We start from the raw sequence: 452,389 nt of genomic DNA on the forward strand, positions 1-452,389 counted from the left end.
TTTCTCTTCATCAGTCCGTCCTTCGATCAAGGGCCGGACTCTAATCTCAGATGGAGGAAATTCTCAGTGGCAGGTCACAAGCCCTCCGGATTTGCCTCAGTGCCGATTCGCTGAGCTGCTTAGTTCGGCACCACCATTGGGTGGTCGCGCGCCAGTATCGGGAGGGCAGCCCACAGTGAACGACAAGATGGCGCTTCAGCGACTTGACCCTTTTCTGTCCTCAAGACAACCAATGTGGTCAGGGATCACCGACCGTTTCGGATCGACCGCGGGTTCCTGGGCCCGGCTTTTGGGTTCGGCCGGCTGTATGGTCTTGAAGAGCAATGAATTCACCCTCTCGATGAGGTCCGGAAGATAGACGCAACTGCCGGTTCGCGTGTCCGACGCCAAGCGGCAGAAGGTGCTGGAAGACGAGAACGTCAAGCTGAAGAAGCTGCTCGCCGATCAGATGCTGGAAGCCTCGGCGCGGCGCGAGCTTCGGTCAAAAAATGTATGGTCCGCCCCGTCCGTGCAAGGGTTCGCGACATCGCCGATGACGATTCCAGTTGCATAAATGTATCCGGCCTCTCGCGAGTGGACTGCTGTTGCAGCCAGGCCATGATGAGATCCGCGCACGCCGTTCCCAATAAATGGTTGGGGCACAAAGCCCTTTTTTGCACAGGGCTTACGGCATGCTGATCCACTGTTTCGTCATCGCTATTCCCGAGCCTTGCAATCGAGCCGAGAGTGTCAGGCGATTCAGGATACCTGCGTTCGTAGAGCGCTCCCGGCTTGGTCAGGACAACCCAGACAATGCGCGCCATCTTGGCGCCGAGTGCGAGAACGGCCTTGTTCGGGTGCATCCGGCTCTGCAGCCCATCGAGCCAGCTTCCCCAAGAAGGTCAACCGTCGACCTCGCGCCAAGCTCCTCAGAATTGTCCCGTAAAGTTGAAGTCGACTTGCCTCGTTGTTGGAATGTTGAGACGAGCGGCTGTTTCCCACGGGATTTCGACGGCAGCCAGTTTCAGCGGCTCCAGATAACTGGCGTAGCAGATGGAGATCGCCGTTAGGTAACCTTGGATGCTGCCCGGGTAGCCTTTTACACCGCCCAGAGTGTCGAAGAGCTTGCCCCACAGAGCTGCGCTGCTGCCACAATCACGACACACGGCAATCGCAGCGAGATACTCGGCAATCGGATCGAGTTGAAATCGCAAAAATCCTACGCTCGCGGCCTCATGTGCTAGGATGACGCCGTTCACAATCAGGGTATCGATGCAAGAGTGAGGCAAATCTGCGCTAGTCAGTGCCACAAGCGCTGCTTCTCGCAGAAAATCGCCGGGGACGAACTTAGTCTCTAAGCTGCATTTTGCTAGAATAAATGCGGCCTGATCCAACACATCACGATCGGCGCGCGCAGGCATGGTAGCGACCGGATTTAACCGATCGAGGTAGTCGAGATAGACCTCTGGCACGTTGACCGGCAGGCTCTCGATGTTGCCGCTGTCTGCGACTCGGGCGACTGCGGCATCGACGAAAAGCGTGATCAGCAACGGCGTTACCTTCAGCGCCTTTGTCTTGGAAGCGCCGCCATGTTCGACGATCGCAACGATACGGTCGGCAAGTGCCAGCTGCTGTCGTGCTTCAAACCGATCCGTTAGGCTGCGGCGCTGCAGGTATTCGGTGATGAACGGCACTAGCAAGCTGAGCGTAATCGGCTGCGGGCGCAAGACGGTGTGATACGCGCCACCGAGTGCAATCTCGTGTCGGGTAGTTATAATCAACGCATTGATCGGGGTGGCTGTGCCGTACAACTGTTCAACGTGTTTCTGCGTTGCCTCGGGGCGTTCGGATAGCGCATCGACTATCACCACGACGCGCTTGCGCCGCAGCAATGCCTGCACAATGTCGTCGTCTACCTCATCGTCACCGACCGCTTTCCTCAACGCGGCGGTAACGGCGGCTTCGAGATCGGTGAAGTCATCCGTAATGATAAGCGGAATAGCGGGATTCTTCATGAGCCGCCGCTCCGGAGCCACCTCGCCAGCCCAGCGCGCAATCGCACAGGCCAATGTCGTCTTCCCACCGCCACCGCCGGCAACAATGGACACGATTGCCCGATCACCTGAGAAGAATGCTGCAATATCTGCCGATTGAGGCTCTTTGATCCTTGCTCCGTCTGCAACGTCGCCGACGATGAGCGGAAAGGGGATATAGATCCTGCGGTTCTTGTACACGGCCAATTCAGCCATTGCATCCTGAGACAGCTTTAGGCGCCGCTCGACCCAGGCATCTAGCACCTTTTCGTCGCCGAGAAATTGGTCACGCACCTCCGGCGCCAATTCCTTAAACTTCGCCTCGCGGGCTACGTATCGCACCAACCACGCGTCTCGTACCCTAGGACGAAGCTTGAACCATAACAAAACATAGTGGCTCATGAGTACGGCCGCCAATTTGCTGAGCGCCGTACCGTTGGTCTTCACTGCGTCATCCACCTCGCCGACGAAGCCACTGCGCCCCTTCGCCAGCCTCGCCGGCTCCAGACAGTAGACTGCACCGATGGGAATTAGGTAAAGTGCGACGATCCCCAGCAACCCGATCGCCGGCCAGATTACGTATGCAAACTGCGCAAATAGTCGGTCGAGGAAGGGGCGATAGTTAATTGTGCCCAAGACTTGGGGCAGAGTGGAAGGGCCGCCGTCGTCAAGGGTTGCGCGAAACGAAATCTGGGCGCCGTTCGCAATCATTTCCGCGCCGGGATTCCACTCGGCGCGCCAGGTTCCGTCCGAATCGCGGGTAACAGTTTCGTGTTTGATACTCTCCCACAACACCGGCCGATCGGGTCGTTGGACAGAAAACTCAATCGCTTTAACTCTCAGCGGTTGCTGACTAGTGAAATCGGGCGGACCGTCAGGGTCATTGGCACGAAAGGCAACTTCGACGCCTCCGTCCACGCTCTGGTTCAGCGTAACCGTGTCCAGCTGAATCATCGCGGCGTAGTTGCGCTGCCCGAGCTTGATGCGCAGACCATCGCGACCGATGGCAACCGCCTCACCATCGCCGGCTACTACTTGCTGAATTGCCGGCCTAAACTCGGGGTACGTGTCGGATCGTCCCTTCGTCAAGACATGGTTGCGCAGATCGTCAACGGCTACGTCTACTGACGCGAAAGCCCAAGACCTGCCATAGTCGCGCGATTCTAGAACCGAACCGTCGGCTCCAGCAGCAACAGCGTTTGCGCCAACGAGCGCCATATCAACCAGACGGCCGTTTGACGAAGGCATCTCAGCGAAAGACCAATTGCGCCCGGCGTCTTCTGTCCAAAGCAAGTCGTCCCCGGCGGTTGCTAGACCGTGTTTTTCATCGGTGGAAAACACCATCGAGCCGAGGTAGGGCTGCAGATGGGCGGGCAATATCGCTGGTATCCAATGCTGGCCGTCGTCGCCGGAAACGACGACCTGTTGTTGCTGGGTCGCAATCCAATTAGAACCACCTACGAAATGAGCCCCTCCGATACTACCATCGGGACCAGGTATCGAACGCCAAGTCTGGCCTCGGTCGTCGCTCAGGAAAATGCCTTCTGCGAAAATCGCAGTTCGGGGGCTTCGGTGGTGGCTGAGCATGATGGCAGGTCCATCGGCCACGCTCCCCAGGTCCTGCTTCGCCCAAGCTTTGCCGCCATTTGCGCTGGTTGCTACGGCAAGCTTTGAATCCGGTGTCCGCCCGACGACAACGACATCCGTTTCATCCACAAAACTGAGGTCATCTGCCTGAAAGTCGGCAAGCGTTGGGGCCTCATGCCACTCCCTGCCGCCATCGTTGCTCCATCGCAGATTGCCAGACGTCGTGATTGCGGCTCCCACTCTGGGATCGCCAAATGCTACTTTGGCCAATCTATCGCCAGCTGGAATTGTAGATTTTGCTAGATGCTGCCCACCGTCAACTGACCACAGGCCTCGCCCCTCCCCATCGATGGCGAACAAATTCTTCGGGCCAGACAGCGCTCCGTAGACTAGATCTGAAACCATTCCGTCCGGTATGGACGCGGTTTGAATATCAGCGTGAGTGTCGTCCCAAGTTTCAAATGTAGCTGCTTGCCCTGCCACTACCGCGTTTCCGCTATCGACCACAACCAGTGTACCAAGTTCAGCCTCAACACGAGAATTTCTTGCCAGTGTTTGCCAAGTCATACCGCCGTCTCGGGTTGTTATGACTGATCCGCGTTTGCCAACGGCAATTCCCCGACTCTTGTCCATGAATCCGACAGCATAGAGCCGACCTTGGTATGACGACACTGCTGGAGTCCAAGTCTGTCCACTGTCGTCAGAGATGAACACGTTAGGCCCGGGTCCATGCCCGCCGCTGATCCGTCCTTCGGCGTTGATGTCGGCGAAGTTACTGTCACCGACAGCGACTCCGTGAGAATCCGAGGTGAAGACGACGCTATATAGGTTCGCGGCTACTCGGACCTTCATGTCGGCCCAGCGCCAGCTCTGACCGCCGTCTTCTGAGGTGACGATGTTACCGATTTGCTGTTTATCGGCTAGGGCGAATGCGCTGGCGTCTTCGGCGACTGCAACGACATGATCCGCATCTGCAAAGGAAAGACTCCGAAAATTAGCCCTTGCCATCTCGGGAGTTTTCGTCGGCGGATCCAAGGTGTGCCCGCCATCAGCGCTGATCAGGATCGCGCCCGAATCGCCGACAGTGATAAGTTTGCCACTTGGCCCAAACGCGGCCGCCCTCAAGATGCCCACGCCCGCTGGTAGGCGGGAGGGTGACCAGATCTGGCCACCGTCGCTAGTCCACAACGCGATGCCGTCGCCAACCGCGACGCCGTGCAGGCCATCACTGAAGGCCACCGCGTAGAGCGATTTGGAGCCAGCACTGCGAACAGGCGAGACGTGCCATCTTCGCCCTCCATCAGAGCTACGAAGCACAGTAGCGCGGTCCCCTACGGCAATGCAGTCGAGGTCGTTCTGGCAGGTGACGCCCCAAAGGCTCGGTAAAGATTGTGGCACCGCAATAGGTTGCGACCAAGATCCACCTTTGTCGTCGGACCAGAGAATAGTTCCGTCCTGCCCAACAGCGACAATAGAGGCGCCGCCAGGCGAAGTTGCCATCGACCATAGATAGGGGGCAAGAGGTGCCTCCAAGTGCCAGGGAGCCGTAAAGGCTCTGATGTCATTATCTGCAGCCTGAGCTGTGGCCAGCGACCCGACCACGCCAAGTATCCCGCCAAGCACCTTCATCAAAAACTCTATTAGCCTTGGCATAGACCCGCGTCCTCCGACGCCCCCCGGCTTTACTCTCGGTCCGACTTGCAGTTATCGATTCGTTTCCGCTTGCTTTAAGGATCGGCTTGAAGGGTGCCGCTCAACTCGCCGCAGATGGCCAAAGCGTAGCCTTGGGGCGGGTAGACGGTGTTGCGTGCCCAAACGCGTACCCGATACTCGCCTGCTTCGGGCGCAGGAATACGGACCTGCTCCAAGGTATTATGGCGGTCTGAGATGAAAGGATCGCCAACGTCGGGTGGCCCGAATATCCGGTCGAGCTTGTGGTCGGGATTGCCGACGATCTGCTTATTGCTCGGGGTAGTGACGAGAAGTTGCAGGTCGTTCTGGACGTCGGCCCCCGGCGCGTCGGTCCAAGCGAGCGTGATCCGCATCTGATCGACTGCGCCTGGCTTCGCGGTAAAGGTATACTTGCGCAGGCTTCGGCCAGGATCACCTGGCCCAACGCCGCTGGTTAGCGCCCTTCCCGGATCGTCATTGGGCACGTCGTCGTACAGGATCGTTCGGCCGCTCGGCGCGCCCGCTATTGGAAGCAGTGTGGCCAGGTCCAGGCGTCCAAAGCCTTGGTCAAAGTCCGGATAGCCAATGGGCGGGGCAGCCGGATGATCCGCGGCAGGCATTGGACGCGTGGCGCTTATGAGAAGTGCCCGCATCAAAGCAGCAGAAGGAGGTGGGCCGCTCGCTACCAAATGTTGGCGCAGGATTGCCGCTGCTCCAGCAACTACCGGGGCGGCCATACTAGTTCCGTGAAGATAGCCGTATTGGCCGCCGTACGCATCACAGGGTTCGTAGGGCAGCGGCCCGCCCGCTAGACGCGGCGCCAACACCCAAACCCCGGGCGCTGTCAAATCTGGCTTGATCGCGCGGGTGTCAGTGGGGCCGGCGCTTGAAAGCAGCGCCACCTCGTCGATCGCCGGCGTCATCCTTTCCGCACCCGCTGGATTCGGGAACAAATTAGAATCGTAGACGTTCCACGTCTTGTCAAAGTCAATGCGGTCGGTGCCGCTGGCGCCTACAGCTAGTGCATTCTTGGCGGTAGCAGGCGAGCCTATAGTCCACAGCGAATGGGTGCCGGATCGCGCGTCGCCCTTGTTGCCGGCAGCAAACACCACCAGCACATCCGGATGAGCCCACACGAACCTGTCCACGGAAAGGGCAGCAGAATCGTAGACCGCGCCAACTGGGGAACCCCAGCTGCAGTTGATTATTCGGGCACCGTTGTCGACAGCAACTTTAAGCAGGTCACCCAAATCCAGCGGAAGAGCAAGTTTTCCGTTATCGCGGCGCATGCCTACGACGACCAGTTCTGCGGCCGGCGCCATCCCACGAAGCACCCCACCCGATGCAGCGCCTGAGCCAGCCGCAATGCCCGCCACATGCAGACCATGACCGAAGATGTCCTCGGGATCGCAACCGTCGAAACCTACTTTGACCTTGATTCGGCCCTTAAAATCCGGATGGTCGGTAATGCCACTGTCGAGGATCGCGATGATCTGGCCCTCGCCCATCAATGGAACCCCCCCGCCTGCCGCGGCAATCCCGCAAAGTGGCCTTATATGGTCGACGGTTAATGTCGTGGCTCGAACGGGGGTAAGCATGCGCACCTGCGAAAAGTTCGCCACCCGGGCCAAGAGGGCATCGCTGCCGACAGCATTGAAACGCACGCCATCCACAGACGCAGCAACGACCGTGACGCCAGGCATAGCCTTGAGCCTGCTAGACAGTTTGCCTCTATCCTCCGTATGATGAGTCAGGGCATCATATGTCGCCAAGGTGGGTGGTCCACCTGCTTCATCGTCGTCGGCGAGTGCCCGAAGCAGGTCGCTCGAGACGCTGTCCAGTAAATCATAGGCCCTCAGACTCGCAACGAAAGGCAATGCCTTTACTGCTTCCCGAATTGATGGCGGCACCTCAACCTGATAATAGGCTTTCCTGTAGTTAAGCAGGCGAACGCCGAGAGCCTCCAACGTCTGGCGACGCTCAGTGGTCAGCGATCCATTGAGAGCCAATCGCATCGGACCCCGCTTTGATCTGCTTCGCGGCGCCTGACTGGCGAGCTTGGCGAACCGGCGCTTGAGGCGAGGATCGTGACGCTTACCGGGCTGAGCGATCCACACCGGCCGTGGCTCGGCAAGCCCCGGCGAGGCGGAAGCGAAACCGGGTTCGGTGGGCGAAGGGATAGCGTCAGAAGATTGGGCGCCTGACTCAAGCGCTTGTGTCGTCTGCGGCCGCAGGTAGGTATCGAACCCCGCCGCCGTGACCCGCGCAAGCGTGGCGCTGTCAAGGTCGGCCTCTACATATTGCTTGAAACGAACCGGAGCCGTGTCGGCCTGGGCGAGGATGGCGTCCAGTTCGTTGGCCCGGCTTGATTCACAGAAGATATAGCCACGCGGACCGCTCATTGCCAACTTCTCCTACGCGTCGTCGTCGGCCCATAGGCCAGGTGCTGGCTTCAGGTCGGACATGAAAGCGCCCATTAGTGCCTGCTGCATCGCCTTGTCCGGGCCAATGCCGGGAATCCGGTCCGCAGTCAGTGTCGGAGGAAGCTCGAGAGGCGTTAGCTCGGCCCGATAGTCGCAGGGCCCAATGTCGAGAATCGGGCAGAAAGCGCAAGAACCAGCGGGCCGGGCCAGTCGCCTCGTGGCGGTGTTGAAGGTCAGTTTACCCTCTTGGGCGGCAGCGACCAATTGGGCCAATACCTTGGGCTTACCCGCTGACCAGGCTTCGGGATTGCCGGTAGGGTGAGGCCCGAACACCACGCGCGCATCGAGCGACCGTCCGTCCGGAAGGTCCCCGTATTGCAGGATGACCTCACGACTCATTAATTCTTCGATCGTGTCGGTGTTTTTGGGATCACCTTTGGAGAAACGGCCCTGCAACTCCCCAATAAAAGTCGAGGCGGTATTTTGGCTGAACACCACGATCACCGACGGCAGGCTCTGGAACAGCTGGCGCAGGAAGTATTTCCGTTGGCGAAAGCATTCCGAGACAATCCCCGATTTCTGCGTGCTAGTCATGCCCGGAAGGTTGTCCGGCGGAACCGGGTTGCCCGTCACCCATTTGGCCGAGGGGCAGGCCACCATATTGCCATAGGAGAGGTCTTCGCCGACCGCAAGGCGTCCGCTTGGCCAGCCCATCGCCTGGGTTAGGCCGTCTAGCAGCCCCTGATATTCGAGATACATCTGCTGGGCACGCCAAAGCAGGTTCAGCGGGTGGTCTCCGTCCGCGTCGGGCGGCACCTTAAGTTGCAGCGTGCCATCGGGCGGCGTGTCGCTCGGGCCGCCGCCTCCGAATGCCGCATAGTCGGCCTTGGAAAGTTCGGGCTTCGAGGTTCCGCGCCAGCGGAAATAGTGGGCATATTGGCGGTAGTCGTCAAACAGCGGGTTCAATGAACTACGAAGCGGCGCCCACCACCCCGGTAAGTTGGGGTTGATACCGACGGCCATGAGCGGCGCCTTCCGACAACCGCTGAGCATCTCCGGCACCAGGGGCGCTCGGCCCACATAATTGGCTGTGGTTTGCATGCCAGGCTTGGGCGTCCCGGCGGTCTTGTAGTCGAAACTGTGGTAGGTACCCCACTCGCGGAAATAGCTGCAAGCATGTTGGGCGAGGCCCGGCGTCTGGGCCACACGCTCGGCTTGGCAAGGCATGAGTTCGAAGGCGAGTTCTACCTCGACGGGAATCTGTGAGCCGGCCACCTCAGTTGCCCGCGATCACGGCCCAGGTGGTGATCGCGCTGTTCACCGAGGTCCAGTAGCCGAAGCCCATATAATAATAGACAGCCCACATGGCCTGCAGGCTCTGTTTGGCTGGACGATTGCGCAACGCGCCGTTGATCTGCGGGTCAGAGCAATTGCGGATCACCAACCAGTTGGGGGTAGACTTGCCAGTGGCTGCCCGCTCCTCAACGCAGAGGCCGAGCGCGGCATCACCCATTTCCACCGCTGCCCCGAATTGGTCCAGTTTGTTCACCGAGGTGCCGAACTCAAAAAAGTCGGTTGTGAGGATCGGATGGAAGGCCGGCATATCGATGCCGTCCATCTTGATGTCGGGGTCATTTTCGGTGATCGGTTTCGGAATATGGTCAAGCGGGGCATAATTGGCCGTGGGAGGCAGAAATTCCGGCGCCGCGATCTGCGATTTGAACCCGCGCATCAACTCTACGGCCTTGCCAAACATGCTGGTGCTGACCTGCCAGTCGGACTTGTACGCTTTGCCCGCAAACGGCGCTTTGCCGAACTCCTTCTGCACCCGGAACATTGCCCCGCGGGTGACGACGACGTCGCCTAGGTCATGCTCGGCGAAGACCGCGCCAGCTGTCCCGGTGGTGATGATGAGCGATGGGTCAGCCTCGTCCAATATCTGGTGAAAAAGATCCTTCACCGGCAGGCTAGCATTGCCCGGCGAGAAAGGCGGGTCCTGCACACCGTCCTGGTTTAGGTGTAACTCCGACTTCAAGCAAAGCACTGTCTTGGCCCCGACCTTGGTCAAATAGTAACTCGCCAGCCGCTGCGCGTTGCGAGCCGGTGCACGCTCGCGAATTTTAGGCAGATACGCCGAAAAATTTCGCGCATAGCGATACCAATGGTCCCGCGTTATCTGTGGGGTCAGCACGTCAGCGAGTGCTGAAACCTCGTCCACCGTCCACGTTACTACCACGACATCCGCTTTTGGAAGCGGGTCGTTTAGCTGCGGCTCGGGGTTGATAGGATAAGGGGCCGGCCTGAGGCCGGGAGGGAACGGAATCTTCAGATCCGCCGCGAGGGCAGCCGACGTCGCGAGCACGGACGGAGGCACGTTGTTGGTCATGTCCGTTGCGGTAATGCCGGCACTGAGTAATTCGACGGCGAGTTGCTGGCGGAAGTCAAGGTCGTCGGTCATGTTCAACTCCTATGAGGTCCACGCCAGGTCAACCCTGAGGCATAGCTGTGCAGACACGGTATGCATTCGCGAGCAAAGTCAGCGACGGGTTTGATGCACCGGCGGTAGGCATCCACGCAGCGTCCAGAACGGTTAGTCCAGCCACCTCGTGAGATTCGCAATCGGGGTTGAGCACCGAGGCGCCACGGTCGGCACCAGCGCGCAAGGCCCCATGAACATGACCGTAGCCGGGATTGGCCTCCTCCTGCGGGTCGTTCTTGCGCAGCACGCCGCCCTCGTTCCCAACCGCTTCGGCAATGGTGTCCAAGGCAAAGCGGCTGGTGGCCAAATCCCATGGGTCGTGGCGATAGAACGTCTTGGGGACCGGCACGCCCCAAGGGTCCTTGGTCACCGGATCCAACTCAACCCGGTTGTCGTAAAGGCTCATGGCATCGCCGGTGAACGAAACCGACACACCCGCCTGGCTACGAAGCTCTTCCAAGTAGCTGATCAGGTTTGAGCCCCAGATGTTCTTCAGGCTCGGGCCCAGCGAGGCACCTTTGACGAGCCGCAGCGGCGTGGTGCAGGTGAAGGGGTCATAGACCGAGAATTTGCCCGCCTTGCGCAAATCGCCAGCGCTGTCCTCGTAGGTGTAGAGGCCGCGCAGCTGCAGGCTGCCGATCGCGGTCACCGGCTGGTAGGCATTGTTCAATCCCGGGTTCCAGACCGGCTTGCCCGGGAAAGTGAAGTGGCCGTCGCCCTTGGGGTGATAGGTGAGGAAACGGCCGACCAGTTTATAGGGATCGGGCACCCCGGAAAGGAGAAAGAGACGTGCCGACTGGATTGTCTGCACGGACACGATCACCCGGTCCGACGCCATGAACTGTTCCGTGCCGCCAGGCTCGGTCACATACCAAACGCCGCGAACCCGGCGACGTCCGTCGGGCCCGGCCTCATGCTCCACGCGGATGACATAGTGGTTGACCCGCAAATCGCATCGACCGGTGGCGAGCGCCCGACGCAGCATGGTGTTAACGGCGTTGGCACGGCTGCTCACCCCGCATCCGAAGAACTGGCAGAAACCACAGAACGAGCAGGCAGGCCGTCCGTCATAGGTTTGTGAGTTGATCGCCCGCGCGCCGAAATAGGGCTTCAAACCAGCCTTGCCGAATAGGTTGAGCAGGAAGTCGGAAGACTCGTGAGGCTTGAGCAGGGCCATCGGATACTGATACCCAGGTCGCATCTCCTCTTCCGACTGTTCCGCCGCCCCCGAAACGGCCCAGTCCCATTCAGCCATCTCGAACCAGGGCTGGAATTCCTGGTAGCTCCAAGGCCACTTGACCATGTGCTCGGCGTTGGGAATGCCCTTCATGTAGGGCGTGACGTCGAAGTCGGGCGTCGTATAGCGCGGGAAGTTGGCGTCCCAGACGTTGGTGGACCCACCAACCATCGTGACCTCCCACCAGCGCTCACTGCGCACGGGGCTATTCCCGTCGAGACCGGCGTAGATCATCGGGTCGTCGACAATCCTGGGGATCAACGTCTTGTGTTCTCGGAAGTGCAATTCATCCAACGGCAGGAAGTCTTCGGCGCCAACCGGCCCGCCTTTCTCAAGGACGACGACGTTCCAGCCTCGCTTTGTCAAGATGCGCGCTGCCGTTGAGCCGCCGGCGCCGCTTCCGACGATGATGGCATCAGGGCGAGCCATCAGAACGGCTGCCGTTGAGGAGGCGCGCCGGGATAGCCCAGCCAGTTCCAGACCGCCCCGTTGCGATTTCCGCCCCAGCGGGGGTCCGCCAGGCAACCTTCGATTGCGTGGCTTCGCATCACCATGAAGAAGTTCTTTTGCCAAGCCATGTCGGGGAAACCAGCCAGTGCACCCGCCTGCAGCTGGCTTAGAAGGTCGGTAGCCTGATCCGGTGTCAGCGCGGCCAGGTTTGCTAGTCCTGGGTATCGCACCTTCGCCGCCCCAGTGAGCATGGCCAGCCCCGCCTGGTATGTCGCCCGCCAGCCAGGCACCTCATAATAAGCCTGTGGCATGGCGAGTAAGCAATCGACATAATCGCTGGCACCGGCTTCGCGCGCGCCCGGACGTGCCGGCGGCGCACCAGGCCAGATCGCTTCGAGCAATGTTGCGAGATCTGCGTTCTGAGCGGGCGTGAAATAGCGGGCAGCGGTCATTTGTGGCGCGGGCGGGACGGTCATCGTTGCGATCCTCCTACACTTGGCGATTATTCCGGCTTTATCCCCAACAGCGCCTCAGCCCGCTCAACTATCCCGATATATGGCGAGATATCGGGAACGCCCGAGTGCTGGATCATGTTCAGAACGAGAGCGTCGTCAGCATCGTTGAACACGGCGCCGGCATCCGGGTAGAGCTGATTGTTCTCGCGCACGGCGTGCGCCTTGAAAAGGACTACGAACGCGTCAGCGAGAGCCTTGAAATCTTGCAGAGCGTAGAAGCGATCGTCATCGTCTCCGGTCTGAATCCGCCGCCAGGCGACGTCAATCCCCCTCCAATAGGCGCGTGCTTGATCATGTTGGTCGAAAACCCACTGACCCGACCTGCGCGGCAAGCCACATCCTACTGCGAACTCGATCATCGCCTCTTCAGCCTTCAGGTGCACAGGGTCGGCGAAGTGGTCGATCAGATGCAGAAACAGGGCCATAGCGCGGCGCAGTTCTGCGGGGACGGCGATGTTTGGCGGAGAGGTCCAGCGATCGGGTACCTGGACCGGTGCTTTGCCATTCACCAGGACACCAATCCCTAAAGCAATAGCACCGCCAACTGCGAAGATCCGCTCGCCGAGCATGTGCTCGTGCTCAAGCATCGCCTCGAATTGGCGGCCGCTGCTGTTGGCCGAAGCATCAAGCTTCCCCACCAGCGCTCGCATGAATTCACCGCCTGGCGGGTTAGGCTTAGTCAGGCTGTCCATCCCGGCCAACTTAGCCCCGATGCACTCGTTAAAATTCTCGCCGATAAAAAGGCATTGGGCGATCGGCACTTTGAACTTATTGGCGGCGAACTCATATATGGCCGCCGCTGGCTTGTCGGCAGCCGCCTCATGATTGGTAATGATATCGACGCGCGCAATGAAGTCCCCGATCGTCAGGTGACCGCCATCCGTTCGTTGCGAAAGCACCGCTTGAGTGACCATGTCACGACCTGCGGCGTCGCTGATATCTGAAGGCAGATTGGTAATTGCCCCCATCCGAACGCCAAGACTCTGCACCGCCTCTAACAGCATCTGCGTAGTCGGCCGGAAAGGCACGAGATGGCCGGGACTATCCACCGTGCCTAGCGTATCGCGTACGTCGAAAAAAATGGCAGATATTGCCGACATTTCGACCCCCCCTATCCACCTGCCCTAAGATGTGTTTATTTCGAGCCTAGTGTCAATCTTGAACTTTTGTAACACACAATATTTCATGGGAAGAATTGACAATGGTCCTGCAGGTAGGCGTTTTCGTGTTCGATCCAGCGTCTGAGGGCAGTGCAGCAAAGCTGTCATCTCCGACGATGGTTCCAGCACACGACATCTTCGGGGATTATGACTCGATTGCCTCGGTCGAGCTTGGTGGCACGCCTCACCTCGTGGTCTATGAACGCGAAAGCGGGGCGGCGCGATTCTACGCAGCCTCGCTCACAGCGCCCTTCTTCACCCCGGCCGGCAATGCAGATCTTGGAGTAGAGTGGGACGCGATTGAGTGTTTCGTGCTCGCCAACCAGCCTCATCTCATGTGCTATAAGCGTAAGGACGGACACTTCGAGTTTCGGGCGATTGGCCAAAAACACACCCTCAGCGACGCGCTCGAATTCCATCGCTCGCATGAGCCCGGGCCTACTGCCGGCTTCACGATGATACGGTCGTTTGTCGCTATGAACCAGGTCGCGTTCATGGGCTACAATAGTGAAACCGGGGCGGTTGCGATGTATACTGTCGCCGCCACCGTCAGCGCACCGCCAGGTAAGCCCACCTTGCAGCCGCTCTGTGTTTGGTCCCACACATGGGCGAAGAACTGGACTCGCTTCGTGTTCTTCGCAATGGGCGGCGCCAATTTCTTCCTGAAGACCAACACCGGCGGCAAGGGTAACGTCAATATCGACCGGATAATGGATGGACTCATCACCGGAACGCTTGAGGTGTCGACTCAGATGGACCTGCACGAGGCCCTTGACCAGACGCTGAACGCCGCACTGGTTCTCGAAGATGGATCGCCTTACTTTCTGACCTGCAAGGCCGATGGATCGGGCGTGATCTATCGTATCCACCCCGACTGCCAAGGGTGGGATGAGGTTTTGCCAGTTGTCGGCCCTGATAAACCCGCGCACTTGCTAACGTTGCGCTTCGGCACCAGGCACCTGGTGCTGTTTTGCTAATCCTGCTTTTGGACTAGGTTTCCTGCTCCGGACAAGGCGGCTGCGTCGGACAAATCTACAGCTCAATGAAGGCTGGTGCGGTCGAGGAATGGGGCGATCCAGCTTGTCACACCTCGTCTTTCGATTGACTGATAATCACACATATTTCCATGGTGATTATCGAGATAATATTGTCTGATTCTGGCTCTGATTTTGAAGATAACACAGCCCGCCCAAGCGGCGTATGGCTATGCAGTTGCGCACGGCGGGAACCGGGTCCGAACCTGTCCGGCTCGAGATGGCTTCATCCGGCATTGAGCGCTCAGAGCATTGCGGCCTGCCGGAAATCAGCATCGCATATGTGAGCGTCCCTACCGCTGCTCACATCCTCCACCGCCGCTACACACCTCCTATGAATGCACCGCTGAACTGCCACGATGCCTTCATCGCTACATTTGCCCAGGCTGCACGGCTTGAAATCGAAACTACCTATCAGCGGCCTCGGAGACCACTCAAGAATGCGAGAGAGAGTCTATACAGAAGGAGACGGACGGGCGAAGTAATGGCTGGAACCAGGTCGACTCCACCCTCCCCCAGGTTTGGGAACCCAATCGAGGTGTACGAAGACAATAAGTCAGGGAATTATCCCGTTGACGTACGGCAGCGGCATTCGTGGCCCACTTCATTTCGCGACCTATCTCCCAGCACTCACGTGCATCCTCTTGATCTTTTAGAGGAGAGCGGAGTGTGTAATCGCCTCCCCAGTTTTTCTTTTTGGATTCGTGATGACCGACCATTTTGATTCCGAAGTGCTACTTAGCATCGCTGACCTTCAGAAGCGCAAGAAGGACCTCCAAGAGTGGCAAGCCGAGATTACGTCATTGCAGAAACAGGTGGCCGAAACGCTGGCATGGCTCAACCTTGTCGCCAAGTTGATTGGTCCTGAACGAGCCAGTCAGCTATTAGGTGACGTTCTGCTGCCGGCGCAGGTGAGCACATCAAATGCAGCGATCCTACCCCCTGAGCCCCATCCGGGGCGTTCCGCGATGGGAGACGAGGTTAAGCAGTTCTTGAAGACCCAGGCGAATGGAGCGACAAGTCGGCAGATTATTGACCATCTCTTGCAAACCCAGGAGTTTCAAGAAGGGGTCCAGCGCAACAGCAACAGCGTCTACATGTTGTTGTCTCGCTTGGTGAAGCGTCATGAGCTTCTGAAAATCGAGAGCAGGTATTATTCGCCTGTAGCTCGTCCGAATGAAACCGGCGGCTCCGAAGTGGAGACCGTTGTTTTAAAGGAATCGAGGGGAGCACGTCTCAGCTCGCCTGCGGGTCGTGATGCAGAACCCACACACGCCGACGTCGACAGGGACCGGGATGCTTCTGCCAGCGGTCCGCAGACCTCGACCGACTATGTCGGACGGGACCCAGCTGCAGTTCCACCGGAAGTCCCTCCAGCCCAGCCGCCTCCAATCACGTCCTCTGCAATCACGTCCTCTGCGACCAAGTCGCTGTTTCAGACAGAATCAGCCGCAGCCCCACCGGAAGTTTCTTCAGCCCAGCCGACTCCAATCACGTCCCCTCCGACCAAGTCGCTGTTTCAGACAGAATCAGCCGCAGCCCCACCGCAAGTTTCTTCAGCCCAGCCGACTCCAATCACGTCCCCTCCGACCAAGTCGCTGTTTCAGATAGACTCAGCCGCAGCCCCACCGGAACGTCAATTCCAGCCGCTGGATTTCAGCCGCGAAGACTGAGCATTGAGGAGCCAAGCTGGAGAGCAACGCACATTTCATTGAGGGTCTATCGACATCGACCTAGAAAGTTCACTGTGGGTGTAGCCCCTCGACGCAAGCTAGAGGGCTCTGCCTTCGCGGCAAAACGCTTCGGCCTACATCTGGATATTTTGTTCACCCCTCCACCTCGGAGAGGCTCTGGAGAGTGAGTGAGTAATGTGCGTGAGTGATACGTGAGCGTGGGCGAGTGATGCGTGAGCGTGGGCGAGTGATGCGTGAGCGTGGGCGAGTGATGCGTGAGTGGGCGAGAGAGTAGGTGAGAACCGAATGGACCGAAGATCTCCTGCAAAGGATCTTTTCGCCTGATGAGCTTGGGAGACCTAATTATTATCAAGGGCATTATCAGAATAATCACTGGCCAATACCATGATAATGCGTGTCAGGATGCTCACCGCATCATCCCAGTGCTCCGCCGCCGCACTACACTCCGGATGTTTCCGGCTCACCTTGCTCATATGGACTCCTGAGTCTCAGGTATGAGGAGTTCGTTCCATTGGTTCCAGAGGGGGAGCCATCTGGACACGGTTCGGCATGAGAGCACCAGTCGCAGTAAACTAGCCGGTCCCGCGTGTGGACAGCAGCGGGCTCGTCACCCTCCCCGTGACGATGATGATGGACAAGGATGGCAGCCCGCCCGAGGTAGCGGCCGACGCAGCCCGTCTCCTGGCCGGCTCAGCGGATCTGGCATAGCTCGAGATAGGCCGCCGCGGGCAAGGTGGACGGGCTACCCTCCACTAAACCCTTACAATGATTGACAATCTCCGATATTTTTAGGTGGGGCTTTACATCATAGCCCTGCCTGTCTATCCTGATGCCACTTCCGAGCCGACCCACTGCCGCCGAATTCCACTCGATCTTCCTTAAGAAGAATAAAGAGAAGGAAAAGACGGACGGGTGAAGCTATTGTGAAATCCCATAGGGATTCCACCTGTTTGGGTTTGAAACCCCCACCAATCATATTAAAGATAATATATTCTATTAATAATACCTCAGTGATTTGAATTACAAAAATGCTGCGCTATTTTTATGGCGCATTTAATAGATAATCGTTACATGGATTATCTGGCCGGTTATCCTTGGTTCCATTAAACGGATTATCCCGTCGCAATATGCAGATAATATTATATCTTTTTTCTCTGGTTCATTAGCACCAATAGGCTTCGCCAGGATGACCCTCACGCATTTTCCTGCGGTGCTCGCTGCGCTGCGCTCCTCGGAATGCTCCCGGGACCACCTGGCTCGCTACGGCTCCTTCCCACGGCCCAGGAGGGGAAGACGTTCCCAGCATTATTAAGGTTAATCATTATCTCGATTATCTCGCAGATAACGAAGATTGATTTACAAAATAATCGCAGTACGGGATTTTGCTGAGCTGGGTCTTGAGCCTGTATCACACCAGGGACCACACCCCTGGTTCAAACTACCCCCCGGGTGTCTCTCATCATACAAACACACCCTCCCCCGTCTTGTTCCTGGTTTCAGGGGTTCGGTTCATTCCCATGGTTCGGGCGCTTCGCGCCTTCGGGCGTCTTGAGATCGAAACAACCGTGAACCAATGGAGGCCATGATCATGGCTGCAATCTGCGTGCTCGACGAGACCACGAACCATCGAGACAAGCCAACATATCGGAGGCAATCCCTGCCGCCGATTTCGGGACACACGGTAGTGGTTCGATAGTCCCTTCGCTCGGCTTTAATTGCCTAGATAGTCTGCAGTCCAGAGCCCTGGCCGTCGTTGAAAGCACCAGGATTGATCCGGATCGTCCGGCCGTGACGTCATACTTCGTTGTGGACCCTAGACGCTTGGTGGTCGGCTAAGCCGACGGCAGGGGTCCGCCACCAACGCATGTGTCAGGAAATCCACCTTCCTGGCTCGAGACGAGGGAACTGATAGGGAGAGGCCCTCAGCCCGGACGTGAATGATCAAGCAAGCTGGATACGCGAGTTTCTCAGTCCAGCGACGCCTTCCAGTTTCTTGTTTGTGGCGGAGACCTGAGCCCTCCTTCAAGCGGTCTCGTCCACGTCCCTTGGGCCAGCTCCATCTGGCTCGGCACGGCGCTTGAACCTGCACGCAGAACCACCGCGGCTCGTACGCCGGATTCTGCCCAGCTCGCCGCCGCCCCGGAACAAGTGGCCACGGCGCGGCCGGCAAGACCATCGTCATGGACATAAACCAACTTGGCGGCGACATGCGCGTTAGTGATCCCGAACGTCAAGAGATCCACGCTTCGCGACGTGACGCTTCGCAACGTCAAGCCCGGCTGTGCCGTCTCGACCTACGAACTCATGTCCCGTGGTTTCCTGGAAGGCGATGGCTACAAGCACAGGCCCGTGACGCACTCGCAATGGACTGGTCGCACTACGACTGGAGGGACGGGAAACCTATTCGACGAACCACGTCGAAAGCTTCCAAGTTCTGTTCAAGACCGGTTCATTCGACGCACATTCACATGTCGTCAAAGCACATACAGCGCTACTTGGATGAGTTCACTTTTCGGTCGACCACCGCGAGATGCAGAACGCGATGTTCGTGTTAGATGACTTTGGAGCCAACCGAGACGAAATCGCCTTCCTTCGCCAACCCCACGCCGGCGGCTTCTTGCTGGGCTATGAAGTCCGTAATCACCCCGTCGACATAGCTTCACGAAGCGATAGTGACTGATCAGCCATAATCGGTAAGAATACCAAGGCGCTGCGTCGCCGCAAGTGACTCGGCGGAAGGAACAAATGGTTCAGACAAACGCAGATCTGTGGAAGCGGCGTCTCTACGTCCCGAACTATCGGGTGGGGGAAGCCGCTCGCTACGCCAAAATCGATCCGCAGACCGTGGCTGCATGGCAAAAGCGCTTGCTCTCGGAAAGAGAGAAGCGTGCGGAGCTTTCCTATCTGCAATTGATCGAATTGGCTGTGGTTGCCGCCGCTCGCAAGGCTGGTATGAAGCTCAAGGATATCGAAGCCGCCCGTAAATATGCCGGCGCAAAGCTTCAGAGCGAGTTCCCGTTTGCGGAATACCAATTTAAGACCGACGGCAAGCATCTTTTATTCGACGACGCTGAGCTCACTGACGGCAAGCCTGACTCTTGGGTGTCGGCTGACCAAGGAGGGCAGCTTGTATGGAAAGAGATCGTCAACAAACTGCGGGAATTCGAATATCAAGATGGACGTGTGCTGCGTTGGCGAGTTGCCGGCCCAAAATCCCCTATCGTCATTGATCCACGCATTTCATTTGGGGCGCCGACGATCTATGGGATTGCTACGTGGGCAATCAAGGGACGCTTTCAGGCCGGTGAAAGTGACCAAGAAATTGCAGATGATTTCAATATCAAAGTGCCTGACGTAAGAAAAGCATTGAAATTCGAGGGCCTGTTGGGGGGAAGACAATCGCGAGCGACGGTTCACTAACGTTCTATTTTGACCGGAACTGCGGTAAGCGCCTGCCAGAGGCACTCTGGAAGGCCAGGCCCCCTTTTGGGGTCGAGTGGCACCACAATCCGAAGAATCAATTCGCTCCCGAAACTGAGGACGATGTTTGGTTAAGCGTTGTCGGGCAGAAAAACTGGATTGTATTCAGCCACGACCAAAAATGGCACGACGAACTCGTCAATAGGGAAGCAATCAAACAACACAAGATAGGTTGTTTCTACCTATGGGGAGGATCATGTCTAACGTGGGACAAGCTGCGTTGCTTCGCGCGAGCGTCCGCCCGTATTCAGAGGCTAGCCGCCTCGACGGTCAAGCCGTTTATCTACCAAGTAGATTATCACGCTCGCATAAAGAGCGTTACTATCCCGTGAGGCTGTCCCTGACGCTACGCATCTCAAGTGGATAGTTCCATTACATAGTTGATCCAAGGAAGGGCCGAGCGAGACGTCGAGCGGAGCGGCCACAGCGAGCGACAGGTAACGCGGAAGCGAAGCTGGGGAACACTATCGAAATAATCCGAGGCGTTCACACTCGGTTGCTTGGGCGGATTTGAGGTTCCGGCCTTCTCGACACTGCACCTCACCACCTAGGAGGGCAATTCAGCCCCTGGTTCCATCCATCGATTGTTGACCCCGAGCTTGCTTTCCTTGGTTCCCATTGGTTCGCGCCTTCGAGGTGAGAGAACGTCGACCCAGCGACGTAAGTGCCGACACCGTCGGTTGGTAGTTGGTCAGTTTGAAATCTGGCCTTTGAACGACCCGTCGCGGATGCCATATTCAGGGCAGGACGGCGGTTATATATTTGACAGACCCGGTTAGCGGGCATAGCTTCGGACTTGACACCGGTCCGGGCCAAATTGGGTCTCGTAGAGACATTGGAAAAACACGCGAAAACAAGCTGAAAACATGGAAACCAGAGCGGCCCGCCCCTCCACAAGGCGGGCCGTTTGCATTGGGCGGCAAAATGTCGAGTGCCCTCTTTAGAAAGCCGAACATATTGAAGATATTTATGGTCTAAAGCGGAATCAAGGCGAAGGTCCCGTTCTAGCCAGCCCTGTCCCGTCCCATCGAATGAACGGCCCGCTCTCATCGTAGACGTGCCCAAGCCGTTTCTGCTAAGAAGCGCTCATGAAATTTATCCTAATTATTATGTTTTTTGCCGATCGACTCGACACTCAGAGTGTGACCGCAGCTACTAGTGCCAAAATCGTGACCGCAGTTACGAGTGCGGAGTTTGATAGCCTTACCGCCTGTGAGACAGCGGGCCACACACTGCGCAGCACCGACGGCAATATGGACATCAGATGGCAGTGCTTTCCTAAAGAATAGCTACAAGCCAGAAAACACGCGCCCAATTTTAGTCTGTGAAAAGCGCGACATGGGTGGCACCCGCTATAATAAGAATCGCTCAGGTTGTGTTACGTTAGGAGACTCGAATCAAGGGTTGTGACGACAGGCGTGAGGAAATCACCAAAAATGGCGTTTAAGATCAATACGTAGCGATGAAATCGAGCCAAATTGGCCCGAAAGGAAATCAGCCTAATTTGCCTGTCGTCATCGAGAAAGAGCGAGAAATTGACGGCGTCATTATGGGCGTTCTTTCCGATGGAACGCCTTATCTCAACCAACGTGGCCTTGCGGCTCTGTGCGACGTGCAGAATGCCCATATGGCACGATCAGCAGTCAATGGAACGACGCTGATCAGAAACCGCGTATCCAACGGGTAAAGGCGATCCTCGCAAAAGTCGGCAAGGTTCCCGCAACTGCCCACATCGAGGTCCTGCACAAGGGCGCAGTTCATTACTGTTATCCGGCAGACGTAAGCCTCGCCATCATGGAATACTACGCCATTGACGCGGGCGTTAAATGTTTTTCCGGCGTTTTCATCACCTGGACTCAAATCATGCCGAAGCGGCACCATACAATCTATTGCGACGAATCCTCGAAAAAAGGTCGCTATTTTCTCCAACTTTTATGGCAGCGCCTTGATCCAGTCAGCGGATCGGCAGGCTATTGAAAAGGTTCTTAGGGAGAAAAAGGAAGAACTAAACATCTTCGGTGAAATGACCTTCCCTGCCGAACTATAACCCAGGCTGAATATCCGTTCGCCTAAACCCTTCCTAAAACCCATCACCTTGCGGTCTGTCTCTCGTCGACCTCGGATCAGGACGACCCACGGACGCGTGAGGAAAAGAACCAATGTTGTACTGGATTGCTGCGATCCGATGGGCAGCAAATCCAGATCGCTTTTTTTGGCTTTGGATCGCTCGAACGCAGAGCGCCACAAGCGTACCAGCATCCCTGAACCGTCGGAGTAACTCTCCCCGTGAGAATCCTTGCGCGCTACCAATTCATCCAGTCTAGTTCCGCCGTCGGTCGGTCGCGGATCCCAATCTGCAATCCGATTTACAGGAAGCGATCAGCCAATCGGCTGATAACCGACTGTGAGGCCGACGATCCTATGCCAGGTTCGCCAGTCTGGTCACCCTGTAAGTCATTCGAGCGCCTCAGCAATTCGCTATCAATCCTCCGGCATGATCGAGCGCAGATCAGACGAGCTCCACAGCGCTTCGGAATTTCAGTTCGCCGCTTTAGCCGTCCAATGAAGCGGACCTACTCATCGCGGCGCAATCTTGCGCCGCGCTATCCACAAACAGGGTATCAACGGATACGGACTCGGCTTCGTAAGGCAGCTCACCAGCAAGGCACTGCGTTGCCTCTTCTGCATCCGAAGAAGTGACTGCACCGGATCCTTGGCCAACGCCGAAGGCTAAGATCCAGAAGGGGGTACAACCTCCTGCTCACGCTTACGCTTTTCTGCTTGCATGATCGACTGCGCTAAGCAGCCGTCAGGCATTATCGTTTGGAAGGTGGAAAAGTTGAACTCTATCCAACTTTCTAAATGGTACTCCGAACTTTCCCGACGAAGCCGGCGAAAGGTGTGTAAAAGTTAATGAGCGTGCGTCCGCGTGGCGGCACGGATATTTAGCTCCGATGGATCGAAAGCACCTGACCGGGCCTTGCGCTCATGCCATTGTCGGTTGGCAACGTATCCGTGCAACCATGCGTCTTCCCCCTGGTCTGGGCGGTCTCTTTACACTGAAACGAGCTTTCGGTCCGCGAGAGACGGGTACCCCAATTTGAGTCATGGGCAGCCCGGTAGCGCGTCGGCATTCCTCTGAAGGGTCCGGCGGTGACAACGGCCTTCGCGACAGACTTGGTTCGAAACCTCACCTCTCCCGATCTTGAAGGCATCCATCATCGTCCCCTGTGGGGAACGGCGGTAACGTGGCAACAAGCAGAACTTGGTGTCGCTGAATACCCAATCCAAACTTTGGAGAACCTCCATGAAGATCAAGCTTGGGCACCTGACCGTCCGTAAAAACTCCGACGGGACCCTTCGCTACTATTCCGGCGCCGCGGACGACCGTTGAAACGCATCTATGGCGAACCGTTGTCCGAACATTTCATGGCTCAGTACCGCGCTTGCCTGGGCTGGGTGGCGCCAGGCGATGCAAATACAGAAGACGGGCAATTAGGGTCTGCATTAAAGCAACCGCCGGCACCAACTCCACGACCATAGCTCGGCGGAGGGCACCAGCATCACTGCGAGGGCGCCAATTGCCCTGCGGATCTTCGGTGCAGACCTGCAGCTGAATGGGATCGTTCCGACGTCAACAGGTGCATGATCCGGATGAGGAACCCATTCGACAAAGCTGGCCTACCCTGAGCGACGCAACCTTGCGGGTCGTCAGTGTGCACGTCATCAATCGGCAGGGTATCAGCGGCTGAGGCACCGATATCGCAGCCCTACTCGCCGGTACGCACGTCGCTCTTCCCTGCAAGTCCGTTGGAGTTGGCACAAATCTTCCACAGCGCTACGCGCCGCAGCGTGAGTTGGAAGTGAAGGCGGGCGAGGACCCTTGCCTCGCCCGCCTTCAAAGCGAACAACATGAACTGGCCTTGGCAAGGCTACTATCCCGACTGGTCCGCTAGATAAGGCTTGCTCCATTTTGACTTCAACTTTCTAAATGCTATTTCGACTTTCTCGCCGAAAAAGGCGATAGGGCGCCTAAAGGGTAACGGTCCGTCCCCGGCATCCATGGTCAGGCAGGCACCGAGTAGCCTAGCGAAGCGAGATAAACCGAGCGCAAGCCGAAAGATCCGCCTGGCACATGCCGCATCGGGTCTACAGAATTATAAATCTGATATTTTTCTGATTTTCATATCGATTATCTCAGATAATATTCTATATAATCGGAATACTCTCCCACAATAAATTGTTGCTTGCGGTCATAACTATAACTTGCCCACAAAATACCTCCTGTATACGATGCCTATAGTCCAAGGCCTGTCGCCCTTGTCGTGTCTATCAACACTACCCGCGCTTGAAGGAGATTGAACCAGTGCCCATCAAAACAGGAGGGATTCACAAAGTTGAGCGTCAGTTGGCTAACGGGTCAGTGAAGGTCTACTACTACGCTTGGCGTGGCGGACCTCAAATGAAAGCGAAACCTCATACCGAGGCTTTTGCGGTTGAGTTTGCACGCTTGAAAGAGGAAGAGATCGTTGGGAACAAGAAGATCGCCACAATCGAGACCTTGATCGACCACTTCACCGGCCCGGAGCATCAGCGCAATCCCGACTTCATCTCGCTCGCCCAGAGCACCAGGATCGACCATCTCTACGCCTTCAAACTAGTTCGCAATACCTGGCCGGAATGCCCCCTCGCCTTCACCCAGACGAACGGATTCAAAGGCGACGTCAGCACGTGGCATAGCAGCATGCGCGCCAATCCACGCAAGGCCGACAAGGCGCTGTTCTCGCTCTCTAAGGTGTTTTCTTACGCCATCGAGACCGAATATGGCGGCGTAGAAAAGAACCCCTGCAGGGGCATCGAGCGCCTCTACAACGGGTCCCGCAAGCAGTTCCTTTGGTCGGGGGATCAAATAGCCCTGCTACGCAAGCAGCTGGAGCCCCATCTGCTGCTCCCGTTTGAGATCGCCTACTCAACTGGCCAGCGCCAAGGCGACATTCTTGCTTTAACCTGGAAGCATTGGGACGGCACCTACCTACAGTTCACCCAATCGAAGACTGGCAAGGAGCTGAAGGTGAAGGCTAACTCCCGGCTCAAGGCGATGATCGACGCCCTGCTGCCGGCCAACAAGGACAAGCTGAGGATCTGCCTCAACTCCCGCAGCAGGCCATGGACAAAGGATGGTTTCAAAACCTCATGGGGCAAGGCCATGGACTCGGAAGGGATCAAGATCGAAGGCGTTACCTACAACGATCTGCGCGGCACGTTTATCTGCGAGAGAGCCAGCGAAGGTTCCTCCATTCAAGACATTGCGCGCGCCACCGGACGCTCGATTACCGACATTATGTCGGTTGTCGAAAGGCACTATCTGGCGGTCGAGCAAGGATGCGTCGACGGCGTTATTGACCGGATGGAGATGAAATGAAGGGGGCACCACAAGGGGGATCCGTGAACTTTCCCAAGGTCTATACGCCGGCGATGCTCGCCGATCGGTGGGCATGCTCGGAGCGCCATGTTCGCAATATGATTGCAGGGGGTGAACTGCCTGCCTTTAGATTGGCCGGCAAGTTGTTGCGCATCAGAGGAGAGGACGTGGAGAATTTCGAATGTCAAACGAACCCGAATGGACAATTAGCAAGCTCAGAGGAGAGCTTTGCATCTCCTGGTATGAGGGCAACATCCGCCGACGTTATCGACTTGGAACCGACGATCCGAAGGAGGCGGCCCGCCGCGCCCCGGCTCGATACGCGGAACTCACTCGTCCGAAGGGAACCATCGTCTCCGACCTCTGGGCAGCCTACTGCCTAGACAAGGCTGGCCGCGCAGTGGTCACGACGATGGGCTACACCTGGAAGGCCCTGGCTCCGTTCTTTGCCGAGAAGGAAGGCGAAGCGGTCACACTCGCCGACTGCCGTGCCTATACCGCGGCACGGCGCAAGGACAACAAGAAGGATGGCTCGATCCATACGGAGCTGGGCCACCTTCGCTCAGTCCTGGTCTGGGCGCGTAAGCAGCGCCTTATCCCGTTTGCTCCGGATATCGAGCGTCCGGCCAAGCCCGATCCAAAGGAGGGATTTCTCACCCGGCCTGAGATTACCCAGCTCCTGGCCGCCGCAAACTCGGCACACCTCAAGCTGGCCATCCAGTTGATGATCGCCACTGGGGCCAGAGTGGGCGCTGCCCTGGAGCTGACCTGGGACCGTGTCGACTTCGACCGGCGCATGATTCAGCTGCGCAATCCATTTGACAAGGCGCACCGCAAGGGACGCGCCACCGTGCCGATCAATGATGGCTTGCTTGCTGCCCTGCAACAGGCGCAGGAAGGCGCGTTGACCCCCTACGTTCTGGAGTGGGCAGGCGACAAGATTCTGTCGATCAAGAAGGGCATCAAGACCGCAGGGACGAAGATCGGAAGACCCGATGCTTCGCCTCACATGCTGCGCCACTCAGCAGCCGTCTGGCTCGTCGAGGATGGCCATTCGATGGAGGCTGTCGCCCAGTTTCTGGGTCACTCCAACACCGCCATGACGTACCGGGTTTACGCCCGCTACAGCCCGGAATACCTGCGGAAATTGACCGCTTCGCTCGAAATCTAGGCCCACTTCGGTTCAGTGAACCGACAGAGCACTTCGTAAAACAGGGCCGACTTACAAAAAAAGACAACAAAAGCAATAGATTAGTGGTGGGCGATGACGGGCTCGAACCGCCGACATCTTCGGTGTAAACGAAGCGCTCTACCAACTGAGCTAATCGCCCGCTCCGGGCCGGACCTTTAAGCGGTCGGGACCTGCTTCGCAAGGCCAAATGAGTGCGGGATGCCCTGTTCGCAGGCCGGATTTGCGAACAAAATGCCGGCTGTCAAAAAACCTTCTCCTGTTTGGCGTTATGATGGTTTGGTGCGCTTGACACCCGGTAGCGAACCCCTTATCCAGCGCCCCAACGACGAACACGGCTGACACGTGCTCGTCAATGCGCGGGTGTAGCTCAGTTGGTTAGAGTGCCGGCCTGTCACGCCGGAGGTCGCGGGTTCGAGCCCCGTCACTCGCGCCATTTCCCCTCAAGGATGATGATCCTTGGCTCCGGGGAAATGCCGACAAAATTGTCAAAGATCTCTCCAGGAACAGCGTCCGAAGACCTTCTTCGGCCCGGTTCTTCTCGGCTCCAAAATCACTCTTGCATGAGCGATGCCTTGGAATCCACGACGCGATTCGTGTGGGTCGCCAAGCAACGGACGAAGAGGCCCTGCGGACAGCGGACGACTTGGTCGTTGCGAATCTGCTTGCGCAATCGCCCACAAAACGCTCGATTCATGCCGCAGGCAGCCACATTGCAGTATGCTGCCGGAATGGCATGGAGGACGTAATGTCAATTGCACCGAACATTTCCACGCGCACGATATTCACGCTGATTTGCCTGGGTGGCGCGACGACGGCCGCATCCGTCCTTTTTCCCGCCGCCGCGTCGGCCGACCGGCTGCAGCGATGCGCTCGCGAGGGTGAGATCTGCCGCCTGCCCTATCCCGCCGAGGTCGTCTACGGCGCCAGGGGCCGCACGACCTCGCGTTACATCGAGCGCAACGCGGTACCCTGTTCGAACCGCGTTTTCGGCGATCCCGCGCCGGGCAAGGAAAAGTTCTGCTTCATCGTGAAGCGCGACCGTGACGAGTCGAACGACGACTACGATCAGCCACGCCGCGAGAAGTGGGCGGTCTGCGCCGAGGAAGGCGAATTCTGCGATTTCTATGGCCGCAAGGTGGTCAGGTATGGCGCCCGCGGCCGGTTCACGCAGGACGTGTTCCGCAATGGCGTCCAATGCGACAACGATGCATTCGGCGATCCCGCTCCCGACCAGGGAAAGCGCTGCTACGTCATGCAGTAGCTTCTCAACGCCCACTGACACGGGACCCGGAGGCCAGAACGGTCTGGGCTCCGGGGGCTCCGCGGGCTTTGGGCAGCCTTAGCGCTTGGCCAGCAACGCCTCGACCTCCTGCAATATCGGCATAGACGGTGCCGTGCCTGGACGGGTCACCGAAATGCCGGCCACGGCGCAGGCGAAGCGCACCGCCTCCAGCGGCTCCACGCCGCGCGAAAGTGCTGCGGCCAAGCCGCCGTTGAAGGCGTCCCCCGCGCCGGTGGTTTCGACGACAGGGCCGGCACTGATGGCGGAAACATGCTCGGAGCGATCCTTCGTGTGCAGGAGCGCGCCCTTTTCGCCCAGCGTGACGATGACCGTGCCGACGCCCTTTTCGAGCAGCTTGCCGGCGGCGGCGCGGGCCTCGTCGACCGAAGAAACTTTCAGCCCGGTCAATTCCTCCGTCTCTGTCTCGTTCGGTGTGAGATAGTCGCACAGTGTGTAGGTGCGATCGGGAAGCTTTGCCGCCGGTGCCGGGTTGAGGATGGTCGCCACCCCGGCCCCGCGCGCGATCTCCAACGCCCGCATCGCGGCATCGATCGGCTGTTCGAGCTGCGTCACGAAAACTCCGGCCCCCCTGATAAGGTCGGCATTGGCTTCGATGTCCTCGGGCGTGATCAGCATGGCAGCGCCGGGGCTGACGATGATGGCATTGTTGCCGCTCCCCTCCTCGACGAAGATATAGGCGGCGCCGGTGTAGCTGTCCGGCGTGTCGATGGCGGCGCTCTTCACGCCGGCATCCTTCCAGGTCCGCTTGGCCATGTCGGCGAAGGCATCGACACCGAGGCGGGTCAGGAACGCGACGTCGGCCCCCAGCTTGCCAGCGGCCACGGCCTGGTTCGACCCCTTGCCGCCTGGCCCCAGCTTGAAGGAATTGCCAAGGATCGTTTCGCCCATGCGCGGCTGGCGCTGGGCCCTGTAGGCCGTGTCGGCGACAAACACACCGAGGATGACGACCGGCTTGCCCGAGGCCATGCCGCTACTCCGCATCCGGCGGCACGACGCCCTTGCGGAAGGCAAAGCAGCCGTAGAAGCGGCGTTCGCCGGTCTGGATGACGCAATAGGCCTGCTTGGCGCGCTCGTAGAAGGCGTAACGCTCGACCGGCACCATCGGCCAGAACTTGCCCTCCGCGGCGTCGATCTCTTTCTGCACTTCCTTCTGCACGGCTGGGATCTCGTCCGGCTTTCCGACGATCTCCATTCGGGCGGCGGAATCATCGACGAATGTGTCCAGCGGGTAGAGCGACAGAACCGCCTTGACCACTCGCGCCGCCGGCGCATCGATGCGGAGCACCCGACCGAGTGCCGTCTGGCGCGCCACCGAATCGGACGGGAAGTTGGTGTCGGCGATGATCAGGTCGTCGCCATGCCCCATCGCCCGCAATGCCTGGAGCACGTCGGCATTGAGCAACGGATCGATCCCTTTGAGCATGATGGTCCTCGTGAAGTGCGTTTGAGATCAGAGACGCTTGCCGGCCTCGGCGTCGAACAGATGGATATGGTCGAGCCTTGGCCGGAGCTTCAGCGTATCGCCGGGCTTGAAGTCATGGCGCTCGCGAAACAGCGCCACCATCTCGCCGTCGCCGAAGCGGAGGAACACCAGGGTTTCCGAGCCGGTCGGCTCGACCACGGAAATCTTCGCCGGCACGCCTTCGGGATCGATTTCGAGATGTTCGGGGCGCACGCCATAGACGACGGAGCGCCCTTCCTCGACGGTGTTGTTCGGAGCGACCGGGAATAGCGTTCCCCCAATCTCGACGCCGCCCTTGCGCCCGGTACCCTTGAGCAGGTTCATCGACGGCGAGCCAATGAAGCCGGCAACGAAAAGGTTCGCCGGCCTGTCGAAAAGCTCCAGCGGCGCGCCGACCTGTTCGATGCGGCCATCGCGCATGACGACGATCTTGTCGGCCATCGTCATGGCCTCGATCTGGTCGTGGGTGACATAGATGGTGGTGGTCTTCAGCCGCTGGTGCAGTTCCTTGATCTCGGTGCGCATCTGGACGCGCAGCTTGGCGTCGAGATTCGAAAGCGGCTCGTCGAACAGGAATACCTGCGGATTGCGCACGATGGCGCGCCCCATGGCGACGCGCTGACGCTGGCCGCCGGAAAGCTGGCGCGGGTAGCGCTTCAGATAGGGGCTGAGGTCAAGGATGTCGGCGGCGCGCTTGACCCGCTCGGCAACCACGGCCGGATCGGTCTTGCGCAGCTTGAGGGCGAAGGCCATGTTCTGCTCGACCGTCTTGTGCGGGTAGAGCGCATAGTTCTGGAACACCATGGCGATGTCGCGTTTTGCGGGCGGCAGGTGATTGACGACACGGTCACCGATGGCGATGGTGCCGCCGGAGACGGTCTCCAGCCCCGCCACCATCCTGAGCAGCGTGGACTTTCCGCAACCGGACGGGCCGACAAGCACGACGAACTGGCCATCGGCAATGTCGACGCTGACTTCGTGCAGAACCTTGACGGTTCCAAACGCCTTGGCCACATTGCTGATCGCGACTTGAGCCATCGTTCCCCCATCGGCTCCACTGGCCGTAGGCGCAGAAGCTAACCAACGCGACCGGTCAGGGCAAGTCGGTCTCTTATAGATAAAAACCCGTCCTCGTTGACACGGCGTTTGGTTGTGAGAATAGTGACGAGCGCCAATCCGAACGCCGGTACTCTACCCGAAAAAACGGAACGCGAAGCGACGCAGGTCGGGGTCCTGATTTCGCTTCTAAAAAGGCCAGCGCCCGGCACGATTGGCACTTTCGATTCACGACTAACGTTCTGGGAGGAAATAGTCCATGCGAGTAGGTCTTTACGACAAACTGGTACGTGCCGGCGCCACAAGGCGCGACATATTGAAGGGCGCGGCCTCGATGGCCGCGATCGCCGCCGCATCCGGCGCCGGACTTGGCGCGCTGACGCGCCCGGCTTCCGCCGCAAGCGAACTGCGCTCGAAAATCCTGCAGATCCCCGGGGTTGGCAAAGGCCAGCCGACAGACGCCGACTTCCAGAAGGTCGGCGAGCTTTGCCTGGAGGCGACCAAGGCCAATGTCAAGGAAGGCGAGTTCGCCGGCGTCGAGCTCACCTTCATGGGACTCAACAACCAGAACCTGCACAATGTGCTGTTCCGTGGTTTCCTGAAGCCATGGGAGACCTATACCGGCGCCAAGATCAGCTGGATCGACCTGGCGCAGGCCGACTACAACGCCCGCCTGCAGCAGTCGATCGCCACCGGCACCGTCGACTTCGACATCATCGAGATGGGCGCGCCGTTCGAGGGCGACGTCTGCGGCAAAGGCCTGACTTCGGAGATGCCCGACTGGGTCAAGAAGCAGATCGACTTCGACGATCTCGTCAACTACCTCAAGCCGCCCGTCGGCACGTGGGATGGCAAGCAGTACCGGGTCACCATCGACGGCGACGCGCACAATTTCAACTACCGCACCGACGTGTTTGCCGATGCCGACCTCGCCAAGCAGTGGAAGGATGGCGGGGCGACGAGCGAATGGGGCGTGCCTAAGACCTGGCAAGAGGTTCAGGCCGTGACCAAGTTCCTGAAAGGCAAGAAGTTCAAGGGCCAGGATGTCTACGGCTACCTCGACGCGCCCAAGCCCTGGGGCGGGTTCGGCTTCTACTTCCTGGGCAGCCGTGCCACCGCCTACGCCAAGCATCCCGACGACAAGGCCTGGCTGTTCGACGCCGACACGATGAAGCCACGTGTCAACAATCCGGCTTGGGTACGCGCCATCCAGGACGTCATCGACGCCCTGCCGTCGGAGCCGGCCGACCAGATCAATGCCGACCCGAACACCACCGCCTTCCAGCAGTTCCTGGCCGGCACCGGCTCGATGATCCCCTGGTGGGGCGACGTCGGCTCGAACGTCAAGACCAATGACAGCTCGGTCATCGGCGATGTCACCGGCTTCTCGATCCTGCCGGGCTCCGACGATGTCTACAACTCCAAGACCGGCAAGTGGGAGAAGCTTGCCAGCGGACCGAACTATTCGCCCAACTGCGCCTATCTCGGCTGGGGCGTCTATGTCATGGCCCGCGTCGATAGCGACGAAAAGAAGAAGAAGGCGGCATGGTCGGCCGCCGCCCATCTCGGCGGCAAGGACCTGTCGATCTGGACGGCGATGTATCCGTCGGGCTTCCAACCCTACCGCAATTCGCACTTCGACATTCCGGAATGGGTGGCGGCCGGCTACGACGAGGCGTTCATCACCTCATACCTGAAGTCGGAAGGCGACAGCTACAACCATCCCAACGCGGCGATCGAGCCGCGCATCCCCGGCATCTTCCAGTATTACAGCGCCGCCGAGGATATCCTGGCCAACACCTTCGCCGGCAAGATGAAGGCGCAGGAAGGCGCCGATGCCATCGCAGCCGCCTGGGAGAAGCTGACCGACCAGATTGGCCGCGACAAGCAGATCAAGCTCTACAAGGCCTCGCTCGGCATGTAGGCTGCCCTGTGAACCGTGGTCCGGCGGCAACGCCGGGCCACAGCCTTCCCTTCCAAACGGGCGAGATTTGTGGCTGACCAGACTTCGACCGCGACCCGGTGGCCGGCAGACGCCGCCCCCTATGATCTGATCCCGCCGGGCCGCAGGCGTCTGGGCTGGGCGCTGATGGCGATCGCCACGCTCGGCCTGCTGGCAACGATCGTGGTGCAGATCCTCTACAAGACCGAGGTCGATACGATCGGCTTCGAGACATGGCGGCCCGTGGTCTACGCCTATGTGCTGTGGGGTGTGGCGATCGGCATCGGCCAGGTTCTGACACGCGGCGAGGACGGCCAGCGCGCGCTGTTCCTGCTGCCGGCCCTTTTGTTCACCATTGCGATGGTGATCTTCCCGACCCTGTTCGGCTTCTACATCGCGCTGACCGATTGGAACCTCTCCTCCTTCAGCGGCCGCAGGTTCAACGGGCTCGACAATTTCTGGCAGATGCTCGCCGACCCCTACTACCGCAACGCCCTGTTCAACATGGTGCTCTATGTGCTGGCGGTGCTGGTCGAATATGTCATCGCCTTTGGCCTGGCACTGCTCCTCAACGCGCAGATCCGGGCTCGAAAGTTCTTCCGGGTGGTGTTCCTGATGCCGCTCATGCTGTCGCCGGTCGCGGTGTCGTGGATGATCGGCAAGTCGCTGATGGAATACCGCTTTGGACCCGCTGCCACGCTGGCGCGCCATCTCGGCTGGGAAGACCCGGCCTTCTTCTCGAACCCGATCACCGCCCGCATCTCGATCATGCTGCTGGACGCCTGGACCTTCATTCCGTTCATGATGATCATGCTGCTGGCGGGGCTGCAGGCGATGTCGCGCGAGGTGCTGGAGGCGGCACGGGTCGACGGCGCCACGGCCTGGCAAACCTTCTGGCAGGTCACTTTCCCGCTGATGCTGCCGGTGTCGGTGACGGCGGTGATCCTGCGCATCATCTTCAAGCTGAAGCTTGCCGACATCATCATCACGGTCACCTCGGGCGGTCCGGGCGGCGCCACCGATTCGGTCTCGAGCTTCATCTACCGCGAGTACCGCGACCGCTCGAATGTCGGCTATGGCACCATGCTGGCGATGGCCTATCTCGTCATCATCGTGGTGTTCGTGACCTGGCTGTTGAAGTTCGCCAGCCGTTTCGTGCGCAATGTGAATTAGGTAGAGATGAGCGTTCAGACCACCGACTACGTCGCATCCGAAATCCGCTCGCCGGCGAGCTTCCTCGCCAGTCGCGTCTTCATCTATGGCGCGCTCGCCTGCTGGGGCTTCATCTGCCTGTTTCCGATCTATTGGACCATCACCACATCCTTCAAGACGGCGGTGGATGTCACCCAGGGCCACCTGATCCCGTTCGTCGACTTCCAGCCGGATTGGAAAGGCTGGCGATCGCTTGGCCTGTCGCCGGACTCGATCTTCCAGACATCGACGGTGCGCGACGAGTTCCTCAAGCGCTTCATGAATTCGGTCATCACCTCGGTTGGCGCGTCGAGCCTGGCGATCATCATCGGCAGCCTCGCCGCCTATGGCCTGACCCGCTACCGCTACCATTTCGCCTGGTTCAAGAACGAGGACATCTCCTTCTTCTTCCTGTCGCAGCTCATCCTGCCGCCGGTGGTGCTGGCCCTGCCCTTCCTGGTGCTCTACCGCGAAGTCGGATTGCTCGACACCCGCGTCGGGCTGATCCTGCTCTACACGCTGATGGTGCTGCCGATCGTCATCTGGATCATGCGCGACCAGTTCAATTCCATCCCCGTCGAACTCGAGGAAGCAGCCCTCGTCGACGGCCTGTCGATCTGGGGCGCCTTTTTCCGTATTGTCATGCCGATCGCGCTGCCGGGCATGGTGGCCGCCTTCATCCTGGCGATGGTGCTGTGCTGGAACGAGTACTTCTTCGCCGCCCTTTTGACGTCCACGGACGCCAAGACTATTCCCGTCATGGTCGCCAGCCAGACGGGCTCGCAAGGCATCAACTGGTGGTCGATGGCAGCCCTTGCCACGGCCGCGATCGCGCCGCTTGCCGTCATCGGCATCGCCCTGGAGCGCTACCTGATCATGGGCATGACCGCTGGCGCGGTGAAGTGACCGGGCGTCTTCACCTCCCCTCGGTCGGAGAAAGGTCGCGCTAATCTAAGCCTTCAGGATCGCGCGCAGATGATCCATGATCATGGCGACGCCCTTCTGTCCAAGTGCTGCCGAGGCTTCCGCCGCAGTTGCCGTATACCAGCTTTTGTTGTCCGCGAAATGCGCGGCGTCCACCGCTTCCGGGCATAGCGCCAGCATCAGCGATGTCTCGCCGATGCCGGCATGGTCGAACGGATATTTGCCGTTCATGGCGGCCGGCATCAGCGGATGCACCTGCACCCAGTTGAAGAAGTTTTCGCCCTCGGCATGTCCGGCATAGTAGTCGGCCATTGTCTCGGAGCCCCACCAGCCCTCGCCGCGCTGCTTCTCGAGGAAGCGGAAGATCGCCTGTCTGCCTGCTGTCTTGAAGGCGAGATCCGTCGGCATGCCGGCGGCGAAATTCTCGGTCTGGTGATGAATGATGGCGTGGATGTTGCGAAACCCAATGCGCAGCAGGCTGTAGAACAGCGCCTCGCCGAATGGCGCCAGTTGATTGCCGCCGACCTGGACGGAGCCGCTGCCTTCCGGCGGTGCCACCGCGTAACTCGCCGCGCCATAGTAGAAGGGCGGCAGGATGACGACATCGCTCTCTTTTTCGAACAGCTCCAGCGTCTTGATGACTGCCAGCGTATCCATGCCGACGGCCATGTGCTCGCCATGGTATTCCAGCACGCCGAGCGGCAGCGCGACCGGCCAATTCTGGGCGATTGCCTTTCGGATCTGGTGCGGCAGCATCAGTTCATAGCGCATGATCTATTCCATGTTGGTGTGGCGGGCGCGCATGGCTTCCGGCGACGCCGCGGTCATGTCCCTGAGTTTCAGCACCATGATCTCGAACAGCACGAACAACGCGCCCTCGAACACCGAGCCCATCGGCAGCACCGACGTCTTTTGCGGCCCCTGGTCGTCGGCCATGGTCTGCGCCGGGATCAGCAGCGTCAAATCGGCCAGCCCTGCGGCGCCGCCGCCTGCCTGGGCGGTCAGGAGCAGCACGGTGGCGCCTGCCTCGCTTGCGATGCGCATCAGAGTGAGTACGGTCGAGGTTTCGCCGGGTCCGGAACTGACAAGCAGGACATCGCCCTGCCCTACAGGCGGGGTGGTCATGTCGCCGACGACCGAAACCGGCAGGCCCAGATGATAAAGCCGCATGGCGAAGCCCTTCACCTGCAAGGCCTCGCGGCCGCAGCCATAGACGACGATTTGTCTGGCACCGACCAGCATCCCACAGGCGGCGTCGATCCGATCGCCATCGACGCGCGCCAGCACCGCGCCAAGCTCGTCGAGCGCGGTCTTGAACATCTCCGAGCTGGAGTTGCTCACGGCCGCGCCTGCGCGCCGGCAATCGAATTGGATTGGCAATTCCTGATCACGCTTTTCCCCGGAACAGCTTGATTTCGTTCATGCTAGCAACCGGGAAAATGCGTGTCCAACGCTCAGCGGCGCTTTTGCCAAGCCACGAGCGTGATAGTGTCATGTCAGACAAATCAATCCGGGAAAATTTCAAGACATGAAGACACGGCATTTCGACCCCATCGGCAATGGCGGCATCACCTTCACGGAGCTGGGTTTCGGTACGGCGCCGCTCGGCAATCTTTACCGCGCCGTCTCCGACGAGGACGCCAATGCGACGCTGGAGGCCGCCTGGGCGACCGGCTGCCGCTACTATGACACCGCGCCCCTCTATGGGCTCGGCCTGTCGGAAACGCGCCTCAATCCGTTCCTGCGGTCCAGGAAGCGCGATGACTACGTGCTGTCGAGCAAGGTCGGCCGCATCATGCGCGCCTGCCCGCCAGAAGAGCGCACCGGTATCGGCAAGTTCTTCGACACGCCGTCGCGCAGGGAAGTCTACGATTACAGCTATGACGGTGTCATGCGCTCGTTCGAGGCCTCGCTGGAGCGGCTTGGCGTCGACCGCATCGACATCCTCTTCGTGCACGATGTCGATATCTTCACCCACGGCAGCAAGGAGGCGTCCGACCGGCGCATCGAGGAGTTCATGCGCTCGGGCTATTATGGCCTGCTCGCCTTGCGCGACCAGCGCGTCATCAAGGCGTTCGGCGGCGGCATCAACGAATGGCAGGTGGCCCAGACCCTGGCTGAGCGCGGCGATTTCGACCTGTTCCTGCTTGCCGGGCGCTATACGCTGCTGGAACAGGAGGCGCTGACATCGTTCCTGCCGCTTTGCCAGAAACGCGGCATCGGCATCGTTCTCGGCGGCCCGTACAATTCCGGCATCCTGGCCACCGGACCGAAGCCCGGCGCCTACTACAATTATTCCGAGGCGCCGCAGGATGTGCTCGATCGCGTGGCGCGCATCAAGGCCGTCTGCAAGCGCCATGGGGTCAGGTTGATCGAAGCCGCCCTGCAGTTCCCGCTGTTGCACCCGTCGGTGGTTTCGGTCATCCCCGGCGGTCAGCGGCCTGAAGAGGTCGAGAGCAACCGCTCGCTGCTGGACGCGAAACTCCCTGCAGCGCTCTGGGCCGACCTCAAGAACGAAGGCCTCATGCGCGCCGACGCCCCGACAGCTTGAAGAGCTACCGTCCGGCCCAATGCGCCGAAAAAAGAAAAGCCGGGCAAGCCCGGCTTTTCTGGTTTTTTCAAAAATAAAAAACGCGCTTAGTTGACGGCGTCCTTGAGACCTTTGCCGGCCGAGAACTTCGGCACGGTGCGCGCCGGGATCTTCACTTCGGCGCCGGTCTGCGGGTTGCGGCCGGTGGATGCGGCGCGCTTTGACACGGTGAAATTGCCAAAGCCGACAAGCCGGACATCGCCGCCCTTCTTCAGTTCGCCGGAGATGACAGAAAACACTGCATCGACCGCAGACTGCGCGTCACCCTTCGAAATGCTCGCGGCGTCGGCGACAGCGGACACCAGTTCGTTCTTGTTCATAAAAATTCCCTTCCATGAGAACACCGGAACTCACGACTCATCCGGCAGGAAACGGACTTTAGAAAGAAGCGTTCCCGCAACCAAGTCGAAAAGGCAGGAAAATAGCGGAAAAAGCCCGGAATTCCGGGGTTTTTCACATGAAAAAGCCGGGCGCGAGGCCCGGCTTTCTGTTTGTGCGCTGCAACCTTAGAAAAAACTAATGCGCAAGCGACTTTCCAGCGTCATCGTTCGTATCCGTGGAAGCCGGCGGATTGACCGGTTCGACCCATTCGATCGGCTCCGGCATCCGCACCAGCGCGTGGCGCAACACCTCACCGACGCGTGAGACCGGAATGATTTCCATGCCGTTCTTCACGTTGTCCGGGATCTCCGCCAGATCCTTGGCGTTGTCTTCCGGGATCAGCACCTTCTTGATGCCGCCGCGCAGTGCGGCGAGCAGCTTCTCCTTGAGGCCGCCGATCGGCAAGATGCGGCCGCGAAGCGTTATCTCGCCAGTCATCGCCACATCCGCCCGCACCGGAATACCCGTCAGCACCGACACGATGGCCGTGGCCATGGCGGCACCAGCCGACGGACCGTCCTTCGGCGTGGCGCCTTCCGGCAAGTGCACGTGGATGTCGCGCTTGTCGAACAGCGGCGGCTCGATGCCGAAATCGATGGCGCGCGAGCGGACATAGGAGGCCGCCGCCGAGATCGATTCCTTCATCACGTCGCGCAGATTGCCGGTCACCGTCATGCGGCCCTTGCCAGGCATCATGACGCCTTCCACCGTCAGCAGCTCGCCGCCGACTTCCGTCCAGGCAAGGCCGGTGACGACACCGACCTGATCGTCAGCCTCGACCTGGCCGAAGCGGTAGCGCTGAACACCGAGATAGTCGGCGAGGTTCGCCGCCGTGATGCTCACCGTCTTCTTCTTCGTCTTCAGGATCTCGGTCACCGCCTTGCGCCCGAGCTTCATCAGCTCGCGCTCCAGGCTTCTGACGCCCGCTTCACGGGTGTAGGTCTGGATGATGGCGCGGATCGCGTCCTCGCCGACGGAGAACTCCTTTGGCTGCAGCGCGTGATCGCGGATCACCTTCGGCATCAGGTGCCGCTTGGCGATTTCGATCTTCTCGTCCTCGGTGTAGCCGGCGATACGGATGATCTCCATGCGGTCCATCAGGGGCGCAGGGATGTTCAGCGTGTTCGCCGTCGTCACGAACATCACGCTCGACAGATCGTATTCGACCTCGAGGTAGTGGTCCATGAACGTCGAGTTCTGTTCGGGGTCGAGCACCTCGAGCAGCGCGGACGACGGATCGCCACGGAAGTCCTGGCCCATCTTGTCGATCTCGTCGAGCAGGAAGAGCGGGTTGGACTTCTTGGCCTTCTTCATCGACTGGATGACCTTGCCGGGCATCGAGCCGATATAGGTGCGCCGGTGGCCACGGATCTCGGCCTCGTCACGCACGCCGCCAAGCGCCATGCGGATGAATTCGCGACCGGTCGCCTTGGCGATCGACTTGCCGAGCGAGGTCTTGCCGACGCCGGGAGGGCCGACGAGGCACAGGATCGGTCCCTTCAGCTTCTTCTGGCGGCTTTGCACGGCAAGGTACTCGACGATGCGGTCCTTGACCTTGTCGAGGCCGAAGTGATCGGTGTCGAGCACGTTCTGCGCGTAGGCCAGGTCCTGCTTGACCTTGGAGTTCTTGCCCCACGGGATCGACAGCAGCCAATCGAGATAGTTGCGCACGACAGTCGATTCGGCCGACATCGGCGACATCGTCCTGAGCTTCTTCAATTCGGCATCCGCCTTTTCGCGGGCCTCCTTGGAGAGCTTGGTCTTCTTGATGCGAGCCTCGATCTCGGCGGCCTCGTCGCGGCCGTCCTCGCCCTCGCCGAGCTCCTTCTGGATCGCCTTCATCTGCTCGTTGAGGTAGTATTCGCGCTGCGTCTTCTCCATCTGGCGCTTGACGCGCGAGCGGATGCGCTTCTCCACCTGCAGGACGGAGATTTCGGCTTCCATGAAGCCCATCGCCTTTTCCAGCCGCTCCTTGACGGAAAGCGTGGCCAGCATTTCCTGCTTTTCAGGGATCTTGATGGCAAGATGCGAGGCAACCGTGTCGGCGAGCTTGGAATAGTCGTCTATCTGGCTAGCGGCACCCACCACTTCGGGCGAGATCTTCTTGTTCAGCTTGACGTAGTTCTCGAAGTCGGTGACGACCGAGCGGGCCAGGGCCTCGACCTCCACCTCCTCCTCTTCCGGTTCGACCAGCGCCGTGGCCTTGGCCTCGTGGAAGTCGGGACGGTCGGTGAAGGAGACGATTTTCGCACGCGAGGCGCCTTCGACCAGAACCTTGACGGTGCCGTCGGGCAGCTTCAGCAATTGCAGCACATTGGCGAGCGTGCCGATGTCGAAGATCGCATCGGGCTCGGGATCGTCATCGGCGGCATTCATCTGGGTGGCAAGCAGGATCTGCTTTTCCTGACCCATCACCTCTTCCAGCGCCTTGATCGACTTTTCGCGCCCGACGAAGAGCGGAACGATCATATGCGGGAACACCACGATGTCGCGCAGTGGGAGGACCGCGAAGACGCCGTCGCTGGGAGCCTTGGATATTTTGGCCATTGTCCAACCTTTCATGTCGCGGCCACCATCAGGCCAACCGCGAATCTCATATTAACGACCGGGGATCGTTCCGCCTACCACCGTTTATGACGGGAGTTTTACAGCACAGAAATCGGGCACCTCGGCCTTCTCGTGTTAGGTGGAGGCAGGCAGGGCAAAGATCAAGAGTTAACATCGTCCCCAATCCACTCCATCGCGACGCTGTGCCGGTTCCTCACAGCAAAACGGCGCCGCAGGGGCGCCGTTCCATAAAAATATAGGGCCAAGTGCCATATCAGGCGCTGACATTGCCCTTCTTTTCCTTCTGTTCGGAATAGATGTAGAGCGGCCGGGCACTGCCGGTCACCACCTCTTCCGAAATCACAACCTCGCGCACGCCTTCGAGCGCGGGCAGTTCGAACATCGTGTCGAGCAGGATCGCTTCCATGATCGAACGCAGGCCGCGCGCGCCGGTCTTGCGCTCGATGGCGCGCTTGGCGATCGCCGAAAGCGCGTTCTCGTGGAAGGTCAGATCGACATTTTCCATCTCGAACAGGCGCTGGTACTGCTTGACCAGCGCATTCTTCGGCTCGGTCAGGATCTGGATCAGTGCCGGCTCGTCGAGATCCTCCAGCGTCGCCAGAACCGGCAGACGGCCGACAAACTCCGGAATGAGGCCGAACTTCAACAGATCCTCGGGCTCGACCAGGCGGAAAACATCACCCGTGCGGCGATCCTCCGGCGAGGCGACGACAGCTCCGAAGCCGATCGAGGTTTTCCTGCCGCGATCCGAAATGATCTTGTCCAGCCCGGCGAAGGCGCCGCCGCAGATGAACAGGATGTTGGCGGTGTCGACCTGCAGGAACTCCTGCTGCGGGTGCTTGCGGCCGCCCTGCGGCGGCACGGAGGCGACCGTGCCTTCCATGATCTTGAGCAGCGCCTGCTGAACGCCCTCGCCCGACACGTCGCGGGTGATCGAGGGATTGTCGGACTTGCGTGAAATCTTGTCGATCTCGTCGATGTAGACGATGCCGCGCTGGGCGCGCTCGACATTGTAGTCGGCCGACTGCAACAGCTTCAGGATGATGTTCTCGACGTCCTCGCCGACGTAACCGGCCTCGGTCAGCGTCGTGGCGTCGGCCATGGTGAAGGGTACGTCGATGATGCGGGCCAGCGTCTGTGCCAGCAGCGTCTTGCCGCAGCCGGTCGGGCCGATCAGCAGGATGTTGGACTTGGCCAGCTCGACATCGTTGTTCTTGCCGGCGTGCGCGAGGCGCTTGTAGTGGTTGTGGACGGCCACCGACAGCACGCGCTTGGCGTAGGGCTGGCCGATGACATAGTCGTCGAGAACCTTGAGGATCTCCTGCGGGGTCGGCACGCCCTCGCGCGACTTCACCATCGAGGTCTTGTTCTCCTCGCGGATGATATCCATGCACAGCTCGACGCACTCGTCGCAGATGAACACCGTCGGACCGGCGATCAGCTTGCGCACCTCGTGCTGGCTCTTGCCGCAAAACGAGCAATAAAGCGTGTTCTTGGAATCACCGCTGTTGTTGCCGACCTTGCTCATTTTCATGTCCTTTCATGGCCGCCCGCCGATGGTCTGGCTGAAAGGGCGCATACTCTATTTATCGCGGGAATCCGCCGCCGCCAGTCTTCCGGCTCCCGCAACGTATTCCGTACGAAACACAAATCAGAAAACGTGGCAATGATTCGCAGCTTCCCCACGCAAAGCTAAGCCGTCGAAAATCAACATAGCCTTAACGTAGGCAATCCCGACCTCCGAGGGAACAGCCAATTGTGGCCGAAATGACGCAAGACACGCCAAAAGCGCGTGATGGTGCCATCCAACTGCCAACTAGCCTTTATGCCAACGCCCCCTCGGCCGCCTCGCGCGACGAAATGACCTTGTCGATCAGGCCGAAATCCTTGGCCTCGTCGGCGGTCATGAAATGGTCGCGGTCGAGCGTCTTCTCGATGTCCTCATAGCTCTTGCCGGTGTGCTTGACATAGACCTCGTTGAGGCGACGCTTCAGCTTGATGATGTCCTGGGCGTGACGCTCGATATCGGACGCCTGCCCCTGGAAGCCGCCGGACGGCTGGTGAACCATAATACGGGCGTTGGGCGTGGCGAAACGCATGTCCTTGTGGCCGGCGGTCAGCAGCAGCGAGCCCATCGAGGCCGCCTGGCCGATGCACAGCGTCGACACGGCCGGTTTGATGAACTGCATGGTGTCGTAGATCGCCATGCCCGAGGTGACGACGCCGCCCGGCGAATTGATGTAGAGGTTGATTTCCTTCTTCGGGTTCTCCGCTTCGAGGAACAGGAGCTGCGCGCAGACCAGCGTCGCCATGCCGTCCTCGACCGGACCGGTGATGAAAATGATGCGCTCCTTGAGGAGGCGCGAGAAAATGTCGTAGGCCCGCTCGCCGCGATTGGTCTGTTCGACCACCATCGGAACGAGGTTCATGTAGGTTTCGACGGGATTCTTCATCAGTTATCTCTTGTCTCGCGGTGGGATTCCGGCGCCGGACAGGCTGGCAGCTCGGGCAGAATCGGTTCTGGATCGTTAAGATGTAAATAGGATGCCGGCTCATCCTTGTGCAAGGCCGACCCGTCCTAGCCATCTGGGTAAGTCGAATCAAGCTTCCGGGCAAGAATTAGCAGCAGCTGATGCCACGCCGACCTCAAATACCGACCGGCCCCGCCAGGGTAGCAGTTTCTTAACCTCGTCACTTAACGAAATGCGCCAAAACCGCTTTTCTCCGCAACGGCTTCCCCTACAATTCAACGTTGAACTTGTGCCTACAGTTCAGACGGGGAGTGCCATGTCCGGGAAAACCGCATGCTTCACCATTGCAGGGATGACCATGCTCGGCTCGATTTCGCAAACGGCGGCCGGTGGTCGCGCCGTCGAATGCTACGAGCCCGTCCACACACCGGCCGTTTACGACACCGTCTACGAAGACGTCATGGTCAGCCCTCCCGGCCAGCAGATCGTCGACTATGATCCGCCGATCTATGGCACGCGCGAGCGAGTGGTGATGACTGTGCCGGCCCAGGTTCGGTATGAGGTGGTGCCTGCGGCCACCAGGACCGTCTATCACACCGTCAGGGTCGATGGCGGCGGCTATTCCTGGGAATGGCGCGTCATCCATGGCCGCCGCGTGTTGTGCAAGGTTTGGCACAAGGCACGCTTTGAACGCGTCGCCGAGACGGTGGTGATCCAGCCCGAGCGCACGCGGCGCGTCGTCATTCCGGCGCAATATGACAGCATCGCCGAGGAGGTGCTGGTGCGGCCCGAGCAAAGGCGCGTCATCGATATTCCCGCCGCGTACCAGACCGTCCCGCGCCGCGTGCTGGTGCGCGAAGGCTCATCCGGCTGGCGGCGGGTGCATATTCCAAGGCACTGCCAGGACTAGGCTTAGGCCACCTCGGCCCGCAGCCAGGCCTTAAGACCGACGACATCGCCATCGCCAATGGTTTTGGCCACACGACGCCCGACCGCCGCGCCGAACTTGTAGCCGTGACCCGAGCACGCCGAGACGACCAGGCACTTGCCGGTCTCATGCGCCAGGAATTTCTCGTCATCGGTGAACGTGTAGGCGCAGGTGACCACTTCGGTCACCTTGTACTCCTCGATGCGGGCGATCGGCGGCGAAAACAGGTTGCGGATCGCCTCGCCCTCGCCGGGCACCGGCTCGCGGTTCCAGTCGGCGTCGCTGGTCGGCACCTTGTGCAGGCCCGAGCCGAATTTCATGCCGGCGCCCCGCGTAAGCGGGATCATATAGCCGTCGGTCGTGCCGCCGACATCGAGAATGACGGGCGCCGCCTCCCAAGCGGCCTTGAGATCGGCCGGCGGCTCGACATAGGCGAGCGCGGTGCGAAAGGTCTTCAATTCGCCGCCGAGTTCGGGGAATAGTTTCAGCACCCAGGCGCCAGCGGCAACGACGATGCGGTCGGCCTGCATCGTCTCGCCGGATTCGAGCACGATATGGCCGGCCTCGGCATCGATCTCCGTCACCTTGCTGTGCTCGTAGACGTTGGCTCCATTGGCACGCAGCCATTTGGCCAGCCCGGCCGCTATTTTGCGGCAATGCAGCGCGCCGCCCTCGGGCGAAAAATAGGCGTAGCGGAACGAGCCGGCCTCAAGGAACGGCCAGCGCTCGACGGCTGCGTCCGGTCCCAGCAATTCGAAAGGGAATTTTCCCTCTTCCAGGCCCTCGCGGTATTCCTCGGCCTCGTCGCCGGGCTCGCGCGAAACGCAGACGAAGCCCCGCGCGTCGAGGTGGTTCTCGCCGAGATCGGCCCACAGCTCGTCCCAGGCCTCGTAGGCTTCGGTGATCAGCAGCCCATAGCCGGTTCCAGCGCGGTAGGCGCGGCGGATGATGCGGTGATGGTCGCCCGATGCCGACAGCGGATTGGGGATCGGCCCCTGCTCGACAACCGACACGGCGTGGCCCGCCTTGACCAGCGACCACGCCGTGGACAGACCGGCGATACCCGCGCCGACAACGATCACATTCATCCGTTCAGACCTTCCGCAACCCTACTGCCTGGCTCAATGCATCGGGCTGTCGGACGCAACATACGGTCTGGAACCGGGCTGGCAAGCCGCGCTATGGGTCTGGCATGACCAAATCGACGCTCTCCTATCTGGCCTTTGATCCAGCCACTCGCCAGCTCAGACTCGACCCGCGCGAACCGGCTTTCTTCCTGAACCCTTACGAGGCCTACGGCTTCCTGCACGAAGCCTCGAATGCGTTTTTCTGGGAAGAGTTCGGCTTCTGGTGCTTTGGCGGCTTCGGCGACGTCAACCGGCTGTTGCGCGACCGCCGTTTCGGCCGCCAGAACCCGGCCGGCATCCCCGACAGCCGCGGTGTCGGACAAGACAGGACCCATCTCAAGGCATTCGACGGCATCGAAGCCAATTCGATGCTCGAGCTGGAGCCACCGGTCCATACGCGGCTGAGAACACTGGTCAACCGGGCTTTCGTCTCCCGTCAGGTCGAACGGTTACGGCCGCGCGTCGAGGCGCTCGCCAACGAATTGATCGATCGTTTCGAACCTGGCAAGGCCGTCGACCTCCTGCCGGCCTTCGCCTCCCCGTTGCCAATCACCATCATCGCCGAAATGCTTGGCGTGCCGGTGGAGATGGGGCCGCGACTGCTCGACTGGTCGCATCAAATGGTCGCCATGTATATCCACGGCCGCACCCGTGAGACCGAGGAGACGGCCAACCGTGCCGCGGGCGAATTTTCCGATTTCCTGCGCGGCTACGTGACCGAACGGCGCAAGAAGCCGGGCGATGACCTGCTGTCGCTGCTGATCTCGGCCCAGGAGGACGACCAGAAACTGTCAGAGGACGAGCTGGTCTCCTCGGCCATCCTGCTGCTCAACGCCGGCCACGAAGCAACCGTGCACCAGACCGGCAATGCCATCCACTCCATCCTGGCACAAGGCGGCGACCCGCGCCGCTTCTTTACCTCACCCGAGGCGACGGCGGCAACGGTCGAGGAATGCCTGCGTTTCGATGCGCCGCTGCACATGTTCATGCGCTATGCCTATGAGGAAATCCAAATCGCGCCCGGCATCGTCGTGCGGCCGGGCCAGACGATCGGACTTCTGCTTGGCATGGCCAATCATGATCCGCATGCCTTCGCCGAACCGCGGACCTTCCGGCCGGAGCGCACCGACCAGAAGAATGTATCATTCGGCGCCGGCATCCATTTCTGCATCGGTGCGCCGCTGGCCCGCCTCGAACTGCAGGTTTCGCTGAGGACCTTGTTCGAGCGGCACCCGCAACTGCATCTCGCCGAACAGCCACGCTTCCGCGACACTTACCATTTCCATGGGCTGGAACGACTTGCCGTCGATTTTTAGCTAGCGAGTTGCCCGGAAATCCGATCGGATTCTCGATATGTGATCAAGCTTCAAACCTTGATCACATACTCCTTGCGAGTCGTTTCAAGCACTTCCCAGCTTCCCTTGAAGCCCGGCCGCAGCACGAAGCTGTCACCGGCTTTGACGGTGCGCGCTTCGCCGCCCTCTTCGGCGATTACCGAAACACCTGAGAGAATGTGGCAGAACTCCCATTCTTCATAGACGATGCGCCACTTGCCCGGGGTCGATTCCCAGATGCCGGCATAGAGGCCGCCGTCGCGCTCCTCGACATTCCAGGTGCGGAATTTCGGATCGCCCGAGATCAGGCGATCCGGCGCCGGCGCGCCGGATTCGGGTTCGACGCCGTTGGTGTCGACGGAAAGAAACGCGGTCATATCAGGTCAGACCTTGGCGAGCGCCTGTTCGAGGTCGGCGACGATGTCGGTGACATCCTCGATGCCGATGGACAGCCGCACCGTGTCGGGTCCGGCACCAGCCTTGACCTTCTGTTCGTCGGAAAGCTGGCGGTGCGTGGTCGATGCCGGATGGATGACCAGAGACTTGGTGTCGCCGACATTGGCCAGGTGCGAGAACAGTTCGAGTGCCTCGACGAATTTGATGCCCGCCTCGTAGCCGCCCTTGAGGCCGAAGGTGAACACGGCGCCGGAGCCCAGCGGCGAATATTTCTTCTGCAGCGCGTTGTTCTTGTCGCTGGGCAGGCCGGGATAATTCACCCAGGCGACCTTGGGGTGGTTGGACAGCCAGCCGGCGACCGTGATCGCATTGTCGCAATGACGCTGCATGCGCAGCGGCAAGGTCTCGAGGCCGGTCAGGATAAGGAAGGCATTGAACGGCGAGATCGCCGGGCCGAGATCGCGCAGACCGAGCACGCGCGCGGCGATGGCAAACGCGAAATTGCCGAAGGTCTCGTGCAGCACGAGGCCGCCATATTCGGGGCGCGGTTCCGACAGCATCGGGTATTTGCCCGACTTCGACCAGTCGAAGGTGCCGCCGTCGACAATGACGCCGCCGATCGAATTGCCGTGGCCGCCCATGAACTTGGTCAGCGAGTGGACGACGATGTCGGCGCCATGCTCGATCGGCCGGATCAGATAGGGCGAGGCCAGCGTGTTGTCGACGATCAGCGGCAGGCCGTGCTTGCGGGCGATGTCGCCGATCTTCTCGATATCGACGAAGGTGCCGCCCGGATTGGCCAGGCTCTCGATGAAGATCGCCTTCGTCCTGTCGTCGATCTGGCTCTCGAAGGTCGAGATGTCGTTGGTTTCGGCCCAGCGCACCTCCCAGCCATAATTCTTGAAGGCATGGCCGAACTGGTTGATCGAACCACCGTAAAGCTTGTTGGCGGCGACGAAATTGTCACCGGGCTGCATCAGATTGTGGAACACGATGACCTGCGCGGCATGGCCGGAAGCGACCGCAAGGGCGGCCGTGCCGCCCTCGAGGGCCGCGACGCGTTCTTCGAGCACTGCCTGGGTCGGGTTCATGATGCGGGTGTAGATGTTGCCGAAAGCTTTTAGCCCGAACAGCGAAGCGGCGTGGTCGGCGTCATCGAAAACAAAGGAGGTCGTCTGGTAGATCGGCGTGGCGCGCGCGCCGGTGGCCGGATCGGGCTTGGCGCCGGCATGGACGGCGAGCGTGTTGAAACCTGGCGAATGGGTCACTGAAACCTCCCTTTGAACTTCCTAAATTGGCCGCGCATTCTTGGCGAAGGCGACGTGCGAATGCAAAGAAGAAAATACCTTTCGGCGCCGATCCTTCGATCACACCGCAGGATAATGCGGCGTTCCGCGGAATAATTTTTTGCGCCTCTGCGCCGCGCCTATTTCTGGCGCACGCCGAAACTCTGAAAACCCTGGCGCATCAGCGGCTTCTTGGACGACAGCACGCCGGAATTGACGCCGGTCCAGCCGATCTCGCCGGAGAGCTTGCCATACTCGATCTTGGGGCAGCGGTTCATCACCACCTTGATGCCGGCCGCTTCGGCACGGGCGGCTGCCTCGTCATGGCGCACGGCAAGCTGCATCCAGATGACTTTCGGCAAGGGATCGAGTTGCAACACCTCGTCGACGATGCCGGGGACCGCCGCGGCATTGCGGAAAATATCGACCATGTCGATCGGCTCCGGTATGTCGGCCAGCCTGGCATAGGTCATTCGGCCGAGGATTTCCTTGCCGGCCTGGCCAGGATTGATCGGGAACACCGAAAACCCCTTGGCCAGCAGGTATTTCAGGACGAAATAGCTCGGCCTGACATCATTGGCCGACGCCCCGACCATGGCGATCGACTTCACCGAATTGAGGATGCCACCGATATAGGTGTTGTCGTAGCTATCGTGATTCATGTCTCGTCCTCATACAACGCCTCGGCGAGAAAACCATCGGGGTCATTGCTGAAATCGCGCAGCATGCGGAAGTGGTCCGTATCGCGAAAGTCGGCAAGCTCGAGCCCAAAGCGGCTGATGCGGAACAGCTGCGCGCCGGGACAGGCCATCAACAGCGGCGAATGGGTCGCCATGATCACCTGCGCGGTGCCCGATTGGTCCATGCGCCGCAGCATCTTCAGCAATTCGATCTGGCGCATCGGCGAAAGCGCGCTCTCGGGCTCGTCGAGGATATAGATGCCTTGCCTGCGGCAGCGCTCCTCGAAGAAGCGGATGAAGCCTTCGCCATGCGACCAGGACAGGAAATCCGGCGGCGGTGGCTTGAACGGATCTTCCAGCGCTGCCTGGTCGAGGTAGCGGGCCACCGAGTAGAAGGATTCGGCGCGAAAGAACCAGCCGGCGGTGACTTTTGGCAACCAGTGGCCACGGAATGTGTTGGCCAGTGCGGCGCCACTCTCGTCGATGGCGCCGGAATGGTCGACCGGCCGGTAGCCCTTGCCGCCGCCCGCTTCGTCATAGCCGGCCAGCGCGCCGATCGCCTCGAGCAGCGTGGATTTACCGGTGCCGTTCTCGCCGACGATGATGGTGATGGGCGTGGTGAATTCGAGCTCGAACGCGTGGCCGCGAAACAGCGGCAGGTTCCACGGATACTTTTCCCAGTCCGTAACCCGCTCCCGGTCGAGCAAAATCCGTTTGAGGTACGGTGCCTTGAGCCGTGTCAGTTGCTTGCGGTAGGCCATCAATCAGGCAGCGAAATCGTGCCGTCGTCCGCGATCGGAAAGGCCGGGTTATGAGCCACCTCCCAAACATGCCCGTCGGCATCGGCGAAGTACCCATACCAGCCGCCCCAGAAGGCGCGGCCGGCCGGCTTGATGATGCGCCCGCCGGCCTTTTCCGCCTGCGCCAGCACTTCGTCGACCTCGGCATCGGAGCGGGTGTTGTAGGCGAGATAGACGGCCGAGGGCGCCTGGGCGAAGGTGATACCGGAGTCCTCCTCGGCGCTGGGGCGCGGGAACAGGCCGAGGATCGCGCCGCCCATCTGGAAGAAGGCGACACCGTCGGTGATCCCCGCGTGGCGCTTCAGACCCATCGCCTCGTAGAAGCGCACGGCGCGATCCAGATCTTCGGTGGCGATGGTGATGATGGAAATGCGCGGTTCCATGATCCTATTCGTCCGTCCATTCCGGCTTGCGCTTGCCGATGAAAGCGCCGATGCCCTCTTCCGCGTCCCGCGCCAGCATGTTCTCGACCATGACGCGGCCGGTATAGGCATAGGCATCGGCCAAGCCCATCTCGGCCTGCGCGTAAAAAGCTTCCTTGCCGGTCTTGATCACCAAAGAGGATTTGGAAGCAATGGCTTGCGCGTATTTGGTGACAATCTGATTCAGGTACTCGCGCGGCACGACGCGGTTCACGAGGCCGAATTCCTTGGCGGTCGCGGCGTCGATCGTCTCGCCGGTCAAGAGCATCTCCATCGCCTGCTTGCGCGAGACGTTGCGCGACAGCGCAACCATCGGCGTCGAGCAGAACAGGCCGATGTTGACGCCAGGCGTGCAGAAGGTCGCCTCATGCGAGGCGATCGCCAGGTCGCAGCTGGCGACCAATTGCAGGCCGGCGGCTGTCGCCAGGCCGTCCACCTCGGCGATGACAGGCAAGGGATGGCGCACGATCGTCTGCATCAGCATGGCGCAAGCGGCAAAGGTCTCTTCGAAGAAGGCCTTGCCGCGATCGGCATCGGCACGCCGCGCGGTCATTTCCTTGAGGTCGTGACCGGCGCAGAACACCTTGCCGGCCGCCGACAGCACAATAACGCGAACGGCCTTGTCCGCCTTGGCGCGTTCCAACTCCGCCACGAGCGCCGCCATCACCGAAAGCGACAGGGCATTGGCGGGCGGATTGGCGAGCGTCAGGCGCAGCACGCCCTTCTCCCGTCTTGTCGTGACCGGGCCCTCGTCGGCGGCAGCAGGCTTGATGGCAAGGATTTCGGCCATGGCTAAGGTCTCCGCGATTCCGGTGGTGCCGGCAGAGTATCTAATATCGGATCGGGTTTCGTCCAACACCCATCGCTTGCGCCAGCATGATGTATATGTTGCCAGAAACACCCGGCTGCGCCCATACAGGCTTGGCGCAGAACGAGAGACCGATATGCCCGCCCAGACCAACCTCAAGCCGGTGCTGACCGCAACGCAGATCAATTTGTTAATGGAAACCGTCTTTCCCCAACTCAACGAGAGTGCCGCCGCCTACGAGGCGATCGACGTGTTTCCAGGCGGCTGCATCGTACGGCTCAATGCCGGTGAACGGCATTTGCGTCCCGGCGGCACGGTGTCCGGCCCTGCCCTGTTCACGCTGGCCGACATTGGCGGCTATGTCTGCGTGCTCAGCCATGCCGGGCCGGATGCGCTCTCGGTCACCACCAACCTCAACATAAATTTCGTGCGTAAGGCCGAGGCCGGGCCGATCGATGGCCATTGCCGCATCCTGAAGCTCGGCAAGAGCCTGATGGTGTTCGACATTGACATCGTCGCCGGCCCGGAAGGACACACGATCGCGCATGCCACGGGCACCTACTCGATCCCGCCGCAGCGCGCCGCCAATGTGGTAAAATAATACCTTTAGTCCAACATGCTGTTTCTACAGCCTTTTCTGCGCTACAGGACTTTTCCGCTACCTTGACGCAGTTACTCCGCTCGCCTATAAGCCTTCACGAAGCAGCGGCCCGCAAAGGCCGCCGTTTGTTATTGGCTGATGACAAGCGTCTTTCGCCAATCCAAGCAACAAGAAACGCCTTCACTCCCGAAGGTCAGAACCGAGAGCAGAAAACATGACAACCTTTTCGCAGAAGCCTGCGGATGTGGTGAAGAAGTGGATCCTGATCGACGCCGAGGGTCTCGTCGTCGGCCGTCTCGCCACTGTCATCGCCAATCATCTTCGCGGCAAGCACAAGCCGACCTTCACCCCGCATGTCGACGACGGCGACAATGTCATCGTCATCAATGCCGACAAGGTGGTATTCACCGGCAAGAAGTTCACCGACAAGGTCTATTACTGGCACACCGGCCACCCCGGCGGCATCAAGGAGCGCACCGCGCGTCAGCTGCTCGAGGGCCGTTTCCCCGAGCGTGTCGTCGAGAAGGCCGTTGAGCGCATGGTTCCGCGTGGCCCGCTCGGCCGCCGCCAGATGAAGAACCTGCGCGTCTATGCAGGTGCCGAGCATCCGCATGTCGCCCAGCAGCCAGAAGTCCTCGACGTGGCCAAGCTGAATTCCAAGAACAAGAAGGTCGCATAAGATGGCTGAGCTTTCCTCGCTCGCAGAACTGGGCGCCGCCACCGGCAACACCAACACGCAGGCCGCCGCCCCCGTCCACGTCCAGAAGCTCGACAAGTCGGGCCGCGCCTACGCCACCGGCAAGCGCAAGAACGCCATCGCGCGCGTCTGGGTGAAGCCGGGTTCCGGCAAGATCGTCGTCAACGACAAGGAATTCGCGAGCTATTTCGCGCGTCCGGTCCTGCAGATGATCCTCAACCAGCCGATCATCGCGTCCAACCGCTCGGGCCAATACGACATCATCGCCACCGTCGTCGGCGGCGGACTTTCCGGCCAGGCCGGCGCGGTGCGTCACGGCATCTCGAAGGCGCTGACCTATTACGAGCCGGCGTTGCGCGCCGTGCTCAAGAAGGGCGGCTTCCTGACCCGCGACAGCCGCGTCGTCGAGCGCAAGAAGTACGGCAAGGCGAAGGCCCGCCGTTCCTTCCAGTTCTCGAAGCGCTAACCGTTTCGAATTTTCGGACAATCGAAAAGGCCGCCTCCGTGCGGCCTTTTTGCTTGAACGCGGCGGATCAATTGATGCTGGCGGTCGCGGCTGGCTCGATGCGTTCGCCCGTGCCGGCATAGGGCACCCGATAACCATTCGCCGCCAGCCAGCCGATCGCCGCTTTCGGCTCGTCGGTCTGGATGATGGTGGCGCCACGATCGGCCCAGAAGCCCCAGGCTTCGCGCGGCAAGCTGGCCTGGACCGCCAGTTCGTCGCCACGGCCGCCGGCGAGGAAGCCGCCTGGTTTGTTGACGATGGCATAGGTGTCGGCCCAGATATGCCAGTCGCCCCTTACCGCCTCAGCGCGCATGCGCGTGCTGAACAGCGGCCCGCCGGTTTCGGTCAGCGTCTCGGCGCCCGCCCGCCAGTTGATCAGTTCGATCGCGCGCGGCGCGAAGACGTGGTCGACCGTCGAGGCGAAGCCCGCATCATGGACCGCGTCATCGGCGATGATCGGCATGAACTGGAAGCCACCGCCTGCGGCAGTCATGGCCGCCTTCACCGTGCTGATCCTGTTCTGGTCCCAAAGGTTTTCCTTGACGATGACTTGCTCGGCCATGCCGAGTTCGCGCGCTATCGCGATCATGCCCGGGAGGTCGCCGACTTCGAGCTTGTTGTCGAGATTGATGAGGATTCTGTCCCGTGTCGCCATCAGCATCTCGCGCAATGTCGAGACGGTCTCGTTGGTGACGGCATGGGTGCCCTCGATCACCAGCCGGCATCTCTTCAACTCGGCCAGCGTGTAGTTGATGACCTCGCCCTTGCAGGTCGTCGTGCGGTCGAGCCAGCTGTCATGCACGACGATGAACGCACCATCCTTCGAGCGCCGGATGTCGACCTCGACGATTTCGGCGCCGATCGCGATCGAGCCCTCCACGGCGGCAAGCGAGTTTTCCGCATAGAGCGTCTTGCCGGCCTGCATGCTGCCGGCGCGATGGGCGGCCACCATGACATGGTCGCGCCACTGGTTGGCATGTTCGAAGCGGTCGAGGATCTGCCTGGCGCGGGTTTCGCCGGCCAAGGCTTGACCGGAAGCGGCGGAAAGCGCCGTGGAAAGCAGAAGGCTCAGCCAGATCGTCCGCATCGAGAATCGCTCCTTGCCGGATCGAGCCGGGGATAGGCGACATCGGTGACATCCCGGTGAACGAAGCCGGCTAAAGCGCGTCGCGTCGAAACGGATTCAGGCGACGCGCTTTACAGCGTCGCGGCGAATCGGCTTCGCCCGACCCGCTGTAAGCTCCTGATTTTATGCATGTCGTTGTCCCGGAACCGAGGACGCTTCCGGGCGACGTGCATTAGGTCTTTGTTTTCATGCATGTCGTCTTCCCCAAAACCGAGCTCAATTTGGGCGACATGCATTAGCGGTTGGACGGATGCGGGTCAGATGCGCTTCGACAGCCGGCGGAACCAGGCCATCGCAGGCATTTCGACCAGGCGCCATGTCACCCACGACACGGCGATGGTGGCGGCGAACATGACGACGATCGCCACGGTCCCCGTCCAGCCGGCGCCAAAGCCGGTCGCGGGCTCGCCACGCAGCACGATGTCGCCAACCAGGCCGAGGCCGAGTTTGCGCTCGACCAGCCCGGCGACATTGATCAGGCGCGCCTGAACGAAGATGTGGACCATGTAGATCGAATAGGACAGCGCGCCGAGCGTCAGCATGAACGGCGTCCTCAGCAACGCGCTGATCCAGCCGCCTTCATGGGCGAAGAGAAACAGCGCCAAGGCGAACACCAGTGGCGCGGCGATGCCGGCGTCATTGTCGCCCGCCAGCGAGACAAAGAGAGCGATGACGACCACCATGACGATTTCGGCAACAGTCCAGCTCATCCTCGGGCCGTTTGCGGCCAGAACCTGTCGCGCTCCTGCAATGGAATCATGCTGAAACCAGGCCAGCAGGGCGCCCAGCGAGAAGCCGTAGAGGCAGCGGATGAAGCCGAAATCATAGGACACATCCATATGATGCGTGGAGAAGCCGAGCAGGAACAGCGACGCGGTGACAGCGGCGGCGACCAACCATATCCAGGCGCGCGCGCCGGCGACGAAGACCACCCCGGCAAACAGGAGATAGGCAAAGAACTCGGCCGAGATGCTCCAGCTCGGGGCGTTCCAGGTCAACCGATCCTCGAAGCCGACACCTTGCAGCAAAAGGAGATTGGCAGCCAAGCTCCTGAGGTCGAAGCCACCGGTGAAAGGAGCAGCGCCCGTGCCATGCAGCTGCGGCAGCACGAGCCGCAGCAGCTCGAAGGCGGCAAAGGCGGCAAGCATGACCAGATGCAGCGGATAGATGCGGCCGAAACGGACCAGCGCGAAGCGGCAGACCTCCTGAGTGCGGCCGAGCCGATCGGCATAGCTGGAGGCGATGACGAAGCCGGAAAGGACGAAGAAGAAGTCGACGAAGAGATAGGACGAACCGATAAAGCTGCTCTGCGAGATCGTCGAGGCGGTCGGGAAATGAAACAGCGCCACCAGCAGCGCGCAAATGCCGCGCCACGAATCGAGAACCCGGAACCGATCGCCGGCGATCGTACCGGTGTGGGTCGACACCACGGCATCCGACGGATTAAGAAACGCGGTCTGCGTCATGATGATACAAGTCCTGTCTTGCCGTGGCACCCGGGCGGCGCGCTTTCGTCTCCCCAAGCCGTGACTGGCATCTTCCATGCCGGTTCTGTAGTTGTTGCACCCCGATGAAAACGAGGACCCGTAATGGCGACCAACACCATCGACCATGCCTTCACCGCCCGCTCCAAAACGGGTGGTGCCCTCGAGCCGACCTACTCCGGCGCGCTGTCTTTCATGCGGCGCAAATACACCAAGGACGTGAAGGGCGCGGATGCGGTGGTGTGGGGCATTCCCTTCGACGCCGCCGTCACTAACCGACCGGGCGCCCGGTTTGGGCCGCAGGCGATCCGCCGCGCCTCCGCGATCCTCGACAACGACCCGCAATACCCGTTCTCGCGCGATCTGTTCGAACACCTTGCCGTGGTCGATTATGGCGATTGCCTGCTCGATTCGGGCAACCATCAGAAGACGCCCGGCACGATCGAGCGCGAGGCGGCCAAGATCCTGAAATCGGGCGCCTTCCTGCTGACGCTTGGTGGCGACCATTTCGTCACCTGGCCGCTGCTCAAGGCGCACGCCGCCATCCACGGACCGCTGGCCTTGGTGCAGTTCGACGCCCATCAGGACACATGGCCCGATGACGGCAAGCGCATCGACCATGGTTCCTTCGTCGGCCGCGCGGTCAAGGAAGGCATCATCGATCCCGATCGCTCGATCCAGATCGGCATTCGCACCCATGCGCCCGACACATTCGGCATCAAGATTCTCCATGGTCATGAAATCGAGGAAATGCGCGCCTCCGACATCGCCTACGCGATCGTCGATCGCACCGGTGGCAAGAAGACCTATCTGACCTTCGACATCGACTGCCTGGATCCGGCCTATGCGCCGGGAACCGGCACGCCGGTTTCGGGTGGCCCGTCGTCGGCGAAGATCCTGTCGACGCTGCGCCAGCTGAACCAGGTCGATATTGTCGGGGCCGATGTCGTGGAGGTTGCGCCGGCCTACGATCACGCCGATATAACGGCGATCGCCGGCTCGATGGTGGCCATGCAATATCTCGGCCTGCTGGCCGAGCGAAAGGCCCGGATCGAGGAGCTGAACAACGGCAACCACAATGGCGCCACGGTCAATCATGGCAACGGCATATAGTTTCGAGATATCAGGGAACTTGATCAGGCAATGAAACCGAAAATCTTCATCGATGGCGAGCACGGCACCACCGGCCTCCAGATCCGGGCGCTGCTTGCCGAGCGCGGCGATCTGGAGATCATTTCCATCCCGGTCGAGCGCCGCAAGGAAACGGCCGCGCGCGCCGAATTCCTCAACGCCGCCGATATCGCGATCCTATGCCTGCCCGACGATGCGGCCAAGGAAAGCGTCTCGCTGATCGCCAACGAAACCACCAAGGTCATCGATGCGTCGACCGCGCATCGCGTGGCCGAAGGCTGGGAGTATGGCTTCGCCGAACTGGACAAGGAGCAGGCGAAAAAGATCGCCACGGCCAAGCGCGTCGCCAATCCCGGCTGCTGGCCGCAGGGGCCGATCGCAACGCTCAGGCCACTGGTCACCGCAGGCCTGCTGCCGGCCAGCTTCCCGATCGCGGTCAACGGCATTACGGGCTATTCGGGCGGCGGGCGGCCGATGATCGAGGACTACGTCGCCAAGGGCGAGGACGCTTCGGAGTTCCTGCCCTATGGCCTGACCCTGCAGCACAAGCACGTGCCGGAATTGAAGGCCTATGCGAAGCTGTCGCATGATCCGATCATGCAGCCGGCGGTGGGCAATTTCGCGCAAGGCATGATTACGGTGGTGCCGTTGCAGCTCGGTGGCCTCGACCGCGTGCCGACGGGTGCCGAACTTCACGCCGCCATTGCGGACCATTTCGCCGCGATCCAAGGCGGCGTGGTCGAGGTGGCGCCCTATACGCATCTGGAACGCGTGCCTGACATCGATCCGGAGATCTACAACGGCACCAACCGCATGAAGGTCTATGTCTTTGCCAACGACAGCAGAGCCCAGGCGCTGCTGCTGGCGGTCTACGACAATCTCGGCAAGGGCGCTTCGGGTGCGGCGGTCCAGAACATGGACCTGATGCTCGGTCTCTGATGGATGCACCAGCCTTTCCAGCGCGCTGGAAGGTCAGCGAACCGGAACTCATGGCCGAGACCTTTTCGAGCGGCATCTGGAAGGTGCGGATCGAGGACGGCTCCCCAGACCGCCAGGTGCATATCGCCGTCGCCCAGGCCAGGCTCGATGCGCTCAAGGCCGCTGACAGGGTTGCCAAGGCAAATCAGGACCAGGCGGCCAGGCCGACCAGGACAAATCGGCACCATCCGCCGCCGCACTGCGTCAGGCTGAATTCGACGGCGAGAAGACGACCCAGTCGAACGAATTCTGGATGTGATCGGCTGCACTCAACGTCCGACGGCAATCTCGTTGGGTAAGGGATAGGCGCCCTTGGTGCCGCGCCAATGCGCGGCGGCAAAGCCCAGCACGACGAGCGCGAAAGCCTGATGGGTCAGCGCCATGTGCAGGGGCACCTGCATCAGCAGCGTACCAATACCGATCGAAGCCTGCACCAGCACCAGCATGAACAACAGTGTCGCGCGTCGCGCATGCGTTGAGCCCGGCAGACGCAGACGCGTGGCGATCATGTGCCAGAGCGCGACGGCGAAGACCGTATAGGCGCCAAGCCGATGGATGAACTGCACCGTTTTCGGACTTTCGAAGAAATTGCGCCACGCCGGCTCGAGGACGAGCAGATCGCCGGGGATGATCCGGCCGTCCATCAGCGGCCAGGTGTTGTAGCTCATGCCGGCGTCGAGACCGGCAACCAGGCCGCCGAGATAGATCTGGACCAGCGCCAGAAGCACGATGAAACCAGCCAGCCGCTGCGTCGAGCGATCGGCCGCGGGTTCGGAATGCGGCGCAAGGCCACGCGCGACGACCATGGTCGCGGTAAAGATAAGTGCCGCCAGCGTGAGATGCGTCGCCAGCCTGTACTGGCTCACCGACACGCGGTCGACCAGGCCGGACGCCACCATCCACCAGCCGATGGCCCCCTGCAGGCCGCCGAGAAGCAGAATGCCGACCAGTTTCGGCCCAAGGCCGCGCTCGATGCGATGCGTCGCCCAGAAGACCAGCAGCGGCAAGGCAAAGACCAGGCCGACGCTGCGCGCCAGCAGGCGATGCGCCCATTCCCACCAGAAGATCGACTTGAACGCCTCGACGCTCATGCCCTTGTTGAGTTCGGCGTATTGCGGGATCTGTTGATAGCGCTGGAATTCCTCCTGCCACTCGGCGTCGTTGAGCGGCGGGACGACGCCATGGATCGGCTGCCATTCGGTGATCGAAAGGCCGGATTCGGTCAACCGCGTGGCGCCGCCAACCAGCACCAGCGCGAACAGCACCAGGAGCACGACGTAGAGCCAGCCGCGCACGAGTGCCCGGTTGTGCAGGTCGCGGTCGCGGGCCTGATAGGGCGCGGCGGCGGTGATGGCGGCCATGGATATGTCCCGGCAGGTTGAATGTCGCGGATTGGTGAACCATCGCACTCCTGCTGGCAAGGCCGCGCAGCGCGGCACGCCGTCGCGCCCGGTGTCGTGGGTTGCGCGTGCCTTGCGTTCGGCCTAAGCGGTAGCCATCAACGAGGCCAAGACATGCCCATTCGCCTGAAAAAACTGATCGGAATGTTCCTGCTGTTGGCGCTGGTCATCATCTACGCGCTGGTCGCCTCGATCTTCGCCGTCGCCCGCCTGTCGGAATCAGGCGCACTGGTGCAATTCCTGTTCTTCCTCGTCAGCGGCCTGCTCTGGGTGCTGCCGGCAATGGGCATCATCAAATGGCTGATGCTGGAGCCGCGGACTAAGCGCTGAGCCCTGCCCGGTCACGCCGTACGTCAGACGGTAACGACCATCTTGCCGGCATTGGCGAGCGGGGTCGTCACGCCCGACAGCATGGTGCGGATGTGGGCGAGGCTCTGGTAGCGGCCATTGACCGAAATGCGCGGCAAGGCATGCAGGAAGCCGGCATGTTCGGCGCGCAGCACGCCGTGGCGGGTGGTCACGGCTGAGGCATAGCCGGCGTCGCGCGCAAAGCCCACTTCGCGGCAGCCGACGGCGCTGGCATAGCCATAGGGATAGGCGAAATGGCGCGGCTCCTCGCCAAGTCCGCTCAGCAGCATGTCCTTGACGGCGCCGATCTCGCACCGCGCATCGGCCTCGGAAAGCCGCTTCAGGTTGCTGTGGTTGATCGTGTGGGCGCCTATCGTCACCAGCGGGTGCGCGGCGACGGCGCGGATCTCATCCCAGTTCATCAGCGTGCGCAGGCGCGGGGCGTCGGCGTCGACATCATGCGACGCGGCGAGACCGCGCAGCACGCTCCGCAGGTCTTCCTCGCGGACCTCGGTGGTGAAATAGGCATGCAAGCGGGCAATGGCCTGATGTTTCCTGGCGGGGGTCCCGCAATCGATCACCGCAGGGCCGTTCGATGTGGCCAAAGTCAGGCGGTCGCATGCATTGACGATATCCTCCACCACATCCCACCAAAGGTGGGCGGAGCCATCGATCAGCCCGGGCGCCACATAGATGGTGAGCGGCGTGCCATGCTTTTCCAGCACCGGCAGGGCCTCGGTCATGTTGTCGCGATAGGCATCGTCGGCGGTGATGGTGGCGAACCGGCCGCCCTTGCCGCCTGCCTCGATACGCTCCACCGCTTCATCCATCGAAACGAAGGCATAGCCGCCCGCTTTCATGTCGGCGATCACGGCATCGAGGAAACTGGGCGCGATGTTGAGGTGCCGGTTGACGCTGTCGGGCTTTTCGGGCGTCGCCGTCACGCGATGCAGCATCAGGATGGCGCCAATGCCGCCGACAAACGGCCTGGCCAGCGGTGCGAGGCCGGTATAACGGGCGACGTTGAGCGCCAGTTTCCGGATTGCCTCCCCACCGTCGATCATTCATTCACCTTTTGCGCCTAGGCTAACCAAGCACGGAATACGCCCGAGCGCGCCCCAAATCGGGATCAATACGCCTTAAGGATTGAGGTATGGTTGACGCAACCGCGTCATTTGATGGCAAGCGGCTCGCGGCGAGCCAGACCTCGCCACGCACGCTACCCAGAAATGCCGCGGGGCCGTTAGTTTCCATTGCCGCCGCCGAGGGGCTCGCGGCATATGCGACGTTCTGTCGTTCGACGCTCTATGCTCCAGCGCAAAGTGCGGCATGGGTGTTGAATTGGGCCGCCGAGGTCAGGCCCGATCTGCTCATTGCCACGCTGGAACTGGAGGGCAAGCCGGCCTTCGCACTGGCGTTGGAGGTGGTCAAGCGCGGCCCGTTGCGGGTCGCCCAGTTCATGGGCGGCCGCCACGCCAATGGCAATTTCTGCGCCGCCGAACCGCAATGGCTGGCCAGCGGCGACCTCACGGCCATCCAGTCGATGCTCGCGGCGATCGCCAAATTCCGCCCCGATATCGATCTCATCGCGCTGGAAAGATTGCTGCCCGATCTCGACGGCATCGCCAATCCGCTGGCATCGCTCGATCACTTCGCCAGCCCCAATCTTTCGCTGGCCGTCGACCTCAGCGGCGGATTCGATGCGCTGCTGCTGCGCGCCAGCGGCAAGCGCAAACGCAAGAAGCATCGTTCGCAGACGCGCAAGTTCGAGGCTGTCGGTAGCCACCGGCGCATCGAGGCGAGCAGTGCCGACGACGTGGAGAGGCTGCTCGACGCGTTCTTCGAGATGAAGGAACAGCGCTTCCGCAAGATGGGCCTCGCCAACGTCTTCGGTGACGACCGGACACGCGCCTTCTTCCGCGGGCTGTTCAAGCAAGCACTTGCCGAGGACAAGCCTTGCTTCGTGCTGCACGGGCTGGAAGTCGCCGGCAAGCTGCGCGCCGTCACTGGAGCGAGCCGCTCGGGCAGGCGGCTGATCTGCGAGTTCGGAGCGATCGCCGAGGATGATCTTGCCCACACCAGCCCGGGCGACTTCCTGTTCTTCGACAACATCCAGGATGCCTGCCGGAGCGGGTTCGCGGTTTATGATTTCTCCGTCGGAGACGAGCCTTACAAACGGTTATGGTGCGATATCGAAACCCGGCATTTCGAAGTCCTCATCCCGCTGACGCTCAAGGGCCGTGCGCTGGGACAGGCGCTTCGGCAGGGCGCGCGGCTGAAGGCCTTTGTCAAGAACAGCCCGGCAATCTGGAAGCTCACCAAGCTGCTGCGCCGCAAGGCCGTTGGACAGACAGCGCCCGTGCCCACGGAAGACGAAAACTAGCCCCAATACGCCAACAGGATATTCGATGTGACGACGCTGGAACTCGAATAGACCTGATGGGCCTCTGAACAGCTGTTATCTCAAGCAGCCGAACGCCGCCCCGGCACCGGATTGCCTGGCGGCTCGTGGCCGAGCGGCGTCACCAGCGTCAGGTCGGGATAGCCGCTCTCGATCAGCTTGACCGCGGCCTGCGTCACCTCGTCGTCGGCCTCCAGCATGGACAAGAACACCTCGGTGGCCTCGCCGCCCAAACGGCTGATGCCTTGTGCATCGGCCGGCCCGCACTCGACCACCACCAGATCGTAGGCTGTTGTCAACGACTGCATTATGATCGGCAGCCGATCGGCGGCACGCATGGCACGGACCGGATCGGCGGTGCCGACGGGGATGACATGGCAGTCGGAATAGAGGTCGCCATGGATCACGTCGCTGAACTGCGCCTGCGACGCCAGCAGATTGGTGATGCCGGGGAAAAGCCCGCTGTCCAGCATCGGGCGCGAGGCAGCCCCTGAGGCAGTGAGGTCGAGCAGCAGGACGCGCAGTCCGGCGTCGGAAACCTCGCGCGCCACCAGGATCGCCGACGCCGCCGCTTCATCGCCCTCGGGGGAAACGAATATGGCGCGCGCGGCCCCGCTGGCGATCAGCTTCTCGGCTGCCTTCTCGACGTCGATCTCGCCGAGCACGGAGCGCGGCCGCCGAACCTCCACGGGTTCCGGCTCAACCGTGGGCTCAGGCTCTGCCAAGGGTCCAGATTTGGTCAAGGGTTCAGGCTCGACGATAGGCTCCGCTTTGGCGACGGGCTCGACCTCGGCGGCGGGCCGCGGCTGGGCCGGTGTTTCGGTGACCGTTTCGGGCCATGATACGTCGGCGGTGCGAGTGGCGCGCTCAGTGGCGACAGCCGGTTCGAGGCGGGTGGACGGCTCCTGATAGGCGGCCGGCGGCATCGTCACCTCGTCGATCGGCTCAAACCGCGCGCCCCTGGCCGGGCGCATGGCACGGCCCGAGAAAAGCTCCCGCAGCAGCGTGAACACGGCCGCCAGCAGAAGGGAAGCCGCGGCGGCAGCACCGACGATCGGCCCGACCTTGGGGAAGTATGGCTCTGCGGGGACCGAAGCCGGTGAGGCGATGCGGGCGTCGACCGGGATATAATTGCGATCCTGACGCGACGCCGCCTCGCGATAATTGGTCAGGTAGAGTTCGAGCTGCTGGCGCTTGGCGGCGGCATCGCGCTGCAGCGCGTCGAGACCGACCTGCTGCTCACCGGCCTGCGCCGAAGCAGCCTTGAGCGTGTTGACGTCGGCGACGAGCTGGCTTTCGCGCGCCTTGGCGGCATCGGCCTGCATCGCCAGGCCCTTCATGATCTTCTGGGCTTCGCTGCGGATCTGCGCGTCGAGATCGGTCAGTTGCGATTTGGCCGCGCGAACACGCGGATGATTGTCAAGCAGCGTCGTCGACAGATCGGCGATGTTGGCGCGCAGCTCGACCTGGCGCTCCCGCAAGCGCTGGATCAGATCGGAAGACAGCACTTCCGGCAGCGAATCCAGCGATCCGCCGTTCTGCAGCGCCTTGCGCACGCTCTCGGCCGTGCCTTCGGCCGCGGCCCGGTTGGCCCGCACCCGCGACAACTCGGTCGACAGCTCGGCCAATTGCTGGGTGGCCAGGGTGGAATTGTTGCCGCCCATCAGGAGGTCGGACTGCGAGCGGTAAGCCGCGACCTTGGCTTCGGCATCCCTGACCTGCTTGGACAGGTCGGCGATCTCGGGCGCCAGGAAGTCGGCGGCGGCGGTGTTCGATTCGCTCTTGGCCGCGCCCTGCCCCGCAATGTACGCGGCGGCAATGGCATCGGGGATGGCGGCCGCGAGCTTCGGATCTTCCGAGGAGAACTCGATGGCAATGATGCGAGTCTTTTCAACGCCGTAGACGTTGAGCTTCTCGCGCATCTTCTTCAGGACACGTTCATCGGCCGGAACATCCATCGGGTCGTTCTTCAGGCCAAGCAGGATCAGCACGCGACTCAGCGACGACATGTTGATCGTCTCGTCAAACTCGGGCAGTCGCGACAGGCCGAGCTTCTGCGCGACCTGCTTGAGGATCTCGTTGGACGAAATTATCTGGACCTGGGTAGCAACGCCCTGCTCGTCGAGGATCGGCTTGTCGCTGTCTGGATTGCTGCTGGCGGGCCGCGTGTAGACCGATTCTCGCGGGGCGATCTCCACCTGCGTCTGGGCCTTGTAATGGCGGGTCGCGAACGATGCAGCCACGAAGGCAAGCCCAGTCACCACCAGAACGGAGACCAGAATCCGCAGCCAGTTGCGTCCCAGGCTGGCGAAGAGCTGCCTAAGATCAACGTCGACGTCTGCGGCCGCGGATTGAACGGACATGCATCCCTACTCCGAAACTGGATCAGCATGCACCGTAAACAACTATGGTAACCCAGCCGTTAAGACCACGGTAAGCTTCCGTTAGGATTTTGCCGGGGCCGACAAAAAATCGATAAAATAGCAAAACCTTGCCTGCTAAAACGCTATTGGCGCGCTCCTTTACCGGCCATTAACCCTAACAGGATGATAACGGACCCGATCCCAGATGTTTGCTGCGACATCGCAGCGGCCAGTCGAAGGTACCTGTCCGGTCATGAAAAGCACTGCTTCCCTGTTTCGCGCACTGCTTGCCGTTTCGATGCTCGCCGGCTGTTCCAGCTACCGGCCGACGCCGGCCGCCTTCCACGAGGTCCTCGAACAGCCCTATCGCCTCGGCGCAGGCGACCGGGTCCGCGTCACTGTGTTCGAACAGGAGGGCCTGACCAACAGCTATAGCGTCGACCAGTCCGGTTATATCTCCTTCCCGCTCGTCGGCGCCATACCGGCACGGGGCCATACCGCGCAGCAGATGGAAAAGGAGATCGCCGACAAATTGCGGCAGGGCTATCTGCGCGACCCCGACGTCTCGGTCGAGATCGATCGTTACCGGCCGATCTTCGTCATGGGCGAAGTGGGCGCCGCCGGCCAGTATTCCTACGTGCCCGGCCTGACGGTGCAGAAGGCCATCGCCATTGCCGGGGGCTTCACGCCACGCGCCAACCAGGAGAGCGTCGACATCACCCGCGATATCAACGGCAAGGTGATAACTGGCCGTGTGGTCACCTCCGATCCCCTGCTGCCGGGAGATACCGTCTACGTCCGCGAACGTCTGTTCTGACAGACACCTCGTGGCGGACAAGCTCAGGATCGTCCACTGCTTTCGCTCACCCGTGGGAGGAATTTTCCGGCACGTGCGCGACCTGGCGGAAGCGCAGGTCGCCGCCGGCCACATGGTCGGCATCGTCTGCGACTCGACCACCGGCGGTGAATTCGAGGAGCATCTTTTCGGGCAGATGAAGGACATGCTGGCGCTCGGCGTTCATCGTACGCCAATGCAGCGTCACGTCGGCCCGGGCGACCTCGCCTCGGCCCGGCGCACCTACAGGATCATCAAGGAATTGCGGCCGGACGTGCTGCACGGACATGGCGCCAAGGGTGGCGCCTATGCCCGTCTGTTCGGCTCATTGTTGCGGGTATCAAGGTCTCGCGTAGCCCGCCTCTATTCGCCGCATGGCGGCTCTCTCCACTATGACGAGAACACAGCCACCGGAAAGCTGTTCTTCGCGCTCGAGTATCTCATGGCGCGCTTCACCGATTGCCTGCTGTTCGTCTCCGACTACGAGCGGCGGACCTACCGCAGGAAGGTGGGTGAACCGCCGATCCCGAACACGCTGGTCTACAATGGACTTCGCACCACCGAATTCGAGCCGGTAGCCGCCAGGGCCGATGCGGCTGATTTGCTCTATATTGGCATGATGCGGGACCTCAAGGGCCCGGATATCTTCATCGATGCCCTGGCCGCCGCCGCTCCCCGGCTCGGCCGCGCACCGAGTGCGGTGATGGTCGGCGACGGCGACGACCTGCCCCGCTACCGCGCGCAGGTGAAACGCCTCGGGCTTGAAGACAATGTCCGTTTCCTGCCGCCAATGCCGGCCCGGGAGGCCTTTGTGCTGGGGGCGCTCGTCGTCGTTCCTTCGCGCGCGGAAGCCATGCCCTATACCGTGCTGGAGGCACTTGCCGCGGCAAGACCTGTTATCGCGACCTCGGTCGGCGGCATACCGGAGATTTTCGGTTCAAGCTCCCCCGCCCTGATTCGCCCGGATCCGGCCGAGCTCGCCGACAAAATGAGCCAGGCGCTGGGCGACCTTGCCACCTATCGCCGATTGATGCCTGACGAATCCACACTCAGGGCGCGCTTCGGCGCCGACGTCATGGCCGCCGAAATCGAGAAGGCCTACTTCGCCGCGCTCGAAAGTTAGCTCGGGCCCGTCCAAAGCCACAGGTTGTTTCAAGGGTTTCTTAGCTCTCTTTTGCTAATCACCCTGGGAAGCTTGCGGACTGTTCCATGAACGAGATCGACCCCGCGCACCGCTTTTCATCAGAAGCGGTGCGTCACTTCGACGGGCCTGCCGATGGCGACAAGCCCGGCGGCATGAACGACGTTGCCCGGCAGGTCGCGTCGCAATACCGGCGCGATACGATGTCGCCGATCATGGTCAGCGGCGTGCTGCGCATGGTCGAATTCGCGGTGCTGTTCGTCTCGGGGCTCGGCGTCTATTTCTACTATGTCGGATTCTTCAATTATCTCGCCTGGCAATATCCGCTGACGATCGCCGCCGCATCGTTCCTCGCCGTGGTGCTGCTCGATGTCACCGACTGCTACCAGGTGGTGTCCCTGATGCGGCCGCTCGCCAATTTTGGGCGCATCCTGCTGGTCTGGGCCGGCACCTTCGCGCTGATGGCGCTGACGGCATTCGCCATGAAGATGTCGCAAGACTATTCGCGCCTGCTGTTCGGCACCTGGTTCGTCGTCGCCTTCATCTGCCTCTACGGTCTCAGGCTGGTGATGTCGAGGCTGATCCGGCGCTGGGCGCGCGATGGCAGCATGGAACGGCGCGCCGTCATCGTCGGCGGCGGCAAGGCGGCGGAAGTGCTCATCCGCTCGGTGGAAAAGCAGCCTTACAACGACATCCGCATCTGCGGCATCTTCGATGATCGCAACGACAAGCGTTCGCCATCCCTCGTCGCCGGTTATCCCAAGCTCGGCACGATTTCGGAACTGATCGAATTCGCCCGCATTGCCCGCATCGACATGCTGATCGTGTCGTTGCCGCTGACCGCCGAATCGCGCGTGCTGCAATTGCTGAAGAAACTGTGGGTGCTGCCGGTCGACATCCGGCTGTCGGCGCATTCCAACGCGCTGCAATTCCGTCCGCGCGCCTACTCCTACATCGGTTCAGTACCGATGCTCGACATCTTCGACAAGCCGATCAACGATTGGGATTCGGTCGCCAAGCGCGCCTTCGACATCATCTTCAGCCTCATCGGCATCGTCGTGTTCTCGCCTGTGATGCTGGCCGCCGCGATCGCCATCAAGCTCGACAGCAAGGGACCGGTGCTGTTCAAGCAGAAGCGGCATGGCTTCAACAACGAGATCATCGAGGTCTACAAGTTCCGCTCCATGTACACCGACCGGTCGGATCCGACCGCCAAGCAGACGGTGACCAAGAACGATCCGCGCGTCACCCGTGTCGGCCGCTTCATCCGCAAGACCTCTATCGACGAACTGCCGCAGTTCTTCAACTCGCTGCTGGGCTCGCTGTCGCTCATCGGTCCGCGCCCGCACGCCATTGCCGCGCAGTCGCACAACCTGCTCTACAACGAGGTGGTCGACGGCTATTTCGCGCGCCACAAGGTCAAGCCCGGGGTCACCGGCTGGGCGCAGATCAATGGCTGGCGCGGCGAGATGGACACCAATGAAAAGATCCGCATGCGGACGGAATACGACCTCTACTACATCGAGAACTGGTCGCTGCTTTTCGACCTGCGGATCCTGTTCCTGACGCCGGTACGGCTCTTGAACACGGAAAACGCCTATTGAGCGCGATCAGCCATGATCTGCCGCGCGCGGCGGTCAACGCCAAGCTGATCACGCTGATCTCCTCGAGCGCGGTCGTGCTCGGCATTCTTCTGTCGGGCTTCGTCATCAGCGAGCCGGCGCCTTACGAAATCTACATGGCCGCGCTGATCGCCATCTGGGCGCTGTTCGGCCTGAGGATATCGCGCGCGGCCATGCCGCTTCTGGTGCTGCTGGTGACGATGAACATCGGCGGCATGATTTCCATGACGCAGATGGCGGATCTCGCCAACACCCCGCTTTATCTGGCCGTGTCGCTGTTTCTCGCTTTCAGCGCGGTGTTTTTCGCATCGGTTACGGCCACGCAGCCGAACCTCTACCGGCTGATCTTCAATGCCTATGTCGTTTCGGCGGTGGCGACGTCGCTGCTTGGCATAGCGGGCTATTTCCACGCCTTCCCCGGTGCCGAAATTTTCACCAAATACGACCGCGCCGCCGGCGCCTTCCAGGACCCAAATGTGTTCGGGCCGTTCCTGGTGCTGCCCGGCATCTATCTGCTCTATTTACTGCTGACGGGCCCAGTCACGCGTATGCCGCTGCTGGCTGTGCCGCTGCTGATCATCAGCGCCGGCATTTTCTTCTCCTTCTCGCGTGGTGCCTGGGGCATGTTCGCGGTCTCGGCCATCCTGCTCACCGGCTGCCTGTTCCTGCAGAGCGCCAGCGGCATGTTCCGGCTCCGCGTGGTGATCATGACGATCGCCGCGCTGTCGCTGCTGGCCATCGCCATCATCGTCATCTTGCAGCTGCCCGGTGTGTCGGAGATGTTCTCCAACCGCGCGCATCTGGAACAGAGCTACGACACCGCACGCCTGGGCCGCTTCGCCCGCTACACGCTCGGTTTTCAGATGGCGATGGAGCACCCATTCGGCATCGGGCCGCTGGTCTTCGGCACGATCTTCGGCGAGGACACACACGACATCTGGCTGAAGATGCTGATGGACTATGGCTGGCTCGGCTTCGTCTCGTTCCTGACGCTGGTCGTCTGGACGATCTCAGCCGGATTTCGCATCCTGCTGCGCGACCGGCCGTGGCAGCCTTACCTCCTATGCGCCTACGTCGCCTTCATCGGCAATGTCGGGCTCGGCACCTTCATCGACATCGACCACTGGCGCCATATGTATCTGCTGCTCGGCTTGATCTGGGGCGCCATAGCACTCGAATATCGCCATCAGCGGCTATTGCGGCCGGTATTCTGGGTCCACCAGCCATCACATCCGCACCGGCACGATTAACGCCGAATTTCGGTTGACCCGAGCCGGGTTATCACGATACATCGCGACCGGTCCGGAGTGTAGCGCAGCCCGGTAGCGCACTTGACTGGGGGTCAAGGGGTCGTCGGTTCGAATCCGGCCACTCCGACCATTTTGAAGCAGGACTTGCCCCCAAAAGTCCGCCCTGCCGCATCACCCAATTTTCGAATCGCGTGTTCCTTTGCCCGCCGGCTCTGGATTGGATCCGGCGCTACGCTTGGCACACATCGACCCACTCGGCATCGGTAAGATCGGCCATGCGCTGTGGTACAATCCGGACAGCGGCATTGGTGGCGCCGGCGGCGGGGACGACTTCGTCGAATTGGCGCAGCGAGACGTCGCAATAAACCGGCAGCGGCGACGGCAGGCCGAACGGGCAGACACCGCCGACCGGATGGCTCGTGGCAGCGACAACCTCTTGCGCGTCCAGCATGCGTGGCTTGCCGCCAAACTGGTCCTTGAACTTGCGGTTGTCGAGCCTGGCGATGCCGCTGGTCACGACCAGCATGGTGCGCTCGCCGACGCGAAGGCAGATCGTCTTGGCGATCTGCGCCGGCAACACACCATGCGCCTCCGCCGCCAGCGCCACCGTCGCCGAACTTGATTGCGTGACGACGACCTCGATATCAGGCGCGCGAGCCGCGAAGAAGGCACCGACGGAATCCAGGCTCATGTCGAAAAACTCACGGTTCAGACCCCCTGCACGGCGGATGCGTTTGGCGCGGATGGATACCGCGCATATGGACACGTGCGATCTGCAAATCGGCAAGTTCTGCAAATCGGCAAGCCCGGCCTGCAGGCGAACGCTATGGCATCCACAAGAAACCCGCCAAGCGACCTTGGCGGGTTTCTCGCGCATGCCCTGGCGCCGATTCTATGCCTGAGGCCGGCCTTGTGCGGCCAGCGTCGGTACGGCGGAAGCAATAGGAGCATCCTGCGGCAGACGAAGCGCGGACGCAATACGACGCAGCTTCGCCGGGTCGGCCGCCCGGCCGCTCTCGATATCCCCGATCTCTTCGACCGAGAGGCCGCAGGTCAGCGAAAGCGCTTCGAGGCTGTACCCGCGCGTTTCCCGCATTGCCCTGAGGGCGTTGTAGTCCGGTCCGATCTCGTTGGCTAATGGTTCGGAGGGGGCGTGGCTTTTTGCATTGTTGGGCATTGGCAACTCCGTTGGCTGAAAGCGTTTGATCAAAATGGGATGTTGCCTGAGACGAGCTGGAAGATGCCCTCTCGCCAGCGATTTGCCAAGCGCCAATCTGGCCGTCACGGCATCGTGACCCGGATGCCCATGGGGCTGCCACGCCCTGTCCCGATCAAGTTGTTTTGAACGCGCGAGCGGGTTTTGCCCGGCAGTTTCGCCCCACCCGTTCGTTATCTCGACGTCGCTGGCGTGAAACCATTCCTTCCGGCCAGCCTTTCCCAAAAGGATACTCCAATGAACCTCAAGACACCTCTCCTCGTGCTCGGCACCATTTCCATGCTTTCCGGCATCGGTGTGGCCAGCGCGCACGCGGCTGACACATTGCGCGTGCGCGGCACGGTGGTCAGTTTCGAGCCGTCGCTGCTGACCGTGAAAACCCGTCAAGGCGACACGGCCGCGATCAAGCTGAAAGACGGCTGGAAGCTTTCAGGCGTCGCCAACGCATCGGTAAAAGACATAAAGCAGGGCGATTTCGTCGGCATCGCCTCCGTCTCCAAGGCTGACGGCGGCAGCGGCGCGCTGGAAGTGGTGGTCTTTCCAGCGGCCTTGAAAGGCACTGGCGAGGGTGATCGCCCCTGGGACCTGGAGCCGAACAGCCGCATGACCAACGCACCGTCGCGGACGTCACCGACATAAACGGGCGTGCCGTGACGCTGACCTATGACAATGGGCAGACGAAGAATATCTCGATCCCCGACGGCACGCCTGTCGTGACTTTCGCGCCGGCCGCCCCGACCGATCTCAAACCAAGTGCGACGGTCTTCGTTACCGCTCAGCGCGAGGCGGACGGCACGCTGAGTTCCAGCCGCGTCGTGGTCGGAAACAATGGTGTGATCCCGCCCATGTAAGCCAAAGCAGCCGGCTTCGGCCCTGGCGATCATGGGGCAGGAAGCCGGTTCCTGGGAAACAGTTCAGAAACAAGATTCTACAATCGGGAAATACTGACGAAAAAATTCGGGAGCGTAATTCCGTTCGCGGCGGTCGGGATATCGGCCCGATCGATACCTGCTTGCGAAAAAGGAAACGATCCAATGAAGAAATCCCTCCTCTCGGCCCTCGGGCTTGCAGCTGCAATCGCTTTCGCGGTGCCGGTGGTCGGCGCGACAAGCGCGGACGCGGCCTCAATGGCAAAGCATCATCACCATCGTCACCACCATCATCACCGTCACCATCATCGCCACCACCATCATCACATGAAGAAGATGGGCAACAAGGCCTAAGTACCGCAACGAGAAGACCAGCCCTGGCTTCTTGTCCAAGGCTGGTTTTCTCCTGGTCACAATGCCAGGCCGGGACTACTGGACAAACCCGGCGATCGCGCGGAATCGAGCGGCTGTGGCGGATCGATCGATCCGCCTTTCTGCACCGGCAGCACAGCGGTGCCGTGCGCCTCTACGCCGACGCGCTTCGGCCAGATTCCGGAGCGGTATCGCAAACCACTGACGTCAATGGGAATAGCGGCCGCGCCGGAGGGCGAGCCGCCATTTTCTCTCTGGAAATTCTTGGGTAGCAGTCAGCGCCGGCTGAACAGCAGGCTGGCGACCAGACCGAGTACGACAAGACCGACCGCTGCGGCCGCCGCCGGATGTTCGCGTGCCGATTTCTCGATCACCCTGCCCTGTTTGCGGATTGCCGGCATGGCATCGCGCAGACGCTCCGCAAGATCCGAATACGTATCAAGAGCAGCATCACGGCCGTCTTCATAGTAAGCGCCACCCCGCTTCGACACTGCCTTGCGCAACGCGGCGAGTTCCCTCGAGAGAGCCGCGACCTGCTTTTCGAGGTCGATGTCCGAAAGGGTCGAAAATGATGCCATCATGCGTTTCCTTGTCTTGCAGAAGGAAACCTAACGCCTCACCCCAAAGCGAGTTCCAGTTTCGAGGCTTTAAAGCGCTTCGCGGCGGTCAGCGCACCTGGTCGAGCAGGCGCTTGCATTCCAGGAGGTCAAACAGCGCTTCCTGCAGCAGCGCGCGGTTGTCACGCGAGAGCTTCGACGCGTCCGGCGCAACCGGACCTTCCTCGTCGCCCTTGCCCAGGCCGAAAAAGCGGCGGCTGGGCTTGACCCTTGGCTGGCCAACCAGTTCGTCATCTCCGCCGCGCGGTTGGGCTGCCGGCGTCAGCGGCACCTGATCGGCCTGCTTGCGCTGCGAGATCGCCTCGACGGCGGCCATGTCGCCATTGCCGATGGCGACCAGGAAATGATTGCCGTTTTCCCGCAGCAGCTTTTGCACGCCCTTGATGGTGTAGCCCTGGTCATAGAGCATATGGCGGATGCCCTTGATCAGTTCGACATCCTGCGGCCGGTAGTAGCGGCGGCCGCCGCCACGCTTCATCGGCTTGATCTGGTTGAAGCGCGTCTCCCAGAAACGCAGCACATGCTGTGGCAGGTCGAGATCTTCAGCGACCTCGCTGATGGTGCGGAAGGCGTCAGGGCTCTTGTCCATGGGCGAAATCCTCACGCTGGCGTGTAGCCCGGAACGGTGCTCCGACGAGATCCCGCTCAACAATGAGAAGAGCTTGTTCCGCAGGTGCGGAATCGATCATAAGCCAGAACACCCATCCGGCCATGCTGCCGAATCGGGCCTTATTTCAGCGGTTTGTGAAGCAATATTCAAGTCCGCCGTTGTCGCGGAGCCGGTTTTCAACCGTGCAATGGAGGCTATTTGCCGCCCTTGGCCTTGCTGTTCTGGTGGGAACGCAGGATGCGGTTCTTCAGGACGTTGGACGATTTGAAGGTCATCACCCGGCGCGGCAGGATCGGTACTTCCTCCCCGGTCTTGGGATTGCGCCCGATCCGCTCATTCTTGGAGCGGACATGAAATGTCGCGAAAGACGACAGCTTCACCGTCTCGCCGCGCACGATCGCTTCGCAGATTTCGTCCAGCACCGCCTCGACGAGTTCGGCGGATTCAGTGCGCGACAGACCGACCTTTCGGTAGACGGCCTCGGCAAGGTCGGCGCGCGTAAGTGTCTTTCCCCCCATGCGACCGTCCCATCAGCTCAAACATAAAATCGGCACAACAACGGCAGAGCCTAAGTAATTGATCCGGCAAGGTCAAGGACCGAAACCGGACCGTTCTGCACTTACCAGCGAACCAGAACGGCGCCCCAGGTGAAGCCGCCGCCCATCGCCTCCAGGAGCACCAGATCTCCCTTCTTGATGCGGCCGTCGGCGACGGCCACCGACAGCGCCAGCGGTACGGAAGCAGCCGACGTGTTACCGTGCAAATCGACGGTCACCACCACCTTTTGCTCAGCTATCCCGAGCTTTTTGGCTGAAGCGTCAATAATCCGTTTATTGGCCTGGTGAGGCACGAACCAGTCGAGATCGTCGGCGGTAATACCGGCGGCCGAGAAGGTCGCCTCGATGACATCGGTGATCATGCCGACCGCGTGCTTGAAGACCTCGCGTCCCTCCATGCGCAGATGACCGACCGTGCCCGTCGTCGACGGTCCGCCGTCGACGAAAAGCTTTTCCTTGTGCGAGCCGTCGGAACGCAGGCTGGCCGCCAGGACGCCGCGATCGGCGATCGTGCCGGCCCCCTCACCGGCTTCCAGAACGACCGCACCGGCGCCATCGCCGAACAGCACGCAGGTCGAGCGATCGCTCCAGTCGAGGATGCGTGAGAAGGTCTCCGAGCCTATCACCAGCACGCGCTTTGCAAGGCCACCGCGGATGTAGAGATCGGCTGTCGTCACCGCATAGACGAAACCCGAGCATACCGCCTGCATGTCGAAGGCAAAACCGTGCTGCATGCCGAGCCGGTTCTGGATCTCGACCGCGGTAGCCGGGAACGTGTTGTTGGGGGTCGAGGTCGCCAGTACGACCAGATCGATGTCGCCCGGGGTCAATCCCGCATCGGCAAGGGCGGCACGCGCCGCGGCCTCGCCCAGCGAAGCCGTCGTCTCGTCATCAGCCGCGATATGGCGCTGGCGGATGCCGGTGCGCTGAGCGATCCACTCGTCGGAGGTCTCGACCATACCTTCAAAATCGGCATTCTTCATGATGCGGCGGGGCAGCGCGGCGCCCGTGCCGCGCACAACTGATCTGATCAAAATTCTTTCCTATTCCCTTGCGTCGGTAACGACGTCGGATTTCCTTGATGTCAGGGCATGCGGGTTGCGCGCATGAAACAGGTCGAGGTCGGCCTCGATGCGATCAAGCAGATTGTTGCGCACCATGTCATAGCCGAGTTCGATCGCCGCGGCGAAACCGTCCGAGTCGGCACCGCCATGGCTTTTGACGACGATGCCGTTCAGCCCCAGGAAGACGCCGCCATTGGAGCGGCCGACATCCATCTTTTCGCGCAGGCGGTCGAAGGCGCCCTTGGCAAAGACATAGCCGATCTTGGCCATCAGGGTGCGGCTCATCGCGGCGCGTAGATAGCCAGCTATCTGGCGCGCGGTGCCTTCCGCCGTCTTGAGAGCAATATTGCCGGCAAAGCCTTCCGTCACGACGACGTCGACCGTACCCTTGCCGATATCGTCGCCTTCGACAAAGCCATGGTAATTCATCGAGGCCATATTGGCTTCGCGCAACATGCGTCCCGCCTCCTTGACCTCTTCCTGGCCCTTGATCTCCTCCACACCGACATTGAGCAGGCCAACCGTGGGTCGGGCGATGCCGAACACGGAACGCGCCATGCCGGTGCCGAGAATGGCAAAATCAATGAGCTGGTGCGCGTCGGCGCCGATGGTGGCGCCGACGTCCAGAACCACGCTTTCGCCGCGCAATGTCGGCCATAATGCCGCGATCGCCGGGCGGTCGATGGTCGCCATGGTGCGCAGGCAGAATTTAGACATCGCCATCAGCGCACCGGTATTGCCGGCGGAGATGCATGCATCCGCAGCGCCCGACTTCACCGCCTCGACCGCCTTCCACATCGACGATTTCCAGCGGCCATGGCGCAGCGCCTGGCTCGGCTTGTCATCCATCCTGACCGCGATCTCGCAGTGGAAGAACTCGCTGACCTCGGCCAATTTGGGGAATTTGGCGAGTTCCGGGCACACCAGTTCCTCACGTCCGTAGATGACGAAGCGGATGTCGGGACGGCGGGTCGCGACCGTCATGAGCGCCGGAATGACCACGGCTGGTCCGTGATCGCCGCCCATGGCATCGATGGAAATCCTGATCACGCGGTATTCATCTCACGGTTAGGCGGCAAGTCGTTTTAGTGATCGCAAAGGTTCGGCGAAAATAGCGGTTTTAGGCTGTCGCACAACCGACTTTTCCGTCGCGAGCGAGGTTTTCAGGATTTTCGCAGCAAGGATCGCAGTTTTTGCTGAAATTCATTCTCGGCCGGTCCGGTGTCGTCATCGGCGCCGATCGAGGCGCCGGGCTTGCGCGGATACGGATCGATGGCCAAGCCGAAGAACTGTTCGGCAAGTGCCCCGACATCGATGGTGTCGCCCGAAAATGTCTCGGGACTGTCGGGGCCGTCGGCATCGAGCAGGATTTCGCCGCCACCTTCGAATCCCTGCCGTCCGAGTTTGGAGTCCTCGGGCAAGAGCAGCGCCTCGAACGGCTCTTCAACATGCGCTTCGATGGAGTCGAGCGTGACGATGCAGGCCTGGGTAATGTCCGCCTCGACACGGCCGCTGACCTTAACGCCGTTGCGCTTCCATGACGTAACCAGCAGTTCGGCGCGATAGGTTTCGACCGACAGCAGCCCATGGGCCTCGGCAAGTGCCGCGCGCTGCGCGGCATCGGCCTCGATCACAACCGGCAGCCCTTTGTGCGGCAGACGCGCGACATTGGCGAAAAAGGATACCGGACTTTGCATATCCGCGTGTTTCATCGATCAGCCTCCGTTGGCTACGGGAAACGCCACAGTGCCGACAACGATCGATTCGGTGGGCTGCGCACTCAGTTGCCGGCTGGCGTCGGCGACATACCCGGCCAAACGTGACGCTTCCGGCCAGCCGCCGGCGTCGGGACGGACATTGCGGGCAAGTGCCGCGGTCAGACCGTCATGGTCGTTTCGTTCCAGCGCATCATCATAGGCGGCGGTGCGGCCGTAGAACATCTTCGCCAGCTTCTTCATGCGTTTTGGCACACCCACGTCACCAATGCCCAGTTCCCGCAGCGAATGATCGACGTCGAGGAAGAATTCGTCGATCAGCACCTGCGCGATCTCCTGCGCCACACCGTCCTCGCCGCGCAAGCGGTGCTGGACGAGGAACATGTGCAACGAAAGCATCTCGAAACGGCCAAGCGGCGTGTCCGGCACATTCCAGTGGGAATAAAAAACGGTCTGCCGCGCCGCCGCCACGATTTGTGCGTAAAGCGCGTCAGTGATGGCGCGGTTGGCGTGGCGTTCGCGGCCAAAAAGGCGCTGGAACATGGGGATGGTCTCCGGGGACCGTTTGTTGAATTGGCCTTGTTGCATCGGCAAGCAAGCTGGTTTACCGGTTTTGCGGCCCAGCGCAAGTTGCGGCGATATAATGGAGAATTGTTGTTGCGCGCGCTGAATTTCAAGTCGGGTTTCAATTCCAGGGCTGCCGGCGCGATCTCGCTGCTGGCTATCGTAGCGGCGCTGTCGGCATGCCACACCAACAAGATGATCGGCGACCTCAGTCCGAGCGAGACGTTCACGCAAGGCTATGTCCTCGATCAGCAGGCGATCGATTCCGTGCCGGTCGGTTCTAGCCGCGAGCAGGTGCTCCTTGCACTCGGCACGCCGTCGACCACGGCGACTTTCGACAATGAGGCGTTTTACTATATTTCGCAGACGCGCAAGCGCTACGTCGCGTTCGACAAGCCGAGGCTGGTCGACCAGAAAGTGCTGGCGGTCTATTTCGGCCCGGACAGCCGCGTCACCCAGATCGCCAATTACGGCTTGAAGGACGGCAAGATCTTCGACTTCATTTCGCGCACCACGCCAACCGGCGGCAAGGACCAGAACTTCCTCAGCCAGATCATCAACGGCGCCAGCAAGCTGGCGCCCGGCATTCCCGGCGGCGGCACCCCCTGATCCCTAGAATCCTGCTTCCCTGACTTTGGGGAACAGAAATGTCTCAGGCGACCAAAAACCCGTGGGAGCGATCCCACGGGTTTTTGTTAACGGGGCCCGGCTTGCCAGTGATGGGGCAAACCCATATCAAACCGTCAGGCTGGGGGATTTGGACATGAGCAGTGACGACCATGCGATGCCGGTTGGCTGGATGGCGACCGGGACACCCGACCGGCAGACGGTGACATCAGACTGGCTTGCCATCGATCCGCCGTCGATCGATGGCGTCACAATCAAGGAAATCAGGCCGGTCGCTACATCCAACGGCTATCTGACCGAGGTCTTTCGGGATGAGTGGGGACTTGATCCATCGCCTGTCGGCCAGGTGTTTCAACGCACGATGTATCCAGGCGCGGTAACCGGCTGGCATGCGCACAGGGTGACGCTGGATCGGCTCTTCTGCTGTGCCGGCAGCGTCCGCATATCGCTCTATGACGGCCGGAAGGCTTCGCCCAGTTTCGGCACGGTGTGGCACAAGATACTCGGCGCGTTGCGGCCGGCGATCGTCATAATCCCGCCAGGCGTGTGGCACGGCGTGACGGCGCTCGGGCCGGAGATCGCCCTGCTGCTCAATCTCGTCGACAAGGCCTATGCCTACGACGCGCCCGACCATTGGCGCCTGCCACCGGACACCGAACAAATCCCCTACAAGCTGGTGTAGCGTGGAAGGATCGCGCTTGTTCGATGCAACAGGGCAGCGCGTGCCGCTCGTCTCGGTGGTGATCGCCACCCACAATCGTCCCGCAGCCTTGCGACAGACGCTGTTCAGCGTCTTGCGCCAGACCCTGCAGGATTTTGAAATTCTGGTGATCGGCGACGACTGTCGCCCTGAGACACCGGCGATCATCGCCGAATTCGCCGATCCGCGCATCTTCTATATCGACCTGCCCGTCAATTTCGGCGAGCAATCCGGCCCCAATAATATCGGTTTTGCCAGGGCGCGCGGCCGGCTTGTCGCCGTGCTCAATCACGACGACCTCTGGTTTCCGGATCATCTGGCGGCAACCACGGGATGGATCGATGCGACCGGCGCGGATGTCGTCATCGCTCGTGGCGCCATCATCGAACCGGTGCGGACGAGAGACGATGCTCTCAAGACCTCGATTTACGGAATGGGCAAAGACGGTTTTTACGATCCCGTCGTCACGGCCGGATACGGATCGGCACAGGTGGTCAGGCGGGCGTCGCTGGACTGGCTCGGCCCCTGGCGGCCTGCCAGCGAATGCTCATGCGAAAGTTCGCAGGACTGGCTCTTCCGGGCCTGGCGAAAGGGAGCCGTGATCGCGACCATGCCGCACCTGACGGTGCTGAGTATCTTCTCCGGCCAGCGCAGCGGCAGTTATCTCGATGACACGGCAATGGAGCAGGAGGAACTCATTGACCGCATGCGCATACCGGACGACCTACGTGTCAAGGTTCTTGCCGCAGCGGCGGTGCCGTCTCGCCTGAAGAAATCCAGTTATCTGAAACGAAGGGTTTGGGCTGCATGCGGCATTCATCCGAGATCCGTCGAGTTTCGCCGCAAATACCAACGCGGTGCTTTTGTCTCCATGCTTCGAAAGGTACGCGGCCTGCCGCCCATGCCTGAACGGGAGCCGACCGTGGATGATCTGTTGGCTATGTACCGCAGAGGCAGCAAGCGGGAAGAAACCGGAGAATAGCGGCTGTCGCGCACGCGGCGCCCAGATGCCGGACCAAGCGACCAGTCAGCTGACATGAAAAAACCCGCGGGGATCGCTCCCCGCGGGTTTTTTCAACCGCTCCCGCTCAGCCGTGCGCGAGCACGGCCAGCAACAGGAGCGCCACGATGTTGGTGATCTTGATCGCCGGGTTGACCGCCGGGCCGGCGGTGTCCTTGTAGGGATCACCGACGGTGTCGCCGGTCACCGAAGCCTTGTGTGCCTCGGAGCCCTTGAGGTGCTTGACGCCGTCCTTGTCGGTGAACCCGTCCTCGAACGACTTCTTGGCGTTGTCCCAGGCGCCGCCGCCCGAGGTCATCGAGATGGCGACGAACAGGCCATTGACGATGACGCCGAGCAGCGAGGCGCCGAGCGCGGCGAAGGCGGACGCCTTCGAGCCCGAGATCAGCAGCACGCCGAAATAGACGACGAGCGGCGCCAGCACAGGCAGCAGCGACGGGATGATCATCTCCCGGATCGCCGCCTTGGTCAGGAGATCGACCGCACGCGCATAGTTCGGCTTGGACGTGCCGGCCATGATGCCCGGATCCTCGCGGAACTGCTTGCGCACCTCCTCGACGATGGCGCCCGCCGCGCGGCCGACCGCCGTCATGGCGATGCCGCCGAACAGATAGGGGATCAGGCCACCGAAGATCAGGCCGGCGACGACGTAAGGGTTGGAGAGATCGAAGGAGATTTCGCCCATGCCCTGGAAGTAGGGATATTTGTCGCCATTGGCGGCAAAGAACTTCAGGTCGTTCGAGTAGGCCGCGAAAAGCACCAGCGCGCCGAGGCCGGCCGAACCGATGGCGTAGCCCTTGGTTACCGCCTTGGTGGTGTTGCCGACCGCGTCGAGCGCGTCGGTGGAGTGGCGCACTTCCTTGGGAAGGCCCGCCATTTCGGCAATGCCGCCGGCATTGTCGGTGACCGGGCCGAAGGCGTCGAGCGCCACGATCATGCCGGCGAGGCCGAGCATGGTGGTGACGGCGATCGCCGTGCCGAACAAGCCGCCGAGCTGGTAGGTGGCGATGATGCCGCCGACGATGACGATTGCCGGAAGTGCCGTCGATTCCAGCGAGACCGCGAGGCCCTGGATGACGTTGGTGCCGTGGCCGGTCACCGACGCCTGGGCGATGGAGTTGACCGGGCGCTTGTTGGTGCCGGTGTAGTACTCGGTGATCACCACGATCAACCCGGTCACCACGAGGCCGATCAGGCCGCAGATAAACAGGTTCTTGCCGGTGATCGTCATGCCGGCGACGGTGCCGACCTCGCCCCAGCCGAGCGTGGCCGAGGTGGCGACGCCGAGGCCGACGATCGACAGCAGGCCGGTCACGATCAGGCCCTTGTAGAGCGCGCCCATGATCGAGCCGTTGGAGCCGAGCTTGACGAAGAAGGTGCCGACGATCGAGGTCAGGATACAGGCGCCGCAGATGGCGAGCGGATACAGCATCGCCGCACCGAGGACAGCGGTGCCGCCGAAGAAAATGGCGGCGAGAACCATGGTGGCGACAACCGTCACCGCATAGGTTTCGAACAGGTCGGCGGCCATGCCGGCGCAATCGCCGACATTATCGCCGACATTGTCGGCGATGGTGGCCGGGTTGCGCGGATCATCCTCCGGAATACCGGCTTCGACCTTGCCGACCAGGTCGCCGCCGACATCGGCGCCCTTGGTGAAGATGCCGCCGCCGAGACGGGCGAAGATCGAGATCAGCGAGGCGCCGAAGCCGAGCGAGACCAACGAGTCGATGACGATACGATCGTTGGGCTGAAGACCCATGAAATGGGTCAGGACGAGATAATAGATGGAGACGCCCAGCAGAGCGAGGCCGGCGACCAGCATGCCGGTGATGGCGCCCGACTTGAAAGCGATGTCGAGGCCGGCGGCGAGGCTGTTGGAAGCCGCTTGCGCGGTGCGTACATTGGCCCGCACCGAAACATGCATGCCGATAAAGCCGGCGGCACCCGACAGAACGGCACCGATCAGGAAGCCGATGGCGGCGGTGATTGACAGCAGCCACCAGGCGAGCACGAGCACGACCACGCCGACGATGGCGATGGTGGTGTATTGGCGCGCCAGATAGGCCTGGGCGCCTTCGCGGATGGCGGCGGAGATTTCCTGCATGCGTGCATTGCCCTGATCGGCCGCGAGGACCGAACGTGTCGCCCAGATGGCGTATAGGATTGAAAGCAGGCCGCAGGCGATGACGGCGGAAATAATGGTCATTGCCGAATTTTCCTCGATTGTTGGCCCAAAAGAACCCCTCCCTGGGCCGTTGAGACAAAGACCGGATTCCGCGCGCGGAATCCACCTCTTCGCATCGGTGTATGCGAAACAGGGCCGCGAACGTCAAGATATTGTTCGGTTTTTGCCCGGCTTTCGCCCAAAAGACAAAACCCGCGACGGCAGAGCCGAAAGGGCCTTCGATTTAGATCGATTGAAATCACGCTAGGGAACCATCCGAGGCAAGACCTCCGTCTTCCCGAGGATCATTCCGCTTCGCGACCCATCCGGCGCGCCGTGTAGCGCTCTACCGCCGACAGTCCGTCATAGATCAGCACGGCAAGGGCCGCCACGATCAGGCCGCCCTGCAGGATGAAGGCGAGATTGTTGGATAGCAGGCCGGCGATGATCACCTCGCCGAGTGTCTTGGCGGCCACCGTCGAGCCGATGGTGGCCGTGGCCAGGCTGATCACCACGGAGAGCCTTATGCCGCCAAGGATGATCGGTGCACTGAGCGGCAACTCGACCTTGGTGAGCCTTTGCCAGCCGGTCATGCCGGCGCCACGCGCCGCCTCGACGACGTTAGCCGGCAGCGTCGTCAACCCGGTCAGTGCGTTCTCGAAGATCGGCAGCAGTCCATAGAGAAACAGCGCGATCAGCGTCGGCTTCTCGCCGAAGCCGACTGCCGGCACGGCGAGCGCCAGCACCGCCACGGGCGGAAAGGTCTGGCCGATGTTGACCAGGCTGCGCGACAACGGCAGAAATTCGACGCCCGCCGGCCGGGTGACGAGGATGGCGAGCGCCACCGCGACGATGGTGGCCGCGACGGTCGCGATCAACACGGTGCGCAGATGCAGCAGCGTCAGCGTCAGCAGGCTGCCCTGATTGTAGATTACGGGAGCGTTGTTTTCGGTCAGCGGCTTCAGCAACGGCTCGAACCACCCCGGACTGGTGATGAAGGCAACAAGCAACACCACCAGCGCAAGCCTGAGCAGCAGCGGCAGCCAGGCCTTCATGCCGGCCTCGCCGCGCGCTTGACCAGTCCGTCCAGGGTAACGCGGCCGATCGGCTGGCCGTCGGCACCCTTCACCGGCAGCGCCGGCCTGCCGGACCAGAGAAGTTCCGCGAGCGCGTCACGCTGGCTGGCGTCACCGGGGATCGCCTCGCCTTCGGCACCGCCCTGCTCCACCGCATCGCGTACCCGCCCCAGCGACAGCAGCCTGAATGGTTTTTCGCTGGCTCCGACCAGGGTTTCGACAAAGCTGCTGGCCGGGTTCGCCAGGATCTCCGCCGGCCTTGCATATTGCACGAGCTTGCCGGCATCCATCACCGCGATCTTGTCCCCCATGTGCACGGCCTCCTCCATGTCATGAGTGACGAGGATGATGGTGGTGCCGAAGCGCTTCTGGATTGCCAGCAGATCTTCTTGCGCCTTGGTACGGATGATCGGGTCGAGTGCGCCGAACGGCTCGTCCATCAACAGCACGTTGGGTTCGGCGGCGAGCGCGCGGGCAACGCCGACGCGCTGCTGCTGGCCGCCGGACAGTTCATGCGGGTAGCGCGGCCCAAATTCCTGGGGGTTGAGTTGGTAGAGCGTCATCAGCTCGTCGACGCGGGACTTGATGCGTGCGTTGTCCCAGCCAAGCAGCACCGGCACGGTAGCGATGTTCTGCGCCACCGTGCGATGCGGAAACAGGCCGTGGCCCTGGATGGCGTAGCCGATGCTGCGGCGCAGTTCGTACCCCGGCACCGATCGATTGTCGGCACCATCGAGCTTGATGACGCCGGCGGTTGGTTCGACCAGCCGGTTGATCATGCGCAGCAGAGTCGTCTTGCCGGAGCCCGAGGTGCCGACAATGACACAGACCGTGCGCGGCTCGACGACCATCGAGACGTCGTCGACGACAGTGGTCGCGTCATAGCGCTTGGTGATGCCTTCGATTTCGATCATGCCGTTTCAACCCTGCGCTTGGTGGCGGTCATTTCGATCACGGCGTCGAGGATGATGGCGGCGGCAAAGGCGAGTGCCACGGTCGGCACTGCGCCAAGCAGCACCAGGTCCATCGCCGTCTGGCCGACACCCTGGAAGACGAACACGCCGAAACCGCCGCCGCCGATCAGCGCGGCGATGGTGGCAAGGCCTATATTCTGCACCAGCACAATGCGGATGCCGGTGAGGATCACCGGAAAGGCCAGCGGAAACTCCACACCGAACAGGCGCTGGCGGTCCGTCATGCCCATGCCCCGCGCCGCGTCATTGGCGGCACGCGGCACGCCGGCAAGGCCGACCACGGTGTTGGCCACCACCGGCAGCAGCGAATAGAGGAACAGGGCGACGAAGGCGGGCGCCGTGCCGATGCCCCTGATACCGAGCGCGGCGGCCCCCGGAACGTGGGCCGCGACCCAGCCAAGCGGCGCGATCAGCAGCCCGAACAGCGCGATCGAGGGAATGGTCTGGATGATGTTCAAGACGTTGAGGACGCCGGCCCGCAGGCTCTCGACACGGTGGCACAGGATGCCGAGCGGCAGGCCGACGATCACGGCGGCAAGCAACGAGCCGAGAGCAAGGGTCACATGCTTGGAGCCTTCGGCCCAGAAGCTGTCGGCGCGGTTGGAGTATTCCTTGAGGATCGAGAGGCTGTCCCAGCGTCCCGAAATCAGCAGCAAGCAGATGGCCAGCGCCGCAACGACAAGCACGCCGACGCGCGCCGAGGGCGACAGGTTGAGCCGGGTCAGCACGTCGGCGAGCAACAGCGTGAAGGCGAAGATGAGAATCCAGAAGCCGGATGCCGGCGAGACCCGAGCAAAGGTATTCCCGGCTGGAGTGAGGAATGTGCCGGCGACGCCGATGAGCAGCGCCAGCGCGACAAGCGTCACGACGCTCGCCGCAAGGCGCAAGACGAGCGGCGTTTTGAGGAGCGCGATGATTGCCGCCGCGACAATGATTGCGAGCAGCAACGGCCCTATCGCCTGCGGCAGTGCCTCGACGATAGAGCGTGCCTGGCCGGGAACGATGCGGTTCGCGCGGAAGGTGGCGAACGGCGCGAGAAACGCGGCGTAAGCAGCGAGTGCAGCGATGACCACGCCGAGCTTATCGAAACGCGGGGTCATAAGGCGCCTCGCCCTGACGTCGCTATCGACGCGTCGCTATTTCAAAAACCCGTTCTTCTTCAAAAAGTCCTCGGCGACGCCCTTGACCGGCTCGCCGCCGACCTGCACGCGGCCGTTCAGCTCCTGCAGCGTGACGAGATCGAGCTTGGCGAAGACCGGCTTCAGCAGCGTTTCGATCTCGGGATGCTCCTTCAGCACGGATTCGCGGATGATCGGCGCCGGCTGATAGACCGGCTGCACGCCCTTGTCGTCAGTCAGCACCACGAGGCCCGATGGCGCGATGCCCCCGTCGGTGCCGTAGACCATGGCAGCATTGGCGCCGCTGGTCTGGTTGGCGGCGGCCGCGATGGTTGCCGCCGTATCGCCACCAGAGAGGGTGATCAGCTGGTCCGGCTTCAACGTGAAGCCGTAGGTAGTCTGGAAGGCCGGAAGGGCTGCCGCCGAATTGACGAACTCGGCGGAGGCCGCCAGGACCACCTTGCCGCCGCCGGCGACATATTTGCCGAAGTCCGACAGCGTGACGAGCTTGTTCTCGTCCGTCACTTCCTTGCGCAGGGCGATCGCCCAGGTGTTGTTGGCCGGTGCCGGTGACAGCCAGACGATCTTGTTGGCGTCGTAGTCAAGCTTCTTGGCCGTCTCATAGGCCTTGGCGGCATCCTTCCACACGGGATCATCGGCCTTCTCGAAGAAGAAGGCGGCGTTGCCGGTGTATTCGGGATAGATGTCGATCTCACCGGCGGTGATCGCCTTGCGCACCACGGGCGTGCCGCCGAGCTGGATGCGGTCCGTGGTCTTGATGTTGTTGGCGTTGAGGACGAGCTGGATAATGTTGCCGAGCACGCCACCCTCGGTGTCAATCTTCGAGGAGACGACGACCTGAGCGCTCGCGGAAGCCGCCGTGATGGCGAGCGCCATCGCCGCGCTGGCCAGAACCTTGACTGAAAACATTGTGAAACCCCTTGCTGTGAACCGGAATGCGGTGGCGGCATATGAGCATGGCTTCAACGGCCAGTCGGGGCACACGGTTTCATAAGAAGGGGGACCAGCGCAATATTTTTGTTCCGGACGCGCGATTTGGGCCTGGCGGCAACAGCGGGCTGGCGATTGGCCGCTATCGGGTGAATAATGCCACGAGGGTGGCGGCAAACACGGAGAGCGTGTCATGGCCATACACAAAGTCGGTTATCTCATCGGCAGCCTTGCCCAGGCATCCATCAACCGCAAGCTCGCGAAGGCGCTTGTTCAACTTGCCCCTCCCGAGCTCGAAATGACGGAAATCGGCTTCAAGGATCTGCCTCTCTACAGTTACGACTACGACGCCAATTTCCCGCCGGCCGCCCAGGCTTTCAAAAAGGCGATCGCCTCCGTCCAGGCCGTGCTGTTCGTCACCCCGGAGTATAATCGCTCGATCCCCGGCGGACTGAAGAACGCGATCGACTGGGCCAGCCGCCCCTACGGCAAGAATTCATTCGCGCGCAAACCGTCGGCCGTCATCGGAACATCGCCGGGCGCGATCGCGACCGCTGTCGCCCAACAAAGCCTCCGCAGCGTGCTGGGTTTCTGCAACTCACCGCAGATGAATGCGCCCGAAGCCTATATCCAGTTCACGCCGGGACTGATCACGGATGACGGCGAGGTGACGGTTGAATCCACTGAGGATTTCCTGCGCAATTACATGGCTGAGTTCCATATGTTCATAGCGCGGGTGCTTCAGGTTCTGCCGCCGGACGCATAGCTTTCAAATTCGCGTCAAGCCGGCCGCAAGCTTGTGATCTTCAGCGCGCCGAGTGCCACGAAGCAAAGCGCGGCGACGGGAAAGATCATCCAGTTGAGCATGGTCCAGCCCCAGGCGTTGTAGACCATGCCCGACATCAGCGACGCACAGGCGACGGAGCCGAACAGGACGAAGTCGTGGAAGCCCTGCACCTTGCCCTTTTCGGAAGGGTGGTAGCTGGCCGCCACCATGGCGGTGGCGCCGATGAAGCTGAAATTCCAGCCGAGGCCGAGCAGGATCAGCGCCGTCCAGAACTGCCATAGCGCCAGGCCCGACAAGGCAACGACGGCACAGCCGATCAGCAACAGCAGGCCGAGGGCGACAATGCGCTCGGCGCCGAAGCGATGGATCAGCGAGCCGGTGAAGAAGCTTGGCCCGAACATCGCCATGACGTGCCAGGAGATGCCCAGCGTCGCATCGTCCTCCGACAGGCCGCAGCCCACCATGGCGAGCGGCGCGCCGGTCATGACGAAACTCATCAGCGCATAGCTGCCGACGGCGCAGAAGAGCGCCGCGACGAAACGCGGCTTGGTGACGATTTCGGAAAGGGGTCGGGCATCGCCGTCGGCGACGTCCGCCTTGCTCGCGGTCCTCGACGGCAGACGAAGGAACGACAGGATGACGGCGCCGACAGCCGCCAGCGGCAGGATCGAGGCGAAGGAACCGGCAAACATGACTGGTGCGAATAATTCGCGCGTGAAGATGACGATCTGCGGCCCGAGAATGGCGGTGATGATGCCACCGGCGAGCACGAAGGAGATGGCGCGGGCCTTGAACGCCGGCGGCGCGTTGTCGGCCGCGGCAAAACGGAACTGCTGGACGAAGGCGCCGCCGACGCCGATGACGAGCAGCGCGAACGCGAACAGCCAGAAGCTGCCGTGGAACAAAGCCAGGGTGGCGACCAGCCCGCCGAGCGCGGTGACCACGGTTCCGGTCATGAAACCGCCACGCTGCCCCAGCCAGCGGATGATGGCGGCCGCGGGCAAGGCGCCGAGCGCCACACCGAGATTGAAGCCGGTGATCGGCGCGGTCGCCAGGGATTTGTCGGCGCCGAGCAGATATTGCCCGGCCAGCGCGCCCATGGAAATGGCGATGGGAGCCGCCGAGCCGATGATCGCCTGCGAGGCGGCGAGGATCAGCGCCGTGCGCCGCGCCTCCTTGCCCGTCTCGACGGCGATGGCGGTCACGAAGCGTCCTTGCCGCGTCCCTCGCCACGCACCCGGCGTGACACGCGGTCGAGCACGGCATTGACCAGCTTCGGCTCGTCTTCCTCGTAGAAGGCCTTGGCGATGTCGACATATTCGGTGACGATGACCGCGACAGGAACGTCCTCGCGCTTCATCAGTTCGTAGACGCCCGCGCGAAGGATGGCACGCAGCGTCGAATCGAGGCGCGACAGCGGCCAGTCGTCGGTCAGCGCCTGGCGGATGATCGGATCGATGGTCTTCTGGTTCTCGACGACCCCGGTCAGGATGGCACGAAACCACTGCGCGTCCGCCTCGCGATAGAGCGCGCCGTCGACTTCCTTGCCGAGACGGAACGCCTCGTACTCGGCGGTGATCTCGAACACGCCGCTGCCGGCGACATCCATCTGATAGAGCGCCTGCACGGCGGCCAGACGGGCAGCGCCGCGCTTGTTGGCGTGGCGCACCGCGGGCTGTCCGGGCGAAGCGGGTTCGCTCACGATTGCGCTCCCAGTTGTTCCTTCAACGCGATCATGGTCAGCGCCGCGCGCGCGGCAAAGCCGCCCTTGTCGCCTTCGGAGCGCTTGGCCCGCGTCCACGCCTGCACATCGTTCTCGGTGGTCAGGATACCGTTGCCGATGCAGACCGAGTCCTGCACGGACAGGTCCATGAGCGCACGGCTGGATTCATTGGCGACGATGTCGAAATGATAGGTATCGCCACGGATAATGGTGCCGAGTGCGACAAAGCCGTCATAGCCCGTCCCGCCTTCGGCCATGCCGTCGAGCGCGAAGGTGATCACCGCGGGAATTTCAAGCGAACCGGGAACGGTGACGACGTCGTAAGTCGCGCCCGCTTCGTCGAGCGCGCTTGTCGCGCCATCGAGCAGTGCGTCGGCAAGGTCGTCGTGAAAGCGCGCCTCGATGACGAGGAGGTGAGCCTTCTTCTTGGGACGAATGAACGCCTTGCCGTGTTGGGATGTGCCAGCCATAGATGTCTCCGGAGTCGCCGGTGACTTAGGCCGAAGCCGGTTTGATCGCAAGCGGAAGATTGCCCGACGCGTATCAGATTGCCGTGGGTCGGACTGTCCCGCAGGCGATCAAAGCCCCTCTTTCGCCGCCTCCGCCAGCCGGGCAGCGTAGCGGGCCATGGTGTCTATCTCGAGATTGACGCGGTCGCCTGCCTTGCGCTCGCCCCAGGTGGTGACGGTCAGCGAATGATGGATCAGAAGCACGTCGAAGCGGGTGCCCTCGACCCTGTTGACCGTGAGCGAGGTGCCATCGAGCGCGACGGAGCCTTTCGGCGCGATGAATTTCGCCAGATCGCGCGGCGCTTCCAGTGTGAAGCGCACCGCATCGCCCTCATCCCGGCGTTCAACGATCTCGGCGGTGCCGTCGACATGGCCCGAAACGATGTGGCCGCCAAGCTCGTCGCCGATCTTCAGCGCCCGTTCCAGATTGATCCTGGTGCCGGACTTCCAACCGGACGCCGTGGTCAGCCTGAGCGCCTCCTCCCAGGCCTCGACCTCGAACCAGCGCGCGTTCGAGCCGCTGTCGGGCAAAGCCGTGACCGTCAGGCAGACGCCACCGCAGGAAATCGACGCGCCGATGGCGATGGTCTCGGGATCATAGGCGGTGTCGATGCGCAGTCCCACCCCTTCCCGCAGCGGCTTGATGGCGGCCACGGTGCCGATATCGGTGACAATCCCGGTAAACATCGATCGCTATCCCTGAAAATCCCTGATCCATTCGACGTAACCGTCTTCGCCGAACCGCATCTCGCGCAGCTTGCGAAAACCCACCGGGACATGGTCAGCGTCGACAGGCGATGCAATGCCATCTTGGCCGATCGCTTCCGGACCCTGGAACAGCACGATGCGGTCCACCAGCCCGTCGGCCAGGAAGGCGCTCGCCACCTTGGCGCCGCCCTCGACCAGCACGCTTGCCATGCCAAGCGCCGCCAGATCCTCGAGCAGCTCCGGCAATGCGACGCCGCCCTCGTGCGTGTCCGTACCGATGAAGCGCACGCCGGCGCGCTCGAGCGCGGCCCGGCGCTGCGGATCGGCCTCCAGGCAAGCCGCCACATAAAGAGGTACGCGATCGACGCCCGACACCAGCTTCGAGCCCTCCGGCAGCCTGATCTGGCGGTCGAGCACGATGCGTGCCGGCGACCGGTTCTCCAGTCCGGGCAAACGCACCGTCAGTGCCGGATCATCTTCCAGCGCCGTGCCGATGCCGACCAGGATGGCGTCCGCCTCGGCGCGCATCAGGTAGACTTCGCGGCGCGCCATGTCGCCTGTTATCGCGACCTGGCCGGCGCCTTCCCTGCCGATCTTGCCGTCGCTGGAAAGCGCAAGCTTCAGAATTACTTCCGGGCGCTTTCTCAGAGAGCGAATCAAATAGCCCGCCATCTGTTCGGCAGCTTCCGTGGCGAGGACCTTTTCGACCACTTCGACACCGGCCTCGCGCAGGATGGCGTAACCCTTGCCGGAGACCCGCGGATCGGGATCACTGGCGGCACCCACGACACGCGCAACGCCGGCATTGACCAGCGCGTTGGCACAAGGCGGCGTGCGGCCGTGATGGGCGCAAGGCTCGAGCGTGACATAGGCGGTTGCGCCACGCGCGAGTTCGCCGGCCTCGGCAAGCGCCTCGGTCTCGGCGTGCGGCCGGCCGCCGACGGCGGTGACGCCGGTACCGACGATCATCGGCCCGGTCCCATCATCGCGCACGATCAGCGTGCCGACGGAAGGGTTGGTCGAGGTGCGTCCGGCGTTCTTGCGCGACAGCCGCAAGGCCGCGGCCATGAAACGGCGGTCAGGGGCCGCTTGTTCGGCCTCGCTGCGTTGCGGTGCTGCCATGCTCAGCCGGCGTCCTCTTCGCTCTTTTCTTCGTCCCCCTTCAGCTCGCCGAGCAGCTCGTGGAAATCCTTGGCCTCACGGAAATTGCGATAGACCGAGGCGAAACGCACATAGGCGACATCGTCGAGCGATTTCAGCGCATCCATGACCAGCCGGCCGACCTCACCCGAGGCCACTTCCGTTTCGCCGGAGCTTTCCAGTTGGCGCACGATCCCGGTCACCGCGCGATCGATGCGCTCGGGATCGACATTGCGCTTGCGCACCGCGATCTCGACCGAGCGCAACAGCTTGTCGCGGTCGAACGGCACTTTTCGTCCCGACTTCTTGACCACGACGAGGTCGCGCAACTGCACGCGCTCGAACGTCGTGAAACGGCCGCCGCAATCGGGGCAGACACGCCGCCGGCGGATCGCCGCGCCATCCTCGGCGGGGCGCGAATCCTTCACCTGCGTATCTTCGGACTGGCAATAGGGACAGCGCATGGAGAGCCTTGGGTTCGCGAATCTGGTGGGGTGAAAGGCTTAGAACCTTTCCGGTGCGGATTGAAGCAGTTCCGCTTTTCCACGGCCTGCCGTACCTCAGAGATAGCGAGGCGCGAGGAAGATTGCCAGCACGGCAAGCAGTTGCGCCGGCCAGCCCGCTATGGCGCCACGTCCTTGGTTGGAAAGCCACAAGACGCGCCGAGATTGCGATAGGCCTTTGTAAAACCGTCCATCGGAATGCTGGCGACAGCCTGCTTGCCGAACGCAACATCGAGCGAGGTAACCTGGCGCATGGCCCGCAGCAGCGCAAGACTGGTCTTGGCCTGGTTGTCGATCGTCCAGCTCGGACGGCCGTTGACGGTGTCATTGGAATAGACAGTCGTCGAAACCTTGACGCCGGGATCGCCGAAAGTCGCCGCGATCTTCTTGCCAGTTAGCAGGCTCTTGTTGTCGATGGTAATCAAGATTGCCGGATAAGCATCGGGCGGCAGCGCGTCGCCGGTCGAGATCGACAATGTCAGCGTGCCCGAATTGCCACTCGCATCGAAGAACGCTGTGGAAGCCGCGCAGGTCTTGTGCGCGTCCTGGCCGGTGTCGAGCGTATCGACCATTGTCGTCCACCGGCCGAAAGTGCTGGTGGCAGGCATGTCCGCGGCGGGCTGCGTCTGCGCCAAAACGGGGCCGCAGGCGGCCAGCCAACCGAAGGCGCCGAGAGAAGCAAGACAGAAATTGCGCATCATCAATTCTCCGGTTCGATGCGTCACCCGATCAGGGGTGACGCGATGCCGGTGGATAAAAGATGACGCTTCGCGCCCGGTCAACCGAGATAAGGAATCAACCGAGATAGGGATAGAGGGGGAATCGATCGGTCAATGCGACGACCTTGGCCTTGACCGCCGCCTCGACCGCGGCATTGCCTTCGTCGGAATTGGCGACCTTGAGCCCATCCAGCACCTCGGCGATCAGCTTGCCGATCTCGCTGAACTCGGCCTGGCCGAAGCCGCGCGTGGTGCCGGCGGGCGTGCCGAGCCGCACGCCAGAGGTAACGAAGGGCTTCTCCGGATCGAAGGGGATGCCGTTCTTGTTGCAGGTGATGTTGGCGCGGCCAAGGGCCGCCTCGGCGCGCTTGCCGGTGGCGTTCTTGGGCCTGAGATCAACCAGCATCAGGTGGTTGTCGGTGCCGCCGGAGACGATGTCGAGGCCCGTTTCCTTGAGGCTGGAGGCAAGCGCCTTGGCGTTGGCGGCCACGCTTTCGGCATAGACCTTGAAGCTCGGCTTCAACGCTTCGCCGAAGGCTACCGCCTTGGCGGCGATGACATGCATCAGCGGTCCGCCCTGCAGGCCGGGGAACACCGCCGAGTTCATCTTCTTGGCGATATCCTCGTCATTGCACAGGATCATGCCGCCGCGCGGGCCGCGCAGCGATTTGTGCGTGGTGGTCGTCACCACATGGGCGTGCGGCAGGGGCGAGGGATGCACACCGCCGGCAACGAGGCCGGCAATGTGCGCCATGTCGACCATCAGATAGGCGCCGACGGCGTCGGCGATCTCGCGAAAACGCTTCCAGTCCCAGATGCGCGAATAGGCTGTGCCGCCGGCCAGGATCAGCTTCGGCTTGGTCTCGTGCGCGGTCTTTTCGATGGCGTCCATGTCAAGCAGATGGTCGTCCTTGCGCACGCCATAGGAGACGACCTTGAACCACTTGCCGCTCATGTTGACCGGCGAGCCATGGGTGAGATGTCCGCCGGAATTGAGGTCGAGGCCCATGAAAGTGTCGCCGGGCTGCAGCAGCGCCAGGAACACCGCCTGGTTCATCTGGCTGCCGGAATTCGGCTGGACGTTGGCGAAGTTACAACCGAACAGTTTTTTCGCACGCTCGATGGCCAGTTCCTCGGCCACGTCGACGAACTGGCAGCCGCCATAGTAGCGCTTGCCCGGATAGCCCTCGGCATATTTGTTGGTCATGATCGACCCCTGCGCCTCGAGCACGGCGCGCGAGACGATGTTTTCGGAGGCGATCAGTTCGATCTCGTGGCGCTGGCGACCGAGCTCGTTGCGGATGGCGCCGAAGATCTCCGGATCGGCATCTTCCAAAGTGGTTTCGAAGAAGGATTCGAATTTGTTGGACGCCGCCGCTGCTGTTGCCATGGCCTGAGTTCCCCTAGGGTTGGAAGGGCAAATTCGTGCACGCCGTCGTCCCGAACCACTCAACGGCCTTGGGCGACATGCATTGCGTTCGCCGGGCCATTAACACAGTTGTTTTGGGCTCGCCACGTTTGCAGCGCGAAATTTGCTGGCCGGTTTGCGCCAACGGATCGCGGCGGATCGCTATTTCCTGTCCCGCCGCTGCTTCAACAAGGCCTCGGTCAAGGTGATTTCAGAAAACAGCGCGCGCATCGTGTGATCGTTGATCTCCTGGCTGCGGAACATGGCGCGCAGCGCGGAGCGCTCGGCTTCGATGCCGGCCACCCTGAGTTCCAGTTCCAGCCTGCCGGCCTCGCGAGCCTCGGCGCGGGCCTCGTCGGCTTCGTCCGAAGCCGCGATGCGTCTACGGTAGCCTGCCACGATGCTGTCGGCGACGGCCAGCCGGGCCTGGACCGCCTCGCCCTCGCCTGCCTCGTTGGCGATGCTCTCGATCCTGGCGATCGCCGCATTGGCGGCGCCCACGCGCGCCCGGCGCTCTTCCGCCGCCGCCGGATCCTTGCCCGGCTCGACCAGCCCCCGCGCTATCCTGGGCAAGGCAAGGCTGGCGATCAGAAGCGAGCAGATGATGACGCCGGCGGCAAGGAAGATCACCACATCGCGTGCCGGAAAGGGAGAGCCGTCCTGCAAAGCGAGCGGCAATGACAGGATGCCCGCCAATGTGATGGCGCCGCGCACGCCGGCCACGGAGCCGGCAAGCCGGACGCGAAATCCGAACGGTTCGGACTCGCGTTTGCCGATGCGTGCCGCGATCGCCTGGGCGATGTCGCCGACCCAGATCCACAGGAAGCGCAGTCCGATCAGGCAGAGCGTCAGGATCAGCACCGTCGCCACCGGCTCGATCAGCCAATGACGGCTGGACAGTTCCGGTGGGACCTTGCGGATGATGTCGGGAAGCTGCAGGCCGAGCAGGATGAACAGAGCGCCATTGAAGACGAAAGTGAGCGTCGCCCAAAGCGACAGGGTCTGCATGCGCGCCGACACACCGAGGAAGCGGTACATGCCGGAAGCCCCGGTCAACAGGCCGGCAGTGACCGCCGCCAGGATGCCCGAAGCGCCGACATGCTCGGCGCCGAGATAGGCGACGAAAGGCAGCAGGATCATGACGAGAACCTGCGCCTCCGCTGGCACGCCGCCGATGCGGTTGAGCAGCTGCAGCGCCTTGGCGGCGATAAACAGCGCCGCGACACCGGCCAGGATGCCGGCGGCGACGGCGTAGAGGAAGCTGAGCGAGGCTCCCGCGAAGGAGAAGCTGCCGGTCAATGCCGCCGCCACCGCAAAGCGGAACATGACCAGGCCCGACGCGTCGTTGAGCAGCGACTCGCCCTCCAATATGTGCATCAGCCGGGACGGAACCACATTCCTGTCGACGATCGCGGACACCGCCACGGCGTCGGTCGGCGACAGCACGGCAGCCAGCGCGAATGCGACGACGAGCGGAATGCTCGGCACCAGCCAATGCAAGGCATAGCCGAAGCCGACAATGGTGAAGAAGACGAGCCCGACGGCGAGATCGAGTATGGGTCCGCGCAAGGCGACGAGTTCGCGCTTGGGCGCCGCGAAGGCGTCGCCGAACAGGAGCGGCGGGATGAACACCAGCAGAAAAAGCTCCGGATCTATCTCGACATGCAGGCCCTTGGCAGGCCAGGCAAGGGCCGCGCCGATGGCGATCTGCAGCACCGGCAGCGGCACCCGAACCAGCCGGACGAGCGCGCCCGACAGCGCAACGAAGACGAGCACGACGAGAATGAAGATGGCGACGTCCATGGCACGATCCCGGCTGTTTGCCGACCATCGCCAATCGCCTGAGCTTCGTCCAGCCGGCCGAATGAGTGGACCTGACGGCGTCCGCAACAAAAAAGCCGCCCCTGAGAGCGGCTTTTTTTAAAAAATCAGCTTGTTACAGCGAAGACGTGATCTGCAGCTCGCTGTTGCCGTCGAGCGCATAGACGTCGTCGCGGAACTGGACGACGCCGGGTCCTGTCGACCAGGCCGAGAGATAGAGGAAATGCACCGGCACCGGGTTGGTGACCTGGATCGGCGTGTTCTGGCCGGTCTTGATGGCCGCCTCGAAATGCTGGCGATCCCAGCCGGGCGTGTCGCGCAGGATCCAGGTGACGAGATCGCGCACGTTCTGGACACGCACGCAGCCCGATGAATCGAAGCGCATCATCTTGCCGAACAGGCTCTGCTGCGGCGTGTCGTGCATGTAGACGCCGTCCGGGCTCGGGAAATTGATCTTGACCGACGCCATGGCGTTTTCCGAACCGGGATCCTGGCGGAAACGGTACTTGGCGGCATCGTCCGTCGACCAGTCCACATTCATCGGATCGACTTCGCTGCCATCAGGCGCGAACAGGCGGATATGGCTGTTCTTGAGATAGTCGGGATCCTTTCGCATCAACGGAATAATGTCCTTGCGCACAATCGAGACCGGGGCGTTCCAGTACGGATTGACGATGATCTCGTTGATCTTGGAATTGACGATCGGCGTCTGGCGATCGATCTTGCCGACGATCGCGGTGTGGCGAAGCACGACGCGGTCGTTCTCGACCGCTTCGATCTGCGCCGCCGGAATGTCGACCAACACGTAACGGCTGCCCAGCGTGCCGGCCTTTTCCTTCAGCCGCTGCAGATTGGTCTGCAACTGGCCGAGCCGGATCTGCGCCGAAACGTTCATCGCGGCGTAGGTGTATTTGCCCATCGAACCGTCAGCCGGCAGGCCGTGGCGCAACTGGAAACGCTTGACCGCCGAGTCAACATAGGAATCGAACGCTGTCGAAATGCCGGCGCTCTGCGACAGGTCGCCCGCAACCATCAGGCGCTTGCGCAGCGGCACCACGTCCGGATCGTCGACGCCGAGTTGCAGCTTCTTGGTCGCGGGAACGTCCGTCCAACCGCCCTGCCCGACAATGTTCTGATACTGCGCGACCGCCTGCTCGGTGAAGGCCACAGTCTGGGGACTGAAGATGGGCAGCGTCGAGGCCACCTTGCCGCCTTCGCTGGCGCGGGCATCGAACTGATCGTCCCAGTTGCCGCGGGCCGAGGATTTCAGGATATCCCCGATCACATCCTGCGCATTCGCACGCCCAGCCATCACGGCGGCGGCGAGCGCGGAGGCTCCGGAAAGGAAAAAGCGGCGGCTGGTTCTCATGGACGTTCCAGACATTCTTTTAGCGGTTCGATCACTTGCTGCGTCGACCATCGCGCGATCTCGCCCGCACTCTAAAATCGGCAATCTTAACAATTAGCCAACCATGGTCCGTATCACATTGGCGACCAAGGCAAGGGGCGCGACACGGTTGCGGGTGGACGCATGGTCTTCACCACAGCATCACTGCCGCTCTCGGTTCCATTGGAATATGGCGGCAACGTGGCCTTGGCCCGTAATTTGCTTTGGCCGAACGCGCGAAAAGAAAAGACCGGTGCTTTTCGGCACCGGCCCTGACTGGAGGTCGCTGTTTCGGCCACGCTTCTGCGGCGGGGCTCCGTTTGCAGGATGCTCTTACATCCGGTAGGCAATCGTGTCGTTCCAGAAGCGGTCGAGGCGCTGCAAAGCGCGGTTCATCTGCTTGAACTCGTCGGTGTTGATGCCGCCGACCTGTTCGATCGAGCCGACATGGCGCTCATAGAGACCGGCAACCACGTCCGCCACTTCATTGCCTTTCGGCGTCAGCGAGACACGGACCGAACGGCGGTCGATGCGCGAGCGCTGGTGATTGATGAAGCCGAGATCGACCAGCTTCTTCAGATTGTAGGAAACGTTGGAGCCGAGATAATAGCCACGCGAGCGCAGTTCGCCGGCGGTCAGCTCGGAATTGCCGATGTTGAAGAGCAGCAGCGCCTGGATGGCGTTGATGTCGGAGCGGCCGTTGCGGTCGAATTCGTCCTTGATGACATCAAGCAGACGGCGGTGCAGGCGCTCGACCAGCTGCAGCGATTCCATGTACAGGGAACGGATAGCCTCGCGGCGATCGTCGGAAACGTTGGCGGTCTTCGCCGCCGGACGCGAATTGATCATTGTCTTTGCCTCTCGTTTGTCGCCTTGGTGATTTTTTGTTTTTCACCTTGATCGCGACACTATCGAATACTCATAAAATTCGACTTAAACGCTAGGGCTAACAAGAGCTTACCGGTAAGAGGTTTCGCAAGACGCTTAACGAACGGTCACCCGAGCAAGGATGATTAACCTAAAGATTTAGGCAATGATCGCCGCGCCGGATTCAGGCGGTCGCCAGGTCGTCAACGCGTACAAGGGCTTGCAGCATGTCGCGGCGAATAGGATTCGCCCGACCTGCCGCAGGCTTCTGATTTTATGCATGTCGTTGTCCCGCAACCGAGGACACTTCGGGGCGACATGCATTAGTGCCGTGCCGGTCGTTTCTGCAGGTAGATGACGACGCGAAAGACGATATAGAGCAGCGCCACGCAGGCATGCGAGACGATAATCAGCAGACGATGGCCGAAAAGCTCGGGAAAGCCGGCATACATGACCGTCTCCGTGACCGCGCAGATGAACCAGATCACCGGACCCCAGGACGCCAGCATCCACAACCCCGCCGCGGCGAAGGGAAAGAACACGGCGAGCATCACCGCCGCGACCTGCCAATGCACCGGCATAAGGTCGAACCGCCACAGCGAGCCCGGATAGAAGCCGATCAGCTTGATCCAGTAGAGGATGCCGAACAGCAGGCAGTAGCCCGCGATGACGCGCTGGAACCAGGCGAAGATCACCTCGACCGTCGAGGGCTGCAGGATGACGCGTCTCGATGTCACTTCGCTCACAACTCGAGCTCCCGATCGCCGAGCGGGGCAAAATAGGCCTCGACATCCGCCTCGCTAACCGCATCGATCGCTGCCGGCCGCCATTGCGGCTTCGAGCCCTTGTCGATGATGGCGGCGCGGATGCCTTCGTAGAAATCGTGGCCGGCCAGCATCCGGTTCAGGATGCGGAACTCCATCCTCATGCAGTCGTCCATCGACAATGTCTGCCCGGCGCTGATCTGTCGCCAGGCGACGCGAAGGCTGGTCGGCGAGCGCGTGCGGATCGTTGCCAGCGTCCCGGTGGCGAATTCGTCATTGCCCGCGCGGTCCAGGCTTTCGATCAGATCCGGCAGCGACGGTTGGGCGAAATGGCGGGAGATCGCCTCCAGGATCGGCCTGTCGGTCTCCCGCTTGGCCGGAACAAAGAAACCGCGCAGCACCGATTCCGGATCGCCCGTCAGCGCCAGCCGATCGAGGAAGCTTGCCTGGTCTTCAGCCTTGATGGTGTGGGTGGCCAGCCCCGACCACAGCGCATCGCCATAACGAATGCGGTTCCCGGTCAGCGCCAGGTACATGCCGAAGGAACCGCCAAGGTCGGGCAGCAGATGACTGGCGCCGACGTCCGGGAAAAAACCGATGCCGACCTCCGGCATGGCGAACTGGGCATTCTCGGTCATCACCCGGTGCGAACCGTGGAAGGAAATGCCGACCCCGCCGCCCATCACGATACCGTCGATGAGCGCCACATAGGGCTTCTTGAAACGCGCGATGTAGGCGTTGAGGCGATACTCGTCGGCGAAAAATTCGACCGGTGGGTTTCCAGCCCGGCCGGCTTCGTAGATGTGCAGGATGTCGCCCCCGGCCGAAAACGCCCTGCCCTCGGCTTTGACCACGACGACATCCACACCCTCGTCGCGCTCCCAAGACCGCAGGGCCTTGCCCAGTGCCTTGATCATGCGATGCGTGACGGCGTTGAGCGCCTGCGGCCGCGTCAGCGTGACGACCCCGGCCCTGCCCAACCTTTCGAAGCGAATTTCGTCGCCTCCACCAAAATCCATCGCCAGAGAATCCTTGTTCCCGCGCCTGCGGGACTGAAGTGCTAAAGGCGGCACATGGGTGCGTCAATGGCTGCAGCCCGGCCGCCTCGATCTTGGCGGCTAGCGGTCGCCGATGCTAGACATTGGTGGCCGCTACGACAGGCCGAGAGCAGGATAGTTAGCCATGCCGCATTTTTTGCGCTTTGCCTTTGTTCTGAGTTGCCTGTCGTTTTTGTGGGCAACCAATGTCCCCGCGGGGGCAGCCGACCTTGGCGACCTTTACCACTCGCAGACCATTGTCACCGGCCAGGGTGAAGAAAATCGTCAGCTCGGCTTCAGGACCTGCCTCGACAAGGTGCTCGTCCGTGTTTCGGGCGATCAGCGGCTGCTTGCCAGACGCGAAATGGACGCGCTGCGCGACAAGGCCGGCAGCTTTGTCGACTCGTTCCGCTACCATGACCGGATGGAGGGCATTCCGATCCATGACGAGCAAGGGACGCATGACCGGCCGCATGATCTCACCTGCTTCTACAAGCCTGATGTGATCGACAGGCTGCTGGCGTCGCTCGGCAGCAGGCCCTGGCTTGGCGAGCGGCCGACACTCACCGTCTTCCTCACGACCGAACAAGGCGCGCGGCATTTCATGCTGAGCGCCGAGGAAGGGCGTGGCGAGACGATGCGCGAATCCTTCGTCAATGCCAGCGGGCCGATGCTGATGCATGTCGCGTTTCCCAAGGCCGCGCAACTTGCCGGCTTGGGCGAAGAAGCGCTGCGCGCGACGGACATGGCAAGGCTGGATCGAGTGGCCAAGCAAGCCGGAGGCGACCGAGCGCTCGCCGGCACCATCGTGTGGAGCGACAAGGAACTGGGCTGGGTCGCCGATTGGCGACTGGCCGATCACGGCAAGACCTATCGTTGGCAGGTGCGCGGTGTCAGCTTCGACGACGCGTTCCGTGTGGCAATCGGAGGCGCGGCACAGATCCTTTCGGGCAACGGGCAGCCCTGAACCAATAGGCGTGGCGGGACAGCGCTGTGGCAGCTTTCGGCGCTGGCACAAACGTGTCGCATTGGTCAGCACAAGGGCTCGTGGTAAAAGCCGCGGATCCGGAGTTTTGGCCATGAACAAATTCACCCCAGCAAAAGCTGCCGGCACGCGCAGCGTCGATGACGTCACCGGCAGCCGCCGCCTGCGCCGCATGCGCAAGGCCGACTGGTCGCGCCGGCTCGTGCAGGAGAACAGGCTTTCGGTCGACGACCTGATCTGGCCGATCTTCGTCGTCGAGGGCAGGAATGTCCGAGAGCCGATTGCCGCCATGCCCGGCGTCTTCCGGCTTTCGGTCGACCTTGCCGTCAAGGAGGCCGAACGGGCGGCCAAGCTCGGCATCCCGGCCCTTGCCACCTTCCCCAACGTCGATCTCGGCCTGCGCGACCAGACGGGTTCCCACATCCTCGACCCTGAAAACATCATCAACCGCGCCACACGCGCCATCAAGGACGCGGTACCCGAGATCGGCATCATCACAGACGCCGCACTCGACCCGTTCACGAGCCATGGCCATGACGGCATCCTGCGCGATGGCATCATCGTCAATGACGAGACCGTCGAACAGGTCGCGGCGGCGGCCGTCATCCAGGCGGCGGCCGGCGCCGACATCATCGCGCCGTCCGACATGATGGACGGCCGTATCGGCGCCATCCGCGACGCGCTCGACGCCAACGGTTTCCAGGACGTGGCGATCATGTCCTACGCCACAAAGTTCGCGTCGGCCTTTTACGGCCCCTATCGCGAGGCGGTCGGCACCGCCGGTCTGCTCAAGGGCGACAAGAAGACCTATTATATCGACCACGCCAATTCGGACGAGGCGGTGCGCGAGGCCGAACAGGACCTCGCCGAGGGCGCAGACATGCTGATGGTCAAGCCCGGCCTGCCCTATCTCGACATCATCCGCCGGCTGAAGGACGAATTCCAGATGCCGACCTTCGCCTACCAGGTCTCGGGCGAATATTCGATGATCAAGGCGGCTGATTCCAATGGCTGGATCGATGGAGAGAAGGCGATGCTGGAATCGTTGCTCGCCTTCAAGCGCGCCGGCTGCGACGGCATCCTGACCTATTTCGCACCCGAAGTGGCTGTGATGCTGAAGGGGTAGCCCGACTTCCCGGGCAAGGCACTTCAGTAGATGTCACCACTCTTTCGACTGGTCGGCGGTTCTATCGAAAACCCGCTGACAAAAACTGGCGGCTGCAGCTATGATGGGAGCGGCCGGCAGCCCGCACCTCGGCCAAGAGGTATGGCGAACGCCTCCTGAGGATGCTTCCTGACCCGTTTCTCCGTCGGGCGAAGGTGTCGGCATTGCGGGCACTGACAAAGGCTTCGCCGTGACCCGAGGAAACGGACATGCTTGCCTATCGCGATGCCAAGACGATGGCGAAAGCCATGCGGGAGGCGCTTGCCGCCCGCAGACTGACGATCAGCCACAGCGAGGCCCTTGAGATCGTCGCGCGCCAACCGACCGGCCAATGAGGCGGCGGCCGTAGCTTGGCGGCAATCGGAAATACCTTTTCCGGCTCGAAAAACCACTTGCAATTCAAAATCAGTTTGCTAGAAGAAACCACTTGCAAAAGACAACTGGTTCTCAAGGAGGAGGTTCTCATGTCCAAACTTCGCGTCAACGCTTTCAGCCTGTCGCTTGACGGCTATGGCGCCGGCCCCGATCAGAGCCTTGAAAATCCGCTCGGTGTCGGCGGACCGGCCCTGCACAAATGGGCTTTCAGCACTCGCACCTTCCGCAAGATGTTTGGCCAGGAAGGCGGCGAGACAGGCGTTGACGAAGACTTTGCGGCGCGCAGCTTCGAGAATGTCGGCGCCTGGATCCTCGGCCGCAACATGTTCGGGCCGATCCGGGGCGAGTGGCCTGACGACAGCTGGAAGGGCTGGTGGGGCGACAATCCGCCCTATCACGTCCCGACCTTCGTGCTGACGCATTACAAGCGCGATCCCATCGTGATGGAAGGCGGCACGACTTTTTATTTCGTAACCGACGGCATCCATTCGGCTCTCGAACAGGCCAAAGCCGCCGCGTCAGGCAAGGATGTGCGGGTCGGCGGCGGCATCTCCACCATCCGGCAGTATCTGCAGGAAAAGCTGATCGACGACATGCACGTGGCGATCTCGCCGGTGCTGCTTGGCAGAGGCGAGAACCTTTTTGCGGGCCTCAACATGCTGAATCTGGGCTACCAGTGCGGCGAACAGGTTGCGACGGCACTGGCCACGCACGTCGTCATCAAACGGGCGTAAGGTGGAGAAACCCTCGACGAAAGCCCATTTCTCCCCGTCACTATACGGGGAGAAAGACAAAACTCTCGCTCAATACTTCTCCGGCACGTAAAGCTCGCGCGGCAGCACCTGGCGCTCGTATTCCGGGTTGAAGACGCGCTCCGGCAGCGTGATCTCCTCGTGCGGCACCTCTTCATACGGCAGCTGCTTGAGCAGATGGTCGATGCAGTTCAGCCGCGCGCGCTTCTTGTCGTTACCCTCGACGATGAACCAGGGCGCCTCGGGAATGTTGGTGCGGGCGAAGGTCTCCTCCTTGGCCTTGGTGTAGTGTTCCCAGCGCACCCGCGACTGCAGGTCCATCGGCGACAGCTTCCACTGTTTCATCGGGTCGTGGATCCGCATCAGGAAGCGCATTTGCTGTTCCTCGTCGGTGATCGAGAACCAATATTTGACCACGGTGATGCCCGAGCGCACCAGCATGCGCTCGAACTCCGGCACGTCATGGAAGAACTCCTCGACCTGCTCGGGGCTGGCAAAACCCATTACCCGTTCGACGCCGGAGCGGTTGTACCAGGAGCGGTCGAGCAAAACGATCTCGCCGCCTGCCGGCAAATGCGGGACATAGCGCTGGAAATACCATTGCGACTTCTCGCGTTCGGTCGGAGCCGGAAGCGCCACGACGCGGCAGATACGCGGATTGAGCCGCTGTGTGATGCGCTTGATGACGCCGCCCTTGCCAGCGGAGTCGCGGCCCTCGAATATCACCACCAGTTTCTTCTTGTGGTAGGCGACCCAGGATTGCAGCTTGATCAATTCGGACTGGAGGCTGATCAGGTCGCGAAAATACTGCATGCGATCGATCGAAGGCGGATGCGAGTTCTTGTAGATCTTGGCGATCTCCATCGAGAGGGCCGGCTCCGACATTTCGAGCTCATAGTCCTCGTCGAGCGTGTCGGCGAGCTCGGCTTCAAGCCAGTCCTTGGCAGGGGAATTCTGTTTCAGCTCGGTCATATCAACTGCTCCGCTTGCAAGCCCTGTCGGTTACCACTGGGCGCTCCAAATTGCTGGCCGGCGGCCGGGAATGGAAACACCTGAGCCGACTTCAATATAGGCCGGCGGTGACGGTTTTATTGCAGCACAGGCGCAATTGCCGACGTTGCAAATTCCGCGATGTCTGATCGATCGACCGTCGTCGCATGGCGACAAGCCGGCCGAATTGTCCTACAAATGCGCGGTCGCCTTCCAGGCCTGCCTTGCCGGCACGCCTCTTCAACAAAATCGTGAGGATCTGACATGGAATACCGCACCCTTGGCCGTTCCGGCCTGAAGGTTTCGACACTGACGCTTGGCACCATGACATTCGGCGGCGCCGGGCCCTTCGCCGCGGTCGGCAACAGCGATCTCGCCGAAGCCAAGCGGATGATCGATATGTGCATCGATGCCGGCATCAACCTCATCGACACCGCCAATGTCTATTCCAACGGCCTCTCCGAAGAGATCATAGGCGAAGCTCTCGGCGGCAAGCGCAAGAACGATGTGCTGATCGCGTCCAAGGCGCGGATGCGGATCGGCAAGGGCCCGAACGACGAGGGCCTGTCGCGCCATCATCTGATCCGTGAATGCGAGAGCAGCCTGAAGCGCTTGAAGACCGATGTCATCGACATCTATTTCGTCCACCAATGGGACGGCCTCACTCCGCTCGAGGAGACCGTTGCCGCCCTCGACAGTTTGGTCAGCCAGGGCAAGGTGCGCTACATCGGCTGCTCCAACTATTCCGGCTGGCAGGTGATGAAGGCGCTTTCCATCAGCGACAGCCGTCACCAGCAACGCTTCGTCACCCAGCAGATCCACTATACGCTGGAAGCGCGCGAGGCCGAGTACGAGCTCTTGCCGATCTCGGTCGACCAGGGGCTGGGCGTTCTGGTTTGGAGTCCGCTCGCCGGCGGCCTGCTGTCGGGCAAATACCGCCGCGACAGCCCGACCGCTCGCCAGCTTGCCGGCTGGTTCGAGCCGCCGATCCGCGACGAGGACCGGCTGTGGCGGATTGTCGATGTGCTGGTCGAGATCGGCAAGGATCATGGCGTCTCGGCGGCGCAGGTGGCGCTTGCCTGGCTGCTCGGCCGCCCTGCCGTCTCCTCGCTGGTGATCGGCGCCCGCAATGACGTCCAGCTCAAGGACAATCTTGCGGCGGCGGCCCTGAAGCTCGGCACCGAAGAACGCCAGCGCCTCGACGCGGTCAGCCGGCCGCCCCTGCTCTACCCCTACTGGCACCAGCAACTGACAGCGAAGGATCGCTTCGGCCCCGCCGATCTGGTTCTCGACCGCAGCGATATCTGATCGGCGTCAGGCCGAGAGCAGAGCTAGCCGCCGATAAACCGCCAGAGTTCGGGATCGGGTTCGATCTGGCCGCCGAGCACGAAATATTTGTAGAGGACGAGCAAGGAGATCGCATGCTCGTCCCGTTCATTGGAGAATTTGCGGCAATAGGCATTGGCTGCGGCGATGATGCGCTCCGCCGCGGCCGGGTGCGCTTCGAAATAGCGCACTTTTTCGCCGAGATCGGCAAAATCCGGGTCGAGCGGCGCATAGTGGACACCGGCCTCGAGCTGGCTCTCGCCGAACCATGTTTCGTAGGTCGGCGGCGGCATCAGACAGAGCGAGTTGGAATTCATGATCCATTTGAGGTTGGTCGCCACGTCATTGCCCTCCAGCGAGACGATGTAGCGATAGCGCAGGTGCTGGCTGATGCTGAGGAAAGGCTTGCTGTACTTAGCCGGTGCGCTGCGCTTGTGCGAACCGGCATCGCAGAACGGCAAGTCGCGCGCGACATCCAGGAACCGTGTCCTGATCGGGTTGTTGAGGTCGCCGCGCCAGACCACGGCAGGGCGCTTGTCGGCGAAGGCGACGGTATCGACGGGCATGTGGAAGTGGCGGAATTTGTTGAACTTCATGACGACGGCATTGCCGTTGTCGGCGCGGATTGGCCGGTCCTTGACGAGGGTCGGCAGCTTGGGCACGCCGATGACATCGCCGAACTTCAGGTCGATGAGCAATGATCGATCGAAATAGCGGGCAAATTCCTTCAGGTCGTAATAGTACATGCTCGGTTCAAACGGTATCTTGTCGATGCGCACAGCATCCGGGCCTGGTGTAAAAGCGTCCTGCAGCTTGTTGTAGTGATTCAGTCGCCGGCGCACGGCCTCGTCCGAGAGCCTGGCCTGCTGCAGGCGGCTGGCCAATCGCCGCCGGAAGATCGCCTGGGGCGCGATATCGCGCATGACGTTCCGCGCATAGTAGAAGACCTTTGCCGTCGTTCGTTGGAGGGTGGCCATGGACTCTTTTGATCAAAGATAAACGCGGTTGAACAAGTGAAGGTCGGGATGGTTCCCGCAGCATGATTGCCCTACCATCCAGCCACGCATTCCGATAGCGCCCGAATGCGGCTGGCGGCCTCGACCGAGCGCCGCAACTAGCCCGTTATGTAGCGCCACACCTCGGCATCCGGTTTGATCTGGCCCGACAGCACGAAGTATTTGTAGAGCACCAGCAGGGAGATCGTCTGCTCGGTCTGTTCGTCGTCGAATGTCCGGCAATAGGCGTTCGCAGCCGCGATGATGCGCTCCGCCTCCGCCGGATTCCGCTCGAAATAGGCGACGTGGTCCTCAAGGTTCGAGAAATCCGCCGCGAGCGGCACATAGTGGACGTTGGCTTCGAGCTGCCGCTCCGCAAACCATGTCTCATAGGTCGGCGGCGGCATCATGCAGAGCGACTTCGAATTCATGATCCATTTGAGATTGGTCGCCACGTCGTTGCCCTCGAGCGAGACGATGTAGCGATAGCGCTGGTGCTGGCTGATGCTGAGAAAAGGCCTGGCGTATTCGGGCGGTGCGTTCGGCTTGTGCGAACCGGCATCGCAGAACGGCAGGTCGCGCACAGCGTTCAGAAATCTTGTCCTGATCGGATTGTTGAGATCACCGCGCCAGACAACGGACGGCAGCTTGTCGGCGAACGACATCGCGTCAGCCGGCATCTGGAAATGACGAAACTTGTCGAGTTTCATGATGATCGCGTTCTTGTCGTCAGCACAGATTGGCCGGTCCTTGACGATCGAAGGCACCTTGGGGACATTCCTGACGTCGCCGAATTCCAGGTCGATGAGCAGGCCGGGATCGAAGTAGCGGGCGAACTCCTTCAGGTCGTAATAGTACATGGTCGGCGTGAAGGGCAGTTTGCCGATGCGCATGGCATCGGCGCTTGGCGCGAAACCATCCTGCAACTTGTTGTAGTAATTCAGCCTGCGGCGCGCCGCCTCACCGGAAAGCCTGGCCCTTTCGAGACGGCCAGCCAGCCGGGCACGAAACAACGCTTGCGGAGCGACATCGCGCGCGACGTTTCTCGCATAATAGAAAATTTTTGCTGCGGTCCGCGAAATTGTGGCCATCGGTCACTGATCAAAACAAACGGGCGGTTCTCAATTCATTGGCGCCCGCATGTCCTACATCATTGTGGCGCCGATCTGGCAAGCGCCCCATCTCTTCGATGCCGCAGCCACGCATTGTCGCTTCGGCTGTTGTGTTTGACGGCTAATGCTCCTAGGCAGGCTCAGGGCCGCAAGGCAGTCACAAAAGGAGCCGACATGGCGCGAGCACCAAACTACGATCAGGAACGCAAGGAGCGCGACCGCCAGAAAGCGGCCAAGAAGGCTGAAAAGCTGGCGGCCAAGGTTGCCGCGCGCGAACGTACGAAGCCTGAAACCGAGACTGAGACCGAAACGAAGGATTAACGGCATCCGGCCCGCTAATGCGGGCCGAGCCTCAAATCCAATTGTCAGCCCAAACCGCGAGCTAATATCAGGCTGGCGCCTTGTCGCTGATGAAGACATCCACTTCCCGCGCCGCGGCGATGAAAGCGCGCCTGGCATTCATCGCCGGCTTGTCGCCGGCGAGCGCGTCGTGACAGGCCTGCAGCGCCGCACGATGCTTGGGGCTGCGCTTGCCGGGCCAGTTGTTGAGGAGGTAATCGGAAGCCTCCCTTGCCGAACGCAAGAGCTGAGTGCTTCCCGCCGTGACGGATTTGACGGTCACAGGTGTTTCAAACCGGTTGTTTTCCATCGCCGCTCTTACGCCATCGGCTTCCTTGAAGCGAGGCCGAAAGTGCGCTTCACGTCAGACCCGTCTGTTTTTCCGGCCAGCGCGCCGCAGCGCATGGACCGCATTAAGCGGCGACGACGGCAAATCCCCTGGCGCGAAGGCCACGTCGATCGTTGGCAAGCGACGTCACCAGCCGATCACGGCTGCCGACGATGTGGGCCGACAGCAGCCGCGCGGCTTCATCGGCCTGACCGAGGCGTGTCGCGGCAAGAATGGCGCGATGTTCGACCCAGGCACGGCCAAGGGCCGTCTCGTCACGCACTTCCAGCCAGCGGGCGCGCGACAGGCGCGTCATCGCGTCACGAACCGCCCGGAACAGGAATTCGTTGCCGGAGAGCCGCGCCAGCTCGATGTGAAAATCCATGCCGACACGATGCCACTCCTCGCGCGGCGTATTTTCGTCGCAGGAATCGAGCATCGCCTCGATGACATCGATGGCGCTCTTGGTGGCTTGCCCGCACGTCAGCCGCAATGCCGCGATCTCGACCGCCTCGCGATAGACCGCAACCTGCTCGAGTTCGGCCAGATTGATGGGCGAAACGGTCCAGCCGCGCCCGTCCCTGCCGACCAGCCCCTCGGTCTCCAGCCGCAGCAGCGCCGCCCTGACAGGCGTGCGCGAGGCGCCGAATTGGCTTTCGATCCAGCGTTCGGTCAGCCGCTCTCCCGGCCCGATCTCGAGCGCCAGGATCATCTCGCGAAGCTGCCGTTCGACATTCTGCATCTGCGACATCGCGCGCCCTTTCCGAAGCCGCATTGACAGCGGCCGGCGTGAAGTTCATGACGGAGACCAATTTGGTATCCCAAAATGGTATCCGCAACAAGCGCTGATACCGGGCAGGCAGGGCATGACGCAGGAAGACACGCAGCAAAGCGGCTACAACATTCACTGGCGGCGCAATCTCGCGGTCTGTTTCGCGGGCTCGTTCAGCACGCTCATCGCCATGACCCTGCTGTTGCCATTCCTGCCGCTCTATGTCGAACAGCTCGGCGCACAGGGCCACGCGGCAATCGTGCAGTGGTCCGGCGTCGCTTATGGCGCCACCTTCTTCGCCGCGGCCACAGTAGCGCCGCTATGGGGGCGCCTGGGTGACCGCTACGGGCGCAAGGTGATGCTGGTGCGCGCCTCCTTCGGCATGGCGATCTGCATGTCGCTGACGGGCATGGTCGAGACGGTCTGGCAACTGGTTCTGCTGCGCCTGCTGATCGGCTTCGCGGGCGGCTATTCCTCCGGTTCAACCATACTGGTGGCCATGCAGACGCCGAAGGAGCGTTCCGGCTGGGCGCTTGGCGTGCTGTCGGCGGGCATTACGGCGGGCTCGCTGGTCGGTCCCCTGTTGGGCGGCGTGCTGCCGCCGGTGATCGGCATTCGCGCCACCTTCCTCTTGTCAGGCGGTGTGATCTTCCTCGCCTTCCTGGCAACGACCTTCCTCATCAAGGAGAGCCCGCGTCCGAAGCCAGCCAAACCGGTGTCGGCGGCAAAGCCGAAAAGCGGCTGGTCGCAGATCCCGGACAAGCGCCCGGTCGTGGCCATGCTGACCACCGGCATGCTGCTCGCCTTCGCCACAATGTCGATCGAGCCGATCATCACCGTCTATGTGCAGCAGCTCATCGAGGACCAGAGCAGGGTGACGCTCGTCGCCGGCGTTGTGATGTCGGCCGCCGCGCTGGGCACCATCCTCTCGGCGTCTTGGCTCGGCAAGCTCGCGGACCGGATCGGGCACTGGAACGTTGTCGTGGGAGCACTGGCGGTTTCGGCGCTGCTCCTTATCCCGCAGGCTTTTGTCACCAATAGCTGGCAGCTTATCGGCCTGCGTTTCCTGATGGGCCTGGCGCTGGGCGGCCTCCTGCCCTGCATCACCAGTGTCATCAGGCACAACATCCCCGACGGCGTTGGCGGCAACGTGCTTGGCCTGGCGATCTCGGCGCAGTATGTCGGACAGGTCGCGGGGCCACTGGCCGGCGGTTTTGTGGGCGGCCATTTCGGCATGCCGGCGGTGTTTCTCGGCACGTCGGTGCTGATGGCGCTCGGGGCGGCCTACAACTGGATCGTCCAGTCGCGGCGGACGCGGCATATGGCGCTGGAAGCGCGCAAGCCCTGACGCTTGCTGAAGAAAGAAGGAGCACGCCGGCCATGAACCCCGATCCAAACGGCAGCCGCCTCCTCGTGCTTGCCGGCGGCCTCGTCGGCGCGGCGGGGGTGGCGCTTTCGGCGGCCGCCGCCCACCGCGGCGGCGCCTTTACCGGCACCGCCGCGTCGTTCCTGCTGATGCATGCGCCGGTCTTCCTCGCCATCGGCCTTATCGGCGCGAACCGCTGGCTGCGCATCGCCAGCCTCATTCTGCTCGCCGGGCTGCTCCTCTTCGCGGGCGATCTTCTCGCCCGCGATTTCTGGGGCTCAAGGCTGTTTCCGATGTCGGCGCCGATCGGCGGCACCCTGCTCATTGCAGGCTGGCTGGCGATAGCGATCTCGGCCGTGGCACGTCCACGACCCTGAAATGATTGCTTGAGGTCAATCCCGGCGGCGTTCCGGGCGGACCCAAAGGGCACGGCCGCCAACAGCAGGTTTCACCCGCCGTCGCGCTTCCGGTCGCTGTGTGGCCGGTGCGATGCCCCAGTAGTTGCGGTAGATATCTTCGAACAGATGCTTGATGGGATGCATGACTCATCCTCCTTGTCTTTGAATCGATCCAATCGTCGGGCGCGAAAAAAGCCGGTTTGATCAGCTCCGCTTGCGCGCCACCAAGAAGCGAAGATCGCGAACCCATGGGCCCGTCTCACCACGATGCCTGGCCTTGTTGGTGGCTGACCCGATATTCCAGTCGTTGCGGTAGATGTCGGCGAACAGGTAGTTGACGGGATGCATGGCGCTCCTCCCTTTTTGGCCATTCAGCAGAACAAGCTGCCACTTGGATCGATTCAAATCTAGGATCGAAACCGGCGTAGGTCAAGCAAAATTTGAATCGATCCAACGAAAATACTAGATGCGGCGGAAGAACGTGCTACATGGATGTCAGGAGGCACGCACAAATGGCGTCACTCACCGCAGGCAATCGACGACCCGTACGGCTGGCCGACATCGCCAAGGCCGCCGGTGTTTCGCACGGCACCGCGTCCAACGTATTCAGCCGCCCCGAGATCGTGCGCGAGGAGGTCCGCGAACGGGTTCGCGCCGCGGCCGAGGCAATGGGTTATGGCGGCCCCGATCCAAAGGGCAGGCTGCTGCGGGCCGGCAAGGTCAACGCCATCGGCGTGGCCACCGCCGAGCCCCTCTCCTATTTCTTCGACGATCCGTTTGCGCGCGTCATGATGGCGGGCATCTCGCAAGCTTGCGATGCGACCGGAGCCGGCATTTCCCTGGTCTCGGCCGCCAACAACGAGCAGCTTGCCTGGAACATCCAGAGCGCTCTGGTCGACGGCTTCATCGTCTTTTGCATCGAAGGTGGCTCGCGCCTGGTGGAGTTGGCACGTGAGCGCAAGCTGCCCTTCGTCGCGCTCGACCTCGACTCCGAGGACGGCTCGGTCGCCGCGATCGGAGTCGACAACATCGCCGGCGCCGGCATGGCGGCCCGCCATCTCACGGATCTCGGCCATCGCCGCTTCGCCGTCATGGCCCTGCCCTTCGCCGACAACAGGACGGGCCTTGTTTCGGCCGAACAGGTTCGGGCGGCGACCTATGCCGGAACGCGCGACCGCCTCACCGGCTATCTCCGGGAGCTTTCGCGGGTTGGCGTCGACATAACCAAAGTGCCTGTCTACGAGACCGCCAACGACGTGGCGAGCACGAAGGCGGGGCTCGAGACCATCTTCGCCTCCGACACGCCGCCCACCGCCATTCTGGCCATGTCGGACAGAATAGCCCTGGTGGCGCTCGAATGGCTGAGCGCACGCGGGCTGAGCGTGCCTGACGACGTTTCCATCGTCGGCTTCGACGGTGTTCCGGAAGCAGCGGTGTCCGAGCCGCCATTGACCACGATCGCCCAGCCGATTGCCGAGATGGGCCGCCTTGCCGTCAGGGCGATCCTGGAGAGCGACGGGCCGGTCAGCCGGCATCAACTGCCGGTCGAACTGATCGTGCGAGCCTCGACGGCCTCGCCACGCGGCTGAACCGCACGGCCGAACCGCCTACCGATTGGCTCTTGCCATGGCAGTCCCCAAAGGCGCACGAACCGGCGCGGGAACCGTTTGGGCCGTGCGGGCCTTGCCCGAACCGCCGATGGTCGACAGCCATTCGAGATAGAAGGCGAGCGCGAACTGCATGGCGATGCCGGCCGATATCAGCAGGCTGTCATAGACGAGCCCGCCCGGATTGATCAGCGTCATCACCTGCGCGACCATGGCGATCACCGTGCCGGCGATGAAGACCGGCAGCGATCTTTTGCCCAGTATGGCCAGCGGATGGTCGGGGCTGGTGCGGAACAGGTTTGACACCGTCGGCAGGGCGACGACGAGGTAGCTGACCGCCAGGATGTGCAACAGCCGCGGCAACGACAGGAAGGTCTTGTCGAAGCCGCCGATCACCACCGGCAGGTTGAACCACGTTAACTGTCCCCAGAGCGGGCTATGCACCCACACCAGAGCCGCCAGCACATAGGTCGCGGCCGCGCCGACAAGCCAGCGGTTGACCGGAATGACACCGCCGCGCCTGACATGCAGCATGGCGGCAAGGCCGATGTTGAACAGGAACTGCCAGGACAACGGGTTGAGGAACCAGAAACCGGGCTCGGGGTAATTGGGCGGAGCGATCTCCCAAATTCCGGCAACCAGCCATAGCGTGCCGGACACGACAAGCGCCGCGACGGGCCTGGAGCTGACGAACAGGACGAACGCCGGCGCCATCAAAAGCAGCGCTGCATAGACCGGCAGGATGTTGTTGTAGCCGAGCTGATGGCCGAGCGTGACGATGCCGACCAGCACTTGCGGCGTGTTTTTCATCAAGGGCTCGATGTTGATGAGCGTCAGCAGTTCCGGCCGCCTGGCAAACACCGCCACGGCGCAGAACAGGGCCATCACCACCATCGTCGTGACGATGTGGGCGACGTAGAGCACGCCGGCCCGCCGCCACATTTTCAAGGTCGCCAGAAGCCGGCCGCCCGGCCGGAACTTTGTGCCGTAGGCGAGCGCGACCGAAATGCCTGATATCAGCACGAACGCCTCGGCCGCGTCCGAAAACCCGAAATTCTTGTAGGTCAGGGTCTCGAAAGCCGTGCCCGGCACATGGTCGACGAAGATGGTGAGCAGTGCCAGCGCGCGCAATACATCGATACGCGTGTCGCGTTCCAAGATACGCAAATCGCGATCTGGCGAAACAGGGGTAGTCATCGACAAAAGGCCTCAAAGCTGGTTGTTCATGTCCAGCAATGCGACCCCCGACGCACCGCTTCGATTTCTCCCACAGGGAGTGTATCGGCGCAGAAACGGGCCGGAATGAGCCTGGTTCAATCAACTTTCGCGGAGCATGAAAATATTGCGTTTTGAAGCCGGCAAATTGAGCGAAACCTCATATAATCAACGGGATGCGGTATGACTGGCGCCAGTGTCGAAAATGGCCCTCCGATGCTGGATCTAGCCTTTCCTTATCGCCTCCTCGGTGCCGGCAAAAGCGGCCGCGCGTGCCTGTTCCTGCTGCATGGATCGGGTGTCGACGAGACAAGCATGGTGCCGCTGGCGAGGCGCATCGCGCCCGACGCCCCCCTGATCGCGGTACGGGGCCGCATCCCGCAGGAGGACGGTTTTCGCTGGTTCGAGCGAATCACGCCGACGCGCTTCGGCCAGCAAAGCATCCGTGTCGAAACCGCCGCCTTCGCGGCATTCGCAAGCGAAGTCGCCGCGCGCCATGGGCTCGATCTCGCCCACGCGACATTCCTTGGCTATTCGAACGGCGCCAATCTGGTTTCGAGCCTGATGCTGCTCCATCCCGGCATTGTCCGGAGCGCGGCGCTGCTGAGGCCAATGCCGGTGCTCGACAAGGTGCCTTCAACGGACCTCATGGGCACACGGACGCTGATCATTGCCGGGGCGGCGGACGAGACCTACGGGCCTTTCGCGTTGGCGCTGGTGACGCTGCTCAGCCGGCACGGTAGCGAGATCGACGCCCGGATCGTTTCATCAGGCCACGAAATCGGCGACCCGGACGCCGCGATCGTCGAGCGATGGCTGGCCGGAGCTGCGCAGGGAGGCTGACCGCCTTTGCGACCGCTCGCTGCCCAATCAGCGTTTGGCCACCATTCGAACTTCTGCCCCGGCGATCAGCAGGGCGAGCCCGCTTTCAAACAGCGCCTCGTGTCCGCCGGCACGGTAGTGCGCCAAGGCTTCGCGCAAGAGCGGATGATCATGCGCCGCGGCATCCAGCGCTTCGCCACGCCCCGGACCTGACGGATATTCGGCTTGCTCCTCTGTGACACAGCCGACCGTGTAGCGGCCGACCGTCATCAGCAATTCCATGGCTGGAATCGCCGCCATGCCCTCGCCCGCCAGGAATTCCAGCAGCCGCTCGAAGTGCCCGAGCTCTTGCGGATCCGCTTCCGTGCCGGCGTGGACACGCGCGCCGTCGCGATAGGCAATCAGGGCGCTGCGAAAGCTGCGGGCATTCTTGCGCACGAAATCCTGCCAGGTCTCGCCGAGCCGTGGTGTTCGATGCCGATGGCCGCGCCGCAAGATCTCTTCGTTCATCGCGTCGAGCAAGGCGCGCTTGCTCCTGAAATGCCAGTAGAGTGCCGGCTGCTGCACCTTGAGCCGCTGCGCCAAAAGGCGGGTCGACAGCGCATCGATGCCAACCTCGTTGAGCAAGCCTAGCGCTTCGTCGACGATCATCGTCTTGTCCAGTTTCATGCGAATCCGTCTGGTCCTCCAGCTTGCGCCGTGAATTTATCAGTGATAAACCTTCCTTATCAACGATAAATTCCTGAGTCCGATCGTGAAAAGAGCTTATCTCGTCGTCCTGATGGCGATGGCACTGGACGCCGTGGGCGTCGGGCTGATGATGCCGGTGCTGCCGGGCTTGCTGCGCACGGTCGGCCATGTCGACGATATCGGCTGGATTTTTGGCGCCTTCCTGTCGGCCTACGCCGCCATGCAGGTGCTTTTTTCGCCGCTGCTCGGCGCCCTGTCCGACCGCTACGGCCGTCGGCCGGTCTTGCTCGTCTCGCTCACGGGATCGATGGCGGACTATCTGTTCATGGCCTTCGCGCCAACACTGCCGCTGCTGTTCGTTGGCCGGCTGATCGCGGGCGTCACCGGCGCCAGCATGGCGGTAGCTTCCGCCTACATGGCAGATATCAGCAGCCAGGATCGTCGTGCTCGGGGTTTTGGCCATCTCAACGCCGCCTTTGGCGTCGGCTTCATAGCCGGTCCGGCGCTCGGTGGCCTGCTTGGTGACGTTTGGCTACGCACGCCCTTCCTGGTTGCGGCAGCACTCAACGGGATCAACCTGGTACTGGCTTTCTTCCTGCTGCCGGAACCGAAGCGCGCGGGCGGCGCAAGCGAAATGCCGTCTTTCAACCCGCTGGCGCCGTTGCGTTGGGCGCTGACTTTCCCGGCCCTTTTGCCGCTGCTTGGTGCCTTCGCCGTTCTTGCCCTGGTCGGCGAAGTCGGCGGCACCATCTGGGTGCTCTATGTCCAAGGCAAATTCGCCTGGGACCTGTTCACCGTCGGCATCTCGTTGGCGCTGTTCGGGCTCTTCCATGCTGGAGCCCAGGGTTTTGTTGCCGGGCCGATCACCGAGCGCTGGGGCGAGAAAGCAGCGCTGATCATCGCCATCCTCGCCGACAGCACGGCCTATATATCGATAGCGCTGGCCTGGCAGGGCTGGATGGCCTTCGCCCTGCTGCCGCTGTTCTGTCTCGGCGGGATCGGAGCTCCGGCATTGCAGTCGCTGTTGACCTCACGCGTCGGCGCCGACCATCAGGGACGGCTGCAGGGCGTGCTCACCAGCATGACCAGCCTGGTCTCGGTGTTCGGGCCCTTCATCATCGCCATGCTCTATTTCCGCACGCGCACCGTCTTTCCCGGCACAGTCTGGATCGCGGGGGCGGCGCTTTATGTGCTGTGCCTGCCATTGCTCCTGCGAACCGGGTCATCTCCAGCCGTGCGGGAGGCCGCCGAATAGATATTTCTTGACGCTAGGCCGGAAGACGGCACTGTTCACCGCCGAAAACGGCCTCGGACTACCGTTTTCCACAGCGGCGACATATCACTGTCACAGATTACCTATCGAGATGCTGTTACCGAGGGGAAGTCTGCATGGCCGACAAGAACAGCATCACTCTGCTCGACGATACTTCGACGTTGCCGGCAATCGTAGCCGATCCGTCCGACATCGCCAGAATCGAAAGCACGATCGACGTCAGAGACCGTGCCGGCATTTCTGTCTATGGCGACCGTGCCCAGCAGGCAGTCAGCGACTATGCCGACAAGATATTGTCCCAGTTGCGCAACCGGGACCTCGGCGACACCGGCGATCTCCTGACCGACATCATCATGAAGGCCAAGAATCTCGATCCGGCCTCGCTCAAGGACCAGGGTTTCCTCAGCGGCCTGTTCTCCTCGTTCAAGGCGCGGCTCGAGCGCTTCAAGGAGAAATACGAGGACGTGGCGGGACAGATCGATCGCATCGGCCTCGAACTCGACCGTCACAAGGACACGCTGCGGCGCGACATTGCCGTGCTCGACGACCTCCATGAGCAGACCAAGGGCTCCATCCTCAAGCTCGATGCCTATGTGCAGGCCGGCAAGAAATTCGTCGATGACTACCGCGCCAACGAGTTGCCGAAGCTGAAGGCCGCGGCGGATACCGCTAGCGGCGACACTGGAGGCACGCTGGAGGCGCAAACCTATCAGGACGCCGTGCAGGCGCTCGACCGCCTGGAAAAGCGGATCTTCTACCTGGTGCAGGCGCGCCAGCTCGGCATCCAGCAATTGCCGCAGATCCGCATCGTCCAGTCGGGCGACGAGACGCTGATCGAGAATTTGCAAGCAACCTCGGCGCTGACCGTGCCGGCATGGAAGCAGAAGATGGTCATCCTGCTTGGGCTGACCAACCAGAAGTCGGCGCTCGAACTGCAAAAGACCGTGACCGACGCAACCAACGAGATGATCCGCCAAACGTCGAAAATGATGAAGGACCAGGCGATTTCGGTCGAGGAACAGGCGCAGCGCGGCATCGTCGACGTCGAGACACTGGCGCAGGCCAATCGCGATCTCATCGACACGGTACAAGGTGTGCTGAAAGTCCAGCAGGAGGGCCGCCAGAAGCGGGCCGACGCCGAAAAACAGATGGACCAGATGACGATCGACTTGAAGAAAGCGCTGACCCAGTCCTGATCGGAACCGCCATGCCGAAGACGCTGACGTCCGTTCTGCTGCTCGCCTTCGCGATGTTTTTGACGGCCTGCAATTCCAGCCAAGTCCAATTCTCGATCGTCTCCGGCTCCGAGAATACGGTGCTGGAGCCGATCGTCCAGGAATTCTGCGCCAAGCAAGGCGCGACCTGCACCATTTCCTATCAAGGCTCGCTCGACATCGGGCTCGGACTGCAAAAGCCTGGCGGCCTCGACAAGGATGCGGTTTGGCCGGCCTCCAGCGTCTGGGTCGACCTGTTCGACAGCGGCCGCAAGGTGCGCAACCTGACGTCGATCGCGCAGATGCCGGTCATTCTGGGCGTGCGCAAATCCAAGGCCACCGAACTCGGCTGGGTCGGCAAGCCGGTCTTCATGAAGGACATCCTGGCCGCGGTGAAGGACGGCAACCTGAAATTCCTGATGACGTCGGCGACGCAGTCCAATTCGGGCGCCAGCGCCTATCTCGCAATGCTCTCCAGCGCGCTCGGCGGCAAGGAGGTGATCGAGCCGGGCGACCTCGACAATCCCGCCGTGCACGATGCGGTAAGTGCCTTGCTGCAAGGCGTCGAGCGCTCGTCCGGTTCGTCGGGCTGGCTCGCCGATCTCTACGTCGACAGCGCCGGCAAGGGCACCGTCTACGACGCGATGTGGAACTACGAGGCGGCGCTGAAGGAGACCAACGACAAACTCAAGCAGATGGGCAACGAGCCGCTCTATGCCATCTATCCGGCCGACGGCGTCGCTGTCGGCGACTCGCCGCTGGGTTTCATCGATCATGGACGCGGAGCCGATGTCGAAAAATTCTTCACCGACCTTCTCGCCTATCTGCAGTCGGACGCGGCACGCAAACGCATCGCCGATACCGGTCGGCGGCTGCCGCTCGGCGGCGCGGCCATCCAGGCCGCCGCCGAGCCGGATTGGAATTTTGATCCCGGCAAGCTGGTGACGTCGATCCGCATGCCGGAGCCGGCCGTGATCCGCAAGGCGCTCGACCTCTACCAGGAGGCCTTGCGCAAGCCTTCGCTGACGGCGCTGTGCTTCGATTTTTCCGGCTCGATGGAAGACCAGGGCGAGAAACAGTTGCAGGCCGCCGCCCAATTCCTGTTCACGCCGGAAAAGGCAAGCGAGGTGCTGGTGCAATGGACGCCGTCCGACCGCATCTTCGTGCTGCCTTTCGACGCTGTCGTGCGCGACACATTCGAGGCGAAAGGCGACTCGGCGGGCCAGAGCGAGCTGCTGGCGGACGTTGCCCAGCAACGCGTCGGCGGCGGCACCGATATGTATGCCTGTGCCGACCAGGCCCTGCAGAAGATCGTTGCCACGGCGGATCTTTCGAAATACCTCCCGGCCATCGTCATCATGACCGATGGCCGCACCGATGGCGGCGCGGACCTGTTTCTCGCTCACTGGCGCAACGCCGCCGTGCGCGTGCCGGTCTTCGGCGTCACCTTCGGCGACGCCGACAAGAGCCAGCTCGACAGTCTCGCCAAGGCGACCTCGGCACGGGTCTTCGATGGCAGCGGCGATCTGGCCGGCGCCTTCCGCGCCGCGCGCGGCTACAATTAGAGCCTGCCGGGATGCGTGGCTTGTTCGGCAATGACTGGAACTGGATCGCGGCGGGCGGGATATCTGCGGTGTTGCTTGTCGGCTTGGGTTTTCTGACCCAGTTCCCGTTCCTGGTGTCGGCCATCATCGCGGCCCTCGTCTTTGCCGGACTGGTGTTCGTGCTGGCGCCGCGACAGCTTTTCGAAGGGCTCGACCTCAGCACGCTCAGCGGCAGCAAAGTGGCCTTCGCCCGCGAACTCCTGGCGCAAGCGCAGCCAGCCGCGGACCGGCTGTCGGCAACGGCCGGTTCGATCGCCGATAAGGACATGAAAGCCAAGGTGAAGAACCTGTCCGACATCGCCGCCGACGTGATTTCCAAAGTCGAGACGAAGCCGGAAACCGCGCCCTCGGTGCGGCGTTTCCTCACCTACTACGTGCCGCAGGCGGCGGAAGTGGCGGAAGGCTACGCGACGCTGGCGAACCGGCGTGCACCCAGCCAGGTCCGGCTCGCCAATGTCGGCGCCGTCATCACCAAGCTTCAGGACGCCTTCGTGCATTATGCCGACAGCCTGGCCGACAGCGAACTTGGCACGCTCGACGTCGACCTGCGACTCATTCAGGAGTCGTTGAAAGAGGATATCGGACGCTGATGGCCATTTCGCGCCGCGCTTTCGGACTGGGTCTGCTGGGTGCCGCCGCTGCCGGCACCGGCGGCTATTTGACGCTGAAGGATCGTCCCGGGTTCCGTGGCTATCTTGGCAACAAAGCGCATCTGTTCGGCTTCATCGGCGGCGAGAAGCAGGCATTCCTAGCCGATCCGGACGTCGTGCATGCGCTTGGCGGCTACGGGCTGGAACTCGATGCGCGTGTCGCCGGTTCCGTGGAGATGGTGCGCGAGCCGGCATTGCTCACCCAAAAACCGCAATTCCTGTGGCCCTCTTCCTCGATCATGGTCGACCTAGCGCGCAAGAGCGGTGTCTCGATCCGCAACGACCAGGTCGTGCTCAACTCCCCGATCGTCGTCTACACCTGGGGACCTATAGTCGAAGGGCTGAAGAAGAGCGGGCTGGTCACGGTCGCCGCCAAGGGCGGCTACAACCAGCTCGATCTCAAGGCCTTGCTCGACGCCATTCTGGCCGGCAAGAACTGGGCCGATCTCGGCATTGACGAGCTTTATGGCCGTGCCCGCATCGTCTCCACCGATCCCAACCGCTCCAACTCCGGTTTCATGTTCGCCGGCCTGGTGCTCAGCCTGATGAGCGGCGACGTGGCGACCCAGGAACTGCTTGCCCAGCACGGCGACCAGGCCAAGGCGATCTTCCGCAGCATGGGGCTGAAGTCGTCCTCGTCGGGAAAGCTGTTCGACCAATACATCGCCGGCGGTCTCGGTGCCGAGCCGATGGTGGTGGGTTATGAGAACCAACTGGTGGAATGGGCGCTCGCCGATCCCGCGCGCTGGCAAAGGGTGCAGGCCGGCATGGGCGCCAAGCCCGAGATTCTCTACCCCAGGCCAACCGTCTATTCGGCGCATCCGCTGATCGTCGTCGACCCCTCGGTCGACAGGCTGCTGGAAGCGCTGACCAGCCCAAAGCTGCAAGAGCTTGCCTGGTCGAAACACGGTTTTCGCGGGCCGCTCGGCACCGTCAGCGGCGGCGCCGATGCCGCGATCGCCGGCGTGCGGCCGGCGGAAATCGAGGCGGTGCTGCCGATGCCCTCTGCCGACGTGATGCTGGCGCTGCTGTCGCAGTTGGAAGGCTGATCTACCCTCTTCCCATTCTGTTCCAGGCGTCGAGGCCGGCGATCTTGTAGGCCTCGGCCAGGGTTGGATAGTTGAAGGTGTTGTTGACGAAGAAGTCGACCGTGCCGCCGAGATTGATCACCGCTTGGCCGATATGAATGAGTTCGGTGGCGCCCTCGCCGACAATGTGCGCGCCGAGCAGGCGCCGCGTCTCGATGGAGAACAACAGCTTCAGGAAGCCGGTGTCGACGCCCATGATGTGGCCGCGCGACGTCTCACGGAAGCGCGCGACGCCAACCTCATAGGCGCCGCCGCTCTGACGCACCTGCTCCTCGGACTGGCCGACCGTCGATATCTCCGGCACCGCGTAGATGCCGTAGGGGAAGGTCTCCGGCGGCGCGGGCAGGGTCACGCCAAAAGCATGGCAGGCGGCCACCCTGCCCTGCTCCATGGAGGTCGAGGCGAGGCTTGGAAAGCCGATGACGTCGCCGGCCGCGTAAATGTTAGGCACGCTGGTCTGGAAAGTCTGGGGATCGACCTTGATGCGGCCCCTGGAGTCGGCTTCGATGCCGACCACGTCGAGGCCGAGGCTGCCGACATTGCCGGTGCGGCCGGCGGCGTAGAGCACGACCTCGGAGCGGATGGTGCGGCCATCGGCCAGTTCCACCTCGGCGGCATCCGGCTTGGAGCGGATTTCCTTGACCGCGCTGCCCAGTCTTATCGTCATGCCGCGGTCGCGCATCTGGTGGATGAAATCGTCGACGATCTCCCGGTCGACGAAATCGAGGATGGAGTTGCGCGGCTCGACCAGCGTCACCGGTACGTCGAGCGCGGAAAAGATCGTGGCGTATTCGACGCCGATGACGCCGGCGCCGATCACCGTCAGCGTGCGTGGCAGGCGGTCGAGTTCAAGCATTTCGTCGCTGTCGAAGACACGGGTCTTGTCGAAGGGCACGTCGGCCGGCCGATGCGGCCTGGTGCCCACGGCGATCAGTGCGTTGGCGAAACCGACTTCGCTGTAGTCGCCATTGTCCGATGTCAGGCTGACCTTGTTGGAGCCCAGAAATTTCACCGCCGCGCGCGCGCTTTTGACCGTGTTGCGCATGAACTGGTGCTGCAGCACCTCGACCTCATGGTCGAGCGTCTTGTGCAGGCGCTCGATCAGGTCGCCGACCGAGATATCCTGCTTGACCCGATAGCCGCGTCCATAGAAGCCGCGCTCGCGCCAGCCCGAGAGGTTGAGCACCGTTTCGCGCAGCGTTTTGGAAGGAATGGTGCCGGTGTGCACCGAGACGCCGCCAAGGCGCCGGCCCCGGTCGACCACCAGCACCGATTTGCCGAGTTTGGCCGATTGCACGGCAGCGCGGCGGCCGGAAGGGCCGCTGCCGATGACCAGCATGTCGTAGTCCATATTGCCCCGTCCCCTCGGCGTCTTGTTGCGCCGCAGCAAGCTAACGCCATCCGTGCTGCAAATTCAACCGCTTCGGACCCTCAGCCCATTCTGTCCCGCCTGGCGCCGCGGCGAAACGGTCCGATCTTGATTCCACCATGAGCCTTCACCATTTCTGGTGCGGTGGGGCGCAGGCTAAGCAGGCCCCTGTTACGAGGAAATGACATGAACGCTCGCGTTCTCGACGGCGAAATCATCAACACCCGGCTCGACGATGTCAGGGCTTTTGAAGGCGTGCGCACAAGGCGCATCCTGGCTTTCGTGCTCGACTATCTGATCGTTGGCCTGCTGAGCATTCCGGTCGCCATCCTGGTGTTCTTCCTCGGGCTCTTGACCCTCGGCCTGGGCTGGATGCTGTTCGGCGTCCTGGTGCCGGCAGTCGCCATCCTCTACATCTGGAACACGTTGGGTAGCGCCGACCAGGCCACCACGGGCATGAAGATGATGGGCATCCGCCTCGACCGTCTCGACGGCACCCGCATCGACGGGCTGACCGCGGTCGTCCATTCCGTATTGTTCTGGGCCGGCAACGTCATCCTGTCGCCGCTGGTCCTGCTGGTGACCCTGTTCTCGGACCGCAAGCGCACGCTGCACGATCTTTTGCTCGGCACTGTCGTCAGCCGCACCGGCCGCTGAAACCGCCCTGAAGCAAAGCCGCAGCCCCCTTGAGCGCAAATGTGAAGGTGTTGAGTTGCCCACACCTTCACAATCCTGTTGAATTTTTCGCCGCCGGAGCCAAAGGTAGAGCGATTCGAAGGAGTGTTTCCAAGGCTCGATGACGCAGCACCCGACCCAGTCGCCGCAGTTCTTCCTGACCGCGCCGTCGCCGTGCCCCTATCTCGACGGCCAGTTCGAGCGCAAGGTGTTCACGCATCTGGTCGGCGACAAGGCCTCGGAGATGAACGACCTGCTCACGCAAGGCGGCTTCCGGCGCTCGCAGAACATCGCCTACAGACCAGCCTGCGAGACCTGCCGCGCCTGTGTGTCGGTGCGTATCCTGGCACAGGAGTTCACCGCCAGCCGCAACATGAAGCGCGTGCTGCAGCACAATTCCGACCTCGTCGGCGCCATGCACAACGCCGAGCCCTCGACCGAACAATATTCACTGTTTCGCGGCTATCTCGATGCCCGCCACCGCCGCGGCGGCATGTCCGACATGACGGTGCTCGACTACGCCATGATGGTCGAGGATACCCATGTCGACACCAAGGTGATCGAATACCGGCGGCGCGGACCCGACACCTTCATCACCGGCAAAGGCCAGGGTGAACTCATAGCGGTGGCGCTCACCGACAAGATGGCCGACGGCTTGTCGATGGTTTATTCCTATTTCAATCCCGATTTCGAAAGCCGCTCGCTCGGCACGTTCATGATCCTCGACCATATCGCCCGTGCCAAGGCGATGGGGCTGCCCCATGTCTACCTTGGCTACTGGGTCAATGGTTCGCGCAAGATGAATTATAAGATGCGCTTCATGCCGCAGGAGCATCTCGGCCCAAAAGGCTGGGAGCGCTATACCAACGAAGCGGTCTGACGCTGAGTTTTCCCCCGATCCACGCTTAAACTGTTTCAAGGCAGGGGATGCTGGTCTTTCAGCCGCTCGGCTGGAGAGAGTGCGCGCTTGCGCCGACCGGCCGCCTGCAATTCAATTGCGAAAGTTCCTGCATGTCCTCTCACCATGATCACCAGAAGGGCCTTCTGATAACCGCCATCGGCGGACTGATACTGACCGTCGACATACCGTTGATCCGCCTTGCGGATGGCGGCGCGTGGACCATCCTTTTGCTGCGAACCGGAACCACCTTCATCGCCGCGATGATCATCTGGTCGGTCTGGCGCGCGCTGAGCCGGAATGTCCCGCCGCTTATCCCCGGCTGGTCCGGGCTGATCGTGGCGATATGCTATGGGCTGACCTCGATCACCTTCGTTACCGCGGTCTTCCACACCTCGACCGCCGACCTGGTGTTCATCCTGGCCTTCAACACCGTCTTCGCCGCACTCTTGTCCTGGATATTCCTACGGGAAAGGCCGGGAGCGGTGACGATCGCGGCCATGCTGGTCATGATCCTCGGCGTGCTGGTCATCGTCGGCGGTTCGGTTGGCAGCGGCAAGCTGTTCGGTGATTTCATGGCGCTGTGCTCGGCTTTCTTCATCGCGGTGGCCATCACCCTCTCGCGAGCCAGCGGCAAAGATATGGGATTCACCTCGCTGATCGGCGTCCTTCTGCCGCTTGGGCTGGCGGCCTTCATGGTGAGCGGCGAAGGCTTTCACGTAAACGCGCCATGGTGGATCATCTTCAACGGCGCCGTCATCATGCCCATCTCGTTCTTCTGCCTCGCCGCCGGGCCGAAATACATTTCAGGACCGGAAGTGGCGATGTTCTACCTGCTCGAAACCGTGCTGGCGCCGATCTGGGTGTGGATGATCTTTGCCGAGACGCCGACCCGCAACAGCCTGATCGGCGGCGGCATCCTGATCGTCACGCTGGTCGTCCATTCGCTCTGGCAGTTGCATGATGGGCGCAAGCGCCGCGGCGACCTCGCGGTACACCATCCGGCGTAGAGGTCGAGATTCAGGCGCTGGCTTTCTTGACCACGCTGGGTTCGGGCAGGACCTCGATTTGTGGACCGGCTTCGATTTCATTCGGCGGCACGATCTCGTCGGCCAGTTCCACCTCGCGCAGCCACTCGCGCCAGATCGCGACCAGCAGCGCCATCAGCACCGGGCCGATGAACAGGCCGAGAAAACCCATGGTCTTGACGCCGCCGATCAAACCGAAAAAGGTCGGCAGGAAGGGCAGTTTTATCGGGCCGCCGACGAGCTTGGGGCGCAACGTCTTGTCGACGACGAACAACTCGACCGTGCCCCAGATGAACAGCGCCAGGCCGGCCATCGGTGAGCCGCTGGCGGCGAGGTAGATCGAAACCAGGGTGAAGGACAATGGCGCACCGCCTGGGATGAGCGCCATGACGCCGGTCAGCGCGCCGAGCGTCACCGGCGACGGCACACCGGCCAGCCAGTAGGCGATGCCCAGCACAAGTCCCTCGCCGATGGCGATTACCGTCATGCCGGTCACGGTCGAGGAAATGGTCGCCGGCACGACGCGCGAGATCCGTTCCCAGCGGGTGGGCAGGATGCGCTCGCCGAGGCGGTCGATCTGGCCGGCGAAATTCTCGCCGTCGCGATAGGCGAAAAACAGGGCGATCATCATGAACAGCAGCGTCAGAAAGAGGCTGAAAGCGCTGCCGCCTGCGGCGAGCGCACCGCGGTAGATGCTGCCTATATTGGCGCCGCTGACCAGCTGGATCAGTTCGCCGATGCCGCCGGGATGGCCGAGATTGGTCGTCCACTGCTCGTTCAGCCACTCACCCACCACAGGCAGGGTGGCGATCCAGTGCGGCGTCACCGCACCGTGGCGGTTGGTCTCTATCGCCCAGCCGACCCATTCGCGCACCTCGTTGATGGCGTAAGTGCCGGCAAGCGCGATCGGTATCACCAGGAAGGCCAGGATGAACAGGATGGCAAATGTGGCGGCGATGGTTCGGTTGCCGCCGACGCCGACCAGCAGCCGTCGGTAGAGCGGCCAGCTGGCGAAGGCGATAACGAGGGCGGCCAGCACCGGGAACAGGAAGCCGTGGAAAAAATAGACCCCGGCGGCAACGATCAGCACCAGCAGCCAGCGCGCCGCCGAGAGCGGCGGTATGACGGCCGAACGAAGCGGTGTGGACAGCCCGAAGAGGCGCTGCTGCCGTTCCGGCTTCTGGATCTTTGCTTCCTTCAAACGCCCTGTTCTCCCCGGCCCATCCGGTCAGTTATGCACCGATATAGTGCAGCAATCGTGACGATACTCCAAATGGTGATGGCGCAGCTGCCAATCTCCCCGCTCGTGGGGAATCTCCTGCAGGACAGAGGGGGGCGTGAACCTCTGATCTGACCTTAAGGACCGAGAATTGCGAGAGGTGTAGCCAGCCATTTGATGCGCTGGCGGGACAGCGCCTCCTCTGGCCAGCCGGCCATTTCCCCCACGAGGGAGGAGATCGGCAGCTTCTAGCCGAACTTCCCAGTCCTTGGGAATCCCTTAGGCACCATCCGTCCCGCCGACGCCCGGGCGCCGATCCATTCAGCCAATTCCTCGCGCGACCGGGTGAAGGTACGGTCGGCCGAATCCTGCCAGGAGAGACCGGTCTCCAGCGTGAACGGCTTGAGGTCGAGCAGGCCGCCGTCCTTGTATTTCTGCAGCCGCACACCCTTGCCGCGACCCATCTCCGGAATTTCCGAGAGCGCGAACACCAGCATCTTGCGGTTCTCGCCGACGATGGCCAAGTGATCGCCGGTGACCGGCACGCAGCGCTTGGCCTCGTCCGGCGCCTTGACGTTCATCACCTGCTTGCCCTTGCGGGTGTTGGCGACCACCTCTTCCTCGGGAACGATGAAGCCGTTGGCGTCGAAAGAGGCGAGCAGCAGCTTGCGCTTGGGATCGTGGACGAAGGCGGTGACGATGTCCTGGTCATTGTCCATGTCGACGATGATGCGGATCGGCTCGCCATGGCCGCGGCCGCCCGGCAGCCGGTCGGCGCCGATCGTGTAGAACTTGCCGCCGGTGGTGAAGACCAGCACCTTGTCCGTCGTCTGGGCATGGAAGGCGAGCTTGAGGCTGTCGCCCTCCTTGAAGGTCAGCGTCGAAAAATCGGCCAGATGGCCCTTCATCGCCCGCAGCCAGCCTTTTTCCGAAACCACCACGGTGACCGGCTCGCGCTCGATCATGGCGTGCGCGATATCGGTCAGGTCGTGCTCGGGCGCGTCGGCGAACTGCGTGCGGCGCTTGCCGATCTCGGTCTCCGGACCGAACTTGTCGCGAACCTGAGTGACTTCCCACTTGATGGTCGACCACTGCTTGGCATCGGACGCCAGCAGTGCCTCGATCTGCTTCTTCTCCGCGGTCAGGCCGTCGAATTCCTTGCGGATCTCGAATTCCTCCAGCTTGCGCAAGGCGCGCAGCCGCATGTTGAGGATCGCTTCGGCCTGGGTGTCGGTGAGCGACCAGCGGGCCATCATGACCTGCTTGGGCTCATCCTCCTCGCGGATGATCCTGATCACCTCGTCGATGTTGAGATAGGCGATCAGGTAGCCGGCAAGGATTTCCAGCCGCCTCTCGATCTCGTCGAGGCGAAATTTCGAGCGACGGATGAGGACGTCGCGGCGGTGGTCCAGCCATTCCTGCAGCACGCCCTTCAGCGACAGCACGTTCGGCACCTTGCCGCGCGACAGCACATTCATGTTGAGCGGGAAACGGCTTTCGAGCTCGGTCAGCTTGAACAGCGATTCCATCAGAATGCCTGGGTCGACCGAACGGCTCTTCGGCACCAGCACGACGCGGATGTCCTCGGCGCTTTCGTCCCTGATATCCTCGAGCAGCGGCAGCTTGCGGGCCATCAACAGCTCGGCGATCTTCTCGATCAGCCGCGCCTTCTGCACCCCATAGGGGATTTCGGTAACGACAATGCTCCAGGTGCCCCTGCCCTGGTCTTCCTGGTTCCATTTCGACCGCACGCGAAACCCGCCGCGGCCGGTCTCATAGGCTTCGAGGATCGAGGCACGGCTGTCGACGATGATGCCGCCGGTCGGAAAATCCGGACCCTGGACGAAATCCATCAGCTTCGCCACCGGCGCATCGCGATGCTCGATCAGATGCAGCGCCGCGTCGCAGAGCTCTGCGGCATTGTGCGGCGGGATCGAGGTCGCCATGCCAACCGCGATGCCGGACGAGCCGTTGGCCAAGAGATTGGGGAAGGCACCGGGGAGCACGACCGGCTCCTCGTCCTCTTCATTGTAGGTCGGCCGATAGTCGACCGCGTCTTCGGTGATGCCGGCAAGCAGATCGGTGGCCACATCGGTCATACGCGCTTCGGTGTAGCGCATGGCGGCGGCGTTATCGCCGTCGATGTTGCCGAAATTGCCCTGGCCGTCGACCAAGGGGTAGCGCATCGAAAAATCCTGCGCCAGCCGCACCAGCGCATCATAGATCGACTGGTCGCCATGCGGGTGGAACTTGCCCATCACCTCGCCGACGATACGAGCGCATTTGGCGAACCCCTGGTCGGGGTTGAGGCGCAACAGGCGCATGGCGTGCATGATGCGGCGATGGACCGGCTTCAGTCCGTCGCGCACATCCGGGAGCGCCCGGTGCATGATGGTCGACAGCGCATAGGCGAGATAGCGCTCTTCCAGCGCCTTCTTGAGGTCGACTGGTTCGATATGATCGCCGCCGCCATTGTCAGGCGGCAAAAGCCTTTTTCCCATGGGCTGCACCTAGCCGAGCGGGTGATTCGCGGCAAGAGGCGCGCACCGGAGCAGTCGATTTGCGCGCAATTCTGCAACAGAAAACCGCAAGGTCGAGCTTGCCGGCCAACATCAATCTGTTACATGCCGCATCTATTGCGAAGCACGCTGGCGGCTCGACCTTCATGCCAAATTCACTGCATTCTCCAATAGCGGTCGGATCGGGTTTGCCTTTCAGCGCGATTTTCGACCATTGTGCCGGGACACGCCTTTCTCCCGTCCAGTTCGTCACGGAATGGTGATGGCGCAAAGAATTGAAAAATAATTTCAGGACACTCTCAGGGACCTTGCGATGACAATCAACCGCTCAACTCTCCGGAAATTCGCACTTTCGACCTTCTTGCTCACGCTGCCGCTGAATGCGGCCCTTGCCCAGGACGCGGCGGTCGCGGACCGGCTGAAGGCAGCACTCTCCGCCCAGGGCGTCGACATCTCTTGGACCGGCGTGACCGGCGACAACACCAGCATGGTGCTGCAGGGCGTGTCCGTGAAACCGGCCGCGGAAAAGGAAGCGCTGACGATCGGCGACGTCAAGCTCGAGAACATCACCGAAGCCAATGGCGGCTATGATATCGGCACCGTGTCGACCTCGGCCTTCGAACACAGCAAGGACGGCGTCACCCTGGATCTCAGCCCCTTCGTCATCCACGACATGACGGTGCCGGCCGACGGCTCCACCAGCCCGCTTGGCTCGCTGATGATGTACAAATCCGCTGAACTCTCGAACATGACGGTCAAGGTCGCCGACAAGACCGCTTTTTCGATGGACGGGCTTGCCATCCAGATCACGCCGCCCGCCGACGGCAAGGCGATGGAATTCACCGCCAACACGGAGAAATTCACGGCCGATCTCTCGCTGGTCGAAGACCCCAAGTCCAAGGAGGTCATCAACGCGCTCGGCTACCAGAACATTTCGGGCAATCTTGAAATGGCCGGCACCTGGCAGCCGTCGGACGGCAAGATGGAGCTGTCGAAATACGACATATCCGTCGAGAATGCCGGCACGCTTGGCATGACCTTCGACCTCGGCGGCTACACGATCGACTTCATCAAGTCGCTGCAGGAGATGCAGAAGAAGATGGCCGCACAGCCGGAAGGCGCCGACAATTCAGCGCAAGGCATGGCCATGCTCGGCCTGTTGCAGCAGCTTTCGTTCAACAGCGCATCGATCCGCTTCGACGACGATTCGCTGACCGGCAAGGTGCTGGACTATGTCGGCAAGCAGCAGGGCATGTCGGCCAAGGACATCGCCAACCAAGCCAAGGCAATCGTGCCGTTCGGCATGGCGCAGCTCAACAATCCCGAGCTGACGGCCCAGGTTACGGCGGCGGTCAGCAAATATCTCGACGATCCGAAGAGTCTCGAAATCTCGGCCGAGCCGCCGGCATCGGTGCCGTTCGCGCTGATCATGGCGGGCGCCATGTCCAACCCGCTCGACCTGCCGAAGACGCTCGGCGTCAGCGTCAAGGCGAACGAGGACTGATCGAATTAGCTGCCTTCTCCCCGTCACTATACGGGGAGAAGGTGCCGGCAGGCGGATGAGGGGCAGCGCCGACGCTTGCGAATATGAATTCCAGTCTGAAACGATTGCCTGTCAGAAGGCCTCGGCTGCTACGATCGCTCGCAAATCGCCAGCCCGCGCTGCCCCTCATTGTCCTGCCGGACATTTCTCCCCGTATAGTGACGGGGAGAAAGGGCAGTTGCACCCGTCAGTCCTTCTTGGTCGGCGCTACCCGCAGCGCCAGTTCGCGAAGCTGCTGCGGCGAGGCTTCCGACGGCGCGTTCATCAACAGGTCGTAAGCCTGCTGGTTCATCGGGAACATGGTGATTTCGCGCAGGTTCTTCGCGCCGACCAGCAGCATGACGACGCGGTCGACGCCGGCGGCCATGCCGCCATGCGGCGGCGCGCCATACTGGAAGGCACGGTAGAGGCCGCCAAAGCGCTCCTCGACCGTGGCGCGGTCGAGCCCGACCGTCTCGAACGCCTTGACCATGGTTTCGGGCAGATGGTTGCGGATACCGCCACTGGCGATCTCGAAACCGTTGCAGACCATGTCGTACTGGAAGGCCTTGATGCCGAGCAGATCCTCGCCGTTCAGCGCATCGATGCCACCCTGCGGCATCGAGAACGGGTTGTGGGCGAAGTCGATCTTCTTCTCCTCCTCGTTCCATTCGAAGAACGGGAAGTCCACGATCCAGCACAGTTCGAAGCGTTCGCGGTCGACGAGGTTCAGCTCCTCGCCGGCACGGGTGCGCGCCGCGCCGGCGAACGACACGAACTTCTTCGGATCACCGGCGACAAAGAAAGCGGCGTCGCCGTCGGCAAGACCGAGTTGCAAGCGGATCGCCTCGGTACGTTCCTCGCCGATGTTCTTGGCGAGCGGGCCGGCGCCTTCGAGCTTGTCGCCTTCCTTGCGCCAGAAGATGTAGCCCAGCCCCGGCTGGCCCTCGCCTTGCGCCCAGCTATTCATGCGGTCGCAAAAGGCGCGGCTGCCGCCGGTCTTTGCCGGAATGCCCCACACCTCGGCCTTCGGATCGTTGGCCAGGATGTTGGCGAACACCTTGAAGCCGGAATCGCGAAAATGGTCGGAGACGGCTTGCATCTCGATCGGGTTGCGCAAGTCCGGCTTGTCGGAGCCGTATTTGCGCATGGCGACATCATAGGGGATGCGCTGGAATTTCTGCGTCACCGGCTTGCCGTTGGCGAAGGTCTCGAAGACGCCGCGCATCACCGGTTCCATGGTCGACAGCACGTCGTCCTGCTCGACGAAACTCATTTCGAGGTCGAGCTGGTAGAATTCGCCGGGCAAGCGGTCGGCGCGCGGGTCCTCGTCACGGAAGCAGGGCGCGATCTGGAAATAGCGGTCGAAGCCCGACACCATGATCAGCTGCTTGTATTGCTGCGGCGCCTGCGGCAGCGCGTAGAAGGTGCCGGGATGGATGCGCGACGGCACCAGGAAGTCGCGCGCGCCTTCCGGCGACGAGGCGGTCAGGATCGGCGTCGAGAATTCGGTGAAGCCGACCTCGCCCATGCGCTTGCGCATCTCGGCGATGATCTTCGTGCGCGCCACGATGTTCTTGTGCAGTGTCTCGCGGCGCAGGTCGAGGAAGCGGTATTTCAGCCTGATGTCCTCGGGATAATCGGGCTCGCCGAACACCGGCAGCGGCAATTCCTTGGCCGCCGACAACACCTCGATCTCGCGGGCGAAAATCTCGATCTCGCCGGTCGGCAAATTGGCGTTCGTGGTCTCGGGCAAGCGCGCCTTGACCTCGCCATCGACGCGGATCACCCATTCGCCGCGCAAGGTCTCGGCGATCTTGAAGGCAGGCGAATCGGGATCGGCGACGATCTGGGTCAGGCCGTAATGGTCGCGCAGGTCGATGAACAGCAGGCCGCCATGGTCGCGCACGCGATGCACCCAGCCCGACAGGCGGACGGAATTGCCCACATCGCTCTTTCTCAACTGGGCACAGGTATGGCTGCGGTAGCGGTGCATGGTCATTGGTAAAGTCCGGATGCTGGGGTGCGGGCTGAGGCCCGGCTCGAAATTGGCGCGAAAAGCGCATGAGAGGCCGGCTTTGTCAAGGCAAGCGGATGGTTTGGGCCATCGCCGGACCTTGAGCGGCATTGTCTGAAAAAGCGTTTCCTGTGAAGATGCCATTCGACGCAATCCGGAGACGCCCGATGCCAAAACGCACGCTCCCATCCGGCATTGGGCCACATAACCACCGCGAGCTGGAACTGATGCTCAGCGGCATGAAGCCGATGGCCTTGTTCGCGGCGGAAGCGGGAATGGACGCCGAAGACATTGGCGACGCGCAATTCAAGCCCTTCGTCGATGAAGGGCGTATTCTCAAATTCACCTATGTCGACCCTGTAACCTCCATCGAAGAGCGTCGCTACTGCCTGCCGACCGAGGAATGGCGCTGCAAGCTCAGCCTGCTGATCTCTCGAATGTGCCGGAGCGGAGAGGCCTTTGGCGTCTTCACGTCAAATGATCTGGCGAGACTGGAAGGCACACTTCTTGGCTATCCCAAAGAAAATATCGAAGCGTTTGTCACGTATGCGGCATCGATGAAAGCGCTGAACGTCGACGCAGATTGAATGACCGCCTCCCGGCGGAGACTCAATCCGGCGGGGAATGTTCCTGCGGCCAAGGCTGTCGCTTCGCCGCACCTGTTGTGAATTTCGGCCAGTTTCGCTCGGCCGAGTGACAAAAACGGCGATTCCGGCGGCCCAGCCGCGTCACGACGCCGATACCGGCGCTTGACGAAAGCCTTCCCGGCTGAAATCTAGGAAGACCCTACTCCTGCCAAAAGCGATTTGATGCACGTCATCACCACCCAGAAAGAACTCGAGACCGTTCTCGCCGCTTTCGAAAAGTCGGATTTCGTCACCGTCGACACCGAATTCATCCGCGAAACGACCTTCTGGCCAATCCTGTGCCTGATCCAGATGGCCGCGCCCGGCGTGACCGCGCTGATCGATCCGCTGTCACCTGACATCGACCTGGCTCCCTTCTTCAGGCTGATGGCCAACGAGGCGGTGGTCAAAGTCTTCCATGCGGCGCGCCAGGACATCGAAATCATCGTCCATCTCGGCGACCTCGTTCCGCACCCGGTGTTCGATACCCAGGTGGCGGCGATGGTCTGCGGCTTCGGCGACAGCGTTTCCTACGATCAGCTGGTACAGCGCATCACCGGGGCGCGGCTCGACAAGTCGTCGCGCTTCACCGACTGGCGCCATCGGCCGCTGTCCGACAAGCAGCTTGATTACGCGCTGGCCGACGTCACCCATCTGATCGAGGTCTATCAGCATCTCAACGCCGAGCTGGCGCGGGAAAACCGCGCTCACTGGCTGAATGAGGAGATGGATGTCCTGACCTCGCGCGAGACCTACGATCCGCACCCCGAGGATGCCTGGAAGCGGCTGAAGATGCGGCTTCGCAAGCCCCAGGAACTGGCGATCGTGCAGGCCGTGGCGGCGTGGCGCGAACGCGAGGCGCGCGAGCGCGACGTGCCGCGCGGCCGTGTGCTCAAGGACGACGCGATCTACGAGATCGCGCAGCAAGGACCGCGCGATGCGGCAGCCCTTGCCAAGCTGCGCACCACGCCAAAAGGCTGGGAACGCTCCTCGACGGCGACGGCATTGCTCAGCGCGGTCAACACCGCGCTCGCCCTGCCCAAGGAGCAGATGCCGAAACTGCCGAAAAACTTCCAGCCGCCCGAGGGCTCGAATGCGGCCGCGGAACTGTTGAAGGTCCTGCTCAGGATCGTCGCCGAAAAACAGGGCGTCGCCTCGAAGGTGCTGGCCTCCAGCGATGACATCGATCGCATCGCCGCCGAGGGCGAGGATGCCGATGTGCCCGCGCTGCAAGGATGGCGGCGCGCCGTGTTCGGCGAACACGCGCTGAAGCTGGTACGCGGCGAGATCGGCATCAAGTTCGACAATCGCAAGATCGCGGTGTTCGATCTATAGGCGCCGGCCTTTCCCTCTTCCTTTTTCGAGAAGGTGATTAGCGCAGCTCATACGATCGCGAGCAAGTGCAGGGCCAGCCAGATCCAGCCCAGCGCCAGCACCACCGCGCCCAACCCGAAGGAGCGGTTGCGCACCAGCAGCTTGTTGCTGGTCAGGTGAAACCAGGCGTGAAAATAGCGCGACGCGACAAAAATCCACATCAGTGCGAGGGTGATGTAATTGACGCCGTTGGTCATGTGCAGTGTCAGGCACAGCACGTAGAAAAGCACCGGCAGTTCGAATTGGTTGATCAAATTGTTCGCGACGGTGACAGTTGAGGCCGGCTCGGTCGAACGAACCTTGTACTGGCCGACCTTGGCTTCACCCGACTTGACAGCAAAATAGCGGCGCCGGCCCATGACGATATAGACGATGTAGATCAGCAGCACGTGAGCCAGCACAGGCCAGAAGATCGTGGTCTGGTTCATGAAGCCGCCCCTGCCCTGCTCCGCTTCAACTCCGACGTCTTTGGCCTGCCAGCCAGAAAGCGGCAATGACGATGACCGGGACGGCGAGAAGCGCGAATTTGGTGACGATCAGCGCCGAGGCAAAGGACAGCGAGTCCGGGTTGGCGTAGAGGAAATCGGACAGAAGGCGCGCCACGGCGATGTTCTGGGCGTAGTCGGCGAGTGTATAGGGCAGCACCAGGATCAGCGCGAAGACCGCCTGCATCTGCGCCGGCAGCACGCGGAAATTCTTCAGGCGCCGGCCAGTTGCCAGGATCAGGCTGACCAGCGTCAGCGACAACAGCGCCGGAAACAGAAGATCGAAGGTCAGGTAGTGCCAGACCAGGATGATCTCGCTGCCGCGCCGGCCAAGCGCCGTCAGCCAGGCCATGCCTTCGTCGGGCGTGAATCCGAAATAACGCATGTCGAGCGAAGCCAGGCCCCCGCTCAGTCGACGAAAATAGAAGAACTCCATCCCCGTCATGGCGACAAAAACCGCCACCGAGAGGAAGCAGAGCGCCCCCACATGACGCGACAAGCGCAGCACCATGGCGGTCAAGTTCGCCCAAAGCCCGGAAGAATCAGGCTCCGCCGGGATAGTTGGGGCTTTCGCGGGTAATCGTGACGTCATGGGCGTGGCTTTCACGAAGTCCGGCGTTGGATATGCGCACAAAGGTGGCGCGGTCGCGGAAATCGGCAAGGTCGCGGCCACCAACATAACCCATAGCGGCTTTCAGCCCGCCCGCAAGCTGGTGCAGCACGCCAGACACAGGTCCTTTATAGGGAACCTGCCCTTCAATGCCTTCCGGCACCAGTTTCAGCGTGTCGCGCACCTCGGCCTGGAAGTAGCGATCGGCGGAGCCCCGCGCCATGGCGCCGACCGAGCCCATGCCGCGATAGGCCTTGAAGGAGCGGCCCTGGTGCAGATAGACCTCGCCCGGGCTTTCGTCGGTTCCGGCAAGCAGCGAGCCGATCATGGCGGCGCTGGCGCCGGCGGCGAGTGCCTTGGCGAGATCGCCGGAATATTTGATGCCGCCGTCGGCGATCACCGAGGCGCCTGATTTGTGCGCTGTCTCGACCGCCGACATGATGGCCGAAAGCTGCGGAACGCCGACCCCAGCCACAATGCGGGTGGTGCAGATGGAGCCCGGGCCAATGCCGACCTTGACGGCGTCGGCGCCGGCGTCGATCAGCGCCCGTGTGCCTTCCGCGGTGGCGACGTTGCCGGCCAGGATGCGCACGGAATTGGAAAGCTTCTTCGCCCGCGTCACCGCGTCCAGCACACGCTGCGAGTGGCCATGCGCTGTGTCGATCACCAAAAGATCGACGCCGGCCTCGATAAGACGCTCGGCGCGCTCGAAGCCGTCATCACCGACACTGGTGGCGGCCGCGGCGCGCAGGCGCCCCTGCGCATCCTTGGTGGCGTGCGGGTTGAGTTGCGACTTCTCGATGTCCTTGACGGTGATCAGCCCGACGCAATTGCCCGTTTTGTCGACCACCACCAGCTTCTCGATGCGGTGCTGGTGCAGAAGCCGCTTGGCCTCGTCCTGGTCGACGTTCTCCTTGACCGTGATCAGGTTCTCACGGGTCATCAATTCGTAGACCTTTTGCGCCGGATCGGAAGCGAAGCGCACATCGCGGTTGGTCAGGATGCCGACCAGCCGGCCGGTCTTGTGGCCACCGGCGCCGCCATTCTCGACCACCGGAATGCCCGAGATCGAATAGGTGCGCATCAGCGACAATGCGTCGGCGAGCGTGGCGTCGGGCCCGATCGTGACCGGGTTGACCACCATGCCGGATTCGAATTTCTTGACCTGCCGCACCTGCTCGGCCTGTTCGGCGGGCGAGAAATTGCGATGGATGACGCCGATGCCGCCGGCCTGCGCCATGGCGATGGCAAGCCTTGCCTCGGTGACCGTGTCCATCGCCGCCGACAGGATCGGCACGTTGAGGTCGATGTCGCCGGCGATGCGAGTGCGGATGTCGGTCTGGCCGGGCATGACCTCGGAATGACCAGGCTGCAAAAGCACGTCGTCAAAGGTCAGCGCCAGTGCGCCGGTGGACGTTTCGATGATTTTTGCCATGGCCAGCCCTTTGAATGCGAAAAAGCGCTGGACCGGAATGGACAGCGCCGACTCGTTATTCCCTTTCAGGATTGGCGGTGGCTGGTAACACGTCGCGGGACGGATGAAAAGCCGATCGTTGCGTCGTTCCGCGTTCTAGTCGCCAGACTTCCCCGCTAGAGCATCAAGCAATGGGTGACGCGGCGCTGCGAAAGGACTGACGACAGTGACCGCGCCCCATGTGAAGCCGTCTTGCAGATCTTCCGAGACCAGCAGCCGACAGCCAGCTTGCGAGGCCGTGGAGAGAATGACCGAGTCCCAAATGCTGAGTCGATGATCGGTAGCCAGATCAGCGGCCATCATCATCACGTCCTGCGTCGTCGCGGCAACGGAAAATGCGTCGCTCCAGCTCAGAAGGGCATCCCGTGCCTCCAGGGGCGGTCTTCCTGCTTTGCGGACCAAAACGTTGAAGAGTTCACCAAGAACCTGAACAGGAATAACCGCGTCATCTTGCCGGAGATCGCGCAGCAATTCGAGAACGATGTCGCGCTTCTCCGCACCGTTCACCCCTTCCGCGTAAGCAAGGATATTCGTATCGAGCGCGATCTTCAATGCTCGTCCTCATAAAGCTCATCGCGCGTCCACTGCCCGGCATTCATGACAGGCTGGCGCTCAAGGCGCGACAACAACGCCGCGCGCGATCGGGCAGCCACACCCTCCTGATGATCCGCGGGCACGATCCGAGCGACCGGACGCCCGTGACTGGTCACCACGTAGCTTTGTCCTTCGCGAACGCCGCGCAGTAGGAGAGAAAACCTGCGATTGGCATCGGCCGCCGAAACACCTTTTTCCATGGCAATGTCCCCATAGTAGTTATATTCACTACAATAATGATGTGTGTCGTTCCATGCAAGGTGTCCCTTGCCTGGCAGGGATCTCTGCCGGCATGGGGCATGCCAAAGCGAAAGGCCGCATCCTTGCAGTCGCACAAAAGTGACAGCAATTTAACACGACATCACCCTCTGGCCGTGATAACCGCCCTGCGTGCCGGCTTGCCCCAGCCGACGACACAGAGAATCAGTCCGGACGCGTCTTGTGAACCGCACCATTCCGCTCATATTGGCGGTCGCTCTCTTCATGGAAAACATGGATTCGACCGTCATCGCGACATCGCTGCCGGCGATCGCCATCGACATCCACACCAGCCCGATCGCGCTCAAACTGGCGCTGACGGCCTATCTGGTGTCGCTGGCGATCTTCATTCCAATCAGCGGCTGGATGGCCGATCGCTTCGGCGCCAAGACCATCTTTCGTGCCGCGATTGCAGTGTTCATTGCCGGTTCGGTGGCGTGCGCCCTCTCCGGTTCGCTGCCCGCCTTCGTGGTCGCGCGTTTCCTGCAAGGCATTGGCGGCGCCATGATGACCCCGGTCGGGCGCCTGGTTCTGGTGCGCGCCACGCCCAAGAGCGAACTGGTCGCCGCCATGTCGTGGCTGACCGTTCCCGCACTGGTCGGCCCGCTGGTGGGTCCGCCGATCGGCGGCTTCATCACTACCTACTTCACCTGGCACTGGATCTTCCTGATCAACGTCCCGATCGGCCTGATCGGCATTTGGCTTGCCACTCGCTTCCTGCCGGAAACCGAGGCAACCGAGACGCCGCCGCTCGATTTCGTCGGTTTCGTCCTGAGCGGGCTGGCCGCTTCCGGCGTCGTCTTTGGCCTGTCGGTGGTCAGCCTGCCTTATCTGCCGCCGGCGACGGGCTTCATCACGATCGCCGTGGGACTGCTGTCGGGCGCGCTCTACCTCATGCATGCGCGCCGCGCCAAAAATCCGCTGCTGGCGCTCGAACTCTTCCGTAACCAGGTGTTCCGGTCGTCGGTGCTTGGCGGCTCGCTGTTTCGCATCGGCATCGGCGCCGTGCCGTTCCTTTTGCCGCTGATGTTCCAGATCGGTTTCGGGCTGACACCATTCCAGTCCGGCATGATCACCTTTGTCTCGGCGATCGGCGCCATCGGCATGAAATTCGTCACCGCGCTGATCTTCCGCGTTGTCGGCTTTCGCCGCGTGCTGATCGTCGGCTCGCTAGTCGCTGCCGCATCGATCGCCATCTACGGCCTCTTCACCCCTGAAACACCTTATGCGCTGATGCTGGCCATATTGCTGGTCGGCGGCTTCATCCGCTCGATGTTCTTCACCGGCGTCAACGCGCTCTCCTATGCCGAGGTGTCGGCCGAGGATACCAGCAAGGCAACGCCGATCACGGCGGTGTTCCAGCAGCTCTCGATCGCGCTCGGCGTGGCGCTCGCCGGCGGCATTCTGGAAGTCTCGACCTCGATCCATGGCGGCCCGCTGACGCTGCGCGACTTCCATACCGCCTTCTTCATCGTGGCGGCGGTGTCGGCGGCGGCGTCGCTGTCGTTCATGCGGATGGCGCCCGACGCCGGTAACGCCGTCTCCGGCCATGGCCGGCTGACGACGCCGAAGACGCTGGAACCCGTCAGATCGCCGGGAGAGTGAGGCAAAGTCGCCGTAGAGCGATCAGCCGCGGCGTCCCCGGCCCTTCGCCATGGCTCCGGGCGCTCGAGTCCTTCGGAACGTCCACTGGACGTTCCGATCCGCCTGGCGGCGGACCGGCGGGGGGCTGGCCGTTCAGCCGTCGGCGTCCCCCGGCCCTTCGCTATGGCTCGGGGCGCTCGAGTCCTTCGGAACGTCCACTGGACGTTCCGATCCGCCTGGCGGCGGACCGGACTCTCGCCCCTTAAATTCCTTGGCCAACAGATAGAGCTCCACCGATTCATCGCGTGAGGCCGGCGGCTTGACGTGATGGACGGAGCGGAAATTCTTCTTGAGCATCGAGAGCAACTCATTTTCGGCGCCGCCCTGGAAGGTCTTGGCGAGGAAATGGCCGCCCGGCTTGAGGACCGACAGCGCGAAATCGGCCGCCACCTCGCACAGATGCATGGTGCGGATATGGTCGGTCCGCTTGTGGCCGGTGGTCGGCGCCGCCATGTCGGACAGCACGACATCCGGATCCCCGCCCAACGCTTCGGCCAGCCTTTGCGGCGCGTCGGCGTCCAGGAAATCCATCAGCAGCACCGGCGCACCGGGCACGGCGTCCATTTCGAGATAATCGATGCCGATGACATGCGGGTTTTCGGCCGTCGATTTCGTGCGCGCGGCCGCGACCTGGCACCAGCCGCCGGGGGCGGCACCCAGATCGATTACTTTCATGCCGGGCTTCAAGAGGTGGTGCTTGTCGTCGATCTCGATCAGCTTGTAGGCCGCGCGCGAGCGATAGCCGTCGGCCTTGGAGCGCTGGACATAGGGATCGTTGATGTGGCGCTGCAGCCAGCGGCGCGACGATTCCTTCAGGCCGCTTTTCTTTTTGATCCGCGTCTTCAGCACGCGAATGCTGGCGGATCCTGGCTTTTCTGGTTTCTTCGTCATTGCCTGATTTCTTGTTTGAGCATGATCATGATGCCCTGGCACGCCCGTCATTGCGCCAGACGCCGTCATCGGCCATCAGCTCACTCAATATTCCTTCGCGCAAGCCCCGGTCGGCGACGCGCAGCCGTTCCGAGGGCCAGACGGCGCGGATTGCTTCGAGGATGGCACAACCGGCCAGCACGAGATCGGCGCGGTCGGCGCCGATGCAGGGGTTGGCGCAGCGCTGCTGGAAATCCCAGCCGACCAGTTTCTCCACCATGCGGTCGACGCTGTCGCGGTCCATCCACAGGCCGTCGACCCGTCGGCGATCGTAGCGCTCGAGGTCGAGATGGACGCCGGCCAGCGTCGTCACCGTGCCCGAAGTGCCCAGCAGATGAAAATTCGGGCCGGCCTTGAGATGGCTCAACCGATCGCGGCCATCGAAAGCGGCCAGCCTGCCGGCGACGTCGTCGACCATGGCGGTGAATATCTCGCGCGTCACGGTGCGGCCGCCAAAGCGTTCCGCCAACGAGACGACGCCGACCGGCAGCGAGGTCCATGAGACGATGTGATTGGCCAGCCGCGGCGAACGGCGGCCGGTGAGATCGATCAGGGCGATCTCGGAAGACCCGCCACCGATGTCGAACAGGACGACGCCCTGCGTGTCGCGCTCGACCAGCGAACCGCAGCCGGAAACCGCGAGGCGGGCTTCGGTCTGGCGGTCGATGATCTCGAGCTTCAGGCCAGCCTCGCGTTCGACGCGATCGAGGAACTCCACGCCGTTTTCGGCTGTTCGGCAGGCTTCGGTGGCGATCAGCCTTGCCTTCCTGATCTTGCGGCCGCGCAATTTATCGCCGCAGACCTTCAGCGCCTCGACCGCGCGGTCCATCGCCGGCTGACCGAGCCGGCCATTGGCGGTGAGCCCCTCGCCCAGCCTGACGATGCGCGAGAAGGCATCGATGACGCGAAACTGGCCATGACGCGTGGGAACGGCGACCAGCAGCCGGCAATTGTTGGTGCCGAGGTCCAGCGCGGCGAAGACGGGAAGCTCGTGCACCGGCGGCCGGCGGTGGCCTTGTTCGGGGCGAGGCAATGAAGCGGCGGGCGAGATTGTCGCCGCGGCAACAGGCTTCAAATCCACCGCCGCGACATGAGCCTTGCCTTGCACCGGCGATTGATTGTCCCCTGGGCGCGCCTCGTCACGCGCAAAAACCTTGCGTCCACGCCTTCGCTTGCGCCGTTTCTTGGGCTTGCCCTTCTGGGTCGCGTCGCCAGCCTGCCCATTCACGGAGCGAGGCTCCGTTGGGCGGCGTTGCTGCCAACCGGCTGTCCCCGGGCCTGATGGTCCCAGGGAAGCGCTGGACGCGCCCACCTCCGGCGCGCCTGCGCCGGTGTCGCGGTCTTCCACTGTCGTTCCTTCCGGCGCCGCGCGAACCGGTGAAGGACGCAGCAGGCGCTTTGGCATGTTTCAAGTTGCCGCCAGACTAACAGCGCCGTGCCCGATCACCAAGAGCCGCATGCTGAATTTTGCCGGCTGGGTGCGCGGGCCTGTTTTTGCACTGGCGTAATGTACCGGCAAGGCTGGGCTGGTAGCGAAACACCGTCGCGGCGCGCGGCAAACAGGGACGGCGTCAGGCGCGACAAGTGTTCGCGGTTGAATAGCCGGCTTCAATGAGGCATCTCTGAAATGAATGGGAAATCCGGGGCGGACGGCCTCTCGACGGAAAGGAAGCGGATACGCAACGCATGGCAGTCGGGCAATGAACTGGAAACGCTATTTCTGGCCGGTCGTCGGCATCGGCGCGGTGATCTTCTCCCTGCTGCTGCTCTGGCATGAATTGCGCGGCATCTCGCTCGACGACGTCTGGGATGGGCTGGCGGCCATTCCAACTCGTGGCTGGATGCTGGCGGGCTTGAGCTCGGTCGTCGCCTATGCCGCGCTCGCCGGCTACGATCACATCGCGCTGCTGCATATTGGCAAAAAGGTGTCGTGGCTGTTCGTGACACTCTGCTCCTTCACCACCTACGCGCTGTCGCACAATATCGGCGGCTCGGTGTTCTCCGGCGCCGTCATTCGCTACCGTGCCTACGGCACAAGGGGGCTGACCGGCCAGGAAGTCGGCGTGCTGGTGGCGATCTGCTGGATAACCTTCGTGCTGTCGACGTTACTGGTCTCCGGCCTTGTGCTGGTGTTCGAGCCGCGGATCATCGACCGCTTTTCCGGCATTGCCCATCACGGCCTGTCGGAGGCGGCAGGCATTGCGATGCTGGTCCTCATCGCAGCCTATGTATTCGGCAGTTGGCTGCACCTGCGCCCGCTGAGGATCGCCGGGTTTCAGTTGCACTATCCGGCGCTGCCGATCGTCGCCAGGCAGTTGCTGATCGGCCCGATCGAACTGCTCGCGGCCGCGGCGATCATCTTCTTCGCCCTGCCCGAGGTGCACAATCCCGGCTATTTCGTCGTGCTGGGCGTCTTCCTGGTCTCCTTCTCGGTCGCCCAGATTTCGCACGCGCCAGGCGGCCTCGGCGTTTTCGAGGTGGTGTTCCTGGCCGGGCTTTCCGACATGGACCCGGTCGGCGTGGTGGCGGCGCTGCTGGTGTTCCGGCTGTTTTATCTCATCGTTCCGCTGTTTCTGGGCCTGGGCATCGTGCTGTTCTTCGAACGCTCGCAGTTCAGCCGCAAGGAGAGCTGAGGCTTGGAGATTCGCACGCCACGGGAAAAGCTGGTGTTCGGAACCGGTGATGAAACCTGGCAATTGAACCGCAAAGCAGACTTGACTATTTTCCACTGGCGGCTACAAGGCAGCGCTCAAGCGGCTCAGCCGCTCAGCCCGCGCGGTTTTCACTTTTTACAGTGATAGTCACGCCTGCTGGGGAATAGGTTAACGGTAGACCCACGGACTCTGACTCCGTTAGTCCTGGTTCGAATCCAGGTTCCCCAGCCACACCTCTTTAATCGTTGTTTTCAGTTTCGCCCCGGCCGGCTCGCATGAGGCCGCCGCATCTGCCGATTCGCAAGTCCACGAGGTGAGATTGTCGTTCGCAAGAAGCTGACGCGTGGGCGCGTGCTGCCATTCTTCGAGGGCCTGCCACGCTGCCTGGTCGGGATCGAAGCCTGCAGCTCATTGCATTGTTGGGCGAGAATTGACTGCACGTGGCCATGACGTGCGGCTGCTGTCGGCACAGTATGTTGAAGCCCAGACTCCATGGTCGTGTAACTTCATCGTGACCCGATCTCCAGGAGGAACAATCGGAATGAACTCCAAGTTGGGGGCCAGCCAATCAGCTTGAGGCAGACCACGACCAACCAATGGAGCATGTCATGAGATTTCCACGCTGCACGACCACCGCGGCCGCCGCTTTGATGTTCGCGGCCTTCCCTGCGCTCGCCCAGACGAACGGAACACCTGCACCAACCCCGGCGACCCAACAGCCCGGAGCTGGGCAACTGCCGGATGTGAGCGGACAGACGGGTGGGCCGACGCATGAAATGATTCGCCAGATGATTGAGCAAGCCGTCCAGGAGAGAATGCAACAGGATCGGAGCTTTAACGAAGGTAACAATCGGCAAGAGGAGGGTGACAACCGTCAAGAGGAAGCTTCCCGTCATCGAGACGGTTGGCAGCGGCACCGCAATGGCGGCCCGGCCGGTGAGCATGGAATGCTCGGAAATCATGGTCCTCGCATGATGCGCGGCACCGGGATGCGACTTGTACTGGCGCTTCTGGACACGGATGGTGACGGATCGCTGTCCGAGAACGAGGTCCAGGAGGCTGTCGGCAGAATCTTCTCTGCAATCGACCAGAACGGTGACGGGAAGATCGACATGGATGAAATCCAGTCCTTCTCGCATGGCTCTGGCGGTCGTGAAGAAATGCCGTGATTGGCTAGTGTCTTAGCTTGAAATCCGGCTAGTCAAAAAGCGGCTCGGAGTTTGGCGAACGCCACAGGCGCCATGAGGCGCTTTGGGGAGAGGCAATACGGCCGCCGGCGCGTTCTCCCCCCGAGCACGCTGCCGGTTCCCAATCGTCCATCCAGTGACCTGAGGTCAAGTTGATCGGGGCATCCGGCCAGATGTCCTCACATGGATCCGTTCAAGGCGGTCATCCGTAAAGCAGTCTGATCGAGCGAGGCCGGGCCAGCCGTTAGGACTCGCAGACACAGTCGGGCCAGTCTGTCACCGACAAGCCGCCCCTCAAGAACTGCAGTCCGACTTTACCAGCAGCGCGCCATGTTTCGCCCAAAGTTGCTCACATTGTTTCGCCCTCAAGTTTGGCGCTCCCGCAACTCCATGAAAGATTATCGCAGAACGAACGTCGTAGCCCAATACCGACGCGTTGGCCAAAAAGTGAACTGCCTCTCCAAGACGGCGAAGTTCAAGGGCGGCTTCTTTCTTGTTCGCTGCGTCGAATACACCGAGGACCTGCACTTCATCATCGCGTGAGGCCAATATGGCGGCCATGGCCTCGTCACTCATCACCCCCACGACTGTTCACGCGGTTGCTGCTGAAGAAACCCACCGCTACCCAGTACGCTGATGCTCGATGCATGCCGGCAACGGTTTCTTCTTTCATCGTCGCTGGCTCTTGCCGAGAACCAAATAGCGGCGGCCTTTGTCAGACCAATGAGGCACTCACCTGCAAACTCGGCCGGTTCGTCGCTCGTGGTGTCGAATACCGCCCATGTGTCGCAGGGTTCCAGAACGGGGAAGAATTTCATATTAGTCTCCGCTAATTTTTCTCCCAACATTAGCGGAACCACTTTGTTCCCGGAGCTTCGATGCCGTGCTCACGTGTACCCGTCTCGACGATGCCGGCAGCGAAGGGCCTCCCCGGCGAGCGGTCGCGTCCAGGGCCGCGACTCTCAAGCGTGGGCAGCCAGGAGGCGCACAACCGTTGACGTCGGGCTTTGATCGGACTGGCCTCTGAAGATCGATACGATGCCCTACCAGCAGGACATGCAAGCAGCGCCATCCAGCCGTGTCGTATACAGCTTGGTTAACAACCATCGGCCCTTAGCGATCTTACCATGCGAACGACAGTGGGATCGTAGGGGAGCTTTTCGTCACGACTATAGGTGGCCGTAAACAATGCCGCGCGGCCGTCGCATACTTTGACGGCCCGGACATACAGTATCTGGCCGTCCTTCAGCCCAGAATAGCTGGCCCATTGCGGGGTCACTCGCTTATAGGTCAACCTCCAGCCGTCGTGCTCATTCACTGCCATGCGATGCTCTATCTCGGTGCGAAAACTCGCCTTGCCGAGTTGCGCCCCCCATACTGCGAGAAACGCTTTGTTTTTGCCCTCGAAGGCTGCCCCTTGGTCGGAGCGCTGGGTAAGTACAAACCCCGGGGGGACATCGAACACGAAGCCGAGATGTTTGATCCCGAAGCCCTGCCATCCCTGAGCACCGAGCAGCGACGTGGGCACCATGGTGACAAGTAAACTCAGCAGAATATGGGGACCATCTCTCATAGCCTGTTCCTATTGCTTCGGCGTCCCGCTCCCTGTCCGTGGCACGTCGTCTAGTAGGGTCGGCTCGACCGAGTCGTTCGTTCGGTGATCTGCTGGCAGCTTGCCGTTTGGGGTCATCTGGTTAACGGCGTCCGGCAGATCCCTGGTGATCCTCGCAATGAGCTCCTCGCGCGAGAGGCCAGTCTGCGTTGAAAGTGCCTCCAGCGTCTGCGCGTCAATAGCCTTTTCCACCTCATGAGGCTCGATCGGCTCGTTCGGCCCGGTGCCAACCCAGGAGTCCACCTTCGGGCCAGCACCTGCATTTTTAAAACGGTCGAGAATATCGCCAAGCGCGGTGCCGGCAACGCCCTTGGACACCTGGTCCAGTATCCCCCCTTGCGGATTGTTTGCATCGCGCTCTCCCGCTCCACGGATCATCTCTGCGATCTTGTCGCGGTTTTGATAAGCCAAGACCCCCAGCATAGCGATCGCAAGTCTTCCAAGATTGGCCACTCGTTCCTCCTGTGGTCTCGAGCTTGGAGAAGCTCTCGGCCTGCCAAAAGTTCCGCATTGGCCACCAAACCTTAGGTGGATACCTCCGGACGTGCACATGAGGTGGGCAAAGGCGCCAGGAAGTCGATGCCTCACAAACCCGAATCTAGTATCCTACTTTGTCCATAAGCACCGCAATTCAGGCTGAGGCGCGACCCAGAAAGTTCGAAAAGCTTCCAGGAACCCCAGCCAAGCATTTTTCAATGAAAATGGTCACTTAGCGAAAATCGGAACCGGAACACTTATCTGGTGCATAAATCCGGCACATCGCTGTCGCCACGCTTCGCGAACAAATCCTGCAAGGCCGCCTGATGATCACTGACACCGAGTTCATTGTCGAAGGCATCAAACAGGGCTGCGTGGTGCTTGCCGATGGCGAGTTCTTTATCGACAGGCTGGTGAAGTATGTCGGCAATGGGAGGATCCGCTGGCATGTCGAATTCCGCGGACATCGCATCGAGCTGACGACCGGCCAGCTCAAGAAGCAGCCTACCTTCCGACGGAAGATGCTCGAACAGGCCGGCGTGCTGCCGCCCCAGCGTCCCGGGGCCAACTACAGGCGATGGGCTCTCGATCTGAGGAGGAACGCCATCGAGCTTCCCTGGCGGGAGAGACCGGTCGATGCCGGTTTCGCCGTAGACAGGCTTGTCGGTCATGAGGGCGACCGCTGGACGGTTGAATACCAAGGCAAGGCAATCAAGTTCACGACGACCAAACTGCGCAGGCAAACCAGCTTCCGCAAGAGGATGCTGCTGAAGGCCAAGGTGCTGCCGCCCCGGATGGACCCGGTTGCCTATCGGAAGTGGGTGGATTGGCTGATTCAAAACGCCACCGAGGCCGCACCGCGGGCCGGCGATGCCGTAATGACCGAGAAAAGTTGGCTTGACGACCTGCCGGAGTTAGGCGGCTGGCAAGACGAAGCGGCGCCCGAGGCAACCGACTAGAACGGCGCTGCCGCTCTTCACATTCACCCCAAAACCATGGTGTTTGCCATGGCTACGAATTTCGGAACACATTGATGGCGAAGAATCTGGCCAGGGCTTGGCTCGCGGCGAACCAGACTTGAATGAGACCCATGGATCGCTTCAATCTCGGCGCTTACCGCCGCCCGATCTCCACCCGCTCCACCGAGACCCAGCGCTGGTTCGATATCGCTCTGAACTGGTGCTACGGCTTCAACCATGAGGAAGGCATCAAGTGCTTTGAGATGGCGCTGGAGACCGATCCGGACTGCCCGATGGTTCATTGGGGCATCGCCTATGCAGCCGGGCCTTTCTACAATCTGACCTGGAAGGAGCATGGCGAGGCCGAGGCAAACAGCGCGACGAAGCGTTGCTTCGAGCATGCCCAGCTCGCGCGCGCCAGTGGGGCTGCAGCCAGCGAGGTCGAAAGGCAATTGATCGAGGCATTGGCTTGCCGTTTCCAGAAACCGCATCGGGTGACGCCACAGGAATTCGAGCAATGGAACGACGCCTATGCCGCCGCGATGCGGCGGGTCTATCAGAATTTTCCCGACGATCATGATGTGATGGCGCTTCTCGTCGAGGCGCTAATGATGCGCACGGTGCGGCTCCTGTGGAATCTCAAGACCGGTGAACCGGCGCCGAATTCCGACGTCGTCGAAGCGCTGGAGGTTTGCGAGCGGTCAATCCTGCTCGCAGACGAGGCCGGCACCGCCCAGCATCCGGCGATCGTCCACCTGCACATCCATCTGCTGGAAATGTCCACCATCCCGGAACGCGGCATGCGCTCGGCCGATCTGCTCGGCGAGATGTGCCCCGATGCCGGGCACATGAACCACATGCCGGGGCATATCTATGTGCTGTGCGGCGAGTATGAGAAAGCGAAGCTCGCCAGCGAAAAGGCGGTTCGGGCCAACGACCTTTATATCGCCTACGCCAATGAGCCGACCTATTATCTGCTCGGCTGCTGCCACGATCTGCACCTGATGATGTTCACCTGCATGTTGTCGGGCCAGTACCAGCCAGCGCTGTGGGCCGCCGACAAGGTGCGCAGCCTGGTGACGCGTGACGTGGTCGCCATCCAGGATCGGCCCAAACTCACCCAGACCGTGGAAGGCTATCATGCGATGAAATCGCACGTGCTGGTGCGCTTCGGTCGCTGGCGGGAAATCATCGACGAGCCGGCAACCGAAGAGCCCGGCCTCTATGTGCTGACGGCGGCCATGCAGCATTACGCCAAGGGCGTGGCGCATGCGACGCTGAGGCAATTCACCGACGCCGAGCGCGAGCGTGAACGCTTCCACCAGCATCTCGAAGGCATTCCAGCCGAGCGGCGTTTTCTCAGCAACCCGGCCCGCGCCTCGCTTGCCGTCGGTGCCGCCTTGCTCGACGGCGAGCTTGCCTACCATCAGGGCCTGCACGAGCAGGCCTATGGCCATCTCAGGCACGCGGTCGAGCTGGACGACAATCTGTCCTACACCGAGCCGTGGGCGTGGATGCACCCGCCGCGCCATGCGCTGGCGGCGCTGCTTCTCGACCAGGGCCACGCGCAAGAGGCGGAGCAGGTCTATCGCGACGATCTCGGCCTGAGCGGCAATGTGCAGCGCTGCGCCCGGCACCCGGACAATGTCTGGGCGCTGCACGGGCTGGTGGAATGTTTGGGGCGGCGCGGCGAGAGCCAAGAGCTGCCTGCACTGCAGGCAAAACTCGCCACGGCGCTGGCCAAGGCCGATGTGCCGATCAGCTCATCGTGCCTGTGCCGGACGGGCGTGCAATCGGCACTCAGCTGTTGTCCTTGATGCCCATCGCACCCTTCCCGGGCAGTTCAATCATGGAATGCTGAAGGGCACCGATTCAGCAACCGTTCCATCGATGGCCAAATCAACCCGATAGGTGCCCTCCGGCCATCCCGCCGTTGGTTTGCTGAGTTGTGAATCAGCCTGATTGTTGGCTCCTACGTCGAGGTCGACCTTGTCGATCGTATAGTTCTCCGGCGCGGCGCCGTGGGAATCAACCGAGACCCAGGAGAACGTGATTTTCGAGGTTGGCGCGATATCCACAAGGTCAGCCGAGACGTAGATCACCGGTGTCTCGACAGGGAAGTTGCTCTGAGGCGTTCCCCCGTCCTTCGTCGCGGAAAGGACGATATTGGTGAAGCCCGCCGCCTGGACCGGCATACCGAAACCGAGCGCCGCCAAGGCGGCAATGGCTAGAACCAGAGCTGATTTCAAGACTTATTTCTCCTCGGGCTTGGTTGCTGGCCCGCAAATCGGGGGCGAATTGGTTGAGGACGGGTGCCCTCAGCCCAGCCATTTGTCGTAGTCCGCCACCAATAGATGCAGGGGCGGTGTGTCTTCCTCGATATCGGCGAAACGGCCGATCGGCTCGCGGAAGACGTTGTCCGTGCGATCGTCATTGACGGTCGACACCTCGCCGATCAGGACATCCTTGCCCTCGGCCCAGAAGGCGTGCCAGACGCCGGGCAAGAGCGTGACGCTTTGGCCCGGATCGAGCTTCAGCAGTCCGCCCGCCGGCAGCCTGTGGATGGTTCCGTCGACCGGCACCGATACTTCGGCCTTGGGGTCGATGCCGCCGTCGCGATCATGCATGAACAGTTCAAGCACCAGCTTGCCGCCGCCGCGGTTGATGATGTCCTCGGCCTTGATGTTGTGGCGGTGCATCGGCGACATCTGCTCCTTGCGCGAAATCATGATCTTTTCGGCATAGAGCATGCCCATGCCTTTCTTCATGTCCTCGTAGCGGCCGTTGCGAACGGTGAACAGGAACAGGCCGAGATCGTCGAACTTGCCCTGGCCATAGTCGGTGATGTCCCAGCCGAGCCGTGAGGTGAAGATGGCCGAAGAATCGACCTGGCGCGCCTTCATCTCTTCCGGCGACCAGTAGGCGAAGGGCGGCATGATATAGCCGAACGAGCGGATGAAAGCGTCGGCTTCGCGGATGATGTCGTTGATGGCGGAGCGTTTCATGATGATGACCCTCGTGTCGATTTTTCCGACAATCGCATAGCCGAACGCCGGTGCGGTGTCGATCCACCTTGCCTGTTCGAGCCCTGTCTGTTCGAGCCTTGCGCGGGCCAGTCATGGCCAACAGATCGCGGCCCGCTGGCCGCGTGACATCGCGTGCTTTGAGGCTCATAACCCTTGCGAATTGCACAGGGATAGCCGATGCCGACCATCCATGACCTCGATACGCCTTCGATCCTGATCGACGTCGCACGCGCCGAAGCCAACATTGCTCGTGCACAGGCTCATGCCGACAAGAACGGACTGAAGCTCAGGCCGCACATCAAGACGCACAAGCTGCCTTATTGGGCGAAGAAGCAAATGGCGGCAGGCGCCGTCGGCATCACGTGCCAGAAGATCGGCGAGGCCGAGGTAATGGCCGACGCCGGGCTGACCGATATCTTTCTTCCCTACAACATCCTGGGGCGCGCCAAGCTCGAGCGGCTGAAGGCGCTGCATGGCCGCGTGACCCTGTCGGTGACGGCCGACAGCATGGACACGCTGGAAGGGCTCGCGGCAGCTTTCACCGATGCCGGCCATCCTCTGCCCGTGCTGGTCGAATGCGATACCGGCATGGGTCGCTGCGGCGTGCAGACAGCCAATGAAGCGGTAGCGCTGGCAAGGGTGATCGACAAGGCAGGTGGCCTCACCTTCGGCGGACTGATGACCTATCCGGCCGCCGGCCGCGCGGCTGAAGCCGAAGCCTGGCTCGCCACCGCCAAGCAGGCGCTGGCTGCCTCGGGGCTTGCCTGCGAGCGCATCTCCAGTGGCGGCACGCCTGATATGTGGCGCTCCGTCGACGCATCCGTCGTCACGGAGTATCGCCCGGGAACCTACATCTATCTCGATCGCTACCAGGTCGCCAAAGGCGTCGGCACGTTGGACGATTGCGCGCTGACGGTGCTTGCGACCGTGGTCAGCCATCCGACAGCGACGCGCGCCATTCTCGATAGCGGCAGCAAGGCCCTGTCCAGCGATACGCTAGGGCTAAAGGATTTTGGAGAGTTGATGGGCGTCCCCGGAGCACTGGTGACGGGCCTGAGCGAGGAGCACGGCACGGTCACGCTTTCCGGCGACGGCAGGCTGCGCATTGGCGAACGCGTGCGCGTGGTGCCGGACCACTGCTGCGTCGTCACCAACCTGTTCAACGAGGTCAATCTGATAGACGGCGAGAAGGTTCTCGAAACACTGCCAGTGGCGGCTCGCGGGCTGATGACATGAGGTTTTAGACCGGACGCTCCGCCTGCCGCGCCGCCACCCGCCGCATGGCTATCACCCGGCGGCGGCGGATTTCGGTGCGCATTGCCATCAGGTGCAGCGCGAAGAACAGCACGGTAAAGCCGAAAGCCATCACCAGCAGAGGCCAGAGCAGGCTCGGGTCGATGGTAGGGCCGCCGAGCCGGAACACCGAGGCAGGCTGGTGCAGCGTGTTCCACCAGTCGACCGAGAATTTGATGATCGGGATATTGATGAAGCCAACCAGCGTGATGATAGCGGCGGCCCAGGCGGCGCGGCTGGCATCATCCAGCGCACGGGTCAGCGCAATGATGCCGAGATACATCAGGAACAGCACGAAGACGGAAGTCAGGCGGGCGTCCCAGACCCACCAGGTGCCCCACATCGGCTTGCCCCAGATCGAACCGGTGATCAGCGCCAGCGCGGTGAACACCGCTCCAATGGGTGCGGCCGATTTCAGCGCGACATCGGCCAGCGGATGGCGCCAGACCAGCGTGCCAAGCGCGGAGACCGCCATCAGCGTGTAGCACATCATGGCGAGCCAGGCGAAAGGCACGTGGATGTACATGATGCGAACGGTGATACCCTGCTGGAAATCCTCGGGCGCGGTGAAGCTCATATAGAGGCCAATCGCGAGGGTGAGCGCGGCGAGCGCCGCCAGCCACGGCACAAGCTTGTCCGCAAGCCCGACGAACCGCGTTGGATTGGCGAGATCGGTCAAGCCGCTCAGGCGTGAGGTGATGTCACTCATGCCACTTTACATAGACCGCCGATGCGTTTGAGGCAATCGAGCGGCGGTGTCGCAGCTCTGGTCTTGCCTCCTCCCGTTCGGGAGAAGGCGGAACCGTTAATGGCTCAGGCGGCCTCGCCCTGCACCGACCGGCTGAGGCGGCGGACTTCCTCGTCGTTGAGCAGGCCGCCGGCGCGCAGCAGGCTGGCGAAGCGGCCGTTGCGCAGCGACAGTTCGGCAAAGCCACCCATCTCGACCACCCTGCCCTTGTCCATGAACACGACCAGATCGGCGTCGCGGACGGTGGTCAGGCGGTGGGCGATGATGAAAGTGGTGCGGTCGCGGCGCAATTCGTCGATCGCTTCCTTGACGCGGTCCTCGGTCTCGACGTCGAGTGCGCTGGTCGCCTCGTCGAGCACCAGGATCGGGGCATCCTTCAGCACGGCACGGGCAATGGCGATGCGCTGGCGCTCGCCGCCCGAGAGCTGGCCGCCACGTTCGCCGACCACCGTGTCGTAGCCATTGCTCTTGGCTAGGATGAAATCCTGCGCCGCGGCCGCGGTGGCGGCGGCATGGATCTCGTCGTTGGTCGCATCGGCGCGGCCGACGCGGATGTTGTCCTCGATCGAGCGGTTCAAAAGCCCGGCGTCCTGGAACACGGTGGCGATCGAATGGCGCAGCGACTTGCGGGTCACCGTGCGGGTATCGATGCCGTCGATCAGGATGCGGCCGCTGGACGGCGAGAAGACGCGCTGCAGCAAGTTGATCAGCGTGGTCTTGCCCGCACCCGTTGGTCCGACGATCGCGACGGTCTGGCCGGCCTGCACCTCGAAGGACACGTCGCTGACGCCCTGCCCCGAATTGGCGAACTCGAAGCTGACATCCTCGAAACGGACATGGCCGGTGACGTTGGCAAGGTCGCGCAGACCATCCGGCTCGGCGGTATCGGCGGCCGAGTCCTCGAGCTTGTAGAAATCCTCGAGCTTGGCGCGAGCTTCCGAAATCTGGTTCGCGAAAGCCGACATCTGGTCGAGCCGTGAGATCAGCAGCGTGGCGAAGCCGGTGAAGGCGATGACGTCACCGATGCGCAGCTGGCCATGAGTGACCAGGTAAGCGCCGATCAGAAGCACCACCATCATCGAGATCGTCGACGACAGCCGATTGAGCGCATTGGCGATAGCCCACCAGTCGAGCACCGGGTTCTGCGCGTCGAGCAGGTTCTTGACGTAGCCACGCAGCGCCTCGGCCTCGTAGCCGAGACGGTTGTAGCTCTGCAGCACGGCGACGTTGCTCACCGAGTCCGTCACATGCGCGAATACCTTGTGATAGTGACGCTCGACCGCGGCCTGGCCTTCCTTGGTGCGCTTCATCACCAGGCGGCCGATGCCGACATAGAGCACGCCGAGCACGAGCAGAACCATCGACATGCGCACATCCATGCTGAGCGCCGTCGGAACCAGCAGAACGAGCGCGACAGCGGTCGACAAGTGCTGGCGCATGAATTCAAGCCAGAGGCTGAACAGAGTCTCGACGGCGCGCAGCAGCGTGTGGAGGGCATTCGAGGTGCCACGCTGATGATGCCAGGCGAGCGGCATGGTTATGACGCGCTCGAACGACTGACAGAGCACTTCGCTGCGCCGGGCGTGCGCGAACCGGTCGGCGCCGCGCGCCACCAGGACGAAAGCCATGACATTGAAGGCGCCGATGCCGGCCCACACGGCGAGCGTGGAGAAAACCGAACCGTGCGCGGAAATCGCGTCGATGACCCGGCCGAACATGATCGGCTCAAGGATCGCGATGGCTGCAAGAGCGACGTTGGCCGAACAGATCAGCGCGACGCGCTTCTTGTCGGCAGCCAGATACCCCAGCGCTCTCCAATAGATCTGCAGAAGTGACACTTCAGCTACTCCGCCAACGTTCTATTGTGCCCAATACCAATATTGTGCACCGCACCATTTCCTGACACGTAACGGTTGATGCGTCGCAAAACAATGCCCGTCTATCTCTTCCGTTCCCATTTAGCGAACAAAAGATGACGACGATACGAAATCTGGCGTGATCACCTAACAGTTTGAGATAAAAGGTGAAATGTCAGCCTTGCGGCAAAATCATGGCAGTGGTCGAGCTGTGCCACATTTTTAATCACGGCAGGCCGGCATGACTTCGTCCGGGCGGCTGGCCAACGTCGTCGGCACCCCGCGCGCAAGTAAACAATGCACGGCATCGCGCGTCCCGGAGGACGCGCGATCTAATCACTAAATGGTTGATTTCATGCCGGTATCTTGACCACGACCTCGGTCTGGTCACCAGCTTTGGGTGCGAAGGACGTCGATTTTGTCTTCGAACCATTGACTTCGAGCGAGATCGTCTTGGCCTTTTTGTCGCGAATGACCTGGACCTTGATCTCGGCGCCCAGCATCTTGAGTGAAGCCTGGTAGCCATCCCAGTGGCTGGGCAGCTTCGGCCGGAATGTGATCTGCTTGCCGCGCCGTTCGATGCCCAGGATGCCTTCGACCGCCGCCCGGTAAAGCCAGCCCGCCGACCCGGTGTACCAGGTCCAGCCGCCGCGACCTCCCTTGTCGTCCCCGGAGTAGATATCGGCCGCCACCACGTAGGGCTCGACCCGGTAGTGCTCGGCCGAGGCCTCGTCGAACGCGTGGTTGACCGGATTCAGCATTGAGAAGCAGCGATAAGCTTCATCGGTCTGCCCCATCTCGGCCAGCGCAATGACGAACCACGTCGCCGCGTGGGTATACTGGCCGCCATTCTCGCGCACGCCAGGCGGATAGCTCTTGATGTAGCCGGGGTCCTTCTGTGTCTTCGAGAAGGGTGGCGTGAACAGTTTGACGATCTTGAGACGGTCGTCGACGAGCAGCTTCGTCGCCTGCTGCATGGCCGTGGTCGACCGCGCCGGGTCGCCCTCGCCCGACAGCACGCTCCAGGACTGGGCGATGGAGTCGATCTTGCACTCCTGCGATGTACGCGAGCCCAAAGGCGTACCGTCATCGAAACTGCCGCGCCGGTACCATTCGCCGTCCCATGCCGTGCTTTCGAGTGCCCGCTTCAGCGCGTCGGCATGCTTTGCCCAGGCCTGTGCGCGCTTGGTGTCGCCCTCGGTCTTGGCGACCGCGGCGAAGTCGCCCAGCGTCTTCAACAGGAACCAACCCAGCCACACGCTCTCGCCCTTGCCGTGTTCGCCGACGCGGTTCATGCCGTCGTTCCAGTCGCCGCCAAGGATCAGCGGCAGGCCGGCTGGACTGCTGCGCTTGATGGCAAGGTCGAGCGCACGCGCGCAGTGGTCGTAGAGCGACACCGTCTTCTTCGAGATTTCCGGGGTGAAGAAGGCGTCGTGCTCGCCTTCACCCAGCGCCTGTCCATCGAGGAAAGGCAGTTGCTCCTTCAGGATGGCGGCGTCGCCGGTCACCATGAGATAGCGGGACGTGGCGTGGGCGAGCCACACCACGTCGTCGGAGATCAGGGTACGCACGCCGGCGCCGGTCCGCGGCAGCCACCAATGCTGCACGTCGCCCTCCGGGAACTGCCGCCGCGCGGCGTTGAGGATCTGGTCGCGCGCCAGCGTCGGGTCGTGCGCCAGCAAGGCGAGCGTGTCCTGCAACTGGTCGCGGAAGCCGAAGGCGCCGCTTGCCTGGTAGAAGGCCGAGCGGGCGCGGATGCGGCAGGCAAGGCTCTGATAGGGCAGCCAGTGATTGACCATGGCATCGAGTGCCTTGTCCGGCGTCTCGACCTGGATGGTGTCGAGGAAGGCGCGCCATTCGCGCTCATTGTCGGCCAGGCGCTGGTCGAAATCCTTGCCCCGGTGCGTCTGCACCAACGCGCTCGCCTGCGCCGCGGAATCGGCATCGCCGAGCAGCCAGATAAGTGTGACGTCGGCGCCGGCCGGAATCTCGACGTCGCGGGCGATCGCCGCGCAAGGATCATCTCCGGCCTCGACGCGACCCGACAGGGCCGAACCGCTCAGCACCGCCTGTGGCAGATCGCTGGACCCGTGCCGGCCAAGGAACTCGGCCCGGTCTGACGTCACCGAGTGGACGCCGGTGTCGGCGGCGAGGAAGGCCACCCGCTCGCTGAAATCGAGCCCGTAGGGATTTTGCGCCAGCAACGCGCCGGTGGCTCCGTCGCGGGACGGCACTATGGTTGCCGCGGTGCGCGACCGATGCCCGCCAAGCACCCATTCGGCGTAAGCATAGACACGCAGCCTAGCCGGCACCGGGCCGGAATTCTGGATGCGCAGCCGCGTGATCTTCACCGGATCGATGGGATCGACGACATGGGTCAGGTCCATCGACAACGGTCCGCGCTTCGAGCGGAAGGTCGAGAAGCCCTGGCCATGCCAAGCCTCGTAGGTCATCGCGGGATCGCGCACCACCGCTGCGAGCGGAGAGAACGCCTTGCCGCTGGCCTGGTCGTAAATATAGACGCCCTCGCCCGGCCGGTTGGACACCGGATCGTTCGACCATGGCGTCAGCTGGTAATCGCGGCTGTTGCGGCTCCAGGTGAAGGCCGCTCCCTCGGCCGAGGTGTGGAAGCCGAACGACGCGTTGGAGACGACGTTGATCCAGGGTTGCGGCGTCGTGCGCCGGCCAGCCAGGCGCACCACATAGTGCCGCCCGTCGCCGTCGAAGCCGCCGAAACCATTCCACAGGCTGAGGCCGGAGCCATCGGCGCTGACGTCGGCCACCGCCTGCGAGGCAAATGCATGCATCTGCGGTGCGAGCGCCGCGATTTCGCGCGAACCCGGCAATCCTGCCGGCTGCAAGCCATCGCGCGCCTGCAGCGCGGCCGCCTCGGCCCGTTCGATCTGGTCGAAGATGGTGCCGTTACGTGTATGCAGCACAACCCGGGCGACGGCGAGCAGCGTCTTGTAGGTGGTTTCCTCCATCAGGTCGCGGCGCACCGCGAAAATGTGCTGGCGGGGTCCGAGTTCCTTGCCGCGCAAGCGGCTGTTTTCGCACAGCGTCTCGACCGCGCGCTGCAGATCCTGGACATAGGACGAAGCCTGCTCGTTGACCACGACGAAGTCGATCATCATGCCGCGGGTGCGCATGTATTCCTGGAAGCGCAACGCCTGGGCTACGATCTCGAGATCGGCAACGTCACCGATCCTGACCAGGAAGATCGGGTAATCGCCCGAAATACTGGTCGGCCACAGGCTCGACTGCTTGCCCAACCCGGAAGCGATGGACTCGGCCGGCAACCGCAGGAACGGGTCGGGATAGATCAGATAGCGCGCCAGCTTCTGCACATTGGCCGCGTCGGTCAGACTGAGGCCCATATGGCGGGTCTGCACCTGGCTACGCGTCCAGGCAAGCATCGCCTGCCGGGCAAAGCTCTCCTGATGGTCGAGCCGGCTTATCGCCTCCTCCAGCTCGGCACGGTTTGCCCCGACGACGGTCCAGAAGGTCAGCGATACTTTCTTGTTGGCGGGTACGCGCACCTGACGACGCAGCGAGGCGATGGGATCGAGCGTGAAGCCGGAATGGCCGCCAAGCCTGGCGCCTGGATCGAAGGCGGCGGCATCGACGATGGTGCGGCCACGGCCGATGAAGGCGCGCCTGTCGGTCTCGGCCTCGGCATCACGCGCCGGTCCCGACGGATCGGTGACGAAATGCACCAGCGTCACATCCGGTTCGCTGGTTTCACGCTTGCGGCGCGTGGCGAAGATCGCGCCGTTGTTGGCGGCGATTTCCGTTTCCACGAACATTTTCGAGAAGGCCGGATGCGCGTTGTCGGAAGCTTCCGAACCCAGGACCAGTTCTGCAAAGGACGTCACCTCGATGTGACGGTCGGATGTGCTCTCATTGTAGAGCGTGATGCGACGGCCTTCGCCATTGCCCTCGGAGATGACGATGCACTCCACTTCGGAGCGCAGCGTGCCGACCTGCTTCACGAAGCTCGCCTTGTCATCGGAAAACAGGGCCTGCGTCTTTTCCTCGGCCGCGCGCCTGGGTTCCGAAGTCGCGGACCACCAGTCGCCAGTGGCGGCATCGCGCAGGAAGATGTAGGAGCCAAGCCGATCCTCGACCGGATCGGGCTGCCAGCGGGTGACGGAAAGATCGCCCCAGCGGCTGTAGCCGGAGCCGGTCGCGGTCACCATCACCGAATAGCGGCCATTCGACATCACATTGGTCGAACGCAACGCCCGCGCGGGATCGAGCACGATGCGGGTGTCAGGGCTCTCGGTCTCGGTCTCGTCCTTGGAGCGCTCGTCGGCCTCGGTGCGGACGGTCGCGGTCGGAATGTCGCGTGGCGCCCTCTCCTGCAGCAGCAGTTCGGCCGATTCAATGACCGGATCGCTGTGGAAGCGATCGCGCAGGCGACCTTCGAAGATGGCGTCGGCGACGGCGGCGATCGACATGCCCGAATGGTGGGCATAGTAGTTCAGCACGACCGCGTGGTTGGTGCCTTCCGGTACGCGCTGCGGCGTGAAGTCGACCGCATCGTAATAGCCATGACGGCCAAGCGCGCCGATCTCGCGCAGCCGGGTCAGATTCTGCACCGCTTCGCGCGGGTTGAACTGCGCCGCCATGATGGTCGCGTAAGGCGCAATCACCGTGTTCTGGCCAAGGCCACGCTTCAGCCCAAGCCCCGGCACGCCGAAATTGGTGTACTGATAGGTCAGTTCCCGGTCGCGGGCGTTGTAGGCCGCTTCCGAAATGCCCCACGGCACATTCTTCTGGCGGCCATACTGCATCTGGCGCTTGATGATCAGCTTGCTCGTCTGGTTGAGGATCGAGCCTTGCGGCTCCTTCATCACCAGCGGCGGCATCAGATATTCGAACATCGAGCCGGACCACGACATCAGCGCACCCTGGAAGCCGATCTCGACGATCGGGCGGCCAAGCCTGAACCAATGTTCGGTCGGCAGATCGCCCTTGGCGATGGCGAACAGGCTGGTCAACCGCGCCTCGGAGGCGAGAAGGTCGTAGCAGCTTTCGTCGAGCTGATGTTCCTCGACCCGGTAGCCGATCGACAAAAGCTTGCGCTCCGGCCGCATCAGGAAGGCGAACTCCATCTCGAAGGCGAAACGACGGGTGCGCTCGCGCAAGGTGAGCAGCTTGGCACGCAGAGCCTCGACGGCGTTCTCGTCGCTGTGGGCGTCGTGGACGTGCGCCTCGCAGGTGGTTTCGAGCCTTGCCGTCCAGTCTACGATGACGTCGCTCTGCGGCGATGCGGCTTCGGTGTGAATGGCGGTGGCGAGCTTGCGGATTTCGCCGGCCAGGACCGCCAGGTTGATGGTGCGGATGGAGGCCATTTCCGGCTGTGCCTTGATCGTCTCCACCGCGCGCCGCATGCCGTCGAGGCGATCGACAAGGCGTTGGCGCAACGGGCGCAACTGACGGCGGTCGTCGGGCAGTTCATCGAGGCTTTCGCTCAGGATGGTCACCGTATCGAGGATGCCCTCGAAATCGCCCTGCAGGTGGACGGACGGGGCCTCCGCCCATTCGGCGCAGGCAGCCGCCACCGCCACCAGGTGGCCGGCGAGATTACCGCTGTCGACAGCCGAAATGTAGAGCGGATAGAGCGGCTTCAGCGTCGTGGTATCGTACCAGTTGAAGAGATGGCCACGATGGCGCGGCATGCTCTCGATGGTGGTCATGGTGGCGTCGATGCGGGTGATGGCATCGGACAGGCTGATCCAGCCGAAATCGCGTGCCGAGACGACCGAGAGCAAGTAGACGCCGATATTGGTCGGCGAGGTGCGCGGCGCCACGACTGGCGCGGGGCTCTCCTGGAAATTGTCCGGCGGCAGATTGTGATGCTCTGCCGTCACGAAGCTCTCGAAATAATGCCAGGTACGGCGCGCCACGGTGCGCAGCGTGTGGATGTCGGCTTGCGATATGCGCAGCCGATCCTCGGTTTCAGCGGAGCGGCTGATCCAGCTGGCGATCGCCGGCGAGCCGATCCAGAACAAGGCAAAGAAAAAGGCGACGAAGGCACCGGTGGAATCGGCCAGCACCGGAATGGCGAGGCCGACAAAGCCGATGATCACGGCGCCGTACATCATTCCGTAGTAGGAGCCGACATCGTTGTCGCCGGCCTTGTGCGCCTGCGAGGCGGTGCGCCATTCCAGGAGGTTCTGCCGGCTGACGAACAGCCGGTAGAGCGTGCGCACGATGGCATCGCCCATCATCCAGGCGTTATGTGCCATCAGCACGATCTTCAGCGCCACCATGGCGGTGCCGAAGGCAACGTCGCGCGCCAGCGCCGAGAAATGGCCGCGCGGCGTCTGGTCGCCGCTCTTGGGCAGGATGGCGTTGACGACGTCGAAGGTCGGCGCCATGAACAGGCTCAGGATCAGCAAGGCCTGCCACTGCGCGGCCTGCGTGAAGGGCAGCAAGGTCCAGCCGGCGATCGCCGCCATCACCCAGAAGATCGGCGTCAGCGAGCGGCGCAGATTGTCGACCATCTTCCAGCGCGACAGGGCCGGAACGCCGGAGCGCGGGTTGAAGATGTACCCCAAAAGCTGCCAGTCGCCGCGCGCCCAGCGATGGTGGCGCGAGGCATCGACCGAGTAGCGGGTCGGGTAATCCTCGACCAGTTCGACGTCGGTGACCAGCGCGGCGCGCGCCAGCGCGCCTTCGAGCAGATCGTGGCTGAGAATGGTGTTTTCCTCGATGCGGCCCTGCAAAGCGGCCTCGAAGGCATCGACATGATAGAGACCCTTGCCGGTGAAGGACCCGTCGCTGAAGACGTCCTGATAGAGGTCTGAAACAGCGAAGACGTAGGGATCGAGGCCGCGATTGGCCGAGAACACGCGCTGGAAGAACGAGGCTTCGTCGCCGCTGGTGAGCGAAGCGGTGATGCGCGGCTGCAGGATGGTGTAGCCGGCGGTGACGACGCGCCTGGTGGCGTCGAAATGCGGGCGGTTGAGCGGATGGCAAAGCTTGCCGACAAGGCTCGATACGGCATCACGGGTGGTGCGGGTATCGGCGTCGAGCGTCATCACATGGACGACTTTTTCCGGCAGCGGCACTTCGAGCGGCAGGAAGGTGGTATCGCTGTCGCCGCGCAGCAAGAGATCGAGTTCGTGCAGTTTGCCGCGCTTGCGCTCCCAACCCATCCAGGACCCTTGAGCGGCATTGTAGAGCCGGCGGCGGTGCAGGATGTAAAAGCGCGGCGCGCCTTCGGAGGGATAGCGCGCATTGAGGCGGGCGATTTCGGCGCGAGCGAAGTCGAGGATCTCGGTATCGGCCGCATCGATCTCGATCTTGCTGTCGGGCCAATCCGAAAGCAGCGCGAAATGGATCTCGTCCGCCAGATTGGCAAGGTAATGCACTTCGATGTTGCGGATGTTTTCCTCGACATCGTCACGCGAGCCGATCAGCGACGGCACGACCACCAGGGTGCGCGCCTCGGGCGGCACGCCGTGCCTGTAGTCGTAGCCGATCAGGCGTGTCGGCTTGAGGAAGAGCGAGACCACGGTGTTGAAGAAAGCGAGCGCGCCTTCGCTGGCCGGCACGGCAAACAGGGCCAGCATCAGCACGATGGACGGCACCGACAGGCCGAGATTGGAAAGGGCGTTGCCCGACAGGACGAGCAGCAGGACGGTCAGGGCGAAGACGGGCAGGACGATGCCAAGCCATCCGGTCTTGGCGAAGGTCCGCTTGACGATCTGGCTGATCGTGGGCCGATAACCGATCGTCTTTTCGAGTTCCAGCCGACGCGGGCCAACGAGATAGAAACCGACATCGGTGTGAACGGATGCAGCCTGGGCATCAACCCCCTCACCGCTCTCCGGGACGGTTTCGCTGACAGCATGGCCGGCCAGTTCGATGGCTTTTTCGGCGACACGGTACTCCGACAGGTTCGAGCGGCGTGCCAGTTCCTCGATCGCGGTGCGGTATTGATCGCGCGAGAAGAAGTCGAGCGCGGCGAAATCCGTGCGCTCGCGCAGCACGGTATCGATGCGACTGACGCCTTCGAACCACACCGTCCAGTCGACGTCGTTGATGAGGCGCAGGCCGCGGACGATGTTGCCGGTGGTGACATTCCCGCTGGACAGCGTCTGGTGCTCGGAAATGATGATTTCCTCGGCATCCGAGCCGGTCTTTTCGAGTTCGCCTTCCAGCCACTCCAGCGCCTTGCCGGCATTCTGCGATCCGTCACGCAGGCGATAGAGCAGCTGAGTGGCGAAGGTGGTGTCCTGTGCATGCGCGCTGAAATTGGCAAGGATCGCCTGCCGGTCCGGATTGTCGTCGGTCGCCAGCACCTTGTCGGCCACGTCGTTGGCGATCTGGCGCATCTGGCGGGTGCGGTTGACCCTGACCGCCAGGCGGCGGAGGTTTTCGATGAGCACGAAGCGCAAAAGGGACGGCAGTGCCCAGAGTTCGCCGATTTTCAGCGGCTCGACCGACTGAAAACCCTGGACGATGGACTTGAACATGGTCGCCGAGACGGAACTGTCGGAATGCGCGACATAGGTCCAGGCCAGAGCCAATGCGCGCGGCACGGTGCCGCCGTCGGGCAGTTTCAGCGTTGGCAATTGCCGGTAGAAGCGGCGCGGCAGGTCGCGTTTGACCTGGAAAATGGTTTCCTCGATCAGATAGTTGTTGTCGAGCAGCCACTGCGCGGCCGGCGTGATGGTTTCGCCCCTCCCCTGCGCGGCATTGGTCGACCGGTAGACTTCGAGGATCTTCTTGGCGCTGTCACGGATGCGGGCCTGGAAGTCGAACGGGATCAGGCCGAACAGATCCGTCAGATCGCCCTTGGCAAGGCTCTCGCCGAGCAGCCGGAGCCGTTCCTCCGGCAGGAATACCGATCGTATCGGCTCTTCCGTGACGGCCGGGAAGCTCGCGCTTGTCTTCTCGATCTGGGCTGGGTTCGTCTGAATATTCATTGAAAATTCCGTAAGCGGGCACTCAGCGGCGTCACCGCCACGGCAATGGCCCTAAAACCGGTTCAAATGCAATCGGCTGCATCAACCCCTATGCCGAAAGTTTGTTTCCGCACCACGACGGAGCGTCATCTTTCGACCAACTCAAAGACGAGCGCCCCTCGCTCCCGTCGGGACCGATCGACGGAGAGGATTCGGGCTTTTTCGTGATGCCATCGTCAGTGTACGCTATATTTCGCCGGCATCGCGATCATGTTTGGAAACAGGCGGTAACCGTTGGCGGCAAACCCGTCAGGCGGCCCTGATTATGCGGACCACGAAAAGGGTCGCATCCGGGGCGGGCTCAACCCGCAAGATAGGCACATCCGGCCCGAGCAGCAGGGTGTCGAGCGGCTCGAGGCGGATAGGCGTGGCGCCGGCGAAAATGGCATGGCCTCTGTGGCAAAGGATGAGGGTGGAACAGGTCTCGGTCGAGATTTCCACAGGCGCCGAAACCGGCAGGCGTTCGACTTGATGCAACATGCGGCCGCGGCGGGTCATGACGTTGAGATCGGTAATCGGGCCGGCGATCAGCGCGGCACTCGTCGGCTGGTCGGCTGGAAAGGAAAAAGGCTGGGAAGCAACTGTCATCCGCTCGGGCGGACGGCCGGCGACATTAAGCACGATCCCCTCGCCTTCCAGAACCGACAGGGTGCGGTCGATGCCGGCAAAGCTGGAGAACGGCCCGCTCGTCTCGACCCGGGCCATCGAGACGCGCCAGTCGAAATCGTCGAGCCCAGCGCCAGCGGGCGAGACGGCGATCTCGGTCGTCGTACCGCCGCCGTTCTTCCACGGCATGACGCGGTAGTCGGCGGCACGAAGAACGCGCATGGCTTAGCCCAAAATGCCAGGCAGGTTGAGCTGGTGCTCCTTGGCGCATTCGATCGCAATGTCATAGCCGGCATCGGCGTGGCGCATGACGCCGGTCGCCGGGTCGTTCCACAACACCCGTTCCAGGCGCCTTGCAGCATCCGGCGTGCCGTCGGCAACGATAACCATGCCGGCATGCTGCGAGAAACCCATGCCGACGCCGCCACCATGATGCAGCGACACCCAGGTGGCGCCCGAAGCTGTGTTGAGCAACGCATTGAGCAGCGGCCAATCGGACACGGCGTCCGAACCGTCCTTCATCGCTTCCGTCTCGCGGTTCGGCGAGGCGACCGAACCGGAATCGAGGTGATCGCGGCCGATGACGACGGGCGCCTTCAGTTCGCCCTTGGCCACCATCTCGTTGAAGGCGAGACCCAGCCGGTGCCGGTCGCCGAGGCCAACCCAGCAGATGCGCGCCGGCAACCCCTGAAAGGAAATCCGCTCGCGGGCCATGTCCAGCCAATTGTGCAGATGGGTGTTGCCGGGGGTGAGCTCGCGGACCTTGGCGTCCGTCTTGTAGATGTCCTCCGGATCGCCGGAGAGTGCCGCCCAGCGGAACGGGCCGATGCCGCGGCAAAAGAGCGGACGGATATAGGCCGGCACGAAACCGGGGAAGGCAAAGGCGTTTTCAAACCCTTCATCCTTGGCGACCTGGCGAATATTGTTGCCATAGTCGAGCGTCGGCACGCCGGCGTTCCAGAACGCCACCATCGCCTCGACATGTTCGCGCATGGAGGCGCGAGCCGCCTTCTCGACCGCCCTGGGGTCGCTGACACGCTTTTCGCGCCACTCGGCAATCGTCCAGCCCTTCGGCAGATAGCCGTTGATGGGGTCGTGGGCAGAGGTCTGATCGGTGACCATGTCGGGGCGGATGCCGCGACGGAACATTTCGGGTACGATCTCGGCGGCGTTGCCGAGCAGGCCGACGGACTTCGCCTCGCCGGCCTTGGTCCAGCGCTCGATCATTTCCATGGCTTCGTCGAGCGTCTCGGCTCTCTCGTCGACATAGCGGGTGCGCAGGCGGAAATCGATCGAGTCGGGATTGCATTCGATCGCCAGGCAGCAGGCGCCGGCCATGACGGCGGCCAACGGCTGCGCGCCGCCCATGCCGCCGAGGCCGCCGGTCAATATCCATTTTCCCCTGAGATTGCCGCCATAATGCTGGCGGCCGGCCTCGACGAAGGTCTCGTAGGTGCCCTGCACGATGCCTTGCGTGCCGATGTAGATCCAGGAGCCGGCCGTCATCTGGCCGTACATCATCAGGCCCTTTTTATCGAGCTCGTTGAATTTCTCCCAGGTCGCCCAGTGCGGCACCAGATTGGAGTTGGCGATGAGCACGCGTGGCGCGTCCGGGTGGGTGCGAAACACGCCGACCGGCTTGCCCGACTGCACCAGCAGCGTCTCGTCCTCGCCAAGCATCTTCAGCGAAGCAACGATCTGGTCGAAATCGTTCCAGGTCCGCGCCGCCCGGCCGATGCCGCCGTAGACGACCAGTTCGTTGGGGTTTTCGGCAACGTCCGGGTCGAGGTTGTTCATCAGCATGCGCAGCGGCGCTTCGGTGGTCCAATACCTGGCATTGAGCTTGTCGCCGCGCGGGGCGCGCACTTCGCGTATGTTGTGACGGGGATTGTTCATCATTGTCCCTTTCGGACGAGGCGGCGCGTCAGTGCCCGGCCCAGTCAATGGCGGTTTGAAGAATTCGCGTCAGCGTGGCGCGGATCGGAGCGGCGAACGCGGCGTCGTAGGGCACCGGCCAATTGTCCGGCGTGCCCTTCCCCTCGGGCTCGCGCATATAGCCTCGATTGGAGAGTTCCATCTGCAGCGCGTGCACGCCCTGTAGCGGCTGGCCAAAATGGCGCGTTATCCACCCACCCTTGAAGCGTCCGTTGACGACAAAAGTCTCGCCGGTTTCGGCCATGATCTGGTTGACCATCGCCTGCAACGTCGGATCGGCGCTCTTGCCGTCATTCGTGCCGAGATTGAACACCGGCAGCGTGCCTTCGAACAGGCGTGGCAGCACCGAGCGGATCGAATGGCAGTCATAGAGGACAATCTTGCCATGCAAGGTGCGCAACCTGTCGATCTCGGCCTGCAAGGCGGCGTGATAGGGTGCAAAGAACTTCTGCCGACGCTCGTCGATCTCCGACGGCCCCGGCTCTTCGCCGTCGCGGTAGAGCGGGTCGCCGTCGAAGGTTTCGGTCGGGCACAGGCCGGTGGTTGCCTGGCCGGGATAGAGCGAGGCGCCGGATGGATCGCGGTTGACGTCGATGACGGTGCGCGAGATCGCGGTGTGCACGACAGTGGCGCCGAGATCGGCGGCGAAATCATAGAGATCGTCGATCCACCAGTCGCAATCACGACGGCCGAGCCAAGGCGAGGCCAGCCGGTTTTCGAGGCCGGCGAGGTCGATACCGGTGTGCGGGATCGACACCAGCAGCGGCGCCGTGCCGCGTGTGACCGTGAGCCAAGGGGTGGCCGTCATCACGCCGCTCCGGCAATCGAGGGCAGTGCCACCGCGCTCGCGGCTTTCACAACCGCACCGCTGCGCACCATGGCGATCGCCTTTTCCATGTCGGGATGGAAATGCCGGTCGTTATCGAGATGCGGCACCTCGGCGCGAACCAGCTTGCGCACGGCTTCCAGTGCTGCGCTCGACGCCAGCGGCTGATGGAAATCACAGCCTTGCGCGGCGGCCAGCAACTCGATGCCGATCACCGCGGTTGCATTCTCGACCATGCCGATCAGGCGGCGTGCGCCATGCGCGGCCATCGAGACGTGGTCTTCCTGGTTGGCCGAGGTCGGGATGGAATCGACGCTGGCCGGATAGGCCTTCTGCTTGTTTTCCGAAACAAGCGCGGCCGCCGTAACCTGCGGGATCATGAAGCCGGAGTTCAGACCGGGCTTGGGCGTCAGGAAAGCGGGCATGCCTGACAGCGCGGGATCGACCAGCATGGCGATGCGGCGTTCCGATAGCGAGCCGATCTCGCAGACGGCCAGCGCGATCATGTCGGCGGCGAACGCCACCGGCTCGGCGTGGAAATTGCCGCCGGACAGAGCAGTATCGTCTTCTGCGAAGATCAGCGGATTGTCGGTGACGCCATTGGCCTCGGTTTCGAGCGTATCGGCGGCCTTGCGCAGCACATCGAGCGCCGCGCCCATCACTTGCGGCTGGCAACGCAGGCAATAGGGATCCTGCACACGCTCGTCGCCCACCCGGTGCGACTCGCGGATGGCGCTGCCGGCCATCAAATCGCGCAGCGCGTCCGCGGTCTCGATCTGGCCACGGTGCTTTCTCAACAGATGAATGCGCGGGTCGAACGGCGCGTCGGAACCCTTTGCCGCGTCGGTCGAAAGCGCGCCGGCGACAAGCGCCGACTGGTAGAGCACCTCGGCATCGAACAAAGCGGCCAGTGCATAGGCCGTCGAAAACTGCGTGCCGTTGAGCAGCGCAAGGCCCTCCTTGGCACCCAATGTCACGGGCTCCAGCCCGTGCGAGACGAAGGCAACCTTGGCCGGGAAACGGCCATGCGGAGTAAAGCATTCGCCGACGCCGATCATCACCGCCGTCATATGCGACAGCGGGGCAAGGTCGCCGGAGGCGCCGACCGAACCTTGCGCCGGCACGACCGGGATGACGTCGTTGGCCAGCATCGCTTCAAGCAGCTCGATGGTCTGCGAGCGCACGCCGGAGGCGCCCTGCGCGAGGCTCGCAAGTTTCAGCGCCATCATCAGCCGGGCAACGGCAACGGGCATCGGCTCGCCCACGCCCGCGGCATGCGAAAGCACGATGTTGCGCTGCAGCGTCTCGAGATCGTCGGCGGGGATGCGCACGCTGGCCAGCTTGCCGAAACCAGTGTTGATGCCATAGACCGGCTCACCCTTGGCAACGATGCGCGCGACAGCTTCGGCACTCGCCTTGATTTTCGGACGGCAGGCATCGTCCAGTTTCGGCACGGCGCCACGGTATATGGCGCGCCAGTCGGCCAGCGTCGCATTGCCGGGCTTCAGGGTCAGTTCGGTCATTGTCCTCTCCAGATGCGGGCATGCAGCGGGTTGAAGCCCATGCGGTAGACGAGTTCGGCGGGGCGCTCGATGTCCCAGATCGCCAAATCGGCGGATTTGCCTGATACCAGCGTGCCGGTCTCGCCGAGCAGCCCCAGCGCACGCGCGGCTTCGCGGGTGACGCCAGCAAGACATTCGTCGACCGTCATGCCGAACAGGGTGGCCGCCATGTTCATGGTCAGAAGCAGCGAGGTCAGCGGCGAGGTGCCGGGATTGTTGTCGGTGGCAACAGCCATTCTGACGCAATGCTGGCGAAACAGGCCGATCGGTGGCTTCTTGGTCTCGCGGATGAAGTAGTAGGCGCCGGGCAGGATCGTCGCCACGGTCCCCGCCTTGGCCATTGCCACCGCGCCTGCCTCGTCGGTATATTCGAGATGGTCGGCCGACAACGCGCCATAGCGGGCGGCAAGTTCAGCGCCATGCAGATTGGACAGCTGGTCGGCGTGGAGTTTGACGGGCAAGCCAGCCGCCTGGGCGACATCGAAAACGCGCGCCATCTGCTCCGGCGAAAAGGCGATGCCTTCACAGAACCCATCGACGGCATCGGCCAAGCCTTCCTCGACGACGCCGGGAAGGATCATTTTGGCGACGAGATCGATGAAGGCATCCTTGTCGCCCTTGGCTTCCGGCGGCAGCGCGTGGGCTGCGAGACATGTGGTGCGAACCGTCACCGGGCGTTCATTGCCCAGCTGTCGCGCGGCGCGCAGCGATTTCTTCTCGTTTTCGAGATCGAGGCCATAGCCCGACTTTACTTCCACTGTGGTTACGCCCTCGGCAATCAGCGCATCGAGGCGCGGCAGCGTCTGGGCAACCAGGTCGCCCTCACTGGCAGCACGCAGGGATTTGACCGACGAGACGATGCCACCGCCGGCCCTGGCGACTTCCTCATAGGTGGCGCCGGCCAGCCGCATCTCGAATTCATTGGCGCGGTTGCCAGCATGGATCAGATGGGTGTGGCAGTCGATCAGGCCGGGCGTAATCCAGCGGCCCTCGCAATCGATGATCTCGCCTTGGGCAAAAGCCGAGGGCATCTCGGATTGCGGACCGGCATAGATAATGCGGCCGTCGCGCGCGGCGAGCGCACCATGCTCGACGATACCCAATCCGGCAGAATTTTCAGCCATGGTCGCCAAACGCGCATTGCGCCACAGGCGAAGCCCCCCTGCGTGGTTTTTGCTGCTCTCTACGGCCATCATCTTTTCCGTTTCAATCGGTGGCGATTATGTATATACATATTGAAACGCACTGCAAGTGCCATCATCACATACGAGACCGGAAAGCGGAGAGAAAAGTGACCGATATCTTTGCGGAACAGGCGCTTCTTCCTAACGGCTGGCACAACAATGTGCGGATCACTTTTGCCAATGGGCGCATTACGGCCGTGGAGCCTGAAGCCGCCGCCTTGCCCGGTGATGAACGCCATTCCATTCTGCTGCCAGGCATGCCCAACCTGCACAGCCACGCCTTCCAGCGCGGCATGGCCGGCCTTGCCGAGTTGCGAGGCCCCTCCGCCGACAGTTTCTGGAGCTGGCGCGAGGTGATGTACCGCTTCGCGCTGTCGATGACTCCCGACCAAGTCGAGGCGGTGGCGGCGCAGCTCTATGTCGAAATGCTGGAGGCCGGTTTTTCCCGCGTCGGCGAATTTCATTATCTGCACCATGATCGGGATGGACAACCCTATGCCAACCCAGCCGAGATGGCCGAGCGCATCGCTGCCGCGGCTGGCGAAACGGGTATCGGCCTGACGCTGCTGCCGGTGTTTTACGCCCACTCCTCTTTCGGCGGCGCAGCTCCGAATGAGGGCCAGCGCCGATTCATCAACGATGTGAATCGGTTCGCCCGGCTTGTGGAGAAAAGCCGTGAATCGGTTCGCGCGCTGAATCAAGCTGTCGTCGGCGTCGCGCCGCACAGTCTGCGCGCCGCGACGCCTGAAGAGCTGATCGAAGTCACCGCCATGGCGCCAAACGGACCGATCCACATCCACATCGCCGAACAGGTCAGGGAAGTCGAGGACTGCCTTGCCTGGTCCGGCGCGCGTCCGGTCGAATTTCTGCTTGGGGCTGCCGCTGTCGACCAGCGTTGGTGCCTGATTCACGCCACCCATATGACGGATGCCGAGACCATCGGCATGGCGAAGACCGGCGCCATTGCCGGCCTTTGCCCGATCACGGAGGCCAATCTCGGTGACGGCACCTTTGCCGCGCCATTGTTCAGGGAGCATGGCGGCCGCTTCGGCATCGGCTCCGATTCCAATGTGCTGATCGGCCTGCCCGACGAATTGCGCCAGCTCGAATATTCGCAGCGCCTCGCGCACCGCGCCCGCAATGTGCTTGCGGTAGCCGGCGGCTCAACAGGCCGCGCCCTGTTCGACGCAGCGCTTGACGGCGGTGGCGTCGCCCTTGGTGCCGGCGCCTCGCAAATCGCGACTGGGGCATCCGCCGATCTCGTCTCGCTCGACGTCGGTAATCCCTCGCTGGCTGGCAAGACCGGCGACGCGATCCTCGATGCCTGGATCTTTGCCAATGGCAGCAAGGTCGATTGCGTCTGGGTGCATGGCAAGAAACAGGTCAGCGCTGGCAGACACGCCAAGCGCGGGGCTATCGCCGCACGGTTTCGCAGCGTGATGACTGCGCTTTCCGAGGGTTAACGCAGATGAGCATGGCTGAACGGACGGACATAGACGACAGCGAGACCGTCTCGCTGCATCAGCGCATCCTGTCCGATATCCGCGAAAAGATCCTGTCCGGCACCTGGGCGCCCGGCCACCGCATCCCGTTCGAACATGAGCTGACCGCCGAATACAAATGCTCACGCATGACGGTGAACAAGGCTCTGTCGCAGTTGGCCAAGGCAGGTCTGATTGAACGCCGCCGCCGGTCGGGCAGTTTTGTCCGCCAGCCGCAATCGCAGGCAGCGGTGCTGGAGCTTCACGACATCAGGATCGAGGTCGAGGCGCTCGGCCTGCCCTATCGCTACGAACGGCTGGAACGCCTGAGGCGGCGCAGCAACGTGGAGGACAGGGCGTTGCTCGGATTGTCCGCAGCGGGTTCGGTGCTGGCGGTCGAAGGCCTTCATTTTGCCGGCGAACGGCCATTCGCACTCGAGCAACGTCTGATCAATCTTTCGGCGGTCGCGGAAGCCGGGGACGAAGAGTTTCTGGAAATCGCGGCGGGTCCATGGCTGATCGGCCGCGTGCCGTGGAGCGAGGCCGAACATCGGATACGCGCCATGGCCGCCGATGAGACTATCGCCGACGTGCTCGATATCGATCCTGGCGCGCCTTGCCTGGTCGTGGAGCGCCGCACCTGGAGCGCGGAGCACCCGGTTACACACGTGCGCTTCATCTATCCGGCGGAAAGCCACACGCTGGTGGCAAGGTTCACGCCGTCGCAGGGGTAAGCCGATCTCCCGCTTGGGGAAGATCGGCACCTACAGCCGCTTTACAGCGCAGCCGTAATAATAATCTCGACCAGATATTCGGGGCCGGCGAGCTTCGCCTCGCCGGTGGCGCGGGCGGGCGTGTGGCCCTGCGGCACCCACTTGTCCCATTCCGAGTTCATCTCGGCGAAGGTACCCATGTCGGCCAGCCAGATGATCGCCTGGACGATCTTGGTCTTGTCGGTGCCGGCCTTGGCCAGCAATTCGTCGATGGTGGCGAGGATATCCCTGGTCTGGGCGGCGACGTTGCCGCCGGGCTCACCGACCTGGCCGGCCAGATAGACGGTGTTGCCGTGAATGACGATCTGGCTCATGCGCGGGCCAACATCGATGCGACGAATGCTCATGGGATATTCCTTGCTTTGTGGTCGCGCCTCTTTAGAGTTGGCAACGGCTTGGGGCAAGGCGGGGCGGTCCCAATCCTCTTGGACCAGCGGTGCGGGACCATCACGGCAAGTCGGCCCGACGGCCACAATTCCGCTCGATTGCCTTGTTGACTAATGTAATAACATCACATATCCAGTCGGCGCTGCCCGGCAGCCGCTCTTCGCCGCCCCACGGACCGTCAAAAAATGATCGAAACCTGCCTGACATTCCGTGACCTGACGCTTGGCTATAACAGTCATCCGGCAATCCATCATCTGGACGGCGTCATCCGCAAGGGCTCGCTGACAGCCGTCGTTGGCGCCAACGGCTCCGGCAAGTCGACATTGATGAAGGGCATCGTCGGCGTCCTGAAGCCGATGGCCGGCGCTGTGACGCGGGCGCCCGGCGTACGCGCCGCTTACCTGCCGCAACAATCGGAACTCGATCGAAGCTTTCCGGCCCGGGTCGTCGATCTGGTCTCGCTCGGCCTGTGGCCGAGACGCGGACTGCTTGGCCGCCATACGAAGGAAGATCGTCAGTCCGTCAGCAAGGCGCTGATGGCGGTCGGCCTCGGCGGCTTCGAGACGCGCCCGATCGACACGCTGTCCGGCGGCCAGTTGCAACGCACCTTGTTTGCCCGCGTGCTGTTGCAGGATGCCGACCTCATCCTGCTCGACGAGCCGTTCAACGCTGTCGATGCAAAGACGGTGGGCGATCTCATTGCGCTGATCAAGCATTGGCACGGCGAGGAGCGCACCATCATGGTCGTCGTCCACGACCTCGATCTTGTCCGACAGAATTTCCCCGAGACGCTGCTGCTGGCCCGCCAGCCTGTCGCCTGGGGCGAGACCAAGGAGACCCTGCGGCCGGAGAATCTTCTGCGGGCCAGGCGCTTTCACGAGGCGTGGGAAGAGAACGCGCCGTGGTGCGAGCCGGGCGGGCACGATCATGACCATGACGGACATGATCACGATCATGATGAGCCTGCCCACGCGCAGGACCGTCACCACCATCATGGCGCTGGACCAAGGGCTGCATGATGAACGTCCTTTACGATCTCTTCATCGCGCCTTTCGCCGATTTCGCGTTCATGCAGCGGGCGCTGTTCGGCTCGTTGATGCTGTCGCTCGGCGCCTGTCCTGTCGGCGTGTTCCTGATGTTGCGGCGCATGAGTCTCTCGGGTGACGCCATGGCGCACGCCATTCTGCCCGGCGCCGCCGCCGGCTTTCTGCTTTACGGGCTGGAAATCCTGCCGATGACCATTGGCGGCCTGATCGCCGGCATCGTCGTTGCGCTCGGTGCGGGTGCGGTCTCGCGCTTCACCATCCAGCGCGAGGACGCCTCCATGGCTGCCTTTTACCTGATCTCGCTCGCCGTCGGCGTGCTGATGGTTTCCATCCGCGGCTCTAGTGTCGACCTCATGCATGTGCTGTTCGGTACGGTTCTGGCGCTCAACAATGAGGCACTGACGCTGATCGGCGGCATCGTGGTGGTGACACTCGTCAGCCTCGCCATCTTTTGGCGGGCGCTGGTTGCCGAATGCCTCGACCCGCTGTTCCTTCGCTCGGTCAGCCGATGGGGCAGCCCGGTGCATTTCATCTTCCTCGGCCTCGTCGTGCTCAACCTCGTCGGCGGCTTCCAGGCGCTGGGCACGCTGCTCTCGGTCGGGCTGATGATGCTGCCGGCGGCAGCCGCCCGTTTCTGGACCACGCGCGTCGAACCGATGTGCGTGCTGGCCGTGCTGATCGGCTTTGCCTCCTGCATCGCCGGGCTGCTTCTGTCCTACCACGCGTCGCTGCCCTCGGGCCCGGCCATAATCCTGTCGGCAGGCGTGGTCTATTTCTGCTCGATCCTGTTTGGCACGCGCGGCGCGCTGCGCGCCCGCATTGTCCATCACCGTCACAGAACGGCCTGATCCGCCTCACCCCCTAGAAGGAACCCCGCTTATGCTGAAAACGATCCACGCCGCCCTGACATTGAGCGTTATAACATTAACCGCCTTTGGCGCATCGTCGGCCTTTGCGGCGCCGTTGAAGGTGGTCGCGAGTTTCACGGTCATCGCCGATTTCGCAAGAAATGTCGGCGGCGATCGCGTCAACATCACCACCATCGTCGGCCCCGACGGCGACGCGCATGTCTATGAGCCGAGCCCTGCCGATGCGGTTGCCATGGCGGGCGCCGATATTGTGCTGGTCAACGGCCTGCATTTCGAAGGTTTTCTGCAGCGCCTCGTCGATGCCAGCGCCACCAAGGCCTCGATCGTAACCTTGACCAAGAGCGTGACGCCGATCGACTTCAAGCCTGAATTCGCCGATGCCGACGCGGCAGAAGGCGCTGGCACCGGCGGCGGCAAGACGGTCACCGACCCGCACGCCTTCCAGTCGATCGCCAATGCCAGGATCTATGTAAAGAACATTGCCGAGGCTTTCTGCGCGGCCGACAGCGATGGCTGCATCAGCTACCAGACCAATGCGGCAGCCTATACAAAGAAGCTCGACGCGCTCGAAAACGAGGTCAAGGCGGCGATCCAGTCTATCCCCGAGGCAAAGCGCGTGGTCATCACCTCGCATGACGCTTTCGGCTATTTCGAGCACGAATACGGCCTCACCTTCCTCGCCCCCCAAGGTCTCTCGACGGACTCCGAGCCATCCGCCGCCGACGTCGCCAAGCTGGTCGAGCAGGTCAAGCAGGACAAAGCGGCGGCGATCTTCGTCGAGAACATCACCAATCCGCGCCTGATCGAGCAGATCGCCAGCGAGACCGGCATCAAGGTCGGCGGCACGCTCTATTCGGACGCGCTGTCGCAGCCCGACGGCCCGGCCTGGACCTATATCGACATGATGCACAACAACATCACGCAGATCAAAGGCGCGATCCTCGGCAGTTGAGTCGCTCCGACCAAACCGGGCCCTGGGTCCGGTTGGATTTTCTGGTCAGCACTCGCTATTTGGCAGAGAAATCCCCCGGCATGGATTGCCGCCCATGCCGGAGAGTGGCAAGATTGCCCAACCAGATTTGCGAGGACGACACAATGGAATACCGCCAGATCAGCGAGGACTATTCGGTCTCAGGCCAGATCCAGCCCGAGGACGTCGCCGCCATCAAGGCCGCCGGCTTCAGGAGCGTGATCTGCAACCGGCCTGACGATGAGCAGCCCGGCCAGCCTTCGGCCGATACGCTCAAGGCGGCAGTCGAGGCCGCCGGGCTCGCCTTCCGCTACATCCCGGTCATCAGCGGCCAGATCACGGCTGTGAATGTCGAGGACCAGGCCGAGGCGCTGGACGAACTCGAAGGCCCGGTGTTCGCCTATTGCCGCTCAGGTGCGCGTTGCACCAACCTTTATGGGCTGATCCAGCAGTCGAAGGGCTGACGCCCCGGGATGGATGCCATCAGATCGGCAGCGCGCCGGTCTCCTTCAGCGTCTCCAGCACGATTGCCGTCTTCACATGCTGTACGGATTCGTGCGGCAGGAGCACGCCATTGACGAACTCCGACAGGGATTTGAGATCGGGCGTCACCACCTTGAGAATGTAGTCCATCTCACCGGTCAGCGCATGCGCTTCCTGCACCTCGGGCAGCCGCGCCACCAGCTCACCGAAACGGCGCGCATTGTCACGATTATGGGTGGCCAGGGTCACCGAGATGACGTTCACCAGCGAGAAGCCGAGCTTGTCGCGGTCGAGGACGGCGCGGTAGCCCCTGATGTAGCCGTCTTCCTCCAGCCGTTGGCGGCGTCGCGAACATTGCGAGGCCGACAGGTTCACCCGCTCCGAAAGGTCGTTGTTGGTGAGCCGCGCATCGCCCTGCAACAGCGCCATTATCTTGCGGTCGAATTGATCTATACGCGCCTCGTCCACGATCTTTCCTTGTTTCATGCAAGATTTGCGCATGACTTGATCATTTCAAGCGCTTGAATGCAAGCACCGTGCGACCGCCCCGCGCTATGATGGATGATGGTCTTCTCAGGCCAAACCAGCTTCGGAGGATTATCATGGGCCCTTTCCCGCACGATGCGCCGCCCGCCAAGATCAGCAAGGCGAACCCCGCCGGCACAGATGGTTTCGAATTCGTCGAGTTCGCGCATTCCGAACCGGAAAAGCTCGCCGAACTCTTCACCCGTATGGGCTATGTCGCGGTGGCGAAGCACCGCACCAAGGACATCACCGTCTGGCGGCAAGGCGACATCAACTATGTGGTCAACGCCGAGCCCGGCTCACATGCGATGAAGTTCGTCGACAAGCACGGTCCTTGCGCCGCTTCGATGGCGTGGCGGGTTGTCGACGCCAAGCATGCCTTCAACCACGCGGTGTCGAAAGGCGCCACGCCTTACGAAGGCACCGACAAGACGCTCGACGTACCGGCGATCGTCGGCATCGGCGGCTCGCTGCTCTACTTCATTGAAACCTATGGGGAGAAGGGCTCGGCTTATGAGGCCGAGTTCGAATGGCTGGGCGAACGCGACCCCAGGCCGGAAGGGGTCGGCTTCTATTTCCTCGACCACCTCACGCACAATGTCTATCGCGGCAACATGGACAAATGGTGGGATTTCTACCGCGATCTGTTCGGCTTCAAGCAGATCCATTTCTTCGACATCGACGGCAAGATCACGGGCCTAGTCAGCCGGGCGATCACCTCGCCCTGCGGCAAGATCCGCATTCCGCTCAACGAGTCCAAGGATGAAACCAGCCAGATCGCCGAATATCTGAAGAAGTACAATGGCGAAGGCATCCAGCACATCGCGGTGGGAACCGACGAGATCTACGCCGCCACCGACAAGCTCGCGGAGAACGGGCTGAAATTCATGCCCGGCCCGCCCGAGACCTACTATGACATGTCGTATGACCGCGTGAACGGCCATGATGAGCCGATCGAGCGGATGAAGAAGCATGGCATCCTGATCGACGGCGAAGGTGTGGTCGACGGCGGCATGACCAAGATTCTTTTGCAGATCTTTTCGAAGACCGTGATCGGGCCGATCTTCTTCGAGTTCATCCAGCGCAAGGGCGACGAAGGCTTTGGCGAGGGCAATTTCCGCGCGCTGTTCGAATCGATCGAGCAGGACCAGATCAAGCGCGGTGTGATCAAGGTTCAGGCGGCAGAGTAATTTCTCCGGCTCCGCTTGCGGCTCGACTAATTATGACCTAAATTTTGGTCATAAGAGGTCGAGCCCATGAATGTGTCCATTGCAGAAGCCAAGGCAAAACTGTCGGAACTGATCAGCCGTGCGCAAGCTGGCGAAGAGATCGTGCTTACACGTCACGGCAAGATCGCGGCTCGGCTGGTGCCACCGCTCGGCGAAAATCTCCTGCCCCGTATTGGCGCCTTAAAGGGCAAGATTTGGATAGCGGACGATTTTGACGAACTCGGTCCCGAATGGGACGAATACGTCAAATGACTGCCGGCTCCTTTCTTGCCGATACGCAAATTATCCTTTGGTCTATTAAGGACGACCCTCGACTCAGCGAGGAGCATCGGGCTGTCCTTGCATCGGACGCGACCGTTTACGCCAGCGCGGCAAGCGTTTGGGAAATCGCGATCAAGCGCTCGATCGGCAAACTCGACGTTCCGGACGACCTGCCGGCGTTACTCCCGAGAATGCAATTCCAGCCGCTGACCATCACGTTTCAGCATGCGCATGTTGTCGGCCGCCTTCCCCGCCACCATGGTGATCCGTTCGACCGGCTGCTGATCGCCCAAGCGCAGGTCGAGAATCTCACCATCCTGACAGCGGACAAGCAATTTGCTCTCTATGACGTCGCGCTGGCATGACGTTTCATAATCCCAGCCGTTCGACCTCCGCTGTTCTCAACTTAACGTCATAATCCAGCAAAAACTCGTCCAACTGCGGCGGCGCTACGGAGGTACCCGCGAGCATGGCATGCACCTGGCCGCGATGGTGGATGTCGTGCAGGAAGACGTGCGCCAGGATATCGCCGATCTTTTCCGGGATCATGCCGTCCTCGCGCCGGTCGGTGATCACGCGGCGATGGAGATCGCTTTCCGACAAGCCATCGCAGAAGGCGATCAGCCGCCGGTCGGCCGCAAGCTGAGCCAGGTAAAGCTCGGGCGCGGCATCGAAAGGCACGAAGTCATCGTAGGCAGCCGCACCGAGGCCGCCGTCTTCGAGAAAATCGAGATAGAGATGATCGACCGCGAGGACATGGTTGAGCGTTGCCTTGATCGACGGGAAAAAGTTGGTGCGCTCGGCCTCGAATTCACCGGGCTTCAGCGCAAGCACGGCGCGATAGAGTCGGTCGTTCGACCAGAGATTGTTCTTCGCCATGCGACGCAGATAATCCAGCAGGTCCATCACTCAAACCTCTCATTGTGCCTACCGCTGGTATTTCTCGACCTTCTGCTCGATGGCGCCGAAGATCGAATGCCCTGATCTGTCCTTCATCTCGATGCGCACGGTGTCGCCGAAGCGCAGGAAAGGTGTCTTGGGCTCGCCTGACACAATGGTCTCGATCATGCGCAGTTCGGCGATGCAGGAATAACCGGCTCCGCCCGCAGAGACCGGCTTGCCCGGGCCGCCGTCGAGTTTGTTGGACACCGTACCAGAGCCGATGATGGTGCCTGATACCAGCGGCCTTGTGCGGGCGGCGTGAGCAATCAGCGCCGGAAAATCGAAGGTCATGTCGACACCGGCATCGGCGCGGCCGAACGGCTTGCCGTTGATGTCGGCAAGCAGCAGCAGATTGACCTTGCCGCCGTCCCAGGCATCGCCCAGCTCATCCGGCGTCACCGCGACCGGAGAGAAGGCGGAGGACGGTTTCGACTGGAAGAAGCCGAATCCCTTGGCCAGTTCCGGCCCGGTCAGCGCGCGCAGCGTGACATCGTTGACCAGCATGACCAGCCGGATCGCGGCGCGCGCTTCCTCGAGGCTGGCGCCCATCGGCACATCGTCGACGATGACGGCGATCTCGGCTTCCATGTCGATGCCGAAGGCCTCGTCCGCTAGACGGATCGGATCGCGCGGGGCAACGAAGGAATCCGAGCCACCCTGGTAGATCAGCGGGTCGGTCCAGAAGCTTGCCGGCATCTCGACGCCGCGCGCCTTCCGCACCAGTTCGACATGGTTCACATAGGCCGAGCCGTCGGCCCATTGATAGGCGCGCGGCAGCGGCGAATGCGCGTCATGCTCGTGAAAACGGGCCGCCGGCATCGCATTGTTCTCCAGCGATTCCGCTATGGTCGCGAGATGCGGCGAGATCCTGCGCCAGTCGTCGAGTGCGGCCTGCAGCGTCCGCGCCAGGAACGAGGCGTCCGTGTATTGCGTCAGGTCGCGCGAAACGACGACGAGTTTTCCGTCGCGTGCTCCGTCCTTCAGCGTGGCAAGCTTCATGCGGTTCCCTCTCCTGATGCGGCCTTGGCGCCGCTTAACTCCACAACAAGGCCGTCGCGAGCGATCGTCAAGTCGCCAGCCCATGTTTTCCTGACAGCGGCTATCCAGTCGACCTCGCCGATCTCGGTATCGTCGGCTGGAATGAGGTGATTGAGCACCAATCTTTTGACGCCGGCATCGCTGGCGATACGGCCTGCCTCCTCGGCAAAGCTGTGACTGGCGAGCAGATGTTCCCTGAGCCGCGCGCCATTGCCGGTTCTGGCAACCAGCCGCTCGATGCCTTCTTCCAGCATGGCTTCATGGACGAGGATAGCAGCGCCATCGGCAAAATCGGCCAGCGGCGGAAAGAAAGCAGTATCGGCCGAGAACACCACGCTGTTTCCCCCATGCTCGAAGCGCAAGGCGAAGCAATCGGTCACCGGCGGATGGTCGACGCGCAGTGCCGTCACCTTCAGTCCGCGCTCCTCGACCACATGCCCTTGGCCGAATTCGTCGACAGAAACCAACTCGCGAATATCGGGGCGGCCCTCGTCGGCGATGCGGATCTCGATGTCGAATTCCATCGCCTGACAAAAGCGCCGCCAGTAGTGGCCAAGCCCAGGCGGCCCGAACACGGTGACCGGCGTCGCCAAGCCAGCCGTCCATGCGGTGTGGATCAGCGGCCCGAGTTCCAGCACATGGTCGGAATGCAGATGCGTGATGAAGATCAGGTCGAGTGCCTTCAGGCTGACACCGGCATCGACCAGGCCGCGCGTCACGCCGAGCCCGCAATCGACGACGATGGCTCGCCCGCCGATTTCGAGCAGCGTCGAGCTCGGCCACGGCCCGCCCGGCCGCAGTGCCGGACCGCCTTTCGACCCGAGCAGCACCAGCCGGTCCGGCATTGGCTTGCCGCTCAAGACCAGTCGCCCTCGGGCTTGCCATTGAACCGCTTCTTCAGGTCGGCCCAGCAATCGATGTAGTTGTCCTGCCGGGTTTCGAGTTCGGCGCCGTAGCGGGTCAGCATCTGCGGAAAGCGGGTCTCGAACATGAAGGCCATGGTGTTGTCGAGCTTGACCGGTTTCAGGTCCGCGCGCGAGGCTTTTTCGAAGCCAGGCGCATCCGGGCCATGGGCCAGCATCAGATTGTGCAGGCTGATGCCGCCGGGCACGAAACCTTCCTCCTTCGCGTCGTACTGGCCGTGGATCAGGCCCATGAACTCGCTCATGATATTGCGATGGTACCAGGGCGGCCGGAACGTATCTTCCGCCACCAGCCAGCGCGGCGGGAAGATGACGAAATCGATGTTGGCGGTGCCTTCCTCGCCGCTCGGCGCCGTCAGCACGGTGAAGATCGACGGATCGGGGTGATCGAACAGCAGCGCACCGACCGGCGAAAAGGTCGCCAGATCATATTTATAGGGCGCGTAGTTGCCATGCCAGGCAACGACGTCGAGCGGCGAATGGCCGATCTCGGTGACGTGAAAATTACCGCACCATTTCACGATCAGCCGGCACGGCGTCTCCTTCTCCTCGAACCAGGCGCAAGGCGTCTTGAAGTCGCGCGGGTTGGCCAGGCAATTGGCGCCGATCGGGCCGCGGTCAGGCAGCGTTAGCTTGGCGCCGTAATTCTCGCAGACATAGCCGCGCACTTCGGCGTCGACCAGTTCGACCTTGAAGACGAGGCCGCGCGGCAGCACGGCGATTTCACCGGGCCGAAGCTCGATAACGCCCATCTCGGTGATGAAGCGCAAGCTGCCCACCTGCGGCACGATCAGCAGCTCGCCGTCGGCGTTGAAGAAATGATCGTCGGTCATCGAGCGGTTGGCGACATAGACATGGGCAGCCATGCCGGTCTGGCCAAGCACGTCGCCGGCGGTGGTGATGGTGCGCATACCCTTGATGAAGTCGGTCGGCTCTTTCGGCATCGGCACCGGATTCCAGCGGTACTGGCCAAGCGCCAGCTCGTGGTCGCCGACATTGGGGGCGCTCTTCCACAGGGGATAACTCGCCGCCTTGAACCTGCCCGTGTGCTTGACGCTCGGCCGGATGCGATAGAGCCAGGAGCGCTCATTGGTGCCGCGCGGCGCGGTGAAGGGCGAGCCTGAAAGCTGCTCGGCATAGAGGCCGTAGGCCGGCCGCTGCGGCGAGTTGCGTCCCTGCGGCAGCGAGCCGGGCAAGGTTTCGGTTTCGAAGTCGTTGCCGAAACCCGGCATATAGGAAAAGGCCATTGCTTCCTCCCGGATTGACCAAATTGGTTTCATTTGTAACCATCGAAAATGTAACTATCAATCTTCCGTTTTTCCCGGATGCGGACAATGGACATTCTCGAACTCGAAAGCTTTCTGCCCTACCGGCTCTACCGCCTTGCAGATGCGGTCAGCCGCGAATTCTCGAAGGTCTATAAGGACCGCCATGGCCTGACCCGGCCCGAATGGCGCACGTTGTCGGGATTGGGACAGCGCGGCACGATGACCGCGACGGAACTTGGCGAGCAGTCGGCCATGCACAAGACCAAGGTCTCGCGCGCCGTGGCCGAGTTAGAACGGCGGCGCTGGCTGGTACGAACACCTGACGAGAACGACGGCCGCGTCGAGCACTTGACGCTTACCAAAGTCGGGCTTGCAGCCTATCGCGAGATGGTGCCGCTGGCGCAGAGTTTCGAGCGGGAACTGCTGGCGAAACTTGGCGTGGACGAACGTGCGGCGATTGTGCGTGGGGTGGCGGCGCTGGAGAAGGCGTTGGAAGAAAAGTAGCGCTGAAAGAATGGGGATAGGCTGGCGGGACAGCGCCACCTCTGTCCGGCAGGACAGAGGGGACGCCTCGCGCAGACGTTTCACCGGATAGCGCTATGCGCGCCGTTACCAGTCCATCACCACCTTGCCGGAACTGCCGCTGCGCATCGCATCGAAGCCGGCCTGGAAATCGTCGATGCCGATGCGGTGCGTGATGAGCGCGGAGACGTCGAGCGGGCCCTGTACCAGGGCGATCATCTTGTACCAGGTCTCGAACATCTCGCGGCCGTAGATGCCCTTCAAGTGCAGCATCTTGAAGATGACCTTGTTCCAGTCGATCTCGAAACCAGTCGGGGCGATGCCGAGGATGGCGATCTTGCCGCCATTGTTCATGGTGTCGATCATGTCGCGGAAGGCGGGCGCGGCGCCCGACATCTCCAACCCGACATCGAAACCTTCCGTCATGCCGAGTGCCGGCATGACGTCGCGCAGCTTCTCCTGCGAAGCGTCGACGACATGCTGGACGCCGAGTTTCTTCGCCAGCGCCAGGCGCACCGGGTTGATGTCAGTGATGACAACCTTGCGTGCGCCGACGCACTGCGCCACCAGCGCGCCCATGATGCCGATCGGTCCGGCGCCGGTAACCAGCACATCCTCGCCGACCAGATCGAAGGACAACGCCGTGTGGACCGCATTGCCCAGGGGATCGAAGATCGCGGCAATCTCGTCCGGCACGTCGTCGGGGATCGGCACCACATTGTGCTGGGGAATGGCCAGGTACTCGCCGAAGGCGCCGGGACGGTTGACGCCGACGCCGAGCGTGTTACGGCACAGATGTCCCCTGCCCGCGCGGCAGTTGCGGCAATGGCCGCAGACGATGTGTCCCTCGCCCGACACCCGCTGGCCGACCTTGTATTCGGTGACCGCGGCACCAAAGTCGGCGACCGTGCCGACGAATTCGTGGCCGGTAACCATCGGCACAGGAACCGTCTTTTGCGCCCACTGGTCCCAGTTGTAGATGTGGACGTCGGTGCCGCAGATTGCGGTCTTCTTGATCTTGATCAGCACATCGTTGGGGCCGATCTCCGGCACCGGAACCTCTTCCATCCAGATGCCCGGTTCGGCCTTGGCCTTCACCAGTGCCTTCATCATGTTCGACATTCTCTTGTCCCTTGAATCTCTTGATCCGGAATCGCTTTTCGCTACCGGCCCTTCAGGAAATCACGCCCAATTCCCTGCCGACCGCTCCGAACGCTTCCACGGCCCGGTCGATGTCGGCGCTGGAGTGCGCCGCCGACATCTGGGTGCGGATGCGGGCTTGGCCCTTCGGCACCACAGGGAATGAGAATCCAATGACGTAGATACCACGCTTCAGCATGCGCGCCGCCATCTCCTGCGCCAATGTGGCATCGCCCAGCATCACCGCGATAATCGGATGGTCGGCCCCGGCCAGCGTGAAGCCAAGCTTGCCCATCTGGGACCTGAACCGCGCCGCATTGGCATATAGGCGCTCGCGCAATCCGTCGCCATTGCGGATCAGCTCGAACACCTTGATCGAGGCGCCGGCGATCGCCGGCATCAGCGTGTTGGAGAAGAGATAAGGCCGCGAGCGCTGGCGCAGCCAGTCGACCACCTGCTTCTTGCCCGAGGTGTAGCCGCCCGAAGCGCCGCCGAGCGCCTTGCCGAGCGTGCCCGTGATGATGTCCACCCTGCCCTCGACACCGCAATGCTCGGGCGAACCGCGCCCGTTTCCGCCGACGAAGCCGACCGCATGGCTGTCATCCACCATGACCATGGCGTCGTATTTTTCGGCCAGGTCGCAGACGCCTGAGAGATTGGCGATGATGCCGTCCATGGAAAACACGCCGTCGGTGGCGATCAGCCGGAAGCGGCAATCCTTGGCTTCCTTCAGGCGTGCCTCAAGATCGGCCATGTCGTTGTTGGCGTAGCGAAAGCGTTTGGCCTTTGACAGCCGGACGCCGTCGATGATCGAGGCGTGATTGAGCGCGTCGGAAATGATTGCGTCTTCCTCGCCAAGCAGCGTCTCGAACAGGCCGCCATTGGCGTCGAAGCAGGAGCCGTAGAGGATGGTGTCCTCCAAGCCGAGGAACGATGAAATCGTCGTCTCGAGCTGCTTGTGTTCTTCCTGCGTCCCGCAGATGAAGCGTACCGAGGCCATGCCGTAGCCGTAGCGGTCGAGCGCCTGCGTGGCCGCCGCGCGCAGTTCCGCGCTGTCGGCAAGGCCGAGATAGTTGTTGGCGCAGAAGTTCAGCACTTTCTCGCCGCCGACCTCGATCTCAGCCGACTGCATCGAGGAAATCACCCGCTCGGACTTGTAGAGCCCGGCAGATTTCAACCCGGCAAGCTCGCTGTCGATATGGGAGAGAAATGCTGCGGTCATGATCGGGCCCCGTTTGACGTCGGCAGACTGTCGTCCCGCCCGCACAAAAAATCCATCGCAAAAGCGACCGGATCAGGTGGCCGGGCAGCATCAGCTGGGACGTTCCGACATTGCCCAGGTGACCACCCGGAAACGCATGGGCCGACGAATGCTCAAATGCGGGCCGGCCGCGAAAGAACCCGATAACCATTTCGTGATCTTTCCGCCTCTCGTCCGCGCCGGCCGGCCGTCGATTTCCAGTCCTGTTAACGTTTGCAGTTCAATGGTGCTCGCATAAATCCGTTGGCGAGAGGACCGCCCCCGAACATGTCTCAGCAGCCGGTGCAAACCGTTTCAGGCAAGCTCATACTGCTGATCAAGGCTGGCTACTGGCTGGCGCTGCTGATCATTGCCGCCATGGTCGCGGCCTCCTTCGTCCTGCTGCAGCAGACGATGGCCACGCAGCAGCACAACAACACCTTGCTCGACATCGTCGGTACGCAGAAGACGCTGTCGCAGCGCATCGTCTTCCTGGCCAACGCAACGGGCGCCGCCTCGCGCGACAAGCAGCCGGCGCTGGTCAGCGCGCTGAAGCAGGCCACGGCGGAGTTCGAGACGAACTACGATCTGCTGCTCAAGCAGACGGGCGCGGATCCGCAATCGCCAGCCAAGCTCGATGCGAAGTCGATCCAGAGCGTGCTTTTCGCCAAGCCCTTTCATCTGGACTATTTCTCGGTTGGCCTGATCGCCAATGGCGACCGGCTGGTCTCCGCACTGGAATCGCAACTCAATCTTGGCGACAATGGCGGCTACAAGGGCGGCGCCGAACGCGTCAATCTCGATGCCTCGGTCGCCAATGCCACGCTGTCGGGCTATGCCGCGCTCGGCCAGCGCATCAGCGCCGATGCCGACGAGCGCTCCGAAAAGCTGCTCTCCCTCCACCGCACGCTGTTCTACGCCACACTCGGCGTCATCCTGCTGGTGGCGCTGTTCATCTTCAGGCCGATGTCCAACGCGATCCTGCGCAAGACGCGTGAGTTGGTCGACGCGCGCAATTCGATGGCCTTCATCGCGGTGCATGACGGCCTGACCGGCCTGCACAACCGCACCTTCCTCACCGACCATTTCGAGACGCTGATCAAGGGCGCGCATCGCCGGCGCGAGCGCCTGGCCGTAGTCCAGCTCGACCTCGACCGCTTCAAGCAGATCAACGATACGCTGGGTCACGCCGCCGGCGATTATGTCCTGGTCGTGACGGCACAGCGCATGCGCGATTCCTGCCGCGCGTCGGATCTGTGCGCGCGGCTCGGCGGCGACGAATTCGTGATGATCCTCAACGGAGCCGGCAGCACCGAGGACATCAACATGCTGGCACGGCGCATCCTGGTGCACATCAACGAGCCGATCGTGTTCCAGGGCACCACCATTCTCCCGGGCGCCAGCGGCGGCATCGCGGTCTATCCGATCGATGCCGACAATGCGCAGGACCTGCTCGTCCATGCCGATCTGGCGCTCTACTCCGCCAAGAAAATGGGTGGCGGCAACTTCTCGTTCTTCTCCGAGGAACTGCGCCGCGAACTCGACTACCGCAAGCAGCTCGAACACGACATCAAGGTCGCCATTTCGGAAAAGGCGTTCCAGGTCTATTTCCAGCCGCAGGTCTCGCTGACCGACGGCACCATCAGCGGCATCGAAGCGCTCGTGCGCTGGAATCATCCCGAGCGCGGCATGATCTCGCCGGGCGAATTCATCCCGGTCGCCGAGAAATGCGGCTTCATGCCGGAGATCGGCCGTATCGTGATCAGCAAGGCGATCAACGAGGCCGCCGAATGGAACCGGACCGGGATTGCTTTCGGCCGGCTTGCGGTCAATGTCTCGGGTACCGAGTTGCGCGAGCATGATTTCGATGCGTTTTTGTTCGATACGCTGGAGAAAGCCGGACTGCCGCCGCAGAAACTGTCGCTGGAAATCGTCGAATCCGTCATTCTGGACGACGAGAAGACCGGCATCGCGGCGAAGCTGCGTCATATCAGGGCGGCCGGCGTGCATCTGGAGCTCGATGATTTCGGCACCGGCTACGCTTCGCTCAGCCACGTCAATCCCAACGAGATCGACAGGCTCAAGATCGACCGTCGCTTCGTGCAAAACGTCCATGAGAATGGCGACAACTCCAAGATCGTGCGCGCCATCACTGAACTTGCGCGGGGGCTGGGCATCTCCATCGTCGCCGAGGGTGCCGAAACCGAGGCCGAGCTCGATTCGCTGATGGCGATCGGCTGCGACCAGGTGCAGGGCTATTCCATCGCCTTCCCGATGCCGCATGACAAGGCGCTGGAATGGCTGACCGCCCGCATGCCGAAGAAAGCCAGGCTGACGGTATTGCAGGGAAGCCTGGCGTAACCCGGCCAGCCTTGACAAGCAGCCGCGGAAATGGCGGCCTGTCCTGACCGCGAGGGGATAGCGGCTCCATGACATTCTTTCGGCTTGCCCTGGCAGCCATGTTGATGTCGGCGTTGCCTGCCCATGGCGCGGATCGCACCATCTATCTCACCTTCGACGACGGTCCGCTGAACGGTACAAGCAACATCCTCGACGTCTTGGAGGCCGCGCAGGTTCCGGCAACGCTGTTCATGGTCGGTATGCATGCCGAGGCCAGTGCGTCCAACAGGCCGGCATTCCTAGCTCTCTACGTTTTTCCGCAACGCCGCAAGCACCTGCGCAAATTCCGCCAGACGCTCGTCGGACAGTCCTTTGCGAAGCCGCTTGTCGAAGACGAGTGCCGCTTGCCGCAACGTCTCGAACAGCGCTTCTCCCGTCTCCGTCAATTCGACCAGGTGAACCCGGCGGTTAACGGGATCGCGCCGCCGCGTCAACAGGCCCTGCGCTTCCATCGCGTTGAGATGATGGGTCAGCGTCGCGCCCTGGATGCCGATCATGCCGGCGAGTTCGCGCTGATTGGCAAGCTCGCTCGACTTGACAGACAGAAGCGTGAGCCAGACCGGCAATGTGCCGCCTGCTTCAACCAAGGCAGCGTCGAAGGCCTGGGCGACAAGCTTGGCGGTTCGGCCGAGATTCATGCCGACCGGCGGGCGGTCAAATGGTGTCATGATCTGACAGTAGAGCAAGCAGTGGGAATGTGAAACTTGGCTTCATGGTTGACATCTAACCGTTAGATATCTAATTTTGCCTTATTGATGGCATCGCAGCATGGTTGCGGCGCGTAGGCGGTGGGCGAATGAGAGGAATGCGGTCATGCAATATGTTTATATCGCCGTCATCGGCCTGCACGTCATGGCCGGCGTCTTCTGGGCCGGCACGACCATCGCGGTTGGCCGCGATCCGGACATCCGGGCAGAGCGGTTCTTCCGGCCGCAAATGGGCGCGGCCGGTTTGGCTTTCCTGACCGGTTTGCTGCTCTGGTATTTCTTTCATGAGGGTGCTTTTGGCTCGATGGAAAAGGTACTGGCGCTCGGCATTTTGACGGCGCTGATCGCCGCCGGCGTGCAAGGCGCGCTTGTGGGCTCCGCCAGCAGGCAGCTTGCCGGCGCCGATGCCGCGACCCAAACGGCGCTGCGCGCGAAAATGACCAGGGGCGAACGCATCGCCGGCGGGCTGCTGGTCATCACCGTGCTTTGCATGGCGACCGCCAAGATGTTTTAGCATCGCACGGCCGGTGAAAGCCGATCATGCGCGGCGCGCAACGGACCAGAGCGGCAGGTGGCTCTCCTTGCAAAGGCCGTTGCGCGCCACCTGATCGTGATCAAATCCTGATCCCGAACCTGATCCCGTCATAGATGGCGGCGTGGATGTTGCGCGAGGCAACCGCGTCGCCGATGCGCAAGAGCACGAAGCCGCCATCCGCGTTGCGCTTGGGAAAAATGTCGCCGCCGTTGACCAGACGCTCATAGTCAACCGCACCACCGTTCTTCGACAGCGGTTTCAGCGAAAGATACAGATCGTCGAGCGGCGCCGTGCCGTGCTCGACCACCACCTGGTCGACCCTGCGCTCTCCGCGCCAGCCATCGGCGAAATCCGAAGCGAGTTCCGCGATCAGTTGATTGCCCTCGCGCCGCACCGAGCGCAGGCGGGTATTGATGGTGACGGTGACGCCCTTTTCCTGGAAGGCGCTGACATAGGGTACGTGGTTCATGCCGCCCATTTCGGGGGCGAAGAAGCGTTCCGGCGAAACCAGTTCCAGCTTCGAGCCGCTGTTGGCAATCAGTTCGGCCGCGCCCATGCCCTGATGGCCGCCATTGTCGTCGTAGAGCAGCACATTTTCGGCCGGCTTGACGCTGCCGGCCATGATGTCCCAACTCGAGGTGACGAGATTGTCGCCGGAGGCCAGCGGCGGGTTCTGCGGCAGGCCACCGGTGGCGATCACCACGACGTCGGGCGCCAGCGCCAGAACATCGTCCTGTTCCGCCCAGGTGTCATAGCGGATCTCGACGCCGAGCCGGTCGAGTTCGGCCAGCCGCCAGTCGATGATGCCGATCAATTCCTTGCGGCGCGGGTTCTGGGTCGCCAGACGCACCTGGCCGCCCGCTTGTGAGGATGCCTCGAGGATCGTGACTTGATGACCGCGCTCGGCTGCGACGCGCGCCGCCTCCAGCCCACCAGCGCCGGCGCCGACGACCACCACTTTCCGCTTAGGGCCTTCCGTCTTGACAATGACGTGCGGGATATCCGCCTCGCGGCCGGTCGCCGCATTGTGAACGCATAGCGCCTCGCCGCCTTCATAGATGCGGTCGAGACAATAGGTAGCGCCGACACAGGGACGTATCTCGTGCTCGCGGCCCTCCATCACCTTCTTGATGATGTGCGGATCCGCGATATGGGCGCGTGTCATGCCGACCATGTCGAGCTTGCCGGTGGCGATCGCATGGCGCGCGGTGGCGACATCGGAAATGCGCGCCGCGTGGAAGGTCGGGAATTTCGTCGCCGCCCTCACCTCGCCGGCAAAATCGAGATGCGGCGAAGACCGCATGCCGGTCACCGGAATGACCTTGGTGAGCGCCGCGTCGGTCTCGATCGAGCCCCGGATGATGTTGAGGAAATCGAGCTTGCCGGAGTCGGCCAGCCGCCTGGCGATCTCGACGCCCTCCTCCTTCGACAGGCCTTTGTCGAAATCCTCGTCGGCGACCATGCGGATGCCGACGACGAATTTCTCGCCGACCGCCGCCCGCACCGCATCGAGCACCATGTTGGTGAAGCGCAGGCGGTTGTCGAGCGAACCGCCATACTCGTCATCGCGATGATTGGTGGCAGGCGACCAGAAGCCGTCCATCAGATGGCCGTAGGATTCGAACTCGATGCCGTCGAGCCCGGCCGCCTGGCAGCGCTGGGCGGCCGACGCATAGTCGGCGACGATGCGCTCGATGTCCCAGTCCTCGATGGTCTTGGGGAAAGCGCGATGCGCCGGCTCGCGCACCGGCGAAGCCGAGAGCACCGGCAGCCAGTCGGCCTTGTTCCAACCCGTGCGGCGGCCAAGATGGGTGATCTGGATCATCACCTTGCAGTCATGCTCATGGCAGGCATCGGTGAGTTCGGCCAACCACGGCACGATGCGGTCGTCATAGACGTGCAGATTGCCGAAGGCAGCCGGGCTGTCGCGCGAAACGATGGCCGAGCCGGCGGTCATGGTCAGCGCCATGCCGCCCTTGGCCTTTTCGGCATGGTAGAGCCGGTAGCGCTCCTTCGGCATGCCGTCCTCCGAGTAAGCCGGCTCGTGGCTGGTCGACATCACCCGGTTCTTCAGCGTCAAATGCTTGAGCTGGTAGGGTTGGAGAAGCGGGTCGTTGCTGGTCATCGTCTTCCTGCCGTTTTAATTTGTGCTAATGAGCGGCAAATCCAAGGGAAACCGCATATGATCGATACCAAAAGTCTCACCCAGCTCGGCACGCACGTCGAGACGCCACAGAGCCCCGAAGCCGCGGTCCTGGAAACCGTGCCGTTTTCGCGCGGCGACGGGCCGCCGGCGATCGTGCGCTTTACCTGCCCGGAATTCACCTCGCTCTGCCCGGTGACCGGACAGCCGGATTTCGCCCACATCGTCATCGACTACGCACCCGATGCCGCCCTGGTGGAATCGAAGTCGCTCAAGCTGTTCATGACCTCGTTTCGCAACCATGGCGCCTTCCATGAAGACTGCACGGTGATGATCGGACGCCGCATCGTGGCCGCGACCAAGCCGCTCTGGTTGCGCATAGGCGGCTATTGGTATCCGCGCGGCGGCATTCCGATCGATGTGTTCTGGCAGACCGGCGCTCCGCCCGAAGGCGCCTGGCTGCCGGATACCGGCGTCACCCCCTATCGCGGGCGCGGCTAGTTCGGCCATCATTCGCACTGGTACTGGCTGAGCGCCCATTCGCCGGTCACCGACAAAAGGTCCGCTATCTTCCATTCGCCATCGACCTTCTTGAACTTCCATTCGAGGCGGTGCGGGTTACCGGCGACGACGAAGGCGACGATCACCTTGGCCTGGTCGCCATTGATCGCTTCGAGCGTCTTCAGGCTCTTGTCGATCTCGGCCTTGTCGTAGTCCGCATTGTCGAGCGCCATGTTGGGGTCCAGGCACTCGCCCTGCCCGGATTTGCGCAAGGCATCGCTCTTGTCGAGCACGGCTTTCGCCGGATCGATGAAATGGCCGCGCTGAGCAGGATCGACCTCCAGGCCGACCTGATCGTAGAACGGCCGCACCACCGCGGTCGGCGACCCCGGCTGGATTGGAGCGGCAGGCTCGCTTGGCGGCGATGCGACGGGTGGGGTCGGCGGCTCCGCGGCGCCGCCAGGCGGGGTTGCCGGCGGCGTCACGCTGTCATCGGGCGCGGTCCCGGCCGGAGCTTTTGCCGGCGGCGCGCCCAACAGCCCCTGAGCGGCCGCGCCGTTCAAGTCCGCCGCCAGCAGGCACACGGCCGAGAACAAAAGAAGCGTGCGACCGGCCATCGCATCACTCCGGATCTTGGCCCGCCATGCATTCGAGCTGGCTCAGCGTCCAGTCGCTGGTCTTCGATGCAATGTCCGATATCTTCCACTTGCCGTCGACCTTCTTCAGCGACCAGTGCATTTCGCGCTGCGAATCGTCTCCTTCCGGAAAAAGACTGAAACTCGCCACCACCTGCGCCGTATCGCCCTCCACCGTCTCGGACAGCTTCAGTGTCCTGGAAAGGGCCTTCTGGTCGAAATCCTGCGCGTCGAGGCCGGGGTCGAAGTCGATACAGGCGACCTGGTCCGGATTCTTCTTGTTGGCCTGGTCGTTGAGGTCGAACAGTTTCGTCACCGGCTCGGTGAAGCGATCGCGGTATTGCGCGTCGGCCTCGAACTTGACCTGCGGGACATAGAAGAACTTCACGGCGTCGGACGCCGGGCCGGCCAATGCCGCGGCTGATGTGGCAATCGACAGGATGGCAGCGAGCAGCAGTTTCATGGATTTCCCCGAATGCATGGATTTCCCCGAATGTTTGACTGCGGAAGGCAATCAATACCACGCATCGTGCATATCGGCTTTTTTGCGGCTCATGAAGCCTCCTCCGGGCGGCGCGTCTGCTTGCATAGATCAAATCCAACGATCCTTAGTTTCCGAAAGTGGCGATCGGCGCGTTGAGTTGGGAGCGCTCAGGCTTGACACCGAGCCCTGGGATCTGCGGGACGCGTATATGCCCGTTCTCGATCACGATCGGGTTTGCGGGATCAGTATGCCCTTCGATGTACTCCTGCGCGATCCAGGCTCCCTCAAAACGTCTCGGCTCGACGGTAGCGGCGAGGTGGACGCATGCCGCGGCGATGACGTCTCCGCCCCAGGCATCGTCGCAGCTGTGCGGAAGAGATCGTATCGCACACAGGTCGCGGACCGTGGCCATCTTGGTCAGACCACCAAGACGGGTGACCTTCAATCCGAATCCGTCGGCGATACCTGACGAAACTGCCCGAAGCACGGCATTCAAATCCTCGGTACTCTCATCGAGATAGATCGGATGCGTAACGCGCCCTTTGAGGCCTGCGACTTCCTCCATGGTGTTGCAAGGCTGTTCGAACACGAACGGGATTGCCTGGCAAAGCCGATCGATGTGCAGCGCCGCGGCAGCAGTCAGGCCGCGATTGGCGTCGACGGCTATGCGGGCCCTGAAGCCAACCGCCTCCCATACTTTGTGCACAGTGGCGACGTCTTGTTCGAGATCCCGCCCGCCGATCTTGATCTGAAGCCGTGGATATCCGGCGTTGACCTTGTCGGCGGCAATACGCGCGGTCTCGTCCGGAGCACCGACGGTCGTCGAGTAGTATGACGGCACGCGATCGGTGAGCGCACCACCGAGAAGTGTTGAAACAGGGACGCCCAGCCGCTGGCCGGCGAGGTCGAGGAGAGCTATGTCCAAGGCCGCCTTGGCATAGTTGTGACCGTTCAGCCGTTCGTCCATTCGTTTGGCGAGGCGGCGCATGGACGCTGTGTCCTCGCCGATGAGTCCCGGCGCTATTTCAGCAATTGCCGCTCTCGCGCCCAGAGCATGCTGGGGTTGATAAACAGGGCCGATCGGGCAAGTCTCACCCCAGCCTGACAGTCCATCCTCGGTGGTGACTTCAACCAGCGTGCTGTCCAAATTCTGCACGGTGTCGCTGGCCATCCGGTAGGCACCGCCTTTAACAGGCAGAAGCATCTGATAGACTTTGATTGACCTGATACGCATTCAGACATCAGCCCCGTTCATGCCTTGCCTGGCATGGCGCCTTTCGCGATGGTCAAAGACCAAGCGCCACCTTGCGCCCGTCATGAATGGCAAATGCCGCCTGTCTGGAGGCGGTACAGTCGCCGATGGAGGTATGCGCAATTCCGCGCCTTTCGAGCTCGATGGACAGGCTGTCCTGCGTCATGCTGGTGGCGGCGAATACCAAAGCGTCGGCCTCGACCTGCTGCTCGGTCCGGTCGAGCAGCGAAGCGATCCTGGCCACCCTGCCGTCCCAATGAACGACGGCGCTCTCGGTCACAAACCGCACCTTCAGCTTGGCGAGTGCCCGTCGCAGCGGCGCATCGACGGCCATTCGCTGAAGCTCTTTGCCGACCAGGGCGTCCGGTGTCACAAGCGTTACGTTGTGACCATCCTCGGCGAGTTTCCAGGCGGTGCCGCAGCCCTTCCAATTGCCGCCGTCGTCCAGCAAGAGAACATTTTTTCCCGGCCTCGCCTCGCGCGCCATCACCGCTTCGGCCGAGAGCACCGGACCGTCGCCCGGAATGCTCTCCCAATGCGGCAAGGCCCGCTGGAAAGCGCCGTCCGGCGGCATCGAGCCGGTCGCGACGATGACGTGATCGGCGCCCTCGCGCTCGACATCGTCGGCTTCGACATACTGCCCGTAGCGGATATCGACCTGGAGCTGGCCGAGCTGGCGCTCATACCAGTCGATCAGGTCCAGAATCTGGGCACGGCGCGGCTGCAGCCCGGCAAGACGGAACTGCCCCCCAAGGCGGTCGGATGCCTCGGCCAGCATGACGCGATGGCCGCGCTCGGCCGCGGCGCGCGCCGCTTCGAGACCGGCCGGGCCGCCACCGACGACCAGTACGCGCTTCGGCTGGCCGGCCGGAGCGAAGCGGTCGCCGCCCCACTCCCATTCCCGCCCCGCGGAAGGATTGATGACGCAGCTGATCCAGTAGTCACGGCTGCGCCGGCCCCAGCACATCTGGTTGCAGGACAGGCAGCCGCGAATGTCCTGCGGCCGGCCGGCGGCAGCCTTTGCAGCCAGATGCGGATCGGCGATCTGCCCACGCACGATGGAAACGAGATCGGCACGGCCTTCGCTCAGCACGCTCTCGGCGTTCTCGGGCGTGCGGATATGGCTCTCGGCGGTGATCAACGCGTGACGCACGGTGGATTTGAGCACGGACGCCAGGTCGGCACCGAGCTTCTCCGGGTAAACAAAGGTCGGCATGATCTTGTAGAAATCGAAGTAGGAACCCGTTCCGCAAGTGACATAGTCCATCAAGGCATCGCGGTCGTGGAGGTCGATGATCTCGGCCAGCGCTTCGCGCTTCAGCGCCACTTCGACTTCGGGCTCATCATTGATCGCAAGACCGATGATAAAATCATCGCCGCATTCCCGGCGAATCCTGGTCATCACCTCACGGCTCATGCGGGTGCGGTTTTCGAGGCTGCCGCCCCATCGGTCGTCCCGGCGGTTCGACCAAGGTGTCCAGAACTGGTCCAGCATCGAATGGTACGCCGCCCAGACCTCGACGCCGTCGAAGCCGGCCTGGTGGCAACGGCGCGCGGCCTGGGCGAAGCCGTCGATCGTTTCTTCGATCTCGGCTTCGGACATCCGATGCGAGCCGTCGGAATCGTGGTAGCTCGGCAGGCCGGAAGGCGACCAACCGGGGTGAAACGAGTTGTCCGCGTCCGCGTGCTGACCGACATGGTAGAGCTGCTGGATGGCGACGGCGCCGTTGCCGCGGATCGCCTCCGTCACCTTGCGGAAATGCGGGATGACGCGGTCATCGGACGGGCTGAAATTGCCACGGGTAAGCACGGCGGCCTGATGCACGGGCATCGGCTCGACCACGATCATGCCGGCCCCGCCGATGGCGCGTTCGGCGTAGTAGCCGACATGGCGTTCGGTCGGCAGCCCGTTCTCGGCCATGTTCGCCGTATGGGCTCCAAACACGATCCTGTTGCGCAATGTTTTGCCACGCAAGGTGGCCGGCTCGAACAAACGTTTGAAGACCCGGCCGGACATGCAAATTCTTCCCCATCGGCGGCATTGCGCCGGCGCAAGGGAGCGCCGGCGCTGTGTGGCAGAACTTCTGGCGTCAGGCGTCCAGCCAGACGTTCTGGAGGTCCATCTCGAAGGTCTGGTGGACGCCGTAGTTCTTCACCTTCTTGTTCGTGTGGCTGTAGAGCTTCTGCCAGAACGGCTGGATGATGACGCCGGAGTCCTGCAGGATCTGCTCGACATCCTTCATCACCTCCTTGCGCTTGGCGACATCGATCAGCGAGAGCGCCTGCTTGAGCTTGGCGTCGAAGTCGGGGTTGGAATAGGCCGATTCATTCCAGGCCTCGCCGGTGCGATAACCCAGCGCCAGCACCTGGACACCGAGCGGGCGCATGTACCAGATGGTCATCGAATAGGGATATTTCGTCCAGTCGTTCCAGAAGGTCGAGCCCGGCAGCACCGTGCGCTTGACCTTGATGCCGGCGTCACGCAGCTGGCCGGCGATCGCGTCGCCGGTGTTCTTCTGCCAGTCGTCCTCGATGGTGATCAGCTCGTGCTCGAAGTCGGCCTGACCGGCGTCCGCCATCAGCTTCTTGGCGCCGGCGGCGTCGCGCTCCTTCTTGGGCAGGGCATAGTATTCCGGATGGATCGGGCTGACATGGTGGTTCTCGCCGACCGTGCCGCGGCCGTTGTAGCCGAGCTGCAGCACCGCGTTGTTGTCGACCGCCATCTGCAGCGCATTGCGAACGCGCTGATCGTCGTAGGGCTTGTGCGTGATGTTGGTGCGGGCAACCAGCGTGGTGGCGGTCGCGACCTCAGACTTCTGCAGCCCCATCTTGTCGAGAATGTCGATGAAGTCGGCGGGCGACTCGAAATTGAGGTCGATTTCACCGGAATCGAACGCGTTCACCGTGGCGTTGAAATCGGTGCCGTAGTCGATGAATTCGATACCGTCGAGTGGCGCCTCGCCGCCCCACCATTTGCCGTTCTCGCGGCGCTTGACCACCGCCTTCTGGCCGACGTCGTAAGAGACCAACTCAAACGCTCCCGTGCCGATCGGCTTCTTGATCGGGTCGGCGCCATCGGCGTCGAAATTGCGGTGCACGATGAGCGCCGGATAATCGGTGAAATTGGGAATGAGCGAAATATCGGGCTCGCTGAGCTTCAGCTTGACCGTGTTGTCGTCGACCTTGGTGATGGCGCCGTCCCTGGCCTTGCCGGTCTTGGCATCGATCAGCGCACCGACGCGGGCCGCCATCGAGTTGCCGGCGACGCCCTTCTCGCACCAGCGCGTCACATTGTGCACCACGTCATCGGCGCTGAAGGCATCGCCATTGTTCCAGGTGACGCCCTTGCGCACATGCAGCGTGTATTCGGTGGCGTCGTCGTTGATGTCCCAGCTTTCGAGCAGCACCGGCTCGAAGGTGAATTGCCTGGTGTAGCGCACCAGCGGCTCCAGCCAGCAACGCGAGATATTGGCCAGTTCCACCCAATCGTAAGTGCGCGGATCCTTCTGCGCTTTCACCGCCATCGAGACGTGCAGCGTCCCGCCCTTCTTCGGTTCCTCGGCCACAGCTTGCGTCGGCGCGGCGAGGCCGATCATGCCATAGGCAAATGCCGTCGACGCACCAAGCGCGCTAGCCAGCGCCAGGAACTCGCGCCGGTCCATGCGACCCGCCTTCGCTTCCGCCGCCATCGCTTCGATAGCGGGCGGCACACGATCGCCGTTGCTTCTGAAAATCGTCATGTCATTCTCCCCTTGTTGTTCCCGTGAGGTCTTTGCCTGCTTTTTCAACTAACGCTGTCAGGCAGTTTTTCCTCGCGCCGCGCGATCAAATCCTTGAGACCGTCGGCAATGCCCTCGTCGAGTTTCGGCTCCTCATAGTCGGCAAGCATGTTGCGCGCCTTCTCGCGGCCGCGCGTGTCGTGGTCCTTCGCCCCTTCCGCCTTCCATTGTTCGTAGGAGTTGAAGTCCATGATGCTCGGCATGAAGAAAGCCTTCTCGAAATGCTCGAGCGTGTGCTGGGTGCCGAGGAAATGGCCCTGCGGCCCGACCTCGCGGATCGCCGCCATCGCTTCCTTGAAATCGTCGAAAGGCAGGCCGCCGGCATATTTGTACCAGCCGACAAGCTGTTCGCAGTCGGTGGCGAATTTCGAGTAACCGCAGGTGAGACCCGCTTCCAGCCATCCGGCCGAATGCCAGATGTAGTTGGCGCCAGCGAGGATGGCTGCATGCATCAGCATGTTCGCCTCATAGCCAGCCTGGGCATCGTTGAGCTTCGAGCCGACATGAAAGCCCGACGTGCGCCACGGCAGTTTGTATTTCCGCGCCAGCGCGCCCATCAGATACATCATCTGCGCGGCCTCCGGCGTCCCGCCCATCGGCGCGCCGGTCTTCATGTCGACCGTGACCATGAACTGGCCGTAGATCTGGGGCGAACCGGGACGGATGAGCTGGGTCAGGGCCACGCCGGCGAGCGCCTCCGCATTGACCTGCGCCACCGCGCCGACGGCCGACGCCGCGGTCGAGGCGCCGCAGAGCGCGAACGGCGCCAGGATCAGCGGCTGATTGTGGCTTGCATAGACCCGCATCGCATCGATCATGGTGGCATCCCAGACCAGCGGCGAATTGCAGTTGGTGATCGCCACCAGCACGGGGTTTTCGCGGACGAACTCCTCGCCGAAGACGATTGCAGCCATCGCCATCGTGTCCTCGGCGCGCTCCTTGGACGTCACGATGCCCATGAACGGCTTGTCGGAATGTTTCAACGCCGAATGGATGATGTGCAGATGCCGCTTCGGCACGGCGATTTCCATCGGCTCGCAGATGACCGAACTCGAGGAATGCAGCGCCGGCGCCATGTAGGCGAGCTTGTGGAAATTGTTGAGGTCGGCAAGCGTGCCGTAGCGCCTGTTGTTGTCGAGGTCGCGTATGTAGGGCGCGCCATACATCGGCACGAAGATCGAGTTCTTGCCGCCAACGCGGACCGTGCGCTCGGGATTGCGCGCATGGAGCGTGAATTCGGATGGAACTTTCGAGACGAGCTCCATCAGCAGCGCGCGGTCGATACGCACGCGCGTCTCCCTGACATCCGCGCCAGCCGCCTTCCAGAGCTCGATGGCTCCGTCGTCGCGGAATTCGCAGCCCACTTCTTCGAGTATCTTGAGCGACTCCTCGTGGATCAGTTCCACCGCCTCATCGGGAACGATCTCATAGACCGGAATCTGGCGCACCAGGGTCGGGAACGAGGCAATCGGCGCGCTCCTCATCGCCTTGCGCCCGAGGCGGCCACCACCACGGCGATGGGTTTGCTCGGTCAATTCAGCGGCCGGTGCGTTCATGGAGCCTCCATCCCTTCGATCCCGGTCAACTTAGCGAGGTGAAATTCGACTGTGACGCTGGAAAATCCTGATCTCTTGTATAAGCTGAGCTTATGCGAAGCCTGCGCCACCTCCTGCCCTCCGCCGGCAGCCTGATCGTCTTCGAGGCAGCCGGTCGGCTGTCGAGTTTCACCGCCGCCGGGCGCGAGCTCGGCATGACGCAGGCCGCGGTTTCCTATGCCGTGCGCGGGTTGGAGGAACAGCTTGGCGCCACGCTGTTCCAGCGCCGCCACCGCCAGGTCAGCCTGACCGAGGCCGGCGAGCGCTTCCATGCCGACGTCTCGCTCGGTCTTTCCCACATCCGCAAGTCGGCGGAGGACCTTCGCCTGCAGGCGACTGGCGGCCATGTGACGCTGGCCGCCTCGACGGCCTTCGGCTCGTTCTGGATGATGCCGCGCCTGCAGCGGTTCCGCGACGAACTGCCGGGCATCGATCTGCGCATCCAGACCGGCGACCGAGATCTCGACATCATCGCCGAAGGCATTCCGCTTGCCGTGCGCGGAGGCGTGCCACGCGACTGGCCGGACTACCACTCGCTAGCGCTCTCCGACGAAGAGATCTTTCCGGTCGCGGGTCCCAGTTATCTGACGAAATTCGGCCGGCCCGAGACCGTCGAGCAACTGGCGACACACCGCCTCATTCATCTGGAAGAGCCCTATCGCGAGGCCCCGAACTGGGACGAATGGTTCCAATCGGCCGGAGCCAGTCTCCGCAATGCGGAGCGTGGCTTGCGCATCAATGACTATGCGATTGTGATCCAGGCGGTCATGGAGGGGCAAGGCATCGCGCTCGGCTGGCGCCACCTTGTCGAGCGGCTGCTGTCGACCGGGCTGCTGGTGCCGGTGACGGACCACATCATGAAGACGGGCACCGCGTTCTACGTCATCTGGCCGAAGAACCGCGAGCTCAGCGACAATGCGCGCAAGGTCAGGGATTGGCTTCTGGCGCAGGCGTAAAGTGGCCTCGCGCGCGCCCACCGAATCCGTGTAAGATCAGAGCATGCCCATCCGCCAGCTTTCCGAAACGATGATCAACCAGATCGCCGCCGGCGAAGTCATCGAGCGTCCGGCGAGCGTGGTCAAGGAACTGGTCGAGAATGCGCTCGATGCCGGGGCCAGCAAGGTAGAAGTCGTCACATCGGGCGGCGGGCTGAACCTGATCCGCGTCACCGATGACGGCTTCGGCATTCCTGAACGGGAACTGGCGCTGGCCATCGCACGCCACTGCACCTCCAAGCTCACCGAGGATATCAACGACATTCGTTCGCTCGGCTTTCGCGGCGAAGCGCTGCCATCGATCGGCTCGGTGTCGCGGCTGTCGATCCGCTCGCGCACGGCCTCTAGCGACAGCGCCGCAGAGATCGGCATCGAGGGCGGCCGCGTCCTGCCAATCAAGCCGGCGGCGGCCAATCGCGGCACCACGGTCGAGGTGCGCGACCTGTTCTTCGCCACGCCGGCACGGCTGAAATTCATGAAGGGCGAACGCGCCGAAAGCTCGGCCATCAGCGACATCGTCAAGCGCATCGCCATCGCCTTCCCCATGGTGCGTTTCACGCTGGCCGGTTCCGACCGCACGACGCTGGAACTGCCGGCTACCGATGACAGCGCGGACGGCAGCCTGCGCCGGGTCGCGCAGGTGATGGGCGCCGACTTTCCCGACAATTCCATTGCCATCGATGCGATGCGCGAAGGCGTGCACCTGACCGGCCATGTGTCGATCCCCTCCTTCACCCGCGCCAACGCATTGCAGCAATATGCCTATGTCAACGGCCGCCCGGTGCGCGACAAGCTGATCGCCGGAGCGATCCGTGGCGCCTTCGCCGACGTCCTGCCGCGCGACCGCCATGCGGTGACGGTCCTGTTTCTTTCGCTCGATCCGGCCATCGTCGACGTCAACGTCCACCCGGCCAAAGCCGATGTCCGCTTCCGCGATCCGGGCCTCGTGCGCGGGTTGATTGTCGGCGCGATCCGGCAGGCGTTGGCCGATGCCGGCATCCGCTCGGCCACCACCGGCGCCGCCGGCATGATGGCAGCGTTTCGGCCGGGCAGCCCGTCCTATGCACATCCCGGCCCGGCCAATGGCCATCGCAGCTACGACGCGGCCTATCGCGCTTCAGGCGCCGCCGGCTTCGATCCCGCGCGCTCGCCGCAGCGGCCGCTCGACATGCAATTCGACAGCCCGGGCTTTGAACGCACCGGCGCAAGACAGGGCGGATTTGGCGAAAATGAGCAAGCCGCGTTCGATGCCGGCCCGCTTGCCAGCGCCGATGCGCGCGCCGGGCAGAGCGAGGCGGCGGAGACGCTGCTCGGCGCGGTGCTGGGGGCCGCGCGCGCGCAGGTGCATGAGAACTATATCGTCGCCCAGACCAGGGATTCGCTCATCATCGTGGACCAGCACGCGGCCCATGAGCGGCTGGTTTACGAGGCGCTGAAGAACGCGCTGCACGCGCGGCCGGTGCCGTCACAGATGCTGCTTCTGCCCGAGATTATCGACCTGCCGGAGGAGGACGCCGAGCGGCTGGCCGTGCATTCCGAAACGCTCGCCCGCTTCGGCCTCGGCATCGAGCGTTTCGGACCGGGTGCGGTCGCCGTGCGCGAGACGCCGTCGATGCTCGGCGAGACCAACGTCCAGCAATTGGTCCGCGACCTTGCCGACGAGATTGCCGACAACGATACGGTCGAGACGCTCAAGGAACGGCTGGACAAGATCGCCGCCACCATGGCCTGCCATGGCTCGGTGCGCTCCGGGCGGCTGCTCAAGGCCGAGGAGATGAACGCTCTGCTGCGCCAGATGGAGGCGACGCCGGGTTCCGGTACCTGCAACCATGGCCGCCCGACCTACATCGAGCTCAAGCTGGCCGACATCGAGCGGCTGTTCGGGCGGCGGTGAACCGGCTGCACGGCCAGCCCTCATTTCCTCCGCTGATATTTCCTTGTCCGTGAATTGAAGACGTAATCGACCGCGGTTCCGGCGCCACCGCCTCGAAAATTCACGGAAATGACGTCCTTGCCTCGCTCCACCCATTTCTCGACGTTCATATAGATGGTCGTCATCAGCATGCCGGCACTGCACACGTCATCATCGGCGAAGGTAATTTCCTGGACAACCTTGCGGCTGCTCTTTTTGATGACACGCATTTTTTCCATGCAGAGGCCGGCGCTGGTATTCGTGTAAATTCCCGAAAACCTGTCGGTGGCTGTCTGCGCCCAGAAGGAAATCTCGACGGTGCCGTCGATCTTCGCCTCGCCGGTGTCATCCAGGCTCGCTATTTTCTTGAGGGTGACGGGATATCTATCCGTGCCCTTGCTCCAGCTTCCGGTCACAGCGTATCCATTGAGGTCGAGGGAGAATGGGCAGCTTGTGGTATCCACAGCGGGTCTCGGCCCCTGCACAATTATCCGATAGAATTCCTTGTCGTCTGAAATCTCGCAAAGCACGAACTTGGTGCCGGTGACCGTGCCATACAGCGCAATCGGGCTCTGCTTCGCGTCGTAGAAGTAGCTTCCATCGACCTTTGGCGCGCTGCCTAAGCTATCATATGTCTGTATGGAGAAATGGATGGGAGACGGCCCGAGGAAACCCTCGTAGTTTTCCACGTGGTACCAACCCGCGACGGCTTTCGCGTTAAGCAGCAACAAGCAAACGACCGTTGAGATAAAACGTCTTCCCATCCCGACCTCGCAGCGCCCGCGACGACCATCCGCCAAGACCGAGTGACAGTTGCCTTGCCTTGCGGCAGCCGTCAACTGGCGATGAAATCGGTGGTTCCCGACACGAGTCAGGGAAAGATCGCAAGCTTTTGAATTAGCGTTTCAAATTCACCACGATGACACCGCCGAGCGCCAGCGCGCCGCCGAGCATGCCGAGCAGCGTCGGCACCTCGCCCAGCCAGAAGAAGCCGATCAGGGCCGACATCGGCGAGACCAGATAGAGGAAGTTCGAGGCACGCGCCGCCGGCAGGCGCGACAGCGCGGTTGCCCACGCCGCATAGGCAATCAGGCTCGGCACGATGCCGAGATAGATGACGGCGCCGAGGCCGGCAGTGTTGGCGACAGCGGCCTGTTGCAGAGCGGTGGGCAGGAAGGGCGCCAGGCAGAGCGCGCCGAGCACCATGTTGGACGCCGCGATCGTTAGCGGATGATGACGGGCAAACAGCGGCTTCTGGACGATGGTGTTGACGGCCGAGCAGAGGGCCGAGCCAAGTACCAGCAGCGCGCCGGCATTGAAATGAAGGCCACGCCCGTCGGCGACGGCGATGATGCCGATGCCGGCGAAGGAGATGACCGTGCCGATCCAGGCCAGGCCGGAGAAGCGCTCGCCGAGCAGCGCCATTGCCATGATGGCGGTAAAGATGGGACTGACATTGATGATGAAGCCCGCCGCTCCGGCCGAGACCGTCAGTTCGCCAAAATTGAGCATCGCCGTGTAGAGCGCGACGAAAATGGCGCCGCCAAAGGCGAAGCGCCAGAGATCGCCAATCCTGGGCAGAGCCGGACGCTTGACGGCAAGGAAGATCGCCGCCGGCACGGCGGCGATGGCAAAGCGCAGGGCGCCAAGCTCCAGCGGCTGAAAGGCGGCGAGCCCGGCCCGGATCGCCGGGAAGGCGGAGGCCCAGCCGATCACCGTCAGCGCCACGGCAATGGCGGCCGTGGTGTCCATCCGCTGTGTCGAATTCAACGTGCCTGTCGTCATGCTCATCCCAGTGCCTCGGATTCTTCAGGTCTCGGGAGCAGGAAACGCCTTTCCAGGTCAATTGACAAACGACCAAATCGAGGGTCACCTGTGAGCATGGATCACAGCTCGAACAGTATGCTGCCCTTGGAGACGTTGCGCGCTTTCGACGCGGCGGCGCGCACGGGGAGCTTCTCGGCCGCCGCCGAAAAACTCAACCTCACACATGGCGCGGTCAGCCGGCAGGTCGCCAAACTCGAGGACTGGCTTGGCCTGAAGGTTTTCGAGCGCGGCGCGCGCGGCGTGACGCTGACCAACGAAGGCAATCGACTGCATCTCAGGACCACCGAAGCCTTCGCGCTGATCTCGGTCAATTCCGACCGGTGGGTGGAGCCGCGCGGCACCGCGGTGGTGCGCCTGGCCTCCATTCCTTCGGTGAGCGGCCTGTGGCTGATGCCGCGCATGGCGGCGCTGGAGAACGATCCCACCCGCCTGCGCATCGTGCTCGATGTCGACAACCGCCAGGCCGATCTCGCCGACGAAGGCATCGATCTGTCGGTGCGCTGCGGTCGCGGCCGCATCCCGGGCCGTGTCTCGGTGCAACTGTTCGAAGAATATCTCTTCCCGATCGCCTCGCCGGGCCTCGCACGGGAGATCGGCAGCGGCGATCCAGCCCGGCTGCTCAAATTCCCGCTGATCAACGATTCCGACGCTTCGGGCTGGCGCGCCTGGTTGGCCGCGCAGGACATGGACTACCGGCCGCGCCCGCAAGACCGTCGTTTCGAGGATTACAATCTGGTGCTCGATGCAGCGGCTCATGGCCTCGGCATCGCGCTGGCGCGGCCGCCGCTCACCGAGCACCAGATACAGTCCGGCCGCCTCGTCGCCGTTGACGATCGCACCGTGCTCAATCCCGTTTCCTACTGGCTGGATCGTCCGGTGGGCCGGCCGCGCGCGGCCGCCGCGGATCTCGCCAGGCGCATTGCCGAACAGGCCGGACTTGCTTCGGCAAGGCTGGAAGCTTTCCTGCAGGATGACGATTAGGCGCTGACGCATCTCGGAGAATGCGTGACGGCCTCTATCGGAAATCGCGTGATACTCGCTTAACGGAACAGCAAAAGCACGATCGTGGTGGTTGCGGCCGAGACGATGGCCGTCACGATCGATATCGTCCACAGCGACGACGGAACTGGCTCGGATCGGGGAGCATGGCCCGCTGGACGGATGGAGGCGCCGCGCGGTTGCGGCGCGTTGGCATTGGCCGCGACCAGCACCGCGGCCGAAGCGACGGCCGGCGAGAATGTGGATAGGGCCGGCGGCGCGGCGAGTTTGGGGGTGCTGTCGTTGGCCGTTATCCGCGGCGGAGCGAAGTCGCGCGAAGCCTGATCGGTGTCCGTCCCTGCCCCACCCGTCGAGGCCCGTGCCAATGCATGGTGGGTGGCGGCGTCAGGTTCCATGACGGCCCGGTAGGCATCCTCGATCTCGGGGGAGGACAGGCGTTGTGAGGTTTGACCGGCCGGCCGCGGTAGCGAGCCTTGCAGCGCCTGGGCAGCGAACTGCGCCGATTGCACCATCGCGGGCGCCGCCGGCTGGACGAGCGCCTTGACCAGAGCCGCGGTCGCGGGATCGGCCCTGGGCGAAGGCACCGGCCCGGGAATGAGCGCTTCTTTCAGCAAAGACGTCATACTGGCATTGGCGATGTCCATGGCGCTTCCTGACAACCATTGTGCCATACCGCAATATTATATGAGCATTGCGCCAAGCTTGACCTTGCCCACGATTTATGGCGATTGAATCCCGATGAACTCAAGTACCGTTGCATGATGAACCGTTTCGAAGGCCCGGGCGGCAAGGAAGCCCGCATCCGCTATCTCGATGGCGATTTCCAGGTCACCAGCCCGGGCTCGTTCGTGCGCTGCGCGGTGACGGGCGAAAACATCCCGTTGGACGAGCTGAAATACTGGAGCGTCGCCAGGCAGGAGCCTTACGTGAACGCCATCGCATCGCTGCGCCGCGAAATCGAGGTGCATCCGGAGTTGCGCAAACGGAGTTAGAGCGGCTCAGCGTTTGATAGAATCTGACCCGCTCTCCTTCATTGTTTTACGCAATTCCGGACTGAAGACCGCCACGCACTTTTTCTTGGAATAGCTTCAGTTCCTCAGCTTGCGCTGCCGCCAGGCATCGAGCGTTTCCTCGATGATGCGTTCGGGCACGTGATCAAGCTCGAACACAGTGTCGATTTCCAGCACGTCGAGACGGTCGAGAAAGTCCTGCGGGGCGCCGTGACGGAGCCGGGCGGCGTCCTTGGCGGTGGTGATCAGGCCAAGGCCTTCGGCGCGTGCCGTCGCGGCCAGTTCGGCAAGCTCGTCCTCGGCGTAGAAGTGATGGTCCGGAAAGGGCCTGGACAGGACCACTTCGCCGCCGGCGTCACGCACCGTGTCGAAGAACTTTTCGGGATGACCGATGCCGGCAAAGGCCAGGAACCGCTTTCCGGCAAACCCGGCCGTGCTGCTCGGCTCCGTGTGGGCCTCGAAGATCGGCCGGCCGGCACGCGCGGCTCGGCGGACCACGGCGTCGGCGGCCGTGCCCTCGCCCATCTTCAGCAGCCCGCTGGTGAAAACCAGCTGGTCGACGATCTTGGCCCTGAGTGGACCGCCCGGGATGACGCGGCCATTGCCGATCCCGTAGCGGGCATCGACCACGACCAGCGCATAATCGATGTGGATGCGCGCGCTCTGAAAGCCGTCGTCCATGATCAGGAAATCGCAACCGTGTTTTTCCAGCAGCAGCCGGGCGCCGGCGGCACGGTTCGGCGTCACCGCAACCGGGGCATGTTCGGCCAGCAGCAGCGGTTCGTCGCCGACATGCCTGGCGCTGTCATGGCTGACATCGACGACATGCGGCTCGGCGAAGGAACCGCCGTGGCCGCGCGACAGGAACCCGGGCTTCAGATGCATGCGCTTGGCCTGTTGGGCGAGCGCGATCGCCACCGGCGTCTTGCCGGTGCCGCCGACGGTGAAATTGCCGATACACAGAACCGGCGCCTGGATCTTCTCGCGCCGGGCCCGCCGCATGCCGCGATCGGCAACCAGCGCGTAGACAGCCGACAGCGGCGACAGCGCCAGGACCTTCCAGTCCGGCTCTTCCCACCAGAATGGCGGTGCTTCGGAGGCCATTCTAACGCCCGTTGGCGCCCTTCAGGCGCGCCTTGACCACCAGCGGCTGGATATAGGGTTCGAGCGATTTGAGCGTGCGTGCCAGTGCGCCGCGCATCTCTTCGACAGTCGCGATCCCCGCCGCCATCATCTCGTGGCGCGCCACTTCGTTGGTCAGGAGGAAATTGACGGCGCCGGCCAGCATGTCGCGGTCGCGCACCAGCTTGGCGCCGCCGCTGTCGAGCAGGCGCTGATAGGCCTCGCGAAAATTCTGCACGTTGCGCCCGGCGAGAACGGCGGTGTCGAGCATGGCCGGCTCAAGCGGATTCTGGCCGCCTTCGGAGGTCAGCGAGCGGCCGACGAAAGCGATTTCGGTCAACCGGAGATACAAGCCCATTTCGCCGATCGTATCGCCAAGCAAGATATCGGTATCGGCCCCGATACGGTCGCCCTTGCTGCGCCGCGCGACTTTAAGGCCCATGCCGGAAATCTGCGCGGCAAGGGCTTCGGCCCGATCGGGATGGCGCGGAACGACGATCGTCAAAAGGCCGTGGTGACGCCTGTGCAGCGTCGCGTGAACTTCCGCGGCGACCACTTCCTCGCCATCATGGGTCGAGATCGCCGCCCAGGTCGGCCGATCGCCGATCTGCCGCTGCAATGTGCCAAGCGCTCGCAAGTCGACCGGCGGCGGGTTGGTGTCGACCTTGAGATTGCCCGACACCGTGACCGGCCGGGCGCCGAGCGCCCGAAAACGCTCGCCGTCGACGTCGGACTGGGCAACGACATGGGCCAGATTCTCGAACAGGGCCTCGGCGATGTTGGCCCGCTTCTTCCAAGACATGAAGGAGCGATCGGAGAGCCGGCCATTGACCAGCACCTGCGGCACGTGGCGGGCACCAAGTTCGAGGATGGTCATCGGCCATATCTCGGATTCGGCGATGATCGCCAGATCGGGTTTCCAGTGATCGAGGAAGCGGCTGACCGCCGGCTTCAGATCGAGTGGCACATATTGGTGAATGATGCGGTCGCCGAGCCGCTCGTCGACGACCTGGGCCGAGGTGACCGTACCGGTCGTCAGCACGATGTTGACGCCATAGTCGAGGATGCTTTCGACAAGCGGCACGACGGCCAAGGTCTCGCCGACGCTCGCGGCATGGATCCAAATCACCGGGCCCTCGGGGCGCGGCCGTCCGGCGACGCCGTAGCGCTCGCGCCGGCGATTGCGGTCTTCCTTGCCGCGCGAGGTGCGCCAGGCGACATAAGGCCCGACCAGCGGATAGGCTGCCGCGCCGGCAAAACGGTATGCCGACAACATGGTGCGGGCCCAGCGGCCGCTCACCGCGGAGCATCCACGAGGCGGTAGGCCTCGGCGGTCGCGGCATTGAGGGCGGTGGTGATTTCCTGGCGCTTGCGCTCCATTTCGGCGTCATCGGCATCCGCCGCCACGAAGATCGGCGTGCCGATGGTCACGGCGGAGCGGCCGAAGGGCAGGTTGATAGTGGTCTTGTCCCAGCTCTTTTCCAGCACCTTGCGGCGGCTGGTGGCGATGGCGACGGGCAGCAGCGGCCGGCCGGAGAGGCGAGCCAGGAGAACGATACCGAGCCCTGCATCGCGCGGGGTACCATGGGGAATGTCTGCGATCATGGCGACGTTCTTGCCTGATGTGAGCGACTTTTTGAGGGCGATGAGCGCCTTGGCCCCGCCCTTGTCGAGATGCCTGGCATTGTCGCGCCCGCCCGAACCGCGCACCGCCTCGATGCCGAATTTCTCCAGCATCAGGGCGTTGAGCTCGGCATCGGCGCTACGCGACACCATGGCAACCAGCGGCTTGCGCTTGGGGTAATAGGCCGGCGTCAAAAGATGCTGGCCGTGCCACAGAGCAATGATCCCCGGCTCGAACTCGGCATAGGCGCCGCCCGAAAAGCGCGCCGATCCGGCGACCAGGGGGCTGGTCGCGCGAACCAGCCGCACGAACTGCGCGAGCAGGCTGGCAATGGCGTTCTTGACGAATCGCGACTGCGCGAGCGGTTCGCGAATCCTGCGCCAGAAGGCCTTGGTCGTACGGCTGCGGCCCCTGCCCGTGGGCGCGGCCTCGCCGGCTGGCTCTTTCGCCAGATCATGCTCCATCGAAGTCAACCGGCGGCCTTGCTATCGGGATCCAGCAGACGGTGCAGATGAACGACGAAATAACGCATATGGGCATTGTCCACGCTGGCCTGCGCCTTGGCCTTCCACGCCGTGTGCGCGGATTGATAGTCCGGATAGACGCCGACGATGTCGAGCGCATCGAGATCGCGGAACTCGGTGCCGCCAAGTTTCTTCAGTTCGCCGCCGAACACCAGATGCAAAAGCTGTTTCTTTCCGTCTTCCGCGGCCATGTCGGTCCTTCACATATCGTGAGTTTGTGACAGGTCTAGACCAAAGCCGCCGACTTTGGAACCTTCGAAAAACGCTTTCAGCCATCCAGCCCGGCTATGACGTCGACCAGCACGGCCAGCAGTTCGCCGCTGCCGGCCGCGAGCGCACCGTGGCGGGTCACCTCGCCGGCATAGGACGGCGCGTGGCCATGCGGGTCGAGCAGTTGGCCACCTGCCTCGCGCAGGATGAGGTCTGCGGCGGCGATGTCCCAGTCATGCGCGTTCGGCTTGACGAAGGTGCCGTCGAGCGTGCCACTGGCGATCATCGCCAGGCGGTAGGCAAGCGAAGGGCTGTAGGGCGCCCGTTGCAGCCGCTCCTGCCAGCCGGCCGGCATCAGGTCGATCAACTGCTTCAGGCCGGAAATCTCGGGCTTGTCGCCTGGCTTGCGCACCGCAATGCGCTTGCCGTTGCGGAATGCGCCCTGGCCTGGCAGCGCGGAATAGGTCTCGTCCATCGCCGGGCATTCGAGCACGCCGGCGAGCGTGCGGCCATTCTCGACGACGGCGACGCTGACGCACCAGGCGCGCTGGCCTTCAAGGAAGCCGCGCGTACCGTCGATCGGGTCGACAACGAAGGTGCGGCGCGCCGAAAGCCGCGCCGGGTCGTCGGCCGTCTCTTCCGACAGCCAGCCATAATCCGGCCGTGCCGCAAGCAACGTCTGGCGCAGATACGCATCGGCGGCATGATCGGCTTCGCTGACCGGCGAGGTGCCGCCCTTCATCCAGACCTGCGGATTATTGCCGAAGTAGCGCATGGCGATGAGACCCGCCTCGCGGGCGGCGTCGCGCAGCAGCGGCAGGTCCAGATCGGCACCGGCGGTGGTCAGCTCATGCTCCGGCAAGGGTCATGCCTTCGATCAGGAGCGTCGGGGCGGCGGTGCCGAAATTGCGATCAAGGTCATTCGCGGGCATCATGTTGAGGAACATCGTCTTCAGGTTCGAGGCGATGGTGACTTCGGCGACCGGATAGGCAAGCGCCCCATTTTCGATCCAGAAGCCCGAAGCGCCGCGGCTGTATTCGCCGGTGAGCATGTCTACGCCCTGGCCAAACACTTCGGTGACGTAGAAGCCGCTCTTGAGCGAGCCGATCAGGTCTTCCGGCGACCTTTCGCCTGGCTCGATGGCAAGATTGGTGGAAGACGGTGAGACGGAGGAGCCGCCGCGCGTGCCGCGCCCGTTGGTGACGAGGCCGAGCTCCCGGGCCGCCGATGTCGACAGGAACCAGTGATTGAGGACGCCCTTTTCGATCATCAGGAGTTTCTCGCCCTCGACGCCTTCGCCATCGAACGGGCGCGAGGCCTGGCCACGGCGCCGCAGCGGCTCGTCGGTGACGGTGATGGCGGACGCGGCCACCTGCTTGCCCATCATGTCGCGCAGGAACGAGGTTTTTCGCGCGACGGAAGCGCCGTTGATGGCCCCGGCGATATGGCCGGCAATGCCGCGCGCGACGCGCGGGTCGAACACCACGTCGACCGACCCGGTCGCCGCCTTGCGCGCGCCAAGGCGACGCACGGCCCGTTCGCCGGCCCGGCGGCCGATATCCTCGGCCGCGTCGAGATCGGCAAAATGCTGGCGCGAGGAGAATTCGTAGTCGCGTTCCATGCCGGTGCCCTCGCCGGCGATCACGCTGGCCGAGCGCGAAAAGCGCGAGGCGACATACTGGCCGAGAAAACCGTGCGAGGTGGCCAGAACCAGCCCGCCCAGCCCGGCGCTGGCATTGCTGCCGGCCGAATTGGTTACGCCGTTGACGGCGAGAGCCGCCGCCTCGGCCCCAAGGGCCGCCTCCTTCAACTGGTCCGCCGACACTTCGGTTGCATCGAACAGGTCCAGATCGCGCGTCTGTCTGGCGAGCAGCGCGGGGTCGGCAAGACCCTGGTAGGGATCCTCGGGGGACACTTTGGCCATGGCGACGGCGCGCTCGGCAAGGGCCTTCGGGTCGGACGCTGCGGTGGCCGATACACTGGCCACACGCTGGCCGACGAACACCCGCAGCGAAACGTCGTCGCCCTCGGACGCCTCTGTGTTTTCGACCTTGCCAAGCCGCACCGAAACAGCGGTCGAGCGGCCACGCACCGCGACGGCGTCCGCGGCATCGGCGCCAGCGCGTTTGGCGGCCTCGACCAGGGCCGCGACACGGTCCGTCAATTTCGCGGCGTCGAGCTTGTCGGTCATGCACTTGATCCTGTTTTCTTCAGCCTGTCCGGAAGGCAGGTGCTGCCGCACCATCTATTGTTCCACTGCCGCTTGTGCAATGGCCGAAGGGCAATCAGGATGTTGCGACCAAATCGCCATCGAAGCGCCCGCAAAGAGCGGACGTCGCGGTTTTTGCCTAACTGGAGCCTTCGCCATGACGCCTTTCCATCTTGCCTTTCCAGTCCGTGATCTCGATGAAACCCGAACTTTCTATGGCGAGGTGCTGGGCTGTGCGATCGGCCGCTCGTCGGCGACCTGGGTCGATTTCGACCTCTACGGCCACCAGATGTCGGCGCATTTGCGGCCGCAGGCCGCGCGAGCTGCAAGCGACGGCAAGGTCGACGGCATTTTGGTGCCGATCCCGCATTTCGGCGCTGTGCTCTTGATGGACGACTGGCAGCGCCTGGCGACGCGGCTGGAAGCGCGCGACGACATAGACTGGCTGGAGCGGCCGATGGTCCGCTTCAAGGGCGAGCCCGGCGAACAAGCGACATTGTTTATCCGGGATCCCTCGGGCAATGCCTTGGAATTCAAGGGCTTTCGCTCGCTGGAGCAGGTATTCGCGCATTGAGATCAAAGGGGCGGCAGCCCGTCTTCAAGATGCCGGGACCGGAGTCCAGATCACGTCCTCGATCTTCTGCGCGCCGGTCGCCAGCATCACCAGCCGATCGAAGCCGAGCGCGATGCCGCTGGCCTGCGGCATGATGGCCAACGCGGCGAGGAAGTCCTCGTCCAGCGGGTAGCGCTCACCATAAACGCGCTCTTTCTCGTCCATCTCGATGACGAAGCGCCGGCGTTGCTCGGCCGCGTCGGTCAGTTCGCCAAAGCCGTTGGCGAGCTCGACGCCGCAGCAATAGAGCTCGAAGCGTTCGGCGACGCGCGGATCCCTCGGGCTCGGCCGCGCCAGTGCCGCCTCGGCGACCGGGTACTCGCAAAGAATGGTCGCGCGGCCGAGGCCGAGATTGGGTTCGATCTTTTCCACCATCACGCGGCTGAACAAATCGGCCCAGCTGTCGTCAGGCGCGGTGCGCAGACCGGCCTGGATCAGAGCGGCATGCAGCGCGTCCCGGTCCGTGCCGCCATCGGGCGCGACCGTGGCCAGCAGATCGATCCCGGCGTGGCGGCTGAAGGCGTCCGCCACGGTCAGCCGCTCCGGTTCGGAAAACGGATCGCAGTCGCGGCCCCTGAAAGAGAAGTGCGTGGCCCCTGCCCGTGTCGCGGCCAGCGCCAGCAGATCGGCGCAGTCGCGCATCAGGCTTTCATAGGTCTCGCCCACCCGATACCATTCGAGCATGGTGAATTCGGGATGATGCAAGGGACCGCGCTCGCGGTTGCGGTAGACGGCCCCCAGGCTGAAAATGCGCTGCTCCCCCGCCGCAAGCAGTTTCTTGCAGGCGAATTCCGGCGAGGTGTGGAGATAAAGCGGCGAGCGGGCGCCATCCGGCCCGACCGCTTCGGTGGCGAAGGCCGCCAGATGCGCCTCGTTGCCGGGCGAGACCTGCAGCGCCGCCGTCTCCACCTCAATGAAGTCGTTGCGGGCGAACCAGTCGCGCAAGGCAGCCGTCATCCCGTTGCGCAGCATCAAGCGCGGACGGCGGTCGGCATGGACATGCGGCGTCCACCAGGGCGACGCGGCGGTCATCAGCGCGCTTCGGTTCGCCGAGGGGGCTGGCGGTTCGCGCCAAGATGCGCTAGGCCCCCATCCAGCGCCGCGCAAGCCGGCAAACGCCAGTCAACTCTCGCAGGATTTAAAACCGTGGTGAAAGTCATCGCCAGTTCGCTCCGCAAAGGCAATGTCGTCGACAAGGACGGCAAGCTTTATGTGATCCTCTTCGCCGAAAACATCCACCCCGGCAAGGGCACGCCCGTGACGCAGCTCGATATGCGCCGCATCGGCGACGGGGTGAAGGTGTCGGAGCGCTACCGCACCACCGAACAGGTGGAGCGCGCCTATGTCGAGGAGCGCGAGCACACCTTCCTTTACGCCGATGGCGAAGGCTATCACTTCATGAACCCGGAAACCTACGACCAGGTGGCGGTGTCTGAAGCCGTGGTCGGCGACGCGGCGCCCTATCTGAAGGAGGGCATGCCGGTGCAGGTGTCACAGTTCAACGGCATCGCGATCGCCCTGGTGCTGCCGCAGCGTGCCACCTTCGAAGTGGTCGAGACCGAGCCGACGACCAAGGGCCAGACGGCATCGTCTTCCTACAAGCCGGCCGTGCTTTCCAACGGTGTGCGCACCACCGTGCCGCCGCACATTGCGCCTGGCACCCGCGTCGTGGTGATGACTGCGGACGGATCCTATGTGGAGCGGGCGAAGGACTGAGCGAAGCGGAGGCATTGTTGCCGCCTCGGCATTGATGCCCCGCCGACACGGCACAAAGTAGCCTCGCAGTCTCGCTGACCGCGATCACGACCTGGCTGGTGTTCTTGTCCTTTTTGCTTCGACCTTGGCGGAACGCCGTTCAATTGCGACCTCCACCTCCCGCTTCAGCCGATCCTTGATTTCAACCGTCTCGCTCATCAGGGCCTCGATCTTCAGGAAATCGAGGACGCGGTATTTCGATACCGCTGGGCGGACCAGTATGTCAGGCTGGCACTGTTTCAGCTTGTTGGCGATGATCGACTGCATCATCAATTGCGTGGCGCCGAACATCAGGTCGACGGAGGTCGGCTGCTTGCGGTCGGCCTCTTCCGGCGCGCCAACCACGTCGACGCCGATGATGATATCGGCATCCTTCTCGATCAGGTCGAAGGGCACGGGGTTGTAGATGCCGCCGTCGATCAGCAGCCTGCCGTCGCGCGTCACCGGACGGAAGACGGCAGGAATAGCGGCAGAGGCCGCAAGGGCGGAATGCAGGTCGCCATCGTCGAACACGGCGAGCTTGTGGCCGAAATAGTCGGTTGCTGTCACCTTCAGCGGGATTTTCAATCCGGCGAAGGATTCGGGAATAGCCTCGGGCAGAAACGCCTTCAGGATGCGCTCGACATTGAACTGGCTGACGCGGATGCCATTTTGCATGGCTTCCGCGATCGTGCCCGGCCGCGCCCGCCACATGCGGCTCGCCACCTCGGCGCGGCGGCCGAGGATCGAGCGGGCATAGTCGTGGATATCCTTGCCGGTCATGCCCGAGGCCATGCCGGCGCCCATGATGGCGCCGATCGACGAGCCGGCTATCGCCACCGGCTTGATGCCGAGCTCGTCCAGCGCCTCGATGACATGGATATGCGCCAGACCGCGCGCGCCGCCACCGCCGAACGCTATGCCGAAAGTGGGGCTCATCCCTTGCCGGCTCCCGCCAGCGGCGGCCCGACCACCATGATGGTCGGCTCGGTCGTCAGCAGCTTCTTCGCCGCCGCCTTGACCTGATCAATCGTCACCGCGTTGATATAGCCTGCCCGGCGCTGCATATAGTCGATGCCGAGATCGTCAATCTGCAGCTCGACAAGCGTGGCGGCGATGGAACTCGACGAATCCAGATTGCTGATCGCATAGGCGCCGATCAGATATTTCTTGGTCGCCGCCAGTTCGGCTTCGGTCGGGCCATCCTCGGCCAGGCGCTTGGCGACGTCGCGCACGATGGCGAGCGTCTCGGCCGCGCGATCCGAGCGCGTCCCAGTGGTGACGATCAGCGCATTGGCATGGTCCTGGTTGACCAGCGAGGAATTGACGCTGTAGGCGAGCCCGCGCTTTTCGCGCACCTCCTGGAACAGGCGCGAGGTGAAAGTTCCGCCGCCGAGGATCTCGTTCATCAGCACCGCCGGGAAGAAATCCGAGGCCTTGCGCTTCACACCCGGCCAGGCGAGCTGCAGCGATGTCTGCGGCAGGTCGTAATTCACCTCGATATGCTGCGCCAGCTTGGGCTCGACATCGGCTACAGGAGCGAGCGCCTGGTCCCGCGGCAAGTCGCCGAACACCATGTCGAGCTTCTTCTTCAGGGTCTCGGGGTCGATGGCCCCGACCACGGCGACATGCAAGCCGCCGCGCGCGAACACCGCCTTGTGCAGGGCCTCGAGATCGGCCTGCGTGACGGCGGCGATGCTCTGCCTGGTGCCCTGGTCGGAACGCGAATAAGGGTGGTCGCCATAGACGGCGCGCGCCCACCGGTTCTGCGCCACCGTGTCGGGATCGTTCTCGTTGGCGATGATGCCGGACAGGACCTGCGCGCGGATGCGGTCGATCGGCGCCTGGTCGAAGCGCGGCTCATTGACCGCCAGACGCAACAGGTCGAAGGCTTCGTCGCGCTGTTCGGCCAGCATGCGCATGGAACCGTAGATGCCATCGCGGGTCTCGTCGAAGCTCATTTCGGCCCCGGCATCATCGAGCTTGATCTGGAAGGCTTCCGAGTCGAGCGGGCCGGCACCCTCGTCGAACAGGCCGGTCATCAGGTTGGCGAGACCTTCCTTCCCCACCGGATCCTGCGTCGAGCCGCCGCCGAAGACGAAGCGGACGGCGACCACCGGCACGGAATAGTCCTCGACCAGCCAGGCCGTGACGCCTTTCGAGGAGGTAACGGACTGGATCTCCATGGCGCGGGCGGCAAGCGCCGGCAGAACCAAGAAGAGGACGGAGAGGAAGAAGGTTGCGAGGGCGTGGAGGGCCTTCCCTTCTCGCGCGAGGGGAGAAAGGAGAGCCTGGCGGGGAGAGGTCAACGCGCCGCTAAACTGGTTCGTCATCATCAATTCCCCGCCTGTTGCTGCGGCAAGAGATAGCCGGTCGTCGAGCGGGCCAATACCAGATAGCGCGCGGCAACGGCCTTGACCTCGTCAGCGGTGACCTTGCGGATGCGGTCCGGCCATTGCTGCACATCCTGGACGTTGCCGCCGGTGGCAAGCGTCGAGCCATAGATGTTGGCCATGGAATCCTGCTTGTCGCGAGCAAAGATCATCGACCTGACATAGCGGTCCTTGGCTTTTTCGAGCTCGTCCGGGGTGACGCCGTCGCTGGCGATGCGTGCCACTTCCGCATCGACCGCGGCTTCGACGTCGGCCAGCTTGGCGTCACCGCGCGGCGCGCCGTAGACAGTGAAATTGGTGTCGTCGAGCATGGTGCCCTGGAAGTACGCACCGGCGCCGGAAGCAATGCCCTGCTTGACGACAAGGGCTTGGTAAAGCCGGCTGCGGTTGCCGCCGCCGAGAATCTCGGCCAGCAGGTCGAGCGCCTCGGCCTCGCCCGGCTTGGCGGTATGGTAGGATGGCACCACCCATTGCGTCGAGAAACTCGGCACGCTGACGCGAGCATCGGAAAGCGTGACCGTGCGCCTGGTGTTCTGCTCCGGCTCGACCGGGCGGACGCGCGGCGGCAGGTCCGGCCCGCGCGCCACCTTGCCATAGGTCTTCTCGGCCAGCGCCTTCACCGTGTCCGGTTCGACATCGCCGGTCACGATCAGCACGACGTTGTTGGGCCGGTAGTATTTGTTGTAGAACGCCACCGCGTCGGTGCGGTTCAGCTGCTCCATCTCCTGCATCCAGCCGATGACCGGGATGCGATAGGGCTGGTTCTGCCATAGCGTGGCATCGACCTCTTCGTCGAGCACGGCCTGCGGATTGTTGTCGATGCGCGAGCGGCGCTCCTCCAGGATGACATCGCGCTCGGTCTTGATGACGTCATCGGTGAGGATGAGGTTGCGCATGCGGTCGGCTTCGAAGCTCATCATCAGCTCGAGCGCCGACGGTGCCACCGTCTCATGGAATGCGGTGTAGTCGTAGGAGGTGAAGGCGTTGTTGGAGCCGCCAATGTCGGAGACGGCGCGGTCGAACTCGCCGGCCGCGTGGTGGGCCGTGGCCTTGAACATCAGATGCTCGAAGAAATGGGCGATGCCGGATTTGCCCGGCGGCTCGTCGGCGCTGCCGATCTTGTACCAGACCATGTGGGTGACGATCGGCGCGCGGTGATCGGGAATGACGACCACTTCCATGCCGTTGTCGAGCAGGAAGTCCGTGACCTTGAACTCGGCCGGCACTGTGCTTGGCACTACGGGGCCGTCCGCCAGGACGGGGGCGGTCATGAACAATGCCAGCGACGTCGCCAGCAGCGTGGCCCGAAGCCATTCAGTCCTTGATGTCATCGATGGCTCCGGTTTCATGCAGCGACGATAGGCAAGGCGCTGGCGACAAGCAAAGTGAATTGTTGGTCATGTTGCCGGCAAAGGCGGCGGCAAAGAGGCCACGGCTGAAAGCAGGCCTCTCAGGCAGCTTCGATGAAGCGGATCATGGTCTCGCCATAGTTGCGCTCATCAAGCACGGAAAAGCCCGGGCCTGGCTCGAAGGGAACCACCGCCGTCTCCTCGACCACACAGAGTGCGCCTGGCCGCAGCCAGCCGCCGGCCTGGGCCGACCGCAGGGCTAGCTCGCCAAGGCCCTTGCCATAGGGCGGATCGGCAAAGACCAGACCGAACGGCGCCAGCGTGCCCGCCTCGCCAAGGCCGGTTGCGTCGCGGCGGAAGATCTTGGTGCGTCCGGTCAGGCCGAAGGCTTCGACATTGTCGCGGATCAGACCACGGCCCTCGGCCGATTCCTCGATGAAGACGCCATAGGATGCCCCGCGCGACAGGGCTTCCAGGCCAAGCGCGCCGGTGCCAGCGAACAGGTCGAGCACGCGCGCGCCGTCCAGTTGCCCGGCAAAGCGATGCGCCAGGACGTTGAAGACGGCCTCGCGGGTGCGATCGGTCGTCGGGCGGATGGCGCTGCTGCGGGGCGTCGCCAGCGGACGCCCGCGAAACTCACCGCCGACGATTCTCATCTTGCCCGGGGGCCCTTGGGGCCGCCGCGCGGCCGCTCGCCGCCACCGGCGCCTCCTGGACGCTCGCCACGCGGCTTGCCGAACGGTTTCGCGCCACCTGGCTTGCCGGCGGGCTTGCCATAAGACGGCTTGAACGAGGCCTTGCGTGCCTTGTTCTCGGCCGCCTTGGCCGCATCGGCCTCCGCCCTGCCCTTGCCGATCGGCCGGGCTCCAGGCGCCATCCAGACATTGGCCTTGCGCTGGCCGGGCGGCTCGATCGGCCGTTGCTCGCGTTCGGGTTTCTTGCCGCCACCGCGAGGCTTGTCACCGAATCCGCCGCGCGGCTTATCGCCAAAGCCGCCGCGCTCCGGTCGCGGACCGCGATCGCCGAAGCTCTTTTCTGGTCTCTCACCCCTGTCGGGGCTCGTCGACAGTTTGCCGAGCGCCTCGTCGCGGCTGCCTTCCCGGCGTTTGCGGTTCTTGATCAGCCCGCCCTCGCCGATCGGCCGGCGCTCGCCATCTCGCGTAAACTTCGGCCGTTCGGGCTCGACCTCTCGGACTTCGGTACGCCGCACCGGCTGGTTGGAAAACGGTTTTGTTATCTCGGCGTCGAAATTGGCGCCGGATTCCTCGACCAGGCGCTCGCCGAGCTGGTCGCGCAGCACCCGGCCCTTGATCTCCAGAACATGGCCCTCGGCGAGATCCTCGAGCTGGAACGGACCGTAGGAGATGCGGATCAGCCGCGTGACGTCGAGGCCGAGCGCGCCGAGGATGTTCTTGACTTCACGGTTCTTGCCCTCGCGCAGACCGATCGTCAGCCAGGCGTTGGAGCCCTGCTCGCGATCCAAGCTGGCTTCGATGGCGCCGTAGAAGACGCCGTCGACGGCAATGCCCTCGCGCAGGCCGGCGAGCGCGCTTTCCTCGACCTTGCCATGAACGCGCACGCGGTAGCGGCGCAACCAGCCAGTGGCCGGCAGTTCGAGTACGCGCGACAGGCCGCCATCATTGGTCAGCAGCAGCAGGCCTTCGGTGTTGATATCGAGGCGGCCGATGGTCATCAGCCGCGGCAGTTCGGCCGGCAGCACGTCGAAGACGGTCTTGCGGCCTTCCGGATCGCGGTTGGTGGTGACGACGCCGGCCGGCTTGTGGAACAGGAACAGGCGCGTGCGTTCGATCGGCGGGATTTCCATGCCATCGAGATGGATGATGTCATTGGGCATGACGTTGAACGCCGGCGAAGCCAGCACCTTGCCATTGACCTTGACGCGGCCGGCGGCGATCAACTCCTCGGCGTCGCGGCGCGAGGCGAGCCCGGCGCGTGCCAGCCGCTTGGCGATGCGCTCGCCGGCTTCTTCCGTTGCTTCGGCAGGCCGCGAGCGCGGCTTGAAGCCCCCGCCAGACGCGCCTTGCGGCCGATCACCGAAATCACGCTTGGGACGGTCGAAGCGCTTTTCACCGCCCTCCGCCGATGCAGAAACCGGACGGTCGCCACGCGGCGCGTAGGGCTTGCGTGGTCCCTCGCGCTTCTCATAAGGCTTGCGTTCGCCTTCGGCTGCCATCGGGCGGTCGCCGCGCGGCGCGTAGGGCTTGCGTGGTCCCTCCCGCTTTTCATAAGGCTTGCGCTCGCCGTCGGCGGCCATCGGCCGATCGCCACGTGGCGCATAAGGTTTTTTCGCAGCAAAGGACGGCTTCCCGCCCTTGCCGGCATCGCGGCCACGTGCACCTGCCGATTTCGGGCCACTCCTGCCCGGGCCGGCTTTGCGCGGAGATTTCTTGTCGTTGTCGTCCATGTGGCCTTTGTCCGTTTGCGCTGCTACAGCGTGGCGCATCCGTTCGGCGCGCAACGAACGCTGTAGCACTTTTGATTTGGCGCATGATCATTTCCGAAAATCGAGTCCGATTTTTCGGGTTGATGCGCTCCATAACAGGATCACCGCCGGGTGGCGAGGATATAATGGGAAGACAAACCCCTTGAAGAGGCCGGATTTCATGGCCCTGGCCCTAAAAGAGGCCGAAGCGGCAGCCTTGCGTGGCGAAGTGCCGGTCGGCGCGGTCATCGCCAATGGCGGCGCGGTTATTGCCAGTGCAGGCAACCGCACGCGCGAGCTTGCGGACCCGACGGCCCATGCCGAGATGCTGGTGATCCGTGAAGCCTGCGGCAAACTCTCGAGCGAGCGGCTCACCGGCCACGATCTCTATGTCACGCTGGAGCCCTGCGCCATGTGCGCCGGGGCAATTTCCTTCGCCAGGCTGCGCCGTCTCTATTTTGGCGCGGCCGACGAAAAGGGCGGCGCCGTCGTCAACGGCGTGCGCTTCTTCGCCTCTCCGACCTGCCACCACACGCCCGACATCTATCCGGGCATGGCCGAGACCGAAGCAGGCCTGCTGCTGAAGGATTTTTTCAGGGGACGTCGAGACTGAGCCAAGGCCGCCGCAAGACCTGGGCGACTTGTTCTTACTGCAACCAGTCGAACCAGCCGCCCTTCTTGCCCTCGGCCTTTGCCTTGAGAGCGCGTTCTTTCTTGTACTCGTCTTCGCCGAGTTCGTTCTGCGGCGCGGCATCGGAGGCGACACGGTAGGCCAATGGCGGCTCGCTGAGGTATTTACGCGTGTTCGGATCGCCCTGCTTGCTCTCGGCAAGGCGGCGTTGGATCTCGGCGGCGCGGCCCTTGTCGGAATCGGCGGGTTTCCACGCCGGCGGGTGGCTGGATCCTGATTCCTCCATCGCCCTTTTCACCGAAGCCGGATCCGTCTGCACGTCATCGACGATCTCCGACTGGTAGGCCGGATCATTCTGGTGTGCGGTGGCGTCGGCGCGCAGGCGCGCGCGGCGCTGCTCGGGCGATTCGGGCCAACCGGCGTTTGCCGTCTGGATGCTTTCCTGCGGGGCAGGCAGCGCTTCCTTCTGGCCAGGTGCCGGCTTCACCAGGGTGGGACGTGGCTTGTAGTCGATCGGGTCCTTGCGCTTCGGCGCGAAGGAAACGGCGCCTGTAAGATCGCCGGCCAGCTGCTCGGCGGCGGTCTTGTCGGTGCCGTAGGTCGGAGAGCCCATGCAGCCGGACAAAGCGAGGCCCGATGCGACAAGCGGCGCCAGCAGCGCAAGGCGCGCGTTATATCTTTCGGTCATGCCAAAAAGTCCCACTCTAGACAACCTCTCGATCGCACCGGCCTTGTGTCCGGTCCCCATCGTGCAAGCACTTGCGACGGAAATCCGGCGACAATTTGTCTTCCGGAGTTTCGCGTGTTTACCTCAACCACTCGTTAAGGGCAACGCACGGGCGGGTTTGCACCCGCGCGGCGTGGCATTTGTGCACTTCTTTGGGCGACAGGCACTAGAGCCTTCCCAGCGCTTTCAGTTCGTGCAGCACCGCGGCATCCCGTGCCGAAACATCCGGGAACTCGGAATCCTGCCCGACATCGGCGGTGTAGCGCCAGGAACGCGCGCATTTGACCAGGCCGCGATCCTCCGCTTTCTCGACGACCACGGCAACGCCCTTGACATCATCGAGGGCGAAGGCGGTTCGCGGGGCCTCGCCATGGGCAATGACGAGATCGCTGGTGATGGCCATTTCAGCCATGTCGACGTCCGATATCGCCGCCTCGAGCGCCGCATCGTTGATCGTGACCACGGGGACAGCCTCCAGCGAGGAGCCGATCACCTTCTGGGCACGCGCAATCTCGAGCGCGCCGGTGACGACGCGGCGCACCTGCCTGACCTTGCGCCATTTCTCCGCCAGCGCCTCGTTCCTCCAACCCGCAGGGATTTGCGGGAACTCGTCGAGATGCACCGACACCGCATCGGGATGACGCTCGAGCCACGCCTCCTCCATGGTGAAGGGCAGCATCGGCGCCAGCCATTTCACCAGGCAGTCGAAGAGATGGCGCACCACCTGGACCGAGGCCTTGCGCTTCACGCTCGACGGGCCGTCGCAGTAGAGCGCGTCCTTGCGGATATCGAAATAGAAGGCCGACAGCTCGACCACCATGAAATCGAGCAGTGCGCGTGTGATGCGCTTGAACTCGAAGGCGTCGTAGCCCTGGCGTACCACCTCGTCGAGTTCGGCCAGCCGGTGCAGCATCAGCCGCTCAAGCTCCGGCATCGTCTCCAGGGGAACGACCTCACCATCGTCATGGGCGAGCGTGCCCAGCATCCAGCGTATGGTGTTGCGCAGCTTGCGATAGGCGTCGATGTTGGTCTGCAGCACGTTCTTGCCGAGGCGCTGGTCTTCCCAATAGTCGGTCGTCACCACCCAGAGCCGCAGGATATCGGCGCCGGACTGCTTGATCACATCCTGCGGCACGACCGTGTTGCCGAGCGATTTCGACATCTTGCGCCCATCCTCGTCCATGGTGAAGCCATGGGTGACGACGGTGTCGTAAGGCGCCCTGCCCCTGGTGCCGCAACTTTCGAGCAGCGAGGAGTGGAACCAGCCGCGATGCTGGTCGGAGCCTTCGAGATAGACGTCGGCCGGCCACTTCAGGTCGGGCCGGTCTTCCAAGGTGAAGACATGTGTCGAGCCCGAATCGAACCAGACGTCGAGAATGTCCATCACCTGCTTCCATTTGGAGGCATCGTGATTGCCGAGGAAGCGCTCCTTGGCGCCGGGCGCGAACCAGGCGTCGGCGCCTTCCGCCTCGAAGGCGTCCATGATGCGGCGGTTGACGGCCTCATCCTTCAGCACATTGCCATCCTCGTCGGCGAAGACGGCGATCGGCACGCCCCAGGCGCGCTGGCGCGACAGCACCCAGTCCGGGCGCTCCTCGATCATGGCGCGAATGCGGTTCTGGCCGGCGGCCGGGACAAAGCGCGTTTCGTCGATGGCCTTCAGCGCGCGGCCCCGCAGCGTGGTGCCGTCGCCGAGGTCCTTGTCCATGTAGACGAACCATTGCGGCGTGTTGCGGAAGATGACCGGCTTCTTCGAACGCCATGAATGCGGGTAGCTGTGCTTCAGCCGGCCGCGCGCGAACAGCGCGTTGCGCTTGATCAGCTCGTCGATGACCGCCTGGTTGGCGTTGCCCTTCTTGCCATTGTCGTCGATGACGCGCGCGGCTCCGCCTTCGCGGTCCGGGCCGAGGCCCGGCGCGTCCTTGGTAAAGAAGCCGGCATCGTCGACGGTGAACGGGATTTCGGTGTCGATGCCACGTTGGCGCAGCGCGGGCGCTGCGTCCATCCAGGCATCAAAGTCCTCCCGGCCATGGCCGGGCGCGGTGTGCACGAAGCCGGTGCCGGCATCGTCGGTGACATGGTCGCCGGCAATCATCGCAACCGGGAATTCATAGCCGCCACCGAGGCCCTTGAAGGGATGCGAAAGCACAAGATTTCCAAGCTGTTCGGCGCTGATGCCGTGAAGACGCTTCAAGATGACCTTGGCCTTGGCCTGGCTTTCCTCTGCCAGCGCATCGGCAAAGATCAGCTTCTCGCCTGGCTGCGGGCCAAACGCATTCTCGGCCGCCGTCACCTCGTAGAGGCCGTAGGCGACACGCGGCGAATAGCTGACGGCGCGATTGCCCGGGATGGTCCACGGCGTCGTCGTCCAGATGACGACATGAGCATCCAGCAGGTCAAGCGACCGACCGCTCAGGTCCGGATCGAGCTCCGCCGGCTGCCCGTCCACCACACTGGCGACGACGAGATTGGCCACCGGAAACTTCGCCCAGATCGTGTCTGACTCGTAGTCCTGGTACTCGATCTCGGCCTCGGCGAGCGCAGTCCGCTCGACGACGCTCCACATCACCGGCTTGGAACCACGGTAGAGCTGGCCGGACATGGCGAACTTCAACAATTCACCGGCGATGCGCGACTCGGCGTGGAAGGCCATGGTCGTATAAGGGTTCTTGAAGTCGCCGATGACACCGAGACGCTGGAACTCTCCACCCTGCACCGAGATCCAGTGCGCGGCGAATTCACGGCACTCCTGGCGGAATTCGTTGACCGGCACCTCGTCCTTGTTCTTGCCCTTGGCGCGGTATTGTTCCTCGATCTTCCATTCGATCGGGAGGCCGTGACAGTCCCAGCCGGGCACATAGTTCGAGTCGTAGCCGCGCATCTGGAATGAGCGGGTGATGACGTCCTTGAGGATCTTGTTCAGCGCGTGGCCGATATGGATGTTGCCGTTGGCGTAGGGCGGACCGTCATGCAGCACGTATTTTGTGCGCCCCGCCGAGCTCTCGCGCAGCTTGCGGTAGAGGTCCATGTCCTGCCAGCGCTTGACCAGCACCGGCTCCTTCTCGGGCAGGCCGGCGCGCATCGGAAACTCCGTCTGCGGCAGATAAAGGGTCTTCGAATAGTCGATCGTCGATTGGGTTTCGTCGGTCATTGGTCTGCCATGTGCATGCCGGGCCACGTGGCTTGCGGCGTGAAACTCTATTTTACACGCATGCCGTTCCCAAAAACGGGGCCCACTCGGGGCGACATGCTTTGATGATCTGGAAAAGCGCGAGAGGCCGCGCGCAATATTCCCGGCGGCTCCTACAGCCTTCAGGCTGCTGGGAACACCGGGCTGGTAATTCGTATCGTCGGCGCGTGAAGGCGCAAAAAGCTCGTCATTGCTGGGCTTTTAGCGGAGAAGAGCGCAGGAATAAAGCGTCTCGTTCGATTCGCTTACATCTTGAAGTCGAAGCGGTAGGTGGTCGACACGCCGACCATGAACTGGTTGCGGTCGCCACGCTCCCTGACCAGGCTGGAATCGGCGGCCGGACCCTCCAGGCGCGAATATTCGCCAAACAGGCTGGCAGTCATCGGATCGGTCACCTTCCAGGTCACCGCGCCACCGAGGCCGACGGATTTCAGGCCGCCGCCGGGATTGTACTGGCTCAGACCCGAGGCCACGGCTTCCTGCGCGTTGACACCGTAATAGGCATCGAAATAGTTCGCCGAGGCGAACGACACGCGCGGACCACCTGAAATCCTGACGGTTGGCGTCACGTCGTAGAAAGCATCGGCGGCGATGTCGGCGACAAAGCCGTTATGGGCTCGGATGCCATGCCGCAATTCGGCACGCGCGCGCATCCAGTCCGTCGGATAGAATTCGAAGAAGCCGCCGACCTCGCCGCCCCAGCGGACCGGGTCGAGCCCCCTGAGCTCGTCGGCATCGCCGTCGTCGCGCGAGAACAGGAACTTGCCGGTCAGGCCTGCACGGACGCCGCCGTCGTCGACAAGCGCCAGCGAAATATTGTCGTTGCGTGAGGTGAAGCGAGCAGCAGGGCCGGCCTTGCCCAGCGAAACGATGGGCTGGGCGCTCAGCATGTATTTCTTGCCGCCTTCGAAATTGGGCGCCACCAGGCCGGTCGCGCCGACCGTCAGATACCAGTCGCCGGACAGCCAGCCGAAAGCGCCATCACCGGCTTCGGCCGCGCCTGACATGGCGAGCACGACAGTAGCCACGGCTACAGAAATCTTCCCGACCTGACTCATGGTCACTCCACTAACACGATACAACTGCCCTGCGGCGACAGCTTTGACGAGGCTTTGGTAAAATTTTGATTTAAGGGCGAGACATCCAGCGCGCATTGCCTGCACCATCGCGCCCGCCGTCGGCTGGACGCGGGTCGGCGCCGAGGGTAACCTCCCTGCATGCTGGCGGTCCTCTATGGAGGTGGCGACATGACCTTGCACGGCGATACTCTGAAGAACGCGATCGGCCAGACGCGTGACAAATGGGGATGGTTCGTCGGTCTGGGCGTGGTGCTGCTGATCCTCGGCGGTGTAGCCTTCGGCAATCTGTTCATCGCCACGGTGGCTTCCGTCTACGTTGTCGGATGGCTGATGCTGGTGGCCGGCATCATCGAGATCATGCATGCTTTCGGGGTCAAGACCTGGGGCCGCTTCTTCTACTGGCTGCTCAGCGGACTGCTTTATGCGGTCGCAGGGTTCTTCGCTTTCGACAATCCGCTGCTCGCCTCGGCGGTGCTGACCTTCCTGCTGGCCATCGCGCTCGTAGCTTCCGGCGCGCTGCGGGCCTGGGTCGGCTACAGCCACCGTCCGGAGCGCGGCTGGGGCTGGATTGTCGCGGCGGGCGTCATCAGCGTGCTCGCGGGCCTGATCATCGCCATGGGCTGGCCGGTCAACAGCCTGTGGGTGCTCGGACTGTTCCTGGCGATCGACCTGATCTTCCAGGGCTGGACCTTCATCGCCGTCGGCCTTGCGTTGAAGAAATAGGAACTCGTTTCCCCTTTCGGGATCATGCTTCAGAACGCCACCGCGGCGTCCAGGACGGAGAGCGGCTTGACGCCGCCGAGCAGCGCGCGGGCCTCGGCTTCATCGCGCTTCATCTGCACGACCAGTGCGTCGAGCCCGTCGAACTTGATCTCGCTGCGCAGGAAGCCGAAGAACGACACCTCGCAAGTCTCGCCATAGAGATCGCCGGAAAAATCGAAGAGGAAGGTTTCCAGGAGCGGCGCGCCATTGTCGTCAACGGTCGGGCGGCGGCCAAAGCTGGCGACGCCGTCGTGCAGCGTACCGTCCGCGCGACGGAAGCGGACGGCGTAGATCCCTTCCTTGAGCGCGGCTTCCGCCGGAAGCCTCATATTGGCTGTGGGAAAGCCGAGCGTTCGCCCGAGCTGCTGGCCGCCGACAACCTCGCTTTCCACCGTGAAGCGATAGCCGAGCAGACCGGCGGCCTCGGCCACCTCGCCCTTGCAAAGCAAGGCACGGATGCGGCTCGACGAAATCACCTCGGCGCCTTCGTCGCGAAAGGCGTCGACAAGGGTAACACCGAAGCCGTGGCGCTCGCCGGCAGCCATCAGATAAGCCGGCCCGCCCTGGCGGTCCTTGCCGAAATGGAAATCGAAACCGGTCACGGCATGGGTAATGCCCAGCGCCCTCTCCAGCACATCGGTGACGAAGGCTTCCGCCGACAGCGAGGCGAAGTCGCGCGTGAAGGGCTGCTCGACGAGCGCGGCAAAGCCCAGCAGCGACAGGAGGCGCGCCTTCATCGGCGGCGGCGTCAGCACGAAAAGCGGCAGATCAGGCCTGAAAACCGTTCGCGGGTGCGGTTCGAAGGTCAGCACCAGGGCCGGTACGCCACGCCGCACGGCCTCCGCCAATGCCCGTTCGAGCACGGATTGATGGCCGCGGTGGACGCCATCGAAATTGCCGATCGCGACCACGCCCCCTCGCAGATCGGCGGGCAGCGGCGCGGTTGTCGTAAGATGCTGGAACGCGACCATTGCCACCTACTGCAGTCTTGCGATCACGGCCACCGGACGATAGCCGTGCCGCTCCAGGAAGAGTCCGAGCTTTGCCGGATCCGGCCGGGATGGATCGCCATAGTCGCGGGCATGAATGCCGCCAGAGACATAGAGGACGTCGAAACCATTGTCGGCAGCGCCCTTGACGTCGGTCATCATGCCGTCGCCGATTGCCAGTATTCGCGAACGCTCAACCGACCGGCCGAGGATCTCGGCCACCTCCTTCATCGCGACCTCGTAAATCGGCGCGTAGGGTTTTCCGGCGATCAGCGTGCGACCGCCGAGCTGCGCGTAGTCGCGCGCGAGCGCGCCGGCGCACCAGATGATCCGTTCGCCGCGTTCCACCATGATATCGGGATTGGCGCAGATGAACGGCAGGTTCCTGGCGCGCAACCGGCGCAGCAGTTCCGTATAGTCGTCAGGTTTTTCGACCTCGTCGTCGAACAGCCCGGTGCACACGACGCCGGTGGCCTCGAACTCCTCGACGAGTTCGACATCGAGGCCGTCATAAAGGGTCAGATCGCGGTCGGCGCCGATGTGGAAGACCTTGCGCGGGCCTTCCGCGATCAGATCACGGGTCACGTCGCCCGAGGTCACCACACGGTCATAGGCTGATGGCGGGACGCCGATCACGCTCATCTGCGCCACGACATCGGCGCTGCGGCGCGGCGAATTGGTGATCAGAACGACAGGAGTGCCGTCCGCCCTTGCCGCTGCCAGCGCAGCCGCGGCAGCCGGAAAATGCCATTCGCCATTGTGCACCACCCCCCAGACATCGCAAAGAATTGCCGAATAGGCTTTCGAGACGTCTTCGAGCGAGCCGACGATTTCAGGCGAATCCGCCATGCCGTTTCCTTCAGTATGATCGTTGCGGTTACAGCGGCCGACGGTTCCCCGCGGCCGGTTCGAATTATCCGAACCGGCCCATGCTGTCACCAGCTTTCGCCTTGATCGGCGCGAATTGCGGCGCAAGCCGCGGCCTTGATTGGTTAGCGGTTGGTGAAGCGCCGACCAAGCAATAGAGCGGTTTCCCAAACCCGTCCTTCAGCGTTTTGTGGAAAGCTGGCGCCGGCCGAGAATCCGTCGGCGGGGGCCGCTGCAAGCATGTTTGAAATCTGGCGTCAGTTCCGCCGCGACAGGCGCGGCAACTATGCTCTCATGACGGCTGTGGCGATGGTGCCGCTGATGGGCGGCCTGGCGATCGCGGTCGATTTCACGGAAATGAATCGTGAAAAGCAGATGGTGATGAACGCGCTCGACGCCGCCAACTTCGCCACGGCCCGCCGGCTGACGGAAGGCGCCACCGACGATCAGCTGAGAGCCTACGCGCTCGACTTTTTCAACGCCAATTTGAACGACATCGATCCCGCCAGCGCGACGCTCAACGTTACCTTGCCGAGCAACACCAGCGGCGGCGGCCTGCTGACCATGACCGCCCAACTTAATTACAAACCCTATTTCTACCCTGCCTTCGCCCAGTTCGTCGGCAAATCGGCGACCGATGCCAACCAGAGGCTCAGCTTCAACGTCACCTCGCAAGTCCGGCTGAAGAACACGCTGGAGGTTGCCTTGGTGCTCGACAATTCCGGATCGATGGTTACGCCCGGCACCGGCTCAGGACAAATGCGCATCGATCTGCTCAAAACAGCGGCCAAGCAACTGGTCGACACGCTTGCCCAGCAGGCCGCGATGATCAAGCAGGTCGACAGGCCGGTGCAATTCGGCCTCGTGCCCTTTGCCGCCTCCGTCAATGTCGGCCCCGGCAACGGCAACGCCTCGTGGATGGACACCGAGGGTCTGTCGCCGGTATCGAACGAGAATTTCGACTGGTCGACGCTGAACGGCGCCAACAAATACGCCCAGCAGACCAACGGCATCTGGTACAAGCGCGGCACCGGCTGGGGAACAGAGGAAGGCCAGATGCTGACCCGGTTTTCGCTTTATCGCGACATGAAGGTCGTCACCAACCACGAGCGTATCGTCAATAGCAAGCGCGTGGTCTGCGACGCATACAATTCGAACAACACCTGCAAAAGCAGCCACAACGAATATGACTATGTCGATTCCTACGGTCCGTTCGCCAGTTGGCAAGGCTGCGTCGAGGCACGGCCCTACCCTTACAATATCAACGACGCCACGCCGTCCGGTGGCTCGGCCAACACCGGCATCGGCGTCGGCGATCCGGCAACGATGTTCGTGCCGATGTTCGCGCCCGACGAACCCGGCAATCACTGGAAACTCACCCAGGACCCCGACGAGGCCGCACCGGTAACTTATGGAGCCATCAACAGCTGGTGGAACGACGATCCATCGAGCAGCAGCGGCCAATCGCGGCTGCGCAACATGGCCAAATATTTCCAGCCGCGGCCGATCGATGCGCCGGCGCTGCCTGCCGGCAACGGGCCGAATTACGGCTGCACCACCAACCCGATCACGCCGCTGACCGATGTCAGCGTCGCCGACGGGCTCACCTCGATCAAGTCGGCGATCGACCTGATGCAGCCGAATGGCGGCACCAATGTTCCCGAGGGCATGGCCTGGGGCTGGCGGGTGGTCTCGAGCGGAGAGCCGTTCACGCAAGGGCGCCCGGAAACCGAAAGAGGCAACGACAAGGTGGTGATCGTGCTGACCGACGGCGCCAACACCTATTATACGCCATCCTCGCTGGGCTATTCCGACCCCGCCAATTCGAAATCGACCTACGCCTCCTTCGGCTACCTCAACCCCGGCTACAACGGCACCTCGGTCGGCCGCCTGTTCATGGGCACATCGAGCGCCATCGGTCAGTTCGACTATTCGAACGGCAACTACACCAATGCCCTCAACGAGCAGATGGCCACGCTCTGCAACAACGCCAAGGCAGCCAACATCATGGTGATGACGGTGGCGCTCGACCTATCGACGGCCAAGGCCAGCGACAAGCTGGCGATCGATGCGCTGAAATCCTGCTCGTCGAATTCACGCTTCCGCAAGGATGCGACGGATCCGAGCAAACCGGCGAAGCTGTTCTGGAATGCGACCGGCGCCAGCCTGGCAAACGATTTCAAGGAAATCGGCAACGAGCTGTCGAACCTGCGCGTCGTCGGCTAACCCGAGTTCCTTCCCCTGGCGCAACGCCCGGCGCCGTCAAGCCCTTGCGGGCGCCTGCCGTGGCAGGCACAGATTGGCCGTTCGCATGGTCTCTCATCCATCGCGGCAGGCTGGGGAACGAACAATGCCCGATACCGCCAACCATCTCGCCTTCGCGCTGGTCTGCCTCGGCATGGTGCTGACGCCGGGTCCGAACATGATCTATCTGATCTCGCGCTCACTGTCGCAAGGGCCGAAGGCCGGACTGATCTCGCTTGGCGGCGTTGCTGTCGGATTCCTGTTCTACGTGCTGTCGGCCGCGTTCGGCATCACGGCGCTGCTGATCGCGGTGCCCTATGCCTATGATGTGCTGCGCTTTGCCGGCGTACTCTACCTCTTGTGGCTGGCCTGGCAGGCCGTAAAACCGGGCGGACGCTCGCCATTCCAGGTGCGCGACCTGCCGAAGGACCGGCCGCGCAAGCTGTTCGCCATGGGATTGATGACCAATCTGCTCAATCCCAAGGTGGCCGTTCTCTATCTGTCGCTGCTGCCGCAGTTCATCAGCCCCGGCAAGGGCCATGTCCTGTCGCAGCTTCTGGTGCTGGGCGCGACGCAGATATCGATCAGCCTCAGCGTCAACGCCGTCATCGCGCTGACGGCCGGCTCGATCGCCACCTTCCTCGCCGGACGCCCGCTGTGGCTGGTCATCCAGCGCTGGATGATGGGAACCGTGCTGACGGCGCTGGCGCTGAAGATGGCGACCGACGCGCAGCGCTGAAGCGTCACATCGGCCGGCGCGGCGGCCGGATCTGGGCCGGCTCGACCACCTTGCGGTAGAGATGCCAGGTCGCGTGGCCGAGGATCGGCATGACGACGGCGAGACCGGCAAACAGCGGGATCGAGCCGATCACCAGCAGCACCGCGACGATGAGGCCCCATAGCGCCATCTGCAGCGGATTTGCCATGACCGCGCGCGCCGAGGTCTCTATCGCCGAAACGGCGCCGACATCCCGATCGAGCAGAAGCGGAAAAGCAACGACCGTGGTCGCCAGCACGACCACCGCGAAGACCAGGCCGGCCGCGTTGCCGAGAAGGATCAGCCTCCAGCCCTTGCTGGTCGTCAGCACATCGCGCAGGAAGGCCCCGGCCGAAGCCGGCGGCTCGCCGCCGAAAAGGCTGGTGTAGATCGACTGCGCCGTGAACAGCCACAACAGGAACAGCGCGAACAGCATGATGCCGATAACCGCTATCGAGGGCAGCGCCGATGAATGGCGAACATCGAGCGCATGCCGCCAGTTGGTGTTCATGCCGAGCTCGCGCCGGCGGCTGATCTCATAGAGTCCGATCGCGGCGAACGGCCCGACCAGGGCAAAGCCCGACATCAAGGGATAGACGAGCTGGATGGCATTGGAGCCGGACGTCCACTGCGTCAGGATCAGGCCGGCGACCGGATAGATCAGGCACAGGAACACGTAATGCGAGGGCTTGGCCCAGAAGTCCTCGGCGCCAAGCCTGAGCGCGTCCCAGAGGTCCGCCGTGGAAATGCGGCGGACCGCTGGTTGCACATGCATCCCGTACGCGTCCGCCATGACATGAAAGCCGGCCATAACCTTCCTCCGTTTTTCTCGGGGGGCGGTCACCGCCTAGGGTGGCTGCCCGTAGCTGCCACTTGAAGAACGCTCGCATGATAGCCGATCTTCCCGGGATTGTCGCCGCGTCTCATAAGGTTTGCTGAGCGGTCATCGTCTGGCGAACCACTGAGTTCATTTTAGAATCCATGCATTTTAGCTATTGCTTAAATTACTCGTAGAGACCCACAGCGTATCACCTGAGCTTTACAAACGTTGGCGAGGGGCGATGTTCACGTTGAAGGGCTTCTGGTCTTGCGAACGCGGCAATTTCGCCATGGCGACCGCCGTAGCCTTGCTGCCGATAATGGCTGTCGTCGCCGGCACCCTCGACCTGACGGGCACGAGCGATGACGCCGCGCAACTGCAGAACTCGCTGGACGCGGCTGGCCTTGCCGTCGGCACCAAATACCTGCCCAGCATGAGCGCGAACGATGTCCAGGGGCTTGGGCTGACATTCTTCGCAGCCAATTTGAGCATTGCCGACCAGCAGGAGTATTCAGACAGCGTTTCCGCCTTTTCGGCCACCGCCAGCGGCGATCCGAGCGCCTATTACATCTCGCTGTCGTCCGGCATCAACCGTCCGAGCTTCATCAATGGCGCTGCCCCCTGGCCAGCTCACCGGTCGGCGACGGTCAAGATGCACCCGGGCGCCCAGGCCTGCGTGCTGGCGCTCGATCCGCATGCGTCGGCGGCGGTGAGCCTGCAAGGCTCGACCGATGTCGCCATGAGCAACTGCGTGATCGCGGCAAACTCGGACGCGTCCGATGCCGTCAGCAGGGGCGGTTCCGCGCAGGTCTCGGCGGGCTGCGTATCGGCCGTCGGTGGCACTTCCGGGCTTTCTCCGCCCGCTGCCAATCTCACCTGCGGCACGCCGCTCGAACATCAATATGCGTCCTTCGATCCCCTGGCCGACATCGTCCCTCCCCCCTACACACTTTGCCTGCCGGTGCCGAACGGCAAAACCTACACGCTGTCGCCCGGCACCTATTGCGACAAGACATTGTCAGGAAACATCACGTTCAACCCGGGCGTCTACATCTTGCGCGGCGTCACCCTGAAGCCGGGCGGGAATGGCAGCCTGAGCGGCCAGGGCGTAACCATATTCCTCACGGAAGGGGCACAGATCATCATAAATGCCAATGAAAAGGTGAACCTTTCCCCGCCCACCAGCGGACCTTACGCCGGCATCACCATCTTCCAGAGCCGCGGGAACGTTTCGGCCTTGACCCTGAATGGCGGCGCAAATTCCGTGATTAGCGGATTCGTCTATGCGCCTGACGCGGCCGTTTCGTTTGCCGGCAATTCGGACATGAGTGGTCAGGGGGACTGCCTGAGGCTTGTTGGCTTGACCGTGCAGATGACAGGCAACTCTTCCATCAAGACCGACTGCACGGCGGTGTTCGGAAATCGAGAGATGTACTCCAGCCGCCTCATCACGCTTGTGAACTAGGGGCCGCTTCGATCGAGATTTTTCACCGCCTGCCCGGCAAAAGCCATGATCGGGACCGAGTCAGGCACGCATGACCACTTCGAAAATCGATTGCGACCAGATCGCGAACTTGAACAGGCGCACCTGGCTCAAGGCGGCTGGGCTCAAGGCGGCTGGCCTGGCGGCCTTGCTTGGGCTTGCCGCCTGCAGCACCGTCTCGCTGCCGACAGGGCAAGGCGCCGGGGTTTCCTCCTCGGCAACCGGCACGCTGGCAAGCCTGCGCGCCACGGCCGGGCGCGGCCCGCTGACCCCGGACGCGCAGTTGGAGCAAGCAGCATTGCAGCAGGCCGGCTACATGGCGCAGCGTGAAAACATGAGCCACACCACCGGCTGGGGCAAGGATTTCGCTTCGCGCATGAGGGACAATGGCGTGCACGGTGCCGCGGCCGAGAACATCGCGGCCGGCCGTTTCGACCAACAGAAGCTGTTCGATATCTGGATGCATTCGCAGGGACACCGGCGCAACATACTCGATCCGGACTTCAACCGCTTCGGACTTGCCTATGTCCGTGACGGCCGCGACCCCAACCTGCGCTACTGGTCGCTGGTGCTCGGCAGGTAGCAAAGACATCGCCGGCAGCGGACATCCGCTGACGAGCAGCCGCTACATCAGTCCATATGAGCGGCGGGCGCACCGCCGCCGGCCGGCGCCGTTTTCGGCTTGCGCAGCAGGAAGACGAACGGGATAGCGGCCAGCGTCATGATCATCAGGATTTTGAAGTCGTTGACGTAGGAAATCATCATCGCCTGCAGATTGACCATGCGGTCGACCTGCGACAGTGCCGTCGGGTCGCCGCCGGCGGCTGCCGGCGAGACCGCCCAGAGATTGGGATTGAACGGGTTGATGAAGGTTGAAAGCTCGGCATGGTTGATCTGCGTGTTGCGCACCAGCAGCACGGTCACGACCGACACGCCGATCGACGAGCCAAGATTTCGCACCAGGCTGAACAGCGAGGTTGCATCGGTGCGGTAGCGGGCGTCGAGCGTGGCGAAGGCAACCGTCGACAGCGGCACGAACACCATGCCCATGCCGAGGCCCTGGATCACGCCGGAGCTGAGGATCAGCCAGTTGTCCATTTGCGGGGTGAAGCTTGCCATGGTGTAGAGCGACTGCGCGGTCAGGAGGAAACCGATGACGACGAGAATCCTGGCATCGACCTTGCCCATGATGCGCCCGACGACGAGCATCGAAATCATGGTGCCGACACCGCGCGGCCCGATGACGATGCCGATGGTGACCGTCGGATAGCCGAAGATGGTCGACAGCATCGGCGGCAGCAGCGACATCGAGGCCAGGATCAGCACGCCCATGACGAAGATGAACGCCAGCCCGGTGACGAAATTGCGATCGAGGAAAATCTTCGGATCGATAAACGGATGTTCCGATGTCATCGTGTGGATGATGAACACCCAGAAGCCGGTGAGCGAAAGACCGAGCTCGATCCATATCTCGACCGAGGAAAACCAGTCGACCTCGCCACCGCGATCGAGCATCAGCTGCAGGGCGCCGACGCCGAGCGATATCATGGCAAAGCCGAAGAAATCGAAGCTGCGCACCCGCCGGGCGACCGCCGGCAGATAGGCCGCCATGCCAAGAAAGGCGACGATGCCGACCGGCAGGTTGATGAAGAACACCCAGCGCCAGTTGAAATTCTCGGTCAGCCAGCCGCCGAGCGTGGGGCCGAGGATCGGTCCCAGCATGATGCCGGCGCCCCATATGGCCATCGCCTGACCATGGCGCTCCTTGGGGTTGATGTCGAGCAGGAAGGTCTGCGACAGCGGCACGATCGCGGCGCCGAACACACCTTGCATCAGCCGGAAAAGCACGATGGTTTCCAGGCTCCACGCCAGGCCGCACAACATCGAGAAGATGGTGAAGCCGACCACCGCCGTCAGGAACAGTTCCTTGCGGCCGAAACGGTCGGCGAGCCAGCCGGTGACAGGCGTCATGATGGCGGCGGCGACGATGTAGGAGGTCAGCACCCAGTTGATGTTGTCGGGCGAGGCGCCGAGATCGCCGGTCATGGTCGGCAGCGCGACGTTGGCGATGGTGGTGTCGAGCGCCTGCATGACCGTCGCCAGCATGAGCGCAACCGTGATCAGGCCACGATGCGGCACTTCTTTGAATGGTTCGGACGTGCTCATGGCGCAGAACTTCCAGAAGGTAACAGAAACGTGTACAACGGGTTTCCGGGCGGCAAAGCCTTCCGTCGAGAGACCTTCGTCGCGGTGGGACGCGATTATCGATGTGGGGGTTACATCGACTGAAAGTCTCTGATGAGCGGATGCCTGCCGCCCGGAAACCTGAGGACCGACAGGTCCGTGTCGAAGATTTCAGATTTTGGACGGCTGCCACGCGGCTCGGCCCAAACGCTGATCCTTCCCACCCCTCCCGTCAGACCAATCCTTCAACTCGCTTTCACCCGCCTGGTCTCCGCGGGCTTCTGCCGAGACTACTTCGCGGGCTCGCCGGCCGTAGCGTGACCGAAGATCGACGGCCAGCCACGCGCGACGCCCGTATCGACGGTAACAGAGGCGCTCATGCCGGTGCGCAGCGCCATCTTGGCGTCGGGGTCGGCCAGTTCCAGGCGCACCGGGATGCGCTGGGTGACCTTGACCCAGTTGCCGGTGGCGTTCTGGGCGGGCAGCAGCGAGAAGTCCGCGCCGGTGCCGGCACCGATAGCCCTGACCGTCGCCTCGAAGGTCCTGCCCGGATAGGTATCGACCACGATCTCCGCCTTCTGGCCCGGCTTCATGTTGGTCAGTTGGGTTTCCTTGAAATTGGCGTCGACCCAGGTGTCGCCGGTCTCGACCAGCGCAAACAACGGCGTGCCGGAGCCGACATACTGGCCGACCTTGAAGGACGCGGCTTGATAGACGACCCCATCGGCAGGCGCCTTCACGGTGGTCTGCTCCAGATCATAGGCAGCCTTGTCGCGCGCCGCGAGCGCCGACATCACCGTCGGATGCTTGTCGGTTTCGATGTCGGGGTTGCCGCCGAGTGCCGCCTTGGCGCTGATGATGCCTTGCTCGGCAACAGCCAGTTGCTGCCTGGCTTTGTCGAGATCGTTCTTGGCCTGATCCAGCGATGACTTGGCGTTGATGCCCTTCTGGGCAAGATCGGCGGCGCGATCGAATTGAGACTGCGCATAGTCGACCTCGCTGGCAGCGGACTTCTGCTGCGACTGCGCCTGGCTATAGGCCGCGCGCAACTGCTCGACATTGAGACGCGCGGTAGCGACCGCGGCGTCCGCCTGGGCGAGCGCGATCCGGTAGGGCTCGGGGTCGATGGCGAACAGGAGATCGCCCTGCTTGACCGTCTGGTTGTCCGATATGGCGACCTGGACGATACGACCGGCCGTGTCAGAGGCGATCGACACCTTGGCCTGCTGCAGATTGGCGTTTTCCGTTTCCTGGTAGCGGCCGCCCGTCACCCAGACATAGCCGCCGCCGATGATCAATGCCGCCGGCAAGGCGAACATCAAAAAGAAGCGGCCGATGCGGCGCTTCTTCTTCGGCGCCGGCGCGGGTTGCACGGGAGGAGCGACCGCGACCGGGGTTGATACCGGCTGGACCGGCGCTTCCATCTCCACCTTGGGAGCGTTTTCTTCTACCTTGGCTACCGCGTTCATGCTGCCGCACCTTCCGCACTCTTGATCTTTTCAAGCGACGAAGCTTCGCTGTCCGTCAGATTTTGCACGATTACATCCAGCGCCCGGATCAGGATGCGCCGGTCTTCCGGCGAAACGCCGCTGAGCGATTCCTCATAGACCTCGCCAGCAAGGCTCTTGACGTCCGCATAGGCCGCATTCGCCTTCTCGGTCGGGAAGATCATGCGCACGCGCCGGTCGGTCGCGTCGGAGCGGCGTTCGATCCAGCCGCCCTCCTCCATCCGATCGACCAGGCGTGAAACGCTGATCGGCTCGATTTCGAGCAGTTCGGCGAGCCGCGCCTGTGCAACGCCCGCCTCCTTGGCAACGCGGACCAGAAGCCGCCATTGCGCCGAAGACAGGCCGAGCCCGCTGGCGCGCGCCTCGAAGCGCTTGCGCATCAGGCGTTGCACGTCGTGGATCAAAAATCCCAATCTATCGATGCCATCTGAAACCATGAGCGATACATATAATAAGCGTGCTTACTATTCAAGATGCCACTTCGCTATGAAAGCCGGCAAATGCGGATGGCGGAAACAGGCGTGTGGTCAGTCGCTGTCGCGCGCGACCAGTTCCAGCGGCCAGACCTCCCTGATGGTCTGCGGCCCCGTGGGCCCGGCGAAAGCCGGCAGCGAGGCGAGCAGGATTTCGCCGAGCCGCCGTCCCATCGGCTCCAATGCCGGGCGGAAAGCGGTCAGCGCCGGGGAGAAATAGCGGCAGAGCGGCGTATCGACGATGACCATCACCGCGATGCCCTGACCGGGCATGATCCCCATCTCGGCAAGCGCCTTGCAGCCGCCGAGCGCCATCGCGTCATTGTTGAAGATGATCGCTGTCGGCGGATCCTTCGAGCGCATGATTTGCGGCGTCACCGCGTAGCCGCCGGCTTCGTTGATGAAGCCGTCGGCGATCAGCTCGGGATCGATGTGGATGCCGTGCCGCCGCAGCGCCTTGCGATAGCCGTCAAGAAACAGATAGCCGAAGTTGAGGTCGAGTGACGGCCGGATGGCGGCGATGCGGCGGTGGCCGCGTGCAACTAGGCGGTCGACTGCGTCGGCGCCCGCCTTCTCGAAATCGAGGTCGAGCGAGGGATAGGTCTCGTCACCGGACTGGCTTCGGCCAAGCGTCGCAAAGGGAAAGCCGGCCCTGCTGAGATAGTCGATGCGATCGTCCTCACGCCGGGTCCAGGCCAGCAGCACGGCATCGGCGCGGCGTGTCTCGACGACCCGTCGCAGGCGCTCCTGCTGATAGTCGGCGGGCGCGCCCATGACGATGATCAGGTCGAGCCCGTGCTCGGCCAGTGCCGCTTGCAACCCGCTCAGGAACGGAATGAAAAACGGCTCGCCATATTGCTGATCACCCGGGTGGGGCTGCAGCATGAACGCGACGGCATGCGTGGTGCCCCGGCGCAGGTTCCTGCCCGACTGGTTGGGTGAATAGTTGAGTAGGCGCGCCGCATCGAGCACGCGCTGCCGCGTCTCGGCATTGACATCGGCGCGCCCATTGAGCGCCCGCGACACCGTGCCGATCGAAATATTCAAATGACGCGCAAGATCGTGAATGCTGGATGCCAAGACCAATCCCCTTCCGTTCCCGCTAACATTAGCGGACCTTGCGGCCAAGGCCACTCAGACGAACGGCCCACAAATCCGGTTGACATTCTACGCCTTCGGGTGTGTCATCGTAAACGTTTACGGAAGAACCGTGAATGCCAACCGGGAGGGGTTGGCGGAGGAGCGCCGGATGCTGCATGTCGTCCTGGTCGGGTGCGGAGCCATGAGCAAAACATGGCTCGAGGCCGCCCGTCAGTCCCCTGAAATCAGGATTGCCGGTCTCGTCGACCTCGACGCCGACAGGGCACGCCAGCGAGCCCGCGAATATGACCTTGCCGGGGCCGCGATCGGCACCGATCTCGACGTCATATTGGATCAAACCAAAGCCGATGCGGTGTTCGACGTGGTCGTTCCGGCCGCCCGCGGCGAGGTGGCCAATTTGGCCTTTGCCCATCACTGTCACCTGCTGACGGAAAAGCCCCTCGCCGACAGTCCGGCCAACGCCCGCGCCATCGTCGACGCCGCGCGGCGCGCCGGCCGCGTCCACGCCGTCGTTCAGAACCGCCGCTATGTCGCCAATGTCCGGCGCATCCGCCGCTTTCTGGATTCAGGCGCCATCGGCGCGCCGACCAGCATCCACGCGGATTTTTTCGTGGCGCCGCACTTTGGCGGTTTTCGCGAAGAGATGCGCCACGTGCTGTTGCTCGACATGGCGATCCACACCTTCGATGCCGCTCGCTACATGGTCAACGGCGAACCTGCCGATGTCTATTGCCAGGAATGGGAGCCGGCCAATTCCTGGTATCGGCAAGGGTCGTCGGCAAGCGCCACTTTCGGGCTCGGCCGAAACAGGATGTTCACCTATCGTGGCAGCTGGTGCGCCGACGGCTTTCGCACCAGTTGGGAGGGCAGCTGGCGTATCGTCGGTGAGCGCGGCAGCCTGATCTGGGACGGCCATGACGAGGTGAAGGCGGAAGTCGTGCTGCCGGAGCGCGAAGGCCTGATCGACAAGGTCGGGCCGGTGACAGTGCCTCCCCTCGATCCGTCCGACCGTATCGGCGGGCATCTCGGCGTCATTGCCGACTTCGTGCAAGCCGTGGAAACCGGCACCGAGCCGGAGACACGGGGCTCGGACAACATCAAGAGCCTGGCCATGGTCTTCGCGGCGATCCAGAGCGCCGAGACCGGTCGTCGCGTGAACATCGCATCACAGGAAGGATGACCATGCCGAACCCGCTTCTCGACATCAGGATCGGCACCATGGTGCGGGCCAATCTCGAAGACCCGGCCGCCTATATCAGGCAAATCCTGCCGCTCGGCTTCGAGAGCATCCAGCCCTTTTTCTGGCAGACGCTCGGCGGCAAGGATCTGCCGCGGCTCGCCGGAGAGATTGAAGAGGCGATCGGCGATGCCGACGTCACCGTCAGTTCGATCGGCGTGTTCGGCAATCCGCTCGAGAGCGGCGACACCGACCGCGGCGTGCTCGATGCCTGGAAAACGGTCATCGACAACGCCCATCTGTTCGGCACCACGTTGGTCAGCGGTTTTACCGGCCGCATCCGCGGAAAACCGCTGACCGACAGCCTGCCGCGCTATCGGGAGGTCTGGGGCGAACTGGCCAGACGCGCCGCCGACAAGGGCGTGCGCATCGCCTTCGAGAATTGCGCCATGGACGGCAATTGGGCCGGCGGGGACTGGAACATCGCCCACAACCCGGATGCCTGGGAGCTGATGTTCAACGAATTGCCCAACGATAATCTCGGTCTCGAATGGGAGCCCTGCCACCAACTCGTCTACCTGATCGATCCGATGCCGCAGATCCGCAAATGGGCGCATCGCATCTTTCATGTCCACGGCAAGGACGCCACGGTGCGCTGGGACGTCATCCGCGAGAACGGCGTGTTCGGCCGCCTGCCCTTCGTGCAGATGCGCACGCCCGGCTTCGGCGACAGCGACTGGACCCGGGTGATCAGTGAACTGAGGCTGGCCGGGTACAAGGGCGCCATCGACATCGAAGGCTGGCACGACCCGGTCTATCGCGGCGACCTCGAGATCACGGGGCAGGCACGCGCCCTGGAGTATCTCAAGCTATGCCGGGGAGGTGCGAGCTACCTGCCAAATCCGGCGTGAGGATCGGTCGGCGGGAGGAGCCGGCCGCAAGTGGCATTGCCAAAGCAATCGTTCAAAGGCCCCTCGGCTGACGAGGAAAACAATGGGAGGAACGTGCATGAGCATCGCGATCAGGACGACACTTCTGCGCACGGCCGTCGTGGCGGCGGCCACGGCGCTTACCGCCGCAATCTTCACCTTGCCGGCGCAGGCGCTCGACGCCCAATGGTGCAAGGACGTCCACATCCGCTTCTTCGTCGGCGGCGCCGAGGGCGACGCCTTCGGCACCATCGTCTACAATGGCGCCAAGCAGGCGGCGGCAGATCTCGGACCCAAGGTCGACTACATCTTCTCCCAGTGGGACGCGGAGAAGATGGTGCAGCAATTGCGCGAAGCGGTCGCGGTCAAGCCCCAGGGCATCGCCATGATGGGCCATCCGGGCGACGCCGCGATCATGCCGCTCGCCGACGAGGCCCATAAGGAGGGCATCAAGATGATGTACCAGAACGTCCCGGTGCCGAAGGTGACGGCGGCGTTCGGTGGCGGCTATATCGGCGCGCAGCAGGAACAGCAGGGCCGCGCACTTGGCGCCGAAGCGTTCAAGCTCGGTAAGCTGAAGGCCGGCGACAAGGCGATCATGATCGGCCCGTTCGAGAACGAGAGCCGCGGCGCACGCGAGCGCGGCACGGTGGCGGCCCTGAAGGAGGCTGGCGTCGAAGTCATCCAGCTGTCGTCGCCGCCGAGCGGCGAATGGGCTTCCGACCCCAATCTGGCGATACCGGTGCTTACGGCAGCGCTGCTCAACAATCCTGATGTCAAGGCCGTCGGCTATCCCGGCGGACAGATGCTCGGCAATGTCGCCACCTACATGCAGGCAGCTGGCAGAAAGCCTGGCGACATCTTCAACTTCGGCTTCGACACCAGCCCGCAGATCGTCGAGGGCTTCAAGGGGGGCTGGGTGCAACTGACGGCCGACCAGCAGCCATTCCTGCAGGGCTATCTGCCGATCCTCAGCCTGTGCCAGCAGGTGGTGCTGGGTCTGGCGCCGATGAACGTCGACACCGGCGCCGGTTTCGTCACGCCCGAAAATTACGAGATCGTCGCAGAACTCGCCAAGCAGGCGCTGCGCTGACCTCCCAAGCCGCCGGCCGGGATCAGGCCCCGGCCGGCGGGGCCGCTGGCGAGAAAGCTGGCGCCAGACAATCAAGCGAGGATGCTATGGCCGAACGTCTCATAGAACTGCGCGATATCGCTAAGTCCTACGGCCATGTCTACGCACTTGGCGGGGTCAATCTCAGCGTCGATCGCGGCGAGGTGGTCGGCCTCATCGGCGACAACGGCGCCGGCAAGTCGACGCTGATCAAGATCCTCTCCGGTGTGGTCAAGCCGACCAGCGGCGAGATCCTCATCCGCGGCAAGCCGGTGACCGGATGGAATGCGGCACGTTCGCGCGAGGCCGGCATCGAAACGGTGTTCCAGGACCGGGCACTGGCCGTGCAGCAGACGATCGTCCGCAACATCTTCATGGGCCGCGAACTCACCGGCCCTTTCGGCTGGCTGAAGGTCGGCAAGGAAATCGAGGAAGCGAGCCGGCTGATGCGCGAGATCGGCTTCACCTCGAAAGTGTTCACGCCGCATTCGATCGTCGGCCAGCTTTCGGGCGGTGAACGCCAGGGCGTGGCGATCGCGCGCGCCATCTACAAGCAGGCGGAACTGATCGTCCTCGACGAGCCGACGACGGCGCTGTCTCTGACCGAGACCGCCAAGGTCTTCCATTTCGTGCGCCAGGTGCGGGCGAGCGGCCGCTCGATCCTGTTCATCGGCCATAACATCCATCATGTCTTCGACATCGCCGATCGCTTCGTGGTGCTGGATCGCGGCAAGGTCGCGCTCACCGCCGACCGCAGCGAGGTCAAGTCGGCCGAAGACCTCATCAACTTCATGGAAGACGTCGCGCATCCGGACGGGTTGGCCGGGCTGCACGACACCGGCGACGCGGAGCAGAGAGCACGATGAGCAAGACCATGGAGCCCGATCTGCACGAGCCGTCGGCCGGCATTTCCCGCCAAGGCAGTTCCCAGAACGAGTGGAAGCACCCGTCCGATCACTGGATGCGCGGCTTCATCCTTGACAACCGCGCTTCGCTTGGGACGCTCGGCGTGTTCGTCGTCATGATGGCGGTCTTCATGATCGCCAACCCGACGGTCTTCACAACCTGGTATCTCTACAGCGCCGTGCTCACTACGCTTCCCGTGGCGTTGTTCGTGGTCGTGCCGTTGGTCTTCGTCGTCACCTGCGGCGAGATCGACCTGTCGTTTCCCGCGACGATGGGTTTTGCCTCCTGGGTCTTCGCGCTGGTGGTGCAGGCGGGCTACGACCCGTTCCTCGGCATTGCGGCGGCGCTGGTCACCGGCACGCTGCTCGGCTTCCTCGTCGGGTCGCTGGTGGTCTATGGCGGGCTGTCGTCGCTGATCGCCACGCTCGGCATGAATTTCCTGCTGCGCGGCCTGATCCAGATCATCAATGAGGGCAGATCGACTTCGCTGACCAGCCTTGCCGACAGCTGGGCCTACAGGATCTTCTCCAGCCAGGTCCTGGGCGTTCCGGTGCAGATCTTCTGGGCCATCGCCTTCGTCGTCCTTTCGGCGATGCTCTACAACCGCCACCGCTTCGGCGCGCAGGTGAAGGTGGTCGGTGACAATCCCGACAGTGCCCAGCAGATGGGCATCGATGTCAAGCGCGTGCGGGTGAAAGTGTTCGTCTTCGTCGGCATCGGGGCCGCGATCGCCGGCACGTTCTCGGTAATGATCAACTTCACCTGGTGGCCAACCGCCGGCGACGGTTATCTCTTGCCGGTGCTGGCCTCGGTGTTCGTCGGCGGCACGCCGACCTGGGGTGGCATCGGCACCGTGGCCGGCGGCGCGATCGGCGCCGTCACGGTGTCTTTTATCCAAACTGGCGTCGTGGCGGCTGGGCTCAGCGGCTTCTACGTCCAGTTCTTCAACGGGCTGATCATCATCCTTTCGCTGCTTGGCCACAAATGGAATCAGGCGCGCTACCGCTGAACCAGTCGGCCGTTCAACGGCGATTTGCCGGTCATCCGAGCCAACGATAGACGACGGGCCGCGCGGACGACACCGCGCGGGCCCGATCGCCTATTTGCGCGATGCGCAATTTCGATCAAGCTGGCCGGGCAACGAGGCGCCAGAGTGAGGACGCCACATGCGAGGAACACATGAACCCGACCGAGAAGGCGCTATGGTTTGTCGAAAGCCACCTGCCGGAAGCTGTTACGCTCGACGACGTGGCCCAAAGCAGCGGCGTATCGCGCTTTCATGTGACGCGCGCCTTCGGCGCCGCCACCGGCCGCTCCGTCATGGGTTACATGCGCTCGCGCCGGCTGACCGAGGCGGCGCGCAGGCTGGCCGGCGGGGCGCCCGACATCCTGTGCGTCGCGCTCGACGCCGGCTACAACTCGCATGAGGCATTCACCCGGGCCTTTCGCGACCAGTTCGGCACCACGCCGGAACTGGTGCGCGCGCAAGGTTCGACTGAGACCCTCGACCTCGTGGAGCCCATCCTGATGGACAATTCGCTTTTGACCACACTTGAACCACCGCGCTTCGAGACCAGTCGGCCATTCCTCATCGCCGGACTGGGCGAGCGCTACAGTTGTGAGTCCAGCGCCGGCATTCCAATGCAATGGCAGCGCTTCGCTCCCCATATCGGCCACATCCCCGGGCAAGTGGCCGGCGTTTTCTACGGCGTCTGCCTCAATGGTGACGATGCCGGCAATTTCGATTATGTCGTCGGCGTCGAGGTGCGCGACTTCGCCGATCTGCCGAAGGAGTTCCAATGGGTGCGGGTGCCGGCGCAGAGATACGCCGTTTTCACGCATCGCGAACACATCTCGACCATCCGGCGAACGATCAATACGATCTGGAACAGCTGGCTGCCGGCATCCGGCCATGAGGTTGCCGATGCGCCGGAATTCGAGCGCTACGGGCCTGAATTCGATGCCCACACCGGCAATGGCGGGCTGGAGATCTGGGTGCCCGTCAAGGCATGACGCGCTGCTACAGCTCCAGTTCCCAGTTCTGGCCGACCAGATCCTTGCCGAAGGAATGGTGAGGCTCTTCCTCGATCAGCCTGAAACCGGCCGCCTGGTAGATGTGCCGGGCGGCGGTCAGAATATCGTTGGTCCATAGGGTCAGCGTCCTGTACCCCCTGGCGCGGGCAAAGCCGATGCATTCCTCGACCAGGCGCTTGCCGATGCCGAGCCCCCGTGCCGAAGGTTCGACATAGAGCAGCCTGAGCTTGGCCACCTGATCCGACTTGCGCACGACGAAGACCGAGCCGACGACCTCGCCTTCGCGCTCGGCGATCCAGCCGCGCTCCCATTTCGGATCGTAGGATTTTACGAACGCCGCGAGGATTTCGGCGACCAGCGCCTCATAGGTTTCGTCCCAGCCATAATCCTGCGCGTAGAGCATGCCTTGCCGGCGGATGATCCAGCCAATGTCGCCGACCTGCGGCGGCCGCAGCAGATAAGGGATTTTGGGCTCTGCACCGGCGTCCAGCAGACGCTGCACGGTCCGCATGGACTTGACCAGCCGGTCCTGCTCCGACGCAGGCAGACGATCGAGCAGCGCCGCGACCTGATCGTGCGAACCCTGGTTCAGCGGCGCGAAGGCGTTCCTGCCCGCCGGCGTCAGCGCGATCGACGATTGCCGAGCGTCCGAAGCCAGCGTGGCCCTGGAGATGAGGTGAAGGCGCTCGAACTTCTTCAGCAAACGGCTGACATAGCCGGCGTCGAGACCGAGATCGCGCCCGAGATCGGTCGCGGTCAGTCCGTCACGATGCGCCAGTTCGTAGAGCACGCGTGCCTCGGTCAGCGAGAAGGCGCTCTTCAGCAGCCCTTCATCGAGCAGTCCGATCTGGCGGGTGTAGAAGCGGTTGAACGCCCGCACCGCATCGATCAGGCCCTTGTTGGGCGCAGCCTTGTCTGGCTGATGGTGGATTGTCATTCGAGTCATCTCCTGCTGGCACAGGATCGATCATTTACTTGACGGAGTCAACCATTAGGGAAGGCGCCCGAGATGCTTACATCATCGGCAACACCGGCCAGCGGTCGACGATCCTGCCACCGGAAAGCACCGCGATCGATCCGAACTGCTGCAGCACGGCCTCGCTCTGCGTCGGCCGCAGGAACGCATAGTCGCCGGGCCTGACGACGGCCTGGGCGAGCAGACCCATGAATTGCTGGTTGGAAGACAGGCCAAGCAGGCCGTTTGTCGTCATGCCTTCGGGAAACACCGGTTCGGCCATCCACTTGCCGCCATAGAGATAGCAGCCCTTGCGCGGAAACCGGCCCAGCGCCTGCAGCAGGCGCGAGACCGCCGGCGGGCCAGGCAGCATCGGCTCGACCACTTTCAGGATTGGCGTCGCGATGAAGGCCGCCGGCTGGAAGCCCTCAAGGCCGGGCGTGTCGAAATCGACGGGCAGCACGAAGGCCGAGCCCATCGACACTTCATTGGCGATGCCGCCATGATGAAGCAGCGCGGTCTTGCTGCCGCCAATGTTCAGGACATGGCGCTGGTCGGCGCCGAGGCGCGCGACGAAAGCGGCGGCCTGTTCGGAGGCTTGCGCCAACGCCTTGGCCGGTCCACCGAACAGGCCGGGTATGTGCGGCGCATGCGCCTCATAGGCCATGACGCCTTCGCAGCGCAGCCCTTTGTGGGTAGGCAGCGCATTCAGCGCCCGCGACAGGGCCGCCGGTTCGGCAAAGCCGCCGCGATGCAGTCCGACATCGATTTCGAAAGCGATGCGCAATTCGGCGCCGAGTTCGTCGGCGAGCGCGCCATATTCCGCCAGTCTCTCCTGTGTATCGATCAGCCAGCAGACCCGCGACCAAGCCACGTCGCCTCTGCAAAGCACCGCCCTGGCCGCGCCAACCGGCATCGGTTTGCCGTACAGCAGATCCGCATCCGGGAACGCCTTCAGCACCGCCTCGGTGATCGGCGGATGGAAGGTCATGAGGCGGTGGGTTCCAAGCGCCTTGCCGATATGGGAGAGCAGCGGGAGGCAAGCGAGCGACTTGTCGACCAAACGGACGGCAAGACTGGGGTCAAGCCGCTTCTTCACCAGGGCAATGTTGCCATCCAGCCGATCGAGGTCGAGCAGCAGGCAGGGTTGGAAAATGCCCGCCTCTCTCAGCGCATCCGAAAGCGTGGCGAAATACGCCTTCATGGCTGGATGCCGAAAGAACTGGGTTCGATGCCGAACAGGTCGGCCATATAGGGTGAGACGAAGCGGTTTTGCGGATCGATGTCGCGGCGCACCGCCATCGCATCGTCCCAGCGCGGATAGAGCTTTTTCAGGTCGGCCGCTTTCAGGCTGTGCATCTTGCCCCAGTGCGGCCTGCCGCCATATCTGCGGAAGATCGGCTCGGCCGCGCGCATGAACGGCAACGGATCGTTCGCCGCGTCATGGTGGATGGCGATGGAACAGGTGAGCCTTTTGTGGAAAGGGGAGAGCCAAAATTCATCCGATGCCACCGACCGCACTTCCGTCGGGAAATAGACTTCCGGAAAATGCTTCTCGGTCAGTTCAATGATCTCGGCCAGCGCCTTCGGCCCCTCCTCGAACGGAAGGTGATATTCCATTTCGTTGAACCTGGTCTGCCGGTCGCTCGCATAGACGTTGAGCCAGTCCTGCACGTAATCCTCGGCCGGCACCTTGGCGACCGCGCCCAGGATCAGCCTGCGGCGCAGCGACGGCAGCCAGGCAAGCCCGGTGCGCAGGCGGCGCAGCGTGCGCAGGGAGCCCTCGTCATCGTCGGTCGGGCGCGGAGTGGTCGCCTCGGTGCTGAAGTCGCTGGCGATGAACTGCGCGTAGCCTGAAAATGGGATGTAGTAGAATTCGGCCGACCGGTGCTCGCTCATCATCGTTTCGAAATCGCGCAGCATGTCGGCTATCGGCAGCACCCATTTGCGGCGCCGCAGCCGGTAGGTCGCGATGTTGTTCAACGTCACTTCGCTGAGCACACCGAAGGCGCCAAGCGCAACGCCGATCGCATGGATCGTTTCCTGATCCCCTTCCCGCTTGAAGTCGCGGACCTTGCCAAGCCCGTCGACGATCTGCACCGTTTCCAGCTGTGTGTGATACGCGCCCAGCGTCGGCCCCGAGCCATGGGTGGCCGTGCCCAGGGCGCCGCCTATCGCTTGGCGGTCGATGTCGCCCATATTGGGCAGGCCCTGGCCGATGCCTTGCAGCATGTGCATAAGCGGACCAAGCCGCGTCCCTGCCCGCACACGCGCCTGATGTCTTTTCGCGTCATGCGCAACCAGCCCTTCCAGCTTCTCCAGCGACAGGATGGTGCCTTGGGACTTCACCAATGGCGTGAAGGAGTGACCGGCGCCGACGACGCGGACCGGGCCGGGTGCGGTGCGAATGAGATCGCCGAGTTCGCCGGCATCTGCCGGACTGGCAAGCAGCCGCGGCTCGGCGGTGACAAAGCCGGACCAGTTGCTCCAGCTGTTCGACATGGGGCTCACGCAATCGCGCGGCGACGCCGCGCCGCCAGGACAAACAGGCCGAGCAACGCCACGCTGGCGACAGCACTTGCGGCGGCGAACTCGGGAACCGGGCGAAACTCCTTGCCGTCGATGAGCAGCGACGCCGCGACCGGTCCGATCGCCAGGCCGAAAAGCTGGGCGGCCGGCACCAGCAGCACGGCGGTGCGGGTCTCGTCGGCGGTGATCGCCAGCCGGATCTGGTAGGGCACGATGAACAGCAGGATAAAACCCATGATCAGGGCGACGACCCAGAACATCGTGAGGCCGGGCCCGCTGGCAAGCACGAGCGAGGCGACAAGCGCGACGAGGCCGATCGCCGTGATGGCAAGCCGATAGTCGATGCGCGCCTCGAACACGGTCGCCGTCATCGCGCCCAGCACCTGCGCCGCGAGGCTGGCCGAGACGATCAGCCCGACGGTGCGGCCATCGATGCCGAATTGGGCGCCAAGCGGTTCCAGAAAGGCCCATACGGCGCCGAAGAACATGAAGTAGCAGAAGACCGACAACAGCGCGGTGATCGAGGGAACCGTCAGCACATTGGCGAGGTTTTCGTCCTTCGGCAGATCGGCATAATCGGCAGGGACAGCAAAGGCGACCACCAGCGACGCGACGCAGACGACGGCAAGAACGAGGAAGCCGCCAGCCGACCCGGCGGCTGGAATGACATAGAGCGCCAGCACCAGGGCAAGAGCGCATTGCGCCAGGGTCTGCATGGTGACGAAATAGCCGCCGATGCGTTCGGCGCGCCGCGAACGGGCAATCAGTTCGGTGGCGACCGCGACAAGGCCGCCTTCGGCAAGGCCGGCCAGCGCGCGGGCCGCCATCAGCGTGTTGGCGCCGGCGGCATAGGCGGTCCACACATTGGCCAGCGCCAAGAGCAGCAGGAGGACGGCACTTTTCCAGCGCATGTTGTGGGCGGAAAGCAGCATCGCGACGATTGCAGAACCAATGGCGATGGCGATCATCTCGGCGGTGGCGACCAACGCCAGTTCGTCGCCGCTGACATGGCCCTCGGTAAAGAGGGCGCCGAGCAGGACGGGCTGCAGACCGAGAATGAGCAGGCCGACCGACCCGATCCACAGGGCCGAGGCGAGCTGCCCGCCGCTGGGATTGCCGACCAGCCAGTCGCCTTCGCCCTGAAGATCAGCGCTTGTCGAAGCCATAGGCGCCTCCCAACGTCCTTGCCGCACGGCAAAAAAGCTGACAGTCTGTCAGCATTCCAGAAACTGATACTTGATCATATTTCTTGTCAACCTGAATTTGGGAACTCGTGCGAAAGATCGGTGCATGACGCAAGCCAGTCGAACGATCACCGAGCCCAGGCGCAGGCCCAAGCAGGAGCGCAGCCGCGAGCGCATCGACGCCATCCTGTCGACCACCATGCGGCTGATCGGCGAGAAAGGCATCGACGCCGTCACCATGAAGGAGGTCGGCATGCTGGCGGGCGGGCCGATCGCCACCGTCTACCACTACTTCCCCAACAAGTCGGCGATCCTGGCGATGCTCTATGAGCGGTTCTCGGAGGTCAGCCGTGCCAGGTTGGCGGCGATCGTCGCCGATGTCCGCGAAGCCAAGGACGTCATCGTCGCGTCCGATCGGCTGCTTGACGACTACCTCAGCCGGGTCGCCGGCGATCCGGCCATCCAGGATCTGCAGAACGCCATCCAGGCCGACAAGGCGCTGAAGAATCTCGACATCGCCGAAACCCGGCATCAAGCCAAGATGTTCTGCGACCACGTCATCGCCTTGCTCGAGCCGGAAAAGCACGAGCAGTTCGAACGCATGGTTCTGCTGATCTTCCAGCTCGCCGGCGGCGTTGTGCGCCTGGCGCTTGCGCAAGGCGAAGTGGAAAGCCGCCGGACCATCGAGGATTACCGATCGATCATCCACACCCAGTTGCGGCTGTTTCTTTAGCGACCGGCAACCGGGGACCTATCTCGCCCGGCGGATGAGGCCTTCGAAACCATCGGCCAGGTCGGAAGCGCCCGCCGCGAACATCTTCACCAGGTTCTGCGGGCGGCCGGGCGTCTTGTTGGCATCGAGGAGAACAGCCCTGCCCTCATGCATGACGAAATCGAATTTCCCATAGTCGAAGCCGAGTTCACGCCGCCGTTCGCGCAGTTCGTCGGGAACAGCGGCGGGCTCGCGCCGGATCGTTTCCGATGCCTTGACCAGGCTGTTTGGCGAGACGTAGCGGGTGCAGCGCTCGCGCTCTCCGCAAAACACCCAGAAGCGCACCGCAAAGCCGTCAGGTTCTTTTTCCGGGATGAACTTTTCCACGACCAGATCATCGCGATCGAGGACGCCATCGGGAACGTCGTCCCGGGATTGGTAGACCTCGTAGGACGGCATGGCTGGCACGTGCGCAAAGGGTGCCGGTTGGCCGGCACGCCTCGACCGCCGATTGAGCCGTGTCTCCGGAATGCCCTGGTTGTTGAGATTGCTTTTGACGATGACCGGGCCCAGCCAGCCGTCGCCCTCGGCCAGAAGCGCTCCGCTTACCCGCCGTTTCGATATGTCGGCGGCCCCGACATTGAGGCATAAGGGAAAACGCCGCGCATAGTCGAGATAATCTGCCGGCGTCGTTGTCGCATCGACGTGCAGAACCGCGACATCGGCGCTGGATTGTCCGGAGAGGCCAGGCTGAATCCGGACCGAATGGCCCCGCCTCTTCAGGTCCTCGAGAATATCGAAAAGCATGTAACGGCTATTCCGGCGCAGCAGAAGGCCGCCGCGACCCAGGAACCGATCATGCTCATGCGTTATGACAATGATGCGCGCCACCAGCTAACCCCTTGGCTTCCATCCCCACTTCCATTAAGCGGCTCTAATCAATCAATGCCAGACTTTCCTGGGCTCCAACGGGTCTGCATGACGAATCATTGGGATAGTTATCATCGGCACTGGAAGCTCCTGGACGCCCCGCTCCGGCCGACGCCGGAAACCGTCGGCATATTCGAGCGCGAACTCGATCTCGGAAATGCCGATGTCCTTCTGCTTGGGGTGACACCTGAACTGGCGGTTCTAGGCAGATCGATGCTGGCGATCGATCAATCGGCTGCCATGATTTCCGGCGTATGGGCCGGCGACAACACCTCGCGAAGGGCGATGACCGGCAACTGGCTTGACCTCCCGGTCGAGCAGAAAAGTTTCGACGCGGTCATCGGCGACGGCTGCCTGTCGGCGGTCGATACCAAGGCCGCGCGCGGTTCGCTGTTCGGTGAAATCGCAAGGGTGCTAAAGCCTGGCCGGCATGCGGCGATCCGCGTGTTCGCTCGGCCGGAAACCGGGGATGACCTGCGCGGCATCGAAGCTCTGGTCCTGGCCGGCGGGATCGAGAATTTCCACGCGCTCAAATGGCGGATCGCCATGGCGTGCACGACCGGCGACTGCGACAGCAGCGTCGATGTGCAAGCAATCCGTGCGGCATTCGACAAGCTGTTTCCGGATCGGGAGGCCCTTGCCGCACGCACCGGATGGAGCATGGCATCAATCAATACGATCGACGTCTATGCGGGCTCCGAAACAAGGTACAGCTTCGCAACGCTGGCCATGCTGGAGGATGAGGCGCGAGGTTGGTTCGACCAGGTGCACGTCGTGCCAAGCGGCAGTTATCCCCTGGCGGAACGTTGCCCGCTCCTGGTGCTCGGTTCGGCCAAGCTTCGATAAGTTCATCGCCATCCTACCAAGAGGCGCTCCGCGCGCCTTGACTCTGGCAGGTCGGCGGCCTATTTCAGCGCCACGTTAGCACTCGCCTTTGGTGAGTGCTAACTATGTGTCCGGCGCCGCCGGACGGAGGAACTGTTTCTCACCGTTCTCATCGAGGAAGAAAAAATGGCAAAGTCGAAGTTCCGCCCGCTTCATGACCGCGTGGTCGTTCGCCGGGTCGAATCCGAATCCAAGACCGCTGGCGGGATCATCATCCCGGATACGGCGAAGGAAAAGCCGCAGGAAGGCGAGATCATCGCCGTCGGCTCCGGCGCTCGTGACGAAGCTGGCAAGCTGGTCCCGCTGGACGTCAAGGCCGGCGACCGCATCCTGTTCGGCAAGTGGTCGGGCACCGAAGTCAAGCTCAATGGCGAAGACCTTCTGATCATGAAGGAATCCGACATCATGGGCATCATCGGCTGATTATCGGCCTCACCCTCAACTTGAATTTTTCGGGCTCTATCCGAGCCCCTGCCAGGAGCTAAAACATGGCTGCCAAAGACGTAAAATTCTCCCGCGATGCCCGTGAGCGCATGCTGCGCGGCGTCAACATTCTCGCCGACGCGGTGAAGGTCACGCTCGGTCCCAAGGGCCGCAACGTCGTCATCGACAAGTCGTTCGGCGCCCCGCGCATCACCAAGGACGGCGTCACCGTCGCCAAGGAAATCGAGCTTGAAGATAAGTTCGAGAACATGGGCGCGCAGATGGTCCGCGAAGTTGCTTCGAAGACCAACGACATCGCCGGCGACGGCACCACGACCGCGACCGTTTTGGCGCAGTCGATCGTCCAGGAAGGCCACAAGTCGGTTGCGGCCGGCATGAACCCGATGGACCTGAAGCGCGGCATCGATCTGGCCGTCACCGAAGTGGTCGCTGCTCTCGGCAAGGCCGCCAAGAAGATCAAGACCTCCGAGGAAGTTGCCCAGGTCGGCACGATCTCGGCCAATGGCGACGAGTCGGTCGGCAAGATGATCGCGGAAGCGATGCAGAAGGTCGGCAACGAAGGCGTTATCACGGTTGAGGAAGCCAAGACCGCCGAGACCGAACTCGAAGTCGTCGAAGGCATGCAGTTCGACCGCGGCTATCTCTCGCCCTACTTCGTGACCAACGCCGACAAGATGGTTGCCGAGCTGGAGGACGTCTACATCCTCCTGCACGAGAAGAAGCTCTCCAACCTGCAGGCGATGCTGCCGGTCCTCGAAGCAGTCGTGCAGACCTCGAAGCCGCTGCTCATCATCTCGGAAGACGTCGAAGGCGAGGCGCTCGCCACGCTGGTCGTCAACAAGCTGCGTGGTGGCCTGAAGATCGCCGCCGTCAAGGCGCCGGGCTTCGGTGATCGCCGCAAGGCCATGCTGGAAGACATCGCCATCCTGACCGGTGGCCAGGTCATTTCGGAAGACCTCGGCATCAAGCTCGAGAATGTCGGCCTCAACATGCTCGGCCGCGCCAAGAAGGTGTCGATCTCCAAGGAGAACACCACCATCGTCGACGGCGCCGGCAAGAAGGCCGAGATCCAGGGCCGCGTCGCCCAGATCAAGCAGCAGATCGAGGAGACCACCTCGGACTACGACAAGGAGAAGCTGCAGGAACGTCTGGCGAAGCTCGCCGGCGGCGTTGCGGTGATCCGCGTCGGCGGTGCGACGGAAGTCGAAGTCAAGGAAAAGAAGGACCGCGTCGATGACGCCCTCAACGCGACCCGCGCGGCCGTGGAAGAAGGCATCGTTGCTGGCGGTGGCGTTGCCCTGCTGCGCGCTTCGGCCAACATCAAGGTGACCGGCGTCAACGCCGACCAGGCCGCCGGCATCAACATCGTTCGTCGTGCGCTGCAGGCTCCGGCCCGCCAGATCGCGGCCAACGCTGGTGCGGAAGCCTCGATCGTTGCCGGCAAGATCCTTGAGAACAAGGGCGCGACCTTCGGCTACAACGCCCAGACCGGCGAATATGGCGACATGATCGTCATGGGTATCGTCGATCCGGTCAAGGTCGTGCGCACGGCCCTCCAGGACGCGGCCTCGGTCGCCGGCCTGCTCGTCACCACCGAAGCCATGATCGCCGAAGCTCCGAAGAAGGATTCGGCTGGCGGCGGCATGCCTGGCGGCATGGGCGGCGGCGGCATGGGCGGCATGGGCGGCATGGACTTCTAAGAAGTCCATAAAGCACGCCCATGAATCCAAGTTGCTCAAGCCCGCAAGCGGGCTTGAGTGGCGGCATGGACTTCTAAGAAGTCCATCCTCGCAAAATTATCGAAAGGGCGGCCGAGTGGTCGCCCTTTTCTTTGCTTGAGGCTGGTGCTCCACCGCAGTCAGTTGGGACTAGCGGTCAGACAGCGGTAGTCTCCGCCCGCTGTGTCACCTTGCCGGCGAGCACGGCCTGCTCGATAAGCACGGCCACCTCGTCGGCCACTGCGTTGAGCGATGAGCGATCGCGGGTGGCGCGGGCAATCACCATCAAGCCTTCCAGCGAAGACTCGACCAGCAGCGCCAGTGCCTGCGCGCGACGCTCGGGCACTCCTGCCCTGACGAAAGCCTCACGCAGCAAGCCGATCCACTGTTCGAAGGCAGAGCGGCACAGTTCGACAAGGTCGGGCACGTCGCCTGGCGAGTCCAGCACGACCGGCGCGACCGGGCAGCCGAGTGAGAACTCATTGTCTTCCAGCATGCGTCCCACCGACTGATAGATGTGATGGACGGCGACCGCAGGGTCGCGTTCGGCGGCCAAAGCCTCACCCAGCCGCTCGCTTACCTCGGCGACGCTGGCGCGAGTCACCTCGACGACCAGCTGATCCTTGCCACCTGGGAAGTGGAAATAGAGCGAGCCGCGGGGTGCGCCGCTGGCGCTCAGAATGTCGTTGAGCGAAGTGCCGTAATAGCCGCGCCGCCGCAAAAGCAGTGCCGTCGCCTCGATCATCCGCGTGCGTGTGTCTGTCGCCATGTCACCCCTGTCAGGAGCGCGCATTATAGGGCTTGCCTGTAATAGGACAACCGGTCTACATAATATGTAAATCGGTCTACATATTTCGGAGGCAGAGATGGATGAGTATCGGCGGAAAGGGCAAGACGGCGGCCTGGCTCGTGATGCATGAGGAAGCGGTCGCGGAGCCTTCATTTCATCAAGCAGAGGAGAGACAGCAATGACAATTCGCGAAGCATCGGCCGAATGGCACGGCCCGCTCAAGGAAGGTTCCGGACGGCTCAGGCTGGGCAGCGGCTTGTTCGAGGGCGCCTACTCGTTCCCGTCCCGCTTCGAAAACGGCCCCGGCACCAATCCGGAGGAACTGATCGCGGCCGCCCATGCCGGCTGCTTCTCGATGGCGCTCACCGCCGTCCTCGGCAGTGAAGGTCATGTCGCAAGCGACATCCACACGACCGCCAAGGTGCATCTGGGCGCCACCGCGGCCGGGCCGACGATTACCCGCATTGAATTGGAGACGGAGGCGAACGTCCCCAGGCTCCCCGCCGCCGACTTCGAGCGGCTAGCGCAGTCGGCCAAGGCGGGATGCCTCGTCTCGCGGGCGCTGGCCGGCGTCGCCACGATCACGCTGAAAGCGAACCTCATAAGTCACTGAACGGAAGGAGAAGTCGCATGACCCAGGAATTGATCATCGACATCACCACGGCCAACCGCTCCGGCGAAACGGCTGAAATCATGCGGCGCTACAACGATGTGTTCCAGCATCACGATCCCTCTGCGCTCGGCGATCTGGTGGCTCAGGACTGCGTTATCGAGAACACCACGCCGGCGCCGGACGGCGCGCGCCGCGCCGGCAAGGCAGCCTGCGTCGAGCTGTGGTCGGCGATCGCCACCGCACCCGGTACGCGCTTCGACCTCGAAGAGACTTTCGTGGCCGGCGACCGCGCCACGATCCGCTGGCGCTACTGGATGGCCGACGGCAATTCGCTGCGCGGCGTCAACCTGATGCGCGTCGCGGACGGGCGGATCGTCGAGGCGATGGGTTATGTCAAGGGCTAGACTAAGCGCCTCGATCACCTATCCGCCAGCGCCAGCTTGGCGCCGAGCATGACGAAGGCGCCGGCAAAAGTCCGGCGCATCCAGGTCAGCACCATTGGCCGCGACACGACATGGCTGCGGATCGACGCCGCGAAGATGCCGTAGCCGACAAAAACCACGAAGGTCAAAAACATGAAGACCGAGCTGAGCTCCAGCATCTTCGACAGTGCGTTGGGTTCGGTGGTGCTGACGAATTGCGGCAGGAAGGCGAAGAAGAAGATCGACAGTTTCGGATTGAGCACGTTGACGAGGATGCCGGTGGCGATCACCTTGCCAGCCGAGCGCGGCGCGACATTGTCCTCGACGCTCAGGCCGCCTTTTTCCTTCAGCGTGTTCCAGGCCATGTAGAGCAGATAGGCGACGCCCAGATATTTCAGCGTCTCGAAGGCGACAGCACTGGTGTGCAGCAGCGCCGCCAGACCGGTGATGGCGGCCGCCATATGCGGGATGATGCCGAGCGTGCAGCCGAAGGCGGCAATGATCGAGGCCCGCGCACCACGCGAAAGCCCGGCGCTCAGCGTATAGAGTACGCCGGTGCCCGGCGAAGCTACGACGATCAGCGACGTCAACAGAAATTCGATGCTCACGATGATTTCCTCCGGCGCCCTACCCTGACGCAGCCTAGCCAGCAAGCGGGGTGCGCACAAGCGACAGTCATTACAGCATGTCGCGCCGACAGGATTCGCCGACCCGCTGTAAGCTTCTGATTTATGCTTGTCGTTGTCCCGGAACCGAGGACGCTTCCGGGCGACATGCATTCGCCGCCAGCAAGCCGCCGCTAAGAGGTGGAAAATCCGAGCGCCCGGCGCGCCATCAGGCACTCGTCGTCGCCAGGCATGCAGGCGCGGCAGACATCCGGGCGCAGGTCATAGATGGTGCAGGCGGTCGACTTGCCGACTTCGCCAGACAGGGCCGAACAGCGCACGCCGTCACAGCGCATGCCCGACAGGTCGGCCGCCACGTATTTTTCCGGGATGCGGTCGAGCTGCGCATCGTCCTCTGTCGAAAAGCGCGGCCACTCGGCTGAATAGGAACAGCACGCGCCGCAGCTCTGGCAATCGAACATAGGAGCGATGCCTGGTTGTGCCGACGGCAGGCTGGTCGTGGCTGCCTGGGCAAACGGCCCCGGCGCGGCGAGATTGCGATCGGCGTCCCGCGGCAAGGCGCTACTTCTTCTTGCCGGTCTTGCCCTTCGGTGCGTCCGCTGGCGACTTGAACAGATCGGTCGCTGCCTGGTCGGCGGCGGCGGCCTTCGACGCGGCAACCGGCTTGGCCGGCTTTGCGGCGGGAGCCGGCGCTGCCGGCTGATCCTTGGCGGAGAATTTTATGGCCATTTCAATCCTCGTCGGCGAAACGCGATGATGGTGCGCGCGGATTGCGCAAGCGGCCGATCAACGCGGAAACCGCCGTGATGTTCATTTCCTCGGGCGACCAGTTCCTGGCTTCCGCGATGTGGTGCGCGGCCAGCTCACGATGCGTGCTGCCGCTATAGGCGGCATCCTGATAGGTGACACGCTCATGGGTCTTGGCGTCTTCGCGGACATACTCGATGAGGTAGTTCGGGCACTCGGCCCGGCCGCGCACGCCGACGCGCACCTGGGCATCGCCATGGGCGCGCTTGCAGCGTTCGAGCTTTTCCAGCACGCGCCGGACATATTCGACCGGCTTGTCCAGGGTCTCGACCATGTCGGCGATGGTCGCATCGGCCGCGATTGGCGTTTGCGGTACGCGCTTGGTGGCCATCAGCGTTTTCCGGCTCGTTTCGGCAGCGCCGCGAGTGCCGCCGCTGCCGCCATCTCGTCGGCCTCCTTCTCCAGCCGCAGCTCGCGCAGGCGCGCGGTCTTGGCTTCCCGCGCTTCGCTGACGGCATCGCGCTCGGAAATGATGCGGTTAAGCGACATCGACTGGGTTTGCGTCTTGCTGAACAGCGACACGGCCGGATCGACGGCTGTCTTCGAATGGGCGGTCAAAATCTTTCTCCTGTCAGGAGCCTGGTGCCGATAGGACGAGACCGGGTCTTCGGTCGGGACCATGCACAAAGCGATGCGGCAGCGGATTCAAGATGCTGGAGCGTCCCTTAGCACGTTCAGCCCAATGCGCAGCGCATTTTCGGCGGCAACAAGCGTAAAATGAAAAAGGCCAGGCACCGCCTGACCTTCCCTGGGAGCGCCGCGCATCCAACTGGATGCACAAGGCTAGCTCCTGATGGGCAGCACAGGCCGTGGAAACTCAGGTTCCCGTAGCCATGCGCCCGAATTCGCCGTTCACCGGTGCCAGTACATCCGTGGTCACCGGGACGGCTGAATTCTTTCTTCAGGCCGCCTTCAACTGGTCGGCGGACATCTTGCCCGACTTGTTGTCGCGGACCATCTCGTAGCCGAGCTTCTGGCCCTCGACGATGTCGCGCATACCGGCGCGTTCCACGGCCGAGATGTGGACAAAAACGTCGGCGGAGCCGTCGTCAGGCTGAATAAAACCAAAACCCTTAGTGGCGTTGAACCACTTAACTGTGCCGGTGCTCATGACGAACCCTTTCCATGGCAAATATTCGTTCGCCGTCATGCGGATGCACAACGCCGTTTGTCTCGATTTTTGATGTGGGAAGTTCGTCAAAGGCGCGCCCGGAAGCGCGGATAACAAAAGTCAGTCAAACAAATATCGACGACTTTCTTCTACGCGTGTTTCAGACGCCTGTCAAATGTTGCGCCATCGATCCGAGAATTCGACGCCTGAAAGGACGTCATCTGGCCAACGTCCATGCTGAACAAGCGCCCGCACCTGAGCGTTGCCGGCGGCCGCTCAGCGTTCCTGGTCGGTCGGTCTGATGACGATCTCGTTGACATTGACGCGCGCCGGCTGGCCGACGGCATAGAGGATGGCGGCGGCGACATCCTCGGCGGTCAGCGCTTCCATCGTGGCGAGGCGCTGGTCCAGCCCCGCCTTCGAGGCAGCGTTGGTGATATGGTCGCCAAGCTCTGTGCGCACCAGGCCGGGCTCGATCACGGTGACGCGAACCCTGTCGGCATAGACTTCGCGCCGCAGTGATTCGGAAAAACCGACAACACCAAATTTGGTCGCCGCGTAACCGCTGGCGCCGGGATTGGCGACGCGGCCGGCGACCGACGAGACATTGACGATATGGCCCTTGGCAGCCTTGAGATGCGGCAGCGCCGCCTTGGTGACGCCCATCAGCGCCAGCAGGTTGAGTTCCACCATATGGCGCCAGTCATCGAGCGTTGCCTCCGCTGCCGGCGAGAGCAGCATCACGCCGGCATTGTTGACGAGGATGTCTAGCCGACCCCATTCGGCCACCACCTTCCCGACCATGGCCGCGACATCGTCATTGCTGGTGACGTCGGCCTCGATGCGCAAAGCCGTTCCGCCGATTTTTTCGATGCGGGCGGCCAGAGCTTCAAGCCTATCGACCCGACGGGCGGCGACCGCCACCCTTGCCCCGGCAGCAGCCAGTGCCGCAGCCGTCGCCTCGCCAATGCCCGAGGAAGCGCCGGTGACGAGAGCAACCTTGCCGGCAAGCATGGAAGAAACGGTCATTGCAACATCTCCAAAGCGCGCCGCGCCAATGCTCCTAGATAGGCCATCCCGATAAACGGGGAAGGCCACTTCGCAGATGGGTCCTATTCATCCGGCCCTGGCTCCGGCCACGGCTCCTTCGCCGCTTCCGCATACCATTGGCGCATGGCCGGCAGCGCGAGGATGGCGTCGACATAGGCCTTGGTGTCGGGCGCCAGATCCCCACCATAGGTGTCGAAGCGGGTGACGACAGGCGCATACATGGCGTCGGCCGCCGTGAAATGGCCGAACAGAAAAGGGCCGCCTTTGCCGTGTTTCTCACGGCACTCGCGCCACAGCGCCTCGATGCGGGCGCGTTGCGCCTCGCCCTCGGCGTCGAGTGGCTTGTGGCCCTTTGGCCGCCGCAAATTCATCGGCCAGCCATAGCGGACTTCGCGAAAACCGGAATGCATCTCGGTCGCCGCCGAACGCGCCAGCGCCCGGGCGCCGATATCGGCCGGCCAGAGCTTCTTCTCCGGAAAGAGATCGGCGAGGTATTCAAGGATGGCAAGGGTTTCCCAGACCATTCCGCCGGTGTGGTTCAAGGGCTTGTGAACCAAGACAGGGACTTGACCTGTCGGCGACACGTTCGCCAGGTTGGCGGCGGTCTCGGGGGTGCGCAGCCGCACCAAGACCTCTTCGAACGGTATCTCCAGGTGCCGCATCGCCACCCAGGGCCTGAGCGACCAGGACGAGAAGCACTTGTTGCCGATATAGAGCGTGAGTTCCGACATTTGTCCCCCTTGGCGGTTTGCTCCTCGCGGAGTGCGCTGGCCGGCACCCTAGCCTGCCGGCGCGGCGCCCGAAAGACACCCTGTTTCGCCGACATAAGCGGCGGCTGTCGGAACCGAAACCGTGCCGGCTCGTTTGCCAAGGCGAACCAAACCCGGGAGATGCGAAAATGGTGAACAAGGATCAGGTCGCCGGTGCGGCCAAGCAGGTAAAAGGCTCGGTCAAGCAAGCCGCCGGCAAAGTGACCGGCGATAGGCAGACGCAGGCGGAAGGCATGGCCGACAAGGCCACCGGCAAGGTGCAGAAGGCCTATGGCGACGCGAAGGACAAGGTCAAGAAATCGCTTGACCGCTGAGGAAAGGGCCGCGTCGAGCGGCCCTTTTCACGTCTTCAGCGATTTGCTGAAAGCGTTGGTGAAAATCACGGCGCCATGATCGTCGCCGGCTTCGCCCAGCACGACGTCCAGGCTGTCGCTGGTGACACGTGCCAAGGCGAAGCCGCCCATATAGGCGGCTTTCGGCTTGAAGAGATCGAGGCCGTCGCGTTGATAGATCATCGGCACCTCGTGCTGGTGACCGTGGAAGACGGCAACGACGTTGTAACCCTTCAGGGCGGCCAGCAAGGCCTGGCGGTCCGCATCGCTCCACCAATGCGGCGCGCCCTTGCCGTCATCGTCGAATGCTCTCTTGGCGGGGTCCCACCGCTCTATCGAAAAAGTATCCCAGCCATAGTGCTGGAACAGGATGACCGGGCGCCCATCCGCCGCATAAGTTGCGAGGTCCTGCTTGAGCCAAGGCAGGCTGCTGTCGGCGCCATGGCCGGTGTCGCCGGCGAAGCGATGGGTCTGCACCAGATGCAGGCCACCCCAGTCCCAGGAATAGCAGTCGGTGTCGACGTCGTAGCTGGTGGCCGGCACCGGCGGCTTGAAGAACACGCCGGCGCGATGATTGACCTCGACATAGTCGCGCATTTCACGCCGGTACCAGTCGACATGGTGCGGCGGGCCGTTCTGATCGAGGTCGTGATTGCCGAGCCCGACATAAACCGGAATGTGCACACGGTCGGGGCCCATGCCTTGCTGATAGCGCTGGCTGAACTGCAGAAGCTGGGTGCCTTCGCTGGGCTCGGTGATCTGGCCGCCGCCATCGTCGGTGATGTCACCGCCAACGACAAGGCCGAGCGGCGTGCCGATGCGGCTGCCGGCCGGCCGCAGGCCCGTGGCGATACCGTTGATCCGCGCCGGCCAATCCTTGTCACCGATGGCGTTCAACGCCGCGACGTTGCGCAGCAGCGCCGCGTCCGTCTTGCCTTCCAACTGGCAATTAGGGCTCAAGCCGCTCGCCATGCGGCAGGCATGGACGTCGGCGACGAACAGGAAGGTGGCGTCGACGGGCTGGATGCGCTGTCCGGTCTGGCCGAGCGCCGGACGCGAAAGCGCGCCGGCAGCGGCAAGACCGGCGGCCTGCACCAGAAAGCTGCGTCGTGAAACCAATTGGGGTGGACGGCGATTCATCATCGGCGGAATTCAGCACAAGCGGCGTCTGTCCGTCCAGCTTGGTCGCGACGTCAGAGCCGGGCCCCAGCGATCCACCTGCCTCAAGTGGCGCCATGCCGGCGCAGCACCCTGCGACGTCGCCGCGCCACCGGCTCGCCCTGCAATGATGCCGCTTGCGAGGCGCTCTGCTCCAGCGCCGCCAGGCAATCGCGCAACGGGCCGGCGTCCTGTGCTGTCTTGGCCATCGACATGGCGCCGGAATAGGCGGCGACCGCAAACACCGCAAAATGCTCGGGAACCGTGCCTTGCTCCCTGCCCTCCCGCTGGTCGGCCCTGATCTTGTCGGCGATCGCCTGGCGCCATGCCGAAAAGACGCCAACAAGGGCATTCCGAAATTCGGGATCGGCGAGCGACAGTTCATGCGCCAGATTGTTGAGGGGGCAGCCGCGCACGAAACCTTGTCGTTCCAGTTCCGCCGCCACGGCGTCGAACACTTGACGCACGCCCTCGCGGGCCGAAGCCGCCTGCCGCACCGGCGCGATCCACGTCTCCTCGACCGCCGCCGCCACGCGCTCGTCGATGACCGCCAGCGCCAGCGCCTTCTTGGTCGGGAAGTGATGATGCAACGCGCCACCGCTGACGCCTGCCGCCGCCATCAGGTCGCCGAGGCTGGAAGCATGATAGCCGCGTGCCTGAAACGCTGCCTCGGCGACATCGAGCACTTTGCGGCGCATGCCTTCGGGGTCGTTGATGCGTTTGCCTCGGACTCGCCCTGGCCGGATGTTGAGCTCTGCTGACATTGCCGAAGGATAGCATGTTGACAAAACAGGGCAACCGGTCTGTTTATAAACATGATCAACCTGTTTTGGAGAACCCGCGGATGAGCCCGATCCCGAATGCCACGCCTAAGCCGGCGGTACTCGCCTCGCCGATCGTCGAATTGCGGCAGTACACGTTGAAGCCTGGCCGGCGCGAAACGTTGATCGATATCTTCGACACGCAGTTCATCGAAAGCCAGGAAGACGCGGGGATGACCATCATCGGCCAGTTCCGCGACCTGGACCGCCCCGATATGTTCGTCTGGATGCGCGGTTTCGAGAGCATGGATGCGCGCAAGGATGCTCTGAGCGCGTTCTATGACGGCCCGGTATGGGCGGCGCACCGCGACGCGGCCAATGCGACGATGATCGATTCCGACGATGTGTTGCTGCTGCGGCCGGCGTGGCCGGATGCCGGCTTCGATCTGTCGGGATTGCGCCGGCCAATGGCCGACATGGCCAAAAGCACAAGCGAACGAAGCGGGTTGCCCGGCCTGGTTGAGATTTCGATTCATCATTTGCGGCCGGGCATCGGCGCCGACTTCGCCGGGCGCTTCCAGGCGGAGATGGTTGCGCGGCTTGCCCAGACCGGCGCGCGCCTGCTTGGCGCCTTCCTGACGGAGCCGGCCGCAAACACCTTCCCGCGGCTACCCGTGCGCGCCGGCGAAAACGTCTTTATCACCGTTGCCGGCTTCCCCGACGGCGATGCCCACGCCAGCCATCGCCTCGCCACTTCGCCGGCGTGGCAGGCACTTGGCCAGAACATTCAGGGCATTAGCACTAAGCCGGCCGAGACGTTGCGGCTGGTGCCCACGGCCCGATCGCTGTTGCGGTGATCAGCGGCCGGAGAGCAGTCCCGCCATCGCGGAGGCGACGAAGGCCGGGTCCTCCCAATGGGGATTGTGACCGCAGTTTTGCGCCCAGACGAGACGGGATCCGGTCAGCGCGTCGGCCAAGGCCTGCTGGTGCGGCTTGTCGAAAAGCGGATCGCAAGCGCCGGCGATGATCAGTGCCTTGGCCCGCACGGCCCGTGCCTCGGCGGTCAGGTCGGTGATGCGGACTTCCTCTAGAATGGCACGCCAGCGGGCCGCCGGCATGGCGGAAGCTTCCGTCGCTAGGCCGGCGAGGAACGTACGCGGCACCGAGGTCTGGCAGGCATGCCACCAGGCAAAGAACGGGTCGGCCGGCGATATCGGATCGTGCAAGGCCAGGATGCCGACCGGCAACGCATGGTCCGGCGTGAAGCCGGGCTTCAGCGTGCTGGCCAGCACGACCAGGCCTCCGATCAAGTCCGGCTGTCGGGCGGCCAATGCAGTTGCCACCATGCCGCCCAGCGAGTGACCGATGACGACAGGCCGGTCCAGCCGCAGATGCCGGATCAACCCGGCAATATCCTCGGCGAAATCAGCGACGCGGTAGCCGCCGCCCGCCTGCGAGGCACCATGGCCGCGCAGATCGGGCATGATCAGCCGGCGGCCAGCCAGATGCGGCGCCAGCAGCGAAAAGCTGCGGCTGGTGTCGGTGAAACCATGGATCAGCAACAGCGGCGGCCCGGCACCGGCGATCTCGACATAGGCGATGTCGAGATCGCCGATATTGACCCATTGCTTGCGACCAGCCCAGGCGTTCTGTTCCACACAGGTGATGGACAAAGCGTCCGGCGGTCTCACAGGCCGAGCTTCTCCTTGACGGCGGCAAGACCAGGCTTGCCATCGAAAGTCGTGACACCGGCGAGCCACGCATCGAGACGGTTCTTGTTCAGCGTGATCGCCTTCAGCGCCCCGTCCTCTGGCTTCATGCCGTCATTGATGAGGTAGCCCATGCCGACATTCTCGAAGTCGATGTCGAAGACCAGGTTCCTGAGGAACTGCGCCACGTTAGGACATTCCTGCAGGTAGCCCTTGCGGACCTGCGTCGTCACCGTCGCGGCGCCGAAATTCGGGCCAAAGAACTTGTCGCCGCCTGTCAGATACTTGAAGTCGTACATGGTGTTCATCGGATGCGGCGCCCAGCCCTGGAAGACGATGAACTGCTTCTCCTTGATCTCGTAACCGACCTCCGACAGCATGCCGGCTTCGCTGGACTCGACCACGTGCCAGCCATCGAGGCCGAAGGCCGGATCGGCGATGGCGTCCATCATCAGCTGGTTGGAGCCGGGCTCGATGCCATACATCTTCTTGCCGAACTTGTCGGCGAACTTGTGCAGGTCGGAGACGTCCTTGACCCCTGCCTCCCAGACATAGGTCGGTACGGCGAACGTGTATTTGGCGCCGACGAGATTGACACGCACATTCTCGATCGAGCCGTCCTTCTTGTAGGGTTCGTAATAGGTGACCATCGCCGGGTCCCAGTAGCCCAGGAACAGGTCGAGGTCCCGGTTCTTCATGCCTTCGTAGATGACGTTGGTGCCCAGCACCTCGCTCTGTGGCTGATAGCCGAGCGCTTGCAGGAGCACATTGCCCACACCCGTGGTGAAAGCGAGATCGTTCCAGCCGGGCTCGGCCATGCGGACCACACGGCATTGCTCGGCGTCGGCCGCCTGGGCAGCCTGCGAGGCCAAGGCCAGCGCGGCCAGACAGCTTGCAAGGATACGCACCATTTCCGTTCTCCTTATGTATTGACCTATCGGTCTTTTTATTGCCCCATGGGTCAATGATTGATCTCGCGGGGCGAAAATGTCAACGTGGATTCATGAGGCATGGAACAATCTCGTGAAACTGAAACGCCTTGGCGACATACGCCGAAAGGAATTGCGCCAGGCGGCCTTCGCGGTTCTGGAGCGCGAAGGCATTGCGGGGGCGACGCTGGAAAAAGTCGCCGCCCATGCAGGCGCCTCCAAAGGCATCGTGCTGCACTATTTCCGCAACAAGCAGGAATTGTTCGAGCACGCGATGCGCGAGGCCAACGCAGTCCTATGCAACGCGGTGGTCGCAAGGCTTCGCCGGGCGCGGACTTCGATGGAACGCCTGGACGCGGTGATCGAGGGCAATTTCGAGGAGCATCTCTTCCTGCCGCCTCTATGCCATGCCTGGCTTTCGCTCTGCGCCGAGGTGCCGCGCGATGAAAAGCTGGCGCGCATCCAGAAGGTGATCCATGGGCGCATGCGCTCGAACCTGTTGTCCGGCCTGCGCGGCCTCGCCTCACCTGGGGAGGCCGACGATATCGCGCTTGGCGTCACGGCCTTGATCGACGGACTCTGGCTTCGGCTCGGCCTGCAGCCGGGCAGCGTCTCGCGCGAACAGGCGATCCGGCAGGTCAAGGGCTATGTCGCCGCGCGGCTGGCTACTCAGGAGCGCTCCACCGCCAGCGCGTGAAACCGACCCGCACGTCATCCGGTTTTCGCGCTGCCGTCGGGCGCTTGCGCCGGACGCCGGCCGAAGTTCATACGCTGGGATAGCCTGATGACTTGACCCCGTCACGGACATGCGGTGCGATCCCTCTGTTTGATGGCAAACGCATGGTGAGGTGCGTGATGAGGCTTCACGGCAAGCGGACGTTGATCACCGGCGGATCGGACGGCATCGGCCTGGCGATCGCCGAGGCATTCCTGAACGAGGGTGCCGATGTCCTGATCGTCGGCCGCGACGCGGGCAAACTCGACACCGCTCGCCAGAAGCTGACGGCCCTCGGCTCGACAGGCATGGTGACGACATTGTCGGCCGACCTCGCCACCAGCCCCGGCCTCGCAGCGGTCGTCGAGCAGGTGAAAGAATCCGGCCGGCCACTCGACGTTCTCGTCAACAATGCCGGTGTCGCCTATCTCGTGCCGTTCGAGAGTGTCAGCGAGGCACAGTTCCAGCACTCTTTCGCGCTCAATGTGACGGCGGCGTTCTTCCTCACCCAGGGGCTGCTGCCGCATCTCGGTGCAGGTGCATCCGTCATCAACATCTCCTCCTATTTTGCCAACAAGATGATCCCGAAACGGCCATCAAGCCTCTACTCCCTGTCCAAAGGCGCGTTGAACTCGCTGACCAAATCGCTGGCCTTCGAACTCGGCTCGCGCGGCATCCGCGTCAACGCAATCGCACCCGGTACGGTGGATACGGCAATGCGGCGCAAGACCGTCGACAACCTGCCGGCCGAGGCACAGGCGGAACTGAAAGCCTATGTCGAGCGCAGCTATCCTCTCGGCCGCATCGGCCGGCCTGACGACCTCGCCGGGATGGCGGTCTATCTCGCCAGCGACGAGGCTGGCTGGACCAGCGGCGGCATCTTTGCCGTCGACGGCGGCTACACGGCGGGGTGAACTGCCTGGCCGCTATGGCGCGGCAACTTCACCAGCGGCGCTTTCCACAAATCCAAGAGCGCCCACAACGTCCAGGATCTGAAGGCGAATCCAGCGATGAGGGGGCTCGTCGTCTCGGCGTGCGTGCCAGTACATCCTGATTTCAGGAACGGCGATGGGAAGTGGCGGCTCGAAGATGGCGAGAGGCAGGGTCTTGGCTGCCCAAACCGCGAACTGCCTGGGAACCGCGGAAAGGTAGTTTCCGTTTGCGACGGCCAACGCGACAGCTTGAAAGTGAGGCAGTGCCAGGCTTACACGGCGGCTTCGCCCGATTTTGCGGAGCGCCTCGTCGGTGGAGCCCGACATCGAGCCGTCGATAGAGCGAAGAACGTGCGGCAGTTCGCAAAAAAGCTCAAGCGGAATAGGCTCGCCCCCTGCGATCCCCGCCATTCTGATTGCAGCATTGTTTTGCGCCGCAATGATTGCGAATGGCGAATGGAACAGCGGTACGCTGGAGACCCAACCCAAGACCTCCAGCGGACGTTCGAGAGCCACATCGATTTCATCGTCCTGGAGCAGACGCGAAACATCGCCTCGCGCGCTATCGAGAAACCGTAACGACGCATGCGGCGCGATAGCCGCGACGCGCACCGCCAGTGTCGGCATCAGTAGCATGGAAAAGAAGTCCGCCCCCATGAGCGTGAAGGTTCGCTCAAGTTCCGCCGGATTGAACGAATGCGCCGAATGAAAGGCGCGTTCGATCTCGCGCAGTGCCGCGCGCACCGGCTCCGTCAGGCTTTCGGCGCGCGGGGTCGGCACCATGTCGTTGCCGCGCCGCACGAACAACTGGTCGTTGAGGACATGACGCAGGCGATTGAGCGCGGCGCTCACGGCGGGCTGGCTCAGCCCGATCTGCTCGCCGGCGCGCGTCACGCTTCGTTCGCGCAAAAGCGCATCGAGCACCCTGACCAGATTGAGGTCGAGCGCATTTAAATTCATGGTATCAATCCGCCCCATATGATCATTGGATTTCCATCGGCGGCATGCACCTGATCAGATCCTTCCGACCGCGACCCGTCCGAGGGCAACAAAGGAGGAAGAACCATGACAATGACCGTCGGGACCATTACAGGCAAGGAACTCTTCTGGTTCAACAACACACTGGTTGCCATTCGGATATCGTCGGCGGAGGGCGAGGACGGCATCTGTGTCGTCGAGCACAGCATGCCCCATGGCGATTCTCCGCCGCTGCATGTGCATCGGCACGAAGACGAGGTGTTTCATATCCTAGAAGGACAGCTGCGCGTTCGGATCGACGGACAGGAGCGGGTCGCTGGCACCGGCGAGACCCTCATTGCGCCGAAAGGCCTGCCGCACACATACAGGGTCGAATCTCCAGAAGGTGCGCGCGCTCTGACCGTCACGCGCGGCCGCGGGTTCGAGACGATGCTGCGTCAGGCGAGCCGCCCCGCCGGACAGCCGGAATTGCCGCCGCTGTCCGAGCCGACGCCCGAGATGATCGAGGCTCTGGTGCGGATCTGCGCGGAAAATGGCATCGATATTGTCGGTTCGCCCTTGAGTTGAGAACGCGAAGCCGCCGATCTCTCCTCCAAGGGTTCCAGTGGGAGAGATCGGAAGCATCTTCAACCGATTTGCATCCGCTGCCGCGTTATTCTCCGCTTGAAGCCATTTGTGCAACGCGATACGCCGTTGCCCAAATCGACAGACCGGAGCCTTGCCGTGAGCACGCCAAAGACGAGAACCGAAACCGACACGTTCGGCCCCATCGAGGTCGCCGCCGACCGTTATTGGGGCGCCCAGGCGCAGCGTTCCCTCGGCAATTTCAAGATCGGTTGGGAGAAGCAGCCGGCTTCGATCGTGCGCGCGCTGGGCATCGTCAAGCGGGCGGCGGCGGAAGCCAACATGGAGCTCAAGCGGCTCGATCCGGCCATCGGCAAGGCGATCATCGAGGCCTCGCAAGAGGTCATCGACGGCAAGCTCAACGACCACTTTCCGCTGGTGGTCTGGCAGACCGGCTCGGGCACGCAGTCCAACATGAACGCCAACGAGGTGATCTCGAACCGCGCGATCGAGATGCTGGGCGGCGTCATGGGCTCGAAGAAGCCGGTGCACCCCAACGACCACGTCAATATGAGCCAGTCCTCGAACGACACCTATCCGACGGCCATGCACATCGCCTGCGCCGAGCGGATCGAGCATGACCTGATCCCCGCGCTGCACCACCTGCACAAGGCGCTCGCCGCCAAGAGCCGGGACTTCAACCACATCATCAAGATCGGCCGCACCCACACGCAGGATGCCACGCCGCTGACGCTGGGCCAGGAATTCTCCGGCTATGCCGCGCAGGTCGCCTCCTCGATCAAGCGCATCGAGCAGACGCTGCCCGGCCTGCAGGAACTGGCGCAGGGCGGCACCGCCGTCGGCACCGGCCTCAATGCGCCGGTCGGTTTCGCCGAGCGGGTGGCCGATCGCATCGCCGCCATTACCGGCATTGCCTTCGTCACCGCGCCGAACAAGTTCGAGGCGCTCGCCGCCCATGATTCCATGGTGTTCTCGCACGGTGCCATCAATGCCGCGGCCGCGGCACTGTTCAAGATCGCCAACGACATCCGTTTCCTTGGCTCCGGCCCGCGCTCGGGCCTCGGCGAATTGTCGCTGCCGGAAAACGAACCCGGCTCCTCGATCATGCCGGGCAAGGTCAACCCTACCCAGTGCGAGGCGATGACGCAGGTCTGCGTGCAGGTGTTCGGCAACAATGCGGCGCTTACCTTCGCCGGCAGCCAAGGCCATTTCGAGCTCAACGTCTACAATCCGCTGATGGCCTACAATTTCCTGCAGTCGGTGCAGTTGCTCGCCGACGCCTCGGTCTCCTTCACCGACAATTGCGTCGTCGGCATCGAGGCGCGAGAGGACAACATCAAGGCGGCACTCGACCGTTCGCTGATGCTGGTGACAGCGCTTGCGCCCACCATCGGCTACGACAACGCCGCCAAGATCGCCAAGACCGCGCACAAGAAAGGCACTACGTTGCGCGAGGAAGCGTTGGCAACCGGACTGGTCAGCGAGGCCGACTATGACCGCCTGGTGCGGCCGCAGGACATGACGCATCCGGGGTGAAGGCATTTTTCGGCGGGAGAATATCCTCACGCCAGCGCGTCGACCGACATGAATTTCCGCTTTTCACCGGTTCACAGAAACGTATTCCTGTGAACAATGTGTCGCCGGATAGGCAGCTTTGGTGAACAGTCGACATGCTCTATCTGACGGGGCATCAACCCCATTCGGAGAGCCACCATGTCCACAAACACCTCCTTCGCCGGCAGCGGCACCGCGTCCAACAGCTCTGTCACCATCCTTGTCGGCCGTATCCTGCTCGCGGTCATTTTCCTGCTTTCGGGATTCGGCAAGCTCACGGCCATTTCCGGCACCGCCGCCTATTTCGGCGGCCTCGGCCTGCCGGCGCCGACGGCGACGGCCGTCATCGTCGGACTGATCGAGCTGCTTGGCGGCCTTGCCGTCCTCGTCGGCTTCCAGACCAGGGTCGCCGCCTGGGTGCTCGCGATCTTCACGATCGCCACCGGGCTGGTTGCCCACACCGGCTGGGCCGACCAGATGCAGATGATCCAGTTCCTCAAGAACGTCGCCATCACCGGCGGTTTCCTGCTGCTGGCCTCCTCGGGTCCCGGCGCCTATTCGATCGACGCCAAGCGCGGCTGAGGTTTTTTCCTCCCAAGGATCTGAAACGAGCGGCGCGGAATTTTTCCGCGCCGCTCAGATCGCTGACAAACCCCGTCTATTTTAGGCGGGGTTTTGTTTTATGCGACTGAACGTGTTTGCGATTTCGCGGTCAGGACGATTTGACATGAGGTTGCAGGAGGCAGCGCAATGGTTTGCGGGCCTCAGGCGAGGCCTGGCTTTGGCTTTGGCCACAGGCAAAGGGCGATTTTCTTGATGTTCTGAGCCGCGGCTGCGATCAGGCACTGGCAGGCGACGCGAACGTGACTTCGGAAACGGGCGTAGCGGTGGCCATGCAGTTGCTTGGCGTCCGCGAAGGAGCGCTCGACGGTCTCCTTGCGGCGGCGGTAGATAAGCTTGCCCCAGCTGGTAAGGCGATTGGCGTCGATGCGCTCTCGCGCATCTTGCCAGACATGACGGGTGATGGTGCGTGTCGCGGCGGCGTTGGTCGTGCAGGAAGCCAGCAGCGGGCAGGCCTGACAGATGGCCGGGTCGCTCCTGTATTGGCGGTAGCCATTGCGATCGGTGGTGGCGTAGCTGAGAAGCTGGCCTTGCGGGCAGCGATAGCCATCCAGGTCCGGCTCATAGGCGAAGGCTGTCTTCCTCATCATGCCGGGCTTTGGCGGTGTTGGATTGCGATAGCCGGTGACGCCGAGGATGTCGCGGTCCTCCAAACCCTTGGCGATGCCAGCGGTTGCATATCCCGCATCGAGCCCAACCGCCCCCACCTGGAAGCCAAAGCGTTGGCGCTGCCGGTCGAGGCGGCCCAAATAGACGATCGAGTCATGCACGTTGGCCGGCGTGGCATAGGTGTCGGTGATGATGGCATGGGCGGCATCCACCGTGCGGTGGTCGAGATAGAAGAAACCCTTCGGCTTGCCGTCGCGTACCATGTAGCCACTGTCGGGATCGGTACGCGAGACCTTGGTCTGCTTCTCGGCAGGCTGGCGCTCCTTGTTCTTCAGCGGCTTCTTGCCGTGCTGGGCGCGGTCTTCCTCGATTGCGGCATCCAGCGCCTCCCAGTAGTCGGCGCGCGACTTGGCCACCACCGCGAGGTCGAAGCGGTTCTTGTTGGCGTTGGCCTTGAGATGCGTACTGTCCGTGTAGAGCACCGTGCCGTCGACAAGCCCATGCCGGATCGCCTGCTCGACGATCCGGTCGAAGATACCCTGCGCGATGGTCTCGTCCTGATACCGCCGGCGCCGGTTCTGCGACAGCGTCGAGGCGTCGAACACCTTGTCCGTCAGCTTCAGCCGCAAGAACCAGCGATAGGCGACGTTGACCTCGATCTCGCGCACCAACTGGCGTTCCGAGCGAACCCCGAACAGGTAGCCCACGAACAGCGCCTTGAACATCAAGGTCGGATCCAAAGGCGGCCGGCCATTGTCGGCACAGTACAGCGGCGCGGTCAGATCGTGGATGAAGGAAAAGTCGATCGCGCGGTCGATCTTGCGCAACAGATGATCAGCAGGAACAAGCTGATCCAACGTTACCATCTCGAGCGCGGTCTGTTCGGGGGCGGGTCGCTTCAACATGACCCAGAGAATCAAAAACCCCCGGCAATTGCCAGGGGTTTGTCAGCAGTCTGAGCGGCGCGGAATTTTTCCGCGCCGCTTTTTCGTTGTGTGCTTACAGGCCTGTAGCACGTCGCGGCGAATAGGATTCGCCCGACCTGCTGTAAGCTTCTGGTTTTATGAATGTCGTTGTCCCGGACCAAGGACACTCCCGGGCGACATGCATTAGACTGCAATGGTCGCCGGCGACCGTGCCGGCAAGGGAGGGAGCCATGGGTCGCAGTGCATTGCTTCTGGTTTCGCGGCTGCTGTTTGCCGTGCTGTTCGTGCCGTCCGGCTTCCAGGCGCTCGCCAACATCGCCGGCACCACCAGCTATTTCGCCGGCCTCGGCCTGCCGCTGCCGGCGCTCGCCGCCTGGGGCACCGGCCTTTTCGAGCTGATCGCGGGACTGCTGATCCTCGTTGGTTTGCAGACGCGGATCGTGGCACTGCTGCTGGCCGGCTTCTGCATCGCGGCCGGCTATATCGGCCACTATGGCCAAGGCGCCGAGGATGCGGCGCTCGCCTTCCTGCACCAGCAGATGCTGATGAAGGATATCGCGGTATCGGGTGGTTTCCTGGCGCTTGCCATGGCCGGCCCCGGCGCATGGTCGGCCGATGGGCGCGGCTTCGGCATAGGCGCCGACGCGACTTGACTACTTCGCCGACACGCTCTGCCCGCCCTCGACCGCCAGCACCAGGCGGCGGTTGGTGATGCGCGCCAGTTGCGCCAGCCGGCCGGCCGGGCGCTCGCCGTATAGGTCGGAGAGCGAGGCCGGCAGCACCAGCGCCAGCGCGCCGTTGGGGCGGCTTTCCCATTTCAGCCTCGGCATGATGCCAGGCATCGCGGCCGTCAGCAGATAGACGACGCGCATCATCGCTGCCAGTACGCGGGCGCGCTCCAGCAGGCGCGGCGGCGCCAACGCCCTGATTTCGGGCGCCACCAATTCATTGAAGACGCCATCGTGACGGTAGGCGTTGGTCAGCGCCAGGTAGGCGCGGCCGGGATGATCGACACCGATGAACGAGGCATGCGCGATGATGTTGAGCGACTGCTTGCCGCGATATTCCGGATGAGCGCGCCAGCCGATATCGGCGAGCAGGCAGGCGGCATGGCGATAGCGCGCTTCGTCTTCCGTCTCGTCGATGCCGAACGCCTTGAAAGCCTTGCCGGTCCATTCGACCAGGTCATGCGCGTGATGGACCGAACGCGAGCGCAGAAGCGCAAGCTCCTCGGCGGCCGAGATCAGCGGATCGGCCTTCTGTTCGGCCGCGTCGAGCAGCGAATAGAGGAAACCCTCACGCACGCCTTGTGCCGAAACGACGATCCTGGACGGCTGCATCGCCGTCATGATCTCCTGCAGCACGAGAGCGCCATAGGGCAGCAGCGAACGGCGGTTCTTGGAGACACCCTCGATACCCCTCACCTTTTCGACTTCGCCCCTGGCCACCTGCTTGAGGAAGTTCTGAGCGCTTTCGGCCGATATTTCGTAGTGGTGCATGACGCCGAGCGGGTAGTTGTTCATCTCCATATGCAGCCTGGCGAGGTTTCGCCAGGTGCCGCCAACAGCGTAGAAAGTCCTGCCTTGTCCGCCCTTCAAGAGCTTGGCCCGGGCCAGTTCCTGGCGCGCGATCTTCTGCGCCTGGACGAGCGAGTTCTTCGCCATGTCCTGCAGGCGCAGGCCGCCGAGCGGCAGCGTGATGCCGTCGCCGATCGCCTCGCCATCAATGTCTATAAGCTCCAGGCTGCCGCCGCCAAGGTCGCCGGCAATCCCGTTGGCCGGGTGGAAGCCTGAGATGACGCCGAGCGCGGAATAATGCGCTTCCTGGCGGCCGGAGAGCACACGGATTTCGGTCTTGAGCACATCCTCGGCACGATGGATGAAATCGGGACCGTTGATCGCCTCGCGGGCGGCGGCGGTTGCCAGCACGTACATGTGTTCGGCGCCAGCCTGGTCGGAGAGCGCGCGGAAACGGCGAAACTCCTCCATCGAGCGCGCCACCCCCTCGGGGTCCAGCTTCCCCGTCGACACGATGCCGCGGCCGAGGCCGGCCAGCATCTTTTCGTTGAACAGCATGGTCGGCGAGCGCGCCAGCCCCTCATAGACGACGAGACGGATCGAATTGGAGCCGATGTCGATGATGGACAGCGGTCGGCGGTCCTGCAGCCGGCCCTGGGAATTGGACAGCATCAGGTGGCGGCGTTCTTCTTGCGGCGCTTGAACTGCGCGATTCGCTTGGGCGCATGCGATTTCAGCGCGTCACCCCGTCCCGACAGGCTCGGATTGGTCATGAAATATTCCTGCGCGTTGAACGGTTCCTCACCCTCCTCCAGCACCACGCGCCGGGAGGTTCCATCTGCCAATACGTCGAAACTTTGCTGATTGTCCATGATGTTGCCCAGCATGATCTGGCCCAGAATCTGTTCATGCACAGTTGGATTGGTGATCGGCACCATGGTCTCGACGCGGCGGTCGAGATTGCGCGGCATGAGGTCGGCCGAGGAGATGTAGACAATCGCCTCGTCCGAGGGAAGGCCATGACCGTTGCCGAAGCAATAGATTCGGCTGTGCTCCAGGAAACGGCCGACGATCGACTTGACCCTGATGTTCTCCGACAGGCCCGGCACCTGCGGCCGCAGGCAGCAGATGCCGCGCACGACGAGGTCGATCTCCACTCCGGCGCGGCTGGCATCGTAGAGCGCGTCGATGATGATGGGATCGACGAGCGCGTTCATCTTCATCCAGATACGCGCCGGCCGTCCCTCCAACGCATGGGTGACCTCGTCCGAAATGTGCTGAAGGATGCGGTTCCTCAGCGTGAACGGCGAGATCGCCAGCCGCATCTCGGCGGTCGGCTCGGCATAGCCGGTGATGAAATTGAACAATTGGGCGACGTCGCGGGCGATCGTCGGATCGGTGGTGAAGAAGGACAGGTCGGTATAGATGCGCGCGGTGACCGGGTGGTAGTTGCCGGTGCCGAGATGGACGTAATTGCGCAGCTTGCCGTCCTCGCGCCGCACCACCAGCGACATCTTGGCGTGGGTCTTGAGTTCCAGGAACCCGAACACGACCTGCACGCCGGCGCGTTCGAGATCGCGCGCCCAGCGAATGTTGGCCTCCTCGTCGAAACGCGCCTTGAGCTCGACCAGCGCCGTTACCGACTTGCCGGCTTCGGCCGCGTCGACCAGAGCACGCACGATCGGGCTGTCGTTGGAGGTGCGATAGAGCGTCTGCTTGATCGCCACCACTTCGGGGTCGGCCATCGCCTGGCGCAGGAACTGCACCACCACGTCGAACGACTCATAGGGGTGATGGACGACGATGTCTTTCTCGCGAATGGCGGCGAAACAGTCGCCGCCATGCTCGCGGATGCGCTCGGGAAAACGTGGGTTGTAGGGGATGAATTTGAGGTCGTCGCGCGGAACGGAGACGATCTCGGAGATCTGGCTGAGCGCCAGCGGCCCGGTGAGCACGCTGATGCGGCTCGACGAGACGCCAAGCTCGCCGGCGACGAAATCGCGCAATTCCCCAGGCATCAGCTTGTCGAATTCGATGCGGATGACGGAGCCGCGGCGGCGGCGCTTCAGCGCCGTTTCGAACAGGCGCACGAGATCTTCCGATTCCTCTTCGACCTCGATGTCGCTGTCACGAATGATGCGGAACGTGCCGGAGCCCTTGACCTCGTAGCCGGGGAAGAGCTTGCCGATGTAGAGGCCGACCGCCTCCTCCAGCGGAATGAAGCGGACATGGTGCTTGCGGTCCGGCAGGCGGATGAAGCGCTTCAGCGCCACCGGCAGGCGCAAGAGCGCGCTCATCTCCTCGCCATTCTTGCGATGGCGAAGTTGCAGCGCCATCGAGAAGCCGAGATTGGGAATGAACGGGAACGGATGCGCCGGGTCGATCGACAGCGGGGTCAGCACGGGAAACACCTGCTCCTGGAAATGGTCTTCCAGCCAGACCTTCTCGTCCTTTGTCAGCGCGTCGCGGGTGATGGTTTCGATGCCTTCCTTGTTGAGCAGCACCGTGAGGGCCGACAGGCTCTTCTGCTGGTCCTCCTGCAGCCGCTCGACCTCACGCAGCAATTGTTCGAGCTGCTGTTCGGGAGTGCGTCCGTCCGGGCTCTTCAGCACGATCCCCTCGCGCACCTGGCCGGCAAGACCGGCGACGCGCACCATGAAGAACTCGTCGAGATTGGCGGCCGAGATCGACAGGAAGCGGACGCGCTCCAGCAGCGGGTGATGGGTGTTCAGCGATTCCTCGAGAACGCGGCGATTGAACTGCAGCCAGGAGAATTCGCGGTTGACGAAGCGGTCCGGGTTGCCTTCCGGGCTCGCTGCCGCGACATTGTTGAATTCGCTCTGTACCGGCTTCAGTTCGTTCATGATTCCTGCTCTTCCGCGCGCCTCAGCCGGTTAACCGGCTTAACTTATCCTGTGGCAGGCTTTTGCGACAGTTCTCTGACAGGCTTTTGCGACAGTTTGATTTCATCGAACTTGCAAACAGACTTGATATGATCCAGATGCAGAGAGACTGCGTTAAGGAGACGACGATGGCAGGCGGTTCCATTCCCCATTTCCAGAACGATGCGGGCCACCCGGCGATCGACATCGGAGTCAAGGAATTCATGTGCACGGGCGCCAACCCGCCTTTCGACCATCCGCATGTTTTTCTCGACATGGGCGACGACAATGAGAAAGTCTGCCCCTACTGCTCGACCCTCTATCGCTATTCGCCGAAGCTGAAGGCGACCGAAACGCTGCCGGCGGGCTGCCTCTACATCGACCAGGCCGCCTGACCTTCCGATCATGAGCGAGACGCGGTCCCGGCAGGTCATGGTCGCCGGGGCTGGCATCGCCGGGCTGACAGCGGCGATTGCCTTTGCCGAGCGCGGCTACTCCGTGAGGGTGTTCGAACAGGCGCAGCGTCTCGAAGCGGCGGGCGCAGGCATCCAGCTCTCTCCTAACGCGACGCGCATACTTCGCCAGCTTGGCGTGCTCGACATGCTTCTTGCCAATGCCGTCCAGCCGGAAGCCGTGGTGCTGAAGAACGCGGCGAGCCTGCGCCAATTGGCACGCGTGCCGCTTGGCGGAGCCGGCGAGGAACGCTGGAGGGCGCCCTATCTCGTGGCGCACCGGGCGGATCTGCAAGACGCCCTGATGGCGCGCGTTGCGCAACTGCCCGACATCCATCTCACCACCGGCGCGCAGGTCAGCAGCGTGGCCTCCGGTTCATTCGTTATCACCACGACAGACGGGGTCGGCCGCAAGGTCATCGATACCCAAGGATCTCTGCTGGTCGGCGCCGATGGCGTCTGGTCAGCGGTGCGGAGGTTTGCCAGTCCAGGCAGCGGAGCCGGCTTGGCGAACAGCCATTTCTCCGGCGAACTGGCTTGGCGGGCGACGGTGAGCGCAGACAACGAGGCGGGGCGAGCCTTCACCGCGATCGGCTCCCCTGACTGCGTCACCACCTTCCTGCATCCCGGCTTTCATTTGGTCGCCTACCCCGTGAGCAGGGGTAGCGCCTTCAACCTTGCCGCCTTCACCCGGGGCGAGCGCATCGCCGACGGGTGGTCACGCCACGCCGATCCCGCCATCCTTTCAGGCGCCATGCGCCGCTCCGCGCCGGCGCTGGCGCGTTTGGTGGAACTCGCTGGCCCGTGGACCGCCTTTCCTATCCACACGGTCGAACAGCGACGCTGGACCATGCCCGAAGGCATCGCGCTGATCGGCGACGCCGCGCATGCGATGACGCCGTTCGCGGCGCAAGGTGCTGCCATGGCGATCGAGGATGCCGCGACGCTGGCCAGCCTGGTCGCCGACATCCCCGGCGACCTGACGCAAAGCCTCATCATCTGGGAGAACCTGCGGCGGTCGCGCATCGCCAAGGTCATCCGTCGCGGCGCGCTCAACCGGCTTGCTTGGCATGCCCGAGGCCCGGTGGCGTTGGCCCGCAATCTGTTTCTGGCGGCACGACCGGGAGAGAAGCTCGCAGCCGATCTGGACTGGCTTTACGGGTGGGAGCAGCAGCGGATCATCCGTCGCTGAAAGGAGCCCGTGGCAAAGCTAATTATACAGCCGCATCGACAGCCCAAGCGAAACCGGCAGCGGGTTCCACCAGCCGGTGCGCAGGCCGGCAGCGCGCAGTGCCGCCGCCGTCCAGGTGTTGCAACCGATCAGCGCGTTGAAACGGCCATTCGCCTCAAAGAAGCGATCGAAATTGGAGTAGGCGGCATTGTCGATGACGATCGGACCGTTCGGCCCCTCTTGAAAGCTCGCTTCGATGAAATCAAGCAATGCGGCAAAACGGTCTTCGCCCACGTCGAAGCCGGCGACATCGGGGTGCGGCTCGGGAATATTGCCGGCGACGGCGACATGCATCACCGACGCATCGAGCGTCAAAGCCTTGAACGCGGGCAGCGCCTTCAATTGCGACCATGTCGGCGTTTCCAGGTAGAAGGCGCGCCCACCCCAGCCGAAGACGAGGTAGCGCACTTCGGGCGCGTCCGAAGGCAGGCCGGCATCGGCAAGAAAACGAAAGCGCCGGCGCACCTCGTCGTCCACGGGAATGGCGATGTCGGTGTGGATCGGATTTTTCAGCACCAATATGTGCCGGATGCCCTCGCCCGCCGCGGCTGCCGGCCAGAGCGGCCGCGGCACCAGCGTGCCGAGCGACACGGCGAGCACCAGTGCTGCAACCAGAATGGCCAGGAAACGCAGGAGTTTTCTCATCGGTGCGGCTTCGCGATTCCGTCGCGGCTCAATGAAGAAGATCATTTATCGGATCGGCCAGACACTAAAAAGCCCGGCCGTGGCGCGACCGGGCTTTCTCGACTTGGCGTCAGTCCGCTCAGTGCAGGATCTGCGACAGGAACAGCTTCGTGCGTTCGTGGCGGGGATGGTCGAAGAACTCGGCCGGCGTGTTCTGCTCGACGATCTGGCCCTGATCCATGAAGATCACCCGGTTGGCGACTTTCCGTGCAAAGCCCATCTCGTGGGTGACGCACAGCATGGTCATGCCTTCCTCGGCCAGCCCCACCATGGTTTCCAGCACTTCCTTGATCATTTCCGGGTCGAGCGCCGAGGTCGGCTCGTCGAACAGCATGATGCGCGGGTTCATGCACAGCGAGCGGGCGATCGCCACGCGCTGCTGCTGGCCGCCGGAAAGCTGGCCCGGATATTTGTTGGCCTGCTCGGGGATCTTCACGCGCTTGAGGAAATGCATGGCGATTTCCTCGGCCTGCTTCTTCGGCGTCTTGCGCACCCAGATCGGCGCCAGCGTGCAATTCTCGAGGATGGTCAGATGCGGGAACAGGTTGAAGTGCTGGAACACCATGCCGACCTCGCGGCGCACCTCGTCGATCTTTTTCAGATCGTTGGTGAGTTCCTTGCCGTCGACGATGATCTTGCCCTTCTGGTGCTCTTCCAGCCGGTTGATGCAGCGAATCATGGTCGACTTGCCCGACCCGGACGGTCCGCAAATGACGATGCGCTCGCCGCGCATCACCTTCAGATTGATGTCCTTCAGCACATGGAACTCGCCGTACCATTTATGCATGGCGATGATGTCGATGGCGACATCGGTGGTCGAGATATGCATCTTGGCGGCGTTGACCTTGATCTCTTCCGCGCTGACGGCATTTTCGGTGGCCATGGCTGGGGTCCCCTTGTTCTTTTGTTTAGCGTTTGTAGCCGGTGTCGAGCCGGCGTTCCGTGTACATTGAATAGCGCGACATGCCGAAGCAGAACAGCCAGAAGACGAAGGCGGCGAACACAAGACCGGATTTCGCGGTCTGCGCCGTGGCCCAGTTGGCGTCGGAGAAATTCTGCTTGACGATGCCGAGCAGGTCGAACATCGAGATGATGAGGACCAGGCTGGTGTCCTTGAACATGCCGATGAAGGTGTTGACGATACCGGGTATGACCAGCTTCAGCGCCTGCGGCAACACGATCAAGCTCATCTTCTGCCAGTAGCCGAGGCCGAGCGAATCGGCGCCTTCATACTGGCCCTTGGGGATCGCCTGCAGGCCGCCGCGCACCACTTCGGCCATATAGGCCGCCGCAAACAGCGACACGCCGATCAGCGCCCTCAGATATTTGTCGAAAGTGACGCCGGCCGGCAGGAACAGCGGCAGCATGACGCTGACGAAAAACAGGACGGTGATCAGCGGTATGCCGCGCACGGCTTCGATGAAGATAATGCACAGCATCTTGATGATCGGCATCTTCGAGCGCCGCCCGAGCGCCAGCACGGTGCCCAGCGGCAGCGATACGGCGATGCCGACGAAGGACAGACTCAGCGTGATCAGCAGCCCGCCCCAGCGCGAGGTTTCGACATGCGGCAGGCCGAATACGCCGCCGACCAGCAGGAAGAAGGAAACGATCGGCAGCACCAGGAAAAGCAGGATCGCGTTCAACCCCTTGCGCGGCACACGCGGCATCAGCATCGGCACCAGCAGCGCCACGAACAGGATGGCGACCAGGATCGGCCGCCAGCGCTCCTCGACCGGATAGGTGCCGAACATGAACTGGCCGAACTTGGCGTTGACGAAAGCCCAGCAGGCTCCGCTCCAGCCATCGGGCTGAATGCCGCCTTGCGCGACGGTGGCGCAGACCGTGCGGTCCGGTCCCGTCCACTGTGCGTTAATGAACGCCCAGTTGATGACCTGCGGCAGAACCCAGGCGACGATGGCGATGCCGAGGATGGTGAGGATGGTGTCGCCGACCGAGCCGACCAGGTTCTTGCGCACCCAGGCGACGGGGCCGCTGACGCTCGCCGGCGCGGGCTGCGCCAGCGCCATTTCGGTGCGCACCCAGGACAAATCGTGTTCCTGCATGGTCCTACCTCTCCACCAGCGCCATCCTGGCGTTGACCACGTTCATGACGGCCGAGGTCATCAGGCTGAGTATGAGATAGGCGATCATCATGATCAGCACGCCCTCGACCGCTTGTCCGGTCTGGTTCAGAACCGTGCCGGCCGTTGCCGTCAAATCGGGATAACCGATGGCGATCGCCAGCGAGGAGTTCTTGGTCAGGTTGAGATACTGGCTGGTCAGCGGCGGGATGACGATGCGCATGGCCTGCGGCACCACGACCAGCCGCAGGATCGAGCCGGATCGCAGCCCAAGTGCGGCCGCCGCCTCGGTCTGGCCCTTGCTGACACCCCTGATGCCGGCGCGCACGATTTCGGCGATGAAGGCCGCTGTGTAGCAGGACAGCGCCAGATAGAGCGAAAGGAACTCCGGTTTGACCTGGAAGCCGCCGGTCAGGTTGAAGGTCGATTGTTTGGGCAAGTCAAAGCTCAGGGGAAAGCCGCTCAGCACGTAAGCCAGCAGCGGCAGGCCGATGATCAGCGCGGCGGAGGTCCAGAACACCGGAAATTGCTGGCCCGTCGCCATCTGCCGCTGACGCGCCCTGCGGGCGACGAACCATGACATTGCGATGCCCACGACAAGGGCGACCAGGATCAGCCAGGAGCCGTCGCCCCAGACCGGGCGCGGAAAATAGAAGCCGCGCTGGTTGAGGAACGAGCCGAAGGGCAGATGATAGGAATCGCGCGGCGCCGGCAGCACGGCGAGCACGCCGGAATACCAGAAGAAGATGACCAGCAGCGGTGGGATGTTGCGGAAGATCTCGACATAGACCGTGCAGATCTTCTGGATCAGCCAGTTCTGCGACAGGCGGCCGATGCCGATGACGAAGCCGATGATGGTGGCGGTGATGATGCCGGCGACGGCAACGATGATGGTGTTGATCAGGCCGACGACGATGGCGCGGCCATAGGTCGAGTCCGACGTATAGGCGATCGGCGTGTCCGAGATATCGAAGCCGGCGCGCCCCTTGAGGAAGCCGAAGCCGGAGGCGATGTGCAGGCGCTGCAGATTGTCGATGACGTTCTGCACGATCCACCAGACGGACCCGAACAGAACGATGACCACCAGCGTCTGAAAGAAGAGACTGCGAATTCTCGGGTCATTGACGAAGGAGCCGCGGCTCGGCTCCTCGCGTAGGATTTCCTGCGATGCCATGTCACGTCCCCTGTGAAAGAGAAACCGGAAGGCAGGAGCCTGCCTTCCGGATCACATTTCGATCAGCGGATCGGCGGCGCGTATTGCAGGCCGCCCTTGGTCCATAGCGCATTGATGCCACGCGCAATCTTGAGCGGGCTGCCGGAGCCGACATTGCGGTCGAACATTTCGCCGTAGTTGCCGGTCGCCTTGACGATGTTGACGACCCAGTCGTTGGAGACGCCGAGGTCGGTGCCGATCTTGGTGTCTGCTTCCTGGCCGAGCACACGCTTGATCTCCGGGCTGGCGGAGTTTTTCATCTCGTCGACATTGGCCTTGGTGATGCCGAGCTCCTCGGCGTCGAGCAGAGCGAAATAGGTCCACTTGACGATGTGGTACCACTGGTCGTCGCCCTGGCGAACGGCGGGTCCGAGCGGCTCTTTCGAGATGATCTCGGGCAGCACTACGTGATCGGCCGGCGAGCCGAGCGTCAAGCGAATGCCGTAAAGGCCCGACTGGTCGGTGGTGTAGACGTCGCAGCGGCCGGCATCATAAGCGGCATTGACCTCTTCGAGCTTCTCGAAGACGACCGGATTGTACTCCATCTTGTTCGCCTTGAAGTAGTCGGCGAGGTTGAGCTCGGTGGTCGTGCCGCTCTGCACGCAGACGGCGGCGCCCGAAAGCTGCAGCGCCGAATTGACGCCCGGCAGCTTCTTGGCGTTGATCATGAAGCCCTGGCCGTCATAGTAGGTCGTGCCGATGAAATTCAGGCCGAGCGCGGTATCGCGGTTGATCGTCCAGGTGGTGTTGCGCGAGAGGATGTCGACCTCGCCGGACTGCAGCGCGGTGAAGCGTTCCTTGGCGCTGAGCGGCGTGAACTTGACCTTGGTGCCATCACCGAAGACGGCGGCGGCAACCGCACGACAGAAATCAGCGTCGATGCCTTGCCAGTCGCCCTTGTCGTCCGGCGCGGAGAAGCCGGCCAGACCGGTCGAGACGCCGCACTGGATGAAGCCCTTCGCCTTGACGGTGTCGAGCGTGCCGGCCGACGCGGCCGACGCCATCAGTCCGAGCGTGGCGGCGCCAAGAATGCCGATAGCAATGTGTTTCATAACCCACAGACCCTTTTCTGTTTTTTCAGGCAAACCCTGATTTTTTTCCCTTGTGAACGCAGCTCCCATCCCGGCCCATTCCCGAAACCCCGCATCGCAAACCGACGCGCCGCCTCCCATTCACGAACAGCATCGAAGGCGATAATTCCCGTGAGGTCAAGGAAAATGACCGAATCCGACCGGGTTTGAAAATCGATTGCCTGAAATGCCTGAATTGCAGACAAACGTGCACGCGATCTCGTCAGAAGCGCGACTTGAATCGGCAAAGCTCATTTGACGCAGATGTGAGCCGGCGCCTTAAATTTCGTTCCCGGCAATAGCTCGGCGTTACTGCCTCCCCGGCACGAAATGCATCGACATTACGGAACACCTTCGGCCGACGATTACCCATGATTGGCGCTCGATATTGCTTGTGGACAAAATCGGCGCGCGGTCTCAAAGCGCGGAAAGGCCCAGCCAGAGGCCGACCGCGACCATCAATGCACCGGAGATGCGCGGGATCAATTGCCCGGCCGGGACCACCTTCTCCAGGAGAACAAGGATGGCGATGCCGGCGATCCACAGCACGTTCATGACACCACCGACGAACAGCAGGGCCATCAGTGCCCAGCAGCAGCCGAGACAATAGGCGCCGTGATCCATGCCAAGCCGAAATGCGCCGAGCGCGGTGGTGCGGAACCCGCCATGGCTGGCCAGGAACGCGATCGGCGCCTGGCATTGGCGCAGGCAGACGCCCTTGATCGGTGTCCATTGGTAGAGGCCGGCGGCGATCAGAATGACACCGCCGAGCACCGCGCTGTGCGCCGCCATCGCGGGATCAAGCAAGGCGAAACGAGTGAGCAGCCATTGCGCACCCGTCGCCACGATGCTGAAGACGACCCAGACGACGAGATAGCCGGTAAAAAACCATGCCGTCGAAGCGATAGGCCGGCTGTCCGCCAGCGCCTTGCGGCCAACGCCGGCATAGAGCAGCAACATCGGCGCGACCGACGGCGTCATCATGCCGACCATCATCACGGCCCACATCGTGAAGGTGAAGACGAAATCGGCCGATGCCCAGGCCCGGAAACCCGGCACCACGGCGGCGCCCATAGCCATGCCGCCCATATTCATGCTCGCCATGTCCATCCCGGCCATGTCGCCTGCCTCGCCGCCCGACACCGGGCTACCCATGTCGGCGGCTAGCCAAAGAACATAGGCCCAGGCGAACACGGCAATGACGGCAAGCGCGGCCGTCACGACCGCGCGGTCGCGCCGCAGCACCGCCTCGAGAGCCGTGTCGCCCATTGGATCAGATCAATGCACGATGCCGCTCTGCGTGAGATGCAGGTTGGCGAAATGACTATGCGTGTCCGCCACCTCGAACTTGATCGGGCTTGTCGTCTTGGTCCAGCCGCGCCCGACCTCGGCGATGGCGTATTCGAAGCCGTGCGGCAGGTCGATGCGCGCCCGGTGCTCGGCGCCGGTGACCGGGTTCTTGATCGGCTCACCACGGCCGTCGGTTACGCCCTTGACGTGCAGCCGGCCGGTTCGCCCATCGACGTCGACCTCGAAATCGATCGCGGCGAAAATCGGATCGTGGAACTTCTCCAGGGTGGTCGAAAAGACCTGGAATATTGTCGCGCCTGGCTCGGTGTCCTGACCGCCCAGTATGCGGAGCAGGGCTTCGCGTTGGGCTTCGCTGGCCCTCTCGTCGATAACCACCGCGGCCTCGCCCCTGCCCTGGTGTATCGCGCCGGGCCAGCTGAAGATGCCGACGAAGCGCAGCCCGTCGAGCTTGGTGTCGCCGTGGTGGCCGGTCTCGATCTCCATGCCGGCGACGGCTTGGCAGAATCCGTATGTCGGCATGGCATTGAACTGGCACGGGCAGCCATAGGCGCAATTGCAGTTGATGAATTCGCGCGCCTTCATCGTCCATTTGACGTCAGGCATGACATTCCTCCCCTTTCCGCTCGCTGAGCGGGATACCCGGATGGGGATCAGGAGATAACCGGCAAGAACCATCCGGCAGCATCTGATTGAAGCATCCGGCGATTAACATTAGAAATTTATCATATACCTTTCACAGCCGGCTACAATAGGTTCACCAGCTGACGACCAAGCTTCCGACAGGGCACCGCCGCGCGTGGTTGGTCCGATTCAGGATCAAATCGCGGGCGGTCTTCCGGACCAGGAATTGGCATATTCGAAGTCCATTCCTGGCGAACGGTGGGCTGTTGCACGGTCCACCACGCCGCATTATGGCTAGCGCCTTGTCAAACAAGGCGACCAAGAATGGCGAAAGACGGCAGCGAGCAGGGTTCCGGCACGATGGGCATCAACACGCGGCTCGCCCATTCGGGCAACAACCCGCATGACTATTTCGGCTTCGTCAACCCGCCGGTCGTGCATGCCTCGACCGTGCTGTTCCCAAATGCCGCCGCGATGGCCGCACGCAGCCAGAAGTACACTTACGGCACGCGCGGCACACCGACGACGGACGCTCTTGCGCATGCCATTGACGCGCTGGAAGGCTCGGCCGGCACGATCGCGGTGCCGTCGGGCCTGGCGGCGGTGACCGTGCCGCTGCTCGCCTTCGTATCGGCGGGCGACCATCTGCTGATCGTCGATTCCGTCTATCATCCCACGAGAAACTTCGCCGACACGATGCTGAAGCGGCTCGGCGTCGAGGTCGAATATTATGCTCCCAATATCGGCGCGGGCATCGCGGCGTTGATCAAGCCGAACACCAGAGTGGTGTTCACCGAATCGCCGGCCTCCAACACGTTCGAGGTGCAGGACATCCCGGCGATCGCCAAGGCGGCGCACGCGGCCGGCGCCATCGTGATGATGGACAACACATGGGCGACGCCGCTCTATTTCCGGCCACTCGACCATGGCGTCGACATCTCGATCCATGCGGCGACGAAATATCCGGCGGGCCATTCCGACGTGCTGCTCGGCACTGTCTCAGCCAATGAGGCCTGCTGGACGCAACTCTACGAGAGCTTTTGCACGCTTGGCTGCTGTGCTGGACCCGACGACGTCTACCAGGTGCTGCGCGGCCTGCGCACGATGGGTGTGCGGCTGGACCGTCACCAGCGCAGCGCACTTGCCATCGCCTCGTGGCTCGAAGGCGAAAAAGGCGTGGCGCGCGTGCTCCACCCTGCCCTTCCCAGCCATCCGGACCACGACCTTTGGAAGCGCGACTTCCGCGGTTCGAGCGGCATCTTTTCGATCGTGCTGGCCGGTGGTGGCCAGCAGGAGCAGCACGCTTTCCTCGACGCACTGCGGATCTTCGGTCTCGGCTACTCCTGGGGAGGCTATGAGAGCCTCGCGGTGCCGGTCTGGCTTGGCGACCGCGTCGTTGCGAAAGGCACTTATGAAGGTCCGCTGATACGACTGCAGATCGGCCTCGAGGATGTCGACGACTTGAAAACCGACATCCGGGGCGGGCTTGCGGCAGCGGCGCGCGCGGGCTGACCTCAAACAGAGTCAGCAAAGGGCCGCAAGCCCTTGACGCTGATGACAAAGCGCGAGGCGCTGCCAGCACTCCGGCGAAGATCGGTGCGCAATATTATTCTCCTACGTCATGACTTTACGGATTTGTTTGACTTTCAAATCGGCGAATTCGGCTGCATTGCGTGCCGCACGCATCCTCGACAGATTCAGTCCTCGCAAAGTTTTCCAATGGCCTTTCGTCTTTTTGTCCCCATCCTCGCCGGCGCCACGCTGCGCGAACGCATCCTGGCGTGTATCGGCGCCACGATCGGCATCGCGCTGACGGGCGTGATCAGCGGGCTGGCGATGGGCGGCGGCCCGCATGTGGCCCTGCTGGTCGCGCCGATGGGCGCATCCGCCGTGCTTCTGTTCGCCGTACCGGCCAGCCCGTTGGCGCAACCCTGGTCGATCATCGGCGGAAATTCCATATCGGCGCTGGTCGGCGTGACCGTGGCGCATTTCATCCATGATCCGGTGATGGCCTCAGGGCTCGCGGTGGCGCTCGCCATCGCCGCGATGTCGTTCACGCGCTGTCTTCATCCGCCAGGCGGCGCCGCCGCGCTGACGGCGGTGCTCGGCGGCCCGGCCGTCATCAGCGCGGGCTTCCTGTTCCCGTTCGTGCCGGTGGCCTTGAATTCGACCATACTGGTGGCGCTTGGCTTCCTTTTCCACAAGCTGGCGCGGCGCAATTACCCGCATGTCGCGGCACCAGCCGCCAACAGCCACGGCACCGCCGATCCGCCGGCTCAGCAGCGCGTCGGTTTCCGGCCCGAGGATATCGACGCGGCGCTGACCACACTTGACGAGACCTTCGACATCGACCGCGACGACCTCGAACGGTTGCTGAGACAAGTCGAACTGCAGGCCATGGTGCGCTCGCACCGCACGCTGCTGTGCGAGGACATCATGTCGCGCGACGTGGTTTCGGTGTCCGAGCAAGCCACCGCCGACGAGGCGCGCCAGCAACTGATCGATCACAATATCCGTACCTTGCCGGTGGTCGACGCGGATGCCCGGCTGGTTGGCGCCGTTGGCCTGCGCGAGCTGACGAAAGCTACCGACACGGTGAAGAGCGTCATGGCAAAAGCCGGCACCGCCTCGCCCGAGACACCGGCGATGAGCCTGCTCCCAGTGCTGACCGACGGCCGCAGCCATGCCGTGGTCATCGTCGATGGCGAGCGGCGCATTCTCGGCCTGATCACGCAGACCGACCTCTTGGCGGCCGCCGCACGCGTGCAGAGGGCAGACAAGGGATTGGCGGCAGCCTAGAATAGGGAACCCGGATCCCTCTGGTCCGGGAACCTTTTGCCGGCAGGCGCATCCAATGTGCAGCATTTGCACGAGGAGATCCGGTCGCGATGAGCAAGCAGCCAATGCCCGCCACGGTGCCCGCGGTTGCCGAAAGCCCTTCCGGCGACATGCAGCTCGTCCACCGCGCGCTGGCGCGCGACCCGGATGCTTTTCGCGCCATCATGAAGATACACAACCAGCGGCTCTACCGCATCGCGCGCGGCATTCTGCGCAACGACGCCGAAGCCGAGGACGTCGTCCAGGAGGCCTATGTCAGCGCCTTCGCCAGCCTGGCGGCGTTTCGCGGCCAATCCACGCTCGCCACCTGGCTGTCGCGCATCGTCATCAACGAAGCGCTCGGCCGCCTGCGCAAGAGACGTCGCACGGTGGAGATGCCTGCCGATCCGGAAGCGCGGATAATCAGGTTTCCCCTCAAATCCAACGACGATCCGGAGCGGACGATGGCGCAGCGGCAGATTCTCGCACTTGTCGAACGGGCGACCGACAGCCTGCCCGACATCTACCGCATGGTCTTCGTCGCCCGCGTCATCGAGGGCCTGAGCATGGAGGAAACCGCCGATTTGCTTGGCGTGCGGCCAGAGACCGTCAAGACGAGGCTGCACCGGGCGCGCGCCCTGTTGCGCAAGGCGCTGGACGATGAAATCGGCCCTGTGCTGCTCGATGCCTTCCCCTTCGCGGGTCGGCGCTGCGAGCGACTGACCCAGGCGGTGATGGCACGGCTGGGTTTCGAATGATGCCGTCCTGATTTTCCGGGAACGTTTCTCCCCGCCCCGCATCCAATGAGCGTCAACTGCAAATTCGAGCCCGGCGCCTCCGCGCGGCCGGGCCAAGGAGGATGCCATGTTCACCCGATATACCGTCGCCCTTGCCGCCCTGCTTCTCGTCGGCGCTGCTCCGGTCTCGCAAGCCGCCGACAAGCCGACCGACCCGCAGATCGCCCATATCGCCTATACAGCAGGCGTCCTCGACATCGAGGCGGCCAAGCAGGCGATCAAGAAGTCAAAGAGCAAGGAGGTCGTCGATTTCGCCAAGGACATGGAGCGCGACCACGAAGCGGTGAACAAGCAGGCGCTCGATCTCGTCAAGAAGCTCAAGGTGAAGCCCGAGGACAACGCTACCAGCCAGGCGCTGACGAAGGCGGCGAAGGAGGAACGTGCCAAGCTCGCCAAGCTGAAAGGGGCGGCCTTCGACAAGGCTTATATCGAAAACGAGGTCGCCTATCACAAGCAGGTCAATGGCGCGCTCGAAACCCTGCTCATACCGTCGGCCAGCAATGCCGAGTTGAAGAGCCTGCTCGAGACCGGCCTCAAGATCTTCCAGGGCCATGAGCAGCATGCCGAACACGTCGCCGGCATGCTGAAATGAAAACGGGCGCCTTGGATCATCTGGCGCTGCTGGTCGTGCTGGCGTTGTTATTCACAGCGCCGGCAGCGGCGGCAACCATCCAGGTCACCGTCGACAAGCTCGTCTTTTCGCCGGCCAGCGTCGATGCCAAGGTCGGCGACACGATCGAGTGGGTGAACAAGGATGTGATCGCCCACACGGCCACCGTGAAGGGCGGCTGGGAGGTGATAATCCCGCCGAAGAAGTCGGCAAGCATGACGCTGAAGACGGCGCAAACGGTCGACTATTTCTGCCGCTTCCACCCCAACATGAAAGGACGCTTGCTGGTGGCGCCGTGATCCAGGGCCGAGGAGGCCCGCCTTGCCTCCTCGGGCCGCGCGACATGCGTCCAGGACCCGTCGTGTCCAGGCCTGTGCCTGCTGATCCAGGCATCTAGCGCCTCGTGCAAATCGGCTGTCGGGGCCATACGGGCGAACTGCTCGGCCTCGACCAGCAAGCCTTCGGCGATGCTCAGATTGAGCCCTCGCGTTACCGCCGTGAGGATGCCCGCAGCTGCCAGTCCGGAGTGCCGAAGGATACGCCTGGCCAGATTGAACGCAGCCGGCATCAGATCGTCATGCGGGACCACCTGATTGACGAGGCCAAGGTCAAGAGCCCGCTGTGGCGGGAACCAGTCGCCGGTCAAAAGCAGTTCGAGCGCGCGCTTGCGCCCGGCGAGCCTGGGCAGGCGCTGCGTTCCGCCGAAAGTCGGCGGCATTGCCAGAGTGATCTCCGGCTTGGCGAACAGCGCGCGGTCGCTGGCAATTGCTAGCGGCACGGCCTCCGTGATTTCGCAGCCGCCGCCGAAGGCGAGGCCGTTGACGGCTGCGATGACAGGCTTGCGAAAGCCTTCCAGCCTTGCCGTCAGCCGTTGTCCCCGCATGACGAAGTCTCGCAGCGCTGTCTCGGCGCCCAGCGCCACGCTGGCCGAGAACTCCTCTATGTCGGCGCCCGCCGAGAAGGCCCGCTCGCCGGCGCCCGTCAGAATGACTGCCCGGATGCGGTCGTCGACTTCAATGTCGTCGAGTGTCGCGAGCAGGCGATCGATCAGCGCATAGCTCAACGCGTTCAGCTTTTCCGGGCGGTTGAGGGAAAGGACGGCAATGCCTTCCCTGTTTTCGTTCAGGACAAGATCGGTCATCTGGCTTCCTCCAGCATGGTGATGAGATGGAAGGTTACGCCATTCGCGCCTTGTGTATATTCACTAGTCGGTATACTTAAACCCATGCCCGAAGCACAAAGTCCTACCCGCAAGCGCATTGTCGACGCAGCAACCAGGTTGTTTTACGCGGAGGGGATCGGCCGTGTCAGCGTCGATGCCGTCGCCGAGGAAGCGGGTCTCACGAAGCGGACGCTCTACTACCACTTCAAGAGCAAGGACGACCTCATCGCAGCCTATCTCGACGGCCGCGATCAGCCCAATCTGAAACGGATGGCCGGCTGGTTCGAGGCTGAACAAGGTGGTGTGGACAGCAAGGTCCAAGCCATCTTCGCCAACCTGGCCCGGGCCACGCGCCATCCGAAATGGAAGGGATGCGGCTTCCTGCGCACCGCCGCGGAGCTTGCCTCGATGCCAGGGCACCCGGCGGTCAAGGTCGGGGCGCGCCACAAAAGCAATTTCGAGACATGGCTGGCGGCAGAATTGTCCGGCCACCATGTCGAGGGGCCGCGGGCGCTGGCGCGCGAGATCGTGCTGCTGATCGACGGCTGCTTTTCGATCATGCTCATCCATCGCAACCCCGACTACGTCGAAGCAGCCGGACGAGCCGCGGCCACGCTTGTCAGGGCGCGAATGTCGGGCAGCCAGGCCTAGGGGCTACCCCCCGAACGCCAGCCATCCCGTACCGGCCAAGAGCGTAATCAACGTCAGCGGCAGGCCGACCTTGAAGAAGGCGCCGAAAGACAACGGCGTGCCTGCGGCCTTGGACTGCTCGGCGACGATCAGATTGGCGACCGAGCCGAGCAACGTGAAGTTACCGGCGAGCGTCGAGCTCATGGCCACGACCAGCCAGGCGCGCTCGGGGTTTTCCAGGCCGGGTATGAAAGGCCTGAGCGCCAGCACGGCCGGAACATTGCTCATGACGTTGGACAACACCGCGGTGAAACCCGAAAGCCTCCAGACATCGTCGAGCCCGATGTTCTTGGCCGAGGCGATCATCTCAGGTGTCAGCAGCGTCTTTTCCGCGCCGGCAACCACCACGAACAGGCCCGCGAACATGAACAGCAGCGGTCCGTCGATCTCGCGGTAGATGCGCGATGGCTTGATGGCGCGGGTCAGCAGCAGAATGGCGCCGCCGATGAGCGCCGCCTTGGCTACGGGAACACCGGCGAAGAAGGCGATCGCCAGCCCGACGCAGACGACCACCGCCTTCAGCACCTGGCCGCGATGCATGCGGCCGCGCGAGATGTATGGCGTCAGTTCGCCGTTGCGGGTAAATTCGGCACGGTAGACGATGCGCACGATGACGATGACCGCGACAAGGCCGAACAAGGCGACCGGCGCGAGTGCCGCCGAAAAGGCCGGATAGGAAATGCCCGACAGCGCGCCGATGACCATGTTCTGCGGATTGCCCGTGATGGTGGCGACGCTGCCGCAGTTCGAAGCGGTGGCGGTGGCGATCAGATAGGGGATCGGATTGCGGTTGATGATGCGGGTAACATGGACGACGATTGGCGCCATGACCAGGCAGATGGCATCATTGACCAGGAAGGCCGACAGCACGCCGGTGAGGAGCGTCACCATCACCAGCAGCATGAACGGTGCATGCGCGTGCTCGATGGCGACGGCGCCAAGACCGCGAAAGGCACCCGACACCTTCAGATGAGCCACGACGATCATCATGCCGAGCAGAAGCGTGATGGTGTCGAAATTTATGGCCCGGTAGGCATCCTCCATGCTGAGCGCGCCGATGGCGATCATGGCCGCGCCGCCAAGCAGCGCGATACCTGCCCGGTCGAGCCGCAAGCCAGGTATGCGGCCGATTGCGACGCCGGCATAAGTCAAGATCAGGATCAGCAGTGCCGCGGCGCCCGTCAATGTCATCGGTAGAAGCCCTGCTCGATCTGTCTGCGCGCCGATGCCGGCCGCCCCGCGATTCACGTGATGCCAGCTTTAGCGCGATGTCGGGATCGATGCCAAACGGGGCACGTGGTTTGCTGGCCGAGGGTGTCTGGAAAGCCGGACGGCGTGGCGCCGCTAACGCCGATAGAAGTCCAACCGCTGTTGCACCGCCTGCGGCGAAAACAGCTGCTCGACGGTTCGCCGCGCCTTCTGACCGACGGCCACCCGCAGTGCCGGGTCGGCTTTAAGTTCGGCCAGGATCCGTGCTGCCTGTTGCGTCGTTTCGAACAGGAAACCGTTTTCGCCATGCCTGATATGATCGGCGTAGCCGCCATGCGAATGGCAAACGACCGGCAGGCCACAGGCCATCGCCTCGAACACCACACGGCCGAACGTCTCCACATGCGAGCCGGTGCGATAATAGAAGACGTCGAGCGTCGGCAAAAACTGTTCGGCGGCAAATTCACCCTGCGGCAGGAGCTCGAGTTGCGAATGCGGCGCGAGCCTGTCCTTGAGCGGCATGCCGCCCTGAATCCGCACCGCGTCGCCGTCGGCCAGCAATGCCTCATACAGCGCCACATCGTCGGCATGATGCTTGTCCGCCGTATCGCGGCTCAGTCGCCCCACCGTGAACGGACCGTTTGGCCTTACCTGCCGTGGCGAGAGGCGCTCGATGTCGATGGGTGACGGATGCACGACGCCCTCGACCCGCAGCATGCGCTTTTGAAAGTCGGAGATCAGCACCAGTTCGGCACCGGGCCAACCCAGCAGGGGCGGCCTGTGCGTCGTCAGGGCGATGATCTTGGGATGAAAGGTGTTGAAGACATAGATCAGCCGGCGCGGTCGCGGGATCAGATAAGGCCACATCTTGTTGCGCCAATGCGCACCGAGAAAGACATAGGTGCCGCCAGCCGGCACATTGCGTGTTGCCGGCGAGACGCGGCGTATCGGAAATTCCTGCATCAGGTCTTCGGATACGCGCGACGAGGTCGCCCAGAGGCGCACCTGCGAGTCGGCGCTCAACAGCCGATACAACTCCAGGGTTTCGCGCTCACTGCCGCCAAACGGGTTCTGAAAGCCGTTGAATAAGTGGATCATGATCGCGGTGTTTACCGGGCCCGAGGCGTTTGGCCATTCAATTCCCTGCATCCCCGGGCCGTGCCGTACCCGCGAACCGCACGATCGAGGGACTCAAGAAGCAGGATTGTTTCTGGCGATGTTCCATACATCACTTGCGCGGAGGAAGCACACAGACAGGGATGCGTCAAGGAAGCGGTCGGTGCCAGCCGGCTGTAAGGCTGCCCTCAGTGGACGGTGGCGGCGCTGAGCGGAGACACTAGAGCGGCTTCCGCCGGATCGAAGCTGACCTGATCGCGTCCATTCGACTTGGCGGCATAAAGCCGTCTGTCGGCGGCGGAGAATATTGCCTCGTAGGTGGTCGGCCCGCTGAAGCTGGTGCCGCCGATGCTGACGGAAAGCGGACAGGACCGGCCATCGGGCGAAAAGTCCATTTCGCGTATCCGTCGGCGGATGCCTTCGGCAACCAGCCAGGATTGCGAGGGGTCGACGCCGGGAAGGAATACACCGAACTCCTCACCGCCGATCCGGCCGACGATATCGGTGCCACGCAGCTGGCCTTTGATCGCCTGCGCGATCAGTTTGAGCGCCTGGTCGCCGCAATCGTGGCCGAGGCGGTCGTTGATCGACTTGAAGTGGTCGGCATCGATGATCAGCAGCGCTCCGGTACGGGTCTCTTCCTGCTTGCGGGTCTGTTCGAGATAGGCCTCGACCAGCATCGAGAAGGCGCCGCGGTTCAGCACCGCCGTCAGGCTGTCCGTCGCAGCAATGACGCTGAGGTCGCGCTGGGCTATCGCCAGTTGGCGGATCTTCCACATCAGGAAAAACAGAAACGAGCCGCCGAGCACCAAGGGCAGCAGAAGGTCGGTCAGCTTAGCGCGCCAGACAGACTCGGGCGAAAGATACGGGAAATTGAACGAATCGACGAAAAACGCCACGGCAATGAAGAATGCCGTGCCGGCGGCGGTGACGGCCATCACCCTGCCCCAGCTGGTGGGCGACAGGTCCAGCTTCATCCCTTTTCACTCCGTTAGCCGTCCCTACTATGACGTGCCAACGCAAACAAAATGATAAGACTTTCCTTTCAATTCGAGATCAGGTGGCGACGAGACGAGATCAGGGGCCGGGCGCTGGAGCACGATCGCCCAACAGGCGGCCGTGCCCCAATGGCGGACGCGATTTGCTCACCGGATTTCGGACATGGGAAATTCCGAAGTCAGCGGCTGGGCGCCGGCCCAACCGCTTCGGCGACGAAGGATGCCGCGATCAGGTCGTCGGCATCCAGTTGCAAGGAACCGTCGCCAGATCCCATGATGGCGGCCACCTTGTGAAAGGTTTTCATTTCATGGCCGGAAATTTCGGCGTCTTGCATTCGGGCCCTGAGATCGGCGATACGCCGCCCCAAGGCAGGGGACGTTCCAATTTCACGTTTCGACATAGCCTTGTTTCTCCTCCCCCAACCCGCGCTTGTTTTGCCCACCCGTTCGCTTGCCCGCATAGTGCCTTTTATGAGGTTCCACGAATACAAGGCCCCGAACGCGTAGTCTTGGCCAAGGTTCCAACAGGGCCGGATCACGAAATAATTCCAGAGCCCTGTGCGGGCCGAACTCTGTTCCGGCTTCCGGTAAGCGGCGTGGCAGCACTGGCAGGCAGGGGTAGGATCGCGCGACCGCGTGAGGTCATGCAACATAAGCCATTGAAATTATTGGCGATCCCGACAGGATTCGAACCTGTGACCATCGGCTTAGAAGGCCGGTGCTCTATCCAGCTGAGCTACGGGACCGTCGGCCGGCCAACGGCCGGCTGGATGCTTGGGCCTGCCGCCTTTCAGTGCGTCCAGGGCGTTCTGCGGTCATAGCGGAAATTCTCCGCATAGGAAATCTGGCGGCGCTTGGTCTCTTTCGGTTCCTCGACACGGAAGGCAAGCCCTTCCTTTTCCGCGTAGGCCACCGCTTCTTCGCGCGTGTCGAAGGTGAGCCGGATCTGGCTTCTCATGTCACCCGACGTGGTGTAGCCCATCAAGGGATCGATCTTCTTGCGCATCTCGGGGTCGAATTCCAGCACCCAATGGCCGGTCTTGGCCTTGCCGGACTGCATCGCGGTTTTGGCTGGGCTGAAAATGCGCGCGGACATGGCCACCTCTTTGTTGGCAAGGCGGCATCGCCGCCTCTTCGCCCGTCATTACTGCGCATTGGCAGCGGCGGCAAGGTTTTTGCACTTGCCATGTACCACCGAAATGAATAGGCAACAGACCGTTCGGAGTGTAGCGCAGGCTGGTAGCGCATCTGGTTTGGGACCAGAGGGTCGGGAGTTCGAATCTCTCCACTCCGACCATTTCTCATTTAAAATGCGACACCGATGGCACCGAAGGGGTTTTGGCCCTTATCCGCGTGTCATTATTTCATGCTCGCTTCCATCGGCATTGCTGGCTTAAGCTGCGGCAAACGGGGGTTGGCGGTGCTTGGGATCGATACTTGGATGTCGCTGTTCGGGCCGGCCTATTTCGCCTATGCGGGCGTGACGGTTCCGTTCATGGTGGCATGGGCGATCGCCTGTGCCGCCTTGGCGACGTGGAACAATCGCGAGAGCCGCAGGCACGGCAGGCTCGCACCTGGCATCGTCGCCTCCCGTTCGTGGGCAGCCAGCATCGGGATTTTTGTGCTGGTCGCGGCCTGCTATATCGCCGCGCACTCGGCCGTCTATCTGTTGGTCCGGCATTTCGTCAGAATGTGGCTGTGATTGGTCGCAAGCTCACCGGCCGGCAGTGCTACGTTGAGAGCACACCCTCTATATCGGTTTTCGAAAAATCGGCTCCGACATATAACAGCCGGCAAGAGTGCTCCTTCGCCACCTCGTAGGAGAAACAATCGCCGAAATTGAGCGCGGCCGGATGGCTGCCCTTGCCCCATCGCGCATAGGCTTCGGCGATACGCCGGGCCGAGGCCGGCGTTACCACCACCACCTCGAAACCAAGCCCGTCAATCAGGCTGGACAGCTCGGCGGCGACGCCACGATGGGCCGCGACGATCAGCGCCTCGGCAACGGTGCCGGCGGAGATCAGGAGGTCGTTCTCGGCTGCGAGCGCGGCCATGCAGGCGTCGGCCTGAAGTTCATTCAGGACGATCGCCATAAGCGCCGACGTATCGACCGCGATCATGGCATGCCGTCATCGCCATAAAGGAAGTCCTGGCTGCGGGCAGCGGATGGTCCGGCCTTCATCTTGGCCGCCCCTGCCGCACGCGCCGCTTCCATGAGCGTCCGGCGACCTTCCTTGCCGGGCATTGCCTTGATGGGAACCAGCCGCACGGCCGCATGGCCGTGACGGGTCAGAATGACCTCGTCGCCCGCCTCAGCGCGGCGCACCAGCTCGGTCAGCTGTCCCTTGGCGTCGGTAACGGATACCTGCATCGAATACTCCGCATTGACCATTCTCCGGTCCAAATCTTTTAATCGAGAAATAGACCATCGAGTGGTCTATTTCAAGAGTTTCGACAATGCGGGGGTGGTCCGTGTCGTTGGGGTGGATGTCCGCTGCGGCGGCACCGGCTCGATGCATTTTGAACGCAAGCTCGCCGGGCGAGAACCCCAACCGCCTCAGTCCCGGCGAGCCTACAACCTGATTTGGAACGCAATCAGGACCGGGGTTAGCCGGCAAGCTCACGCAGCAAGATAAGTGCCAGTCTTGTTTCCCAAAATGGGACTCAGTCGAGACGAGGACAGGTGGAAGCCTGAAGTCATCAAATCTCGAACTCGCCCTGCCCTTCGTCCATGGCATTGATGGTTTCGGCGGCCAGCGTCCTTGTAATCGGCATCTTGCGCTCCAGGGCGGTACGATCCAGGCGCTCCACCACACGCATCGCGGTTGCCAGAGAACGCTCGATGCGCCGCACCAAATACTGCACGACATGCGGCTCGACCTCGACCTGGCGGTCGGCGAACAGCTTGGTGATGACACCGGCGAGCAGGAGATCATCGGGCTCATGGATCTCGACGGTCGCCGCAGCCTTGAGCCGCGATGCAAGATCGGGCAGCGATACACCCCAGGCCGAGGGAAAGCGGCGTGCGGTCAAAAGCAGCGTCGAGCCGGCGCCACGCACCGCATTGATGAGATGGAACAGGCCCAGTTCGTCGACCGCGCGTGCGTCGACATCATCGATCAGGGCCGGGCGGGCACCAAGATTTGCGATGCTGTCGCCAATGCGCCTGGCGTCGACAGTCACCGCCTTGGCGCGCGCACCCCAGATCGAGGCCAGATGCGTCTTGCCGGAGCCGGCTGGGCCCGCCAGCACGACCACCGGTGCTGGCCAATCCGGCCAGCGGTCGACCAGTGCGGCCGCCTGGTTGTTGGTACCGGAGACGACCAGCTCGTCACGCGAGTAACCGGTGCCATGGCCGAGATCGAGCGGCAACTGGCGTGGCGGGTCGGTTCGCTGCGCGGTCACTTCAGCGACGCGGTTGCGAGCGGTGGCCGCCGCCGCGATCGGCTGGCAATGCCGGCGCGGGTTCTGTCGCATGGCCTTTGTAGAGCGGCGATTCGAGATAACGGGCGATGGCAAATCGCACCAGCACCGCAACCGCCGCCGAAGCCGGCACGGCAATCAAAAGGCCGACGAAGCCGAACAGCGCGCCGAAGGCGAACAGCGCGAACATCAGCCATACAGGATGCAGGCCGACGCTTTTGCCGACCAGCCTGGGCTGCAGGATGTTGCCTTCGATGAACTGGCCGATGAAGAAGACCACCGCAACCGCGACGATCATCGTCCAGTCAGGCCAGAACTGAACGAAGGCGACGCCGACGGCCAGCACCAGCCCGGTCAATGAGCCGACATAGGGGATGAAGGAGATCAGCCCGGCGAACAGGCCGATGAGGATGGCGAAGTTCAGCCCGGTCAGCGTAAGGCCGGTGGCGTACATGGCGCCCAGCACCAGGCAGAGCGTACCCTGGCCGCGCACGAAGCCAGCGGTGGCGGTGTTGACGTCGCGCGCGATGGCGCGGACCGTGGCGACGTTGTCGCGCGGCACCCAGCTGTCGATGACCGCCACCATGCGGTCCCAGTCGAGCAGCATGTAGAAGGCCACGACCGGCGTCACCACGAACAGGCTGACCACCGAGACCAGCGCCACGCCCGAACTCCAGATCGAAGTGAAAACCGTCGTGAGCAGGCCGAAACCGGAGGTCAGCAGTGAGTTCAACCCATCGCGCAAGCCATTGGCGTTGACGCCGAATTTCTGTTCCAGCCACTTCGGATCAAAGGAGGTGATCAGGCTCTGCAGCCGGGTCAGGTACTCCGGCAGCTTGCCGGCGAAATCGGCCATCTGTGTCGCCAGCACCGGAATGAGGATGACCAAGGCCAGCACCAGCACGATCAGGAATGTGATGAGGATGACCACCGTCGCCATGAAGCGGCTGAGGCCGAGCCGCTGCAGACGGTCGGCGACCGGATCGAGGAAATAGGCAAGCACCATGCCGGCGACGAAGGGCAGCAGGATGTCGCTGAAGACATAAAGGAAGAGCGCCAGGATCGCGGCACCCGCCAGCCAGAAGAATATCTGGCGCCGGAACGTGGCCGACGCCTCGGCCTCTGCCGCCGTCTCGCCTTCCGGCACGACGACAACCATCTGGCCGTCGTCGGTCTTGCCCAGCGCCGCCGCCTTGCGGGCGGCCGGCTTGCGGGCAGGCTTGCCGTCGATGGGCTTGTCAGCCTGATTTACCGCCTTCGCCATAGCCGCTCATATGCCTCAGCCAAGCCACGAGATAGGCCGCGGCCGAAGCCACGGTCAAGACCCCGGACAGCAATATGAGGCTTGGCCGCAGAGGGTCGAGGTGCACGGCAAAGGCGAGTTCGCCCAGCACAACCGCCGCCAGCACGATCTGGACGGCGGTATTCGCCTTCGAGACCAGGAACGGTTTGATCTCGACCGGATGGGCCATCGCCGTGGACAACAGGACCGCGCAGACGATCAAGGCGTCACGCGACACCATGGTGACGACCAGCCACAGCGGCAACTGCCCGATGATGCCCATGACGACGAACACCGAAACCAGCAGCAGCTTGTCGGCGATCGGATCGAGATAGGCGCCGAACCTGGACTGCTGGTTGAAGCGGCGGGCGATGAAGCCGTCGACGCCGTCGGAAATGCCGGCAACGACGAAGCCGGCAAAGGCCCAGTCCCAACGCGCCTGCAGCATGGCCAACACCACGGCAGGCACCAGGACAACGCGCAGCATGGTGATCAGGTTGGGGATGGTCAACGCATTGTCCCGCCGTATTATGCGTTGAGATAGATGAGGGAGATGGAGGGCCGAGGCAAGGGAGAGCCGGCTGGGCCAGCCGCAAGCACTGAGTGCGATGCCTCCGGCTATCCACGCTTTTGTCGGCCAAACGAAGCCCGGTTCGGCCGTTATCCTTGCGGACCGAAACCGTTCATGCGAAGAGCCCGCAAACGAGCAGGAACATTGCGATGAGCAAGCGCGAAACCGGCCAGCATAAAACGGGCCAGAACAAAACGGCCAAGCGCGGAAACGGGCTCACCTATGCGCAGGCGGGCGTCGATATCGATGCCGGCAACCTCATGGTCGAGAAGATCAAGCCGCTGGTGCGCGCGACGCGCAGGCCGGGCGCGGATGGCGAGATCGGCGGCTTCGGCGGCCTGTTCGATCTGAAAGCGGCCGGTTTCACCGATCCGGTGCTGGTAGCAGCCAATGACGGCGTCGGCACCAAGCTCAAGATTGCCATCGAGGCGGGAAAACACGACACGATCGGCATCGACCTTGTCGCCATGTGCGTCAACGACATCGTCGTGCAGGGCGCCGAACCGCTGTTCTTCCTCGACTATTTCGCCACCGGCAAACTCGATCCCGATCAGGGTGCCGCGATTGTCGGCGGCATCGCGCAGGGCTGCCGTCAGGCCGGCTGCGCGCTGATCGGCGGCGAGACGGCGGAAATGCCGGGCATGTATCACGGCAAGGACTATGACCTTGCTGGCTTTGCCGTGGGTGCGGCCGAACGCGGCCAGCTCCTGCCCACCGACGACATCGTCGAGGGCGACGTGCTGCTCGGGCTGGCCTCTTCCGGCCTGCATTCGAATGGTTTCTCGCTGGTGCGCCGCATCGTCGCCGCCAGCGGTCTGGCGTGGAACGATCCAGCCCCGTTCAACGACGAGGCGACGCTTGCCGAGGCACTGCTCGAACCCACCCGCATCTACGTCAAGTCGATCCTCAAGGCGATCCGCAACACGCATGGCATCAAGGCGCTGGCGCACATCACCGGCGGCGGTTTTCCGGAAAACATTCCGCGCGTGCTGCCCAAGGACTTTTCCGCCGAACTTGACCTCAATGCCATCGACGTGCCGCCGGTGTTTTCCTGGCTGGCCAAGACAGGCGGCGTGGCGCCGGAGGAGATGATGCGCACCTTCAATTGCGGCATCGGCATGATTTTGGCTGTCGCTTCCGGTCAGGCGGCGCAGGTCGCGGCCGTGCTGCAGGAAGCCGGCGAGACGGTGACGCCGATCGGCCGCATCGTGCCGCGTCGCGACGCCGGCGTCATCTATCGGGGTTCGATCGGCCTATGAGCACGCAGAGAAAACGCACCGTTGTCCTGATTTCGGGGCGCGGCTCCAACATGACCGCGCTGATCGCGGCGGCCAGCGATCCGGCCTTCCCGGCCGAGATTGCCGGCGTCATTTCCGACAAGGCGGACGCCGCCGGCCTCGGCGTCGCCAAGGCACGCGGCATCGCCACCCAGGTCATTTCCCGCGCCGACCATGGCAGCAAGCAGGCGCATGACGCGGCGATCGACGCGGCACTTGCGGCCTTCAACGCCGACATCGTGGCGCTGGCCGGCTATATGCGCCTCCTGACCCCCGGCTTTGTCCAGAAATGGCAGGGCCGCATGATCAACATCCACCCTGCCCTGCTGCCGGCCTTCAAGGGGCTCGACACCCATGCGCGCGCGTTGGCCGCCGGCATCCGCATCCATGGCTGCACGGTGCATTTCGTCACGTCCGAGATGGATGATGGCCCGATCATCGCGCAAGCGGCCGTGCCGGTGATGGTCGGCGACAATGCCGATACGCTGGCCGCGCGCGTGCTCAAGGCAGAGCACCGGCTCTACCCGCTGGCGCTTGGACTGGTCGCCGAAGGCAAGGCACGCATGGAGGCCGGGCATACGGTTCTTGCCCACTTCGCCGACGATGCCGACAACGGCACCTCGGTGGTGATGGCGCCCGATCCGCTGCGCGAGGAAGCCGACCTCGAGCACCTGGCGCGGATCACGCCCTGAGCGAGAGCGCAGCGATGAAACAGCTGCTCCTGCTGCGTCATGCCAAATCGAGTTGGGACGACCCTGACCTCAACGATTTCGACCGACCGCTGGCGGAACGTGGGTTGAAGGCGGCCCGGCTGATCGGCCGCGAGCTTGGAGCGCGCAACTGGCTGCCGGATCAGGCGCTGGTGTCGCCGGCGCTGCGCACCCGCGATACCTGGCGGCTGGTGGCGGCGGAACTGCCAGTGCATCCCCGGGTCGCGTTTGCCGACGCGCTCTACGATGCCGCAGCGGCGGATATTCTGGGTCAGCTACGCAAAGCGGACCCTTCGACCAGCTGCCTGCTGGTTCTCGGCCACAATCCGGGCCTTGAGGAGCTGGCAAAACAGCTTGCCGGACCGGGATCGGAGGCGAAGGCGCGCAAGAGGCTCGAGGAAAAGTTTCCGACAGCAGCCCTCGCGCGCTTCGTCCTTGAAGACGATTGGTCCGGGGTGTCGGCCGCCAGGCTGACACATTGCCTGCGGCCGAAGGATCTGAGCTAGAAGTCTAATGTCCGCGAGTGCGGCAGATCAGACCCGCCGCAGCCGCGACATCAGTTGCCCCAGATGCCCTGGCCAGGCTCGGGCCAGTCGGTGGCTGGCTTCATCTTGGTGTCGGCGGTCTTGTGTTTGATCATATCCGTATCGTTGACGGCGCCCGTGACGGCGTGATCCACGCCGGCGACCGGGGCGACGACCGGCTGGTTGGCATTGTCGGAGCCATAGTGGTCGCTGCCGGCGAATGCACCCCCGGCTGCGACAAGGATAGCGGCGGTAGCGAGAGCAAGTCTGTTCATTTCAATCTCCTGTTCATCCGTTGGGCGGCGTCTTGGGAGGACGGTTCCGCTGAGGAGAAGACCAGAAGCAGCCTGGTTTTATTCCTGGACGTGAGATGTTTTGCCGACTGAGAAGATCGGCGGCCTTCGGTCTGACCTCATTCAAAACAAGAGCGGCGGGCCAGACCCACCGCTCTTTGTCGTCAAGCCAGGCGAGGCCGGCGTGGATCAGTTGCCCCAGTTGCCCTGGCCGGGATCAGGCTGATTGGAATCGGGCGTCAGCTTGAAACCGCGGTGTTCGACCGGCTTGCGGATCGAAGCCGTGTAGCTGTGGTCAATTTTACCCACGGGCGCGGTGACCGCCGGCTGATTGACATTGTCAGAGCCATAATTGTCGCTGCCGGCGAACGCGCTGCCCGTGGCAACGAGAATGGCAGCGGCGGTAAGTGCGATCCTGTTCATTTCTCTACTCCGATAGGTCTGGTCTGTCCGTCAAGTGGCGTGCCTTTGGGAGGAATTTCGCGTCGCTCGGACCAGCTGAACGTGGGTTTTTCGTTCGTCGGCTTCCAATCACGAAGATGTTCCTTCACGGCCCGATTTCGCACCTCAAGGCTGGATAACGGATTTCGGCAGAAGTGTTTTCATCAACATTATCAGCCGCTTGTTGCGCAACTCACGGAGCATTACGCTTTGTTTCGCCGAGGCGGCGTTCGCCGGGCGCTCACGGCGCGTCAACATTAATTGAACCAATTGGTTCGATCCGTGACCGGCGCGCTGGCCGGCACTTGTTCGACGGCTATCCGGCACGACTGAACCCGACTGGCTCGCCTGATTCCATTTGTCACAAAAAACAAGAGCGGCGGGCCAGGCCCACCGCTCTTTGTAGTCACGCGATGCAAGAAGGGATTAGCGGCCCCAGATGCCCTGGCCCGACTGGGCCGGAACGTTGGCATTGGCATCGGCCTGCGCCTTGTCCGCCTTCAGGATCGAACCGGTGTGGAAGGTGTCGACGTTGGAGGTCGACTGGCTGGCAACCGGCTGGTTGGCGTTGTCGGAACCGTAGTTGTCGCTGCCGGCAAAAGCGGTGCCAGTGGCAACGAGGATGGCAGCGGCGGTGAGTGCGATTTTGGTCATTTCAAGTACTCCTGAATTCAAAGTTGGATGGATTGGCAGTCGCGATTAGCGGCCGAAGAGGTTGCGGTCAGCGCCCTGCGGAGCCTGGACCGACGCGGCCGTCGACTTCGAGGTCGAAGCAGTGACCGAATGGTCGACAGTGGCGGCAGGCTGGTTGGCGTTGGCCGAGCCATAATTGTCGCTGCCGGCAAAAGCAGTGCCCGTGGCAACGAGGATGGCGGCGGCGGTAAGAGCGATCTTGGTCATTTTATTTACTCCAGAATTTCTTTGTTCTGTCCGTCTAGTGGCGTGCCCTTGGGAGGATTTCGCGTCGCTCGGACCACCTCCAGATGGGGAAGGCCCTTTGGAATTACCAGTCGCGTCGGCTTTGCAGTATTTCATCATATTATGGACAATGCATATTGCATTGCAGCATTTTTAGCCTGAATTCTCAAACGTTTTCAGGAGATTAGCGTTTCTCCCGCAGACGCAAACACCAACCGACTCACGCCTATTGTTCACTGTTTACGATACAATCCGTCAACCAGAACCGAACCGTTCGGTTCGATCTATGTTTCAAACGAGGCATCTAGCCCGCGAAAACCATCGCCGGCCGCAGCCAAGCCGCATTTGCCTTGCGTTGCGATCGATACTATCGATCATCCGGGTTCCGATTGCCGAATGGGATCGTCGATCGAGCCTTGGTGGCCGTTGAGACCGAAGTGGATGCTGGAACGGCAATAGACATGCGATTGCTGCTTGTGGAGGACAATCGCGAACTGGCGGACTGGCTAGGCAAGACCTTGCGCCAGGCGAATTATGTCGTCGACATCGTCCATGACGGCGAGGATGTCGAGCACGCGCTTGCCGCCGGCGACCACGCGCTTGTCATTCTCGACCTTGCGTTGCCCCGCATGGGCGGACTGGAAGTGCTGCGCATGCTGCGAGCCCGCGGCAACCGGGTGCCGGTGATCGTACTGACTGCCAATGCCAGCCTCGATGGCCGGGTCAAAGGCCTCAACGAAGGCGCCGACGACTATCTGGCGAAGCCCTTCCAGGTAGAGGAACTCGAAGCGCGCATCCGCGTGCAACTGCGCCGCGCCAATGACCGGACGGCACCGGTCGTTGCCTGCGGCGACCTCATCTTCGACACCAACACCAGGCTGTTTTCGCTCGGCGGTGAAACACTGGCCCTGACACCACGCGAACATGCCGTGCTTGAACAATTGATGATCAAGGCGGGACGCACGGTAAGCAAGGCCGCCCTGTCGGCAGCGATCTACGATTTCGAGACCGACGCCGATCCAAGCGCCATCGAGATCTATGTGCACCGTGTGCGCAAGAAGCTCGAGGGGTCGCGGGTCCAGATCACCACTTTGCGTGGCCTCGGCTATCTCTTGCGCCATGAGGACCTGGCGCCATGATGATTTGGCGCTATGAAGACTAACAGCCTGCGCCTGCAATTGCTGGCCTGGGTCGTGCTCCCCCTGGCCGGGCTTGCGACCATCAATCTGTGGACCAGCCAGCGCAACGCTCTGGCAACCGCCGATCTGGTCACCGACCGCATGCTGGTCGGCTCGGCCCGCGCCATCGCCGAGCAGGTCGCCATGGCCGATGGCGTACTCGATGCTACCATCCCGCCGGCGGCGATCGAGATGTTCGATACCGGCGATCGCGACAGCGTCTACTATCGCGTCGAGACCGCCGGAGGACGGTTGCTGACCGGTTACCCCGATTTGCCGCAAGCGCCGCGGCATGCGAGCGCCGAGGCGAGCTATCGCGACCATATGTTGCGGCTCTTGACGCTCAGCCACGCGGTGATCGGCGCCGGCGGCGATTCCCCCATAACGGTCACCGTGGGCATAACGCTCTCCGGGCATGATGCGATGGTGAAGCGGCTGTGGTTCAGCGCCTTCGTCCAGCAACTGGCGCTGGTGGCGATCGCCGGCGTGTTCGTGCTGCTTGGCCTGCGCCGCGGCCTGGCGCCATTGATGAGCCTGCGCGACGCGGTGCGTTCGCCAAGCCGAAGCGACCTCGATCCGGTTGACGTGCCCGGCGCGCAGAGCGAAATCCGGCCTCTGATAGAGGCGCTCAACGCCTACATGGAACGGGTGCGCGCGCAGATGGGAGCGCAGCGCCGTTTCATCGCCAATGCCGCACATCAATTGCGCACGCCGCTGGCGCTGCTATCGACGCAGGCAAGCTATGCGCTACGCGAAACCGCCACCGATGCGCGCCAGGAAGCGCTGGTGGCGCTGCAGGCCAGCTCCGGCAAGCTGGCGCGGCTGGCCGAACAATTGCTCACCCTGTCGCGTGCCGAGCCTGGCAGCCGGCGGCCACGCGCCGATCGCATCGACCTGACAGAAGCCGCCCGCCATGTACTGGAAACGCAGGCGCCCGCGGCGATCGCCCGCAAGATCGATCTCGGGCTGGAGGAAACAGGGCCGGTTGCAGTCATTGGCGACGGCACCATGCTGCGCGAGATGATCGTCAATCTTGTCGACAACGCGCTGCGTTACTCGACGGCAGGCGCGAGCGTGACGGTGAAGCTGGCCGCCATCGATAGCGAAGCCGTGTTGACGGTAGCCGATGACGGACCCGGCATCCCGGCCGAAGAGCGGGATCACGTGTTCGAGCGCTTTTATCGCATCGCCGGTTCGACCGAGGAAGGCAGCGGCCTGGGCCTCGCCATCGTGCGCGAGGTTGTCGAGAATGCCGGCGGCCGCGTCACCCTCGGGGATGGCGCGGCCGGCGGTCTGGTGGTCGAGGTCAGGTTGCCCCTGGCCTGAACCGACTCGCACCAAGCGCGGGCTCGTACTGTCCTCGGAACAAAATCAGGTGCCCTGCTCGTTGAACGGCGCCGGCCGCCACTTGACGACATAGTTCTCGAAGCGGGTGATGATGAATTCCACCACCAGCGCCATAACCGCCAGGATGATCATGGCGGCGAAGACGCCATTGGCGTTGAAGGCGCCCTGCGCGGTCGAGATCAGCAGGCCCATGCCTTGCTTGGCGCCGAGGAATTCGCCGACCACGGCGCCGACCAAGGCAAAGCCGAAGCTGACATGCAGGCTGGCCAGGATCCAGCTCATCGCCGACGGGATAATGACGGTGCGGGTGATCTGGAACGGCGAGGCACCGAGGATCTGGGCGTTGGCGATCATCGCCCTGTCGGCCTCGCGAACCCCCTGGAAGGCGTTGGCGAAAACGACGAAGAACACCATCACCACGGCGAGCGCCACTTTCGAGGCCATGCCGAGGCCGAGCGCGATGATGAAGACAGAGCCGAGCACGACGCGCGGCACGGAATTGGCGATCTTGATGTAGATCGAAAAGACATCGGCCAGCAGCCGGTTGCGGCCGAGAATGATGCCGGCGGCGATGCCGCCCAGTGCGCCGATGGCGAAGCCGAGGAAGGTTTCCTCCAGCGTCACATAGATCTGCAGCCAGAGCGGTCCCTGCGAGGTGCCCTCGGTGATCCAGGACCAGATCTGTTCCCAGATGCCCGAGGGGCTGGCGAAGAAGAACGGGTCGATGATGTTATAGTCGGCGCCGAGTTCCCACAGGCCAAGGAACGCAACGAGGATAGCAAGGCGCAGGCCGATGACCAAAGCATGGCGGCGGCGCAGCCGGGCCCTCGCCCGGGCCTCGGCAACGGCAATGGAGGCATCGCGGACGACGGCATGGGAAGCGGTGGGAGAGATAGCGGTCATGTTGGTGTCTCCTCTCAATGCCCGCTCTGCAAGGTGCGGCTCTGGCCGAGCTGCACTTCTTCGCGCAGGTCGTTCCAGATCACCTTGGCGATCTCGACGAATTTCGGGTCGTAACGGATGTCGGCCATGACACGCGGACGCGGCAGGTCGATGCGGTAGACACTCTTGACCGTTCCCGGCCCGGCGGTGAGCACATAGACCTTGTCGGCCAGCGCCACCGCCTCCTCCAGATCGTGGGTGACGAAGACGACGGAGGATTTCTGTTCCGACCACAGGCCGAGCAATTCGTCCTGCATGGCCGTGCGCGTCTGCATGTCGAGCGCACTGAACGGCTCGTCCATAAGCAGAATCTTCGGCTGGTTGATGAAGGTCTGGGCAAGGGCGACGCGCTTGCGCATGCCGCCCGAAAGCTGGTGCGGATAATGTTTTTCGAAGCGGCCGAGGCCGACGCGGGCGATCCAGTCGCGGGCCCGATCATAGGCCTGCGCCTTGGGGATCCCGCGATAAAGCGGACCGGCGGCGACATTGTCGATGACGCTTCGCCAGGGAAAAAGCGCATCGGCCTGGAAGACGAAACCGATGTCGCGGCTGATATCGGTGACCGGTTTGCCCATGACGCGGACATGACCTGTGGTCGGCCGCAGCAGGCCGGTGACGAGGTTGAGCGTCGTCGACTTGCCGCAGCCGGTCGGCCCGACGACGCAGGCGAATTCGCCACGCGCCACCGTCATGGTGAAGTCGCGGATCGCCGTCATCATATGGCCGTCGGGCGTGACGAAGCGTAGCGTCACATCATCGATAGCGATCGCGGCATCGGCCGGCGGCGCGGCCTGAGACAACTTCTCAGCCGCCATCGTTTGCACTTGCATGGCATACTCCTGTGGCGATGATGCGAGAATGCCTGCGGCCAAAACTTGTGGTCGCCATCTCTCGACATCGGTAGGCGCGCCGCTGCCAAATCGATTCAGGCCAGCGGCGCAACTTGTTGTTCCTCAAGAGCGAACCGGGTAACCCGCCTCGCCTGCCTGCCTACTTGGCGGCGTCGACGAATTCCGTCGTGAAGGTTTTCGACAGGTCGATCTGCTTGCCCTGCAGGCTCTTGGAGAAGGTCGACAGAACTTTCAGCACCGTCTCGGGGCCATCGGCCGGCATGCGTCCGTCGGGCGTGAACATCGCCTTGCCGCCGGCGAGCCCCTGGATATAGAGATCCTTGTTGCCGGCGTAATAGTCCTTGGGCATCTTGTCGGCGATCTCCTCGGCCGAATGGCCGGCGATGAACTTCATCGTCTTGACGAAGGCATTGGCGAGCTTCTGTGCTTCGTCCTTGTGGCCTTCGACCCAGGAAGACTGGACGTAGAAGGATGCCGCAGGATAGTCGCCGCCCAGCGCTTCCTTGGTCTTTTCGGGCGTGCGCATGTCGACCAGGACACTGGCCTCGCCGGTCTTGAGCAATTTCGCGATGGTCGGCTCCGTGGTCATGCCGGCCTGAATTTGGTCCTGCTTGACGGCGGCGATGAAGGTGTTGCCGGCGCCTACCGGCAGCAGCGTGTAATCACCCGGCTTCAGGCCGCTGCGGACGGCAAGATATTGCGTCAGGAAATCGGTCGACGACCCAAGCCCGGTGACGCCCAGCGTGGCGCCCTTGAAGTCGGCCGGCGACTTGATCTCCGGGTGCTTGGCGGAGACCAGTTCGACCTCGCCAGGGGCCTGGCTGAACTGGACGATCGACTCGATGTATTTGCCCTTTGACTGTAGGTCGACAGTGTGGTCATAAAAGCCGACAACGCCCTGCACGGCGCCGGCCAGCAATTCATTCTCGGCCTCGACGCCGGCTCGCGAGTTGATCAGTTCGACGTCGAGCCCCTCATCCTTGAAGTAGCCGAGCTGCTGGGTGAGCACGGCCGGCAGGTAAATCTGCTTTTCCATGCCGCCGACAATGATGGTGATCTTGTCCGCGGCGCACGCCGCGGTCGCGCCCGTGCCGACAATGGCGAGCGTCAGCGCCGCCGAACGCAAGATGCACTTCGAGATCAAACCGGTCATGTAACTTCCTCCACCTGGGCGGCGCGCCATCCAGGCTGCGCCGCATTCCTCCTGCCGGCCACTCCCGCACCGGTCACGCGGCGAACGCCGCAATGAATCAATTGCATGCCCAAGCTTTCAGCTGGCTTTCAGCCACTTTAGCAACCGGGGAATGAAAACAGCCAGGATTTGCTGGTTACGATGCGCCAAAACCCAATACGTCGCGCATGTCGTATTCGCCGGGAGCGCGGCCCGCCACCCACAATGCCGCGGCGATGGCGCCGCGTGCAAACATGATGCGGTCACCAGCCGAATGCGCCAAGGTGACGGTCTCGCCTTCCGTGCAGAAGCTGACGCTGTGCTCACCAATGATGGCGCCGCCCCGCGCCACCGCGAAGCCTATCTCGCCCGCCGGCCGCGCGCCGGTGACGCCATCGCGGACGCGCCTCGCAACCGTCTCCAGCCCGATTTCGCGTCCGCCGGCAACAGCCTGCCCCAGCATCAGCGCCGTGCCCGAAGGCGCGTCGATCTTGTGGCGATGATGCGCCTCGAAAATCTCCGCATCCCAGTCATCGGGGTCGAGCGCCCGCGCTGCCTGTTCGACCAATCCGACCAGCATGTTGAGCCCGAGCGAGAAGCTGCCGGAGCGCACGATGGCAATGGTTTTCGCGGCATGGGCGATGGTGGCCATCTCGGCGGCCTCGAAGCCCGTCGAGCCAATCACCAGGGCTGGCCCGCCCCTCCCGGCACACAATCTGGCCAGTTCCACGGAGGCCGCCGGCGTGGTGAAGTCGACCACCACGTCAGCCATGGCAATTGCCTCGTCGCGGCTCACCAGCCCGTCGCCGACACTGCCCGGACGGTGAAAGCAGCCGGTGAGCGCCAGACGCACATCGGCCCGCACCGCATCCGCCATCTGGCGACCCATGCGGCCGAGAGCGCCTGATATGGCGATCCTGATCGGCGGCTGCGGCATCGGCTCCTGCTATTTCCACATGCCGCGCATGCGCGCGCCAATATCGACGCGCACCTCCGGCCGAGGCGCCCTGCCCTGCGCCGCTTGCGCGGCCGGCCACGAAAGCTGCTGGAACGCGGCGAGGATGGAGGCCGGAATGAAACGGGTGCGCGAGGCGTAGACATGGCGGTCGCCGCGTGCCGCCTGGCCATGCGGAAAGAAGCGCTGGGGCATGACGAGGTTGAGATTGTCCTTGGCCCGTGTCATCGCCACGTAGAGCAGCCGTCGCTCCTCCTCGATATCTTCCTTGGTGCCGACACCGAGATCGGCCGGAATGCAGCCATCGACCGTGTTCAGCACGAAGACGTTCTTCCACTCCTGGCCCTTGGCCGAGTGGATGGTCGACAAGATCAAATAGTCCTCGTCGCGGTGCGGAGGGCCGGCCTGGTCGCTGGTTGCGTCCGGCGGATCGAGCGTCAGCTCGGTCAGGAAGCGTTCGCGCGAAGCATAGCCCAAGCCGATTTGCTCGAGTTGCAGCAGGTCGGCGCGGCGCGTGATCGCATCCTCGTGGATGCGCTCCAGATGCGGTTCGTACCACAGCCTGACCTGTTCGAGATCGGCCGGCCATTTGGCGCCGGCGCGCAAGCCGGAATAGAGCGAGACGAAGCCGGGCCAGTCGTCGGCGGCGCGCTGCGGCGGACGCCAGCCGGCCAGTCCCATCGCCTCGTCCAGCGCCGACGTCATGGCCTCGACGACCTGCGCGGCCGCGGAAGGGCCAATGCCGGGAAGAAGCTGCAGCACGCGAAAGCCGGCGACACGATCGCGCGGATTTTCAGCAAAGCGCAGTACCGCCAGCACGTCCTTGACATGCGCGGCATCGAGGAATTTCAGGCCACCGAACTTGACGAAAGGGATGTTGCGCCGCGTCAGCTCGATCTCCAGCGGCCCGCTGTGGTGCGAGGCGCGAAACAGCACCGCCTGCGACTTCAGCGCGGTACCGGCCTCGCGCTCGGCAAGGATGGTGTCGCAGACGAAGTTCGCTTGCTCGACCTCGTCGCGCACGGTCACAAGTCTCGGTTTGTCGGCGGATTTGCGTTCCGACCACAGGTTCTTGGTGAAGCGCTCCGAGGCTTCGCCGATAACCGCGTTGGCGGCCGCCAGAATGGTCTCGGTCGAGCGATAATTGCGCTCCAGCATCACCACATCGGCGGTCCGCGCGAACTGTCTAGGGAAGTCGAGGATGTTGCGCACTTCGGCGGCCCGGAACGAATAGATCGACTGCGCGTCGTCACCGACGACCGTCAGCCCGGCGCCGTCGGGCTTGAGTGCCATCAGGATCGAGGCCTGCAGCCGGTTGGTGTCCTGGTATTCGTCGACCAGCACATGGTCGAACCGTCCGCCCAGATGCGTGGCGATTTCAGGCTCGGCGGTCATCTGCGCCCAGTAGAGCAGCAAATCGTCGTAATCGAGCACATTCTGCGCCTGCTTGGCCTCCACGTAACCGGCAAACAATTGCTTGAGCTGCTCGGCCCAGCCGGCGCACCAGGGGAAGGCGGACCCCAGGACCTCACCCAGCGGCGCCTGCGCGTTGACGGCGCGCGAATAGATGGCAAGGCAGGTGCCTTTGGTCGGAAAGCGCGCTTCCGTCCTGGAGAAACCGAGTTCGTGGCGCACGAGATTCATCAGATCGGCGGAATCCTCGCGATCATGGATGGTGAAGGCCGGATCGAGGCCGATCTCCAGCGCATAGTCCCGCAGCAGCCGCGCGCCGATACCATGAAAAGTGCCGGCCCAGGTCAGTGCGTCCGTGATCACTGCGGCGTCGCGGCCGAGCACTTCGCCGGCGATGCGCTCGACACGTCTCGCCATTTCGGATGCGGCGCGCCGCGAAAACGTCATCAGCAGGATGCGGCGCGGGTCGGCTCCCTTGACGATCAAGTGGGCGACGCGGTGCGCCAGCGTGTTGGTCTTGCCGGAGCCGGCGCCGGCGATAACCAGCAGCGGGCCTGCAATCTTGCCGTCGCCATGTTCGACGGCCTGGCGTTGGGCGTCGTTCAGCCGGACGAGATAAGCCGGCTGGCCGGTCTGTTCCAAAAACGTCGAATCATGGGCGGCGAGGTTCATCGCCCATCAAGCATCGTTTCTGCTTTGTTCGCAACAGAGAAGCAGCTCCGCCAATACAGCGGGAGCAATCAGCGTTTCGGGTCAACGCCCATCGACGCCGACTGCCGGCGTAGCGCCTCGCGGTCGTTTGCGGGCGCTGGCAGCAAGAGCGGATCGACACTGTCGGGAACCTCGTCGATCATCTTGCGGGCGAGACGGTAAGTGACAAAGGCCAGCGTGCCAACCAGAAGCAAACGGATCATGCGGCGGTCCTCCTTCGCTGGGTCAACCTGAGGCAGGGGATTTTGTTCCCTCGACGCAATCGTGCAACCAAACCGACACCGCCTCGTTCTGCGGGTGGAGGAAGTAGCCATGAAAAAGCTGGGACTGATCCTCGCGCTGGTGACTTTGGCTTTCTCGGCCTGCGACAACAAATTGCCGCCGACAAAGGCGACTGGGGCCGATCAAGATCTCGCCATTCCTGTCGTGAACAATGGCATTGCCAGCCAGTGAATGGAGCATTGCGCAAAAACGAATTGCGGGATCTTCACCGCATTGCCGCGATGCATTCCTCGAGACGCTCGAGGCGGAACTTGGCATTGCGCAGCTCGTGGCCTGCGTCGTGGCGCAGCTGTCGTGTCTGCGCCGAGGCGGCGGTCAAGTCTCGTTCGAGTTGAGCGATGCGGGCGCGCACCCGCCGCGCTTCGTCCTGACGCACCGCCTTTATCCAGCTCCGCCCGCGCATCTATGAACCCGCAGCATCCAAAAGCGTGCCACAGCCATGACAGTAAAACCCTAACTTCCGCCGAGCGCGAGCGTTCTAACTTTAACGAAATCTAATTTAGAGTCTTTCATGTTTTGATGGCAGCGTATCCAGCATTCGCGAAGTAGTTGCCGCATTCTTCAGGCTCGATCGTTGCGACGAGGTGGCCGATGTGGCGCCACGTATCCTCGACGGTTCGTTTCTGCGCTTGGCGCATCCAGTGTTTGATCTTGGCGAAGGCCTGCTCGATGGGATTGAGATCCGGGGAGTAGGGCGGCAGGTACCAAAGCCTTGCGCCTGCAGCCTTGATCATCTGCCTGATGGCCGCCGACTTATGGCTTCCAAGATTGTCCATGATGACGATATCGCCGGGCTTGAGCACACTGATGAGTTGCTGTTCGACATAGGCGCGGAAGCATTGGCCGTTGATCGGTCCGTCGAAGACGCAAGGTGCCGCGAGCCGATCCCAGCGCAGCGCACCGAGGAAAGTCAGCGTGCGCCAGTGGCCATGCGGAGCCAGGCCGCGCAGTCGCTTGCCCTTGGCCCCCCAACCGCGCAGCGGGGCCATGTTGGTCTTGATCCAGGTCTCGTCGATGAAGACGAGGCACTGCGGATCCAGGCCAGGCTGCCAGGCTCGCCACCGCTGTCGCCTGCGGGCAACATCAGCGCGCGCCTGCTCAAGGGCGAACAGCGTTTTTTTTGAAGCTCAGCCCCTCGCGGCGCAGGAACTGCCACACTGCGGTGTGCGAAACCGTGACCCCGCGACCGGCCAGTTCATCCTTAAGGCCGTGCAACGTCAGATGCGGCGTCTCACGCATGCGCGCCTCTATGAAGGCACGGTGTGGCTCCAGCACTCTCTTGCGATGTCCACCCATCTTGCCAGGCGCTATCGAACCGGTCGCCTGATGGCGCTGCAACAACTTCACTGCCGTCGAATTCGCGATACCGAACCGCTTGGCGGCCGACCGGCGGCTCTCGCCACTCAAAACCGCCGCCACAACCCGCTCGCGAAGATCCTCGGAAAGAGGTCGAACCACCTGATGCTGGCCTCCAATCCAGCCAGCATCTTGAATCACAAATCCAACCGAGCGGGAATCCCTTCCGATTCTATCAAGCGATGAACCGCTCTAGAGCAATTCCAGGAAAAGTGCGTAGCGGTTTTCCGTCCGGAATTGCGTAAAAACAAAGAATTAGAGCGGGTCGGCGATTCCATAAAACGCTGAACCGCTCTAGCATGCGGGAGAGAAGGCCGGCGCCGCTTGGGAGGTAATCTGATAGCGCCGGCCAGGCGGATATCAGGTCCGCCGCGTGAGCGAGGCTAGCTGAGTCTTGCCGTAGCGTCATGCCAGATCAAGGATTTCGGCCTTTCCCCGGCGTTTTCCCCCGCTAAATGCCGCGAAAATCCCCCCGGGGGTTCAAGTCCCAAGCCGCTGCCTGGCGATGGCGGCATGGAAACTGGCGCCGAACAACAGCCCGTCGTCGTTGAAGTCGTAACTGGAATTGTGAAGCGGTGCCGAGGCCTCGCCGTTGCCGAGGAAGACGAAGCAGCCCGGCACGTGGTCGAGGAAGCGGGCGAAATCCTCCGACGCCGTCATCGGCTCGCGGGCGACCGCGATATTGCCGCGTTCGAAAACAGTCCCGGCGGCGGCAAAGGCCGCGTCGACCAGTTCGGCATCGTTGCGCAAAGGCACGAATTCCCTGGTGTAGTTGACCTCGGCGGCAACGTTGTAAGCGGTAGCGATGCCTTCGGCGATGATGCGCATCTGGCATTCGATCTTGGCGCTCACCTCGGGGCGGAAGCTGCGCGCGTCGCCAAGGATGCGGGCGATGCCCGGCAGTGCGTTGCGGGTGCCATCGGTGATCAGTTCGGTCACCGAAACCACGGAGATGTCGGCCGGGCTCAGCCGGCGCGAGACGATGGTCTGCAGGTTGGTAACCAGCGCACAGGCGGCGACCAGCGTTTCCTGACCCGAATGCGGCCGCGCAGCGTGACCGCCCAATCCCCTGAGCACGATCTCGAAGACGTCTTCGGCCGACATGACCGGGCCGGCGCGGGTCTCGAAATGTCCGACCGGCAAGCCCGGCATGTTGTGCAGGCCAAAGATCTCGTCGAAGGGAAAGCGCTGCATCAGGCCATCGTCGAGCATCGCCAACGCGCCTTTTCCCCATTCCTCCGCCGGCTGGAAGATGAAGCGCACGGTGCCGTCGAAACCGCCCTCCCCGGCCATGAGCTTGGCCGCACCGAGCAGCATCGCCGTGTGGCCGTCATGGCCGCAGGCATGCATGATTCCGGGATTGCCGGAGCGGTATGGCGCGGTTGATTGCTCTGATATGCGCAGAGCATCCATGTCGGCCCGCAGCGCGATCGCGCGGTTGCCGCTGCCGCGCTTCAAAGTCCCGACGACGCCGGTGCCGCCGACACCCTCGGCGACATCGTCCAGTCCGAATTCGCGCAGCTTGGCGGCGACGAAGGCCGCGGTGCGCTCCTCCTCGAAGCCGAATTCAGGGTGCGCGTGCAGATCATGCCGCCATTCGGTCATCTCCAGCTTCAGCACATCACGATCGATTTCAGCCATCGCCTGATACCTCCTGATCCGCAAGCTGGGCAACGATATCAAGCAGGATGTTGGCGCCGGCGACAAGCTCGGCATCGGCGGTATGTTCGCGCGGATTGTGGCTGATGCCACCGGCGCTCGGCACGAAAATCATCGCCGCGGGCGCGAGGCGCGCCATCATCTGCGCATCGTGGCCGGCGCCCGAGGTCATGCGCTTGGACGCGTACCCGCGCTTCTTCGCGGCAGCTTCGATCAATTCGACAATGCTTATATCGAAGATCACCGGCTCGAAGCGGGCCAGCCGCTCGACCGAGATCGCGACGCCACCATCGGCGGCCAGGTTCTCAAGAAACGCGGCGAGTGCGGCTTCCTCGGCTTGCAGGCGATGCTCGAAAGGGTCGCGCAGGTCGACGGTGAAGACGGCGCGCGAGGGAATGACATTGATGGCGTTTGGCTCGAAACGCATCGTGCCGACCGTTGCAACGGTCGGCGTGTTCGAGGCTTTGGCGCGGTCGTGCAGGAACGTGACGACACGCGCGGCCGCATGCCCGGCGTCATTGCGCATCGACATCGGCGTGGTGCCGGCGTGGTTGGCGACGCCGTCTATGGTGATGCGCTGCCAGGAGATGCCTTGCAGGTTTTCCACAGCACCGATCGGCACGCCTTCGCGTTCCAGAACCGGGCCCTGCTCGATATGCAATTCGAGATAGACGTGCGGCTTGAGGAAGCCTGGCTCCTCGTCGCCGGCATAGCCGATGCGGGCCAGTTCCTCTCCCAGCACGCTTCCGTCGGTGCCGACGGCCGCCAGCGCCTCGTCGATACCGACGCCGCCGGCATGGACCAGTGAACCCATCATGTCGGGGGAATAGCGAACCCCTTCCTCGTTGGTGAAGGCGGCGACCGCGAGCGGGCGCGACGGGACAAGAGCCGACGCCTTCAGCGTCTCGATTACCTCCAGCCCGGCGAGCACGCCGTAGCAGCCGTCATAAATGCCGGCATCGATGACGGTGTCGATATGCGAGCCGACGAGGATCGGCGCATGGCCGGCATTCGCCGGCGCCTGCCAGACGCCGAAGATATTTCCCATGCGATCGATGGCGATTTCGAGACCGGCCTCGCGCAGCCAGCCGACGAAGCGGTCGCGACCCAGCCTGTCGGCGTCGGAGGCGGCCAGCCGCACCAATCTGCCCTCGCCATCACGACCGATGCCGCCGAGCTCGCGGATGCGGCCAAGCAGCCTTTGTGCGTCGATCGAGGTCATGGCATCGATCAAGGTCATGGCGTCGCTCCAGAAAGCACCTTGCCGGCAAGCACATCCGCCGGATTCATGCCGACGAGTTCGGCATAGCGGCGGGGATCTGTCGCGCCTTCGGTGTTGACGACTAGGACGCGCGAACTGGCGTCGAGGCCAAGCTCGGCCTTGTGATCGGTCATCGCCCGGATCAGCCCGGCAAGGCCGACCCCGCCGCTTTCACCGGCGACGATGGCCGGATCGTTGCCGGCCGGGCGGGCCAGCCGCCGCATCACGGCGATGGCTTCGTCCTCGTCGACGGTCATGAAGGCATCGGCGACGCGTGCCAGCACGCGCCAGGCGACCGGCGAGGCCTCGTAGCATTCGAGCATCGCCATGACTGTCGCCTCGCCATGCGCGATCTTGACCGGATGCCCGGCCTTGGCGGCGCCGAAAACGCAGGCGGCACGGGCGGGTTCCACCACCGTGAAAACCGGCCTGGCTTCGCCAAGCACGATGGCGAGATGGCCGGCGACCGCCGCCGCGATGCCGCCGACGCCGGCCTGCACGAAGACATGGGTCGGCGGTTCGGAGATCTGGCCCAGCGCCTCGCGCACGATCGCCGTGTAGCCCTGCATGACGAGGCCCGGAATGCGTTCGTAGCCCGGCCATGAGGTATCGGAAACCACCGTCCAGCCTTTCTCCGCGGCGACGCGCGCTGCCTGCCTGACCGAATCGTCGTAATTGCCGTCGACATGGATCATCTCCGCCCCATAGCGGGCGATGGCCGCGACGCGCCCGTCGCTGACGCCGGCATGGACAAAGATCGCCGCCTTTGCGCCAACAAGCTCGGCGCCTTGCGCGACGGAGCGGCCATGGTTGCCGTCGGTAGCGCAAGCAACCGTCATGGTCGCCGCGACCGACCGGACTTCGGGCCGATCGAGATCCGCGACACCGACGGAGCGGCCGAGCCGCTTGCTTGCCTCCTCCAGGACCAGACGGAAGACCGCATAGGCGCCGCCCAGCGCCTTGAAGCTGCCTAGACCGAGGCGAAAGCCCTCATCCTTGACATGCAAGGTGCCGAGACCGAGTTCGCCAGCCAACGCCGGCAGGGCGTGCAGCGGCGTCGCCAAGTGATTGTCACGGCGGGCAAGGAAACGCTCGACAGTGTCCGCCCCGACGATGCCGAGGGTTTCGGCATCGGCCTCGTCCAGCGGCTGGCGGTGCAAGGCATGGCGATTGGGCAGGAACATTGGCGGTCTCTCCTTGGCGTCCAAGAGAAGATATATTGCAAACCCTGCGCAAAAAGCGCCGCAATTTAGCTCTTGAAATGCAAGTTTGTTTCGTCAGGATAGCAATGTCTCAGTCGCCAGCCTCACTCGACAGCTTCGATCTCGCCATCCTTGCCATCCTGCAGCGGGACAACACGACGCCGCAACGGCTGATCGGCGAGGCGGTGAACCTGTCGGCGCCAGCCGTGCAGCGCCGCATCAAGCGCATGGAGCAGACCGGCGTCATTACCGGCAATGTCGCCATTGTCGAGCCGGCGGTCGTCGGCCAGCCGATCACTATCTTCGTCGAGGTGGAGCTCGAGAGCGAACGCACCGAACTGATCGACGAGGCCAAGCGGCAATTCTCGGCGGAGCCGCAAGTACAGCAATGCTATTATGTCACCGGCGAGGCCGACTTCATCCTCGTCATCGCCGTGGCCGACATGGGCGCCTACGAGGCGCTGACGCGAAAACTGTTCTTCGGCAGCAACAATGTGCGGAAGTTCCGCACCTTCGTCGCCATGGACCGCGTCAAGGTCGGGTTGACGGTGCCCCTGCCTGGATGAGCCGGTGCACCCTTGCCACGTTTCTGACATTCTGGATCGCCAATTGGAGGGGGAGGCGCGCATGGACGAAACCACGAAAGTCGCGATCATCGGTGCCGGGCCGGCGGGCCTGGCGGTTGCCGCATGTCTTCGCCAGGCCGGGCAGGATTTCGTCATGCTTGAGAAGGAGCAGCAGGCCGCGCCAGCCTGGCGGCGTCACTATGACCGTGTGCATCTGCATACGACCAAGCGTTACTCCTCGCTGCCCTTCGTTCCCTTCCCAAGGGATTATCCGCGCTATGTGCCGCGCCACCTCGTGGTCGAGTATCTCGACGCCTATGCAAAAGGCTTCGCCCTGGAGCCCCGCTTCGGCGAAACGGTGCGAGCGGTCGCCAGGGATGGCCGCGGTTGGCGGGTGGAATCGACCTCCGGCGCCTTACGCGCTTCGCATGTGGTGATCGCGTCCGGCTACAATGCCGAACCCTTGCTGCCCAGATTTGCCGGCATCGACGCCTTCAAGGGCAAGACGCTGCACAGCGCCGACTATCGCAACGCCGCGCCTTTTGCCGGCCAATCGGTGCTGGTCGTCGGCATGGGCAATACCGGCGCGGAGATTGCGCTCGATCTGGTGGAAGGCGGCGCCCGACCGACGATCTCGGTGCGCGGCGGCGTTCACATCGTCCCGCGCGAACTGTTCGGCGTGCCGATCCAGATGGTCGGCATGGCGACGCGGCTCGGGCCGCAGCGCATCAACGACGCGCTGTTCCCCGTCATCCTCGATCTGGTGCTGGGGAGGCTGGAGAAGTTTGGGCTCAGACGGCCGAAGCAGGGACTGCTGCAGCAGATCGCCCTTGCGTCGCGCATTCCGGTGATCGATGTCGGCACCATCGGCAAGATCCGGGAAGGTGCGATCAAGGTGGCGCCCGACATCGCCGAAATCTCGGAACGGGGCGCCCGTTTTGCGGACGGCAAGCACGGCGAATTCGACGCCATCCTCTTCGCCACCGGCTACCGGCCAGGCTATGCCAGGTTCCTCGAACCCGGCGTGGAGCCCGGCCCCAGCGGCGTCAATGCCCGAGCTTCGGATCTCGGCCTTTATCTGGTCGGCTTTCACAACGCGGTCACCGGGCTGTTGCGCGAAATCGGCATCGAGGCCCAGGCGGTCGCCGATGACATCCGCCAACGGCAAAACAGGAAAAAGGTGGCCGAAACCCTGCCGGTGTGATCCCAGGCGCGCCCTCAATCCACCGCGGGCGATGTCCTGAGCATCATGCCGGCGATCTCCTTCGTCAGTTTGGCGGCGACAAGCGCCGTCATGTTGGAGAGGTCCTGGCTCGGATTGTATTCAACGATATCAGCGGCAACGATCGGCTGGTTGATGCCTTGAATCAGGTTGATGACCTGCCGCGTCGACAGGCCGCCGGGCTCGCGGTGAGAGACACCGGGCGCAAAGGCTGGATCGAGCCCGTCGAGATCCATCGAGATATAAACCGGAGTCTTGAGATCAAGCGTCAGGCTTGCGCCGAAATGCGCGGCCTCCACGACCTCGACGCCAAAGCGCTTGAACTGATCGCGGTGATGGTCGTTCACGGCGCGCAGGCCGATCTGGATCAGCCGGTCGGCTAGCCGTTCCTCCATGATGCGCGCGAAGGGCGAGGTGTGCGAACGCGGATTGTCACCGTAGGCATGATAGATGTCGGGGTGGGCATCGATATGCACGATCGTCAGGCTCGGGTGGCGACGGCGCACCGCGCGCAGCACCGGCCAGGTGATCGCGTGGTCGCCGCCCAGGCTGATCAGCGGGTGGCCTGCCTCCAGGGCGCGACCGACTTCGCTTTCGATGCGCTGCCAGGGATCGCCCGGTTTGTCGAAGTCGATGTCGCCATGATCGATGAAGCGGCCGGTCAGGTCGAAGCCGGTCTCGCTCCATGAGGAGTAAGCATCGCTGGTGAGTTCGCGCCTGATGAGCGGCGGCGCCTTGGCCGCACCCTGGAGATAGGATGAATTCTCGTCATGCGGTATTCCCAGAAGCGAAATCGCGCCAGCCATCGACACTCTCCCATTGCGACGGACGAATTGACATCAGGCGCAATCGATAATCGCGGCCGCTATGCACTCAGCTCTTGCGCCCGGCGCAGCCAGACCTTGTTGTCGTGAAAGGCAGCGCCGCCATAGGGTGCGGGGGCGTCGGCGCCGGTCAGTACATTGATGCCCTCGCCGCGCTCATGCGCGCTGTTCGGCCAGATACCTTCGGCGATCACGACGCCGCGCTTGATGCCGCCGAACAGTCTGGCGTGCAGCACCACCTCGCCGCGCATGTTGCCGATCTCGACACGGTCGCCCTCGGCCAGCCCCAGAGCCGCCGCGTCCTCGGGATGCAGCAGGAGTTCCGGGCGGACCTCCTTGGCCTTCGACACCGGTGTTTCGGAAAAGGTCGAGTTGAGGAAGTTGCGCGCCGGCGAGGTCGTCAGCCGGAACGGATGGGCTTCGTCAGCCACCTCGATCAGGTCGACATGATCAGGAAATTCGGGCAATCGCGCCACCGGGCCGAACAGACCCATGCTCTTCGGCGGCCGGTTCGGAGCCGCCTGGCCGGTCCAGTCGGCGCGAAAACGGAATTTCCCATCCGCATGGCCAAAGCCCCGGATGAAATGCGCCGTGTCGAAATCCGGCTGCAGATCAATCCACTTCTGCTCTTCCAAGCTGGCGAAGCTGCCCAACCCGCGCTTGCCAAGGATGATGTCGATATGCTGCTGCTCGGTCAGCCCGAAGCCCGGCCTGTCGGCGACACCAAGGCGCCCGGCCAGCTGCTCGATGACGAAATGGTTGGTGCGCGGCCCTTCCGGCGGTTCGATCAGCTTGGGGCCGAGCGTGATGTGCTGGTTGCCGCCGCCCTTGTAGATGTCGTCATGCTCGACGAACATCGTCGCCGGCAGCACGACGTCGGCCAGCTTGGCCGTGTCGGTCATGAACTGCTCGTGCACGCAGGTGAACAAATCGTCTCGCAAAAATCCCTGCTTCACCAGCCGCTGCTCGGGCGCGACATTCACCGGATTGGTGTTCTGGATCAGCATCGCCGTCACCGGCGGCCCGCCATAAAGCGCGTCACTGGCGCCGGTCAGCACCGGGCCGATGCGGGAATGGTCGAGATAGCGGATCGAGGGATCGCGCATGCGCGTGCCCTCGAGCACCTCCTGGTTGAGTTTGAAGATGCCGGAATTGGAATGGAAGGCGCCGCCGCCCTCATACTGCCAGGCGCCGGTGACGGCGGCGATGCAGGACGCGGCATGCATGTTGACGGCGCCGTTGCGCTGGCGGGCAAAGCCGTAGCCGAGGCGAAAATAGGTCTTTTTCGTCGTGCCGACGAGGCGCGCGAAGGTCTCGATCTCGGCGACCGTCAAACCAGTAATATCGGCCGCCCATTCCGGCGTGCGGGTAACGAGATGCGCCTCCAGGCCCTTCGGATCGTCCGTGTATTTCTGCAGATAGGCGCGGTCGGCCAGGCCTTCGCGAAACAGGACATGCATGACCGCACAAGCGAGCGCGCCGTCGGTGCCGGGCTTCAGGACCAGACCGATGTCGGCCTGCTTCATCGTCGCATTCTCATAGACGTCGATGACCACGATCTTCGCGCCGCGTTCCTTGCGCGCCTTGATGGCGTGGGTCATCACATTGACCTGCGTGACCACAGCGTTGGTGCCCCAGATCACCACGCAGTCGGATTTCGCCATCTCCCGCGGGTCCGGTCCGCGCAGCGCGCCTGCCCCCATCATCCAGCCGGTCCAGGCGAGATTGGTGCAGATCGAGCCGAAGAAGCCCGAGTACTTTTTCGCGTGGCGCAACCTCTCGATGCCGTCGCGCTGCACCAGCCCCATCGTGCCGGCATAGTAATAGGGCCAGACCGTCTCGGAGCCGTACTTCGCTTCGGCCGCGTCGAATTTCTCGGCGACGAGGTCGAGAGCGGCCTCCCAGCTAGATTCCTGCCAGACGCCCTCGCCCTTGGCGCCCTTGCGCACCAGCGGCTTCAGCAGACGATCGGGATGATGGACGCGGTCGGCATAGCGGGCGACCTTGGCGCAGACGACGCCCGATGTGTAGCTGTTGGCCTTGGCGCCATGGACCCGGCCGATGCGGTTGCCGTCGAGCAATTCGACCTCGAGAGCACAGGTCGACGGGCAATCATGCGGACAGGCCGAATGGCCGATGCGGAGGTTGGCGTGCTGGTTCATGGGAGATGTGTAGCGGGTTTCGGGAGTGGCGTGTAGGGCCAGATAATCAGCCAATCTCCCCCTCGTCGAGAGATCACGCACCCTACTCCGCCGTGCCTTCCTCATATTCGGCCGACATGGTCAGCCATTTTTCCTCGTGGCCTGCCAGCGTCTGCGCAAGCTGCGAGCGCTCCTTGGCGAGCCGCGTCGCGGTCGAGGGATCCTTTTCATAGACCGCCGGATTGGACAGCTCGTCCTCGATGCCGTCGATGCGTTTGCGGATGCGATCCATCAGCGCCTCGGTGGCGCGGATTTCCTTGGCCAGCGGTTCGAAGGCGGCACGGCGAGCGGCCGCGTCGCGGCGACGGTCGGCTTTTGACGCCTTGTCCGCTTCGCGCTTGCCACGGCGGTCGCCGGAGACGCCGGTGACCAGCGTCTTGTAGTCCTCCAGGTCGCCGTCATAGGGATTGACCGCACCGTCTTTGACCAGCCACAGCCGGTCGGCGGTCGCTTCCAGAAGATGGCGGTCGTGCGAGATCAGGATAACGGCGCCGGGAAATTCGTTCAGCGCATGGATCAGCGATTCGCGGCTGTCGATGTCGAGATGGTTGGTCGGTTCGTCGAGGATGAACAGGTTCGGCCCCTCGAAGGCAGACAGGCCCATCAGAAGGCGCGCCTTCTCGCCACCGGACAGGTCCTTGGCGGGCGTATTCATTTTCTCCGTCGTGAGGCCGAACTGGGCGACCCGGCCGCGCACTTTCGATTCCGGCGCCTCCGGCATCAGCCGGCGGACGTGCTCATAGGCATTCTCCTCAGGACGCAGATCGTCGAGCTGGTGCTGGGCGAAGATCGCCACCTTCAAACCCGGCGCCACCGTCATGGTGCCGGTTTCCTGCTTCAGGCGACCCGACAGAAGTTTGGCGAAGGTCGACTTGCCGTTGCCATTGGCACCGAGCAGCGCGATGCGGTCGTCGGCATCGATACGCAGCGTCATCTTCTTCAGGATCGGCTGACCCTCGGTGTAGCCGACATTGACGTTGTTCAGCGCCACGATCGGCGAGGCCACGGTCTTCACAGGCTCGGGGAAAGAGAACGGCCGTACCGTGTCGTTGACGATGGCCGAGATCGGCTTCATCTTTTCCAACGCCTTGATGCGCGACTGTGCCTGCCTTGCCTTGGAGGCCTTTGCGCGAAAACGCTCGACGAAGGATTCCATGTGCTTGCGGGCGGCCTCCTGCTTAACCCGGCCCTTTTCCTGCAATTCCTTCTGCTCGGTATACTGGCGCTCGAACTGGTCGTAGCCGCCGCGCCAGAACGTCAGCTTCTTCTGGTCGAGATGAACGATCGAATTGACGGCACGGTTGAGCAGATCTCGGTCGTGCGAAATCAGAAGCACCGTGTGCGGATACTTTGAAACATAGTTCTCAAGCCACAACGTCCCTTCAAGGTCGAGATAGTTGGTCGGCTCGTCGAGCAACAGAAGGTCGGGCTCCGAAAACAGCACGGCGGCCAACGCAACGCGCATGCGCCAGCCGCCGGAGAAGGACGAGGCCGGACGGCGCTGCGCGGCGTCGTCGAAGCCTAGGCCGGCCAGGATGGTGGCCGCGCGAGACTCGGCCGAATGGGCGTCGATATCGGCCAGCCGCATGTGGATGTCGGCGATGCGGTGCGGATCGGTGGCGGTCTTTTCCTCTTCGAGGAGCGCGGAACGTTCGAGGTCGGCCTTGAGCACGATCTCGATCAGCGGGTCCTCGGTGCCGGGCGCTTCCTGCGCCACCTGACCGATCCGCGTATTCTTCGGCAGGCTGATCGAACCCGTCTCGGAGGGGAAATCGCCTGTTATGGCCTTGAACAGCGTCGTCTTGCCGGTCCCGTTGCGGCCGACAAGACCGGCCTTGGTGCCGGCCGGCAGGGTGAGCGAGGCGTGGTCGAGAAGCAGGCGCCCCGCCATGCGGAGCGAGAGGTCGTTGATGATAAGCATGGCCGCGCTTTTGCACCGGACATCAACGCTTCGCAAGACCTTGCGGGCCAGTTGGCCGCACAAGGCCTGGAAACGGCGCCCACAACCGCGCCGTCAGAGCCGCGACAGCGCCCGCCGTGCAGTCGGCAAGGCCTCAGGCAGCCGCCTTGCCGCGCTTTGTCGTCTTGGCCACGACTGCCGGCGCAGCGGCCGGCTTGCGGCCAAGTCCCGTCGACTTCGCCAACGCCGACCGGGTCGCGGAGTAATTCGGCGCGACCATCGGGTAGTCCGGCGGCAAGCCCCATTTGGCGCGATAGTCGTCAGGGCTCAAACCGTAGTCCGTCCTGAGGTGTCGCTTGAGCGACTTGAACTTCTTTCCGTCCTCCAGGCAGATGATGTAGTCGGGAAACACCGACCTTTTCGGATTCACGGCCGGAACAAGGCTCGGGCTTTCCACGACAGCCGCACCAGCCAGCTTTCGGACCGAGGCGCTGACGCTGGCAATCAAGTCAGGCAGGCCCGAAGCCGGGAGCGGATTGTTGCCTACGTAAGCCGAGACAATATCGGCGGTTAGCTCGATAACGATCTTATCCTCGATATTTGACAATTCTTTCACCCTGTTTGCGACAAAGTCGTCTACCCCAGTGAAGACTTTTGTCGATGTATCTCTTTAACCGTGCCCCCAACGGACCCGCCAAGTCCCAAAACGAATCAAGACTTGGCGCCAACTACTTTTATGGGAAATCGACCTCGTGCAAATTAGAAAATCTAATACTTGGATACGGCAGACTTGGTTGAACGGCTGTCAGCCAATATCTCAAGAATACGCTTCCAGCGGGCACAACGCCCGAAATCCTTCTGCTCGATCGCCTTTTCGGCCTTCATCGCGGCGTAAAGTGGTGCCTCGGCGCCAAATTCCTTGATCAGCCAATGCGCTTCCTGCCTGGCGAGACGTTCATTGTCGTCAAACATAATTTTCCGCCTCCGAACGTTCCAGTCCGACCGCGATGCAACTGCCTATGACAAGGACGGCTCCGGCAATGGCTGTCGTCGTCAACCGTTCGCCGGACAAGGTCAGCAGCAATGTCGAAGCGATCGGCGTGAGATAGGCAATGACAGCCACCTTTCCGCTGCCTCCCAGTTTCAGGGCCCGCGACCAGAAGTAATAACCAAGCCCCATGGGGCCGGCACCGAGATAGAGCCCGAGGGCCAGATCCACCCCGGTGGGCCAGGCGACGCCTTCGCGAGCGGACCATATAAGCGTCAAGGCGACGCCAACCAGCGACGATGGCAGCAACAGGCGGTCCGGCGAAGGGGCGAGCCGTCCCACCATCACCGAATAGAAAGCCATGCACAGCGCGGACCCGAATGCGCACAGATAGCCGGCGAGATCACCCGGAAACCAGGTGCGGTCGCGGCCTCCCGAAATCACCAGCGCGACGCCCACGAACCCAAGGGCCGCTGCAAGACCCAGCAAAGCCGGACGCCGGGGATTTTCGAAGGCGATCACGGCCGCGGCAACCATCAAGGGCCAGGTGTAGGCCACGAGATTGGCTTCGATCACCGGCATCGAGGCGAAGGCGATATATTGCAGCACCATGGTGCCGACCAGACCGATGAAGCCGACCGCGAGCGGCACCAGCGCGGTGCTCGCCGTGATTGCCGTGGCTTTCTCCCGGCTCATCAACCGGATGGCCGCGAAGACCAGCGTGGCCCCTACAAATTGCAGGAACTGCACCTGCGACACCGGGTGACTGGCCAGCAGGGATTTGCCGACCAGCGCATTTGTCGACCACAACGCCACCGCGCCGGTGGCGAAGACCAGCGCGGACATCGAGCCTGATCCATGCCGAAAGAAGCGCCATGGGGCTCTATCTCTGCGTTCGACCATGATCCTGTCCGAAAACCGGCTCCCTTTTTTCCGGATCATGGATCGTTACCATGATTCCCTGGCCCCACCCGGAACCGGTGCTTCGGCCGGGGCCGGCGTCGGATGTTCCGCCTCGAACCGGCGATAGGCCGGCAGCTGATTGGTCCACACGTCCTCGGCCAGTTCATTGACCCATTCGCGGTCGTGATCATTGTCGGCGGCAAGGTAAAACATCCTGTTGTCGTCGACATAGGGCTTGGCCACGGAGCGCTGGTTGAGCACCAGGGTGACGCGTTCGCCGAACTGGATCGGCGCCGTGCGGTGCAGGACGCCGAGGAACTGCCCGAGCGTCGCATATCTCATCTTGTGATCGATGCGCATGATACGGTTGCGCGGAATCTCGCGGCCGGATTCGAGAATGGCGCGGCCGGTCTCGGAATCATCGCAATAGATTTCGAGATGGCCGCCGACCAGCGGATCGCTGATCGACAGCGGAATGAGTTCGGTGACCGGAACGCCGTCGCAATGCCATTCGACGGCGCCATCCCTGGGATTCATGAAGGTAACGGTCGAACCGACGATCGACAGCGGATAGGGTTCCAGCTTCGTGCCCATCATGTCGGACAGGCGCTCCAGGCGCAACTTGTCGTTCAGCAACTCCTTGATTTCAGGTATGAAACGGTCGGCGCCGGTGATGAAGGTCAGATCGAGATGCTTGTGCACGGCATGGCTGGCCTTGAGCTTCAGGGCGGCCTCCTCGATCGCGGCAAGCAGTACCGGATCATAGCCATGCAGATACTGCGCAACGCCGAAGCTCGACACCTTCCAGGCGGTTTCGTGGCCGATAATGGCCTCGCGGCTCATCGCATAGCGCAATTCGGGTATCGTATGTGCGTTCATTGTACTTCTCCAAGTGGGGGCAAACACTTGGCTAACAGTCGATTAAATTAGCTCCCCCTGTAAAATTAGGAATGCTAGTGCTACCGTAAGCCAAGCTTAAGGTCGAAACCGTGCGTCTGCTCAGTCAGGTCAACCTCAATTCGCTGAAAATCGTGGAGAGTGCTGCGAGGCACGGCAATTTCACGCGTGCCGGAGAAGAACAGTTCATCACCGCATCGGCGGTCAGCCAGCGCGTCAAGAGCCTGGAGGACCAGCTGCGTTTCAAGATTTTTCAGCGCGGCGGCAATGCGGTGTCGCTGACACCGGAGGGCGAGACCTATGTCTCGCGCGTTCGCGAGGCGCTGGAGCGTATCGTCGCCGCCAGCATGGAAGCGACAGGGCAATCACAGGAACATGTGCTGAAAATATCCGTGCTGCCGACATTTGCCGCGCGCTGGCTGTTTCCGCGCCTGCCGCTGTTCCAGCAGCAACATCCCGATATCGTGATGCGGGTTTCGACCTCGTACGCGACGCATGAGTTCACGACTTCCGAATTCGATCTGGAAATCCGCTATGGCGACGGCCATTTCAACGGACTGCCGTCCGACCTGCTGTTTCGGGAAGACCTGACCCCGGTGTGCAACCGCAAATTGTTCCATGAGGTTCTCGGCGACAAGCCGGTATCAAAGGTGACGCCGGACGACCTCAAGCACTTCACGCTGCTGCATTCCGACACCTGCACCCAGAACTGGCAATCCTGGCTTGGTTTCGCCGGGGCCAGTTTTGTGCTCAGCGAGACCAAAAGCATCTATTTCGACTCTTGCATGATGTCCTACGAGGCGGCCAATGCCGGAATGGGTTTTGCCGTCGCCAACCGTGCCTATATGGCCAGCGACATCCGCGCCGAGAGGTTGGTCGCTCCCTTTGCCGTCCACCATCCGAACACGGCCGGCTGGTATTTCGTCTCGCCCCACAAGAGCCTTGCCGCGCGCAAGGTGCTGCGGTTCAAGCAATGGGTGATGGCGGAAGCGGCTCTGACACAGAGCCAATTGGATGGCGAAGTCACCGGCCTGGCTTCGGCGGCTGTGTGAAAATGCGGCGATAGTCCGCGCCAACCGTTCGCCATCGAATTTAGAACGAAACCATCTGGATCAGGCGAAAGCCCTGCCCTCCTCGGTGCGCTGGAAATGCGCCAGATCCAGCGGCACCGACGGGCGACCCAGGGCCGTCAGGATCATATGCGCCTGGCCGCGGTGATGGGTCTGGTGGTTGAAGATATGAGCCAGCGCGGGCGCCAGGCGTTGCGAGACGGTGCGCATGTCCGATACGGTCATATAGGTGAAACGACCCGACAGCGCCTTGTCGCTCAAGCCGCCGAGCCAGTCGATAATCCGCCGGTCCTCGGCCTCGCGCGCTGTCCTCAGGACAGGCAAGGCCCGGTACAATATAGCGTCCAATGTCGTCGGCGCGGCGCCTTCGCCGGTGAAGCGCTTCATCCAGATGCGATCGGCGGCGAGCAGGTGGTTGAGCGTGCCCATCAGCGAGCCGAAGAAGGCGCCGACGTCGCGATTGAATTCCTCGTCGTTGAGATCGTCGGCGGCATCGTAGATGCGGCCATTGGCCCATTGATTGTATGCCGCAAACATCATGAAGTGCTGTTTCATTTTTTCCCGCCGGTCCGTTTCGGGTGTCGGGAGCGATACCTAGACTGCAAAGGAACCCGCGCCAATGACCATTCTTGTTTACGAACTCGTCGGGCGTGACGAGGGCCGCCCGTTCAGTCCACATTGCTGGAAGGCAACAATGGCGCTGGCCCACAAGGGGCTCGAAATGTCGACCGCGCCGACGCGTTTTCTCGAAGTGCCCGCCGTTGAGGGCGGCGTTTCGAAAACCGTTCCGGTGATCCGCGACGGCGACAAGGTCGTCACCGATTCCTTTGCCATCGCGCTCTATCTCGAGGAGGCCTATCCGGATCGGCCTAGCCTGTTTGGCGGCGAAGGCGGCAAGGCGATGGCGCGCTTCATCGAGCGCTGGTCGCAATCGACGATCCACCCTTACGTCACCACGGCGGCGCTCGTCGACCTTCATGCCATGCAAGACGAACAGAATGGCTCGTATTTCCGCCAGAGCCGGGAGCAGCGCTTCGGCAAGCGGCTGGAGGACGTCGTCGCCACACGCGACGCCGGCCTGGCAACCTTCCGGGCGGCGCTGGAGCCGCTGCGCTCCATGTTGAGCTACCAGCCATTCATCGGCGGCGCCTCGCCGCTGTTTGCCGACTATATCGTCTTCGGGGCATTGCAATGGGCGCGCATCGCATCGCCGTACAAGTTGCTCGAAGACAGCGACGTGGTGGCGCAGTGGTTCACCCGCTGCCTCGACCTGCATGGCGGGCTTGGACGAAAGGTTGCGGCGGCGGCGTGACGCCGCAAAGGCCTTCTATCCGCAGGGCAGCTCGAGCCCGTCAACCTGTTGCGAAAATCAGGGGCCGAACAGCTGACCTTACTTCGCCGCCTTACTTCGCCGCCTTACTTCGCCGCCTTCTTTGGCTTGCTGGCTTTCGGCTTGCCGGCTTTGGCGACGAGCTTTTCTTGCTTGGGCGCGGCTTTTGCCTTGCTGGCGCCAGGTGCCTTCTTGGCCGGCTTCTTGCCCACCGTCGGCTTCCCCGCGTCCTCCCGGTCTACATCGGCTGCCGCCTGGTGCCAATGGCGTTCGTGCTGACCGGCCGGGTGCCCTTCTTCCTGCCAGATCTGATGTGCACGGTTGCGAATGCGCTCCTGACGATCGTCTGTCATGGTCATGTTGTCTCCATTCGGGCCGACTTCAGCGCGGCGCCGACCGGGCGACTATAGCAAGCAAACCGTTGCTGTGCAGCCGTCTGATGCCGACGGCCGACGGGATCAGCCACGGAAGCACCGACCATTCCGGCCCTGCGCTGTCGCTCCGGGCGTTCGTCGTCTGGAAAGTCAAACAATTGGCTTTCCGAACGCTTGGCGGACCACGCCTCACCCGCTCCTCACCCCTCTTGGCAATCAGCCGGGCGGCTTGTATAGAGCCCGCCACTCTCAATTCGAATTCAGACAAGGACGACCCATGGCGCTCGAACGCACTTTTTCCATGATCAAGCCGGACGCGACGCGGCGCAATCTCACCGGCGCCATCACCAGGATGCTGGAAGAGGCCGGCCTGCGCGTTATCGCCTCGCGCCGGGTGTGGATGAGCCGCCGCGAGGCGGAGGGCTTCTACGCCGTCCACAAGGAGCGCCCGTTCTTCGGCGAACTGGTGGACTCCATGTCCTCGGGCCCGACCATCGTGCAGGTGCTGGAAGGTGAGAACGCCATCGCCAGGAACCGCGAAGTAATGGGCGCCACCAATCCGGCCAACGCCGCCGAAGACACCATCCGCAAGGTGCATGCGCTCTCGATCGGTGAGAATTCGGTGCACGGCTCGGATGCGCCGGAAACGGCCGCGCAGGAGATCAAGTACTGGTTCTCGGATACCGAAATCGTCGGCTGAGCCGACACTGCACTTCCATGCGAGAAGGCCGGTGTTTCGCCGGCCTTTTTCTTTGCTGGCGCTCAACTCTCGCGCACGAATCGCAGCACATCGGCATGCAGCCGATCCATATGGGTGTACATGAGGCCATGCGGCGCGCCCTCGTAAACGAGAAAACGGCAGTGCGGAATGAGCCTGGCCGACGGAATGCCCGTCAGCTCGATGGGCGCCGAGCGGTCGCGGTTGCCATGGACGAGCAAGGTCGGCACGGTATTATTCGGATGGCGGCCGCTTCCAGCGCTGGGCTGCCTGGGCATCGGTTTCCTTGGCCTCGACCCAGCCGCCCTCGGAGCCGTCGGTGCGATGTTCCTTCTTCCAGAAGGGTGCACGCGACTTGAGGTAGTCCATCAGGAAGTCCGCCGCCTCGAACGCCGCCTGGCGGTGCGCCGAAGCGGCTACCACCAGCACGATGTTCTCCCCCGGCGCGATCTTGCCATGGCGATGGATGACGGTGAGGCCTTGCAGCGGCCAGCGCTCGCTGGCTTCGGTTGCGATGCGGCCGATCTCGGCTTCAGCCATGCCCGGATAGTGCTCGAGTTCGAGTGCCGAGAGCGCGCCCTGCTCGTCGCGGCACAGGCCTGAGAAGGTGACCACCGCGCCAATGTCGACGCGGCCTTGCGTCAGTGCGGCGATCTCGGCGGCGACGTCGAAATCCTGGCGCTGAATGCGCACCGTCGCTGCCAGGACGGCCGACATGACTGTCAGCCCCCGGTCATCGGCGGGAACAGCGCGATTTCGCGCGCGCCCGATATCTTCTCGCGGTGGTCGACATGTTCCTGGTCGATGGCAACGCGGATCACGTCGGGATATTGCAATGCGTGTTCGTAGCCTTCGCCGCGCGACCGCAGCCAGCGCAAGAGGTCGGCGACCGTCTCTATGCCGGCCGGCAGTTCGACATCTTCTTCCGGCATGCCGATCCGTTCGCGAACCCAGGCAAAGTAGATGAGACGGGTCGTCATCTCACTCGTCCATGATGTGCTTGAGGCCGGCGCGGAAATAGTCGTAGCCGGTGTAGAGCGTCACGAGGGCCGCGATCCACAGCAGCACGAGACCGGTCTGCGTTGTCAGCGGGAAGACCTTGTCGCCGGCCGGCCCCGCCAGCAGGAAAGCGATGGCGACCATCTGGATGGTGGTCTTCCACTTGGCGAGCTGCGTCACCGGCACCGAGACCTTGAGTGCCGCCAGATATTCGCGCAGGCCAGAAACCAGGATTTCGCGGCACAGGATGATGATGGCCGCCCACAGCGACCAGCCGGCGATGCCGGCATGGCGGTCGGTGTCGGCAGCAAGCAGCAAGAGGCACGTGGCGACCAGCAGCTTGTCGGCGATCGGATCGAGCATCTTACCGATGTTGGAGGTCTGCTGCCAGGCACGCGCAAAATAGCCATCGAAATAATCGGTAACGGACGCCAGCAGGAAAATGACCAGCGCCGACCAGCGAGCGAAGTCGCTCGATTTCAGATGGCCTTCGAGAAAAAAACACAACACGACCAGCGGCACCGCGACGATACGGGCGTAGGTCAGCATATTAGGCAGGTTGAACGCGCGCTGGGCCATGTCTGGTGGACTCTTTCTGCCTGCGTACTCAAATCAGAAGCTGTTGTAGGGGGTCAACAGGCCAGATTCGACTGGCCAGCTGAAAGTGGCGAATTTTTTCAACTTTCGTGAAAATGATTGTAGACCAATTTGGCGACCTGCTCGGAAATGCCATCGACTTTTCTCAGATCCTCGATCGCGGCGCGGCTGACCGCCTTGGCGGTTCCGAATGCCAGCAGCAGGGCGCGCTTGCGGCCGGGGCCGATGCCGGCGATTTCATCGAGCGGGCTCTTGACCATCTCCTTCTTGCGGCGGGCCCGGTGCGAGCCGATGGCGAAGCGGTGGACCTCGTCGCGCAGCCGCTGGACGAAATAGAGCACGGGGTCGCGAACCGGCAATGAAAACGAGTCCCTGCCCCTGACGAAGAAACGCTCGCGGCCGGCATCACGGTCCTGCCCCTTGGCGATGCCGATGGCGACGACCCGGTCCTCGATGCCGAGATCCGACAGGATCTTGCGCACCGCCGTCATCTGGCCCTGGCCGCCATCGATCAGGATGACGTCCGGCCATGCCGGGAAGCTGCCGGAAATGTCGTCCTCGATATCATCGCCCGCCTCGGCCGCCATCGCCTCGCCCGCAGCCGCATCCTCAGCCACGGCGACATCGCCATGCTCCTTGAGCAGCCGCGAAAAACGCCGCTCCATCACTTCGCGCATCATGCCGAAATCGTCGCCCGGCGTGATCTCGGTCGAGCGGATGTTGAATTTTCTGTACTGGTTTTTCACAAAGCCTTCCGGCCCGGCGACGACCATGGCGCCGACGGCGTTGGTGCCCATGATGTGCGAATTGTCGTAAACCTCGATGCGCACCGGCGGCTTGGCGAGGCCAAAGGTCTCGGCGAAACCGGCAAGCAACCGCGCTTGCGTCGAGGTTTCGGCCAGCCGACGGCCGAGTGCCTCACGCGCATTCTGCAGGGCGTTGTCGGTCAGGTCCTTCTTCTCGCCGCGCTGCGGCACGGAAATCGCCACCTTGCGGCCGGCGCGGGTCGAGAGCGCCTCGGCCAGCAGTTCCTGGTCCTCGACGGTCTGCGACAAGAGAATGGCACGCGGTGTCGGCTTGTCGTCATAGAACTGCGCCAGGAACGAGCCCAGCACTTCCGATCCCTCCAGCGCCGGATCGGCCTTCGGGAAATAGGCACGGTTGCCCCAGTTCTGGCCGGTGCGGAAGAAAAACACCTGGATGCAGACCTGGCCGCCTTCCTGGTGGATGGCGAACACATCGGCCTCGTCGACGGTCGCCGGGTTGATGCCCTGATGGCTTTGCACGTGCGACAGGGCCGCCAGTCGGTCGCGATAGATGGCGGCGCGCTCGAAATCGAGGTCTTGCGAAGCCTGCTGCATGGCGGCCGAAATCTCGGTCTTCACCTTCTGGCTGCGGCCGGACAAAAAGTCCTTCGCTTCGGCGACCAACTCGGCATAACCCTCATGCGAAATTTCGCCGGTGCACGGACCCGCGCAGCGCTTGATCTGGTAGAGCAGGCATGGCCGCGTGCGGTTCTCGTAGAAAGAATTGGTGCAGCTTCTGAGCAGGAAGGCGCGCTGCAGGGAATTGATGGTGCGGCCGACGGCACCGGCCGAGGCAAAGGGGCCGAAATAGTCGCCCTTGCGCGACCGCGCGCCGCGATGCTTGTAAATGCCGGGCGAGACATGGTCGCCGGTCAAAAGGATATACGGGAACGACTTGTCGTCCCGCATCAGCACATTGAATCGCGGCCGCAAACGCTTGATGAGATTGGCTTCGAGCAGCAGCGCCTCGATCTCGGTGCGGGTGACGACGAATTCCATCGTCGACGTCTCGCGCACCATGCGGCCGATGCGGTTGGTGTGGAATCTGCCTTGCGCGTAGTTGGTGACACGCTTCTTCAGGCTGCGCGCCTTGCCGACGTAGAGCACGTCGCCGGCGGCGTTCATCATCCGGTAGACGCCGGGCGCATTGGGCAGCCGCTTGACCAGTGTCTGAATCACCTCGGCGCCGACCATGCCTTCGGCGTCGCCTGCATGCGGCGTCCAGTCGATGGCCGTGAAGGCGACATCCGGGCCAACCGGTTCGACGATCTCCTCCAGTGCCTCGTCCTCGAGGTCGATTTCGGGAGGAAGATCATCAGCGCCGCCGCGCGCCTTGTTCTTGTGATCCAAAGGACTCATTCCGCCATGCCTGTCACATCGGGCGTCTGCCATGCAAGATGCTGGCCGCCGTCGAGCGCGATCATCTGACCGGTGACCGAGCGCGCCTGCCAGAGATAGCGGATGGTGGCGCCGAATTCCGGCAATTCCGGGCCGCGCCTCAGAATGAGGCCAGCGACCTGCGCGTCAAAATCCGAATCGTTCTGGCGCACGTTCTTCAGCGTCGGGCCTGGCCCGATCGCATTGACGCGGATGCGCGGCCCGAGCGCCTGGGCCAACATCTGCGTCTGCGTCCACAATGCCGATTTCGATAGCGCATAGGAAAAATAGCGCGGCGTCGGCCGCCAGACGCGCTGGTCGATGATGTTGACGATCAGCCCGTCCTGCCCTTCCGGCAAGGAACGGGCGAAGTTCTGCGCCAACAGCGCCGGGGTTTTCAGGTGAATGGCAAAATGGCGGTCCCAGGCGCGCCAGTCGAAATCCTCGACGGAATCATCGACGAAGAGCGAAGCATTGTTGACCAGCAGCGAGATTGGGCCCAGCGCGGCCTCCGCCTGGCCGACAAGGTCGCCGACGGCATCCATGTCGGTCAGGTCGGCCGCAACCACGGCGGCACGCCCGCCCGACCGGTTGATCCCCGCGGCCAGCGCATCCGCCGCATCGTGCGAGCGATTGGAATGGATGGCGACCGCAAAGCCATGGCTGGCAAGGTCCTCGACAATCGCCTTGCCGATCCGCTTCGCCCCACCGGTCACCAGCGCCACGGCAGTGGCTTTGCTCATATGTGTCAATCCTCAATTTCGGCCCGAAAACGCGACGCCGACGAAATATGGCCCGGCATGCGTTAAACGGCGTTCGCACCTGGGGCAACATTGTGGCGAAGTGCCCAGTTCGACGTGCCGGGCCCTCTTGGACTCGCAACCGCCGGACCGCAATATAGGTCGCTGGAGTCCTTGCACCAAGCCGCGTGCAGCGCAGCACGAACTTGCTGCTGACATTTCGCTGTTGCGAAGATGCAACGTCAAGGTTCTGCCTCATTCGCGCCGGGGAATGACCCAAGTTCAGGTTCGGTTCAGCCGCATTTTGACACGACATTTGGAACCGACGAACGCCAGATCCGTTTCACCCCCCGGACGGGTCGATGGCGATCGTGAGAAACAAGCCTGTGTCCTGTGGCTTAAGGAGTAAAGAACAATGCAAGCCAATCTCAAATTCGCACGGCCGCTGGCTGTTGCGCTCGGGCTCTTCGCCCTCGGTGGTACCGCTTATGCCGCGGACGTCGTTTCGGAAGAGCCGCCGGCACCCGCTCCGGTTGCCGAACTTCCGGTCGCCTCGTGGGCCGGTCCCTATGCCGGTATCAACCTTGGCTACGGCTTCGGCGGCAAGACCAAGGAAAAGGATTTCGGCGTTTCGACCGATACCAAGGGTTTTGTCGGCAGTGTCTTCGGCGGCTATCAGTGGCAGCAGGAGAACTTCGTGTACGGCGGTGAAGCCGAACTCGGCTACAACGGCGTCAAGGGTGACGACAACGGCATCCACTCCAAGGGCGGCATCGAAGGCTCGCTGCGTGCCCGTCTCGGCTACGCCGTGACCCCGGAAATCCTGCTCTATGGCACCGGCGGTCTCGCCGGCAGAAGCCTGAAGGTGGAAGACTCGGTCATTCCTGCCAGCGACACCGCAACCATGCTCGGCTGGACCGCTGGCGTCGGCACCGACATCAAGCTGACCGACAATGTCTTCGGCCGCGTCGAGTATCGCTACACCGACTTCGGCAGCAAGAGCTTCGACGGTATCGGCAAGGTCAAGGCGACGGACAACCGCGTCACCTTCGGCCTCGGTATGAAGTTCTAAGTCGTTCAAGCCACGACACGAAAAGTCGGGCCTCGCGCCCGGCTTTTTTTGTGCCGGTCGCTCAGGCCGGAACCGCGGACTTCAGCTCTGGGAATTTTTCGTCGAAACGCGCCGCCCAGCGGGTCAACCGGCCGCGCCCCTTCTCCCACCGACCGCCAAAGCGGAGCGAGAGATAGCCGAGGCAGGCACGCAATGCCAACTGACCGGCCGTGATCTTCTTCGGCAGCTTTGGCGGATTGGCGTTGAGCAGATCGAGTGCCGCCATGATCTTCGCCCACTGCCGGTCGAGCCAGGGCTGATAGACCATCTCTTCAGGCCGGGTGCGGCGTTCGTAGACCATCGACAGCGCGCAATCGCAGATACCGTCGGCCAGCGCCTCCAGCACTTCCGCTTCCAGACGCTTGTCGGGATTGCGTGGAAACAAGGCGTTCTTCGAAATCCGGTTGAGGTGCTGGGTGATGGCGCGGCTGTCGTGAACCGAACGGCCATCGTCGAGCACCAGCACCGGGATCTTGCCGAGCGGATTGGCGCCGATCAGTTCGGCCGGCCTGTCTTCGGTCCTGACCGGCACCTCATCGAGGGCGATCCCGGCATAGGCCGCTGCCATCCTTACCTTGGAGCTGTAGGGAGAGGCGGACGCGTAGAGCAGCTTCGGCATGATCGGTTTCCTGTTTGCAAACATCCAGTGTTGACCGCAGGACTGTCGCCATCAATTGCCAGAGTGCAAAAAAACAGCGGCCAGAAACCGGCTGCGGTTTCCGCCCTGGCATCACGACAAGCCTGATGCCGGTACTCTGGAAAGTATCAGCAGGCCACGACAAAAAGTCGCCCGATTCGAACGTGCGCCCACACTTCTCTGGCACCCACGCTTCGCAGGCGCTAAGCGTCACGCCGATACATTCGCCAACCACCGCGAGGAGCGAAAGAGTTGGGCGAGCGAGGCAGCCAACCGGCGCCTCGCTTTGCTTGCCCCTCGGCCCCTTCCCGATGCTCAGCCCAGAGGGCTGAACCCGTTGCCGAACATGCTCCGATCCAGAGCGTCAGAGCGTCCTTGCCGGATCCCGAAGGACACGCGACGCCCCAACGATCCGTCTACTTCTTGGCCGGAGCCTTCGCCTTCGCAGGCGCTGCCTTTGCCTTCGGCGCCGCGGCTTTCTTCACCGCCGGCTTGGTCGCGGCGGCGGCTGCTTTCGCAGCTGGCTTGGCCGCCGGCTTCTTGGCCGGTGCCGCTTTTGCTGCCGGCCGCGCCGCGGCTTTCGCGGGAGCCGCCTTCTTGGCAGCGGGTTTGGCCGCCGCCTTGGCCGCAGGCTTCTTGGCCGGCGCCGCTTTCGCCGCCGGCTTCGCCGCGGCTTTCGCGGGCGCCGCCTTCTTCACTGCCGGCTTCGCGACAGCCTTGGCCGCCGCCGGCTTCTTGGCCGGTGCCTTCGCTGCCGGCTTTGCCGCCGCCTTGGCAGGTGCTGCTTTCTTCACCGCTGTTGCGGCCTTCGCCGCGACTGCTTTTGCGGGTGCTTTCTTTGCCGGTGCCTTGGATGCCGGCGCTTTAGATGACTGCTTAGCCATGTCATGCCCCTTCACGTTATGCCGATGGCCGTGAATGACCCCGGCGCGCAATGCATATCTGACTCGCGTCTCGCTAGCCAGCGAAGCAATGGTATGATTTTCTCAACTTAAATTTTAGTTGCGATCCACACACAGTCACACTCATCACCGCAAAAATCCGCTGCTGATCTTCTGACGTCGCCAGCAAATCGATACCGGCGTTCCCGATGCGATCTCGCCATCAAGATCCGAAGATTAGCGAGCGGCTTCACGCGTGATCCTTGGCCGTGAACATCATAACCCACCGCGTCATCGAAGCGATCATCTTTTGCAGGCGCGCGGTTCGCGCAGATCACGAGCGCGATACGACGATCCATCTGAAGATCACCTTGTCAAGCATGGCTTGAGCACCGGCTTTCGGATTGACAGAATACTCTGTAGAACAGAGTATTCTGTATGAGATGCGATTGCGCCGTCGGTTTCGGCCATACAGAAGCAAATGGCACCGCAAAATCGCCAAGCCATATGGCGACAACCCAAGGCTTTGCCGCATTGGAGCCTGTTGATGAGCGCCGATGACATTATCCACCAGAGTACACGGCTCAGGATCATGGCCGTCCTGAACACGCTGGAAAGGCGCGAGACCCTGGAGTTCGTCCAGTTGAAAGCCATGATCGAAGTCACCGACGGCAATCTCGGAGCACATCTCGATACGCTGGCCAGAGCTGGCTATGTCGATATTGAAAAGCTTTTCGTCGGACGCCGGCCGCAGACACGGATCAGGGTCACGACGGCCGGGCGGCGGGCCTTTCGCGGTCACATTGCCTTTCTTCGCAAGATCATCGATCAGGCAGAGGCAACGCGTCGCAGAAAATAGCAAAGCGACGAGCCTTGGTTCACCGCCTCACGATACGGCGAGCCGCCGGTCGACAGTTCGACGGCGGCGGAATTGCCGCGTGTTTCGACAAGGAGCGCGTTGTCATCACGGCTGATAGCCGAGACAGATGGCGCCGAGCGCGACGACGGCGCAGGCGCCGACCCGCCGGGGCGTCAGCGTCTCGCCTGCGCCCCCTTCAGGCCGCAGGCGCGAAAAAGATCGGAAGGAGAACGAGGTGCGTTCAGCGCAGGACGCGGCAACGGCCGTTATAGACCATCCAGCGATCGAAGCCCGAGACGCAGAACTCGACATTGTCGCCGATGGAGGCAAAGCCCTGGCCTTCCTCGATCAGATAGAAGATCGACCGGTCCCGGCCATCCGACAGGCTGACGGTTGCCCGGCAATAGTGACGACCGATCGGCCATTCCTCGCTCGCCTGCTGATAACGGTGCTGGCGAATGTCGCGAAAATCGGTGATACCGACGTCGGGCAGATGGGGCACGTGATGCACCTGGTAGGAGAACCGATGCGTGATCTTGCTCAGCACCCATGTCTCGCCACAGATGCTGCCATCGTCCTCAGTATAGACGCCGAGGTCGGCCGCCTGGACCGCCCGGGTGACACCGAGAGGCGCGGCAAGGGGCGTGCAGAGCGAAATCAGGGCAGCAAGTGCGGATTTGGCGAAGCGAGTCATGGCAGCCTCTCAAGGTCGATTGCGCGCACTGTGCGGATTCGCTCGGCGGCGGTCAAGCGGTTGCCGAAACAATGGTTTCCAGAAACCGGCGCCGGGCAGTTGCTGTAAGCAGCAACCCGCGGGTAACGGCTAAGTTCCCCAAGGACTGATCGTGCGGTCGTAAGGAACGCGGCGATCGAAACTGGCTATCCCGGCGGCGGGACCTGCTCGCCGGCCAGCCATTCCAGCGACCAGTGGGCCGGCTTGCCCACGGCGAGCAATTTGTGCAGTGCCGGCAGCATGGTTCGCAGTTCGCCTTCCAGCGTGAAGGGCGGATTGACCACCACCATGCCGGTGCCATCGAGGCTGGGATCGGAAGAGGCTGGCCTGATCTCGAATTCTATGTCGAGGATTTTCGAGATGCCGGATTGCTTCAGCGCTTTCCTGAAGGCGATCACCGCCTTGCGGTCCTTGATCGGATACCACAGCGCGTAGATGCCACTGGGCCAGCGCCTGTGCGCCTTCACCAGCCCGTCGACGAGGCGGCCGAACTCACCCTCTTCCTCGAAGGGCGGATCGATGAGCACCAGGCCGCGCTTTTCCTTCGGCGGCAGGTGCGCTCCGAGGGCAAGCCAGCCGTCCAGTTCCATCACCTTTGTCTGAAAATCGCCGGCGAACTCGGTCTTCAGCCTGGCGGCGTCTTTCGGGTGCAGCTCGATCGCCGACAACCGGTCCTGCTTGCGCAGGAGATTGCGCGCGAGCAGCGGCGAGCCCGGATATTTCTTTACGCCGCCCTCCGGATTGAGCGAGCGCACCGCCGCCAGATAGGGCGCCAGCAGCGCCGCCGCCTTCGCATCGAACGCGGCATCTATCAGCCTGCCGATGCCGCCCTGCCACTCGCCTGTCTTGTGCGCTTCGAGTGACGACAGATCGTAGCGACCAATGCCGGCATGGGTGTCGATGACGCGAAACGCCTTGTCCTTCTGTTTCAGGTAGTCGAGCAGGCGCGTCAGCACGACATGCTTGACGACATCGGCAAAATTGCCGGCGTGGTAGGCGTGGCGATAGTTCATGTGGGACCCCTGCCCCAACGTGGCGGCGGCGGCTGCGAATTCGGATTTTCCGGTCGCCCGCCAGCAGAACGCAAGGACAGCAAGAAACCGATCAGGCCGACCGCCATCAGCGAGAAGCCTATCGGCCGCGCGCGGCCGTCGATTTCCCCGACACCGGAGCGCAAGACAAGGTCGACCGCTCGCATCGGTATGTCCTCGGCATCGCCCGGGCCGACCGTGAAGACGTAAGCGCCAGGGCTGACGGTGGCGATCAGGCCAGCCTCGTCGCGAAAGATCTTGTCGGGCAGTTGCGGGCTGGCCTGGCGCGGATTGTCCACATGGTTGAACTGCAGCGTCGAGGCAAGCACCGTGCGGCCATTGGTGGCCGCGGTCAGCGTCAACACAGTGCGCTGCTGCGAAACGATGCGTTCGGCCCTCGCGGTCAGGTCCACCAGCACCCGCACCGGCGCATCGCGATCCCTAAGCGATACGGTCAACGGCTTGAATCGGCCCTGCTCGTAGACCCGCCAGGTGCCGATTTCGCGGCCGGAAAAATTGGCCGTCGCCCAGGGATAGATGAGACCGATGCCGGTGCCGGCCAGCAGGATCAGGACGAAGAGAAAGCGCATTCAGGCGGTCACCTTGCAATCAAACCTTGCCGGACGGTCGGCTTATATCGGCGCCGTCGCGCAGGCGTTCCATTTCGTCCAGCAGCATGTCGAGGCCGAGTTCGAAGGTCTTGTCGAATTCGGCGGCGCCAAAAAAGCGCCCGGCCTCCACGACGTTTGGATAGTCCCTGGCCAGTTGCTCGTCGCTGACCGTGTTCACCGCGGACGGGCCTCTGGAATAGCCCGCGTTCTCGTCCAGCACCGCGCCCATCAGATAATAGCCCACGGCGCGGAAGAGCCGCGCACTGAGTTCCGCGTCGAAGCCGCCATCCTTGAACAAGCCGATAATGCCGTTCAACCAGGCAAGGCAAGTCGGCGAATTCATCCGGTAGGTAACAATGAAAGTGGAATAGGCGGGATGCTCGCGGCCGATGCGGCGGAAATCGTCGACGGCAACACGCATTCTTTGCCGCCAGGGAAGGCTGGTGTCAGGTACTTCAAGGGCGCCGATCAGCCGGTCGATCAGCGCCTCGTGCAGATGCGCCACCGAGGGGAAGTGATGATAGATGCTCATGGCCTCGCAGCCGAGCGCGGCGGCGAGCTTGCGCATCGAAAAGCCGGAAAGGCCCTCCCTCTCGATCACCTCGAAAGCCGCGTCCTCGATCATTTCGCGCGACAGACGCCCGCGCGCTCTCTGTTTCGTGATTGATTGATCCATAGTGCCGCTTGACAACTTACAGTGTAAGGTTCATTTTCGCCGTCACCTTACATCGTAAGGCTAACAAAGACCAGAGGAGAAAAATCTTGTCGTACCATCGCATCGTCAAATCCGTGCAGTCTTCGTCCCAGCATGTGTTCTTGTCCGCCGCCGCGGCCTGTATCCTGTCGCTTGGCTCCGCGCCTGCCCATGCCGACGACTATGATGCAACCCTCAAGGACATACAGTCGACCATGGGCGGCGTACCAAGCTTTGTAAAACAGTTTCCCAAAACCGGTCTGCCCGGTGCCTGGGCGGAGGTCAAGGCCATCGAGCTCAGCGACAAGACGGCGCTGCCGCCCAAGGTCAAGTCATTGATCTCCTTGGCCGTGGCGGCGCAGATTCCTTGCACCTACTGCATCTGGTCGGACACGCAGGACGCCAAGCGCGCCGGCGCCACGAACGAGGAGATCGAGGAAGCCGTGGCGATGGCGGCGCTGACGCGCCACTGGAGCACTATATTCAACGGCATGCAGGTCGATTTCGACACATTCAAGAAGGAAATGGGCGGGCAGTAAGCCCGCCGGCAAGAAGGAAATGGGGGCAGTAAGCCCGCCGGCAAGAAGGAAATGGGGGCAGTAACATAGCCAAGCTGGAGCACGGCGCCGCGTCAGGAGCGGTCTGCCACACGACAACAGGCGTCCCTGTTTTGTGGTTGCCTGAACGAGATGGCCCGCTGAGAAACGGACCATCTCGACCATTTTTGCGGCCCGCGCCAGTGCGGCGGTCAACCTGGATGCGTGGTCGCGCCATGGACAGCAGCTAGCCTATGCCCTCAAATGCCATTGCCGAGATGGCCGGCATTCCACTATGACTTCGATGCGCCTGCAGGCGAGAAGGGGATGTCGACTCATACCTTGGCGGATGAGGGACCTCGAATGCACAGAGGACACGGGCGGCCCGACAGAGAGAAATCGGCGTTAAAAATCATTCCTGCGGGCCGATTCTGCCTTCTGATTTTGACTCTTGGTCTGCTCTGCGCCGCTGCCAGTTGCGACGTGGATTCCGTCCGCAGAGAGATACTGGCAAAGTATTCACGGCCAAGCGTTTATGTCTGCAGTCCCAGCGGATTTGGGCAGCAATCTCATTGCAACCTGAAGATTTGACGCCTTCTGAATCGCTCTTCATTTCAGACAGTGCCCAGGGGCTACCCACCCCAATGATCTCACAAGGACACTCCGCCCTGTTCCTCGACATCAGGCTTTTGATGGCACCCGAGAAGAGATCGCGGCAGCCTGTGAAATTTGCTTGGATCGAGCCAATATGCTGATTCAAAATGAAGAACCCCGGCCGTAGCCATCCGCGCCCGCGCCGGGAACGCGTCGGCCATGATTAACCAATGGCAAACACAATTGGTTAAGGAATCTCTAATTTAGTTGACTTGAATTTCCACAGGTATATTTTCAGGGCGTTGGGATGTGCAATTTGGGCGAGCAATCGGCGATGATGGCATGGGGCGCGTGATCGCGATCTTGGGGCGCATGGACTGCTGAACGGCAGATACAAGCCGGGCGGCAGCGGCCTCGTAACTCAGCTAGTGACAAGCGCACATCAGTGATGGCGATCCGCGGATGCGGAGATTGCCGCGTTTAAGGACGTGGCCGGGCAGTGCTTTGCCCTGCCCGGCGGTAGCGTGTGCGGTGCGTGGAGGAAAGCATGAGTAAGGTCATCAAGGTTCTGAAACTTGGTTCCAGAAACGATCAAAGGGGCAACGGCAACGACCATAACCGAGGCCGTGCGCTGGTCGCTGGAGGCGCGGGCTTCCTGGGATCGCATTTGTGCGAACGACTTTTGCAGGACGGATACGACGTCGTCGCACTGGACAATTTCCATACCGGCAAAAGATACAATCTCAATACGCTGCTGCGCGATCCGAGATTCAGCTGCATGGAGCACGACATCGTCGATGCATTGCCTTTGGACCTTCGGTTCGACGAGATCTACAATTTAGCCTGCCCTGCTTCTCCGCCACATTATCAGGCAGATCCGATCCATACCTTCAAGACCAGTGTGCTTGGCGCGCTGAACCTGTTGGAACTCGCGCGTCGGAACAATGCCAAGATATTCCAGGCCTCGACTTCCGAGGTCTACGGCGATCCGTTCGTGCACCCGCAGCCCGAAAGCTATTTCGGCAATGTGAACACGCACGGACCGCGCTCCTGCTATGATGAAGGCAAGCGTTCGGCCGAAACCCTTTTTTTCGACTATTCGAGGACGTATGGCCTCGATATTCGCGTAGCCCGTATCTTCAACACCTACGGTCGCCGCATGCAACCCGATGACGGGCGCGTCGTCTCGAACTTCATCGTCCAGGCGTTGCGTGGCGAAGACCTGACCGTCTATGGCAGCGGTCTGCAGACCCGCTCCTTCTGCTACGCCGACGACCTGATCGAGGGTTTCATGCGGCTGATGAATGCGCCGAGTGCGCCTGCCCATCCGGTCAACCTCGGCAATCCCGGCGAATTCACCATCATGGAACTCGCGACACTGGTTGTCAGCTATACCAACTCCAGATCGAAAATCGTGCATCGGCCATTGCCGATCGACGATCCCAAACAACGCAAGCCGGATATTTCCTTCGCCAGAAGCAATCTCGGTTGGGAGCCGAAGATCAGCCTGGCCCAAGGGCTCGCGCATACCGTCGACTATTTCGACGCCCTGCTCTACGGGAGCCGGATTACCAAAGGGGCCGCGGCTTCATGAGCCAGCCGGCAGTCCTGGTGACAGGGGGAGCCGGCTTTATCGGCAGCCATACGTGCAAGCTGCTTGCCGCGGCCGGTTATCTGCCGGTGGCATTCGACAACATGTCCCGCGGCAATCGGAAATCCGTCGCCTGGGGTCCGCTTGTCGTCGGCGATATCCGCGACCGGGATGCATTGCGGGCCGCGATCGAAGCCTATCGGCCCGCATCCATCATCCATTTCGCGGCGCTCGCTTATGTTGGAGAGTCCGTCAATCAGCCGGCCGAATACTATTCCACCAATGTCACGGGCACCATCGCCGTACTCGACGCCGCACGCGCGCATTCGATCGAGAACATCATCTTCTCCAGCAGCTGCGCCACCTACGGCGTTCCGGAAGCACTGCCTATTCGTGAGACCTCTTCGCAAAATCCGATCAGCCCGTACGGGCGCACCAAGCTGATAGGCGAACAGATCATCAGCGACTATGCCAACGCATACGGAATGAAGTTCGCCATCCTGCGCTACTTCAATGCCTGCGGGGCCGATCCCGACGGGGAGCTCGGCGAGTGGCATTCGCCGGAAACGCATCTGGTTCCCAGGGTGCTGATGGCGGCGTCAGGCATCATCGACGAGATCGAGGTCTTCGGCACGGATTATGAGACATCGGACGGGACTTGCGTGCGCGACTATATCCACGTCAGCGATCTGGCCCGCGCCCATTTGAAAGCTCTTCAACATTTGGAGGGCGGGGGACAAAGCCTGGCGGTCAACCTCGGCACCGGGCGAGGCGTGTCCATCAAGGAGATTGTCCAGGCGGTCAGCCGGATGACTTCAAGACCGGTTCCGGCCGTCTTCAGGGCCCGGCGCCCGGGAGATCCGGCCGAACTCTATGCCGATCCGAGCAAGGCGCGCGCGCACCTTGGCTTTGTGCCGCAGCTTTCCGACATCGACACGATCGTCAGGACCGCCGCCCCATTCTTCGGGCTGCGGACGAAACCGGTGATACTGCCACCAAGCGACGGCGCGGTAGCGGTCGCTGCTCGATAGATCAGAGATAGCGCGGGTGGCAGCTTGCGCGTTGGCCAAATCCGCTGGGGCTGCAGATGTAAGGCGAGCCTCCTAACAACGCACCTTCATCTACAGGACTGAAAGCGACCTTCACGGGTCCCGTTGTGCGGATCGCGATCGGCGGTGGCGGAGCAAAAGCGTAAGTTCTTTCAGTGGTGCGGATAGTCCTTGTCATCAGCATCTCAGGCTCGATCCTGAGCGAACGCACCATGTATCCAGCCTGGACCGGTCGGACTGAAGGCTTGCTCCGGAGCGGATGCGCGACCGGTGCAATAAGGACGGAACCGGTTCTGGTCGTATCCATCCCCTGACATCCTGCAACCAGAGAGGTCATCGCCACCACAACAATAGAGAGAGCTTTCTTGCTTAGGCGAGAAGCGCCCATTGCGGAATTGTTCCCCATGTGTCCCTTGCCTTTGAGTATAAGCTGGGGCGCGTTGCGACACCTGCGCCGCTTCACGCCGTTTCAGTGACCACTCGCACATCACACACAAATATTAGACATCACTAATTATTAAATTTCATGAAAACCATATGGTGTTGGATCCATCGTCTCGTCGTTCTGTCAGAGAAAAGTGATTGCGCCAATCGGCGGTCGGTGCGCCGACAATTCCAGCCGGACTGCTCAGCGTTTTATAAGCGATTCGCAAGCTTCTTCACAGGCCTGGCAAAAGCGGCCTGCCTGAATCCGCCCCTCCGGACACGCCGTCACCGATGTGGTATCGGGAGGGGCCAACGGAGCCAGGAACGGCGCCTGCCGCGGCGAGTAGGATTCGCCCGACCTGCTGTAAGCTTCTGATTTCGTGCATGTCGTTGTCCCGGAACCGAGGACACTTCCGAGCCATATGCATCAGTTCTTGGAGTCGATCAACTTGCGGGCCTCTTCGAACCGCGCGGCCTTGGTATCACCAGATTCGAATTTTCGGTATTCGTCGGAAGGACCTTCGGGAGTTCGTTTGAAACTGTACCATTCTCCGTCCGGATCCTTGCGTTGCTCGATCGTTCCATCCTTGATTCGGTGGCTGTAGCAGGTGCGGCGCTGTTTGCCCTTGTAGCTGTTGGACCGCCAAGCGACATCCATGCACATCTTGCCGTCTTTGGTCACCAGCCACCTGCCCTCTGCGACAGACGCTGAATCCTGCCCCGACGTCCAGGCCTCAAGGCGCCGATTGCCCTTCGCGAAATAGGCCGCTCCATTTTCCCATATCCATGTGCGATCGGCATACAGAAGCTGCAGCTCATAGGCAGTTGGAACAGTGGCGGCAATTGGAGCAATAGCGCTATCCGCTTTTGCAGGTGCGCTGTCCTTGGCGGCAGCCGCGTGGGACGTTCCCGGGAGGGCCACCTGGCCGCAGAGGGCCAGGACAAACAGGAGCAGCGTGAAACGTGCGGACCGACGACGTTCCCTGCGCCGCAGACGATCTACGCCATGCGGCGGCGACCTGGTCGGAGCTATCGGTACAATCAGCGTTGGCATGTCTGTGCGGCCCAGGGCAGCGCTATCGGCGCGACAGCCTTTGCGAATTATTTAACAGCCGCGGGAGCTGCGATGTCAACTTTCGCGGCGCCCGCTGTCGCCAAAATTAAGGATTGCGTCGTATACTCCCTCGCCTTTGACAATCGCGCGCAAAAGCAACATCCGCAGACGTCAGAGAGGACGCGGTTCCAAATGGGCGACGATCCGGAATTGAATCAGGCCGAGGTTCAGCAATACCTGCAGCAGCCGATCGCTCGGGACCCGGCTGCTCGCAATTACCTGAACCTCGACACGGCGGTCTTGCTGGGGATCCTGTTCATCGCGGTCGTGTTCAGGTTCCACAACATAACCTTGCCGCTGGTCGACGCTTTCAGCTGGCGCGAGACAAGCACGGCAATGATGGCCGACAATTTTCAACAGCGCAGCTGGAACATCTTCTTCCCGGAGGTGAGTTGGACCGGACCCGGCCCGAGTTATCAGGGCCGCGAGTTCCAGATCGTCAGCTATCTGACCGCCCTGCTCTACCAACTCTTCGGCTGGCACGACTGGTTTGGCCGCGTGGTTGCGGCCTTCTTCGGTCTGGTGACCGTGTTTTCGCTGCACAGGTTGACGGCGCTATGCTGGGGCCAAACGCATGCCCATGCGGCGGCGCTCGCCTACGCGCTGATGCCGGCGGCGATCATGATCGACAGCTCGTTCCTGCCCGATCCGTCGATGCTGGCACTGGTAACAACAGGCGTCTGGCTGTTCGCCAAATACTGGGCTGGCGGCAGCCGATGGCTTTTGCCGCTCGCCGCCGTCAGCTTCACGCTCGGTGCGCTGGCAAAGCCGCCGGGCGTGGCGGCGGGCGCCGTCATCTTCTACCTGATGGTGCGCTGGATTCTGCAGAAGAAACGACGGCAGGCGGCCGAGGTCTTCCTGTGGGGATTTTTGAGCCTGGCCATCATCGGCGCCTATTTCAGCTGGGCCATCTATCTCGGCCGCAGCTATCCACCCTATCACGTCGCGGGCAGCGGCTACATCTGGAACTCCGGATTGTGGACGTTCGTCAATGATGGCTTCTACTTCAAATCCGTGTGGAACACCTCTGTCTGGTGGTTCTACGGCTATCCGTTCATGGCGCTGATCGCGGTCGGTTTCTGGATACCGCCCGGACCCGCCGAAGACCCGACGCAGCGCACCCTTTCGGCCATTCCCTATATTTGGCTGGGTGCGGCCATGATCGTCTACCTGGCGGCGGCGCGCGAAATCACCAGCAACCCCTGGAATTACCACATTTTCCATGTGCCGTTCGCGATGTTCTGCGGCCGCGGCGCGCTTCTTCTGGCAACGTTTGCATCGGGAACCGTTCTGTCGCCGGTCGTGCTGCGTTCGATCTGTATCGTTGTCGTGACCCTCGTGTGGTCGACCTTTCCTCTCGTGAAAACAATGAAGGCGCCGGTCGCGATGAACGGCAAGCTGCTTGGCGAGGAGTTGGCGCGGTTGGCGCAACCGGGCGACCTCGTCGTGGCCATCGCGCCGGAGGTCGGCGATCCCGTCGCCGTCTACTACAGCAGGGCACGCGGCTGGGTGTTCCCGCCTGGCGGAGGCGATGTCGAATGGTCGAAATTCGTCGCGGACGACGCCACCGCGATCGCCCAGCTCGAGGAGTTGCGCGGTCAAGGCGCGGATCTGTTCGGCACGGCCAAGAACGCTGCCGACAATCAGGACCAGTTGTTCATAGAGCATCATGACGGCGTCGTCGACTATCTGGACAAGACCGCAACCAAGCTTGTGGATTCGGATGCTTTGCTGGTCTATAGGATCACCCGTCCATGAGAGCTGCGACAGCTGTGGGCCTTGACAGGATATGGCCCGACGGCTCAGCGGCCACGCATCCGCCCCGCGGAAGGCCGGCAAGGCGGTGGGCCAGGCGAACCGCCCCAGGATGACGCCTTGGACGTTCAGTCGCCACGATGCCGCCGCTGGAACTCGGCGGTGAAAACCGGCGGAGAATTGGTTGAAAAGAGCAATCTCGATAATGGTGACGCTGGCCCTGCTGGCTTGGCTGGCAAGCGACTCGCGCTGGCGGATGGTCGGCGATGCATTCGACCGCATCACGCCAGCTACGTTCGCGGTGGCGACGATCGCCTTTTTCGTCACCTATGTCTTGCGTGCGCTACGCGTCTGCGACGAGTTCCGCGACGAGGTGAATGGCCGTTTCGGAGCCTGCCTGCGCGTCATTCTGATCCACAATGCGATGATCAACGTCGTACCCTTCCGGGGCGGCGAGACGGCCTTTCCCTTGCTCCTGCGCCAGGTCTTCGGCGTGCCGATCATGCGCGCCAGCGCCTCGCTGCTGTGGTTCAGGCTGCAGGACGCTTTCGTCGTCGGCGTGCTGGCGCTGGCGGTGTGGCCGGGCCTGCATGCGGCGATAAGGATCGCTGGGATCGCCGCCTTGATCGCTGCCGCCTGGTACCTGCCGCGCTGGGCGCGCGCGCCGCATGACTGGGCCGGGCGCGGCAGGATCGTGGCGAAGCTCGGCCTGCTGCGCGACACCTTCACCGAGGCGACCGGGCGCTCGCGTTACGGCTGGTGGTGGACGATCGCCAACTGGTCGCTGAAGCTCGCCGTGCAGGGATGGCTGCTGGCCCTGATACTGGGAACATCCTTCACGACGGCCTTTCCAGGCGTCGTCGGGGCCGAAGGCGCCGCAATATTGCCGGTGCAAGGCGTCGCCGGCTTCGGCACTTATGAAGCGGGAGCGGCGGCGGCGCTGCTCACATCCGGAATTGCGATGAAGAGCGGTCTGCAGGCGGCACTGGCGCTGCACCTGTTCATCTTCTGCTCGGCTATCGCCACCGGCGCGATAGCCTGGCTGTTTCCCTCGAAATCGACGCTGCCAGGGACTCCGGCCGTCGGACCTGCAAGGAAGCCATCCCAATGAACATATTGCCCATCCCTGCTTCGGGGCTGCCTGATGGCGCGGTGATGCCGGACCATACGCTGTCCATCGTCGTGCCCATGTACAACGAGGCCGAAAACGTCGAGCCGCTGCTGACGCGGATTCACCAGGCGATGGAGCGCTACGAGCAGCCGTGGGAGGTCGTGCTGGTCGATGACGGCAGCACCGACGCGACGGTGAGCGAGATCAGGCGCCTGGCTGCGCATTATGGCCCGCATGTGCATGCGGTCGAACTCGTGCGCAATTACAAGCAGACCGCCGCGATGCAGGCCGGCATCGACGCGGCGCGCGGCGATGTCATCGCCACGATCGACGGCGACCTGCAAAATGATCCCTTCGACATCCCGCGCATGGTCTACCGCCTGCTGAGCGAGGATCTCGACTTGGTGGTCGGCTGGCGCAAGGACCGTCAGGAGGGGCTTTTGATGCGCAGGCTCCCTTCGCGTATCGCCAATGCGCTGATTGCACGCGTCACCGGCGTGCGCCTCAAGGACTATGGCTGCAGCCTCAAGGTCTATCGCGGCAGCGTCATCCGCAGCGTCAAGCTGTATGGCGAGATGCACCGCTTCATCCCGGCATGGCTGGCTACCGTGACGACCCCCAGACGCATCGCGCAGGAGGTCGTGACGCATCATGCCCGCATCCACGGCCAGTCCAAATACGGCATTTCGCGCACCTTCAGGGTCGTGCTCGATCTGGTGTTCATGTATTTCTTCATGCGCTATCGCACACGGCCCGGACATTTCTTCGGTGGCATCGGCATCGCGCTTGGCGCGCTGGGTTCGCTGATACTTGCCTATCTGCTTTGCCTGAAGCTGTTTTTCGCGCAAGACATCGGAACACGGCCGATGCTGTTCACTGGCTTCTTTCTGCTGATCGCCGGAGTGCAGATGGTGACGTCGGGCGTGCTGGCGGAAATGCTGGCCCGCGTCTATCACGAGGCAAACGGATCATCGGCCTATGTCGCGCGGCCACGGCCGGCGCCCGGCGACGATGACGGCTGGCTCCGCCCGAGCCGGCCTTCATGAGGAGATCGGAACGCCAGGGATATTCATGGCCACGAGCCCGTGGCGGTCGAAGGGCAAGAGATAAGGCGCAACCCTGCGCCCACCTCTCGCCCTCGACTCGCGCCCCCAGCGAAGACCTCGGCGGCAGCCCTCGGTCAGGCACCGCCACTTACACATGTCGCGGCGAATAGGATTCGCCCGACCTGCTTTAAGCTTCTGATCTGCATGTCGTTGTCCCGGAACCGAGCACACTTCCGGGCGACATGCATTCTGATTTTATGCATGTCGTTGCCCCGGAACCGAGGACACTTCCGGGCGACGTGCATTTAGGTCCAATGCTCTAGTAACGCGAACGGCAGCTGGCGCGCTGGCCGAAACCGCTCGGGCCGCAAATCCAGGGCGAATGCCCCAGGAACTGACCGCCATTGCCCGGACTGTAGGAAACCTTCACCGGTGCCGGCCTGGCAATCCGTTGCGGCCGCACGAAGGCCGCGTAAGCCTCCTCCCTGGTACGCGTCACGACACTCATCTGTGTAAGCGGTTTGCGGTAGAGAACCTTTGTCTTGACGTGATGGACCTTCCCAGCGTGATGGGCCATTTTGCCGAACCCGTAGTCGATGGTTCGCCCGTTGATCGAGCCGGTCTTGGTTGTATCCATGGTCTGGCAGCCGGACACCATCGAGACGAGCACAAAAGCAGCAACAGCACAGGTATATTTTCTGCCGTTGTTGGCCAAACTTTCCATAAACCTGTTCATCTACGGCTCCCTAGCTTTAAACATAACTCGGTTTTGTGCGGGCGGTATACTTTATAGTCGGCTTCTTTCCGCACTTTTTAAGTGATCATCTCCGCTCAATCTGCATACGTATATTAGAACGAACTTATTAAAATTCGTGCAAACAGCATAATGAACACAGTCTTTCGGTGTTCGCTCGGATATGACGAAAATTCGATTGATTGCATCGGAGGCTGGCGGGGAGCCTGGCGTGGGGGTGCTTCGGCAAACGAAGCCTTCGCGCCGGTGGCAACGGCGATCAGCGCTCAGGCTGGCAGAGTCGGAAGGGCTGTTGCAGGTGTTAGGGGACGCTCAGCGCCGCGTTTCCCAACCTGGATCGAAGTAGAAATTGCGGGCGCCGATTTCGCCCATGCCGGCGCCCGAAACTGGGAAAGCCATCTTGACGAGATGAACGGCGCCGGCACCCTGCTGCAGTCCGTAAATGCCCTCCAGGCCGCGGCCGTAAAAACCCGCGAGCGGAGCTGTTAAAGCCATGCCGGCGAGCGAAGCCTGCAAGACAAATTTGCCGATACTCGGCCGCAGGGAAATCTTGTTCTCGGTGACGTGCTTGGCAATGATCACGATGGTCAGCAGGCTATATAAAGCTGCATTGAACGCGGCGAACCAGTAAAAACCCGTGGCGCTCTGCGGATTTTGTACAAGGAGCACGGGCAACGACGCACCGACGGCAAGCGCCACATAGGGGATGACGACACGAACCGGCAGGAGATCCTTCGGGCCGCGGCCCTTCGGTGTGACGCGAAAATCGACAAACGATTTGGTCAGATAGTCGCGGACGGCCGACAGCGTGCCCGCCAGCACCCACGGCCAGCGCGCGAAGAAATGAAACAGCATACCTTCCCAGCTGAGTGCCTTGGCCGTTACCGGTCGTGAGAGCGCGAACGCCTTCAACATCATCACCAAGACGATCGGCGTAACCGAACTCGGCGCATAGTGGAGAATGAAATCCAGATACGTCACATTGGCGAAGTTCCGGCCAGAAAACAGCGCGTAGATCGGCATGAGATACGTGGAGAGCGCGAGCAGTGCGAACAGCGGGTACCAAAGCTGGCAGAAAACGAACTGCAACCTCAATCGCAACCTCAGCTTGGAGAGATACATGGGCGAGTATTCGAGCAGGATGGTGGTCAGGCTCCTCGACCACTGGAATTCCTGAGTGACGAGGTCGGCGAAAGTCTGCGGGCCATCACCGTGCGCAATGGCGTCGATTGCATGCACGCCGCGCCAGCCCCCCGCGTTGATCAGCATGGAGGTCGAGTGGTCTTCGGCCAGTTCTGGGCCAAGCCCGCCCGCCTGCTTCAATGCGGCGGTGCGCACTGCATAGTGCGAGCCTATGCACAGTGGCGCTCCGACGCTCGTGTAGCCGGACTGCAGCAGGCCGTGCAGCATTCCCTCCACGAACAGTCGGCCGCGGGCCGACCAACTCTCGGCGGCATTGTTGTCGCAAATGCTCGGCGCCGAGACATAGCCGACAGCGGGGTCGGCGAAGGCCGCCAGCATCTCGCGCAGATAGGTCTGCGTCGGCACGTGATCGGCGTCCATCTGCGCGACGAAGTCGTAGCGTTCATAGCCGTAGTGATCATAGAAGAAGGCGAGATTGCCTTCCTTGCAACGGGTTCGGCGCGGCCAGGTCTTGCGATGATAGTCTTCCCGGCCTCGCCGCGTCGAAATCTGGATGTTTCGCGCCTCGCACCATGCGATCGTCTCCTCGGAAGGGTCCTCGTCGGCAAGCCAGGTGTCGTGAGGATAATCCTGCGCAAGCATCGCCTCGAGCGTGCGCGCAACCACGAAAAACGGTTCGGATGGCGCTTTCGTCACCACCATCGCCACACTCGAACTCGCAGCGACCGTGTAAAATTTGGACGGCCTTTTCGACACAAGCACGAATAACAGGAAATACATCGGCATCAGCGTCAGCCAGGCCAGCACCGTCGTCGCGAAGGCGTATGGCCCGATGTACTCGACATGCTCGGGCCTTAGCCACCAGATCCAGAAAAAACCGAGCGTGACGAACCAGAATGCCAGCGCCAGCCTCAGGATCCATTGCTGAGTGGCAGACAGGACGGGAACCAGAAAAGGGCCCTTCTGCGCCGCCTTGGCCAGAGCCGCCCGAGACCCGCGTTTCGGCCTCGTCTTACCGCTGATGGTCGCTACGTCCGCGGAAACACTCATACACGTACCGCCGCCACTCTAAGCGTCAGCCGAAGACGGCCGACAACCTTCAACCCCGGCGCCAGAATCCATCGCAAATTTATTAGAGTCAACTAAATTAAGAGCTTCTTAACTATGCTTCTTGGGAACTGGTTAACCTAGCGCCTTTGAAGCGCCGGGCCGATCCGGCGGTCGCGTGCGCCCGACCAGCGCTGGACAGGCAAGCCGGACGTTTTGCGTTGAGGAATTCACCGAGAGGGGGATGGTCCCCATGTCTGGATGAGGACAAGCAGCGTTAACCACGTTGCGAGCGCCAAGGTTAAGCAACCGTTAATTGTGCTTGACTCTTGGCCCCGACCGGCTCTTAAATTAGCTAGGGATGATATATCGGGATGTTGACGCGAATTTGTGAGTATCGCGGCGAACTTTCTCTCTGAAGCTCTTCAGTATCGGAGCCTTGAGGGATAATTTTGGGTGGGTCCGTGCAAAGTTCGCACACTCGCCAATGGTCGCTCCGAAATCCCGCAGATTACGCCAATAGAGCCGATGGGTGTTGGATGGGCGTGTCGATCAGGCATCAACGCGCCGGGCGAAGCCTTGGCTTTCGTAGGAAGTCGGGCCTTGGGAGGCAAACAATGAAACGCTCCGCAGCAAATGCGCTTGTAGTCACGCTGGTTTTGGGCGGAAGCGCCGCGTTCCCCACGGCGGGAGGCGCCGGCTCCGTCCCCGTGACGGACCCCGTTCAGACGAGCAGCGCCGCGTCGGCATTCGGGTCGTACGATCCGTATGGCGATTTCACCAATGACAAGACCGCCAGCATCGAGGAACTGTTCCTGCCTTGGGAAGACGTCGATTTATCGACGCTGCCTCTGGCCGATGCTTATGCCCAGCAGCGCGGGCGCTCGCTGTTGATCACGATCGAGCCGTGGACCTGGTCGAAGGACTGGCGCATCACCCCGCCCGAGCTGCGAGACGGCATATTGGGCGGCAGATATGATGCCAATATGCAGGCGATCTGCGGCTTGGTGGGACAGATGAAAAGCCCGGTGACCATTCGCTGGGCGCAAGAAATGGAAGACAAGAACGGTCGCTTCACCTGGGCCAACTGGGCACCGAAGGACTGGATTTCCGCCTACAAGCGCGAAGTCGATATCTGCCGCAAGGCCGCCCCCACGGCCAAATATATGTGGTCGCCCAAAGGCGATGAAGGCTTGGAAAAATACTACCCTGGTGACGACTATGTCGACGTGATCGGCCTGTCGGTGTTCGGCCTGCAGAAAAAGGACAACGACGAGGCCGGTCACGACCGTACGTTCGCCGAGTTGCTGAAGCCAGGCTATGATCGCGTTGCGGGGTTCAACAAGCCGATCGTGGTGGCGGAACTCGGCTATGTCGGCAAGCAGGACTATGTTTCGAAGTGGCAGGACGATTCTCGCAAGTCCTATGCGGAGTTCCCGGCGCTGACTTCAGTTGTCTACTTCAACCAGAAGGAAGTGTGGCCGTGGCTGGGGGGCTATGGTCTGCCCGACTGGAGGGTGACCCAGCACGTCCTGCCGTAGACGCGTCGTCCCGATGCGTCCCGACACGATCGGGATGGATCTCCATCTTTCTGTTTGTTTGCCATCCATGCCGAACCAGCGTTTCGGCATGATGGATGAGGCGTGGCGTGAATCAGTCCGTGGAGTAGTTCCGTGAAACGAGTGCTGGGTAATTGTCTTGGAGCGGCATTCGCCTGCTCCGTTCTTGTTCTTGCCTTACAGGTCCCCGCGACAGCCAAGACAGCGGCCAAAATCGCCGAGCAGGCGCAAAAGGGCGCCGTGGTGCCCGACGAAGGCGTCTACCAGATCTATCAGAACCGTTCGTGGATGTGGGGCAATCACGGGGCCGCGTTCTTTGCCGTCAGGCAGCGGCAATTTAACGCCTGGTCGACGGAAAAGGGCCAGCCGGGCTATGGCGACGGGATATGGTTCATCCCCGGCGGCGGCAAGTTGTGCTACCGCGCGCAATGGCACGGCTCCTGGGGCGTGAAGGGCTCAATGACCTGCTTCGAGCATCGCCAGACCGGCAAGGCGATCTACAAGCGCAAGTCGCCTGATGGCGAGTGGTACGTTTTCAGGAGTTCGCATCGGAACCGGTCGGACGAGGCCGCGAAATTGAAATACGGCGACTACGTCACCAGGAAACAGACACGGATTAAGGCAAGGCTTTAGAACCGTCATCCGCGAAAGCCGCCGGGCTGGAGTTGTTCATCGTTCCAGGCGAATGTCGAACTGCTCTTCGTTCTAGCGCAATTCGCCAGGCAAGGCGCTGCGCGCTTTTCCCGGGATAGGTCCACACTTTCCGTGGAATTGCTCTACGCCTTGCGCTCCCAGCGGCGGTCCGCGGCTTGCTGCCAGTAGGTCACGGCGTGGCCGGCGTCCTTCATCGTCTTCCAATGCGCCCGGGCCATCTCGACCTGGGCCGCGTCATGGCCGTCGAACAGGAACACCGCACGCTCATAGCCGCCGAGGTCGGGCGGAGCCGCGCCGTCTACAAGGAACCTGATCTTGGCTTGGTTGGGATTGCCCTCGCCGGTGGTCAACAGGATTGGCTGTTCACCGGGATAAGCTTCGCGATCGGTCGCGTGCGCCAGGAAAGAATCGTCGCGGAAAGTCCACAGATGCTGGTCGAGCGCGTCGCGCCGCTCCTCGGTGCCGGTCTGCACCACGGCGCGCCAGCCGCGATCGACGCTGCGCTCGAGCAGGCCCGGCAGCGCATCCTCCAGCGTCGATTCGGTCAGATGGTAGAACAGCACATCGGCCATGGACGAACGTCAGCTCTCGTAGTGATCACGCACCAGCCGGTCCAGCAGCCGAACGCCGAAACCCGAACCCCAGGACTGGTTGATCTCGTTCAACGGCGAGCCCATCGCGGTCCCGGCAATATCGAGATGCGCCCAGGGCGTGTCCTTGACGAAGCGCTGCAGGAACTGCGCGGCAATGATCGCGCCGCCGTAGCGGCCGCCGATGTTCTTCATGTCGGCGTTCTTGGAATCGATCAGCTTGTCGTATTCAGCGCCGAGCGGCATGCGCCACAGCCGTTCCTGCGTTGACTGTCCGGCCGCGGTCAGCCTTTGCGCCAGTTCGTCGTCGTTGGAGAACAGGCCGGCATAATGCAGGCCGAGCGCAACCATGATGGCGCCGGTCAGCGTTGCCAGGTTGACCATGAATTTCGGCTGGAAGCGGTCGTTGCAGTACCACAGCGCGTCGGCCAGAACGAGGCGCCCCTCCGCGTCGGTGTTGAGCACCTCGATGGTCTGTCCGGACATGGAGGTGACGATGTCGCCGGGGCGCTGGGCATGACCGTCGACCGCGTTTTCGACAAGACCGATGATGCCGACGACATTGGCCTTGGCTTTGCGCGCGGCAAGCGCATGCATCAACCCGGTCACGGCGGCGGCCCCGCCCATGTCGCCCTTCATGTCCTCCATGCCCGAGGCCGGCTTGATCGAATTGCCGCCGGTGTCGAATGTGACACCCTTGCCGACGAAGGCGACGGGCCTGTCCTTCGGCTTGCCGCCGTTCCACTGCATGACCGCCATGCGGGCGCCCCGGGGCGAGCCTTGCGCGACGCCGAGCAGCGAGCCCATGCCGAGCTTCTTCATCTCCTTCTCGGTCAGGATCTCGACGTTGACGCCGAGTGCCTCGAGTTCCTTGGCGCGGGCGGCGAACTCGACAGGTCCCAGCACGTTTGCCGGTTCGTTGACGAGATCGCGTGCCAGAAGCACACCGTCGATCACCGCCTCGGCATCGCTGAATGCTTTCTTGGCGCCTGCGGGGTCGGCGGTATGGATGGTCACCTTGACCGGCTTTTTCGGATCGGGCTTACCGTTCCCTTGGCCGCCCCCCTGGCCGCCCCCTTGGCCGTCGTCCTTATCCTTCCTGGTCTTGTACTTGTCGAAGGAATAGCTGCGCAAAAGAATGCCCGCCGCGAGGTTCGCGGCGTCCTTGCCATCGGGCGAAGCGCCGGCCAGGTCGAGCACCACGGCCACGTCGGTTGCCTTGCGCAGCGATGCCGCAATGGTGCCGCCGAGCTTCAGCCAGGCATATTCGTCGAGCCCCGCGACCTTGCCGGCGCCGATCGCGACCAACCTGTCGAGCGACGTCGTTTCCGGCGCCAGGATTTCAACGATGCCGGCGAGCTTGCCGGTAAACTCGGCGATCGGGAAAGCCCGATCCAGCGTCTTGCCCGGATCGTAAGCCCTGGCCGCATCGCTCAGGCCGCCACTATCCGCCGACAGCACGAAGACCGTGCCCTTCCTGCTCGCCGCCGCCTGGGGCGCGGCGAATTTCGCAAAGGCGATCGACGGTCTCGGGTTCATCATGTCCTGCTTTCGGGGATTGGGCGACTTTGCGCGAAGCGGTTGAAGTGATCCGCGACATTTGGTCGTTTTCCGGCATTTGGCAAGACTTTGCCAAAATGGCTACCCATATGAGACGTGGAATCGAAGGCGATTCGTCGCGGCACGGCCCCGCTTCATGCCGCAACCTGTTGTTAACCATCGATGTTCGTCCTTTCTTATCCATTGCCGCCGACACTCCGACCCGCTGCGGCACGCGACGTGGGACGGGAACCGGATCGCCTGCCTGATGCAGCCCAACGGAGCCAGTTGTGCGGGCGTCGCCGGACAGCTACCCTTAGCGTGGTGGCATGATGCCGTTCGAGAAAATCGAGTAAAGCCTTCATGAAGGTCATTGAACGCTACATCATGCGGCGCACTTTCGTTGTCTTCATCGCAGCGCTGGTCTGGACGCTGGCCATCGTGTGGACGACGCAGGTGCTGGCCAAGATCAACCTGGTCACGGACAGCGGCCAGTCGGCCTTGACCTTCTTCGAGGTCGCGTCTCTCATTCTCCCTTCCATCGTTCCGATCGTCGTGCCTTTCGCGCTCGTGGTGGCGGTCGCGCAGACACTCAGCGTGATGAATTCGGATTCGGAACTCGCGGTGGTCAATGCATCGGGTGCCTCGCGCTGGACCATCGTGCGGCCGATCATGCTGCTGGCGCTGGCCGCCAGCGTCTTTTCATTCGCCGTGGACAACGGCATCGACCCCTATGCACGACAGAAGAACCGCGCCCTGGTGGCGGAGTCGCGCGCCGACCTTTTGTCGCTGATCATTCAGGAAGGCACCTTCCGCAAGATCGAGGAAGGACTGTTCCTGCAGATTGGCGAGCGGCTTCCCGACAACCGGCTGGGTGGCATCTTCGTCGCCGATTCCCGTGAGGAAGGCGTCAATCTCGTCTATTATGCCAAGACCGGCAGCATCATCGAGCGGGGCGGCGAAAAGGTGCTGATGATGAATGACGGCGTCATCCATCGCAAGACGCTGACAGGCGACCTCAGTGTTATCCGGTTCACGTCCTATGCCTTCGACATGTCGGCCTTCATGTCGGCGGCCAACCAGGTGACGCTCCTGCCAAAAGATCAGACCACCCAGTACCTGCTCAATCCAAGCCCCAACGACAAGAACTACCAGCAAAGTCCGCAGGAGTACCGGGCGGAGATCGACCAGCGGTTTTCGGAATGGACATACTCCATGGTTTTCGCACTGATCGCGCTCGCGGTCGCGGGAGACGCGCGTTCGCATCGCGAGGCGCGCGTCAATCCGCTGATCACCGCCATCGCGATATCGCTGTTCGTTCGCTGGCTCGGGTTCTTCGCCGCAAGCAAGGCCGACGAGGTCCCGCAATATTCCTATGTGGTCTATGGCATACCGATCGCGGCTTCCGCGGTGGCGATCTGGTTCATCGTGTCGAACCGGACCATGGAACTGCCGGTTGCCTGGGCGGACTGGATGACAAACCTGGCCAGCCGCATCGGTGACGGGTGGAATGCCCTCAAGTCTCGTTTGTCCAGGCGCGACACCTCGGGCCAGGGAGTCGGCTGATGGGCTGGACGCTGGGCCGTTACTTCTTCTTCCGTTACGTGGCGATCACGATCTGGTTCTTCATCGGCCTTCTGGCGCTGGTGTTCCTGATCGACTTCACGGAATTGTCGGGCCGCACCACTGGCCTGCCGGGCTTCACCTATGGGACGGCGATGGCCATTTCAGGCCTTCGAATGCCCATGATCATGCTGCAGACGGTGCCGTTTGTCGGCTTGTTCTCGGCGATGGCGACGCTGGTTTCGCTCAACCGGCGTTACGAACTCGTCATCGCGCGGTCCGCGGGCGTCTCCGCCTGGCAGTTCCTTTTGCCGTGCTGCATCGGCGCATTGCTGTTCGGCGTCGTGTCGGTCGGGATCATCAACCCGCTTGCCGCCCACGCTTTCTCCTTGTCCGAACAGATCGAGACCGAGCTGCGCTCCGGCAAGTCCAATACCGTTTCAGCAGATGCCGCGCCCTGGATTCGCCAGAAAACCAGTTCCGGCGACACGATCATCGGCGCGCGGGCTATCCTCGACCAGGGCCTGGAGATGGCCGACGCCGTGTTTTTCATCCTCGACCAGCAAGGCAACATCGTCGAGCGCAAGGACGCGGCACGGGCCTACCTGCGCGACGGCTATTGGGAATTGCAGGATGTAAAGACCTTCAGGAACGGCACCATCCAGCCCGTCGCGAGCGATCGTGTGCAGACCAATCTGAAGCCGGAATTCGTGCAGGAGCGGCTGGCGCGCCCGGAGACAATTCCCTTCTATGACCTGCCCGGAAAAATCGAGGTTGCCCGTTCCTTCGGCCTCAAGGCAAATGCCTTTGCCATGCAGTTTGATTCGCTGGTGGCGTTGCCGTTCCTGCTCGTCGCCATGACGCTGATTGCGGCAACAGTTTCAATGCGATTTGCGAGGATGGGACAATCGGCAACGATGATTCTGGGTGGCGTCGTTGCCGGGTTTCTGCTTTATGTCGTTTCGGTGCTGGTGAAGGCGTTCGGCGTGGCGGGGTTCGTGCCGACTGCCATAGCCGCCTGGGTGCCGGTCGTGGTAGCTATGTTCTTCGGGGTGACTTTCCTGCTATACAAGGAAGACGGCTAGTGAGGGAGGCGTTTTTGCCCAGCGACAGGCAGGCCCATTTGGCGCGCCTTTATGCGGCGAGCGCCTTGGCGTGCCTGCTTGCCTGCGGCGTCCCGCTGCCGGCCTTCGCGCAGGAGGTCGGCAACTTGGCGACCACCGTTCCATCCGGTTCGCAGATGCTGCTGGCCGCCGACACGCTGGAATACAACAACGACAACCAGACCGTGACCGCCGTCGGCGGCGTGCAGATCGACTATGGCGGCAACCGCCTCGTCGCCCAGAAGGTCGTCTACAACCGCAACACCAAGCGGATGGTTGCCAGCGGCAATGTCGAGATCGTCAACAGCGACGGCACCAAGATCAATTCACAACACATCGACATCACCGACGATTTCGCCGACGGTTTCGTCAACGCGCTGCGCGTTGAAACGGTCGACAAGGCCTATTTCGCCGCCGAAAGCGCCGAACGCATGGGCGGCGTGCTGACCACCTTCCACAATGGCGTCTACACCGCTTGCGAACCGTGCGAGGACAAGCCCGACAAGGCGCCGACATGGCGCGTCAAAGCCAGGAAGATCATCTGGAACGGTGAGAAGAAGACGGTTCGCTTCGAGAACGCGAATTTCGAGTTCTTCGGCTTTCCGCTGGCCTACCTGCCGGCGTTCGAGATCGCCGATCCCACGGTGAAGCGCAAGAGCGGATTCCTGATCCCCAGCATCGGCTACAACAGCCATCTGGGGTATAGCGTCAAGGTTCCCTATTATTTCGCCCTTTCGCCGACATATGATCTGACGGTGACCGGAAGCGGTTACACCAAGCAGGGCTTCCTCGGCGAAGCCGAATGGCGCCAGCGCTTCAACAATGGCGAATACACATTCAAGGTTGCCGGGATCCAGCAGCAGAATCCGGACGACTTCCTCGACAGCGCCGCGTTCCCCTCGACCGCTGGCCACAATATCGATTCCGGCGCGGTGGGCGATCCGAACAAGTTCCGCGGCATGATGGGCACGCAAGGGCAGTTCGCCATTAACGAACGCTGGAATTTCGGCTGGGACGTGTTGCTGCAGACCGACAAGAATTTCTCGAACACCTACAACATTGCCAAGTACAATTCGTATGTCCATCAGTCCTCGGTCTACCTGACTGGTCTCAACGACCGTAATTATTTCGACGTGCGCGCCATGCATTTCGAGGTCCAGGAAGATACGCCCAACGACAATGCCGCCGCGAGAAGTGGCCAGCAGCCCTGGGTGCTGCCCTCGCTCGACTATGCCTATATCCCCGACACATCGGTCGCCGGCGGCCAGTTGTCGCTCAACGTCAACACGCGCGTCATCCGCCGCGAAGATCTCGACGAGACCTACTTTACCCCGTACGTGCCCGGCTCGGGTACGCAACGCGTGCGCGGCATCGAAGGCGAGTCCAGCCGCCTCACCGCCGAGGCCGAGTGGAAACGGAGCTTTGTCACCGACGACGGGCTGGTGCTGACACCGTTGCTGGCGCTGCAAGGCGACGTCGACTATGTCAGAGCGTCGTCGGCCTCGCTCACCGCGATCAACCAGATGGCGACGAATTTGGGCCAGCAGGACGACATGCGCTCGTCCTTTGCCCGCTACATGGCGACTGCCGGGCTCGAGATGAGCTGGCCGCTGTTGTTCTCGCTGGCCAGCGGCTCGAGCCACGTTGTCGAGCCGATGGCACAGGTGTTCCTGCGTCCGAACGAACAGTATGTCGGCGGCCTCTCCATTCCGAACGAAGACGCGCAGAGCATGGTTTTCGATGCGACCACGCTGTTCGAGCGCGACAAGTTCTCCGGTTATGACCGTATCGAGGGCGGCTCGCGTGCCAATGTCGGGCTGCGCTATTCCGGCTCCTACATCAATGGCTGGGGCACCAATGCCATCTTCGGCCAATCCTATCAAATTGGCGGCGAGAACTCCTTCGCGGCACCCGATCTGGTCAATGTCGGCGCAAATTCAGGCCTTGAGACCACCAAGTCCGACTATGTCGGCCTGTTTGGCATAACCAGCCCCAATGGATTCGCGGCTTCGGTCAGCGGCCGGTTCGACGAACAGAGCTTCGAGATCCGCCGCGCCGAGCTGAAAGCTGCCTACTCCGGCCTGCCGGTATCGTTGAGCGCCAAGTATGCCTTCATCCAGGCGCAGCCGCTCTACGGTTTCACCACCGACCGTCACGAGGTCACGCTCGGCGCATCCACGCATCTTGCCGAGAACTGGCGCGTGTTCGGGACAGGAACCTACGATTTGCAGGAGGGCCTGCTGGTCAAGGACGGGGTGGGCTTCGCCTACAACGATTCCTGCTTCACCTATCTGATGACGTACGCACAGTCGCGTGACCTGAACACCAGGGAAGTGACGCAAAGCATCGGATTCAACCTCTCGTTCCGCACCCTCGGCGACTTCGGCTCGTCGAGCAACGGAGTCGACACCATCCAATAGGCGGCGACATCGTTTCGCCGCATAGGGCTGGCACGGATTCGCGCATCCGGAAGGGGACGGAACTGGCGGAGCCGGGAATAGAATTGGGATGCCAAGGATGAGGAAATACCTCTTTTCAGCAGGGTTCGCGTTGCTTGTGGCGGCGACATCCGTGTCAATGACCGTCATGACGCCGCCGGCTTTCGCCAGCGAGATCAAATACGTCGTCAACGACATACCGATCACCACCGGTGATATCGCCCATCGTGCCGCCTTCCTGAAGCTGCAGCGCAAAAAGGGGGATGCTGGCCAGGAAATGATCGACCAGACGCTCCGGCTCGCCGAGGCCAGGCGGCTTGGCATTCGCATCAGCGATGCACAGGTCGAGGCCGCCTATCAGCGCTTTGCCACCAACAACAAGATGCAGCGCGGCCAGCTCGACGGCGTCATGGAAAAATCCGGCGTCGGCAAGGACCATTTCAAGGAGTTCATCCGCGCCCAGATGGCCTGGAACCAGGCCTTGAGCGCGCGCTACCGTTCCGGCGAAGGCGGCAGCGTGACCGAACAGGACGCGGTGCGACGCATGCTCGACAAGGGCGGCGCCAAGCCGAGCGCCATGGAATACATGCTGCAGCAGGTCATCTTCGTCGTGCCGGCGGCCGAACGCAGCGCGACGCTGGCCAAGCGCAAGCGCGAGGCCGACGCCATGCGCGCTCGCTTCAACGGCTGCAACACGACGCGCGAGTTCGCCAAGGGCCTGATCGACGTCACGGTTCGTGATCTCGGCCGGGTTCTGGCGCCGCAACTGCCGCCAGACTGGGCCGAGCAGATCAAAGCGACCAAGGTCGGCGGCGCCACCGTTACGCGCGAGACCGAACGCGGCGTCGAATTCATCGGCATCTGCTCGTCGCGCGAAGTGTCGGACGACAAGACCGCCCAGATGGTGTTCCAGAGCGAAGGCTCCAACGACAAGGCCGCCGACGATCTCAGCAAGAAATATGTCGACGAACTGAAGGCCAAAGCCCGCATCGTCAAGCGCTGACGTGAGTAGCGCGATGACCGCGCTGGCGTTGAGTGTCGGCGACCCATCCGGTATCGGCCCTGAAATAGCCATCGCCGCCTTCCTTGCGCGTGACGCTGTCGGCTTGCCCCCGTTCTATCTGCTGGCCGACCCGGCTGTGGTCACCGCGCGCGCGCGCCACCTTGGCGTTTTGCTGCCCGTCGAGGAGGTGACGCCGGTGCAGGCGATCGAGGTCTTTGGCCACGCCTTGCCGATCGTTCCGCTGACGGCGCGCTTCATCGACAGCCCCGGCCGGCCAGACCCGGCCAATGCGGCCGGCACCGTCGAAGCGATCGACCGTGCGGTCGCCGCCTGCCTTGCCGGTGAGGCCGCCGCAGTCGTGACCTGCCCGATTGCCAAGAAGCCGCTCTATGATGCGGGCTTCCTTTTTCCCGGCCACACCGAATATCTGGCGCATCTCGCGGCTCGGCACAGCGGCGTCGAGGCTATGCCGGTAATGATGCTGGCAGGCCCCGACCTGCGCACGGTTCCCGTCACCATCCACATCGCCCTGGCCGAGGTGCCGAAGGTCCTGAGCACGGAATTGATCGTCGCGACCGCGCGCATCACCGCGGCCGACCTTGCCAGCCGCTTCGGCATCGCCAGGCCGCGGCTCGCCATTGCCGGCCTCAATCCGCATGCCGGCGAAGGCGGCTCCATGGGCACGGAAGACGAGCACATCGTGCGCCCGGCGGTCGACATCCTGCGCGCCGAAGGCATCGATGCTTTCGGCCCCCTGCCCGCCGACACGCTGTTCCATGCCCGGGCGCGGGCGGGCTACGACGCGGCGCTTTGCATGTATCACGATCAGGCCTTGATCCCGGCCAAGGCGCTGGCCTTCGACGAGGCGGTCAACGTCACGCTGGGGCTGCCCTTCATCCGCACCTCGCCCGACCACGGCACCGCCTTCGACATCGCCGGCAAGGGCATTGCGCGGCCCGACAGCCTGATCGCGGCGCTGAAGCTCGCCAGAAAACTCGCCGACACCGACGCAAGGGCGGCGGCCGCATGAGCATCGATGGGCTGCCGCCGCTGCGCGACGTCATCGAGCGTCATGGACTGCAGGCGAAAAAGGCGCTTGGGCAGAACTTCCTGCTCGACCTCAATTTGACAAGCAAGATCGCGCGCAGCGCCGGCGACCTGACAAATGCCACGGTGATCGAGGTCGGGCCCGGGCCCGGAGGGCTGACGCGAGCGCTGCTTTCCAACGGCGCCCGCCGGGTCGTCGCCATAGAGCGCGACGAACGCTGCCTGGCAGCGCTTGCCGAAGTCTCGGCTCATTATCCCGGCCGGCTGGAGGTGATTTCGGGCGACGCGCTGAAGACCGACTTCGCCGCCCTCGCCGCGGCGGCTGGAGATAGTAGGCAGGTGCGGATCGTGGCCAATCTGCCCTACAACATCGGCACGGAACTGCTGGTCCGATGGCTGACGGTCACGGACTGGCCGCCCTTTTACGCCTCGATGACATTGATGTTCCAGCGCGAGGTCGCCCAGCGTATCGTCGCAGCGCCCGACAGCGACGCCTATGGCAGGCTGGGTGTGCTCGCTGGCTGGCGCACGCAGGCCAGGATCGCCTTCGACGTGCCGCCTCAGGCCTTCACGCCACCGCCCAAGGTCACCTCTTCGGTGGTGCATCTCGAGCCCCGCGCGACACCCCTGCCCGCCGATGTGAAGAAACTCGCTCGGGTCACGGAAGCCGCCTTCGGCCAACGCCGAAAAATGCTACGGCAGAGCGTGAAAAGCCTCGGCGGCGAGGCCTTGCTCGAACGAGTGGGGATCGACCCGACACGACGCGCCGAAACGCTTAGCGTCGAGGAGTTCGTGCGGCTGACCAATGCGGTGTAGCTCTCTTCTCGCCGCTCACGCAGGGCTATCCGGGAGAAGGAAAAAGCGGTCAATCCGTCTTCTCGTCCAGCAAGCCCGACACGAAATCGAAAAGACCTGGCCGGCGGTCGCGGCGCAGCCGCTCTGCCACGACGATGCCGCGCACTTCGGCGAAAGCACGGTCTAGATCGTCGTTGACGATGACGAAGTCATATTCCTTCCAGTGCTCGATCTCGTTGCGGGCGTTCTTCAGCCGCGTCTCGATCACCGCTTCCTGATCCTCAGCGCGGCGCTTCAGTCGCGCCTTCAATTCCTTCATCGACGGAGGCAGAATGAAGATCGAGACGATGTCGGCGCGCATCTTCTCCTTGAGCTGCTGGGCGCCCTGCCAGTCGATGTCGAACAGCATGTCGCGTCCCTGCGCCAGCGCCAATTCGGCAGGTTCGCGCGGCGTCGCATAGCAATTGCCGTGCACCTCGGCCCATTCGAGCAGCGCGTCGGAATCACGCAGCCGCTCGAATTCGCGCATCGTGCGGAAATGGTAGTGAACGCCCTCGATTTCCGAGCCGCGGCGAGGCCTTGTGGTGACCGAGACCGACAGTTCGAGGCTGGAATCGCTCTCAAGAAGATTGCGCGCGATCGTCGACTTGCCGGCACCCGATGGTGACGACAGGACGAGCATCAACCCCCGGCGGCGGATGCGGGACCCCAAATCCCTGGCAACCATCGGTTCCTTGGCAACCATCGGCTACTCCAGATTCTGGACCTGTTCACGAAACTGGTCGACGACCGCCTTCAGTTCCAGTCCGATCGCGGTGACGGCGGCGGCATTCGACTTCGAACACAGCGTATTCGATTCGCGGTTAAATTCCTGTGCCAGAAAATCGAGCTTGCGGCCAACGGCGCCGCCGCCCTCGAGCAAGGCCCGGCCGGATGCGACATGCGTTTTCAGCCGGTCGATCTCCTCGCGAATATCGGCCTTGGTGGCAAGAAACGCCGCCTCCATGTGCAATCGGCTTGCATCCAGATTGGCGGATGCATCCATCAACAGCCTGACCTGCTCGGCGATGCATTCGCGGATCACCGCCGTATCGCGCGACGGATCCGCTTCCGCGCGCAGGGTCAGTGTCTCGATGACGTCGATATGACCGGACAAAAGCAGGGCCAATGCGGCACCTTCGCCTTGCCGGGCCTGTTCCAGGCCGTTCAGCGCCACGTCGAGCGCGGCCATGATGGCGGTGTCGAGCGCGGCCCGCGCCTCGTCGGTTTCGATGGTTTCGGGAACGTCGAGCACACCACGCAGCGACAGCAAACCGTCAGCCGTTGCGGGCGCGACGCCGAACTGTTCCTGCAATCGCTTGGCCAGGCCGGCGAGATCTTTCAAAAACACCTCGTTGACGACTGGTTGCGCCTGCGCGCCGGCGGCACGGCCGATGGTCAACGTCGCCTGGAAGTTGCCGCGCGCGAAACGCTTCTGCAGCGTTTGCCGAAGCACAGGCTCCAACCGCTCGAACCCCTGAGGCAGCCGCAATCGCACCTCGACGCTCTTGCCGTTGACGGATTTGACTTCCCAGGCAATGGAGGTGCCGTCATGCTCGGCGACGGCGCGCGCAAAACCGGTCATGCTCTGCAAATTCATGTCGCCTGCACATTCCTGGCGCCTCACCCCGAAACCGGTTTTCCGGAGGGACGAGTGCGGCTTAACTTAAAATGACCATTCCGCGAATACGTCGAAATTAGACGCCTGGCGTTCCTTCAAATGTCAGGCCGCCGCCTTCCAGGCAACGCTTTTCTTCGCCTTACTGGGCCGCGCCCGCATCACCGCCAGCATCGCCATTGTCGCCATCGATGCCGCTGTCAATGGCAGGCTTCTCGTCAGCTGGCTTCTCGTCAGCTGGCTTGTCGTCAGCAGGCTTGTCGGCACTGCCGCTGGCACCGGCGGCAGCAGCGGCCTTGGCTGCCTCATCGGCCTGCTTCTTCTGCAGCGCGCGATAGCGGGCGACGTTTTCATTATGCTCGTTCAGCGTCGAGGCAAAGACGTGACCGCCCGTGCCGTCGGCGACGAAATAGAGATCGTCGGTCTTCGACGGGTTGGCCACGGCCTCGAGGGCCGCGCGGCCTGGATTGGCGATGGGCGTCGGCGGCAAGCCGCTGATCACATAGGTGTTGTAAGGCGTCTGCTTCTGGATGTCGGACTGATAGATCGGGCGATCCGCCGGCTTGCCCTTGCCGCCAAACAGACCGTAGATGATGGTCGGATCGGACTGCAGGCGCATGCCCTTGGCCAACCGGTTCAGGAAGACGGCGGCCACGCGCGAGCGTTCGTCGCCCTTGCCGGTTTCCTTCTCGACGATCGAGGCCAGGGTGACAAAGTCCTCGACGCTGGCCAGGGGCAGATCCGGCGCGCGCCGCTGCCACACCTCATCGACCAGTTTCTTCTGATCGGCGAGCAGCTTGTCGACCATCTGCTGACGCGTTGCGCCACGCGTGAAGCGCAGCGTGTCGGTGGCAAGGCTGCCTTCAGGGGGTGTCTTCGCCGGCATATCGCCGCTCAAAGCCGGTTCGTCGGCGATGCGCTGCAAGGCCTGCTCGACCGTCAGCCCCTCGGGAATAGTCAGCGAATACATCACCGACTTGCCGCTCTTCAGCAGTTCCATGATGTCGCGCATGGATGCCCTGGGCTTGATCTCGTACTCACCGGCCTTGAGCGCGGAATCGTTGCCGAAGGCACGCACCCCGAGGCGGAATACGCGGGCGTCGCTGATCAATCCGCGGCGCTCGAGCTGGTCGGCAATGTCCTGGACGCCGGTGCTGGGCTTGACGAGGAAAGTGTCGCCATTGGCGGATGGGCCGGGTTCGGTAAACTCCTGCTTGCCGAAATAGAGGGCCACGCCCGCCGCCAGAACGATCAGCATCACCGCCGAGATGACGAAGTTCATGAACACGACGACCTGGCTGCGCGAAGCACGCGAGCGTTTCGGCGGCGGTGTTCCGGCTTCCGGCCGCAAGGCTTCGCTGGCCGTCTTCGGCACGATCGGCCCGGTGTTCGCCGGCCTTTGCCCGAATTCTCCGTTGCCCGACGGATTAGTGTTCATGTCGCCCTACCGTTCGATCTCTCAACGAATCCCCTGCGGCAGAGTAGGGGCGAATATGGCAAAATTGACGACACGCCAAAGCATTGCCCGGTAACCGGACCGTCAGCCATTATACCGCTGGAAGACGAGCGAGGCGTTGGTGCCACCGAAGCCGAAGGAATTGGACAGTGCCACGTCGATCTGGCGGGCGCGTGGCTTGTTCGGCACCAGGTCGATCGCCGTTTCGCGTTCTGGATTGTCGAGGTTGATGGTCGCCGGTGCGATATTGTCGCGGATGGCGAGGATCGAAAAGATCGCTTCGGCCGCGCCTGCCGCTCCCAGCAAATGGCCGATCGACGACTTGGTCGACGACATCGAAATCTTCGACGCCGCATCGCCGACCAGCCGCTCGACGGCGCCGAGTTCGATCGTATCGGCCATGGTCGAGGTGCCGTGCGCATTGATGTAGTCGACATCGGCCGGCGTAAGCTTTGCCCGGTTCAACGCCGCCGTCATGCAACGGAAAGCACCGTCGCCATCTTCAGCCGGTGCGGTGATGTGGTAGGCGTCGCCGGTCAGGCCGTAGCCGGTCACCTCGGCATAGATCTTGGCGCCGCGCGCCTTGGCATGCTCAAGCTCCTCCAGCACGAGGACGCCGGCGCCCTCGCCCATGACGAAGCCGTCACGGTCGCGGTCGTAGGGCCGCGAGGCCGTTTGCGGGGTATCGTTGCGCTCGGTCGACAGCGCCCGGCATGCGGCGAAGCCGGCGAGCGACAGCCGGGTCACCGGCGATTCGGCGCCGCCAGCAAGCATGATGTCGGCATCGCCGAAGATGATCAGCCGGGCGGCGTCGCCAATGGCGTGCGCGCCGGTCGAGCAAGCGGTGACGACAGCGTGGTTGGGGCCTTTCAACCCGTGCCGGATCGAAACCTGGCCCGACACGAGATTGATGATGTTTCCGGGAATGAAGAACGGGCTGATGCGACGCGGGCCGCGTTCCTTGAGGATGATCGCGTTCTCGGCGATGCCCTCAAGACCGCCGATACCGGAGCCGATCAGCACACCGGTGGCGCAACGCTCCTCCTCGGTTGAAGGCTGCCAGCCGGAATCCTTCAGCGCTTCATCGGCGGCCGCGATCCCGTACAGGATGAAGTCGCCGATCTTGCGAAGTTCCTTCGGCTCAAGAATGGCTTCGGGATTGAGCGTGCCGTTGGAGCCGTCGCCGCGCGGAATGACGTGGGCGATCTTGCAGGCAAGATCGTCCACCTCGAACTCGGTGACGCGCTTAGCAGCGCTGCGGCCGGTCAGCAGTTCCTTCCAGCCGTGCTCGAAGCCCATACCGAACGGCGAAACCAGGCCAAGGCCCGTGACGACGACACGCCTCATCGCAGGTCCTCCCCGGTGACGACTACGAAAAGCGTCAGGCCGAAGCCTTGTCGATGTACTTCACCGCATCGCCGACCGTCAGGATGGTCTCGGCCGCGTCATCGGGGATCTCGACGCCGAATTCTTCTTCAAACGCCATGACGAGTTCAACCGTGTCGAGGCTGTCAGCGCCCAGATCATCGATGAAGCTCGCCTGCTCCGTCACTTTGTCGGCATCGACGCCAAGGTGCTCGATGACGATCTTCTTGACGCGCTCTGCGGTGTCACTCATTTGGGGCATCCTCGTCTATTGTTTGTCTGTCTTCGTTAGCGGGCGGAATGCCGCTAATCAAGCTGAAAGATGGTCCTGCCGGAAACGCAACGGCCACGGACCGGTTTTTGCCCGAACCGCCGGGTTGCGGGCCGCATTACACGAAAAATAGCCGAGGTCCAAGCCGAAATGGTGGGTTTTCACAGCCCGTCCGCGTTGCTGTCGGGCCTCGCTCAGATCATCGCCATACCGCCATTCACATGTATGGTCTGCCCGGTTACGTAGGCGGCCTCGTTCGAAGCCAGATAAGCAACGGCGGACGCCACTTCGGCACTGGTGCCCATGCGCTTGGTGGGGATCGCCGCCATGATCGCCTCTTTCTGCTTGTCATTGAGCTTGTCGGTCATCGCCGATTCGATGAAGCCCGGCGCGACGCAGTTGACGGTGATGTTGCGGGTGGCGATCTCCTGCGCCAGCGATTTGGACAAGCCGATCATGCCGGCCTTGGAGGCGCAGTAATTCGCCTGGCCGGGATTGCCGGTCACCCCGACCACCGAAGTGATGTTGATGATGCGGCCATGGCGGCGGCGCATCATCGGGTGAGTGAGTTCACGGGTCAGCCGGAAAACGGCGGTGAGATTGACCTCCATCACCGTATCCCAGTCGGCGTCCGACATGCGCACGAACAGGCCGTCCTTGGTGATGCCGGCATTGTTGACCAGGATGTCGACGCCTTCGAGATCGGCCTCCGCCTTCTGGCCGAGTGCCTTGACCTCGTCACGGTTCGACAGGTTGGCCGGGAACAGCTTGACCCGGTCGCCCAATTCGGAGGCCAGCGTCTCCAGTTTATCAACGCGCGTGCCGTGCAGGCCGACGGTCGCGCCTTGCGCATGCAACACCCTGGCGATCGCCTCGCCGATGCCCCCCGATGCGCCGGTGACAAGCGCCTTGCGGCCGGTCAGTTCGAACATCTCTTGTCCTCTTCTCAAATCGTACGGACGGTTATCAATAAACATCACCCCGATGGCCAATCGTTACCACCAGAATGACCAGACGCTTGTCCTTTACATCGCAGATTACGCGGTAATCCCCAATCCGATATCTCCAAAAACTCGTCAAAGAAGATGTCGGCGGCGAAGAATTCAAGTCACAGCGCAGCCACAGCCGCCTCGACCTCGGCTGCGGAACCCACGGAGGCGGTGGCGATGTCGCGGTTGATGCGACGAGCCAGTCCTGAAAGCACCTTGCCGGCACCGATCTCGTAAAGCGTGGTGACGCCGTTGGCGCCGAACCACTCCACCGTTTCGCGCCAGCGGACGCGACCGGTCACCTGCTCGACCAGCCGCCCGGCGATCCCGTCGGGATCGGTCGACGGCTGCACCGATACGTTGGACACCACGGGAACGATTGGCGCGGTCTTTGTCACGCCGGCAAGTGCCTCGCGCATGACATTGGCGGCCGGCGTCATCAGCGCGGAATGGAAGGGCGCCGAAACCTGCAGCATCAGCGCCCGTTTGGCGCCTTTTTCGGTGCACAGTTTCGCTGCCAGTTCAACCGCCGCCTTCGCCCCTGATATGACCAGTTGGCCGCCGCCATTGTCGTTCGCCACCTGGCAGACGGCCCCCTTGCCGGCCCCAAGGGCGGCCTCAGCACAGGCGGCTTCGACATCGGCCTGCTCCAACCCGATGATCGCCGCCATGGCGCCCTCGCCGGCCGGCACCGCTGCCTGCATGGCGTTGCCGCGGATGCGCAGCAGGCGGGCGGCATCGGCAACGGAAACGAAGCCGGCGGCGGCGAGTGCCGAATATTCGCCCAGCGAATGGCCGGCGACATAAGCGACCTTGTCCTTCAGCGAGAAGCCGCGCGATTCCAGCGCCTTGACGGCGGCAAGCGACACCGCCATCAGCGCCGGCTGCGCGTTGGCCGTCAGCGTCAGCGTCTCTTCGGGACCTTCCCAGATCAGCTTCGACAGGTTTTCGCCGAGCGCGTCATCGACTTCCTGGAAAATCCTGCGTGCCTCGGGAAAGGCATCGGCAAGATCCTTGCCCATGCCGACAGCCTGGCTACCCTGTCCCGGAAAGGTGAATGCAACGGCCATGCGAGGGCTCCCCTGACTGGTTTTGCTTGCCTGATACTACGAATTTTCCCTGCCTGTGACGCAAGGCAGGCCGCCAAGTCAAGCCACTTCAGCCCACGCCAATGGGCCCATCCCCGCGCGAGTGCCTGTTCCGAAAGGCTTTTTGGCGATCACACCTGATGAAAACCGCTCACGAATCGTTCGCTGGCTCTTCTTATTTCCGCCACAGGCGCTAGCTTTGCGTGACAATTATATGACAATCGAATGACGTGGGTTGTCTTTGGGCGGGAAGTTGAAGTGGCAAAGAGTTTCAAACGTGCCGGCAACGCGGCGCCGCAGTTCCTGGAAGACGATCCGTCCACCGGCTATCTGCCGGACCGTAGATGGCCTGTCGTCCGCTACGGGCTGATCAGCCTGGCGATCTCGGCCGTCCTGGTGTTCGCCATCGAACTGATCGTGCGCGGTGATGTCGCCGGCACCGTTTCCTTCTTCCTGCAGCCGTTCAAGCCGGGCTGGACAACCATCGTCGTCTTCGCGCTGGTCCTGATCGGTCTCGACGCGGTGCTCGGCCGCAGCCATCAGAGCCTGATGATCGTCGCGCCGCTGACCTTGTCGCTGGCCTTTGTCGGCCACCAGAAGTCGCATTATCTCGGCGATCCGCTCTACCCGACGGATTTCCTCTACGCCCGCCAGATCTTCGCCCTGCTGCCGCTCTTGGTGCGCGAGCGGCCAATGACAGCGCTGGCCATGGTCGCGGGCATCGTCGCCGGCCTGTCCCTGCTCGTCTACGGCTGGCGGCTATGGCGCCGCAAGGTTCCGGCCCTCAGCCGCAAAGGCCGCCTTGCCCGGCTGACGCTGGCGGTGCCGCTGCTCGCCTTCTTCGTCTCGATCATGGATTACGCCACCTTCTCGTGGACCAGGGACCGGCTGCAGATCATCCCGATCATGTGGGACCAGAAGGAAAACTACGCCTCCAACGGCTTCGCGCTCGCCTTCGCGCTCAACGTGCCGATGGCGCATGTCTCGGCACCGCCGGGCTATTCCGACAAGGCGATCGCGGCGATCGAGCGGCCCGAGGTGACCGCCTCGGTGCCGGCCCAGAAGCCGGACATCATCATCGTCATGAGCGAATCCTTCTGGGATCCAACCAAGCTGCCCGGAGTCACCATCACTCCCGATCCGATGCCCAATGTGCGGGCGCTCCGCTCGGGCTCGATGTTCTCGCCCGAATTCGGCGGCATGACCGCCAACATCGAATTCGAAGCGCTGACCGGCTTTTCCAATGCTTTCCTGCCGGCCGGCAGCATCCCCTACCAGCAATATGTCCGCACCCCGACGCCGTCGATGGCGACCTTCCTGAAGAGCCAAGGCTATAGGGCACGCGCCATCCATCCAGGCACGAACTGGTTCTGGAACCGCGGCGCGGTCTATGCCGATTTCGGTTTCAACGACTTCAAATCGGAAGAGACGCTGCCGCCCATGGAAAAGCGCGGACCGCTGGCATCCGACGCGGCGATGACCTACGAGATCATACGCGAAGCGGACGCCAGCGAGGACCCGGTGTTCTTCTTCGCCGTCAGTCTGCAGAACCACGGCCCCTATGAACCGAACCGTTATTCGAATCCGACCCATTCGGTGCAAGGGCCGATCAGCCAGTGGGCGCGCGACTCGCTGCTCTCCTACGCCGAAGGTTCAGCCGACGCGGACCGCGGCCTTGAACGGCTGATCGAATGGGCCAAGAGGCGCGAGCGGCCCACGATTGTCGCCTTTTTCGGTGACCACCTGCCGCCGCTCGGACCGGTCTATGTCGAGACCGGCTTCCTGAAGGACAACGTCGCGCCGCGCAAGGAACCGACGCCGGAAGCCGCCCTCGAACATCACGCGACACCGCTGATCATCTGGTCGAACCGCTCCGGCCCGGTCGAGAATCTGGGCACGGTCAGCCCCGCGTTCCTGCCCTATCATATCCTCACCGCCGCCGGCATCACCCACCCTTACTACACCGGTTTCCTGGGCGAGATGCGGGAGCGCTATCGCGTCGTCGACCGCAACCTGCTGCTCACGCCGGCCGGGGCGGCCACGCCAGACTGGTCGCGTCAGAAAGAGATTGACCCGGCGATCCGCGACTTCCGGCTGATCCAGTACGACATGATGTTCGGCAAGCGCCATGCCGCGCCCGACTTCTTCCCCGAAACGGTCGACAAGATCGTCGCCCATACGAGTTGAGCCGATCGGCGGGCGCTTAATTTCCCCTGCCGCCCGCCTTCGGAGCAGCCGCTCAGTTCGTCAATTGCAGCTTCGAAAATTTGTTGGCGATCGGCAGAAACACGTTCGGCAGCTTGGCCGGATCGTTGATGGCACAACGCTGGGATTCGAGGCGGAGGCGCTGTAATGGGTGCGGTTGGCGACCGTTGACGGCGTGGCTCAACCCTGTGCGACCTGACATTGCGGTTAAGGGCCGGTTGCCGGGAAAATCGCCGGCCTTGCCGGGCGCTGCCACGTGGGTTCCTGCGGCCTGCGACATCAGGGATGCCGCTTGCCCTTGCTTTATCAGCGGATTGCTTTATAGACGCCGCCAATCTGCCGGTCCCAGCTGGGGGCTGAACGGAGGGCCGGAGGTTTTTTCGAGAACCTTCGTGTGAAGCCAGAAGCGTTTCCGCCTCCCGTGTCTCCGCTCTCGACCGTCTCGTCATGCTCCTTTCTTCCCCGCGCCTTTCGAGGCACATGCGGGTCAGAGAAGTTGCAGAGGCTTTTGCCGCCGGGAACCGGGAGAGAAACGAAGAAAGGCACCAAGACATAATGGCTCTTTACGAACATGTGTTTCTTGCCCGGCAGGACCTCTCGCAGCAGCAGGTCGATGCGCTTGTCGAACAGTACAAGGGCGTCATCTCAGCGAATGGCGGGTCCGTCGGCCGGGTCGAGAACTGGGGACTGAAGTCCCTCACCTACCGGGTCAACAAGAACCGGAAGGCATACTACACGCTGATGGACCTCACCTGCCCGCCGGCAGCGCTCAACGAGATGGAGCGCCAGATGGGTCTGTCCGAGGACGTGCTGCGCTTCCTGACCATCAAGGTCGAGGCGCATGAGGAAGGCCCTTCGGCCATGATGCAGAAGCGCGAAGAGCGCTCCGAGCGTGGTGGCTTCGGCGATCGCGACCGTGGCGATCGGCCGGCCCGCAGCTTCGGCGACCGCGGCGATCGTGGCCCGCGTTCGTTCGGCGATCGCGAAGGCGGCGACCGTGGTCCGCGCCGTCCACGCGAAGGTTTTGAAGGGGGTGCAGAATAATGGTCGACATCAACCAGATCCCGACCCGGCGCCCTTTCCATCGCCGCCGCAAGACCTGCCCGTTCTCCGGCGCCAACGCCCCGAAGATCGACTACAAGGACGTGCGTCTTTTGCAGCGCTACATTTCCGAGCGCGGCAAGATCGTGCCGTCGCGCATCACCGCGGTCAGCCAGAAGAAGCAGCGCGAGCTCGCCAAGGCGATCAAGCGCGCCCGTTTCCTCGGCCTGCTGCCCTACGTGGTTCGCTAATTCTTCCGAACGGGCGGTTCGCCGCCCGTTCCTGTCACCGGCCATGACGGGCATGACCGGTTAGCGTCAAATCCCGAGTTGAGGTCAAAACCTCTAACTGCCGCGACAGGCAGGACAGCGACACCGGCGGCAACGCCCTTTTGCTTCCTGACCTGTTCCAAAGAATTCGGCGTCGGCCTTGTGGACGGACGCCCAACCGAAAGGAACATAATCATGGACGTTATCCTTCTCGAACGCGTCTCCCGCCTCGGCCAGATGGGCGATACCGTCAAGGTCAAGGACGGTTTCGCCCGCAACTTCCTGCTGCCGCAGGGCAAGGCGTTGCGCGCCAACGAAGCCAACAAGAAGAAGTTTGAAGGCCAGCGCGCCCAGCTCGAAGCCCGCAACCTTGAGCGCAAGTCGGAAGCCGCAGAGGTTGCCGAAAAGCTGGACGGCAAGAGCTTCATCGCCGTTCGCTCGGCCGGTGAGACCGGTCAGCTCTACGGTTCGGTGTCGACGCGCGATATCGCCGACCTGCTGACCGCGGAAGGCTTCACGGTCAACCGCAACCAGATCCAGCTCAACCAGCCAATCAAGACCATCGGCGTCACCAATGTGGCAATCGCGCTGCATCCGGAAGTCGAAGTCACCATCACGCTCAACATCGCCCGCACGGCTGACGAAGCCGAGCGCCAGGCCAAGGGCGAGACGCTGACCACCGCCGAAGCCATTTATGGCGACGACATCAACGACAATGCGCGGCCGGAAAACTTCTTCGATCCGAATGCCGAGTTCGAAGGCGGCGAAGAAAACGCCTGATCACATACGCTCCGAGCGCCGGACCGGCGCTCCGATCGTGCTGTCGATTTCCAGTCATTTCTGGACCAATGCCCGGGCCTCTCGCCCGGGCATTTTTGTGCCAAAAGGAACTTTTCGAAACCCTATATATTGATGCAGAGTAGGACAGCCTGTCTGACCGTGAGGGGACACCGGACCATGAATATTCTGTTGAAGCGCGTTCTCGACCGCCTGGTGCGCACGGGCAGCCTCAAGGTAACCGGGCCGAAGGGCACGACGTTCATCTTCGGCGACGGCAGCGGCGAGCCGGTGCACATGCACATCAAGACCAGGCATGCCGAGCGCGCCATCACCTTCGATCCGATGCTGGCGGTGCCTGAATCCTACATGGACGGCGAGCTGGACATTCTCGAAGGCGGCGTGCTCGGACTGATGCGCATTGCCTTCCAGAACATGGGCAGCGGCGGCATCGACGCGACATGGTCGAAAGCCATAGAGGGCCTGCGCCACGCCTTCCGTCGCCTGCAGCAGATCAACACCGCCGCGCGCTCGCGCCGCAACGTGCAGCGCCACTACGATCTGTCGGGTGAGCTTTACCGGCTCTTCCTCGATGAGGACATGCAGTATTCCTGTGCCTATTTCGAGCAGCCGGACATGACGCTCGACGAGGCGCAGGCCGCCAAGAAACGTCATATCGCCGCCAAGCTCAGGCTGAAGGCCGGCCAGACGGTGCTCGACATCGGCTCCGGCTGGGGCGGGCTCGGGCTCTATCTGGCCAAGGCCTTCGATGTCGACGTGCAGGGCGTGACGCTGTCGACGGAACAGCATGGCGTCGCCACCGACCGGGCCCATGCGCAAGGGCTGGAAAATCACGTCCATTTCGAACTGAAGGATTATCGCGAGCTCAACGAACGCTTCGACCGCATTGTCTCGGTCGGCATGTTCGAGCATGTCGGCGTCAACCATTACCGCACCTTCTTCGACAAGGCGGCAACATTGCTGAAGCCTGATGGCGTCATGCTTTTGCACACGATCGGCCGCTCCGGCGTGCCGTGGGCGACCAGCGCCTTCATCCGCAAGTATATTTTCCCGGGCGGCTACATCCCGGCGATGTCCGAGGTGCTGCCGGCGATCGAGAAGTCCGGCCTCGTGGTCACCGACGTCGAGATCCTGCGGCTCCATTATGCCGACACGCTGAAGCATTGGGGCCAGCGCTTCGCCGCCAACCGCGACAAGGCAAAGGCGATCTATGACGAACGCTTCTGCCGCATGTGGGAGTTCTATCTGGCTGCCTCGGAAGCTGCCTTCCGTTGGCAGGACTTGGTGATTTTCCAGTTCCAGATCACCAAGAAGAACGACACGCTGCCGATGACGCGCGACTATATGGCCAAATGCGAGAAGGCGCTGGAGTTGCGCGACATGGGCCGCCGCGAGGCGGCTCCTGTCGAGAAGTCCGCCAAGCCCGCCCGCCGACGCAAGGTGGCGGAATAGGAACAGCGCTGACAGGACGCATTATTGGCGCTTGCCATTATAGGCTCCTGCCCCGAAAAAGGCCTCGTGATCGTCGCGAGGCCTTTTTTATGACCTATCTCCTCTACACAGCCGCGGCGCTTGCCGAGATCGCCGGCTGCTTTTCGGTGTGGGCGTGGTGGCGGCTGGAGAAGTCGCCGCTCTGGCTGCTGCCTGGCTTTGCCTCTCTGATTGTGTTCGCCTGGCTTCTGGCGTTGGTCGACACCAATGCAGCCGGCCGCGCCTATGCCGCGTATGGCGGTATCTACATCGCTGCCTCGCTCGCCTGGTTGTGGCTGGCCGATGGCGTGCGGCCCGATCGCTGGGACCTTGCCGGCGCGGCGCTCTGCATGGCCGGCGCCTCGATTATCCTGCTTGCACCCAGGGGGGCATAGGCCATGGAGCTGCCGGCCGCTCTTCGACAGGGTGTCGATCGCCTTTTGGAAAAGGTGGCGCTGCCGGACCTGAAGCAGGCGGCGAAAACCCTGTCCGACCGCTACCGCGCCGAATTGCGCGACGGTCGCCTGCATATGGCGCAGGACATGGCGGTCAAGGCCTATCTGACGACGCGCATGCCGGCGACCTACGCCGCGGTCCGCGCCAGCCTCGATGCGCTCGCCGAAGCCCGGCCGGATTTCGCACCCGCGACGTTGCTCGACGTCGGCGCCGGCCCCGGCACCGTGCTTTGGGCCACCAGCGATCTCTGGCCTGACCTGGAACTGGCCACGCTGCTTGAGGCGAGTGCCGCGGTGCGCAAGGTCGGTGAGACGCTTGCCGCCGATGCGATCACGGCCCGGACCGTCTGGCGGGCCGGCGATGTCACGACCGACATTGCCGACCTCCAGTCCGCCGACCTCGTCACATGCGCCTATGTGCTGGACGAGATCGCGCCGGCGTCGCTGCCCAAAATGGTCGACCGGCTATGGCAACTCACCAAGGACACGCTGTTGATCGTCGAGCCGGGCACGCCGGCGGGCTGGCTGCGCATTCTAGCTGTACGCGCACAATTGGTCGCGGCCGGCGCGCATGTGCTGGCGCCCTGTCCGCACGAGGCGCCCTGCCCGCTCAACCCGCCGGACTGGTGCCACTTTTCCCGCCGCGTAGCCCGCTCGCGCCTGCACCGCCTAGCCAAAGAGGCGGAAGTACCGTGGGAAGATGAGAAATTCATCTATGTAGCCGCTTCGCGCCGGCCGGCTGCCTTCCGCGCCGCGCGGGTCGTCGCGCCGCCGAAATCCGGTTCCGGCAAGGTCGTGCTCAAGCTTTGCGAGGCAAATGGCAGCGCCGGCGAAAGGCTCTTCACCAAGCGCGACGGTGACGCGTTCAAGGTGGCGCGGCGGGCGGATTGGGGCGATGCACTGGCATGAGGATGAAAGAGACACGACAGCCTCGCAATCCGGTGTCGCCAGCGCTCACTTTCCTGTTTTGTTCTCCTGCGAGAAACGCTAAGTTGCCAACTCTCGATTCGAGTCAATTGCGATTCTTTCCACGGAAAAATTTTGGCTGTGAATCGCGAGTACCAAAGCCGCTTCTTCACGGGCTGTTGCAGATAAGTCAGCACTGACTTGTCCAGTTCTGATATCGACAGACGGGGATCGAAATCGGGGACATCATGGCAGAGGCAGCACGAAAATTCGGCGTGGCGGAGCAACCGCTCTATCGCGAATCGCCCAACAACATCGAGGCCGAGCAGGCGCTGCTTGGCGCTATACTTGTCAACAACGATGCCTTCTACCGGGTGTCCGACTTCCTGAAGTCCGGCCATTTCTACGAACCCCTGCACCGCAAGATCTTCGATGTCGCGGCCGAGCTGATCCGCATGGGTAAGGCGGCGACGCCGATCACGCTGAAGACCTTCCTGCCGGCCGACGAAAAGGTCGGCGACATGACGGTGGCGCAGTATGTGGTGCGGCTGGCGGTGGAAGCCGTCACCGTCGTCAACGCCACCGACTACGGCCGCGCCATTTATGATCTGGCGACGCGCCGGGCGTTGATCACCGTCGGCGAGGACATGGTCAACATCGCTTATGACGCCCCTGTCGACATGTCGCCTTCCGAACAGATCGAGGACGCGGAGCGCCGCCTGTTCGAGCTGGCCGAGACCGGGCGCTATGACGGCGGCTTCGAGAGCTTCACCGACGCGGTCAAGACCGCGGTCGACATGGCCAACGCCGCCTATATGCGTGACGGCGGTCTGTCGGGCCTCGCCACCGGCATGCGCGATCTCGACCGCCGTATGGGCGGCCTGCAGTCGTCCGATCTGATCATCATCGCCGGCCGTCCAGGCATGGGCAAGACATCACTCGCCACCAACATCGCCTTCAACATTGCCGAGATGTATGAGCCGGCGCAGCAGGCCGATGGCTCATTCAAGGCGGCCAATGGCGGCGTGGTCGGTTTTTTCTCGCTCGAAATGTCGTCCGAACAGCTCGCAACCCGCATCATTTCCGAACAGACGGAAATTTCGTCCTCCAAGATCCGCCGCGGCGAAATCAGCGAAATGGACTTCGAAAAGCTGGTCGCCTGTTCGCAGACCATGCAGAAGATCCCGCTGTTCATCGACCAGACAGGCGGTATTTCCATTGCCCAGTTGTCTGCCCGCGCGCGTCGTCTGAAGCGCCAGCGCGGCCTGGACCTGATCGTCATCGACTATATTCAGCTGATGCAAGGCTCATCCGCCAAGTCTTCGCAGAACCGCGTGCAGGAAATCACCGAGATCACCACGGGCCTGAAGGCGCTGGCCAAGGAGCTGGCCGTGCCGATCATCGCGCTGTCGCAGCTGTCGCGTCAGGTCGAAAGCCGCGACGACAAGCGTCCGCAGCTCTCCGACCTGCGCGAATCCGGTTCGATCGAGCAGGACGCCGACGTCGTCATCTTCGTCTATCGCGAGGAATATTACCTCAAGAACCGCGAGCCGAAGCTCGGCACCGAGGAATACGTCAAGTGGGAAAACGAGATGAACGAGATGCGCGGCAAGGCCGAGGTGATCGTGGCCAAGCAGCGCCATGGGCCGACGGGCTCTGTCACGCTCGCCTTCCACGGCGAATTCACCCGCTTCTCCGATCTCGCGGAAGAGCACCACATCGCGGAAAGGTTTGAGTAGCCTCTTGCCAGCGATCTCACCAATAGCAACGGGTCTCGGCGCTCTGCGGCGCCCCCCTCTGTCATGCCGGACGTCCCGCCCGCACGGGGGGAGATTGGCTGTCGCGCGCGGCGCCCGCCAGAGGGCGGGAAGGTAAAGCGTGGTCAAATCCCGCGTCCAGTTCATCTGCCAGAATTGCGGTTCGGTGCATCAGCGCTGGGCCGGCAAATGCGATGCCTGCGGCGAGTGGAACACGCTGGTCGAGGAAGGCACATCTGGCGGCATCGGCTCGGGTCCTGCCAACACGCGCAACGCCCGCAAGGGCCGCGCGGTGGTGCTGACCACACTGTCAGGCGATATCGAGGACGCGCCGCGCATCATCTCAGGTATCGGCGAACTCGACCGCGCCACCGGTGGCGGTTTCGTTCGGGGCTCTGCACTTCTGGTCGGCGGCGATCCCGGTATCGGCAAATCGACGCTGCTCACCCAGGCCGCGGCCGCACTTGCCTCCAAGGGCCATCGCATCGTCTATGTCTCGGGCGAAGAGGCAGTTGCCCAGATAAGGCTGCGTGCGCAGAGGCTCGGCGTCGCCTCGGCGCCGGTGGAACTCGCGGCCGAAACCAATGTCGAGGATATCCTTGCCACGATCGCCGACGGCAAGCGGCCCGATCTGGTCATCCTCGATTCGATCCAGACGCTGTGGACCGACCTTGCCGATTCGGCGCCGGGCACCGTCACACAAGTGCGCGCCGCCGCGCAGGCGATGATCCGCTACGCGAAATCCACGGGTGCCGCGATCGTGCTGGTCGGCCATGTCACCAAGGAAGGCCAGATCGCCGGTCCGCGCGTGGTCGAGCACATGGTCGATGGCGTGCTCTATTTCGAGGGCGAAGGCGGCCACCACTTCCGCATCCTGCGCACGGTGAAGAACCGCTTCGGACCGACCGACGAGATCGGCGTCTTCGAAATGTCGGACAAAGGTCTGCGCGAGGTCTCCAATCCATCCGAGCTTTTCCTTGGCGAACGGCACGCGAAATCGCCGGGAGCAGCGGTTTTCGCCGGCATGGAAGGCACCAGGCCGGTTCTGGTCGAAATCCAGGCGCTGGTCGCGGCCTCCTCGCTCGGCACGCCGCGCCGGGCGGTGGTCGGCTGGGACGGCGCGCGGCTGTCGATGATCCTGGCAGTGCTGGAGGCGCATTGCGGTGTGCGTTTCGGGCAGCATGACGTTTACCTCAACGTCGCCGGCGGCTACCGCATCAGCGAGCCGGCGGCCGATCTCGCGGTCGCAGCCGCACTGGTTTCCTCGCTCACTGGTCTTGCCCTCCCCGCCGATTGCGTCTATTTCGGCGAAATCAGCCTTTCGGGCGCGGTGAGGCCGGTTGCGCATGCGCAGCAGCGTCTCAAGGAAGCCGAAAAACTGGGTTTTGGTAGCGCGGTTCTGCCCTTGGGCAGCGAGGAACTTGCTGGGGGGATTGGGGCCGGCGCTTTCCAGCCCACCGAGCTTGCCGACCTCGTGGCGCGCATAGCCGGCTCACGGCGCGGCCGTGCCGACGATGAAGAATGACGCGGCTCGTCGAGTCGTGAACAAGAGATCGGAGTGGGGCCAAAGACATGCCGATTACGCTGCTTGACGGAATTCTCGTCGGCTTCACCCTGGTCTCGGCGATGCTCGCCATGGTTCGCGGCTTTTCGCGCGAGGTGCTTTCGGTCGTCTCCTGGGCGGCGGCGGCGGCGGCGGCCTTCTTCTTCTACAAACCGGTCCTGCCCTACCTGAAGCCCTATATCGACAATGAGAAGATCGCCATGGCGGCGGCCGCAGGCGTGGTCTTCATCATCGCGCTGATCGTCGTCTCGGTCATCACCATGAAGCTTGCCGACTGGATCATCGATTCGCGCATCGGCGCCCTCGACCGCACGCTCGGCTTCCTTTATGGCGCCGCGCGCGGCGTCCTGGTCGTCGCTGTCGCGCTGCTGTTCTTCAACTGGCTGGCCGGCGCCAAGGCCCCGGCCTGGGTCACGGAAGCCAAGTCGCGGCCGCTGCTTGAACAGATCGGCGCCAAGCTCGAGAGCCTGCTTCCAGAGGACCCGGAAAACGCCATCCTCAAGAAGCTCAATCCGAATCAGCCGGCCACCGAGACGCCCGTCGCGCCCGACGCACCGGCGGCGGATGCACCAGCCGGTGGCGACGACGCCAATGCGCCGGCGCCCGACGACAACGACGCCGGTCCTGCCGACAACACCCCCAAGCCGGCGCCAGCGCCGGCGAACTGAGGTCCGAACGGGGCGTCTGGCGATCGATCCATGTAGACGACCGCACGCGGTGCGTTGCTTTCGACGCGCGACCGCCTTATATGGCGATTTTAGCGGAGCTTAAGATGGCAGACGCAGACGACGTGCTTTCCGCCGAGGCTGACGATCATTTCCATGACGAGTGCGGCGTGTTCGGCATCTTTGGCCGGCAGGACGCGGCGGCCATCGTCACACTCGGTCTGCATGCGCTGCAGCATCGAGGTCAGGAAGCGGCCGGCATCGTCTCCTATGACGGCACCCAGTTCCATGTCGAACGCCATGTCGGCCTGATCGGCGACACCTTCACCAAGCAGCGCGTCATCGACAGCCTGCAAGGTAACCGCGCCATCGGCCACACGCGCTACGCGACCACCGGCGGCGCCGGCATGCGCAACATCCAGCCCTTCTTCGCCGAATTGGCCGATGGCGGCTTTGCCGTCGCCCATAACGGCAACCTCACCAACGCCATGACGGTGCAGCGCGCGCTGCAGAAGCAAGGCGCGATCTTCTCCTCCACCTCCGACACCGAGACGCTTTTGCATCTGGTCGCGACCAGCAAGGAGCGCGACCTCAATTCGCGCTTCATCGACGCGGTGCGCCAGGTCGAGGGCGCCTTCTCGCTGGTGGCGATGACGGCCAAGAAGATGATCGGCTGCCGCGATCCGCTCGGCATCCGCCCGCTGGTGCTGGGCGATCTCGACGGCGCCTGGATCCTGGCCTCCGAGACCTGTGCGCTCGACATCATCGGCGCGCGTTTCGTGCGCGACCTGAAGCCCGGCGAGATGGTCGTCGTCACCTCCAAGGGCATTGAGAGCCTGTTCCCGTTCGAACCGCAGAAGACCCGCTTCTGCATCTTCGAATATGTCTATTTCGCCCGACCCGACTCCTCGGTCGAGGGCCGTAACGTCTATGAGGTACGCAAGCGCATCGGCGCGGAACTGGCGCAGGAAAATCCGGTCGACGCCGATATCGTCGTACCGGTGCCGGATTCCGGCACGCCGGCGGCAATCGGCTTCAGCCAGGCGGCGGGCATTCCCTTCGAACTCGGCATCATCCGCAACCACTATGTCGGCCGCACCTTCATCCAGCCTGGCGATTCGATCCGCCATATGGGCGTCAAGCTCAAGCACAACGCCAATCGCCGCATGATCGAGGGCAAGCGCGTGGTGCTGGTCGACGACAGCATCGTGCGCGGCACCACCAGCCAGAAGATCGTGCAGATGGTGCGCGATGCCGGCGCCAAGGAAGTGCACATGCGCATCGCCTCGCCGCCGACCAGCGCATCGTGCTTCTATGGCGTCGACACGCCGGAGAAGTCGAAGCTGCTGGCTTCGCGCATGTCGGTGGAAGAGATGGCCGAGTTCATCCGGGTCGATTCGCTCGGTTTCCTCAGTATCAACGGTCTCTACCGCGCCGTCGGCGAGGCCAGCCGCGACGACGAGCAGCCGCAGTTCTGCGATGCATGCTTCACCGGCCAGTACCCGACCCGCCTGCTCGACTTCGAAGGCCACGACAATGTGCGCACGCTGTCGCTGCTGGCGACAAGCGGGTCGTAGAATTGGCGGATCCTCATCAGCCTTAGCCAGAGTTCCGGAAGCCATCGCATGACCCTCGACCTTACCGGCCGCGTCGCGGTCGTCACCGGCGCCTCGCGCGGCATCGGCTATTTCATCGCCAGGGAATTGGCTGCGGCGGGCGCGCATGTCATCGCGGTTGCCCGCACCGTCGGCGGGCTGGAAGAACTCGACGACCAGATCAAGGCGGCCGGCGGCCAGGCGACATTGGTGCCGCTCGATCTCGCCGACATGGCCGGTATCGACCGGCTGGGCGGCGCCATCCACGAGCGCTGGGGCAAGCTCGACATCCTCGTCGCCAATGCCGGCGTGCTTGGCGTCATCTCGCCGATCGGCCATGTCGAGGCCAAGACCTTCGAAAAGGTGATGACCATCAACGTCACCTCGACCTGGCGGCTGATCCGCTCGGTCGACCCGCTGCTGCGGCTTTCGGATGCCGGCCGGGCGATTATCCTGTCGTCCAACGCGGCGCATTCGGCGCGCGCCTTCTGGGCGCCTTACGCGGCATCGAAGGCGGCGGTGGAGACCATGATGCGCTCCTGGGCGCATGAGACGCAAAATCTGCCGCTGCGCGTCAATGCAGCCGACCCCGGCGCCACCCGCACCGCGATGCGCGCACAAGCCGTGCCCGGTGAGGATCCCGAGACATTGCCGCACCCCTCCGAGATCGCCAAACGCATCGTGCCGCTGGCCAGCCCGGATCTCAAAGAGACCGGCCTGATCTTTCAGGCCAAGCACAACCGCTTCGTCGCCTACCGACAACCGGAATAAAAGCCGGTTCGAAATGGATTAAAACAGCCTTCGGCTACGTTCTTCTGACGTAGGACATTCGAAACCGGAGGACCGACATGCCAAGACTCGCCATCGTTGCCGCCACCGCCCTTGCCGCCGCTCTTGGAGCTACGGTGGGCGTGGCCGTTTCCCAAGATACCAAGATGAGTTTCTTCGTCACCAGCGTCGGCTCCGGCAAGGGGGGCGATCTCGGCGGCCTGAAGGGCGCGGATGCCCATTGCGCGTCGCTGGCGGAAGCCGCCGGCGTCACCGGCAAGACCTGGCACGCATATCTCTCGACCAGCGCGGAGGATGCGCGCGATCGCATCGGCAAGGGTCCCTGGTTCAACGCCAAGGGCGCCAAGATCGCCGATGATGTCGCCTCGCTGCACAGCGACGCCAACGGCATCACCAAGCAAACCGCGCTGAACGAGAAGGGTGAGACGGTCAACGGCCGCGGCGATACGCCCAACCGACACGACATGCTGACCGGCTCCAAGCCCGACGGCACCAGGATCGCCGACCAGACCTGCGGCGACTGGACGATGAGCGGATCCGAAGGGGCGGCGATGATGGGCCATCACGACCGCACCGGTCTCGACGATTCGGCGGCGGCGAAGTCGTGGAATTCTTCGCATGCCTCGCGTGGCGGCTGCAGCCAGGAGGCGCTGAAAGGCACAGGCGGCGACGGCCTGTTCTATTGCTTTGCGACCGACTGAACCACGGCGGAGGGCAATACCGCAGCTAGGAACCCGACGGATCATCACGCGGCTGTGATCTGAGGGGAGAAGCCGCTGGGCGGTCATGCTTTCGTCATTTCCGAGGAGTTGTTAGGATCGAGCGAATCCCGCAACGAGAGCCCGATCTGGGCAGAACAAGGAAAACTCCATGGCTACGACCGCAGCATTGGTCTGGTATCTGGTAATCGCCGGCCCGCAGGGCGGCATGGTCGTGCTGCCCAGCACCTTCGACAAGCGCGAACAGTGCACCGCCGCCATCACCGAGTATCAGAAGCAGCCGACACCCGCCGGCTGGTCCGTGCAGTGCGTGCCGAGCGCCTCGCCCTTCACCGACGAAGGCGACGCCGAAGAGCCGGCAGCTCAGTAAGCATCAGATATCGCAAGGCCCGCGACCGCTGCCGCGGGCCTTGCGATTCATCACCGCGCGCTCACCGTCAGTTCCGGCTTTTGTTTGATGGTCTGGAACACGACGCAATAGCGCTCGGTCAGGTTCAGCAGCGAATCAATGCGCTCCGGAGGCTCCGCCGTGTCGAGATTGAAATTGAGCCGAATGGCGCGAAAGCCGACCGGCGCATCCTTGGCGACACCAAGCGTGCCGCGAAAATCAAGATCGCCTTCGGCTTCAACGGTAGCGGCGCCGAGCTTGAATTCGAGCGCCGTCGCGACCGCCTTCAGCGTCACCCCGGCGCACGCCACCAGCGCCTCGAGCAGCATGTCGCCGGAGCACAGTTCGAGCCCCGAGCCGCCTGTTGCCGGATGAAGGCCGGCGATTGCCAACGCCCTGCCCGTCTCCACCTTGCAGGCCACCGACTGGTCGTCGATCGAGCCCTTTGCCCTTAGAGTGATCAGTGCTTGCGTGGCGTCGTCGCGGTAGGCCTGCTTCAGCGGCGCCTGCATGGCCTTCAGCTCGGTTGCGTCCATTTTCGTTCCTCCGACAGGCTTTCTGCCTTGATAGCATGGTCCTGCGAGACGTGTGAGGCAATCCAAACATGACGACCCAAGCTGTCAGGAACTGGTTTCGGCGGAACAGCAGTGGGCGCGCCATCGTCTGTTCCCTTTGACTTCATTCGCCTCGGCCATAGCTATGCGGGAGTCTTTTCCGCGGAGGTCTCATGCGTTCCAAGCTGAAACTCGTCTCCCTTGTCCTCTTCATGCTTGCCGGTTTCGCGCAGCCTCTCCTGGCCGAAACGCCGGAGCGGCCGGCACCCGCGGGCGGCGTGCTTTCACTGCTGCCGTCACCTGAGATCACCGACCATTCCATCACCATTGGCGGACGCAGCCTGCGGTATCAGGCAAAGGCCGGCACGCTTCCGCTGCTCTCCGGCAAGGGCGAGATCACGGCGGAGATCTTCTATGTTGCCTATACGCTGAAGCCGCGGGAGAGCGTGGCGACGGAAGCACCGCGGCCAATCACCTTCGTGTTCAACGGCGGCCCGGGCGCCGCTTCAGCCTATCTGCATCTCGGCGCGCTCGGACCGCGCGTCGTGGCGACCGGAGCCGGCGGGGAATTCCTCCCCTCGCCGCAAAAGCTCATCGACAATCCCGACAGTTGGCTCGACATGACCGACCTCGTCTTCGTCGACCCGGTGGGAACCGGCTACAGCCGCGAGGCGCCCGGCCAGGATACGCACGACTTCTGGGGCGTCAGCCAGGATGCCAGTTCGATCGGCGCCTTCATCAGGCTCTATCTCGCCCAAAACAGCCGCATGGGATCTCCGCTGTTCCTCGCCGGTGAGAGCTATGGCGGGTTCCGCGCGGCACTGCTTGCCAGGACGCTGCAGGAAGATGTCGGCATCAGCCCGAGCGGCATCGTGCTGATCTCGCCGGCGCTGGAATTCACCCTGGTGCAGCCCGACGAATTCGAGCCGCTGCATTGGGCTCTCGAACTACCCTCCCTCGCCGCGGTTCGCCTGCGCAGTGAAGGTGTCAACGGCGACACATTGCGGAAAAAGCTCGCCGAGGTCGAACATTATGCACTTGGCGAGTACCTCAGTGCGCTCACCAGTGGGCTGGAGCAAGGCGGACGGCTGGCGGGCGACCGCGTGGCCGAGATCACCGGCCTGCCGCTCGACCTCGTTCACCGCAACTTCGCCCGCGTCCCGACCTCGCTCTTCGCAAGGGAGTTTGGCCGGGCCATGGGTAAGGTGCTCAGCCCCTATGACGGCATGATCGCGACGGCGGACATCGCTCCCCAGAGCGCCCGTATCGCTGGCCCCGATCCGGTGCTGGACCGTAGCGTGCCGGCGCTGACCTCGGCCTTTGTCGCTTACGCGCGCGACGAGCTGAACTTTCGCACGGATGTCAGCTACCGCTTGCTGAACGGCGATATCAGCCACAACTGGGACTATGGGACGAGCGCCTCGCGCCAGGGCTATGCCGGCGTGATGGATGACCTGCAACGGGCGCGGTCCTTGAATCCCGCGCTGGGCGTCGTCATCGTCAACGGCTACACCGATCTCGTCACTCCCTATCTGGCGTCGCGTTATCTGGTCAGCCAGATCCCGTCGCTCGCCGGCGCCAGGCAGATCCGCCTCGACGTCGTTGAAGGTGGGCACATGATGTATCTCGAACCGGACGGACGGCGCGCGCTGAAGCAGGCCGCTTCAGAGGTTTACCAGGCAACCCAGTAGACAACGGGACATCGAGTCTCCGGGCAACCAAGGCCCGGCGCCGATGCAGGACCGGTGGCCGGTGCAGTGATCAAGCTGTCCCAAATGGGACATTGACGGACAAGGTCCCAAAACCGTCTGATCGGGCGAGGTTTCGTCATTCCATTTCCCGGTGGTCCCACAATGTCACATACGCTCTCGACCACACCGAGGCAGGATGGGTTTCGCGCCCCTGGCGAATTCGAGCCCAAATCGGGCTGTTGGCTGATCTGGCCAGAACGGCCGGACACCTGGCGGCTGGGCGCCAAGCCCGCGCAGAGGCTGTTCGCCAATGTCGCTGCGGCGATCGCGCAAAGCGAGCCGGTGACGGTGGCGGCGTCCAGCCGCCAGTGGCAGAACGCAAGAGCGCGATTGCCCAGCCATGTGCGCGTCGTGGAAATGTCCACCAATGATTCCTGGCTGCGCGACAGTGGCCCCAATTTCGTCGTCAATGATCGAGGCGAAGTGCGCGGCGTCGATTGGATCTTCAACGCTTATGGCGGTTTCGACGGCGGCCTCTACTCGCCTTGGGATCTCGACGACCTCGTGGCGCAAAAGGTCCTCGAGATCGAGAGGATGGACCGTTATCGCGCACCGCTGATCGCCGAGGGCGGCGGGCTGCAATGCGACGGCCAAGGCACGCTCATCACAACCGAGCAGTGCCTGCTCAATCGCAACCGTAATGCCCATCTCGGAAAGGCGAAGGTGGAACAACAGCTTGGCGACTATCTCAGCGTCGACAAAATCATCTGGCTGCCGCGCGGTTTTGCTTTCGACGAGACGGATGGCCATGTCGACGACCTCTGCTGCTTCGTTCGTCCGGGCGTCGTGGCGCTGAGCTGGACCGACGAGCGGGACGATCCGCAATATGAGATCGTACGCGAAGCCGAAGAGGTGCTGCGCTCGGCCCGCGACGCGCGTGGCCGTCGCCTGGAGGTTCATCGGCTGCACCATCCCCTGCCGATCGAGATGACGATGGAAGAAAGCGAGAGCGTGGACCGGGTCGATTCGACCTGGGCACGGCCGACCGGCAACCGGATCGCGGCGAGTTACATCAACTATTATCCGGGCAACAGCGTCGTGGTCGTGCCGGAATTCGGCAGCGATCTCGACGGGAAGGCAAAGCAACAGCTGGCCACGCTGTTTCCCGATCACAAGCTCGTCGGCATCGAGAACTCCCGCGAAATTCTGCTCGGAGGCGGCAGTGTCGCCTGTATCACGTTACCCGTTTATGCGCCCCACCGGCATTGAGCGGCAAGCGTGCCGAAGTGAAATCAGAACGGTGCGCCGCGTCGGCCCGCCAGGCAAAAGGAGATACCCATGCGCGCTCTGCTCTTCCCAATCCTGACCGCCGCGCTTGCCTGCGGCATCAGTTTCGGCGTCGCCCGGGCGGACGATGAGAAGGTGGTCAACGTCTACAACTGGTCCGACTACATCGCCCCGGACACGGCTGAGAAATTCGAGAAGGAGACGGGCATCAAGGTCCGCTACGATGTCTATGACGGCAACGAGGTCCTTGAGACGAAACTGCTCACCGGCGGCTCGGGATATGACGTGGTCTATCCCTCGGCCTTTCCGTTCCTGAAGAACCAGGTGAAGGCAGGCGCTTTCCTGCGGCTCGACAGATCGAAGCTTTCAAACCACTCGAAAATCGATCCGCAAGCCTTGTCGCTGATCGCGGGCGCGGATCCGCAGAACCTGTACGCCGTGCCTTATATGGCCGTCACAGACGGGATCGGCTACAATGTCGCTGCCGTCAAGCAACGGATGCCGGATGCGCCGACAGGTTCCTTCGCCATGGTCTTCGACGTCGACGTCGTCAAGAAATTCTCCGATTGCGGCGTCGCCATGATCGATGCTCCGGCGGAGATCATTCCTATGGCTATGAACTATCTCCACATCGATCCCAGGTCGACCAGTCCGGACGACCTCGCCAAGGTCGAAGAGCTGATGGGCAAGGTGCGTCCCTATATCCGTTACTTCCACTCGTCGAAATACATCAACGACCTGGCGAATGGCGACATCTGTGTCGTGCTGGGCTGGTCGGGCGACATATTGCAGGCCAAGACCCGTGCGGCGGAATCCGCGAAGAAGCTGGAGATTGCATATTCCATTCCAAGGGAAGGCACGCTGATAAACTTCGATACGATGGCCGTGCCGAAGGATGCGCCGCATCCGGAGAATGCCCAGGCCTGGATCGATTTCAACTTGCGGCCCGATATCGCAGCGGCCAATTCCAGTTATGTTTCCTATGCCAATGCGATCCCGGAATCCCTGCCACTGATGGATCAGGCCGTCGCAAAGGATCCCGGCGTTTTCCCATCTGACGATGTAAAGGCCAAGCTGTTCGTGGTCGAAAACAACGACGCAAAGCTGCTGCGGCTGCAAAACCGCATGTGGACACGCGTCGTGACGGGACAGTGAAGATGGCGAACCATCAGTTGGGCGAGGCCTTCCAGCCTATGGCCAACAGCTCGACCTGGGAGTGCACACCGAGCTTGCGGTAGACCTGCTTGATGTGGTTGCGCACGGTGCCGGGTGAAATCGACAGGTTTCGCGAAATCGTCTTGGCGCTGCCGCCCCCGACCAGGAGCCGCGCGATCTGCCTTTCCCGGGCGCTGAGTTGCGACCCCGCGGCTTCGATTGCGGAACCCTTGTCGCGAAGACGGCACAAATGAAGCAGCCTTTGCAGAATGAGCTTTGTCGCGCTGCTCGCCGCGCCGGCCACGGCCAGATCATGCTCGCCAAAACGCGGTGCGCCTTCCCGGCGAAGAAAGGTTACATAGCCGGCGGTCAGTCCGTCGAGGTTGAACACGCCGGTTATTTCATCGAAGCTGCCGGAGGGCCCGTAGAATTCGCGGTAATACGGCGTGCGCTGGAAATCGCCTTGGCTGAGAGCCGACAACGGCAGCAGGAAATCCTGTCTGGTGCTGGCGAACCTCTGGAAGAACGGATCCTGGCGATAGACGCGCGCATCATAGTCCCGGTTCCAGCGATCGGGTCCGGCATCGTCGATGGTCAGGGATGTTATGTCGCGACGATAGAAGCCAACATAGACACGATCCGAGCCAAGCAGCACCCTCGCCGCCGCGCTGAAGCGGGCCGACAAGTCTTCGGGCGTTGCCGCCAAGGCCGCGGCGGCCACGCCACCACTCCAGCGTTCAAGCCGGTCGAGAGAAAAAATCGACTGCATCCGCGCCCAGACTAAAGCAAGCCCCGCCAACTTCAAGCTGGCGGGGAACGCGACGTCGCCGGTGAGATCAATCCCGTGGCCGCTTCCGCAGCTCATCGCCCCATCGACTGGTTGGACTCACGCCTTGGCCTGCGACCTCACATGGGCGATGTAGCCGCGCACGTCGCCGGCCGGACCAGCATAGGCCTTGCCGAGCTTCTTCTCCATCGCAGCCATGTATTCCTTCGCCCATTTGGGCAGGGCGTAGTCGATGACGGCGAGGAATTCGAGCGTCGCCGCAAGACGGATGTCGGCGATCGACGGGTTCTTGCCGCCGATGAACGGCTTGCCGTCGCGGAAGAAGGAGTGGAAGACCTCGAGAGGCTCGGCAATGGCGGCGACCGCGGCCTTCTGCGCCTCCGATTTCCTGTCCGGGTGGGCGTCGCTGTGACCGACCTCGCCGGCATATTGCGGGAAGCCGAGCGCCGGATAGGTGGCGCGCGCGACATAGGGATAGAGCGTGCCGATCAGATAGAACATAGCGCTGTCTATCATCGCCCGCTTGGCTGGCGCCTTCGGGTAGAATTTCTCCAGCCCATGCTTGTTGGAAAGATATTGCATGATGGCGCAGCTCTCCCACAGCACGCCGCGCGGCAGGCCCTTGTCCTCGATCATCGGCGTCAGGTGGGCCGGATTACGCGCCATGTATTCGGGCGAGCGCGTGTGCCCCCACGCATCGGTCTCCGCATGGTCGAGCCCGGCGGCGCGGGCAAAGACGCGAACGGTCATGTTGTTGACGCTCGGCTTCAGCATGCTGATGGTCAGCGCCGATTTCCTTGCCGGTTTCGCCTTAGCCTTGGCCGCGGTCTTGCCGGCGGCCTTTGGCGCCGTCTTGGTCGCAGCTTTTGCTGCCACTTTTGCCGCTGGTTTGGCGGCCGGTTTCCCTGCGCTTTTCGCCACTGCCTTTGCCACGTGTTCCTCCCTTGCCTGTTCAGCCTTCAGTATGGATTTTTGGGCGCCCGGTCCGCCGACAATGTCGCGCGCGCGTGTTCCACCAGCGTCTGGATCGCATCAGCCAGATGCACCTCGGCGATGTTGTAGTCGCCACGCGTGACGCGAAGCTTATGCGCCTCCATCAGCACATCGGCATGGGTGAAGCCTGCAGGCGGCTCGAAACGATAAGAGGCAAGCTCGATCAGAAGGCCAAGCGGATCCTCGAAATAGATTGAATCCATGAAACCGCGATCCTTGATGCCACTGTGCTTGACGGCGCGCTCGTCGAGCCGGGCGACCGCCTGCAGGAAAGTGACGCGGGACACCGAAAAGGCGATGTGATGCACGCAGCCCGGGTCGGTCGGGGTTCGGCGCTGCACGGCCGTGCGGGTCTCGTCGGTGAAGATGGTGATCAGCCGGCCGTCGCCCGGATCGAAATAAAGATGGCTTTCGCTCGGCTTGTCGAGGTTGGGCTGTTCGAAGATGAAAGGCATGCCCAGCACACCTTCCCAGAAATCGATCGAGGTCTGGCGACCGGCACCGACCAGCGTGATGTGATGGACGCCTTGCGACTGCAGTTTCTGCATCGGCCTTCTCCCCGCAATATCCGCTCTGGCAGAAGCGGCCCGTACGCCGCGCCCGCACAAGCTACATCTGGCATGAGCTGAGCGCCAATTCGATGTCCGTCCCTCGGCGTTCTGCGCGCCTGCCTTCGTCTCCGGCTTTATAAGATGATGCTAAACCAATCGACCCTGCCGCGCCAGAAGCCGCATCCGGGACAAGCTTGCATTTCGCGCCACTGCCGCCTGCCCCAAAAGCAAGCGCGGTCCTGGAGCAGCGCCGTGCGGGATTTCGCCCGTATAGCTGGCTGGTGCGGAGCCGACAGGGGCTGGGGCCGCCTTCACTCAAGCAGGCGCACGCCTTATGGCCGATATCGCCATTCTCGATACACGCGAAAGGGTCTTCGCCGGAATCCTGCTGACGGGCGCCGCCTATTTGCTGTTTTCGACGCAGGACGCCTCGATCAAACTGCTGGTCACCGGCATGACCGTCTGGCAGATCATGTTCTTCCGCAGCATCACCATTCTTGGCGCCTGCGCGGTGATCGGCGGGCGGCCGCTGTTCGCCGATACGGTGCGCTCGCCGATCGTGCGGCCGATGCTGGTGCGCAGCGCCTTCACGCTCGCCGCCTGGCTCTGTTACTACAATGCCGCCCGCAGCCTGCAACTCGCCGAACTGACCACCGTCTATTACGCGGCTCCGATCATCGTCACCGTGCTATCGGTGGTCCTGCTCGGCGAAAAGGTGCCCGTTCTGCGCTGGCTGGCGGTTCTGATCGGCTTTGCCGGCGTCTTTGTCGCCTGCGATCCCGCCCATCTTGGCCTGTCCGTGCCCGTGTTGCTGGTACTGACGGCGGCCTGCCTTTGGGGCATCGCCATCGTGCTTCTGCGCAAGACGGCGCTTGCCGAGCGCTCGACGATCCAGCTCCTCCTCAACAATTTCTATTTCCTGGTTTTTTCGGCGGTGCCGGCGCTGTCGTGGTGGCATACGCCGGACCCGGCACAATTGCTGCTTCTTGCCAGCGTCGGTGCGCTCGGCGGCTTGGCGCAATATCTTCTCTTCGAGGGCATGAAGCGTACGCCGGCATCGATCCTGGCGCCGCTCGAGTACACCTCGCTGTTGTGGGCGTTCGCGCTCGGCTTCGCGATCTGGGGCGACGTGCCGCGCCGCGAAGTGTTCCTGGGTGCCGCGCTTATAGTCGCCGCCGGCCTGCTGATCGTCGGCGGCGAACATTTCCGCAAGCGGCTTTGACGTGGATGGCCATTACTCCCGACACGACGATGTCAGGGCGAGGCAAGGTAGGCTGCCGGCATGACTGAGATCACGGCCACCGCGGAAACCACCGAACGCACGCTGGGTATCCTGCTGGTATCATCCTCGGCAGCGGTATTCGGGCTGACCGGCGTTCTGACCAAGTCGATCCATGCCGATCCGCTGACGATCACCTGCTGGCGCGGCTTTGTCGGCGCGATCCTGATCAGCCTCTACGTATTATGGCGCCGCCGCCGTGCCGGCAACCGTGAACCGCTGCGGCTTGGCTGGCGCGGCTGGCTGCTGGCCATCGAAGGCGCACTGGCCAGCATCGCCTTCATTTCCGCTTTCAAGTTCACTTTCGTCGCCAATGTCGCGGTCATCTACGCGACGTCGCCCTTCATTGCTGCCGTACTGGCCAGGATGCTGGTGCGCGAGCCTTTCCGGCTGCAGACGATGGTGGCGGCGGCGGTGTCGCTGTGCGGGGTCGCCATCATGGTGTGGTCGGGTTTTGCCACCGGCAATTTGTTCGGCGACGGGCTGGCGCTGCTGATGACGGCCGGCAGCGCGCTGTACATGATCATGGTTCGCGCGTTCCGTGACACGCCCGTGGTGTGGGCCGGCGCGGTTTCGGCCTTCCTGCTGTTCATACTCGGATGGTTCGTCACCGATCCCCTGGCGGTCTCATCAAGGGACGCTATCCTGCTTGCCACCTTCGGCGCGTCCTTCGCACTGGCTTCCATTCTGTGGACGGAAGGCTCGCGGCTGATCCCGGCGCCTGAATCGGGCCTGCTCGGTTCGGCGGAAGTGCCGTTCGCGATCCTATTTGCATTTCTGTTCCTGGCCGAAATCCCGCCGATGGCCAGCATCGTCGGCGGTGCCATCGTGCTCGGCGCCGTCTTTGCCCATGCCGGCCGCGACTGGCTGAAGGCACGCTCGCGACAGGCGTCTTCAAATATTTCTTAAAAAATTTCGGAAGTCACGGAACCATCACCGTGCCCGGACATTATTAGTGTGACGGGCCACCCCCCAAGTCCCCCCAAACCCCTCGGCCCGTCCTACTCCAAGCCGACCGCAAGGTCGGCTTTTTCTTTGCGACAGCTTTTGCTTTGCAACAGACGGGTCGACCGCAAGTCGGCTTTCCATGCCAAAAGACCGGCGACGGAACTTCGCGCCTCGCCAATCAACCAAGCGGTCCGGACAAAGCGAGGCTACCGCCGAGCAGCGTCGCCAGATCGCCCGCGGGCGCATCGGCACCGGCGCGCAGCCGGATCGCGAAATCAGCCATCGGAACCGGCGGCAAGCCAAGTTCGCGGGGCGCTTCGACAATGCCGGAATGGGCAAAGCGCGGGGTTCGCAAGGTCAGCGCAACACCGGCATTTACCGCAGTGCGCAGCCCGGCCAGGCTGGCGCTGCCGGCAGCGATGCGATAGCGGCGGCCGGCCGCGTCGAGGGCGGCGAGCGCCGCCTCGCGAAATCCGCAATAGGGGTCGAGCAGCGCCAGCGGCAATTCTTCCTGCCGCGAGGCCAGGCCCTTGTTCGAACACAGCCATATCATCGGCTCGCGCAGCACGCCGACCTCGTCCGGCACGGCAGCCTGGCGCATGACGATCGCCAGATCGAGGCTGCCAGCTTGTAACGCCTGCCCCAGTTCGGCGGAGCGGCCGACACGCAATTCGATCCTGACGCGGGGATGGCTGGAGGCGAAGGCACGCAGCAGGTCCGGCAGGCCGCTATCGGCGAAATCCTGCGTCGTGCCGATGGCGACGCGCCCGGCAGCGCGTGCGCCCTTCAGCGCCAGCCAGGCCTCGCGATGCACAGCAAGAATACGCCTGGCGTGCCCGACAAGATCCTCGCCTGCCGGCGTCAGGCCGCGCCGCCTGCCCTGCGGCGCCAGAACCGGCTCACCAACGATCTCTTCCAAGCGCTGCATCTGCGCCGTCACCGCCGAGGGTGAGCGGCCGACATTGGCCGCCGCCTGCGCCAGCGAACCGCTGTCGACGAAAGCAAGGAAGGTTCTGAGCAGGTCGGGATCAAGCGTTTCCATAATTCGATATTATCGAATCGTCATTTGAAAACAATTCAGTTTTTTCGATCAAAAGATGATGGCATGGTCTTCAACGGCGCCCACGCCGCTAAAAACCAAGGAGAGAAGAATGCCCATCATCAATGTCAGCGTCACCGGCAAGCCCGACGCCACCCTGTCGGCCAGCATCGCCAGGGAAATAACCGAGATCACCGCCACGCATCTGCGCAAGGATCCGACGATCACCGCAGTTGCCGTGTCCTATCTCGATCCGCAGCACTGGTTCGCCGGCGGCAAGTCGCTCGCCGAGCACGGCACCAACACATTCTGGCTCGACATCAAGGTGGTCGACGGCACCAACACAAAGCTCGAACTGGAGGCCTATCTCAAGGCGATCTTCGATGCCCTTGGCCGCCTGCTAGGCGGCGTGCACCAGGAGAGCTATGCTTTCGTCCATGAGGTTCCGGCAGCGGCCTATGGCTACGGCGGCAAGACGCAGGAGTTCCGTTTCATCAGCGGGCGGCTGAACGCGGCGTGAGGGCGCCCCTTCCGCATTGACCTTGCCTCGACTTCCGCTAGGCTCTGCCCCCGAAGCGGCCGCACAAGAGCCGCAATGACAAAATCGTTGGGAGAGACGCGGCATGATCCTGACACTGGCGCTGCTTGCGGGTCTGGTTGTGGCCTGGTTGCTGATCGGCGTGGTGGAAAAATTCCGCCTCGGCCTGCGCTTCACCCAAGCGCTGCTCTACGCACCGTTCAAGCTCGCCTACCGGATCAGCGACAATCGCATTAAGATCGCTCGCAAGGCGCAGGTGCCGGTCATCTATGTCATCTCGCACCAGTCGCGCTTCGAGCCGGCGCTGATGCTGTCGCTGCTGCCCGACGACACGCTGCATATACTCGACGAGGTCTCGGCGCGTTCGCCTTGGCTCGAACCGTGGCGCGAACTCGGCCGCACCATTGCCTTCAACGCCGAACATGTCTTCGTCAGCCGCCGGCTGGTGCGCGTGCTGAAGGGCAAGGGCCGGCTGGCCGTCTATCTGCCGGACGCGGTCGAGCCCGACGTCAAGACGTTTCGGCTGTTCCGCGCCGTCACCCGCATCGCCATGCAGGCCGACGCCCGCATCGTGCCGATCTTCGTCGCCGGCGCCCGCAACCTGCCGGTGTCGCTGACGTCGGCGGACAAGGCACCGCGTCACTGGTTTCCACGGCTGTCGATCAGTGTCCTGGAGCCGATGACGATCGCCGAACTGGTGGCGCGCAATCCGGACCAGGCTTCCAACACCAATGCGCTGTTCGACCGCGTCGCGGAGGCCCGGCTTTTTGGCACCGACCTCGACCGCGGCCTGTTCCTTGCCATGCGCGACGCCGCAACCAGGATCGGCGCTTCGCATCCGATCATCGAGGACGTCATTTCCGGGGCGCTGAGCTACCGCAAGATGTTCATCGGCGCGCGGGTGCTGGGCAGGCGCTTCGAGGCGGTGACGGCGCCGGGCGAAGCTGTGGGGGTAATGCTGCCCAACGCCAACGGCGTCGTGCTGTCGCTCGTCGGCCTGCTCTCGGCGGGCCGTGTGGCGGCGATGATCAACTACACGGCCGGGCCGGCAAGCGTCACCGCGGCTGTCCGCACCGCCGTCATCCGCACCGTTGTCTCTTCGCGTGCCTTCGTCGAGAAGGCCGATCTCGCCGATATCGTCGCCGCGGTCGAGAAGGGCGGCGCCAGGCTGCTGTGGCTGGAAGATGTACGCGAAAGCGTCACCACGCTGGACAAGCTTGCAGCCGCCTTGCTGTGGCGCCTGCCGCTGCAGCGACAGGACGCGGCAAAGCCCGGCGTGATCCTGTTCACCTCGGGCTCCGAAGGCACGCCGAAGGCCGTTGTTCTGTCGCAAAAGAATCTCCTCGCCAATGCCATGCAGGCCGAGGCGCGGATCACCATTTCGCCGGCGGACATCCTGCTCAACGTGTTGCCGGTGTTCCATTCGTTCGGCCTGACGGGCGGCACCATCCTGCCACTGGTCACCGGGGTAAAGCTGTTCCTCTATCCCTCGCCTCTCCACTACAAGCTCATCCCCGAGATCGCGCGCAAGGTGAAACCGACCATCATGTTCGGCACCGACACGTTCCTCGCCAACTATGCGCGCACCGCCAAGGACGGGGATTTCTCCAGTCTGCGCTTCGTCGTCGCCGGCGCCGAGGCGGTGAAGCCGGATACCCGCCGCGTTTATCGCGAACGCTTCCAGGCCGAGATCATCGAGGGCTTCGGACTGACCGAGGCGGCGCCCGTGGTTGCCGTCAACACCGCGATCCACGGCCGCGACGGCACGGTCGGCCGGCTTCTGCCGGCCATTCGCATGAAACTGGAGCCAGTCGAAGGCATCAACGATGCCGGCCAGTTGTGGCTCGACGGGCCGAACATGATGATGGGCTACATGACCGCGGACCGCCCCGGCGAGCTCCAGCCGCTGACCGGCTGGCACGACACGGGCGATATCGTCGCCGTCGACCGCGAAGGCTTCATCAGCATTCGCGGCCGCGCCAAGCGCTTCGCCAAGATCGCTGGCGAGATGGTGTCGCTGGGTGCGGTCGAGATGCTGGTGCAGTCGCTTTGGCCGGAAGAACGCCATGCGGCGGTGGCGGTGCCGGACAAGAGGCGGGGCGAGCGCATCGTGCTGGTCACCACCGCCGACGATGCCAGCGCCGAGGAGTTGCGTCAGTTCGGCAAAAAGGCCGGAGCGGCCGAACTGATGGTGCCTAACGACATCGTCAAGGTCGAGGAGATCCCGGTGCTCGGTTCCGGCAAGACCGACTATGTGTCGACGAGAAAGCTGGCGATCGACCGGCTCGGGCTTGGCGTGGCGGCCTGAGTCGGATCAAGGACTTCGGCCGACTTTCTAACCTATGTCCGAAGGCGGCACTTTCTCGCCTTCCAGCTTGGCCCGCTTGGAGTAGGCGCGCACGCTGAATGGGAGAAAGATCAGGTAGCCCGCGACCGATGCCGTCAGCGTGTACCAGGGATAGGTCATCAGCAAGAGAATGTAGAGGACGACGGCGAGGATGACCGGCAGCACCCTGTCGCCGGGGATCTTGATGCTCTTGCCTGAATAGACTGGCAAGCGGCTGACCAGCAGGAAGGCCACCAGGATGGTGAAGCCGGTGGCGACGAAGGCGGCCGGCCGGCTGGGCTCCACCCCAAGCCGCAGGAAATAGAGATAGAGCGGCAGCATCACCAGAACGGCGCCTGCCGGCGCCGGCACACCGACGAAATATTCGGTCTGCCATATCGGGCGGTCGGCCTTCTCGTCGTCGAGCACGTTGAAACGCGCCAGCCGCAGCCCGCAAGCGATCGCAAACAGCAGTGCCGCGATCCAGCCTGGCGAGCCGGCGCGGTCGAGCAGGAAGGCATAGAGCACCAGTGCCGGCGCAACGCCGAAATTGACGATGTCGGCCAGGGAATCCATCTGCGCGCCGAATTTGGAGGTCGCCTTCAGCATCCGCGCCAGGCGGCCGTCAATGCCGTCGAGAAAAGCGGCCAGCAGCACCATCACCACCGCCGGCTCGAAACGCCCCTCGAAGCCGAAGCGGATGCCGGACAGGCCGGCGCAGATGGCAAGCACGGTGACCAGATTGGGCAGCACCATGCGCATGGGGATCTCGCGGATGCGCGGACCGCCGCTGGCATGGGCCTCGAATTTTTTATATTGCGTGCCCACCGTCAGGAAATCCGCACGAGGGGCGTGCCGGCGACACCGCCGAATTCGGCGAGCACGGTTTCGCCGCCGACCGCCGTCTGGCCAACGGCGACGCGCGGCGTGGCGGTCAAGGGCAGGAACACGTCGACGCGCGAGCCGAAGCGGATTAGGCCGAAACGCTCGCCGGTGCCGATCGAAGCGCCGGCCTCGGTCCAGCAGACAATGCGGCGCGCCACCAGGCCGGCGATCTGGACTGCCGCCACCGTGCCGTTGGGGCTCTCGATGACGAGGCCGTTGCGCTCGTTTTCCGTGCTCGCCTTGTCCAGCTCGGCATTGAGGAATTTTCCCGGCCGGTGTTCGATTCTGGCGATGCGGCCGCGCACCGGAGAGCGGTTCACGTGACAGGAAAAGACGTTCATGAACACGGAGATGCGGGTCATCTCGACATTGCCGAGGCCAAGCTCGCGCGGTGGCACGGCCGGCCCGACCGCCGAGACGATGCCATCGGCGGGGCTTACCACCAGGCGATCGTCAACAGGCGTGACGCGCTCGGGGTCACGGAAGAAATAGACGCACCAGGCGGTCAGGATCAGGCCGATCCAGAACAGGATCGAGGAGAAATAGCCGAGGAACAGCGTCGCCGCGCCAAACGCCGCGATGAAGGGATAGCCTTCGCGATGGATCGGTACGAACGCGTTCTTGACCGTGTCGACAAGGCTCATGGGCTGGGGGCGGTCCCTGTTTCAGGTCCGGCCTCAATAGCCGAAACACCCCCTGCCCGCAACGCGACAATCGCCGGCGCGGATGAACGGGCAAGGGCGGGCCTGTGACCGCGGATAGCCGGGCGCTCCGTGTGTCGTGAAATGGATACCGGGTCGCATGCCTGTCGTGCCGTCAAAAGCCATCCCTTGACTGCGCCAAGGCAGCCAGAATGGCCGAAAAACCTATCTGCGCCGACGCCGCCCTTGCGCAGACCGGCACCTGTGGCGTCAACGTCACACCGATGCGGCGTTCTTCCTGCGCGAAAATACAGCGGTCCGCTGTCGGGAGACTCTCATCTCGCCCGTCCTTGGTGGGAAGCGCTTCATCGCAAGGGCCGATGACGCGCGCAACGGAGGCTCCTGATCATGCGAATATCGTCCGGCGACAAACCGTACATCGTCATGGAAGGTCTCGCCTTCGGGGAATCGCCACGCTGGCATGACGGACGCCTGTGGGTCTGCAATTGGGGCACCGGCGAGATCATCGCCGTCGATGCCGGCGGCAGCCGCAAGATCATGCTCACGATTCCGGCTGTCCTGCCCTACTCAATCGACTGGCTGCCGGATGGTCGTCTGCTGGTTGTCTCAGGCCGCGAGGGCCTGCTGTTGCGGCAGGAAGCCGATGGCTCGCTCGTCATCCACGCCGACCTGCGCGGCCTGTCGAAAAGCCCGTGGAATGAGATCGTCGTCGACGGGCGCGGCAACATCTACGTCAATGGCGGCGGGCCGGCGCCGGCGGCCGGCCAGCATTTCGGTCCCGGCACCATCGTGCTGGTCACACCGGATGGCGCGGTCAGGCAAGTGGCGGACACTATCGCCTTTGCGAACGGCATGGCGGTGACCCCGGACAACAAGACGCTGATCATTGCCGAATCCCATGCCAACCGGCTGAGCGCGTTTGACATTGCCGCCGACGGTTCCTTGTCCAACAGACGCACCTGGGCCGATCTCGACGGATATCCCGACGGCATCTGCCTCGATGCGGACGGGGCGGTCTGGTATGCCGACGTTCCCAACAAGCATTGCGTGCGGGTGCGCGAAGGCGGTGACGTCTTGCAGACCGTCACCGCCGATCGCGGCTGCTTTGCCTGCATGCTGGGCGCTGCGGACCGGAAAACGCTGTTCATCACCGCCGCCGAGTGGCGCGGCTTCGAGCATATGACAAGCGAGGCCCGCACCGGCCAGGTGCTCGGCATTGAAGCGCCGGCACCGAGTGTGGGGTGGCCTGGCTAGAGTCCCGGCACGCGCTGATAATTGGCGATATCAGCTCGCACTCCGAGCCGGGCGATCGTCTCCTGCGGGTTGAAGGCTATGCGCTCGTGCGCAGCCTTGACGATCGGTACCACATTGTCGACGGCAGCCTGGCTTTCCCATTCGACGATGGTGACGAGGTTGAATTCGCCCGGTCCGGAGAATTGCTCGAGCAGAAAGTCCTGGACGAAGCCTTGCTGCAGACGCAGCAACTCATGCGTCATCTTCACCTTTGCGAGGATTTCATCGCGGGCATTGGCGGGCACCACGAACTTGTCGACCCTGAACACGCTGCCGCCGTTAACATCCTGATCCGTAAAGCTCATATCCATTTGATTCCGTCCTCGACGATGCTGTTTTGCGGCTCTCGGGCGACGGTCTACAATCTCAACCTAAGTTGAGGTCAAGAGCTTTTTTGAGCTACGACATCTCCGATGTGCGCCGGCGTACGACGACACCCAGTTCGTCGCTTTCGCGGGCAATGCGCAGCCGCTCCTCGGCTTCGGTCGCCTCGCGCTGGCGGTCCCACATCGAGGCATAGAGGCCGTGCTTTCGCATCAGCTCGACATGAGTGCCGCGCTCGGCGATCTGGCCGTCCTTCAGCACGATGATCTCGTCGGCGGCAATCACCGTCGACAGGCGGTGGGCGATGACGATGGTGGTGCGGCCCTTGCTGACGAGGTCGAGCGCGGCCTGGATCTCCTGTTCTGTATGACTGTCCAGTGCGGAGGTCGCTTCGTCGAGCATCAGGATCGGCGGTGCCTTCAGGATGGTGCGGGCGATCGCCACGCGCTGCTTCTCGCCGCCGGAAAGTTTCAGCCCGCGCTCGCCAACCATCGACTTATAGCCGTCAGGCAGCTTCTCGATGAACGGCCCGATCTGGGCGAGTTCGGCGGCCTTGCGCACCTCCTCCTCGTCGGCGCCGACACGGCCGTAGCGGATGTTGTAGGCGATGGTGTCGTTGAACAGCACCGTGTCCTGCGGCACCATGCCGAGCACCGCGCGCAGGCTGTCCTGTGTGACATCCCTCACGTCCTGGCCGTCGATCAGAACCTGGCCACCCTGCACGTCGTAGAAGCGGAACAGCAACCGCGAGATGGTCGACTTGCCCGCGCCCGACGGCCCGACAATGGCAACGGTCTTGCCGGCCGGCACCTCGAAGGAGACGCCCTTCAGGATCTTGCGGTTCGGATCATAGGAAAAGTGGACGTCGCGGAACTCGACCTTGCCGGCGCTGACGGCCAACGGCTTGGCGTTGGGCTTGTCGACGATCTCCTGCGGCACGTCGAGGAGGTCGAACATGTGCTCGATGTCGGTGAGGCCCTGGCGGATTTCGCGATAGATGAAGCCGATAAAGTTGAGAGGCACGGAGAGCTGTACCAGCATGGCATTGATGAAAACGAAATCGCCGACGCTCTGGGTGCCGGCCTGCACCTCCAGCGCCGACATGCACATGACGACGACCGTGCCGACGCCGAAGATGAAGCCCTGGCCGAAGTTTAGCCAGCCGAGCGAGGTCCATGTCTTGGTTGCGGCGATCTCGTAACGCGCCATCGAGCGGTCGAAGCGCTCGGCCTCCATGCGCTCATTGGTGAAATACTTGACCGTCTCGAAGTTAAGCAGCGAGTCGATCGCCTTGGTGTTGGCGTCGGTGTCGCTGTCGTTCATGTCGCGGCGGATCGAGATGCGCCAGTCGCTGGCCTTTACCGTGAACCAGACGTAGAGGCAGACGGTGACCGCCACCACGGCCACATATTTCCAGCCATAGGTGAAACCGAATATGCCGGCGGTCAGCGCGAATTCGAGGATCGTCGGCGCGGTGTTGAGCATGATGAAGCGCACGATCGTCTCGATGCCCTTGGTGCCGCGCTCGATGATGCGCGACAGGCCGCCGGTGCGGCGCTCCAGGTGGAAGCGCAGCGACAGCTGATGCATGTGCACGAAGGTGCGGAAGGCAAGCTGGCGAACCGCATGCTGGCCGACCCGGGCAAACAGCGCATCGCGCAGCTGGTTGAAGCCGAGCTGGACGAGCCTCAGCACATTGTAGGCAATGACCAGCATCACCGGGGCAAGCATGAACGATGGCAGCGGCGGTGGCGTTTTGAAGCCGCCCGCCAGCGCATCGGTCGCCCATTTGAAGAAATAGGGACCGGCGACCAGCGTCACCTTGGCGACGACCAGCAGCAGCGTCGCCCAGGTCACCCGCGCCCTGAGATCGGCGCGGTCGGCCGGCCACATATAGGGCCAGAGATTGCGCAGTGTCGTGAGTGTCGAGGTGTCGGCGGAGACGGTTTTTTCGGCCACTTTTCTTGCCTTTTGGGTGAGAGGGTCAGCGGCCGGAGCAGCAGGAATTGATGAGCGCGCCCAGCGATGCCGATACGTCGGCAAGTGCCGCGCGATCGACCGCATAGCGCGATCGCTGACGGTCGGGCTCAAACCGGACGAGGCCCGCCTCGACCAATATTTTCAGATGCTGGGAGATCGTCGACTGGGCCAGAGCGAAACGGTCGACGACCTCACGGCAGCAGCAGGAATTGCTGGCCGACAGATGCCTCAGTATCTCGATCCGCGCCGGATGCGAAAGTGCTGCGAACCGCGCCGCGACAGCGCGGCTGTCCGGCATGCAGCCAGGCAGTGCCGAGGCGGCATGGTCTGGTAAGGGAACGCATTCTGTCATCGTTCATCGGCGATAGACGATGAACGATGACAGGGCAAGCTAGGCCGATGGGTAGATCGCCGGAATTGCCGGTCTATCCCTATTCCGTCTTCATCGGTGCGGTCGTCGCCTGCTCGCCCATTGCCTTGAGGTCGGCGGCTTCGCCTTCCTTCGACTTTTCCGGAACCTTGAACACCTGCCCCGGCCAGATGCGGTTCGGATTCCTGATCTGGTCCTGGTTGGCGAGGTATATGGTGGAGTAGCGCACGCCGTGACCATAGACGCGCCGTGAGATCCGCCACAGTGTGTCGTTGCGCCGAATGATGACCGCGCTGTCGGCATGTTCGAGCTTGGGCGACACGATTTCGGGCACGTCGCTTGGCGGCGTGGCTGCTGCGACGTTAGCCGGAGCCTCGGTGGCTGGCGCGGCGGGAGCCGGCGCGGTCTCGCCCGGAGCAGCGGCGGCAACAGCGGGCGCCGCGGGCTTGGCCTCGGCGGGCTTGGTCTCGGTGGGCTTGGTCTCGGCGGGGGCAACGGCGGCGACCGCCTCGCCCGGTTCGCGCTCGAAGGGCACCGCGGCGCGGGCCACCACCTTCACGCCATCGGCATCGAGGCCGTCGACATGGATGGTATAGCTGCCGACCGGAATATCGCGCGTCGCCTCGACCAGGAAATGGCCGTCCGACGAGGTCTGCGCGTCGCCGAGCAGGATGTCGTTGGCGTAGGCGCGCACCTTGCGGCCCGGATCGGCGAGGCCGGCGACAAAGATCTTGTTGCCGTCGATCTCGACTGCCTCGACCACGATCTTTGGTTCGGCCACGGCTGCCGCGGGCGCGGCCGGTGCCGCCGGAGTGGGTTTTGCTTCAACCACGGCTGGCGTGGCCGTCGCCGGCGCGGCGGGCGCTTCAGCAGCAGGAGCGGCAGCCTGGTCGCCGGTTGCCGGCGCCGGCTTTGACTCAGATGCCGGAACGGTCAGCAGTTCGGCCGGCTTGCCCGGCTCCTCGACCATGGCCAGCACCTGGCCAGCTGCATTCGCGGGCACCGAGACGACTGCGGTCTGCGCCGAGGCGGTCACGACCGCGCCAACCGTCGAACGCAGGGCGATCGTATAGTCGCCGGGCTTCAGCGGGTCTTCGAGCACGATGACAAAGGCGCCATCGGGACCAGCAACCGTGGAGCCGATCACCGTCGCGCCGTTGAGAATTTCGACCTTCGAGTTGGGCGCCGCGTTGCCGGCAACGACGATCGAGCCGTTGCTCTCGACCCGTACGACATCGAAAGTCGGCGCGATCGGATCCCCCGTCGCGGGCGCCGCAGGCGCCGCAGCGTCGGTTGCAGGTGCTGCCGGGGCCGTCGCCTGAGGTGCCGCGCCCGACGCGGCCGGCATCGCCGGAGCCGGCAGGCGCCCTTCCGTGCCAGGATCGGCCGGCTTCGGCGCCGCGGGCGGCGTCAACGCCGCGACTTCCGCCGGCGGTGTGCGATGAAGATACGGGTCGAGTGCGCCCGACACATAGGCGGTTCCCGCGGCCGCGACGGTCCCACCCGCCGCGAACAAGAACGCCTTCAATGGATTGATTGCCATGTATTTCCCTGCCCCTTAGCCACCTAACGCCGGTCTAGCGTGTTTTGCCATGACCGACAAGAAAAAGCCCGGCCTTCTCAACCCTAGGGCTTGACCGCGCTTTCAGACCCAATCACCAATCATCGGCATGAACACGATTCGATCCGTTTGCGTCTATTGCGGCTCATCTCCGGGCCGCGATGAAATCTATGTCAAGGCCGGCCACCTGCTTGGACGCTCAATTGCAAAGGCAGGCCTGCGGCTGGTCTATGGCGGCGGCACCAAAGGCATTATGGGCGCCGTCGCCGAAGGCGCGCTCAAGGCCGGCGGCAAGGTGACGGGCATCATTCCGCGCTTCCTGATCAACAAGGAAGCAACCGAAACCGCGCTTGACCGGCTCGACGAGTTGTCGATCACCGACAACATGCACGAGCGCAAACACAAGATGTTCGAGAAATCCGACGCCTTTGTGGCGCTGCCTGGTGGCATCGGCACAGTCGAGGAGATCGTCGAGATCATGACCTGGGCGCAGCTTGGCCATCACCGCAAACCGATCGTCTTCGGCAACGTCAACGGATTCTGGGATCCGATGACGGCGTTGCTTGATCACATGGCGGCGGAAGGCTTCATTCATACCGCGCAGCGTGTGAAGCCGCTGGTCGTCAACGACCCCGAGGCCATCGTCGCCGCCATCATGGTCGCCGGCTCCTCGGTCGACGCACCGACCGAGGGCGTCCAGTCGGTGATCGACAAGATGTAAGGTTACGGGAGTAGAGCAGTAGGTTTGCAGTGTCGGAGCGTACACTTCCCCCTACTGCCTGCTCCCTACTCCCTCCGAGCAGCTTGCCCCAGGTCGGCGACATTCCCGGCAGCGGCATGATGTTCGAAGTCGGCAGCGATGCCGATGTGCGCGGCCATCTCGCAACCTTGCCACTGGTCAAGGCTGGCATGATGGACATTGCCGCGATCGTGCCACTCAATCCCTATCGGGGATTTGGGCCGAAGCGCTGAGGCCGACGGCCGCGACAATCGAGGTCGTCAGCAGGACCGCCAGGCCGACAAGCGCCTTGCATCTCATCAAGCCACGCGGCACGCTGGCGCTGCCGCTTGCCAAGGGCCGAACGAGCCTTCGACTGACGGGCGATAAATCGCAATCGATGAAGGTGCAAATTGCATTCGACCGACTATCTCGGCCAACTGTTCGGCCTCGAAGGCAAGCATGCCTTCATAACCGGCGCCAGCCGTGGCCTGGGCCTCGCCTTCGCGGAGGCGCTTGCGAGCGCCGGCGCGCGCGTCACGATCGGCGGCCGCAAGGCCGACGATCTCAAAGCGGCCGCGGACAAGTTGCGCACCGCGGGCCATTCGATCACGGAAGCGGTGATCGACGTAACCGACACCCAGTCGGTCGACCAGGCAATCGCGGCGGCGGAAACCGGCACCGCACCGATAGACATCCTGGTCAACAATGCCGGCATCCAGCGACGGGCGCCGTTGGAGACCTTCAGCGACGCCGACTGGGACGCGCTGATGGCCACCAACCTGGACGGCGTGTTCAAGGTGAGCCGGGCCGTCGTAAAGGGCATGATCGCGCGCCAAAGGGGGTCGATCATCAATGTCTCCTCAGTGCAGAGCGTGCTCGCCCGCCCCTCGATCGCGCCCTACGCGGCGAGCAAGGGCGCCATCACCATGCTGACCAAGTCGATGGCCGGCGAATGGGGCCAGCACGGCGTGCGTATCAACGCCATCGCGCCGGGCTATTTCAAGACCGAGCTCAACGCCGCGCTGGTCGCCGACGAGACATTCTCCGCCTGGCTGACCGGCCGCACGCCGATGCGGCGCTGGGGCGAAGTGAGGGAACTCGCGGGCGCTGCCGTGTTCCTGGCGTCCGACGCCGCCAGTTTCGTGAACGGACAGACGCTGCTGGTGGATGGCGGGATCACCAGCGTCCTGTAAGGGGGCACGCCGTCACGGAACAGTCACACTAAATCGGGGATGCCGTGCTAGAAATCGCGCTTGGCCGCCCCCGCGACCCCGACCGCATCAGAGACCGGCGAAGCCGCCATGAACATCGCCATCCCCTCCGAGGGCACTGACCTGTCGCCTTACCTGCCCGATGAGCACGGTCTGTTCTTCATCTACCACTTTACCACCGAGGGGGTGCGGACCAGGGATACCGCCGCAGCGCATTGGACATGGCGCAGCTACCAGCTTTCCGACATGCGCGCCCGCCACGAGATCGGCGCCGATCAGGCCTTGCCGGCACCGGTGCGCGAAGCCTTCCTGACCGCCAGTCATGGCTGCCACATCGACCTCGAGGATGACTGGCTCTATGGCGATCTGCCGGACCTGCGCCATGATTATTCGGCGGAAGCCGGCGGGCTTGGTCATTTCCGCTTCGCCCTCAACGACACGATGCTGGTCGGCGCCCGCAAGCAGCCGCTGCAATCGGTCGACAACATCCGCAAGGCGATCGAGAACGGATCGCGCAAGTTCCGGTCTCCGGCCGAGCTGATCGAGGCTGTCGTCGGCCAGTCGTTCGACGGGATGGCGACGGAACTCGCGGCACTCAGCGACAGTCTCGACGGCATTGAGGACCGCATCGTCTGCGACGCATGGCACAATGAGCGGCAGGCGCTGGTCGATGCACGCCGGCATCTGGTGGTCATCCACCGGCAGATGGCGACGCTGACCAACCTGTTTCGCCATCTCGACCATTCGCACCGCAACGACCTGCCGGATTCGATCAACGACATGGCGGCGCGGCTTTCGCACCGCGCACAGACACTGCACTATGACGGCGAGCAGTTGCAGGCGCGCACGCGGCTGCTACAGGACGAGCTGATGGCCAAGCTGACGACGCAGTCGAACCGGCTGCTTTACGTGCTCTCGGTGATGACGGCGGTGCTGTTGCCGATGACCATCATCTCAGGCCTGTTCGGCATGAATGTCGGCGGTTTGCCGCTGGTCAACACCCCGTTGGGTTTTTGGGTAATCACGGGCGCGTCGCTGCTGATCGCGGGCGTGACCTATCTTTTTGTCAGGCGGCTCGGGCAGATGTAGCCCGGCGCGCCGTCGCCAGCATGGACCAGGAATAGACCGCAAGGGCCGCCCAGATCAGGGCAAAGGCGATGGCCTGCGTGGTGCCGAACGGCTCGTCGAAGATCAGCACGGCAATCAGAAACACCATGGTCGGCGCTATGTACTGCATGATGCCGATGGTCGAGAGGCGCAGCAGCTTGGCGCCAAAGGCGAACAGCAGCAGCGGCACGGCCGTCACCGGCCCGCAGCCGATGAGCAGCGCGGTGTCGGTGCCATTGCTGGAGACGAAATGGTCCTGTCCGGTGGCGATAAGGAAGACGATGTAGCCCAGCGCCGGCACCGACAGCAAAAGCACTTCGAGCAGGAAGCCCTGGCTGGGACCGATCGGCAGCGTCTTGCGGAAGAAGCCGTAGGCGGCGAAGGAAAACGCCAATGCCAGCGACACCCAGGGCAGTTTGCCGCCGTCGATTGTCAGCACGGCGACGGCGACCGCCGCAAGCACCACCGCCGCGATCTGCAACCGGTCGAGCCGCTCGCCGAGCAGCAGTGCGCCGACCACGACGTTCACCAGTGGGTTGATGTAATAGCCCAATGCCGTCTCGACGGTGCGGTCGACCGCGATCGCCCAGACATAGATGCCCCAGTTGACCGAGATCAGCGCCGCCGTCAGCCCCGCCATGGCGATGGTGCGAGACGAGCGGATCGCCACCTTGAAGTCGGCCGTGCGGCCGGCCCAGACCAGGACCGCCGCGGCAATCGGCACCGACCAGACGATGCGGTGTGCAATCACCTCGGCAAGCGGCAGATGCGCCACCGCCTTCATGTAGAAGGGCAGCAACCCCCACAAGAGATAGGCACCCAGCGCCAGCAAGAAGCCGCGGCGGGCTTTCGATTCTGCATCGGGGGTAATTGCTTCAGCGGCCATGGCCCAACGCTATGGCCCAGTAATCTTGGCAAGACCATCGCAAAGTTCTGATGGATCAATGGACTTTCGCTGATGGTTCAAACTTACTCCGCCGCCACCAGCCCCGCCATCTCGCGATTCTTCATCAGCTTGTAGACGATCGAATCCATTAACGCCTGAAACGAGGCGTCGATGATGTTTTCCGAGACCCCGACCGTCCACCAGCGCGCACCGGTACCGTCATGCGATTCGATGAGCACGCGGGTGATGGCCTCGGTGCCGCCATTGAGGATACGCACCTTGAAGTCGGCAAGCTCGAGATCCGCGATCTCGTTCTGGTATCTGCCGAGATCCTTGCGCAGCGCAATGTCGAGCGCGTTGACGGGGCCATGGCCCTCGGCCACCGACATCTTCTCCTCGCCCTCGACCAGCACCTTGACCACTGCTTCCGACACCGTCTTCAACTGGCCATTGGCATCGAAGCGGCGTTCAATCATGCAGCGGAACGAGGTGACGTGGAAGAATTCGGGCAGGCCATGCAGCATCTTGCGCGCCAGGAGTTCGAAGGAGGCGTCGGCGCCCTCATAGGCGTAGCCCGAGGCCTCACGCTCCTTGACCACCGATATCAGGGCGTCGAGCCGATGGTCGTCCTTCGGCACATCGATGCCGCGCCGCTTCAACTCTGCGAGGAAATTGGCCTTGCCGCCCTGGTCGGAGACCATGACGCGGCGGCGGTTGCCCACGGCTTGCGGCTCCACATGCTCATAGGTCGCCGACTCCTTGGCCAGCGCCGAAGCGTGGATACCCGCCTTGGTGGCAAAGGCGGAGGAGCCGACATAGGGCGCCTGCGCTTCCGGAGCGCGGTTCAACAATTCGTCGAAGGCGCGCGACAGGCGCGAAATGCCGGTAAGCGCTTCGGCTGAGATTCCCGTCTCGAAGCGGTCGGCGAAAGCCGGCTTCAGCGCCAGTGTCGGCAGGATCGAGATCAGATTGGCGTTGCCGCAACGTTCGCCGATGCCATTCAGCGTGCCCTGGATCTGGCGCACGCCGGCCTCGACGGCGGCAAGGGAATTGGCCACCGCCTGGCCGGTGTCGTCATGGGCATGGATGCCGAGATGCTCTCCCGGAATGCCCGCGGCGATAACCTTCTCGACGATTGCCCGCACTTCCGAGGGCTGCGTGCCGCCATTCGTGTCGCAAAGCACCACCCAGCGCGCACCGGCGTCGTAGGCCGTTTTCGCACAAGCGAGCGCATAGTCCGGATTGGCCTTGAAGCCGTCGAAGAAATGCTCGCAATCGACCATCGCTTCCTTGTCCGAAGCGACCGATGCCTCGACGGACACTTTTATGGAGTCGAGGTTCTCCTCGTTGGTGCAACCGAGCGCCACGCGAACATGGTAGTCCCAGCTCTTGGCGACGAAGCAGATGGCGTCCGATTTCGATTGGACAAGCGCCGCCAGCCCCGGATCGTTAGAGGCTGAGACCCCGGCCCGCTTGGTCATTCCGAACGCAACGAATTTTGCGCGTGCCGTGCGCTTCTGCTGGAAGAATGCAGTGTCGGTCGGATTGGCGCCGGGATAACCACCTTCGACATAGTCGAAGCCGAACTCGTCGAGCAGTTTGGCAATCGCGATCTTGTCCTCGACCGAAAAGTCGATGCCCGGCGTCTGCTGGCCGTCGCGGAGCGTGGTGTCGAAGAGATAGAGGCGCGCGCGGCTCATCGTCATTTGCCCGCAAACTTGTCCGTCGCGCGGATCAGCCGGTCGAGGATGCCGGGCTCCGAATAGGCATGACCGGCGCCTTCGATCAGATGAAAGTCCGCCTTCGGCCAGGCCTTGTGCAGCGCCCAGGCGTAGCGCGCCGGGCACGGCATGTCGTAGCGGCCGTGGACGATGGTGCCGGGGATGTCCTTGAGCTTCCCGGCATCGCGCAGCAACTGTCCCTCCTCGAGCCAGCCGGCATGGACGAAATAGTGGTTTTCGATGCGGGCGAAGGCGACGGCATAGTCGTCCTCGCCAAACGGACCGCTGGTTTCGGGTTCAGGAAGCAGCGTGATCGTCTCGCCTTCCCACAGGCTCCAGGCGCGGGCGGCCTCGATCTGCACCTTTCGGTCGGACCCGACCAGCCGCTTGCGGTAGGCTGCCATCATGTCGCCGCGCTCGGCCTGCGGGATCGGCGCCAGGAAACGCTCCCATTTGTCGGGGAACATCTCCGAGACGCCGAATTGATAGTACCATTCGAGCTCGGCGCGGGTCAGCGTGTAGATGCCGCGCACCACCAGTTCGCTGACGCGATCAGGGTGTGTCTCGGCATAGGCGAGCGCCAGCGTCGAGCCCCAGGAACCGCCGAACACCAGCCAATTGTCGAAGCCGGCCATTTCGCGCAGTCGCTCGATGTCGGCAACGAGATGCCATGTCGTGTTGGCCTCCAGCGAGGCGTTCGGCGTCGATTTTCCGCAGCCGCGCTGATCGAACAGGATGACGTCGTAGAGCTTGGGGTCGAACAGCCGCCGGTGTTTTGACGAAATGGTGCCGCCCGGTCCACCGTGCAGGAACACGGCCGGCTTGGCGCCCTTGGTGCCCGACCGCTCCCAATAGACCATATGGCCGTCGCCGACATCGAGCATCCCCGAGTCGAACGGTTCGATTTCCGGGTAGAGGGTGCGCAAGCTCATATTTTCAGGCCCTGTTGCGGCCAGTTGGCCGTTTCGTAATCGGGGTGTTGGAAGGAGATGATCTGCTCCTGCCGGGCGTAATAATCGGGATCCTGGTGGACAGGCTGGTCGAAGATCGTCTCGACCCAAGGCAGCCGTGCCGCATAGTTGACCTGGATCCGCGGCGCGAGATCCGAGCGGTCGTCGAAGGCGCCGATGGCGATCTCGAGCCCGCCGGGCTGCCGGTAGGTCAGCGGCGTGCCGCAACGGGCGCAGAAGCCGCGATCGATGTTGACCGAAGACTGGAAATAACTTGGTTCTTCATGGGTCCATTCGACGCCATCCTTGGGTACCGTCACCAGCGCGCCGAAGAAGGAGCCGAACTGTTTCTGGCACATGCGGCAATGGCAGATGGACGCACGTCCCAGCGCCCCCTTAATGCGGAAGCGCACGGCGCCGCATTGGCAGCCGCCGGTTCGGACAGTTTCGGTCATGGTCTTTCCTCCGGCGGCCATTGGTCGGTGTCGTGGTCGGGATGCTGATAGGAGACGAGCTCGGCGAGATAAGGAGCCGAGCCGATATCCGCCATCGTGTCCTCGCCCGACAATCGCGGAATGGAATCCACATAGGGCAGTTTTGCTTCCGTGCCCCACTGGATGGTCGGCGCGATACCAGCCGGATCGTCGAAGGCGGCGATCGCCAGAGCCATGCCGTCGGGCGCCTCGAAGGTCAGCGGCGTGCCGCATTCGGCGCAGAAACCGCGCCATGCTGCATTGGAGGAACGGAACCGCTTGGGTTCGCCGCGCGTCCAGTCGACCTTGGCGCCGCGCACCGAGACCAGCGGCAGGTAGAAATTGCCGCTGGCCTTCTGGCACATGCGGCAGTGGCAGACCGAGGCGTCGCCGAGCGCGCCTTCGACGCGGAAGCGCACCGCACCGCACTGGCAGCCGCCTGTGTAGACTGGCCGGTTGTCGAGGCTCATCGGTTTTCACTCCGGATCATGGCAGACCGACTCGACATTGTTGCCGTCGGGATCGAGGACGAAGGCGCCGTAATAGTTGGGGTGATAGTGCGGACGCAGGCCCGGTCCGCCATTGTCCTTGCCGCCGGCTGCAAGGGCGGCGGCGTGGAAGGCGTCGACCTCGGCGCGGCTGCGCGCGGTGAAGGCGACGTGCTGATGATCTCGGGGCTTTTCCCTGGCCGCGCTCAACCAGAACACCGGCCGGTCGCGGCCATAGCCGCCGACCTTGGCGCCACCAGTGTATTCCTGCGGCACCATATAAAGCAGCGAGCCACCCAGCGGCGCCATCGCCTTGTCGTAGAAAGCCTTGGAGGCATCGAAATCGGAAACGGTGATGCCGAGATGGTCGATCATGAAACGAGCTCCTCCGTTGCTGGCTCCGGCACTTCGGCGCCGGCCAGACCGGCCGCGATAACGATGTGCTGGCAGACATTGTCGATATCGCGGATCACGTCGACATTCCAGAAGCGCAGGATGGTCCAGCCGCTGGCGCTCAGATAAGCGCTTCTTGCCTGATCGCGTTTTGAATGTTCCGCGTCGGCATGCTGGCTGCCGTCAACTTCGACTATCAAGCGATGAGCCGAGCAAGCAAAGTCTACGATATAAGGCCCAATCAGCACCTGCCGCCGAAAGCTCATTCCCATCAGCCGGTGAGCACGAAACTCATTCCAAAGCTTCAGCTCGGCATCGGTCATGACGCGCCGCATGGATTTTGCGTTCTTGCGTTGACGGGACGGAACGAGATCGTGCCCCATCAAACACCCCTTCGCCAGCAATTAGCGAAATCGGCGACGAGAGCTGATCTCCCCCCTTGCGGGGGAGATGCCCGGCAGGGCAGAGGGGGGTGCTGTCCCCCCGATCTATCAGCTTGCGACCACTGCCTTCTCAATAAATGTTTGCGGCGAGGGTGAACAAACGGAAACGCCGGTGTTCCGTCACACCCCCCTCTGTCCTGCCGGACATCTCCCCCGCAAGGGGGGAGATCGGCTGTCACCGGCGCCCCCGCCAAAACCGCAAAGGCGCCTGGCGCCACCCTCACCGCTTCACCTCCCACGTCGTCACGCGCTCGCCGGTGACCGGGTCCTTGCCATCCTTCAACTGCACGCCCTTGGCCAGAAGTTCATCGCGGATGCGGTCGGCCTCGGCCCAGTTCTTGGCGGCGATGAACTGCAGGCGCCTGGCGATGGTTTCCGCAATCGCGGCCTCGTCGACCTTGGCCGCGCCGACGTCGAAACCGAGGAACGCGAGCGAGGTTTTCAAGGAAGCCGCGGCGCCATTCTCGCCAGCGCCGCTGAAGTCGGTTGCCTCACCGGCAAGCTGGGTCAGTTGCTGGAAGGCCGCGTAGGTCGCAAGATCATCCGACAGCGCCTCCACGACTTCCGCCGGCACCTGGCTTCCCGCAGCCGGCGCCAGGTCCGACGCGCGTTTCCATTTGCGTAGCGTGTTCTCCGCCTCCTCAAGCTTGCGCACGGAAAAGTCGATCGGCTCGCGGTAGTGCGTCATCAGCATCGCCAGCCGCAGCACCTCGCCAGGCCATCTGCGGCCGCCGAAGGTCTCGGTCTCGAGCAATTCGTGGATCGAATAGAAATTGCCGAGGCTCTTCGACATTTTCTGGCCCTCGACCTGCAGGAAACCATTGTGCATCCACACATTGGCCATGACATCGGTGCCGTGGGCGCAGCGCGACTGGGCGATCTCGTTCTCATGATGCGGGAAGATCAGATCGAGGCCGCCGCCATGGATGTCGAAGACCTCGCCGAGATAGGCGGCCGACATGGCAGAGCATTCGATATGCCAGCCGGGCCGGCCCCTGCCCCATGGACTTTGCCAGCCGGGCTCTTCCGGCGATGACAGTTTCCACAGCACAAAATCGCCGGGGTTCTTCTTGTGGGCCTCGACGGCGATGCGGGCACCGGCCTGCTGCTCGTCGAGATTGCGCTTCGACAATTGACCATAGTCCGGCATCGAGGCCGTATCGAACAGAACTTCGCCTGCCGCGACATAGGCATGGCCGCGTTCGATCAGGCTTTTAATCAAGGTGATCATATCAGCCTTGCCGTCGGCGCGGGGTTCGACGAATTCGGTGGCGCGCGGTTCGACCGTCGGCTCCAGGCAGCCAAGCGTGGCGACATCCCTGTGGAACTGGTCGGCCGTTTTTTCGGTCACCCGTCGGATCGCTTCGTTGAGCGAAAGGGTTCCCGAAGCGATCTCGCCGCCGAAATCGCGCAGCGCCCTCGCGTTGATCTTGTCGTCGACGTCGGTGATGTTGCGCACATAGGTCACGTGCGTCTCGCCGTAGAGGTGGCGCAATAAGCGGAACAGCACGTCGAACACGATCACCGGCCTGGCGTTGCCGATATGGGCGAAATCGTAAACGGTCGGGCCGCAGACATACATGCGCACGTCAAGCGGATCGATCGGCACGAAGCCCTCTTTCGTGCGCGTCAGCGTGTTGTAGAGGCGCAGGCCCTTTGATGCGTCAGACATTCCATGCTTCCCGTTCAGAACTTCTTGTCTGGATGGAGCCAGCCCAGCGCCAAGGCGCAAATCAGGTTCCAGCCTGCTGGCCGGGGCGTTTGTCCAATCTGGGGAAGATGAGGCGAAAACGTCCGGACCAGCGCGAGGCTAGCCAATAATGCAAATGCCACAAATGGCGAAAGACGTTTTCATCGGCGGCTTTATCGCCCTGACCAGTGTTGCCGTCAAGTCGCGGATTCCGGGAAAAAGGTAGCGAGGGCTGGCAAACGCATCGCCCGGTCATGCGGAATCAGTCAGTGAAACATTTTATTAAACATGTCGGCACAGTCATGAAACATTCGCCGGCTAGATCACCACGCGTCACGATTTGGTCGGAATCAACCAGCAAACGCAGACACGGAAATGTTACCAGGGAAGAGAAACATGCCTCGAAGCAAGCAGGAAGCCAACCGCGCCAAGCAACCGGCGCTGGCCAACCACTATCGCGCAATCGGCCCGGCCGCCATCGTCGCCGCCCTTCTTCACACCGCCAAGAAGAAGAAGCCGGCGCAGAAGATCGTGTCGCCTCGCGCCGCCTGAGATGACGCGGCTGGCACAATCGCCGGCGATGAGGGCGAGAACAGGCGTCCTGAACATAGACTTCGACCGGCTTCGCTAGAACAGCGTCATCTGACTGTCGTCCGCGCCAGGTTTCTGGCGCCTGACCTTCTCGGGTTCCGGCCCGATTTCGCCCCTCTCTTGAATCTCCGGTCCAGTGTTGGCAACCTTGTTGACGAGGTCGGAGACAGGGATCGCCTCGAAGAAATCCGGCTGCGCCGGCCGCAGCAAATCGACGACATCGCGCGGTTCGAGCGTGCGGCAATCCAGCCAACGGGCAAAGTCAGAAATATCGACCACCACCGGCATGCGGTCATGGATATGGGCGATATCGGCGTTGGCGTTGACGGTCAGGATAGCGCCGGTGTCCATCTCCGAGCCACCGGGCTCGGCATAGGTTTCGATCAGACCTGCAAAGGCGATCAACCCGCCATGCCTGGGCCGGATCCAATAGGGTTGCCCCTTCTTGCCTCCGGTCTGCCGCCATTCGTAGAAACCGGATGCCGGCACCAGCGCGCGGCGATGGCGCATGGCGGCCTTGAACGAGGCCTTCTCGATCGCACCTTCGGAGCGCGCGTTGAACAGCAGCGGAAACTCCCTGGTGTCCTTCACCCAAGCTGGGATCAGGCCCCAGCGCACCAGCATCGGCTGCCGGTCCGGCAGATTGGAGCCTGGGGCTCGCGGCACGCCAGCGGTCACCATCAGGACCGGCTGTGTCGGTGCGATGTTGTAGCGGGCCGGGAAATCCTCCAGCTCCGCAAGGCCCAGCAAGGCAGCGGTCTGGTCCGGCGTGGCGGTCAAGGCAAAACGTCCGCACATGATCGATTGTGTCTTTCGAATAGTTCGGTGTTGAAAGTGGCGATCGAACCGGCGTTGCGCAACCGCTAAAGCTTGCCCATGCTGCCGGTCCACAAAAGAGCTGTCTCAAATGAGTTGATCAGGGATCGATGAACACAGCACGCAAGGTACTTCCGGCCGTCTCGGTAGCCGTCGTGCGCGGCGACACCGTACTCTTGGTCAAGCGGGCGCGTTCGCCCTCGCAAGGGCTCTACGCCTTTCCTGGCGGTAAGGTCGAAGCCGGCGAGACGCTGGAGGACGCGGCACGGCGTGAACTGATGGAAGAGACCGGCTTGCGCGCCGCCGGCTTTCGCCCGCTTCGGGAAATCCACATCGACGGCAGGTTAGACAGCCATCCGATCGATTATCTCCTCACGGTCTTCGGCGCCACCTATGCCGGTGGCGAGGCCGAGGCCAGCGACGACGCCGAGACAGCCGCCTTCTATACACTCAAGGAGATGACCCTGCTGCCGCTCGCCGGCTCGGTGTTCGCGGTCGCCGAGGAACTCCTCGGTCCCGTTCAAGCCCGCTGACGCAGCACTGAAAAACCGCCTTGCAGGCGACAAATTGTTTCGTCACAAGGCTTATGTTGTCTCGCCAGCCACGACGTCTCAGGCCATCAGGCAGACCACAAGGCCTAAGCCGTCAGGCAGAGAAGGTTTATGAACCGTCCGTCAGTGCTCCTTGCCATTTGCCTTGCCGTCAGCGCGGTCGTCCCGGCGCGGCCTGCCTTCAGTGCCGAGTCGCCGTTCGAGCCGGGGCTGATGCGATTGGCGGAAGTTCTTGGGTCGCTGCATTTCCTGCGCAATCTGTGCGGGGAGAAGGGCGACCAGTGGCGTGGCGAGATGGAAAAACTGCTCGATTCGGAAAACCCGGACCCAGAGCGCCGCGCCCGCTTCATCGCCAGCTTCAATCGCGGCTACCGTTCCTTCGGTGGCACTTACACCCAGTGCACCGCTTCGGCCACTGAAGCCATCAGCCGTTACATGAAAGAAGGCGAGACGCTGTCGCGCGATATCGCCTCGCGGTATGGCAACTGAGCATTCATCAACAGATATCAGGCCCGCCGCCAGGGATCTCGATATATCCGGCTTGTGGCCGCCCACATTCTGGTGCAATTCTGATGTTGCACTTCTGCAACAGCGTTAATCAAACGTTATCACGCGAAGGCGCAATTAACTCAAACTGAAGGTTTTCGCCCCGCAGGCCAGCCTAATCGGCTAAGTTTGATCCGGGTTGAAACGCAGCTTCGCCAAACACACTTGGCCCCTGTAAATGACGATCAAAAAAATGTCGTATTTACAGATACTTACTTGAAGCTGCCTATGAATGGAACAGATCAAGCCTGATCCACACTGATGGGTTGCCGCTTGGAAGGGTGGACATCGCTTATGGAACATGCTGCCAACGACATCGACGCGCTGGTCAGGGAAGAGAAGCGCCTGACGGCGGTTGAGAGCCACAGCGAAGCCTGGGCGGAAGGCCTCTCGGCCGGCATTGAGCCAGAAATCATCGCCGAGGCGGCCCTTGAGACGGCATTCGGTGAAATGTTGCGCGCCAACGGCGAAACCTCGGCCCTTGCCCTGCTCGACCGCATGCGCGAGAAGGTGATCGCAGGCGCCTTCGAACCTGAGCGGCTGCGGCACTGAACCGATATCAGGTTCTCTGACGATCGAATGCCGTTCGGGTGTCATGCCCGGAAGTAGGGAGATACGGGCAGTGAATTTTCCGATGTCAGGCAAGCCGAAGGGCGTGGGCCTCTACATCCGTCTCGCTGCTTGCTGTGCCGCGGTTGCCTTCACGACTTGCCTGGCCAGCAGTCCGGCTCAAGCGCTGAGCGAGATCAAACGCGAAGAGCTCCCCGCGCCAGCCACACCGTCGGAGGACGATGTTTCGCCGCCCGGAAGCGCGATTCCCATGCCTGACCCGGTGGGAACGCCGCCTTCGACAAGCCAGCCGGCCGCTCCCGACGCCGCTGAGCCGGACAGCCCATCGGATGGCGGCAGCAACAGGCCGCGTGTCGATCCCGAGGCACCTCTGCCGGAAGTCGTCTATGATCTCGGCAAGCTGCCCGAGCCCGTGCGGCGCATGCATGACTTAATCATCGAGGCCTGCAAGAGCGGCGACATCGAGAAGCTCAGGCCTTTGATCGGCAAGGGCGACAGCATGACCCAGCTGTCGCTGGCCGACATCGACGGCGACGCCATCACCTTCCTCAAGGGGCTGTCCGGCGACCCTGACGGCCAGGAGATCCTGGCCATTCTGGAGGAGGTGCTTTCCGCAGGCTACGTCCATGTCGATGCAGGCACGCCACAGGACCTCTATGTCTGGCCGTATTTCTTCGCGCTGCCGCTGGACAAGCTCGACGCCAAGCAACGGGTCGAGCTGTTCAAGATCGTCACCGCCGGCGATTTCGACGACATGAAGCAGTTCGGAGCCTACATCTTCTATCGCGTCGGCATCACGCCAGCCGGGCAATGGACCTTCTTCGTCGCCGGCGACTGAAGGCCCCCCTGGTTGCGCCAGGATGCGAACAGCATCGTGGACGATGTTGCTATTTGAGCGGGCCGGCAGGTTTTGCACTGACGTCGGCATCCGGCCAAATGCGAATGCTTTCGTTTCGAAGAACCGAAATAGCACCGCTAGCGCACTCGACGTGTCCGGTTTGATGTTGCAGATACGAGGCGAAAAACACCACGGGAGGACAATTCAGCCGGCAGTCAGAAGGATACCGTGACCGAATTCCCTGGCGAGTTCTGGATAAGCAATTTCTCGCGCGTCGTAAGCCGTGTCTGATCGACAAAGCGCCAATTGCGCTCGTACAACGCAAATGCTTCGTTGGCCGGAATCAGTCGCGCGACATCGCGATTCCACAGGAGCGCTTGCAGCTCTGGAAACTCGACGGGGTCAATCATAGGCGCGACATGTGTCCGCATGATGCCTTGAACATAATGCGGAACGCTTAAAAATCAAAGACGTGACGCACAGCCACAGGTGGCTAACCCGGCAGCGCCTCGGAAAACTCCACCGCCGTCCCCTGGCCTGGCGTCGCGATTTCGCCGTCCCACATAATGCGCTGACCGCGAATGACCGTGCCGACCGGCCAGCCCGTGACCTGCTTGCCGTCATAGGGGGTCCAGCCGGCTTTCGAGCCGGCTTGCGCGTTGGTGATGGTCTCGCGCCGCTTCATGTCGACAATGGTGAAGTCGGCGTCATAGCCGGCGGCGATGCGGCCTTTTCTGGCCATGCCGAAGATGCGCTGCGGGCCATGGCTGGAGAGATCGACGAAGCGCTGCAGGCTTAGCCGGCCGGCGTTGACATGGTCGAGCATGATCGGCACCAGCGTCTGCACGCCGGTCATGCCCGAGGGCGAGGCCGGATAGGGTTTTGCCTTCTCGGCCAGCGTGTGCGGCGCGTGGTCGGAGCCGAGCACGTCGACGATGCCTTGCGCTATGCCATGCCAGACGCCGTCGCGATGGCGTTTGTCCCGCACCGGTGGGTTCATCTGGATCAGCGTGCCAAGCCGCGCATAGTCGTCGGCGCTCAGCGTCAGATGGTGCGGCGTGGCTTCACAGGTCGCAACATCCTTGTGCTGTTCGAGGAACAGGATCTCCTCGGCGGTCGAGATGTGCAGGACATGGATGCGGGCACGAACGGCGCGCGCGATGCGCACCAGCCGCTCGGTGCAGCGCAAGGCGGCGATCTCATCACGCCAGACCGGATGCGATGACGGATCGCCCTCGACGCGCTCGTCCAGGCGCTCGCGCAGCCGGAACTCGTCTTCCGAATGAAAAGCGGCGCGACGGCGGGTATTCCTCAGGATCGAGGCGACGCCTTCATCGTCCTCGACCAGCAGGTCACCGGTGGACGATCCCATGAAGACCTTTATTCCCGCAGCCCCCGGCAAACGTTCGAGCTCGCCGACGTCCCTGGCGTTGTCGCGGGTACCGCCAACCCAGAAAGCAAAATCGCAATGCATGCGGCCGCTGCCGCGCCGGACCTTGTCGGCAAGCGTTGCCTCGCTGGTGGTCAGCGGATTGGTGTTGGGCATTTCGAACACGGCGGTGACACCGCCCAGCACCGCGGCCCGCGAACCCGTTTCCAGGTCTTCCTTGTGTTCCAGTCCCGGCTCACGGAAATGCACCTGGCTGTCGACGACACCAGGCAGGATATGCAGGCCCCGGCAGTCGATTGTCTCGCCAGCCGATGCCTGGCGCAGATCGCCGATCGCGGCGATGCGCCCGCCCCTCACACCAATGTCGCGCAGTCCTTCGCCGTCATGATTGACCACTGTGCCGCCTGTCAGGATGAGGTCGTAGGTCATGGTGATGCTCTCTTGCGGGGGGAGTGTCAGCGGCTTACGTAATGGCCAACCGTTTTGCAAGATCAGGCTTTTAATCCGCCCCATGCCCTTTGCCCTGCTGAAAGATCGCGCGCTCATCACCGTCTCCGGCCCAGATGCCGAGCATTTTCTGCAGAACATCCTGACCACCGATCTCGATACGCTTGGCAATGGCGAGGCAAAGCCGGGCGCGCTTTTGACGCCGCAAGGCAAGATCCTGTTCGACTTCCTGATCTCACGGGCAGGCGAAAACGCCTTCCGCATCGAATGCCGTGCCGATATTTCAGACGATTTCATTCGCCGGCTGATGCTCTACAAGCTTCGCGCCAAGGTCGAGATTGCGAAGTCGGGACAGGCACTTGTCACTGTCGCCTGGGGAAAAGAGTCAATCGCCTCAGAAAGTGATTCAACCGCGCTTGCCGACAGGCGCTTTGGCGACGAAGGCGTCACGCGCTTCCATGCCGGCGCCGCAGACGCTGGCGACATTGGCGCGTGGCAGGCCTTTCGCATTGCCCACGGCGTCGCCGAGAGCGGGGCCGACTATGCACTTGGCGATGCGTTCCCGCATGACGTGCTGCTCGACGAAATGGGCGGTGTCGGCTTCAAGAAGGGCTGCTATGTCGGCCAGGAGGTCGTCTCGCGCATGCAGCATCGAGGCACCGCCCGGCGGCGCGTGCTGATTGTCCAGGCTGGGCTTCCCCTGCCCGCTGCGGGTGCCGAGCTAACCGTCGGTGGGCGGCCGGTCGGCACGCTCGGCTCAAGTGCTACCGTGACAGGGCTCGCCATCGCCCGTATCGACAGGGTGAAGGCGGCGCTCGATACCGGCCAGCCGATCCTGGCGGGTGACGTACCGGTGACGCTCATCATCCCCAGTTGGGCCAAATTCAGCTATCCGCAGGAAATCGCCGGCGCGGAGGAAGCCTGATGGCGGCAGACCGCGCCGGTGCGCCGCCACGGGCATGGCAGCGTATGCTGTCCGGCCGCCGGCTCGACCTTCTCGACCCTTCGCCGCTCGACATCGAGATCTCGGACATCGCCCATGGGCTTGCCCGCGTCGCCCGCTGGAACGGCCAGACCAGCGGCGAGCACGCCTTTTCGGTTGCCCAGCATTCACTGCTGGTCGAGGCACTGTTCAACGAGCTGGTGCCCCAGGCTTCGGCCGACGACCAATTGGCGGCGCTGCTGCACGATGCGCCCGAATATGTCATCGGCGACATGATCTCGCCATTCAAGTCGGTGATGGGCGGCAGCTACAAGGACTGCGAAATGCGCCTGCAGCGCGCCATCCATCTGCGCTTCTCGCTGCCGCCGGAACCGGGTGCCATTCTGCGCAAGGAGATCAAGCGCGCCGACCAGATCGCCGCCTATTTCGAGGCGACGCTGCTTGCCGGGTTTTCGACCGCCGAGGCGACCGAGTTCTTCGGCCGGCCGCGCGGTTTTTCCGCCGAGCGCTTCGACTTCGCGCCACGCTCGGTGACCTCAGCGCAGAATGCGTTCCTGAAGCGGTTTTCGGCGATCGAGAAGTCGCGGCATCACGTTCCGACGTCCGCGCTAGGATAGAAAACGCTAAATTAACCGGAAGCGTCAACAGTGTGGTGTTCGATCAAGCATCGCAGGGGCGCCTCATGCCCGTCGTGGATGTCAAGGGTGGTTCGGTCGTCCCGGAACGGGCGGCCGGAGGCATGGAACATCAGCGCCGCATGCAAGATGAGCTGCGCGAGCAGAACGAACGCTTTTCAGCTGCTGTCGAAAACATGTCGCATGGCCTGTGCATGTTCGACGCCGACGAGCGCATGATCATCTGCAACGGCAATTATATCAACATTTTCCGCCTCGACGCCAAAGTGGTACGGCCAGGCATTCGCTTCGTCGACATTCTGCGGCACAGCGTCGATATCGGGGTTGCCTCGCAAAGCGCCGAAGAACTCTACGCCATCCGCAAGCCCTACATCGACCAGGCAAAACCCTCAACTTACGAGGAGACGCTGTCTGACGGCCGCATCATCAACATCTCGCACCGTCCGCTTGCCCTGGGTGGATGGGTTTCGATCTACGAGGACATCACCGAAAAGCGGCGCGCCGAGCAGGATCTCAAGGAGCAGCATCGCCGTTTCGACGCGGCACTCGCCAACATGTCGCAAGGCCTTCTGATGTACGACGCCGACGGCAAGATGATTGTGCGCAACAGGCGTTTTCTGGAGCTCTACAACGTCACTGCGGAGGACTTCCCGCTTGGAACGACGCACCGCAACGCGCTCGAACGATTGCTGGAACTCGGCATCTACATGAAGATCGACGTCGACAGCGAAGTCGCCAAAACCGAAGCCTGTCTGGCGGCGGCAAAGACGCATTCGGCCTACCGGCATCTGACCGACGGCAGGACGGTTCTGGTCACACGCCGGCCGATGAGCGGCGGCGGCTGGGTGGTGACTTTCGACGACGTGACCGAGCGCCGCCGGACCGAAGAGCGCATGACCCATCTTGCGCATCACGACACGCTGACCGGACTGCCCAACCGCTCGATGTTTCGCGAACGGCTGGATCTTGCGCTGGAGGACGCGGCAGCGAAGCCGTTGGCGATCTTCTCGCTCGATCTCGACCGCTTCAAGGCGGTCAACGACACCTGGGGACACCCCGCAGGCGACTGGCTGCTGAGAAGCGTAGCCGAGAGGTTGCGGCATTGCGTCCGCAACGAAACAGACATCGTCGCCCGCTTCGGCGGCGACGAGTTCGTCGTCATGCAGTTCCATTTCAAGGGCATTGGCGATGCCGAAAAACTGGCAAAGCGCATCGTCGAAGCAATCGCAAAACCATTTAGAGACAAGAGCCGGGACATGCATGTCGGCATAAGCATGGGCATTGCCGTTTTTCCCGACGACGGCAGGGACGCCGACACGCTGCTGAAAAACGCGGATACGGCGCTCTACCGGGCGAAGAGCGAAGGACGAAACCTGTATCGCTTCTTCGAGCCCGGAATGGATGCTGTCGTGCAGGCCCGCAGGGCGCTTGAAGTGGACCTCGAGGCAGCACTGCCGCGCCAGGAGTTCGATCTCCATTTCCAGCCCATCATGAACATCACGTCCGGCGAGATCACCGGCGCGGAAGCGTTGATGCGCTGGCATTCGCCAGGGCGTGGCACCGTCGCGCCGGACGACTTCATTCCGGTCGCCGAAGAGACCGGGCTGATCGTGCCACTCGGCGAGTGGGCGCTGAGGAAAGCCTGCGCAGAGGCCGCAAGCTGGCCACCCGGCCTACGCATTGCGGTCAATGTCTCGGCCGTGCAGCTCAAAAGCAACGGGTTTGCCCGCGGGGTGATCTCGGCACTGGCTTTTTCCGGCGTTCCAGCTGGACGGCTGGAGCTGGAGATCACCGAAACCGTGCTGATGGACGAAAGCAAGGCCGTGCTGAAAACGCTGCGCCAGTTGCGTGAGCTCGGCATCCGCATCGCCCTGGACGATTTCGGCACCGGCTATTCCTCGCTCGGCTACCTCAGGCGTTTTCCGGTCGACAAGATCAAGATCGACCGATCATTCATTCGCGACATGGGCAACCGCGACACGGCGGCCATCGTTCGGACCATCATCGGGCTGGGTGCCGAGCTTGGCATCGTCGTCACGGCCGAAGGCGTCGAGACGGAGGCGCAACTCGACATGCTGCGCGACAATGGCTGTGTCGAGGCGCAAGGCTATCTGATCGGCGTGCCGTCGAAGCCGGCCGACATCCAGCGCCTGCTGAAGTCGCGTGCGACACGCAGCCAGACCGGCTGATGGCGTCAGCACAAGTCAGCGCAGCGTTTCCAGGTATTTCTCATGGAAGCTGACATAGCCGGGCTCGACCACCTTCAGATGCCGCTCGATCAGCGCATGAAACCGCGGCAATTGGTGAAACGGAACGCCGGGATAGGCATGATGCTCGGCATGGAACGGCATGTTCCAGGCGAGCTTGCGCACCGCCCAGCTGGTCAGCGTCGTCCTGGTGTTTTCCAGCATGTTGGCCACCAGCGGGCAACGACCGTGCTCGGCCAGCAGATAGAGGCGCAGGAATGGCTGTCCGAGCAGAGCGGGAATGATCCAGACATAGAAAAGCACGGTGAGACGGAAATGAACGGCGAGCAGAATGAGGACAGCGTAGAAGGCAATCATGGCGCGCGCCTCGGCCCGCACCTTGCGTCGGCCTTTCGGCGGTACATAGCTCTCCTGACTACCGCCAATCGCATTGGCGTAGAGTGTCTTGAGATGGCCCCACCATACCGGAAGCCCAGAGACGTGGACAATGTACTGCCGCAGGGTTTCGGGCTTCGGGAAGGCAAGCTCGGGGTCGTTTTCGGGATCCTGCGTGTACCGGTGGTGAGCGAAATGGAAGTAGCGGAACCAGTCGGCCGGCAGCGCGATGGCCAGGCTGCACAGCCGCGCCACGCCGTCGTTCAGCCACTGTGTTTCGAAAGCCGTGCGGTGCGCCGTCTCATGCAGCAGCGTGAACAGGAACACGATCAGGATGCCTTGCGGCAGCATCAGCAACGGCCAGAATGGGACCTCGGCCGCGATCAGCGATCCAATTAAGATAATCGCACCCAAGTGAGTGCAGAGCTGGAACAGGCCCGCAACATCGGACTTGGCCGTCAGGCGATTGCGCTCTTCCGGTGTCAATGAGGCGATAATGTCGCGATGGTCCATCGGCTTCGATCCAGGCTGAAGAATGATGAAGCCATTCTAGTCGACGAAAAAGCTTTCCAGAAACGACGATTTCTGCGATTTAGATAAGCTTACCTTACCTATCTAGCGATCATGGCCACATCCCCATCCCTGAAAGGACTTCAGGCTTTCGAGGCCGCGGCGCGCACGGGCAGCTTTACCGCGGCGGCGGAAGAGCTTTCGGTTTCGGCCGCCGCCGTCAGCCAGCTTATCCGCACCGTGGAGGTGCAGATGGAACGCAAGCTGTTTCACCGGATCAACCGCCGCGTTGTCCTCACCGAGGCCGGCGTGGAAATGCTGCCTCGGCTGACCGTGGCCTTCCAGGAGATCGGCAGCGTCTCGCGCGAACTGGGCGCCGATGCATTCCGCCCGCGCCTGGTGGTGTCGGTGCCGCCATCCATGGCCATGGGCTGGCTCTCGCAGCGCCTCGCCGGCTTTGTCGCAAGCCACGGCGCCGCCGACATATCGCTCCGGGGCGATGACGACCCGGTGTCGTTCGACCGCGAGTTGATCGACATCAGGCTTTCCTATGGCCCGCATTATCGCGAGCACCCGACCGAGGAGATCGCCCGGGACGCCGTCTATCCCGTCTGCGCGCCGGGGCTTGCCGGCATCACCAAGGCGGGCGAGCCGCTCGCCGGGCTGCCGCTCATCCACACCGACTGGGGGCCGACAGGCGCATCGTTTCCGTCCTGGCCCAACTGGTTCGAGGCCGCGGGTGCTCACCCTGGCCGAGCGGCACGGCGCGGCCTTTCGGCCAATTCGTCGCGCGCGGCCCTCGACCTCGCCATTTCGGGGTTGGGCGTGGCGCTGGCGCAAGGGATTTATTGTGCCGAAGCCGTGGAGGACGGCAGGCTGGTCCGGCCGGCCGGCGGCGCGATTGCATTGCGCCAGCCCTATTGCCTGACGGTTCCAGAGCGAAGCGCAAGCCGCGATGTTGTGGCCGCGTTCCGCGATTGGCTGGTCAACCAATGCCAACGCGCGGTTGGCTCGCCGGCGCTGCGCTGACCGGGAGGGAGATGGTCAGAGGTGCCCGCTCAAGGCCGCCACCATGTCCTTGCTGGTCGCCACGGGCACGATCTCGAACTCGACCAGATCAGTCAGCCCATTCGACGACCCAGCGCTGCAGCGACGTGACGTCATCGGTCTCCACCAGCAGGAAACAGCGGCTCATGTCAGCCGCGATCCAGCTGTGATGCACGACAAGCTCCTCCGGCTTCAGGCGGCCGCGGTCGCGCGGAACCGGCGGTAGATTTCCTTGCGGTCGCAGCCGGTGAAATCCTCAATGACGATGAACTGCATATTTCCCCTCGGATGATTACCGCCCCGGCCGGTCGAGCCGCTCCAGGAACCACTGCGTCAGCCGCACCCAGACCTCGTCCTTCTCGCCGGAATCTTCCCAGCCGTGATCGAGGTTTGGATTGTCGTTGACCTCGATGACGAAGACGCCGTCCTTGGTCTCCTTGAGGTCGACGCCGTAGAGGCCGTCGCCGATGCAGCGCGCCGCCTTGACGGCGGTCTCGACGACATGGGCCGGCGTCTCCTTCAGCGTGAAGGTCTTGATGCCGCCCTGGTCGGGCTTGCCATTGGCCTTGTGGTTGACGATCTGCCAATGTTTCTTGGCCATCAGATAGTGCACGGCAAACAGCGGCTGGCCACCGAGCACGCCGACACGCCAGTCATATTCGGTCGGGATGAATTTCTGCGCGATGAGAAGGTCGGAATCCTCCAGCCATTCGGTCGCGAGCCGCGTCAGTTCCTCCAGGGTCTCGCATTTCTTGACGCCGCGCGAGAAGGACGAATCGGGGATCTTCAACACTAGGGGAAAACCCAGCGTCTGTGCGGCCAGTTCGAGGTCAGAGGTGCCGGCGATCATCACCGTCGGCGGCACCGGCACCTTGTTGTAGGCCATCAGTTCGTTGAGATAGACCTTGTTGGTGCAGCGGATCATGGACAGCGGGTCGTCGATGACCGGCATGCCTTCCTGCTGGGCGCGGCGAGCGAAGCGGTAAGTATGGTTGGAGATCGAGGTGGTCTCGCGGATGAACAGTGCATCGTAATTCGCGAGCTTGGCCAGATCTTTTCTGGTGATCGGCTCGATTTCGACCCCCATCTTTTCGGCGATCTTGGCCCAGTAGCGCAGCGAAGAGATTTCCGAAGGCGGCAATTCCTCATGCGGATCGACCAGCGTGGCGAAGGTGTAGCGCGCCGGCGTGCGGCCCTTGGTGTCGCGCCACTCGCGGTTGGTGTAGGTCTCCAGGCACTGGATGAAGCTTTTTTCCTCGTCCTCCGTCATCCGAGCCAGCGGGTGGAAGCCGACCTTGCGGATCGAAGCCCATTCGGCGCTGTCCTTGATATGGACTTCGAGCGCCGGCGCCCGGAACCAGTCGAACAACAGCTTGGCGAAACGGTCCCAGACCTTGGACGGGCCGATGCCGAAGAAGATGCAGACCTTCGCCGGAAATACACCGCCGAGATCCTTGCGGCATTTGTTGAGCGCCAGTTCCAGTTCCGGCAAGGCGTGCTCGTAGAGCTTGCGCTCCGACAGGTCGATCATCGTCTCCACGGTCGGGATGACCTTGTGGCCGCGCGAACTCGCCAGCAGCGAGGCATAGTAGCCGCGGCTCTGATAGCCGTAGTTGTTCGACAGGTTGATGACCTTAGGCCGCTGACCGCGAAACAGCGAGGGATGCGCGAGATAGTCGCGATTGGTGATGATCTTGTGCGGCGTCGCCACCTGGTCGAGATCGCTCTGCCTGCCGGTAAGAATGACCCAGGTCATTATCTCTTTCCCAAAGTGATGGCGGCACGCAGTCCGTCGCGGCCGAACTGCGCCATGTTCATGAAGATGCCGTAAGGCACGGGAATGTTGGCGGCATCAAGGATGGTTTCCTGCCTTTCATCCTCGACCCACGGATCGTGGATCAGAATATGATCGCCATCATCGCCGATGGCCAGCACCCAGTGCGGCACCTTCTTGCCGAACATCAGGAAGCCGCTGATCAGCACCAGCACCAGTTTGCCCCCGGCGAGAGCCGCCCTGATATCGTCGATGGTGAATGGACGGTAATTCACCGGGATGCCGTAAAGTTCCGCGCGGCGGCGAAAGTCGACCTGTGCCAGTTCCATGACCCGGCGCTTGTCCTCGCTACGCACCGACTGCAGGAACAATGCGCCGTAGAAGGAAACGTAAATCTCCGCCGCAAGCCCGCTTTCGTAGCCCGAGACAGCCAGGCCGAATGGTTCGCAGCCGCCCGGTCCTGACATCATGAAGACGGTCGTCGCCTCGCGCCAGAGTCGGATTTCCATTACCGGGTCGGGCACGAAGCCACGATCGAAATTGGCCATGGCCATCATCAGGCAGCATGGACCGCAGGTGAACTCGCAGGTCTGCTGATAGAATGGCACCCTGGTGGCGACCGGAAGGTCGCCGCGCAGGGTTTTTTCATAACGCAGTGCCGTCGCGCCGTCCTCGTAGTAACCGGGCTCGCGGCCAATCTTGCGGTAGCCGGCCTGTTCATAGATGCTGATGGCACGGCCATTGTCCTCGCGCACTTCGAGACGCAGCATCATGCGGTCGTGTTCGAAGGCTGCCTCTTCGGCCGCGGCCAGCAATTGCCGGCCTATGCCGAGCCCGCCGAAAAACGGTCCGACGGCGATCGAATAAAGCCGTGCTACCCCACTGCCCTTGCGAAACAGCACGATCGCATAACCGCCGACTCGGCCATCGATTTCGGCGACCAGCGTCTCGGCGGTCTCGCGCTCGATGAACAGGCGGAAGGAGCGGCGGGAAATGCGGTCGCTCGAGAATACAGCTTTCTCGATGGCGGCGAGGTCATCGACGTCAGACGCGCGGGCCGTGCGGATCTCGGCAGGCATGCGGCTTGAGAAAACCTCGATTGCGTTGCGGCAACGTCCCCGGTCGAAAAGCGTCGCAAACACCGGCCGAAGCGCCGGTATTCATCAAGCGCTATCGCTCCTTGATTAGGGCCGAATTGTGACACTTTCCGCGACGGCAGGGAAGCTGACAAGCTTTGAACGGAATCGCTGTTTTCATGCCAGCCGACCGCGCAAGATCGCAGCCGGCTCAGCTGGAGAGACCGGCCAGAAGCTGGCCATACGCGCTCTTGGCCACGGCCGCCAACTGCTCGCGCGGCAGCGAACCAACGACGGCACAGCCATAGCCTTTATCCAGCCAGTAGACGGCCTGCGGACCGTCCTGCGCCGAAGCATAGGTGCCCTTGGCATTCTCGGTCGATTCCGCCGTCACGAAGAGGGATATGCGCTCGCCCTTATCGTCTTCGTAGAGCAGCATCGCGGCCTTGCTTTCCCCCGCCGGCAGCAACCGGCCGCCAACCAGTTGGAAGCCGTTCGCGCTCAGGTCCGGTGCCACCAGTTTCAGGCCGACCCGACTGGACAGCCAGGTCTGCAGATGATCCTTGTCGCTGGCCGGCACTTCCACCGCGTGCCGCTTCTCGGCGGCATAAATGACATGGGCGGCGATCGCTTGTTCGGCGAGCTGATCCTCCGCCGGATCCTCCTGCCCGATCCCTCCGATACCCGCAAAGTAGCCGCCAAATCCGCCCGTGGCGAGAAGCACGGCCGCGGCGGCGGCAAGCCACCAGCGTGAGCGTCGCACTGCTGCCTTAACAGGCGCTTCACCGAGCACCACCTTGCGCAAGCGCACTGGCACCACCTCGTCCAGCACGCCGGCGAAGGCCGAGCGCAACGCCTCCCGGTCGGCGGTGAAGCGGGCGCTCCTGGCCTTCATCTCGGGATTGGCGTCGAGCCAGGCATCGTAGGCGGCGCGCTCATCGGCCGGCAGTTCGCCGTCGAGCGCCATATGGATGTCCCGTTCGGAAAAATCGCGGCGGATCATTTCTCGACGATCCTTATGGCGCGGCGGCGCGCTGTGTCGTCCAGCAGCCCGCGCAATTCCTCACGCCCCCGCGCGATGCGCGACATCAGCGTGCCGGCGGGAACACCCAGAATGTTGGCAGCCTCGGCATAGGAAAAGCCTTCTATGGCAACCATGACGATGGCCGCGCGGCGATCGGGGCTGATCGCCTGCAACGCGTCGATGATCTCGCGCGAAGCGATGCCCTCCAACTGTTCGGGCGGCTGGGCAACCGCCTCGCCCGCCTCCAGCGGCAGCATCGCCGCTTCGCCGCGGCGGTTCACCTTGCGCATCTGGTCGATGAACAAATGATGCATGATCGTAAACAGCCACCTCCTGGGGCTTTCTCCCGTCTGCCAGTTGTCGAGCCGCAACAGCGCACGCTCGAGGCAGTCCTGAACGAGGTCGTCGGCAGCATCACGGCCGCGCAGAAGCGAGCGTGCGTAGCGGCGCAGGCGCGGTATTTCACCAAGGATTGCTGCCTTTTTTTCGTCCATGACCGCTGGTTCTGAGGTCGCCCTTGTTGATCCGATAGAACGCGCCTTCCCGGCACGGCGCAAGCAGCCAGCGCGAAGCGGTCCACCGCTCCGGTCACCCAAGCAATGAGATAACGCCGGCGGATGCCGGTTTATTCCCGCGCAGCGTTGAATTCCGGCTATTATTGTTCGCCGGCCGGCAATTTCTCCTTTGCCGCCCGCGTCAGCAGCCGCTGGTAGAACAGGCCGATGCCGATCAGAACGGCACCGAGCCCGATAAAGGACAGCGCCCTGAGCACACCTTCCAGTTCCGACATGTCGAACAGGAAGACCTTCAGGACGGCCACCGCGATCAGCGCGGCGGAGGCGATGCGCAGTACCTGCGATTTCAGCCAGACGCCAGCCGTGAGCAGCGCCACGCCGATAACCAGCCAGAGCGCCGAATAGGTATAGGTCTCCAACTGCCCAAGGCCGCTCCACATGCCGATGAACTCGCCCTTGAACAGGCGCCTGACCGAGAGCGTGGCATAGGCGAAGGCAAGCAGCGCCGCCATCAGCGCCAGCATGGCCGAATACCATTTCGGCCGCTTGCCCCTGCTATAGAGCGCTAGAGCACCGGCGGCGACGGCCGGCAGGAGATAGGCGAGGAACAAGAGGTTGAAGACCGGTATCCGGCCGGTCGATTCGTCCGTGAACAACGGATTGAGCACCAGGAAATGCTGGATGACGATGAAGGCGGCCGAAAGCACGCCCACCGCCATCGAACCATAGCGCAGCACCGAGCTTGGCGATCGCCTGTCGATGGCGATCAGGATGGCGCCGGCACCGATAGCGATCAGCGTGTAGATCGCCTGTTCGGCGAGCGTCGGCGCATCGCTGTTGATGACGCCGCCATGCATTGCGTGACGCACCAGCATGGCGAGCGTCAGCAGCGCAAACAGTGCCGCCGCCGCTTCCATGGCCAGGCGTGGACGGCCATCGGTGGTGCGGGCGAGTTGCCAGGCCGCGAAGCCGAAGGCGAGCGCCGGCACGCCGTAGCCCGGCAGCAACCAGTTGAAGACCGGCGTCGTCGCCAGGAATTCGGATCCGACGATCGTCGGATCGAAGGCGGCGCGGCCAAGCACCGCGATGACAGCGGCGACCGAAATCCAGCCGAGCACAGGATAGGAGCGCCAGCGCGTGGCGAGCGCCGGCACGATCGCGGCGGCACCAAGCAGGATGGTGGTCCAACCGGAATCAAAGGCCATATGCAGCATCAGGAGGCCGGCGACTGCCGCGCCGCCCAAAACAAACGACACTGCGGCTCCCCCCTTGAGCGGCGGTTCCTCAGCCCGCGCGATCCACTCGCCGCCGCCGGCGAAGACCAGGACCAGCAGGGCCGCGACGGCGGCATAGACAAAGTCGCGGTCGAGATTGCCGAAGGTGAACCAGAGCGCCAGCAGGACGACCAGCGGCACGATGACACCCCATGCAGCCCAAGAGGCTGCTCGGATCCGCGCCGTGGCGGCGAAGCGGCGCGCGGCCCACAAACCAGCGGCGACGAAAACAAGACCGAGACCAATACCGATACGCAAGCTCAGCGCGTCAGCGGTGGCCAAGGGCACCCCATCAACACCCAAAGCGCCGCCCGAAAAGTCGGAAGCGATAGACGTTGGCGGGATGATGCCGAGATAGATCAGCACCGTCACCAGTCCCGTGCCATAAAGCAGTGGCAGCGCCAGTGGGCGGTAGAGCGCGACCGCTATCATCACGACAAGCAGCACCGCGCCCGGCAAAGCATCACCGGCAGCGGCGAAGACCGGGTCAACCGAGAGGCCAAGCGCCGAGAAGGCGACGAACAGTCCAGGCACGATGGATGGCCAGTCGAAAGTCCCTGCTAGCCCGGTGTCGCCGCCACGGCTGCTCAGCCAGACAAGGGCAAGCACAGCCAGCGTTACAGCGTCGATGAGCAGTATGGCGGAGAAGTTCGCGCCCGGTGCGTCGGTCATGTAGAGGATGGTCCAGACGCCGGTACCGAAAAAAGCGGCCGCCATCAGCGTCTTCCAGTCGCGCATGCGGGCGATCACGCCAGTGGCGGCGAGCACGATGGCGAGATAGCCGAACAACGCCCACGGATTGGGCGCCTGCGAAGCGATCAGCACCGGCGTCACCATGGCGCCGACGAGACCGATGCCGGCCAGCGCCTGGCCATGGACGAGAGCGGCGGCAATGGTCGCAACGCCGATCGCACCGAGCAGCGTGAAGGCAAGCGCCGGGCCGATAAAGCCGTAAATGCCATGGGCGGCATAGACGGTGCCGAACAGGATGAAGGCGCCGGCCGCGGTCAGGATCGCCGGAATATAGGCGCCGGCAATACCTTGCACCGGTACCTTGAAGCCGGTGCGGCGAATGAACTCGCCGCCGGCGATCAGCACCAACCCGAGCACCGCCGCCATGGTGAGCCGCACGCCGGGTCCGAAAATGCCGGCCTCGATGGTGTAGCGGATCAGGAACAAGCCGCCCAGAGCCAGCGCAATGCCGCCGACCCAGACCGCCCAACGCGTGCCGAGCGCGGTTTCAACGTCGGACTGGCGAGCGGCTTTGGCGACCGCGGCCGGCGCGACCTCTGGCGTTTTCGGTGTGATCTCGGGGGCGCTCCAAGGGCCGGGCCCTCCGGCCGGGATTTCCGCCTCCGTGGCCTGTAGCGCGGGAGCCGGCTCGCCGGTTGCTGCCGGGGCGATGTCGGCAGGCCTGGCCACCGGAGCCGTGTCGGCCCTGCCCTGCGCCGCCTCCAGTTCCGACGGCTTGACCGTGGGCGATACCGCGCCCGAAAGCACGAGGCTGCGCAGTGCGCCAAGTTCGCGCTCGATCAGACCGATGCGGCCCTGCTGACGCGAAATGATGACGAACAAGGCAATGATGGCGACGAGGCCGATCAGGCTCTCAAACATGGCGGTTCCCCCAAACCAGGCCAGTTTTCACTGACGCTTCATCTCACTGACATTGAAATACGGCGGCTAAACGGCTGAAAATTCAACGTGCCGCCAGATTGGCGGCTGGAAATATCGAACATGTCTCGGTACCGAAAGCCAGCAGCTTGCCGCCGGCATCCTTCAGCGTCGCTTCCGAAACGGCAAGCGTGCGGCCCTTGTGAACCACCTTGCCTTCGCAGACAACCTCACCGGTCCTGGGCGTGATCGGCCGCGTCAGGTTCACCTTGAACTCCGCAGTCGTGTAAGCCTCGCCCTTGTCGAGCAGGGTCTGCACCGCGCACGCCAACGCCGAATCGAGGAGCGTCGCCGCCCAGCCGCCGTGAACGGCTCCCAGCGGGTTGAGGTGGCGTTCGTTCGGCACGCCCCGGAACACGGCGCGACCTTCCGATACTTCGGTCAACGCGAAGCTGAGCTGGAAGGAGATCGGTGGTGCCGGGTATTTGCCGTCGACGATTCGCTGCAGCAATTCCAGGCCGGTGTATTTCAGGATGTCGGCATGAGGAATGGTGCCGAGGCCGAGCGGCGAGACCCGGCCCGGATAGAGTTCGACTTCGCTCATCGGCTGATTTCTCCGGCCGCGCTCTCTCCGGCGATGGGCTTCTGCGCTGCGTGGTGCTTGCGCAGTGCGGCCAGAAAGCCGGCGCGCGCATCGGGCTGATCGATGCCGCGCGGCTCGTAGACGTGACGGGTGAAGAAGAAGCCGGTCAGGCGGAAGGCGTCCGCGATCGCCGCATGATTGGCGCGCTGGCCGGAGCCGCGCTGCAGGAAGGCGGGCAGCACCAGCATCTTGTCGTGCCACGGAGCGCCGGCCCCGCGCGACACCGCGCGTCCGGATTTAGGCGAGACATAGGCCAGATCCTGCCTCGTGCCGGTGGCGGCGCATTGGCTGAGATCGAGGCCAAAGCCGAGTTCATCAAGGATCAGAAGCTCGAAGCGCGCCACCAATTCGCCGGCGGCATCTGCGTCGTCGAGATGAACGATCATCACCGAAAGCGCCTCGTAGAGGCCGCCATGGGCATCGCGCTCGGGCAGCAGGCGCAGATGCGCCGCCATCGTCTGAAGGCCGTAGACGGCAACGGCACTGTCCATCAGCCGGGCGGCGTTCATCTCGATGGCTTCGGCCTGGAAAGTGCCCAGGTGCTCGTCAAGGCGCGCGCGCCACAAGAGATCGACACGATTGCCTGGCTGGAGAACGGGCTGCTGCTTGCGCGAGCGGCCACCGCGCACGAGGCCGAGATGGCGGCCATGGGCGCGCGTCATCACCTCGAGAATGGCGCTGGTTTCGCCATGCCTGCGGGTGCCGAGAATGATTCCCTCGTCGCGCCATTCCATATCAGGAGCTTTTCACCGATCGGGTGGCGAAATCAAGGTATGGGTCTGGCGCCTGTGCCGGCTCTCGCAACGAGGCATAAAAAAGCCGCCCGCAGCAATGTGCTGCGGGCGGTTGGTGAGGTCAGTCGATCCGTTAGAAGTTGCGCTGGAAGCGGACGATGCCGCCGACGCTGTCCTTCTTGTCGGCCTTGGACCAGTTGCCGTAGATGGATGGATTGCCGAAATTGCCGTAGTGATCCCAGTCGACTTCGGTCGTGACCGTGAAGCCCGGGACGATGGTGTATGCGACGTTCGCGGCGAGAGCATAGTTCTTGTCGTCGTCAGCCGAAGCCTGGACGTTGAACGAGGTCTTCTCGTTGAACTTGTAGGTACCGCCGCCCCAGACGGCCCAGTTGCCGCCCCACGGCTTGTACTGGCTGCGGCCATGTACGTCGATGGCATTGTGGGCGTCGTCTGTGAGGTTGTCGTCGGTGCCGTAGCCGCCCATGATGAACAGCGACAGTTCCTTGCTGACGTTGACATCCAGGCGAACCTTGCCGGCCACTTCCTCGTAGTTGCTGTCATAGGCGACAACACCGGTGATCGCGCCCCAGTCGCCCTTGTACTTCAAGCCGCCGACGACATGCGGAACATAGCTGTCGATGGTGTTGACGCCCGTGCCTTCTTCGAGCGAGACCACGCCCGTGAAGCCGCTGCCAGCGTCGAAATAGTACTGGACGACATTGGTGTCCTTGACGCCGTACGGGATGATCGTGTCCTGGATGACGTTGCCCGCGTAACCGATGAACTGGTCGTATGCAGTTTCATCCTTACCGACGCGCAGGCCACCGAGCTGTATCCAGGCGAAGTTGAGGCTGGTGGTTTTGTTGCCGGCCTGCCAGGAGGTCGAGGAGCTTCCATCATAGTCGCCCGAGGAGTTGCCGAACTGGAAGCGGGTCTCGGTGAAGGTCTTCAACGTGCCGAGTTCGGTTTCCTGGCCGGTATACGTCCTCAGCGTGAAGCGCATGTTCTTGTAGTAGGTGTCGTGGTTTCCGCCGTCCATGTGATCGCCAACGTTGTTGACGCCATCCAGCGTGCCGGAATCGCCGACGCCGATGTCATAGCGGAGATAGCCGCCGATGCGCAGGCAGGTCTCGGTGCCCGGGATGTAGAAGTAGCCGGCGCCGTAGACGTCGCAGATCTTGACGTATTCGGCTGGTTCCGGTTCGGCGACGACAACCGCGTCCGCGGCGCGCGCGCCGGACACCGCGATCAAAGCCGCGGCTGAGCCGAGAAGGAGGCTCTTGATGTTCATTTTCTGACCTCTCCAGTCAAGTTTGAAAAAATGGCTTCTGAATTGTGGCTGGCGGATATGTTTTCCCGCCTCACCCCCACAATGAAAAAGGCCCGCACCGCGTCCCCTTTTCGCGGCGAACATACCCACCAATCGTCCACCTTCAATGACAATTCCATAAATGCGCTGGATTCTCGCTACAGATTAAATACGTGTTGCACAAATAACACTAATGAGATCTGGCTTGAATTTAAAATGGCACAAATGGAACATCGTCATATTTTTGTAACAAATAAGTGTATCCTTCTGCATAGACCAGTTTAGTCTATGGATTGCGGTCTTTTAAAACTCTAAATCTAAAATAACTCGAGAAATTTGTGATTTCTGTCCTCGTATCGCTGTCGGCGCGAAAACAACACCAGCAGCGGCTCCAGATCACGGCGCGGAAAGCCGGCCTCAGAGCGCGTCGCCGCTTCGTTGGCGGCTTGCCAAGGATCTGAGTTGGTCTCGCGCCAATCGCGGGCCGCATGGTGGAGCCCGCGCTTCGCCTTAGTCTGCTTCCCAGCACCCGGGAGCGGTTCGCGTAAACCGCGACGTGCTCTACAGCACGTCGCCGCGAATCGGATTCGCCGACCTGCTGTAAGCTTCTGTTTTTGTCGTTGTCCCGGAACCGAGGACGCTTCCGGGCGACATGCATTAGCCTCACGCCCAATGCTTGTGGTCGGCCAGCACCGCGCGATGACGCGCCAGGATTTTTCGGCCTTAGCGGGGGAACTCCAGCCCCATCTCGCGGTAGCGCTCGGGATCATCGCCCCAGTTCTCGCGCACTTTCACGAACAGGAACAGGTGCACCTTCTGTTCCAGTATGCCTGATATTTCCATCCGCGCGGCCTGCCCGATGGCGCGGATGGTCTCGCCCTTGTGGCCGAGCACGATCTTCTTCTGGCTGTCGCGCTCGACAAAGATGGTCTGGTCGATGCGCACCGAGCCGTCCTTTTTCTCTTCCCATTTCTCAGTTTCGATGTGCGAGGAATAGGGCAGTTCCTGATGCAGCCTGAGATAGAGTTTTTCGCGGGTGATCTCGGCCGCCAATTGGCGCATCGGCAGGTCCGAAATCTGGTCCTCCGGATAATACCAGGGGCCGGCCGGCAGCGCCTGCGCCAGATAGTCGAGGAGGTCCTTGCAGCCGGAACCGGTCAGCGCGGAGACCATGAAGGTGCGCTGGAACGGCACTTTCTCGTTCGCTGCGGCAGACAGGGCCAGCAACGCCTCGTGCTTGACCCGATCGACCTTGTTGAGAATCAGCACCATCGGTTGGCGCACGTCCTTCAGCCGTTCGAGGATGGCATCAGCATCGCCCCTGATGCCGCGCTCGGCGTCGATCAGCAGCAGCACGATGTCGGCGTCCTTGGCGCCTCCCCAGGCGGTGGTCACCATCGCGGTGTCGAGCCGCCGCTTGGGCTTGAAGATGCCCGGTGTGTCGACAAAGACGATCTGCGCGTTGTCGTGCGTGGCGATGCCGCGCACGATGGCGCGCGTCGTCTGCACCTTATGGGTGACGATCGAGACCTTGGCGCCGACCAGCTGGTTGACCAGTGTCGACTTGCCCGCGTTAGGTGCGCCGATCAGCGCGACGAAGCCGGAGTGCGTGACGGGAGCGGCTGCGGTGTCTTCGGCGGTCATGCCGCGCTCCCTTTATTGGCCCACACGCCTTCGCGCACGAGAAATGCCGAAGCCGCCGCTTCTTCGGCCGCCCTGCGGGAGCCGCCGGTACCGATGGAAGGTGCAAAGCCGCTAACCTGCAAAGAAATAGTGAAGACCGGCTGATGGTCGGGCCCTTCGCGTTTTTCGATCACATATTCGGGGCGCGCGTCACTCGTCTTGGCAATCCATTCCTGCAAATCGGATTTCGGATTAAGTGGCTTCGTCACAACCGTGCTCGAACGTGGCTCCCAATAACGCAGAACGAACCGCCGCGCGGCGTCGATACCGCCATCGATATAAACTGCCGCGATTAGCGCTTCGACGGCATCAGCCAGATAATTTCCGCCAGAGCCGCGCGATCGCGCCTTCAAGGCGGCGTCGGCTCGAACCAGATTCTCCAGCTGCATCTCGATGCCGACTTCCGAGCATGTCTTTGCATCGACCAGCGCATTGAAACGGGGCGCGATTTCACCTTCCGATGCATCGGGGAATTTCTCGAAAAGCATATCGGCGACGACAAGACCAAGCACGCGGTCGCCAAGGAATTCAAGACGCTGATTGTTGCTTGCCGCCTTGACCGCGCTGGAATGCGTCAAGGCGGTCTCAAGTAAGCGGATGTCCCTGAAAACATGGCCGGTCCTGGCCATCACCAAACCGGCCAGAGTCTCGCCTGTCGGGCGCTTCAAGGCCATCAGTTGACGAAGTGGAACAGGCGCGAAGCGCGCATCAGCGACGGCCACTTCCAGATTTCGAGCGGGCTAGCCTTGCCGGCGATCGAGAAGAAGACAAGGTTGGCGCGGCCGACCAGGTTCTCGGCCGGAACATAACCGACGGTGAAACGGCTGTCGGCGGAATTGTCCCTGTTGTCGCCCATCATGAAATAGTGGCCGGGGGGCACGTCGAATTCGCGGGTGTTGTCGCCAATCGAGTTCGGCGACAGGTCGAGCGTGTCATAGCTGACACCATCGGGCAGCGTCTCGCGATAGACGTCGATCGGATAATCCTTTTCCGTGATGTCGGGATTGTCGATCTGGCCGGTCTTGACGCGCGGCACGCCAATGCCATTGATGAAGACTTGGCCATCCTTCATCTGGATCTTGTCGCCGGGCAGGCCGATGACGCGCTTGATATAGTCGACGGACGGATCAGGCGGGAACTTGAACACCACCACGTCGCCACGCTTGGGCTCGGAGCCCCAGATGCGGCCCGAGAAAATGTCCGGTCCAAAAGGCAGCGAATAGCGTGAATAGCCGTAGGACCATTTGGTGACGAACAGATAGTCGCCTTCCAGAAGCGTCGGCCGCATCGAGCCCGACGGGATCGAGAACGGTTGGAACAGCAGCGTGCGAATGACCAGGGCGAGCAAAAGCGCCTGGACGATGACGCTGACGGTTTCGCCAAGCCCGCCGGATTTCTTCTGAGATTTTTCAGCCACGCTCATGTCGTCCTCGATTGTGCGTTGGATGGTATAGAGTCTCGGCGCGCGCTGGGCAACGTCCATGCCGGTCGTCAGATGCAATCAATGTGGCGCTTCTTCGACCGGTAACGCCTCTATGATCACAAAGGCTTGAGCGAGCGGGAAATCATCCGTGATGGTGAGGTGGATCGCCGCCCGATGACCTTGAGGCAGGATCTTTTCCAGCCGCGCCAGCGCCCCGCCGGTCAGCGCCATCGTCGGCGCACCGCTGGGCAGGTTGACGACACCCATGTCACGCCAGAAGACCCCTTGTGCCAGACCAGTGCCCAGTGCCTTGGCGCACGCCTCCTTGGCGGCAAAGCGCTTGGCGTAGGAAGCTGCGCGGGCGCGCCGGTTCTCCGAACGCGCCTGTTCCACCTCGGTGTAGATCCTCTGGATGAAGCGCTGGCCGTGACGCTCCAGCGATTTCTCGATGCGTGTGATGTCGATCAGGTCGCTGCCGATGCCGATGATCATTGGGCGGCGGAACCGACGCTTCCGCCGGGATGAGGCGAATGCTCACGGCGTCTCGCGCGCTCGGCCAGCCGCTTGCGCCGCTGTTCGCGGAAGACATTCATGCCCCAGCGCGTGATGCCGTAGAACACCAGGCCGAACACCAGCCCGAGCGGCACCGCGCCGATCAGCATCGGCTCCAGGACGGGATGCCATAGTTTGGCGAAGGACAGCGTGTGCAGCATCTCGCCCAGATGCGCCGGCGGACCGTGTGTCGGCAGGCGATCGTGCAGGATGAGCTTGCCGGTTTCCCAGGATGCGCCCCACAAGAGCGGAAAAGTCAGCGGATTGCCGAAGAATACGGCTCCCAGAGCGGCGGCCACCAGATTGCCGGCGATCACCCAACACAGAACGGCGGCAATGATGAAGTGGAAACCGACGGGGAAGAACGAAGCAAAGACACCCGCGGCGACGCCGGCCGCCACCGCATGCGGGGTGGCCTTCAGCCGCAGAATGCGCTTGGAGAAATATTGAAGCGAGCGCGAAAACGAACGGCGCGGCCACAGATAGGTACGCACCCGCTCGAAAAGGCCATCAGGCTTGCGGCGACGAAAAAGCACTCTCTTCCTATTCCCGACAGTTCACAGCTTACACGCCGGCTGTTTCCAGCCAGGCTTCGACCGCCACATCTTGCGCTTTACGGTCGCCAGAAGGCAATCGCGACTTTGATATAGCCATCCGCAGGCCCAACAACAACCGAAGGCCGTACGCTCAGCGTCCGCAGCGCCAGATTTTTGGTCAGATCCATCTTCTCCACATCGGACAATCGCGGCGAATTTGAGAAGTGGTTTCGGCTAATTGTCGCAGCCGGATGACCGATATGCGGCCAGGGGTTCCGGCCGGCGCGGTGCCTACTTCAGATATTCGCTGACCTCGACCAGATTGTCGTCGGGATCGCGGAAATAGACCGACATCATAGGTCCTCGCGCGCCGATGCGCTCAACCGGACCGACTTCGATGGCAACGCCGTCGGCCGCGAGGCCGGCCTGGATTTCGGCGAGAGGCACCGCCGACACGAGGCAGAAATCGCCAGAACCCGGCGTCGGCGTCCTCGCCTTTGGCTCGAAAGTGCGGCCGACTTCGTGCAGGTTGATCTTCTGCGAACCGAACAGAAGCGCTGTCGGCCGGTTCGGCTGATCCAGGCGCCGCATGCCAAGCACGCGCCGGTAGAAGTCGCAGGTCGCTTCAACCGAGCGGACCGTCAGCACGAAATGGTCGATGCCGGCGATCATTTCGACCTCCTCGTCAGATGTTGCGGCTGCCCGGCTTGATGGCCGGGATGGCGGCAAGCTCCGGCGGCAACCTGTCCGGCGGGTAGGCTGGAACTTCATATTCGGCAAGCGCGATCAACGGCACGCCGACATGGGTCTTGCCGGCCGAACGGTCGATTATGCAGGCGGCCGCGACCACCTCTGCGCCGACGTCGCGCAGGCAATCGATGGTTTCGCGGATCGACAGACCGGTGGTGACGATGTCCTCGACGATGACGACGCGGGCGCCTCGATCGATCTCGAAGCGGCGCAGGCGGAACTCGCCTCCTTCCCGCTCCACCCAGATCGCCGGCACGGCAAGGTGGCGCGAGGTTTCGTATGCCGGGATCAGGCCGCCGATCGCCGGCCCGACGACATAGTCGATCTTGCCTGGCACGGCGGCGCGGATCTTCTTGGCCAGCGCCTTGCACAGCCGCTCGGTCTTGTCGGCATGCATGAAGACGCGTGCCTTCTGCAGGAAAACTGGACTGCGCAGGCCCGATGTCAGGATAAAATGACCCTCCAGAACAGCGCCAGCCTCACGGAATATGTCCAGCACTTCGTCGGTATTCATCTCGTCCCCCATGGTCGGCTATCGCTAGCCATTGACGCGCCGCGCATCGCTGACGCTCGAATTGTCCTTGAGCTGCGACAGCAGCCGGTTGAGATGCTTCAGGTCCCAGACTTCGAGGTCGATCAGCATTTCGGTGAAATCGGGCGCGGTGCGCACCATCGACAGCGTATGGATGTTGGCGTCATTGGAGGCAACGACCTGGGCGATATCGGCAAGCGAACCCGGCGCGTTGATGGCGGTGACCGAGACGCGCGCGGGGAACCGTTCCTTGGTGCGCTCGTCGATGTCCCAGCGCACGTCAATCCAGCGCTCCGGCTGATCGTCGAAGGCCTGCAGCGCCGGAGACTGGATCGGGTAGATGGTGATGCCGGTGCCCGGCTGGACGATGCCGACGATACGATCGCCAGGGACCGCGCCTTCCGGCGCGAAGCGCACCGGCAGGTCGCCGCGCACGCCGCGGATCGGCACGGCGCCGGCGCCTGGCTGGTCCTTGTCCTTGCGCGCGGCCCGGCCAGGTATCTGGAACAGCATGCCTGCGGCGTTGCGGATCTTCGACCAGCCCTCCTCGCGCTGCTTGGGCGCTGCCGGCGTGACGCGCTCGTCCTTGTAGTCGGGGAACACCGCCTTCATGACATCGGTTGAGGCCAGTTCGCCGCGGCCCACGGATGCCAGCACATCCTCGATGTCCTTGCGTGCCAACCTGTGCAGCACGGGCTTCAGGTTTTCCCTGGTGAAGGTCTTGCCGGCTCGTTCGAAGGCACGCTCCAGGATACGCGCGCCAAGGCCAGAATACTGCTTGCGGATCGCATTCTTGGTGGCGCGGCGGATGGCGGCGCGCGCCTTGCCGGTGACGACGACCGATTCCCATGCGGCTGGCGGCACCTGCGCCTTGGAGCGGATGATCTCGACCTCGTCGCCATTCTTCAGTTCCGTCATCAGCGGCATGATGCGGCCATTGACCTTGGCGCCGACGCAGGTGTCGCCGACATCGGTGTGAACCGCATAGGCGAAATCGATCGGCGTGGCGCCGCGCGGCAGGGCAATCAGCATGCCTTTCGGCGTGAAGCAGAACACCTGGTCCTGGAACAGCTCCAGCTTGGTGTTCTCCAGAAAATCCTCGGGATTGTCGCCCTCGGCCAACTGCTCGATGGTACGGCGCAGCCAAGCGTAGGCGTTGGTCTCCTTCGAGATCGCATGGCCGGCGCCGTTCGTCTTGCCGCCTGTGTCCTTGTAGATCGAATGGGCGGCGACGCCGTATTCGGCGATCTTGTTCATCTCGCGGGTGCGGATCTGCAGTTCGACGCGCTGGCGCGAAGGGCCGACGATGGTGGTGTGGATCGAACGGTAGTCGTTCTGCTTCGGGGTCGAGATGTAATCCTTGAAACGGCCGGGCACCATCGACCAAGTGGTGTGGATGGCACCCAGCGCGCGATAGCAGTCCTCGACGCTGTCAACGACAACACGGAAGCCGAAAATGTCGGACAGTTGCTCGAAGGACAGCGCCTTGGCCTCCATCTTGCGGAATACCGACCATGGCTTCTTCTGCCGGCTCTTCACGCCAGCGTTGATGGCGTGCTTTTCAAACAGTGCCGACAGCGCCTTTTCAATGTCGGTCAGCACGCCCTTGTTGCGTTCGAATATCTCGGCGAGCCGGGCGGTGACGGCCCGGTGGGCTTCCGGATTGATGAAGCGGAAGGCGATCTCTTCCAGCTCCTCGCGCATGCCTTGCATGCCCATGCGCCCGGCCAGTGGCGCGTAGATATCCATCGTCTCCTCGGCGATGCGCAGGCGTTTGGCCTCGGGCATGTGATCAAGGGTGCGCATGTTGTGCAAACGGTCGGCGAGCTTGACCAGCAGCACGCGAACATCTTCCGAGATCGCCAGCAAAAGCTTGCGCAGGTTCTCCGCCTGCTCGGCTTTCTTCGAGACGAGGTCGAGCTTCTTGAGCTTGGTCAGGCCCTCGACCAGCTTGCCCATTTCGGGGCCGAACAGATCGTCGATCTCGGCCCGCGTCGCCGTCGTGTCCTCAATGGTGTCGTGCAGCAGGGCGACGGCGATGGTCGCCTCGTCCATGTGCATCTCGGTGAGGATGGCGGCGACTTCGAGCGGATGCGAGAAATAGGGATCGCCGGAAGCGCGCTTCTGGTGACCATGCTTCTGCATGGCGTAGACATACGCCTTGTTGAGCAACGCCTCGTTGACGTCAGGCTTGTAGCGCTGGACGCGCTCGACAAGCTCATACTGACGCATCATGGGCTAAATCTCTCGGCGATGAAATGAATCATGCGCCGCACTGTTGTACGGCGCATGCCGGTACCAACTGTCGCAAATACCAGATTCACGCATTATGCCAAGTGCGCCAAAGCTGCATCTGGTATTTGCGACAGTTGGTACTAGATAGCCACGAAACCGCCGGGACGGAAGTGCCGGAAGATTGTTCCAGCGACCGCCGGAACGGAGGGCTTAGTAGTCGTCGCTCTTTTCCGGGGGCACCAGGCCTTCGATGCCAGCCAGGAGATCTTCCTCGGTCATCCGGTCGAAGGTGACGTTCTCCTCGGCGTCGTCGGCTTCGGCGGCCGCAACAGCGCCGCCGGTCTGATCGGCGATCACTTCGCCATCGGCTTCGGGCTCGTCGACCTCGACATGCTTCTGCAGCGAATGGATCAGATCTTCCTTGAGATCATCGGGCGACAGCGTCTCGTCGGCGATCTCGCGCAGTGCGATGACGGGGTTCTTGTCGTTGTCGCGCGGGACGGTGATCTGCGCGCCCTGGCTGATCTGACGGGCGCGGTGGCCGGCCAGAAGCACCAGCTCGAAGCGGTTGTCGACCTTGTCGATGCAATCTTCAACGGTTACGCGGGCCATGGACTGCCCCTTTCATGCCTGGATTTAATGGAAAACAGGCGCGGTCCATAACCCGAACGGCGCCAAAATACAAGCATCATGGCAATGCGGGCCCACAGGGCACTCAATCTCAATATCGAACTCCCGATCTAGCAAAGCAGCCGGGTCCAGGGTTCGGCGCCACGATCACAATTGCTTGCAGTGCGCCACATGCCCTTGGATTGCCACCAAACTGGCGTTATCTCGATTGGTCCAAGGTCGGCCGGTTATTAGAGCCTGACCGATAGTCGCTACCGCATTTCGTTTAGACGGCCGTTTTTTCGAAAAGGATTATTTCCATGTTCGACCCTCGTGAAAAAATCGCCCTGTTCATCGACGGCGCCAATCTCTACGCCACATCGCGCGCGCTCGGGTTCGACATCGATTATCGCAAGCTCCTGGCGAGCTTTCACAAGCGCGGTTACCTGTTGCGCGCCTACTATTACACCGCGCTGGTCGAGGACCAGGAATACTCCTCGATCCGGCCACTGATCGACTGGCTCGACTATAACGGGTTCAAGGTGGTCACCAAGCCGGCCAAGGAATTCACCGACTCGACCGGCCGCCGCAAGATCAAGGGCAACATGGACATCGAGCTTACCGTCGATGCCCTGGAACTCGCCGATGTCGTCGACCACTATGTCATATTCTCCGGAGACGGTGATTTCCGAACGCTGGTCGAAGCGCTGCAACGGCGTGGCCGCAAGGTGTCGATCGTCTCGACCATGGCCTCGCAACCTCCGATGATCTCAGACGACCTGCGCCGGCAGGCCGACCATTTCATCGACCTAGCGACGCTGAAGAACGAAGTCGGCCGCGATCCCTCCGAACGGCCGGCACGGCGGCCCGAACCGGCTGAAGTCGACGAGGACGACTACTGAGGCCGGTCGACTTGACCGCCCCTTCACTTTCCGAACCCAGCCGCGATTGCCCGCTCTGCCCGCGGCTGCATGATTTCATCGCCGAATGGCGGCAGCGCGAGCCGTCATGGTTCAACGCGCCGGTGCCGACCTTCCTGCCACTGGGTGGCGAAGATACCGTCCAGCTTCTGATCGTTGGTCTGGCGCCTGGCCTGCGCGGCGCCAACCGCACCGGGCGCCCCTTTACCGGCGACTATGCCGGCGACCTGCTCTATTCGACACTGATTGCCCACAACTTCGCACGCGGCGAGTTCAAGGCGCGGCCCGATGATGGGCTGGAACTCCTCGGCACTGCGATCACCAACGCGGTGCGCTGCGTGCCGCCGGAGAACAAGCCGGTCGGTGCCGAGATCGCCACCTGCCGGACATTCCTGGTGCCGACGATCGCTCGCTTTCCCAACCTGCGCGCCGTGCTGGCGCTGGGATCGATCGCGCACCAGTCGACCGTGCGGGCACTGGGCGGGCGCGTCGCCGCCTATCCGTTCAAACATGGCGGCCAGTTGGAAGCCGACGGCATCATGCTGTTTTCGAGCTACCATTGCTCGCGCTACAACACCAATACCGGTGTGTTGACCGAAGACATGTTTGTCAGGGTATTTGGCGAGATCGCGGCATTCCTGAAGAACTGAGCTCTCGGATACCGTGCGGTCTGCGGTGCCTGCTCACACCGGCAGCAAGGCATCCGGCTTCACGTCGCCGATCGAGGCATAGGTATGTGTCTCCTTCACCCCCGGCAGCGGCAGGATGACGCGTTTGAGAAAGTCCTGATAGTCGGCCATCTCGGCAATGCGGGCCTTCACGAGATAGTCGAAGCCGCCGACGACCATGTGGCATTCCAGAACCTCGGGCGCCTTTGCCACCGCCTCGGCGAAGCGGTCAAAGATATGCGGGGCCGCATGATCGAGCCGCACCTCGATGAAGACAAGCATGCCGCGGCCAATCTTTGCCGGATTGAGCACCGCCCTGACGGCGGTGATGAACCCGTCGCGAAACAGGCGTTTCACGCGCTGGCTGGCGCCGGTTGGTGACAGGCCGACGCGCGCTGCCAGGTCGAGCGTGGTACGGCGTCCATCTTCCTGCAGCAGTCGCAGAAGACTGCGGTCGACGGCGTCTAGGTCGACTGGTTCAGGATTCACGTTCAAGCCCTCCTATTTGCGTGAATTACACTTCAAGTTGTAAAAAACAGCGTATTTTGTCGCGACCATTTCGACCATAGGCTGCGCTTCATCGCAAGGTCGGGGCTGTCTGCTCCTGGCGACATGAACATGCGGCGGAACTGACATGGCGGACGGACGAGACACGGGAGACACAAGACTGGCGGTGATCGCCGGCCTTGTCATGATCGCCATCTATGCAGCGCAGTTCGTCGCCGCTCGCTTCAGCCTCAGGGAGCATCTGACGGCCACCGACATGGCCAGCCTGCGCTTTGCCGGTGCCGGCGCGGTGTTCCTGCCGATCGTCTGGAGGCGCGGCCTGGCGACCATGAAGGCGCTGGGCTGGCGGCGTGGACTGACGTTGGCTGCACTGGCCGGATTGCCCTATCCGCTGATCATCAACTGGGGTCTAACCCACGCGCCCGCCGCCCATGCCGCGGCGCTCTGCCCGGCCTCGATCGTGTTCTTCTCGTTCCTATTGTCGCTGTTCAGGGAAAGCGCGTCGCGTCGGCGGATCATCGGCGTCGTTACGATCATCGCCGGCTTGTTGCTGTTCATAGCGCCGGCGCGCACCGGCGCCAGCGATGTCCTGTCCGGGGACCTGCTGTTTATCGGATCGGGCGCGATGTTTTCCACATATGCCGTTCTTGTGCAGCGATGGCGTGTCGACCCGGTCACGGCGACCGCGAGCGTCGTGCTTTTGTCCTGCCTGCCGCTGCCACTTCTTTATGTCTTTGCGCCAAGCGGCCTCCATGCCGCCGCAGGCGCCGAAATCGCCAGCCAGATCGTCATTCAAGGTCTTCTCGCGGGCGCTGCCGCAATGTTCCTCTACACTTACATTGTCGACCGATTGGGCTCACAGGCTGCATCACTGTTCCTGCCGGGTGTGCCGGTCGCCACCGTGATGGTCGGCATGGTCGTGCTTGGCGAGACCCCGCTGGCTATTCAATGCGTGGCCATCGCCATCATGGCCGCCGGAATGGGTTATTCGGCGATGGCTCGACGCAGCACCAGGGAAAATCTGGCTGTCTCGACATCAGCTGGATCGTGAATGGTCTGGGGGGCATGGCAGGCTGCCGAAGAACAGGACCGGCATCGGATCGGGCCTGTTCATCAAAGTGTGGAGGCGAGCAGCGCCGCCAACTTCTCCGGCCCGCCCTGCAAAACGTTCAGATCGACGTCCCCCTCGATGCCGTTCACGCGCCCCCTGTTGTGGTACTGCCAGTAGATCCAGTCACGGCGGTCCGGTTCCATGAGCAGTGAGCGTAGCCAGAGTGGGCGAGCGGCTATTTGCCCGGCATAAGCGGCCTCGGCTTCATCCGTCAGATAGACGATCGCCGGCTTGCCGAATGCCGCCTCGACAGGTCCGAGGAAGGCCTGGAGTTCGGCATTCAACTGTTCGGGCGACGGACACCGCGGACAGTTGCCGCCGAACTCGATGTCGACCACGGGCGGCAGCAGCGGCTGATCGTGCGGCACCACCGAGATGAAATTCCTCGCCTGGTCGGCGCCCGGCCGGCAGAAGGTGAAGAAATGATAGGCGCCGACGGCTAGTCCGGCGGCGCGGGCCTCGCGCAGATTGCCGGCGAAGGCGTCGTCGACATGGTCGCCGCCTTCAGTCGCCTTGATGACGACGAAAGCCACATCATCGGCGGCAACACGCCGCCAGTCGATCCGGCCCTGATGATGGGAGACGTCGATGCCCCTGACCGGATATCGGTCGCGGTCGGGAGAGTAGGTGCGGAAATAGGCCACTCCCCCCGCAGCAATGACACATGCCAGGGCAAGACTGGCTACGCCCCAGAGAACAATCCGCTTCTTCAAGACCATCCCCTGTTGAACTTGCCGGTGTTCGACGTTGAAAACCCGACCGCTGGCTTTCCAGGCTATCTCCCGATCACCCGCGTTCCTTCAACAGCCGGCCTTTTTCGCGCGACCAGTCGCGTTGCTTTTCGGTCTCGCGCTTGTCGTGCAGTTTCTTGCCGCGGCCGACGGCAAGCAGCAGCTTGGCGCGTCCCTGGTCGTTGAAATAGATTTTCAGCGGCACCAGCGTCATGCCTTCGCGGTCCACGCTCTGCGACAGCTTGGCCATTTCGCGCTTGTTGAGCAGCAGTTTGCGGCGGCGGCGCGGCTCGTGGTTGAAGCGGTTGGCCTGCAGATATTCGGGCAGATAGGAATTGATCAGCCAGATCTCGCCGCCTTCGACCGAGGCATAGCTGTCCTGGATGTTGGCCTGGCCCTGACGCAGCGACTTGACCTCGGTTCCGGTCAGCACAAGGCCGGCCTCGATCGTGTCGAGCACCTCGTAGGAAAACCGCGCTTTGCGGTTTTCGGCAACGGTCTTGTTGTTGGGATCGGCTTTTCTGACTTGGTTCATGAGGTCTAGAGTCCGTTTCGAAACTCGCTCCCGCGAGTCAGATGATGGTGCTACCGAGAACCGGAGCGGAGCGTACATATAGTACGGGAACACCGGAAGCGCAGGTGGCGCCCTCAGATGACCGCGGGAGCAGACTTCCCAAACGGGCTCGCTAATTGATCAAGCCGGCGTGCTTCATGGCCGCATCGATCCTCTCGGCCGTTGCCGGCTCGACAGTCACCAGCGGCGAACGCAGCACGTTCTCGACCTTGCCCAGCTTCGACAATGCATATTTCGCGCCGGACACGCCGGGCTCGATGAAGATCGCCTTGTGCAGCGGCAAGAGACGGTCCTGCAGCTCCAGCGCCTTCGCACTGTCGCCCGCAAGCGTTGCTTCCTGGAATTCGGCGCAGAGCCGCGGCGCGACGTTCGAGGTCACCGAGATGCAGCCGACACCACCATGCGCGTTGAAACCCAGTGCGGAAGCGTCCTCGCCCGAAAGCTGGATAAAATCCTTGCCGCAGGTCATGCGCTGCTCCGACACGCGTTCGACCTTGCCGGTGGCGTCCTTGACGCCGACGATGTTCTTGAAGTCGTGCGCCAGCCGGCCCATCGTCTCCGGCATCATGTCGATGACCGAGCGCGGCGGGATGTTGTAGATGATGATCGGCAGCTTGGTCGCCCGGGCGACAGCGGCGAAATGCTCGTAGAGGCCGCGCTGTGTCGGCTTGTTGTAATAGGGCGTTACGACCAGGGCAGCATCGGCGCCGGCCTTTTCGGCATACTGCACGAGCCCGACAGCTTCCTCGGTGTTGTTGGAACCGGCGCCGGCAACCACCGGGGCGCGGCCCTTGGCCACCTCGATGCAGACCTTGACGACGTGGCGATGCTCGTCATGCGACAGCGTAGGCGACTCGCCCGTCGTGCCGACAGGAACCAGGCCTGTCGTGCCCTCGCCAAGCTGCCAGTCGACGAACGCGCGAAAGGCTTTCTCGTCGAAACGCCCGCTCTTTTCGAACGGTGTCACGAGCGCGGTAAGCGAGCCTCTCAGCATGTCGTCCAACTCCTTGGGACTTCTCGGTTCACGCATGTCGTTGTCCCAAAACCGGTATCCACTTTTGGGCGCCATGCACTTTGTTGGTTGTGCATGTCGTTACCCCAAAACCGGTATCCACTTTTGGGCGCCATGCACTTTGTTGGTTATGCATGTCGTTACCCCAAAACCGGTATCCACTTTTGGGCGCCATGCATCGGTGTTTCGTGGTGCGCCTTCTAACCGAAAGCGAAGCCGCGCACCATAGTCTCGACATTGTTGCGCGGCAAGCATTGCCATGGTGCCAGCAAGCGTAATTCGAACGGCCTCGATAACCCTTTGTTTACGAGCCCTTCACGACCTAAGTTTAGGCTTCAAGGCTTCTTCGCCGCCGGTAAAATACTGGATTAAGGAAAGACACGCGATCATGCCGACCAGTCGGCCCCATCTCTTCGCGCTGCTTGGCGCCGTCGCCGCGCTGATGCCCGGCGTGGCGATCAGCGGCAGCGTCGATGTGCGGGTCACCTCGGCCATCCCGGTGCCTGGTGTACAGGACAAGGCGCAACAGGCCCCCTCACCCAGCGTCGCGCGGTTGAAAAGTGGGCTGGATGCGCTGGCGGCCGGCGATATTGCCGGCGCGCGCGGCGTGCGTGATGCACTGCCCGCACAATCGCTCGACCAGCACATATTGGCCTGGGCGATCGCGCTTTACGGCGGAGACAAGGTTCCGAGCGGCGACATCGCGGCGGCCGCGAAGATGCTGCCCAACTGGCCGGGCACCGTCGCCTTGCGCAAGAACAGCGAGCGCGCGCTCTACCGCGAAAACCCGGCGGCGGATGTCGTCGTCAAGGCATTCGACGGCAGCCAGCCGCAGACATTCGAAGGCGTGATGGTTCTCGCGCGCGCCTATGTGTCGTCCGGCAACGCCAAGGCGGCGCGATCGGTGCTGTCGCCGTTCTGGCGCACCGCGATCCTGGAGGCCAAGGACGAGACGGCTCTGATCAAGGAGTTCGGCAGCCTTGTTCCTGCCGCCGACGACCGTTTTCGCATGGAGCGCATGTTCTATGCCGACCGGGTGAGTTCCGCCTTGCGTGTCGCCGGCCTCGCCGGCGCCCAGCAGCTTGCCGACGCTTGGGCGGCGGCCGACAGGAGCGACAAGAATGCCGCCAAACTCCTAAAGGCGGTACCGGCGGCGCAGCGTTCGGCCGGCTATTTCTTCGCGCAGGCCGAGTATCTGCGCAAGCAGCAGGATTTTGCGGGCGCCGCGGCGGTTGTCATGAAGGCGCCGGCGGACCGTGACTCCCTGGTCGATCCGGATGCCTGGTGGGTCGAACGCCGGGTGCTGTCGCGCGAACTGGTCGACCAGGGCAACATGAAGACGGCATACAAGATAGTCGCCACGCATGCCGCCGAAAGCGCGGCCAATGCGGCGGAAGCCGAGTTCCATGCCGGCTGGTACGCGCTGCGTGGCCTGAACGATCCCAAGCTCGCGGCGACGCATTTCGCGCGTATCG

443 protein-coding genes, 6 tRNA genes and 7 pseudogenes (1 of these 456 cut by a window edge) are annotated in these 452,389 nt (G+C 62.7%); 186 read left to right on the forward strand and 270 right to left on the reverse strand.

All coding sequences use genetic code 11. From position 1 onward, the window contains the following. Nucleotides 1-195 precede the first annotated feature (195 nt). A complete protein-coding gene (locus LB516_RS29095; RefSeq protein WP_411969378.1) occupies nt 196-333 on the reverse strand; it encodes a hypothetical protein in 138 nt (45 codons plus the stop codon). 43 nt (nt 334-376) lie between these two features. Here LB516_RS29095 and LB516_RS03445 point away from each other — a divergent pair, with 43 nt between their 5' ends. Next, nucleotides 377-553 carry a hypothetical protein gene (locus LB516_RS03445; protein ID WP_411969379.1) on the forward strand — a complete coding sequence of 59 codons (177 nt, stop codon included), beginning with the start codon at nt 377-379 and terminating at the stop codon, nt 551-553. Nucleotides 554-908: 355 nt separating this feature from the next. Here LB516_RS03445 and LB516_RS03455 read toward each other — a convergent pair whose 3' ends face one another. The 7 genes from LB516_RS03455 to LB516_RS03485 form a co-directional block, all read right to left on the reverse strand. Next, entirely contained in the window at nt 909-5,228 is a 4,320-nt protein-coding gene (locus LB516_RS03455) for a YCF48-related protein (protein ID WP_224718936.1), read from the reverse strand. Between the two features lie 98 nt (nt 5,229-5,326). Further along, the gene (locus tag LB516_RS03460; protein WP_224718937.1) at nt 5,327-7,672 is read right to left on the reverse strand and encodes a S8 family serine peptidase; all 2,346 of its coding nucleotides are present in this window, start codon (nt 7,670-7,672) and stop codon (nt 5,327-5,329) included. A 12-nt stretch (nt 7,673-7,684) separates the two neighbouring features. Next, nucleotides 7,685-8,968 (reverse strand): hypothetical protein, encoded by a 1,284-nt coding sequence (locus LB516_RS03465; RefSeq protein ID WP_224718938.1) that lies wholly within the window; start codon nt 8,966-8,968, stop codon nt 7,685-7,687. A gap of 1 nt (nt 8,969) precedes the next feature. Then, nucleotides 8,970-10,151: a hypothetical protein gene (locus tag LB516_RS03470; protein ID WP_224718939.1), complete on the reverse strand. Its 1,182-nt coding sequence runs from the start codon at nt 10,149-10,151 to the stop codon at nt 8,970-8,972. Nucleotides 10,152-10,179: 28 nt separating this feature from the next. Next, the gene (locus tag LB516_RS03475) at nt 10,180-11,838 is read right to left on the reverse strand and encodes a GMC oxidoreductase (RefSeq protein WP_224718940.1); all 1,659 of its coding nucleotides are present in this window, start codon (nt 11,836-11,838) and stop codon (nt 10,180-10,182) included. Then, nucleotides 11,838-12,335 (reverse strand): gluconate 2-dehydrogenase subunit 3 family protein, encoded by a 498-nt coding sequence (locus LB516_RS03480; RefSeq protein WP_224718941.1) that lies wholly within the window; start codon nt 12,333-12,335, stop codon nt 11,838-11,840. Before LB516_RS03480 ends, LB516_RS03475 begins: the two co-directional genes overlap by 1 nt. Nucleotides 12,336-12,361: 26 nt before the next feature. Continuing rightward, nucleotides 12,362-13,474, reverse strand: coding sequence for an HAD family hydrolase (locus LB516_RS03485; protein ID WP_224718942.1), 1,113 nt, complete (start codon nt 13,472-13,474; stop codon nt 12,362-12,364). A gap of 101 nt (nt 13,475-13,575) precedes the next feature. Between LB516_RS03485 and LB516_RS03490 the strand changes: the two genes are divergently transcribed. Together LB516_RS03490 and LB516_RS03495 are read left to right on the forward strand one after the other, a co-directional pair. After that, complete coding sequence (locus tag LB516_RS03490; protein ID WP_224718943.1) at nt 13,576-14,511, forward strand: hypothetical protein; 936 nt, start codon at nt 13,576-13,578, stop codon at nt 14,509-14,511. 764 nt (nt 14,512-15,275) lie between these two features. After that, nucleotides 15,276-16,241 carry a hypothetical protein gene (locus LB516_RS03495; protein WP_224718944.1) on the forward strand — a complete coding sequence of 322 codons (966 nt, stop codon included), beginning with the start codon at nt 15,276-15,278 and terminating at the stop codon, nt 16,239-16,241. Nucleotides 16,242-16,600: 359 nt separating this feature from the next. Here LB516_RS03495 and LB516_RS28805 read toward each other — a convergent pair whose 3' ends face one another. Next, nucleotides 16,601-16,735, reverse strand: coding sequence for a hypothetical protein (locus tag LB516_RS28805; protein WP_263492386.1), 135 nt, complete (start codon nt 16,733-16,735; stop codon nt 16,601-16,603). A 1,662-nt stretch (nt 16,736-18,397) separates the two neighbouring features. On the opposite strand from LB516_RS28805, the pseudogene LB516_RS29100 reads away from it, so the two are divergent. The 7 genes and pseudogenes from LB516_RS29100 to LB516_RS03525 all read left to right on the forward strand — a co-directional run. Continuing rightward, nucleotides 18,398-18,817, forward strand: a pseudogene (locus LB516_RS29100) (transposase); the annotation flags it as partial. A gap of 190 nt (nt 18,818-19,007) precedes the next feature. Next, nucleotides 19,008-19,682, forward strand: a complete 675-nt coding sequence (locus LB516_RS03500) for a DUF433 domain-containing protein (protein ID WP_224718945.1) — start codon at nt 19,008-19,010, stop codon at nt 19,680-19,682. Further along, the gene (locus LB516_RS29105) at nt 19,661-20,074 is read left to right on the forward strand and encodes a hypothetical protein (RefSeq protein ID WP_224719176.1); all 414 of its coding nucleotides are present in this window, start codon (nt 19,661-19,663) and stop codon (nt 20,072-20,074) included. Before LB516_RS03500 ends, LB516_RS29105 begins: the two co-directional genes overlap by 22 nt. A gap of 1,130 nt (nt 20,075-21,204) precedes the next feature. Beyond that, nucleotides 21,205-21,429 (forward strand): hypothetical protein, encoded by a 225-nt coding sequence (locus LB516_RS03510; protein ID WP_224718946.1) that lies wholly within the window; start codon nt 21,205-21,207, stop codon nt 21,427-21,429. A 2,679-nt stretch (nt 21,430-24,108) separates the two neighbouring features. Next, nucleotides 24,109-25,164, forward strand: a complete 1,056-nt coding sequence (locus LB516_RS03515) for a tyrosine-type recombinase/integrase (RefSeq protein ID WP_224718947.1) — start codon at nt 24,109-24,111, stop codon at nt 25,162-25,164. Continuing rightward, nucleotides 25,161-25,331: pseudogene (locus tag LB516_RS29110) on the forward strand (helix-turn-helix domain-containing protein); the annotation flags it as partial. The gene LB516_RS03515 and the pseudogene LB516_RS29110, both read left to right, overlap by 4 nt. Nucleotides 25,332-25,345: 14 nt before the next feature. Further along, nucleotides 25,346-26,335 (forward strand): tyrosine-type recombinase/integrase, encoded by a 990-nt coding sequence (locus LB516_RS03525; protein WP_224718948.1) that lies wholly within the window; start codon nt 25,346-25,348, stop codon nt 26,333-26,335. A gap of 84 nt (nt 26,336-26,419) precedes the next feature. Here the strand turns inward: LB516_RS03525 and LB516_RS03530 are convergent. Continuing rightward, a tRNA-Val gene (locus LB516_RS03530) sits at nt 26,420-26,495 on the reverse strand. A 217-nt stretch (nt 26,496-26,712) separates the two neighbouring features. Here LB516_RS03530 and LB516_RS03535 point away from each other — a divergent pair. Further along, a tRNA-Asp gene (locus LB516_RS03535) sits at nt 26,713-26,789 on the forward strand. 312 nt (nt 26,790-27,101) lie between these two features. Further along, on the forward strand, nt 27,102-27,617 hold the full coding sequence (locus LB516_RS03540) for a hypothetical protein (protein WP_015318186.1): 516 nt from the start codon (nt 27,102-27,104) through the stop codon (nt 27,615-27,617). Between the two features lie 78 nt (nt 27,618-27,695). Here LB516_RS03540 and rbsK read toward each other — a convergent pair whose 3' ends face one another. From rbsK to LB516_RS03555, 3 genes are read right to left on the reverse strand one after another with little or no spacing between them, the layout of a single operon-like run. Beyond that, nucleotides 27,696-28,625 carry a ribokinase gene (rbsK, locus tag LB516_RS03545; protein WP_140787590.1) on the reverse strand — a complete coding sequence of 310 codons (930 nt, stop codon included), beginning with the start codon at nt 28,623-28,625 and terminating at the stop codon, nt 27,696-27,698. Nucleotides 28,626-28,629: 4 nt separating this feature from the next. Beyond that, nucleotides 28,630-29,082: an RbsD/FucU family protein gene (locus LB516_RS03550; RefSeq protein ID WP_140787592.1), complete on the reverse strand. Its 453-nt coding sequence runs from the start codon at nt 29,080-29,082 to the stop codon at nt 28,630-28,632. A 27-nt stretch (nt 29,083-29,109) separates the two neighbouring features. Next, entirely contained in the window at nt 29,110-30,159 is a 1,050-nt protein-coding gene (locus tag LB516_RS03555; RefSeq protein ID WP_140823638.1) for an ABC transporter ATP-binding protein, read from the reverse strand. Between the two features lie 277 nt (nt 30,160-30,436). Between LB516_RS03555 and LB516_RS03560 the strand changes: the two genes are divergently transcribed. From LB516_RS03560 to LB516_RS03570, 3 genes are all read left to right on the forward strand, one after another. Further along, nucleotides 30,437-32,101 (forward strand): ABC transporter substrate-binding protein, encoded by a 1,665-nt coding sequence (locus LB516_RS03560; protein ID WP_140874236.1) that lies wholly within the window; start codon nt 30,437-30,439, stop codon nt 32,099-32,101. 69 nt (nt 32,102-32,170) lie between these two features. Then, nucleotides 32,171-33,292 carry a carbohydrate ABC transporter permease gene (locus LB516_RS03565; protein WP_224718949.1) on the forward strand — a complete coding sequence of 374 codons (1,122 nt, stop codon included), beginning with the start codon at nt 32,171-32,173 and terminating at the stop codon, nt 33,290-33,292. Between the two features lie 6 nt (nt 33,293-33,298). Continuing rightward, nucleotides 33,299-34,216, forward strand: a complete 918-nt coding sequence (locus LB516_RS03570) for a carbohydrate ABC transporter permease (protein WP_023773222.1) — start codon at nt 33,299-33,301, stop codon at nt 34,214-34,216. A 45-nt stretch (nt 34,217-34,261) separates the two neighbouring features. Here the strand turns inward: LB516_RS03570 and LB516_RS03575 are convergent, their stop codons facing one another. Together LB516_RS03575 and LB516_RS03580 are read right to left on the reverse strand one after the other, a co-directional pair. Further along, on the reverse strand, nt 34,262-35,005 hold the full coding sequence (locus LB516_RS03575; RefSeq protein ID WP_015318193.1) for a creatininase family protein: 744 nt from the start codon (nt 35,003-35,005) through the stop codon (nt 34,262-34,264). A gap of 3 nt (nt 35,006-35,008) precedes the next feature. Then, on the reverse strand, nt 35,009-35,554 hold the full coding sequence (locus LB516_RS03580; protein WP_263492403.1) for an SIS domain-containing protein: 546 nt from the start codon (nt 35,552-35,554) through the stop codon (nt 35,009-35,011). Nucleotides 35,555-35,762: 208 nt separating this feature from the next. Between LB516_RS03580 and LB516_RS03585 the strand changes: the two genes are divergently transcribed. After that, the gene (locus tag LB516_RS03585; protein WP_224718954.1) at nt 35,763-36,785 is read left to right on the forward strand and encodes an aldo/keto reductase; all 1,023 of its coding nucleotides are present in this window, start codon (nt 35,763-35,765) and stop codon (nt 36,783-36,785) included. A gap of 86 nt (nt 36,786-36,871) precedes the next feature. On the opposite strand, the gene LB516_RS03590 is transcribed toward LB516_RS03585, so the two are convergent. From LB516_RS03590 to clpP, 4 genes are all read right to left on the reverse strand, one after another. Further along, nucleotides 36,872-37,144, reverse strand: a complete 273-nt coding sequence (locus LB516_RS03590) for an HU family DNA-binding protein (RefSeq protein ID WP_015318196.1) — start codon at nt 37,142-37,144, stop codon at nt 36,872-36,874. 196 nt (nt 37,145-37,340) lie between these two features. Beyond that, complete coding sequence (gene lon, locus LB516_RS03595) at nt 37,341-39,752, reverse strand: endopeptidase La (protein WP_224718955.1); 2,412 nt, start codon at nt 39,750-39,752, stop codon at nt 37,341-37,343. A 274-nt stretch (nt 39,753-40,026) separates the two neighbouring features. Continuing rightward, nucleotides 40,027-41,301 (reverse strand): ATP-dependent Clp protease ATP-binding subunit ClpX, encoded by a 1,275-nt coding sequence (clpX, locus tag LB516_RS03600; protein ID WP_013532190.1) that lies wholly within the window; start codon nt 41,299-41,301, stop codon nt 40,027-40,029. 295 nt (nt 41,302-41,596) lie between these two features. After that, nucleotides 41,597-42,226 carry an ATP-dependent Clp endopeptidase proteolytic subunit ClpP gene (gene clpP / locus LB516_RS03605; protein WP_015318198.1) on the reverse strand — a complete coding sequence of 210 codons (630 nt, stop codon included), beginning with the start codon at nt 42,224-42,226 and terminating at the stop codon, nt 41,597-41,599. A gap of 334 nt (nt 42,227-42,560) precedes the next feature. Here clpP and LB516_RS03610 point away from each other — a divergent pair, with 334 nt between their 5' ends. After that, nucleotides 42,561-43,154, forward strand: coding sequence for a hypothetical protein (locus LB516_RS03610; RefSeq protein WP_140717514.1), 594 nt, complete (start codon nt 42,561-42,563; stop codon nt 43,152-43,154). 2 nt (nt 43,155-43,156) lie between these two features. Here the strand turns inward: LB516_RS03610 and LB516_RS03615 are convergent, their stop codons facing one another. Next, a complete protein-coding gene (locus tag LB516_RS03615; RefSeq protein WP_224718956.1) occupies nt 43,157-44,260 on the reverse strand; it encodes an NAD(P)/FAD-dependent oxidoreductase in 1,104 nt (367 codons plus the stop codon). Nucleotides 44,261-44,364: 104 nt separating this feature from the next. Here LB516_RS03615 and LB516_RS03620 point away from each other — a divergent pair, with 104 nt between their 5' ends. Beyond that, nucleotides 44,365-45,615, forward strand: a complete 1,251-nt coding sequence (locus tag LB516_RS03620; protein WP_224718957.1) for a cytochrome P450 — start codon at nt 44,365-44,367, stop codon at nt 45,613-45,615. A 50-nt stretch (nt 45,616-45,665) separates the two neighbouring features. On the opposite strand, the gene LB516_RS03625 is transcribed toward LB516_RS03620, so the two are convergent. The 6 genes from LB516_RS03625 to LB516_RS03650 all read right to left on the reverse strand — a co-directional run bounded on the left by LB516_RS03625 (nt 45,666) and on the right by LB516_RS03650 (nt 50,007). Further along, nucleotides 45,666-46,010 carry a cupin domain-containing protein gene (locus tag LB516_RS03625; RefSeq protein ID WP_224718958.1) on the reverse strand — a complete coding sequence of 115 codons (345 nt, stop codon included), beginning with the start codon at nt 46,008-46,010 and terminating at the stop codon, nt 45,666-45,668. A gap of 6 nt (nt 46,011-46,016) precedes the next feature. After that, the gene (locus LB516_RS03630) at nt 46,017-47,297 is read right to left on the reverse strand and encodes an O-acetylhomoserine aminocarboxypropyltransferase (RefSeq protein ID WP_224718959.1); all 1,281 of its coding nucleotides are present in this window, start codon (nt 47,295-47,297) and stop codon (nt 46,017-46,019) included. A gap of 158 nt (nt 47,298-47,455) precedes the next feature. Beyond that, entirely contained in the window at nt 47,456-47,977 is a 522-nt protein-coding gene (locus LB516_RS03635) for a CoA-binding protein (RefSeq protein ID WP_140617029.1), read from the reverse strand. After that, on the reverse strand, nt 47,974-48,756 hold the full coding sequence (locus LB516_RS03640; protein WP_224583028.1) for an AAA family ATPase: 783 nt from the start codon (nt 48,754-48,756) through the stop codon (nt 47,974-47,976). The genes LB516_RS03635 and LB516_RS03640 overlap by 4 nt, the downstream gene beginning before the upstream one ends. Continuing rightward, complete coding sequence (locus LB516_RS03645) at nt 48,756-49,178, reverse strand: VOC family protein (RefSeq protein WP_140717524.1); 423 nt, start codon at nt 49,176-49,178, stop codon at nt 48,756-48,758. Before LB516_RS03645 ends, LB516_RS03640 begins: the two co-directional genes overlap by 1 nt. A 4-nt stretch (nt 49,179-49,182) precedes the next feature. Next, on the reverse strand, nt 49,183-50,007 hold the full coding sequence (locus LB516_RS03650) for an enoyl-CoA hydratase (RefSeq protein WP_140717526.1): 825 nt from the start codon (nt 50,005-50,007) through the stop codon (nt 49,183-49,185). A 154-nt stretch (nt 50,008-50,161) separates the two neighbouring features. Here LB516_RS03650 and LB516_RS03655 point away from each other — a divergent pair, with 154 nt between their 5' ends. The 3 genes from LB516_RS03655 (at nt 50,162) to rpsI (ending at nt 51,789) form a co-directional block, all read left to right on the forward strand. Further along, nucleotides 50,162-50,626: a PaaI family thioesterase gene (locus LB516_RS03655; RefSeq protein WP_140661962.1), complete on the forward strand. Its 465-nt coding sequence runs from the start codon at nt 50,162-50,164 to the stop codon at nt 50,624-50,626. A 214-nt stretch (nt 50,627-50,840) separates the two neighbouring features. After that, on the forward strand, nt 50,841-51,305 hold the full coding sequence (rplM, locus tag LB516_RS03660; RefSeq protein WP_010915638.1) for a 50S ribosomal protein L13: 465 nt from the start codon (nt 50,841-50,843) through the stop codon (nt 51,303-51,305). Between the two features lies 1 nt (nt 51,306). After that, nucleotides 51,307-51,789 carry a 30S ribosomal protein S9 gene (gene rpsI / locus LB516_RS03665; RefSeq protein WP_140720742.1) on the forward strand — a complete coding sequence of 161 codons (483 nt, stop codon included), beginning with the start codon at nt 51,307-51,309 and terminating at the stop codon, nt 51,787-51,789. A gap of 67 nt (nt 51,790-51,856) precedes the next feature. Here rpsI and LB516_RS03670 read toward each other — a convergent pair whose 3' ends face one another. Both LB516_RS03670 and LB516_RS03675 read right to left on the reverse strand, forming a co-directional pair. Next, nucleotides 51,857-52,915: a glycerophosphodiester phosphodiesterase family protein gene (locus LB516_RS03670; protein ID WP_140720744.1), complete on the reverse strand. Its 1,059-nt coding sequence runs from the start codon at nt 52,913-52,915 to the stop codon at nt 51,857-51,859. A gap of 296 nt (nt 52,916-53,211) precedes the next feature. After that, on the reverse strand, nt 53,212-54,420 hold the full coding sequence (locus LB516_RS03675) for an acyltransferase family protein (protein ID WP_224718960.1): 1,209 nt from the start codon (nt 54,418-54,420) through the stop codon (nt 53,212-53,214). Between the two features lie 123 nt (nt 54,421-54,543). Here LB516_RS03675 and speB (LB516_RS03680) point away from each other — a divergent pair, with 123 nt between their 5' ends. Further along, nucleotides 54,544-55,551, forward strand: coding sequence for an agmatinase (gene speB / locus LB516_RS03680; RefSeq protein ID WP_224718961.1), 1,008 nt, complete (start codon nt 54,544-54,546; stop codon nt 55,549-55,551). A 30-nt stretch (nt 55,552-55,581) separates the two neighbouring features. Continuing rightward, nucleotides 55,582-56,508, forward strand: coding sequence for an N-acetyl-gamma-glutamyl-phosphate reductase (argC, locus tag LB516_RS03685; protein ID WP_140717534.1), 927 nt, complete (start codon nt 55,582-55,584; stop codon nt 56,506-56,508). Between the two features lie 308 nt (nt 56,509-56,816). On the opposite strand, the gene LB516_RS03695 is transcribed toward argC, so the two are convergent. Next, nucleotides 56,817-57,908: a COX15/CtaA family protein gene (locus LB516_RS03695; RefSeq protein ID WP_224718962.1), complete on the reverse strand. Its 1,092-nt coding sequence runs from the start codon at nt 57,906-57,908 to the stop codon at nt 56,817-56,819. Nucleotides 57,909-58,061: 153 nt separating this feature from the next. Between LB516_RS03695 and LB516_RS03700 the strand changes: the two genes are divergently transcribed. Then, complete coding sequence (locus tag LB516_RS03700) at nt 58,062-58,277, forward strand: DUF2842 domain-containing protein (RefSeq protein ID WP_015318215.1); 216 nt, start codon at nt 58,062-58,064, stop codon at nt 58,275-58,277. Nucleotides 58,278-58,300: 23 nt separating this feature from the next. On the opposite strand, the gene LB516_RS03705 is transcribed toward LB516_RS03700, so the two are convergent. Beyond that, complete coding sequence (locus LB516_RS03705; protein ID WP_224718963.1) at nt 58,301-59,359, reverse strand: polysaccharide deacetylase family protein; 1,059 nt, start codon at nt 59,357-59,359, stop codon at nt 58,301-58,303. Nucleotides 59,360-59,448: 89 nt separating this feature from the next. Here LB516_RS03705 and LB516_RS03710 point away from each other — a divergent pair, with 89 nt between their 5' ends. Continuing rightward, nucleotides 59,449-60,678 carry a GNAT family N-acetyltransferase gene (locus tag LB516_RS03710; protein ID WP_224718964.1) on the forward strand — a complete coding sequence of 410 codons (1,230 nt, stop codon included), beginning with the start codon at nt 59,449-59,451 and terminating at the stop codon, nt 60,676-60,678. 80 nt (nt 60,679-60,758) lie between these two features. Here LB516_RS03710 and LB516_RS03715 read toward each other — a convergent pair whose 3' ends face one another. Further along, complete coding sequence (locus LB516_RS03715; RefSeq protein ID WP_224718965.1) at nt 60,759-63,059, reverse strand: GumC family protein; 2,301 nt, start codon at nt 63,057-63,059, stop codon at nt 60,759-60,761. Nucleotides 63,060-63,312: 253 nt separating this feature from the next. Between LB516_RS03715 and LB516_RS03720 the strand changes: the two genes are divergently transcribed. From LB516_RS03720 to LB516_RS03740, 5 genes are all read left to right on the forward strand, one after another. Beyond that, complete coding sequence (locus LB516_RS03720; protein ID WP_041163468.1) at nt 63,313-63,876, forward strand: polysaccharide biosynthesis/export family protein; 564 nt, start codon at nt 63,313-63,315, stop codon at nt 63,874-63,876. A gap of 10 nt (nt 63,877-63,886) precedes the next feature. Beyond that, a complete protein-coding gene (locus tag LB516_RS03725; protein ID WP_140617041.1) occupies nt 63,887-65,017 on the forward strand; it encodes a glycosyltransferase in 1,131 nt (376 codons plus the stop codon). Nucleotides 65,018-65,103: 86 nt separating this feature from the next. Next, nucleotides 65,104-66,639 carry an undecaprenyl-phosphate glucose phosphotransferase gene (locus tag LB516_RS03730; protein ID WP_140617042.1) on the forward strand — a complete coding sequence of 512 codons (1,536 nt, stop codon included), beginning with the start codon at nt 65,104-65,106 and terminating at the stop codon, nt 66,637-66,639. After that, a complete protein-coding gene (locus tag LB516_RS03735; protein WP_224718966.1) occupies nt 66,636-67,907 on the forward strand; it encodes an O-antigen ligase family protein in 1,272 nt (423 codons plus the stop codon). Before LB516_RS03730 ends, LB516_RS03735 begins: the two co-directional genes overlap by 4 nt. A 53-nt stretch (nt 67,908-67,960) precedes the next feature. Then, a tRNA-Pro gene (locus tag LB516_RS03740) sits at nt 67,961-68,037 on the forward strand. Nucleotides 68,038-68,136: 99 nt separating this feature from the next. Here LB516_RS03740 and LB516_RS03745 read toward each other — a convergent pair. Together LB516_RS03745 and LB516_RS03750 are read right to left on the reverse strand one after the other, a co-directional pair. After that, complete coding sequence (locus tag LB516_RS03745; protein WP_015318223.1) at nt 68,137-68,598, reverse strand: YbaK/EbsC family protein; 462 nt, start codon at nt 68,596-68,598, stop codon at nt 68,137-68,139. A gap of 201 nt (nt 68,599-68,799) precedes the next feature. Then, a complete protein-coding gene (locus tag LB516_RS03750; RefSeq protein ID WP_140823700.1) occupies nt 68,800-69,084 on the reverse strand; it encodes a helix-turn-helix domain-containing protein in 285 nt (94 codons plus the stop codon). A 276-nt stretch (nt 69,085-69,360) separates the two neighbouring features. On the opposite strand from LB516_RS03750, the pseudogene LB516_RS03755 reads away from it, so the two are divergent. Next, a pseudogene (locus LB516_RS03755) lies at nt 69,361-69,974 on the forward strand (hypothetical protein). Between the two features lie 273 nt (nt 69,975-70,247). Here the strand turns inward: LB516_RS03755 and LB516_RS03760 are convergent. The 8 genes from LB516_RS03760 to LB516_RS03795 form a co-directional block, all read right to left on the reverse strand. Continuing rightward, nucleotides 70,248-70,385 (reverse strand): hypothetical protein, encoded by a 138-nt coding sequence (locus LB516_RS03760; RefSeq protein WP_224718967.1) that lies wholly within the window; start codon nt 70,383-70,385, stop codon nt 70,248-70,250. Nucleotides 70,386-70,639: 254 nt separating this feature from the next. Continuing rightward, entirely contained in the window at nt 70,640-70,942 is a 303-nt protein-coding gene (locus tag LB516_RS03765) for a hypothetical protein (protein WP_015318227.1), read from the reverse strand. Between the two features lie 88 nt (nt 70,943-71,030). After that, on the reverse strand, nt 71,031-71,570 hold the full coding sequence (locus LB516_RS03770) for a MerR family transcriptional regulator (protein ID WP_015318228.1): 540 nt from the start codon (nt 71,568-71,570) through the stop codon (nt 71,031-71,033). A gap of 215 nt (nt 71,571-71,785) precedes the next feature. Continuing rightward, nucleotides 71,786-72,109 (reverse strand): integration host factor subunit alpha, encoded by a 324-nt coding sequence (locus tag LB516_RS03775; RefSeq protein ID WP_010915609.1) that lies wholly within the window; start codon nt 72,107-72,109, stop codon nt 71,786-71,788. 101 nt (nt 72,110-72,210) lie between these two features. After that, nucleotides 72,211-73,182, reverse strand: coding sequence for a beta-ketoacyl-ACP synthase III (locus LB516_RS03780; RefSeq protein WP_015318229.1), 972 nt, complete (start codon nt 73,180-73,182; stop codon nt 72,211-72,213). 9 nt (nt 73,183-73,191) lie between these two features. Then, entirely contained in the window at nt 73,192-74,262 is a 1,071-nt protein-coding gene (plsX, locus tag LB516_RS03785) for a phosphate acyltransferase PlsX (RefSeq protein ID WP_224718968.1), read from the reverse strand. 113 nt (nt 74,263-74,375) lie between these two features. Continuing rightward, nucleotides 74,376-74,924 (reverse strand): YceD family protein, encoded by a 549-nt coding sequence (locus tag LB516_RS03790; RefSeq protein ID WP_224718969.1) that lies wholly within the window; start codon nt 74,922-74,924, stop codon nt 74,376-74,378. Nucleotides 74,925-74,927: 3 nt separating this feature from the next. Continuing rightward, complete coding sequence (locus LB516_RS03795) at nt 74,928-75,470, reverse strand: ubiquinol-cytochrome C chaperone family protein (RefSeq protein ID WP_140823701.1); 543 nt, start codon at nt 75,468-75,470, stop codon at nt 74,928-74,930. Between the two features lie 114 nt (nt 75,471-75,584). On the opposite strand from LB516_RS03795, the gene LB516_RS03800 reads away from it, so the two are divergent. The 3 genes from LB516_RS03800 to LB516_RS03810 all read left to right on the forward strand — a co-directional run bounded on the left by LB516_RS03800 (nt 75,585) and on the right by LB516_RS03810 (nt 77,800). Then, complete coding sequence (locus LB516_RS03800) at nt 75,585-76,100, forward strand: outer membrane protein assembly factor BamE (protein WP_015318233.1); 516 nt, start codon at nt 75,585-75,587, stop codon at nt 76,098-76,100. A gap of 154 nt (nt 76,101-76,254) precedes the next feature. Next, a complete protein-coding gene (locus LB516_RS03805; protein ID WP_015318234.1) occupies nt 76,255-76,800 on the forward strand; it encodes a dTDP-4-dehydrorhamnose 3,5-epimerase family protein in 546 nt (181 codons plus the stop codon). 16 nt (nt 76,801-76,816) lie between these two features. Beyond that, nucleotides 76,817-77,800 carry a glycosyltransferase family 2 protein gene (locus LB516_RS03810; protein ID WP_140717553.1) on the forward strand — a complete coding sequence of 328 codons (984 nt, stop codon included), beginning with the start codon at nt 76,817-76,819 and terminating at the stop codon, nt 77,798-77,800. A 106-nt stretch (nt 77,801-77,906) separates the two neighbouring features. Here LB516_RS03810 and LB516_RS03815 read toward each other — a convergent pair whose 3' ends face one another. The 5 genes from LB516_RS03815 to LB516_RS03835 all read right to left on the reverse strand — a co-directional run bounded on the left by LB516_RS03815 (nt 77,907) and on the right by LB516_RS03835 (nt 84,104). Further along, entirely contained in the window at nt 77,907-80,048 is a 2,142-nt protein-coding gene (locus LB516_RS03815) for a sodium-translocating pyrophosphatase (protein WP_015318236.1), read from the reverse strand. A gap of 263 nt (nt 80,049-80,311) precedes the next feature. Further along, nucleotides 80,312-81,061 carry an ABC transporter permease gene (locus LB516_RS03820; protein WP_015318237.1) on the reverse strand — a complete coding sequence of 250 codons (750 nt, stop codon included), beginning with the start codon at nt 81,059-81,061 and terminating at the stop codon, nt 80,312-80,314. Beyond that, nucleotides 81,058-81,996: an ABC transporter ATP-binding protein gene (locus LB516_RS03825; protein WP_224718970.1), complete on the reverse strand. Its 939-nt coding sequence runs from the start codon at nt 81,994-81,996 to the stop codon at nt 81,058-81,060. Before LB516_RS03825 ends, LB516_RS03820 begins: the two co-directional genes overlap by 4 nt. Then, on the reverse strand, nt 81,993-83,156 hold the full coding sequence (locus LB516_RS03830) for an ABC transporter permease (RefSeq protein ID WP_224718971.1): 1,164 nt from the start codon (nt 83,154-83,156) through the stop codon (nt 81,993-81,995). The genes LB516_RS03825 and LB516_RS03830 overlap by 4 nt, the downstream gene beginning before the upstream one ends. A gap of 36 nt (nt 83,157-83,192) precedes the next feature. Further along, nucleotides 83,193-84,104, reverse strand: coding sequence for an ABC transporter substrate-binding protein (locus tag LB516_RS03835; protein WP_140617053.1), 912 nt, complete (start codon nt 84,102-84,104; stop codon nt 83,193-83,195). Between the two features lie 214 nt (nt 84,105-84,318). On the opposite strand from LB516_RS03835, the gene LB516_RS03840 reads away from it, so the two are divergent. Continuing rightward, entirely contained in the window at nt 84,319-84,891 is a 573-nt protein-coding gene (locus tag LB516_RS03840) for an NADPH-dependent FMN reductase (RefSeq protein WP_224718972.1), read from the forward strand. Between the two features lie 14 nt (nt 84,892-84,905). Here the strand turns inward: LB516_RS03840 and LB516_RS03845 are convergent, their stop codons facing one another. The 13 genes from LB516_RS03845 to LB516_RS03905 form a co-directional block, all read right to left on the reverse strand. Beyond that, complete coding sequence (locus LB516_RS03845; RefSeq protein ID WP_224718973.1) at nt 84,906-86,117, reverse strand: MFS transporter; 1,212 nt, start codon at nt 86,115-86,117, stop codon at nt 84,906-84,908. After that, a complete protein-coding gene (nusB, locus tag LB516_RS03850; protein WP_015318243.1) occupies nt 86,114-86,614 on the reverse strand; it encodes a transcription antitermination factor NusB in 501 nt (166 codons plus the stop codon). Before nusB ends, LB516_RS03845 begins: the two co-directional genes overlap by 4 nt. After that, a complete protein-coding gene (gene ribH, locus LB516_RS03855) occupies nt 86,611-87,105 on the reverse strand; it encodes a 6,7-dimethyl-8-ribityllumazine synthase (RefSeq protein ID WP_140617055.1) in 495 nt (164 codons plus the stop codon). Before ribH ends, nusB begins: the two co-directional genes overlap by 4 nt. A 108-nt stretch (nt 87,106-87,213) precedes the next feature. Further along, nucleotides 87,214-87,831 carry a riboflavin synthase gene (locus tag LB516_RS03860; protein WP_015318245.1) on the reverse strand — a complete coding sequence of 206 codons (618 nt, stop codon included), beginning with the start codon at nt 87,829-87,831 and terminating at the stop codon, nt 87,214-87,216. Between the two features lie 6 nt (nt 87,832-87,837). After that, on the reverse strand, nt 87,838-88,974 hold the full coding sequence (gene ribD, locus LB516_RS03865) for a bifunctional diaminohydroxyphosphoribosylaminopyrimidine deaminase/5-amino-6-(5-phosphoribosylamino)uracil reductase RibD (protein WP_224718974.1): 1,137 nt from the start codon (nt 88,972-88,974) through the stop codon (nt 87,838-87,840). Nucleotides 88,975-88,976: 2 nt separating this feature from the next. Continuing rightward, nucleotides 88,977-89,456, reverse strand: coding sequence for a transcriptional regulator NrdR (gene nrdR, locus LB516_RS03870; protein ID WP_015318247.1), 480 nt, complete (start codon nt 89,454-89,456; stop codon nt 88,977-88,979). 158 nt (nt 89,457-89,614) lie between these two features. After that, nucleotides 89,615-90,193, reverse strand: a complete 579-nt coding sequence (locus LB516_RS03875) for a hypothetical protein (protein WP_318011809.1) — start codon at nt 90,191-90,193, stop codon at nt 89,615-89,617. Between the two features lie 97 nt (nt 90,194-90,290). After that, a complete protein-coding gene (glyA, locus tag LB516_RS03880) occupies nt 90,291-91,604 on the reverse strand; it encodes a serine hydroxymethyltransferase (protein ID WP_224718976.1) in 1,314 nt (437 codons plus the stop codon). Nucleotides 91,605-91,784: 180 nt separating this feature from the next. Further along, complete coding sequence (locus LB516_RS03885) at nt 91,785-93,425, reverse strand: Na+/H+ antiporter (RefSeq protein ID WP_224718977.1); 1,641 nt, start codon at nt 93,423-93,425, stop codon at nt 91,785-91,787. Between the two features lie 133 nt (nt 93,426-93,558). Next, nucleotides 93,559-94,812: a murein L,D-transpeptidase gene (locus tag LB516_RS03890; RefSeq protein WP_015318251.1), complete on the reverse strand. Its 1,254-nt coding sequence runs from the start codon at nt 94,810-94,812 to the stop codon at nt 93,559-93,561. 351 nt (nt 94,813-95,163) lie between these two features. Continuing rightward, nucleotides 95,164-95,679: a transcriptional regulator LdtR gene (gene ldtR / locus LB516_RS03895; protein WP_013896002.1), complete on the reverse strand. Its 516-nt coding sequence runs from the start codon at nt 95,677-95,679 to the stop codon at nt 95,164-95,166. Nucleotides 95,680-96,020: 341 nt separating this feature from the next. After that, nucleotides 96,021-96,443, reverse strand: coding sequence for a DUF6163 family protein (locus tag LB516_RS03900; RefSeq protein WP_015318253.1), 423 nt, complete (start codon nt 96,441-96,443; stop codon nt 96,021-96,023). Continuing rightward, nucleotides 96,440-97,480, reverse strand: coding sequence for an enoyl-CoA hydratase/isomerase family protein (locus LB516_RS03905; protein ID WP_140823669.1), 1,041 nt, complete (start codon nt 97,478-97,480; stop codon nt 96,440-96,442). The genes LB516_RS03900 and LB516_RS03905 overlap by 4 nt, the downstream gene beginning before the upstream one ends. A 163-nt stretch (nt 97,481-97,643) precedes the next feature. Between LB516_RS03905 and LB516_RS03910 the strand changes: the two genes are divergently transcribed. The 4 genes and pseudogenes from LB516_RS03910 to LB516_RS03925 all read left to right on the forward strand — a co-directional run bounded on the left by LB516_RS03910 (nt 97,644) and on the right by LB516_RS03925 (nt 100,757). Next, on the forward strand, nt 97,644-98,465 hold the full coding sequence (locus LB516_RS03910) for a DUF2066 domain-containing protein (protein ID WP_140617063.1): 822 nt from the start codon (nt 97,644-97,646) through the stop codon (nt 98,463-98,465). Between the two features lie 112 nt (nt 98,466-98,577). Beyond that, entirely contained in the window at nt 98,578-99,609 is a 1,032-nt protein-coding gene (gene hemB, locus LB516_RS03915; RefSeq protein WP_140617064.1) for a porphobilinogen synthase, read from the forward strand. Between the two features lie 248 nt (nt 99,610-99,857). Continuing rightward, nucleotides 99,858-99,968 (forward strand): annotated as a pseudogene (locus LB516_RS03920) (glyoxalase superfamily protein); the annotation flags it as partial. Nucleotides 99,969-100,112: 144 nt separating this feature from the next. Continuing rightward, nucleotides 100,113-100,757 (forward strand): dihydrofolate reductase family protein, encoded by a 645-nt coding sequence (locus tag LB516_RS03925; protein ID WP_224718978.1) that lies wholly within the window; start codon nt 100,113-100,115, stop codon nt 100,755-100,757. Nucleotides 100,758-100,826: 69 nt separating this feature from the next. Here LB516_RS03925 and ppk2 read toward each other — a convergent pair whose 3' ends face one another. Continuing rightward, the gene (gene ppk2, locus LB516_RS03930; RefSeq protein ID WP_015318259.1) at nt 100,827-101,747 is read right to left on the reverse strand and encodes a polyphosphate kinase 2; all 921 of its coding nucleotides are present in this window, start codon (nt 101,745-101,747) and stop codon (nt 100,827-100,829) included. A 282-nt stretch (nt 101,748-102,029) separates the two neighbouring features. Between ppk2 and LB516_RS03935 the strand changes: the two genes are divergently transcribed. Beyond that, complete coding sequence (locus tag LB516_RS03935) at nt 102,030-103,073, forward strand: aldo/keto reductase (RefSeq protein WP_140617066.1); 1,044 nt, start codon at nt 102,030-102,032, stop codon at nt 103,071-103,073. A 23-nt stretch (nt 103,074-103,096) separates the two neighbouring features. Here LB516_RS03935 and LB516_RS03940 read toward each other — a convergent pair whose 3' ends face one another. After that, nucleotides 103,097-104,068 carry a glycosyl transferase family 90 gene (locus LB516_RS03940; RefSeq protein ID WP_140617067.1) on the reverse strand — a complete coding sequence of 324 codons (972 nt, stop codon included), beginning with the start codon at nt 104,066-104,068 and terminating at the stop codon, nt 103,097-103,099. Between the two features lie 137 nt (nt 104,069-104,205). Then, entirely contained in the window at nt 104,206-105,177 is a 972-nt protein-coding gene (locus LB516_RS03945) for a glycosyl transferase family 90 (protein WP_140617068.1), read from the reverse strand. Between the two features lie 195 nt (nt 105,178-105,372). On the opposite strand from LB516_RS03945, the gene LB516_RS03950 reads away from it, so the two are divergent. Beyond that, entirely contained in the window at nt 105,373-105,519 is a 147-nt protein-coding gene (locus LB516_RS03950; protein ID WP_015318263.1) for a hypothetical protein, read from the forward strand. 67 nt (nt 105,520-105,586) lie between these two features. Here the strand turns inward: LB516_RS03950 and LB516_RS03955 are convergent, their stop codons facing one another. Further along, entirely contained in the window at nt 105,587-105,820 is a 234-nt protein-coding gene (locus LB516_RS03955) for a DUF982 domain-containing protein (RefSeq protein WP_245262889.1), read from the reverse strand. Between the two features lie 130 nt (nt 105,821-105,950). After that, complete coding sequence (locus tag LB516_RS03960) at nt 105,951-106,616, reverse strand: GntR family transcriptional regulator (protein WP_224718979.1); 666 nt, start codon at nt 106,614-106,616, stop codon at nt 105,951-105,953. Between the two features lie 115 nt (nt 106,617-106,731). On the opposite strand from LB516_RS03960, the gene LB516_RS03965 reads away from it, so the two are divergent. Both LB516_RS03965 and LB516_RS03970 read left to right on the forward strand, forming a co-directional pair. Continuing rightward, nucleotides 106,732-107,985, forward strand: a complete 1,254-nt coding sequence (locus tag LB516_RS03965) for a multidrug efflux MFS transporter (RefSeq protein ID WP_140617069.1) — start codon at nt 106,732-106,734, stop codon at nt 107,983-107,985. A gap of 32 nt (nt 107,986-108,017) precedes the next feature. Then, nucleotides 108,018-108,380: a DUF423 domain-containing protein gene (locus LB516_RS03970; protein ID WP_140617070.1), complete on the forward strand. Its 363-nt coding sequence runs from the start codon at nt 108,018-108,020 to the stop codon at nt 108,378-108,380. 15 nt (nt 108,381-108,395) lie between these two features. Here LB516_RS03970 and LB516_RS03975 read toward each other — a convergent pair whose 3' ends face one another. Together LB516_RS03975 and LB516_RS03980 are read right to left on the reverse strand one after the other, a co-directional pair. Next, a complete protein-coding gene (locus tag LB516_RS03975) occupies nt 108,396-108,545 on the reverse strand; it encodes a hypothetical protein (RefSeq protein WP_181171193.1) in 150 nt (49 codons plus the stop codon). A gap of 60 nt (nt 108,546-108,605) precedes the next feature. Beyond that, nucleotides 108,606-108,749 carry a hypothetical protein gene (locus LB516_RS03980; RefSeq protein ID WP_015318269.1) on the reverse strand — a complete coding sequence of 48 codons (144 nt, stop codon included), beginning with the start codon at nt 108,747-108,749 and terminating at the stop codon, nt 108,606-108,608. Between the two features lie 164 nt (nt 108,750-108,913). On the opposite strand from LB516_RS03980, the gene LB516_RS03985 reads away from it, so the two are divergent. After that, nucleotides 108,914-109,990, forward strand: coding sequence for a substrate-binding domain-containing protein (locus LB516_RS03985; RefSeq protein WP_015318270.1), 1,077 nt, complete (start codon nt 108,914-108,916; stop codon nt 109,988-109,990). 18 nt (nt 109,991-110,008) lie between these two features. On the opposite strand, the gene LB516_RS03990 is transcribed toward LB516_RS03985, so the two are convergent. Continuing rightward, nucleotides 110,009-111,205, reverse strand: a complete 1,197-nt coding sequence (locus LB516_RS03990; protein WP_224718980.1) for an OpgC family protein — start codon at nt 111,203-111,205, stop codon at nt 110,009-110,011. A 201-nt stretch (nt 111,206-111,406) separates the two neighbouring features. Here LB516_RS03990 and LB516_RS03995 point away from each other — a divergent pair, with 201 nt between their 5' ends. Continuing rightward, a complete protein-coding gene (locus tag LB516_RS03995; RefSeq protein WP_224718981.1) occupies nt 111,407-112,066 on the forward strand; it encodes an alpha/beta hydrolase in 660 nt (219 codons plus the stop codon). 27 nt (nt 112,067-112,093) lie between these two features. Here LB516_RS03995 and LB516_RS04000 read toward each other — a convergent pair whose 3' ends face one another. Beyond that, on the reverse strand, nt 112,094-112,714 hold the full coding sequence (locus LB516_RS04000) for a TetR/AcrR family transcriptional regulator C-terminal domain-containing protein (RefSeq protein ID WP_224718982.1): 621 nt from the start codon (nt 112,712-112,714) through the stop codon (nt 112,094-112,096). Between the two features lie 112 nt (nt 112,715-112,826). Here LB516_RS04000 and LB516_RS04005 point away from each other — a divergent pair, with 112 nt between their 5' ends. The 5 genes from LB516_RS04005 to LB516_RS04025 all read left to right on the forward strand — a co-directional run bounded on the left by LB516_RS04005 (nt 112,827) and on the right by LB516_RS04025 (nt 118,525). After that, on the forward strand, nt 112,827-113,990 hold the full coding sequence (locus LB516_RS04005) for a TCR/Tet family MFS transporter (protein ID WP_140617253.1): 1,164 nt from the start codon (nt 112,827-112,829) through the stop codon (nt 113,988-113,990). Nucleotides 113,991-114,124: 134 nt separating this feature from the next. Further along, the gene (locus LB516_RS04010; protein WP_140617075.1) at nt 114,125-115,204 is read left to right on the forward strand and encodes a toxic anion resistance protein; all 1,080 of its coding nucleotides are present in this window, start codon (nt 114,125-114,127) and stop codon (nt 115,202-115,204) included. Nucleotides 115,205-115,215: 11 nt separating this feature from the next. Next, the gene (locus LB516_RS04015; protein ID WP_411969380.1) at nt 115,216-116,787 is read left to right on the forward strand and encodes a substrate-binding domain-containing protein; all 1,572 of its coding nucleotides are present in this window, start codon (nt 115,216-115,218) and stop codon (nt 116,785-116,787) included. Nucleotides 116,788-116,798: 11 nt separating this feature from the next. Then, complete coding sequence (locus LB516_RS04020) at nt 116,799-117,416, forward strand: 5-bromo-4-chloroindolyl phosphate hydrolysis family protein (protein WP_140661926.1); 618 nt, start codon at nt 116,799-116,801, stop codon at nt 117,414-117,416. Further along, nucleotides 117,416-118,525 carry a hypothetical protein gene (locus LB516_RS04025; protein ID WP_224718983.1) on the forward strand — a complete coding sequence of 370 codons (1,110 nt, stop codon included), beginning with the start codon at nt 117,416-117,418 and terminating at the stop codon, nt 118,523-118,525. The genes LB516_RS04020 and LB516_RS04025 overlap by 1 nt, the downstream gene beginning before the upstream one ends. A 1-nt stretch (nt 118,526) precedes the next feature. Here the strand turns inward: LB516_RS04025 and sthA are convergent, their stop codons facing one another. Beyond that, complete coding sequence (gene sthA / locus LB516_RS04030; protein ID WP_015318273.1) at nt 118,527-119,915, reverse strand: Si-specific NAD(P)(+) transhydrogenase; 1,389 nt, start codon at nt 119,913-119,915, stop codon at nt 118,527-118,529. Between the two features lie 204 nt (nt 119,916-120,119). Here sthA and LB516_RS04035 point away from each other — a divergent pair, with 204 nt between their 5' ends. The 3 genes from LB516_RS04035 (at nt 120,120) to LB516_RS04045 (ending at nt 122,516) form a co-directional block, all read left to right on the forward strand. Further along, on the forward strand, nt 120,120-120,590 hold the full coding sequence (locus tag LB516_RS04035) for an RDD family protein (protein WP_015318274.1): 471 nt from the start codon (nt 120,120-120,122) through the stop codon (nt 120,588-120,590). Nucleotides 120,591-120,729: 139 nt separating this feature from the next. Next, nucleotides 120,730-121,488 carry an arginyltransferase gene (locus LB516_RS04040; RefSeq protein WP_015318275.1) on the forward strand — a complete coding sequence of 253 codons (759 nt, stop codon included), beginning with the start codon at nt 120,730-120,732 and terminating at the stop codon, nt 121,486-121,488. Nucleotides 121,489-121,619: 131 nt separating this feature from the next. Beyond that, a complete protein-coding gene (locus LB516_RS04045; protein WP_224718984.1) occupies nt 121,620-122,516 on the forward strand; it encodes a DMT family transporter in 897 nt (298 codons plus the stop codon). Between the two features lie 10 nt (nt 122,517-122,526). Here LB516_RS04045 and LB516_RS04050 read toward each other — a convergent pair whose 3' ends face one another. Then, entirely contained in the window at nt 122,527-123,735 is a 1,209-nt protein-coding gene (locus tag LB516_RS04050) for an AI-2E family transporter (RefSeq protein WP_015318277.1), read from the reverse strand. A 266-nt stretch (nt 123,736-124,001) separates the two neighbouring features. Further along, nucleotides 124,002-126,254: a DNA topoisomerase IV subunit A gene (gene parC, locus LB516_RS04055; RefSeq protein WP_224718985.1), complete on the reverse strand. Its 2,253-nt coding sequence runs from the start codon at nt 126,252-126,254 to the stop codon at nt 124,002-124,004. Nucleotides 126,255-126,585: 331 nt separating this feature from the next. Here parC and LB516_RS04060 point away from each other — a divergent pair, with 331 nt between their 5' ends. Continuing rightward, nucleotides 126,586-127,776, forward strand: coding sequence for a hypothetical protein (locus LB516_RS04060; RefSeq protein WP_140718259.1), 1,191 nt, complete (start codon nt 126,586-126,588; stop codon nt 127,774-127,776). 226 nt (nt 127,777-128,002) lie between these two features. Here the strand turns inward: LB516_RS04060 and aspS are convergent, their stop codons facing one another. Next, nucleotides 128,003-129,790, reverse strand: coding sequence for an aspartate--tRNA ligase (aspS, locus tag LB516_RS04065; protein WP_224719178.1), 1,788 nt, complete (start codon nt 129,788-129,790; stop codon nt 128,003-128,005). A gap of 188 nt (nt 129,791-129,978) precedes the next feature. Here aspS and LB516_RS04070 point away from each other — a divergent pair, with 188 nt between their 5' ends. Both LB516_RS04070 and rnd read left to right on the forward strand, forming a co-directional pair. After that, on the forward strand, nt 129,979-130,398 hold the full coding sequence (locus LB516_RS04070) for a hemin receptor (protein ID WP_224718986.1): 420 nt from the start codon (nt 129,979-129,981) through the stop codon (nt 130,396-130,398). Between the two features lie 222 nt (nt 130,399-130,620). After that, nucleotides 130,621-131,772, forward strand: a complete 1,152-nt coding sequence (gene rnd, locus LB516_RS04075; RefSeq protein ID WP_140720801.1) for a ribonuclease D — start codon at nt 130,621-130,623, stop codon at nt 131,770-131,772. A 47-nt stretch (nt 131,773-131,819) separates the two neighbouring features. On the opposite strand, the gene LB516_RS04080 is transcribed toward rnd, so the two are convergent. The 5 genes from LB516_RS04080 to LB516_RS04100 all read right to left on the reverse strand — a co-directional run bounded on the left by LB516_RS04080 (nt 131,820) and on the right by LB516_RS04100 (nt 135,174). Further along, on the reverse strand, nt 131,820-132,239 hold the full coding sequence (locus LB516_RS04080) for an MAPEG family protein (protein ID WP_140720803.1): 420 nt from the start codon (nt 132,237-132,239) through the stop codon (nt 131,820-131,822). Nucleotides 132,240-132,264: 25 nt separating this feature from the next. Further along, nucleotides 132,265-132,807 (reverse strand): hypothetical protein, encoded by a 543-nt coding sequence (locus LB516_RS04085; protein ID WP_224718987.1) that lies wholly within the window; start codon nt 132,805-132,807, stop codon nt 132,265-132,267. 31 nt (nt 132,808-132,838) lie between these two features. After that, nucleotides 132,839-134,341: an IMP dehydrogenase gene (gene guaB, locus LB516_RS04090; RefSeq protein ID WP_015318286.1), complete on the reverse strand. Its 1,503-nt coding sequence runs from the start codon at nt 134,339-134,341 to the stop codon at nt 132,839-132,841. 135 nt (nt 134,342-134,476) lie between these two features. Continuing rightward, the gene (locus LB516_RS04095) at nt 134,477-134,932 is read right to left on the reverse strand and encodes a PIN domain-containing protein (protein ID WP_140617088.1); all 456 of its coding nucleotides are present in this window, start codon (nt 134,930-134,932) and stop codon (nt 134,477-134,479) included. Further along, nucleotides 134,929-135,174, reverse strand: a complete 246-nt coding sequence (locus tag LB516_RS04100) for a type II toxin-antitoxin system Phd/YefM family antitoxin (protein ID WP_140617089.1) — start codon at nt 135,172-135,174, stop codon at nt 134,929-134,931. Before LB516_RS04100 ends, LB516_RS04095 begins: the two co-directional genes overlap by 4 nt. Nucleotides 135,175-135,415: 241 nt before the next feature. Between LB516_RS04100 and LB516_RS04105 the strand changes: the two genes are divergently transcribed. Beyond that, the gene (locus tag LB516_RS04105; protein WP_140617090.1) at nt 135,416-136,837 is read left to right on the forward strand and encodes an MFS transporter; all 1,422 of its coding nucleotides are present in this window, start codon (nt 135,416-135,418) and stop codon (nt 136,835-136,837) included. Between the two features lie 132 nt (nt 136,838-136,969). On the opposite strand, the gene LB516_RS04110 is transcribed toward LB516_RS04105, so the two are convergent. Beyond that, entirely contained in the window at nt 136,970-137,767 is a 798-nt protein-coding gene (locus LB516_RS04110) for an RlmE family RNA methyltransferase (protein ID WP_224718988.1), read from the reverse strand. A gap of 25 nt (nt 137,768-137,792) precedes the next feature. Further along, nucleotides 137,793-139,211, reverse strand: a complete 1,419-nt coding sequence (locus LB516_RS04115) for a Ppx/GppA phosphatase family protein (RefSeq protein ID WP_263492389.1) — start codon at nt 139,209-139,211, stop codon at nt 137,793-137,795. Nucleotides 139,212-139,506: 295 nt separating this feature from the next. Here LB516_RS04115 and LB516_RS04120 point away from each other — a divergent pair, with 295 nt between their 5' ends. The 4 genes from LB516_RS04120 to LB516_RS04140 all read left to right on the forward strand — a co-directional run bounded on the left by LB516_RS04120 (nt 139,507) and on the right by LB516_RS04140 (nt 141,629). Continuing rightward, nucleotides 139,507-140,439 carry a lysylphosphatidylglycerol synthase domain-containing protein gene (locus LB516_RS04120; RefSeq protein ID WP_015318292.1) on the forward strand — a complete coding sequence of 311 codons (933 nt, stop codon included), beginning with the start codon at nt 139,507-139,509 and terminating at the stop codon, nt 140,437-140,439. A 3-nt stretch (nt 140,440-140,442) separates the two neighbouring features. After that, the gene (locus LB516_RS04125; protein ID WP_181171197.1) at nt 140,443-140,604 is read left to right on the forward strand and encodes a hypothetical protein; all 162 of its coding nucleotides are present in this window, start codon (nt 140,443-140,445) and stop codon (nt 140,602-140,604) included. Nucleotides 140,605-140,617: 13 nt separating this feature from the next. After that, nucleotides 140,618-140,691 (forward strand) — tRNA-Gln (locus LB516_RS04130). Between the two features lie 377 nt (nt 140,692-141,068). After that, complete coding sequence (locus tag LB516_RS04140; protein ID WP_224718989.1) at nt 141,069-141,629, forward strand: EF-hand domain-containing protein; 561 nt, start codon at nt 141,069-141,071, stop codon at nt 141,627-141,629. Between the two features lie 312 nt (nt 141,630-141,941). Here LB516_RS04140 and LB516_RS04145 read toward each other — a convergent pair whose 3' ends face one another. The 4 genes from LB516_RS04145 to LB516_RS04160 form a co-directional block, all read right to left on the reverse strand. Continuing rightward, nucleotides 141,942-142,223 carry a hypothetical protein gene (locus tag LB516_RS04145; protein WP_224641529.1) on the reverse strand — a complete coding sequence of 94 codons (282 nt, stop codon included), beginning with the start codon at nt 142,221-142,223 and terminating at the stop codon, nt 141,942-141,944. Then, entirely contained in the window at nt 142,223-142,465 is a 243-nt protein-coding gene (locus LB516_RS04150; RefSeq protein ID WP_224718990.1) for a hypothetical protein, read from the reverse strand. The genes LB516_RS04145 and LB516_RS04150 overlap by 1 nt, the downstream gene beginning before the upstream one ends. Before the next feature lie 278 nt (nt 142,466-142,743). Next, nucleotides 142,744-143,220, reverse strand: coding sequence for a hypothetical protein (locus LB516_RS04155; protein ID WP_224718991.1), 477 nt, complete (start codon nt 143,218-143,220; stop codon nt 142,744-142,746). Between the two features lie 9 nt (nt 143,221-143,229). Next, the gene (locus tag LB516_RS04160; protein WP_140874334.1) at nt 143,230-143,712 is read right to left on the reverse strand and encodes a YidB family protein; all 483 of its coding nucleotides are present in this window, start codon (nt 143,710-143,712) and stop codon (nt 143,230-143,232) included. A 350-nt stretch (nt 143,713-144,062) separates the two neighbouring features. Between LB516_RS04160 and LB516_RS04165 the strand changes: the two genes are divergently transcribed. Then, the gene (locus LB516_RS04165) at nt 144,063-144,695 is read left to right on the forward strand and encodes a hypothetical protein (protein ID WP_224718992.1); all 633 of its coding nucleotides are present in this window, start codon (nt 144,063-144,065) and stop codon (nt 144,693-144,695) included. 131 nt (nt 144,696-144,826) lie between these two features. Beyond that, on the forward strand, nt 144,827-146,512 hold the full coding sequence (locus LB516_RS04170) for a hypothetical protein (RefSeq protein ID WP_224718993.1): 1,686 nt from the start codon (nt 144,827-144,829) through the stop codon (nt 146,510-146,512). A gap of 30 nt (nt 146,513-146,542) precedes the next feature. On the opposite strand, the gene LB516_RS04175 is transcribed toward LB516_RS04170, so the two are convergent. After that, on the reverse strand, nt 146,543-146,944 hold the full coding sequence (locus LB516_RS04175) for a hypothetical protein (RefSeq protein ID WP_140720841.1): 402 nt from the start codon (nt 146,942-146,944) through the stop codon (nt 146,543-146,545). A gap of 69 nt (nt 146,945-147,013) precedes the next feature. After that, nucleotides 147,014-147,700 (reverse strand): D-lyxose/D-mannose family sugar isomerase, encoded by a 687-nt coding sequence (locus tag LB516_RS04180; protein ID WP_015318300.1) that lies wholly within the window; start codon nt 147,698-147,700, stop codon nt 147,014-147,016. Between the two features lie 198 nt (nt 147,701-147,898). On the opposite strand from LB516_RS04180, the gene LB516_RS04185 reads away from it, so the two are divergent. Further along, a complete protein-coding gene (locus LB516_RS04185; protein WP_224718994.1) occupies nt 147,899-148,957 on the forward strand; it encodes a D-TA family PLP-dependent enzyme in 1,059 nt (352 codons plus the stop codon). Nucleotides 148,958-148,961: 4 nt separating this feature from the next. Here LB516_RS04185 and LB516_RS04190 read toward each other — a convergent pair whose 3' ends face one another. From LB516_RS04190 to hutI, 8 genes are all read right to left on the reverse strand, one after another. Continuing rightward, nucleotides 148,962-149,723: a heme ABC transporter permease gene (locus LB516_RS04190; RefSeq protein ID WP_140717704.1), complete on the reverse strand. Its 762-nt coding sequence runs from the start codon at nt 149,721-149,723 to the stop codon at nt 148,962-148,964. A gap of 104 nt (nt 149,724-149,827) precedes the next feature. After that, a complete protein-coding gene (locus LB516_RS04195) occupies nt 149,828-151,600 on the reverse strand; it encodes a glucan ABC transporter ATP-binding protein/ permease (protein WP_224529930.1) in 1,773 nt (590 codons plus the stop codon). A 371-nt stretch (nt 151,601-151,971) separates the two neighbouring features. Then, nucleotides 151,972-160,560, reverse strand: a complete 8,589-nt coding sequence (locus tag LB516_RS04200) for a GH36-type glycosyl hydrolase domain-containing protein (RefSeq protein ID WP_224718995.1) — start codon at nt 160,558-160,560, stop codon at nt 151,972-151,974. Between the two features lie 288 nt (nt 160,561-160,848). After that, a complete protein-coding gene (locus LB516_RS04205) occupies nt 160,849-161,427 on the reverse strand; it encodes a HutD family protein (protein ID WP_224718996.1) in 579 nt (192 codons plus the stop codon). A 3-nt stretch (nt 161,428-161,430) separates the two neighbouring features. Beyond that, a complete protein-coding gene (hutU, locus tag LB516_RS04210) occupies nt 161,431-163,101 on the reverse strand; it encodes a urocanate hydratase (RefSeq protein ID WP_140720852.1) in 1,671 nt (556 codons plus the stop codon). Nucleotides 163,102-163,129: 28 nt separating this feature from the next. Continuing rightward, on the reverse strand, nt 163,130-163,948 hold the full coding sequence (gene hutG / locus LB516_RS04215) for an N-formylglutamate deformylase (protein ID WP_224718997.1): 819 nt from the start codon (nt 163,946-163,948) through the stop codon (nt 163,130-163,132). After that, on the reverse strand, nt 163,948-165,489 hold the full coding sequence (gene hutH, locus LB516_RS04220) for a histidine ammonia-lyase (protein WP_140824559.1): 1,542 nt from the start codon (nt 165,487-165,489) through the stop codon (nt 163,948-163,950). The genes hutG and hutH overlap by 1 nt, the downstream gene beginning before the upstream one ends. Beyond that, nucleotides 165,486-166,721 (reverse strand): imidazolonepropionase, encoded by a 1,236-nt coding sequence (hutI, locus tag LB516_RS04225; protein WP_224718998.1) that lies wholly within the window; start codon nt 166,719-166,721, stop codon nt 165,486-165,488. Before hutI ends, hutH begins: the two co-directional genes overlap by 4 nt. A 98-nt stretch (nt 166,722-166,819) precedes the next feature. Here hutI and LB516_RS04230 point away from each other — a divergent pair, with 98 nt between their 5' ends. Continuing rightward, a complete protein-coding gene (locus tag LB516_RS04230) occupies nt 166,820-168,175 on the forward strand; it encodes a formimidoylglutamate deiminase (protein ID WP_224718999.1) in 1,356 nt (451 codons plus the stop codon). A 5-nt stretch (nt 168,176-168,180) separates the two neighbouring features. Beyond that, nucleotides 168,181-168,927 (forward strand): histidine utilization repressor, encoded by a 747-nt coding sequence (hutC, locus tag LB516_RS04235; RefSeq protein WP_181171479.1) that lies wholly within the window; start codon nt 168,181-168,183, stop codon nt 168,925-168,927. A gap of 41 nt (nt 168,928-168,968) precedes the next feature. Here hutC and LB516_RS04240 read toward each other — a convergent pair whose 3' ends face one another. Next, nucleotides 168,969-169,313 carry a RidA family protein gene (locus LB516_RS04240; RefSeq protein ID WP_023773346.1) on the reverse strand — a complete coding sequence of 115 codons (345 nt, stop codon included), beginning with the start codon at nt 169,311-169,313 and terminating at the stop codon, nt 168,969-168,971. A gap of 225 nt (nt 169,314-169,538) precedes the next feature. Between LB516_RS04240 and aztA the strand changes: the two genes are divergently transcribed. The 4 genes from aztA to LB516_RS04260 all read left to right on the forward strand — a co-directional run bounded on the left by aztA (nt 169,539) and on the right by LB516_RS04260 (nt 172,702). Next, nucleotides 169,539-170,372: a zinc ABC transporter ATP-binding protein AztA gene (aztA, locus tag LB516_RS04245; RefSeq protein ID WP_224719000.1), complete on the forward strand. Its 834-nt coding sequence runs from the start codon at nt 169,539-169,541 to the stop codon at nt 170,370-170,372. Beyond that, entirely contained in the window at nt 170,372-171,247 is an 876-nt protein-coding gene (gene aztB / locus LB516_RS04250) for a zinc ABC transporter permease AztB (RefSeq protein WP_224719179.1), read from the forward strand. The genes aztA and aztB overlap by 1 nt, the downstream gene beginning before the upstream one ends. Nucleotides 171,248-171,278: 31 nt before the next feature. Then, on the forward strand, nt 171,279-172,220 hold the full coding sequence (gene aztC / locus LB516_RS04255) for a zinc ABC transporter substrate-binding protein AztC (protein ID WP_224719001.1): 942 nt from the start codon (nt 171,279-171,281) through the stop codon (nt 172,218-172,220). 143 nt (nt 172,221-172,363) lie between these two features. Beyond that, the gene (locus LB516_RS04260; RefSeq protein ID WP_224719180.1) at nt 172,364-172,702 is read left to right on the forward strand and encodes a TIGR01244 family sulfur transferase; all 339 of its coding nucleotides are present in this window, start codon (nt 172,364-172,366) and stop codon (nt 172,700-172,702) included. 19 nt (nt 172,703-172,721) lie between these two features. Here LB516_RS04260 and LB516_RS04265 read toward each other — a convergent pair whose 3' ends face one another. Further along, nucleotides 172,722-173,189 carry an Lrp/AsnC family transcriptional regulator gene (locus tag LB516_RS04265; protein ID WP_027153898.1) on the reverse strand — a complete coding sequence of 156 codons (468 nt, stop codon included), beginning with the start codon at nt 173,187-173,189 and terminating at the stop codon, nt 172,722-172,724. 134 nt (nt 173,190-173,323) lie between these two features. On the opposite strand from LB516_RS04265, the gene hppD reads away from it, so the two are divergent. From hppD to LB516_RS04280, 3 genes are all read left to right on the forward strand, one after another. Continuing rightward, the gene (gene hppD, locus LB516_RS04270; RefSeq protein WP_224719002.1) at nt 173,324-174,436 is read left to right on the forward strand and encodes a 4-hydroxyphenylpyruvate dioxygenase; all 1,113 of its coding nucleotides are present in this window, start codon (nt 173,324-173,326) and stop codon (nt 174,434-174,436) included. A gap of 66 nt (nt 174,437-174,502) precedes the next feature. Continuing rightward, nucleotides 174,503-174,727 carry a type II toxin-antitoxin system Phd/YefM family antitoxin gene (locus LB516_RS04275; protein ID WP_015318319.1) on the forward strand — a complete coding sequence of 75 codons (225 nt, stop codon included), beginning with the start codon at nt 174,503-174,505 and terminating at the stop codon, nt 174,725-174,727. Then, a complete protein-coding gene (locus tag LB516_RS04280; RefSeq protein ID WP_015318320.1) occupies nt 174,724-175,101 on the forward strand; it encodes a type II toxin-antitoxin system VapC family toxin in 378 nt (125 codons plus the stop codon). The genes LB516_RS04275 and LB516_RS04280 overlap by 4 nt, the downstream gene beginning before the upstream one ends. A gap of 4 nt (nt 175,102-175,105) precedes the next feature. Here the strand turns inward: LB516_RS04280 and LB516_RS04285 are convergent, their stop codons facing one another. The 4 genes from LB516_RS04285 to hmgA are packed head-to-tail and all read right to left on the reverse strand — an operon-like array spanning nt 175,106 to nt 178,886. Beyond that, complete coding sequence (locus tag LB516_RS04285; protein ID WP_224719181.1) at nt 175,106-175,642, reverse strand: DinB family protein; 537 nt, start codon at nt 175,640-175,642, stop codon at nt 175,106-175,108. Nucleotides 175,643-175,663: 21 nt separating this feature from the next. Then, nucleotides 175,664-176,677 (reverse strand): fumarylacetoacetate hydrolase family protein, encoded by a 1,014-nt coding sequence (locus LB516_RS04290; RefSeq protein WP_224719003.1) that lies wholly within the window; start codon nt 176,675-176,677, stop codon nt 175,664-175,666. Then, the gene (locus LB516_RS04295) at nt 176,674-177,561 is read right to left on the reverse strand and encodes an MBL fold metallo-hydrolase (protein WP_224641543.1); all 888 of its coding nucleotides are present in this window, start codon (nt 177,559-177,561) and stop codon (nt 176,674-176,676) included. The genes LB516_RS04290 and LB516_RS04295 overlap by 4 nt, the downstream gene beginning before the upstream one ends. Before the next feature lie 11 nt (nt 177,562-177,572). Continuing rightward, on the reverse strand, nt 177,573-178,886 hold the full coding sequence (hmgA, locus tag LB516_RS04300) for a homogentisate 1,2-dioxygenase (RefSeq protein ID WP_224682365.1): 1,314 nt from the start codon (nt 178,884-178,886) through the stop codon (nt 177,573-177,575). An 87-nt stretch (nt 178,887-178,973) separates the two neighbouring features. On the opposite strand from hmgA, the gene LB516_RS04305 reads away from it, so the two are divergent. After that, the gene (locus LB516_RS04305) at nt 178,974-179,411 is read left to right on the forward strand and encodes a MarR family winged helix-turn-helix transcriptional regulator (RefSeq protein WP_224529973.1); all 438 of its coding nucleotides are present in this window, start codon (nt 178,974-178,976) and stop codon (nt 179,409-179,411) included. 105 nt (nt 179,412-179,516) lie between these two features. On the opposite strand, the gene tdh is transcribed toward LB516_RS04305, so the two are convergent. Together tdh and LB516_RS04315 are read right to left on the reverse strand one after the other, a co-directional pair. After that, nucleotides 179,517-180,551: an L-threonine 3-dehydrogenase gene (gene tdh / locus LB516_RS04310; protein WP_015318326.1), complete on the reverse strand. Its 1,035-nt coding sequence runs from the start codon at nt 180,549-180,551 to the stop codon at nt 179,517-179,519. 52 nt (nt 180,552-180,603) lie between these two features. Further along, the gene (locus LB516_RS04315; RefSeq protein ID WP_224719004.1) at nt 180,604-181,791 is read right to left on the reverse strand and encodes a glycine C-acetyltransferase; all 1,188 of its coding nucleotides are present in this window, start codon (nt 181,789-181,791) and stop codon (nt 180,604-180,606) included. A gap of 306 nt (nt 181,792-182,097) precedes the next feature. Here LB516_RS04315 and LB516_RS04320 point away from each other — a divergent pair, with 306 nt between their 5' ends. Together LB516_RS04320 and LB516_RS04325 are read left to right on the forward strand one after the other, a co-directional pair. Then, the gene (locus LB516_RS04320; protein ID WP_224719005.1) at nt 182,098-184,170 is read left to right on the forward strand and encodes a putative bifunctional diguanylate cyclase/phosphodiesterase; all 2,073 of its coding nucleotides are present in this window, start codon (nt 182,098-182,100) and stop codon (nt 184,168-184,170) included. Between the two features lie 104 nt (nt 184,171-184,274). Then, a pseudogene (locus LB516_RS04325) lies at nt 184,275-184,415 on the forward strand (polysaccharide deacetylase family protein); the annotation flags it as partial. Between the two features lie 33 nt (nt 184,416-184,448). On the opposite strand, the gene LB516_RS04330 reads toward LB516_RS04325, so the two are convergent. Then, nucleotides 184,449-184,877 (reverse strand): MarR family winged helix-turn-helix transcriptional regulator, encoded by a 429-nt coding sequence (locus LB516_RS04330; protein ID WP_015318329.1) that lies wholly within the window; start codon nt 184,875-184,877, stop codon nt 184,449-184,451. Nucleotides 184,878-185,022: 145 nt separating this feature from the next. Between LB516_RS04330 and LB516_RS04335 the strand changes: the two genes are divergently transcribed. Next, on the forward strand, nt 185,023-185,430 hold the full coding sequence (locus LB516_RS04335) for a hypothetical protein (protein WP_140617114.1): 408 nt from the start codon (nt 185,023-185,025) through the stop codon (nt 185,428-185,430). A gap of 100 nt (nt 185,431-185,530) precedes the next feature. Here the strand turns inward: LB516_RS04335 and LB516_RS04340 are convergent, their stop codons facing one another. After that, complete coding sequence (locus LB516_RS04340) at nt 185,531-187,576, reverse strand: FAD-dependent oxidoreductase (RefSeq protein WP_224719006.1); 2,046 nt, start codon at nt 187,574-187,576, stop codon at nt 185,531-185,533. 57 nt (nt 187,577-187,633) lie between these two features. Here LB516_RS04340 and queF point away from each other — a divergent pair, with 57 nt between their 5' ends. Then, on the forward strand, nt 187,634-188,095 hold the full coding sequence (queF, locus tag LB516_RS04345; RefSeq protein WP_224719007.1) for a preQ(1) synthase: 462 nt from the start codon (nt 187,634-187,636) through the stop codon (nt 188,093-188,095). An 8-nt stretch (nt 188,096-188,103) separates the two neighbouring features. Here the strand turns inward: queF and LB516_RS04350 are convergent, their stop codons facing one another. The 6 genes from LB516_RS04350 to LB516_RS04375 form a co-directional block, all read right to left on the reverse strand. Next, complete coding sequence (locus LB516_RS04350) at nt 188,104-188,712, reverse strand: hypothetical protein (protein WP_140617116.1); 609 nt, start codon at nt 188,710-188,712, stop codon at nt 188,104-188,106. 4 nt (nt 188,713-188,716) lie between these two features. Then, a complete protein-coding gene (locus tag LB516_RS04355; RefSeq protein ID WP_224719008.1) occupies nt 188,717-189,193 on the reverse strand; it encodes a DUF3828 domain-containing protein in 477 nt (158 codons plus the stop codon). Nucleotides 189,194-189,338: 145 nt separating this feature from the next. Beyond that, nucleotides 189,339-190,448: a mandelate racemase/muconate lactonizing enzyme family protein gene (locus LB516_RS04360; protein ID WP_140661892.1), complete on the reverse strand. Its 1,110-nt coding sequence runs from the start codon at nt 190,446-190,448 to the stop codon at nt 189,339-189,341. Between the two features lie 52 nt (nt 190,449-190,500). Then, nucleotides 190,501-192,483 (reverse strand): FAD-dependent oxidoreductase, encoded by a 1,983-nt coding sequence (locus LB516_RS04365; RefSeq protein ID WP_224719009.1) that lies wholly within the window; start codon nt 192,481-192,483, stop codon nt 190,501-190,503. A gap of 73 nt (nt 192,484-192,556) precedes the next feature. Next, a complete protein-coding gene (locus tag LB516_RS04370) occupies nt 192,557-194,206 on the reverse strand; it encodes an ABC transporter substrate-binding protein (RefSeq protein ID WP_140617119.1) in 1,650 nt (549 codons plus the stop codon). A gap of 44 nt (nt 194,207-194,250) precedes the next feature. Continuing rightward, the gene (locus LB516_RS04375; RefSeq protein WP_140792055.1) at nt 194,251-195,801 is read right to left on the reverse strand and encodes a trimethylamine methyltransferase family protein; all 1,551 of its coding nucleotides are present in this window, start codon (nt 195,799-195,801) and stop codon (nt 194,251-194,253) included. Between the two features lie 92 nt (nt 195,802-195,893). Here LB516_RS04375 and LB516_RS04380 point away from each other — a divergent pair, with 92 nt between their 5' ends. Together LB516_RS04380 and mutL are read left to right on the forward strand one after the other, a co-directional pair. Next, entirely contained in the window at nt 195,894-196,796 is a 903-nt protein-coding gene (locus LB516_RS04380) for a LysR substrate-binding domain-containing protein (protein ID WP_015318339.1), read from the forward strand. A gap of 43 nt (nt 196,797-196,839) precedes the next feature. Next, complete coding sequence (gene mutL, locus LB516_RS04385; RefSeq protein WP_224719010.1) at nt 196,840-198,729, forward strand: DNA mismatch repair endonuclease MutL; 1,890 nt, start codon at nt 196,840-196,842, stop codon at nt 198,727-198,729. A 20-nt stretch (nt 198,730-198,749) separates the two neighbouring features. Here the strand turns inward: mutL and LB516_RS04390 are convergent, their stop codons facing one another. Next, nucleotides 198,750-199,511, reverse strand: a complete 762-nt coding sequence (locus LB516_RS04390) for a hypothetical protein (protein ID WP_224719011.1) — start codon at nt 199,509-199,511, stop codon at nt 198,750-198,752. Nucleotides 199,512-199,644: 133 nt separating this feature from the next. Beyond that, nucleotides 199,645-200,538 carry a DMT family transporter gene (locus tag LB516_RS04395; protein WP_224719012.1) on the reverse strand — a complete coding sequence of 298 codons (894 nt, stop codon included), beginning with the start codon at nt 200,536-200,538 and terminating at the stop codon, nt 199,645-199,647. A gap of 90 nt (nt 200,539-200,628) precedes the next feature. On the opposite strand from LB516_RS04395, the gene LB516_RS04400 reads away from it, so the two are divergent. Then, complete coding sequence (locus LB516_RS04400) at nt 200,629-201,555, forward strand: LysR substrate-binding domain-containing protein (protein WP_140717657.1); 927 nt, start codon at nt 200,629-200,631, stop codon at nt 201,553-201,555. A gap of 59 nt (nt 201,556-201,614) precedes the next feature. Here the strand turns inward: LB516_RS04400 and LB516_RS04405 are convergent, their stop codons facing one another. Then, on the reverse strand, nt 201,615-202,217 hold the full coding sequence (locus LB516_RS04405) for a hypothetical protein (RefSeq protein ID WP_224682376.1): 603 nt from the start codon (nt 202,215-202,217) through the stop codon (nt 201,615-201,617). Nucleotides 202,218-202,331: 114 nt separating this feature from the next. Between LB516_RS04405 and LB516_RS04410 the strand changes: the two genes are divergently transcribed. After that, nucleotides 202,332-202,565: a DUF2093 domain-containing protein gene (locus LB516_RS04410; RefSeq protein ID WP_140617125.1), complete on the forward strand. Its 234-nt coding sequence runs from the start codon at nt 202,332-202,334 to the stop codon at nt 202,563-202,565. A gap of 96 nt (nt 202,566-202,661) precedes the next feature. On the opposite strand, the gene lpxK is transcribed toward LB516_RS04410, so the two are convergent. From lpxK to LB516_RS04440, 6 genes are all read right to left on the reverse strand, one after another. Further along, nucleotides 202,662-203,687: a tetraacyldisaccharide 4'-kinase gene (gene lpxK / locus LB516_RS04415; RefSeq protein ID WP_224719013.1), complete on the reverse strand. Its 1,026-nt coding sequence runs from the start codon at nt 203,685-203,687 to the stop codon at nt 202,662-202,664. 1 nt (nt 203,688) lies between these two features. After that, nucleotides 203,689-205,005: a lipid IV(A) 3-deoxy-D-manno-octulosonic acid transferase gene (gene waaA, locus LB516_RS04420; RefSeq protein WP_015318346.1), complete on the reverse strand. Its 1,317-nt coding sequence runs from the start codon at nt 205,003-205,005 to the stop codon at nt 203,689-203,691. After that, a complete protein-coding gene (locus LB516_RS04425) occupies nt 205,002-205,793 on the reverse strand; it encodes a lysophospholipid acyltransferase family protein (protein ID WP_140617128.1) in 792 nt (263 codons plus the stop codon). Before LB516_RS04425 ends, waaA begins: the two co-directional genes overlap by 4 nt. 5 nt (nt 205,794-205,798) lie before the next feature. After that, nucleotides 205,799-206,044 (reverse strand): DUF4170 domain-containing protein, encoded by a 246-nt coding sequence (locus LB516_RS04430; RefSeq protein ID WP_015318348.1) that lies wholly within the window; start codon nt 206,042-206,044, stop codon nt 205,799-205,801. A gap of 77 nt (nt 206,045-206,121) precedes the next feature. Then, nucleotides 206,122-206,925, reverse strand: coding sequence for a 3'(2'),5'-bisphosphate nucleotidase CysQ (locus LB516_RS04435; protein ID WP_015318349.1), 804 nt, complete (start codon nt 206,923-206,925; stop codon nt 206,122-206,124). Further along, complete coding sequence (locus tag LB516_RS04440) at nt 206,912-208,255, reverse strand: TldD/PmbA family protein (RefSeq protein ID WP_224719014.1); 1,344 nt, start codon at nt 208,253-208,255, stop codon at nt 206,912-206,914. Before LB516_RS04440 ends, LB516_RS04435 begins: the two co-directional genes overlap by 14 nt. A gap of 175 nt (nt 208,256-208,430) precedes the next feature. Between LB516_RS04440 and LB516_RS04445 the strand changes: the two genes are divergently transcribed. After that, nucleotides 208,431-208,847, forward strand: coding sequence for a VOC family protein (locus LB516_RS04445; RefSeq protein ID WP_015318351.1), 417 nt, complete (start codon nt 208,431-208,433; stop codon nt 208,845-208,847). A 24-nt stretch (nt 208,848-208,871) separates the two neighbouring features. On the opposite strand, the gene epmA is transcribed toward LB516_RS04445, so the two are convergent. Then, entirely contained in the window at nt 208,872-209,918 is a 1,047-nt protein-coding gene (gene epmA / locus LB516_RS04450) for an EF-P lysine aminoacylase EpmA (RefSeq protein WP_140824533.1), read from the reverse strand. A gap of 114 nt (nt 209,919-210,032) precedes the next feature. On the opposite strand from epmA, the gene efp reads away from it, so the two are divergent. Beyond that, a complete protein-coding gene (gene efp, locus LB516_RS04455; RefSeq protein ID WP_015318353.1) occupies nt 210,033-210,602 on the forward strand; it encodes an elongation factor P in 570 nt (189 codons plus the stop codon). A gap of 84 nt (nt 210,603-210,686) precedes the next feature. Here efp and LB516_RS04460 read toward each other — a convergent pair whose 3' ends face one another. The 5 genes from LB516_RS04460 to LB516_RS04480 all read right to left on the reverse strand — a co-directional run bounded on the left by LB516_RS04460 (nt 210,687) and on the right by LB516_RS04480 (nt 216,787). Beyond that, complete coding sequence (locus tag LB516_RS04460; protein ID WP_140617132.1) at nt 210,687-211,559, reverse strand: patatin-like phospholipase family protein; 873 nt, start codon at nt 211,557-211,559, stop codon at nt 210,687-210,689. After that, nucleotides 211,556-212,953 (reverse strand): M16 family metallopeptidase, encoded by a 1,398-nt coding sequence (locus LB516_RS04465; protein WP_224719015.1) that lies wholly within the window; start codon nt 212,951-212,953, stop codon nt 211,556-211,558. Before LB516_RS04465 ends, LB516_RS04460 begins: the two co-directional genes overlap by 4 nt. Before the next feature lie 2 nt (nt 212,954-212,955). Further along, nucleotides 212,956-214,344, reverse strand: coding sequence for a M16 family metallopeptidase (locus LB516_RS04470; RefSeq protein WP_224719016.1), 1,389 nt, complete (start codon nt 214,342-214,344; stop codon nt 212,956-212,958). A gap of 119 nt (nt 214,345-214,463) precedes the next feature. Next, nucleotides 214,464-215,018, reverse strand: coding sequence for a 16S rRNA (guanine(966)-N(2))-methyltransferase RsmD (gene rsmD / locus LB516_RS04475; RefSeq protein ID WP_224719017.1), 555 nt, complete (start codon nt 215,016-215,018; stop codon nt 214,464-214,466). Next, nucleotides 215,015-216,787 (reverse strand): pseudouridine synthase, encoded by a 1,773-nt coding sequence (locus tag LB516_RS04480; RefSeq protein ID WP_224719018.1) that lies wholly within the window; start codon nt 216,785-216,787, stop codon nt 215,015-215,017. Before LB516_RS04480 ends, rsmD begins: the two co-directional genes overlap by 4 nt. A gap of 181 nt (nt 216,788-216,968) precedes the next feature. Between LB516_RS04480 and LB516_RS04485 the strand changes: the two genes are divergently transcribed. Continuing rightward, nucleotides 216,969-217,418: a nucleoside deaminase gene (locus LB516_RS04485; RefSeq protein WP_041163474.1), complete on the forward strand. Its 450-nt coding sequence runs from the start codon at nt 216,969-216,971 to the stop codon at nt 217,416-217,418. A gap of 34 nt (nt 217,419-217,452) precedes the next feature. Here the strand turns inward: LB516_RS04485 and LB516_RS04490 are convergent, their stop codons facing one another. The 3 genes from LB516_RS04490 to LB516_RS04500 all read right to left on the reverse strand — a co-directional run bounded on the left by LB516_RS04490 (nt 217,453) and on the right by LB516_RS04500 (nt 222,411). Further along, nucleotides 217,453-218,124 carry a hypothetical protein gene (locus tag LB516_RS04490; protein ID WP_015318360.1) on the reverse strand — a complete coding sequence of 224 codons (672 nt, stop codon included), beginning with the start codon at nt 218,122-218,124 and terminating at the stop codon, nt 217,453-217,455. Between the two features lie 205 nt (nt 218,125-218,329). Next, on the reverse strand, nt 218,330-221,314 hold the full coding sequence (gene ileS, locus LB516_RS04495; protein WP_224719019.1) for an isoleucine--tRNA ligase: 2,985 nt from the start codon (nt 221,312-221,314) through the stop codon (nt 218,330-218,332). A 284-nt stretch (nt 221,315-221,598) separates the two neighbouring features. Further along, nucleotides 221,599-222,411: a MipA/OmpV family protein gene (locus tag LB516_RS04500; RefSeq protein ID WP_140792034.1), complete on the reverse strand. Its 813-nt coding sequence runs from the start codon at nt 222,409-222,411 to the stop codon at nt 221,599-221,601. A 189-nt stretch (nt 222,412-222,600) separates the two neighbouring features. Between LB516_RS04500 and LB516_RS04505 the strand changes: the two genes are divergently transcribed. Further along, nucleotides 222,601-223,155 carry an HdeD family acid-resistance protein gene (locus LB516_RS04505; RefSeq protein WP_140717635.1) on the forward strand — a complete coding sequence of 185 codons (555 nt, stop codon included), beginning with the start codon at nt 222,601-222,603 and terminating at the stop codon, nt 223,153-223,155. A gap of 29 nt (nt 223,156-223,184) precedes the next feature. Here the strand turns inward: LB516_RS04505 and LB516_RS04510 are convergent, their stop codons facing one another. Both LB516_RS04510 and LB516_RS04515 read right to left on the reverse strand, forming a co-directional pair. Further along, nucleotides 223,185-224,165, reverse strand: coding sequence for a bifunctional riboflavin kinase/FAD synthetase (locus LB516_RS04510; RefSeq protein ID WP_224719182.1), 981 nt, complete (start codon nt 224,163-224,165; stop codon nt 223,185-223,187). A gap of 6 nt (nt 224,166-224,171) precedes the next feature. After that, nucleotides 224,172-225,032, reverse strand: coding sequence for a TIGR01459 family HAD-type hydrolase (locus LB516_RS04515; protein WP_140720939.1), 861 nt, complete (start codon nt 225,030-225,032; stop codon nt 224,172-224,174). A 258-nt stretch (nt 225,033-225,290) separates the two neighbouring features. Between LB516_RS04515 and LB516_RS04520 the strand changes: the two genes are divergently transcribed. Together LB516_RS04520 and LB516_RS04525 are read left to right on the forward strand one after the other, a co-directional pair. Further along, the gene (locus LB516_RS04520) at nt 225,291-227,276 is read left to right on the forward strand and encodes a TadE/TadG family type IV pilus assembly protein (protein WP_224719020.1); all 1,986 of its coding nucleotides are present in this window, start codon (nt 225,291-225,293) and stop codon (nt 227,274-227,276) included. A gap of 124 nt (nt 227,277-227,400) precedes the next feature. Then, complete coding sequence (locus LB516_RS04525) at nt 227,401-228,033, forward strand: LysE family translocator (protein ID WP_015318367.1); 633 nt, start codon at nt 227,401-227,403, stop codon at nt 228,031-228,033. Between the two features lie 4 nt (nt 228,034-228,037). Here the strand turns inward: LB516_RS04525 and LB516_RS04530 are convergent, their stop codons facing one another. After that, the gene (locus LB516_RS04530; RefSeq protein WP_140661877.1) at nt 228,038-228,862 is read right to left on the reverse strand and encodes a DUF2189 domain-containing protein; all 825 of its coding nucleotides are present in this window, start codon (nt 228,860-228,862) and stop codon (nt 228,038-228,040) included. 250 nt (nt 228,863-229,112) lie between these two features. Between LB516_RS04530 and LB516_RS04535 the strand changes: the two genes are divergently transcribed. Both LB516_RS04535 and LB516_RS04540 read left to right on the forward strand, forming a co-directional pair. Beyond that, complete coding sequence (locus LB516_RS04535) at nt 229,113-230,336, forward strand: TadE/TadG family type IV pilus assembly protein (protein WP_140617257.1); 1,224 nt, start codon at nt 229,113-229,115, stop codon at nt 230,334-230,336. Between the two features lie 70 nt (nt 230,337-230,406). Continuing rightward, the gene (locus tag LB516_RS04540; RefSeq protein ID WP_181171209.1) at nt 230,407-230,937 is read left to right on the forward strand and encodes a CAP domain-containing protein; all 531 of its coding nucleotides are present in this window, start codon (nt 230,407-230,409) and stop codon (nt 230,935-230,937) included. A 47-nt stretch (nt 230,938-230,984) separates the two neighbouring features. Here the strand turns inward: LB516_RS04540 and LB516_RS04545 are convergent, their stop codons facing one another. The 4 genes from LB516_RS04545 to LB516_RS04560 all read right to left on the reverse strand — a co-directional run bounded on the left by LB516_RS04545 (nt 230,985) and on the right by LB516_RS04560 (nt 235,599). Next, nucleotides 230,985-232,520 carry a DHA2 family efflux MFS transporter permease subunit gene (locus LB516_RS04545; RefSeq protein ID WP_140717629.1) on the reverse strand — a complete coding sequence of 512 codons (1,536 nt, stop codon included), beginning with the start codon at nt 232,518-232,520 and terminating at the stop codon, nt 230,985-230,987. A 308-nt stretch (nt 232,521-232,828) separates the two neighbouring features. Then, the gene (locus tag LB516_RS04550) at nt 232,829-234,007 is read right to left on the reverse strand and encodes an HlyD family secretion protein (protein ID WP_224719021.1); all 1,179 of its coding nucleotides are present in this window, start codon (nt 234,005-234,007) and stop codon (nt 232,829-232,831) included. After that, nucleotides 234,004-234,483: a MarR family winged helix-turn-helix transcriptional regulator gene (locus tag LB516_RS04555; RefSeq protein ID WP_015318373.1), complete on the reverse strand. Its 480-nt coding sequence runs from the start codon at nt 234,481-234,483 to the stop codon at nt 234,004-234,006. Before LB516_RS04555 ends, LB516_RS04550 begins: the two co-directional genes overlap by 4 nt. Before the next feature lie 90 nt (nt 234,484-234,573). Next, a complete protein-coding gene (locus LB516_RS04560; RefSeq protein WP_224719022.1) occupies nt 234,574-235,599 on the reverse strand; it encodes a LacI family DNA-binding transcriptional regulator in 1,026 nt (341 codons plus the stop codon). A gap of 169 nt (nt 235,600-235,768) precedes the next feature. Here LB516_RS04560 and LB516_RS04565 point away from each other — a divergent pair, with 169 nt between their 5' ends. The 6 genes from LB516_RS04565 to LB516_RS04590 all read left to right on the forward strand — a co-directional run bounded on the left by LB516_RS04565 (nt 235,769) and on the right by LB516_RS04590 (nt 241,756). Then, a complete protein-coding gene (locus LB516_RS04565) occupies nt 235,769-236,800 on the forward strand; it encodes a Gfo/Idh/MocA family protein (protein WP_015318375.1) in 1,032 nt (343 codons plus the stop codon). A gap of 2 nt (nt 236,801-236,802) precedes the next feature. Beyond that, a complete protein-coding gene (locus LB516_RS04570; protein ID WP_210241324.1) occupies nt 236,803-237,708 on the forward strand; it encodes a sugar phosphate isomerase/epimerase family protein in 906 nt (301 codons plus the stop codon). A 97-nt stretch (nt 237,709-237,805) separates the two neighbouring features. Continuing rightward, nucleotides 237,806-238,819 (forward strand): substrate-binding domain-containing protein, encoded by a 1,014-nt coding sequence (locus LB516_RS04575; RefSeq protein ID WP_140717625.1) that lies wholly within the window; start codon nt 237,806-237,808, stop codon nt 238,817-238,819. 86 nt (nt 238,820-238,905) lie between these two features. Continuing rightward, nucleotides 238,906-239,703: an ATP-binding cassette domain-containing protein gene (locus LB516_RS04580; protein WP_140617145.1), complete on the forward strand. Its 798-nt coding sequence runs from the start codon at nt 238,906-238,908 to the stop codon at nt 239,701-239,703. Further along, a complete protein-coding gene (locus LB516_RS04585; RefSeq protein ID WP_015318379.1) occupies nt 239,700-240,752 on the forward strand; it encodes an ABC transporter permease in 1,053 nt (350 codons plus the stop codon). Before LB516_RS04580 ends, LB516_RS04585 begins: the two co-directional genes overlap by 4 nt. Nucleotides 240,753-240,922: 170 nt before the next feature. Next, a complete protein-coding gene (locus LB516_RS04590) occupies nt 240,923-241,756 on the forward strand; it encodes an AraC family transcriptional regulator (protein ID WP_224719023.1) in 834 nt (277 codons plus the stop codon). A gap of 7 nt (nt 241,757-241,763) precedes the next feature. Here LB516_RS04590 and LB516_RS04595 read toward each other — a convergent pair whose 3' ends face one another. The 4 genes from LB516_RS04595 to LB516_RS04610 form a co-directional block, all read right to left on the reverse strand. After that, on the reverse strand, nt 241,764-242,714 hold the full coding sequence (locus LB516_RS04595; protein WP_140717623.1) for a helix-turn-helix domain-containing GNAT family N-acetyltransferase: 951 nt from the start codon (nt 242,712-242,714) through the stop codon (nt 241,764-241,766). Between the two features lie 76 nt (nt 242,715-242,790). After that, entirely contained in the window at nt 242,791-243,936 is a 1,146-nt protein-coding gene (locus tag LB516_RS04600) for an alanine racemase (protein ID WP_224719024.1), read from the reverse strand. Further along, nucleotides 243,933-245,234: a D-arabinono-1,4-lactone oxidase gene (locus LB516_RS04605; protein ID WP_140617150.1), complete on the reverse strand. Its 1,302-nt coding sequence runs from the start codon at nt 245,232-245,234 to the stop codon at nt 243,933-243,935. Before LB516_RS04605 ends, LB516_RS04600 begins: the two co-directional genes overlap by 4 nt. Before the next feature lie 5 nt (nt 245,235-245,239). Continuing rightward, nucleotides 245,240-246,427: an MFS transporter gene (locus LB516_RS04610; RefSeq protein WP_140617151.1), complete on the reverse strand. Its 1,188-nt coding sequence runs from the start codon at nt 246,425-246,427 to the stop codon at nt 245,240-245,242. Nucleotides 246,428-246,551: 124 nt separating this feature from the next. On the opposite strand from LB516_RS04610, the gene LB516_RS04615 reads away from it, so the two are divergent. Beyond that, nucleotides 246,552-247,178, forward strand: a complete 627-nt coding sequence (locus LB516_RS04615) for a TetR family transcriptional regulator (protein ID WP_140617152.1) — start codon at nt 246,552-246,554, stop codon at nt 247,176-247,178. Nucleotides 247,179-247,196: 18 nt separating this feature from the next. On the opposite strand, the gene LB516_RS04620 is transcribed toward LB516_RS04615, so the two are convergent. Beyond that, nucleotides 247,197-247,964, reverse strand: coding sequence for a hypothetical protein (locus LB516_RS04620; protein ID WP_224719025.1), 768 nt, complete (start codon nt 247,962-247,964; stop codon nt 247,197-247,199). Here LB516_RS04620 and LB516_RS04625 point away from each other — a divergent pair. From LB516_RS04625 to groL, 3 genes are all read left to right on the forward strand, one after another. Continuing rightward, nucleotides 247,923-248,933 carry a class I SAM-dependent methyltransferase gene (locus LB516_RS04625; protein ID WP_224719026.1) on the forward strand — a complete coding sequence of 337 codons (1,011 nt, stop codon included), beginning with the start codon at nt 247,923-247,925 and terminating at the stop codon, nt 248,931-248,933. The genes LB516_RS04620 and LB516_RS04625 overlap by 42 nt on opposite strands. Before the next feature lie 165 nt (nt 248,934-249,098). Then, the gene (groES, locus tag LB516_RS04630) at nt 249,099-249,395 is read left to right on the forward strand and encodes a co-chaperone GroES (RefSeq protein ID WP_006203049.1); all 297 of its coding nucleotides are present in this window, start codon (nt 249,099-249,101) and stop codon (nt 249,393-249,395) included. Between the two features lie 65 nt (nt 249,396-249,460). Then, a complete protein-coding gene (groL, locus tag LB516_RS04635; protein WP_015318388.1) occupies nt 249,461-251,116 on the forward strand; it encodes a chaperonin GroEL in 1,656 nt (551 codons plus the stop codon). A gap of 175 nt (nt 251,117-251,291) precedes the next feature. On the opposite strand, the gene LB516_RS04640 is transcribed toward groL, so the two are convergent. Further along, the gene (locus LB516_RS04640; RefSeq protein ID WP_140617154.1) at nt 251,292-251,903 is read right to left on the reverse strand and encodes a TetR/AcrR family transcriptional regulator; all 612 of its coding nucleotides are present in this window, start codon (nt 251,901-251,903) and stop codon (nt 251,292-251,294) included. Between the two features lie 199 nt (nt 251,904-252,102). Here LB516_RS04640 and LB516_RS04645 point away from each other — a divergent pair, with 199 nt between their 5' ends. Continuing rightward, the gene (locus tag LB516_RS04645; protein ID WP_140617155.1) at nt 252,103-252,537 is read left to right on the forward strand and encodes an OsmC family protein; all 435 of its coding nucleotides are present in this window, start codon (nt 252,103-252,105) and stop codon (nt 252,535-252,537) included. Between the two features lie 17 nt (nt 252,538-252,554). Then, nucleotides 252,555-252,941 carry a nuclear transport factor 2 family protein gene (locus LB516_RS04650; protein WP_140617156.1) on the forward strand — a complete coding sequence of 129 codons (387 nt, stop codon included), beginning with the start codon at nt 252,555-252,557 and terminating at the stop codon, nt 252,939-252,941. 14 nt (nt 252,942-252,955) lie between these two features. Here the strand turns inward: LB516_RS04650 and LB516_RS04655 are convergent, their stop codons facing one another. The 8 genes from LB516_RS04655 to LB516_RS04690 all read right to left on the reverse strand — a co-directional run bounded on the left by LB516_RS04655 (nt 252,956) and on the right by LB516_RS04690 (nt 257,284). Further along, nucleotides 252,956-253,567 (reverse strand): LysE family translocator, encoded by a 612-nt coding sequence (locus LB516_RS04655; RefSeq protein ID WP_015318392.1) that lies wholly within the window; start codon nt 253,565-253,567, stop codon nt 252,956-252,958. A 191-nt stretch (nt 253,568-253,758) separates the two neighbouring features. Next, entirely contained in the window at nt 253,759-254,046 is a 288-nt protein-coding gene (locus LB516_RS04660) for a YkgJ family cysteine cluster protein (protein WP_015318393.1), read from the reverse strand. A 100-nt stretch (nt 254,047-254,146) separates the two neighbouring features. Further along, on the reverse strand, nt 254,147-254,314 hold the full coding sequence (locus LB516_RS04665; RefSeq protein WP_224594098.1) for a hypothetical protein: 168 nt from the start codon (nt 254,312-254,314) through the stop codon (nt 254,147-254,149). A gap of 1 nt (nt 254,315) precedes the next feature. Next, entirely contained in the window at nt 254,316-254,723 is a 408-nt protein-coding gene (locus tag LB516_RS04670; RefSeq protein ID WP_140617157.1) for a hypothetical protein, read from the reverse strand. Beyond that, nucleotides 254,723-254,950, reverse strand: a complete 228-nt coding sequence (locus LB516_RS04675; protein ID WP_015318396.1) for a hypothetical protein — start codon at nt 254,948-254,950, stop codon at nt 254,723-254,725. The genes LB516_RS04670 and LB516_RS04675 overlap by 1 nt, the downstream gene beginning before the upstream one ends. Nucleotides 254,951-255,293: 343 nt before the next feature. Further along, the gene (locus LB516_RS04680; protein WP_010915421.1) at nt 255,294-255,503 is read right to left on the reverse strand and encodes a cold-shock protein; all 210 of its coding nucleotides are present in this window, start codon (nt 255,501-255,503) and stop codon (nt 255,294-255,296) included. A 276-nt stretch (nt 255,504-255,779) separates the two neighbouring features. Next, nucleotides 255,780-256,532: an SDR family NAD(P)-dependent oxidoreductase gene (locus LB516_RS04685; RefSeq protein WP_224719027.1), complete on the reverse strand. Its 753-nt coding sequence runs from the start codon at nt 256,530-256,532 to the stop codon at nt 255,780-255,782. Between the two features lie 83 nt (nt 256,533-256,615). Then, nucleotides 256,616-257,284 carry a glutathione S-transferase family protein gene (locus LB516_RS04690; RefSeq protein WP_224719028.1) on the reverse strand — a complete coding sequence of 223 codons (669 nt, stop codon included), beginning with the start codon at nt 257,282-257,284 and terminating at the stop codon, nt 256,616-256,618. 167 nt (nt 257,285-257,451) lie between these two features. On the opposite strand from LB516_RS04690, the gene LB516_RS04695 reads away from it, so the two are divergent. Next, complete coding sequence (locus LB516_RS04695; protein ID WP_015318399.1) at nt 257,452-257,637, forward strand: CsbD family protein; 186 nt, start codon at nt 257,452-257,454, stop codon at nt 257,635-257,637. 27 nt (nt 257,638-257,664) lie between these two features. Here the strand turns inward: LB516_RS04695 and LB516_RS04700 are convergent, their stop codons facing one another. Both LB516_RS04700 and LB516_RS04705 read right to left on the reverse strand, forming a co-directional pair. Then, entirely contained in the window at nt 257,665-258,798 is a 1,134-nt protein-coding gene (locus tag LB516_RS04700; RefSeq protein ID WP_224719029.1) for a metallophosphoesterase, read from the reverse strand. Between the two features lie 80 nt (nt 258,799-258,878). Then, on the reverse strand, nt 258,879-259,511 hold the full coding sequence (locus LB516_RS04705) for a TetR/AcrR family transcriptional regulator (protein WP_224719030.1): 633 nt from the start codon (nt 259,509-259,511) through the stop codon (nt 258,879-258,881). Between the two features lie 146 nt (nt 259,512-259,657). Between LB516_RS04705 and LB516_RS04710 the strand changes: the two genes are divergently transcribed. Further along, nucleotides 259,658-260,431, forward strand: coding sequence for an NIPSNAP family protein (locus tag LB516_RS04710; protein WP_224594609.1), 774 nt, complete (start codon nt 259,658-259,660; stop codon nt 260,429-260,431). On the opposite strand, the gene LB516_RS04715 is transcribed toward LB516_RS04710, so the two are convergent. After that, nucleotides 260,432-261,265: an alpha/beta fold hydrolase gene (locus LB516_RS04715; protein WP_224719031.1), complete on the reverse strand. Its 834-nt coding sequence runs from the start codon at nt 261,263-261,265 to the stop codon at nt 260,432-260,434. Further along, nucleotides 261,262-262,194 carry a choline ABC transporter substrate-binding protein gene (gene choX / locus LB516_RS04720; protein WP_224719032.1) on the reverse strand — a complete coding sequence of 311 codons (933 nt, stop codon included), beginning with the start codon at nt 262,192-262,194 and terminating at the stop codon, nt 261,262-261,264. The genes LB516_RS04715 and choX overlap by 4 nt, the downstream gene beginning before the upstream one ends. Nucleotides 262,195-262,270: 76 nt before the next feature. Here choX and betI point away from each other — a divergent pair, with 76 nt between their 5' ends. Together betI and LB516_RS04730 are read left to right on the forward strand one after the other, a co-directional pair. Then, nucleotides 262,271-262,909: a choline-responsive transcriptional repressor BetI gene (gene betI / locus LB516_RS04725; protein ID WP_224719033.1), complete on the forward strand. Its 639-nt coding sequence runs from the start codon at nt 262,271-262,273 to the stop codon at nt 262,907-262,909. A gap of 158 nt (nt 262,910-263,067) precedes the next feature. Next, nucleotides 263,068-263,841 (forward strand): SDR family NAD(P)-dependent oxidoreductase, encoded by a 774-nt coding sequence (locus tag LB516_RS04730; protein ID WP_224719034.1) that lies wholly within the window; start codon nt 263,068-263,070, stop codon nt 263,839-263,841. 12 nt (nt 263,842-263,853) lie between these two features. Here the strand turns inward: LB516_RS04730 and LB516_RS04735 are convergent, their stop codons facing one another. Next, nucleotides 263,854-264,819 (reverse strand): LysR family transcriptional regulator, encoded by a 966-nt coding sequence (locus LB516_RS04735; protein ID WP_224719035.1) that lies wholly within the window; start codon nt 264,817-264,819, stop codon nt 263,854-263,856. A gap of 105 nt (nt 264,820-264,924) precedes the next feature. Between LB516_RS04735 and LB516_RS04740 the strand changes: the two genes are divergently transcribed. The 3 genes from LB516_RS04740 to LB516_RS04750 all read left to right on the forward strand — a co-directional run bounded on the left by LB516_RS04740 (nt 264,925) and on the right by LB516_RS04750 (nt 267,558). Then, nucleotides 264,925-265,404, forward strand: a complete 480-nt coding sequence (locus LB516_RS04740; protein WP_140717591.1) for a cupin domain-containing protein — start codon at nt 264,925-264,927, stop codon at nt 265,402-265,404. A gap of 156 nt (nt 265,405-265,560) precedes the next feature. Further along, the gene (gene fumC, locus LB516_RS04745; RefSeq protein ID WP_140617163.1) at nt 265,561-266,958 is read left to right on the forward strand and encodes a class II fumarate hydratase; all 1,398 of its coding nucleotides are present in this window, start codon (nt 265,561-265,563) and stop codon (nt 266,956-266,958) included. 177 nt (nt 266,959-267,135) lie between these two features. Then, on the forward strand, nt 267,136-267,558 hold the full coding sequence (locus tag LB516_RS04750; RefSeq protein ID WP_015318405.1) for a DoxX family protein: 423 nt from the start codon (nt 267,136-267,138) through the stop codon (nt 267,556-267,558). Nucleotides 267,559-267,740: 182 nt separating this feature from the next. On the opposite strand, the gene LB516_RS04755 is transcribed toward LB516_RS04750, so the two are convergent. Next, a complete protein-coding gene (locus LB516_RS04755; protein WP_224719036.1) occupies nt 267,741-269,111 on the reverse strand; it encodes an IS1182 family transposase in 1,371 nt (456 codons plus the stop codon). Between the two features lie 251 nt (nt 269,112-269,362). Here LB516_RS04755 and LB516_RS04760 point away from each other — a divergent pair, with 251 nt between their 5' ends. Beyond that, nucleotides 269,363-269,785: a DoxX family protein gene (locus LB516_RS04760; RefSeq protein WP_015318406.1), complete on the forward strand. Its 423-nt coding sequence runs from the start codon at nt 269,363-269,365 to the stop codon at nt 269,783-269,785. Here LB516_RS04760 and ppx read toward each other — a convergent pair whose 3' ends face one another. Next, nucleotides 269,786-271,321 carry an exopolyphosphatase gene (gene ppx / locus LB516_RS04765; protein WP_015318407.1) on the reverse strand — a complete coding sequence of 512 codons (1,536 nt, stop codon included), beginning with the start codon at nt 271,319-271,321 and terminating at the stop codon, nt 269,786-269,788. It abuts the gene before it with no gap. Further along, complete coding sequence (locus tag LB516_RS04770) at nt 271,321-273,513, reverse strand: RNA degradosome polyphosphate kinase (RefSeq protein WP_140726247.1); 2,193 nt, start codon at nt 273,511-273,513, stop codon at nt 271,321-271,323. Before LB516_RS04770 ends, ppx begins: the two co-directional genes overlap by 1 nt. A 167-nt stretch (nt 273,514-273,680) precedes the next feature. Between LB516_RS04770 and LB516_RS04775 the strand changes: the two genes are divergently transcribed. Further along, entirely contained in the window at nt 273,681-273,926 is a 246-nt protein-coding gene (locus tag LB516_RS04775; protein ID WP_015318409.1) for a zinc-finger domain-containing protein, read from the forward strand. Nucleotides 273,927-273,936: 10 nt separating this feature from the next. After that, on the forward strand, nt 273,937-275,175 hold the full coding sequence (locus tag LB516_RS04780; protein ID WP_224719037.1) for an FAD-dependent monooxygenase: 1,239 nt from the start codon (nt 273,937-273,939) through the stop codon (nt 275,173-275,175). Between the two features lie 18 nt (nt 275,176-275,193). Here LB516_RS04780 and LB516_RS04785 read toward each other — a convergent pair whose 3' ends face one another. From LB516_RS04785 to LB516_RS04815, 7 genes are all read right to left on the reverse strand, one after another. Further along, on the reverse strand, nt 275,194-275,859 hold the full coding sequence (locus LB516_RS04785; protein ID WP_224719038.1) for a TIGR02117 family protein: 666 nt from the start codon (nt 275,857-275,859) through the stop codon (nt 275,194-275,196). 118 nt (nt 275,860-275,977) lie between these two features. Beyond that, nucleotides 275,978-276,727, reverse strand: a complete 750-nt coding sequence (locus LB516_RS04790; protein ID WP_031240865.1) for an amino acid ABC transporter ATP-binding protein — start codon at nt 276,725-276,727, stop codon at nt 275,978-275,980. Nucleotides 276,728-276,806: 79 nt separating this feature from the next. Continuing rightward, a complete protein-coding gene (locus tag LB516_RS04795; protein WP_140617168.1) occupies nt 276,807-277,964 on the reverse strand; it encodes an amino acid ABC transporter permease in 1,158 nt (385 codons plus the stop codon). 4 nt (nt 277,965-277,968) lie between these two features. Then, nucleotides 277,969-279,156, reverse strand: a complete 1,188-nt coding sequence (locus LB516_RS04800; RefSeq protein WP_224719039.1) for an amino acid ABC transporter permease — start codon at nt 279,154-279,156, stop codon at nt 277,969-277,971. Between the two features lie 62 nt (nt 279,157-279,218). After that, nucleotides 279,219-280,247 carry an amino acid ABC transporter substrate-binding protein gene (locus LB516_RS04805; RefSeq protein ID WP_015318414.1) on the reverse strand — a complete coding sequence of 343 codons (1,029 nt, stop codon included), beginning with the start codon at nt 280,245-280,247 and terminating at the stop codon, nt 279,219-279,221. 435 nt (nt 280,248-280,682) lie between these two features. Continuing rightward, nucleotides 280,683-281,534 (reverse strand): DUF2182 domain-containing protein, encoded by an 852-nt coding sequence (locus LB516_RS04810; RefSeq protein WP_140824683.1) that lies wholly within the window; start codon nt 281,532-281,534, stop codon nt 280,683-280,685. Nucleotides 281,535-281,543: 9 nt separating this feature from the next. Next, nucleotides 281,544-282,179, reverse strand: coding sequence for a DUF1326 domain-containing protein (locus LB516_RS04815; RefSeq protein ID WP_023773469.1), 636 nt, complete (start codon nt 282,177-282,179; stop codon nt 281,544-281,546). A gap of 342 nt (nt 282,180-282,521) precedes the next feature. Between LB516_RS04815 and LB516_RS04820 the strand changes: the two genes are divergently transcribed. The 5 genes from LB516_RS04820 (at nt 282,522) to LB516_RS04840 (ending at nt 286,720) form a co-directional block, all read left to right on the forward strand. Beyond that, the gene (locus tag LB516_RS04820) at nt 282,522-283,709 is read left to right on the forward strand and encodes a cystathionine beta-lyase (protein WP_140717577.1); all 1,188 of its coding nucleotides are present in this window, start codon (nt 282,522-282,524) and stop codon (nt 283,707-283,709) included. A 207-nt stretch (nt 283,710-283,916) separates the two neighbouring features. Then, nucleotides 283,917-284,996, forward strand: coding sequence for an HPP family protein (locus tag LB516_RS04825; RefSeq protein ID WP_224719040.1), 1,080 nt, complete (start codon nt 283,917-283,919; stop codon nt 284,994-284,996). Between the two features lie 89 nt (nt 284,997-285,085). Further along, on the forward strand, nt 285,086-285,772 hold the full coding sequence (locus LB516_RS04830; RefSeq protein WP_224719041.1) for an RNA polymerase sigma factor: 687 nt from the start codon (nt 285,086-285,088) through the stop codon (nt 285,770-285,772). 106 nt (nt 285,773-285,878) lie between these two features. Further along, complete coding sequence (locus LB516_RS04835; RefSeq protein WP_015318420.1) at nt 285,879-286,403, forward strand: DUF4142 domain-containing protein; 525 nt, start codon at nt 285,879-285,881, stop codon at nt 286,401-286,403. Next, nucleotides 286,400-286,720, forward strand: a complete 321-nt coding sequence (locus LB516_RS04840; RefSeq protein ID WP_224719042.1) for a cupredoxin family copper-binding protein — start codon at nt 286,400-286,402, stop codon at nt 286,718-286,720. The genes LB516_RS04835 and LB516_RS04840 overlap by 4 nt, the downstream gene beginning before the upstream one ends. On the opposite strand, the gene LB516_RS04845 is transcribed toward LB516_RS04840, so the two are convergent. After that, nucleotides 286,666-287,562 (reverse strand): crotonase/enoyl-CoA hydratase family protein, encoded by an 897-nt coding sequence (locus LB516_RS04845; protein ID WP_224719043.1) that lies wholly within the window; start codon nt 287,560-287,562, stop codon nt 286,666-286,668. The genes LB516_RS04840 and LB516_RS04845 overlap by 55 nt on opposite strands. Nucleotides 287,563-287,646: 84 nt before the next feature. Between LB516_RS04845 and LB516_RS04850 the strand changes: the two genes are divergently transcribed. Continuing rightward, nucleotides 287,647-288,234 (forward strand): TetR/AcrR family transcriptional regulator, encoded by a 588-nt coding sequence (locus tag LB516_RS04850; protein ID WP_181177932.1) that lies wholly within the window; start codon nt 287,647-287,649, stop codon nt 288,232-288,234. A gap of 3 nt (nt 288,235-288,237) precedes the next feature. Here the strand turns inward: LB516_RS04850 and LB516_RS04855 are convergent, their stop codons facing one another. The 6 genes from LB516_RS04855 to LB516_RS04880 form a co-directional block, all read right to left on the reverse strand. Then, on the reverse strand, nt 288,238-289,464 hold the full coding sequence (locus tag LB516_RS04855; RefSeq protein ID WP_224719044.1) for an anion transporter: 1,227 nt from the start codon (nt 289,462-289,464) through the stop codon (nt 288,238-288,240). Nucleotides 289,465-289,617: 153 nt separating this feature from the next. After that, nucleotides 289,618-290,505, reverse strand: coding sequence for a glycosyltransferase family 4 protein (locus tag LB516_RS04860; RefSeq protein ID WP_224719045.1), 888 nt, complete (start codon nt 290,503-290,505; stop codon nt 289,618-289,620). 281 nt (nt 290,506-290,786) lie between these two features. Next, on the reverse strand, nt 290,787-291,575 hold the full coding sequence (locus tag LB516_RS04865) for a GGDEF domain-containing protein (RefSeq protein ID WP_140664753.1): 789 nt from the start codon (nt 291,573-291,575) through the stop codon (nt 290,787-290,789). Nucleotides 291,576-291,775: 200 nt separating this feature from the next. Continuing rightward, entirely contained in the window at nt 291,776-291,997 is a 222-nt protein-coding gene (locus tag LB516_RS04870) for a hypothetical protein (protein WP_015318427.1), read from the reverse strand. Nucleotides 291,998-292,265: 268 nt separating this feature from the next. Beyond that, nucleotides 292,266-292,342, reverse strand: a tRNA-Arg gene (locus tag LB516_RS04875). Nucleotides 292,343-292,386: 44 nt separating this feature from the next. Continuing rightward, nucleotides 292,387-292,692 carry an ETC complex I subunit gene (locus LB516_RS04880; protein WP_015318428.1) on the reverse strand — a complete coding sequence of 102 codons (306 nt, stop codon included), beginning with the start codon at nt 292,690-292,692 and terminating at the stop codon, nt 292,387-292,389. Nucleotides 292,693-292,816: 124 nt separating this feature from the next. Here LB516_RS04880 and LB516_RS04885 point away from each other — a divergent pair. Both LB516_RS04885 and LB516_RS04890 read left to right on the forward strand, forming a co-directional pair. Next, nucleotides 292,817-292,893 (forward strand) — tRNA-Pro (locus tag LB516_RS04885). Between the two features lie 69 nt (nt 292,894-292,962). Continuing rightward, nucleotides 292,963-293,298 carry a hypothetical protein gene (locus LB516_RS04890; protein WP_181174648.1) on the forward strand — a complete coding sequence of 112 codons (336 nt, stop codon included), beginning with the start codon at nt 292,963-292,965 and terminating at the stop codon, nt 293,296-293,298. Between the two features lie 28 nt (nt 293,299-293,326). On the opposite strand, the gene LB516_RS04895 is transcribed toward LB516_RS04890, so the two are convergent. The 5 genes from LB516_RS04895 to LB516_RS04915 all read right to left on the reverse strand — a co-directional run bounded on the left by LB516_RS04895 (nt 293,327) and on the right by LB516_RS04915 (nt 296,812). Beyond that, on the reverse strand, nt 293,327-293,716 hold the full coding sequence (locus LB516_RS04895; protein ID WP_224525539.1) for a type II toxin-antitoxin system VapC family toxin: 390 nt from the start codon (nt 293,714-293,716) through the stop codon (nt 293,327-293,329). Beyond that, a complete protein-coding gene (locus tag LB516_RS04900; RefSeq protein WP_224525542.1) occupies nt 293,713-293,967 on the reverse strand; it encodes a type II toxin-antitoxin system Phd/YefM family antitoxin in 255 nt (84 codons plus the stop codon). Before LB516_RS04900 ends, LB516_RS04895 begins: the two co-directional genes overlap by 4 nt. Before the next feature lie 329 nt (nt 293,968-294,296). Next, nucleotides 294,297-295,001: a DnaA regulatory inactivator HdaA gene (gene hdaA / locus LB516_RS04905; protein ID WP_140823856.1), complete on the reverse strand. Its 705-nt coding sequence runs from the start codon at nt 294,999-295,001 to the stop codon at nt 294,297-294,299. 1 nt (nt 295,002) lies between these two features. Next, nucleotides 295,003-296,283 carry an AI-2E family transporter gene (locus LB516_RS04910; protein ID WP_411969381.1) on the reverse strand — a complete coding sequence of 427 codons (1,281 nt, stop codon included), beginning with the start codon at nt 296,281-296,283 and terminating at the stop codon, nt 295,003-295,005. After that, entirely contained in the window at nt 296,258-296,812 is a 555-nt protein-coding gene (locus tag LB516_RS04915; RefSeq protein WP_224719046.1) for a CDP-alcohol phosphatidyltransferase family protein, read from the reverse strand. The genes LB516_RS04910 and LB516_RS04915 overlap by 26 nt, the downstream gene beginning before the upstream one ends. A gap of 209 nt (nt 296,813-297,021) precedes the next feature. On the opposite strand from LB516_RS04915, the gene purM reads away from it, so the two are divergent. From purM to LB516_RS04930, 3 genes are read left to right on the forward strand one after another with little or no spacing between them, the layout of a single operon-like run. Continuing rightward, the gene (purM, locus tag LB516_RS04920; RefSeq protein ID WP_140617178.1) at nt 297,022-298,131 is read left to right on the forward strand and encodes a phosphoribosylformylglycinamidine cyclo-ligase; all 1,110 of its coding nucleotides are present in this window, start codon (nt 297,022-297,024) and stop codon (nt 298,129-298,131) included. After that, nucleotides 298,128-298,841 carry a phosphoribosylglycinamide formyltransferase gene (gene purN / locus LB516_RS04925; protein WP_224719047.1) on the forward strand — a complete coding sequence of 238 codons (714 nt, stop codon included), beginning with the start codon at nt 298,128-298,130 and terminating at the stop codon, nt 298,839-298,841. Before purM ends, purN begins: the two co-directional genes overlap by 4 nt. Nucleotides 298,842-298,855: 14 nt before the next feature. After that, nucleotides 298,856-299,365, forward strand: coding sequence for a SixA phosphatase family protein (locus LB516_RS04930; protein ID WP_224719048.1), 510 nt, complete (start codon nt 298,856-298,858; stop codon nt 299,363-299,365). A 50-nt stretch (nt 299,366-299,415) separates the two neighbouring features. Here LB516_RS04930 and LB516_RS04935 read toward each other — a convergent pair whose 3' ends face one another. The 4 genes from LB516_RS04935 to LB516_RS04950 all read right to left on the reverse strand — a co-directional run bounded on the left by LB516_RS04935 (nt 299,416) and on the right by LB516_RS04950 (nt 301,017). Next, nucleotides 299,416-299,658, reverse strand: a complete 243-nt coding sequence (locus LB516_RS04935) for a DUF680 domain-containing protein (protein ID WP_224719049.1) — start codon at nt 299,656-299,658, stop codon at nt 299,416-299,418. A 207-nt stretch (nt 299,659-299,865) separates the two neighbouring features. Further along, nucleotides 299,866-300,099 (reverse strand): DUF680 domain-containing protein, encoded by a 234-nt coding sequence (locus LB516_RS04940; protein ID WP_140790565.1) that lies wholly within the window; start codon nt 300,097-300,099, stop codon nt 299,866-299,868. Nucleotides 300,100-300,543: 444 nt separating this feature from the next. Further along, entirely contained in the window at nt 300,544-300,771 is a 228-nt protein-coding gene (locus LB516_RS04945) for a DUF680 domain-containing protein (RefSeq protein ID WP_015318440.1), read from the reverse strand. Between the two features lie 45 nt (nt 300,772-300,816). Then, a complete protein-coding gene (locus LB516_RS04950; RefSeq protein WP_015318441.1) occupies nt 300,817-301,017 on the reverse strand; it encodes a DUF680 domain-containing protein in 201 nt (66 codons plus the stop codon). 479 nt (nt 301,018-301,496) lie between these two features. Here LB516_RS04950 and LB516_RS04955 point away from each other — a divergent pair, with 479 nt between their 5' ends. Both LB516_RS04955 and LB516_RS04960 read left to right on the forward strand, forming a co-directional pair. Beyond that, entirely contained in the window at nt 301,497-302,174 is a 678-nt protein-coding gene (locus LB516_RS04955; RefSeq protein ID WP_140617181.1) for a response regulator, read from the forward strand. A 12-nt stretch (nt 302,175-302,186) separates the two neighbouring features. Next, nucleotides 302,187-303,539, forward strand: coding sequence for a sensor histidine kinase (locus tag LB516_RS04960; protein ID WP_140617182.1), 1,353 nt, complete (start codon nt 302,187-302,189; stop codon nt 303,537-303,539). Between the two features lie 45 nt (nt 303,540-303,584). Here LB516_RS04960 and LB516_RS04965 read toward each other — a convergent pair whose 3' ends face one another. The 6 genes from LB516_RS04965 to LB516_RS04990 form a co-directional block, all read right to left on the reverse strand. Beyond that, complete coding sequence (locus tag LB516_RS04965; RefSeq protein WP_224719050.1) at nt 303,585-304,463, reverse strand: ABC transporter permease; 879 nt, start codon at nt 304,461-304,463, stop codon at nt 303,585-303,587. Nucleotides 304,464-304,477: 14 nt separating this feature from the next. Then, on the reverse strand, nt 304,478-305,332 hold the full coding sequence (locus LB516_RS04970; RefSeq protein ID WP_015318445.1) for an ABC transporter ATP-binding protein: 855 nt from the start codon (nt 305,330-305,332) through the stop codon (nt 304,478-304,480). Nucleotides 305,333-305,492: 160 nt separating this feature from the next. Continuing rightward, entirely contained in the window at nt 305,493-306,506 is a 1,014-nt protein-coding gene (locus LB516_RS04975; protein ID WP_015318446.1) for an ABC transporter substrate-binding protein, read from the reverse strand. A 175-nt stretch (nt 306,507-306,681) separates the two neighbouring features. After that, nucleotides 306,682-307,461 carry a 4-hydroxy-tetrahydrodipicolinate reductase gene (dapB, locus tag LB516_RS04980; protein WP_140878566.1) on the reverse strand — a complete coding sequence of 260 codons (780 nt, stop codon included), beginning with the start codon at nt 307,459-307,461 and terminating at the stop codon, nt 306,682-306,684. A 9-nt stretch (nt 307,462-307,470) separates the two neighbouring features. Continuing rightward, nucleotides 307,471-309,564 (reverse strand): ATP-dependent helicase, encoded by a 2,094-nt coding sequence (locus LB516_RS04985; protein WP_224719051.1) that lies wholly within the window; start codon nt 309,562-309,564, stop codon nt 307,471-307,473. A 68-nt stretch (nt 309,565-309,632) separates the two neighbouring features. Continuing rightward, nucleotides 309,633-309,806 carry a hypothetical protein gene (locus LB516_RS04990; protein WP_015318449.1) on the reverse strand — a complete coding sequence of 58 codons (174 nt, stop codon included), beginning with the start codon at nt 309,804-309,806 and terminating at the stop codon, nt 309,633-309,635. A 109-nt stretch (nt 309,807-309,915) separates the two neighbouring features. Here LB516_RS04990 and LB516_RS04995 point away from each other — a divergent pair, with 109 nt between their 5' ends. Further along, nucleotides 309,916-310,056 carry a hypothetical protein gene (locus LB516_RS04995; RefSeq protein ID WP_015318450.1) on the forward strand — a complete coding sequence of 47 codons (141 nt, stop codon included), beginning with the start codon at nt 309,916-309,918 and terminating at the stop codon, nt 310,054-310,056. Nucleotides 310,057-310,090: 34 nt separating this feature from the next. Here the strand turns inward: LB516_RS04995 and LB516_RS05000 are convergent, their stop codons facing one another. From LB516_RS05000 to LB516_RS05020, 5 genes are all read right to left on the reverse strand, one after another. Continuing rightward, on the reverse strand, nt 310,091-310,261 hold the full coding sequence (locus LB516_RS05000) for a hypothetical protein (RefSeq protein WP_224719052.1): 171 nt from the start codon (nt 310,259-310,261) through the stop codon (nt 310,091-310,093). Nucleotides 310,262-310,394: 133 nt separating this feature from the next. After that, nucleotides 310,395-311,343, reverse strand: a protein-coding gene (locus tag LB516_RS05005) for an IS630 family transposase (protein ID WP_318011810.1) whose coding sequence is annotated in 2 segments (ribosomal slippage) — nt 310,395-311,006 and nt 311,008-311,343 — 948 coding nt in all. Because the reading frame shifts where the segments join, the coding sequence is not laid out codon by codon here. A gap of 378 nt (nt 311,344-311,721) precedes the next feature. Beyond that, nucleotides 311,722-312,882 (reverse strand): M20 aminoacylase family protein, encoded by a 1,161-nt coding sequence (locus tag LB516_RS05010; protein ID WP_015318452.1) that lies wholly within the window; start codon nt 312,880-312,882, stop codon nt 311,722-311,724. Continuing rightward, entirely contained in the window at nt 312,875-314,122 is a 1,248-nt protein-coding gene (locus LB516_RS05015; protein WP_041163871.1) for a Zn-dependent hydrolase, read from the reverse strand. The genes LB516_RS05010 and LB516_RS05015 overlap by 8 nt, the downstream gene beginning before the upstream one ends. A 14-nt stretch (nt 314,123-314,136) precedes the next feature. Beyond that, nucleotides 314,137-315,345 (reverse strand): diaminopropionate ammonia-lyase, encoded by a 1,209-nt coding sequence (locus LB516_RS05020; protein WP_224682408.1) that lies wholly within the window; start codon nt 315,343-315,345, stop codon nt 314,137-314,139. Nucleotides 315,346-315,449: 104 nt separating this feature from the next. Here LB516_RS05020 and LB516_RS05025 point away from each other — a divergent pair, with 104 nt between their 5' ends. Both LB516_RS05025 and LB516_RS05030 read left to right on the forward strand, forming a co-directional pair. Continuing rightward, the gene (locus LB516_RS05025) at nt 315,450-315,929 is read left to right on the forward strand and encodes an Lrp/AsnC family transcriptional regulator (RefSeq protein WP_140823708.1); all 480 of its coding nucleotides are present in this window, start codon (nt 315,450-315,452) and stop codon (nt 315,927-315,929) included. 61 nt (nt 315,930-315,990) lie between these two features. Beyond that, a complete protein-coding gene (locus tag LB516_RS05030; protein WP_224622130.1) occupies nt 315,991-317,133 on the forward strand; it encodes a flavin-containing monooxygenase in 1,143 nt (380 codons plus the stop codon). Between the two features lie 14 nt (nt 317,134-317,147). Here LB516_RS05030 and speB (LB516_RS05035) read toward each other — a convergent pair whose 3' ends face one another. From speB (LB516_RS05035) to LB516_RS05065, 7 genes are all read right to left on the reverse strand, one after another. Next, nucleotides 317,148-317,957, reverse strand: coding sequence for an agmatinase (speB, locus tag LB516_RS05035; protein ID WP_140717882.1), 810 nt, complete (start codon nt 317,955-317,957; stop codon nt 317,148-317,150). Nucleotides 317,958-318,016: 59 nt separating this feature from the next. Continuing rightward, the gene (locus LB516_RS05040) at nt 318,017-320,137 is read right to left on the reverse strand and encodes a molybdopterin-dependent oxidoreductase (protein ID WP_140717885.1); all 2,121 of its coding nucleotides are present in this window, start codon (nt 320,135-320,137) and stop codon (nt 318,017-318,019) included. 82 nt (nt 320,138-320,219) lie between these two features. After that, the gene (locus LB516_RS05045; protein ID WP_140878575.1) at nt 320,220-322,097 is read right to left on the reverse strand and encodes an ABC-F family ATP-binding cassette domain-containing protein; all 1,878 of its coding nucleotides are present in this window, start codon (nt 322,095-322,097) and stop codon (nt 320,220-320,222) included. Nucleotides 322,098-322,230: 133 nt separating this feature from the next. Next, nucleotides 322,231-322,683 (reverse strand): MucR family transcriptional regulator, encoded by a 453-nt coding sequence (locus tag LB516_RS05050; protein WP_015318459.1) that lies wholly within the window; start codon nt 322,681-322,683, stop codon nt 322,231-322,233. Between the two features lie 161 nt (nt 322,684-322,844). Continuing rightward, nucleotides 322,845-323,048: a hypothetical protein gene (locus LB516_RS05055; protein WP_015318460.1), complete on the reverse strand. Its 204-nt coding sequence runs from the start codon at nt 323,046-323,048 to the stop codon at nt 322,845-322,847. Next, nucleotides 323,041-323,967, reverse strand: coding sequence for a DMT family transporter (locus LB516_RS05060; RefSeq protein WP_318011806.1), 927 nt, complete (start codon nt 323,965-323,967; stop codon nt 323,041-323,043). The genes LB516_RS05055 and LB516_RS05060 overlap by 8 nt, the downstream gene beginning before the upstream one ends. 45 nt (nt 323,968-324,012) lie before the next feature. After that, nucleotides 324,013-324,846 carry a hypothetical protein gene (locus LB516_RS05065; RefSeq protein WP_015318462.1) on the reverse strand — a complete coding sequence of 278 codons (834 nt, stop codon included), beginning with the start codon at nt 324,844-324,846 and terminating at the stop codon, nt 324,013-324,015. Nucleotides 324,847-324,956: 110 nt separating this feature from the next. On the opposite strand from LB516_RS05065, the gene LB516_RS05070 reads away from it, so the two are divergent. After that, nucleotides 324,957-325,916 (forward strand): LysR substrate-binding domain-containing protein, encoded by a 960-nt coding sequence (locus tag LB516_RS05070; RefSeq protein ID WP_015318463.1) that lies wholly within the window; start codon nt 324,957-324,959, stop codon nt 325,914-325,916. Nucleotides 325,917-325,976: 60 nt separating this feature from the next. On the opposite strand, the gene LB516_RS05075 is transcribed toward LB516_RS05070, so the two are convergent. Then, a complete protein-coding gene (locus LB516_RS05075) occupies nt 325,977-326,489 on the reverse strand; it encodes a DinB family protein (protein ID WP_224719054.1) in 513 nt (170 codons plus the stop codon). Nucleotides 326,490-326,553: 64 nt separating this feature from the next. Between LB516_RS05075 and LB516_RS05080 the strand changes: the two genes are divergently transcribed. After that, the gene (locus LB516_RS05080; RefSeq protein ID WP_224719055.1) at nt 326,554-327,246 is read left to right on the forward strand and encodes a glutathione S-transferase family protein; all 693 of its coding nucleotides are present in this window, start codon (nt 326,554-326,556) and stop codon (nt 327,244-327,246) included. A 104-nt stretch (nt 327,247-327,350) separates the two neighbouring features. Here the strand turns inward: LB516_RS05080 and LB516_RS05085 are convergent, their stop codons facing one another. Continuing rightward, a complete protein-coding gene (locus LB516_RS05085; RefSeq protein ID WP_015318466.1) occupies nt 327,351-327,623 on the reverse strand; it encodes a DUF2934 domain-containing protein in 273 nt (90 codons plus the stop codon). Nucleotides 327,624-327,915: 292 nt separating this feature from the next. Here LB516_RS05085 and ndk point away from each other — a divergent pair, with 292 nt between their 5' ends. After that, nucleotides 327,916-328,338, forward strand: a complete 423-nt coding sequence (gene ndk, locus LB516_RS05090) for a nucleoside-diphosphate kinase (RefSeq protein WP_015318467.1) — start codon at nt 327,916-327,918, stop codon at nt 328,336-328,338. A gap of 62 nt (nt 328,339-328,400) precedes the next feature. Here the strand turns inward: ndk and LB516_RS05095 are convergent, their stop codons facing one another. The 6 genes from LB516_RS05095 to LB516_RS05120 all read right to left on the reverse strand — a co-directional run bounded on the left by LB516_RS05095 (nt 328,401) and on the right by LB516_RS05120 (nt 332,878). Further along, nucleotides 328,401-328,586, reverse strand: coding sequence for an alpha/beta fold hydrolase (locus LB516_RS05095; RefSeq protein WP_224719056.1), 186 nt, complete (start codon nt 328,584-328,586; stop codon nt 328,401-328,403). A gap of 4 nt (nt 328,587-328,590) precedes the next feature. Next, nucleotides 328,591-329,073: a molybdenum cofactor biosynthesis protein MoaE gene (locus LB516_RS05100; RefSeq protein ID WP_224719057.1), complete on the reverse strand. Its 483-nt coding sequence runs from the start codon at nt 329,071-329,073 to the stop codon at nt 328,591-328,593. A 5-nt stretch (nt 329,074-329,078) separates the two neighbouring features. Further along, entirely contained in the window at nt 329,079-329,336 is a 258-nt protein-coding gene (gene moaD / locus LB516_RS05105; RefSeq protein WP_140664705.1) for a molybdopterin converting factor subunit 1, read from the reverse strand. 1 nt (nt 329,337) lies between these two features. Beyond that, complete coding sequence (gene pgsA, locus LB516_RS05110; RefSeq protein WP_015318470.1) at nt 329,338-329,934, reverse strand: CDP-diacylglycerol--glycerol-3-phosphate 3-phosphatidyltransferase; 597 nt, start codon at nt 329,932-329,934, stop codon at nt 329,338-329,340. A 98-nt stretch (nt 329,935-330,032) separates the two neighbouring features. Continuing rightward, on the reverse strand, nt 330,033-332,117 hold the full coding sequence (gene uvrC, locus LB516_RS05115; protein WP_015318471.1) for an excinuclease ABC subunit UvrC: 2,085 nt from the start codon (nt 332,115-332,117) through the stop codon (nt 330,033-330,035). Then, the gene (locus LB516_RS05120; protein ID WP_140726315.1) at nt 332,114-332,878 is read right to left on the reverse strand and encodes an SDR family oxidoreductase; all 765 of its coding nucleotides are present in this window, start codon (nt 332,876-332,878) and stop codon (nt 332,114-332,116) included. The genes uvrC and LB516_RS05120 overlap by 4 nt, the downstream gene beginning before the upstream one ends. Before the next feature lie 412 nt (nt 332,879-333,290). Between LB516_RS05120 and LB516_RS05125 the strand changes: the two genes are divergently transcribed. Next, complete coding sequence (locus LB516_RS05125) at nt 333,291-333,947, forward strand: outer membrane protein (protein ID WP_140717897.1); 657 nt, start codon at nt 333,291-333,293, stop codon at nt 333,945-333,947. A gap of 61 nt (nt 333,948-334,008) precedes the next feature. Here the strand turns inward: LB516_RS05125 and LB516_RS05130 are convergent, their stop codons facing one another. Together LB516_RS05130 and LB516_RS05135 are read right to left on the reverse strand one after the other, a co-directional pair. Beyond that, nucleotides 334,009-334,605, reverse strand: a complete 597-nt coding sequence (locus LB516_RS05130) for a glutathione S-transferase family protein (RefSeq protein WP_140726317.1) — start codon at nt 334,603-334,605, stop codon at nt 334,009-334,011. Nucleotides 334,606-335,039: 434 nt separating this feature from the next. Next, a complete protein-coding gene (locus LB516_RS05135) occupies nt 335,040-335,507 on the reverse strand; it encodes a hypothetical protein (protein ID WP_224719058.1) in 468 nt (155 codons plus the stop codon). A 544-nt stretch (nt 335,508-336,051) separates the two neighbouring features. Between LB516_RS05135 and LB516_RS05140 the strand changes: the two genes are divergently transcribed. Then, nucleotides 336,052-336,363, forward strand: coding sequence for a transcriptional regulator (locus LB516_RS05140; protein ID WP_140726323.1), 312 nt, complete (start codon nt 336,052-336,054; stop codon nt 336,361-336,363). 241 nt (nt 336,364-336,604) lie between these two features. Here the strand turns inward: LB516_RS05140 and LB516_RS05145 are convergent, their stop codons facing one another. From LB516_RS05145 to LB516_RS05160, 4 genes are all read right to left on the reverse strand, one after another. Continuing rightward, on the reverse strand, nt 336,605-337,057 hold the full coding sequence (locus tag LB516_RS05145; protein ID WP_140664686.1) for a hypothetical protein: 453 nt from the start codon (nt 337,055-337,057) through the stop codon (nt 336,605-336,607). Between the two features lie 185 nt (nt 337,058-337,242). Continuing rightward, the gene (locus LB516_RS05150) at nt 337,243-338,109 is read right to left on the reverse strand and encodes a 23S rRNA (adenine(2030)-N(6))-methyltransferase RlmJ (RefSeq protein WP_224719059.1); all 867 of its coding nucleotides are present in this window, start codon (nt 338,107-338,109) and stop codon (nt 337,243-337,245) included. Next, the gene (locus LB516_RS05155; protein ID WP_140726331.1) at nt 338,106-338,717 is read right to left on the reverse strand and encodes a hypothetical protein; all 612 of its coding nucleotides are present in this window, start codon (nt 338,715-338,717) and stop codon (nt 338,106-338,108) included. The genes LB516_RS05150 and LB516_RS05155 overlap by 4 nt, the downstream gene beginning before the upstream one ends. A gap of 19 nt (nt 338,718-338,736) precedes the next feature. Continuing rightward, on the reverse strand, nt 338,737-339,414 hold the full coding sequence (locus LB516_RS05160; protein WP_140717913.1) for a TetR/AcrR family transcriptional regulator: 678 nt from the start codon (nt 339,412-339,414) through the stop codon (nt 338,737-338,739). An 86-nt stretch (nt 339,415-339,500) separates the two neighbouring features. On the opposite strand from LB516_RS05160, the gene LB516_RS05165 reads away from it, so the two are divergent. From LB516_RS05165 to galE, 3 genes are all read left to right on the forward strand, one after another. Then, on the forward strand, nt 339,501-339,971 hold the full coding sequence (locus LB516_RS05165; protein WP_140717915.1) for a carboxymuconolactone decarboxylase family protein: 471 nt from the start codon (nt 339,501-339,503) through the stop codon (nt 339,969-339,971). A gap of 1,138 nt (nt 339,972-341,109) precedes the next feature. Then, nucleotides 341,110-342,156, forward strand: a complete 1,047-nt coding sequence (locus LB516_RS05170; protein ID WP_140664676.1) for a UDP-glucuronic acid decarboxylase family protein — start codon at nt 341,110-341,112, stop codon at nt 342,154-342,156. Next, nucleotides 342,153-343,184 carry a UDP-glucose 4-epimerase GalE gene (galE, locus tag LB516_RS05175; protein ID WP_224622138.1) on the forward strand — a complete coding sequence of 344 codons (1,032 nt, stop codon included), beginning with the start codon at nt 342,153-342,155 and terminating at the stop codon, nt 343,182-343,184. The genes LB516_RS05170 and galE overlap by 4 nt, the downstream gene beginning before the upstream one ends. Nucleotides 343,185-344,055: 871 nt before the next feature. Here galE and LB516_RS05180 read toward each other — a convergent pair. Then, nucleotides 344,056-344,682, reverse strand: a complete 627-nt coding sequence (locus LB516_RS05180) for a DUF995 domain-containing protein (protein ID WP_167331129.1) — start codon at nt 344,680-344,682, stop codon at nt 344,056-344,058. A 192-nt stretch (nt 344,683-344,874) separates the two neighbouring features. Here LB516_RS05180 and LB516_RS05185 point away from each other — a divergent pair, with 192 nt between their 5' ends. From LB516_RS05185 to LB516_RS05195, 3 genes are all read left to right on the forward strand, one after another. Further along, entirely contained in the window at nt 344,875-346,500 is a 1,626-nt protein-coding gene (locus tag LB516_RS05185; RefSeq protein ID WP_224719060.1) for an ArnT family glycosyltransferase, read from the forward strand. Between the two features lie 181 nt (nt 346,501-346,681). After that, on the forward strand, nt 346,682-347,608 hold the full coding sequence (locus LB516_RS05190) for a lysylphosphatidylglycerol synthase domain-containing protein (protein ID WP_041163480.1): 927 nt from the start codon (nt 346,682-346,684) through the stop codon (nt 347,606-347,608). A gap of 44 nt (nt 347,609-347,652) precedes the next feature. Further along, nucleotides 347,653-348,654, forward strand: a complete 1,002-nt coding sequence (locus LB516_RS05195; RefSeq protein WP_210241783.1) for a glycosyltransferase family 2 protein — start codon at nt 347,653-347,655, stop codon at nt 348,652-348,654. A 319-nt stretch (nt 348,655-348,973) separates the two neighbouring features. On the opposite strand, the gene LB516_RS05200 is transcribed toward LB516_RS05195, so the two are convergent. Together LB516_RS05200 and LB516_RS05205 are read right to left on the reverse strand one after the other, a co-directional pair. Continuing rightward, the gene (locus LB516_RS05200; protein ID WP_224719061.1) at nt 348,974-349,390 is read right to left on the reverse strand and encodes a hypothetical protein; all 417 of its coding nucleotides are present in this window, start codon (nt 349,388-349,390) and stop codon (nt 348,974-348,976) included. 330 nt (nt 349,391-349,720) lie between these two features. Beyond that, complete coding sequence (locus tag LB516_RS05205) at nt 349,721-351,601, reverse strand: glycosyltransferase family 2 protein (RefSeq protein WP_224719062.1); 1,881 nt, start codon at nt 351,599-351,601, stop codon at nt 349,721-349,723. 614 nt (nt 351,602-352,215) lie between these two features. Here LB516_RS05205 and LB516_RS05210 point away from each other — a divergent pair. Together LB516_RS05210 and LB516_RS05215 are read left to right on the forward strand one after the other, a co-directional pair. Continuing rightward, on the forward strand, nt 352,216-353,139 hold the full coding sequence (locus tag LB516_RS05210) for a glycoside hydrolase family 26 protein (RefSeq protein ID WP_015318491.1): 924 nt from the start codon (nt 352,216-352,218) through the stop codon (nt 353,137-353,139). A gap of 132 nt (nt 353,140-353,271) precedes the next feature. Further along, nucleotides 353,272-353,790 (forward strand): DUF995 domain-containing protein, encoded by a 519-nt coding sequence (locus LB516_RS05215; RefSeq protein WP_224719063.1) that lies wholly within the window; start codon nt 353,272-353,274, stop codon nt 353,788-353,790. 143 nt (nt 353,791-353,933) lie between these two features. On the opposite strand, the gene LB516_RS05220 is transcribed toward LB516_RS05215, so the two are convergent. Both LB516_RS05220 and LB516_RS05225 read right to left on the reverse strand, forming a co-directional pair. Beyond that, a complete protein-coding gene (locus LB516_RS05220; protein WP_141907129.1) occupies nt 353,934-354,383 on the reverse strand; it encodes a DNA polymerase III subunit chi in 450 nt (149 codons plus the stop codon). A 9-nt stretch (nt 354,384-354,392) separates the two neighbouring features. Further along, a complete protein-coding gene (locus tag LB516_RS05225) occupies nt 354,393-355,940 on the reverse strand; it encodes a leucyl aminopeptidase (protein ID WP_224713007.1) in 1,548 nt (515 codons plus the stop codon). A 363-nt stretch (nt 355,941-356,303) separates the two neighbouring features. Between LB516_RS05225 and lptF the strand changes: the two genes are divergently transcribed. The 6 genes from lptF (at nt 356,304) to rsmA (ending at nt 363,910) form a co-directional block, all read left to right on the forward strand. Continuing rightward, nucleotides 356,304-357,506 carry an LPS export ABC transporter permease LptF gene (gene lptF / locus LB516_RS05230; protein WP_015318495.1) on the forward strand — a complete coding sequence of 401 codons (1,203 nt, stop codon included), beginning with the start codon at nt 356,304-356,306 and terminating at the stop codon, nt 357,504-357,506. After that, nucleotides 357,503-358,588, forward strand: a complete 1,086-nt coding sequence (lptG, locus tag LB516_RS05235; RefSeq protein ID WP_181171237.1) for an LPS export ABC transporter permease LptG — start codon at nt 357,503-357,505, stop codon at nt 358,586-358,588. The genes lptF and lptG overlap by 4 nt, the downstream gene beginning before the upstream one ends. After that, complete coding sequence (locus LB516_RS05240) at nt 358,588-361,026, forward strand: LPS-assembly protein LptD (protein WP_181177929.1); 2,439 nt, start codon at nt 358,588-358,590, stop codon at nt 361,024-361,026. Before lptG ends, LB516_RS05240 begins: the two co-directional genes overlap by 1 nt. Nucleotides 361,027-361,114: 88 nt before the next feature. Beyond that, nucleotides 361,115-362,047, forward strand: coding sequence for a peptidylprolyl isomerase (locus LB516_RS05245; RefSeq protein ID WP_181171225.1), 933 nt, complete (start codon nt 361,115-361,117; stop codon nt 362,045-362,047). A 13-nt stretch (nt 362,048-362,060) separates the two neighbouring features. After that, nucleotides 362,061-363,077 (forward strand): 4-hydroxythreonine-4-phosphate dehydrogenase PdxA, encoded by a 1,017-nt coding sequence (pdxA, locus tag LB516_RS05250; protein WP_224719064.1) that lies wholly within the window; start codon nt 362,061-362,063, stop codon nt 363,075-363,077. Next, nucleotides 363,074-363,910: a 16S rRNA (adenine(1518)-N(6)/adenine(1519)-N(6))-dimethyltransferase RsmA gene (gene rsmA, locus LB516_RS05255; protein ID WP_224719065.1), complete on the forward strand. Its 837-nt coding sequence runs from the start codon at nt 363,074-363,076 to the stop codon at nt 363,908-363,910. Before pdxA ends, rsmA begins: the two co-directional genes overlap by 4 nt. Nucleotides 363,911-363,959: 49 nt before the next feature. Here rsmA and gmk read toward each other — a convergent pair whose 3' ends face one another. The 8 genes and pseudogenes from gmk to fabD form a co-directional block, all read right to left on the reverse strand. Then, a complete protein-coding gene (gene gmk, locus LB516_RS05260) occupies nt 363,960-364,616 on the reverse strand; it encodes a guanylate kinase (RefSeq protein ID WP_023773399.1) in 657 nt (218 codons plus the stop codon). 21 nt (nt 364,617-364,637) lie between these two features. Further along, a complete protein-coding gene (locus tag LB516_RS05265; protein WP_224719066.1) occupies nt 364,638-365,528 on the reverse strand; it encodes a YicC/YloC family endoribonuclease in 891 nt (296 codons plus the stop codon). Nucleotides 365,529-365,688: 160 nt separating this feature from the next. Further along, nucleotides 365,689-366,984 carry an endolytic transglycosylase MltG gene (mltG, locus tag LB516_RS05270; protein ID WP_140726366.1) on the reverse strand — a complete coding sequence of 432 codons (1,296 nt, stop codon included), beginning with the start codon at nt 366,982-366,984 and terminating at the stop codon, nt 365,689-365,691. A gap of 102 nt (nt 366,985-367,086) precedes the next feature. Next, nucleotides 367,087-368,349 carry a beta-ketoacyl-ACP synthase II gene (fabF, locus tag LB516_RS05275; RefSeq protein WP_023773396.1) on the reverse strand — a complete coding sequence of 421 codons (1,263 nt, stop codon included), beginning with the start codon at nt 368,347-368,349 and terminating at the stop codon, nt 367,087-367,089. Nucleotides 368,350-368,383: 34 nt separating this feature from the next. Next, a complete protein-coding gene (locus LB516_RS05280; RefSeq protein ID WP_006203723.1) occupies nt 368,384-368,620 on the reverse strand; it encodes an acyl carrier protein in 237 nt (78 codons plus the stop codon). Between the two features lie 212 nt (nt 368,621-368,832). Further along, nucleotides 368,833-369,570, reverse strand: a complete 738-nt coding sequence (gene fabG / locus LB516_RS05285; RefSeq protein WP_224584638.1) for a 3-oxoacyl-[acyl-carrier-protein] reductase — start codon at nt 369,568-369,570, stop codon at nt 368,833-368,835. A gap of 34 nt (nt 369,571-369,604) precedes the next feature. Next, nucleotides 369,605-369,724 (reverse strand): annotated as a pseudogene (locus tag LB516_RS05290) (type II toxin-antitoxin system RelE family toxin); the annotation flags it as partial. A gap of 22 nt (nt 369,725-369,746) precedes the next feature. After that, nucleotides 369,747-370,697 (reverse strand): ACP S-malonyltransferase, encoded by a 951-nt coding sequence (gene fabD / locus LB516_RS05295; RefSeq protein ID WP_224719067.1) that lies wholly within the window; start codon nt 370,695-370,697, stop codon nt 369,747-369,749. A 243-nt stretch (nt 370,698-370,940) separates the two neighbouring features. Between fabD and LB516_RS05300 the strand changes: the two genes are divergently transcribed. Next, complete coding sequence (locus LB516_RS05300) at nt 370,941-372,902, forward strand: LTA synthase family protein (RefSeq protein ID WP_224719068.1); 1,962 nt, start codon at nt 370,941-370,943, stop codon at nt 372,900-372,902. Nucleotides 372,903-372,954: 52 nt separating this feature from the next. Here LB516_RS05300 and LB516_RS05305 read toward each other — a convergent pair whose 3' ends face one another. After that, the gene (locus LB516_RS05305) at nt 372,955-373,200 is read right to left on the reverse strand and encodes a hypothetical protein (protein WP_224719069.1); all 246 of its coding nucleotides are present in this window, start codon (nt 373,198-373,200) and stop codon (nt 372,955-372,957) included. A gap of 275 nt (nt 373,201-373,475) precedes the next feature. On the opposite strand from LB516_RS05305, the gene rpsF reads away from it, so the two are divergent. The 13 genes from rpsF to LB516_RS05370 all read left to right on the forward strand — a co-directional run bounded on the left by rpsF (nt 373,476) and on the right by LB516_RS05370 (nt 385,318). Continuing rightward, nucleotides 373,476-373,964: a 30S ribosomal protein S6 gene (rpsF, locus tag LB516_RS05310; RefSeq protein ID WP_015318508.1), complete on the forward strand. Its 489-nt coding sequence runs from the start codon at nt 373,476-373,478 to the stop codon at nt 373,962-373,964. After that, complete coding sequence (gene rpsR / locus LB516_RS05315) at nt 373,964-374,212, forward strand: 30S ribosomal protein S18 (protein WP_006203718.1); 249 nt, start codon at nt 373,964-373,966, stop codon at nt 374,210-374,212. The genes rpsF and rpsR overlap by 1 nt, the downstream gene beginning before the upstream one ends. A 213-nt stretch (nt 374,213-374,425) precedes the next feature. Then, on the forward strand, nt 374,426-375,010 hold the full coding sequence (rplI, locus tag LB516_RS05320; protein WP_015318509.1) for a 50S ribosomal protein L9: 585 nt from the start codon (nt 374,426-374,428) through the stop codon (nt 375,008-375,010). A gap of 177 nt (nt 375,011-375,187) precedes the next feature. Then, complete coding sequence (locus LB516_RS05325) at nt 375,188-376,480, forward strand: SAM-dependent methyltransferase (protein ID WP_015318510.1); 1,293 nt, start codon at nt 375,188-375,190, stop codon at nt 376,478-376,480. A gap of 89 nt (nt 376,481-376,569) precedes the next feature. Beyond that, nucleotides 376,570-376,893 (forward strand): YnfA family protein, encoded by a 324-nt coding sequence (locus LB516_RS05330; RefSeq protein ID WP_015318511.1) that lies wholly within the window; start codon nt 376,570-376,572, stop codon nt 376,891-376,893. Between the two features lie 3 nt (nt 376,894-376,896). Continuing rightward, nucleotides 376,897-377,862: a small ribosomal subunit Rsm22 family protein gene (locus LB516_RS05335; RefSeq protein ID WP_224719070.1), complete on the forward strand. Its 966-nt coding sequence runs from the start codon at nt 376,897-376,899 to the stop codon at nt 377,860-377,862. 245 nt (nt 377,863-378,107) lie between these two features. After that, nucleotides 378,108-379,598: a replicative DNA helicase gene (locus tag LB516_RS05340; protein WP_015318513.1), complete on the forward strand. Its 1,491-nt coding sequence runs from the start codon at nt 378,108-378,110 to the stop codon at nt 379,596-379,598. A 139-nt stretch (nt 379,599-379,737) separates the two neighbouring features. Further along, the gene (gene radA / locus LB516_RS05345; protein ID WP_023773385.1) at nt 379,738-381,141 is read left to right on the forward strand and encodes a DNA repair protein RadA; all 1,404 of its coding nucleotides are present in this window, start codon (nt 379,738-379,740) and stop codon (nt 381,139-381,141) included. Between the two features lie 47 nt (nt 381,142-381,188). Next, nucleotides 381,189-381,848, forward strand: coding sequence for a CvpA family protein (locus LB516_RS05350; RefSeq protein ID WP_224719071.1), 660 nt, complete (start codon nt 381,189-381,191; stop codon nt 381,846-381,848). A 104-nt stretch (nt 381,849-381,952) separates the two neighbouring features. Further along, on the forward strand, nt 381,953-383,422 hold the full coding sequence (gene purF / locus LB516_RS05355; RefSeq protein WP_015318516.1) for an amidophosphoribosyltransferase: 1,470 nt from the start codon (nt 381,953-381,955) through the stop codon (nt 383,420-383,422). A gap of 48 nt (nt 383,423-383,470) precedes the next feature. Then, the gene (locus LB516_RS05360) at nt 383,471-384,211 is read left to right on the forward strand and encodes an SDR family NAD(P)-dependent oxidoreductase (protein WP_140726372.1); all 741 of its coding nucleotides are present in this window, start codon (nt 383,471-383,473) and stop codon (nt 384,209-384,211) included. Nucleotides 384,212-384,288: 77 nt separating this feature from the next. Next, nucleotides 384,289-384,930, forward strand: coding sequence for a hypothetical protein (locus LB516_RS05365; RefSeq protein ID WP_140726375.1), 642 nt, complete (start codon nt 384,289-384,291; stop codon nt 384,928-384,930). 169 nt (nt 384,931-385,099) lie between these two features. Then, nucleotides 385,100-385,318 carry a hypothetical protein gene (locus LB516_RS05370; RefSeq protein ID WP_015318519.1) on the forward strand — a complete coding sequence of 73 codons (219 nt, stop codon included), beginning with the start codon at nt 385,100-385,102 and terminating at the stop codon, nt 385,316-385,318. A gap of 50 nt (nt 385,319-385,368) precedes the next feature. Here the strand turns inward: LB516_RS05370 and LB516_RS05375 are convergent, their stop codons facing one another. Beyond that, the gene (locus tag LB516_RS05375; protein WP_224719072.1) at nt 385,369-385,872 is read right to left on the reverse strand and encodes an OsmC family protein; all 504 of its coding nucleotides are present in this window, start codon (nt 385,870-385,872) and stop codon (nt 385,369-385,371) included. Between the two features lie 191 nt (nt 385,873-386,063). Between LB516_RS05375 and LB516_RS05380 the strand changes: the two genes are divergently transcribed. The 3 genes from LB516_RS05380 to LB516_RS05390 all read left to right on the forward strand — a co-directional run bounded on the left by LB516_RS05380 (nt 386,064) and on the right by LB516_RS05390 (nt 390,023). Then, nucleotides 386,064-387,581, forward strand: a complete 1,518-nt coding sequence (locus LB516_RS05380) for a S10 family peptidase (protein WP_224719073.1) — start codon at nt 386,064-386,066, stop codon at nt 387,579-387,581. A gap of 162 nt (nt 387,582-387,743) precedes the next feature. After that, a complete protein-coding gene (gene aguA, locus LB516_RS05385) occupies nt 387,744-388,850 on the forward strand; it encodes an agmatine deiminase (protein WP_224719074.1) in 1,107 nt (368 codons plus the stop codon). Between the two features lie 69 nt (nt 388,851-388,919). Beyond that, nucleotides 388,920-390,023 carry a polyamine ABC transporter substrate-binding protein gene (locus LB516_RS05390; protein ID WP_140726384.1) on the forward strand — a complete coding sequence of 368 codons (1,104 nt, stop codon included), beginning with the start codon at nt 388,920-388,922 and terminating at the stop codon, nt 390,021-390,023. Nucleotides 390,024-390,036: 13 nt separating this feature from the next. Here LB516_RS05390 and LB516_RS05395 read toward each other — a convergent pair whose 3' ends face one another. The 3 genes from LB516_RS05395 to LB516_RS05405 form a co-directional block, all read right to left on the reverse strand. Further along, nucleotides 390,037-390,744, reverse strand: coding sequence for a response regulator transcription factor (locus LB516_RS05395; RefSeq protein WP_224719075.1), 708 nt, complete (start codon nt 390,742-390,744; stop codon nt 390,037-390,039). A 165-nt stretch (nt 390,745-390,909) separates the two neighbouring features. Then, nucleotides 390,910-391,743: a glutathione S-transferase family protein gene (locus tag LB516_RS05400; RefSeq protein ID WP_224719076.1), complete on the reverse strand. Its 834-nt coding sequence runs from the start codon at nt 391,741-391,743 to the stop codon at nt 390,910-390,912. Between the two features lie 26 nt (nt 391,744-391,769). Beyond that, a complete protein-coding gene (locus LB516_RS05405; RefSeq protein ID WP_224719077.1) occupies nt 391,770-392,351 on the reverse strand; it encodes a VOC family protein in 582 nt (193 codons plus the stop codon). A 337-nt stretch (nt 392,352-392,688) separates the two neighbouring features. On the opposite strand from LB516_RS05405, the gene LB516_RS05410 reads away from it, so the two are divergent. Then, on the forward strand, nt 392,689-393,576 hold the full coding sequence (locus LB516_RS05410) for a DMT family transporter (protein ID WP_140617238.1): 888 nt from the start codon (nt 392,689-392,691) through the stop codon (nt 393,574-393,576). A gap of 60 nt (nt 393,577-393,636) precedes the next feature. Next, complete coding sequence (locus tag LB516_RS05415) at nt 393,637-394,542, forward strand: DMT family transporter (protein ID WP_224719078.1); 906 nt, start codon at nt 393,637-393,639, stop codon at nt 394,540-394,542. A 217-nt stretch (nt 394,543-394,759) separates the two neighbouring features. Here LB516_RS05415 and LB516_RS05420 read toward each other — a convergent pair whose 3' ends face one another. Continuing rightward, entirely contained in the window at nt 394,760-395,623 is an 864-nt protein-coding gene (locus tag LB516_RS05420) for a LysR substrate-binding domain-containing protein (protein WP_140718274.1), read from the reverse strand. A 109-nt stretch (nt 395,624-395,732) separates the two neighbouring features. Here LB516_RS05420 and LB516_RS05425 point away from each other — a divergent pair, with 109 nt between their 5' ends. Both LB516_RS05425 and LB516_RS05430 read left to right on the forward strand, forming a co-directional pair. Then, nucleotides 395,733-396,140 (forward strand): tautomerase family protein, encoded by a 408-nt coding sequence (locus tag LB516_RS05425; RefSeq protein WP_015318530.1) that lies wholly within the window; start codon nt 395,733-395,735, stop codon nt 396,138-396,140. A 103-nt stretch (nt 396,141-396,243) separates the two neighbouring features. Continuing rightward, nucleotides 396,244-398,466 carry an AMP-binding protein gene (locus LB516_RS05430; RefSeq protein WP_224719079.1) on the forward strand — a complete coding sequence of 741 codons (2,223 nt, stop codon included), beginning with the start codon at nt 396,244-396,246 and terminating at the stop codon, nt 398,464-398,466. Nucleotides 398,467-398,493: 27 nt separating this feature from the next. Here LB516_RS05430 and LB516_RS05435 read toward each other — a convergent pair whose 3' ends face one another. Next, a complete protein-coding gene (locus LB516_RS05435) occupies nt 398,494-399,312 on the reverse strand; it encodes a CDP-alcohol phosphatidyltransferase family protein (protein WP_015318532.1) in 819 nt (272 codons plus the stop codon). A gap of 2 nt (nt 399,313-399,314) precedes the next feature. Then, entirely contained in the window at nt 399,315-400,013 is a 699-nt protein-coding gene (locus LB516_RS05440) for a phosphatidylserine decarboxylase (RefSeq protein ID WP_015318533.1), read from the reverse strand. A gap of 405 nt (nt 400,014-400,418) precedes the next feature. Here LB516_RS05440 and LB516_RS05445 point away from each other — a divergent pair, with 405 nt between their 5' ends. Then, complete coding sequence (locus LB516_RS05445; RefSeq protein ID WP_224719080.1) at nt 400,419-401,285, forward strand: SMP-30/gluconolactonase/LRE family protein; 867 nt, start codon at nt 400,419-400,421, stop codon at nt 401,283-401,285. Here LB516_RS05445 and LB516_RS05450 read toward each other — a convergent pair. The 4 genes from LB516_RS05450 to LB516_RS05465 form a co-directional block, all read right to left on the reverse strand. Further along, nucleotides 401,282-401,629 carry an antibiotic biosynthesis monooxygenase gene (locus LB516_RS05450; RefSeq protein WP_140618448.1) on the reverse strand — a complete coding sequence of 116 codons (348 nt, stop codon included), beginning with the start codon at nt 401,627-401,629 and terminating at the stop codon, nt 401,282-401,284. The genes LB516_RS05445 and LB516_RS05450 overlap by 4 nt on opposite strands. 94 nt (nt 401,630-401,723) lie before the next feature. Continuing rightward, complete coding sequence (locus LB516_RS05455) at nt 401,724-403,607, reverse strand: ABCB family ABC transporter ATP-binding protein/permease (RefSeq protein WP_140618450.1); 1,884 nt, start codon at nt 403,605-403,607, stop codon at nt 401,724-401,726. 25 nt (nt 403,608-403,632) lie between these two features. Beyond that, entirely contained in the window at nt 403,633-403,980 is a 348-nt protein-coding gene (locus tag LB516_RS05460) for an ArsR/SmtB family transcription factor (protein WP_015318537.1), read from the reverse strand. A 79-nt stretch (nt 403,981-404,059) separates the two neighbouring features. Then, entirely contained in the window at nt 404,060-405,541 is a 1,482-nt protein-coding gene (locus LB516_RS05465; RefSeq protein ID WP_224719081.1) for a LysM peptidoglycan-binding domain-containing protein, read from the reverse strand. Nucleotides 405,542-405,668: 127 nt separating this feature from the next. Between LB516_RS05465 and LB516_RS05470 the strand changes: the two genes are divergently transcribed. The 4 genes from LB516_RS05470 (at nt 405,669) to LB516_RS05485 (ending at nt 408,580) form a co-directional block, all read left to right on the forward strand. Beyond that, nucleotides 405,669-406,280: a TIGR00730 family Rossman fold protein gene (locus tag LB516_RS05470; protein WP_015318539.1), complete on the forward strand. Its 612-nt coding sequence runs from the start codon at nt 405,669-405,671 to the stop codon at nt 406,278-406,280. An 83-nt stretch (nt 406,281-406,363) separates the two neighbouring features. Then, nucleotides 406,364-406,531, forward strand: a complete 168-nt coding sequence (locus LB516_RS05475) for a hypothetical protein (RefSeq protein WP_181166407.1) — start codon at nt 406,364-406,366, stop codon at nt 406,529-406,531. 159 nt (nt 406,532-406,690) lie between these two features. Beyond that, the gene (locus LB516_RS05480; RefSeq protein WP_015318541.1) at nt 406,691-407,473 is read left to right on the forward strand and encodes a glucose 1-dehydrogenase; all 783 of its coding nucleotides are present in this window, start codon (nt 406,691-406,693) and stop codon (nt 407,471-407,473) included. Between the two features lie 108 nt (nt 407,474-407,581). Continuing rightward, nucleotides 407,582-408,580 carry a transporter gene (locus LB516_RS05485; RefSeq protein ID WP_140718330.1) on the forward strand — a complete coding sequence of 333 codons (999 nt, stop codon included), beginning with the start codon at nt 407,582-407,584 and terminating at the stop codon, nt 408,578-408,580. On the opposite strand, the gene rarD is transcribed toward LB516_RS05485, so the two are convergent. The 8 genes from rarD to cysS form a co-directional block, all read right to left on the reverse strand. Next, nucleotides 408,558-409,484: an EamA family transporter RarD gene (rarD, locus tag LB516_RS05490; protein WP_140726416.1), complete on the reverse strand. Its 927-nt coding sequence runs from the start codon at nt 409,482-409,484 to the stop codon at nt 408,558-408,560. The two genes, LB516_RS05485 and rarD, sit on opposite strands and share 23 nt — an antisense overlap. A gap of 83 nt (nt 409,485-409,567) precedes the next feature. Continuing rightward, entirely contained in the window at nt 409,568-411,190 is a 1,623-nt protein-coding gene (cimA, locus tag LB516_RS05495; RefSeq protein ID WP_224719082.1) for a citramalate synthase, read from the reverse strand. After that, nucleotides 411,187-412,137, reverse strand: coding sequence for a prolyl aminopeptidase (gene pip / locus LB516_RS05500; protein WP_140823752.1), 951 nt, complete (start codon nt 412,135-412,137; stop codon nt 411,187-411,189). Before pip ends, cimA begins: the two co-directional genes overlap by 4 nt. Beyond that, nucleotides 412,134-412,610 (reverse strand): GFA family protein, encoded by a 477-nt coding sequence (locus LB516_RS05505; protein ID WP_015318546.1) that lies wholly within the window; start codon nt 412,608-412,610, stop codon nt 412,134-412,136. Before LB516_RS05505 ends, pip begins: the two co-directional genes overlap by 4 nt. Next, entirely contained in the window at nt 412,607-413,098 is a 492-nt protein-coding gene (locus tag LB516_RS05510) for a GFA family protein (RefSeq protein ID WP_140663056.1), read from the reverse strand. The genes LB516_RS05505 and LB516_RS05510 overlap by 4 nt, the downstream gene beginning before the upstream one ends. 6 nt (nt 413,099-413,104) lie before the next feature. Further along, nucleotides 413,105-413,491 (reverse strand): VOC family protein, encoded by a 387-nt coding sequence (locus LB516_RS05515; protein ID WP_224719083.1) that lies wholly within the window; start codon nt 413,489-413,491, stop codon nt 413,105-413,107. Next, nucleotides 413,488-413,892, reverse strand: coding sequence for an endonuclease domain-containing protein (locus tag LB516_RS05520; RefSeq protein WP_224719084.1), 405 nt, complete (start codon nt 413,890-413,892; stop codon nt 413,488-413,490). Before LB516_RS05520 ends, LB516_RS05515 begins: the two co-directional genes overlap by 4 nt. A gap of 280 nt (nt 413,893-414,172) precedes the next feature. Beyond that, nucleotides 414,173-415,624 carry a cysteine--tRNA ligase gene (cysS, locus tag LB516_RS05525; RefSeq protein WP_224719085.1) on the reverse strand — a complete coding sequence of 484 codons (1,452 nt, stop codon included), beginning with the start codon at nt 415,622-415,624 and terminating at the stop codon, nt 414,173-414,175. A 414-nt stretch (nt 415,625-416,038) separates the two neighbouring features. Here cysS and LB516_RS05530 point away from each other — a divergent pair, with 414 nt between their 5' ends. Continuing rightward, complete coding sequence (locus LB516_RS05530) at nt 416,039-416,194, forward strand: hypothetical protein (protein WP_015318552.1); 156 nt, start codon at nt 416,039-416,041, stop codon at nt 416,192-416,194. 75 nt (nt 416,195-416,269) lie between these two features. On the opposite strand, the gene LB516_RS05535 is transcribed toward LB516_RS05530, so the two are convergent. After that, a complete protein-coding gene (locus tag LB516_RS05535) occupies nt 416,270-417,031 on the reverse strand; it encodes an SOS response-associated peptidase (RefSeq protein WP_140663063.1) in 762 nt (253 codons plus the stop codon). A 128-nt stretch (nt 417,032-417,159) separates the two neighbouring features. Between LB516_RS05535 and LB516_RS05540 the strand changes: the two genes are divergently transcribed. The 4 genes from LB516_RS05540 to LB516_RS05555 all read left to right on the forward strand — a co-directional run bounded on the left by LB516_RS05540 (nt 417,160) and on the right by LB516_RS05555 (nt 419,554). After that, nucleotides 417,160-417,582 (forward strand): NUDIX hydrolase, encoded by a 423-nt coding sequence (locus tag LB516_RS05540; RefSeq protein ID WP_015318554.1) that lies wholly within the window; start codon nt 417,160-417,162, stop codon nt 417,580-417,582. A gap of 129 nt (nt 417,583-417,711) precedes the next feature. Then, nucleotides 417,712-418,089 (forward strand): TIGR02301 family protein, encoded by a 378-nt coding sequence (locus LB516_RS05545; protein WP_140718306.1) that lies wholly within the window; start codon nt 417,712-417,714, stop codon nt 418,087-418,089. A gap of 351 nt (nt 418,090-418,440) precedes the next feature. Then, nucleotides 418,441-418,698: a hypothetical protein gene (locus tag LB516_RS05550; RefSeq protein WP_015318556.1), complete on the forward strand. Its 258-nt coding sequence runs from the start codon at nt 418,441-418,443 to the stop codon at nt 418,696-418,698. 70 nt (nt 418,699-418,768) lie between these two features. Continuing rightward, a complete protein-coding gene (locus LB516_RS05555) occupies nt 418,769-419,554 on the forward strand; it encodes an alanine and proline-rich secreted protein Apa (RefSeq protein ID WP_224719086.1) in 786 nt (261 codons plus the stop codon). Nucleotides 419,555-419,758: 204 nt separating this feature from the next. On the opposite strand, the pseudogene LB516_RS05560 reads toward LB516_RS05555, so the two are convergent. Next, nucleotides 419,759-419,964 (reverse strand): annotated as a pseudogene (locus LB516_RS05560) (hypothetical protein). Nucleotides 419,965-420,047: 83 nt separating this feature from the next. Beyond that, the gene (locus LB516_RS05565) at nt 420,048-421,373 is read right to left on the reverse strand and encodes a dihydroorotase (protein WP_263492396.1); all 1,326 of its coding nucleotides are present in this window, start codon (nt 421,371-421,373) and stop codon (nt 420,048-420,050) included. An 82-nt stretch (nt 421,374-421,455) separates the two neighbouring features. On the opposite strand from LB516_RS05565, the gene LB516_RS05570 reads away from it, so the two are divergent. The 3 genes from LB516_RS05570 (at nt 421,456) to LB516_RS05580 (ending at nt 425,158) form a co-directional block, all read left to right on the forward strand. Continuing rightward, the gene (locus LB516_RS05570) at nt 421,456-422,316 is read left to right on the forward strand and encodes a YgfZ/GcvT domain-containing protein (RefSeq protein WP_224719087.1); all 861 of its coding nucleotides are present in this window, start codon (nt 421,456-421,458) and stop codon (nt 422,314-422,316) included. Beyond that, nucleotides 422,316-422,951 (forward strand): HD family hydrolase, encoded by a 636-nt coding sequence (locus tag LB516_RS05575; protein ID WP_140791796.1) that lies wholly within the window; start codon nt 422,316-422,318, stop codon nt 422,949-422,951. Before LB516_RS05570 ends, LB516_RS05575 begins: the two co-directional genes overlap by 1 nt. Nucleotides 422,952-423,016: 65 nt before the next feature. Then, nucleotides 423,017-425,158, forward strand: a complete 2,142-nt coding sequence (locus LB516_RS05580; protein WP_224719088.1) for a putative bifunctional diguanylate cyclase/phosphodiesterase — start codon at nt 423,017-423,019, stop codon at nt 425,156-425,158. A 15-nt stretch (nt 425,159-425,173) separates the two neighbouring features. Here LB516_RS05580 and LB516_RS05585 read toward each other — a convergent pair whose 3' ends face one another. Continuing rightward, the gene (locus LB516_RS05585; RefSeq protein WP_224719089.1) at nt 425,174-426,064 is read right to left on the reverse strand and encodes a fatty acid desaturase family protein; all 891 of its coding nucleotides are present in this window, start codon (nt 426,062-426,064) and stop codon (nt 425,174-425,176) included. A 111-nt stretch (nt 426,065-426,175) separates the two neighbouring features. On the opposite strand from LB516_RS05585, the gene LB516_RS05590 reads away from it, so the two are divergent. Then, complete coding sequence (locus tag LB516_RS05590; RefSeq protein ID WP_224719090.1) at nt 426,176-427,090, forward strand: LysR substrate-binding domain-containing protein; 915 nt, start codon at nt 426,176-426,178, stop codon at nt 427,088-427,090. 88 nt (nt 427,091-427,178) lie between these two features. Here LB516_RS05590 and LB516_RS28810 read toward each other — a convergent pair whose 3' ends face one another. The 18 genes from LB516_RS28810 to rpoZ form a co-directional block, all read right to left on the reverse strand. Then, nucleotides 427,179-427,283 (reverse strand): DUF3303 domain-containing protein, encoded by a 105-nt coding sequence (locus LB516_RS28810; RefSeq protein WP_246674063.1) that lies wholly within the window; start codon nt 427,281-427,283, stop codon nt 427,179-427,181. 117 nt (nt 427,284-427,400) lie between these two features. Further along, nucleotides 427,401-428,864, reverse strand: a complete 1,464-nt coding sequence (locus tag LB516_RS05600; protein ID WP_140663078.1) for a RimK family protein — start codon at nt 428,862-428,864, stop codon at nt 427,401-427,403. Next, the gene (locus tag LB516_RS05605) at nt 428,864-429,961 is read right to left on the reverse strand and encodes a peptidase C39 family protein (protein WP_140663080.1); all 1,098 of its coding nucleotides are present in this window, start codon (nt 429,959-429,961) and stop codon (nt 428,864-428,866) included. Before LB516_RS05605 ends, LB516_RS05600 begins: the two co-directional genes overlap by 1 nt. A 208-nt stretch (nt 429,962-430,169) precedes the next feature. Next, on the reverse strand, nt 430,170-430,961 hold the full coding sequence (locus LB516_RS05610) for an anti-sigma factor family protein (RefSeq protein WP_140618479.1): 792 nt from the start codon (nt 430,959-430,961) through the stop codon (nt 430,170-430,172). Next, nucleotides 430,958-431,476, reverse strand: a complete 519-nt coding sequence (locus LB516_RS05615; RefSeq protein ID WP_140726435.1) for an RNA polymerase sigma factor — start codon at nt 431,474-431,476, stop codon at nt 430,958-430,960. The genes LB516_RS05610 and LB516_RS05615 overlap by 4 nt, the downstream gene beginning before the upstream one ends. A gap of 161 nt (nt 431,477-431,637) precedes the next feature. Beyond that, nucleotides 431,638-434,385: a DUF2339 domain-containing protein gene (locus LB516_RS05620; protein WP_224719091.1), complete on the reverse strand. Its 2,748-nt coding sequence runs from the start codon at nt 434,383-434,385 to the stop codon at nt 431,638-431,640. A gap of 82 nt (nt 434,386-434,467) precedes the next feature. After that, on the reverse strand, nt 434,468-434,986 hold the full coding sequence (locus LB516_RS05625; protein WP_140726441.1) for a PaaI family thioesterase: 519 nt from the start codon (nt 434,984-434,986) through the stop codon (nt 434,468-434,470). Further along, nucleotides 434,983-435,759 carry a DNA repair protein RecO gene (gene recO / locus LB516_RS05630; protein ID WP_224719092.1) on the reverse strand — a complete coding sequence of 259 codons (777 nt, stop codon included), beginning with the start codon at nt 435,757-435,759 and terminating at the stop codon, nt 434,983-434,985. Before recO ends, LB516_RS05625 begins: the two co-directional genes overlap by 4 nt. 133 nt (nt 435,760-435,892) lie before the next feature. After that, nucleotides 435,893-437,053, reverse strand: a complete 1,161-nt coding sequence (locus tag LB516_RS05635; protein WP_140618485.1) for a porin — start codon at nt 437,051-437,053, stop codon at nt 435,893-435,895. A gap of 741 nt (nt 437,054-437,794) precedes the next feature. Further along, on the reverse strand, nt 437,795-438,715 hold the full coding sequence (era, locus tag LB516_RS05640; RefSeq protein WP_015318573.1) for a GTPase Era: 921 nt from the start codon (nt 438,713-438,715) through the stop codon (nt 437,795-437,797). Continuing rightward, nucleotides 438,712-439,428: a ribonuclease III gene (rnc, locus tag LB516_RS05645; RefSeq protein ID WP_224719186.1), complete on the reverse strand. Its 717-nt coding sequence runs from the start codon at nt 439,426-439,428 to the stop codon at nt 438,712-438,714. The genes era and rnc overlap by 4 nt, the downstream gene beginning before the upstream one ends. Next, a complete protein-coding gene (gene lepB, locus LB516_RS05650; protein WP_224719093.1) occupies nt 439,428-440,177 on the reverse strand; it encodes a signal peptidase I in 750 nt (249 codons plus the stop codon). Before lepB ends, rnc begins: the two co-directional genes overlap by 1 nt. A gap of 78 nt (nt 440,178-440,255) precedes the next feature. Beyond that, nucleotides 440,256-440,669, reverse strand: coding sequence for a holo-ACP synthase (gene acpS, locus LB516_RS05655; protein ID WP_015318576.1), 414 nt, complete (start codon nt 440,667-440,669; stop codon nt 440,256-440,258). Further along, on the reverse strand, nt 440,666-441,265 hold the full coding sequence (locus LB516_RS05660; protein WP_015318577.1) for a DUF2062 domain-containing protein: 600 nt from the start codon (nt 441,263-441,265) through the stop codon (nt 440,666-440,668). Before LB516_RS05660 ends, acpS begins: the two co-directional genes overlap by 4 nt. 291 nt (nt 441,266-441,556) lie before the next feature. Beyond that, complete coding sequence (locus LB516_RS05665) at nt 441,557-441,937, reverse strand: VOC family protein (RefSeq protein WP_015318578.1); 381 nt, start codon at nt 441,935-441,937, stop codon at nt 441,557-441,559. A 13-nt stretch (nt 441,938-441,950) separates the two neighbouring features. Further along, on the reverse strand, nt 441,951-442,529 hold the full coding sequence (pyrE, locus tag LB516_RS05670) for an orotate phosphoribosyltransferase (protein ID WP_224719094.1): 579 nt from the start codon (nt 442,527-442,529) through the stop codon (nt 441,951-441,953). Nucleotides 442,530-442,553: 24 nt separating this feature from the next. Next, a complete protein-coding gene (locus LB516_RS05675) occupies nt 442,554-444,782 on the reverse strand; it encodes a RelA/SpoT family protein (protein WP_224719095.1) in 2,229 nt (742 codons plus the stop codon). Nucleotides 444,783-444,992: 210 nt separating this feature from the next. Further along, nucleotides 444,993-445,394 (reverse strand): DNA-directed RNA polymerase subunit omega, encoded by a 402-nt coding sequence (gene rpoZ / locus LB516_RS05680; RefSeq protein WP_015318581.1) that lies wholly within the window; start codon nt 445,392-445,394, stop codon nt 444,993-444,995. Between the two features lie 317 nt (nt 445,395-445,711). Between rpoZ and LB516_RS05685 the strand changes: the two genes are divergently transcribed. Next, nucleotides 445,712-446,293: an NYN domain-containing protein gene (locus LB516_RS05685; protein WP_015318582.1), complete on the forward strand. Its 582-nt coding sequence runs from the start codon at nt 445,712-445,714 to the stop codon at nt 446,291-446,293. 11 nt (nt 446,294-446,304) lie between these two features. Beyond that, complete coding sequence (locus tag LB516_RS05690; protein ID WP_224584577.1) at nt 446,305-446,961, forward strand: uracil-DNA glycosylase; 657 nt, start codon at nt 446,305-446,307, stop codon at nt 446,959-446,961. Between the two features lie 33 nt (nt 446,962-446,994). On the opposite strand, the gene LB516_RS05695 is transcribed toward LB516_RS05690, so the two are convergent. Continuing rightward, on the reverse strand, nt 446,995-447,468 hold the full coding sequence (locus tag LB516_RS05695; protein ID WP_015318584.1) for an Lrp/AsnC family transcriptional regulator: 474 nt from the start codon (nt 447,466-447,468) through the stop codon (nt 446,995-446,997). A gap of 145 nt (nt 447,469-447,613) precedes the next feature. Here LB516_RS05695 and LB516_RS05700 point away from each other — a divergent pair, with 145 nt between their 5' ends. Further along, nucleotides 447,614-448,537 (forward strand): DMT family transporter, encoded by a 924-nt coding sequence (locus LB516_RS05700; RefSeq protein WP_224719096.1) that lies wholly within the window; start codon nt 447,614-447,616, stop codon nt 448,535-448,537. A gap of 62 nt (nt 448,538-448,599) precedes the next feature. Here the strand turns inward: LB516_RS05700 and LB516_RS05705 are convergent, their stop codons facing one another. From LB516_RS05705 to dapA, 3 genes are all read right to left on the reverse strand, one after another. Continuing rightward, a complete protein-coding gene (locus LB516_RS05705; RefSeq protein WP_224719097.1) occupies nt 448,600-449,310 on the reverse strand; it encodes a GH25 family lysozyme in 711 nt (236 codons plus the stop codon). A gap of 73 nt (nt 449,311-449,383) precedes the next feature. Continuing rightward, nucleotides 449,384-449,863, reverse strand: coding sequence for an SsrA-binding protein SmpB (gene smpB / locus LB516_RS05710; RefSeq protein WP_006202221.1), 480 nt, complete (start codon nt 449,861-449,863; stop codon nt 449,384-449,386). Between the two features lie 151 nt (nt 449,864-450,014). After that, a complete protein-coding gene (dapA, locus tag LB516_RS05715) occupies nt 450,015-450,896 on the reverse strand; it encodes a 4-hydroxy-tetrahydrodipicolinate synthase (protein WP_224719187.1) in 882 nt (293 codons plus the stop codon). 406 nt (nt 450,897-451,302) lie between these two features. Here dapA and LB516_RS05720 point away from each other — a divergent pair, with 406 nt between their 5' ends. Then, nucleotides 451,303-452,389 carry the 5' portion of a lytic transglycosylase domain-containing protein gene (locus LB516_RS05720; protein WP_224719098.1) on the forward strand. 944 nt of this gene lie beyond the right edge of the window, so 1,087 of the gene's 2,031 nt are visible here — the first part of the coding sequence; its start codon is at nt 451,303-451,305; the stop codon falls past the right edge of the window.

Origin of the sequence: Mesorhizobium sp. CO1-1-7 (assembly GCF_020164885.1) — a bacterium.
Taxonomy (GTDB): Bacteria; Pseudomonadota; Alphaproteobacteria; order Rhizobiales; family Rhizobiaceae; genus Mesorhizobium; species Mesorhizobium australicum.

Bases quoted from the DNA above. Each gene is read 5' to 3' on its own strand.
- LB516_RS03455 (WP_224718936.1), bottom strand. From the start codon at position 5,228: ATGAAGGTGCTTGGCGGGATACTTGGCGTGGTCGGGTCGCTGGCCACA.
- LB516_RS03460 (WP_224718937.1), bottom strand. From the start codon at position 7,672: ATGAGCGGTCCGCGTGGCTATATCTTCTGTGAATCAAGCCGGGCCAAC.
- LB516_RS03470 (WP_224718939.1), bottom strand. From the start codon at position 10,151: ATGACCGACGACCTTGACTTCCGCCAGCAACTCGCCGTCGAATTACTC.
- LB516_RS03475 (WP_224718940.1), bottom strand. From the start codon at position 11,838: ATGGCTCGCCCTGATGCCATCATCGTCGGAAGCGGCGCCGGCGGCTCA.
- LB516_RS03480 (WP_224718941.1), bottom strand. From the start codon at position 12,335: ATGACCGTCCCGCCCGCGCCACAAATGACCGCTGCCCGCTATTTCACG.
- LB516_RS03485 (WP_224718942.1), bottom strand. From the start codon at position 13,474: ATGTCGGCAATATCTGCCATTTTTTTCGACGTACGCGATACGCTAGGC.
- LB516_RS03490 (WP_224718943.1), top strand. From the start codon at position 13,576: ATGGTCCTGCAGGTAGGCGTTTTCGTGTTCGATCCAGCGTCTGAGGGC.
- LB516_RS03495 (WP_224718944.1), top strand. From the start codon at position 15,276: ATGACCGACCATTTTGATTCCGAAGTGCTACTTAGCATCGCTGACCTT.
- LB516_RS28805 (WP_263492386.1), bottom strand. From the start codon at position 16,735: ATGAGCAAGGTGAGCCGGAAACATCCGGAGTGTAGTGCGGCGGCGGAG.
- LB516_RS03500 (WP_224718945.1), top strand. From the start codon at position 19,008: ATGGTTCAGACAAACGCAGATCTGTGGAAGCGGCGTCTCTACGTCCCG.
- LB516_RS03510 (WP_224718946.1), top strand. From the start codon at position 21,205: ATGAAATCGAGCCAAATTGGCCCGAAAGGAAATCAGCCTAATTTGCCT.
- LB516_RS03525 (WP_224718948.1), top strand. From the start codon at position 25,346: ATGTCAAACGAACCCGAATGGACAATTAGCAAGCTCAGAGGAGAGCTT.
- LB516_RS03540 (WP_015318186.1), top strand. From the start codon at position 27,102: ATGTCAATTGCACCGAACATTTCCACGCGCACGATATTCACGCTGATT.
- rbsK (WP_140787590.1), bottom strand. From the start codon at position 28,625: ATGGCCTCGGGCAAGCCGGTCGTCATCCTCGGTGTGTTTGTCGCCGAC.
- LB516_RS03550 (WP_140787592.1), bottom strand. From the start codon at position 29,082: ATGCTCAAAGGGATCGATCCGTTGCTCAATGCCGACGTGCTCCAGGCA.
- LB516_RS03555 (WP_140823638.1), bottom strand. From the start codon at position 30,159: ATGGCTCAAGTCGCGATCAGCAATGTGGCCAAGGCGTTTGGAACCGTC.
- LB516_RS03560 (WP_140874236.1), top strand. From the start codon at position 30,437: ATGCGAGTAGGTCTTTACGACAAACTGGTACGTGCCGGCGCCACAAGG.
- LB516_RS03570 (WP_023773222.1), top strand. From the start codon at position 33,299: ATGAGCGTTCAGACCACCGACTACGTCGCATCCGAAATCCGCTCGCCG.
- LB516_RS03575 (WP_015318193.1), bottom strand. From the start codon at position 35,005: ATGCGCTATGAACTGATGCTGCCGCACCAGATCCGAAAGGCAATCGCC.
- LB516_RS03580 (WP_263492403.1), bottom strand. From the start codon at position 35,554: ATGTTCAAGACCGCGCTCGACGAGCTTGGCGCGGTGCTGGCGCGCGTC.
- LB516_RS03585 (WP_224718954.1), top strand. From the start codon at position 35,763: ATGAAGACACGGCATTTCGACCCCATCGGCAATGGCGGCATCACCTTC.
- LB516_RS03590 (WP_015318196.1), bottom strand. From the start codon at position 37,144: ATGAACAAGAACGAACTGGTGTCCGCTGTCGCCGACGCCGCGAGCATT.
- lon (WP_224718955.1), bottom strand. From the start codon at position 39,752: ATGGCCAAAATATCCAAGGCTCCCAGCGACGGCGTCTTCGCGGTCCTC.
- clpX (WP_013532190.1), bottom strand. From the start codon at position 41,301: ATGAGCAAGGTCGGCAACAACAGCGGTGATTCCAAGAACACGCTTTAT.
- clpP (WP_015318198.1), bottom strand. From the start codon at position 42,226: ATGAAGAATCCCGTCGAAACCTACATGAACCTCGTTCCGATGGTGGTC.
- LB516_RS03610 (WP_140717514.1), top strand. From the start codon at position 42,561: ATGTCCGGGAAAACCGCATGCTTCACCATTGCAGGGATGACCATGCTC.
- LB516_RS03615 (WP_224718956.1), bottom strand. From the start codon at position 44,260: ATGAATGTGATCGTTGTCGGCGCGGGTATCGCCGGTCTGTCCACGGCG.
- LB516_RS03620 (WP_224718957.1), top strand. From the start codon at position 44,365: ATGACCAAATCGACGCTCTCCTATCTGGCCTTTGATCCAGCCACTCGC.
- LB516_RS03625 (WP_224718958.1), bottom strand. From the start codon at position 46,010: ATGACCGCGTTTCTTTCCGTCGACACCAACGGCGTCGAACCCGAATCC.
- LB516_RS03635 (WP_140617029.1), bottom strand. From the start codon at position 47,977: ATGAATCACGATAGCTACGACAACACCTATATCGGTGGCATCCTCAAT.
- LB516_RS03640 (WP_224583028.1), bottom strand. From the start codon at position 48,756: ATGGCCTACCGCAAGCAACTGACACGGCTCAAGGCACCGTACCTCAAA.
- LB516_RS03645 (WP_140717524.1), bottom strand. From the start codon at position 49,178: ATGGAACCGCGCATTTCCATCATCACCATCGCCACCGAAGATCTGGAT.
- LB516_RS03650 (WP_140717526.1), bottom strand. From the start codon at position 50,007: ATGGCCGAAATCCTTGCCATCAAGCCTGCTGCCGCCGACGAGGGCCCG.
- LB516_RS03655 (WP_140661962.1), top strand. From the start codon at position 50,162: ATGCCCGCCCAGACCAACCTCAAGCCGGTGCTGACCGCAACGCAGATC.
- rplM (WP_010915638.1), top strand. From the start codon at position 50,841: ATGACAACCTTTTCGCAGAAGCCTGCGGATGTGGTGAAGAAGTGGATC.
- rpsI (WP_140720742.1), top strand. From the start codon at position 51,307: ATGGCTGAGCTTTCCTCGCTCGCAGAACTGGGCGCCGCCACCGGCAAC.
- LB516_RS03670 (WP_140720744.1), bottom strand. From the start codon at position 52,915: ATGCGGACGATCTGGCTGAGCCTTCTGCTTTCCACGGCGCTTTCCGCC.
- LB516_RS03675 (WP_224718960.1), bottom strand. From the start codon at position 54,420: ATGACGCAGACCGCGTTTCTTAATCCGTCGGATGCCGTGGTGTCGACC.
- speB (WP_224718961.1), top strand. From the start codon at position 54,544: ATGGCGACCAACACCATCGACCATGCCTTCACCGCCCGCTCCAAAACG.
- argC (WP_140717534.1), top strand. From the start codon at position 55,582: ATGAAACCGAAAATCTTCATCGATGGCGAGCACGGCACCACCGGCCTC.
- LB516_RS03695 (WP_224718962.1), bottom strand. From the start codon at position 57,908: ATGGCCGCCATCACCGCCGCCGCGCCCTATCAGGCCCGCGACCGCGAC.
- LB516_RS03700 (WP_015318215.1), top strand. From the start codon at position 58,062: ATGCCCATTCGCCTGAAAAAACTGATCGGAATGTTCCTGCTGTTGGCG.
- LB516_RS03705 (WP_224718963.1), bottom strand. From the start codon at position 59,359: ATGATCGACGGTGGGGAGGCAATCCGGAAACTGGCGCTCAACGTCGCC.
- LB516_RS03710 (WP_224718964.1), top strand. From the start codon at position 59,449: ATGGTTGACGCAACCGCGTCATTTGATGGCAAGCGGCTCGCGGCGAGC.
- LB516_RS03715 (WP_224718965.1), bottom strand. From the start codon at position 63,059: ATGTCCGTTCAATCCGCGGCCGCAGACGTCGACGTTGATCTTAGGCAG.
- LB516_RS03720 (WP_041163468.1), top strand. From the start codon at position 63,313: ATGAAAAGCACTGCTTCCCTGTTTCGCGCACTGCTTGCCGTTTCGATG.
- LB516_RS03730 (WP_140617042.1), top strand. From the start codon at position 65,104: ATGAACGAGATCGACCCCGCGCACCGCTTTTCATCAGAAGCGGTGCGT.
- LB516_RS03745 (WP_015318223.1), bottom strand. From the start codon at position 68,598: ATGAGCCTGGATTCCGTCGGTGCCTTCTTCGCGGCTCGCGCGCCTGAT.
- LB516_RS03750 (WP_140823700.1), bottom strand. From the start codon at position 69,084: ATGCCCAACAATGCAAAAAGCCACGCCCCCTCCGAACCATTAGCCAAC.
- LB516_RS03765 (WP_015318227.1), bottom strand. From the start codon at position 70,942: ATGGCATCATTTTCGACCCTTTCGGACATCGACCTCGAAAAGCAGGTC.
- LB516_RS03770 (WP_015318228.1), bottom strand. From the start codon at position 71,570: ATGGACAAGAGCCCTGACGCCTTCCGCACCATCAGCGAGGTCGCTGAA.
- LB516_RS03775 (WP_010915609.1), bottom strand. From the start codon at position 72,109: ATGGGGGGAAAGACACTTACGCGCGCCGACCTTGCCGAGGCCGTCTAC.
- LB516_RS03790 (WP_224718969.1), bottom strand. From the start codon at position 74,924: ATGAAACACGCGGATATGCAAAGTCCGGTATCCTTTTTCGCCAATGTC.
- LB516_RS03795 (WP_140823701.1), bottom strand. From the start codon at position 75,470: ATGTTCCAGCGCCTTTTTGGCCGCGAACGCCACGCCAACCGCGCCATC.
- LB516_RS03805 (WP_015318234.1), top strand. From the start codon at position 76,255: ATGAGCAGTGACGACCATGCGATGCCGGTTGGCTGGATGGCGACCGGG.
- LB516_RS03815 (WP_015318236.1), bottom strand. From the start codon at position 80,048: ATGACCATTATTTCCGCCGTCATCGCCTGCGGCCTGCTTTCAATCCTA.
- LB516_RS03820 (WP_015318237.1), bottom strand. From the start codon at position 81,061: ATGAAGGCCTGGCTGCCGCTGCTGCTCAGGCTTGCGCTGGTGGTGTTG.
- LB516_RS03825 (WP_224718970.1), bottom strand. From the start codon at position 81,996: ATGATCGAAATCGAAGGCATCACCAAGCGCTATGACGCGACCACTGTC.
- LB516_RS03830 (WP_224718971.1), bottom strand. From the start codon at position 83,156: ATGACCCCGCGTTTCGATAAGCTCGGCGTGGTCATCGCTGCACTCGCT.
- LB516_RS03835 (WP_140617053.1), bottom strand. From the start codon at position 84,104: ATGTTTTCAGTCAAGGTTCTGGCCAGCGCGGCGATGGCGCTCGCCATC.
- LB516_RS03840 (WP_224718972.1), top strand. From the start codon at position 84,319: ATGGCCATACACAAAGTCGGTTATCTCATCGGCAGCCTTGCCCAGGCA.
- ribH (WP_140617055.1), bottom strand. From the start codon at position 87,105: ATGGCTGGCACATCCCAACACGGCAAGGCGTTCATTCGTCCCAAGAAG.
- LB516_RS03860 (WP_015318245.1), bottom strand. From the start codon at position 87,831: ATGTTTACCGGGATTGTCACCGATATCGGCACCGTGGCCGCCATCAAG.
- ribD (WP_224718974.1), bottom strand. From the start codon at position 88,974: ATGGCAGCACCGCAACGCAGCGAGGCCGAACAAGCGGCCCCTGACCGC.
- nrdR (WP_015318247.1), bottom strand. From the start codon at position 89,456: ATGCGCTGTCCCTATTGCCAGTCCGAAGATACGCAGGTGAAGGATTCG.
- LB516_RS03875 (WP_318011809.1), bottom strand. From the start codon at position 90,193: ATGCGCAATTTCTGTCTTGCTTCTCTCGGCGCCTTCGGTTGGCTGGCC.
- glyA (WP_224718976.1), bottom strand. From the start codon at position 91,604: ATGGCAACAGCAGCGGCGGCGTCCAACAAATTCGAATCCTTCTTCGAA.
- LB516_RS03885 (WP_224718977.1), bottom strand. From the start codon at position 93,425: ATGGACGTCGCCATCTTCATTCTCGTCGTGCTCGTCTTCGTTGCGCTG.
- LB516_RS03890 (WP_015318251.1), bottom strand. From the start codon at position 94,812: ATGAGAACCAGCCGCCGCTTTTTCCTTTCCGGAGCCTCCGCGCTCGCC.
- ldtR (WP_013896002.1), bottom strand. From the start codon at position 95,679: ATGATCAATTCGCGTCCGGCGGCGAAGACCGCCAACGTTTCCGACGAT.
- LB516_RS03905 (WP_140823669.1), bottom strand. From the start codon at position 97,480: ATGGATTTTGGTGGAGGCGACGAAATTCGCTTCGAAAGGTTGGGCAGG.
- LB516_RS03910 (WP_140617063.1), top strand. From the start codon at position 97,644: ATGCCGCATTTTTTGCGCTTTGCCTTTGTTCTGAGTTGCCTGTCGTTT.
- hemB (WP_140617064.1), top strand. From the start codon at position 98,578: ATGAACAAATTCACCCCAGCAAAAGCTGCCGGCACGCGCAGCGTCGAT.
- LB516_RS03925 (WP_224718978.1), top strand. From the start codon at position 100,113: ATGTCCAAACTTCGCGTCAACGCTTTCAGCCTGTCGCTTGACGGCTAT.
- ppk2 (WP_015318259.1), bottom strand. From the start codon at position 101,747: ATGACCGAGCTGAAACAGAATTCCCCTGCCAAGGACTGGCTTGAAGCC.
- LB516_RS03935 (WP_140617066.1), top strand. From the start codon at position 102,030: ATGGAATACCGCACCCTTGGCCGTTCCGGCCTGAAGGTTTCGACACTG.
- LB516_RS03940 (WP_140617067.1), bottom strand. From the start codon at position 104,068: ATGGCCACCCTCCAACGAACGACGGCAAAGGTCTTCTACTATGCGCGG.
- LB516_RS03945 (WP_140617068.1), bottom strand. From the start codon at position 105,177: ATGGCCACAATTTCGCGGACCGCAGCAAAAATTTTCTATTATGCGAGA.
- LB516_RS03950 (WP_015318263.1), top strand. From the start codon at position 105,373: ATGGCGCGAGCACCAAACTACGATCAGGAACGCAAGGAGCGCGACCGC.
- LB516_RS03960 (WP_224718979.1), bottom strand. From the start codon at position 106,616: ATGTCGCAGATGCAGAATGTCGAACGGCAGCTTCGCGAGATGATCCTG.
- LB516_RS03965 (WP_140617069.1), top strand. From the start codon at position 106,732: ATGACGCAGGAAGACACGCAGCAAAGCGGCTACAACATTCACTGGCGG.
- LB516_RS03970 (WP_140617070.1), top strand. From the start codon at position 108,018: ATGAACCCCGATCCAAACGGCAGCCGCCTCCTCGTGCTTGCCGGCGGC.
- LB516_RS03975 (WP_181171193.1), bottom strand. From the start codon at position 108,545: ATGCATCCCATCAAGCATCTGTTCGAAGATATCTACCGCAACTACTGG.
- LB516_RS03980 (WP_015318269.1), bottom strand. From the start codon at position 108,749: ATGCATCCCGTCAACTACCTGTTCGCCGACATCTACCGCAACGACTGG.
- LB516_RS03985 (WP_015318270.1), top strand. From the start codon at position 108,914: ATGGCGTCACTCACCGCAGGCAATCGACGACCCGTACGGCTGGCCGAC.
- LB516_RS03990 (WP_224718980.1), bottom strand. From the start codon at position 111,205: ATGACTACCCCTGTTTCGCCAGATCGCGATTTGCGTATCTTGGAACGC.
- LB516_RS03995 (WP_224718981.1), top strand. From the start codon at position 111,407: ATGACTGGCGCCAGTGTCGAAAATGGCCCTCCGATGCTGGATCTAGCC.
- LB516_RS04000 (WP_224718982.1), bottom strand. From the start codon at position 112,714: ATGAAACTGGACAAGACGATGATCGTCGACGAAGCGCTAGGCTTGCTC.
- LB516_RS04005 (WP_140617253.1), top strand. From the start codon at position 112,827: ATGGCGATGGCACTGGACGCCGTGGGCGTCGGGCTGATGATGCCGGTG.
- LB516_RS04010 (WP_140617075.1), top strand. From the start codon at position 114,125: ATGGCCGACAAGAACAGCATCACTCTGCTCGACGATACTTCGACGTTG.
- LB516_RS04015 (WP_411969380.1), top strand. From the start codon at position 115,216: ATGCCGAAGACGCTGACGTCCGTTCTGCTGCTCGCCTTCGCGATGTTT.
- LB516_RS04020 (WP_140661926.1), top strand. From the start codon at position 116,799: ATGCGTGGCTTGTTCGGCAATGACTGGAACTGGATCGCGGCGGGCGGG.
- LB516_RS04025 (WP_224718983.1), top strand. From the start codon at position 117,416: ATGGCCATTTCGCGCCGCGCTTTCGGACTGGGTCTGCTGGGTGCCGCC.
- sthA (WP_015318273.1), bottom strand. From the start codon at position 119,915: ATGGACTACGACATGCTGGTCATCGGCAGCGGCCCTTCCGGCCGCCGC.
- LB516_RS04035 (WP_015318274.1), top strand. From the start codon at position 120,120: ATGAACGCTCGCGTTCTCGACGGCGAAATCATCAACACCCGGCTCGAC.
- LB516_RS04040 (WP_015318275.1), top strand. From the start codon at position 120,730: ATGACGCAGCACCCGACCCAGTCGCCGCAGTTCTTCCTGACCGCGCCG.
- LB516_RS04045 (WP_224718984.1), top strand. From the start codon at position 121,620: ATGTCCTCTCACCATGATCACCAGAAGGGCCTTCTGATAACCGCCATC.
- parC (WP_224718985.1), bottom strand. From the start codon at position 126,254: ATGGGAAAAAGGCTTTTGCCGCCTGACAATGGCGGCGGCGATCATATC.
- LB516_RS04060 (WP_140718259.1), top strand. From the start codon at position 126,586: ATGACAATCAACCGCTCAACTCTCCGGAAATTCGCACTTTCGACCTTC.
- aspS (WP_224719178.1), bottom strand. From the start codon at position 129,790: ATGCACCGCTACCGCAGCCATACCTGTGCCCAGTTGAGAAAGAGCGAT.
- LB516_RS04070 (WP_224718986.1), top strand. From the start codon at position 129,979: ATGCCAAAACGCACGCTCCCATCCGGCATTGGGCCACATAACCACCGC.
- rnd (WP_140720801.1), top strand. From the start codon at position 130,621: ATGCACGTCATCACCACCCAGAAAGAACTCGAGACCGTTCTCGCCGCT.
- LB516_RS04080 (WP_140720803.1), bottom strand. From the start codon at position 132,239: ATGAACCAGACCACGATCTTCTGGCCTGTGCTGGCTCACGTGCTGCTG.
- LB516_RS04085 (WP_224718987.1), bottom strand. From the start codon at position 132,807: ATGGTGCTGCGCTTGTCGCGTCATGTGGGGGCGCTCTGCTTCCTCTCG.
- guaB (WP_015318286.1), bottom strand. From the start codon at position 134,341: ATGGCAAAAATCATCGAAACGTCCACCGGCGCACTGGCGCTGACCTTT.
- LB516_RS04100 (WP_140617089.1), bottom strand. From the start codon at position 135,174: ATGGAAAAAGGTGTTTCGGCGGCCGATGCCAATCGCAGGTTTTCTCTC.
- LB516_RS04110 (WP_224718988.1), bottom strand. From the start codon at position 137,767: ATGACGAAGAAACCAGAAAAGCCAGGATCCGCCAGCATTCGCGTGCTG.
- LB516_RS04115 (WP_263492389.1), bottom strand. From the start codon at position 139,211: ATGCCAAAGCGCCTGCTGCGTCCTTCACCGGTTCGCGCGGCGCCGGAA.
- LB516_RS04120 (WP_015318292.1), top strand. From the start codon at position 139,507: ATGAACTGGAAACGCTATTTCTGGCCGGTCGTCGGCATCGGCGCGGTG.
- LB516_RS04140 (WP_224718989.1), top strand. From the start codon at position 141,069: ATGAGATTTCCACGCTGCACGACCACCGCGGCCGCCGCTTTGATGTTC.
- LB516_RS04145 (WP_224641529.1), bottom strand. From the start codon at position 142,223: ATGAGTGACGAGGCCATGGCCGCCATATTGGCCTCACGCGATGATGAA.
- LB516_RS04150 (WP_224718990.1), bottom strand. From the start codon at position 142,465: ATGAAATTCTTCCCCGTTCTGGAACCCTGCGACACATGGGCGGTATTC.
- LB516_RS04155 (WP_224718991.1), bottom strand. From the start codon at position 143,220: ATGAGAGATGGTCCCCATATTCTGCTGAGTTTACTTGTCACCATGGTG.
- LB516_RS04165 (WP_224718992.1), top strand. From the start codon at position 144,063: ATGATCACTGACACCGAGTTCATTGTCGAAGGCATCAAACAGGGCTGC.
- LB516_RS04170 (WP_224718993.1), top strand. From the start codon at position 144,827: ATGGATCGCTTCAATCTCGGCGCTTACCGCCGCCCGATCTCCACCCGC.
- LB516_RS04180 (WP_015318300.1), bottom strand. From the start codon at position 147,700: ATGAAACGCTCCGCCATCAACGACATCATCCGCGAAGCCGACGCTTTC.
- LB516_RS04185 (WP_224718994.1), top strand. From the start codon at position 147,899: ATGCCGACCATCCATGACCTCGATACGCCTTCGATCCTGATCGACGTC.
- LB516_RS04190 (WP_140717704.1), bottom strand. From the start codon at position 149,723: ATGAGTGACATCACCTCACGCCTGAGCGGCTTGACCGATCTCGCCAAT.
- LB516_RS04200 (WP_224718995.1), bottom strand. From the start codon at position 160,560: ATGAATATTCAGACGAACCCAGCCCAGATCGAGAAGACAAGCGCGAGC.
- LB516_RS04205 (WP_224718996.1), bottom strand. From the start codon at position 161,427: ATGCGCGTTCTTCGTGCCGCCGACTACCGCGTCATGCCGTGGAAGAAC.
- hutU (WP_140720852.1), bottom strand. From the start codon at position 163,101: ATGAACAATCCCCGTCACAACATACGCGAAGTGCGCGCCCCGCGCGGC.
- hutG (WP_224718997.1), bottom strand. From the start codon at position 163,948: ATGACGGCCACCCCTTGGCTCACGGTCACACGCGGCACGGCGCCGCTG.
- hutH (WP_140824559.1), bottom strand. From the start codon at position 165,489: ATGACCGAACTGACCCTGAAGCCCGGCAATGCGACGCTGGCCGACTGG.
- hutI (WP_224718998.1), bottom strand. From the start codon at position 166,721: ATGGCCGTAGAGAGCAGCAAAAACCACGCAGGGGGGCTTCGCCTGTGG.
- hutC (WP_181171479.1), top strand. From the start codon at position 168,181: ATGAGCATGGCTGAACGGACGGACATAGACGACAGCGAGACCGTCTCG.
- LB516_RS04240 (WP_023773346.1), bottom strand. From the start codon at position 169,313: ATGAGCATTCGTCGCATCGATGTTGGCCCGCGCATGAGCCAGATCGTC.
- aztA (WP_224719000.1), top strand. From the start codon at position 169,539: ATGATCGAAACCTGCCTGACATTCCGTGACCTGACGCTTGGCTATAAC.
- aztB (WP_224719179.1), top strand. From the start codon at position 170,372: ATGAACGTCCTTTACGATCTCTTCATCGCGCCTTTCGCCGATTTCGCG.
- aztC (WP_224719001.1), top strand. From the start codon at position 171,279: ATGCTGAAAACGATCCACGCCGCCCTGACATTGAGCGTTATAACATTA.
- LB516_RS04260 (WP_224719180.1), top strand. From the start codon at position 172,364: ATGGAATACCGCCAGATCAGCGAGGACTATTCGGTCTCAGGCCAGATC.
- hppD (WP_224719002.1), top strand. From the start codon at position 173,324: ATGGGCCCTTTCCCGCACGATGCGCCGCCCGCCAAGATCAGCAAGGCG.
- LB516_RS04275 (WP_015318319.1), top strand. From the start codon at position 174,503: ATGAATGTGTCCATTGCAGAAGCCAAGGCAAAACTGTCGGAACTGATC.
- LB516_RS04280 (WP_015318320.1), top strand. From the start codon at position 174,724: ATGACTGCCGGCTCCTTTCTTGCCGATACGCAAATTATCCTTTGGTCT.
- LB516_RS04285 (WP_224719181.1), bottom strand. From the start codon at position 175,642: ATGGACCTGCTGGATTATCTGCGTCGCATGGCGAAGAACAATCTCTGG.
- LB516_RS04290 (WP_224719003.1), bottom strand. From the start codon at position 176,677: ATGAAGCTTGCCACGCTGAAGGACGGAGCACGCGACGGAAAACTCGTC.
- LB516_RS04295 (WP_224641543.1), bottom strand. From the start codon at position 177,561: ATGCCGGACCGGCTGGTGCTGCTCGGGTCGAAAGGCGGTCCGGCACTG.
- hmgA (WP_224682365.1), bottom strand. From the start codon at position 178,886: ATGGCCTTTTCCTATATGCCGGGTTTCGGCAACGACTTCGAAACCGAA.
- LB516_RS04305 (WP_224529973.1), top strand. From the start codon at position 178,974: ATGGACATTCTCGAACTCGAAAGCTTTCTGCCCTACCGGCTCTACCGC.
- tdh (WP_015318326.1), bottom strand. From the start codon at position 180,551: ATGTCGAACATGATGAAGGCACTGGTGAAGGCCAAGGCCGAACCGGGC.
- LB516_RS04315 (WP_224719004.1), bottom strand. From the start codon at position 181,791: ATGACCGCAGCATTTCTCTCCCATATCGACAGCGAGCTTGCCGGGTTG.
- LB516_RS04320 (WP_224719005.1), top strand. From the start codon at position 182,098: ATGTCTCAGCAGCCGGTGCAAACCGTTTCAGGCAAGCTCATACTGCTG.
- LB516_RS04330 (WP_015318329.1), bottom strand. From the start codon at position 184,877: ATGACACCATTTGACCGCCCGCCGGTCGGCATGAATCTCGGCCGAACC.
- LB516_RS04335 (WP_140617114.1), top strand. From the start codon at position 185,023: ATGCAATATGTTTATATCGCCGTCATCGGCCTGCACGTCATGGCCGGC.
- LB516_RS04340 (WP_224719006.1), bottom strand. From the start codon at position 187,576: ATGACCAGCAACGACCCGCTTCTCCAACCCTACCAGCTCAAGCATTTG.
- queF (WP_224719007.1), top strand. From the start codon at position 187,634: ATGATCGATACCAAAAGTCTCACCCAGCTCGGCACGCACGTCGAGACG.
- LB516_RS04350 (WP_140617116.1), bottom strand. From the start codon at position 188,712: ATGGCCGGTCGCACGCTTCTTTTGTTCTCGGCCGTGTGCCTGCTGGCG.
- LB516_RS04355 (WP_224719008.1), bottom strand. From the start codon at position 189,193: ATGAAACTGCTGCTCGCTGCCATCCTGTCGATTGCCACATCAGCCGCG.
- LB516_RS04360 (WP_140661892.1), bottom strand. From the start codon at position 190,448: ATGCGTATCAGGTCAATCAAAGTCTATCAGATGCTTCTGCCTGTTAAA.
- LB516_RS04365 (WP_224719009.1), bottom strand. From the start codon at position 192,483: ATGTCCGGCCGGGTCTTCAAACGTTTGTTCGAGCCGGCCACCTTGCGT.
- LB516_RS04370 (WP_140617119.1), bottom strand. From the start codon at position 194,206: ATGACGATTTTCAGAAGCAACGGCGATCGTGTGCCGCCCGCTATCGAA.
- LB516_RS04375 (WP_140792055.1), bottom strand. From the start codon at position 195,801: ATGAACGCACCGGCCGCTGAATTGACCGAGCAAACCCATCGCCGTGGT.
- LB516_RS04380 (WP_015318339.1), top strand. From the start codon at position 195,894: ATGCGAAGCCTGCGCCACCTCCTGCCCTCCGCCGGCAGCCTGATCGTC.
- mutL (WP_224719010.1), top strand. From the start codon at position 196,840: ATGCCCATCCGCCAGCTTTCCGAAACGATGATCAACCAGATCGCCGCC.
- LB516_RS04390 (WP_224719011.1), bottom strand. From the start codon at position 199,511: ATGGGAAGACGTTTTATCTCAACGGTCGTTTGCTTGTTGCTGCTTAAC.
- LB516_RS04395 (WP_224719012.1), bottom strand. From the start codon at position 200,538: ATGAGCATGACGACAGGCACGTTGAATTCGACACAGCGGATGGACACC.
- LB516_RS04400 (WP_140717657.1), top strand. From the start codon at position 200,629: ATGGATCACAGCTCGAACAGTATGCTGCCCTTGGAGACGTTGCGCGCT.
- LB516_RS04405 (WP_224682376.1), bottom strand. From the start codon at position 202,217: ATGGACATCGCCAATGCCAGTATGACGTCTTTGCTGAAAGAAGCGCTC.
- LB516_RS04410 (WP_140617125.1), top strand. From the start codon at position 202,332: ATGATGAACCGTTTCGAAGGCCCGGGCGGCAAGGAAGCCCGCATCCGC.
- lpxK (WP_224719013.1), bottom strand. From the start codon at position 203,687: ATGGCCTCCGAAGCACCGCCATTCTGGTGGGAAGAGCCGGACTGGAAG.
- LB516_RS04425 (WP_140617128.1), bottom strand. From the start codon at position 205,793: ATGGAGCATGATCTGGCGAAAGAGCCAGCCGGCGAGGCCGCGCCCACG.
- LB516_RS04430 (WP_015318348.1), bottom strand. From the start codon at position 206,044: ATGGCCGCGGAAGACGGAAAGAAACAGCTTTTGCATCTGGTGTTCGGC.
- LB516_RS04440 (WP_224719014.1), bottom strand. From the start codon at position 208,255: ATGACCGACAAGCTCGACGCCGCGAAATTGACGGACCGTGTCGCGGCC.
- LB516_RS04445 (WP_015318351.1), top strand. From the start codon at position 208,431: ATGACGCCTTTCCATCTTGCCTTTCCAGTCCGTGATCTCGATGAAACC.
- epmA (WP_140824533.1), bottom strand. From the start codon at position 209,918: ATGACCGCCGCGTCGCCCTGGTGGACGCCGCATGTCCATGCCGACCGC.
- LB516_RS04460 (WP_140617132.1), bottom strand. From the start codon at position 211,559: ATGAGCCCCACTTTCGGCATAGCGTTCGGCGGTGGCGGCGCGCGCGGT.
- LB516_RS04465 (WP_224719015.1), bottom strand. From the start codon at position 212,953: ATGACGAACCAGTTTAGCGGCGCGTTGACCTCTCCCCGCCAGGCTCTC.
- LB516_RS04470 (WP_224719016.1), bottom strand. From the start codon at position 214,344: ATGACATCAAGGACTGAATGGCTTCGGGCCACGCTGCTGGCGACGTCG.
- rsmD (WP_224719017.1), bottom strand. From the start codon at position 215,018: ATGAGAATCGTCGGCGGTGAGTTTCGCGGGCGTCCGCTGGCGACGCCC.
- LB516_RS04480 (WP_224719018.1), bottom strand. From the start codon at position 216,787: ATGGACGACAACGACAAGAAATCTCCGCGCAAAGCCGGCCCGGGCAGG.
- LB516_RS04490 (WP_015318360.1), bottom strand. From the start codon at position 218,124: ATGACCGAAAGATATAACGCGCGCCTTGCGCTGCTGGCGCCGCTTGTC.
- ileS (WP_224719019.1), bottom strand. From the start codon at position 221,314: ATGACCGACGAAACCCAATCGACGATCGACTATTCGAAGACCCTTTAT.
- LB516_RS04500 (WP_140792034.1), bottom strand. From the start codon at position 222,411: ATGAGTCAGGTCGGGAAGATTTCTGTAGCCGTGGCTACTGTCGTGCTC.
- LB516_RS04505 (WP_140717635.1), top strand. From the start codon at position 222,601: ATGACCTTGCACGGCGATACTCTGAAGAACGCGATCGGCCAGACGCGT.
- LB516_RS04510 (WP_224719182.1), bottom strand. From the start codon at position 224,165: ATGGTCGCGTTCCAGCATCTTACGACAACCGCGCCGCTGCCCGCCGAT.
- LB516_RS04515 (WP_140720939.1), bottom strand. From the start codon at position 225,032: ATGGCGGATTCGCCTGAAATCGTCGGCTCGCTCGAAGACGTCTCGAAA.
- LB516_RS04520 (WP_224719020.1), top strand. From the start codon at position 225,291: ATGTTTGAAATCTGGCGTCAGTTCCGCCGCGACAGGCGCGGCAACTAT.
- LB516_RS04525 (WP_015318367.1), top strand. From the start codon at position 227,401: ATGCCCGATACCGCCAACCATCTCGCCTTCGCGCTGGTCTGCCTCGGC.
- LB516_RS04530 (WP_140661877.1), bottom strand. From the start codon at position 228,862: ATGGCCGGCTTTCATGTCATGGCGGACGCGTACGGGATGCATGTGCAA.
- LB516_RS04535 (WP_140617257.1), top strand. From the start codon at position 229,113: ATGTTCACGTTGAAGGGCTTCTGGTCTTGCGAACGCGGCAATTTCGCC.
- LB516_RS04540 (WP_181171209.1), top strand. From the start codon at position 230,407: ATGACCACTTCGAAAATCGATTGCGACCAGATCGCGAACTTGAACAGG.
- LB516_RS04545 (WP_140717629.1), bottom strand. From the start codon at position 232,520: ATGAGCACGTCCGAACCATTCAAAGAAGTGCCGCATCGTGGCCTGATC.
- LB516_RS04550 (WP_224719021.1), bottom strand. From the start codon at position 234,007: ATGAACGCGGTAGCCAAGGTAGAAGAAAACGCTCCCAAGGTGGAGATG.
- LB516_RS04555 (WP_015318373.1), bottom strand. From the start codon at position 234,483: ATGGTTTCAGATGGCATCGATAGATTGGGATTTTTGATCCACGACGTG.
- LB516_RS04565 (WP_015318375.1), top strand. From the start codon at position 235,769: ATGCTGCATGTCGTCCTGGTCGGGTGCGGAGCCATGAGCAAAACATGG.
- LB516_RS04570 (WP_210241324.1), top strand. From the start codon at position 236,803: ATGCCGAACCCGCTTCTCGACATCAGGATCGGCACCATGGTGCGGGCC.
- LB516_RS04575 (WP_140717625.1), top strand. From the start codon at position 237,806: ATGAGCATCGCGATCAGGACGACACTTCTGCGCACGGCCGTCGTGGCG.
- LB516_RS04580 (WP_140617145.1), top strand. From the start codon at position 238,906: ATGGCCGAACGTCTCATAGAACTGCGCGATATCGCTAAGTCCTACGGC.
- LB516_RS04585 (WP_015318379.1), top strand. From the start codon at position 239,700: ATGAGCAAGACCATGGAGCCCGATCTGCACGAGCCGTCGGCCGGCATT.
- LB516_RS04590 (WP_224719023.1), top strand. From the start codon at position 240,923: ATGAACCCGACCGAGAAGGCGCTATGGTTTGTCGAAAGCCACCTGCCG.
- LB516_RS04595 (WP_140717623.1), bottom strand. From the start codon at position 242,714: ATGACAATCCACCATCAGCCAGACAAGGCTGCGCCCAACAAGGGCCTG.
- LB516_RS04600 (WP_224719024.1), bottom strand. From the start codon at position 243,936: ATGAAGGCGTATTTCGCCACGCTTTCGGATGCGCTGAGAGAGGCGGGC.
- LB516_RS04605 (WP_140617150.1), bottom strand. From the start codon at position 245,234: ATGTCGAACAGCTGGAGCAACTGGTCCGGCTTTGTCACCGCCGAGCCG.
- LB516_RS04610 (WP_140617151.1), bottom strand. From the start codon at position 246,427: ATGGCTTCGACAAGCGCTGATCTTCAGGGCGAAGGCGACTGGCTGGTC.
- LB516_RS04615 (WP_140617152.1), top strand. From the start codon at position 246,552: ATGACGCAAGCCAGTCGAACGATCACCGAGCCCAGGCGCAGGCCCAAG.
- LB516_RS04625 (WP_224719026.1), top strand. From the start codon at position 247,923: ATGGCCCCGCCTCTTCAGGTCCTCGAGAATATCGAAAAGCATGTAACG.
- LB516_RS04620 (WP_224719025.1), bottom strand. From the start codon at position 247,964: ATGCTTTTCGATATTCTCGAGGACCTGAAGAGGCGGGGCCATTCGGTC.
- groES (WP_006203049.1), top strand. From the start codon at position 249,099: ATGGCAAAGTCGAAGTTCCGCCCGCTTCATGACCGCGTGGTCGTTCGC.
- groL (WP_015318388.1), top strand. From the start codon at position 249,461: ATGGCTGCCAAAGACGTAAAATTCTCCCGCGATGCCCGTGAGCGCATG.
- LB516_RS04640 (WP_140617154.1), bottom strand. From the start codon at position 251,903: ATGGCGACAGACACACGCACGCGGATGATCGAGGCGACGGCACTGCTT.
- LB516_RS04645 (WP_140617155.1), top strand. From the start codon at position 252,103: ATGACAATTCGCGAAGCATCGGCCGAATGGCACGGCCCGCTCAAGGAA.
- LB516_RS04650 (WP_140617156.1), top strand. From the start codon at position 252,555: ATGACCCAGGAATTGATCATCGACATCACCACGGCCAACCGCTCCGGC.
- LB516_RS04660 (WP_015318393.1), bottom strand. From the start codon at position 254,046: ATGTTCGATTGCCAGAGCTGCGGCGCGTGCTGTTCCTATTCAGCCGAG.
- LB516_RS04665 (WP_224594098.1), bottom strand. From the start codon at position 254,314: ATGGCCATAAAATTCTCCGCCAAGGATCAGCCGGCAGCGCCGGCTCCC.
- LB516_RS04670 (WP_140617157.1), bottom strand. From the start codon at position 254,723: ATGGCCACCAAGCGCGTACCGCAAACGCCAATCGCGGCCGATGCGACC.
- LB516_RS04680 (WP_010915421.1), bottom strand. From the start codon at position 255,503: ATGAGCACCGGCACAGTTAAGTGGTTCAACGCCACTAAGGGTTTTGGT.
- LB516_RS04685 (WP_224719027.1), bottom strand. From the start codon at position 256,532: ATGACCGTTTCTTCCATGCTTGCCGGCAAGGTTGCTCTCGTCACCGGC.
- LB516_RS04690 (WP_224719028.1), bottom strand. From the start codon at position 257,284: ATGTCGGAACTCACGCTCTATATCGGCAACAAGTGCTTCTCGTCCTGG.
- LB516_RS04695 (WP_015318399.1), top strand. From the start codon at position 257,452: ATGGTGAACAAGGATCAGGTCGCCGGTGCGGCCAAGCAGGTAAAAGGC.
- LB516_RS04700 (WP_224719029.1), bottom strand. From the start codon at position 258,798: ATGATGAATCGCCGTCCACCCCAATTGGTTTCACGACGCAGCTTTCTG.
- LB516_RS04705 (WP_224719030.1), bottom strand. From the start codon at position 259,511: ATGCGCCGCAAAGTGCTCGATGTCGCCGAGGCAGCGTTTCAGGCACGC.
- LB516_RS04710 (WP_224594609.1), top strand. From the start codon at position 259,658: ATGAGCCCGATCCCGAATGCCACGCCTAAGCCGGCGGTACTCGCCTCG.
- choX (WP_224719032.1), bottom strand. From the start codon at position 262,194: ATGGTGCGTATCCTTGCAAGCTGTCTGGCCGCGCTGGCCTTGGCCTCG.
- betI (WP_224719033.1), top strand. From the start codon at position 262,271: ATGTCAACGTGGATTCATGAGGCATGGAACAATCTCGTGAAACTGAAA.
- LB516_RS04730 (WP_224719034.1), top strand. From the start codon at position 263,068: ATGAGGCTTCACGGCAAGCGGACGTTGATCACCGGCGGATCGGACGGC.
- LB516_RS04735 (WP_224719035.1), bottom strand. From the start codon at position 264,819: ATGAATTTAAATGCGCTCGACCTCAATCTGGTCAGGGTGCTCGATGCG.
- LB516_RS04740 (WP_140717591.1), top strand. From the start codon at position 264,925: ATGACAATGACCGTCGGGACCATTACAGGCAAGGAACTCTTCTGGTTC.
- LB516_RS04750 (WP_015318405.1), top strand. From the start codon at position 267,136: ATGTCCACAAACACCTCCTTCGCCGGCAGCGGCACCGCGTCCAACAGC.
- LB516_RS04755 (WP_224719036.1), bottom strand. From the start codon at position 269,111: ATGTTGAAGCGACCCGCCCCCGAACAGACCGCGCTCGAGATGGTAACG.
- LB516_RS04760 (WP_015318406.1), top strand. From the start codon at position 269,363: ATGGGTCGCAGTGCATTGCTTCTGGTTTCGCGGCTGCTGTTTGCCGTG.
- ppx (WP_015318407.1), bottom strand. From the start codon at position 271,321: ATGCTGTCCAATTCCCAGGGCCGGCTGCAGGACCGCCGACCGCTGTCC.
- LB516_RS04770 (WP_140726247.1), bottom strand. From the start codon at position 273,513: ATGAACGAACTGAAGCCGGTACAGAGCGAATTCAACAATGTCGCGGCA.
- LB516_RS04775 (WP_015318409.1), top strand. From the start codon at position 273,681: ATGGCAGGCGGTTCCATTCCCCATTTCCAGAACGATGCGGGCCACCCG.
- LB516_RS04780 (WP_224719037.1), top strand. From the start codon at position 273,937: ATGAGCGAGACGCGGTCCCGGCAGGTCATGGTCGCCGGGGCTGGCATC.
- LB516_RS04785 (WP_224719038.1), bottom strand. From the start codon at position 275,859: ATGAGAAAACTCCTGCGTTTCCTGGCCATTCTGGTTGCAGCACTGGTG.
- LB516_RS04790 (WP_031240865.1), bottom strand. From the start codon at position 276,727: ATGCATATCTCGACCACCGATGTCGCCATCGACATCATCGCCATGCAT.
- LB516_RS04795 (WP_140617168.1), bottom strand. From the start codon at position 277,964: ATGCAGGAACACGATTTGTCCTGGGTGCGCACCGAAATGGCGCTGGCG.
- LB516_RS04800 (WP_224719039.1), bottom strand. From the start codon at position 279,156: ATGGCATCGCAGGAAATCCTACGCGAGGAGCCGAGCCGCGGCTCCTTC.
- LB516_RS04805 (WP_015318414.1), bottom strand. From the start codon at position 280,247: ATGAAACACATTGCTATCGGCATTCTTGGCGCCGCCACGCTCGGACTG.
- LB516_RS04810 (WP_140824683.1), bottom strand. From the start codon at position 281,534: ATGGGCGACACGGCTCTCGAGGCGGTGCTGCGGCGCGACCGCGCGGTC.
- LB516_RS04815 (WP_023773469.1), bottom strand. From the start codon at position 282,179: ATGCCTGACGTCAAATGGACGATGAAGGCGCGCGAATTCATCAACTGC.
- LB516_RS04820 (WP_140717577.1), top strand. From the start codon at position 282,522: ATGGCGAAAGACGGCAGCGAGCAGGGTTCCGGCACGATGGGCATCAAC.
- LB516_RS04825 (WP_224719040.1), top strand. From the start codon at position 283,917: ATGGCCTTTCGTCTTTTTGTCCCCATCCTCGCCGGCGCCACGCTGCGC.
- LB516_RS04830 (WP_224719041.1), top strand. From the start codon at position 285,086: ATGAGCAAGCAGCCAATGCCCGCCACGGTGCCCGCGGTTGCCGAAAGC.
- LB516_RS04835 (WP_015318420.1), top strand. From the start codon at position 285,879: ATGTTCACCCGATATACCGTCGCCCTTGCCGCCCTGCTTCTCGTCGGC.
- LB516_RS04840 (WP_224719042.1), top strand. From the start codon at position 286,400: ATGAAAACGGGCGCCTTGGATCATCTGGCGCTGCTGGTCGTGCTGGCG.
- LB516_RS04845 (WP_224719043.1), bottom strand. From the start codon at position 287,562: ATGACCGATCTTGTCCTGAACGAAAACAGGGAAGGCATTGCCGTCCTT.
- LB516_RS04850 (WP_181177932.1), top strand. From the start codon at position 287,647: ATGCCCGAAGCACAAAGTCCTACCCGCAAGCGCATTGTCGACGCAGCA.
- LB516_RS04855 (WP_224719044.1), bottom strand. From the start codon at position 289,464: ATGACATTGACGGGCGCCGCGGCACTGCTGATCCTGATCTTGACTTAT.
- LB516_RS04865 (WP_140664753.1), bottom strand. From the start codon at position 291,575: ATGAAGCTGGACCTGTCGCCCACCAGCTGGGGCAGGGTGATGGCCGTC.
- LB516_RS04870 (WP_015318427.1), bottom strand. From the start codon at position 291,997: ATGTCGAAACGTGAAATTGGAACGTCCCCTGCCTTGGGGCGGCGTATC.
- LB516_RS04880 (WP_015318428.1), bottom strand. From the start codon at position 292,692: ATGTCCGCGCGCATTTTCAGCCCAGCCAAAACCGCGATGCAGTCCGGC.
- LB516_RS04890 (WP_181174648.1), top strand. From the start codon at position 292,963: ATGCTCGCTTCCATCGGCATTGCTGGCTTAAGCTGCGGCAAACGGGGG.
- LB516_RS04895 (WP_224525539.1), bottom strand. From the start codon at position 293,716: ATGATCGCGGTCGATACGTCGGCGCTTATGGCGATCGTCCTGAATGAA.
- LB516_RS04900 (WP_224525542.1), bottom strand. From the start codon at position 293,967: ATGCAGGTATCCGTTACCGACGCCAAGGGACAGCTGACCGAGCTGGTG.
- LB516_RS04910 (WP_411969381.1), bottom strand. From the start codon at position 296,283: ATGGCGAAGGCGGTAAATCAGGCTGACAAGCCCATCGACGGCAAGCCT.
- purM (WP_140617178.1), top strand. From the start codon at position 297,022: ATGAGCAAGCGCGAAACCGGCCAGCATAAAACGGGCCAGAACAAAACG.
- purN (WP_224719047.1), top strand. From the start codon at position 298,128: ATGAGCACGCAGAGAAAACGCACCGTTGTCCTGATTTCGGGGCGCGGC.
- LB516_RS04930 (WP_224719048.1), top strand. From the start codon at position 298,856: ATGAAACAGCTGCTCCTGCTGCGTCATGCCAAATCGAGTTGGGACGAC.
- LB516_RS04935 (WP_224719049.1), bottom strand. From the start codon at position 299,658: ATGAACAGACTTGCTCTCGCTACCGCCGCTATCCTTGTCGCAGCCGGG.
- LB516_RS04940 (WP_140790565.1), bottom strand. From the start codon at position 300,099: ATGAACAGGATCGCACTTACCGCCGCTGCCATTCTCGTTGCCACGGGC.
- LB516_RS04945 (WP_015318440.1), bottom strand. From the start codon at position 300,771: ATGACCAAAATCGCACTCACCGCCGCTGCCATCCTCGTTGCCACTGGC.
- LB516_RS04950 (WP_015318441.1), bottom strand. From the start codon at position 301,017: ATGACCAAGATCGCTCTTACCGCCGCCGCCATCCTCGTTGCCACGGGC.
- LB516_RS04955 (WP_140617181.1), top strand. From the start codon at position 301,497: ATGCGATTGCTGCTTGTGGAGGACAATCGCGAACTGGCGGACTGGCTA.
- LB516_RS04960 (WP_140617182.1), top strand. From the start codon at position 302,187: ATGAAGACTAACAGCCTGCGCCTGCAATTGCTGGCCTGGGTCGTGCTC.
- LB516_RS04965 (WP_224719050.1), bottom strand. From the start codon at position 304,463: ATGACCGCTATCTCTCCCACCGCTTCCCATGCCGTCGTCCGCGATGCC.
- LB516_RS04970 (WP_015318445.1), bottom strand. From the start codon at position 305,332: ATGCAAGTGCAAACGATGGCGGCTGAGAAGTTGTCTCAGGCCGCGCCG.
- LB516_RS04975 (WP_015318446.1), bottom strand. From the start codon at position 306,506: ATGACCGGTTTGATCTCGAAGTGCATCTTGCGTTCGGCGGCGCTGACG.
- dapB (WP_140878566.1), bottom strand. From the start codon at position 307,461: ATGCCGCAGCCGCCGATCAGGATCGCCATATCAGGCGCTCTCGGCCGC.
- LB516_RS04985 (WP_224719051.1), bottom strand. From the start codon at position 309,564: ATGAACCTCGCCGCCCATGATTCGACGTTTTTGGAACAGACCGGCCAG.
- LB516_RS04990 (WP_015318449.1), bottom strand. From the start codon at position 309,806: ATGATCCGTTTGCTTCTGGTTGGCACGCTGGCCTTTGTCACTTACCGT.
- LB516_RS04995 (WP_015318450.1), top strand. From the start codon at position 309,916: ATGAAAAAGCTGGGACTGATCCTCGCGCTGGTGACTTTGGCTTTCTCG.
- LB516_RS05010 (WP_015318452.1), bottom strand. From the start codon at position 312,882: ATGGCTGAAATCGATCGTGATGTGCTGAAGCTGGAGATGACCGAATGG.
- LB516_RS05015 (WP_041163871.1), bottom strand. From the start codon at position 314,122: ATGACCTCGATCGACGCACAAAGGCTGCTTGGCCGCATCCGCGAGCTC.
- LB516_RS05020 (WP_224682408.1), bottom strand. From the start codon at position 315,345: ATGTTCCTGCCCAATCGCCATGCCTTGCACCGCCAGCCGCTGGACGAG.
- LB516_RS05025 (WP_140823708.1), top strand. From the start codon at position 315,450: ATGTCTCAGTCGCCAGCCTCACTCGACAGCTTCGATCTCGCCATCCTT.
- LB516_RS05030 (WP_224622130.1), top strand. From the start codon at position 315,991: ATGGACGAAACCACGAAAGTCGCGATCATCGGTGCCGGGCCGGCGGGC.
- speB (WP_140717882.1), bottom strand. From the start codon at position 317,957: ATGGCTGGCGCGATTTCGCTTCTGGGAATACCGCATGACGAGAATTCA.
- LB516_RS05040 (WP_140717885.1), bottom strand. From the start codon at position 320,137: ATGAACCAGCACGCCAACCTCCGCATCGGCCATTCGGCCTGTCCGCAT.
- LB516_RS05045 (WP_140878575.1), bottom strand. From the start codon at position 322,097: ATGCTTATCATCAACGACCTCTCGCTCCGCATGGCGGGGCGCCTGCTT.
- LB516_RS05055 (WP_015318460.1), bottom strand. From the start codon at position 323,048: ATGTTTGACGACAATGAACGTCTCGCCAGGCAGGAAGCGCATTGGCTG.
- LB516_RS05060 (WP_318011806.1), bottom strand. From the start codon at position 323,967: ATGGTCGAACGCAGAGATAGAGCCCCATGGCGCTTCTTTCGGCATGGA.
- LB516_RS05065 (WP_015318462.1), bottom strand. From the start codon at position 324,846: ATGAACGCACATACGATACCCGAATTGCGCTATGCGATGAGCCGCGAG.
- LB516_RS05075 (WP_224719054.1), bottom strand. From the start codon at position 326,489: ATGAAACAGCACTTCATGATGTTTGCGGCATACAATCAATGGGCCAAT.
- LB516_RS05080 (WP_224719055.1), top strand. From the start codon at position 326,554: ATGACCATTCTTGTTTACGAACTCGTCGGGCGTGACGAGGGCCGCCCG.
- LB516_RS05085 (WP_015318466.1), bottom strand. From the start codon at position 327,623: ATGACCATGACAGACGATCGTCAGGAGCGCATTCGCAACCGTGCACAT.
- ndk (WP_015318467.1), top strand. From the start codon at position 327,916: ATGGCGCTCGAACGCACTTTTTCCATGATCAAGCCGGACGCGACGCGG.
- LB516_RS05100 (WP_224719057.1), bottom strand. From the start codon at position 329,073: ATGTCGGCCGTCCTGGCAGCGACGGTGCGCATTCAGCGCCAGGATTTC.
- moaD (WP_140664705.1), bottom strand. From the start codon at position 329,336: ATGACGACCCGTCTCATCTACTTTGCCTGGGTTCGCGAACGGATCGGC.
- pgsA (WP_015318470.1), bottom strand. From the start codon at position 329,934: ATGGCCCAGCGCGCGTTCAACCTGCCTAATATGCTGACCTACGCCCGT.
- uvrC (WP_015318471.1), bottom strand. From the start codon at position 332,117: ATGAGTCCTTTGGATCACAAGAACAAGGCGCGCGGCGGCGCTGATGAT.
- LB516_RS05120 (WP_140726315.1), bottom strand. From the start codon at position 332,878: ATGAGCAAAGCCACTGCCGTGGCGCTGGTGACCGGTGGGGCGAAGCGG.
- LB516_RS05125 (WP_140717897.1), top strand. From the start codon at position 333,291: ATGCAAGCCAATCTCAAATTCGCACGGCCGCTGGCTGTTGCGCTCGGG.
- LB516_RS05130 (WP_140726317.1), bottom strand. From the start codon at position 334,605: ATGCCGAAGCTGCTCTACGCGTCCGCCTCTCCCTACAGCTCCAAGGTA.
- LB516_RS05135 (WP_224719058.1), bottom strand. From the start codon at position 335,507: ATGGCTAAGCAGTCATCTAAAGCGCCGGCATCCAAGGCACCGGCAAAG.
- LB516_RS05140 (WP_140726323.1), top strand. From the start codon at position 336,052: ATGAGCGCCGATGACATTATCCACCAGAGTACACGGCTCAGGATCATG.
- LB516_RS05145 (WP_140664686.1), bottom strand. From the start codon at position 337,057: ATGACTCGCTTCGCCAAATCCGCACTTGCTGCCCTGATTTCGCTCTGC.
- LB516_RS05150 (WP_224719059.1), bottom strand. From the start codon at position 338,109: ATGAACTATCGCCACGCCTACCACGCCGGCAATTTTGCCGATGTCGTC.
- LB516_RS05155 (WP_140726331.1), bottom strand. From the start codon at position 338,717: ATGCGCTTTCTCTTCGTCCTGATCCTGCTGGCCGGCACCGGCATCGGT.
- LB516_RS05160 (WP_140717913.1), bottom strand. From the start codon at position 339,414: ATGGATCAATCAATCACGAAACAGAGAGCGCGCGGGCGTCTGTCGCGC.
- LB516_RS05170 (WP_140664676.1), top strand. From the start codon at position 341,110: ATGAGTAAGGTCATCAAGGTTCTGAAACTTGGTTCCAGAAACGATCAA.
- galE (WP_224622138.1), top strand. From the start codon at position 342,153: ATGAGCCAGCCGGCAGTCCTGGTGACAGGGGGAGCCGGCTTTATCGGC.
- LB516_RS05180 (WP_167331129.1), bottom strand. From the start codon at position 344,682: ATGCCAACGCTGATTGTACCGATAGCTCCGACCAGGTCGCCGCCGCAT.
- LB516_RS05185 (WP_224719060.1), top strand. From the start codon at position 344,875: ATGGGCGACGATCCGGAATTGAATCAGGCCGAGGTTCAGCAATACCTG.
- LB516_RS05195 (WP_210241783.1), top strand. From the start codon at position 347,653: ATGCCGGACCATACGCTGTCCATCGTCGTGCCCATGTACAACGAGGCC.
- LB516_RS05200 (WP_224719061.1), bottom strand. From the start codon at position 349,390: ATGAACAGGTTTATGGAAAGTTTGGCCAACAACGGCAGAAAATATACC.
- LB516_RS05205 (WP_224719062.1), bottom strand. From the start codon at position 351,601: ATGAGTGTTTCCGCGGACGTAGCGACCATCAGCGGTAAGACGAGGCCG.
- LB516_RS05210 (WP_015318491.1), top strand. From the start codon at position 352,216: ATGAAACGCTCCGCAGCAAATGCGCTTGTAGTCACGCTGGTTTTGGGC.
- LB516_RS05220 (WP_141907129.1), bottom strand. From the start codon at position 354,383: ATGGCCGATGTGCTGTTCTACCATCTGACCGAATCGACGCTGGAGGAT.
- LB516_RS05225 (WP_224713007.1), bottom strand. From the start codon at position 355,940: ATGAACCCGAGACCGTCGATCGCCTTTGCGAAATTCGCCGCGCCCCAG.
- lptF (WP_015318495.1), top strand. From the start codon at position 356,304: ATGAAGGTCATTGAACGCTACATCATGCGGCGCACTTTCGTTGTCTTC.
- LB516_RS05245 (WP_181171225.1), top strand. From the start codon at position 361,115: ATGCCAAGGATGAGGAAATACCTCTTTTCAGCAGGGTTCGCGTTGCTT.
- pdxA (WP_224719064.1), top strand. From the start codon at position 362,061: ATGACCGCGCTGGCGTTGAGTGTCGGCGACCCATCCGGTATCGGCCCT.
- rsmA (WP_224719065.1), top strand. From the start codon at position 363,074: ATGAGCATCGATGGGCTGCCGCCGCTGCGCGACGTCATCGAGCGTCAT.
- gmk (WP_023773399.1), bottom strand. From the start codon at position 364,616: ATGGTTGCCAGGGATTTGGGGTCCCGCATCCGCCGCCGGGGGTTGATG.
- LB516_RS05265 (WP_224719066.1), bottom strand. From the start codon at position 365,528: ATGAATTTGCAGAGCATGACCGGTTTTGCGCGCGCCGTCGCCGAGCAT.
- mltG (WP_140726366.1), bottom strand. From the start codon at position 366,984: ATGAACACTAATCCGTCGGGCAACGGAGAATTCGGGCAAAGGCCGGCG.
- fabF (WP_023773396.1), bottom strand. From the start codon at position 368,349: ATGAGGCGTGTCGTCGTCACGGGCCTTGGCCTGGTTTCGCCGTTCGGT.
- LB516_RS05280 (WP_006203723.1), bottom strand. From the start codon at position 368,620: ATGAGTGACACCGCAGAGCGCGTCAAGAAGATCGTCATCGAGCACCTT.
- fabG (WP_224584638.1), bottom strand. From the start codon at position 369,570: ATGTTCGAACTGACCGGCCGCAAGGCGCTTGTCACCGGCGCATCGGGG.
- fabD (WP_224719067.1), bottom strand. From the start codon at position 370,697: ATGGCCGTTGCATTCACCTTTCCGGGACAGGGTAGCCAGGCTGTCGGC.
- LB516_RS05300 (WP_224719068.1), top strand. From the start codon at position 370,941: ATGACGTGGGTTGTCTTTGGGCGGGAAGTTGAAGTGGCAAAGAGTTTC.
- LB516_RS05305 (WP_224719069.1), bottom strand. From the start codon at position 373,200: ATGTCGCAGGCCGCAGGAACCCACGTGGCAGCGCCCGGCAAGGCCGGC.
- rpsF (WP_015318508.1), top strand. From the start codon at position 373,476: ATGGCTCTTTACGAACATGTGTTTCTTGCCCGGCAGGACCTCTCGCAG.
- rpsR (WP_006203718.1), top strand. From the start codon at position 373,964: ATGGTCGACATCAACCAGATCCCGACCCGGCGCCCTTTCCATCGCCGC.
- rplI (WP_015318509.1), top strand. From the start codon at position 374,426: ATGGACGTTATCCTTCTCGAACGCGTCTCCCGCCTCGGCCAGATGGGC.
- LB516_RS05325 (WP_015318510.1), top strand. From the start codon at position 375,188: ATGAATATTCTGTTGAAGCGCGTTCTCGACCGCCTGGTGCGCACGGGC.
- LB516_RS05330 (WP_015318511.1), top strand. From the start codon at position 376,570: ATGACCTATCTCCTCTACACAGCCGCGGCGCTTGCCGAGATCGCCGGC.
- LB516_RS05335 (WP_224719070.1), top strand. From the start codon at position 376,897: ATGGAGCTGCCGGCCGCTCTTCGACAGGGTGTCGATCGCCTTTTGGAA.
- LB516_RS05340 (WP_015318513.1), top strand. From the start codon at position 378,108: ATGGCAGAGGCAGCACGAAAATTCGGCGTGGCGGAGCAACCGCTCTAT.
- LB516_RS05350 (WP_224719071.1), top strand. From the start codon at position 381,189: ATGCCGATTACGCTGCTTGACGGAATTCTCGTCGGCTTCACCCTGGTC.
- purF (WP_015318516.1), top strand. From the start codon at position 381,953: ATGGCAGACGCAGACGACGTGCTTTCCGCCGAGGCTGACGATCATTTC.
- LB516_RS05360 (WP_140726372.1), top strand. From the start codon at position 383,471: ATGACCCTCGACCTTACCGGCCGCGTCGCGGTCGTCACCGGCGCCTCG.
- LB516_RS05365 (WP_140726375.1), top strand. From the start codon at position 384,289: ATGCCAAGACTCGCCATCGTTGCCGCCACCGCCCTTGCCGCCGCTCTT.
- LB516_RS05370 (WP_015318519.1), top strand. From the start codon at position 385,100: ATGGCTACGACCGCAGCATTGGTCTGGTATCTGGTAATCGCCGGCCCG.
- LB516_RS05375 (WP_224719072.1), bottom strand. From the start codon at position 385,872: ATGGACGCAACCGAGCTGAAGGCCATGCAGGCGCCGCTGAAGCAGGCC.
- LB516_RS05380 (WP_224719073.1), top strand. From the start codon at position 386,064: ATGCGTTCCAAGCTGAAACTCGTCTCCCTTGTCCTCTTCATGCTTGCC.
- aguA (WP_224719074.1), top strand. From the start codon at position 387,744: ATGTCACATACGCTCTCGACCACACCGAGGCAGGATGGGTTTCGCGCC.
- LB516_RS05390 (WP_140726384.1), top strand. From the start codon at position 388,920: ATGCGCGCTCTGCTCTTCCCAATCCTGACCGCCGCGCTTGCCTGCGGC.
- LB516_RS05405 (WP_224719077.1), bottom strand. From the start codon at position 392,351: ATGCAGAAACTGCAGTCGCAAGGCGTCCATCACATCACGCTGGTCGGT.
- LB516_RS05410 (WP_140617238.1), top strand. From the start codon at position 392,689: ATGGCCGATATCGCCATTCTCGATACACGCGAAAGGGTCTTCGCCGGA.
- LB516_RS05415 (WP_224719078.1), top strand. From the start codon at position 393,637: ATGACTGAGATCACGGCCACCGCGGAAACCACCGAACGCACGCTGGGT.
- LB516_RS05420 (WP_140718274.1), bottom strand. From the start codon at position 395,623: ATGGAAACGCTTGATCCCGACCTGCTCAGAACCTTCCTTGCTTTCGTC.
- LB516_RS05425 (WP_015318530.1), top strand. From the start codon at position 395,733: ATGCCCATCATCAATGTCAGCGTCACCGGCAAGCCCGACGCCACCCTG.
- LB516_RS05430 (WP_224719079.1), top strand. From the start codon at position 396,244: ATGATCCTGACACTGGCGCTGCTTGCGGGTCTGGTTGTGGCCTGGTTG.
- LB516_RS05440 (WP_015318533.1), bottom strand. From the start codon at position 400,013: ATGAGCCTTGTCGACACGGTCAAGAACGCGTTCGTACCGATCCATCGC.
- LB516_RS05445 (WP_224719080.1), top strand. From the start codon at position 400,419: ATGCGAATATCGTCCGGCGACAAACCGTACATCGTCATGGAAGGTCTC.
- LB516_RS05450 (WP_140618448.1), bottom strand. From the start codon at position 401,629: ATGAGCTTTACGGATCAGGATGTTAACGGCGGCAGCGTGTTCAGGGTC.
- LB516_RS05460 (WP_015318537.1), bottom strand. From the start codon at position 403,980: ATGACAGAATGCGTTCCCTTACCAGACCATGCCGCCTCGGCACTGCCT.
- LB516_RS05465 (WP_224719081.1), bottom strand. From the start codon at position 405,541: ATGGCAATCAATCCATTGAAGGCGTTCTTGTTCGCGGCGGGTGGGACC.
- LB516_RS05470 (WP_015318539.1), top strand. From the start codon at position 405,669: ATGAACACGATTCGATCCGTTTGCGTCTATTGCGGCTCATCTCCGGGC.
- LB516_RS05485 (WP_140718330.1), top strand. From the start codon at position 407,582: ATGAACATCGCCATCCCCTCCGAGGGCACTGACCTGTCGCCTTACCTG.
- rarD (WP_140726416.1), bottom strand. From the start codon at position 409,484: ATGGCCGCTGAAGCAATTACCCCCGATGCAGAATCGAAAGCCCGCCGC.
- cimA (WP_224719082.1), bottom strand. From the start codon at position 411,190: ATGACGATGAGCCGCGCGCGCCTCTATCTCTTCGACACCACGCTCCGC.
- pip (WP_140823752.1), bottom strand. From the start codon at position 412,137: ATGAGCTTGCGCACCCTCTACCCGGAAATCGAACCGTTCGACTCGGGG.
- LB516_RS05505 (WP_015318546.1), bottom strand. From the start codon at position 412,610: ATGACCGAAACTGTCCGAACCGGCGGCTGCCAATGCGGCGCCGTGCGC.
- LB516_RS05510 (WP_140663056.1), bottom strand. From the start codon at position 413,098: ATGAGCCTCGACAACCGGCCAGTCTACACAGGCGGCTGCCAGTGCGGT.
- LB516_RS05515 (WP_224719083.1), bottom strand. From the start codon at position 413,491: ATGATCGACCATCTCGGCATCACCGTTTCCGATTTCGATGCCTCCAAG.
- LB516_RS05520 (WP_224719084.1), bottom strand. From the start codon at position 413,892: ATGGGGCACGATCTCGTTCCGTCCCGTCAACGCAAGAACGCAAAATCC.
- cysS (WP_224719085.1), bottom strand. From the start codon at position 415,624: ATGTCTGACGCATCAAAGGGCCTGCGCCTCTACAACACGCTGACGCGC.
- LB516_RS05530 (WP_015318552.1), top strand. From the start codon at position 416,039: ATGCCTCGAAGCAAGCAGGAAGCCAACCGCGCCAAGCAACCGGCGCTG.
- LB516_RS05535 (WP_140663063.1), bottom strand. From the start codon at position 417,031: ATGTGCGGACGTTTTGCCTTGACCGCCACGCCGGACCAGACCGCTGCC.
- LB516_RS05540 (WP_015318554.1), top strand. From the start codon at position 417,160: ATGAACACAGCACGCAAGGTACTTCCGGCCGTCTCGGTAGCCGTCGTG.
- LB516_RS05545 (WP_140718306.1), top strand. From the start codon at position 417,712: ATGAACCGTCCGTCAGTGCTCCTTGCCATTTGCCTTGCCGTCAGCGCG.
- LB516_RS05550 (WP_015318556.1), top strand. From the start codon at position 418,441: ATGGAACATGCTGCCAACGACATCGACGCGCTGGTCAGGGAAGAGAAG.
- LB516_RS05565 (WP_263492396.1), bottom strand. From the start codon at position 421,373: ATGACCTACGACCTCATCCTGACAGGCGGCACAGTGGTCAATCATGAC.
- LB516_RS05570 (WP_224719087.1), top strand. From the start codon at position 421,456: ATGCCCTTTGCCCTGCTGAAAGATCGCGCGCTCATCACCGTCTCCGGC.
- LB516_RS05575 (WP_140791796.1), top strand. From the start codon at position 422,316: ATGGCGGCAGACCGCGCCGGTGCGCCGCCACGGGCATGGCAGCGTATG.
- LB516_RS05580 (WP_224719088.1), top strand. From the start codon at position 423,017: ATGCCCGTCGTGGATGTCAAGGGTGGTTCGGTCGTCCCGGAACGGGCG.
- LB516_RS05585 (WP_224719089.1), bottom strand. From the start codon at position 426,064: ATGGACCATCGCGACATTATCGCCTCATTGACACCGGAAGAGCGCAAT.
- LB516_RS05590 (WP_224719090.1), top strand. From the start codon at position 426,176: ATGGCCACATCCCCATCCCTGAAAGGACTTCAGGCTTTCGAGGCCGCG.
- LB516_RS05600 (WP_140663078.1), bottom strand. From the start codon at position 428,864: ATGACCTGGGTCATTCTTACCGGCAGGCAGAGCGATCTCGACCAGGTG.
- LB516_RS05605 (WP_140663080.1), bottom strand. From the start codon at position 429,961: ATGCCTGCCGAGATCCGCACGGCCCGCGCGTCTGACGTCGATGACCTC.
- LB516_RS05610 (WP_140618479.1), bottom strand. From the start codon at position 430,961: ATGATCCGCCGCGATTTTTCCGAACGGGACATCCATATGGCGCTCGAC.
- LB516_RS05615 (WP_140726435.1), bottom strand. From the start codon at position 431,476: ATGGACGAAAAAAAGGCAGCAATCCTTGGTGAAATACCGCGCCTGCGC.
- LB516_RS05620 (WP_224719091.1), bottom strand. From the start codon at position 434,385: ATGTTTGAGAGCCTGATCGGCCTCGTCGCCATCATTGCCTTGTTCGTC.
- LB516_RS05625 (WP_140726441.1), bottom strand. From the start codon at position 434,986: ATGAGCGAAGTCGAACTCTATCCGGGCCGGGTCTCGCCGCTCGGCCTC.
- recO (WP_224719092.1), bottom strand. From the start codon at position 435,759: ATGGAATGGCGCGACGAGGGAATCATTCTCGGCACCCGCAGGCATGGC.
- LB516_RS05635 (WP_140618485.1), bottom strand. From the start codon at position 437,053: ATGAACATCAAGAGCCTCCTTCTCGGCTCAGCCGCGGCTTTGATCGCG.
- era (WP_015318573.1), bottom strand. From the start codon at position 438,715: ATGACCGCCGAAGACACCGCAGCCGCTCCCGTCACGCACTCCGGCTTC.
- rnc (WP_224719186.1), bottom strand. From the start codon at position 439,428: ATGGCCTTGAAGCGCCCGACAGGCGAGACTCTGGCCGGTTTGGTGATG.
- lepB (WP_224719093.1), bottom strand. From the start codon at position 440,177: ATGAGCGTGGCTGAAAAATCTCAGAAGAAATCCGGCGGGCTTGGCGAA.
- acpS (WP_015318576.1), bottom strand. From the start codon at position 440,669: ATGATCATCGGCATCGGCAGCGACCTGATCGACATCACACGCATCGAG.
- LB516_RS05665 (WP_015318578.1), bottom strand. From the start codon at position 441,937: ATGATCGCCGGCATCGACCATTTCGTGCTGACGGTCCGCTCGGTTGAA.
- pyrE (WP_224719094.1), bottom strand. From the start codon at position 442,529: ATGAATACCGACGAAGTGCTGGACATATTCCGTGAGGCTGGCGCTGTT.
- LB516_RS05675 (WP_224719095.1), bottom strand. From the start codon at position 444,782: ATGATGCGTCAGTATGAGCTTGTCGAGCGCGTCCAGCGCTACAAGCCT.
- rpoZ (WP_015318581.1), bottom strand. From the start codon at position 445,394: ATGGCCCGCGTAACCGTTGAAGATTGCATCGACAAGGTCGACAACCGC.
- LB516_RS05685 (WP_015318582.1), top strand. From the start codon at position 445,712: ATGTTCGACCCTCGTGAAAAAATCGCCCTGTTCATCGACGGCGCCAAT.
- LB516_RS05700 (WP_224719096.1), top strand. From the start codon at position 447,614: ATGGCGGACGGACGAGACACGGGAGACACAAGACTGGCGGTGATCGCC.
- smpB (WP_006202221.1), bottom strand. From the start codon at position 449,863: ATGAACCAAGTCAGAAAAGCCGATCCCAACAACAAGACCGTTGCCGAA.
- dapA (WP_224719187.1), bottom strand. From the start codon at position 450,896: ATGCTGAGAGGCTCGCTTACCGCGCTCGTGACACCGTTCGAAAAGAGC.